This window comes from Methylobacterium sp. SyP6R (genome assembly GCF_019216885.1).
Classification (GTDB): domain Bacteria; phylum Pseudomonadota; class Alphaproteobacteria; order Rhizobiales; family Beijerinckiaceae; genus Methylobacterium.
The window spans coordinates 4637186-5094838 of sequence record NZ_JAAQRC020000001.1; the positions used below are offsets into that span (position 1 = coordinate 4637186).

A 457653-nucleotide genomic window follows, 5' to 3' on the forward strand; every position below is an offset into this window, starting at 1 on the left:
GACGGAAATACGGCACGAGCGCCACCGCGCCGGCCCGCATCAGGCTGTAGGGGGTGAGCGGCGGCAGCACGGCACGGGGGTCGATCTCCGGCAGCATCGAGACCGCGACGGCGTGGGTGGAGTGCAGATGCACGATCGCCCGCGCCGAGGCCCGGCTGTCGTAGAGGGCGCCGTGGAGCGGGATCTCCTTGGTCGGTGTGTCGCCCGACAGGAGCCGCCCGTCACGATCGAGACGGGAGATCCGGGCCGGGTCGAGGAAGCCCAGCGAGGCATTGGTCGGCGTCACCAGCCAGCCGCCGTCGTCGAGCCGCAGCGAGATGTTGCCCGACGAGCCCGGCGTCAGGCCGCGCTCGAACAGCGAGCGGCCGAAGCGGCAGATCGCCTCGCGCAAGGCCGATTCGCTCGCACTCGATACATCCGTCACGCCGTCGCTCCCTCGATCAGCTCGAAGCCGAGATCCACCACCGTCGACGGCCCCCCCGCGCAGAGGAGCCGCGCCGCCGTGGCGCCGGCCTCGACCCGCGGAGTGCGGATGGTGGCGAGCGGCTGCGGCATCAACCGGCCGACATCGAGGCCGTTATAGCCGAACAGGGCCAGCCGCTCCGGCACCGCGAGGCCGCGGGCGAGGCAGTGGAAATAGCCGCCGAGCGCCATGTCGTCGTTCGAGAAATACGCCGCGTCGAGGTCCGGCACCCGGGCGAGCAGGGCTTCCAGCCCGTGCCGCCCGGCCTCGACCGAGGATGGGCTTGCCACCCGCTCCTCGCCGGCGAGCACCAGCCCGACCTCCGTAAGGCCCTCGCGGAACCCCGCGTAGCGCTTGGCGGCGCGCCTGTCCTTGGTGAGGTCGTGGCCGATATAGCCGATGCGGCGGTAGCCGCGGCCGGCGAGATGGCGGGCGCTCGCCGCGCCAGCGGCGCGGTTGGAATAGCCGACCACGATGTCGAGCCCCGGCCCGTCGATGTCGAGGAGCTCGGCCACCCGCACGCCGCTGGCGACGAGGCGGCGCCGCGTGCCCGGATTGTGCTCGAGCCCGGTGACGATCAGCCCGGCCGGGCGCCAGCTGAGCAGCGAGCCGACCACCGCCTCCTCCCGGTCCTGGTCGTAATCGGTGACGGCGATGACCGACTGGAAGCCCTCCTGGTCGAGGGCCGCGGTCGCGCCGCGCAGAAGGTCGGGGAAGACGATGTTGGTGAGCGACGGGATGACGATGCCGATCAGCCGCGAGCCGGTGGAAGCCAGCGTGCCGGCGATGCGGTTCGGCACGTAGCCGAGGCGCGCCACCGCCTCCTCGACCCGGGCCCGGGTCTTCTCCGAGAACGAGCCGTGGCTGCGCAGAACGCGCGACACCGTGCTCTCGCCGACCCGCGCCTCGCGGGCGACGTCCGCGAGCGTGATCGGGCGCCGGGCACCGTCGTGCAGATCCTCGTCCCCGGCCGCGAAGGCCTCGTTGCCCCCCTCGTCCATCCGCCCTCCCATCCCCACCCGGCACCTTGTCACGGACGCTCGGGAGCGCCACGATGTCATGGTTCCCCGGCCGGCTCAATGGATCCATGATCCCGATTGGCAGCGCTGCCAATTCGATGCTAGGGCGGGGACGACGGCGCGGCAGCAGATCGCGCGAGGTTCGGGCCGGTCACGGCCCGCAGGGAGGATACGCATGAGCGACACACCCGCCCGCGTCGCGGTGATCGGCCTCGGCTCGATGGGCTACGGCATGGCGCAGGCCCTGCGCCGGGCCGGCCTCGACGTCGCCGGCAGCGACGTGATGCCCGACAACGTGGCGCGCTTCGTCGCCGAGGGCGGCCGCGGCGCGACGAGCCCGGCGGAGGCCGCGGCCGAGGCGGGAATCGTGGTTTGCGTCGTCGTCAACGCGGCCCAGACCGAGGCGGTGCTGTTCGGGCCGGACGGCGTCGCCGCGGCGATGCCGGAGGGCGCGGTGTTCGTTTCCTGCGCCACCATGGACCCGGAGATCGCCCGCCGCCTCGCGGCGAAGCTCGAGGCCACCGGCCGCCACTATCTCGACGCGCCGATCAGCGGCGGCGCCCAGCGCGCCGCGCAAGGCGAGCTGACGATCCTGGCTTCGGGCAGCCAGGCCGCCTTCGCGCGGGCCAGGCCCGCCCTCGACGCCATGGCGGCCAAGCTCTATGCGCTCGGCGACGCCGCCGGTCAGGGCGCGGCCTTCAAGATGATCAACCAGCTCTTGGCCGGCGTGCACATCGCCGCGGCGAGCGAGGCGATGGCGTTTGCCGCCCGTCAGGGCCTCGACCTCAGGCGCGTCTACGAGGTCATCACGGCGTCGGCCGGCAATTCCTGGATGTTCGAGAACCGGATGCCGCACGTGCTCGACGGCGATTACGCGCCGCGCAGCGCCGTCGACATCTTCGTCAAGGACTTGGGCATCGTGCAGGACATGGCGCGGGCCCAGAGATTCCCGGTCCCGGTGGCGGCGGCCGCCCTCCAGATGTTCCTGATGGCCGCCGGCGCCGGCATGGGCCGCGACGACGACGCCTCGGTGGCGCGGATCTACGCCCAGGTGACCGGAACGGCGTTGCCCGGTGGGGCGGGCTGACGCGAGCCGATTTCGATCGACCGAACCGACACCCTCCTGGTCATTCCGGGGCCGCGGCAGCGGAGCCCGGAATCCGGAAACGCCAATGTTTCAGGACGAGCCTGCTGGCATTCCGCCTCTTCCTGCACGTCCGGCGGTTCTGGATCCCGGGATCCGCTTCGCGGCTCCGGGATGACACGGAGGGTCAAGCAACCGGGCGCGACCGATCGACGTGCCGCAACTCGGGCCGAGGCACCGACGCCCCCAGCCCGCTCAAGGGAGGACCTTCATGCCGCGCTTTGCCGCGAACCTGACCCTGATGTTCACCGAAGTCCCCTTCCTCGACCGGTTCGCCGAAGCCGCGGCGGCCGGGTTCGAGGCGGTCGAGTTCCTGTTTCCCTACGACCACCCGCCCGAGGCGATCGGCGAGCGGTTGCGGGCGCACGGCCTGACCCAGGCTCTGTTCAACCTGCCCCCGGGTGACTGGGCGGCCGGTGAGCGCGGTCTCGCGGCGCTGCCTGAGCGGTTCGAGGAGCTGAAGAGCGGCGTCGAGACGGCGCTGAGTTACGCCCGCGCGACGGGGGTGAAGCGCCTGCATCTGATGGCCGGCATGGCCGACCGGACCGACCCCGAGGCGCAAGCCTCCTACCGCCGGGCCGTCATCTGGACGGCGGAGCGCTTGGAGACGGAAGGCCTCGACCTCGTCCTCGAGCCGATCAACGCCCGCAACATGCCGGGCTACTTCCTCAACGATTTCGATTACGCCGCCGACCTGATCCGCGACTTGGGCCTGCCGAACCTGAAGCTGCAATTCGACCTCTACCACTGCCAGATCCTGCACGGCGACGTGACGACGCGGCTGCGGGAGCTGATGCCGATGATCGGCCACGTCCAGACCGCGAGCGTGCCGGAGCGGCACGAGCCCGGCAGCGGCGAGATCAACGACGCCGCCCTGTTCGCCGAGCTCGACCGGCTCGGCTATGACGGCTTCATCGGCTGCGAGTACAACCCGCGGGCCGGCACGCGCGAGGGCTTGAGCTGGTTCGCGCCGTACAAGGGAGCACGCGCATCATGACCCTGGCGCTGGGCTGCATCGCCGACGACTATACCGGCGCCTCCGACCTCGCCAACACCCTGACCAAGGCGGGCCTGCGCACGGTCCAGACCATCGGGGTGCCGGCGGAGGATCTCGCGCTGCCCGAGGTCGATGCCGTGGTGGTCTCGCTCAAGAGCCGGTCGATCCCCGCCGACGAGGCGGTGGCGCGCTCGCGCGAGGCCGCCGCGTGGCTGAACGCAAGGGGCGCCGGCCACCTGATGTTCAAGGTCTGCTCGACCTTCGATTCGACCGATGCCGGCAATATCGGTCCGGTCACCGATGCGCTGCGTGCGGATGCCGGCGAGGCGATCGCGCTGGTCACCCCGGCCTTCCCGGAGACGGCGCGCACGGTCTATCTCGGTCACCTCTTCGTCGGCGCCGTGCCGCTCGCCGAAAGCCCGCTCAAGGACCATCCCCTCAACCCGATGCGGGATTCGAACCTCGTGCGGGTGCTGGCGCGCCAGAGCCGGGCGGGGGTCGGGCTGATCGACCTCGCCACGGTGGCGCAGGGAGCGCAGGCCGTGGGCGCGCGCCTCGATGCGCTGGCCCGCGAGGGCAAGGGCGCGGCCATCGCCGATGCGGTGCTCGACCGCGATCTCGCGGTGCTGGGCGCCGGGGCGCTGACCCGCACGATCTCGACCGGCGCCTCGGGCCTCGGCCTCGGCCTCGCCCGCGCGCTCGTGGCGGCGGGCCGGGTCGCTCCCGCGGCCGCGGACACCGACCTCGGCGGCCCGATCGGCGGCCCGGCGGCCTGCCTTGCCGGCAGCTGCTCGCAGGCCACCCTCGGGCAGATCGCCCGGGCCGAGGCCGCGATGCCGGTACGCCGCCTCGATCCGGCGCGGCTGCTCGCCGGCGAGGACGAAGCCGGCGCTGCCCTGGCCTGGGCGATGGAACGGATCGGCGACGGTCCGGTGCTGATCGCCAGCAGCGCCGGCCCGGACGACGTGGCCGCGGTCCAGGCCCGCTACGGCCGCGACGCCGCCGGCCATGCCATCGAGGCCGCGATGGCGCGGATCGCCGAAGGGCTGGTGGCCCAGGGGGTTCGCCGCCTGGTGGTGGCGGGCGGCGAGACCTCCGGCGCCGTGGTCGACCGCCTCGGGCTGCCGGCCTTCCGCGTCGGTCCCGAGATCGCCGCCGGCGTGCCGGTCCTGCGCACCACCGACCGGGACATGTGGCTCGCGCTCAAGTCGGGCAATTTCGGCGGGCCGGACTTCTTCGCCAACGCGCTCCGGCTGATGCCGTAAGGGACCGATCACGCATTCCGGGGCCGCACCGCCGGATCACGTCCGGCTTCCCCGGGATGCCGTCGGGCGATCGGCACGATCACGTCGCCGAGGTCCAGCGAACCCGCAGCCAGACCGTTCTTCCGGCGTTTGAGTGAGTGATGGCGTTGGTGGGCCCGGTAGGACTCGAACCTACAACCAGACCGTTATGAGCGGGTCCGCCGGACGTTCGCGCGCCCTGCGGCGCGCTCTGGCGACACCCCTCGGATGCCGCCCAATACCGCCGTTTACACCCGGTTTCCTGTCCCCCTAGAGTCCCCCTAGAACGAAACGGGTCCGTCACGCCGCTCGGCGGGTGAAGGCGTCCTCGATGTCGATGGTTTCGGCCTCGCGGCGACCGCCCTTGTCGAGCGCCCCGGCCGCCGCCTCCTGGAAGTCCGGGCGGTGGTGCCCGTGGACCTTCTCCAGCATCTGCACCGTCATGCCGAGGAAGGCGGCCGCCTGCCACAGGTCGACGCCGGCCTGCATCATCCAGGTCGCGCAGGTGTGGCGCAGCGTGTGGGGCGTGACGTCCGGCCCGAGCCCGGCCGCGGCGACGACGGCGGCGAAACCCTTGTTCACCTCGGCGACCGGCCGCCCCCGGAACTCGACGACGAACTCCGGCATTGTGCCGTCCTTCCGGGGCGTCCGGGCCCAGCGCCGGATGTGGGCGAGCAGCCGCTTCGGCAGGCGCACGGGCGGCTGGCGCTTCTTGGTCTCGGCCGCCCCGACGCGGCGCCGGTGGAACACCCCGCGCTTCAGGTCCACCCATCCCCGGCCTTCGGCGGGCGCGAATCCGGCCGAGCAGATCGCGGCCGCGCGGGTGCCGGTGTAGATGCCGACCAGGAGGAAGCGGGCGAGGTGCCGGGCCGGGCGCTTCGACGTCGCGACGACCTTGCCCTTGTCCGGGCCGCGGTGGCGCGTCTGCATCTCGGGCATGTGCAGCATCGTCCGGAGCAGCCGGGCGGCCTCGTCGCGTTCCAGGTAGCGCTCCTTCGCCGGGCTCTTCTCGGGCAGCGGCACCTTCACCACCGCCCGCATGTGGCCCTCGCGCAGGTAGTGGTTCAGCGCCGCCTGCAGGTCCTCCAGTTCGCGGCGCACGCCCGCGTCGGTGACCGTGCGCGGGCGCTTGCCGGTCTTGTCGGGCTTGGCCGACTTCCAGGCGGTCTTCTTCCGCCACGTGCCGTAGGCCCGGACCGTCTTGCCGTTGACCTCGGCGACCGTCTTGCCCTGCCACCAGGCGCCAAGCTGCAGCAGCCGGGCGGCGGTCTTCTCGGGGCGCGCGTGCTTGGGCGCGACGTCCTCGCCGTAGACCGCGAGCACGTCCGTCACCAGGATCTCGCCCAGCGCCCGGTCCTCGTCGCGGGCCGGGTTGTGCTTCTTGGTCAGGTAGTCGGCGAGCGCCGGCTCAGCCGCGCCGCGATTGCGGTCAGGGAGCTCAGGGAGGACTGGGACGCCGGTGCCAACGCTGAGCGCTCCATCGCGGATGACCCAGACCGCCCGCTTCCGGAGCGACCCGGCCGGGTGGAACTCGGCTGGCTTCTCCCAGAGGCGGGCCCCGAGGGCGCGGCGCGGCATCCTTCTCTCCATTCCCTGATGATGCGACGCGTCACGACGATCTGCCTGCCCCACCGCTCCGGGCGCAGGTCCCCGCGCGAGATGGCCGCGCGCAGTTTGCGGACGTCGACGATGGGCCAGTACGTCGGCTGGGTGGCTCCGGGGAGCGTCACCGGCATGCACAGCGTCGGGAGCCAGACCGCCGTCTCCAGATCCAGCGGCGTATCGTCCTCGGCGGCGGCCGCCAGCGCAGGCCGGCCTTCGAAGACGTCCAGGCTGACGATGATGTCGGGAAGCGTCATGTGGGCACGATCGGCGGTTCGCCGGGAACGATCAACGGCCGCCGGCGCAGGTTAAGTGCGTATGGTTGATGTCGTAGCCCCGGCGGTCCCGGGGCTCAGACGAGCTCCGCGACGGTCACGCGCCGGCGCGGCCGGGAGGCCCATTCGGCCAGGACGGTCCGGAACTCGTCCGTGACGACGACCGTCGAGCTTGCCGCGTACCAGCCCCGCATCGAGACCTGGACGCGGACGCCGGCCCGTTCGGCGAGGCGTCGGGCGGTCGAGCGCGAGCAACCGACGGCGTGCGCGATATCGAAGAGTTCGACGCACTTGCCGGCCGGCGGCAGGCGGGCTTCGTCGATGGGCTCGGGCGGCAGCTTGGCGGAGAACACGTTGACTGCCTGAGCGAGCCGGGCAGCCCGGGCGAGCTCCAGCCGCCTCTCGAACCGTGCGCCCCGGGCGCGGCCGTCGCCCTCGCGGCGCATCTCGGCGAGGCGCTCGCCCCACCTCCATTCGTCCAGCGCCTGCGCGGTCGCGTGCGCGATCAGCTTCCCGTGCAGTTCGCCGACGGCGGGGCCGACGAGGAGCGCCCGGGCCGACCAGGCCTCACCCGTGCCCGGGTCGCTGACGTAGGCCCGGAGCGGCGCCCCGGCGTCCATGTGCGGGGCGACCTCGCGCGCCACGCCCCGGGGCAAATGCCCGAGGCGGATGTCGTTCCTCCACCAAACTTCGACGGCGCGCGGGTCGTAGCGGTTCTCCGGCGCCCGGACGAGGACCAGGCGGTCCCCGGCGCGGGGGCGAACCGGCTCGCCGTCCAGGCCCTCCGTCGAGTAGTCGTAAAATTGGAGGCCGGCGATTTCGCACGCGGCCCATGGCTCGCCGGCACGGATGCGGTCGGCCTCGATGGCGGCATCCGCGCCCTCCAGGAGGACGGCGCCGGGGACCTCGAAGGGGGAATCGGTCACGGCTTACCTTTCGCACTCCCGAGAGATCTGCGCGGCGTGCTTCCGCCCGCGCAGCCTCATCCAGTCGACTTCGGCTTGAGACGGGGTGCCCGGACCCTTGAGCCATCTGCGCACGACCTGGTGGTCATGCCCCAGGTCCAGGGCAACTTTCCCAATCCAGTGCGAGCCATACATCGCCTTCCCGATGCGGCTGATGGTGTCGATGGGTCGCTCGTCCAGGGGCGGCCCCCCGTTCCCGCCCGCGGCGGGCGGGGGCGTGTCAAGGTTGCTCATCATGGCGTTTCCTCGACGGCGCGGATCACGCGGGCGACGTGGTGCATCGCCGAGAGTTTGATCGTCTTGAGGTCGTAGGCAGTGGGACTGCCCGTGCCCGCAAGCCACCGCCTGACTGTCTGGTGCGGTAGACCGATGTCGACGGCCAGTTTTCCGACCCAGAGATCGCCATATCGCGCGCGGCCGATGCGCTCGATGGAGACGATGTATGGCTCGGTGGGAAGCCAGGCGTCTGACGCCGTCTCAACCGGCGTGAGGCGTGCCTCAGACATGGAGGCAGTCCTCGATTTCGAGATCCGGCAGATCCTCCCCGTCGGTCAGGGCCTGGAACCACCGTTCGTATTGGGGCGACATGCGCGGCGCCGGAAATCCGGCGGGAGGTCTGTCGGGAACGAAGGGCGCGACCAGGACCCGGGCCCGGGCTTGTTCGACGTCGGCCCTTACGAACCGGACGGCCTCGTCCGGCGTGATCCCCTCGCGCCGCGCCAGAGCGACGGCGATGGCGAGGTTGTCGACAGACAGGCGCCCGGGCGGCGGAACAGGAGCGGGTGGACGGGCGGGCTCCGGGCGCGGCGTGGGCAGCGGCTCCGGCGCGGGCGCATCGACCTGGGCGGCCTCATCGATGCGGCGCAGCGCGGCGCGGATCGCGCTCGGCTTGACCTCCCAGTCGGATGCCATCTGCGCGACCGAGCGCCCCTGGGCGCGCTCGGCGATGAGGACGTTGTCGGTCGGCATGCGGCTCATGCGACGCATAGGGACGGTCTCCGGGATGGGGGGCGGTTCGATGACGGTGACGGGGGGCTCGGGCTCAGGCTCGGCCGGTTCAGGCTCCAGCGCGGCGAGGCCGGGGAAGGCGAAAGCGACGGCGGCCGGGTCCTGGTCCCGGAGCGCCTCGGCCAGCGCAGCGTCGACCGGGGGTAGGACGTGACGGCCGGTGGCGGGCTGCTCGGCGACCAAGGCCAGCGCCGCGCGGATGACGGAACCGACAGCGGCCTCGAAATCGAGGCGAGCTTGCCAAGCGGCGGCCGCCTCGGCGTCGCCGCGCCGGGCGCGGGCTCCGAGCGACGTGGCGATGCCCCTCTCCTCCGACGAGATCGTCGGCGGCGTCAGGCCTCGCCTAGAGTAGAGACCCTGCGCGCCGACGGAGACGCCGGCCGCGCGGATGCCCCTCTGAGCGCTCCCCAGGACGTAGCCCGCCTCGACGGCGACCGCCGCGTCGAGCTCCGAACAGGACAGGCCGCGGCCGCCGGTGCGTCGGGGAGCGACGTCGCCCTTCTGGGCGCGCCCCTTCTGCGCGAGGCTGCAAAGGGTCCGCTCGCCGACCCAGAACCAGCGCTCACAAGCGGCTTCCAGGCCGTGCGAATCGACGATCCCCGCGACGAGCGCCGCCGCGGGCGCCTCGTAGACATCGGCGTCGATTGAAGAAAGGGCGCCTCCTTTCACAGGAGCCTCCCCTGGGGGCGGCGGGGATCGGCCGACGGCATCCGCACCAGGCGCCGGGGCGGGACCGGCGGCGCCGCGGCCGGGACGGTGCGGACCTGGGCGACGGGGCGCGCGTCGACGGGAGCGGCCGGGGGCGCCTCGGGCGGGAGATCAGCGACCGGGGCGCGGACGGCATTCCGGTTGAATGATGGGGTGGCGGCCAGGCGCTTGTGGGCGAGGAGTTCACGGAGGAAGTCGGGCAGGTCGCGCAGATCCGCGTCGTCGAGGTGTGGGTTACGCGACATGGGCCGCGCCCTCCATCGGCTCGACGGGAACGACCACGCGCACAAGGCCGAGCCCGGCCAGGAGCCGGTCGCCCGCGGCGCGGCGCCCGTGGCGCACGTCGATCAGGTAAGCGCACGAAACGCCGAGCTCGCGGCTTGCGGCTCGGGCGGAGCCGGCCTCCTCGATGCGAAGGCGCAGCATGTCGCGCACCTCGCAGGCTGAAACCCTTGGTCCCATCGTAGTTATCATCCTTATGGCCTAAGCAGTCCGACTGCCGCCGGCGACTCGACGCGTCGCCTGTAGCCAACAGGTTACGATGCGAGGCGCCTTTGTCCAGCGGGATGGCGCACTTTTATTTTTGGTAGAAAGTACCAAAAATCTCCCGGGCCGATCCTTCGAATTTCGAAGCTTCTTTTTGGCCTGGATGAGCCTATCAATACTTGACCCATTCCGACGCGAGGGGGATGCTGTCCGGGGTTGCCAACGCCAGACAGGATCGCGCCATGCTCTCCCTCCTCATCCTCGTCATCGCCGCCGCGGGGGTCGTCATCCCCGTTCTGGCGGCTGCCGTCGCAGCGTCCCGGGCCGCTACCGAGACGGTCCCGGCGGCTCCCGCGCCCCTCGGGGCGGCCCTGCCCGTCGCCGGCCTCGGCCTCTCGTGGCGCCGCCTTCGTGACGTGCGCACCGGCCGGGGGCCCCGGACGCTCTGGACGGGCGAAGGCGACCCCGCGCGCTATTCCCGCGCCTGGCGGCTCGTGAAGCCGGTGCTGCACGGGGCGGGCTTCTCGTGGGGGACGGTCGAGCGCACGGGCGGGGCCGTTGTCCCGCTGTGCTGGGAGGACGAGAGCCTGGGCGATCAGGCCGCCATCGACGCCATCGCCTCGGCAGAGGCCGCCCTTGCCGAGGATGACCGCCGGCTTGTCGAGGTCGAGGCCCGACGCGCCCGGGAGGCCGAACTCGAAGCCGAGCTCAACGGTGACGCCCAGCGCGCCGACATGCAGGCGTTGGAGACGTCGTTGCGAATCCGCGGATGGGCTTGGTCGCGCCGCAAGGCCGACATCGCCCGTGCCCTGCTGGCCGAGAAGCCCGGCCCCGGCGGGGCGCCCCGGGCGGCCGCGGCAAAGCTCGCACGCGAGATGACCGCCGAGGTCGATGCCGCCATCGAGGCCGTCCGTGCCAGGGTCGCGGCCAGCCCGCAGCACGACTGGCTAGCCAGGGCCGAGGACCCCGACGTCCGCCGGGCGGTGCACTACGCCGTCCAGGTCCTGACGGACCTGGATCGCGACATGGCCACGCTCGACAACGCGCAGGGCTGGGGCCGCTCGCACACGCACGCCGGGCACGTCCTGGCCGGGCTGCCCGAGCTCTCCGTCATAGAAGCCACGAACGCCTTGGCCGCCGTCTGGCGGCACCGGCGGCAGCTTCAGCCCGCGCTGCGCCAGCGCGTTTTCGGTTCGGAGAAGGCGTGATGGCCGCGCCCGGAACCGTCCGCCCCCTGGTCCGCTGGTACGGCGGCAAGGCGCTCATGAGCGCCTGGATCATCGCGAACCTCCCGCCGCATAGGACCTATGTCGAGCCATTCGGGGGCTCGGCCGCGGTGCTCCTTCGGAAGCCGCGGAGCGAGGTCGAGGTCCTCAACGACACCGACGCGGAGCTCGCGAACCTCTACCGCGTCGTCCGGGACCCGGGCCTATGCGGGCAACTCGGCATGTTGTGCGCGATGACGCCTTTCTCGGCCGCCGAGTTCCGATTGGCATGCGAACCCGTCGAGGGTGACCGCCCGGTCGAGCGCGCCAGGCGGCTGCTCGTGCGCCACTACATGGGCCGGGCAAGCGACGCCCGCCGGCCCGCTTCCCGCACGGGGTTCCGCAGCTACTCGGGCCCGGGGCGCAGCGTGCCCGCCCGTGACTGGTACACGTACAGCGACGGCATCGGGCAGATCGGCGCCCGGCTCCGCGACGTCGTCGTCGAGAGCGCGGACGCCGTCGACGTGATGCGCCGGCACGACCGGCCGGACGCCCTGCACTACGTCGACCCGCCCTACCTGCCTTCGACGCGGAAGGACCCGAGCAGCGGCTACCGCGTCGAACTCGACGAGGCAGGGCACGGCCGACTGCTCGACGCTCTCCTCGGCCTGAAGGGGGCCGTCGTCCTCTCGGGCTATGCCTCGCCCCTCTACGACGAGGCCCTCTCCGGGTGGCGGCGCGTCACGCGGGAGGTTCGCGATCAGGCCATGGGCGTCCGCGAGGAAGTGCTCTGGATTTCGCCCCGTGCCGGCGCCGTCGCGCGTCAGCCCGACTTATTCAACGCGGCCTGAGGAGAGAGACCCATGCCCAAGTCCGCCGACACGCGTCAGCTTTCCCTCGTCCCGCTCCTCGACGCCGCCGGGCCGCACGTCCCGTTGCATCGCGAGCCGGCGAAGTCCGCCAGACCCGCGGTCACGCCTGAGCAGGCGCTGATCGGGGCCGGCCTCGCCGAGATGCGCGGGCTGCGGCAGGGGCGCGCCCTCTTGGACAAGACCGCCCCGTCGTCGCCCCGCTCCTTATCGCAACCGGTGCGGTTCGAGCGCGGCGCCGACGGGGTTCTGCGTCTCTACCTGTCCACGCCGGCCTGCGCCTCGTTGCCCTTTGTCGGACGCGTCGAGGCACTCACCGGCCTCGTGGCCGTCTGGGACGAGGAGCGGCGCATGCCGGCGAAGGGCTCCGGCGCGGATATGCGCTTCGCCCACGCCTTCGACCTGGCCCGGGATGAGGACTGGAAGTGCCTCGCGGACACGCTGGAGCACACGACCGTCGAGGACGTCGAGCAGGCCGCCATCTTCACTCTTATGTCGGGAATGCTATCGCCCGAGAACGCGCGGGGGCTTCTGCTGCGCGTCGGGCTGCCCGAGCCCGATGGATGCAGCGTGGAGCATCTCAAGGGGCTCCAGCCGGTCAACGGGTGTCCGTCAGGCCTTGAGCGCCTTGGCGCTTGGGCCATCGTCCACGGGCTGGAGGATGGTTGGTACAAGCTAGAACAGCAGACGCGGGGCCGGCCACCGCTTCTGCTGTTTACGGCGGAGGGTTATCAACGGGTCGGAACGACACCGCCTGCAGTGGCGGCCTAGCTGTCGAAAATCTGGCAGATGATATATCGTAATGCCGAGCCGTTCCGGGTTCAACCCACCGGGACTTGGCGCTGGGGGCAAGGTCACCACCGAGGAGATTTTTGTTTGCCTGGGACTCGATCCGTACTGACTGAGCTAACCTTGCCGGAAGTCCAGCGGATGAGGTTGGATCTCCTACCTGGGGGTGTGCACCTTACTCTCCCGCGATGCGCTATTCCTAGAGTGTGGGTTCGCTCGTTACTTCATCCGAGAGGTATCCCCCAACCTGCCCGCCGCCCTTGCGGCTCCGCCGGCCTCGCCCCAGGGCGCCAACGCTCGTTCTGAGGCGACCGCCGTCCTGGTCCCAGCAGGCCTAAGGCCCGGACGGGCTGCACCCTGCTTCGCCTGCTGCAAGAAGGAGAGGGGCTTGGCCGGCCTGTCGCCCGGCGGTGGGCGTGGCTCTGCGGTCTGGTGGCGGACGCGTGCACTGCTCCGCTGGTTGCATTTCGGTGCTAGTCAGCTGCACGCCTTAAGGATAGCTTGTGGCACCAAGTGGGATGCATCGGAGGAGTTGGTTCTCTTGGTCAGATATTCAGCTACTTCGCACAGCGGATATTCGAGATGCTTCGGGAAAAATATAATATAATATTATTCATATTATAATAACAGGATGATCGTTGTAAGTTGCGCACTTAGAAAGCAAGTACGGGCGAGGCACAAATGAACGTCTTTGATCTCGATGCAGCACTCGTCCGTGATTACGAGCAATTTGCCCGCTCGTTCACATCGATCCGAGCGCCCGATATTCGAGCTGCAATAGATGGACTGTACGAGCGTGGAACATTTTGGCCTGAGGCGCTAATCAGCATCAACCCACATTTTGAGCAGGGTGAAACCGTTGAGTCTCTCGCGCATGAGGGATTGATTCATCCGAACACAGCCAACGTCTTCCGCGTCAGTGGCGGCCCAATCAGGCTTCACAGACACCAAACCGAAGCAGTGGCCAAGGCAGCGGCAAAGCGCAGCTTTGTCGTGACGACTGGAACAGGGTCGGGCAAGTCGCTGTGCTTCTTTGTGCCAATCATTGATGCTGCAATACGCGCTCGTGCACAAGGGGAAGCGCCGCGCACTCGAGCGATTATTGTTTATCCAATGAACGCCCTTGCTAATAGTCAGTTGAAGGAACTAGAAAAATTCATCGGACAGTCTGGATTGTCCGACGAAATGCGTCCTACCTTTGCGCGATACACTGGGCAAGAGAACGCAGAAGAGCGTCAACGTATACGCAATGCAAAGCCTGATATTATTCTTACTAATTTTATGATGCTAGAACTGTTGATGACTCGGCAGAATGACCTCGACCGTGCAGTCATCGGGAATGCGCACGGGCTTGAATTTATAGTCCTTGACGAGTTGCATACCTATCGCGGCCGTCAAGGCGCCGACGTTGCGATGTTAGTGCGACGTTTGCGCGACCGGCTCTGCCCCGACCGTGCGCCAATCTGCATCGGCACCTCAGCCACTATGGCTAGCGAAGGTGACGAGACTACGCGCGCCTCTGCCGTCGCGGCCGTCGCCTCCCGCCTTTTCGGGACCCCCATCGCGGCGAGCGCAATTATTGATGAGAGCCTCGCCCGCGCAACTAACCCGGCGCTGAATGCCGCCTCATTCGGAGATGCCCTCGGTTTTGCCGTTGATGCCGAACTACCGCTCGCACTAGACGATGCGGCGCTGGTCACGCATCCGCTCTCTGTTTGGATCGAACTTGAGATCGGCCTCTCCGACGGCCAGACCTTTTCTCGACGCCCACCGACTACATTAAGCGAGGCAGCGGCGCGCCTGGCGGCGAAAACCGGCCGTAGCAAAGAGCGCTGCCGTGAGCAGATCGCCGCCATGCTGACGATGATGAGCCTGCCGGCCGAGACCCGAGGGGGCACCGGCGAGCGAGCCTTCCTGGCATTCAAGCTCCATCGTTTCATCTCAGGCGCAGGGCACGTTCATGCGACGCTCCGCCAGCCTGACCGCCGCATCACCCTTGACGGCCAGCTCTTCGACCCCAAGGACCCGGGCGCGCGCCTCTATGCTACGTATTTTTGCCGCGCCTGCGGCCAAGAATATCATCCAGTCGCCCGTATAGAGGAGGACGACGGCGTACGTTTCATCCCCAGGTCCATCGACGAGCCGATCCTCGCCGAGCCCGACGAAGAGGCACGTGCCGGCTACCTGATGCCGGAGCCGCAGGACGACCCAGACTTCGCCTTCGGCGGAAACGCGGAGGACTATCCGGAAGACTGGACCGAAACGCGTCCGTCCGGCCGCCGTCTCAAACCCGTCCACCGGACCCACGCCCCCCGGCGCGTCTGCGTGAATGCGGACGGTGCGACCGGCGCAGCCGGGCGGCCTGCATGGTTCCTGCCCGGCAAATTTCGGTTCTGCCTCGCCTGCGGGGACCAACCGGCTGCGCAGGCGCGAGAAATAAACAAGCTCGCTGGGCTTTCATCTGAGGGCCGAAGTTCAGCCACGACGCTCCTGGTCTCCAGCATGCTGCGCTGGATGAACCGCGAGAGTTCACCGCCTGCTAAGGAAAAGCGCAAGCTCCTCGGCTTTACCGACAACCGCCAGGATGCGGCGCTACAGGCCGGCCATTTCAACGATTTCCTGTTTGTGACCCTGCTGCGGGGGGCGACGCTCGCGGCGGTGCGAGCCGCAGGGCCCGAGGGTTTGGCCGAGGAAGACTTCGGGCGCAAGGTGCAGCAGGCACTCGGCTTCATCGGTGAGCGCGAGGCGTTGCGCCCGGAATGGATGTTGGACCCTGGGACCAAGGGAGCGGGCCGTCACGAGGCCGAGCGTGCGCTTGGCCGCGTCCTTGCTCACCGGGTCTGGGCCGACCAGCGCCGCGGCTGGCGCTTCACCAACCCCAACTTGGAAGATCTTGGACTCGTTCGGGTGGAGTATGTCGGACTTGACAACCTCATCGCAGATGAGCGGTTCGAGAAAGGCCCTCCTGAATTGCGCGCCGCATCGCCGGAGCAGCGGCGCGAGGCGTTGCACATCCTGCTCGACGCGCTCCGGAAGGGGCTTGCGGTCACGGCCGACGCACTCGAGGGCCAGGTCATTGAGGCGACAGCGAATGCGTCCCGGACCTACCTCCGGGAGCCCTGGGCAATCTCGCTGCAGGAGACACCCCGACACGCGGCAGCGCTGATGCTTGATGCGCCACGCCGGGACGTCGCCGGGCTGCGCGGAGAGCCACTCATCGTGCGTGGCGGGCCACGCAGCAGTCTCGCGCGGCGGCTCGGCCGAGAGGAGATCTGGTCGAAGCGGCTCGATGGGAAAACCTACCTCGCGGTTGTCGAGGCGCTGCTCGCCGCGGCAGACGAATACGGGCTTGTGCGGGCTGTCCCGACGAGCTTCGACGCCGAGGGATGGCGTCTTGTCTCCGGCGCCATCCGCATCGTCGTGGCGAAGGGCCGGCCCGATAGCCGGCGCCCCAACCCCTACTTCGTTGCACTCTACGAGACCCTTGCCGGATCGTTGCTCTCCGGTGAGAGCATGCTGTTCGGCTTCGAGGGCCGTGAGCATACTGCACAGGTTGACCAAACCCGGCGCCAATGGCGCGAGGCGCGCTTCCGCTGGGAGGAAGCGGACCGCGCGTATCTTAGTTCGGAGCTGGGCCGGCTCAAGGACGACGTGCGGGAGCCGGACGTCTTCCTGCCGGTGCTGTTCTGCTCGCCAACGATGGAACTCGGCGTCGATATTTCGGCGCTCAACGCGGTGTATCTGCGCAACGTACCGCCGACCCCGGCGAACTACGCTCAGCGGTCTGGTCGCGCCGGACGCTCGGGACAGGCGGCCCTGGTCGCCACCTACTGCGCGGCCCAGAGCCCGCACGATCAGTATTATTTCGCTAAGCCCGAGCAGATGGTCCGTGGCGTGGTCCGACCTCCGGCCCTCGACCTCGTCAACCGGGATCTCGTCGTGGCCCATCTCCACGCCGTATGGCTGGCTGAAGCCGGCGTGGAACTCGAACCCGACATCCCGCAGGTGCTGGACCTAGCGGACGAGCGGCTGCCGGTGCGGGCGAGCATCACCATTGCCCTATCCGATCCGGCCCTGACAGTCCGCGCCGCAGCAGCAATGCGCCGCGTGCTCGATGCCATTCTGCCGGAACTTCAGGTGGCGCGGCCGGCTTGGGCTGCAGATCTCGAGGGCTTTGCGGCCGAGACCGCGGCGCAGGCCCCGCAGCGGTTTTCCGAGGCGTTCCAGCGCTGGCGCGACCTCTATGACGGCGCTCGCGCCCAGCTCATCGACGCGAACCGCCGCTCAGAGATGCACGGGCTGCGCGCCGAGGAGCGCAAGGAGGCGAAGATCCAACAAGCGCAGGCGAACGAGCAGCTCTCGCTCCTTGAGCGCGGGGCCGCAAGCGGTGGCTCGGACTTCTATACCTACCGCTATCTTGCAACTGAGGGCTTTCTGCCTGGTTACAATTTTCCGCGCCTGCCACTCTACGCCTATATCCCGTCGGTCGGCACTGGCACCAGAGGGGCGTTCCTGCAGCGGGCGCGCTTCCTGGCCATCGCTGAATTCGGCCCGAGGAGCTTGATCTACCACGAGGGCCGCGCATACCGTGTCGCGAAGGCAAAGCTCCCGGCCGGTGTTCGCGAGGAAGGCCGCCTCGCGACCCGCACGCTCTACGTCTGCGATGCCTGCGGCGCCGGGCACGCCGAGCACGAGCAGGAACGCTGCCATGTCTGCGCAGCGCCGATGGCAGGCACCCATCCGGTGCGCAATGTCCTGCGCATTGACAACGTCGAGACCCAGGCCGCCGAGCGTATCACTGCCAACGACGAGGAGCGCCAGCGCCAGGGCTTCGACATCCGCACCATTTTCGCGTGGCCGAAGGCGGGGGAGACGCCGGACGCTATCGAGGCTGTGGCGCAGGCCGACGATGCATCGGTGATGCGGCTTGACTACGCCCCACGCGCCAACATCAGCCGGCTAAACCTGGGGCTGAAGCGGCGCGCGGCGAAGGGCACGTTCGGCTTTGGCATCGATCCGGTCAGCGGCCGCTGGAGCCGCAGCCCGGCCGACGAAGCGGACGCGGACGGGCCGCCCGACGGTCCGTCCCTCCAAAGGGTCGTGCCGATTGTCGAGGACAACAAGAACGCCCTGTTGCTGCGCCTGCCGGAGAGCCGCATCTCCGAGACGGCGATGGCGACGCTCCAGCACGCGCTCGCGCGGGGCCTGAGCCTCGCCTTCCAGCTGGAGGAGGGCGAGGTGCTGAGCGAACCGGTGCCGCGTCGCGATGAACGCCGGGCAATCCTCGCCTTTGAGGCGACAGAGGGAGGAGCGGGCGTGCTCGGGCGCCTCGCCTCCGAGCCCGAGGCCCTCGCCCGTGTTGCTCGTACAGCGCTCACGCTTATGCATTATCCCGACCATGCGGCAGCGGTGGCGGCGCGGGATCCATTGTTGCTCGCTGAGGATGCCGAAGCCGCCTGTGTGAAGGGCTGCTACCGCTGTCTGCTTTCCTACTACAACCAGCCCGACCACGAGCTGATCGACCGCAAGGACCAGGACGTACTGCGTCTGCTGCTGCGTCTCGCGGCAGCCACGACCGTGCCTACGGTGGCTCCTGCTCTGGTCGCTGGCGAGAATGGCGATTGGCGCGCGGCACTCGCGCAATGGAAGTTGCCCGCGCCGGATCCGGCACCCCTGGACGTCGCAGGCGTTCGGCTGCCGCTTGCGTGGCGCGACCACCTCGTCGCCGCGTCGCCCGACCCAGTGCCGGAGGCCGCACGTGCGGCCCTCGAAGCCCAAGGCTATGCCATCGCGGCACTGCCCCCGACGCCAGGGGAGGCGCCGCCCAACGACCTCGCGAGTTTCCTGGGAACTGCAGCATGACCGCCGGATTCGCCCCAGGTGATCTCGTCCACGCTCGTGGGCGGGAATGGGTTGCCTTGCCCTCGCCAGCTCCCGACCTGCTACGGCTGCGGCCTCTCTCCGGCACTGAAGCCGACGCGCAACTCCTTCATCCGGCCCTGGAGCGCGAGCCCGTGCGCCCGGCGCAATTCGCGATGCCGGCGTTGGATCGGCCGGCGACGCAGGACGCGGCGCGCCTCCTCGCCGAAGCATTGCGTCTGTCGCTGAGGCGAGGAGCCGGGCCGTTCCGTTCGGCGGCGCGCGTCGGCGTCGAGCCGCGGGCATACCAGCTCGTGCCGCTGCTGATGGCGCTACGGCTTCCGACCGTGCGGCTGCTCGTGGCCGACGATGTCGGGATCGGCAAAACTATTGAGGCAGGGCTGATCCTACGCGAACTCGTCGACCGCGGCGAGGCCGACCGCTTCGCCGTACTCTGCCCACCCCATCTCGTCGAGCAGTGGACGGGGGAACTCCGCGAGAAGTTCGACCTCGATGCGGTGGCCGTCACGGCGGCCTCAGCGGGGCGATTAGAGCGCGGCCTGCCCGCCTCGCAGACGCTGTTCGACGCCCACCCCTTCACGGTGGTGAGCCTTGACTACATCAAGGCCGACCGGCGCCGCGACCGGTTCGCGCTGGCTTGCCCCGGTTTCGTAGTGGTGGACGAGGCTCATGCTTGCGTGGGCACGCATCAAGGCCGCCAGCAGCGCCACGAGTTGCTGGCGCGCTTGAGCGCTGACACGGCCCGGCACATGATCCTGCTGACCGCGACGCCGCACAGCGGCGACGAGGACGCCTTCGACCGGCTGCTCGGCCTAATCAATCCGCGCTTTGCCGGCGCCTCCTTCGACGATGAGGCCACCCGGATCGCTCTTGCCCGGCACTTCGTGCAGCGGCAGCGCATCGACGTCACCGGCCGTGACTGGGGTGAGACGCGGGTGTTCAAGCCTCACGACACCACCGAGCGCACCTACGACCTCGACGCCGCTCACCGCGCCTTCCATGATGCGGTTCTGGACTGGTGCCTCGGCATGGTCGAGGGCGCAGGGCTGGACGCACGGCGTCGCCGGCTCGCCTTCTGGGGCACGCTCGCGCTGATGCGCTGCGTCGGATCTTCGCCCCAGGCGGCACTCAGCGCCCTGCGCAACCGCCTCGCGGCCGATCCCGACAGACTGGAGGAACAGATCTTCGACGACGACGCAGAGGCCGCGGAGGCCGTCGACGTCGAGCCAAACGCGGGACTGGCCGGGGCCGAGGTCATCGGGCTTGCAGCGCTTGTTGCGCAGGCCGAGCGGCTCGCGGGCGCATCCGACCCGAAGCGCGACGCCACCGTGCGGCTCCTCAAGCCTCTGATCGCCGAGGGCGCCAATCCGGTCGTGTTCTGTCGCTTCATCGCCACAGCGGACCACGTCGCGGCCGGCCTGCAAAAGGCCTTCCCGAAGCTGCGGGTCGAGGCGGTCACCGGGGCGCTGCCGGCGGAGGAGCGGCGTGCGCGCATCGAGGACATGGCGGAGGCCGAGCAGCGTCTGCTCGTTGCCACCGACTGCCTTTCGGAGGGCATCAACCTCCAGGGGCTGTTCGACACGGTGGTGCATTATGACCTGAGCTGGAACCCAACCCGGCACCAGCAGCGTGAGGGCCGGGTCGACCGTTTTGGCCAAACCGCGCCGCGCGTGCGCTCGGTGCTACTCTACTCCCCCGACAGCGCCATAGACGGGGCGGTGCTCGACGTTATCCTGCGGAAGGCGGAGGCGATCCGGAAAGCGACCGGCGTCACCGTACCCCTGCCGGAGGAGCGCGGCGCGGTCACGGGTGCGCTGATGAACGCCGTCATGCTTCGCCAGGGCCGCTCCCGCCAACTCAGCCTCGACTTCGGCTTCGCGGGCGACGCTGCTGCGGTCGAGGCGCGCTGGCGCGACGCGGCGGAGGGCGAGCGCCGCTCCCGCGCGCGCTTTGCCCAAAACGCGATCAAGCCCGAGGAGGTGGCGCCCGAATGGGCGCGCTGGCGCGAACTCCTCGGCGGCCCGGAGCGGGTGCGCCGCTTCGTCGAACGGGCGATGAGCCGGCTCGATGCGCCGCTCGCGCCGGATCACGCCGGCACCCTCGCGGCTCCCCTCGACGCTCTGCCTGCCTCCCTGCGCGAGCGCCTCGCGGCGCGCCGCCTCGCCGGGCGGCTGCGGCTTTCCTTCGACGAGGCCCCTCCGTCTGGCGCTGTTTCGGTCGGGCGGGCACACCCGCTGCCCGCGACCCTGGCCGAGGCGTTGCTCGAAGGCGCGCTCGATGAAAGCAGCGCCGCTGGCCTCGCGCTTGGTCGCGCAGGAGCATGGCGCAGCGGGGCGGTCGCGGCTGTCACGACCCTCGTGCTGCTGCGCCTGCGTCACACGCTCACGATGCATACCCGTGCCGAGCGGCTGCTGCTCGCCGAGGAGGCCAGTCTGCTCGCCCTTGATCCGAACGGCGCGGTGGCGGACCTCGACGCGGCGGCGCTGCTGGAGGAGCCCGCAAGCGGCGATCTACCGCCTCCAACCCGCGAACGCCTCGTCGCGGCGGCGCTCGCCCGCGTCGAGGCCGCTCGCCCGACCATCCTGGCCGACCACGCCCGCGCCCGGGCCGAGGCGCTCGCCGCCGACCACGCCCGCGTGCGCGCCGCCGCCTCGGGCAGTGCGCGCGTGACCGTCGCCCCCGTGCTGCCGGTCGACGTGATCGGCGTCTTCGTCCTAGTCCCTGGTACCCCGTAAGACAGCATGGCGCGCATAACCGCTCCTCTCCGCCGCTCCCGCCGGCCCGCCCCGCTCGCCTTCGATGCGCTCAGCGTCGAGGGTGCGCTGATCGCCCCCGCGCTGCTCGCCCAGGTCGCGCGCTTCGGCGCAGGGAGCCAAACCGAGGCCGATTATGGTGTGCCGAAGGGCCTGACCCTGCGCGATGAGATCGCCCGCTACTTCCGCATCGGACAAGCGCTCTATGCCGAGTTCGCGGCGGCCCGAGCGCCCTCCCAGGCCGCGACGGTCGCCTTCGCGGAGAGCTTGCTGCGGGAGGTGCTCGGCGTGCGTGACCTCGTCCGGGTCGGCAGCCGGGAGCTCGGCGAACGGGTTTATGCTCTGACCATGGAGGGGCTCGGCGGGCGCCTGCCCGTCGTGATTGCGGCACCCGAGGAGGGCGGCCTCGACCGGCCAACCCCGCACCTACCCTCGGACGGCCGGCGCGTCTCGCCGGCTTCGGCCGTGCAGGACTGGCTCAACGCGACCAAGGACGCGCTGTGGGGCTTCGCCTGCAATGGGCACCGCCTTCGGCTGATGCGCGACAACGCCAGTCTGACCCGCCCCGCCTTCATCGAGGCCGACCTCGCCCGCATCTTCGAGAGCGACCTGTTCTCCGACTTCGCGGCTCTCTGGCTCCTCGTACACGCGAGCCGTTTCGGCGCCCCCGGCACGCCGGTGACCGACTGCGCGCTCGAACGCTGGCGAGAGGCAGGCGCCCGCGAGGGCGCCGTTGCGCGGGAGCGCTTGCGCGAGGGCGTCGAGGCCGCCCTGCTTTCGCTCGGGAGCGGTTTCCTGTCCCATCCGGCCAATGCAGCCCTACGTGAACGCCTCACCCGCGGCGACCTCGCGCTGCCGGACTATTTCGGTCAGTGCCTGCGCCTCGTCTACCGGCTGATCTTCCTGTTCGCCGCGGAGGACCGCAGCCTGCTACACCCTGCTGACGCGCCCGCCGCCGCACGGCAGCTCTACGCGGAGGGCTACGCGCTAGGCCTGCTGCGCCAGCGCGCCGTGCGCCGCAGCGCCTTTGACCAGCACCACGATCGCTGGGAGGGCCTGCTCGTCGTTTTCGCCGGGCTCGTGCGCGGCGAGCCTCGCCTGGGCCTGCCGGCCCTCGACGGGCTGTTTGCCTACGGCACCCTGCCGGACCTGGAGGGCGCGCGGCTCGCCAACCGCGACCTAATGCGGGCACTCTACCGCCTCGCCTGGCTCGACGACGAGGGCGCGCTGGTGCCGGTGAACTGGCGCGACATGGAGACGGAGGAACTAGGCTCGGTCTACGAGAGCCTGCTCGAACTTACACCCCGGCTCACCGAGGATGGGCGCGGCCTCGCCTTCGCGGAAGGCGCCGAGACCAAGGGTAATGCCCGCAAGACAACGGGCAGCTACTACACGCCCGACAGCCTGGTGCAGGTACTGCTCGACTCCGCCCTCGACCCCGTCCTCGACCGGGTGACGGCGGAGGCGGAGGACCCGGCCGCGGCGCTCCTCTCTGTGACGGTCATCGATCCCGCCTGCGGCTCTGGCCATTTCCTGCTCGCGGCAGCCCGACGCATCGCAACGCGGCTCGCGCGCCTGCGCACCGGTGGCATCGCCTCAGCAGAGGATTTTCGCCACGCTCTGCGCGATGTTGTGCGCGCCTGCATCCATGGCGTTGACCGTAACCCGATGGCGGTGGAACTGACCAAGGTCGCGCTCTGGATCGAAACCATCGATCCTGGCCTTCCTCTAGGCTTCCTCGATGCCAATATCCGCTGCGGGGATGCGCTGCTTGGCGTATTTGACTTGACGAGCCTTGACCGCGGCATCCCAGATGCCGCCTACAAGCCGCTCAGCGGCGACGACCCGGCGGCCGCCAAGGTCGCCGGCAAGGTCAATCGGTTGCAGCGAGAGCAGGCGGCCCAGGGGGACCTCCTCGGCCACCTCTCGGCGCGAGACCTCGCGCGCGAGGCCGAGGCAGTGCGTGCCATGCCGGAGGACGACGTCGCGGCTCTAGCCGCCAAGGCCGCAGCTTATTCACGCCTGCGCGCCCAGTCCGGCTGGGGCGCCCGTAAGCGCGCCTGCGATCTCTACGTCGTGGCCTTCCTGCGCCGGAAGTCCTTTCGCACTGACGGCCTCGCGCGCGCCCAGACCCCCGACCGCGTGCCAACGAGCCTCGACGTGCGCACGGCGCTCACCGGCGGTACTCCCGAGGCGCGGCTCTGCGCACTTGCAGACACTCTCGCGCAAGAGGCCCGCGCCTTTCACTGGCCCCTGGAATTCCCAGTCGCGATGGCACGAGGTGGGTTCGACGCGGTCCTCGGCAACCCGCCCTGGGAGCGCATCAAGCTCCAGGAGCAGGAGTTCTTCGCGACCCTTGATCCCGAGATCACGGGCGCGCCCAACGCCGCGGCACGTGGGAGGCTCATCGCCGCTCTCAAGAGTGCCGCCCTCGGCACCCGCGAGCGTGCCTTGCACGACGCCTTCGAGGCTGCCAAGCGCACTGCCGAAGCCGCTTCCGTCTTCGCCCGCGTACCGGGCGATGAAGGCGGGCGCTTCGAGCTCACTGGGCGGGGCGACGTGAACACCTACGCGCTCTTCGCTGAGCTCTTTCTACGCCTTGCGTCCCCACGCGGTCGGGCCGGCGTCATCGTGCCGACCGGCATCGCGACAGATTCGACTACTGCGCCGTTCTTTGCGGCGTTGGTTGCCGAGAGTCGGCTTGCGCAGCTGATCGACTTTGAGAACCGAGACGGTATTTTTCCATCTGTTCACCGCAGTTTCAAATTTAGTTTGCTTACGATTGGAAGCAATATTCACGAGGCACATTTCGCATTTTTCCTTAATAAAACCTCACAAATAGCTGATTACGAGCGAAAATTTGCACTAAAATCCTCAGATATTGCAAGAATAAATCCCAACACACAAACAGCGCCTATCTTTCGGTCTCGCATTGACGCCGATCTAACTGCGAAGATATATTCACGATCTTCGGTGTTGCATCTCGACGCTGCGGGGCGATTGTCGAATCACTGGGAATTTGATTATATAACAAAAATGTTTGACATGACTTACGATAGCAAGATATTTTTTACGGAATCTAATTACCGGAGCTTGACCGCCGACGAGATGGCAAATTTTAAACCTTTGTACGAAGCTAAGATGGTCAACATATTTGACCATAGATGGAGCAGCTACGCATCTTCTTCTAATCAGTTTATAGATACGCATATATCTGAAAAATCTTGCGTGGATTTCGATGTCACTCCCCGCTATTATGCCTCAAAGCACGATTTAATATCAAGAATGAAAAATAGAAAATGGAAGCGTGATTGGCTCATTGGTTGGAGAAATATCACTAATTCGACAAATGAGAGGACAATAATTTCTGCTGTTATTCCACATAGTGCAGTAGGAAATACATTTCATATTCTTTTTGTCAAAAATGACCCGCGGCTGTGTTGTTGTTTTGTGGCGAACCTAAATACAATTGTCTTCGATTATGTAGCTAGACAAAAACTAGGCGGAACGCATCTGACTATTGAAATTGCCAAACAACTACCTGTGTTATTGCCAGATTTTTACGGTGCTGTAGATTTAGATTTTATCGTTCCGAGGGTGCTGGAGCTCACATTCACTAGCCACGCGCTGGCCCCGTTCGCGCGCGACCTCGGCTACGATGGCCCTCCCTTCGTCTGGAACGAGGACCGGCGGGCGCAACTACGGGCGGAGCTCGACGCATGGTATGCGCACGCCTACGGGCTCACTCGCGACGAGTTGCGCTACGTTCTCGACCCCGCCGACGTGAAGGGGCCGGAGTATCCCTCTGAGACCTTCCGGGTGCTCAAAAAGAACGAGGAAGCGCGCTTCGACGAGTATCGCACTCGCCGCCTCGTCTTGACGGCCTACGACAGGCTAGCGCAGCAACGGATCGCGGCGGAATGAGCAGCGTGGAGCTTCCGGATGACCCACCGGGCTTCCTTGTGCGCACCGAACTCGACAAGGCCGCGGCCGCCAACGGCTTCCGGCTGCCCGGCCGGCCCGAGGGGTCCTGGCGCGCCTATCGATCCACTACCGCGCGGGGCCGGATCTGGCTCGCAGGGCGAGCGCCGCGCGGGCCGTGGTGGCTTGCCGTCGACCATCCGGGCGTAGCGGGCGACCTCGCCAGCCTACCTCATGCCGAGGTAGGGGCGCCGGCGCGCGCCTTCGTGCTGTTCGACCTCGACGCGCTCTACGCCGCACTTGGCCGCGCCTACCGTCTCGGCGTCAGCCTGCCGGACCTGCCGCTCGACCGCTTCAGGACGGCGACTGTCGGGCTGCCGGCTACGACCGAGGCCGAGCGGCTCGTCATCGCGCGCATCGGCCAAAATATCTTCCGGGACGCGTTGATGGAGTACTGGTGCGGGCGCTGCCCGCTCACCGGCATCAGTGAGCCCGCCCTTTTGCGTGCCTCGCACATTGTGCCCTGGACCGATTGCAGCGACGCGGAGCGTCTTAACGTCCACAACGGCCTTCTGCTCTCAGCTCTATGGGATGCAGCCTTTGATCGCGGCCTCGTCAGCTTCGCTGACGATGGACGACCTCTTGCCGCGCAGTCTCTTGGTGAGGCTGCTCGGCAGGCGTTGGCCTTTGACGCAGTCCCGCCGATTGCCGACCTCCGCGACGCCCACCGTCAACATCTTACGCTGCATCGAATGCGGCACGGTTTTTAATTTTGATCAATTATTATATTTTCGAAAAAATCTTGTAATGTGATAGCAACCGAATTCCGAATTCATATTTTTGAGTAATTCGATATATATGCATTTTTATCAGCGAATTATTTATGTCATGCTTTGACAATGAGTTTTGAAAAATTCTTGTTTGACAATTCATTGTGGCGGAGAAGCGCTGGCTCAGGATCATTCCGGACCAGCCCCTAAAAATTTGAGAACCGTTGCTAGCCGCTTAGCATGGAAGATCGCATCCGCCTGGTGGGTCTCGAAGCCGTACTCGTCCTCGACGGGGGCGCCGAAATGGACGAAGGCGAGTCCGAGTTCCAGTGAGGAGAGATGCAGGAGGACGAGCAATCTGCGCCCGTCGGGCAGGATGGCTTGCTGCCCCCATCGGAGCTGCAGACCAATCCTTGTGCCCATGAACTGGAACCGGACCCCTTCACCTTCCAGACGCGCGAAGATCGGGTCGAGCCCGGCTTCCGTTAACATAGCTGCGAGCCAACGTTTCTCAGTGTGCCGCTTCGCACCCTCAGACAAGTAGGCTCGCTCCCCTGGCGTAAGCTCTTCCAGGCCGAAACGGGTCTCGCAGAGCCCTTCCTCGATCTCGCTTTCCAGAGCCTGTACCACGTGGACCGGTGGCGGCCCGAGCGAGGTCCCTGACCGGGGGCGTCCTAAATAGGACAGGTTGCGGACAGTGAGTTCCATATTGAACGCCCAGGACCGCTCAGGCACGAGCCACACGAAGACATCGCGGTACAGAGGGTCCTTGGGGGTTTTGCTGGACTTGTCGAGCATTCGCGCGATCCGCCCTGTCCACTCGCGCACCTGGCGCAAGCCATTGTCCACGCACTCCGCATCGTCCCCGACCCAGTCGTCCTCATCCTTGTCAAACCAAGCGGCCAGCGGCAGCAAGACCACGCGGGACCGACCTAGCCTACCGGCCACTCCGACGACGTGTCCCCCGATTTTTAGACGCGGACCGCGCGCGAAGCCACGGAGATAAGCTGGGAACCAGACCTCGACCTCTGGGATACCGAGTTCGGCGATGGCGGGGAAATCATCTATGGAGGGCTTAGTCGGCAGCTCGACAACAGCGACCACCCGCATAGCGACCACGGTAAGTTCCGGCGAGAGGTATTCTAGGGCCTCGGGCGCGTCCGGCGGCTCGACCTTTCGGAAGAAGACCGTCTTCGAGGCGCGCCCTTCCCACGCGCCCTCAATCTGGAAAGCCAAAGTGCCCTCGTCAGTCTCGACGACGGCGATTGTCGTCCCGCGACGACGCACGATCCGTGCAGTGCCCCGCATGCAATCTGGGCGTACCGACAGTGCGTCGTCGGGTGCCGAGGGTCCAAGCGCATCGCGTCGCCCTTGGAGCCATCTCGCTATGGAGTCCGCGTCGGCGAAGCCGGGTACGTCCACCGTCGGTGAAATCGTACAGCCATGCTTGGGCCAGGGTGGCCCCAGGTCGTCGAAGAAGACGCGGCCGCCGTTAGCGGCCATGAAGAAGAAGACCGGTTCGTAGCACACCGGACATCGGGCGTTCGGGATGGTCACGTTTCGCGAGGACAAGACGGCATCGTCGCACAGGTAGGCCCGCATAACCGGCCGCGGCAGGCCAGACGGCCAATCGTCCCGGCTCACGGTATGCCCACTGACCCAGAAGGTCGTGCCGTGCTGGTTGGTCCGGTAGTGCCCGGTCCTGTCGAACGTCGTCATGGCGGAGTCGGATGGCGGTAGCGGCGGTTACGACCTTATAAGTCGGATGGTACGCCAAGCTCGGCCGTCTCCACCAGTCAACCTTGACGCCTGACCCGCGCGTTCACCATTCGCTCCAGAGGTATAGCTAATTCTGGCCTACACCTTGCCTTCACAGGGCGGCCCATTCAGGTTGTCAGCATGAGCGAAACAGTCAATCCGTCGCCTGCGTACAGGGTCAGGCTTTGGGCCGTCATCGGCGAGCCGAGATCCGGTAAGTCGTCCACCATCGGGGCGCTGATGTCCCAGGCTGGGCGGGGGCGAGGCGGTAGGCGCGACATCCTGCTGCGCGGCGGCGGCTGGCTCGTTGTCCATTGCTACAGGGGGTCTGTGCAGGAAGCAAATCGGTCGCCGGAGCGCTCCGTCGAGCAAATCCTGAAAGTGGCAAAAACTCTCGCGCGCCACCAGCCCATGGCCTACTTCAACGTGCTGATCGCCCTGCGCTCGGACGTCTGCAACGGCCTACCCAAGGCGGACCACTACCTCGCCCACTACCTGCAGGCGGGCTGGGAACTGCAGTCGCTCATCCTGCTCGACCTCATGAAGGAGTACGACCGATACGCCCGCTTTGGCGCACCGACCGCCGTCATCGACAATTCGGCCGAGGCACTGCTGAAGCAACGGCAGCGGAACTGGGTGTTCGGTGCTGCCCGTAACCACTTCGGTTGGGCCTAGAAGATATTGTCGTTGGGGACGTCGCGGCAGCCGGCGGCCTTCCCGACGTGTAGCCGCCGGCGGCCAGCCGCCGCTGGGATGGCGAAATGGACTAAGGTGAGTGTCGCGAGGCGTATGTCCGGAAATCCGGCGGTCGGTGTATTGTGGCCTTTCTCGGCTGCTACGGAGGCCTTGCGGGGACGAAGCGCAACGTCGGACATGCTCCCGCGGATGGCGGCGCTCCGCCAAGGCGGCATCGGCGTCGTTGAGCTCGCCCTCGACGCCGTAGAGGCCGGCCCGCGCCACAGCCCACGCCGGCACCGTCAGGCACAAGAACGGCGTTCGGTGGGACTGGCGGCGGGCTGGGCGGCATACTTGGTGGCCTGCTCGGCAACCAGCCCAAACCAAGCCCTTGGCAGCTTCCCGCGACCTCGACCTGGGCGACGGGGCCGGCAAGTCGTCGCCTCAGCGCGGTGCCTCACGACCATCGGGCGAAGGATGGCCTTCGTACGGTTGGTCAGAGCCACCCGCTCTTGCGGAAGCGCCAATACAGAATCGCGCCTAAGGACGCTGGGGCATGCATATAGCCGCCGGGGACGGGACAACTAAGGACTCGATTTCCTGGTCCCTGGGTGCAATTGTCAGTTCGGGAGAGACGAGCAGGACAAAGGGCCCGATGCCTCGAAAGACCACCCGGATACACTACAGGCGTCTTCTCAGAGGCTCAGAACCCGCAATCGCCGCCTCCCTGGCCGCGTCGGTCGGCGCCTCGTTTAAGCATCAGATCGAAGGCGTGGCCGTCTCTGACGACGTGCGGCTCCGGACCTATGCGGACCCGGACCACGGGACCATCATCCTGAACGGCAGGCTTCCGACCGCGAGCGGCGACATCTTCGGCGAGCTGGTTCGCTTTGACCCAGCAGCCAACATCTCGCTGCTGTACCAGAACGGTCAAACCGCCGCGGAGCTCGAAGTCCGCGACATGGTGAAGCCGAATGACGCCGAGGTCCTCAAAGGGATGAGCTTCTTTCTCATCCGCGGCGACCACGTCCTCGTCATCGAGCAGGACCTGACCAGCGCGATGCTTGAACGGTACATGCGCTGGCTTCTTTGCGACCAGTGCCCCATCGCTCAGCGCAATGTCCCGATGAAGCTGATCCCGAAGCTCTTCCTCGATGACACGGTAGACAAGCTGAAGGACGTTTCCCTCGTAAGGCTGAAGCCGGCGCCGCTGCAGGCGCCCGGATTGGAGTTCGAGGACCCTGACGAAACCATTCACTCGGAGAAGCGCGTCTCGGTCACGACCAATATCCTGGCCATCCTGAAGGCCGCCAACTTCGACACGTCAATCATCGAGAACCTTATGCGGCGAGACGGTGCGACACTTCAGTTGAACCTCGACATCACTCTCAAGGCTGGGCGCAACCGTTACAAGCTCGAAGGCGAACAGGCCATGTCCATGCTCCGGAACGTGCCGGAGGACGACCTCATCGTGCTGGGTGACGGCGTCCGAAACAACCGCGGCAGGCTTGAACGGCTGGGCGATCAGGTAGATATAGAACGAAAAGGGAACGTTCTTGACAGGAAGGATGCCTGGAGAGCACTGCAAGAGGCGGCGGCCAGATATCGGGACGCCGGGTTGATCGAATGAGATTGCGCTTCGCCGGCTGGGAGTTGAGCGTGGCGGTGCTCTGCGGAGCCGCCGCAGGCTATGCCATGCCCGCTAGCTTCTACGGCGAGGGCGCTGCCGAGATCGTGACCGTCCTGGGGTTCCTGATTGCTGCCTTCGTGCCCGCCATGGCGCTTGGAGCCACCGCCATCCGCGCTGGTGGGTTCTCGGTCATGCGCATTCGGGCGCTCGGAGCCGCGGTTGACCGACAGATCAAAGTCTTCGGAGGCCTGTTCCTCTACGCCTTGATCGCGTGCGCGGTCACGATCCTCGGCAAGCTTCTGAAGTGGGGTCTGCCAACACTGCCCATTGAGGCAGGTACCTATTCCTTGTCGCTTGACCTGTCGCAGGTCTTCCCGGCGGTTCTGACCGCCCTGTTCGTGTTCCTGGGGCTCCGCTCGGTGTCGTTCATCGGAGGTATCCTGAGCATCCTCACTCTGCAGACCAGCATCGCAGAAGACGAAGCGCGGGCACGCGACCGTGAGCGCGACCGGTCGACGGTGGACGAGTTGGCCGCGTACAAGCTGCCGGACAGCTACGGCACCCGGCTCGACGTCACGCACTAGGCCAAGCGCCGGAGGGCGAGCCGCGTCCAGCCGGGCGCCCAGGCCATGATGGCGAGGACCTCGAACTCCGCGCCGTCGTCGTCGGTCTCGAATCGGGCGCCGTCCGAAAATCCGGACAGCGCCGGGTCCCGCGTCAGGCCGGCCGCGGTCGCGCCGACGGCGAGGTCCACGCGCCCGTCCGGACCCGAGCAGCCGGCGAGGTAGACCGTCCCGGCCCGGGCGCGGCCGTCCGCGTCGGTCCACTCGGCGCGCGAGGCCTGCGCGGCTTCCAGGTCGGCCCGGATGCGGGCCTTGCCGTTCGAGAGGGGGGCTCGGACGAAGAAGAGGCTGCCCTCGACGTGGATGGCGTCGCCGCTCGCGAGCCCCAGGGCGGCCGAGCACCGTCGGGCTCGCGTCGAGCATGCCGACCTTGCCGGCACCGCTTCCGGCGCCGCGGTCCTGGTCGAGCTCCTGCCGGCCGAACGACACGGTGAGCCGGAGCGTGCCGTGGGCGGCCGTCTCCAGCACCGCGGGCACGCCGAGCGCCGGGGAGCGCGCCTGCCCCCGGGCGCCGACCAGCAGGTTGACGTCCTGGATGCCGTCCATGCTCAGGACCTCGTCGACATCGACGATGTCCCAGCCGTCGGGGCTGAACCGGTAGGACCGGCAGGGGGTCTCGGACGCGAGTAATACCATTGGCCCTAGAGTTTGACCTGTGCCCAGTCCCGGGCGGTGATGGATGTGACGAGGCCTGGGTTGTCAGCGAAGAAGTTCCAGGCGTCGCAGCAGGCATCGACGATCTGGCGGTAGTCGCGGAACACCCGGTTGGCGAGCTTGTTCTGACGCAAGTACTGCCAGACCACCTCCATCGGGTTCAGTTCCGGCGATGACGCTGGCAGATGCATCAACGTGATGTTGTCCGGCACGACTAGGCCACGCGGGCGGCGCGTCTTGGCCGTGCCGTGGTAGCCAGCCCCGTCCAGAACCAGGATCGCGTGCGAGCCCGGCGCGACCTGCTTGCTGATCTCGGCCAGATGCAGCGACATCATCTGCGTGTTGACCGTCGGCAGCACTAAAGCCGCGCTGGTCCCGCGTGCCGGGCAGGCAGCGCCAAACAGATACGTCCACTTGTAGCGTTGGTCGCGCGGAGCCCGCGGGCGCGTGCCCTTGCGCGCCCAGACCCGCGTCAGCGTGCCCTGCTGGCCGACGCGGGCTTCATCCTGGAACCAGATCTCGAGCGGCTTGGCGCGGGCGGGGTCGGGCAGGATCTCTGCCACGCGCGCGGCGAAGCTTTTTTAAAAGCGTCCTGGGTCTCGTCGCTGGCCTTGGGATGCTGCGGGCGAACCGAGAGCCGCACGAAGCCCAACTCCGCCAGATGCTTGCCGACCGTGCGCTCGTGCATCTCGACCCCAAACGACTCCTTGATCCGTGCCTGCAGGTCGACCCGGCGCCAGCGCACCACGCCGTCCTTGTCAAAGTCCGGTCCCGCTTCGACCAGAGAAGCCAGTTGCTGCTTCTGCTCGGGCGTCAGCTTGGCGGCCCGCCCCGGCGCCTTGCGGTCGTTCAGACCAGCGAGTCCCTCGGCGTTGTAGCGATGGACCCAGTCGCGCAGAGTCTGCCGATCCATGCCGCAGGAGCGGGCGGCGCCGGTGCGGTCGGCCCCATCCATCACCAGGGCGAGCGCCAGCATGCGCCGGGCCGCCAGGATGCTGGGCGCCGTGGCGGAGGCGGACCGCAACTCCTCGGCGGTCAAATCGGTGCGGGTGATGGCGATCCCGGCCATGGCAGACTCTCCTGATCCCGCAATCGAATCAGAAGCTAACCCAAGGCGCAACACGACGAGTCACCCTCTCAGGCCGTTGGTATAAGAACTCGAACGAGTGGTCGTCCTCGTTCCAGGACGCGAGGCTCTGGCCGCCGATGGCTGCCGCCCGGGCGCCGCGCGCAAAGCGCACGTCCGGCGACCCGGCGGGGGCTGGGATACGGCTGTTCGTCGACGTGGTGGCGGCCTGGGGCAAACGTGCCTCTCCGGGTGACGCGGAAAGGCTGCCCCGGGGGGGGCGTGTCCCGATCTAGGCCACGCCCTTCAGGGCGCGGCACTGTGGGGGGAGACAGGGGAGCCGACGTGCTCTAAATCCCGCGCCCTTGCGTCGGGCCAGGGTCCGCCCTGTGCGACCGCGACCGAGGACGGAAGGTGACGACATGAGCGAGCCGGGCGACCAGATGGGGAAGATCCGCGAGGGTTGGCGCAAGCGGATGGAGCGGGCGCGCGACGAGGCGGATGCGGCTCTTCAGGACATGCTCGACAAGGGCATGGACCCGAACCACCCGGGCGTGAAGTACGCCGAGGGCGCGCGTGACCGCGCGGCCGCGGCCGTCGAGGAGCTTACGCCGAAGGCCGGCTAGGCCAACGGCGGAGGCGAGGACTAAGCCTCGACGGCGGGCTCGAACGCGTCGAGGGCGGCGTCGGCGACGAAGGCCTGGTCGACGAGGTCGCGCTCGGCCTGCTCCTCGGCCTCGACCTGGGCGTAGATGCTCTGCGCCACCGTCGTCGCCTCCTTGTCCCACATCGGCGGCTGCGCAGGCGCGCCGGAGCCGCCCGAGGCCGCGCGCGTGCCCCGCGCCCGTCCGGACGCGCCGGGGGCGCTCCCCGCGGGCGCCTGCGGTGGCGCCGCCGAAAATCCGGCGACCTGCGCGCGCGCCGCGGCGGCCGCGTTCCGGCGCACCACCGTCTCGTGCCGCAGCCCGAACAGGTTCTGGGTGGCGTAGGTCTTGTCGACGATGTTGGCGTCGATGCCCGCCACGAAGGCGTTGATGTCGGTCGAGAGGTTATTCAACTGTATGATCGGCCAGTCCCACTCGACGTTGTAGAGCTCTTAGGCCGGCGCCCCCTCCTCCGAGCGGTCGAAGCCGACGCTCATGTTGCGGAGGATGCGCTGCCGGACCCCGTCGACGACGTCGGCGCGGTCGAGGCGCCCCTCGACGGCCACCACGTAGGGCAGCGCCAGCCACAGGTTCGTCCAGTCCTGGCGCTCCTGCGGGTTGGCGCGCTGGGAGATGTACTTGGCGATGATGAGGGCCCAGCGGTGGCTCGGGTCCTTCGAGTGGATCGCCCAGGTGTAGAACCCGACGTTGCCCTTCTCCTTCGCCTGCGTCGTCGCGACGAAGGGGGCGCCCTCCATGGCGCCGTTGCGCTCGTCCTCGCGCATCCACCGGCCGCAGTGGGCGCACTCGTAGCCGATCTCGGCCACCTCGCGAGTGACCGTGCCGTCGTCGTAGGTCAGGTCTCGACGCGGAAGCGGGTGCTCATGCCCGGCACGATGGCGCGCCGAGCGTGTCCCGTTCCAGGCTACGAGGGGCCGGACCGGGCGGCGCGCAGGATTAGATCGCCTCTCCGCCGCCGCCAGTCATTCGAGTTCGCCAAATCGGCCAGCGCCGAGGCGCAGGGAGCGTCACCTGATGCCCGAAAAAAAGTTTTGTGGCTGGCGGCCCACGCGACCCGTCGATCCCGTGTAGCCCTCGTTTCCGTGCCTTCTGCGGGGCATCCCTTCCGGACCCATCCGCAGCGCCGAAACAGCCGGCCTTTTCAAATGCTTGCTACGCACGGAACATGCTGAGGTTCGCGCGTCGGGTGTGGTGCCCCGGCGATCCGCGAGGTTCGGGTCACGGGCTCAGCACATGCGTTTCTCCCAGGGCGACGACGCGCCCTTGTCCTTCGCACATCACGTGCCGGAGGCCGCTCTCGCGCGCCTCGGCATTCCCCTCGGGCGCACGCGCGACGACCGCGCCGTCCAGCGCGCCATCGTTGGCCAGGCTCTCGTCCGGCATGACGGCGGCGGCGGCCGCATCTCCTATTCGCGCAGCGGCGAGTGGTGGCGGCAGGACCGCTACGAGGACACCCCATTCGGACGCACCCGCGTCCTCGGCACGGTCGACGCGCTCACCAAGATGGGGCTGCTCAACGGCTTCCGAGCCAAGCGCGGCGCCCACCTTGCCGAGGAAAAGGCGGACCGGCTGCAGTCGGCCTTCTGGGCCACCGACGCTCTCGTCGCGGCCATGCAGGGCGAGGCCGTCGAGCACCGGCGCCCGCGCGTGCCCGTGTTGCTCCGGGACGAGAACGGTGACCCGGTGGCCCTGCCGAAGACGCAGAAGGTCCAGCGCATCATCCGCACCATGGAGCGCCGCAACGAGGAACGTGCCGGCATCCACCTGTCGGTCGACCCGGCGGCTGTGGCGAAGCGGCTCTGGCGGTTCTCGGACCACCACTGGTGGGCGATGTCAGACAGGGGCAAGTGGGTCTGTGTCCGAGGTCAGGAGCACCCCTACATGGTGCAGATGTTCGCCAGGCGGAGCTTCGACCTGCACGGGCGCATGTATGGCTTTTGGACCGGCCTGCCCGGCGTGCGTCGGTCCGAGCTCCTCCTGAACGGCGAGCGCGTCTGCGAGGAGGAGCCGGATTGGAGCTGCCTCCACCTGGACCTCGCCTACGCTATGTGCGGCCTGCGCCTCGACGGCGACGCCTACGACGTCCCGGGGGCCGATAGCGTCACCCGGGCCCAACTGAAGGGCGCGGTGAACACCGCCATTAACGCGCCGACCGCCACGGCGGCGCTGAGATCCCTGATGCAAAAGAGGTTCGAGCGCGACAAGAAGGGTCGCCGGGTGTGGCCGCTCTCCATGACCTGGGAGACGACGAAGGCTGTCATGGCGCGCATTGAGGAGCGGCACGAGGGCATCCGGCATCTCTTCAACAGCGACGCCGGCGTGCGTCTCATGCGCATCGACTGCGAGATGGCCGGGCAAGTGATGGACGAGTGCACGACGGCGTCGGTCGCGTGCTTGCCGGTGCACGACTCCTTCATCGTCCCGGGGCGGCACCATGGGTTCGTCGAGGGTGTCATGGGCGAGGTCCTCGACCGTACCCGCAACAGACTTTCTGGTTCGGGTACAACGGTTTACCCCGTCGCTCGCCTACACTGTGCGGGGGCGGGGGCGGGCCTCCCGGGGGCGGAGCCCCTGGGGGCTTCGTCCGTGGAACCTGGGACCGCCCCCTTGGTGGAGGTCGCCGCCCTTGCCGGAGATGCCTCGACCGTGCCCCCGGTCTCCCCTCCGGTCGTCGTACCCTCGACGCTTATAGGAGACCCTCCGGCGGTCGTCGCGGTCTCCCCCCGGGAACTCATACCCTCGACGGTTATAGAAGGCCCTGGAGCGGTCCTGCCGGGCTCGTACGCGGGCTCTACCCCCGGCCCTCGTGTCTCTACCCCGTCCCTCGTAGACGCCGCCCCTGACGTCCCCTGGCCCTTACAGGACGTGGCTCCCGAACCTCGTGCCGTAGTCTCCGCACCTGATCCTCGCGCGTCGTCCAGGGAGCCCCGTACAGCGCACTCAACCGTCCCAACCTCTCCACACCCACGCGCCCCTTCTCCTGCCGTCCCTGACCGTCTCTGCCCGACCTTGAGGCTCGACATGACCACCTGCCACCCCGCCGTCGTCGCCATTCCCGACCCGCACCCCCACGTCATCTACGACGTCGACGGCACCCCGATCCGTGGCCTACCGGTCATGCTGCGGCCCATCGCCGAGGACCTCATCTCGCAGGGGCACGACCCGTACACGCCTCCCGCCGCGCCTCCTCTGAAAGTGGCCCCCGGGCTGCCCGGCGGCATTGTCCCTCGCGCCCCGTGGCCCTACACTGCGGGCATCCGGTGACCCGGTAGCTGCACCACAGCTTGAGCCCCGCTGCTGCGCACCTCGCGCCGGCGGGGCTCTTCCGTTTTGGTTCCCTCGCGGGTGGCCTTCCCGGGGACCGCCGCACTTACGACATCGCCTCCGACGGCTAGCCGAATACCGGCACCGGGGGGTCGCTCCGAGCATCGCCCTCGGAGCCCCGCCCGTGCACCCGTCACCGTCGCCCGCCCATTCCGCCTTCCCGTCCCGTCCCTGCCGCCAGCGGGCTCCCCTGGCCGCCTTGGGGGCCACGGCGGCATGACCCACGTCACGGCCACCTCGCCCCGCGCCCGGGTCACCGACCACGCCGTCCGCCGGTACTGCGAGCGGTACCTCGGCGCCGTCCTCGACGAGACTATCGACGACCAGCGCGCCATGCCGGTCCTGCGCAAGGCCGGGCACGACCTGGCGCAGGTGCGCGCCCGGCTGGCCGACGTCGGCGGGGTGCTGATGGCCGCCGGGCACCGCACCGGGAACGTCGTCGCCTTCCCCGAGGCCATGAAGGTCCGGGTCGCCGACGGGGTGGTCGTCACGGTTCTGGCGCGCGCGTCCAAGCCCCCGGCCGGCCCCGCTTCCCAGGTCCCGGCCCGGCCCCGGACCGTCCTCGAACTCGGGGTGACCCCGTGACCGACAAGCCCTTCCCCTTCGACAAGTGCACCACTGCCGACGCCTGCAAGGCGGGCATGTTGGCGGTGATCAAACCCGGCATGGACTGGAGCGAGGTCCACTGCGGCCGCTGCGGCGGCCAGGGCATCGTGCGCCACGGCGAGCTCCTACCGCCCAGCCCGTTCCCGGCCCCGCCTGAGCCGGTCGAGACCGATCCCGTGTCCGAACACGTACCCGACGCGGAACCCGCCCCGGCGGGCAAGGGCAAGGGGGGCGCATCGTGAACCGCGCGCTTCCCTTCGGGGGCTACCACCAGCGTCGCGAGGCCGAGTGGGTCGGCGCGCTGGTGCTGCTCGGCGTCGCCGTCGCCCTCCTGCTCCCGGGCGCCACCTTCAGCCGCCCGACGTTCGACGCCTTCTCCGACATCGCCCCCGAGGGCACCTGGGGGGCCGCCCTGTGCGGTGTCGCCGTCATCAGGATGCTCGGCCTCTGGGTGAACGGCTCGAAGCGCCACTCCCCGAGCATCCGCCTCGTCACCGCCGCCGTCGGCGCCTGCGTCTGGACCGGGCTGGCGTGGCTCCTCGCCCGGGACGGCTACCCCGGCTGGAACACCGGCGTCGGCGCCTACGGCGTCCTCGCCCTCGTCGACGCCTACTGCGCGTTCCGGGCCGTCTGGGACCAGGGCACGAACGACGCCCGCGCCGCCATCCTCCGGAGGGCCGCCCGTTGATCGACCTCTTTGCCACGTTCATCGGCCTGCCCGCCGACGCCCTCAAGGCCCTCGGCACCGTTGCCGTCGGCGGCCTGCTCGCCGGGGGCGCCTACGTCCTCGCCCGCATCAAGGAGGCCCGGCGGCCCCCGGAGCAGGCCCTGGCGCTTCCCCGCATCGCCCTCGACCCGGCCGACCGCGACCTGGGGTTCACCCTCGTCCGGACCGGCACCGACCTGACCCGCGCCCTGCACGACCACGGCAAGATCCTGCGCCGGTTCGGGCGGGACGACGACGATGGCGACGGCGACGCGTCACCGCCCCGGCCGCCGCGGCCGCCCCGCTCGAACCGCCGGAGGTCCTGACCGTGCGCAAGCCCAAGATCGTCCCGAACGCCAAGGCCGTCGCCAAGCACTCCTGGTCTTTCCGGCTCAACCTCCTGGCCACGGTGGCATCGTCCGTCGTGCTCGGCATGTCGGTCCTGGCCGGGGCGCCGCCCATCGACCCGGTGTGGTTCGCGGCGCTCTACGCGGTGACGAACCTCGTCGCGGCCGGGGCGCGCTTCATCGCGCAGCCCGAGGTTTCGGGGGAGGCCGCCTGATGCTCGCCTTCCTTCGCAGCCTCGGCGTCGCGGTCGCCGTCGGCACCGCCAACGCCGCTCCCCGGGCGGCCGCCGGAAATCCGGCGCTGGCCGCCGTGTCCCGGTCGACGTCCAAGCCGGGATCCCGGCTGAAGCGGTCCGCCGCCGCGGCCGTCCTGTGCACCGGCCTCGTCGGCGGGTTCGAGGGCCTCCGGACCACGGCCTACCCATCGACGTCATCATCATCGATGGCGAGCCGTGGTTTGTGGCCGCCCAGGTCGCCGAGGTCCTCGGCCACCGTGCCGCCTCCGACGTCACCCGCCTACTGAAGGACAAGCAAAAGGGTACGCACTCAGTGCGTACCCTTGGCGGCGCCCAGAACGTCTCCGTGATCTCGGAGCCCGGCTTCTACTAGGCGGTCCTTGGCAGGAAGCCGAGCGCCAAGGCAATGCCAGGCATGATCGAGCGGATCGAGCGCTTCCAGGATTGGGTTTCCGAGGAGGTTCTGCCCTCCATTCGCCGGACCGGGTCCTACGCCCTGATGACCGCTCCCGAGCCGGTCGTAGGCCCCGACCCGCTTGCGCTGCTCGACGACCCCGACGTCCTGCGCGGCCTCCTCGGCCGGTACACGGAGAAGGTGAAGGAGGAGCGCGCCGGCCGCCTCGCTGCCGAGGCCCAGGTCGAGGCCGCGCGGCCGTCGGTCGAGTTCTGCGAGGCACTTGCCGACAGCGACGGGACCTGGGGGCTCCAGGCAGCCGGGAAGGCGCTCGGGCAAAGGCCGAACCGGTTCATCGCCTAGCTTAAGGACCGCGGCGACGTGTTCGAGCTCAACAAGGGCAACGTGGCCAAGCAACGCCTCATCGACCAGGGGCTCTTCACCGTGCGGTGGGAGCAGTTCGGCGGCAAGCCCCGCCCCGTGACGAAGGTGACCGGCAAGGGGGTGGTGACTACGCCAAGGCCCTCGGCGTTCGGCCGCCGCAGCAGCCCCCGCAGGCCTTGCTCCCCGGCTTCTGACCGGTGCGGGGAATACGTAGCTAAGCAGGGTTAGCTACCAGAGCGGCCCGGTTCCCCCCTCGGGAACCGGGCCTTTCCGCGTCAATCGCCGGACGAGAGGTCGCCCGGTCCGGACGCGCAGCGCGCGTCAGTGAACTGCCCCTTCTTCGCGTCGGTCCGCTCGTCGATGATGAAGCTGCCGCCCGGCTTGGGCACGTCCCAGCCGCCCCCGATGGCCGTCATCCGCCCGCGGCCGGCCTCTCCCCGCGCAGCGAGCTCCGTCGTCTCGCGGCCCGTGCGCGTCGAGACGGTGCCGCACGTGACGGTGACGCGCCAGGAGCCGGACGGGCCCGGGACCGCATCGACGCGGCTGAAACGCTGCCGGCCGGGGCCGGCGGGAACGCGCACGTCGTAGAGCCAGCGTTCGCTCGGCTGCGGGAAGCGGTCGGCCTCCGCCGCGGCGGCCGGGACGGCGGCGAGCAGCGCGATGGCGAGGGCGAGAATGCGGGTGCTGGTCACGACAGCGCCTCCGTGGCGTCGTCGCTGACGGGCGGGGCCGGGAGCGGCTCGACGGACAGCGCGAGCGCCTCGGCCCGCTCGGCGACGCGGCGGGCCTCGTCGGGCGACAGCAGCCCGGCCTCGACGAGACGGGCCGCCCTCATGACGCGCGCCCGGGCGGCACGGCCGACGAGCGAGCAGCATCGCCCGCTCTCCCAGGCGGCCTGAATGCGGTCGGCGATAGTGGCGTCGATCATGGCAAGGTCTCCGAGGAAGGCGTAGGGCTGACGGCCCAGGCCGAGCCGTCGGCCTCGAACCAGGCGCCGGCCGCAGCGGTGACGGGCACGCCGTCGGCGAGGAAGACGCCGTCGGCGTAGGGGTCGAAGCGGAGCCGGCGGGCGCCGAGCGGTCGCGGTGCGTCGGTGGGAGTCCCCCGCGCGACCGCGCAGACCTCGCGGACGCGCCGGTTCCGCACCCGGGCAAGCGCCCCGGGACGGACGACGAGGGCGACGCCGGCCAGCGCGACGGCCTCGACGTGGGCGACGACGCGGCCGCCCTCGCGCAGGGACCAGCACCGGCGCCGGGTGTGCCGGTAGACCTCGGTCACCGTTCGCTCGGACGGCGCCAGGGTTCGCCCGGTTCGCGGACGAGGCAGTCCTCGCGCCGGATTTCCGGCGGAGCGGCCGGGGCCTCGCGCGGAACGGCGCGGTCCTCCTCAAGCGCGGGCGTCTGCGTGAGCGCCCGAGCAAGCCGGGAAGCGACCGCGACGGACGCCTCACCGTCGCGGCGCCCCTCGCGGACGAGGCGCTCCAGACGTGCGACGTAGAGCACGCCCAGGGACGCGAGCTCGGCGTCGGCCGAGCCCGTGTCGAGAGCCCGGCGGAGGAGCAGGCGGTTCGTCCGCAGCATGGTGAGGTCGGTGGGCGACTGTAGCATGTCGCCCTCCCTAGTGCCGGGGCAGCGCCGCAGGGCCGCTCTCGCGGGCCTGGAGAGCCATATCGACGAGGCGGCGCAGGCGACGGATCGAGCCCCCCTGGGACCACGCCTTGGACAGTGCCGCGATCTCGTCACCGTCGAGCACGCCGAAACGCTCGTCCTCGCCGAGATCGCGGCAGGCCTGCCGGGCCAGCGCCGGCGCCAAGACGCCGACGTGCTCGGGAAGGGGGCCACCGACACGCACGATGGTCATGCGGTCCCGTAAGCTGCCCGGGATCGACGACGTATCGTTCGCCGTGCAGAGGAACAGCGTGTTCGAGACGTCGACTGTCGAGAGCAGGTAAGTCGAACGCCAGGCGCGCGCCGTCTCGGCCTCGAACCAGCCGTGAAGCAGGTCGAGGGGGTCGCCCCCGCCTCCACGGCGTGCCCCGCCGGCCTTCTCAAGCTCGTCCAAGGCCAGGCAGACGCTCGCCAGCCCGGACGTCGCGAGGAGGCGTTCGAGGATGCTCGGATGGCCCGAGAGCCAGCGAATGGATGTGCCGCCGAGCCCCGCGTTGTCGCTGGTCGCCTCGCAGTTGAACCGGGCGTACGGCAGGCCGGAAACCTCGGCGACCCGACGGACGCCGCGGCTCTTTCCGGCCCCGGGCGGCCCCTCGACGCAGACGACGCCCCCGCCCCAATGTGAGCGGCCGCCCTGGGACAGGCGAACCGCGCGGTGGAACGGCGCGAGCCACGGGCTCTCGCCGTTCAGCTTCGCCTCCCACGCGTTCCAGTCATCCGGGACCGGAACGAGCGGCAGGCGCGCCCCGAGCGCCTTCCCGAGGAAGCGTTCGATCTCGCGCTTGTTCTCGCCCTTGCCGGCGGCCTCGGCGGCGTCGGCCGGGAACACGACAACACCGGGCCCCTGCGGCTCGGCGGCCGGGGCCGGCATGACGGGGACGGTCTTGACGGCGGCGAGGTTCGGCCTGGCGACGGGCCCGGGCCGGTCGTCGTCCATCTCTTCGGCGTGCGTCGGGCGAGCCGACTTCGCTGCTGCCGCGCGCATGCCGAGGATATCGCGGCCCAGGTCCAGCGAACGCTGGATGACGCACAGCGGAGCTCTACCCGGGAGCCACGTCCCCAGGCCCTCCGGGTGCGCGAGCAGGCTCCGGGCGCCATTGGAGAACGCCAGGAAACCGGTTGCCCGGAGCGCGGTGCAGCGTTCCGCGGCCGACGCCAAGCGCTCCAAGGCGTCGCGGTCACCGGTCTCCGCGAGGCAGACGTCGATGATCTGCGCCAGCCTCACGAAGTCGAGGACGACGTTCTCCTGTTCCACCGTCGTCCGGTCGTCCTCCAGATCGAGGAGGAACGGGCCGTTGTCGATCTCCTCGATCCGGACGACGAGGCGACTGCGGAGGTCCTCAAACTTGGCGTGGGCGACCTCGACCGAGGCAGCGGAGGCGCGAACCGGCACCGACGGCAAGGACCGGCACAGCGCCCATGCCTCCGAGGCGTGGGTCGCGAGGTCGATGTGCCAGTGCACGTCGGCCGTCGGGACGCCGGGCAGCGGATGGGTTTCCCAGCGCCGCATGACGTAGTGGATGGCGGGAACGAACGGGTGGCAAAGGAAATGGGCCGGGGCCTTGCGCAAGCCGCGAAGGATCGCGAGCGCGCTGAAGGCCTCCGCCCGGTCAAGGGCGTCAGCGTTCATCAGGGGAAAACCTCACCTTTCACGCGGGGGCAAATCCACCCGCGGAGCATCAAAGGTTCTAGCCGCTATCCCTTAACAAACGCTTGATGAAGACCCCTCCAGAATGGCGATCCTCCCAGATGGTTTTCCCCAGCCGGGTCATGTGAAGGATTTCGCCCGCTCTCCTGGCCGCCTCCAGCGTCCTGTCCAATCGCTCGACGGGACCTGCCCCTTCGACGGCCTTCGAGTATCGCGACATCGCGAGAAGGAGAGCGCCGAACGCCACCGGATCGGGGCTGGCGGCAGCCTGGGCGAGAGCCAGGAGAACAGCCGGGGCGGGGGCTTGGCGGGCGAAGCGGCCCGGGGACAGGCTGCGCCGGTCGAGGAGGAACGCCTCGGCCATTGAATGCGTCCACCCACCCGGCCAGAGGCGGTCAGCGGCCGCATCGACCGCACGGTAGAGGTCGTGGCTGATGTCCTCCGGGCTCACCCTCATCGGGTCTTCGCCGATAAAATGCGGCCGCCGCTCCGGGTCGTAGGCAAGCGCATGGCTCACGGCGCGCCCGACGACCGTCCAGCCGGCGGGGCACGGGAACTCCTCGGGGTCCATGGGTTCGAGGCGGATCTCCATGGCCACGGGATAGCACGGCCCGGCCGGCGCGCCAGCGGCCTGGCGGCGTCCCTATTCGAATCGACGCGCACCCGTAGAATCTGAGGTGGGCCTAGCCCGCGAGTTTACCGAGCCGTGGCCGCCCTCAGGACCCCCGCCATGCGTCTTCACTGGAACCGCGTCCGCCGCGCCCGACGGCTGCCCGCACCGTTGCCGCCAACGCCGAAGCGTCCGCTCGGGCCGCCGGCGCTGTTCGGCCTCGACGGGCGCGACATCCGCCTGCGTGCCGACGTCGTGGCGGCCTACGGCTCATGGGAGGCCTTCCTCGACCGTGCGGCACAGGTCGGACTCGACGCGCTGGAAGATCGCCAAGGCGGCGCGCAGGCCTTCTTCCATTCGGTGACGCGACTGGTCCCCGACGCGGAGCGCCGCGACCTGTACCGGGAACTGAACCAGCGGATGCGTGGCCTCCTCCGACGCCGGCACGGAGAACGCGTCACCGTCAAGGAGACCCCGACCCGAGATGGATGGATCATGCAGCGCCTCTTCGGGAGGGCGGCATGAAGGACACCTTCGAGCTCGATGGCCCGAGCGCCATCATCGAGTCCGTCAGGCGCTACCAGGCGGCCGAACGCCAGGCGTTGGCCCACAGCATCGCCATGTCGATTGCCATGGGCACCACGAAAGCCGAGCTCATCGAGGCGGACCTCCGGGCCAGCCGGGAGCGCAGGGACGCCCTGATCGCGGCCGGCAAGATGGATGCCTACGGCAACCGGTTCTTCGAGATCGGCGACCTGGTGACCCGTGACGGGACCGACATCCACCGCGTCGTCGAGCACAACGGCTCGCCCGGCCACGCCCCGGACGGGTTCACCGTCGTCTGCGTCAGCCCGCCGTCGGACGGCTGGTGCGAGGTCGGCGACGAGGAGTTCAACACCTGCTGCCGGTACGAGTGGGTCACCGACCCGGTTGCCGGAAATGCGGCGGGCCCCAGCCGGGACGCCGGCTCGCCCTGCGATGCCGAGGCTGAGGGCCTGACCTGCGGGGAGTCCCTCTACGCGAGCATCGTCGCCGCCGAACGCGAGCGCCACCGACGCGAGATGGAGGCATGGCGAACCGAGTTCGAGCGCGGCTACCTCCGCCCGACCCGGAACGCCTGGGCCAACGTGCTGGTCGACATCGAGGCGGCCAAGGCGGCCCGGCCGGCAATCGGCAAGCCCCTGTCCCGCAGGGCCAGGCGCCGGAACCGCGGGCCCGTCAGCGCGGCGAGGGCCGCCCTGGCGCGGGTGTACCACGAGCCGGTCACGTGGGCTTGGCTGGCGCAGGGGGCGGCATGACGACCGACCCGACAGCCCTGGCGAAGATCGGCGAGTGGACCGGTATCTGCGGCTACCGGGCGGAGGTCTTCGTGGAGGATCTCGCCGAGACCGGGTTCGTGGTCACGCCCCGGCTGGTCGCCGAGCGCGCGGCCGCGCTGGAGGATCTCCGGCACCTGAAGGCGATGTCGGAGTACGACTGCGAGGAACCTCACCAGGACGCCGACGGCATCCTCTGCGACCTGCTCGTCAGGCTCGGGTTCGAGGACGTCGTGGAGGCGTGGCGACGGGTGGAGAAATGGTACTCGTGACCGTCCAGGCTATCCGCCCAGGGAATACGTAACCACACCCCGATCCCGCGCTTGCGGCCCCCGGCGCGAGCTGCGATCCCTCGTTCACCGAACGCCGATGAGGCCCACCGTGAAACGCATACGCCACCCCCGCCTGAGACCGACCCCCGGGGCGTGACGCCGTGCGCGCAGCCCCTTCGACAGGAGGCTGCCCTGATGAAGAATTCGACCTCGAATCCCGCCGTCTACTTCACCGCCGACACCCACTTCGGCCACGAAGGGATGATGGACGGACGCATGACGCGGCCGCGCCCGTTCGGCTCTATCGAGGAGCACGACGAGGCCCTCATCGCCAACTGGAACGCGGTCGTGCGCCCCGGCGACGAGATCTGGCACCTGGGCGACTTCGCCTACGGCTGCACCGTCGACCACGCCAAGGACGTGTTCCGGCGCCTCAACGGGACCAAGCGCCTTCTCCACGGGAACCACGAAAAGCGGGGTAAGCAACTCGCCTGGGCGAGCCAGCACGAAGGCTTCGTCGACGTCACTGTCGAGGGCACCCGGCTGTTCCTCTGCCACTACGCGATGAGAGCTTGGCCTTCGATTTGGAGGGGCACGCTTCACTTGTTCGGGCACACGCATGCCAGCCTGCCGGACACCCGTCGGTCGGCTGACGTCGGCGCCGACGCCTGCGGCTTCCGGCCGGTGCGCCTCGACGAGCTCCGGGCGCGCATGGCCCAGGCAAAGGACTGGCCCGAGGAGCTTGCCGCTGCGGCGGACGCGGGCGAGATCCGCTGAAACGACGAGGGCCCCGGGGAGCGTCCCGGGGCCCTTCGCTATTCGGACGCCTCGATGGCGGCGGCCGCCCGGCGCATGTCCAGGGCCTGCGCCTCCAGCCCGGACGCCTCTCGCCAAAGCAGGCCGAGCAGCGCCGGGGCGACCTCGGGCGGGATGGCCCGTTGCCCGGCGGCCCACCGTTGAACGAGGCGCGCGTCGACGTCGAGGGCGGCCGCCAGAGGGCGGCGCCATTCGGGACCGTAGAGCGCCTCGCCGGCGGTCGCGAGCAGGGCTGGGTTCACGCTTCCGCTCTCCAGACGCAGGCGCCCTGCCACTCGTCCACCCAGGCCATCAGTTCCAGCGGCTCGTCGGAGGTGACGCCGCAGGCCCAAGCCAGGACCTCGCCGGACGGGAGGGTTCCCAGGTACCGGTCGCCGGGGCGGTCCTCGCGGTACCAGGCCGGCCGCGGCCGGGTGCACGCCGAGGCGATGGCCGCCGCGGCGCGCCTGGCGTCGGCCTCGGTACGGGCGGACCGCAGGACCTGGATGGCAGGCAGCGCGCTCAGGGCAGTGCGGCGGGCGCCGACCGGGTAGCTGAAGAAGGGGTTGTTGTCGTTCATGTTCGTGCCCCCCGTCAGATGGTCAGGCCGAGGGCGCGGTCGTCGGCATCCAGGGCCGCGAGGTCGCGCTCAAGCTGCAGCATGTCGAGGTCGACGGTGGCGTCGTAGCCATCCTCACGCTTGCGCCGCACCTTCCCGGCCGGGAGGGCGTTCGGGCAGAGGACCTGCACGCGGAAGGTGCCGTCGATGCCCTCCGACAAGGCCCAGTTGGCCCACACGTTACGCGCCCGGGACGTGCTGTTGGTCTCGACGATCAGGTCGAGCTCCGGGCGGATGGCCTCGGGGTCGTAGCGGTCGTCCGTGATGCAGCGGACGTAGACGACCTGGGGGCGCCCTGGGGCGTGGAGCTCGTCGGCAAGACGCTCGCGGTCGGCGAGGTCGAAGGCGCGAGCGGGGCGGGTAAAGGCGATGCCGGACTTGGTGCGCATGTGCCGAGGTCTCCCGTGCGGCGGATGGGCGGTCGGCAGGGCCGACCGCATAAGAGTGATGGTACGATTCGTGATGCATGCCGCAAGTGCCCCCGAGACCGTGTGCCTTTCGTCGGGCAGGCGCACCCTGTCGGGGTCACTTCCGCAGGAGGATACCGTGCGCCTGATGCGCTTCTTCGCCGCCGCCATCCGAGCCGCTCTGGTGGCGATGGCAACCGCCCCCAAGCTGGTCTGGGACGGCGCCCGTTGGGTCGCCCGGGCTGTCACCGCCCCGCCGCCGGCGGTCGCCGAGGCGCAGGCCGAGGCCATGGCCGAGATCGAGGCCGCCGCGCAGGAGGACGCCGCTGCCCAGGCTAAGCCCGCCGCCACGCCGGCCGCCGTCCACGAGGCATGGGGGCGCGCCGCTGTCGCCCATCTGGCGCCGCTTCCGGGTCAGGCCCCCGCTGCGACGGCCTGCCTCGACGAGGCGGCCCGGTGCTACCTCGACCGATTGACGCCGGCGCAGGCGCTCAAGCTCGCCTCGCTGGAGCCCCGCCACGTCGGCGCGCACCTGCTCGGCAACCGGCCGCTCGCCTCGCTGCCCCGGCCGCTCACGCTGGCGGAGTGGCACCGCCAAGAGGTCGAACGCGTGGCCGCCATGTCGAAGCCGAAGGCCCGTCCGGACGGCGAGCCCCGGCGCGACCGCCGCGAGGCGTCCCACCGGCCCGCGCCCGCGTTCGCCATCGCCTGATTGGACGCCACCCGAAACGAACGAGCCCGCCCCGGGAGACCAGGGCGGGCTTCTTTATTTGGGGATGGCGCTGTCTCGCTTGCTTGAAGCCATTGACTCTTGCGGGCTGCGCCTCACTCGACCTGGGCTGCGCCCGCAATGGCATCAGGTCATGCCGCGGCGGCACGCGCCCGGAGCATGAGGATGCGCAGGCGCTGCTCGTCGTCGGTCTGGCGGGCAGCCTCGGCGCGGGTGGCTTCCGCCTGCCTGGCCCGGGCGGCCTCGATGCGTCCGGCCCGGACGCTGGCGGCGACGGCGCGCCACTCGTCCGCATCCGCCGCGTCGCGCTCGGCGCGAGCCATGCGGCCGGCGATGAGGGCGGACCCGAGGGCGCCGGCGAGACCGTAGGCGACACCCTCGCAGGCGGCACCGACCTGATGGGCGTTCGTGTGGTAGTGCGTCATCAGGGCGGCATCCGTCGGTGCGTTCATCCAGAGATCGCAGCTCCGCGAATCGGCGCCAAGAGTCGCCGCCCGGATGCCTGTGAACGAGGTAAAGGAAGCCCTGGCCGTGGCCCTCGCCGGGACATGTAGCGCCACGGCTGGGCATGTCCGTGACGTGTCCTTGTGCCTCGCTAGCCCGAGGGGGACGATGCCTCATCAGGAGGCTCACATGCGCTTCGACGACGACGCTCTCGAAGACGAATTCATCGCCGACCGCCTCGAAGAGGCCCGCGCCGACGCCGACGACGCGCCGGCGCCCGGTCCGATCCCGGAGCGCCGTGCCTCGGGGGTGTGGGGCTTCCGCCGCACCGACGCCCAGCGCAAGCGCGTCGAGCGGGCGAAGCGGAAGGCCGCCGGGATGGTCGAGCCCTCCGTGCTCGATGCCGCCATCGTGACGGCCTACGCCCGCATGCTCGTGGAGGGCGATGCGGTGAACCTGATCGCGCGCCGGGGCACGATGGAGGGCATGAGCCTGAGCGTGCACCGGGTCTACGAGGAGGCCCGAACCATCCTGCTGGAGAAGGGCGCGACCCCCGCCGGTGCTCGGCGAATGCTCGGCGAGCGCCTCCTCGGCGTGAAGGAGAGGGAATTGGACCTGGTGGACAAATCCGCTTGATTAAGCGTTACAGCCGCGAGGAGGTAACGGGGCGCCAATATACCGACCCTTCGGCGCCCCTGTATAACCGTCCAGAAATCGGGCGGTAACCCGCACCGGGCCACGGTCCCCCCGACGTGAAGGGGGGCCACGATGGTGGAGATGACGAACCTGGCGACGGCGCAGAGGGCGTTCCTGTTGGAGAAGGCCCAGCGACGGGTCGCCGATGCCAGGAACCGGTTCGAGCTCCGTGAGGCCGCCTGCAACGTCCGCGCGCCCGACGGCACCGGCCGCTTCATCGCGACGCCGGAATACGACGAGGCCTTCACCCGGATGGAGGCCGCCCAGGCCCGGCTCATGAAGCTCTATCGCGAGACAACGGTCGCCGAGGACCTGCCGGACGAGCTCGTCCGCGAGGTTCTGCGCGCTCGGGTGACGCATGCCGGGGCCGAGGCTTGGTGCCGGCGCATCTCGGCTATCCCGGGCGGCCCCGACCTCGACCCCGACTACGTCAAGGCCGTGATCCTGGAGCTCCGCATGGGCCGGCGCGACCGCGTCCCGCTAGGCCTCCGGCTTGCCCTGATGGAGGAGGACGAGGCTGCCGCTCATCGGCGTGGTCAAGGACCGGCGAACTAAACCGCGCTACTCCTAGGCGTATCCGGAGGTACGACGCGTGGACGACATCCCTGAAACACGCCTGGAGCAGGTCGCGATGATGGAGGGCATCCTCATCGAGCACGCGACGGGCCGGTCCAGCGACGGCCACGTCTACGAGCACCTGCGCCGAGAGTTCATCGCCGATGCCGAGGTGCGGGTCCTCCTCCCTGACTACGTCCGGACTTGCCGGACGCTCGATGCGTTCTGGCCCTTCATCAAGGACAAGCTCGGCCGGTACCAGGAGCGCCGGGCGTTCATCCGCGAATCGTTTACGCCGCTGATCGACCACCTAGAGGGCCGCAATCGCGCCCCCGGCGACGCGGTGGTCGGGGACGCGCTCGCCTCGTTCGACGCCGAGGGCGTCCACGCGGTCTGGACGAAGGCCCTGGCGCGCCGGACCTCGGACCCCGAGGGGGCCATCACCGTCGCCCGCACCCTCCTGGAGGCGGTGTGCAAGCACATCCTCGACGGGCTCGGCATCGCCTACGCCCCGAAGGACGACCTGCCCAAGCTCTACGGCCTGGTCGCCGCCGGGCTGAGACTGGCCCCGGACCAGCACCGAGACGTGCCGATCAAGGCTATCCTCGGCGGGGCCATGAACCTCGTGAACGGCCTCGGCACCCTGAGGAACCGGTTCTCCGACGCGCACGCCGACGACCCGCCGACGGACGAGCGGCCCCGCGTCCGCCCGTCGCCCCGGCACGCCAGCCTCGCGGTCAACGCGGCCGGGGCCGTCGCGACCTTCCTCGTCGAGACCTACCAGGAGCGCGGCAAGGGCTGAGCCGCCCGGCCATGGGCGTGGCCTGGAACAGGACACGGGGGTGGTAGAACACTCCATCCCGTGATGCCCCGAGGGCCGGCCGCGAGCCGGTGCCCGCGTCGCCGACCACCCCGCCGGAGGGCCTTCCGGGCGGGGTTTTGGCGCGTTTCTGTCCCCATAACTGTCCCCGTAGATTTCGGGGAGGGGGTCAAGCGGTGGCTTTACAGAGGGGAAATGGTGGTGGGCCCGGTAGGACTCGAACCTACAACCAGACCGTTATGAGCGGTCGGCTCTAACCATTGAGCTACAGGCCCCGGCTCCCGTCAGCCAGTGACGGGAGACCGGATTCGTAGGTATCCGGCGGGGGCGGCGTCGGCAAGCCCCTCGGCGCGGTGGCCGTGCCCCGCACCGGGAAACCATCGTTGCCCCCAAGCCTTCCTTGACGGACGATGCGGCAGCACCGGTCCGCGGCCGCGTCCATGGCGCCCCCCCTACAGGTAGCTCGTCAGCGTCAGCTTCGAGAGCATCGAGGTCGCCTGGTAGCTCGCCTGCAACTGCGTCTGCAGGGTGAGGAGCTTGGCCGCCGCCTCCTCGGTCGTGACCGATTCGACGCCGTCGACCGTCTTCTGCAGCACCGCCTTGGTGGCGGTGTTCTGGCTCTTCTGGGTGGCGATCTGGGCCGAGGCGAGGCTCAGCTCCGAGCCGATGCCCTCGACCGAGGGCTGTCCGTCGCCGGGCTTGAACAGGGTCTGGAGCCGGCCCGAATAGGCGTCGAAGCGGCGGCCGTCGGCGTCGGTATCGTCGAAGGACGTGGTGGCGAGGACGGCGAGCCCGCTCAGCGTCTTGCGGAACGGCACCTCGTTGGCCTGGACGCCGATCGCCACGGACTGGTCGCGGGAGACCGGCACGGTCGCGGTCCCGCGCGGGTCGGCGGAGGTGTCGTCGCCCTTGTACCAGATCAGGGTGCGCCCGCTCGGATCGGCGACGTAGGCCGTGGCGTTGCCGGCCGCGTCCAGCGCGACCCGGCGCGGGCTCAGGCCCGGGGAGGACGAGCCGGCGAAGAAGTCGCTCGCCGCCCGCGTCGCGGAACTCGCCGCGAGGTCGGTCCCGGCGGTGGTGTCGAGCGCCGTCGCCAGCGCCGCCTGGAGGTTGGCGGCGGTGTCGGCCGGGCTCGCGCCGATCGCGAAGGTGCCGGCGGCCTTGTTGTCGGCCGCGGCCTTCAGGCTCAGCGTCTTGCTGGTGCCGTCGCGAAGACCCACCGTGATCTGCACGCTGTCGCCGGCCTGGAGCCCGGCTCCCACCGTCACGGTCGCAGAGGCCGGATTGCCGCCCGACAGGGTCGCCGTCGCGCCGGGCGGGCTCGCGCTCTGCACGCCGGTGACGGTCCTGCCCGCGAGCGCCGCGGTGAGGTTCTGCGCGCTCGCCGCCGCGTCGGCGCCGATCGCGAAGGTGCCCTCCCCGCCTCCACCCGCCGTCCGGGCGGTGAGGTCGACGAAGGCCTCGCTGCCGTCCGTGTTGCGGACGCTCACCCGCACGATGTCGCCGTCCTTCGGCTGGCTGGCGAAGGACAGGGTGGCGCTCGCGGGCGCCCCCGGCTGGAACGCGACCGAGAGGCCGGCCGGATTCGAGCTGACGGCGCCGGCGATGGTGAAGCCGAAATTCGTCCGCACGCCGAGGGATTGGCTCTCCGACAGGCTCACGCTCGCGCCCGAGCCCGAGAGGTCGAGCCGCCCGGTCTTCGGCGAACCGGTGCCCAGATCGGCGGCCTGGCGCTCAGTGATGAGGGTGCGCACGCCGTCGAGGCCGGCGGCGGGGTCGCCGTCGAGGATCCGGGCGGCGCTCTCCACCGGGGCCCGGTCGGTGACCCGACCGCCCATGATGTACTGGCCGCCGGTGCTCTGGTTGAGGGCGTCGAGGGTGCCGCCGAGCTGGCCCGCCGCGATCTGCTGCATCGTCGAGCGGGCGGTGGTGCCGGTGCCGGTCCGGGCGCTGACAAGGCTGCTCCAGGTATTCGAGCCCAGGGTCGCGATCTGCTGCACGCTCGCCGAGGCGAGCGAGACCCGGGTCGCGCCGGTGCCCGCCGCCGCGATGTAGCTATCGAGCGCGCTGATCTGGGCATGCGCCGCGAGGCTCTGGGTGCGCCCGCTGCCGAGGCCGCCATAGGTGTCGGCCGTGCGGCCGCTGCCGATCTGGTTCGAGATCGTGCCGAGCGACGCCTTCATGGCGACGAGGCGCTGGGTGTTGAGGTCGGCGGCGGCGGTGCCGGCCGCGAAGGGGGCGATCGTCATCGCGGGCGGTCCTGTTAGATACGGAGCAGGGTGTCGAGCATGTCACGGGCCGCCGTCAGCACCCGGGCATTGGCGCTGTAGGCGGTCTGGAGCTGGATCAGCCGGGACATCTCCTCGTCCACGCTGACGCCGGATTCCTTGCCGAAGCGGCTCTGGGCCGAGGACAGGGCGATCTGCTGCCCTTCGTCGAGCTGCTGCGCCTCGGCGCTGGCCGCGCCTCGCGCATCGACGACCGACTGGGTGAAGCCGGTGACGGTGGTGAAGCGCGGGGCGCTGACGCCGCCGATGCCGCTTGCCGCCGAGAAGGTCAGCGTGCGGTTGGTCAGCGCATCGGTGAGGGTTTGCGGCCGCGCCGTGTCGCCCGAGGCGGTGGTGCCGGCGTAATCGACCAGGGTCGACGAATCGGCCGCGACCGCCGGGTTGACGGCGAGGCGCTGGGCGTAGCCCGTCAGGTGCGAGCCGCCCTCGAACGAGCCGGTGAACACGCCACCGGTCCCGCCATCGACGAACAGGGCGAGCTGGCCGCTGCCGGTCTTGGTGTCGGAGGCGTTGGTCGGCACGGTGACGGAGGCGCTGGCGCCGGTGAGCGCGAGGGCCGCCGGGTCCGACAGGATCCGCACCGAGCCGGCAGCGCCACCGGGTGTCGCCGACACGGTGAATCCGGTGCCGAGCACGGCGCCGATCTGCTGCGCGATCGTCGAATCCCCGCCCGAGATGTCGACCGGTACCACGAGCGCGGTCGGGTCGTCGGTGAGCTTGGGGTCGATCGGGTCGGGCGCCGCGCCGTTCGTCGGCATCAGGATCAGGTTGCGCCCCACTCCCGCCGCGTTGCGCACGCCGAGCGTCACGGCGTTGCCGGCCTGGAGCCCGGTGAGGTCGATGTCGAAGCCGGTCAGCCCGTTGGCGGACGCCGCGGTTCCAGTCGCCGGGCGGTCGCTCAGGGCCCGCGACAGGCCGGAGGCGAGGTCGTCGAGCTGGCGCTGGGCCTGGACCAGGGTGTCGTCGCGCAAGCTCACCGCGGCGGCGATCGAGCCGGAGCGGATCGCACCCGTAGCGACGAGGTCGATTCTAGCGCCGGCCGGCGTCGTCGCCGTCACGGTGCCGACGCCGCGGGCGGCCGGGTCGGCCGAATATTGTGCCTCGGGACTCAGGGAACCACGGCCGTCGAAGGCGAGGCTCGCCGCCGCCCCGTGATCGACCAGGGTCGCGCCGGAGGCGGTGAGCAAGGTGACCGAGCCGTCGGGCTGGTCGCTCACCTGCACGTCGAGATATTGCGACAGGGTGTTGATCGCCTGGTCGCGCCGGTCGAGGAGATCGGCGGTGCCGGCATCGCTCTTCGGCGCACCGGCGATCTTGCCGTTCAGATCCGCGATCTGCGTGAGAAGCGTGCTCGCCGAGGCGACATCGCTGCCGAGCTGCGATTCGAGGCCGCTGCGCAGGTCCTGCACGCCACGCGCGATGCCCGAGATCGTGGTGGCGACGGTCCGGGCGGCGCTCAAAGCGGTCGCCCGCGAGGCGGCGGAGGTCGGATCGGTCGTCAGCGCCTGGAGCGATTGCGTGAAGGTGTTCATCACCCCGTCGAGGGCGCTGCCGCTGCCCGGGGTGCCGTAGAGCGCGTCGAGCTGGCCCTGCACCTTGGCCGACAGCCCGGTATAGGCCGCCCCCGCGGTCTCGAGGCGCAGCTGCTTGAGCGACACCGCGTCGAGGGTCCGGCTGATAGTCCCCGTGGCGACGCCGGAATTGCCGAGCGTCGAGACGGAGGTCAGGGTGCGCTTGACGTAGCCGGCGGTGCCGGCATTGGCGACGTTCTGCGACACCAGGCCGATCGCCGCCTGCGTCACCTGCAGGCCGGCGGTCGAGGTGTTGAGGGCGTTGAGGGACATCGGTCGGACCCCGGGTGAGGGAGAGAGCCGGGCCGTACCGCCGCGCCCCTTTTGGGGCCGCGTCACGTGCCGGCATCTCGCGGGTTGGGCCGGAAACGATCGGGCCGCCTTTTGCAGCCGACCGGGTCCGGGGGGCGACGGACCCGCAAGGCTCCGCCGCGACGCGGCTCCGCATCGGCATGCCGACACGCAATCCGCCTGTCTTGTCGCCTCGTCGCAGCCTTTTGCCGCGGCACTGGCGAGCACTTCTTCAGATATCCGCCTTTTGCAGTATCGGATGAAGTGGATAACGAACCCTTAAAAACCTAGCGGATGACGTTGATGAGATCGGACATCATCTGCTGGGCGGTCGACATCACCCGGGTGTTGGCCGAATAAGCCTGCTGGGTGACGATGAGCTTGGAGAATTCGCCGGCGGTGTCGGTGTTCGACTGCTCGACGTTGCCGCCGACGATGGTGGTGCCGGATAGCCCGGCCAGCGGCTCGCCGGATTCCGCGGTCTGGGCGTAGTTGCCGCCCGAGACCGCCTTGAGGGAGTTGGGCGCGTTAAAGCGCACCACGCCGACCTGGGCCAGGGCCACGCTGTTGCCGTTGGAATAGGTGCCGGTGAGCTTGCCGTCGCCCGTCACCGCGAGCGAGTTGAGCGTGCCGGCGGCGTAGCCGTTCTGCTGCAAGGTGGTGGTGGTGACCTGGCCGCCGGCCGAGCCGTACTGGGTCAGTCCGCCGGTGCCGAAGTTCAGCGCGACCGCCCCGAGATTGGTGCCGTTCACCGTCAGGTTGGGGATGCTGAGGCTGGTGCCGGTGGGCGAGGTGAGCTGCCCGCTGCCGTTGAAGGTGAAGGCCTGGCCGGCATTCTGCCAGGTCCCGGCCGCGGTGCCGGTGGCGGTCTGGTTGGCGTAGTACAGGTTCCAGGTATCGCCGGTACCCGCCGTCGCGTCGGCATTCGCGACCTTGGCCCAGCGCATCTGCAGGCTCACCGGGGTGCCGGTGCCGGAATAGGCCGTGAGCTCGCCGCCCGCGATGCTGGAATTGACGAAGGCGGCCGAATCGGAGGCTGCGACCGTCGGGGCCGTCGCGGCATTGCCCGAGAGCACCCGGGGATCGCCGCCCGGCAGGGTGCCGAGGAGCGCGTTGCCCGACGTCGTGGTCGGGGTGCTCGGCAGGTTCGCCGCGTAGGCGATGCTGGTCGTCGGCTTTGCCGGCAGGGACGCGTCCGAGATCTTTATCGGCCCGGTGCCGGTCGAGGCGCCGCTCACCGGGTCGAGGCTCTGACCCGTCAGGTAGGCGCCGGCGCCGTTGACGAGGTAGCCGTCGCGGTCGACCGAGAAGTCGCCGCGGCGGGTGTAGAGGCTGGTGCCCGAGAAGGTCGGCGTGCCGCCGGGCGTCCCGCCGGCGGTCTGCACGGTGAAGAAGCCGTCGCCGCTGAGCGCCATGTTGGTGGGGATGCCGGTCGCCGCCACCCCGCCCTGCAGGCTGTTGGTCAGCTGCGAGAACGCCGCGACCCCGCCGGCGCTCTGCTGCTTGGCCGGCTGCTCGACCAGCATGTCGGCGAAGTCGGTGTCGATCCGCTTGTAGCCGACGGTCTGCGAATTCGCGATATTCCCCGAAATGTTCCCGAGGCTGAAGGCCTGGGCCTGGAGACCCGAGACCGAAGTCTGCAACGCGCCGAAAAGGTCCATCTTTTCCACATCCCGTCCGGATCACTCGGCGGGATGATCCGCAAGCCGTGTGCCACAGCCCAAGTCATTGATTTTATTGAGACACAGAACCATCGCGCGGCAAAACCCGCCGGGTGCCACCCGGCCCCTGCGGCAAAAACTGCCGTCGGATCGCCAGGACCATGTTTACGCGACGTTGAACCTCTTGGCCTTAGCTGCCCACCTGGACCGCGGTGGAACCAGGGACATGCGCCCGAGCAAGCGAAGCAGCCTCATTCACCTGATCTACTTCTCGCGTGCTCAGCTCTCCGCCGAGCCGCAGGAGCGGGCGCGCCAAGTCAACGACATCGCCCGTCATGCGCAGAAGAAGAACGAGTTCTCGGTCATCACCAGCCTCTTGATCGTCGATCAGGGCTACTTCATCCAGATTCTCGAAGGGGAGCGGATGTCGGTGCAGGAGACGTTCCAGCGGATCGGCGGGGATATCCGCCATCGCGACGTCCACATCGTCGAGTGGCGCGAGATCGCCAAGCGCGAGTTCGTGACGTCGTTCGCGTATGTCCTGCGCACCGCGACCAACGACGCCCTGTTCCAGAAGGCCAACCTGGCGCCGATGCTCCAGCGCGGGACCCCGAAGGCGAGCACGATCCACGCCCTCGCCCAGGCGCTGCAGGCCGACACCATGGCCAAGCAGGGCATCGACCACCTCTTCGTGTAGGACCCGCCGGGAGCCCCCGGCGATCCCTCCCAAACCTAACCCCGCTGGCTGGATCCGATGAGCGAAGCACCCCCGATCCTGATCGTCGACGACCAGGTCAAACTCGTCCGCCTGATCACCGAGCTGATGAACCGCCTCGGCTTCCCGGAGGTCGAGGGCGTGACCGACGGGCCGCAGGCGCTCGAGGCTTTGCGCAGCAAGCGCTACGGCCTGGTGATCTCCGACCTCGACATGGAGCCGATGGACGGTATCCAGCTCCTGCGCGAGATCCGGTCCGACGACGTCTTGATGAACATGCCGTTCATCCTCACCGAGACCTCGTTCAGCTTCGAGGACATCAACGTCGCGCACCTCGCCGGCGCCGACGCCTTCATCCTGAAACCCTTCGACCTGTCGCTCCTGAAGACGAAGCTGAAGCAGGTGCTGAACGGCCGGCCGCGCAAGCGCGAGACGCCGGTGGGCCCGATCTCGAGCCTCAACGTCGACTTCCCGCTCCTCGGCAAGATGTGAGTATCGGGCGCCGCCCCACTGATGGGGCGGGCGCCGGCTGGTCGTCTCACGCCCGGCGCTTCTGATAGTCCTTCACATCGGTGAAGCGGATCGCGGGCGCCCGCTCCTCCTCGTAGCGCAGCGAGAATCCGGTGGTCGCCATGAAGACCGGCGCCCCGTCGAGATCGCTCGCCATCGACGAGCCGTGCGAACCGACGAACTTGTCGAGCTCGGCCTGGTCCTCCGATTCGATCCAGCGGCAGATGGTGAAGCGGGTCGGCTCGTAGTCGATCGGCAGGCCGTATTCCGCCTGGAGCCGCTCCTTCAGCACGTCGAGCTGCAGCGCTCCCACCACGCCGACGATCGCGCTCGAACCGTCCTGCGGCAGGAAGAGCTGCACCACCCCCTCCTCCGCCATCTGCTGCAGGGCCTCGCGCAGCTTCTTGGCCTTCATCGCGTCGGTGAGCTTGATCCGGCGGAGAAGCTCCGGGGCGAAGCTCGGCACGCCGCGGAAGACCAGCTCCTCGCCCTCGGTGAGCGTGTCGCCGATGCGCAGGGTCCCGTGGTTGGGGATGCCGACGACGTCGCCCGCATAGGCTTCATCCGCGATGGCCCGGTCCTGGGCGAAGAAGAATTGCGGCGCCGAGAGCGAGATCGGCTTGCCGGTGCGCACGAGCTTGGCCTTCATGCCGCGGCTGAGCTTGCCGGAGCAGACCCGCATGAAGGCGATGCGGTCCCGGTGGTTCGGGTCCATGTTCGCCTGGATCTTGAACACGAAGCCGGTCATCTTCGGCTCGGTCGGCGAGACCGCGCGGGTATCGGCATCCTGGCCCCGCGGCGGCGGCGCCACCTCGGCGAGCCCGTCGATCAGGTCGCGCACGCCGAAATTGCGCAAGGCGCTGCCGAAGAAGACCGGGGTCAGGTGGCCCTCGCGGAAGGCGTCGAGATCGAACGGCTTGCAGCCGCCCTCCGCCAGCTCCGCCTCCTCGCGCCAGGTCGCGGCGTCTCCCGCCTCCGGCAGCAGGGTGTCGAAGAGCGGGTCGTCGAGGCCCGACACCGGCACGGTGCCGGCATCGTCCGCCGCGTCGAGCCGGCGGACGCGCCGCCGCAGGAGGTCATAGGTGCCGGCGAAGCTGCGGCCGCGGCCGATCGGCCAAGTCACCGGCGCCACGTCGAGGGCGAGCGTCTTCTCGATCTCGTCGAGGAGGTCGAAGGGGTCGCGGGATTCGCGGTCGAGCTTGTTGACGAAGGTGACGATCGGGATGTCGCGCAGGCGGCAGACCTCGAACAGCTTGCGGGTGCGCGCCTCGATGCCCTTGGCCGCATCGATCACCATCACGGCGGAATCGACCGCGGTCAGCGTCCGGTAGGTGTCCTCCGAGAAGTCCTCGTGGCCCGGCGTGTCGAGCAGGTTGAAGACGCAGTCGCCGTACTCGAAGGTCATCACCGAGGTGACGACCGAGATGCCGCGCTCCTTCTCGATGCCCATCCAGTCCGAGCGGGTCGAGACGCGGTTGCGCTTGGCCTTGACCTCGCCGGCGAGCTGGATCGCGCCGCCGAACAGCAGCAGCTTCTCGGTCAGCGTGGTCTTGCCGGCATCCGGGTGCGAGATGATCGCGAAGGTGCGGCGCCGGGCGACCGGATCGGCGGGGGCGCGCGGGGCGTCTGTCTGCATCAGCATGGGAGGTGTGTAGCCCGGACCCGGGTTTCTGTCTCGGGTCCGTCGGGGCCCGGCATCGGCGAGGTAAGGATGTCCCCATCGGGGAACGCGCGGGCACCGCGTCGGCGCCCGCGCCGCCTCTCTACCCCAAGCCGGCGCCCGAGGGCCAGAGGCCCTGCCCTCTCAGCCGCGGCCGATGAACGGCATCTTGGTGGCCATCACGGTCATGAACTGCACGTTGGCGTCGAGCGGCAGGCTCGCCATGTAGACCACCGCGTCGGCGACGTGCTTGGCGTCCATGGTCGGCTCGGGGCGGGTCGAGCCGTCGGGCTGGGGCACGCCGGCCTGCATGCGCACGGTCATGTCGGTGGCGGCGTTGCCGATATCGACCTGGCCGCAGGCGATGTCGTGGGCGCGCCCGTCCAGCGAGGTCGAGCGGGTGAGACCCGTGATGGCGTGCTTGGTGGCGGTGTAGGGGGCCGAGAACGGCCGCGGCACGTGGGCCGAGATCGAGCCGTTGTTGATGATCCGCCCGCCGCGCGGCTGCTGCTTCTTCATCAGCCGGAACGCGCCCTGGGTGCACAGGAAGGCACCGGTGAGGTTGGTGTCGACCACCGCCTTCCAGGTCGCGACCGGCAGTTCGTCGAGCTCGACCGGCGGCGCGCCGATGCCGGCATTGTTGAACAGGACGTCGAGGCGGCCGAAGGTCTCCTCGACGCGGGCAAACAGCGCGGCCACCGAGGCCTCGTCGCCGATATCGGTCGGCTGCGCCAGTGCCCGCCGGCCCTTGGCCTCGATCTCGGCGGCGACCGCCTGCAACGGCTCGGGCCGGCGCCCCGACAGCACCACGTCGTAGCCGGCATCGGCCAGCCCGAGCGCCACCGCGCGCCCCACCCCCGAGCCGGCCCCGGTCACCAGCGCGACCTTCTGCATGCTCATCGGCTCTCCTCCCCCTGTCGTTGATGGTTGCGGCTATCCCTGCCGTTCGCAAGGATCGGCATACACGAGCCCGAAAGCCCCTCCAACCGCCGCCCGTGCACCGAACCGCAACGCCCCCGGTTGCCAGCACCGCCCCACCCGGCTATGGAAGCGCCAGCCGCGCGTTGGGGCGTCGCCAAGCGGTAAGGCAGCGGTTTTTGGTACCGCCATTCCCAGGTTCGAATCCTGGCGCCCCAGCCACTTCTTCAGCTTGTTCCTCCAGATTCGTCGGGGTCTCACCCAGTCACACGGCGAAGTGGGCCAGCGGCTGGATTTCGCCGCGAAGTCGGCTTTCTAGATCGAAAGACGCGCTCGACAAGCGCTGCCAATCCCGGTTCTATCCGGCACCCCGATCCCCGCCCGCCAAGGTCGGGACGGCAAGAAACGGTCCCCGGAGGAATCCAGATGCGCTCATCCCTGACCGCGCTCGCGGCGGCGCTCGCCTGCGCGACCGCCTTCGCGGCCCCGGCCCTGGCGGCCGACCCGATCAAGATCGGGGTGACCGGCCCCTATACCGGCGGCTCCTCGTCGATGGGCGTATCGATGCGCGACGGCGTGCGGCTCGCCGCCGAGGAGATCAACAAGAACGGCGGCGTGCTCGGACGCCAGATCCAGCTCGTCGAGCGCGACGACGAGGCCAAGAACGAGGTCGGCGCCCAGGTCGCCCAGGAACTGATCAACAAGGAGAAGGTGGTCGCCACCCTCGGCTTCATCAATACCGGTGTGGCTCTCGCCGCCCAGCGCTTCTACCAGGAAGCCGAGATCCCGGTGATCAACAACGTCGCCACCGGCACCGTGATCACCAACCAGTTCAACCCGCCGGACTACGACAACAACTACGTCTTCCGCACCTCGGCCTACGACGTGCTGCAGGCCGGCATGATGGCCGACGAGGCGGTCGCCCAGGGCTTCAAGAAGATCGCGATCCTGGCCGATTCGACCAATTACGGCCAGCTCGGCCGCGAGGACCTCGAAAAATACCTCAAGGCCAAGGGCATCAAGCCGGTCGTGGTGGAAAAATTCAACATCAAGGACGTCGACATGACGCCCCAGCTGTTGAAGTCGCAACAGGCGGGCGCCGACGTGATCCTGGCCTACGGCATCGGCCCGGAACTGGCCCAGATCGCCAACGGCATGGCCAAGCTCGGCTGGAAGGTGCCGATGATCACCTCGTGGCCGGCCTCGATGCAGAGCTTCATCGATATCGCCGGGGCGAACGGCAACGGCGTGATCATGCCCCAGACCTTCATCGAGGATAAGACGCTGCCGAAGCGCAAGTCCTTCCTCGACGGCTATTACGCCACCTTCAAGGTCAACAAGATCCCGACCCCGGTGGCGGGCGCGCAAGGCTACGATTCGGTCTACCTGCTGGCGGCCGCGATCAAGCAGGCCGGGACCACCGACGGCCCGAAGGTCCGCGCCGCGCTCGAGGACCTGAACGGCAAGGTCGAGGGCGTGGTCACCACCTACGACAAGCCGTTCACGGCCAAGGACCACAACGCCATCAGCCGCAACATGGTGGTGTTCGGCAAGGTCCAGGACGGCAAGATCGTCTACGCCAAGGACGAGGACGCCAAGAACGCGGGCGTCGTCCGCGTCAAGGAGAAGGCCTCGAACTGAGGCCGCACCTGAAGGCCCCGCGCCCGTGGCGCGGGGCCCGTACCCGCGCATGAGCGCGGGGTCCGCCCCGCCGCATGATGCCCGGGGCCGCCCGACGAGACGAGCCTTCCCGTCATGCATATCTTCCTTCAGCTCGTGGCGAGCGGCGTCGCCGTCGGCATGATCTACGCCGCGATCGCGTTCGGCTACCAGCTCACCTTCGCGACCTCCAAGACCCTGAATTTCGGCCAGGGCGAGGCGCTGATGCTGGGCGCCCTGTTCGGCCTGACGCTGGTGCCGTTCACCGGCTACTGGCTGATGCTGCCGCTGGTCCTGGTCTTCGGCTTCGCCCTCGGCGCGGTGGTCGAGCGGCTCGGCGTGCGCCCTGCCGTGAAGATCAAGTCCGAGTACGGGTGGATCATGGCCACCATCGCGCTGGGCATCATCTTCAAGAACGTCGCCGAGAACATCTGGGGGCGCGACGACCTCAAGTTCCCTTCGCCGCTGCCGGAAGAAGCGCTGACCGTCGGCGGCGTCCGGGTGCTGCCGATGGAACTGATGATCGTCGCCGGCGCGCTCCTGATGATGCTCGCGGTCGAATTGTTCAACCGCCGCTCGATCTGGGGCAAGGCGGTGGTGGCGACCTCGAACGACATCGACGCCGCGGGGCTCATGGGCATCAACACCCAGAAGGTCATCACCCTGTCCTACTCGATCAGCGCGATGACGGCGGCCTTCGCGGGCGTGCTCGTCGCCCCGGTCACCCTCACGGGTGCCACGATGGGCTCGGTGCTGGCGCTCAAGGCCTTCGCGGTGGCGATCATCGGCGGCCTCGAATCCGGCCTCGGCGTGATCGTCGGCGGGCTGATCCTCGGCGTCGCCGAGACGCTCACCGGCTTCTACATCTCGACCGGCTACAAGGACGTGCCCGGCCTGATCCTGTTGCTCGCCGTGCTGGCGGTGCGCCCGGTCGGCCTGTTCGGCAAGGCCGTGATCAAGAAGGTCTGATCGTTTTCGCTCAGCGCCGCTCCCGGATCGCGGGAGCGGTTCTCAATGCCCCCCGTTCATCCAGGGTCCTTCATCACCATGGCGCAGTCCGCCCCCGCGCCGGCGCTGGCCCGGCAAACCGCCCCGCCGGTCCCTCAAGCCGGGCTCGGCCGCTTCGTCGGCCTCCTCGGGGCCGTGTGCCTCGTCGTCTTCCTGGCGGCGTTCCCGCACGTCGTCACCAGCCAGTACTACATCCACCTGCTGGTGGTGATCGCCATCTACGCGATCCTGATCCTCGGTCTCGACATCGTGGTCGGCTATACTGGCCAGGTCTCGCTGGGCCATGCCGGCCTGTTCGGCATCGGTGCCTACGCGGCGGCCGTCTTGTTCCTCAAATTCAAGCTGGGGCTGTGGGCGGGTCTTCTCGCCGGCATCGGCGTCACGGCGGGGTTCGGCCTGCTGCTGGCCATCCCGGCGCTCCGGGTCAGCGGGCCCTATCTCGCCATGGTGACGCTGGCCTTCGGCACCATCATCCAGATCTTCATCAACGAGATGACGGATCTCACCAACGGTCCGCTGGGCATCACCCTGCCGCCGGCCCGGGTCCTCGACTTCTCGCTGATCGGCCTGCAGGCGCCCTGGGGGGCCGCCGGCCGCAAGCTCGAATTCTACTACCTCGTCTGCGCCTGCCTTCTCGCCACCATCGTGGTGGTCAACCGGGTGGTCCGGTCGCCCTTCGGCCGCGCCTTCGAGGCCCTGCGCGATTCGCCGATCGCCTGCGACTGCATGGGCGTCAGCGTCTACCGCTACAAGGTCTACGCCTTCGTCATCTCGGCGGCGCTCGCGGGTCTGGCCGGCGCGCTCTTCGCCTGGTCGGAGCGCTACGTCGCGCCGAATTCCTACGGCTTCGAGCTGACGGTGCTGTTCCTGCTCGCCGTCACCATGGGCGGGCGCAAGTCGCGCGCCGGTCCCCTGATCGGCGCCGCCATCATCGTGATGATGCCGAACATCCTGGCCGATATCGGCCTGGTGCGGATCATGGCCGGCATCATCGCAGGCCTCGCGATCGTCGTGGTCGGCCTCGCCTTCCTGCGCCGGAAGGACAACCGGATGACGCTCCTCATCCCGGGCGCGCTCTGCCTCGCCTTCTTCCCGGCGACGCTGGCGATGGAGTCGGTGACGGATTTCCGCCTCACCGTCTTCGGGCTGATGATCCTGTTCGTGGTCTATTACCTGCCGGACGGCATCGTCGGCTTCCTGCGGGAGAAGCTGCCCTTCCTGCGCCCGCACCATACCGGGGCGACCCAGGAACTCGCGGCCTCCGGCGATGCGCTGATCCGCCAGGGCGGCCGCTCCGGCGCCGACCCGCTGCTCAAGGTCGAGCGCGCGGTGATGCAGTTCGGCGGCCTCAAGGCCCTCAACGAGGTCGACCTCGCGGTGCGGCCGGGCACGATCCACGGCCTGATCGGGCCGAACGGCTCGGGCAAGAGCACGATGATGAACGTGCTCACCGGCATCTACAAGCCGACCGCGGGAGGGGTGTCGCTGGCCACGGGCACGGACGCGGTCAAGCGTCTCGACGGCCGCACGCCGTCCGAGATCGCGCTCGCGGGCGTCGCCCGCACCTTCCAGAACGTCCAGCTCTTCCGCGAGATGACGGCGCTGGAGAACGTGCTGGTCGGCCTGCACCACAGCTTCCAGGGAACCCTGTTCGACGCGATCCTCGGCACGCCGCGGCGCCGGCGCGAGGAGCGCGAGGCCCGGGCCCGCGCCATGGCGATCCTCGACTTCGTGGGCCTCGGGTCGCTCGCCCAGGTCGAGGCCCGCAACCTTCCTTATGGCAAGCAGCGTCTCCTCGAGATCGGCCGGGCGCTCGCACTCGATCCCGTCCTGCTGCTCCTCGACGAGCCGGCCGCGGGCCTGACCGCTCCCGACATCACGGAGCTGACCCTCATCATCCGCAAGATCCGCGACGCCGGCATCACGGTGATCCTGATCGAGCACCACATGGACGTGGTGATGGGGCTGTGCGACCGCGTCAGCGTGCTCGATTTCGGCCACAAGATCGCCGAGGGCGGCGCCCGCGAGGTCCAGTCCGACCCGAAGGTCATCGAAGCCTATCTCGGCAGCCCGGTTGCCGACGCCGCGGAGTAGAGAGATGCTCGATGTCAGCGGCCTGTCGGCCGGCTACGGCCAGATCGAGGTTCTGCACGGCCTCACCTTCACGGTGCCGAAGGGCCAGGTCGTCACCCTGATCGGCTCCAACGGGGCCGGCAAGACCACCACGATGCGGGCGCTCTCGGGCATGATCAAGCCGCGCGCCGGCTCGATCATGCTCAACGGCCGCGAGATCGGCGGCCTGGAGAGCCATGACGTCGCCCGCACCGGGCTCGCCCACTCGCCCGAGGGGCGGCGGGTCTTCCCGACCCTCTCGGTCGAGGACAACCTGACGCTCGGCGCCTTCCCGCGCCTCACCGGCTCGCGGCCGAAGGGCGACGTCAACGCCGACCGGGAGCGGGCCTACACGCTGTTCCCGCGGCTGCGCGAGCGCCGCACCCAGCTCGCCGGCACCCTGTCCGGCGGCGAGCAGCAGATGCTCGCCATGGGCCGGGCCCTGATGCTGCGCCCGGAGATCCTGCTCCTCGACGAGCCCTCGATGGGCCTCGCCCCGAAGCTGGTGGAGGAGGTTTTTCGGATCATCCGCCGGCTGAAGGAAGAGCAGGTGACGATGCTGCTGGTCGAGCAATTCGCCATGGCGGCTTTGGGTGTGGCCGACCACGCCTACGTGCTGGAGAACGGCCGCATCCGCTTCCAGGGCCCGGCGGCCCAGCTGCGCAACGATCCGCAGGTGCGAGCGGCCTATCTGGGCGGCGGGCATTGACGAAATCGGATCGGCGGGGCGCCCTTGCGTCACCGCCGGTTCATCGAGCACTTCTATTCTCGCATCCGGAAGCCGGATCGGAGAAGAGTCGTGACATCGCTGCTCGCCGCCGCCGCGCTGGTCATGGGCGTCGGCATCCCCCAGGCCTGGGCCCTCGGCAACCCGGCCTCGGCATACTGCACCTCCGTCGGCGGGCGCCTGGAGGTCCGCAAGGAGGCCAAGGGCGACGCCGGCTATTGCCACCTGCCGGACGGGCGCGTGGTCGAGGAGTGGCAGCTTTTCCGCGAGGCGAACAAGGCGAAGAACTGACGCCTGTTCGACGGGCTGCGTCGACGGAGCGTAGGCCCGTCGACGCAAGTTCGCTGCAAACAGCATCCGGTCGCATCACGATCGAACGTCGCTCCAGAGCGTGTTCCGACGAAGCGGTTGCCGGTTCGTCGTAGAAAACGCGGTAAAATCAGGATCTGGAGAGCTTCGCGATTGCAACGCGATCGTGACGTGCTCTAGGCGCTCATCCCGAGGAACACGACCAGGGCGATCCCGAGGGCGAGGCACGAGGCTGCGGCGAACAGGACGGGCATCTTCGGGCCTCCTAGGGCAGCGGCGACGAAAGCCGTCCTAGCGCCGGAGTGAGGCCGCTCCGTGACGACGGGTCAGAAAGCTCGGCCGTCCCGCCTCCACGGCGGTGCCAACGATCCCAAAAGCGCGCTGCTGCCCGACTCGCCCCGCGAGGTATGTTCCGGTAGAATGGCTCCCTGAGCAAGCAAGGAGAGCCATGCATCTCGTCGTGACGGCCCACACCCCGGACGGGCACCTCTCGTACCAGCGCACCTCGCCGGAGGCAGCCCTGGAGAAGGCCGACGAACTCGCAGCCGACGGTCACGAGTGGATCGTCATCACCGACATCACCGGCCGGCATTACGAGCCGGGCGAGTTCGACGATCTGTTCGTGCATCCGGGCCGCTGAGGACGCGGGGCGGGGCCGTTGCGCCCCGCCCGTCCTCCGGCGACCGCGCCGATCGGCGTAGGCCGTCGTCGCCGAAAGACTGCCCGGCACCGTCGACTCGACAAGGTTGCTCCGCCCCCGACCCATGGTCTGATCGCGTCCTGCGTGCAGGGCCGCGAGACGCGGTTCCGGCGTCGCGCCGGCTGGCTTTTCGCGATGGCGGGCCGCCGGGACGTGCAACCGGGGCCCGCCAGCCGGGTCGGACAGGCCAAAGGGGCGGACATGCCGAGCGTCGACGTCATCATTCCCTGCTATCGCTACGCGGATTTCCTCGCCGAGAGCGTCGGCAGCGTCCTGGCGACCGAGGGGTGCGACGTCCGCGTCCTGATCCTCGACGACGCCTCGCCCGACCACACGCCCGAGGTGGCCGAGGCCCTGCGCCGGGCCGATTCCCGCGTCGAATACGTCCGGCACGCGACCAACCGCGGCCACATCGCCACCTACAACGAGGGCCTGGCCTGGGCGCGGGCGGACTGCCTGCTGCTGCTCTCCGCCGACGATTTCGTCACGCCAGGCGCCCTGGCGCGGGCCGCGTACCTGATGCAGGCGCGGCCGGAGCTGAGCCTTGTCTACGGCCCCTATCTCAGCGTCGAGGAGGGAAGGCCCCGTCCGGAGATGCCGTCGGCCGACCTCGACGCCGCGCACACGATCTACGACACAAGCCGGTTCTTCGCGCTCAACCGTTTCATCAATCCGGTCCACACCTCGACCGCGGTGGTGCGCACCGCGATTCAGCACAAGGTCGGCGGCTACCGGGCGGAGCTGACCCATTCGGGTGATCAGGAGATGTGGCTGCGGCTGGCCCTGCACGGCGCCGTCGCCCGGATCGACCGCCCGCAGGGCGTCTGGCGCCAGCACGGCAGCAACATGTCGTCGTATTATTACGAGCAGATGCTGCGCGACATCGACCAGCGCAAGCTGATGTTCGACACCGTGTTCGGTTATCCCGAGGCGGCGGCGGTCGCCGACCTGGAGAGGCCGATGCGGCTGGGGCTCGCCATGGCGGCGGTGCGCCATGCCAGCCAGCCCTTCGACCGCGGCGACTCCGCCGGTGCGCGGGCGATGATGGCGCATGCCGCCGGCATCAGCCCGGAGGTCCGCCGCACGCGCCTGTGGTGGCTCCAGCGCGCCAAGCTGGCGATGGGCCCGCGCGCCTGGCAGGCCGTGCGCCCGGTCGTCACGAAAGGTCTCGGCCTGTCGCTCGGCCGTTTCGTCGCCCCGATCGAGCGCCCGGACGCGGTGCAGGACGCGCGCTGACGCGTGCCGAAGCCTAGCCGCCTGGTCTCTCAGGCGCCGGCCTGGAGGATCCGGGCGTTGCCGAGAGCGTCCGCGCGGACCGGCAGCGGGCGGGCGGGAAACGGAATGATCTGGCAGCGGCTCTCCGGCTCCGGGGCGTCGCGGCGGAGGGCCGAGCGCTCGACGGCGGCGGCGATCGCCAGCTTCACGCGCGGGGAAAAGCCGCGGCGGCGCAGCCAGGCGGGGATCGGGGAGAAGCGTCTCGTCGACATGGTCCATATGCCGGTGCAGGTGGGCGACGGCGTTAGTTCAAACATGGAAGCAGCACCCGGGAAACGCCGCTGCGTCCCAATCTCTTGTCCCGGAATCCCAACGCGGCGGCGCCGGCCTTGAAGTCCGGCGTGGCGGCCCGATCTCGACGGGCCGCCCCCGAACGGTGACGCGGTACGGTGACGCGGTCGGGCGCGCCGCGCGCCCCACCACCACCCTTCGTCGTACCCCTTGCGCCATCCGGCCGGTGGCCTGTCGCCGGAAGGCGCGGCTCTCCGTCGGCAGGGCGCCTGCTACTCAGGAAACCGGACGCGGCGCGGTCTCGAAGCGGCGCCCTCGAAGCCCGGGATCCCCGCCATGGCCTCTCTCCTCGCCCGTGACCCCGCCGTCTCCATCGTCGTCCCGCTCTACCAGAAGGCGGACGTGATCGGGCAGACCGTCGAGGCTGTCCTCCGGCAGACCTTCGAATCGTTCGAGCTGATCGTCGTCGACGACGGCTCGAAAGATGGCGGCGGCGACGTCGTCGCGGCCTTCACGGATCCCCGCATCCGCCTGATCCGCCAGGCCAATGCAGGCAGCGCGGCAGCGCGCAACCGGGGCATCGCCGCGGCGCGGACCGACTGGATCGCCTTCCTCGACGCCGACGACCTCTGGGCCGGCCGGCACCTCGAGAACCTCCTGGCGGCGGCCTCGAAGGGGGATGCGGTCGCGGTCTTCGCCAACCACCTGCTGGCCAGCCGCTCGGCACCCGTGATGAAGGCCGACCTCCCCGACCAGCGGGTCGACGACCCGTTCGCCTTCCTGCTCGCGACCTATCCCTACGCGGTGCATTCCAGCAGCGTGCTGGTGGCGCGCTCCGCCCTGATCCGTGCCGGCCTCTTCCCCGTCGGCGCCGTGATGGGCGAGGACACCGACACCTGGTGCCGCCTCGCCTTCGAGGGACCGTTCCGCTACGTGGCCGAGCCGACTGCCGTCTACCGCGACGGTCACCCGACCAGCGTGCTCGCGCACCAGTTGCGCCGTCGCCCGCTGCCGCCGCCCTTCGACCGGACGCTCACCGCCCTCCTGCGCCACGGCGCGGTGCCGGCCCACCTCGTCCGCTCCGCCGGCCGCTACCGCAACTTCCTGATGCTGGAATACGCCCGCCAGCTGCTCGATGCCGGCGATGCCGAGGCCGCGCGCGACATCCTGCGACGGCATTGCCGCCTCGCCGACGATCCGGTGCGCTACGCCAAGCGTTTCCTGCGGACGTGGGGATTCGGGCACCGGCTCTACGCGCTGTCGCGGCAATGGGTGCCGTCGCGGTAAAGCATTTTCGTCGGAAAATCGTGTTTCAATGAAGATTTTTACTGACGCAAAAATTGGCTTGTATTTCTTCGAAACCGCAATTATTCGTTATTAAAATAATATAATATATATGAATATCAATCGATTCGCAATTATTATCGTCTGTTTTTTCTTGCAAATCTGCTCGGCGAAGGGAAAGACGGGGGTTTCCCCCTTCCCCTGTGCGCAGGGATGTCCGGGGAAAAGAATTGCACTGGTTCTCTCCTCTCCCCGCCCACGGGGAGAGGGGATTTCCAGCGCCTCGTCTTTCCCCGGACAGTCCTGCTCTCTGCGGGGGAGGGTGGCGAGCGCAAGCGAGCCGGGAGAGCGGACGCCGGCTCCGGAGAGGTCGCGGCCTTGATGAAGGGCGCTCCCTGGAGCGGCGTCGCGCTGTCCCTCTCCCGCCCGGCGCACGAATGCTTCGCACTCGCAGCCGGGCACCCTCCGCCGCAGAGGGGGGAAGGGAGAACCCAGTGCCTCTCCTCCTCTCGGGCGGCCAAAAATTCTTGTTAGCGCAATCAACCTGTCCCAATTGACGGACAGCTACCTGTCTGCATAATCGGACAGGTGAGCGTCGGCGGATGACCGCGGGCGGCTCCAGGCAGCGATGGTGCAAGCCGCGAGCCAGGGATGGCCCCGTGACCTCCGCGATCGAACCGCACAAGGCGCGCCGGCTCTACCTGCTGCTGCGCGACCAGATCACCAGCGGCCGGCTGCCTCCCGGCGCGCGGCTGCCGGGCGAGCCGGCGCTCGCCGCCGAGCACGGCCTGGCGCGGGTCACCGTGCGGCGCGCCCTCGACCTGCTCGCCGGCGAGGGGCTGGTGCGGCGCAGGCCCGGCTCCGGCACCTTCGTGCAGGGGCCGGCAGGTCCCCGGCCGGTGGTCGGCGACCTGCCGAACCTGCTCTCGGGCCTGATCGCCATGGGGCGGGCCACCGGCGTGCGGCTCCTGTCCTTCGAGTACGTCGCGGCGCCCGCCGCCATCGCCGAGGCTTTGCTGCTGGAGCCGGCAGAGCGGGTGCAGCGCTCGGTGCGCGTCCGCCTGATCGACGGTCAGCCCTTCTCCTTCCTCACCACCCACGTCCCCGAGCGGGTCGGCCTGTCCTATTCGGAGGCGGATCTCGCCGCGACGCCGCTCCTCGAACTGATGGAGCGCTCCGGGGTCACCGCCGACCGGGCGACGCAGGCGATCGGCGCGACGCTCGCCGGCCCCGAAGTCGCGGCCGCCCTCGACCTCGAAGTCGGTTCGGCACTCATCGACCTCACCCGGGTGGTGTTCGATCCGGCCGGCCGCGGCGTCGAGCACCTGCACGCGCTCTACCGGCCCGACCGCTACGCCTTCCAGATGGACCTGCAGCGCACGGGTGACGCCGGCGAGCGGCGCTGGACGCCCGCCGCGACCCGCCCGGTCAAGCCCGAGACCCGTCGTTCCTACCCCAGGAGGCCCGCCCCGTGACCTCGATCCTCGTTCCGTCCCGCCGCGCCGTCCTGCGCACCGGCCTCGCTGCGACCTCGCTCGTGGCGATGCCGGCGATCCTGCGGGCGCAAGGCGCGTCCGTGAAGCTCGGCATCATCCAGCCGGTGACCGGCGCGCTCGCCAATGACGGCGACCTCGGCAAGCTCGGCGCCGAATTCGCGGTGCAGGACATCAACGCCGCCGGCGGATTGAAAGCGCTCGGCGGAGCCAAGCTCGAGATCGTCTTCGCCGACAGCCGGTCGAGCCCCGAAGTGGCGGCGCAGGAGACCGAGCGCCTGAACGGCGAGGGCGTCGCGGCGATCGTCGGCGGCTTCGGCAGTGGCCTCTGCGCCACGGCGAGCCAGGCCGCCTCGCGCTACGACCTGCCCTACCTGATCGATGTCGGCGTCGCCGACCAGCTGACCCAGCGCGGCCTCAAGAACACATTCCGGTTCTCGCCGAGCTTCGGCATGGTGACGAAGAGCGCCCTGGAACGCCTCGTCGCCCTCAACGACGCCGCCGGCAAGCCGGCCCGCACCGTCGTGATCGTGCACGAGGACGGGCTGTTCGGCTCCGGCCTCGCCAAGCTCCTCCAGGCGGAGCTGCCGAAGCTCGGCTTCGAGATCCTGGAGACCGTGTCGCACCCGACACCGGCGCGCGACATGGCCAACGTGGTCCTGCGCATCCGCTCGCTCCAGCCCGATCTCGTCATCCCGTCGAACTACTATGGGGAGTTCGTGCTGCTCGCCCGCACGATGCTCCAGCAGCGGGTCCGGCCGAAGGGCATCTACGCGATCCTCGGCGGCGGTGCCTCGTCCCTGCGCTTCGTCAAGGAGTTCCCGCAGGCGGCCGAGGGCGTGATGGATTGCAACCACTGGCCCGATCCGAAGAACCCGCTGACGCCTGAGTTGCGCAAGCGCACGGAAGCCGCGGGCCGCGCCTTCGCCTACAACATCCCGATGAACTATTCCGCCGTGCGGCTGATGGCCGAGGCGATCGAGAAGGCCGGCGCGCCCGACCGGCTCAAGATCATCGAGGCGCTTTCCACGCAGAGCTTTTCCAGCGGCGTGATGCCCTACGGCCAGTCGAAGTTCGCGGGCGGCCAGAACACCTCGGCGCTCCCGCTCAACACGCAGGTGCAGGGCGGCGACGTCAAGGTCATCGCGCCGCCGGACTTCGCCGAGGCGAAGGCGAACTTCCCCTTCAAGGCGTGACGATGTACGCGCCCCAGATCCTGATCGAGGCAGCCCTCAACGGCCTGATGACGGGGGCGGTCTACGCCCTCATCGCCCTCGGGCTGACCCTGGTCTACGGGGTCCTGCACATCATCAACTTCGCGCACGGGGCGCTCCTCACCGTCGCGATGTTCGCGGTCTGGGGCGCCTTCGCGCTGGTCCACGTCGATCCCTACGTCGCGATGATCGCGATCGTGCCGCTGATGTTCGGCCTCGGCTACGGCCTGCAGCGTTTCGTCATCGGCCCGGCGAGCCACGGCAACGACAACAACGTGCTCCTCGTCACGCTCGGCCTGTCGATCGTGCTGGAGAACGGGCTGCTCGCCCTGTTCCGCTCCGACACGCGCGCGCTCGACTCCGACGCCGCCCTCCAGGTGATCGAGATCGGCCCGCTCCTCCTCTCGACGCCGCGGGTGATCGGACTCGCCGCCTCGCTCGCGGTCACCGGCCTGCTCTGGCTGCTGTTGAACCGCACCGACACCGGACGGGCGATCCGGGCGGTGGCGCGGGAGAAGCTCGGCGCCCGCCTCGTCGGCATCGAGGTCGACCACGTCTACGCCGTCACCTTCGGCCTCGGCTGCGCGTGCCTCGCCGTCGCCGCCTGCCTGTTGATGCCGACCTATTACGTCAACCCGCGCTCGGGTGCCGCCTTCGTGCTGGTCGCCTTCACCATCGTGGTGCTCGGCGGCATGGGGTCGATCGCCGGAGCGCTCGTCGGCGGCCTGATCATCGGGGTGGTCGAGAGCTTTTCCGGCCTGCTGCTCGGCGACAGCTTGGGTCAGATCGGCATCTTCCTGATCTTCATCCTGGTGCTGCTGGTGCGCCCGACCGGCCTGTTCGGAGCCCGCGCATGAGCGCCCGCGACCTCCTGCCCGTCCTCCTCGTCCTCGTGGTGCTCGCCGCCCTGCCCTTCCTCGGGCTGTCGGGCAGCCTGCTCAACTTCCTCGTCACCACGCTCATCATCGCGCTCGCGGGATTGGGCTGGAACGTGCTCGGCGGCTTCGGCGGGCAATATTCCTTCGGCCACGCCGCCTTCTTCGGCACCGGTGCCTACGCCACCGCGATCCTCCAGATGAAGCTCGGCTGGAACGCCTGGGCCGCGCTCGGGGCGGGCATCGGCCTCGGGGCGCTCACCGGCCTCGCCATCGGCTATTTGAGCTTCCGGGCGGGCCTGCGCGGCTCCTACTTCGCCCTCGTGACGCTTGCCTTCGCGGAGGTGTTCCGCATCCTGGCCAATGCCGCCGACTTCACCGGGGGTGCGGCCGGGCTGCTCCTGCCCCTGCGGCCGGGCCTCGCGACCCTGCAATTCACCGATCGGCGCTTCTTCGTCCTCCTTGTCGTCGCCGTCGTCGGCCTGGCGCTGCTCGCCTCGCGCTGGCTGGAGCGCTCGCGCTTCGGCGCCCACCTGATCGCCGTGCGCGAGAACGAGGAGGCGGCGCGCGCGCTCGGCGTCGATGCCCTCTCGGTGAAGCTGCGCGCCATCGCGCTCTCGGCGGCGATCACCGCTTCGGCCGGCGGGCTCTACGTGCAATACTTCCTCTACCTCGATGCCGGGGTGGCCTACGGCACCTGGATCTCCGTCGAGGCGCTGCTGGCGCCGATCGTCGGCGGCATCGGCACCGCCTTCGGGCCGCTCGTGGGCGCTCTCGCGCTGCAGGGACTCGGCGAACTCACCAAGCACCTCGCCGGCGGCATTCCGGGGGTCGATCTGGTGGTGTTCGGCGCCTGCCTGATCGCCGTCATCGCCTTCGCGCCGCAAGGGCTGCTCGGCCTGCGCCGCCGCAAGCGCAAGGCGCGCGCCGTCCCGGTGGGAGCCTGATCCGATGCTCGCCGTCGATTCCCTCACCAAGCGCTTCCAGGGCCTCGTCGCGGTCGACCACGCGTCGCTCACCGTGCCGGCGGGCTCGATCACCGGGCTCATCGGTCCCAACGGCGCCGGCAAGACCACCCTGTTCGGGATGATTTCCGGCTTCCTCGCCCCCAGCGAGGGCCGGGTGCTGTTCGAGGGCGAGGACGTGACGGAGGAGGCGCCGCACCTGCGGGCGCGCCGCGGCATCGCCCGCACCTTCCAGATCGTCCAGCCCTTCGCCGGGCTCACCGTCGCCGAGAATATCGCCGTCGGCGCCTATCTGCGCCATCCGCGCCGGGCGGACGCGGTGGCGAAGGCCCGGGAGGTCGGGACCCGTGTGGGGCTCGGCGACCAGCTCGACAAGCCCGCCGCCGACCTGACGGTGGCCGGGCGCAAGCGCCTGGAGGTGGCTCGGGCGCTCGCCACCGAGCCGCGGCTCCTCCTCCTCGACGAGGTGCTGGCGGGCCTGAACCCCTCGGAGATCCGCGACATCCTTCCCGTCGTGCGCGCCATCCGCGACGGCGGCGTCACCATCCTGATGATCGAGCATATCATGCAGGCGGTGATGACCCTGTGCGAGGAAGTCTACGTGCTCGCGCAAGGCAGGATGATCGCGTCGGGCCCGCCGCGGCAGGTCTGCGCCGACCCGCAGGTGATCGAGGCCTATCTCGGCAAGGGCGCGGCCGCCCGGATGAAGGCCGAAGACTCCGTCAATGGCGAGGCGGTCGATGCTTGAGATCGCAGGCCTTCGCGCCGGCTACGGCGCCACCGAGGTCCTGCGCGGCCTCGATCTCACGGTGCGCACGGGCGAGATCGTCGCGGTGCTCGGCGCCAACGGCGTCGGCAAGACGACGCTGAACAAGGTCCTGTCCGGGGTGGTCTCGGCGCGGGCCGGCGAGATCCGCTTCGACGGGAAGCCCATCACCACGGCCTCGGCCTCCGCCATCGTCGAGGCCGGGCTGATCCACGTGCCGGAAGGCCGCAAGATCTTCCCGAACCTGAGCGTGCGCGAGAACCTGGTGCTCGGCAGCTACCGCCGCGGCCGGGCGCGGCGGGCCCAGAACATCGAGCGGGTGTTTGCCACCTTCCCGCGCCTGCGCGAGCGGGCGGCCCAGGCCGCCGGCACCCTCTCGGGCGGCGAGCAGCAGATGCTCGCCATTGGCCGCGGCCTGATGGCCGAGCCGCGCCTCCTCATCCTCGACGAGCCCTCGCTCGGGCTCTCGCCGCTCCTCGTCGAGGAGATGTTCACGCTCGTCCGCACCCTCAACAGGCAAGGACTGCCGATCATGCTGGTGGAGCAGAACGTGGTGCAGTCGCTCGATCTCGCGACCCGCGCCTACATCCTGGAGAACGGTACCGTCGCGCTCGAAGGCGATGCGGCGACTTTGGCCGCCGACCCGGCCCTGCGCCGCACCTATCTGGGGCTGTAAGATGGGCATCGTCACCCCCGGCATCGTCCCGGCGACCACGCTGCTGGCCGAGCCCGTCCCCGCCTGGCTCGGGCAATGGACCGCCTTTGCGGCCGGTCTCGTCCCCGCCGACATTCCGGAGCCGGCGCTCGACCGTGCCCGCCTGGTCCTCCTCGACTCGCTCGGCGTCATCGCCGCCGGGATGCGCGAACCGGAATGCCGGGCGCTCGCCGAGCGCCTTGCCGACCGCCGCCCCGGCCCGGCGCCGGCGATCGGCAGCGGCCTGTCCCTCGATCCGCGCGACGCGGCTCTGGTCAACGGTGCTGCCGGCACGACGCTGGAACTGGACGAGGGCAACCAGTACGCCCGCGGCCATCCCGGCATCCACGTCGTGCCCGCGGCCCTCGCCGCCGCGCAGGAGACGCGATCCTCGGGTGCCGACCTGATCGCCGCGCTGGTCCTCGGCTACGAGATCGGCGCGCGGATCGGCATCGCCTCGCGCTTGCGGGTGACGATGCACCCGCACGGCACCTGGGGCACGGTCGGGGCGGCGCTCGCCGCGGCAAAGCTCCATCGTGCCGATGCCGCGATGATCGGCCGGGCGATCGGCCTCGCCTCGTCGCTGGGCCTGAGCACCAGCCGGCGCACGATGCTGGAGGGGGCGACGGTGCGCAACACCTATGCCGGCCTCTCCAACCAGCTCGGGCTCACCGCCTGGGACCTCGCCGAGAGCGGTTTTCTGCCCGAGCGCGACGGCATCGGCACGGTCTATGGCGGCATCCTCGCCGAGGATTTCTCCGCCGACGCGATGGTGGTGGATCTGGGGACCCGCTGGGAGATCGCCCGCAACTACTTCAAGCGCCACGCCGCCTGCCGCTACACCCACGGCGCCCTCGACGCCCTGGCGCAGATCCGCGCCGAATCCGGCCCGATCGACCCGGATGCGGTGCGCTCGGTCGAGGTCGCCACTTACGTCTGGGCGGCGCAGCTCGACCATCCGGCGCCCGAGACGATGCTGGCGGCGAAGTTCTCCCTGCCCTTCGCCCTCGCGACGGCCCTGGTGCGGGGGCAGGCCGACACCGACGCCTTCCGGGACGAGGCGCGGGCCGACCGCCGCATCCTGTCGCTCGCCCGCCGGGTGATGGTGCAGGAGGATCCGACCATGACGGCGCAGCTGCCGTCCCTGCGTCCGGCCAAGGTCACGCTGACGCTGGCCGACGGCCGCAAGCTCTCGGCCAAGGCGCTGACCAACCGCGGCGATACCGAGGACCCGTACTCGGCCGACGACGTCCGGGAGAAGTTCCGGGCGCTCGCCGGGCCGGTCTGGGGGGCGGAGCGGAGCGAAGAGGTGATCCGCGCGGTGGCGGGGATCGAGACGGCGGAGGGGGTCGGGGCGTTGCTGGCGCTGGTGGCGTGAGCCTCCCGCCTCACCTCCCGACAGTCACCACCGACATCACACCCACCACGTCAGTCCGGGGCCGCGCAGCGGAGCCCGGAATCCAGAACCACAGGTAGTCGCGAGGAAAGCGGATCGTCTCCGCTTCATTCTGCAAGATCCGCGGTTCTGGATCCCGGGCTCCGCTGCGCGGCCCCGGGATGACGCGGAGATCATTCATCGATCGGGCGCCTCGACAACAAGAGAGAGCCTGCTGGCAACAAGACAGTACCGGGAAGACTTAACCTCATGTCCCTGAAGTCCCGCCTCGCCGAGGACCGCGTCCTCGTCGCTCCGGGCGTCTACGACGCCCTCACGGCCTCGCTCGCCACGGATGCGGGCTTCGAGGCCCTGTACCTCTCGGGTGCGGCCATCGCCTATACGCGGCTGGGCCGGCCCGATATCGGCCTCGTCTCGATGACCGAGGTCGCCGAGACCATCACCCTGGTGCGCGACCGGGTGGCGACGCCCCTCGTGGTCGATGCCGATAACGGCTACGGCAACGCGCTCAACGTCGAGCGCACGGTACGGCTGTTCGAGCGGGCCGGCGCCAGCGCGATCCAGCTCGAGGACCAGAGCTACCCCAAGCGCTGCGGCCATCTCCAGGACAAGACGCTGATCGGCCAGGGCGACATGGTCGGCAAGATCAAGGCGGCGCTCGACGCCCGCCGCAGCGCCGAGACCCTGATCGTCGCCCGCACCGATGCGGTGGCGGTCGAGGGCTTCGAGCGCGCCATCGAGCGGGCGAGCGCCTATGCGGAAGCCGGCGCCGATGTGCTGTTCGTCGAGGCGCCGCGCTCGGCCAATCAACTGGCAGAGGTCACGAAGGCGCTCGGCCACACCCGGCCGCTTCTGGCCAACATGGTCGAGGGCGGCGACACGCCGCTGGCCTCGGCCGCCGATCTCGGGGCGCTCGGCTTTCGCCTGGTGATCTTCCCCGGCGGCATCGTCCGGGCGCTCGCCCGCACCGCCCAGGCCTATTACGGCTCGCTCGCCAAGGCCGGGACCAACACGCCGTTCGCCGACCGGATGTTCGATTTCGGCGAACTGAACGCGCTCATCGGCACGCCCGAGATGCTGGCCCGCGGCCGCGCCTATGAAGGGGCAGAACGCGCTCCTGCGGGCGCTATGGAAGGCTCTGCCCAATGACCCCGATCGATCCCGTCACCCTGGCGGTGCTGAAGGGCCGCCTCGAGCAGATCGCCGACGAGATGGACGCGACGCTCTATCGCTCGGCCTTCAACCCGATCATCGCCGAGGCCCGCGACGCCTGCCACGGCCTCTACCACGCCACCACCGGCGACACCCTGGTCCAGGGCACCAAGGGCCTGCCGATCTTCGTCGGCGCCATGGCCTTCGCGGTGAAGGCGGTCATCGCCAAGGTCGAGCGCGAGGGCGGGTTGGTGCCCGGCGACACGTTCCTGTTCAACGATCCCTATAGCGGCGGCACCCACCTCAACGATTTCCGCCTCGTCCGCCCGGTCTTTCGGGACGGCAAGCTGTTCTGCTGGCTCGCCTCGGTCGGCCACTGGCTCGATATCGGCGGCAACGTGCCGGGCGGCTACAACCCGAAGGCGACCGAGAGTTTCCAGGAGGGCGTGCGCTTCCCACCGGTGAAGCTGTTTTCCGCCGGGCGCCTCAACCAGGACATCGTCGACATCCTGGCCGCCAACACCCGCGTGCCGACCTCGAACTGGGGCGACCTCAACGGCCAGCTCAACGCCCTCGATCTCGGCGAGCGCCGCTTCACCACGCTCCTCGACGAGTACGGCGACGCCACGGTCGATGCCGCCTTCGTGGCCTTCTCCGACCGGGCCGAGGCCCTGATGCGCGCCGCGATCCGGGCGCTGCCGGACGGCCGCTACAGCTTTTCGGACGTGCTCGACAACGACGGCATCACCGACGAGCCGCTGACCATCGCCCTCGACCTGACCATCGACGGCGACCGGATGGCGCTGGACTTCTCGCGCTCCTCGGCCCCGGCGCAGGGGCCGATCAACATCTCGTACGCGACGACCGTGGCGGCCTGCTACGTCGCCCTGAAGCACGTCTTCACGGAAGTGCCGGCCAATGCCGGCTGCCTGCGGCCGATCGCCTTCACGGTGCCGGAGACGACCCTGCTGGGTGCGGGCGCGCCGAAGCCCATGGCCGGCTACACCGAGACGATCCTGCGGCTGATCGGCGTGGTGCTGGGCGCGCTCGCCGAGGCCGACCCGGAGCGGGCGACCGCCGCGCCCTTCGGCACCATCAATGCGCTGTCGCTCGCCGGCCACCGGGAGGACGGCTCGCGCTGGGTGATGTTCTCGTTCTTCGGCGGTGGCTTGGGGGGCAACCCCGAGACCGACGGCCTGAGCCATGCCAACAACCCGATCTCGACCGCGACGATCCCGCCGGTCGAGATCCTGGAAGCCGCCTATCCGGTGGTCTTCACCCAGTGGTCCCTGCGCCCCGACAGCGCCGGGGCCGGCGCCCATCGCGGCGGCTTGGGCGCGGTCTACGAGATCGAGACCCTGACCGATGCCGACGTGTTCCTGCTCGGCGAGCGCGGCAAGGTCGCGCCGTTCGGCGTCAAGGGCGGGCATTCCGCGGCGCTCAACCGCTTCGCCTGGCAGACGCCCGACGGCTGGGCGAGCCCGCCGATGGTCTCGAAGGTCACCGACGTGCGCATCAGGGCCGGCGAGCGGGTGCGGCTCGAGACCCCCGGCGGCGGCGGCTTCGGCCACCCGGCCGAGCGGAACCGCCAGTCCCTGCAACGCGACCTGCGCCTCGGCTACGTGACCCGAGAGGCCGCCGCCCGCGACTACGACCTGACGACCGGAGACGAGCAATGACCCCCCGTGCCATCGTCGGCGTCGATGTCGGCGGCACCTTCACCGATCTCTTCTACTACGACGAGGCCGCCGGTCGCTTCCAGACCGGCAAGGTCCCGTCGAATCGCGGCGACGAGGCGGTCGGCTTCCTCGCCGGCCTGAAAGGCTTCGGCCCGGTCGCAGGCCTCGCCTCGATCGTCCACGGCACGACCGTCGGCACCAACGCGCTCCTGGAGCGCAAAGGGGCCCGGATCGGCCTCATCACCACCCGCGGGTTTCGCGACGTGCTGGAGATGCGCCGCCGCGACCGGCGCCACACCTGGGGCCTGTGGGGCGATTTCGTCCCGGTCGTCGATCGCGACCTGCGGCTGGAGGTCGACGAGCGGACACTGGCCGACGGCACGATCCGCTTGGGCGTGAACCCGGACCAGGTGGCGGAGGCCGCCCGCGCCCTTCTCGCCAACGGTGCCGAGGCCCTGGCGATCTGCTTCGTCAATGCCTACGCCAACCCGGAGAACGAGCGGATCGCCCTGGAGGCGGCCAGCGCCGTCTGGCCGAACGCCAACGTGGAGCGCTCCTCCGGCATCCTGCCGGAGATCCGCGAGTTCGAGCGCACCTCGACCACGGTGCTTAACGCGTATCTCCAGCCGGTGGTCGGCAGCTATCTCGGCAAGCTCGACCGAGCTTTGGAGTCGGAAGGGTTCGAGGGCCGCTTCCACATCGTCCAGTCCAACGGCGGCGTGATGTCGACCGCCACCGCCCGGCGCCTTCCCGTCCGCACCGCCCTGTCGGGACCTGCGGCCGGCGTGATCGCGGCGGCCGCCATCGCCAAGGAGGCCGGCTTCCCGAACGTGATCACGGGCGATCTCGGCGGCACCTCCTTCGACGTGTCGCTGGTGGTCGAGGGCGAGACCGCGCTCGCCGCCCAGACCACGATCGATTTCGGCCTCGTGATCCGCACGCCGATGATCGAGATCAGCACGATCGGGGCCGGCGGCGGCTCGATCGCCCATGTCGATGCCGGCGGCCTGCTCCAGGTCGGGCCGGAAAGCGCCGGCTCGCGGCCGGGCCCGGTCTGCTACGGCCAGGGCAATACCCGCCCGACGCTCACCGACGCCAACGTGGTGCTCGGCCGCATCAACGCCGAGCGGCCGATCGGCGGCGCCTTGAAGCGCCTCGATGTCGAGGCGGCGAAGGCGGCGATCCACGAACATGTCGCAGCGCCGCTCGGCCTCGACGTGATGGCGGCGGCCGAAGCGATCGTGCGGGTGGCCGACGGCAAGATGGCGGGCGCGATCCGTCTCGTCTCGATCGAGCGCGGCCACGATCCGCAGAAGTTCGCGGCGGTGCCGTTCGGCGGCGGTGGGGCTCTGCATGTCGGCGCGCTGATCAAGGATGTGGGCCTGCGCGGTGCTCTCGTGCCGCGCTATCCGGGCGTGACCTCGGCGCTCGGCTGCGTCATCGCCGACATCCGCCACGACCAGGTCCAGACCCTGAACCTGTCGCTGGCCGGCCTCGACGCCGCCGCCCTCGACCGGCGGATGGTGGCGGAAGCGCGAGCCGCGCGGGAGGTCGTCGAGGCCGCCGGCCTCACCGTCTCGCGGATCGACACGGTGTTCGAACTCGACATGCATTATGTCGGCCAGACCCACACCGTGGCGGTGGCGCTCCCCGTGACGGTCGCGAACGGCACCACCGGCATCACCCCCGCGATCATCCAGGAGGCGTTCGAGGCCGCCTATCGCACCTCGTTCAGCCGCCTACTGCCGGGTCTCGGCACCCGGATCGTCAACCTGCGCACCGCCGCGATCGGTCGGCGGCCGCAATTCGACCTCGCCGCGCTCGCGCCGGGGGCCGATGCCTCGCTGGAATCCGCCCGCACCGGCAGCCGGCCGGTCTGGTTCGCGGGCGCCTGGCACGATTCGGCCGTCTATGCCCGCCTGTCGCTCCCGGTCGGTGCCGAGATCCCCGGCCCGGCGATCCTGGAGCAGCCCGACGCCACCACCGTGGTCGATCCCGACCTGACGGCCCGGGTCGACCGGCTCGGCAACGTCGTGGTCACCCGCACGGGAGCGCCCGCATGAGCCATGACCCGATCCCGATGAAGCGCACCGCGCTCCTGATCTGCGACTTGCAGAACGACTTCCTGCACCCGGACGGCGCCTATGGCCGGGCCGGTCAGGCGGCGCCCGAGATCGCCGCGGTGCCGGCGACGGTGCGGCCGCTGGCCGAGCTGATCCGGGCACGGGGCGGGTTCATCGTCTCGACCCATTTCACCCTGGTGCCGGGCAAGGGCGGCGAGCCGATGATCTCGCCCCATCTGCGCGAGTTGCGGCCGTTCCTCAGGAAGGGCGACTTCCTGCCCGGCGCCTGGGGCCACGCGCTGGTGGACGAACTCCAGCCCGCCGACCTCACGGTCGAGAAGGTCGCCTATTCGGCCTTCTACATGACCCGGCTCGAATGGGTCCTGCGCAAGGCGGGGATCGAGCGGCTGATCGTGTCGGGCATCGTCACCAATGGCGGCGTCGCCTCGACGGTGCGCGACGCCCATGTCCGCGACTTCTCGGTCACGGTCCTGTCGGATGCCTGCGCGGCCTTCTCGCCCTCCGTGCACCAGACCGCGATCGACGCCCTCAAGCCGGTCTGCCGGGTCGCGACGGTCGCGGAGATCGTGACGGAGCTGTCGACATGAGGGTCGAATCCGCGGAAGGGACCACCTTCGACATCGACGTTCCGGTCGCGGTGATCGGTGCCGGCGCCGCCGGGCTGGTGGCGGCGCTCGCCGCCGATGAGGCGGGGGCCGAGGTGCTGGTGATCGAGCGCGATCCCGTGCCCCGCGGCTCGACCGCCCTCTCGGCCGGTCTGGTCCCGGCCCCCGGCACGCGCTGGCAGCGCGAGGCCGGGATCGAGGACAACCCGGATCTGTTCTGCGCCGACATCATGGCCAAGGCGAAGAACGAGCCCGACCCGGCCCTCGTCGCGCGCCTTGCCGGCTCCGTCGGCCCCGCCCTCGAATGGCTCAGCGACCGGCACGGCCTGCCCTTCTCGGTCATCACCGATTTCCGCTATCCGGGCCACTCGGCGAACCGCATGCACGGCCTGCCGAGCCGGTCCGGCGAGGAACTGGTCGATCGCCTCGCGCGGGCCGTCGAGGCGGCCGGCATCCCGATCCTGTGCGAGGCCACGGTCGACACGCTCTACCGGGACGGTGACGCGATCCGCGGCTTCGGCCTCGTGCGCCCCGACGGTTCACGCGAGCGCGTCGCCTGCCGGGCGCTGGTGCTCGCCTGCAACGGCTATGGCGGCAACAAGGCCCTGGTGGCGCAGCATGTGCCGGAGCTGGCGGGCGCACTCTATTTCGGCCACGAGGGCAATCAGGGCGACGCGCTGCTCTGGGGCGAGGCCCTGGGGGCGGCCACCCGCCACCTCTCGGGCCACCAGGGCCACGGCTCGGTGGCGCATCCGCACGGCATCCTGATCACCTGGGCCACGATCACCGAGGGCGGGTTCCAGGTGAACGCGGAGGGGCGCCGGTTCTCGAACGAGAGCAAGGGCTATTCCGAGCAGGCGGCGGAAGTGCTGCGCCAGCCCGGCGGGAGCGTCGTCACGGTGTTCGACGCCCGCATCGCCGGCATCGCCCGCCAGTTCGAGGATTTCCGGAAGGCCGAGAGCGCCGGGGCGATCGTCGAGGCTGAGACCATCGCCGAGCTGGCGGCGCGGCTGCACCTGCCGGAAGACGCCCTGGCAGCGACCCTGGCCGAAGTCGAGGCGCTGAAGCGCGAGGGTGGGCAGGACGCGTTCGGGCGCGCCTTCGCGGGTGTGCCGGCGCTCGGGGCGCCCTACCGGGCGGTGCGGGTGACGGGGGCGCTGTTCCACACGCAGGGCGGCCTCGTGGTCGACGACTACGCACGGGTTCTCACGGAGACCGGCGCCGCGATCCCGAACCTGTTCGCGGCGGGCGGAGCGGCCTGCGGCGTCTCGGGAACGGGGCCGGGCGGGTATCTCTCGGGCAACGGGCTGCTGGCGGCGGTGGCGCTCGGGCGCATCGCGGGCCAGGCGGCGGGGGCGATGGTCCACGCAGCAATCGAACCATCCCCAACAGTATAGCGCGGGTTAACCCTCCCCCCTCTGCGGGGGAGGGTGGCGAGCGGAGCGAGCCGGGAGAGGGGCGGCGCGACGGTGAAGGATGTGGCGCCCATCAGAACGGTGCCGTCATTTCCGGAAGCGTAGCCCCCTCTCCCGCCCGGCTCCGCCGGGCACCCTCCCCCGCAGAGGGGGGAGGGAGACGTTGTTCATCCGGAAGCAGAGGTTCTCTTCGAGACCCGCATTCTTTCCTCCCCATCTCGCTCGACCGCCAGCCCCGAACCCCACCCAAGCCTCGACTCTCATCCCCCACTCCATGAACACGGCGGAGGACGCCCGATGACCCCGCAACCCCGCACCCTCCTCGACAAGGTCTGGGACGCCCACGTCATGGCGACCCGCCTCGACGGCCAGGCGCTCCTCGCCATCGACCGGCACCTGCTGCACGAGGGCTCGTTCCACGCCTTCGGCATGCTCGACCATGCCGGCCGCCGGATCCGCCGGCCGGACCTGACCTTCGCGGTCGCCGACCACTACGTCCCCTCCCGCGACCGCCAGGGGCCGATCCCCGACCCCGAGATCGCCAACATGGTCTCGACGCTGGCCGACAATGCCGGGCGCCACCGCATCCGGCATTTCGGCCTCGACGACCGGGCGCAAGGGATCGTCCACGTGCTCGCCCCCGAGCAGGGCCTGACGCTGCCCGGCCTCACGATCGTCTGCGGCGATTCCCACACCTCGACCCACGGCGCCTTCGGGGCGCTCGGCTTCGGCATCGGGGCGACGGAGGTGGCGCATGTGCTGGCGACACAAGCCCTGTGGCAGCGCCGGCCCAAGACCCTGCGCGTCAATATTGACGGGATGCTCGGCCCCCACGTCACCGCCAAGGACGTGATCCTGGCGATTATCGCGGTGATCGGGGCCGGCGGCGCGGTCGGGCACGTGCTCGAATATGCCGGCAGCGCGATCCGCGGCCTGTCGATGGAGGGGCGGCTCACCATCTGCAACATGTCGATCGAGGCAGGCGCCCGAGCCGGCATGATCGCGCCGGACGACACCACCTTCGCCTTCCTCGAAGGCCGACCCTACGCCCCGAAGGGCGCGCTGTTCGACGAGGCGGTGGCGGCCTGGCGGCAATTGCCGAGCGACGAGGGCGCCCGGTTCGACCGCGAGGTGACGCTCGACGCGAGCACGATCGCCCCGACCGTGACCTGGGGCACCAGCCCCGAGACCGCGCTTCCCGTCACCGCCGCGGTGCCGGATCCGGGCCGGGAGCCGGATGTCACCAAGGCCGGGCAGATGCGGGCGATGCTCGACTATATGGGCCTCACCCCCGGCATGCCGCTGGAAGAGGTCGCGATCGACCGGGTGTTCATCGGCTCCTGCACCAACTCGCGGATCGAGGACCTGCGCGCCGCCGCGACCGTGCTGCGCGGCCGGACGGCGCTCGTCCCGGGTCTCGTCGTGCCGGGCTCCGGCCCGGTGCGGCGCCAGGCGGAAGCCGAAGGGCTCGACCAGGTGTTTCGCGCGGCGGGCCTCGAATGGGGCGAACCGGGCTGCTCGATGTGCGTCGGCATCAACGGCGACCTCGTACCGGCGGGCGAGCGCTGCGCCTCGACCACCAACCGCAACTTCCCGGGCCGCCAGGGCCCGAATGCCCGCACCCACCTGATGAGCCCGGCCATGGCCGCCGCCGCCGCCGTCACCGGCCGGCTCACCGACATCCGCCGCCTCGGGAGCCGCTGACATGCAGCCCTTCACCACCCTCGAGGCCGTCGCGGTGCCGCTCGACGTGGCGAACATCGACACCGACCAGATCCTGCCCGCCCGCTTCCTGAAGAAGCCGAGGAGCGCCGGCTACGGGAATTTCCTGTTCCACGACGAGCGCCGCCGCGGCGAGGCCGCCGCCCTCGACGCCCCTCCCTACGCGGGCGCCGGCATCCTGGTCGCCGACCGCAATTTCGGCTGCGGCTCGTCGCGCGAGGGTGCGGTCTACGCCCTGGTCGATGCAGGCCTGCGCTGCGTGATCGCCCCGAGCTTCGGCGACATCTTCGCGTCGAACGCGGCCAAGAACGGGCTTCTCACCGTGACGCTGTCCGAGGACACGGTGGCGACCCTGCGCGCGCGGCTCAAGGCGTCGCCCGGCGCCGTCGTGACGGTCGACCTCCCGGCCCAGACCGTGACCGATCCGGACGGCAGCGCGATCCCGTTCGAGATCGACCCGTTCAAGAAACGCTGCCTCGTCGAGGGCCTGGACGACGTCGCGCTGACCCTCGAACACGCCGAGGCCATCGCGGCCTACGAAGCCAGGGCGGCGGCGGAGGTGCCGTGGCGGGTGCCATCTGCCCTCGGGTGACCGCGAGGTCGGCAGCCATGCGCTCACGCGATGGCTCGCCGACCCACCGGCCCGGATCGCGATCAGCATCTTGTGATCGATTCCATCGCCGTTACACTCCCCCTCAGAGCCGCGACGCCATCGATCGAACAGCGGCCGGAAGAGGGAACGTCATGCTGGAATGCGCATCCGTCGCCAGGCGGCGGCTCGTCCGCGCGTTGCTTGGTTCAACGATCCTGTTGGCCGCCAATGCCTCGCTCTCGACGGTTCAGGCCGCGGACCCGATCCGCATCGCGGTGATTGCCGAGGCGCAGGCCATCGCCGGGGCCTCGATCCCGCAGGCTGCCCAGCTCGCCGCCGACGAGATCAACGCCAAGGGCGGGATGGACGGGCGCAAGATCGAGATCATCGCATACGACAACAAGAGTTCGGCCGCCGATTCGGTCCGCGCCTTCCAGCGCGCGGCGAGCGAGGACAAGGCCCACGCGGTCATCGCCAGCTACATCAGCGAGGTGGTGCTGGCGCTCCAGCCCTGGTCGGCCCGGCTGAAGCTGCCGTTCATCACGCCAGGCGCGGCCTCGAACGAGATCCCGCTCAACGTCCACAAGGACTACGCCCGCAACAAGTATTCCTTCCACGGCTACCTGACCTCGAAGGCGCAGTCCCAAGCCGTCTGCGACGCTGCCAAGGCGATCCTGGTCGAGGGGCGGCAGATGAAGACCGCCGTCATCATGAGCGAGGACGCGGCGTGGACCAAGCCGCTGGACGAAGGCTACAAGGAATGCCTGCCGAAGGTCGGGCTGAAGGTGCTCGACCACATCCGGTTCTCGCCGAGCACCACCGACTTCAACCCGATCTTCAGCCGCATCGAGGGCGCCAAGCCCGACGTGATCGTCACCGGCATCTCGCATGTCGGCGTGCAGCCGACGGTACAGTGGCGCAGCCAGCAGGTGCCGATCCCGATGATCGGCATCGCCTCGCAGGCGACGAACGCCACCTTCTGGAAGGAGACGAACGGCGCCACGGAAGGCGTGCTGTTCGAGATGTTCGCCGCCCCCGGCACCAACGTGACCCCGAAGACCGCGCCCTTCGCGGAAGCCTTCAAGGCGAAGTACGGCAGCTACCCGGGATACGCCGGCTACACGGCCTATGACGAGGTCTACTACATCGCCGATGCGGTGAAGCGGGCAGGCTCGACCGATCCCGACAAGCTCGTCGACGCGCTCGAGAAGACCGACTGGGAAGGCACTCTCGGGCGCATCCAGTTCTACGGCAAGGACGACGAGTTCACCCACTCGATCAAGTACGGCCCCGGCCTCGTGTCGGGCATGATGATGCAGTGGCAGGACGGCAAGCAACTGGCGATCTGGCCGCAGAATGTCGCCAACGGGAAGATTACGTTCCCGAGCTTCGTGAAGGCGGGCACCGCCGCGAACTGAGAGACCTGCCGAGTGCCGGATACCCTCTCCGCCTGAGCTTTTCGTTTCCCGCACCGGGTCGTGCGCATCTCCCCTCTCCCCGCAGGCGGGGAGAGGGCTGTGCTCCCGTTCAGGGAGCACAGCGAGGCGGCAGCCGAGGGTGAGGGGGTTTTTCCGAAAGAGTCTCACTCGTCGAGACCCCCTCACCCTCGCTGCGGCTGCGCCTCCGCTTGCTGCATCACCTGAACGGTGACGCAGCCCTCTCCCCGCCCGCGGGGAGAGGAGAAGACCTGCGCTTCATCCGGCGATGTGTGGATGCGTCAGCCCGCTCGGGAGTGGCGCGCCGCGCCCCCTCATCTTTCCCGCGAGCCCCATGACCGCGATCCAGATCCTCATCGACGGCTTCGCCATCTCGGCGCTCTACGCGCTCGGCGCCACCGGCTTCACCCTCATCTTCGGCGTCTCGGGCGTGCTGAACCTCTCGCACGGGGCGCTGATGGTCACCGCCGCGGTGGTGGCCTGGGCGGCCTCCAGCGAATTCGGCCTCGGCGCCTATGCGGGGGCGGCGACCGGCATCGTCGTCTGCACCGGGCTCACGCTCGCCACCTACGGCGTCGTGGTGCGCCCGATCGACAAGTCCCGGGCGATCCCGCCGGAGGAAAAGGAGATCTTCATCCTCACCGGCACGCTGCTCTGGGGCATCATGATCCAGGAATTCATCGCCTACCTGTTCACCAGCAACGCCAAGACGGTGATGCCGATCGTCGAGGGCGTGGTGACCATCGCGGGCGTGCGCACGCCGTGGAACCAGGTCTTCACGGCGGTGGTGTGCTGGGCGACGATCGGGCTCTTGTGGCTGCTGGTCAATCGCACCCGCACCGGCAAGGTGCTGCTCGCGGCCTCGATGAATCCCCGCGGCGTGACGCTTCTCGGCTTCGAGCTGTCGAAGATCTACGTGGCGATCTGGCTCATCTACGGCGTGCTCGCCGGCATCGCCGGTGTGCTGCTCGGCCAGTTCCTCGGCGTGTCGAGCTACAGCGTCGGCCCGCTCACCGCCAGCGCCTTCTCGATCGTGGTGCTGGGGGGATTGGGCAGCGTCTCGGGCTCGCTGATCGCGGCCTACGTCGTCGGCTATCTCGAGACGCTGACCGCCTATCTCGTCTCCCCGGCCTACCGGACGATTCCCGCGCTCCTGCTGCTCGTCGCCGTGATGTATGTCCGCCCGCAGGGCCTGCTCGGGCGCCGCTGACGCCTGGCTGCACTCTTATCGAATAGAGGCCCCATGCTCGCCAAGACCGTTCGCAATCCCTTGTTCTGGCTCTGCCTGATCGGCCTCGCGCTCGCCAGCGTGCTGCCGCTCTGGGTCTCGGGCTACATCCTCGGGCTCCTCACCGTCGCGTACTATTTCGGCGTGTTCTCGATGGCCTGGGACCTGCTGTTCGGCTTTGCCGGCGAGGTCAATTTCGGCCCGACCTTCCTGATCGGCTTAGGGGCCTACACCGCCGGCATCCTCAACGGCCACGGCGTCGGCATCCCGCTCTGCCTGCTCGCCGGCACCGTCGCGGCGGTGATCGGCGGTCTCGTCCTGGCGCTGCCGGCGCTCCGGGTGCGGGGACCGTATTTCGGCCTCACCACCGTCGTGGCGGTGCTGATCCTGCAGAACCTGATCGTCGTCTTCGCCGACACCACCGGCGGCGAGATCGGCCTGACGGTACCGGACGTCATCAGCATCGACGCCGCCACCAATTACTGGATCGCGCTCGGCTTCATGGGGGTGAGCGGGCTCATCCTCTACGCCATCGCGGTCTCGCCGGTCGGGCTGATCCTCCAGGCGAGCGGGCAGGACCCGATCGAGGCCGGCGCGCTCGGCTTCAACGTCGCCAAGCACAAGCTCGCGGCGTTCTGCGTCAGCGCAGTGTTCTCCGGCCTCGCCGGTGCGTTGTTCGTCTTCTACATGGGCACCGCGTCGGTCGGCACGCTGGTCGACGTCTCGGTCGGCGTCCAGGTCATCATCGGGGCGGTGCTCGGCGGGCGGCGTACCATCGTCGGCGGCGTGCTCGGCGCGGTGTTCCTGATCGCCGCCGGCGAATTGCTGCGGCCTCTCGGCTCGCTCTCGACCTTCGTGGTCTCGGCCGCGGCGCTCGCGGTGATCCTGTTCGTGCCGTCGGGCCTCCTCGGGATCCTCACCCGGCAAGGCCAGCGCGCCTGATGCCCCGCCCCTCCTCTGGTGTCCGACAAGGTTTGCGTCCATGAGTGCGGCCGGCCTCACTGCCTCCACCTTGCCTTCCCCCCTGCCCTCCGCCCCGCGTTCCGCGGCCGACGGTGCCCCGCCGCTGCTCGCGGTCGAAGGGCTGACCAAGCGCTATGGCGGCCTCGTCGCGGCGAAATCGATCGGCTTTTCCGTGCGGGCCGGCGAGATCGTCGGGCTGATCGGGCCGAACGGCTCGGGCAAGTCCACGGTGATGAAGCTCATCATGGGGCTGGAACGCCCGAATGCCGGCAGCATCAGGCTCGACGGCACCGAGATCGCCGGCTGGCCCTCGCACCGGGTGGCGCGGGCCGGCATCGGCCTCGTCTTCCAGCATTCGCGGCCGCTGCACCGGCAGACGGTGCTGGAGAACATCAAGCTCGCGCTCCTGCCCGACAGCCTGATCCGGCTCTTCGCCGATGCGAGCGTCGAGACACGCGCCCGGGCCATCGCCGAGCGGGTGGGTCTGGGCAGCGTGATGGACCGCCGCCCCGGCACCCTGCCCTTCGCCGACCTGCGCCGGATGGAACTCGCCAAGGCGATCGCCCGCGATCCCAAGGTGGTGCTGGTCGACGAACCCTTCGCCGGTCTCACCTCCGGCGAGGTGGCGGATTTCTCCGCCCTGATCCGCGGTTTTCGCGACGAGGGCAAGGCGGTGCTCCTCGTCGACCACAACGTGAAGAGCGTATCGGCCCTCGTCGACCGGGTCTTCGCGATGTATCTCGGCGAGCGCGTCGCCGAGGGAAGTGCCGCCGAGGTGATGCGCAACGAGACCGTGCGCCGGGTCTATCTCGGCGGCAGCATCGAGACCGCGGCGCGGCCCGAAGCCAATTTCTCCGGCGCACCTCTGCTGAAGGTCGAGGGGCTCGACGTGCTCTACGGCAAGGCTCAGGCCCTGCGCGGCGTCGGCCTCCACGTCCACGAGGGCGAGTTCGTCTCGGTGGTCGGCCTCAACGGCGCCGGCAAGACCACCCTGTTCAACGCCATCTCGGGCCTCGTTCCCTATTCCGGGCAGATCGGCTTCGCCGGCGAGCCGCTGGCGAAGCGCACGCCGGCGAGCATTGCGCGGGGCGGCATCGTGCAGGTGCCGGAGACCCGCGAGCTGTTCGGCGAGATGAGCGTGCGCGAAAACCTCGATCTCGGCGGCCAGCACCTGCCCAAGGCGGAGAGCGCGCGCCAGCTCGACTGGCTGTTCGAACTGTTCCCGATCCTCAAGAGCCGCGGCGGCCAGATGGCCCGCACGCTGTCAGGGGGCGAGCAGCAGATGCTCACCATCGCCCGTGCCCTGATGATGAAGCCGCGCCTCCTGATCCTCGACGAGCCGACGCTGGGCCTCGCGCCGGTGATCCTGGAACAGCTCTCCAAGGCGTTGGAGCGCCTGCGCCAGACCACGCCGATCACCGTGCTGCTCGGCGAGCAGAACGTCACCTTCGCGCTGCCCCATGCCGACCGGGTCTACGTGCTGGAGCATGCCCGCATCGTCTGGGAGGGCCCGCCCGACCGCTTCGCGGCGGAGGCCGGCAGCGGCTACCTGTAGGCACCGATCATCGACGATCACCTCAAGCGCGGCCGGAGACGAGGAAATCGGAAAACGCCCAAAACCCTTGACTCGGGTTAAGGCGGCCGGAGAGGAGGAGTCGTAATCGGGCAGGACAGCCACCCCAGGAGAGAGCGGCATGTCCTGCTACTACTTTCACTTCCAGGTCGGCAGCCGTCTCATCCGGGACACGCGCGGCGTCGAGCTTGAGGAGCCGCACGAGATCATCACCTGTTCGGCTCATATCGCGGTGCTGCTGAAACGCCGCGCTTGCCGCGAGCCCGAGTGGAAGGAGGCGATCATCCACGTCGAGGACAAGGAGCGCCGCTTCAGCCTCTTCCTGCCGATCGCCCGGTTCGCGGATGCGATTCCGAGGTTGCAGGCGTAGGGTCGTTCGAGGATCGGCGGCGCCTGTCTCTCCGCCGAAAAGTGTCCGATTGAAGAACCCTCATCCAATCGAGCGCGGGATTCCCTCTCCCAACACGGGCTATCGCATTTACACACATCTCGGCCTGAATGATGTCCCCTTTAAAGGTAGCGCGCCTCCCCTCCCCCTTGTGGGGAGGGGAATGCACTCGACCGTGAGACGCCAGCACAAACGACACCGGCGCCAGCATCACGCCGCCTTGATCTCCGTCACGAACCCGCCGATCTCGCGCTCCAGGATCGCGGCCTGACGCGCCAGGTCCCGGGCGGCGTGCAGCACCTGATCCGCGGTGCCGCCGGTGCGGTCGGCGCCCTGCTGCACCGCGTCGATGTGGCCGGAAACGACTTGCGTGCTGTGGGCGGCGTGCTGGACGTTGCGGGCGATCTCGCCGGTGGCGGCGCTCTGGCGCTCCATCGCCGTCGCGACGCCGGTGGCGATGGCGTTCATGTCGCGGATCGTGCCGCCGATCGCCTCGATCGCCCGCACCGCCTCGACGGTCTGGGCCTGGATGCCGCCGATCTGGCCGGCGATCTCGTCGGTCGCCCGCGCCGTGCGGGTGGCGAGATCCTTGACCTCGGCGGCCACCACCGCGAAGCCCCGTCCCGCCTCGCCGGCCCGCGCCGCCTCGATCGTGGCGTTGAGCGCGAGCAGGTTGGTGCGCCCGGCGATGCTGGTGATGAGCTGGACCACGTCGCCGATCTGCTGCGCGCCGGCGGCGAGCGCCCGGATCGTCGCCTCGGTGCGGGCGGCCTCCGCATCGGCCCGGCCGGCGATGACCGAGGAATGGGCGACCTGGCGCACGATCTCCTCGATGCTGGCGGAGAGCTCGTCCGTGGCGCTCGCGACGCCGCCGACATTGGCCGAGGTCTGGCTCGCCGCCTCCGCGACCCCCGCCGACAGGCTCGAGGATTCGGCGGCCGAGGTCGAGAGGTTGTGCGCCGCCCCCTCCATCTGGCCCGCCGCCGCGGTCAGGGTCGCGATCAGCGCCGAGACCTTGCCCTCGAAGCCCCGGGTCAGGGCCTCCAGGTGGCGCGCCCGCGCCATCTTGGCGTCGGTATCCCGGCGCTGGATCGCGTCGCGGTGCTCGGAATCGACCAGGCCGTCGCGGAACAAGGCCACGGTGCGGGCCATCGCGCCGATCTCGTCGGCCCGGCCGGTATCCGGCACGTCGATCGACCGGGCGCCGCCGCCGAGGGCCGCCATGGCGCCCGAAAGGCGCTGGAGCGGCGCGGTGATCGAGCGGGCGAGCAGCAGCGAGATCACGATCCCGAGGAGCACGATGCCGGCCGCCTTGGCGAGAAAGGCGGTCGTCCCCTCCTTGACGCCGCGGGCGAAGTCCCGCTCGGCGTCCAGCCCGTCGCGGGCCACTACCGCCAGCAAGGATTCGGAGGCCTTCATCGATTCGTCGCGGGCCGCCCGGGACAGCTTCAGATGCCGTCCCCACTCGGCCGAGAGAGCCGAGGCGCGATCGAGCGCCCCGCGCCAGGCGGTCAGCTTCGCCGCGAGGTCGGAATTCGCCTGCACCTTGGCCTGGCTCGCCGCCGCGGACTGGCCTGCCGCCGCGATGAATTTGGGGTCCCCCGTCACCTTCAGCTGCACCGTCTGGTCGCGGGCGGACTGGAACGCCTCGACGGCACCGTTCAGCATGCGGGCCTGGTCGATATCGCCGGACTCGAAGGCGCGGGTGCGTTTCTGCGACAGGACCGCGGCGATCTGCTCGCCGGCCTGGTCGATCTCCTGGCTCAGGAGGGCGGTCTCCTCGCCCTTGATCCGGGCCAGGATGGCGTATTCGTCGCCGTAGGTCCGCAGGGCCTTGGCGATCACGGCGCTCGTCGCAAGCTCGTCGCCCGACAGCCCGACCGCAGGACCGCGTTCGATCAGGCCGACGGATTTGTCGAGGAGGTCGCGGGCGGCCTTGAGAACCGCCGGGTCGAAGCGCTGGAGCCAGCGGCTGAGCTCGAAGCGCGCCTGCAACATCGCCATGTCGACGGAGCGGACATGCTCGGCCTTGGCGCGGTTCTGCTGGTAATCGGCGAAGTCCGAGCTCACCTGCGTCACCAGCAGGTAGCCGGACACCGCGACGCCGACGGTGGTGGCCAGCACCACGCCGAAGCCCGCGAAGATCCGCGCCTTGATCGACAGCCGCGCCAGGCGCCCGCCCTTGACCGACATCCGCATCGCACCCGCCGTCCCGCTCGAGGCCCGCTCTGCCGGCAAGGTTGGATGCACTCCGCTAAGGCACACTTAAAATGAACGCTTTTTCGCCTTTCGGACCGAAAGATTATTGGACGGCCGAGCGATCGGACCATGGAACGACAGTCAGGTGGACGGCTCTCGCGCGATGGACAAGGACGACGCATCGACAGGGCGGTTTGCGTCGAATCGGGGCTTCCCCGTCACACGTCGCCGCCGCCTGACCGGCAACCGCCTCGGAGGAGCTTGACGTTACACCAACTCCTCACGGCAAACCTGTCTCGTCACGCCGAACCGTCCGCATCGCGCCAAGTCTTCAGCCATAGGCCGCCAGCGCCCGGGTGTGGCCGGGCTCGGCCACCGGAATCCCGGCATCGGTGTATTCGTTGAGCTTGTTGCGCAGGGTGCGGATCGAAATTCCGAGAATCTTGGCAGCGTGGGTGCGGTTGCCGAGGCAGTGGTCGAGGGTGTCGAGGATCAGGTCGCGCTCGACCTCGGCCAGCGAGCGGCCGACGAAGCCCCGCGTCGCCGCCTCGGCGGCCTGGACCGCGCGGGCGGCGGGGCCGGCGACCGCGAGCGCGTCGCCCTCCGGCGAGCGGATCGCGTCGGCGTCGATCTCAGGGCCACTCGCCAGCAGCACCGCCCGGTGCAGGGTGTTCTCCAGTTCGCGGACGTTGCCGGGCCAGGGGCTCTGCATCACGAGGCGGCGCGCCTCGGCCGAGAGCGGCCGGGTCGGGACGCCGTTGGCCTCGGCGTATTTGCGGGCGAAGTGGCCGGCGAGTTCGAGGATGTCCGACGGGCGGTCGCGGAGCGGCGGCAGGCGCAGGTTCACCACGTTGAGGCGGTAGAGCAGGTCCTCGCGGAACGTACCTTTTCGCGCCTCCTCGGCGAGGTTGCGGTTCGAGGTGGCGAGCACCCGGATGTCGACCTTCACCGGCTGCGTGCCGCCGACCCGGTCGATCACCCGCTCCTGGAGCGCCCGCAGAAGCTTGGCCTGGAGCCGGACATCCATCTCGGAAATTTCGTCGAGGAGCAGCGTGCCGCCATGGGCCTCCTCGAACCGGCCGATGCGCCGGGCCACCGCGCCGGTGAAGGCGCCCTTCTCGTGGCCGAACAGCTCGGATTCGAGCAGCGCGTCGGGGATCGCCGCGCAGTTCACGCTGACGAAGGGCTTCTGCACCCGGTTGGAGCGGGTGTGGAGGTAGCGCGCCAGCACCTCCTTGCCGGTGCCGCTCTCGCCGGTGATCAGCACCGAGGCGTCGGAGCGCGCCACCTGCTCGGCGAGCTTGACCACCCGCTCCATCGCCGGATCGCGCCACACGAACGAGCGGGCATCCGCCGTCACCGCCTCCAGCACCGCGGCGATCAGTTCCGGATCGGGCGGCAGCGGGATGTATTCCTTGGCTCCCGCCTGGATCGCCGCCACCGCCGCCTTGGCGTCGGTCCCGGTGCCGCAGGCCACCACCGGGGTGCGGATGCGCTCGTCGGAGAGCGCCGTCACCAGGGTCCGGATCGCCAGCGCCACGTCGACCATCACGAGGTCGGCGCCCTTGGCCCTGAGCGCGTTGAGCCCCTGCTCGATGCCGTCGGCCTGGGTCACGGCCGCGCCGCGGCTCATGGCGATCCGGGAGGCGGTGACGAGTTCGCCGCTGAGGCGTCCGATGATCAAGAGCCGCATGGCGGGCACTCCGTTGGGCGGGTCGGGGTGGCGGATTCGGATGTCAGCCGTCGGCCTTGACGATCTCGGTCATCGTCACGCCGAGTCGCTCCTCGACCAGCACCACCTCGCCGCGGGCGACGAGGCGGTTGTTGACGAAGATGTCGATCGCCTCGCCGACCTTGCGGTCGAGCTCGAGCACCGTGCCGGGGCCCAGCCGCAGGAGGTCGCCGATCGGCATCCGCGACGAGCCGAGCACCGCCGAGACCATCACCGGCACGTCGAAGACCTGTTCGAGGTCGGCGGCCGACTTGGCGGCCATCGGGGCGTCGCGCATCGCGCCGGACGCCGCGGCGTCGAAGGCGAGATCCGCTTCGCTGAGCTGCGGCAGGCCGAGATCGTTGTCGGAGGACATTGGCGTACCTCGTGGGAGAAAATGGAGTGGGAACGGGGCGTCAGGCTTTGGGCAGGGCGGCGATCAGGGCGGCCTCGATGGCCGCGCGCTCGCGCACCACGCCGCCATCGGCCCATTCGATGCGGGCGTCGCCCGGCGCCATGCCGGGATCGCCCATGACGATCAGGCGGCCCTCGTAGCCGCGCTCGCGAGCGAGCCGGGCCACCTGCCGTTCGGTCTCGTCGACGAGGGCGTCATGCACCCGGATCGCCAGATGCGGCACGCCGCGCAGGTGCTGGAGCGCGCGGCCCGCCGCTTCCGCGATCGCCGCCACCGGATGGCTGTCGAGGGCGGCCCCGGCGATCTTGCGCCCGAGCGCCACGGCGAAGTCGAGGGCCTGGGCCTCGAGCGCGGCGTCGCGGTCGTCCGCCGCCGCGATCATGCCGGCGGCCGAAGCGGCGACCCGGTTGAGGGCGTCGGCGAGGCGCGCCTGCACCTGCGCCTCGGCCTGGGCGCGTCCCTCCTGCAGGCCGCGGGCATAGGCCTCGGCCTCGGCCGCTTCCCGGGCGGCCTCCCGCGCCGCTTCCTCGGCCCGGAGCCGCGCCTCCGCCAGCGCCTCGGCATCCGGAGCCTCGTCCCGAGGGGGCTTGGCGGGGGGCCCGCGGAAATCGGTATCGAACAGGAAGCGCCGGATCTGCGCCATCAGGCTTTGTCCCTCGGGGCTGGCTCGGTCGTCGTGCGGGCAGGCATCAGTAGACCAGCTCTTCCTCGGCGCTGTTCTTGGCGATCATGATCTCGCCCTTCTCGGCCAGTTCCTTGGCGAGGTCGGTCATCTTCGACTGGGCCTCGTCGACCTCCTTGAGGCGGATCGGACCGAGCGACTCGATGTCGTTCTGCATGTTCTTCGACGAACGGCTCGACATGTTGGCGAAGAAGAAGTTCCGGACCGGGTCCGACGCGCCCTTGAGCGCGCGGGCCAGCACGTCGCGGTCGACGCTGCGCATCAGGGTCTGGACGCTGCCGGCATCGAGCTTCATCAGGTCGTCGAAGGTGAACATCAGCTGGCGGATCTTCTTCGCCGAGCCGCGGTTCGACTGGTCGAGGGCGGTGAGGAACCGGATCTCGGTCTGCCGGTCGAAGGCGTTGAACACGTCGGCGAGCAATTCGTGGGCGTCGCGCCGGGTGGTCTGGGCGATGGTCGAGACGAACTCGACCCGCAGGATCTCCTCGATGTGGCGCAGCGCCTCCTTCTGCACCGTCTCCATCCGGAGCATCCGGTTGAGGACGTCGATGGCGAAGTCCTCCGGCAGGATGGTCAGGACCTTGGCGGCGTAGTCCGAGCGCACCCGCGACAGGATCACCGCGACGGTCTGCGGGTATTCGTTGCGCAGGAAGGAGGCCAGGATCTCGGGATCGATCTGGGTCAGGCTGGCCCAGACCCGGCGGGTCGAGGCGCCCTTCACCTCCGCCATGATCACCGCGACCTGCTCGGGCGGGAAGATCTTGAGCAGCAGCGACTCGGTGCGCTCGAAGCTCGAGGTGATGCCGCCGCTGGCCGAGAGCCGCGACACGAAGTCGATGATCAGGGCCTCGACCGCCTCCGCCTCGAGCGAGCCGAGCTGGACCATGGCGTGCGAGACCTTCTTGATCTCGTCCTCCTCCAGCATGCGCCAGATCGGGGCGCCCTCCTCCTCGCCGAGCAGGAGCAGCAGGGCGGCGGCCCGCTGGGTTCCGGGCATCTCGGCGAAGGTCAGTCCCCCGGAGGTGGAGCGGGAGACCGGCATCGAAGTCATGGCCATGGCGTCGGCGTCTCTCAGGCGGGACGGGTGTTCACGGGGTCGCGCGGGGGCCGCGGCGGCGGGGGTCGTCGATCCGGCAGCGTCGGCGGTCGTCGATCCAACAGCGTCAGCGGTCGTTGATCCAACAGCGTCAGCGGTCGTTGATCCAGGTGCGCAGCACCTCGACGGTCTCGGTCGGGTTCGACTTCACGATGTCGACGACCCGCTCGATCGTCTCGGCCTGGATCTTGCCGTTGATCTTGGCGAACTCGACGACGCGGCGGGCCTGGCTCTCGGGCAGCGCCAGTTCGGCCGGGGCCGCGCCTGCCAGCGCGCCCTCCACCGCCATCACCAGGCCGGGATGATCGGCGGCGAGGATCGAGATCGGGGCCTGCGCCGGATCGTCGGAGGCGACGACCTTCTGCACCAGCGGCCGGACCACCGTCATCAGCACCACGAGGCCGAGGAGGAAGAGCACCGACATCTCGGCGATGCGCAGCACGTCCTCCTTGGTCGGCTGGAGGAGCGAGGCCAGCAGGCCCTGCTCCTGGAACTCAGGCACCGCCGGGGTGTCGGCGAAGCGCAGGTTCACCACCTCGACCTGGTCGCCGCGGGCCTTGTCGTAGCCCACCGCGGTACGCACCAGGGCGGTGATGCGCTCCAGTTCCGGCGCCGGCCGCGGCGCATAGGCCGGCTTGCCGTCCGGGCCGGCGGCGTAGGTGCCGTCGATCAGCACCGCAACCGACAGGCGCCGGATCCGGCCGCCCTCGTTCACCTCGGTGCGGGTGACCCGGGAGATCTCGTAATTGGTGGTCTCCTCGTTCTTGTTCGAGGCCTCGCGCGGGCCCTGGTTCTGCTGGGCTTGGGTTGCGCCGGGCAACTCGTTGCCGACGGTGACGCCGTTCTCGCTGCTCTGCGACTGCGAATTCTCGCTGCGGGTCTGGGTCGAGCGCACCACCCGGCTCTCGGGATCGAAGGTCTCCGACCGGCTCTCGACCCGGTTGGGATCGAGTTCGGCGGTGACCTGGACCCGGGCCCGGCCCGCCCCGACGATGCCGGCGACGATCTCCTCGACCTGGGAGCGCAGCCGCCGTTCCATGGTGGTCTGGCGCTCGTCGAGGCCGAGTCCGTTCTGCGCCTCCGCCCCGCGGGCGCCGTCGGCGAGCAGCCGCCCGCGCTCGTCGACGATCGAGATGCGGTCGGGCTTCAGGCCCTCCACCGCCGAGGCGACGAGGTGGCGCACCGCCCGGACCTGGCCCGGATCGAGGTCGCCGGACAGCTTCACCACGATCGCGGCGCTCGGCGTCTCGCGGTCGCGGGAAAACAGCCGCTTCTCGGGCAGGACCAGGTGGACGCGGGCCGCCTGCACCTGGCCGATCGCCCGGATCGAGCGGGCGAGCTCGCCTTCGAGGGCGCGCAGGTGGTTGACGTTCTGGACGAAGCTCGTCGACGAGAAGGCATCGCCCTTGTCGAAGATCTCGTAGCCGACGCCGCCGGCGCTCGGCAGGCCCTTGGCGGCGAGGTCCATCCGCAGGCGGGCGAGTTCGCCGCGGGGCGCCAGCACGGTCTGGCCGGCATCGCCCTTGGTCTCGTAGCGGATGCCCTTGGCGTCGAGGTCGCGCAGGACCGCGCCGGCATCCTGCACCGACAGGTCGGTATAGAGCACACCCATCTCGGGCCGCGAGACCCGCAGGATGACGAAAGCGAAGAAACCGATGAGCGCGAGGGTCACCGCCCCCATCGCGGCGAGCCGCGCGGGCCCCAGCTTCGCCACCAGATCGAGGACCGGCTTCACGACCATGCACCCGCCAACCGGAGCCACCGCGGCCCCAGGGCAAAATTTGCCGAGTCGTGGTTATGACTTGGTTAACGGCGCACAATTGAATGCGCACGGAGCCGGGACGCCGCCGCTCCGGGGGGAGGCGGAGGCCCGGCTCTCGGCATCGCGGGTCAGCCCGGGCGAGTGTCCGAGGACGGGATCGCCACGGCTTCTCTCCTCCGCCAACCGGCGGGACAAGCAGACGCGAGGCGATCCTGCCGTCCTCGGATGATCCCGCCGTGCCCGTCCCGGGGCACGGACAGCACCCTCACTGACGGTAATGCTGGATCCGGGTCGTGCGCAGGCCTGCGAGCCCGTGCTGCTCGATCGAATACTGCCAGCTCAGGAATTCCTCGGTGGTCAGCGTGTAACGCTGGCACGCCTCTTCGAGGCTCAGCAGCCCGCCACGGACGGCGGCCACCACCTCGGCCTTGCGCCGGATCACCCATCGGCGGGTATCGGTCGGGGGAAGATCCGCGATCGTCAGCGGACTTCCGTCTGGCCCGATGACGTACTTCACCCTCGGGCGATGCGGTTCGGTCATGATACGCTCTACACTCGACTGACCTGTCGAGACCGAAGCTAGGCACCCGCGCTTAAGATTGGTTGAATCATTTCCCTCGCATGTGATTCGTAATCCACAGCAATCCACCGAATCAGTTGCCGCCGGTTCCACCGATCGCCTCGACGCTGCTGAGGGCCACGGTGCGGTCGCCGATGGTCAGGACCGGTTCGGCACCGGAGACGTCCACGCTGGTGATCGCCCCGGTGATCTTGGTGTCGACGGTGACGCTCGAGCCGGTGGCGTCGAGGGCCTGCACCTTCAGGGTGTACTTCCCGTCCGCGGCGAGCTGCCCGGTGGAGGCGCGCCCGTCCCAGGTGAAGCTCTGGCTGCCGGCGGGCAGCGCCTTGGTCTGGGTGGCGACCACGTTGCCCTTGGGGTCCGTGATGGTCATCACCGCCTTGGCGGCGGCGCGCGCCGGGGTGAGCGTCCAGGTCGCGGACCCGTCCGCGAGCGACGAGGTGGCGCCGTCCGCCGTCACGGTCTTGCCGATCAGCCCGGAGGCGGTCGCCGCCGCCGAGGCCTTGCTGGCGGTGATCAGGCTACCGAGCTGGTCGTTGGTCTTGAGCTGCTGCTCGACCGAGGCGAACTGCACCAGCTGCTGGGTGAACTGGTTGGTGTCGAGAGGGTCGAGCGGGTTCTGGTTCTGGAGCTGCGTCGTCAGCAGGGTCAGGAACTGGTTGAAGTTCCCGGCGATCGTGCTGGCGTCGCTCGAGGCCTTGGCACCGGTCGGGTTGGAGAGACTGGTCAAGCTGCTGATGCCGGCGGTCATCGGGACCTCGCGAGTGTGGTCGTCATGGGTCGTCGGTCGCTTCTGGCGTCGCCGCTAGATTCTGAGGTCGAGGCCGAGGCGCTGGCCGAGGTTGCGCAACGGCGCCGCGGCCTGCGCCTCCTCCGCCGGAGCCGCCGCGCGGTCGGGGCCTTGCGGCCGGCCGGCCTGGTCGCGCTGCGGGTTCTGGCCGCCGCCGTCGCGCAAGGAGAAGGTGAGGCCCGCCGTGCCGGGATCGAGCCCCGCTTGCGTGAGCGCCTGCTGCAGGCTGCCGGCATCGCGCTGGAGCAGCGCCAGGGTCTCGGGCCGCTCCACCGTGAGATGCGCCTTCACGGTCCCGTGCTCGCGGGCGATGTCGAGGCTGACGTCGATCCGGCCGAGCTCGTAGGGATCGAGCCGGATCTCGAAGCGGTTGCTGCCTGCGAGCGCCCGCATCCCGATGGTGATCGGCACGGCGCTCAAGGGAGCCTGGACCGAGACCGCCGGGCGGGTCTCGGCGGCGGCCGGCGCCGCGGCGTCGGCGCCCTTCGCCTGCGACGCAGGCGCCGACGGGTCGGGCGCCGCGAGGCCGTCGGGCACCGGCAGGGGACCACCCTGCTTCGGCCGGTCCTTACCGTCCACCTTCGCGGCCTCGGAGAGAAGCGCGGCGATCCGCGGATCGGCGGGCGTCGCCGCCTCGATGGCGGCACCCGGATCGGCCGATGCCGTTCCGGTCGCCGAGGCGGTGCCGGTCGCAGGTGCCGTGGCCGCGGGAACGGGTGCGGCCGAGGCCGCCGGGCTCGGCGTGGGACCGGCGCCGGGAGCGTCGGCGGAATCCTCCTCCGTCCCGTCGGCCGGAGACGCCTCCGCGGTCTCGTCATCGTCGCCGGCAGCCGCGCGAACCGCCTCGGCCTGCGCCGCATCGGGCGCCGCGGCGGAGGGCTTCGCGCCGGTCGCGGCCGAGGATTTCGCGGCGACGTCCTTCCTCACGCGGTCGTCCGTCACCTCCCGCGTGGCCTTGTCCTTCGTGATCTTGTCCTTGGCGGCCCGGTCCCGGTCGATCGCATCCTCGGCCCGTTCCTGGCGGGACCGAGCCTCCGAGGCAGCGTCGGCCCGCCTCGTCTCGCCTCTCGCTTCGGCCGATCTGGTCTCGGTGGGCTTCGGGCCGGACCGCGTCGTGTCCGAGCTGGGTCGTGCCGACGTATCGGCCTGCCGCGCAGGCGTGCGGGCGATCCGGGCGGTCTCCCGATCATCCGGACGGAAGGGCTCGTACGCGACGGCCTTCGCCGGCCGGGTCGGCTCGCGCCCCGCCATCCGTCCCCCCTCACCCGCTCCGCTGATCTGCATCGCCGACCTCCTGGGTCCCGGCAGAGCAAGCCGCCTGCCAGTCCAACGGACAACGTAAGCTATTGATGAAAAGCGATAAAAATCTCCGACCCCTCCGCCCTCGATGGCCGCCCGGTCGGAATCTGCCGGGAGCCCGGCAAGAACTTCCCTGTAGGCCGCACTCCCTCCCGCCCTGGCAGAACGGCGGTCGGATCGCTATAGACTCCGCCAGCGGCACCGGGATCCGCTTGCCGGAGCCGCCCCGAGACACCCCCTCGCACGGTCATGAACTCGCTCGATCTGCACAAGGCCCCGGAAGACACCCGCGTCGTGGTGGCGATGTCCGGGGGCGTCGATTCCTCGGTCGTCGCCGCGCTCCTGAAGCGCGAGGGCTACGACGTGGTCGGAATCACGCTGCAGCTCTACGACCACGGCGCGGCCACGCATCGCCGCGGCGCCTGCTGCGCCGGCCAGGACATCCACGATGCCCGCCGCGCCGCCGAGACCATCGGCATCCCGCATTACGTCCTCGACTACGAGGACCGCTTTCGCGAAGCGGTGATCGACCGCTTCGCCGACAGCTATCTCCAGGGCGAGACGCCGATTCCCTGCGTCGAGTGCAACCGCTCGATCAAGTTCCGCGACCTGCTCACCACCGCCCAGGACCTCGGCGCCGACGTGCTGGCGACCGGCCACTACGTCGCGAGCCGGGCGCTGGCGCATGGCGGCCGCGCCCTCCACCGTGCCCTCGATCCGGCCCGGGACCAGAGCTACTTCCTGTACGCGACGACCGCCGAGCAGCTCGACCTCCTGCGCTTCCCCCTCGGCGAGCGGCCGAAGGACGAGACCCGGGCGCTGGCCAAGGAATTCGGCCTCTCGGTCGCCGACAAGCCCGACAGCCAGGACATCTGCTTCGTGCCGCAGGGGCGCTACCAGGACGTGATCGCGCGGCTGCGGCCCGACGCGGTGCGCCCGGGCGAGATCGTCCATCTCGACGGGCGGCGGCTCGGCCGTCACGACGGCATCATCGGCTTCACGGTCGGCCAGCGCCGCGGCCTCAACGTGGCGGCGGGCGAACCGCTCTACGTCGTGCGCCTGGAGCCCGGCGAGGCCCGGGTCGTGGTCGGCCCCCGCGAGGCGCTCGCCACCTCGGTCATCCGGCTCGCGGATCCGAACTGGCTCGGCGACGCTCCGCTCGCGGCCTCCCGCGACCTGCCCGTGGCGGTGCGGGTGCGCTCGACCCGCGAGCCCCGCCCCGCCCTCCTCGCCTGGAACCCGGACACGGCATCGGCCGAGATCACGCTGGCGACCCCCGAGGACGGGGTGTCGCCGGGCCAGGCCTGCGTCATCTATGCCGATGACGGGCCCCGGGCACGGGTTCTCGGCGGCGGCACCATCCGGCGGGTCGCGGCGGACAGCCTGGCGGCGGCCTGATCCGACCCCGGCCCTCGCCCCTGCCGATGCGATTTTTTCGAAGATTTCCCGCGGAAACCGTACCACACACGCGCGCATCGACGCTCGCGCGGCGATCGAACTCGGAGAGATGACGGACATGCTGAGCGAGCCGCGGGAGGCGGGGCCCACCACCGCCTTGATGCGCAAGGCCTATGCGCGCTGGGCGCCGGTCTACGACGTGGTCTACGACAAGCTCACCGAGCCGGCGGCGCGGGACGCGGTCGAGGCGGCATTGGTCGGCGGGCGGCGGATCCTGGAGGCCGGCGTCGGCACCGGCCTGTCGCTCGGCTACTACCCGAAGGATGCCGAGGTCTACGGCGTCGACCTGTCCGAGGACATGCTCCGCCGAGCCAACCGCAAGGTGGCGCGGCGCGGGCTTTCCCACGTCAAGGGCCTCCAGGTCATGGATGTCTGCCGCCTCGGCTATACTGACGCGAGCTTCGACGCGGTGGTGGCGCAGTTCCTCATCACCCTGGTGCCCGACCCGGAAGGGGCGCTGGACGAGTTCCTGCGGGTGACGAAGCCCGGCGGCATGATCGTGCTCGCCAACCATTTCGGCCAGGACCGCGGCACCGTCGCCAAGGTCGAGGAAATCGTCGCGCCGCTCTGCGAGAAGATCGGCTGGAGCTCGGCCTTCAAGGCCGCCCGGATCGAGGCCTGGGCCAAGAGCCGCGGCGTGACCTTCCTCGGCGTGCGCCCGACCTTCCCGGGCGGGTTCTTCAAGATCCTGCGCATGCAGAAGCCCGGGTGAGCGCGCCGATCCGGCCTGACGAGCCCCCGTCCGGCGAGGACGCCCTCCCCTCGGAGGCAGGCCCGGAAGCCGTGGCGGCCCCGGCCTGGCGCGGATGGCTGCGGGTGCTGCCGCTCGTCGCCCTGGTGGCCCTGTCGCTGGGCCTGCTGGTCGGAGGCATCACCCGCTGGTTCAGCCTCGACCAGCTCCTCGCCTCCCGGGCCTATGCCAAGGCCTGGGTCGCGGAGGGATTCTGGCGCGCCTATGCCTGCGCGTATCTCGCCTATGTCGCCACCGTGATCGTGTCGCTGCCGGTTTCGGTGGTGATGACGACCCTGTGCGGCTTCCTGTTCGGGCCGGTCGCCGGCGCGTTGGTGTCGATCTCGGCCGCCACCACCGGCGCCGTCGTGGTGTTCTCCATCGGCCGCACCGCGGCGGGCGAGGTGCTGCTGCGTCGCGCCGGCTCGCGGCTGGGGCGCCTCGCGGAGGGCTTTCGCCGCGACGCCTTCTCGTACGTGATGGTGTTGCGGCTCCTGCCGGTCTTCCCGTTCTGGATGACCAACCTGGCGCCCGCGATCTTCGGCGTGCGCCTGCGGACCTTCGCGCTCGCCACCCTCATCGGCATCAGCCCCGGCGCCTTCATCTACGCCTCGGCCGGTGCCGGAGTGGAGAACGTCGTGGCGGCCCACCAGGCGGCGAAGGAGGCCTGCCTCGTTGCCGGCGGCATCGCCTGCGACGCCGCCCTGTCGCTGCGGGCCATCGTCACGCCGCAGCTCGTCGCCACCCTGCTCGGCCTCGGCGCCCTGGCGCTGCTGCCGGTCGCCTGGCGACGCTGGCGCGGCAATCCCGGCTGAACCTCACCCCCGACACGATCACGCGCAATCCTTTGGCTGGCGTCTGGATTTTTTTCGATCCGGGGATAGCTTCCTGTCGCTCCCCATGCGTGAGGGGGGGCCGAGGTCGGCGCGGGCGTGTTAGTGTCCCGTTGGCCGGGGTATCGGGACCCATCGGACGAGCGAGGACGTCGAGACCGTGCATTGGGCCGATGACGCGGCGAGCCAGGGTGGCCTCCGGCGTCTCGCCGGCCGGGTCGGGCTGTCCGGTCGCCTGCTGCTGCTCACGGTGGTCTTCGTCCTCATCGCCGAGGTGCTGATCTACGTCCCCAGCGTCGCGAGCTACCGGCGCTCCTGGCTCTCCGACCGGGTCGCCGCCGCGCAGGTCGCCGCCCTGGTGCTCGACGCCGCGCCCCAGCAACGGGTCTCGGACGACCTTGCCAAGCGCCTCCTGATGGGCGTCGGCGCCCGAGCCATCGCCCTCAAGGCCGGCGGGGCGCGCCGCCTCCTCAACCTCACCCCGATGCCGCCCGAGGTCGGCGAGACCGTCGACCTGCGCGATTCCGGCTGGATCGACAGCATCGGCGGCGCCTGGCGCACCCTGACCCAGGCGAACCCCCTGCCGCTGCGGGTGGTCGGCCACGGCATGGAGGGGGTCGATTTCGTCGAGCTGGTCCTCGATCCCGCCCCGTTGCGCCGGGCGATGATCGCGTTCTCGGGGCGGATCCTGCTGGCTTCGCTGGCGATCTCCGGCATCACCGCCGGCCTCGTCTTCCTGGTGCTGCAGCTCTCGATCGTCCGGCCGGTGCGGCGGCTGGCTCGCAACATCGCGACCTTCGCGGAGGATCCCGAGGATCTGTCGCGGCGGATCGCTCCGTCCTGGCGCAGCGACGAGATCGGCGCCGCCGAGACGGCGCTCGCCCGGATGGAGACCATCCTGTCGGACGAGCTGCGCCAGAAGCGGCGCCTGGCCGATCTCGGCCTCTCGGTGAGCAAGATCAACCACGAGCTGAGAAATCTCCTCACCACCGCGCAGCTTCTCGTCGACCGGCTGGAGCACGTCGCCGATCCGGGGGTGCAGCGCGTCGCGCCCCGCCTCGTCGGGACGCTCGGCCGGGCGATCCGCTACTGCGAAGCGACGCTCGCCTACGGTCGCGCCGCCGAGCGGCCGCCCGAGCGCCGGACGATGCCGCTGCGGCCGATTCTTCGCGACGCCCTCGACCTCGCCGGGATGGCACCGGGCGCCGCCGTCACCATCGAGGACCGCACGCCCGACGATCTGAGCGTCGATGCCGATCCCGACCAACTGTCGCGGGTGCTGGTGAACCTCGTTCGCAACGCCGTCCAGGCGATCGGCCTCGCGGGGGCCAGCGAGGGGGTACCGCGCGTGACGATCGAGGCCGAGCGCCGGGGCACCGCCGTCACGATCCTCGTCACCGACAACGGCCCCGGCCTGCCGGAGCGGGCCCGGGCCCATCTGTTCGAGGCGTTCCAGGGCGCCAGCCGCTCCGGCGGCACGGGGCTGGGACTTGCGATCGCGGCCGAGCTGGTGCGGCTCAACGGGGGAAGCCTGAGCCTCGACGAGACCCACACCGGCGCGCGGTTCCGGATCACCCTGCCCGACCGGGAGGAGTGAGCGCGACGGTTGCCAATGCGCGGGTCGACGCCGCATCGTAGCGCCATGTCCCTGCGCGTCCCCCTCTCCGCCGTCCGCTCCTTCGAGGCCGCGGCGCGCCGCCGCTCCTTCAAGGATGCGGCGGCGGAGCTGAACCTGACCGCGAGCGCCGTCAGCCACGCCATCCGCAAGATGGAGGCGTCGCTCGGTGTCACCCTGTTCGAGCGCCAGGGCCAGGGCGTGGTGCCGACCGCCGCCGGCGAGGCACTGCTGGAGCATGTCGGCCGCGCCTTCGACGAATTGCATCGCGGGCTCGACCTCGTGGCGGCGCGAGGCCCTCAGCTCCTGCGCCTGCACTGTGCGCCGAGCCTCGCGGCGCAATGGCTGACGCCGCGCCTCGCCCGCTTCCTCGCCGCCAATCCCGGTTTCGAGGTGCGGCTCGCCGCCGGCATGGACTATGCCCGTTTCGTCGGCGACGAGTTCGACGCCGACCTCGTCTACGGCCCGCCCCGGGGCGAGGGGCTGGTGACGGTGCCGCTCTGCACCGAGACGGTGATGCCGCTCTGCGACCCCGATCGGGCCGCCCGCATCCGCACGCCGGACGACCTCCTGGACCAGGTTCTGATCCAGAGCGACAACAAGCAGGTGCGCTGGCCGCTCTGGTTCGCCCGCAACGGGTTGCCGGCGCCCCGCCCGCTCGGCGTGCGCTTCGACCGCAGCTTCCTCGCCATCGCGGCCGCCGCCGACGGGCTCGGCGTGGCGCTCGAATCGACCCTGCTCGCCGAGCGCGAGATCGCCAGCGGGCGCCTCGTCGCGCCGTTGCGGGGCATCGCACAGGACATCACGTATGTCGGCCACCACCTCGTCTATCCGGCGACCACGCGACGGCGCGCGCCGTTGCGGGTCTTCGCCCGCTGGCTGGCGCAGGAGATGAATATCGTGCTGCCGGAGGATCTGACGTGAATTGAAGGAAATTACTATCTCATCCGCAGATTTATCTTAAAAAAACCGTCTGAGCAGATTGATATTTTGAATAATAAATTGGAGGATGAGAAATCCAAATCCCCACCTCATCCTGAGGTGTTAGTCGATCGAAGATCGACTAACCTCGAAGGAGGGCTCCAGGTACCGCCGCGACCTCTGGAGCCCTCATCCTGAGGTGTCAGTCCATCTCCGATGGACTGACACCTCAGGATGAGGTTGCGGATGGGAGAAAGACGGGTACGCCGCCGCGCTGCCCCTTCAGGTGAATCTCATTCACCTCCACCTGCAATTTCCGCGTTTGCCCCACCTCCTCTCGCCGGGCACTCTGCCGGCAACGAGACGAGGGAGGCACCGTCGAGGACGGGCGGCGAAGCGGGGGTGAGACCCTCGCCGCCGATGTCACTCCCTCGTGCACGAACGAGCCTGGGAGGACGACATGCTGCTGACCGACAAGGTGTGCCTGATCACCGGCGCCGCTTCGCTGCGGGGCATCGGCCGCGCCACCGCGCAGCTCTTCGCCAGCCACGGCGCCAAGGTGGTGATCCTCGATCTCGATGCCGGCCAGGCCGAAGAGGCCGCCCGCTCGCTCGGCGAGGGCCACCTGGGTCTTGCCTGCAACGTCACCGACAAGGCCGCCTGCCAGGCCGCCGCCGACGAGGTGGTGTCGCGCTTCGGGCGCATCGACGTGCTGATCAACAATGCCGGCATCACCCAGCCGCTGAAGTTCATGGAGATCGAGCCCGGCAATTACGACGCGGTGCTCGACGTCAACCTGCGCGGCACGCTCTACATGAGCCAGGCGGTGGTGCCGCAGATGCGCAAGCAGCAATCCGGCTCGATCGTCTGCATGTCGTCGGTCTCGGCGCAGCGCGGCGGCGGCATCTTCGGCGGCCCGCATTACAGCGCCGCCAAGGGCGGCGTGCTGGGCCTCGGCAAGGCGATGGCCCGCGAGCTCGGCCCGGACACGGTGCGGGTCAACAGCATCACCCCCGGCCTGATCCAGACCGACATCACCGGCGGCAAGCTCACCGACGAGCTGAAGGTCGAGATCGCCAAGGGCATCCCGCTCGGCCGCCTCGGCGTCGCCGACGACGTCGCCAATGCCTGCCTGTTCCTGGCCTCCGACCTCTCCTCCTACATCACCGGCGCCGTCATCGACGTGAACGGCGGCATGCTGATCCACTGAGGACGACCATCATGCCTGCCACAGAACCCGGGCGGAACGGCCCGTCGCTGGCCGAGCGCGCCTACCGCATCCGCCGCAACGCCCTGCTGATGGGCGAAGTGCAGGGCCAGGGCTACATCGCCCAGGCGCTGGGCATCGCCGACGTGCTGGCGGTGTCGTACTTCCACGCCATGCGCTACCGGCCGGACGATCCGGAATGGGAGGGGCGCGACCGCTTCCTGCTCTCGATCGGCCACTACGCCATCGCGCTCTATGCCGCGCTCCTCGAGGCCGGGATCCTGCCCGAGGACGAGCTGACGAGCTACGGCGCCGACGACAGCCGCCTGCCGATGTCCGGCATGGCCGCCTACACCCCCGGCATGGAGATCACCGGCGGCTCCCTCGGCCAGGGCCTGGCGCTCGCGGTCGGCTTCTGCCTGGGCTTGAAGCGCAAGAAGTCGGATTCGTTCGTCTACTGCCTGATCTCCGACGGCGAGCTCGGCGAGGGCTCGATCTGGGAAGGCGCCTGGTCGGCGAGCCACTGGAAGCTCGACAACCTGATCGCCATCGTCGACGTCAACAACCAGCAGGCCGACGGCCCGGCCTCGCAGGTCACCGGCTTCGAGCCGGCGGCGTCGCGCTTCGAATCCTTCGGCTGGCACGTCCAGCGGGTCGACGGCAACGACATCGACGCCCTGGTCCAGGCCTTCGACGCGGCCAAGGCCTGCGCCGAACAGAAGCCCCGCATCATCATCTGCGACACCAAGATGGCGAAGGGCATCCCGTTCCTGGAGGCGCGCGAGCGCAACCACTTCCTGCGGGTGGAGCCGCAGGAATGGCAGGACGCGATCAAGATCCTGGATGCCGGGAGGCCCGCATGAAACGCTCGAAGTACACGCGCCCGGCCTGGCTCTCCGAGGCCAATACGGGCGAGCGCCTGACCACCTCGGCGATGATCGCCTCGCTCGCCGGACCCGACCAGCGCACCGCCCCGGCCCCGTTCGGCCATGCGCTCGCCAAGCTCGCCGAGGAGCGGCCGGAGATCGTCGGGCTCACCGCCGATCTCGGCAAGTACACCGACCTGCACATCTTCGCCCAGAAGCACCCCGAGCGCTTCTACCAGATGGGCATGGCCGAGCAGCTGCTGATCAGCGCCGCCGCCGGCATGGCCCGCGAGGGCTTCCAGCCCTTCGCCACCACCTACGCGGTGTTCGCGGCGCGGCGCGCCTACGACTTCATCTGCATGGCGATCGCGGAGGAGAACCTCGACGTCAAGATCGTCTGCGCGCTGCCGGGCCTGACCACCGGCTACGGCCCGAGCCACCAGGCGACGGAAGACATCGCGATCTTCCGCGGCCTGCCCAACATGACGATCCTCGACCCCTGCGACGCGCACGAGATCGCGCAGGCCGTGCCGGCCATCGCCGATCACAAGGGGCCGGTCTACATGCGGCTCCTGCGCGGCAACGTGCCCCTGGTGCTCGACGAGTACGGCTACAAATTCGAGCTCGGCAAGGCCAAGACGATCCGCGACGGCAACGACGTCCTGATCATTTCGACAGGCCTGATGACCATGCGGGCGCTCGAGGCCGCGGATGCGCTGAAAGACGACAGGATCGACGTCTCGGTGCTGCACGTGCCCACGATCAAGCCGCTCGACACGCAGACCATCCTGCGCGAGGCCGGCAAGGGCGGACGCCTGGTGGTGGTGGCCGAGAACCACACGGTCGTCGGCGGCCTGGGCGAGGCGGTGGCGGGGCTGCTGATGCGCTCCGGCACGGTGCCGAAGGCCTTCCGCCAGGTCGGCCTGCCGGACGAGTTCCTGGATGCCGGCGCCCTGCCGACCCTCCACGACCGTTACGGCATCTCGACCAGCGCCATGGTGCGGAGCATCCGCGAATGGCTGTAGGCACCGCGCATCCCGTCGCCTTCGTGGGCTTGGGCTCGATGGGCCTGCCGATGGCCCGCAACCTCGTGCGGCACGGCTTTCCCGTGCGCGGCTTCGACGTGCGGGCCGAGGGGCGGAGCGCCTTCGCGCAGTCCGGCGGGACTCCCGCCGCGACGATCGCCGAGATGGCCGACGGCGCCGGGACGCTGGTGCTGATGGTGGTCAATGCCGACCAGGCGGAGGCGGTGCTGTTCGGCGAGGGCGCCCTGGAGCGTCTCTCCGCCGACGCTGCCGTGGTGCTGATGGCGACCTGCCCGCCGGCTTCGGTGGCGGCTCTCGCCAAGCGCGTGACCGCGACCGGCCGGGCCTTCGTCGACGCTCCCGTCTCCGGAGGGGTCGTCGGCGCCGAGGCCGGGACGCTGACCATCATGGCGGCGGCCCCCGCCGCCGTGATCGCGCAGGTGCGGCCGCTGCTCGAGGCGATGGGCGACAAGGTGTTCCATGTCGGGCCAGAGCCCGGCCAGGGCGCCACCATGAAGGCGGTCAACCAGCTCCTCTGCGGGGTCAACCTCGCGGCGGCGGCGGAAGCCCTGTCGCTGGCGGCCAAGGTCGGCATCGACGGCGCGACGGCGCTGGAGATCGTCTCGGGCTCGTCCGCGTCGAGCTGGATGCTGCGCGACCGCGGGCCCCGGATGCTGGAGGAGACCCCGCGGGTCACCAGCGCGGTCGACATCTTCGTCAAGGATCTCGGCATCGTGCTGGAGGCCGGGCGCAGCGAGAAGGCGGCCCTGCCGCTGGCCGCCCTCGCGCATCAGCTCTTCCTCGCGGCATCGGGCCGTGGGGCGGGGGCCGAGGACGACAGCCAGGTGATCGGGTCGTACCGGGCGCTCAACGGAATGCAGTAGTTCAAGCACACGATCTGAGCGCTGCAATGTTTTTCGCAGCGCGTCGCGCGCATTCCCTCTCCCCGCGGGCGGGGAGAGGGCTTCGATGACCTTGCCGTCATCGAAGCGAGGCGGCAGCCGACGGTGAGGGGGTGCCTCCGGACGAGACTCTTCCGGAAACACCCCCTCACCCTCGCTCCGGCGATGCCTCCGCTTCTTTCGCCCCCGACAAGGGGGGCGAAAGCCTCTCCCCGCCCGCGGGGAGAGGGTAACACCCGCGCTTCACTCGGAATCCTGTAGCGACAGCTGTAGACGCAACCATCACATCCAGAGGCCGGCCCAACCGGCCCAGTTCCCCCCTATCCCCGAGGAAACCCCCATGAGCCACACCGTCTCCCGCCGTACCCTGCTAGCCGGTGCCGCCGCCTTCCCGCTGGCCACGGTCTTCACCCGGCCGGTCCGCGCCGCCGAGTTCGAGTACAAGCTCGCCACCGGCCAGGACCCGACCCACCCGGTCAACATCCGCGCGCAGGAAGCGCTGAACCGCATCCGCGAGGCCTCGAACGGCCGGCTCGACATCAAGCTGTTCCCGGCCAACCAGCTCGGCTCCGACACCGACCTGCTGTCGCAGGTGCGCAACGGCAGCGTCGAGTTCTTCAACCTCTCGACCTCGATCCTCTCGACCTTCGTGCCCGCCGCGGCTCTGCCGAATACCGGCTTCGCATTCAAGGATTACAACGACGTCTGGAAGGCGATGGACGGCGGTCTCGGGACGTATATCCGCGAGCAGATCGCCAAGACCCCGATCCAGACCGTGTCCAAGGTGTGGGACAACGGCTTCCGCCAGATCACCTCCTCGACCCGCGAGATCAAGGCGCCGGAAGACCTGAAGGGCTTCAAGATCCGCGTACCCCCGTCGCCGATGCTGACCTCGCTGTTCAAGGCGTTCGACGCCGGCGCCGCGCCGCTCAACTTCAACGAGCTGTACTCGGCATTGCAGACCAAGATCTTCGAGGGCCAGGAGAACCCGCTGGCGATCATCGCCACGACCCGGCTCTACGAGGTGCAGAAGACGTGCAGCCTGACCGGCCACGTCTGGGACGGCTACTGGATCCTCGGCAACAAGAAGGCCGTCCAGCGCCTGCCCGAGGACCTGCGCGCCCTCGTCACCCGTGAGCTCGACCGCTCGGGCGACGACGAGCGCGCCGACATCGTCAAACTCAACGACTCCCTGGTGAAGGACCTCGGATCGAAGGGAATCACCTTCATCGACGTCGACCGCCAGAAATTTCGCGATGCGCTCGGCCGCACGACCTTCTACAAGGATTGGAAGAGCAAGTACGGCGACGCGGCCTGGGAGCACCTCGAGGCGGTCTCCGGCAAACTGGCCTGAGGGAGGCTGAGAGATGCATGTCGACATCGCGACGGAGACGCCGGCCTTGCCGGCGGCCTCCGCCAATCGCGCCTGGGCGCGCACGCTCGACACCGCCCTCGGCCCGCTGATCGAGATCCCGGCCGCCCTCCTGGTGGTGGCCGAGGTGGTGGTGCTGCTGGCCGGCGTCGTCAGCCGCTACATCTTCCACTCGCCGATCGTGTGGTCGGACGAACTGGCCTCGATCCTGTTCCTGTGGCTGGCGATGCTCGGCTCGGTGGTGGCCTACCGCCGCGCCGAGCACATGCGGATGACGGCTTTGGTCAGCATGGCCTCGGTGAAGACCCAGGCCTTCCTGGAGGCGGTGGCGCTCGCCGCCGGCCTCGCCTTCGTGCTGATGCTGCTGCATCCGGCCTACGAGTTCGCGGCGGAGGAGGTCTTCGTCCAGACGCCGGCGCTCGAGATCACCAATGCCTGGCGCGCCGCCGCCCTGCCGGTCGGCTTCGGCCTGATGCTGGTGGTCGCGGCCCTGCGCCTGATCGAATGCGCCGACTGGCGCCACGCGGTCGGCGCGGTGGCCGTCACGGCCCTCGTCATCGCGGCGCTCTGGCTCGCCGAGCCGCTGCTGCGCGGCTTGGGCAACTGGAACCTGCTGATCTTCTTCGTGCTCGGCGTCGGCGCCCTCGTCTTCACCGGCGTGCCGATCGCCTTCGCGTTCGGGCTCGCCACCTTCGGCTACCTGATGCTCACCACCCGGGCCCCCGCCATGGTGGTGGTCGGGCGCATGGACGAGGGGATGAGCCACCTCATCCTGCTGGCCGTGCCGCTCTTCGTGTTCCTCGGCCTGCTGATCGAGATGACCGGCATGGCCAAGGCCATGGTGGGTTTTCTCGCCAGCATGCTCGGCCACGTCCGCGGCGGCCTGCATTACGTGCTGGTCGGCGCGATGTACCTCGTCTCGGGGATTTCGGGCTCCAAGGCCGCCGACATGGCGGCGGTGGCCCCCGTGCTGTTTCCCGAGATGAAGAAGCGCGGCGCCAAGGAGGGCGACCTCGTGGCGCTGCTCGCCGCCACCGGCGCACAGACCGAGACCATCCCGCCCTCGCTGGTGCTCATCACCATCGGGTCGGTGACCGGCGTGTCGATCACCGCGCTCTTCACCGGCGGCCTGCTGCCCGGCGTGGTGCTCGGCATCACGCTGTGCACACTGGTCTGGTGGCGCTACCGGGGCGAGGATCTCAGCCACGTCCGGCGCGCCACCAAGGGCGAGGTCCTGAAGTCCTTGGTCATCGCCTTCCCGGCCATCGCGCTCCCCTTCGTCATCCGCGCCGCGGTGGTGGAGGGTGTGGCGACCGCCACGGAAGTCTCGACCATCGGCATCGTCTACGCGATCCTCGCCGGCCTCCTGATCTACCGCCAGTTCGACTGGCGCCGGGTCTACCCGATGCTGGTCTCGACCGCCTCCCTGTCGGGGGCAATCCTGCTGATCATCGGGGCGGCGACCGGCATGGCCTGGGCGCTGACCCAATCGGGCTTCTCGCAGAGCCTCGCCGTGATGATGAAGAGCCTGCCCGGCGGCGCGCTCGGCTTCCTGGTCGTGTCGGCGGTGGCCTTCGTGATCCTCGGCTCGGTGCTGGAGGGCATCCCGGCGATCGTGCTGTTCGGCCCGCTGCTATTCCCGATCGCCCGCCAGGTCGGCGTGCACGAGGTGCACTACGCGATGGTGGTGATCCTGGCGATGGGCGTCGGCCTGTTCGCGCCGCCGTTCGGGGTCGGGTACTACGCGGCCTGCGCGATCAGCCGGATCCACCCCGATGCCGGCATCAAGCCGATCATCGGCTACATGACCGCCCTGCTGGTCGGCCTCGTGGTGGTGATCCTGGTGCCGTGGATCTCGATCGGCTTCCTGGGGTGATGCGATAGGGGTGTTCGCCGCCATCGTGGCGAATACCCCTGACAATGGGCCGCCACCATGCCCGGGCGGCGCAGAGCTGTCCGGCGACAGGAAATGGCGCGGGCTTCGCCTCTCCCCGCGGGCGGGGAGAGGGCCGACTACACCTTGTCGTGTAGTCGGCAAGCGGAGGCGCAGCCGGAGCGAGGGTGAGGGGGTGTTTCCGGATGAGACTCGTCCGGAAATACCCCCTCACCCTCGCCCTTCGGGCTCGCTGCTGACCCGACAAGGGGTCAGCAGCCCTCTCCCCGCCCGCGGGGAGAGGGGAAGCCCGCGGCATTTCCTGTCGCCGGACAGCCCTACGGCCCGCCGCCTCACCTCTCGAACAGCGATCCCTGCAAGGCGCCCGCCTCGGGCGCCTTTTTCGCGTCGGTCCCGCTCTCCTTGCGCCGGGCCGCCCGGCGCGGGGCCGGTCGCGCCGGAGACGGCGGGGTCTCGGGCGGAGCCGCGCCGTCGATCGTGGCGGCGACGCGCCCGTCGGCGAACTCCACTGTCACCTGCCCGGCCGCCCGCGCCGCCTCCGCCGCGCCGACCGGCCGGCCGGAGCCGTCGAGCACCAGCGCGTAGCCGCGGGCCAGCACCGAGCGGTAGTTGAGGCTGGAGAACAGGGCGGTCGCCCGCGACAGGCGGCCCGCGAGGCGTTCGAGGCCCTGGGCCGGCGCCCGGTCCAGCCGACGCGCCACCCCGTTCAGCCGCTCGCCCTGCACCGCCAGCACCCGCTCCAGGGCGTGGCGCGGGCGATGGTCGATCGCCGCCAGGCGCTCGCGAGCCCGGGCGAGGCGCAAGGACGGTGGATTGCGGGCAAGGCCCTGGAGCGCCCGGTTGAGGCGGCCTTGCGCGTCCCGCGCATTGGCGGCGAGCGCCGGCGCCAGGCGGGCTTCCGCGAGGTCCAGGCGCTGGCGCTTCTGGGCCAGCAGCGCCTCCGGGCCCGGCAGCGCGCGGGCGAGCCCGCGCAACTCGCCCCGGCGCTGGTCGACGAGACGGATCAGCGCGCCGGCATGGCGCCGGCTCAGGGAGTCGAGGTCGGCCAGCAAGTCGTGGAGCACCGGCACCGCCATCTCGGCGGCGCCGGTCGGGGTCGGGGCGCGCCGGTCGGCGGCGTGGTCGATCAGCGTGACGTCGGTCTCGTGCCCGACGGCGGAGATCAGCGGGATCGTGCTGGCGGCGGCGGCCCGCACCACGATCTCCTCGTTGAAGCACCACAGATCCTCGATCGAGCCGCCGCCGCGGGCGACGATCAGCACGTCCGGCCGCGGGATCGCGCCGCCGGGCTCCAGCGCGTTGAAGCCGTGGATCGCCGCCGCGATCTCTTCCGCCGCGCCCTCCCCCTGGACCCGCACCGGCCAGACCAGGACGGGGCGCGGGAACCGGTCGGCGAGCCGATGCAGGATGTCGCGGATCACCGCGCCGGTCGGCGAGGTGACGACGCCGACGACCGTGGGCAGGTAGGGCACCGGCCGCTTGCGCGCGGCGTCGAACAGGCCTTCGGCGGCCAGCAGCCGGCGGCGCTCCTCCAGGAGCGCCATCCAGGCGCCGGCCCCGGCGGGTTCGAGCGAATCGACCACGATCTGGTAGGCGGACTTGCCCGGATAGGTCGTGATCCGCCCGGTGACCACGACCTCCAGCCCCTCCTTGGGCTTGTGGCGCAGCCGCAGCATCGTGCCCTTCCAGATCACGGCGTCGATCTTGGCGCCGCCATCCTTGAGGCTGAAATAGGCGTGGCCGGAGCCGTGCGGGCCGCGATAGCCCGAGATCTCGCCCTTGAGGCGCACATGCCCGAACGCATCCTCGAGGGTGCGCTTGAGGGCGGTCGCCAGTTCGGTGACCGACCATTCGGGCACGTTGGCGATCGGGGCGGAGAAGGCGGAAGCGGACATCGGGCGCGAAGCTACCGCCTTCAGGACAGCCGCGGAAGGCCGCGCGGCCGCTTGAGCGGGCGCGTGACCCCCGCGCATCAGTCCGGTTGCCGGCAGGAGCCGCCTTCCCTAAACGTCGCGCGAGATGTCAGGATTCTTGTCGGAACCGGCGATGCGCGACCAGCACCCCCTCACCCTCCTGCTGATCGGCTCCGGCGGGCGCGAGCATGCGCTGGCCTGGAAGCTGGCCCAGAGCCCGCTCTGCCGGCGCCTGCTGATCGCGCCGGGCAATCCCGGCACCGCGGCGCATGGCACCAACCTCGCCCTCGACGTCACCGACCATGACGCGGTGATCGCCGCCTGCCGGCAGGAGGGCGTCGATTTCGTGGTGGTCGGCCCCGAGGCGCCGCTCGTGGCGGGGCTGGTCGACGCGCTCTCGGAGGCCGGCATCAGGGCCTTCGGGCCGAACGCCGCGGCGGCCCAGCTCGAAGGCTCGAAGGCCTTCACCAAGGAACTCTGCCGGGAGTTCTCGATCCCGACCGCCAGCTTCGCGCGCTTCCGTGCGGTCGAGCCGGCGCTCGCCCACCTGCGCGCCGGCCGCATCCCGGTCGTCGTCAAGGCCGACGGTCTCGCCGCCGGCAAGGGCGTGGTGGTGGCCGAGACCCTGAGCGAGGCCGAAGCCGCCGTGGAGACCATGCTGGGCGGTGGGATGGGGGCCGCCGGGGCCGAGGTGGTGATCGAGGAGTGCATGGTCGGCGAGGAGGCGAGCCTGTTCGCCCTCTGCGACGGCACCCGCGCCGTGCTGCTCGGCACCGCCCAGGACCACAAGCGCGTCCATGACGGCGACCAGGGCCCGAATACCGGCGGCATGGGCGCCTATTCCCCCGCTCCCGTCCTCACGCCGGATCTTGAGGCGGAGGTGATGGAGCGGATCATCCGCCCGACCCTCGACGGCATGCGGGCGCGGGGCACGCCGTTCTCGGGCATCCTCTATGCCGGGCTGATGCTGACGGCCGACGGCCCGATGCTGATCGAGTACAACACCCGCTTCGGCGATCCCGAATGCGAGGTGCTGATGCCGCGCCTCGCCTCGGACCTGGTGCCGCTGCTCACCGCCGCCGCCTCGGGCGACCTGTCGGGCATCGAGCCCGAGTGGCGGACAGAGGTCGCGCTGACCGTCATCATGGCCGCGCCCGGCTATCCCGGGACCGTCGCCAAGGGCTCGGAAATCCGCGGGCTCGCCGAGGCGGAAGCCGCCGGCGCCCTGGTGTTCCAGGCCGGCACCAGGCGCGACGGCGAGCGGCTGGTGGCCGACGGCGGCCGGGTGCTGGCGGTGACGGCGCTCGGCCGCGACGTGCGCGAGGCACAAGGACGTGCCTATGCCGCCCTCGACCGGATCGACTGGCCTGAAGGCTTCTGCCGCCGCGACATCGGCTGGCGCGCGGTGGCGCGGGAGACCTGAGCCTTACTTCGTGCGTTACCCTGGGGGTCCAACTGAGAGACTCTTGGGGTGAGAGACCCTTGGGGAGCGCCCGATGCCCGCCGACCTGTTTCCCGGCTTCACGTCGCACTGGATCGAGACACCCGGCGGGCGCTTCTTCGCCCGGGCCGGCGGGCCTGCGGACGCACCACCCCTGGTGCTGCTGCACGGCTTTCCCCAGACCCATGCCTGCTGGCACCGGATCGCGCCTTCGCTCGCCCGCAACCACCGGGTGATCTGCCTCGACCTCAAGGGCTACGGCTGGTCGGCGGCGCCCAAGGGCGATGCGGCGCACGAGGCCTATTCGAAGCGGCAGATGGGCCGGGAGGTGGTCGCCGTGATGGAGCGGCTGGGCCATGTCCGCTTCGGGCTGGTCGGCCACGACCGCGGCGCCCGGGTCGGCTACCGCCTCGCCCTCGACGAGCCGGGCCGGATCGAGCGCCTCGCCCTCCTCGACATCCTGCCGACGATCTCCCAGTGGCAGAAGATGGACCGGGAGCCCGAGGCCTACCCGCATTGGCGCTTCCTGGCGCAGCCGGCGCCGATCCCCGAGCAGGAGATCGGCCAGGCGCCGATTCCCTATTACGAGGACCTGCTGCGGATCTGGACCGGCTCCGGCACCCTCGACGCCTTCTCCCCCGGCGCCCTCGACCTCTACCGCCAGAGCTGGAACGTGCCCGAGCGCATCCACGCGAGTTGCGAGGATTACCGCGCCGGGGCCGGCCCGGACCGGGCCGCCGACGAGGCCGACCTCGCGGAGGGGCGCCGCCTCGCCGGGCCGGTGCTGGTGCTGGTCGCAGACCGCTTCGTCGGCCGCGACGGGCTCGACCCGGTGCGCCAGGCCTGGACCGGCACCTTCGCGCCGGAGGACACCACCTTCGAGATCGTGCCCTCCGGCCATTTCGTCGCCGAGGAGAACCCGCAGGCGACGTTGACCGTGCTGGAGCGGTTCCTGGCCCCCTGAATTCCGGTTGCCCAACCTCGCGGGAGACCCGCGCGGAGCGGGTGACCGCTCCCCGCCCCGGACCGTAGCGGGCGTGCCGCCCCTGCGGCACAACCCGGGCGGGCGCGCGTCGCCCGGGGGAAACATCCGTGGGTCTGATCTACGCGCTCGGCGCCTTCCTGAGCTGGGGCCTCGTCGTCCCGGTCCATTTCCGCCTGCTCGACGGGGTGCCGGCCTGGGGCATCCTCGCCCATCGCATCGTCTGGTCGGGCCTGTTCATCGCGCTGCTGCTCGTGACCTTGCGCCTGATGCGCCGGGGACCGATCGTCTCGTTCCAGCGCCGGCACGCCTTCCTGCTGCTCTCGGCCCTCGTCATCGCGGCCAACTGGTCGCTCTACCTGTGGGCGGTGCAGAACGGGCGGATGCTGGATGCGAGCCTCGGCTATTTCATCAACCCGCTGGTCAACGTCGCGCTCGGCGCCCTGGTCCTGCGCGAACGCCTGCGCCCGCTCCAGCTCACGGCTGTGGCGCTCGCCGCCATCGGGGTCGTCGCGGCGGTCGTGGCGGCCGGGACCCTGCCGTGGATCGCGCTCACGCTCGCCGTCAGCTTCGCGATCTACGGCCTGATCCGCAAGCTGGTGCCGATCGACCCCATCCTGGGCTTGGGCGCCGAGACCTTCGCCCTCGTGCCGGCGGCACTGGCCTACTTGGCGATCGCGCCGACGCCGCCGGGCCAGGGCGCCGGGCAATGGCTGCTCCTGATGCTCACCGGCGTCACCACCGCGGTGCCGCTGATGTGGTTCGCGGCCGCCGCTTCCCGGCTCAAGCTCTCGACGATCGGCCTGATGCAATACATCGCCCCGTCCTGCCTGCTGGGCCTGAGCGTGCTCGTCTACGGCGAAAAGCTGCCGCCCTCCCGGGCTCTCGTCTTCGGGCTGATCTGGGCGGGGCTGGCGCTCTACGCCGTCGATGCCGCGCGCCCGCGCCGCGCGGTCGCACCGGCGCCCGAGGACAAGCCAGCCTGACGCAAGCCCCACCGGTCAAGCTTCCCCCGTCCAACCATAATCGCCGGGCTCTCTGGCCTCACGCGACGAATCGGCGGGGGCCGCGATGATCCTGGACGACGTGAAGACGAGGGACACGGACGGGCCGCACCCGATCTGGCTGGTGGTCGGTCCGTGGGCGGTGTTCGCCGTGGCGGTGGGGGGATTTCTGGCGCGGTGGTGGCCGTGAGCCGACATTGCCCAGTCTGACACTGACGGGTGTGCTCCACCGCGTCATTCCGGGGCCGCGTAGCGGAGCCCGGAATCCAGACACTCAGTTGGTAAAAGATAAAACGGAACGCGATCCGCCTTCTTCCGAACCATCCGCGGTTCTGGATTCCGGGCTCCGCTTTCGCGGCCCCGGAATGACGAGGAGTGTGTCAGATCCGTCTTGAATCTCGAGGGATCGCACTCACGTGAGCATCTGCAGGTCACCGTCCACCGCCAGCGCCTGGCCGGAGATGGTCTTGCCCCGCGCGGAGGCGAGGAACAGAATCTGGTCCGCCAGTTGCCGGGCGGTGACGTAGTCCTTGATCGAGGCCGCCGAAAAAGCCGCCTGCTCCATCTCCGAGAAGCCGATGCCGCGCTGCTGCGCCTTGGCCTCCAGCACCCGGCGCTGCCGGTCGCCCGCGACGATGCCGGGGAGCACCGCGTTCACACGGATGCCGTCCGGCCCGAGTTCCCGCGACAAGGACTTCGTGAAGCCGATCACCGCCCATTTCGCCGCCGCGTAGGGCGTGCGCAGCGGGAAGCCGAAGCGGCCCGCCGCCGAGGACAGGTTGACGATCGACGGGTTGGCGCTCCTGCGCAACGCCGGCACCGCCAGGCGCACGCAGTTGAACTGCCCGGTGATGCAGATGTCGAGGGTGCGGTCCCAGTCCTCCGGGTTGATCTCCTCGACGCGCCCCGTCGGCCCGGCGATGCCGGCATTGTTGACCAGGCAGTCGAGCCCGCCGAGGGCCGTGTCCGCCTCCGCGAACAGCCGGGCGACGTCGTCGCGGGAGGCGACGTCGGCGTAGGTGCCGGTGATCCCGGCCGGCAGGGCCGCCAGCGCGTCACGATCGACGTCGCAGACATGGACCCGCGCCCCCTCCTCGATGAAGGCCTCGGCCACTTCGAGCCCGATGCCGCCGGCGCCCGCGGTGACCAGCACCTTCAGGCCGTTCAGTCCCATCTCCATGATCTGTCTCCGGTTCTCAGGGGGCGAGCCGCCCCGTCGTCTCGATGAAGGCGGCGCTGCCGGCGATGTCGGCGCCGAGCGCCGCGCGGGCGCCCTCGGCATCGCCGGCCGCCAGCGCCGCCACCAGGGCGGCGTGATGCGCCTGCGCCCCGCCCTCGGCGAGGCGGCGGGGCGAGGAGCGCATGTCGAGGTTGAGCACCGGGCCGATGCGCAGCCACAGGCCCTCGATGATCGCGACCAGCGAGGGCAGTCCGGCGGCCTCGTAGACCGCGAAATGCAGGTCGCGGTTGGCCCGCATCGCCCGCTCCAGGTCGGGCTCGGGCGCCCGCACCTCGTGGCGGAAGACCGCATCGTGCTCCCGGATCTCCGCGAGGGCGCCGGGCCGCACCGCCCGCGCGGCCTCGGCGGCCGCAAATCCCTCGACGGCGATGCGCACCCGGGTCAGCTCGCGGAATTTGTCCAGCGTGATCACCGGCACCCGGACCGCGCGGTTGGGCAGCACCTCCAGGGCCTCGTCGGCGACGAGGCGCGACACCGCCTCCCGCGCCGGCATCATCGAGGTGCCGAGCCGCTCCGCGACCGTGCGCAGGGACAGCCGCTCGCCGGGCGCCAGCCCGCCGGCGATCAGCAGATCGCGCAGGGCATCGTAGACCTGGGTGCCGAGGGTGATCCGCGCGAGCGCGCCCGCCGGCTCCGGCCGGTCGCCCGCAGGCCCCTGCCGGTTGCCTGCCGGCGGCCCGCGCCCAGGCGCATGCAAGTCCCGCCTCTCCAAGCGACGGACCTCCCCCTCACGTTTCCCCGTTCGGCGCGGCGGACGGTCGGACCGTCTCGACAGGCGCGCCGTTTGATGCCAGCCTAAGTGTGATCACAGATCACGGCAACCCGAACGACCGTGATGCGATCTCGGGCAGGACACGCACCATGACGCAGGGCTCCACACCCAAGCGCCACCCCCTCTCTCGCCGTTTCCTCGTGCAGGGCGGCCTCGCGGCCGGCGCCGCGCTGGCGATGCCGGGCCTCGTGCGGGCGCAGGGCGCGCAAGCCATCCGCATCGGCCACCTCACGCCGCGCACCGGCTTCCTCGGGCCGCTCGGCGAATACGCCGTGATGGCGGCTCAGCTCGCCGCGGAGGAGATCAACGCCGCCGGCGGCATCGGCGGCCGCAAGGTCGAGCTCCTGACGGAAGACTCGGTCAACCCGCAGACCGCGTCGAGCAAGGCCGAGCGCTACGTCGAGCGCGACAAGGTCGCGGCGATCGTCGGCGAGATTTCGTCCGCCTCGGCACTCGCCATCGGGCAGGTGGCGCAGCGCGGCAAGACGATCTTCCTCAATACCGGCGCCAATTCGGACGCGTTGCGCGGGCAGGATTGCAAGCGCTACATGTTCCACGTCGAGGGCGCGAACTCGATGTACGTCAAGGCGGTCGGCCGCTCCCTGACCGAGCAGGGCTTGGTCAAGGGCAAGCGCTGGTACTCGCTGACCGCCGATTACGCCTTCGGCCACGACCTCCTGCGGGTCGCCAAGGGGTTCATGCAGGGCCAGGGCGGCACCTTCGCGGCCGACGAGCTGGTGCCGACCGACGCCACCGATTTCTCGGCCTACCTGATCAAGATCCGGCAAGCCAAGCCCGATCTCGTGATCTCGAACCTCGCCGGCAACCAGATCACCAACTTCCTCAAGCAATACGCCGAATACGGCCTGCCCTTTCCGGTCGCCGGCTTCGGCTTCGACACCGCGCTGGCCTGGGGTGCCGGCCCCGGCAACTTCGCCGGTACCTGGCCGTGCCTGTGGCACCACAAGGTCGATACGCCCTCGGCCAAGGCCTTCGTCGCCGCCTTCACCAAGAAATACGGCAAGCCGCCGGAGAACCAGGCCTGGGGCGACTACAACGCAGTCAAGATCGTCGCCAAGGCGATGGCCGATACGGGCTCGACCGAGGGGCCGAAGCTGGTCTCGTACCTGGAGGGCGGCGCGAAGTTCGACGTGCAGAAGCCCCGCCCCGGCTATTTCCGCGCCCGCGACCACCAGTTCATCAGCGAGATGTACGCGATCACGGCGCTGCCGGCCGACAAGGTCAAGGACAAGTGGGACCTCTTCACCTCCACCCCGGCGATTCCCAGCCCGAACGAGGACATGGAAGTGCTGGCGCCGACGGCGGAGGAGGCGGCGTGCCGGATGGAGGGGTAGGGATCCGGCTTCCTGCGTGAAGTCGCTCCTCTCTCCACGATGACAGCGGCGACTGGTGAGCATCTCCCCTCTCCCCGCGGGCGGGGAGAGGGCTGTGTCCCCGTTCAGGGGGCGCAGCGAGGCGTCAGCCGAGGGTGAGGGGGTCGCGACGAACGAGACTCCTCCGGAAACTCCCCCTCACCCCCGCTTCGGCTTCGCCTCCGCTTGCCGCGTCTCCTGAACGTCGACACGGCCCTCTCCCCGCCCGCGGGGAGAGGGGAAACCCGCGCCTCATCCTGAAATCATGTGGCGTACGCCCATGAACGCAAAGATGTTCGACAGGAACTAACCCCGTGCTCTTCCTCACCCTCGCCGTCGAGCAGGTCGTCAACGGCCTGTTCCTGGGCGCGATCTATCTCCTGATCGCGCTCGGTCTCTCGCTGATCTTCAGCCTGGGCGGCATCGTCAACCTGGCCCACGGCGCGTTCTACGCGATCGGTGCCTACCTGACGATCCAGCTCTCGCCCGCTCTCGGCTTCGGCGGCTCCCTCGTCGCCGCGCCGGTCCTCGTCGCGGCAATCGGCCTCCTGGTCGAGCGGTTCCTGTTTCGCCGCTTCTACCGCGCCGACCCGATCCTCTCGCTGCTCCTCACCTTCGGCCTCGCCATGGTGGCCGAGCAGGCCCTGCGGATGATCTTCGGCGCGCCGCCCCTGCCCTATTCGATCCCGCAAGCCCTGCGCGGGCAGATCTTCGTCGGCGATTTCGTGCTGTCGCGCTACCGGCTCACCATCCTGGCGGCGGTGGTCGTGGCGGTGGCGGGCGTCTGGTTCCTGCTCCAGCGCACCACCTTCGGGCGGGTGGTCCGGGCCGGGGTCCAGAATCCCGACATGGTCGCGGCCCTCGGCATCTCGCTCAAACCCTACATGGCGACCGTGGTGGGCTTGAGCGTCGGCCTCGCGGCGCTCGCGGGCGTGATGCTGGCGCCGATCTCCGGCGTCCACCCGGCGATGGGCGCCGAAGTGCTCACCGGCGCCTTCGTGGTGGTGGTGATCGGCGGGCTCGGCTCGTTCTGGGGCGTGGTGCTCGCCGCCCTCATCGTCGGCATCGTCCGCGGCCTGATGGTGCTGGTCTATCCCGGCTTTGCCGAGGCGGCGATCTACGCCCTGATGGCGGTCATCCTGCTCGTGCGGCCCCGCGGCCTGCTCGGCGAGCGCATCCTGCGGTTCGAGTGACGACCATGACCGACCGCAGCGAGAGATTCACCCTGCCGCTCATCGCGGTGGCCCTCGTGGCCCTGCCGTTCGGCCTGTCGGCGCTGGGCCTCACCCTCACCTCGGCCACCGACGTGGTGGTGTTCGCGGTGGCCTGCATGGGGCTCAACATCCTGGTCGGGCAGACGGGCCTCGTCTCCTTCGGCCACGGCGCCTTCTTCGGGCTCGGCGCCTACGCGGCGGCGATCGGCCAGCGGACGTTCTTTCCCGGCACCCTGCTGCCGCCGATCCTGTTCGCCCTCGCCTTCGTGGCCGTGGCGGCCCTGCTCCTCGGCCTGCTGATCCTGCGCCGGCGCGGCGTCTACTTCTCGCTCCTGACGCTGGCCCTCTCGGCGCTCTCCTTCACCGTGGCCTTCCGCTGGACGGCGCTCACCGGCGGCGAGAGCGGCTATGGCGGCGTCGAGCGCACGCGCTTCCTCGGTCTCGATCTCGACGCGGCCTGGACCTGGTACGGGTTGGTGGCCGTCGCCGCCTTCGCGGTCGCGTTCGGGCTGGCGCGGTTCCGCCGCTCGCCGGTGGGCACGGTGCTGGAGGCGATCCGCGAGAACGAGCAGCGCGCCCGCTTCCTCGGCTACCCGACCCAACGCTACAAGCTCCTCGCCTTCACGGTCTCGGCCACCGTGACGGGTCTGGCCGGTGTGCTCAGCGTCTTCACCCACCGCTTCGCCTCGGCCGAGCCGCTGGGCACCGCCTTCTCGGGCGAATTGCTCGCCATGGTGGTGATCGGCGGGATGCGGGGCTTTGCCGGGCCCGCGATCGGGGCCCTGTTCTTCATCCTGTTTCGAGAGATGCTGTCGATCTGGACCGCCGACTGGCTGTTCTGGTTCGGCCTCCTGTTCGTCGGCTTCATCCTGTTCTCGCCCGACGGGCTCGTCGGCATCGGCCGGCGCGTGTACCGGATGGTGCGCCCGCCCGCGACCGAGGACGCCGCCATGGCGGGCCGCAAGGCCGGGCTTCCTGAGAACCTGCCCGCCTTCCTGCGGCCGGACGGCGCGATCGACGGGGTGATCCTGGCGGCCCGCGGCATCGCCAAGCGCTTCGGCGGGCTGAAGGCGGTGGACGGCGTCACCATCGCGGTGCGAGACCGGACGCTGCACGCCCTGATCGGCCCCAATGGTGCGGGCAAGACCACCGCCTTCAACCTGATCTCCGGGATGTACAAGCCCGAGACCGGCACGGTCACCCTCGCCGACCGGTCGATCGCCGGCTTCGCCCCGGAGCGGATCTGCGAGGCCGGCATCGGCCGCTCGTTCCAGATCACCAACCTCTTTCCGGCCCTCACCGTCGCGGACAACATCCGGCTCGCCGTGCAGGGGCGGCGCCCCGGCCGGTTCAACCCGTGGCGCGACGCCCGTGCCGACCGGGAAGCGGCCGCCGAGACCGCCGAGATCCTGCGCTGGCTCGGCCTCGCCGGGCTGGAGCGGGCGGAGGCCGGCTCGCTGTCCTATGGCGGCCAGCGCCTCCTCGACATGGGGGTGGCGCTGGCGACCAAGCCCCGGATGCTGCTCCTCGACGAGCCGCTGGCGGGCCTGGCGGCCGCCGAGCGCACCCGCATCGGCGACATCATCAAGCGGGTCTCGACCGAGGTGCCGGTCCTGATGGTCGAGCACGACATCGACCGGGTGTTCCAGATCGCCGACGCCGTGACCGTGATGAACGAGGGCACGGTGCTGGTCGACGGCACGGTCGAGGATGCCCGCACCAGCCCCAAGGTGCAGGAGGTCTATATCGGCTCGGGCACCGCCGCGATGGCGGCCCGCCCCCGCCCGAGTGCCGCCGAACCGCAGGTCCTGCTCGCGCTCGAGAACGTCGATACTTTCTATGGCAAGAGCCACATCCTGTCGGGCGTCACCTTCGACGTGCAGACCCACGAGATCGTGGCGCTCCTCGGCCGCAACGGCGCCGGCAAGTCGACCTGCCTCAAGACCATCACGGGGCTCGCCCCCCACGCCGCCGGACATATCAAGCTCGGGGCCGACCTCCTCGACGGCCGCTCGGCGGCGGCGATCGCGCGGGCCGGCATCGGCTACGTGCCGCAGGGGCGCGGGCTCTTCGCCGGGATGAGCGTCGCCGAGAACCTGGAACTCGGCCGGCTCAAGCGCCGCACCGGCAACGGCGTGCACTGGGACGAGGAGCGGGTGCTGTCCTACTTCCCGCGCCTGCGCGAGCGCTGGAAGACGCCCGCCGACTACCTGTCGGGCGGCGAGCAGCAGATGGTGGCGGTGGCCCGCGCGCTGTCGGGCGACGTGCGGGTGCTGCTCCTCGACGAGCCGTTCGAGGGTCTGGCCCCGGCGGTGGTCGAGAGCCTGTTCGAGACCTTCGACGCCCTTCGCCGCGAGGTCTCGATCGTCATCGTCGACCACAACCTCGACCTTGCGCTCGCCCTGTCCGACCGCACCGTGGCCCTGGAGCGCGGCCGGGTGATGCATGCCGGCCCGTCGAAGGCGCTGCGCGACGACCTGGCCTTGCGCCGGCAGGTGCTGTGGCTGTGAGTTCTTCGATATGATCCATTCCGGGGGAGATTCGCCAAAGATGCCGACCGTCGCAATCGTCGGGGCCGGGCTGATCGGCCGGTCCTGGGCCGTGGTCTTCGCCCGGTCCGGGTTCGCCGTCCGCCTGACCGACATCCACAACGAGGCGCTCGATGCCGCCCCCGGCCACATCGCGGAGGCCCTGCGCCAGCTCGAGACCCACGGCCTCGTGACGGATATCCCGGCGATCCTCGCCCGGATCCGGACCTGCCCGACCCTCGCCGAGGCGGTGGCCGGCGCCGATCTGGTGCAGGAGAACGGCCCCGAGACGGTGGAGGCCAAGCGCGCGCTGTTCTCCGAGCTCGACGCCTTGTGCGGGCCGGACACGATCCTCGCCTCCTCGACCTCGGCCATCGTCGCCTCGCTGTTCACCGAAGGGCTCGCGGGGCGGGCCCGCTGCCTCGTCGGCCACCCGGTCAACCCGCCCCACCTCGTGCCGGTGGTGGAATTGTGTGGCGCGCCCTGGACCGATCCGGTGGTGGTGGAGCGGGCACGCGCCCTCTACGAGGCGGCCGGCCAGGCACCGGTGATCGTGAATCGCGAGGTCGAGGGCTTCGTGCTCAACCGCCTGCAAGGCGCCCTGCTGTCGGAAGCCTTCCGCCTCGTCGCCGAGGGCGTGGTGAGCCCGGCCGATCTCGACAAGACGGTGGCCGAGGGCTTGGGGCTCCGCTGGTCGTTCCTCGGGCCCTTCGCCACCATCGACCTCAACGCGCCGGGGGGCGTGGCCGATTACGCCGCCCGCTACGGCGGCTTCTACAGCCGCCTCGCCGCCGATCCGGCCCCCGCCTCGGTCTGGTCGCCCGAGAGCACCGCCCGCATCGTCGCCGCCTGGGATGGCGGCCCCGATCCCGCCCCGCCGCCCGAGCGCAGCCGCCGGCGCGACGCGCGCCTCGCGGCGCTGATGGCGCACAAGCGCGCCCAATCCTAGATAATCCAGGAGGACATTCCCATGGCCAAGAGAAAAGTCGTCATCACCTGCGCCGTCACCGGGGCGATCCACACTCCCTCGATGTCGCCGCACCTGCCGGTGACCCCCGACGAGATCGCCAAGGCCGCGATCGGCGCGGCGGAGGCCGGCGCCGCGATCGTCCACCTGCATGCCCGCGATCCGAAGACAGGCAAGCCCGACCAGTCGCCGGAGGCCTTCGAGCCGTTCCTGAAGGTGATCAAGCAGCGCTCGAACTGCGTGGTGAACCTCACCACCGGCGGCGCCCCGACCATGGGCATCGACGAGCGCCTCGGACCGGCAGCCCATTTCAAGCCGGAGGTCGCCTCGCTCAACATGGGGTCGATGAATTTCGGCCTCTATCCGATGCTGTCGCGGTTCAAGACCTTCCAGCACGACTGGGAGCAGCCCTATCTGGAGGGCTCGCGCGACCGGATCTTCAAGAATACGTTTGCCGACATCGAGCACATCCTGACCACCTGCGCCGAGAACGGCACCCGGTTCGAGGTCGAGTGCTACGATATCGGCCATCTCTACACACTCTCCCATTTCGCCGATCGCGGGGTGATCAAGCCGCCCTTCTTCGTGCAGAGCGTGTTCGGCATCCTCGGCGGCATTGGCCAGCATCCGGAGGACGTGCAACACATGAAGCGCACCGCCGACCGGCTGTTCGGCGACGATTACCGCTGGTCGGTGCTCGGGGCGGGCCGCAACCAGATGACCATCGCCGCCCAGGCGATCGCGCTCGGCGGCAACGTCCGGGTGGGCCTGGAGGATTCGCTGTGGATCGGAGCGGGTAAGATGGCCGAGTCGAACGCCCAGCAGGTCCTGAAGGCGCGCCAGATCATCGAGGGCCTTGGGCTCGACGTGGCGACGCCGGACGACGCGCGCGAGATTCTTGCGCTGAAGGGCGGGGATCGGGTGAATTTCTAGCTACCGATCGAGGATGGACTCCGGCAGCGCCGACGCCCAACCCTCCCCCCTCTGCGGGGGAGGGTGCCCCACGGAGTGGGGCGGGAGAGGGGCGGCGCGACGGGACTGGGTATGGCGCCCGTCAGAACGGTTCAGTTCGATCCGGAAACGGCGTCCCCTCTCCCGGCCCCCTCCGGGGGCCACCCTCCCCCGCAGAGGGGGGAGGGTTCATGCGCGGCGGCCGTCTTGCCTGTGCAGAAGGCGTAGTCTTACGGCACCATCGCCCCTTGCGTCTCGACATACACCGCGTAGATCGACGTGCTCGCGGCCATGAACAGTCGATTCTTCTTCGGCCCGCCGAAGCACAAATTGGCGCAGGTCTCCGGCAGGTGGATCTTGCCGATCAGGTCGCCGGACGGCGCGTAGCAGCGCACCCCGTCCTCCTTCGGGTCGGCCCAGCCCATCGAGCACCAGACGTTGCCGTCGACGTCGGTGCGCACCCCGTCGGTGAAGCCCGGCGCAAACCCTTCCGCGAAGACCCGGTCGCCGGTGAGCTTGTCGCCGTCCACGTTGAAGGCGCGGATGTTGGCCCGCCCGCCATGGGTGGCGCCGGAATCGACGACGTAGAGGATCTTTTCGTCGGGCGAGAAGGCGAGCCCGTTCGGCCGGTCGATGCCCTCGGCCGCGACCTTGGCCTGGCCGGTCGCGGGATCGAGGCGGTAGACCCGGGTCGGCAGTTCCGCCTTGGCCTTGTGGCCCTCGTAGAACCCGTCGATGCCGTAGCCCGGATCGGTGAACCAGACCGCGTTGTCGGAGGCCACCACCGCGTCGTTGGGGGCGTTGAGCGGCTTGCCGTCGAATTTGTCGATCAGCACCGTGATCGTGCCGTCGGGCTCGGTGCGGGTGACCCGGCGGGTGTCGTGCTCGCAGGTGATGAGCCGGCCCTGGCGGTCGCGGGTGTTGCCGTTCGAGTAGTTGGAATTCGCCCGGTAGACGCTGACATGGCCGTTCTCGAGCCAGCGCATGATCCGGTTGTTGGGAATGTCGCTCCACAGGAGGTAGCCGCCGTCACGGAAATAGACCGGGCCTTCGGCCCAGCGGAATCCGGTGGCGATGCGCTCGATGGCGGCGTTGCCGACCTTGTAGCGGAAGCGCTTGTCCAGGGCCTCGACCCGCGGGTCGGGATAGCGGGTGCCCGGCAGGTCGCCGAGGGGCAGCCGGTCGGCCCTGGCTGCGACCGTGGTCGCGGTGAGCGCAGCGGCGCCCGCGAGGACGTCACGTCGGTTCATCACTCGTCTCCTCCCGTCCGGTCTTCGCGCCGGACGGGGGGATTGTACGGAAGCCGAGGCCTATGTCTCGTGGTTTTCTGGTCGATGAGGCGATGGTGCCGTGGCGGGGAGCGCTCGGTAAGGTCGCGAGTTGGGAGGCGGCGCAATGGCTCGCACCGTGACTAAAATGAGCGAGGACCAGCCTGTCTGCTCGCGGCCGGCGCCTCATCATGACAAGATCGAACCCAGAAACTGCCAGCAGGTCGGCCAGAACATCCCTTCCGAGCGCCCTGACAATCTCTCTGCCATCCTCAGCGTGATCGACAGCATACCAGACGACATGCTGTGCGATCTTCATGACGGCCTCCCGCAAGAGCGAGACGATCTGTAAAACTTACCGCGATAGCGGTGACTTGGCTGCCTCGTCGACATCATCCGGCACGACGCCGGTGCCGAGCGCCGCGAAGGCAGCCTCCGGCTCTCGCGCCACGACGGTCAGCAGGGCGCGGGCCGGGGCGTCCGGCACGGTACGGCCCTGCTCCCAGTTGCGCACCGTCGCCAGAGGGATGTGCAGCGCCTCCGCGAACTCTTTCTGCGTCAGGCCAAGTCGAACCCGCACGTCGCGCGGACCCGGCACGACCCGCACCGCTTTCGGCTCGAACTCGGGGTCAAACCCGTCTTCCTTCTGATAGGCACGGATATCCTCTTCCGTCGTCGAATCCAGTTTGGCTTCGTCGACCTGGGGGCGGTGCAGAAGCGCTTGGCTCAGACTGAATTTCGCCATCGGGTACGCTCCTTCCTGTTCGAGGGCCAGGCGGTGATGATCCAGCGGACCAGGCCCTCGATCCGTGTAGACGACGGTGTAGAACCTGCCTCCGACCTCACCGACCGCAATCATGCGAGGTTCGCCGTAGGCTTGGCGCAGGTCCTGCCACTCGACAATCTGGCCGAGGAAGATCCCGACCGCATCCTCGAAGCCGAAGCCGCGCTCCGCGCGCACCTTCTCGTTCTTCTCGTCATGCCAGTCGAAATCCATGCAGCAAGGTAAGCTTACAGCGCACTCGCCGCAAGGTGCCCACAAGGGGATGGTGAGGAGCGGCTTCCCTGAAAGCGCAACTTCAGCTCACCCCCGATACGCCTCCCCATCCAGCCCGAACGGCCGTCCCGCCGCCAGCAGCGTCTCCCAGACCGGATCGGGCAGCGGCACGCCCTCGGCCAGGCGCTGCGCCCTGGTCCGCCGCTCCGGCTCGCCCGGCAGCAGCACCTCGCCGCCGGGCACCGGCCGCGCGCCCTTGAAGAAGTCGAGATAGGCGCGGGTCTCGCGCACCATCGCGTCCTCGGAGCCGAAGGCCTCGGGCGTCATGTAGAGCGACAGCATCCCGTTGCAGAACCGTCGCGCGCCAGGGCCCGCGGTCCCCGATCCGGTGAGCGCACCGGCGAGCAATTCGCATAGCAGGGCGAGCCCCGAACCCTTGTGCTCGCCGAAGGCCCGGATCGCGCCGGCGCCCTTGAGGTTGTCGCGCTCCGGGCCGTCGAGGGGGCCGTAGAGCGTCGCAGGGTCGGCCGAGAGACGGCCATCCGGTTCGATCAGGACGCCATCGGGCAGCGCCTTGCCGCCCTGCGAGGCGACCAGCACCTTGCCTTCGGCCACCGCCGAGGTGGCGAAATCGAGGATCACAGGCTCGGCGCCCGCCACCGGAAAGCCCGCCGCGAAGGGCGCGGTCGAGAAGCGTCGGTCGACCGAGCCGAACGGCGCGACCAAGAGGCTCCCCGCCACGTTGACGAAATGCACCGAGACGAGGCCGGCGGCGGCCGCCTGCTCGGCCCACTCGCCGATGCGGCCGAGATGGCCGGCATGGCGCAACGCCACGATGGCGACGCCGTTCTCGCGCGCCTTGCGGATGCCGAGTTCGGTGGCGAACGGGCCGGCGGTCTGGCCGAAGCCGTAATGAGCGTCGACCAACGCGAAGGCCGGGCCGTCGGTCACCACCTCGGGCGTCCGGTCGGCCTCGACCTCGCCCTCCTTCAGCCAGGAGACGTAGCGCGGCACCCGGATCACCCCGTGGCTGTCGTGCCCGGTCAGGTTGGCGGCGACGAGGTAGCGGCCGATCCGCTCGGCCTCCGCCTCCGAGCAGCCCGCGCGTGAAAAGATGTCCCGGACGTAGGCGGTCAGGCCGGCAGCGGCGATCTGCATGAGAAATCCTCCCGGTTTCTTGATTGTGGCGCGCCGGAGAATGGCCGTGCCGCGGCCGGAGGTCGAGGGCATCCGGCGCAGATCAGGCCCGGCATTTTTAATCCGGGGTGCGGACAGGGGGATGGACATGGCAGCGCTGCCGGTGTCTCATCCGGGCCAAGGCCGGGCCTCGAAGCACCGGTCATGTCCATGGGAGGAACATGCCGATGAGGACGACGCGCCGCGTTTTCCTGAAGAGTGCGGCCACGGTCGCGGCTGCCGGCGTCGTCGCGCCGTCGATCATCCGGCCGGCGAGCGCCCAGGGCGGCACCCTTCGCATCGGCATGGTGCTGCCGGTCACCGGGCCAGGCGCCGATGCCGGCCGGTTCGCGCTGAACGGCGCCAAGATCGCGCTCGAGGCCGTCAACAAGGCCGGCGGCGTGCTCGGCAAGCCGATGGAGATCGTCACCGAGGACGACCAGACCACCAATCCGGGCGCGGTGCTGGCCTTCTCCAAGCTCGCCTCGCAACCCGACCTCGTGGCGTTCCTCGGCTCGATCCGCTCGACCCAGAACCACGCCATGGCGCCGGACATCCTCAAGACCGGAAAGCCCGTGGCCTTCGGCGGCACCGATCCGGTGCTGACCCAGCTCGGCAACCCCTGGCTGTTCCGCTTCCGCCCGAACGACAGCTTCTCGGCCCGCGTCATCGCCGAGTACGGCGTGACCACGCTCGCCAAGAAGAAGTGGGCGATCATCCACTCGACCGACGCCTTCGGCACCAGCGGCGCCAAGGCGCTGACGGAGGCCCTCGGAAAGTCCGGCGCCACGGTGGCGCTCGACCAGGGCTATTCCAACCAGAGCCAGGACTTCACGCCGGTGGTGCTGGCGATCCGCCAGTCGGGCGCCGACGTGATCGGCTCCTACTTCACCTTCGAGAACGACCTCGGCATCTTCGCCCGGCAATTGCGCCAGCTCGGCGTCCAGGCGCCCTGGGTCGGCTCGGCCTCGATCGTCAACGTCACGGCGCTCAAGCTCGCCGGTCCCTCGCTCTACAACACCTACGGGGTGGCGGATTACGCGGAAGAATCGAGCGACGCGGCGCGCAACTTCGGCAAGGCCTACCGGGCGGTGATGAAGATCCCGCCGGACAACCAGTCCTCCTGGACCTTCGATGCCGTGACGGTGCTGGCCAAAGCCATCAACGCCGCCGGCAAGACCGACCCGAAGGCGATCCGCGAGGCCCTGCTCGCCATCCGCGGCCACGAGGGGGCGGAAGGGACCTACAACTTCGACCAGAACGGCGACGGCCTGCACGGCTACAACGTGGTGCGCAACGACAAGGGCAACATCGTCTTCGACAAGCGCATCGACTTCTACAAGGGCTGACCTGTCGGACGACCTGACCGGGACGGCCTTGCGCCGTCCCGACGCCGTCTCAGTCGCTGCGCCCCGCGCGGCGGCACGCTCCTCTTCATCCGATCGGGACGGGCCCGCATGGACCTCATCCTCCAGCTTCTGTTCACGGGAATCGGCATCGGCGCCGTCTACGCCCTCGTGGCGCTCGGCTTCGTGCTGATCTTCCGCGCCACCAACGTGGTGAACTTCGCGCAAGGCGAGTTCTCGATGGTCGCCGCCTTCCTGATGGTGGTCTTCGCCGTCGACCTGCAATGGCCGTACTGGCTGTCCTTCCTGCTCGCCATCGGCGGCATGGCCTTGCTCGGCGCGCTGTTCAACCTCGGCGTCTATTACCCCCTGCGCCACCGCACCTACCTGCCGGTGATCATCTCGACCATCGGCGCCTCGATCTTCCTCGCCAACACCACGCTCGCCCTCTACGGGCCGCAGCCGCAGGTGCTGCCGCCGGTCTTCGAGACGCAAGGCTTCCTAGTCGGCCCGGTCTACCTCGACACCCAGTACCTGCTGATCATCGCCGTGACCGCGGTGCTGGTGGCGTTCCAGTACTGGTTCTTCGAGCACACGCTCCTCGGCAAGAAGCTGCAGGCCACCTCCCAGGACAAGGAGATGGCGGCGTTGCTCGGCATCCCGGTCGCCGGGATGATCATGCTGACCTTCGTCTACAGTGCGGTCCTGGGCGGCATCGCCGGCATCCTGGTCGCGCCGGTTCTGTTCGTGTCGATCCAGATGGGCGGCACCATCGCGCTGAAAGCCTTTGCCGCCACCATCATCGGCGGCTTCGGCGACGTCACCGGGGCGATCATCGGCGGGCTCGCGCTCGGCATCATCGAGACCTTCGGCGCCGCCTACATCTCGGTGCCCTACAAGGACGCCTTCGCGTTCATCGTCCTCGTCGCCTTCCTGGCCCTGCGCCCGCAGGGCATCTTCGGCGAACGCATCGCGGAGAAAGCATGACCGGCTCCCCTCGCCCCGTCGCGGCGGACCCGGTGTCCGCCGCTCCCGCCCGCCGCTTCCCCGTCGGCACCCTCGCCTATGTCGCCCTGGTGGCGGTCGCGGTGTTCCTCGCCGTCACGACGCCGTTCAGCGGCTACGTGCTCAACATCCTGATGCAGGCCGCGACCTACGCCATCGCGGTGATCGGGCTCACGGTCGTGCTGGGTCTGTGCGGGCAGATCAACCTCGCCCAGGCCGCCTTCTTCGGCATCGGCGCCTACGCGGTCGGCCTCGGCACCGTCGATCTCGGGATCAGCTTCTGGCTCTGCCTGCCGATCGGCCTCGTCCTGGCGCTGGTCCTCGGCGCGGTGCTCGGGGCCTCGACGCTGCGCCTCGGCGGCCACTACCTCGCCATGGTGACGATCTCGTTCCAGCAGATCGTGACGCTGATCATGATCAACTGGATCCCGGTCACCCACGGGCCGGACGGCGTGCCGAACATCAAGCGCCCCGGTCTGTTCGCCGACGGCCAGAGCTACCTCGCACTCTGCATCGTCGTGCTGGCGGCGGTCGCCTACGCGGTCTGGCGGATGCCCAAGACCCGGCTCGGCCGCGCCATGCGGGCGGTGCGCGACAACGAACTCGCGGCGGGCGTCACCGGGATCGACATCTACCGCACCAAGGTGATGGCCTTCGCCATCGGGGCCCTGCTCGCGGGCCTCGGCGGCGGGCTGTTTGCCGGCAGCTTCACCTATATCAGCCCGGACCAGTTCTCCTTCGCCGAGTCGGTGGTGTTCCTCACCATGGCGCTCTTGGGTGGTGTCGGCTCGCCGGTCGGCGCGGTGATCGGCACCGGGCTGCTGATCCTGATCCCGGAATGGCTGCGCTTCCTCAAGGAGATCCCGGGCCTCTATCTCGCGATCTACGGGCTCGCCGTGATCCTGATCGTGGTGTTCATGCCGGAGGGCATCTGGGGCTTCCTCGGCGACCAGGTGAAGCGCCTGCGGCCGCAGAAAGCCGCTCCGCCGCGGGCCCAGGATCTGACGCTGACGCAAGAGGCGGCCTCCGCCGCCCCGGTGCTCCAGGTCGAGGGGCTGTCGAAGCATTTCGGCGGCCTGAAGGCGGTCGACGAGGTGAGCTTCACGGTGGCTCGCGGCGGCATCCACGCGCTGATCGGCCCGAACGGGTCGGGCAAGACCACGACGCTCAACGTCCTGTCGGGCCTCTACACCCCGACCGGCGGACGGGTGCGGCTCGACGGGCAGGACATCACCCGCTTCGCCCCGCACCGCCGCGCGGCGTCTGGCCTCGGGCGGACGTTCCAGAACATCCGCCTGTTCCGCTCGATGAGCGCGCTGGAGAACGTGGTGATCGGCGCCGAGCGGCCGGGCAACGGCATCGTCGCCCAGGACCGCGCCGCGCTGGAGGCGCGGGCGCGCGCCGCTCTCGCCTTCGTCGGGCTGGAGGGGCGGGCCGACGAGCCGATCTCGTCCTTCTCCTACGGGCACCAGCGCCTCGTCGAGATCGCCCGGGCGCTCGCCGGCAACCCGGTGCTGCTCCTCCTCGACGAGCCGGCGGCGGGCCTGAATTCCAGCGAGAAGAACGCGCTGACCGTGCTTCTGCGCCGGATGGCCGCCAAGGGCCTGACCATCCTGATCATCGACCACGACATGACCCTGGTGAGCGACGTGGCGAGCCACATCACGGTGCTGAATTTCGGTCGGCGCATCGCCGACGGGGTGACGGCCACGGTGTTGCGCGAGCCGGCGGTGATCGAGGCCTATCTCGGCCAGGAATCGACCGACGGGCCGACTATCGGCCTCAAGACCGACCTCGCGACGGCCTGAGACGCAGGAGACACGGATGGCACTCCTGGAAATCCGCGACCTGACCGTGCGCTACGGCGAGATCGAGGCCGTGCGCGGCATCTCGTTCTCGGTCGAGGCCGGCGAGGTCGTGACGCTGCTGGGCTCCAACGGGGCCGGCAAGTCGACCACGCTCAAGACCATCTCGGGGCTGGTGAAGCCCGCCGGCGGCGAGGTTTTGTTCGAGGGACAATCGCTGCTGGGCTTGAACCCCGAGGAGATCGTGCGCCGCGGCGTGGCGCATGTGCCGGAGGGTCGCCGGGTGTTCCCGGGCCTCACGGTGCGCGAAAACATCATGCTCGGCGCCTCGAACCGGAAGGGGCTCTCGACCCGCCAGATCAAGGACGAGGCGGAGGGCATGTTCGAGCTCTTCCCCGACATCCGCCGCTTCGGCGACGCGCTTGGCTGGACGCTCTCGGGCGGCCAGCTCCAGATGGTGGCTTTGGCCCGCGGGCTGATGGCCAAGCCCCGCATCCTGCTCCTCGACGAGCCCTCGCTGGGCCTCGCCCCGGTGATCGTGCAGGCGGTGTTTTCCATCATCGCCGAGGTGCGCCGGCGCGGCACCACCGTGCTCCTCGTCGAGCAGAATGCCCGCATGGGCCTCTCGGTCGCCGATCGCGGCTACGTGCTGGAGACCGGGCAGCTGGTGCTCAGCGGTGCGCCGCAGGACCTGTGGGCCAACGACGACATCCGGGCGGCGTATCTCGGCGGGCGGGCCAAGGCGGAGGCGCTGGCGCATTGAGGACGAGGTCGCAGGTGCGGTAGCGACGGCCGTGCGCACCCAACCCTCCCCCCTCCGCGGGGGAGGGTGGCCTGCGGAGCAGGCAGGGAGAGGGGACGCCGCTTCCGGCGCGGTCGCGACCATGGTGACGAGCGCCAACCCAGAATCGTCGCGCTGCCCCTCTCCCGACCCCTGCTGACGCAGGGACCACCCTCCCCCGCAGAGGGGGGAGGGCTCATGCTCTCAACCGCCGCTCACGCACCCGAGCATCCTGCTGTACCGTGCTCGACACCATTCCAGACCGCTCCAAGCGGCCGTATCATTCAAAGACGTTTCCCCAAAAGGTCCCACCCATGTCCGCCCCCACCCCGCTCCACCCCACCAACCCCCGCATCGTGCGCCTTGCCCACGAGGACAACGTCGTGGTGGCGGTGGACCCGATCGTGCCCGGCGCCGTCGTCGAGGGCGTGACCGCCTCGGCCCGCGTGCCGCGGGGCCACAAATTCGCGGTGGTGCCGATCGCCGAGGGCGCGCCGATCCGCAAGTTCGGCCAGATCATCGGTTTCGCCAGCCGTGCCATCGCGCCGGGCGAATGGGTCCACGAGCACAATGTGGGCCTCGGCGAGGACAAGGGCGACTTCGCGCGTGACTACCGCTTCTGCGAGGAGGCACGTCCCGTCGCGATGGCGCCGGAGGCGCAACGCGCCACCTTCGAGGGGTACCGCCGGGCCGACGGCAAGGTCGGGACCCGCAACTATGTCGGCGTGCTCACCTCGGTGAACTGCTCGGCCACCGTGGCCCGCTTCATCGCGGAAGAGGCCCGCCGCTCCGGCCTCCTCGACGAGTTCCCAGGGATAGACGGCATCATCCCGCTCACCCACGGCACCGGCTGCGGCTACGACATCCAGGGCGAGGGCGCCGACATCCTCAAGCGGACGCTCTGGGGCTACGCCGCCAACCCGAACATGGGCGGGGTGATCATGGTGGGCCTGGGCTGCGAGGGCCTGCAGATCGACCGCTGGAAGCGCGCCTACGGCATCGAGGAGAGCGAGACCTTCCGCAGCTTCACCATCCAGGACAGCGGCGGCACGCGGCGCACCATCGAGGCCGGCATCGCGGCGCTCCGCGAGATGCTGCCCGCCGTCGCGAAGGCCAAGCGCGAGACCGTGCCGGCCTCCGAGCTGATGCTGGCGCTGCAATGCGGCGGCTCGGACGGCTATTCGGGCATCACCGCCAATCCGGCCCTCGGCGCCGCGGTCGACCGGCTGGTGGCCGAGGGCGGCACTGCGATCCTGTCCGAGACGCCGGAGATCTACGGCGCCGAGCACCTGCTGACGGCGCGGGCCGCCACGCCGGAGATCGGCCACAAGCTCGTCGAGATGATCCACTGGTGGGAGGCCTACACCGCCCGCAACGGCGGCGAGATGAACAACAACCCTTCCCCCGGCAACAAGGCCGGCGGGCTCACCACCATCCTGGAAAAGTCGCTCGGCGCCACCGCCAAGGGCGGCTCGACGACGCTGACCGGCGTCTACCGCTACGCCGAGCCGGTGACCGCCAAGGGCTTCGTCTACATGGACACGCCCGGCTTCGATCCGGTGGCCGCCACCGGCCAGGTCGCGGGCGGCGCCAACGTGCTGTGCTTCACCACCGGCCGCGGCTCGGCCTATGGCTGCAAGCCGACCCCGTCGATCAAGCTCGCCACCAACAGCGAGATGTACCGGCGGATGCAGGACGACATGGACATCGATTGCGGCGACGTGCTCGACGGCGTCTCGATCGAGGAGAAGGGCCGCCAGATCTTCGAGACCGTCCTGCGGGTCGCCTCGGGCGAGCGCACCAAGTCCGAGGGCTTCGGCTACGGCGATGCCGAGTTCGTGCCCTGGCAGATCGGTGCGGTGATGTAGCCGGCGCGATATGGCGGCGGCGGCCGAACCGTTCTAAGGGGCGCTCCGGGGCACAAGGACAAGAACGCCCCGGAGGACACCACGATGACACCGGATGTGAGCAGCGGGAGCGATCTCACCCGCCGCCAATGGAAGATGACGCTGCTCGCGAGCCTGGGCGGCGGGCTCGAGTACTACGACTTCATCGTCTACGGGATCTTCGCCAAGGACATCGCCGCCGCCTTCTTCCCGGCGAGCGATCCGGTTGCGGCGCTCACCCTGTCGCTGGCGGTGTTCGCGGTCGGCTACCTCGCCCGGCCGCTCGGCGGGCTGGTCCTGAGCCATTTCGGCGACCGCTACGGCCGCAAGACCGTGTTCGTGGTCACCGTCTTCACCATGTCGGCCTGCACGCTCGGCATGGGTCTGGTGCCGGCTTACGCCGCCTGGGGCGTGTGGGCGACCCTGCTCCTCGTGCTATTGCGCTTCGTGCAGGGGCTGTGCATCGGCGGCGAATTGCCCGGCGCCATCACCTTCGTGGTCGAGACCGCCTCGCGCCGGCCGGGACTCGCTTGCGGCATCGTCTTCTGCCTCGTCAATGGCGGCGTGCTGCTCGCAGCCCTCGTCAACCTCGCCCTGCAATCCTGGCTGCCGCCCGCCATGATGGCGGAATACGGCTGGCGCATCGCCTTCCTGTTCGGCGGCGTGGTCGGGCTCGTCAGCTTCGTGCTGCGGCGCAGCTTGGAAGAAACGCCCGAATTCCTTCGCCTCCAGCACCGCGCCTCGCGCCGGCCGATCGGCGAGGTGCTGCGCGACCATCGCCGCCCGGTGCTTCTCGGCATCGGCATCGTCGCGCTGACGGCGGGCTTCAACGGCATCCTGTTCGCCCACATGCCGGCCTACCTGATCCAGGTGCTCAAGTATCCGCCCAAGACCGTGGCGATGGCGATGAACGTCGCGCTGTTCGCCATGTCGGCCTCGCTGCTCTTCGCCTCGTTCTTCGCCGACCGCGTCCCGCCGCGCCGGCTGATGCAGGTCTCCGCGCTCGTCATCCTGATCGGGGTGATCCCGGCCTACCAGGTTCTGGCGCGGGGCGACGCGAACCTGTTCCTGGTCCTGCCGCTCCTCACCATGGCGGTGGCCGGGGCCAATGGCAGCTTCGCCTTCCTGCTCGCCGGGCTGTTTCCCACCCGGGTGCGGTTCAGCGGCGTCGCGCTGTCGCTCAATCTCGGCTTCACGCTGCTCAGCGGCCTCGGGCCGCTCGCCGCCAACGCGCTGATCGGCGCCACCGGCTGGAATGCGGCACCGGGCCTGATCATCGCCGCCTCCGCGCTGATCGGCCTCGCGGTGGCGAGCCGTCTCTCCGACCGGCCGGCAACGCTGACCGAGGCGGTGCCGGCTTCCGGCTAAGCGGAGGATCAGGCCGGGCCAAGGGCAGCCGGGATCGGGCCACGGCCGTCAGGCCGGGCCAAGGGCAGCCGGGATCGGGCCACGGCCGTCAGGCCGGGCCCGGGGCGAGCCGGGTGAGCCAGGCACCCCAGAACAGGCTGGAGAAGAAGCGCAACGGCGGCGCAAAGCCGGTCTCGCGGAGCAGGTCGGCCACTGCCTGCTCCGATGGCGGCGGGTCCGCCTCCAGGATCCTCGCCCGCCTGGCGACGATCTCCGCCGGCCCCGCCCCGTGCTGGCGCCAGCGCTCGCCCCAGGCGGCGAGCAGCAGCGGCTGGCTCGCATAGGGGCAGTGGTTGCAGGCGAGGATCAACGGCGCGCCCGGGCGCAGGCGCCGGGCGATCGCCGCCAGGATCGCCCGCTTCGCCCTGTCCCCCGCCAGATGATGGAGCACCCCGATCAGGGTCGCGGCGTCGAAGGCCGCCTCATCCGGCAGGTCGGCGAGGGTCCCGAGCACGGTCTCGGTGCGGGCGCCGAAGCCGGTCTCCTCCAGGCGGGTGCGGGTGAGGGCCAGCATCGGCTCTGATGGATCGACGGCGGTGAAGCGCCAGAGCGGCTCCAGCCCCGCCGCGGTGACGATTTCCTTCGCCCCGCCACCCGCGCCGACCACCAGCACCCGCGCCGTGCGGCCCGATCCGAGGGCGGCGGCCAGCATGCAGGCGGCGAGTTCGTGGCAGGCCTCGTAGCCGGCAAGCGCGATGCGGCTCTGCTGTTCGTAGTCCCCGGCGCGGGAGGCGTCGAAGTGTCCGGTGACGGCGTGCGCGATGGTCACGGGCGGGCTCCGGTCGTGGAACGGGCCTGTGAGTTGGGCGCGATCGGCGCCGGGGCGCAAGGGAGCGGAAAGGGGCCGCGCCCTCATCCCTCCGGATGACGTTCGCGCCAGCGCGGGCCGGGGCCGCGCATGTAGTGCAGCTCGGGACGGTAGGGATCCATGATCTCCGCGACGAGGTCCCGCCAACGCTGGGTGAGGCGTCCGACGAAAGCCATCAGCATGGAACCGTCCTCCTGCGCGCGTATCGCCTCGCGGTCGAGCCAGGCAGGGATCGTGCCGGCCGTTCGTTGCGAAACTCTTGCCGGACAGCCTGGTCCGGAGCTTTGGCGAGAGTGCGACGGCGGCGTGGGCAGCGTGAGGCAGGATTTCGTCGGGGTGAGATCGCGTTACGGCAGGATCCCGGCGAGCTTCAGCCCGCCCGCGGCGATCACCGCCAGTACCACCCCCCAGAGGTCGAGGGGCATCGCGGCCCACCAGGCGGTGCTCTCGGCGCGCGGCAGCGGCGCGCCCTGCGTCCGTGCGACGTCGTGCATGGTCGTCTCCTCGTGCAGCGTCCTCCGGGAGCCCGTCTGGTGCGGGCCTCCCTGCACGAAACTACAGCAAGGCGCCTCGCTTCGCAGCAGAAAGGCCAGGAAACGGCCACGGGCCGGCGCTCAAAGATGCGCCGCCGGCAACGGATGCCGATCGAACGGGCAGCTTATCCATGCGGCGACATCCGGCGTAATCCGGCTGTCCCGGGCGGAGCGCAGGCCCTCCCCCGTGCGCTCGACGCCTTGCGCGGCTTGGCCTGGCCTGGCCTGGCGGGGGACAGGGCTGCGCGAAGTGCAAGGATCGCGCCTGTCCCGATGACGAAGCCGTGTGTTCGTCACGGGCTCGGCTTGCGCGTCCCATCGCCTCACCTTACATGCACAGCGAGCGTTACAAGGCCATCAGCGCGCCCGGCATCTCGGCCGAGCACCCGTACGGCCGGGCGCGTCGCGATCAGATTTTGACAATGTGCTCCCGGTGGCGCCGACCGCGACGGCGACCCGGGTGGAGAGTGTGAATGGCGAAAGAAGAGTTGATGCAGTTCGACGGTCTCGTGCTCGAGATCCTGCCGGACGCGCGTTACCGCGTGCAGCTCGACCAGGGCCACGAGATCGTGGCCTACACGGCCGGCAAGATGAAGAAGAACCGCATCAAGACTCTGGCCGGCGACCGCGTCACCGTCGAGATGTCGCCCTACGACCTGGAGAAGGGCCGTCTGGTGTTCCGCCACAAGGACGAGCGCTCTTCGGGCCCGCGTCCGCCGTTCCGCGGCGGCAGCCAGTTCCGCCGGCGCTGATCGTCCGTCCATAGACCTGTGTCTGCGCGGGGCTGGGGTGAGAACCCTGGCCTTTTGCGCGTTTCAAGAGGCCTGCCATGACCCGTCCCCTGGTGATTGCCCCCTCGATCCTGTCGGCCGACTTCGCCCGGCTCGGCGAGGAGGTCCGCGACGTGGTCGCGGCCGGGGCCGACTGGGTCCATATCGACGTGATGGACGGGCATTTCGTGCCCAACATCACCTTCGGCCCCGTCGTGGTGAAGGCGCTGCGCCCGCACACGAGTGCGGTCTTCGACGTCCACCTGATGATCGCGCCGGCCGACCCGTATCTGGAGGCCTTCGCGGAGGCCGGGGCCGACATCATCACGGTCCACGCCGAGGCGGGTCCCCACCTGCACCGCTCGCTCCAGACCATCCGGGCGCTCGGCAAGAAGGCGGGCGTGGCGATCAACCCGGGCTCCCCGGCGAGCCTCGTCGAGCCGGTGCTCGACATGGTCGATCTCGTGCTGTGCATGACCGTCAATCCGGGCTTCGGCGGCCAGAGCTTCATCGGCTCGGTCTGCGAGACGGTGTCCCGGGTGCGCGCCATGACCGCCGGCCGCGACATCGACATCGAGGTCGACGGCGGCGTGACGGCGGAGACCGCGCCGGCGGTGGTGAAGGCAGGAGCCAACGCCCTCGTCGCGGGTTCGGCCACCTTCAAGGGTGGGCGCGAGGCCTATGCACCCAATATCGCGGCGATCCGCCGGGCGGCGGAGGGGGCTGCGGGGCAGTGGGTGTAGAATCGGCCCGCGGTCAGTCAGACACCCCTGCCGAGCGACCGGCCGCCCTGCACTACCAGAGGGATCGGAATGGTGCTCTCTACAAGGCAGCGGATATCCCGGCCCGATGCCATCGTCGCGCCAGTCCGGCAAAGAGCGGTGGAGCGAGGAGCAGAGCCACGGCCGCCGCTCCGCTCTCCCACAGCAGGGACAGCGATCCTTCCCGCCGAATCTCGTCGAACCATTCCCAGACCGTCCAGAACCCGATCTGACCCCAGATCAGGGTGACCGTCCACACCAGCAACCACCGGCGACCTCCGCTCGCCGCCGCGAGGGCGGTCAGAAGCAGCAGGACGCAGGTGACGATCCAGTACTCTGCGTGTGTCTCGTCGACCTTGTCCGACACTTCAGCGAATGCCGGGCCGACCGTGAAGATGACCGCCAGAACGATGGAGGCGCGACCGGCCATCCGCATTCCGATGGTCAGCACCGAGCCACCCGCCTCACCGCTCCAGGATGCGCCTGCCGGCCCCGGGGTGGCGCGGCCTCGGCCCGGGCCGTCCGCCGGTCGAGCCGGGCGGCGGAGCGGCGCAACGTCATCACGCCGAGAACAGCCGCGCCTCCGACGAGGCACGGCACCAGGACCAGGGCGTAGGTCGTCAGGCTCATCATCGCAGATTCGTCAACGTCAGCCTCGCACCGAAGTGTAGACCAACGCCGAGCACGAACCAAACGGCCATCAGGGCGAGGGCGGGCGCAGTGACGCGGCCCGTCGCCATGGCGGCGGTGAGGGGTGCGACGATCCCCGTGATGGCAAAGCCCGCCGCGCCGATATTCATCAGGTTGGCGGTGAGCTTCACCTGCTCGTTATGGACGAGGATGTCGCGGGCGAGCAGGACCCGCTCGCGCTCCTCGTCGCCCTTGTCCTCACCCTCTCCGACGGATTGCGGCCCGCTCGCCATGCGCGATCCGGGCCCCGGTCACGGGCGGCCGGATTTGGGGTAGCCCCGCGGCGCCATCGCCCCGGTGCCGCCGCGATGGCCGACCCACTTCGCCAGGTCGTCGCCGGCCTCGCTGCGGGTGCGCCCGGCACTGTCGGGCCAGGTCAGGCCATCGGCGAGGCTGAAGATCACGACCGAGTCGAGGGTGGCGTCGCGGTATTTCTGCAACCGCACGCCCTTGCCGCGGACCATCTCGGGGATCTCCGCGAGGGGGAAGACCGTGAGCAGGCGGTTGGTGCCGCAGACCGCGACGTGGTCGCCCTCCCCGACCTCGACGACGAGGCTCGCCGTCGCCGGGTCGTCGAGGCCGATCACCTGCTTGCCCTTGCGGGTATTGGCGACGAGCCCGTCCGCCGGGGTGACGAAGCCGCGCCCGTCGGTGGTGGCGAGCAGGAGCTTCACCCCGGGCTTGTGCGCCCAGACGGTGACGATCTCCGAGCCCTCGTCCATGTCCACCATCAGGCGGATCGGATCGCCGAAGCCGCGCCCGCCCGGGAGCTTGGCGGCCTCCAACGTGAAGACCTTGCCGTTCGAGGCCAGCACCAGGATCTTGGCCGTCGTCTCGGTCGGGAAGCTCACTTTCAGGGTGTCGTCGCCCTTGAACTGCACGGCCGAGAGGTCGGCGACATGGCCCTTGAGCGCCCGGATCCAGCCTTTCTGCGAGACGATCACGGTGATCGGCTCGCGCTCGACCATCGCCTCCGAGAAATCGATGCCGGAGGTGTCGGGCGGGTTCTCCAGCGTGGTGCGGCGACGGCCGAGCGGGGTCTCGGGGCCGTAGGTCTTGCGCACCGTCCGGATCTGGGTCGCGATCGACTTCCACTGCTTGTCGTCGGAGGCCATCAGGCCGTCGAGATCGGCCTTCTCCTTCGTCAGCGCGTCGTGCTCGCGCTTCAGCTCCATCTCCTCCAGCTTGCGCAAGCTGCGCAACCGCGTGTCGAGGATGGCGTTGGCCTGCAATTCGGTCAGCTCGAAGACCCGCATCAGCTCGGCCTTCGGCTCGTCCTCCTCGCGGATGATCTGGATCACCCGGTCGAGGTCGAGATAGACGATGAGCAGGCCGCCGAGGATTTCGAGCCGGCGCTCGATCTGGGCGAGGCGGTGGCGCGAGCGGCGCTGCAGCACGACCCGGCGATGGTCGAGCCATTCGCGCAGGGCTTCGGCGAGGCCGATCACCCGCGGGACCGTGCCGCCGACCAGCACGTTCATGTTCAGCGAGATGCGGCTTTCCAGCTCCGTGAGCCGGAACAAGGATTCCATCATCACCACGGGATCGACGGTCCGCGAGCGCGGCTCCAGCACCACCCGCACGTCCTCGGCCGATTCATCGCGCACGTCGGCGAGCAGCGGCAGCTTCTTCTCCTGCAGCAGCTCGGCCATCTTCTCAATCAGCCGGGCCTTCGGCACGCCGTAGGGGATCTCGGTGACGACCACCGCCCAGGTGCCGCGGCCGAGATCCTCCTTCTGCCAGCGCGCCCGGACCCGGAAGCCGCCGCGCCCGGTGCGGTAGGCCTCGGCGATCGAGGCCGCGGAATCGGTGATGATGCCGCCGGTCGGGAAGTCCGGGCCCTTGACGAAGGTGGTCAGTTGCTCGGAGGTCGCCGAGGGGTGGGTGATGAGGTAGAGCGCGGCCTCGCAGAGTTCGGCCACGTTGTGCGGCGGGATCGAGGTCGCCATGCCGACGGCGATGCCCTGCGAGCCGTTGGCCAGGAGGTTCGGGAAGGCCGCCGGCAGGACGACCGGCTCCTCTTCCTGCCCGTCGTAGTTCGGGCGGAAATCGACCGCGTCCTCGTCCATCCCCTCGAGAAGGAGACGGGCGACCTCGGTCATCCGGCACTCGGTGTACCGCTGGGCCGCCGGGTTGTCGCCGTCGATATTGCCGAAATTGCCCTGGCCGTCGACCAGCGGATAGCGCTGGGCGAAGTCCTGGGCGAGGCGCACGAGCGCATCGTAGACCGCGACGTCGCCGTGGGGATGGTACTTACCGATCACGTCGCCGACGACGCGGGCGCATTTCTTGTAGGCGCTGCCGGGATCGAGGCGCAAAAGCCGCATCGCGTGCAGGATGCGCCGGTGCACGGGCTTGAGGCCGTCGCGGGCATCGGGCAGTGCCCGGTGCATGATGGTCGAGAGCGCGTAGGCGAGGTAGCGCTCCTCCAGCGCCGCCTTCAGGTCGACGTTCTCGATCCCGTCGCGGTCGGAGGGTGGCTCGAAGGGCTTTCCCATGGGCGGACGTCAACTCACGATTTCGGCGTTCTCAAGATGAGAACATAACACGAACATGCAGCGATGGCCAGGAGGGCGATACAACCTCTCCGCGCAATCGAACACGGCTCAACCCGACCCGGCGGTACTCAAGCCGACGAACCGCACCCGCTCCTCCGGCTCGGCCACGTCGCGCGGACCCCAGATGTGCTGGTCGAGGAAATATCCCGTTAAGGTAAAGCCTTGCTTGACCTCCCGGGCGGTCGGCACGTTGAGACCGCGGCGGTCGGCCCGATCGACCAGGAAGTCGGGCAGCGCCAGCAGCCGGTCGCGCCAGGGCTCGCCGGCCGCCGCGCTCACCGCCCGCCCGCTCTTCGGCGAGACGTAGGCGAGGTATTCGTTGGTGCCGGTGGCGGCGCAGGCCGAGAGGTCGAGGCCGAAGCCGAGCTCGGCGAGCATCGCCAGCTCGAACCGCACCATCAGGGCGGGGGCGATCTCGGGCTCGTGCAGATGCGCGATCAGCACCTTGGCGACTGCGAACAGGGCCGGATGGGGATCACGCTCAGGGAGAAGCCGCAGCAGCCCCGCGGCGTAGCCGATGCCGTAGAGGGCGAGGCGCGAGCCGATCAGCCGCGCGCTGGCGCTCTCAATCGGCTCGACCGCGTAGGCGCCCAATCCCTCGTCGAGCCGGGCCCGCCACACCGCCCGCACCAGGTTGCCGGGCTGGAGCACCGGCTGCATCCGCCGCGAGCGCCCGCCATGCACGAGGCCGAGATGGCGGCCGTGCTCGGCCGTCATCAGTTCGAGGACGACGCCGGTCTCGCCGTGCCGCCGCGCCCCGAGAACCAGCCCGTCATCCGTCCATTGCATGACGTGTCAATAGCCGGTCGGGCGCCGGAACTGAACCGGGTTTCGAGATCGAACCCGATCGGCTCGCACCCGCCAGGCGCAACGTCGACCTTGAGGGTTCTGATGTCCTTATTCGAGCATTCGTCGAACTTCGTGCAGGTCGAGCACGACACGATGGCAGAGACGCCGCATCTCGTCAGTGGCAGGAAGAAGGTCAGGAACCATCACGGTGCACATGCCCGCCGCCGCAGCTGATCGCACTCCGTTGTGAGAATCTTCTAAAGCCAAGCACTCTTCAGGCTTAACGCCCAACACCTCAGCGGCTCGCAGGAAGGGGTCAGGAGCCGGCTTACCATGCACGTAATCGCCAGAGGCGACGATCGCCTCGAATCGACCGTCCAAGCTATGCAGCGCCAGATTGTATTTCACATCGCGTCGACTTGAAGACGTGCAAATGGCGCGAGGCAAGCCTAGGGCGTCGAGCCGAGCCAGCAAATCCAATACCCCTGGCTTCAAGGCGAGCGCGCTTCTCATGCCGAGAAAATGGCGTTCCCACACGGCATCGAACATCTCCACGCCATCGTGTGAGCCGATACGTTCTTGGAGTAACGCGCGGTTCGCAGACGAGGGTCGTCCGACCAAAGTGAGGAAGTCCTCTGTCGTGAACCCGTGCCCGAGTTCCTCCGACGCAGCCATCATGGCGTTGTGAGCGAGTAACTCGCTGTCGAACAGGAGCCCGTCCATGTCGAAGATCACGGCGGCCGGTAGCGCCGACATGCCTGTCGCGGTCATCTGAATGTTGCCCTTGTTTGCGCCAGTTTTTGCATGGCATAGCTGAATGACAGCTTTGCAAGCCCAGCGGACCTTCGAGGCGTCGAGGCGAGCCGATTCGCCCCGCCGCTACCGGCGCTCTAAGCCGGCGGCAACGTCACGGAAAACCAGATCCGCGTGCCGCGCCCCGGTTCGCTCGACACGCCGATCTGCCCGCCCATCAGCTCGACGAGGTGGCGGCAGATGACGAGGCCCAGCCCGCTGCCGCCGAAGCGGCGCCGAATCGATTCGTCGCCCTGGCCGAAGGGCACGAACAGCCGTTCCTGCTGCGCCGCCGACATGCCGATGCCGGTGTCGCTCACCGTGAACAGCAGCCGGCCCGCGCCGCCGCGACCGGTATCCGGCCCCACCGCCAGGGCGACCCGGCCGGCCGGCGTGAACTTCACCGCGTTGGTGAGGAGGTTGAGCAGGACCTGGCGCAGGCGCCCGACATCGCCCAGCACCAGGGTGGGGGTGGCGGGATCGCGCAGGACCTCCACCGCCACGCCCTTGCGGGAGGCCGCACCCCGGGCGACCTCGGCGGTGCCGGCCAGGAGGTCGGCGAGCAGGAAGGGCTCCGGATCGAGGGCGACCTGGCCCGCCTCGATCTGCGCCACGTCGAGCACGTCGTCGACGACCCGCATCAGGATCTCGCCGGCCTCCTGGACGGCGGCGAGGTGGCGCAGGGTTTCTGGCTCGCGCGAGCGGCTGAGCATGTGCTCGGTATAGCCGAGGACCGCGTTGAGGGGATTGCGGATCTCGTGGCTCATCATCGCCAGGAAATCCGACTTGGCGCGGTTGGCCTGCTCGGCCCCGTCCTTGGCGTGGGAGAGCGCCTGCTCGGCCCGCTTGCGGGCGGTGATGTCGAGGGTGAGGCCGACGATGCGCCCGCTCAGGCCGTGCGCGTCATCGAGGACGCGTCCTAGGCTCTGAATCCACCGGACGGCGCCGTGCTCGGCGGTCACCCGGACATCGACCGAGAACGGGGTGCGGGTGGTGACGGCCTTGGTGACCGCGTCCCACAGCATGGCGCGGTCGTCGGCATGGACGAGCCCGGTCCAGGCCGAGGAGGTGATGATGCAGGCCTGCGCCGAGAGGCCGTGCAGGCGCGCGCCCTCCGCCGAGAGCGAGAGCGCGCCGGTGCGCATGTTCCAGTCCCACAGGCCGACGCCGGCGGCCTTGTGGGTCAGGAGCAGCAGGTTGGTGGTGGCCTCGAGCGCCTGGTTGTCGGCCACGACGTCGTCGACGTCGGCGGCCGTCATCATCCAGCCGGTGATGCCCGCGCCCTCGCGGATCGGCACCACGTCGGTCTGGTGCCAGTGCCAGCGCCCGCTGGTGTCGCGCAGGCGGATCGTCAGGTCGTAGGGCTGGCCCGACCGGATGGCGGAGCTGCGCGCCACCGCCGCCCGGGCGCGGTCCTTGGGGTGGATCACGCTGTCCCAGCCGTCGGGCTCGCCGAGGCTGGTGCCGATCTCCCGCGCCGCCCGGTTAGCGAAGCGCACCACCCCGTCGCGGTCGAGCATCCAGATCTTCTGCGGCAACGCGTCGAGGATCAGGCGCGACGGCAGCCCGCTCATCCCCGGCTCGCTCTCCGGCAGCGCACGGCCGAGGGCATCGTCCGGTCTGTCCACCGGGATACCCGCGATCGGATGCGCGGTCCGCGCCGTCATCAGCTCTCCTGGCGATCGCGCCGAGCGTGGGATGGCCGGCGCCCGCGCGGCAGGCCGGCGCGACCCCTGTCACGCCTCAGCCGCCACCCGCACCCAGCCGAATCGGGTAAATCCCGAGTCCTGCTTCTGCTAACCTAAGGACGCGTTTTGTCCAAGAGCCAGACACCGACTTCGAAAGCTTTCCTGGGCAAAATCGCCAACGACCCATGATCTGCCAGAGCGTCACGCAAATCATCTTGGCACTTGGCTCCACGGGACGCCGAATAGGGTGGCGCGCAGAGTGGAGGCGCGTCTGCACAGTCCTAGGTAGTGCCACCGCGGAGGAAGGCACCTTTAAATCAAGTAAACCGTACAATCGTCGGTGGATCGACCTCCCGAGGCGCCAGGTCAGCGCGCGCGTCCCGGGAGATCGGGGCAAGCCGCCGCCTCGAGGCGCGCGGCGATGCGGTCCCGCGCCGCCGGGTCGAGGCCGAGATGGACGCCGTCCGGCGACCGGCTCGAGGAGGCCGGGTCGCGCAGGTCGGCATAGGCGTCGACGAAGCGGCAGCCGGCCCGGGCGCATTCCTCCGACAGGATCGCCGTATAGGCCGGCGCGGCCTCGACGTCGTAGAACTTCGCCACGCCGGGACGGCCGGCATCGAAGGGCGGCACCGCGGTGACGACGACGCGCCGGGCCCGGGGCACGAGTTCGGAGAACAGGCCCCGGGCCTCCGTGCGGAACTGCGCCGTGGCCGCGTCGGGATCGCCGGAGCGCTGGCGCCGGGTGAGGTCGTTGGTGCCGATGGTCACCACGATCGCCTCCGGCGGCCGCGGCAGGTCGATCCATCCCGCGACGGCGCGCAGGCCGGAGATCCGCGTGCCCGCGATGGCGGCGTCGATGGCGGGATGGCCGCACAGGGCCGGCAGGTACAGGCGCTCCATCTGCGAGTCGCCGAGGAGCAGGCTGTAGGGGCCCTCAACCTGCTTGAGCACGCCGGAGACCGCGAAGGCCCGGGCCTCGCGGAACGCCGCCACCCCCTGCCCTGCCCCGGACTTGTGCCGGACAACCAGGACAGCGGCGAGGCCGGCCGCCAGCAGGGCCGCGACCAGGCCGATTCCGATCTTCGTTCTCGTCTGCACGCGCCCTCGCGTCCGGTCCCGACGCCCCCGGGCCGGACCAAGCTCCGCCGCCCGCCGCGAGTCAATCGTCGGCCTCGCCCACAGCGACGGTGACAAGCCCGGGTTATCCACAGGCCGACAGTTTTCCCCCGACATCTTCACGCCTGATTCGGTGGTTCTGATCATGGTTGAGGGCAGGTAAGTCGGAGAGCCCGCGCCATGAAGCCAGTGGAGATCGATCCGTCCGAGGTGCGCCGGCCGCGCGAGGACCCGCACGGGAGCGTGGTTACGCGCCTCGGCCGTCCGGCGATGCTGGCGGCCCTGGGCCTGGTCGGAATCGGCGGCTGCGCCGGGCTCGCCGCGGCGGCCTATCCGGCGATCAGCGACATGCTGCGGCCGCGGCCCCCGGAGGTGCATTTCGGCCGCGTCGCCGACATGCCGGAGATCAAGGACGGAATCCCGGCCCTTCGGACCACGCCGGCCCCGACGGTGCGCCAGGTTCCGCTGCCCCAGGCCCCGGGGAGCCAAGCCCCCGGGAGCCAAGCGCCGGGGAACCAGACGCCGGGCATGCAGGCTGCGGCGACGTCCGAGTCGGCACCGCCCCTGGCGCCGCCGATCGCTCCTGCCGCCCTGCTCGACCCGAAGCCGGGTGCACTGACGCAAGGTGCTCCGGCGCGGGGGTTCTCGGCTCAGGGCAATCCGGTGCAGGGTTCCTGGTCGCCGGCTGCCGACGTCGCCGCGACCGGCACCGCTGCCCCGTTCCAACCCGCTCCCGCCGCCCCGAAGGCCCAGGAAACACCGCGCCCGGTCGTCGCGCCCCGCGAGGCGGTCGCGCCCCGCACCGTCGCGGTGACGCGCGAGCCCGCGCCGCTGCCGCCGGCCCGGGCGGTCGACCCCAAGCCCACCGTCCCGGCGCGCGAAAAGGTCGCGGAGCCGAAGGCCACGCCGCGGCTCGCACCGGCCCGGGAGGCCAAGGCCGAAGCCAGGTCTGACGCGAAGCCAGCCCCGGTCAGGCACGCGGCCGAGAAGCCCGTCATCGAGAAGCCGGTCGCCGAGAAACGGGTGGCGGAAAAGCATGCCGCCGAGAAGCCGGTCGCCAGGCGCGAGAAGCCCGAGGCGCATCAGCGCAGCGCCGCCGCCCAACCCGGCGCGGCACCCGCGCCGACGGCGGAGGAGCCGACCCGCTTCCTCGGCGTGCCGATGCCCGACCTCGCCCCGGCGGGCCGCGCGATCAGGGAGACGGTCGACGCGGTGATCTCCCTGCCCAGCCGGCTGTAGAATCCGCCGCTGGAGCACTGCCCGGTCGCGCTGCCATCCGGGCAGTGCCTCAGATCCCTGATCTTGCGGCATTTCCTTATCGACGAACCGGTCCTCCGCTTCGTCGAACGATGCGCTAGCCAGCCCTCGCCGCCCCGTCCAGCACTTCGAGCACCAGCGCGTCGCGATGCGCGCGGCCGTACTCGTCGGTCGCCTCGACGGTGAGGCGGTGGGTGCCGGCCGCGAGGTCCCGCGGCAGCCGCGCCACCCAGAGATGCGAGCACGGCTCGGCCTTCACCCAGGACTTCCTGGTCGCCGCGTTGCGGGCATAGAGGGCGGCGACGAACGGGTCCGGCCGGCGCACCCGCGTCATCGGCACGAGCGGACGATCGCCGATGCGGAATGTCACCCGACTGCGCGGCCCGCCGTCGAACAGGTTGACCACCACGTTCGTCGCACCGGCGCTCTCGGCCGGAATCGTCGCGCCGAGCAATTCGTAGAGCCGCGTATCGGGCAGGCGGGCGAGGTCGTCGGCGTGGAACTGGCTCTCCAGCACGATCCGCATCTGGCGGCCGGCATCGTCGCTCGCCGGGACGTAGCGGGTGGTGTAGTGCCGGCCGCCGGTGATGCCGAGCACGTGGAATCCGTGCGGCGTGCCGTCGCGGCTGTCGGCGGTGGCGATGCCGCGCCGGTCCGGCGGACCGCTCCACCACGAGCCCGAGACGGCGGTGAGCACATGGTGATGGTGGGCGTCGTCGCCCGGGGCGCCGGGCCGGCCGTCCGACCCGAGGTAGTGGTGCTCGGTGGTGTGGGTGTGGCCCGAGACGCTGAAGGACGGCCGCCCGGCCAGCAGCCGCAGCAGCTGCGCCCGGTCGGCGGTGCCGATGCCGGGATCGTCCGGCCCGAGATCGCTGGCGAGCGGGATGTGCATCGCCACCACCACCAGGCGGTCCTTCGGCACCTGCGCCAGCAGGTTCTCCACGAAGGCGAGCTGACGCTCGCCGATCCGGCCCTCGTAGCGCCCGCCCCGGCCCGCCGTCGCGGTGGCGGCCCCGAGATAATGGACGTTGTCGAGCATCAGGAACAGCACGCCGCCGTGTTCCAGCGCGTAGTACGGCGCGCCGAAGCTGCGCTTGAAGGTCTCGCGCGAATGGCGGGCGTCCGGCGCCTCGAAGTTGAGGTCATGGTTGCCGCCGATGTGGAACCACGGCACGCCCACCTGCGCGATGAGCCGGTTCTGGCGCGGATAGAGCGAGAGATCGTCGAACAACACGTCGCCCGTCGTCATTCCGAACGCCACCTTGCCGAACTCGCCCCGCAGGCCGAGCACCCGGGCGATGGCGGTGTCGCGCACGAAGGTCAGCTCGGCGTGGCTTTCCGGCTGGGGATCGGTGAACAGCACGACGTCGAAGTCGCCGCTTTCCGGGCGGCGCACCAGGCCGAAATCGACGGATGACGGCAGCGGTCCGGTCGGCGCGATGCCGGGATAGCGGAGCGAGAGATCCGCCGGGGTGCCGGCCGGCTGGTGCAGGTACGAGAAATGCGGCAGCCCGTCGGGCCCCGGCGGCAGGGCGAAACCGGTCGGCTTGACGACGAAGATCACCACCTCGTCGCCGACCGGCAGGGTGTAGCGTCCCTGCGCGTCGGTGCGGGCCACCTCGCGGCCGTTCGAGACCAGCACGTCGGGCAGCCCCGGATCGTCGGGCCCGCGCCGGCCCTTGGCCCCGCGATCCTCGTAGACGATGCCGGCGACCTGTGCGGGCGCTCGTCCCTCGCCTTGCGCGTGTCCCGGCCCCGCACCCGGAGCGCCCTGTGCCAAGGCCGCGAGGGGAGCGAGCGCCAGGGCCGTCGCCCCGGCCAGGGTGGTACGCCGGGTCAGGGTGGTGTGATCCGTCATCGCGGCCCTCGTCCTCCCGGCAGCCCCACCCGCCGGGGCGGATAGGGGCTGCGCGTTGATCTGTGCCGAGGCAATCACGCCTCCTTGACGGTTCGGTGACGGCCTCGCGGTCGTTCTGCCGGCTCAGGCGGCCCGCACGCGCTCCAGGAAGCGGGAGACGCCCCGGCGCAGGTCCTCGGACTGGTGCGACAGGGCCGAGGCCGCGGCGAGCACCTGGTCGGCGGCGGCGCCGGTCTCGCCCGCCGTACCGGCGACGCCGTCGATCGTCTCGGTCACCCTGCGGGCTCCCGTCGCCGCGTGCGAGGCGTTGTGCACGATGTCGCGCGTGGCGACGCCCTGCGCCTCGACCGCGGCGGCGATCGAACGCGTCACGGTGCTGATCTCGCGGATCCGCGCGTCGAAGCCGCCGATCGCCGACACCGCCTGCGCGGTCGAGCCCTGGATCCGGGCGATCTGCGAGGAGATTTCGTCGGTGGCCTTGGCGGTCTGGTTGGCGAGTTCCTTCACCTCTGCGGCGACGACCGAGAAGCCCCGCCCCGCCTCCCCGGCCCGGGCCGCCTCGATCGTGGCGTTGAGCGCCAGCAGGTTGGTCTGGCTGGCGATGGTGGCGATGATGCCGACGACATCGCCGATCTTGCCCACCGCACCGTTCAGTTCCTGCACCAGCTCGGCCGTGCGGCCGGCCTCGTCGGTCGCGGTCCGGGCGAGGTCCGCCGAGGCGGAGGCCCGGCGCCCGATCTCGGCGACGGATTCGCCGAGCCGGCCGGCGGCGTCGGCGACACCGCCGACATGCCCGGACACCTCCCGGGCACCGCCCGAGGCGGCGCCGGACTCGTTCGTCGTGCGGGTCGCCGCCGCATTCATCGACCGGGCGGTCGCCTGCAGCTGGACCGCCGAGGACGACACCGTGTCGACCACGCCGCCGATCGTCGCCTCGAAGCTGTCGGCCATCTCGCGCATCCCGGCGAGCCTCTGCGTCTCCGCCGAGAGGCGCGCCTGCGCGGTCTCGGCCTCGAGGCGGCGGGCCTGACTCATCGCGTCCTTGAACACCCGCATGGCCTCGGCCATCTCGCCGATCTCGTCGCGACGCCCGAGCCCGGGCACCGCGACGTCGAGCCGGCCGGCGGCCAGCTCGCCCATGCCGCGGGTCATCGCCCGGATCGGCTGCAGCACGCCGCGGACCACGCAGACGAGGCCGAAGATCGACAGGGCCAGGGCGGCGGCGAGGATCGCGCCGTTGCGGATCACCATCCGGCCGGCCTCGTCCTCGAGTTCCCGCGCCCGCTCGACCATCACGTCGAGCGCGACGTTGGCGAGATCGACGATGGTGCCCTGGTTGTCGGTGTCGCGACGGCGCAGGTCCTGGATCGAGATGCCGACCGGCCGGCCCGCGCCCAGGGCCTCGGCCAGGGCGCGGCGCTCCTCCTTGGCGGTGGCCGAGAAGTTGCGCGCCTGCGCGGTCTCGAAGGCGACCCGGATCGGTCCGTCCGACACCCGGCCGATGGCGTCGATGGCGCCGGCCCAGGTCTGGTCGAGGCGCCCACGCTCCTCGGCCGCCGTCAGGGTGGCGGCGGGCGACCACGAGGCCGGGTTCGCCACGCCGGTCTGCAGTCTCAGCGCCGCCCCGCCGGCCGCCACGCGGGTCGCCCAGGCGGCCCGCTTGATCAGCCTGGCGGCGCGCAGAGCCGGATCGGCGGAGGCGATGGCGGTATCGACCGTGTCCGTCGTCGCGGTCAGGCCGTCGAGCAGGGCCCCGTAGGCGGCCGTCGCGTCGGCGAGGATCGACGGCTCCCGGGCGGTCCGGGGCCGATCCAGGGCAGCGTCGATGCGCGGGCGCAGGGCGGCCAGCGCGCCTTGCGCCTCGCGCAAGCGGCCGATCGTGCCGGCGACGCTCCGCAGGTCGGTCCCGTCCAGGGCGGCGATCACCTCGGAGAAGCCCTTGTCGGCGGTGGCGCGCCCCTTGGCCAGGGAAGCCCGCATGTCGGGATCCGCCGGCGCCTCGACGCCGAGCGCCGTGAGGGCGGTGCCGCGCTCGATGCGGTTCGCCAGCAGCGTCCCGAGAAGGGCGCGGCTGCCGACGGACAGGGTGACGACCTTGCCCGCCTGCGCCTGCTCGCGGGCGGCGCCGACGAGCGCGCCGGCGGCCTGAGCGATCACCAGCACGCCCATGAGGCCGAGAACGATGCAGAGCATCCAGGAGACCGAAATCCTGGTGATCGACGGTCGGGCAAGGGAGGGGTTAGCCGGGTTCGTCATGACGCGCACCGCCGATCGGGATCTTGATGAGGCGGACCTTGCCCGGATATCGGTGAACCTTCCCCTAAGACAGGAACGGGGAACTGATGTCGGCTCCAGCGCAGCAAGAGACGACAATGCCGGATTTCATTTTTTTACGCCACGTCAATCGACGACACGGCGATGCGCATCGGCGGTCGGCTCGATGGCCCGGGTGGCTCAGTCGAGGCCCGGCTTGCCGCCTCTCAGCTTCTTCACGTCGCCCCGCCGGCCCTTTTCCTCCAGCCGCCTCTTCTTGGAGGCCAGCGTCGGCCGGGTCGGGCGGCGCGGGGTCGGGGGCACGGCGGCCTCGCGGACGAGGTCGGCCAGGCGCTCGCGAGCCTCGGCCCTGTTGCGCTCCTGGGTGCGGTGGTTCTGCGCCGTGATGACCAGCACCCCATCCGACGTGAGCCGCCGCCCGGCGAGCTTCATCAGGCGGATCGCGACGGCGTTCGGGAGCGCGGGCGAGCGCCGCACGTCGAAGCGCAGCTGTACCGCGGACGAGACCTTGTTGACGTTCTGGCCGCCCGGGCCGGAGGCGCGCACGAAGCTCTCCTCGAGCTCGGACTCGTCGAGGGTGATCCAGGGCGTGCATTCGAGACCCACGACGGCGCTCCCGAGAACGGTTTCAGGTGCACCTCACGAAACTCCCGCTGCACCGACGCTGCCATCGCGGCCGACGACGGCGACAGAGAGTTTTGTGAGAGACACCAAGGCCGCCGCCATCCCACGAAACGAATGCGCGCGCTACATCGGAGGGCGTGCCCAAGAATTCTCTCCCCAAACGCCCCCCCGAACCGTCCCCCGCGCTCCCCGCCGCCTTCGCCGGGTGGTTCGCCGCGCGCGGATGGGCGCCCCGGCCGCACCAGCTCGCCCTGCTGGCGGCGGCGCAAGCCGGGCGCTCGGCCCTGCTGGTGGCGCCGACCGGGGCCGGCAAGACGCTGGCGGGCTTCCTCCCCACCCTGGTCGACCTGGCGGAGGGGGACGACAAGGGGAACGACAAGGGCGGCTTGCACACCCTCTATATCTCGCCGCTCAAGGCGCTGGCGGTCGACATCGCCCGCAACCTCGAAGCGCCGGTGGCCGGGATCGGGCTGGAGCAAAAGATCCGGATCGAGACCCGCACCGGCGACACCCCGTCGCACAAGCGGATCCGCCAGGTCGCGCGCCCGCCGCACATCCTGCTCACCACGCCCGAGCAGCTGGCGCTGCTGGTCGCCCATCGCGAGGCGGCGGAACTGTTTCGGAATCTCAAGCGGGTGGTGCTCGACGAGCTGCACGCGCTGGTCACCTCGAAGCGCGGCGACCTCCTCAGCCTCGGCCTCGCCCGGCTGCACCGGCTGGCGCCGGGCCTCGCCACGACCGGCCTGTCGGCGACCGTGCGCGAGCCCGATGCGTTACGGCGCTACCTGGTACCGCAAGGATTCGGGCAAGTGCCCGAATCGGCGATGGCCGACCTCATCACCGTCCAGGGTGGCGCGCGCGCCGACCTGCACATGCTGGAGACCGGCCGCACCCTGCCACTCGCCGGGCACACGGCGTGGCAATCGATGCCGGCGGTCTACGACCTGATCCGGCGGCACAAGCTGGTCCTGGTCTTCGTCAACACCCGGCTCCAGGCAGAGTACACCTTCCAGGAACTCTGGAATCTGAACGACGACGGGCTGCCGATCGCGCTCCATCACGGCTCCCTCGACGCGACGCAGCGCCGGAAGGTCGAGGCGGCGATGGCCGCGGGCGTGCTCCGGGCCGTGGTCTGCACCGCGACCCTCGATCTCGGCATCGACTGGGGCGACGTCGATCTCGTGATCAATATCGGGGCGCCGAAGGGGGCGAGCCGGATCATGCAGCGGATCGGCCGGGCCAACCACCGGATGGACGAGCCGTCGAAGGCCTATCTGGTGCCGGCCAACCGCTTCGAGATGCTGGAATGCCGCGCCGCCCTCGACGCCGTCGAGGAGGCGGCGCAGGACACGCCCGATCCGCGCATCGGCGCCCTCGACGTGCTGGCCCAGCACGTGCTGGGCATGGCCTGCGCCGGGCCGTTCTCCGAGGACGACCTCTACGACGAGGTCCGGGCCGCCTCCCCTTACGCCGACCTCACCCGCGAGGATTTCGGGCTCGTCCTCGACTATGTCGCCACCGGCGGCTACGCGCTCCGGGCCTATGAACGGTTCGCCAAGATCCTGCGCGGACCGGACGGGCTGTGGCGGGTGCGCGATGCCCGGACCGCGCAGCAGTACCGGATGAATGTCGGCACGATCATCGAATCGACGAAGGTCAAGGTGCGGCTCGCCCGGCGCAACCGGACCAAGCCCGGCGCCGTGCTCCCCAGTGGGGGCCGCGTGCTCGGCGAGATCGAGGAGGATTTTGCCGAGACGCTGACGGTCGGCGACACCTTCCTGTTCGCGGGCGAGATCCTGCGCTTCGAGGGCCTGCACGAGGACGAGGCGCTGGTGACCCGTGGGCCCCCCGGCACCGATCCGGCGATCCCGAGCTATGCCGGCTCGAAATTCCCGCTCTCGACCTTCCTCGCCGCCCGGGTGCGGGCGCTGATCGCCGACCCGTTCGAGTGGGACCGGCTGCCGGCCCAGGTGGCGGATTACCTGGTGCAGCAGCGCCGCCGCTCCGTGCTGCCGGGCCCGCGCGACCTGCTGGTCGAGACCTTTCCGCGCGCCAACCGCTACTATCTCGCCTGCTTCCCGTTCGAGGGGCGGCTCGCCCACCAGACGCTCGGCATGCTCTTGACCCGGCGCCTGGAGCGGGCCGGGATGCGCCCGCTGGGCTTTGCCGCCAACGATTACGGCCTCGCGGTGTTCGGCACCCGCGACCTGTCGGAGCGCATCGGCCGCGAGCCCGGCTTCCTCGATGGGCTGTTCGCCCAGGACATGCTCGGCGACGACCTCGAGGAATGGCTCGACGAATCGGCGATGATGAAGCGCACCTTCCGGCAATGCGCGGTGATCGCCGGGCTGATCGAGCGCCGTCATCCGGGACAGCGCAAGACCGGCCGGCAGGTGACGATCTCGACCGACCTGATCTACGACGTGCTGCGCAAGCACCAGCCCGGCCACCTGCTGCTGCGGGCGGCGCGGCAGGATGCGGCAACCGGACTCCTCGACGTGGCCCGCCTCGGTATGATGCTTGCGCGCATCCAGGGGCGAATCATCCACAAGGCCCTCGACCGGGTCTCGCCGCTCGCCGTGAACGTGATGCTCGAGATCGGGCGCGAGCGGGTCTACGGCGAGGGTGCGGACGAAATCCTGGCCGAGGCCGAGGCGGCGTTGCTCACCGAGGCGCTGGCCTGACGTGACACACCGGAGGGCGCCCCGCTCCGAGAGGAAAGACGACGATCGTGGCGCTGCCGCTGAAGCTCGAGAAGACCCACAAGACCCCAGGCAGCATGCTGGCCGGAGAGACCCTCGCCCTCGATCTCAGCGGCGGGTTGTGGCTGCCGGAGCACCGCACCCTGGTGGTCTCCGACCTGCACCTCGAGAAGGGCTCGGCCTTTGCCGCCCGCTCGGGCCAGTTCCTGCCGCCCTACGATACCCGCGAGACCCTGGCGGCCTTGCACGAGGCTGTGGCCCGCCTCGACCCGGCCTGCGTGGTGTGCCTGGGCGATTCCTTCCACGACGCGCAGGGGCCGTCGCGCCTCGACGTCGCCGACCGCGCGCTCATCGCCGCCCTGCAGGAGGGGCGCGACTGGGTCTGGATCTCCGGCAACCACGACCGGGCGGTGCAGGACGGCATCGGCGGCCGCTTCGCCGACACCCTGACCGTCGGCGCCCTCACGCTGCGGCACGAGCCCGCGGCACACCCTGAGACGGGCGAGGTCGCCGGCCACTTCCATCCGGTCGGCAAGGTGGCGATGCGCGGCCGCGCCGTGCGCCGGCGCTGCTTCGTCCTCGATGCGACCCGCCTGGTGATGCCGGCCTTCGGCTCGCTCACCGGCGGGCTCAACGTGCGATCCGATACCTTCGACACGCTGTTTCCCGGCGGGTTCACCGCGCACCTGATCGGGGATGGGCGGGTCTTCGCGATCGGCCGGACGATGCTGACGCGGGAGTAACAGGCGGCGGCGGGGGGCAGCCGGTTTGGCTTGGTGCGGTTATTCCACTGTCCCTCCCTCGACCTCATCCTGAGGTACGAACGGAGTGATACCAACGGTCGTTGGAAACGACCTTTGGTTCCGCTCTCGAATTTTCGCCAAGCCTCTGGCTTGAAATCGAAAATTCGAGATGGGTCAATGGCCCGATGCGTCAGCATCTTGGGCCATTGGTATGAGCCTCGAAGGAGGGCTCAAAAACCACCGCGATCTCTGGAGCCCTCCTTCGAGGCCTCCGCTTTGCTCCGGCACCTCAGGATGAGGTTGCGGGTGGGTTCGGGACAAGATGGTTCGATCGTGACGAGGCGCACGGGCCGTCACGCCGCCCCCCAAATCCCCGCCGCCAGCAACGCAACCCCCGCCACCCCCGACAGAACCAGCCGCAACCGCCCGAGCCACGCCGGCACCAGCCCGCGCCGCGGCAGATCCTGGTCGACGAGGCCCCAGGCGAGGACGAGGGCGCCGAGCACCCTCAAGTCCCACGGCGCCGGGGCGAGCAGGGCCGCCCAGGCGAGGAGCGAGGGCAGGACCGACACGGCGTAGTCGGCACCCTTCCCTTCCGGCGAGGCGGCCGCCGCCCCCCAGCGCAGGCCGCCGAGGAACGAGGCGATCACGGCGCCATAAGATGCGAGCAGCGGGCGCGGCGCGACTCCGAACAGCGACTGGCCGAGGATCACGAGGGCGCCCAGGCCGACGAACGGGATCAGGCCCGCACCCCCGAGGATCAGGGCGGCGGGGGGTGCGGCAGAGGGTGCGCGAAATGGCATCAGTCTCTCCGGAAGATCACGCTGGCGAGCCAGCCGGAGATGAGCGCGAGAGCGCCGACGGCAAGCCCGTAGGCCGGCGACCAATCGCGGGCGAATGTCGCGAGGCCCTGCTCGATGCCCGACTTGACGAGGTCGAACCGCGCCTCGTGCCGGGCGAGCGGCACGCCGCCGGCGAGCAGCACCACCTCGACGTCGTAGGCGCCGACCGGCGCGGTAGCGGGCAGCGGCGCGGTGGCGCGGAAGACCGACGGCGCCAGGAACCGTACCCCCGCCTCGCTCTCGGTGAACAGACGCTCGCGCCGACGCAGGCGCAGCAGGGCTTCCCGGAAGGGATCGTCCGGCGCCGGCGCCGCCAGGGTCAGGTCGGGGGCGGCGACGATCGCCGCGAGGCCGAGCCGTAGGCGCCGACGCGTCGCCTCGTCGGCGATCTCGGGCAAAGGGCGGGAGGAGAGGACCGCCAGGAAGCTCGGCACCTCGGCGAATTTCTGCTGCGCCCGATTGACCCAGACCGGCCCCAGCGCCTCCTTCTCGCGCACCGTCAGCGCTTGGCGGGGCCCGCGGATCGTCACCGCCACGTCGTAGCCGCCGGAGCGCGCCCCTGACTGCCCGTCACGCTCGACGGCGCCGAACACCGCCACCGAGGCACCGGTATACGACGAGGTGACGGCGAGCCGGGTGAACGACAGGCTGACCACCAGGGATTCCGCCCGTGCCGGGCCGATGGCGAGCAGGGCCAGGATAACGATGGGCACGGCGCGCATCAGCGCGCCTCCATCCTTGGCAGGAACGGCGCGCATCAGCGCGCCTCCATCCTTGGCAGGAACGGCGCGCATCAGCGCGCCTCCATTCCTGGCGAGAACGGCGCGCATCAGCGCGCCGCCATTCCTGGCGAGAACGGCGCGCATCAGCGCGCCGCCATTCCTGGCGAGAACGGCGCGCATCAGCGCGCCTCCTGGACCACGATCGAGAACGGCTCCGCGGGGCGCAGGACCAGTTCGACCGCGAAGCGCAGGCCGACCGCCAGGACCAGGATGGCGAGGAGGAACCGGAAGTAGTCCGAGCGCAGGTTGCGCCCGGCTCGCGCCCCGAACTGCGCCCCGAACACCCCTCCGGCGATCAGGATCACCGCCAGCACGATGTCGACCGCCTGATTCTGCACCGCGTGCAGCACCAGGGCGACGAAGCTCGTGCACAGGATCTGGAACTGCGAGGTGCCGACCACCACGCCCGTCGGCACCCGCATCAGGTAGAGGAGCGCCGGGACCAGGATGAAGCCGCCGCCGATGCCCAGAACCGCGCCGGCAAAGCCCACGAACAGGGCGAGGCCGAGGATCGGGATCACGCTGGCATAGAGCCGCGAGCGCGGAAACCGCATCCGCAGCGGCCAGGCCATATAGGCGGCGTGGTCGCCGCCGAGCCGCGCCGGGCGGGGGCGGCCGCGATGCCGCGCCCAGGCGCTGCGCAGCGATTCCGCCAGCATCAAGCCGCCCACCACCGTGAACAGGGTGACGTAGGCGACCGTGATGACGAGATCGAGCTGGCCGGCCCGCCGCATGGCGGCGAAGAACCACACGCCCAGGCTCGTCCCGACGAAGCCGCCGAGGACGAGGACGAGGCCGAGCCGGAGGTCGAGGGCGTTGCGCCGCAACGCCGCCAGGACGCTGGTGGTCGAGGAGGCGACGATGGGCGCGGTCTGGGTCGCGACGGCGATCGCCGGCGGGATCCCCATCACGATCAGGATCGGCGTCATCAGGAAACCGCCGCCGATGCCGAACAGCCCCGACACGAAGCCGACCGCCGCGCCGAGCCCGAGCAGGACCAGGACGCTGACCGGCATCTCGGCGATCGGAAGATAAATCTGCAACGACGGGAGGGTCCGGGGCGGCGGGATCCCCGATCTAGACCATGTCGGCGCACCGAGGAACCCGCGGCGCCGACGGGCGCGGACCGTACCCGGTCCGCGCCCGTCGGCGGATCCTGCCTCCGCGACTACACCTTGCCGGTGCCCGTCCCGGTCCCCTTGCCGACGCTGAGGGGCGGCGGCGCGCCGATCAGCGAGATGGCACCCGGATTCGCCGCGGTCTCGACGCGGGCGGCCGGCGGATCGTTCACGGCTGCGTCGGGCGTCTTCGCCTTCCAGGCTTCGGCGGCGTTGCGGGCGGCCGCCAACTCCTTCGGCGCCAGCTTGCCCGCCACCTCGTCGCGCTTGCGGCCGGCATCGTCGTCGCCCTGCCCTGCCGCCGCCGCGAACCAGCCATAGGCCTGGGGCAGGTCCTGGGTGACGCCGAGGCCGCGGGCGAGCAGCACCGCGAGGTTGTACTGGCTGTCGCGCACCCCGTATTCGGCGGCCTTGCGGAACCAGGTCGCCGCAGAGGTGTAGTCGGGCTTGCCGCCGGCGCCGCCGGATTCGGCCAGCATCACCGCGAGGTTGTGCATCGCCCGGACATGGCCCTGCATCGCCGCGCGGCCGTACCAGAGCCGCGCCTTCTCCTGGTCGCGGACCAGGCCGAGACCCTTCTCGTACTGGCTGCCGAGGCGGTACTGGGCCGGGGCGTAGCCGGCGCCGGCCAGGCGGTCGAACAGCTTGGCGGCGAGCGCGGTGTCGCGCGGCAGGCCACGGCCGTCGACGGAGCGGCTGGCGAGTTCGTAGATCGCCGCACCGTCACCTTCGAGGGCGGCCTGGCGCAGGGAGCCGGCCCCGGCCGGGACACCGGCGAGGTCGTGGCTCAGGGACGCCATGTCGGTCACCCGCGGCAGCGCCGGGTTGGCTGCGGGCGCAGACTTGGCCGCGAGGGCGGGCTTCGCGGTCTCCGGGCCGGCCTCGGCGCCCTTCTGGGGGGTTGCCTCGGGCTTGGCGGCCGCCGGCTTCGCATCCGCGGCCTTCGTGTCGGGCGCCCTGGTGTCGGGCACCTTGGTATCGGCGACCTTGGCGTCCGGCGCGTCGGTGGCCGCGACCGGGGGCGTGCCCTTGGGCAGGGCGAGCGCGCCGACGGCCTGCGTGGTCGCCGGATCGACCGGCGCGGCGGCCTCCTGGGAGACCTTGGGCGCGGCGACCCGCGACCCCGAGTTCTGGAGGGCCTGCAGCGTCCCGAGCGCCAGCACGATCGCCGCGATGCCGAGGAGCAGCGGCCGGCGACGGCGCTCGATCGCGGCCCGCAGCCGCTCGACCAGGCTGCCCTTGGCCTCGCCGGTCCGCTCGACGGCGGGCGGGGTCTGGCCGGCCCCGGCGGCCTCGGCCGCGGCGGCCTGGGCGGCGCGGCGGGCGGCCGCGATGAAGCTCGCCTTGATGTCGCCGGCCGGCAGTTCCGGAGCCGGGGAGGCCTCGCCCTGCGGCTGGCGCGGACGAATTGCGCCGGGCTCGATCATCTCGTCGGCCGGGCTCGGCGTGCCGGCGCGGGGCGCGTCCGGCCGCCGGGCCGGGCGCGCCTCGGGCGCCGGCGCGGTGGTCTCGCGCAGCGAATCGCGCAGGTTGCGGGCGGTGCGGGCCGGGGCAGCGTCGGCGACCGGCGCGGCCGCCTCGCTCCGGGGCGCGCCGTCGAGATGGGTCAGCCGGGAGACCAGCTGCTCGAGGGCGGAATGCACGCCCTCCATGGTGGCCTGGAGCCGCTTGTCGGAAGCCGCCTGCTGCGCCCGCATGTCGGCCAGGACCGCCTGCAGCCCGCCGAGGCCATCGGAGACGGACGAGTCCTTGCGCTCGGCGCCGATCGAGTCGGCGACGCTGCGGGCGGCGCGCTCCGCGGCGGCCTGGATCGGCGCCTCGTCGCGCAGGAGCGCGACCTGGGCCAGGAGGTCGCCCATGGTGCGCTCCAGGCCCGCCAGGGCCGGGTCGCTGCCCCGGGTGTCGATGCGGCCTGCGAGCGCCAGCACCTGCCGCTCGAGGCCGTCCAGGGCCTCGCCGCCCGCCCCCTGCCCGACCCGGTCGAGCTTGTCGGCGAGGCCGCGCAGCATGCCGTGGATCGACGCGAGGTCGCTGCTCGGCAGCGCCGGCTGGCGCAGGGCGTCGCCGATCTGCTCCAGCCGATCCATCACGTCGCCGACGGTGGTCACCGCCGCGACCTGATCGACCTTGGCCGAGAGGGCGTCGATGCGGCCGAGGATGGCGCCGGTGGCGTTCGGCTGCTCGCGCCGCTCGGCCCGCAGGTCGTCGAGCTTGCGGTCGAGCTCGGCGATGCCCTGCGCCAGGGCCGGCGCGTCGGCGCCGGGCGCCCGCACGCCCTCGCGGATCTCCTCCAGCAGCGGCCGCAGCTCGTTCATCAGGGCCGGGCTGTCGAGCATGCCGTTCCCGAGCCGGGTGACGGTCTCGGTGAGTTCGTCGACCGACTGGGCGAGATTCTGCACCCGGGCCGGCTCGGCGAGAACCGCGAGCCGGCCGCGGATCTCGTCGAGTTCGCTGAACAGCTTGGCGATCGCGTCGCGATCGGCGAGACCGGCGCGGTCGCCGCCCATCGCCCCGTCCACCTGCTGGGCCAGGCGCTCGACGTCCTGGGCCACGCGGGCATGGACGTTGGCGGCGACGTCCTCGGCGAGGCGGCCGACCTGGACCCGCATCAGGTCGATCGGCCCGGCGATGGCGACGAGGTCGGCCGGCTCGCGGGCCCGCTGCACCTCGTCGGCCAGGGTGCGGACCGCGTGCTCCAGGGTCACGAGGTCGCCGCTGGTGGCGAGCGTGCCGATCGAATCGCGCAGGCGCGAGGTCTCGGCCTGCAGCCCGGCGATCGCCGGGGAGAGTTTGTCGGCGGCGGCCTCGGTCGTTTCCATCACCCGGGCGAGGTCGCGCCGCAGGCCGTCGACCAGGATCTCCTGATCCTCCTCGGGGGCGCCGTCGTCGAGCTGCTGCTGGCGCTGGCGGATTTCCGCCACCGCAGCGGCGAGGCTGTTGGGCGCAGGCCGGCCGCGCCGGCCGGCCGGCCGCGGTGCGGCCTCGAGCGGGGCGCTCTCGGCGAGATGGGCCTCGATGCCTTGCACCGCCTTCGCGACGGCCTCGTCGGCGGCATCGCGGCTCGCGCCGATGCGCTGGTCGATCGCGTCGAGGCGCCGGCCGATCGCCGCCACCGCCTCGATCAGCTGCGGGTCGCCGGCCGGAGCGCCGGCGAGCGCGGCGGCCTGCGCCGAGGGAACCTGAAGCGGGGCTGCCTGCACCCGAGTCGTCTGGACCGGCGCCGGCTGGAGTGAATTGGTCTGGAGCAGCGCCGGCTCGGCCGCCTGCTCCGGGGCATGGCCCCGCCCGTGGCGCGGCCGTTGCACCCGCGGAGCGTCGTTCTGCCAACTCCGCTCGGGCCGCCGGGGCTCGGCGATGTCGGCCCCCTGGAAAACGTCCTGCCGCGTGCGCCGAGAGCCGGCGGTGCGACGCGATTGCTGGCGTACGCCCGCACGGGCCGAGCCCTCGCTGATCGCCTCGGCGAGCCACTCGTCGACGGACAACCCGGCGCGGCGTGCAGCCTCGCGGGCGGCATCGCGCAACTCCGGGTCGAAAGCGTCGAGTGTAGGAGCGGTCCGTCTCATAGCGGGCTCTGCGCAAGGGGCCGAAGGATCTCGCGGACAGGCGCCGGCTCGTCACCGGCAGGAACCCCGCGCCCCGCTCGATCCTGAAGATCCGGTCAGTGGCAGCGGCCTGAAAAGGTTCCTGTCGGCACTTTCGAGCGGCAGGGTAAATAAGCAGTTAAGCGACGACCTTGCGTCCGCTCATGGGCAGGACGGACCTCCGCGGGACCTCCGCGGGACCTCCGCGCGCGCGAGGATCGCGACGAGATCACCGTGGTCCGCTCGAACCTCCGTTCGGGCAGGTCGGGACTCCCCCGATCGTTGCGCGCGCAACCCAATGATGGTCGATTTATGCTCACAACTCCCGCGCGAACTTCTGCGCTCGCGGCGGGCATTTCGGGCCGCGCCTGCCGATTTTTGCCTACATAACGGTAATGTGATTTATGTCATAAGCGATTGGCACATATGGTATTTTACCGTAAGTAACACACGCTCAAGTTGACGTTACCTTTCCCTTAGGTAGGTCATTTGACCTTCTTTGTGTCACAGAGGCGTCCGTGGGGCGTCGCTGGTACGGACAGTGCGCGTGTCTCAACGGGGGAATCGGCATGGCTTATGATCGGCAGACCGAGGGCAGCAGGGGGGCGCCCGCTCGCTCCGGCGGGTCCGCTTCGCGCACCGGCCGGCCGGCCGGACGCTCGACCGCTCCGGCGACTCTCACCATCGGCGACCTCGCCGAGGAGTTCGGCGTGACGCTGCGGGCTCTGCGCTTCTACGAGGCGAAGGGTCTGCTGCATCCGCAGCGCCGCGGCACCACCCGCCTCTACACCGAGGATGACCGTTCGCGCCTTGCCACCATCCTGCGCGGCAAGGAGCTGGGCTTCACCCTGCGTGAGATCGCCGCGATGGTCGACGGCGACGAGCTCGCCGAGGCCGGCCCCGGCGCGACCCTCGCCCTCTCGCCGGCCCAGGTCGCCGAGCAGATCGCCCATCTGGAGAACCAGAAGGCGGAGATCGAGCGGGCGCTCGAGGCCCTGCGCGGCTACGGCAAGACCGTCGCGACCGCCTGAGCGGCGCGCGGACCAACCGGGCGGCGCTCTGCGGGGGCGGGCGCCGCCGGGATCGAGCCATCCAGGTTCGACCCCTCGATGTCGAATCGTCAACCGTGTCACCGGTGAAACCCGGCCACGCGCCGGACCACCCCTTGCCGTTCCACACCGAGATAGTTTACATATGAACTATCTCGCCGCGGGAATCGCCGCGGACCAAGCGTGGGAGCGGGGGAAACATGCCGAGCTACAAGGCGCCGGTGGAGGACGTGCTGTTCCTCCTCAACGACGTGTTCGGATTCGCGCGCTACAGCAACCTGCCCGGCTTTGCCGACGCGACGCCCGACGTGGTCGAGGCCGTGATCGCCGAGGGCGCGAAGCTCTGCGAGGAGGTACTGGCGCCCCTCAACCGCGCCGGTGACACGGAGGGCTGTACCCGCCACCCCGACGGCCGCGTGACGACGCCGAAGGGCTTCAAGGCCGGTTACGACGCCTATGCGGGCGGCGGCTGGATGGGCCTGTCGATGCCGGCCGAGTATGGCGGCCAGGGCCTGCCCCACACCCTCAACAGCGTGATGCAGGAATTCGTGTCCGGCGCCAACACCGCGCTCGGCATGTATCCGGGCCTGACGCAAGGCGCCATGGCGGCCCTGCTGGTCCACGGCTCCGAGGAGCAGAAGCGGACCTACCTGCCCAAGATGATCGAGGGCACCTGGACCGGAACGATGAACCTGACCGAGCCGCATTGCGGCACGGATCTCGGCCTGCTCAAGACCAAGGCGGTCCCGAACGGCGACGGCTCCTACGCGCTCACCGGCACCAAGATCTTCATCTCGGCGGGCGAACACGACCTCTCCGAGAACATCGTCCACCTGGTGATCGCCCGGATCGAGGGCGCGCCTTCCGGCACCAAGGGCATCTCGCTCTTCGTGGTGCCGAAGTTCCTGGTCGGGCCCGACGGGACCGTGGGTGCCCGCAACGGGGTGTCGTGCGGCGCCATCGAGCACAAGATGGGCATCCACGGCAACGCCACCTGCGTGATGAACTACGACGGCGCCACCGGCTGGCTCGTCGGCGAGGCCAATCGCGGCCTCAACGCGATGTTCGTGATGATGAACGAGGCGCGGCTCGCCGTCGGCATCCAGGGCCTCGGCCAGTCCGAGGTCGCCTACCAGAACGCCGTGGCTTACGCCCGCGACCGGCTCCAGGGCCGGGCGCTCACCGGCGCCGCGGCGCCCGAGAAGCCCGCCGACCCGATCATCGTCCATCCGGACGTGCGCCGGACCCTGATGACCATCCGGGCCTTCAACGAGGCCGCACGGGCGCTCGTGATCTGGACCGCGCTCCAGGCCGACATCGCCCACCGTTCCGAGGACCCGGCCGCCCGCCAGGCGGCGGAGGACCACATGGGCCTCCTCACCCCGGTGGTGAAGGGCGTCCTGACCGACCGGGGATTCGCCAACGCGGTCGATGCCCAGCAGATGTTCGGCGGCCACGGCTACATCGAGGAATGGGGGATGTCGCAATTCGTGCGCGACGCCCGCATCGCCCAGATCTACGAGGGCGCCAACGGCATCCAGGCGATGGACCTGGTCGGCCGGAAACTGCCGCGCGACGGCGGCCGGGCGATGATGCGCTTCCTCGCCGAGGTCGAAGGCTTCTGCAAGGAGAATGCCGGGGACGAGACCCTCAAGGTGTTCTGCGCGCCCCTGATGAAGAGCCTCGGCCACCTGCAGCAGGCGACGATGTGGCTGATGCAGAACGCCATGGCGAAGCCCGACAACGCGGGTGCCGCGGCAACCGACTACATGCACCTGATGGGTCTCGTCGCCATGGGCTACATGTGGGGCCGGATCGCCAAGGCGACGGCCGAGAAGAAGATCTCAGGCGAGGGCATCGCCGAGCGCCTGGATGCGCGGCTGGCCACCGGCCGGTTCTACGTCGAGCGCGTGCTGCCGGAGACCGGCACCCGGCTCGCCCGCATCTCGGCCGGATCCGACGCCGTCATGGCGGTGCCGGCGGAGCTGTTCTAGGCTCCGGCCCGTATCCACGGAGCCTGCCGCGATGGCCGAACCCGAGAACCTGGTCCTCGAACATCTTCGCGCCATCCGCGGGTCGATCGAGCAGCTCGAACGCAAGGTCGAACGGCTGGAAGCCAAGGTCGATAGCCGGTTCGACCATGTCGAAGCCCGCATCGACGAACTCGACACCCGCGTCACCGGCCTGACCCACGCGGTCGTGGCCGGGTTCGGGGCCCTCGTCCATCGCCTCGACGACCACGAGCGCCGTATCGCCCGCATCGAAGCGGAGCGCGCCTGACCGGCGCGCTCCTCCTCCCCGGCGCCCCGTCTCGGGGCCGCCGCACGATTATTCCGGGAAGACGCCCCATGCCCGACGCCTACATCTACGACCATGTCCGCACGCCCCGCGGCCGCGGCAAGCCCGACGGCTCGCTGCACGAGGTGACGGCGCTCCGCCTCGCCGAAACGGCGCTCCGCGCCCTCAAGGACCGCAACGCCCTCGACACCACGCTCGTCGACGACGTGATCCTCGGCTGCGTCGACCCGGTCGGCGAGGCCGGCGGCGACATCGCGCGAGCGGCGGCGCTGGTGGCCGATTACGGCAACCACGTGCCGGGCGTGCAGATCAACCGGTTCTGCGCCTCGGGCCTCGACGCGGTGAACTTCGCCGCCGCCCAGGTTATGAGCGGCCAGCACGACATGGCGGTCGGCGGCGGCGTCGAATCGATGAGCCGCATCGGCATCGGGGCGTCGGGCGGCGCCTGGCCGGTCGATCCGGCCATCGCCATCAAGTCGTACTTCATGCCGCAGGGCGTCTCGGCCGACCTGATCGCCACCAAGTACGGTTTCTCCCGCGACGAATGCGACGCCTACGCGGTCGAATCGCAGAAGCGCGCCGCCCGCTCCTGGGAGGACGGCCGGTTCAAGAAATCGGTCGTGCCGGTGCGCGACGTCAACGGCCTGACGCTGCTCGACCACGACGAGCATCGCCGCCCGAGCACCGACATGCAGTCGCTCGCCGCCCTCAAGCCCTCCTTCGTCCAGATGGGCCAGATGGGCGGGTTCGACGCGGTGGCGGTCGATGCGCATCCGGATGTCGAGGCGGTGGAGCACGTCCACCATGCCGGCAATTCCTCCGGCATCGTCGACGGTGCCGCCGCGGTGCTGATCGGCTCGCAAGAGGTCGGCGCCAAGGCGGGCCTCAAGCCCCGCGCCCGCATCCGGGCCTTCGCCAATATCGGCTCGGACCCGGCCCTGATGCTGACCGGCCCGGTCGACGTGACCCGCAAGGTGCTCAAGCGCGCCGGGATGAGCGTCAGTGACATCGACCTGTTCGAGGTCAACGAGGCCTTCGCGGCGGTGGTGCTCCGCTTCCTCCAGGCCTTCGACGTCGATGCCGCCAAGGTCAACGTCAATGGCGGGGCCATCGCGCTCGGCCATCCCCTCGGCGCGACGGGGGCGATGATCCTCGGCACCGTGCTCGACGAGCTGGAGCGCACCGGAAAACAGACGGCGCTCGTCACCCTCTGCATCGGCGCCGGCATGGGCACCGCCACCATCATCGAGCGGGTGTAACAGCAATGCGCAGTCCCCTGCCCCACCTCGCCGCCGGCCTCGCCCTCGCGCTGGTCCTCGCCGGCCCGGCCCGGGCCGACGACGAGCGCCTGACGCTCGCCCGCGACATCGTCACCAAGACCGTCGCCCGCAACCTGACCCAGGCGTTCAAGCAGGCCGAGGAAAAAACCCTCGCCTCGCTGAGCGCCGAGCAAGCCGGCAAGATGCGCCCGGAACTCGACAAGACCTTCGCCGAGGAGCGCGACACCCTCGTCGACCAGCTCTCGAAGGAATACGCCCAGAAGTTCGACGCCGCCGAGCTGAAGCGGCTGGCCGGGATCTACGACGACCCGGTCTACCAGAAGTTCCAGGCGCTCAACGCCGACCCGACCTCGATGGTGACCACGATCACCAAGGATGCGGTGACCAAGATGATGAACCTGCTCTCGCTGGCGGCCCTGTCGCAGCAGGGCAACGGCCAGACGCCGCAGGGCGGGCCGGCTCCGATGCCGACCCCCGCGCCCCCGCCGGCTCCCGCCCCCGCTCCTGCCAAGCCGTAATCGATCTCACAAGGCCTTCGCCATGAACCTCACGAACTTCCGTTTCGAGACCGATGCCGACGGCGTGGCGCTCGCCACCTGGGACATGCCGGGCCGCTCGATGAACGTCGTCACCCGGGAGGTGATGGACGAGTTGAACCGGATCGTCGACGCCGTGGTGAAGGACGCCGCCATCAAGGGCTGCGTGATCACGTCGGGCAAGGACACCTTCTCGGGCGGCGCCGACCTCACCATGCTCCAGGGGATCGGCGCCGAATATGCGCGGCTGGCCCGCGAGCGCGGCGAGGAGGAGGCGATGACCTTCTTCTTCGAGGAATCGCGCCGGCTCACCCTGCTCTACCGCAAGCTCGAGACCTGCGGGAAGCCGTTCGCGGCCGCCGTCCATGGCACCTGCCTCGGCGGCGCCTTCGAGCTGGCGCTGGCCTGCCATCACCGGGTGCTGTCGGACGACGACAAGACCCGGGTCGGCCTGCCGGAGATCAAGGTCGGGCTGTTCCCGGGCGCCGGCGGCACCCAGCGCGTCGCCCGCCTGATGCAGACCGGCGACGCTCTGCAGATGCTGTTCAAGGGCGAGCAGATCCGCCCGCTGATGGCCCGCAACATGGGCCTCGTCCACGCGGTCGCGCCCCGCGCCGAGATCGTCGAGAAGGCGCGTGAGTGGATCAAGGCCGGCGGCTCGGCCGTCGCGCCCTGGGACCAGCCGAAGTTCAAGGCGCCGTCGGGCAAGGTCTATTCGCCCGCCGGCATGATGACCTGGCCGCCGGCCAACGCGATCTATCGCCGCGAGACCCACGACAACTACCCCGCCGCCAAGGCGATCCTGCACGCCGTCTACGAGGGCCTGCAACTGCCGATGGACCTGGCGCTCAAGGTGGAGAGCCGGTACTTCGCCAAGATCCTGCGCTCGCCGGAAGCGGCGGCGATGATCCGCACCCTGTTCCTGTCGATGGGCGAGCTCAACAAGGGCGCCCGCCGGCCGAAGGGCGTCGGCCCGGTGCAGCTGAAGAAGGTCGGCGTCGTCGGCGCCGGCTTCATGGGGGCGGGCATCGCCTACGTCTCGGCCAATGCCGGGCTCGAGGTCGTGCTGGTCGACCAGTCGGCGGAAGCGGCCGAGAAGGGCAAATCTTACGCCCACAAGCTGGTCTCCGACCAGATCATGAAGGGCCGCGCCAAGACCGCCGACCGCGACGCGCTGCTGTCCCGCATCACCGCGACCGGCGACTATTCGGCGCTCGCCGGCTGCGATCTCGTGGTCGAGGCGGTGTTCGAGGACCCGAAGGTCAAGGCCGAGGTGATCGCCAAGGTCGAGGCGGTGATCGGGCCGGACGCGATCTTCGCCTCCAACACCTCGACCCTGCCGATCAGCGGCCTCGCCAAGGCCTCGTCGCGGCCCGGGCAGTTCATCGGCATCCACTTCTTCTCGCCAGTCGAGAAGATGATGTTGGTCGAGATCATCATGGGCCAAGCGACGGGTGAGCGGGCGCTGGCGGTGGCCCTCGACTACGTCCGGGCGATCAAGAAGACCCCGATCGTCGTCAACGACGCCCGCGGCTTCTTCGCCAACCGCTGCGTCGGCGCCTACATCCTCGAAGGCCACCTGATGCTGGCCGAGGGCGTGCCGGCGGCGATGATCGAGAATGCCGGGCGCCAGGCCGGCATGCCGGTCGGCCCGCTGTCGCTCAACGACGAGGTCGGCGTCGACCTCGCCCTCAAGATCGTCAAGGCGACGAAGGCGCAGGTCGGCGAGGCTGCCATCAATCCGCACCAGGAGCGCCTGCTCACGGCGCTGGTCGAGGGCGAAGGCCGGCTCGGGCGCAAGAACCGCAAGGGCTTCTACGACTACCCGGAGCAGGGTCCGAAGAAGCTCTGGCCGGGCTTAGCGGGCCTCCAGGAGACCCGCCTCGACCCGGAGGCGGTGGATTTTTCGGAGCTGAAGCAGCGCCTTCTCGTCACCCAGGCGCTGGAAGCGGCCCGCACATTCGGCGAGGGAGTCGTCACCGATCCGCGCGAGGCCGATGTCGGCTCGATCCTCGGCTTCGGCTTCGCGCCGTTCACCGGGGGCGCCCTGTCCTACATCGACTTCATGGGGGCGGCCCGGTTCGTCGAGCTGTGCCGCACGCTGGAGGCCAAGCACGGCGCCCGCTTCGCCCCGCCGGCGACGCTGGTGGCGATGGCGGAGAAGGGTGGGACGTTCTACGGCGAGGCGGTCAAGAAGGCGGCGTGACCGGCGACGGCGTAAGAGCTGGGTCGACCTGCTTGCCCGATTCATCCCATTCACGACCTCATCCTGAGGTGTTGGCGATCGGAGATCGCGCTCCATCGAAGGTGGACTGACCTCGAAGGAGGGTTCCAGTGCTCGCGAGACATCTGGAGGCCTCCTTCGAGGCTCGGCGATCTTCGATCGCTTCGCACCTCAGGATGAGGTCGTGGGTGGGATGATTCGGGCATGAGATCGGAGGGGGAACGAGATTATCCCACTCTGCCATCTGCCTGAGATGCAGGACCGGCATCCTGCCCGGACGGCGCCTTCGCCGCCCGGGACGACCGCGTGACGAATCAGAACGATGAACCCACCCGCCGGATCGTACTGGTGGCGAATGTCGCGGCGGGCTCCCTGGTCGATGGCGGGTTGACGCCGGAGGTCCTGCACGAGCGCCTGGCGGCGGCCGGCCTGGAAGTGGTGGCCGAGCCGCGCCCGGACGCTTCCCTGCCCGAGCGCCTGGACGCTGCGGCGGGGTTGCCCGGCATCGACGCCGTGGCGGTGGCCGGCGGCGACGGGACCCTGGCCTGCGCCGCGCAGGTCCTGACCGGCCGGGACGTGCCCCTCGGCATCCTGCCGCTCGGCACCATGAACCTGCTCGCCAAGGATCTGAGGCTTCCCCTCGACCTCGACGCGGCCATCGCCGTGCTGGCGAACGGTGTCGTCCGGGCGATCGATGCCGGCGAGGTCAACGGCCACGTCTTCCTGATCAATTCGGTGATCGGAATGCCGGCCCGGCTGGCGCGCCACCGCGAGGCGAAGCGCGGCCGGATGGGCCTTCTCGACGTGGCTCGCATTGCGGCCGGCCTGCTGCGCCATCTCGGCCGCTATCCGCGCGAGCGCGCCGTGCTCACCCTCGACGCCGGGGTCCGGCCGATCCGCTTCCGGACGCTGGCTGTCGTCTGCGGCGACTATCGGGAAGGCCTCGGCGAGGTTCTGTCGCGGGCGGGCGTCGACGGCGGGCACCTCACGCTCTACCTCGTCGAGACCCTGTCGGCGGCGCGGCTCGTGCGCCTCGGTCTCGGCTTCGCGATCGGCGAGTGGCGCCGCCTGCCGGAGCTGGAGCGGCACGAGACCGACGCCCTGACCCTCGATGCCCGCGGCCGCGCCGTCCGGGTGATGAATGACGGAGAGGTCGTGCTGATCGCCCCACCCCTGCGCTACCGCCTTCGCGCCTCCGCCCTCCGGGTCCTCGTGCCGGCGGAGGATCCCCGGTGAGGCGGATCGCCCATATCTCGGACCTGCATTTCGGCCGCACCGACCCGGCGGTGGTGGAAGGCCTGGTGGCGGAGCTGACCCGCGACCGCCCGGACCTCATCATCATCTCGGGCGACTTCACCATGCGCGCCCGTACCCGGGAATACCTGGAGGCCAAGGCCTTCCTCGACCGGCTGCCGCATCCCTGGATCGCCGTGCCGGGCAACCACGACATCTCGCCGTTCCGGCTCTGGCAACGCTTCTTCCATCCGTTCCGGCGCTACAAGCGCTACGTCGCGCCCGAGACCGAGCCGGTCTTCCAGGACGACGAGATCGCGGTGGTCTGCCTCAACACGGTGAGGACCTGGGCGCCGGAGACCGACTGGTCGCAGGGCAAGATCACCCACGCGCAGATCCGGCGCACGGAAGCGAAGCTCGACGCCCTCCCCCCGGGGCTGTTCCGCATCGTCGTCGGCCACCACCCGTTCATGCCGCCGCCCTGGGACGAGGAGGCGCGCCTGGTCGGACACGCCGACGACGCGCTCGACGCCTTCCAGCGCCGCGGCGTCGGCCTGACGCTCGCCGGCCATCTTCACCGCGGCTATGCCCGCTTCGCCGAGCCGACGCCGGACGGCCCCAAGGCCGAGATCGACCGGCCGGAGGCCAAGGCGACCGGCCGGCGGCTGCTGGCGGTCCAGGCCGGCTCCGCCACCTCGACCCGGCTGCGCGGCAACGAGCCCAACGCTTATAACCGCATCACCGTGGAGAACGGCGTCGCCACCGTGCAGGTGCGGCTGTGGACCGGCAAGGACTGGTGCGACGCGGCAGAATCCGGCGCGGCGCGGTGCGCAGCGAAGGAGTGAGGCTGAGCGACCGTTAGAGCATTTTCCGACGAAGTGGAAACCGGTTCGTCGCAGAAAATGCGGCATAATACCAACGGTCGTTGAAAACGACCTTTGGTTCCGTTCTCGAATTTTCGCCAAGCCTTTGGCTTGGGGTCGAAAATTCGAGATGGTTCAACGGCCCGATGCGTCAGCATCTTGGGCCGTTGGTATAACAAGGACTTGGAGAGCTTCGCGATTGCAACGCGATCGTGAAGCTCTCTAGATCGTCGAGATCCGGCCGGCCATCACCGCCGTCACCTCGATCTCGACCTTCATCTCCGGTCGCAGCAATCCCGCCACCACCACCAGGGTCGCGGCCGGGCGGATCTCGCGCAGGACCCGGCCGCAGACCGTCAGCACCGCCTCGGCGTCATTGCGGTCCGTGACATAGTAGGTGGCGCGCACGACGTGCTCCAGCGACGAGCCCGCCTCGTCGAGCACGCCCGCGATGGTGCGCCAGCATGCATCGGTTTGGGCGGCGGCCTCCTCGGGCATCGTCATCGTGGCGTAATCGTAGCCGGTGGTGCCGGCGACGAACACGAAGCCGTTCTGCACCACCGCGCGGGAATAGCCGTAATCCCGCTCGAAGCTCGACCCGCCGTCGATCCGCCGCCGCATGCCCTGCCCTCCCGATTCGTCAGGGCGAGACCATGGCGCGTCAGCCCACCTCGCTCCAGCCCTCGAATCCGGCGAGCGGTTCCTGGTCGTAGGCCGCCATCAGGGCCCGCATCGCATCCTCGTCGCGCAGCCGATCCTCGGCCGCCAGAGCCGCCAGCCCCTCGAAGAACCCCTCGCGGTGGAGCGCCGGGGTGAAGGTCAGGGTGAAGCGCACCGGCTTGTCGCCGCGATTGGCGAAGGCATGCGGCTCGCCGGGGCGCACCAGCACGAACTCGCCCGGGCCCACCGTCACGTCGCGGTCGTTCAGCCGCAGGGTGAGCGCGCCCTCATGCACCTCGAACGCCTCGGTGAGCCGGGCATGGCGGTGCAAACCCGCCCCGGGCGAGCGAGCCGCCAGAGTGACGGCGTAGATGCCGAGCGCGTCATGGGTGGCGTCGCTGCGGGCGAGATAGCGCACCTGCATCCCGCCGATCGTGGCGCCGGTGCCGGGTTCGGGTGTGTCCATGGCAAGCTCCTCGTCAGGTCAGGCCTGGGACAACGCCGATTCAGGGCTTGAGGATGCGGACCAGGGTGACCATCGCTCCGATGATGGCGACGGTCTGCAAGCCGACCGCACCGATCATCCACTTGGCAAGCTCGGCCCGAGTCTCCGAGAGGTGCGCCTTGAACTCAGAGCGCAGATTTTTCTCCATTCCCTGCAGATCGCTGGCGAACGCCTTGTGGTCGGCACGGAGAGCAGCGAATTCGGTACGCAGGCTCGTCTCGACCCCTTTGATCTCGGCGCGCAGGCTCGTCTCGACCTCTTTGATCGCGGTGCGCAGGCTCGTTTCGACTTCTTTGATCTCGGCGCGCAGACCCGTCTCAACGGCCTTGATGTCAGCGCGAAGAACTGCCTCCGACGCTTTGAGGTCCGAATTCGTCGCGAGATCGCCCTGTACCGCATCGGAAATCGCCTCGGCGAAACCTTCCGCCTGATCCGGCGACAGCTTCGCCTTGTCCCGCAGGGTGCGGGCGAGCTTCAGCGTATCGAAGGCGACGGCAGTCATGCGGGGCACCCGGGCACGCGATCGTGCCGCAATCGAAGATAGCACCTCGACCGTTTCACCGCCACTATTACCCTACGTCAAAAAACCCCGCCCGGATCGTTCCGGGCGGGGCTCATCATCGCTTAAACCCTTGCAGCCTCAAGCCTTACTCGGCCGCGACCTTATGGGCCTGCGAGCCGTCAGTGTAGGTCTCGGCCTTCAGGCGCTGGCCCGGGGCGGCGCGGCCCGGCAGCGGCGGAAGGGCCTTGGCCTTCTCGAGGTCGATGCCGGCGCCTTCGGCGACGCGGCGGCCGTAATCCTCGTCGGCATGCCAGAAATGCCAGACCATCCGGAGCTGGATCGCCTCGGGGCATTCCTTCATGTCGGCGACCAGGTTGGCGATCAGGTCCTCACGCTCCCACGCCTCGAAGGAGCGGTAGCGCACGCCGGCCTGGGTGTAGTCGTCCTCGGTGCGGCTGGCCTGGTAGCGGCCGAGCTTGCCCTCGACCGGCTGGTGGTACTCCTTTGCGGGCTTCGGGGCCTCGCGCAGGCCTTGGGCCAGGGTGCTCGGCTCGTAGTTGATGTGCTTGTTCTCGCCGACGCCGTCGACGTAGAACGTCATCTGGCCGTCGCGCTGGTTGGTGGCGGTCTTCACGCCCGGCGCCGGCGCGTTGATCGGCAGCTGCAGGTAGTTCGGGCCGACGCGATAGCGCTGGGTGTCCGAGTAGGACAGGGTGCGCCCCTGGAGCATCTTGTCGTCCGAGAAGTCGATCCCGTCGACCAGCACGCCGGTGCCGAAGGCCGATTGCTCGACATCGGCGAAGAAGTTGTCCGGCACCCGGTCGAGGACCATGCGGCCGCAGGGCAGCAGCGGGAACTGGTCCACCGGCCACAGCTTGGTGTCGTCGAGCGGATCGAACGACAGGTGGTCGTTCGGGCCGTCCGGCATGATCTGGACGGCGAATTCCCATTCGGGGAAGTTGCCGGCGGCGATGTTGTCGTACAGGTCCTTGGTCGCGTGGCCGACGTCGCGGCCCTGGATCTCGGCGGCCTGGGCCGAGGTCAGGTTGCGCACGCCCTGCTTCGGGATCCAGTGGAACTTGCAGAGATGCGCCACGCCCTGGTCGTTGACCAGCTTGTAGGTGTTGACGCCCGAGCCTTCCATCTCACGATAATTGGCCGGGATGCCCCAGGGCGACTTCAGGTGCGTCACCATGTGGATCGACTCGGGATGCGCCGCCACGAAGTCGAAGAAGCGCCAGGCCTCCTGGCGGTTGGTCACCGGATCCGGCTTGAAGGCGTGGATCATATCCGGGAACTTGATCGCATCCCGGATGAAGAAGACCTTCAGGTTGTTGCCGACGAGGTCCCAGTTGCCGTCGACGGTCTTGAACTTCACCGCGAAGCCGCGCGGGTCGCGGGCGGTCTCGGGGCTCTCCTTGGCGCCGGCCACGGTCGAGAAGCGCACGAACATCGGCGTCTTCACGCCGGTCTCGTTGAGGACGCGGGCGCGGGTGTACTTCGAAGCCGGCTCGCCGCCGATCGTGCCGTAGGCCTCGAAATAGCCGTGGGCGCCGGCGCCGCGGGCATGAACCACGCGCTCGGGGATCCGCTCACGGTCGAAATGGGTGATCTTCTCGATGAACTGGTAGTTCTCGAGGGTCGCCGGGCCACGCTCGCCGACCGTGCGCATGCTCTGATTGTCGCGGACCGGGTGGCCCTGGCGGGTCGTCAGGATCGGGCGTTGGTCGCTCATGGGAACTCCTCTGGCAGGCAGGCACGGCGTGCCGGGACGGGGACACCGTGCGAGAGACCGCTCACATGGGGTGCCGGCCAGCCGGCCAACACCCTGGAACTGGTCTGGCTTCAGCGTATGAAGGCTGAGCGACCCGAAAACAAATGCATCGTTGCGAAACTTCCGATAGACACAGCCTATGAACGTCGCCGGCCTGTCCCTCCGGGATCTCGAATATGTCGTGGCGGTCGCCGATGAGGGCCATTTCGGCCGGGCCGCCGAGCGCTGCGCCGTGAGCCAGCCCACCTTGAGCGTGCAGGTGCGCAAGCTGGAGGAGGCCCTGGGCCTCGTCCTGTTCGAGCGCTCGAACCGCCGGGTGCTTCTCACCCCGAACGGCCAGGCGGTGGTGCGCCAGGCCCGCGCGGTGCTGGCGGAGGCGAGAGCGCTGCTCCTCCTCGCGCGCGAAGGGTGCGGGCACGGCTTGCGCGGCCGCCTCGTCCTGGCGGCGATCCAGACGCTCGGCCCCTACCTGTTCCCCCGGGTGCTGCGCGGCCTGCGCCAGGCCTTCCCCCACCTCGCCTTCGGCTTGAGCGAGGGGCGCACGGCGGAAATCCTCGATGCCTTGCGCGAGGGCCGGACCGACGCGGCGCTGATCTCCCTGCCGATCCCCGAGGCCGGGCTGACGGTGGTGCCGCTGTTCGACGAGCCGTTCCTGCTCGCGTGTCCGGCCGAGCACGCCTTTGCAGGCGAACCGGCGCCGCTCCCGGGCGATCTCGCCGGGCCCGACCTCCTGCTCCTCGACGAGGGCAACTGCCTGCGCGATCAGGCGCTGGCGGCCTGCGGCGCCGGGCCGGCGAGCGGGCGTCACGCAACCAGCCTCGAGACCCTGCGCTCGATGGTGGCGGCGGGCGCCGGCTACACCCTGCTGCCGGCGCTCGCCGCCCCGCCCGGGCCGGATCCGACCGGGCTCACGATCTGCCGCCCCTTCGGGCCAGAGGGCCCGCGGCGCACCATCGCGCTCGCCTGGCGCGCCAGCGATCCGCGCACCGGGGGCTTGCGCGAACTCGCCGCGTTCTTCCGCCAGCATGCGCCGGATGCAACGCTGCCCCTCGGGCAGCCGGAGGCAAAGGGCATCGACCGCGACAGTCTTGCGATTTCCGTATAGCGAGCGGGCGAGTCTTCCCCGAAACACCAGGACGCCATGCCACCCGCCCCGCCGGATTCGCGCAGCTCGCTGCCCCGCGCCGTGGCCCTGTGGGCCGGCCTTGTCGCGGTCTCCGGGGCGCTGTCGGGGCTGTTCCATCTCGCCGGTTTCCCGGCCGCCCTGCTGCTCGGGCCGATGCTCGCCGGCATCGCGTTCGGGGTGCGCGGCGCGTCGATCCGGGTGCCGAAGCCCGGCTTCCAGGCCGCGCAGGCGCTGATCGGCTGCCTCGTCGCGCATGCGGTCAATGCCTCGATCGCCGCGACGCTGCTCGAGGACGGGTTCCTGATCCTGGCGGTGGTCGGCGTCACCGTCGTGGCGGCGTCGATGACCGGCTGGCTGCTGACCCGCATCCGCCTCCTGCCGGGCACTACCGCGGCCTGGGGCTCCTCCCCCGGCGGCGCCTCCGCCATGGTGGCAATGGCGGAGGAATTCGGCGCCGATCCGCGCCTCGTCGCCTTCATGCAATATGTCCGCGTCGCCTGCGTGGCGCTCACCGCCTCGCTGGTCGCCCGCTTCCTCGCCGGGGGCAGCGCCGGGCCGCCCGGCTCCGGCATGGATCCGGCGCCGCTCTCGGTCCTCGCCACCCTCGCGGTCGCGGGCATCGGCGCCTGGGTGGGTTTGCGCCTGCGCATCCCGGCCGGCGCGATGATCGGCCCGCTGGTCCTGGGCGCCACGCTCCACTCGACCGGCCTCGCCGAGCTGGCCCTGCCGTCCTGGCTGCTCGCGCTCGCCTATGCGGGGATCGGCTGGACGGTGGGCCTGCGCTTCACCCCCGCCACCGTGCGGGCGACTTTGTTCGCCCTGCCGGGGGTGCTGGTGGCGACCTTCGGGCTGATCGGGCTCTGCGGGCTCTGGGCCTTCGGGCTCACCTTCCTGCTGCCGATCGATCTCCTCACTGCCTATCTGGCGACGAGCCCGGGCGGGCTCGATTCGGTGGCGATCATCGCGATCGGCACCCATTCGGACGTGTCCTTCGTCCTGGCGGTGCAGACCCTGCGTCTCCTCGTGGTCATCGTCACCGGCCCGATGGTGGCGAAATGGATTTCTCGCAGTGCCGGAGAGGCCCACTGAGACCGACCGGCATCAGTCAAGCTCGCATCCCGCAGCGAAACCCGCTATTCCGGCGCCTCCGGCGGGGCGCCCCCCGCCCTCGGATCATGACGTAAAGCCGTGCACGACTACATCAAGAAGATCCTCGGGGCCCGCGTCTACGACGTCGCCATCGAGAGCCCGCTCGATCCGATGCCGCGCCTGTCGCAGCGCCTCGGCGCCAAGGTGCTGCTCAAGCGCGAGGATCTGCAGCCGGTCTTCTCGTTCAAGATTCGCGGCGCCTACAACAAGATGGCGAGCCTGGCGCCGGAGGCCCTGGCCCGCGGGGTGATCTGCGCCTCGGCCGGCAACCACGCGCAGGGCGTGGCCCTCGCCGCCAAAAAACTCGGCGTCACCGCCGTCATCGTGATGCCGCGCACCACCCCGGCGATCAAGGTCGAGGGCGTGAAGTCCCGCGGCGGCCAGGTGGTCCTGCATGGCGACGCCTTCGACGAGGCCTATGCCCATGCCAAGGGGCTCGAGGCCGAGCAGGGGCTGACCTTCATCCATCCCTACGACGATCCGGACGTGATCGCCGGCCAGGGCACGATCGGGCTCGAGATCCTGCGCCAGCACGGCGACCCGATCGAGGCGGTGTTCGTGCCGATCGGCGGCGGCGGCCTGGCGGCAGGCGTCGCCACCTTCATCAAGTTCATGCGGCCCGAGACCAAGGTGATCGGCGTCGAGCCGGCGGATGCCGCCAGCATGGCGGCGGCGATCGCCGCGGACGACCGCGTGGTGCTCGACACGGTCGGCCTCTTCGCCGACGGCGTCGCGGTGCGCCAGGCCGGGGCCGAGACCTTCCGGCTCTGCCGCCAGTACATCGACGAGGTGATCACGGTCGATACCGACGCGATCTGCGCCGCGGTCAAGGACGTGTTCGACGACACCCGCGCCATGTCCGAACCCTCCGGCGCGCTGGCGGTGGCGGGCCTGAAGGAATACGCCGCCCGCGGCGGCATGGGCTCGGGCGCCCTGGTGGCGATCAACAGCGGCGCCAACCTCAACTTCGACCGCCTGCGCCACATCGCCGAGCGGGCCGAGATCGGCGAGCGCCGCGAGGCCCTGCTCGCCGTCACGATCCCCGAGCGGGCGGGCAGCTACCGCGCCTTCATCCGGGCCATCGGCCGGCGCGCCATCACCGAGTTCAACTACCGCTACGCGCCGGGTGCCGAGGCGCAGATCTTCGTCGGCGTGCAGCTCGCCGGCGGGCGGCCCGAGAAGGAGGCCCTGATCGCGGAGCTGCGCGGCCTCGGCTACCCCCTCGTCGACCTCACCGACAACGAGGTGGCGAAGCTCCACGTCCGCTACATGGTCGGCGGCCGTGTGCCGGGCCTCGCCGACGAGCGGCTGTTGCGCTTCGAGTTCCCGGAGCGCCCGGGTGCGCTGCTGAAGTTCCTCGACAGCCTCGGCGTCGCCTGGAACATCTCGTTGTTCCACTACCGCAACCACGGTGCCGATTACGGCCGGGTTCTCGCCGGCATCCAGGTGCCGGAAGCCGAGCGCGGGCAGTTCGCCGCGGCTTTGGCGGAACTCGGCTACGAGCATGTCGACGAGACCGACAATGCGGCCTACCGGCTGTTCCTCGATGGACAGCCGCGGGAGGTGAAGGCGCGAGAGGCGATTGCGGCGCCGGCGGCGTAAGGCTTTGTTCGGGGGCAGTTTCCTCCTCCGTTGATGAAGGGCCGTCCGGGAAGAAAGTGGCATAGGTTCACCCTCCCTCTGCGGGCAGGGCGATCGCACATGATACCAACGGCATATGATACGGCTTCCGGAAGATTCCTTCCGGAAGCCGTATCACCAGCCCACGCGGTGAAGCCGTAGGCTTCACACGCCTGAGCGAAGCCGATTTCCGCATCGCGAAGCGATCAGTCGGAAATCGTATGACTCCAGTGGGGGGGGTTCGAGGCGCCCCGGGTCCAACTGAATAACGGGCTCTTCTGCACCATAGAAAAACCGACATCTTCGCCGACGGCGGTGCCATGCTATCACACCCGCATGACCTCGCCAGTTTCATCCAGGGCGAGTCGGCCGAAAGACGGTGTGGAACTAAATAGAAACTCGCTATACAGGGTAGTATTTGCCGCCCTGGATAGCGAAACAGTTTCATTCGCTAGGGACCGCGAAGCCGGTGAACAACTTATACCGACGGTCGTTGAAAACGACCTTTGGTTCCGTTCTCGGATTTTCGCCAAGTCTCCGGCTTGGGATCGAAAATTCGAGAAGGGTCAACGGCCCCGTCGATCTCGGGCCTGCCCGAGATCGAATCGATGCGTCAGCATCTTGGGCCGTTGGTATAAGGAAACGGCTAATGGGCCATGAGTCGGAATGAGCCACGCCCCCGTTTCTGGATCGGCGTCCCCCGTCTCTTCCTCCGTCCTAAATGGACGGAACTTCGTGAGAATTGCCAGCCCAAGCTTGCGTGCGCGCCAACGCGCTCGCCCGCTCAAAGCGCTCCCGTGCCGAGGCCTCGATGCGGGATAGACCGAGTGCGTGGCCCATCAATCTGATGCGTTCTGTTTCCGAAGCACTGGCTCGGAGGGTCCCCGCAAGCCCGACGAGTTCCGCCATCGGCGTGTCGAAGTGGCCGCGCACGGTCGCGTCAGCCGACCGGTGCGGATGGCTCGCCCGTCGCTCCTCGCCCGATGGCCACAGAACCGTCCGACCATCATCGTCGGTTCGCGCAATCGAAGCGTCGATCTGGTCGGACACCGCTGCGCGGATCAGGGGGCCGACACGATTGAACCCGTGCGCGCGGGCGATGCGCCGGACGAGGACATCCTCGTAGATGGGCGCTTCGACCGCGAGGACGTGCGCGACCATCGCAGCCAGGGTCGTGCGGTAGGCGGCGTCGTAGAACCGCTCCGGCTCGACCGGCAAACCGAGATCCGCGAAGTCGGCGATCCGGTAGACCCGCTCGTCATGAAGGGGCTCGGCTTCCATCGTCGGGGCGGTCGAGGGCCTGGCCTGGTCCGCGTAGAGGCGTGGCAGCTCCGGATCTCGTTCCGGCTGCGGATCGTTGGCTGGCTCCGGCACAACGTCTGCAGCGGCCACTTCCGCTGACACGTCGTCCACGGATTCGGGTCCATCCAGCTCCACGTCGACAGGTTCAGGAGCTTCTTCAGCCGGAGCTGCGGCTGAGCGCGCGCGATCCTGTTCCAGGTCCTCGCGCAGGCGCTGGTCGAGCTTGGCGAGCGCAGAATCTGCGTTCATCCACCACTCGGTGCTCCAGACCCGGCGGATGCGCCAGCCGAGACCGGTCAGCACGTGCTCGCGCAGGCGGTCGCGGTCACGCGCCGTGGCGGAGCTGTGATAGGTCGCCCCATCGCACTCGACGCCGGCGAGATAGCGGCCGGGCGCGTCGGGATGGACGACCCCGAGATCGACCCGGAACCCCGACACACCGATCTGGGTGTGCACGCGCCAGCCCTTCGCCTCGAGGCCGGCGAGAACGGCAGCCTCGAACGGGGACTCGACGTCGCCTCCCGTTGGCGCGAAGGCCTCGGCGAGGGCGCGTGCCCCGCGATCGGCGAATTCGAGGAAGTGCTTGAAGTCGCGCACGCCGCGCGCCCGGGTCCGACCGAGGTCGATCTGCTCAGGTTTCAGCGAGGCGAAGACGACGAGTTCGCGGCGGGCGCGGGTGATCGCGACGTTCAGGCGGCGGTACCCGCCGTCCTTGTTGAGGGAGGAGACGGTGCTGACCGGCCGGCCCGCCTGGTCCGGTCCGACGGCCACGGAAAACAGGATCGCGTCGCGCTCGTCGCCCTGCACGTTCTCCAGGTTCTTCACGAAGACCGGCTCGTGCCAGCGGTCCTTGTCGAAGAACGGCTCGAGTTCCGGGTATGACCGCCGCTGCGCGTCGAGCAGGTTCTCGATCAGGCGCTGCTGCTCGCCGTTGAAGGTGACGATGCCGAGCGAGCGGCGCTCCTGCGCGAAGCCCGGATCGCGCAGGCGGCGCACGATCTCGGCGACGATTGACTGTGCTTCAGGCCGGTTCACGCGGGCCCCGCCGCGCTCGTAGACGCCGCCCGGCACGAAGGAGAGCCGCACCGCGCGGTCGTCGGTCACCGGCGACGGGAAGGTGACGAGCCGCCCGCCATAGTAGCGGGCATTCGAGAAGGCGATCAGGCTCTCGTGGCGGCTGCGGTAGTGCCAGTCGAGGTTGCGCCGCGGGATGTTGGCCGCCAGGCACTCGTCGAGGATGGACTCCTGGTCGGTGACGTCGCTGCCGTCCTCGATGTCGTCGACGCCGCGATCGCCGACATTGGTCGGCGGCAGCTGCTCGGGATCGCCGACGATGACGACCTGCCGGCCCCGGGCGATCGCCCCGACGGCGTCCCAGGGCGAGATCTGCGAGGCCTCGTCGAAGATGACGACGTCGAACGGCTCCTTGTCGGGCGGCAGATACTGCGCGATCGAGAGCGGGCTCATCATCACGCAGGGGGTGAGCTTGGTCAGCGCCGTCGGCATCCTGCCGAACAGCTTGCGCAGGGCCAAGTGCTGCGCCTTCTTCGTCAGCTCGTGCGAGAGCGTGCCCCATTCCGGATCGGCCCCGAAGGCCGTGGGCCCGGGAATGCCGCCGCCGAGCCGCGCGCGCACGACCTGCTTGGAGAGTTCGGTGACGCGGGCGTCTGCCGCGCGGAAGCGCGCGATGGTGTCCTCGTGGCGTTCCGGCAGGAAGCGGCGCAGCACCGGATCGTGGCTGACGACGCGGTCGATCCACCAGCGCGCGTAAGCCGTCTCGAACGCGGCCTCGGCTCGATCGGGTGCGACCCTGCCCTCTTCCAGCGCCTCGATCAGCGGAGCGAGGCCGCGGCCGCGGGCGTTCTGCGCCGCCGCCTGCCAGGCGCACCACCCTTGCGCGCGGCCGAGCCCGGACGCCCAAAGCCGTGCCTGGGCGATGCTGGCGTCGATCCAGTCGGACCCGGTCGCCAGCGGCTCATCGGGATCGGCACGCCCGGCGAGCCGGCCGAGCGCCCCCATGGCCTTGGTCGCCCGCCCGCGATCCTGCTCGAAGGCCGCGTATCCTTGCGCGATGCGTCCGCCCTCGGCGAGGGACCGGGCCTGGCGTTCGACGAGCTGGACCAGGTGATCGCGTAAGCCCTCGATGCCGAGCGAGGGGGGACCGAGGATGTCGAGGAGACGCTCGACCTTCTCGGCCCAGGCGACGGCGGCCTGAAACTCGGAGGCCGGCGTGTTCGGATCGCTCCAGGGCGGCCCCAGCCGGGCGAGGAGCGCGTCCCCGGGACAGCCTAGCTTCACGTGCCGGGCGACCTCGATGAGCCCGACGAGATCCGGCCCGATATCCTCCGGCAGCGCCCCCTCGGCATAGGGCTGGACCTGCGTTCGGACCTTCTTGAGCTTTCCTCCCTTCACCAGGAAGTTCGAGGCTTGCGCGGCCGCCCATTCCGCCTGGAGGCCGGCGAGATCCTGATCGAAAATGCCGGCACGGTACCGGCCCGAAAGGCGGCCGAGCAGCGCGTCCAGCGTTCCCTGGAAGTGCTCGCGCGCCGCGAGAGCCCGATGCAGATCGCCCGTGCCGTCGGCCAGGAAGGCCGCCCCGCATCGCGCTTCGGGCCGGACCAGGAAGTTGCCGAGAACCGCGAGCCCGCGCGTGCCGGTGTAGGTCGCGAGCAGGGATTGCAGGCCGATCGCCCCGGCGAAGGCCTGTCCGCTGGCGCGTAAGGCCATGAGCGTGCTCTCGACGGCCTCGATCGCGGCGCTCATGTCGTCGCGCCAGACCGGCGACCATTGCGTGGCCTCGACGCCCTGAAGAGGATGGTCGGCGAGCGAGCCCACCGCGGCGAGGACCGGACGCAGCTCGCGGCAACCCGCGCGCAAGGCCGCCAGCGTCTGCGGGTCATGGGCGCGATGGTCCGGCCAGGTGAGCCGGAGCCCGGTATCGCCGCCGCCGGCCACGATCACGCGGCCGAAGGCCTCGTAGGCCGAGAGACCGTTCTCGCGCCGCCGGTGGAGCGCGCTCACGAGGCCGTTGAGTTCCTCGCGCAGCGCTCCGAGCTCGCGCGTGGCCTCGTCCCAGGCCCCCTGCGAGGGCGTCGTCCGCTCGTGCCAGGCCCTGCGCAGCTGGTTGAGCACCGCCGATTTCTGCGCCTTGGTCGAGTGCACTTCCAGGCAGTAATCGCCCAGTCCGATCTCCTGCAGGCGGCGCTGCACGACTTCGAGCGCGGCCGTCTTCTGCGACACGAACAGCACCGTGCGCCCCTGTGCGAGGCACTGGGCGATCATGTTGCCGATCGTCTGGCTCTTGCCGGTGCCGGGCGGCCCGAACAGCACGAAGTCCTTTCCTTTCGCCGCCGCCAGCACCGCGGAGAGCTGGGAGGAATCGGCCGAGAGCGGCGCGAACACGGTCTCGGGCGGATGGTCCCGGTCGAGGCTGGCCGGCTCGGGGAAGGGCGAGCCGTCGCCATAGGAGTGCTTCGGCGTCTCGATCAGGTGACGCACGACCGGGTTGCGCTTCAGGAGCTCGGCCCGGTCGACCAGGTCCTTCCACATCAGGTACTTGGTGAAGGAGAAGGCCGACAGCACGACGTCCGGCACCACCTCCCAGCCGCGCAGGTCGCGGACATGCCCGCGCACGATCCGCATGATGCCGTCGACGTCGATGCCGGAGGCGTCCCGCGGCAGTTCGCCCTCGAGTTCCGGCATCCGCAACCGGAAATCCTCGCGCAGCATCTCGAGCAGGGTCGGGTTGATCCGCACCTCGTCGTCGTGCAGCGCCAGGCGGAAGCCCGCGCGCACGCTGGAGCGCTTCAGCGCGACCGGGACCAGCAGCAGGGGCGCGCGATAGGCGGCCTCGCCCTCCTTGCGGGTCCAGGACAGGAAGCCGATCGCCAGGTAGAGGATGTTGGCCCCGCCCTCCTCGAAGCCGTTGCGGGCGAGCCGGTAGAGATCGAGCAGGCGGCGATCGAGATCGGCCTCCGTCGCGGTGGTGTAGATCTCCCGCCGGGCGAGCGCCGCTTCGAGGTAGCTGCGACGGCCGTCGTCCTGATGCCGCCTCGCGTAGAGGTCGGCGCTGCGCTCGTCGGACCCGGTGAGCACGTCGGAGACGGGCTTCAACCGGAACTCGTGCCCCGCCGCCAGCCCGTCCTCCAGGGCTCCGGGGGAGACGCATTCGAGGGCGACCGACCCCGTCCCCGGCTTGAAGTTGAGGAGCTTGTTGCGCAGCGTAAGGTCGAGGAGCTTGCGCTTCCAGCGCTCCAGGCGACCGACCGGGGTTTCGGGGGCCTCGTCGACGGGCGGCCGCTTCTCGTCGTCGCCGAGCGACGGCGGCGGGGCGATCGGCTGGTTGATCGGAGCCGTCGGCACGGGAGCGATGCCGCCCGGCCTCCCCTCCCCGAGATCCATCGGGCGGATGCCGCGCCGGCGGCAGCGGCGGACATCGATCGCGACCTCGAGCGCGGCCGGGGCATCATCCTCGACCTGTGCGCCGCCCCGGGCCGTCGCCGCCTGAAATCCCGCCGGCGGGGTGTGGGTCAGGAGCGTCGTCTCGACGAGGATCAGGTCCTGTAGATCCCGGCGCTTGCGCAGGAGCTGCCTGTCGTCGACGGCGGCCGAGGAGAAATCCTCGTCCTGCAGCCACAGGCCGACGAAGGCGTGGCCCTCCGTCAGCACCAGGACCGGGTTGAGCCCCGCCTGTTCCAGGCAGGCGGCGAAGAGGAGCGAGAGGTCGAGGCAGGTGCCGACCCGCCGCTCCAGCACCTCGCTCGGACCGCGCACCTTCTGACCGGCCCGCTCGAAGCTCGCCGGCGGCAGGACATAGGCGATGCTCCGGTCGGCGAGCGCCGCCCAGATCGCCGCGGCGAGCTCCCAGGCGCGGGCCTTCCTGCCCGTGGTGTAGCCGTTCAGCCCGGTCTCGCGGCCCGCCTCGCCGAGCTTCGTCGCGGCATCGCGCAGGACGATGTCGACGGCCGGATCGTTGGGTCGCACGAAGGCGGCGAGCAGTTCCGGCGCGCTGACGCCCCCACCCCAATGAGAGGGCGGCAGGAGACGGATCTCCGCCACGTCCCGGGCCAGCGCGCTCCCCGCCCCTTCGAGGATCGTGGTCAGCTCCAGGCGGCTCGCCTCGGTGAAGCCGGCGAGCAAAGCGGCATTGAGACGGAGATCGGGAGCCTCGATGTGATGGTTCGCGCCGGCCGGAATCCGGTCGATGCGCAGGGTCAGCGGCTGCACGAAGGCCGGTCGGCTCTCGACCCGGATCAGCAGGTCGACGATGTCCCGATCGGAGGGGTTGGCGACGACGATCTCCCGGATCACCGGGATGGCGTTCTCGTGATAGGCGAGGCTGACGTGCTCCGTGGCGGTGCAGCCGATCCGCACGGTGGCCTCGGTCTCGATGTCCGCGACGGGTTCGATCGTCTCGATGCTCACGGCGCGATCCACCGGCTGGAGAAGCGCTCGCCGAGCTTGTAGCGGGCAAGCTTGGGTCCGACCTCGTCGCAGGGCTCACCGAACGGATCCCGCGTGACGCCGAACTCGGCATCGTTGACGTAGCCGGTGACGTAGCAGACGTCCTGGTACTCGCCCTTGATGCGGTTGCGCATCCTGATCCGCGTGGTCGCCAGCGCGGTCTCCAGGGGGCGATCCTTGTAGAGGGCGGTGCCGTAATCGAGGACTGTCGTCTCGCTCGACATGAACTCCCAGCGATCCTCGGCTTGCGCCTGATAGTGCCGCGCGAGCCGCTGATAGCGCGAGAGGAAGGCGTCGGGCTGCGTCCCGGTCGCGAAACCGCGCGCCTCCTCGCCGAGAGCCTGCTCGAAGAACCGCGCCCGTTCGCCGTACTGGGCGCGCAACGCCCTCTCCCGGGTCTCGCGGCGGGCGCTCTCGTCCTTCTCCTTCTCGCGGTCGAGCCTGCGCCGGTCATCCAACTCGCGCTGGCGCTTGAACTGCTCCTCGGCGCTGCGCGTCTTGCCCTCGTCGATCTCGGTCTGCGCCTGGGCGACCTCGGACGGCGCGATCCAGAGCGGCAGGAAGCGGTGGGACAGGCCGTCCCGGGTCATCGCCTCGGTGATTGCGGCGAGATCGGCTGCCCCGGCATAGACCGCGCCGCACTCGGCCCGCTTGACCGAGATGAAGGCTCCATCCGCCGAGGTGGCTGCGACGACCGGACGACCCGGCAGCTCGTCGCCGATCCGATCTGACAGGCGGGTGAGGATGGCCGCATGCGCCTCGGCCTTGTCGGGCACGACCCGGCACAGCACGCTCGACGGATTCGGCACCACGACGACGCCGAAGCCGTCACCCTTGCGGTCGCGCACCAGCGCTTCGACCTCGTTGGCCTTCGCAGCGTCCGCCTGCCGCACGGCGGCGAGGGCTGCCGCATCGACGACGGCGAGCCGGGCGAACAGGTTGCCGTTGACGGCCTCGACCAGGGTGATCACCCGGTCGACGGGCTCGCGCAGCAGGCGCTCGCGCTCGGCGAAGATCAGGTCCTGTTTTGCCAGGTCGTTGGGCCCGCAAGGCCGAAGCGGCAGGTCGAGCTTGGCCCCGAGCCCGGCGCTCCGGTCGCGGATCTGCCGGTTCAGGAAAACGTCCGAGAGCGGTGCGTGGTACAGGCAGGCGGCGGCCCGGCCGTCCTCGAAGACCAGTTCGCCGCGCAGGTTGCGCACGACGGACGGGGCCTTGCCGCTGTCGTTGGTGAGCATGATCAGGTCGCCGCGACCGCCCTCGAGCAGGAACCGGCTCTTTCCCGTCACCGCCCGGGCGAGCCGCGCGGCCGCATCGATCCGGGCCCGCTTGCGCGCGTAGGCGTCAGTGAGTTCCTTCAGGCGCTCGTCGCTGGTCTCCGGCACGATCCCGGTCACGTCGGCGACGAACCCCGACAGGAAAGTCTGGAGATCCTGCGGGATGCCGCCCTTCAGCCCCTCGGGAGCATCGCTCCGGGTGCGCGCCTCGGCCTGCGCTCGCAGGCTGCTCATCCGATCGAGGGCGGACAAGCGCACGGCCTCGGCCTGCGACAAGGGGCCGAGCCCGCCGACCTCGCGGTCGATCGTCTCCGTGTCGGGCGCGGAGGGCCCGGTGCGGGCCGCGAGCTGCTGCTCGATCCGGCCCTGGATCCGCGCGGCCTCGGCACGCACGACCGGGGATGCGTCGCGCTGATACGGGGCGAGGTTGGTCTTGAGCACCTGAAGTTGCTCGGCCCGCCCTTGCGCTTCCGCCCGGGCCTGCCGCGTTTCGCGCGCCTGGCCGGTCTCGACCTCGGCGACGACGATCCGCGTGCCCGAGAAGTGGAGTTCGATCGCCTCCCGGGGCTCGACGGGATGGACTTGATTGTTGCCATCGCGCGTGGCGAAGGATTGGTTGCAGGTGGTCGCGACGGACCAACCGTGCTCGTCCGTCGTCGTGCAGCCGACATTGCGCCGGAGATTCGGTTCGGTGAAGCGCCGGCACTCTCCGAAGATGCTGCCGAGCCGTCCGTCGTCGGGGCCGATGCCGCTCTGGATCAGGCCTTCGATGGTGGTGTTTCGCCGTGCGAGCGCGCGATCGACGCAGAACCGGTCGAGGGTCGAGAGCCGGGCCCAGGTCTCGCGCGCCGACTGGATCTGGGCCGCACCGAGCAGACCTCCGAAGATGTCGAGGGGCGTAACCTGCGCGACGATTGGACCGATCGAAGCCATGAAAGCCGCAATCGACAGAACACCGCGCCGTCCACCCCAGCCCATCGTGACACCCTGCGCAAGCCTTGCGATCTGTGTCGCCGGTTTTCGCCTCCCGTTCAAGACGATGAATGCCGCGCGCAACGCAATATTTTTCGGGCCGCCAATCTCGCAGCATCGAAACAAAAATTTGACATATCAAGATTTAAAACACAAATTAGAATTATGTTTTCAAAGGTGCCGCCGCCGCCATCAACCATTTTATAATTATCATTACGAATGATCACGGGAACATGAACGATGGAAGTCCGGAGCGTCGTCGATCGAGAGTTCCAGCTGCATGCAGAGGGCAAGGCGCCCTGGGTCACACGCCACCGCCGACTTCGGACCCTCGCCAAACCGGAGCCGTCTCGCGATGATGCCGGGCCAGCCGAGGGACGCGCGCGATGGATCGGTTCGAGCGGCTGACCGGGTTCCGGGAAGCAGGGTACGGAGAGACGCAGGCGCGGCTGCGCGTGGTCGACGGCCGCCTCGTGAACCGGGAGACCGGCGAGCGCTTCGCGGTCGGGACGCTGACCCTGCCCTCCCTCGCCGGATTGCGCATCGCGGCCAGGAGCGCCAGACGACCGGGCCGCCTGCGGTTGAGCATCGTCGAGGGCGACGTGCGGGCCATGCACCGTCTCCCTGAGAACCGGGGCGCCCTGGTCCAGGTCGCCTCGCAGTTCGACATGCTGGAGATGGTGGGGCCCCACATCACCCCGGAGGATGGCGTCGCCGGTCGTCTACGCGGGCACGCTGCTGGCCGGACTCCTGAACGCGGCGCGCGGCGCCTCGAACCGCGTGCTGCTCACGCGGCTCGGCGGGGGCGCCTTCGGCAACGCCGACGACCGGATCGATCCAGCCATGACGCCGGCATTGCAGCGGGCCCGTCACCACGACCTCGACGTGGCCGTCGTCAGCTATGGCCCCCCGTCGCGGGCGCTGCGCGACCTCGTACGGCACCATGACGAGCAATCCGGGAAGCCGGACTAAATAGAAACTGGCTCTACGGGTTTGATTTCGCACGCAAATCCAAGGCGCTCGATCTGCCGCACGAGCGCCTTGGCGCGGATGGTCGGGGCCGCCTTGCGGCCGTGATCAGGCCCGGGATCGACGTAAGCCGTGCCGGCCTTGAGCATGTGATAGATCGCGGTCAACATCGAAGCGGCGACCGCGCAGATCGCCTTCTTGGGGCCGCGCCGGCCGCGCAAGCGCTGGAACTGCGCCCTGATGTAGCTCGCCTTCTTGCGCACTCCGGCCCAGGCGGCCTGCACCAAGGCCGTCTTGAGCCAGGGCGCGCCCTTGCGCAGCCGCGTCGAGCGCCGCTTGCCCGCGCTCTCGTCGTTCCTCGGGCACAGCCCGGCCCAGGAGATCAGATGGCCGGCGGTCGGGAAGCGGCTCATGTCGGGGCCGATCTCGGAGAGGATCACCTGCGCGGTGAGGTCACTGATGCCCGGGATCGTCACCAGCAGCTTCACCGCTTCCCGGAAAGGGCCGAGGTCGCGCTCCACCTGCGCGTCGATCTCCGCGATCGCTCGCCCCAACCCGTCGTACTGGCGTAGATGCACACCGAGCAGGAAACGGTGGTGATCCCCGATCCGGCCCGTGAGCGCGGCCCGGATCGCCTCGGGCGCCGCCTTCACCCGCGGGCTGACCAGCGCCTGCAGCCCAGCCGGATCGCGCTCGCCCTTGACCAGCGCGTCGAGCACGGCGCGACCGGACTGGCCCATGATGTCGGTGAGCACCGAGGCGAGCTTGAGGTTGGCCTCCTCGAGGGTCTTCTGGATGCGCTGGACGTGGCTGGCCTGCTCGCGGACCAGTTGCTTGCGGGTGCGCAGCAGGTCGCGCATCGCCTGGGTCTGAGCCTCGGGCACGAAGCTGGCGCGGATCAGGCCGTGGGCGAGCAGGTCGGAGAGCCAGACCGCGTCGGCGACGTCGGTCTTGCGGCCGGGCACGTTCTTGACATGGGCGGCATTGGCCAGGATCAGGGTGCGGCTGTCGGCGTCGAGGACCTGCCAGACCGGGCGCCAGTAGATGCCGGTCGCCTCCATGGCGACATGGGTGCAGGCGTGCTCGTCGAGCCAGGCGGAGAGGTCGAGCAGAGCGGGCGTGGTGGTGGCAAACGTACGCACCTCACGCTGAACCTCGCTGCTCTCGGCCAGACGGATGGCTGCGACGACGGTGTCCTTGTGAACATCGAGGGCGGCGCAGCGGGGGTAGAGGACCTTCATCACGATCTCCTTGCCGTCAGGCCGCCGGCGCAGGCTCCCGTGAGATCAAATCTAAATGACGCGCTCCGGGGCTGGCCCGAGGACCGGCCCGTGACGCAAGCGAGGGGACTGAAGAGGAGCCCGGATCCAACTGATACGCGGGGTCTGGCACACCAAAGACGAACCGATCTCTCCGCCGACGGCAAGTCCACTCTGCCATATGTTTCATCCGCAAGGGACCGCGAAGCCGGTGACGAACTGATACGAAATCCGGAAGATCACTTCCGGATTTCGTATCACCAGCCCGCGCGGCGCGTGAGCGAAGCCGATTTCCGCATCGCGAAGCGATCAGTCGGAAATCGTATGACCGCGACGGTTTTTGCCGCCGCGCGATCGGCGGGGCGGCCCGACCGGTCGCACCGGCAACGGGACGCGCCGCCTCCCTCCTTCGGCGGATCCCCGCTCAGGCTGCGGACGGGGGCCGGTAGCCGGGAGCGGACCCGAGGCGCGCCGCCAGCATCGCCTCGAGCCGGTCGAGCGCCTCCCCCGGCAGCGCCGCACCGACGGCGAGGCGGTAGACCTCCCAGCCGACCGATACGAAGCCGAGGCCGAACCGTTCCGCCGCGGCCCGGGCGCCCAGGGCCGCATCGGCGGCGCCGGAGGCGATCACCGCCGCCACCGCCTGGTGGGTGAATTCCTCCAGTCCGTAGCCGACGATCTCATCGGGACGAATTCCGGCCTCGGCGAGCAGCCGGTCGAACCAGGCCCGGGTGCCGGAGCCCTTCTGGCGGTTGACGAAGCGCGCCTTCGTGGCGCGCAGGTCCGCCGGCGTGCCGAGTCCGAGCGGGTTGCCGGCGGCGACCAGCAGCCCCTGCTCGCGGGCGAAGAGCGGGCGTACGCGGAAGGCCGGATCGGCGACGAGGTCGGAGAAGGGCGGGCCGGCCGCCTCGGGCTCGATCGCCCCGCAATGGAAGCCCGCCGCGTCGGCGCGCCCGTCGATGAGGCGCATCACCGCGTCGCGGCTGCCGGTCACGGCGACCTCGGCCCCGCCCCACTCCGCCAGCACCTCCATCAGCAGGGGATCGTGGCTCACGGCCACGGCGAGGCGATGGGGCGCGGCGAGCGGCCCGGCGAGGCGCGCCCGTATCACCCGCGCCTCCCGGGCGAGCGGCAGGGCGAGGCCGTCCGCCGCGCCCGACAGGGCGTCGTGCAGGGCGGCCCCGGTCTCGGTCAGCGTGGTGCCGTGCCCGCGGGTCTTGCGAACCAGCGGCCGGCCCGCCGCCGCCTCGAGGGTGCGCACGCGCTCCCACGCGGCGCGGTAGGACAGGCCGAGCGCGGCCGCCGCCCCCTGCACCGAGCGTGTCCGGGCGACGGCCCGCAGCAGCGCCAGGGTATCGGCGACGGCAAGCCGCGCCCCGCCGATCCGCAGGTGGCCGCCGAGTTCGAGCTCGACCGAAAAGGGGCCGTCGTCGGGCCTCGTCATCTCGGGCTCATCCCAGCTCTTTGCGAGTTCTCCATCGGTCCTCCCGCCGCGGCCGGCGCACATCGACGGCTCCGGCCGGGCTCGCCACGCGACCCTATAGGCAACTCACGTCCTATTGAAGCCGGTCCATCGGCATCGTACCGCCAATATGCCCGCCGCCTCCGGGACGCGAAGGACCGTGCGATGCATCCCGAACTCCTCCACCCGGACCGTCCCTCGTCCCCCGCCCGGCCGATGCGCCGACCGGGCCCGGTGGCGATTGCGCCGGCACGGGGATCGGGCGGAATCTCCCTTCTGCCCACGCGCTGGATCCACGAGGGGGGCTTGCGCGCCTTCAGGGCCGATGCCGGCTATGTCGGCCGCTCCATCGCGGCGCTCAAGCTCTACCTCACCCTCGTCGTCAGCCAGGAGGAGCGATCGGCGCCCGGGCTCCCGATCGTCCTGTCCTACGAGCGGATCGCCGCCCTGTCGGGCCTGTCCGACCCGCTGATCTGCTCGGGCAAGAAGGCGCTCCTCGACCAGGGGCTCGTCACCACCTCCGGCGAGCGGCAGGGCCGGACGATCGCCTACCGCCTGTGCGGCCCGCACGCTCCGGCCGACCTCGCCGTGCTCCCGCACGGGCCCCGGGACGGCGGGCGCATCGCCGCGCTCCACGCCCTCACCTGCCGCAAGGCGCCGCATCTCGCGGTTCTGAAGATCGGCCTGCTCCTGAGAGCGGGCGCGGACGAGGCGGGCATCGCGGCCCTCGACCTCGACGCCGCGGCGCAGCTCACCGGCCTCAGCCACGTGAAGGTCTCGGCCGCCCTCGCTGCGGCGCAGGCTCTCGGGCTGGTCGAGCCGGGCGCCGAGCGGGCCGGCCCCGCGGAGCGGCGGGTCGTCCGCCTGCTCCCCTTGACCTGAGCCGACACCGCATCGCACGCTGCCGCTCGCGCTCGGGCCGGTCTCGCCGCCGGACCGGTCACGACTCCGGCATCGGCCATGGCGTTCGAGATCGCGATCGGCCATGCCATGGACGATCAGGAGCGCGCCATGCCGCTGACCATCTCCGTGTTCTCCGACGTGATCTGCCCGTGGTGCTACGTCGGCAAGCGACGGCTCGAACGCGCCCTCGACCGGCTCGGGCAGCGGGAGAGCACCACGATCGAGTGGCTGCCGTTCGAGCTCAACCCCGACATGCCGGCCGACGGCATGGCGCGCGCCCTCTACCGCGCCCGCAAGTTCGGGCCCGAGCGCAGCGCGCAGCTCGCTGCGCAGATGATCGAACTCGGGCGGCAGGAAGACATCCGCTTCGCGTTCGCAGCGACGATGCGCACGCCGAACACGCGGCGCGCCCACATGCTGATCGCGGCAGCAGGGCAGCACGGACGGGCCGATCCGATCGTGGAGGCCCTGTTCCGCGCCTATTTCGAGGAGGGGCGGGACATCGGCGCCCCCGACGTTCTGCGCGACATCGGCGCGACGGCCGGGCTCGATCCCGGCCTCGTCGACGATGCGCTCCGCAGCGAGCCGCTGAGGCAGCTGGTCGAGGCCGTCGAGCGGCAGGCCGCCGCGATGCAGGTCGCGGGCGTGCCGTTCTTCATCGTCGACCGCACATGGGCGGTGTCGGGAGCGCAGCCGACCGAAGAGTGGCTCGCTGCCCTGAGCGCCGCTTGAGCCGCCGCACCGGCACCGTTCTGCGGCCGTGCCGGGCCGGTCGGGCCGCCGCGGGAGGAGCGCTTGGCGACGCTGCTCTCCGGGCCGCGCATCGCCGTGCACGGATTCCGGCGCATCCCGATGCCGGGCGATCCCGACACCCATCCATGCCGGCACGCGCGAGCCGGTCCGGCCGACAGGCTGCCGGACACGGGCCGGGCCCGGATCGGCCGGTCGACGATCTCGCACCGACGAGCGGCCGTGCCTCGACGCATCGGGAGATCGACGCATGAGGACACCGCGCTTCGCGATCGCCGAGCGTGCCGCGCAGGCGGCTCATCTCGCGGCGGTGGCCGCGGAGGCCGTCGGCTTCGCCGGCGCCGCCTATCGCCTGCAGCCGAAACGGTGGCAGCTCAACCTCGCGCCGGCGATCCGCGACGCGGCACCGGCCTATTTCGGCCGCCACGGCATCACCTGGCACCGCCATCGGAACCACGGCCTCTCCTCGCAGATCTGCTGTCTGAACTGGCTCATGCCGCTGGCCGAACGGCCCGCCGCTCTGGCGCGCCTCGTCTCGGCCGCGCTCGGCATCGCGCCGCCGGAGATGCTGACCGTCGAGGACGGCCCGGACGGTCACCCCTGGTTCGTCGGCTTCGAATGGATCGGGACGGACGACTATCTGAACGAGGGCCCCGGGCGAACGCGCGGGGCGAACGCCACCAGCGCCGACGCCGTCCTGCGCTTTCGCCACGCGGGCCAGGTCGAAACCCTGCTGATCGAATGGAAATACACCGAGGCCTATGGCGGCCCGCTGCCGGAGGCCGGCAACCCCACCCGGATCCGCCGCTACCGCGACCTCGCCTTCGCTCCCGCCGGGCCGGTTCGCGCCGATCTCGGCCTCACCGTTGCCGACTTCTTCCACGAGCCGTTCTATCAGCTGCTGCGCCAGCAGATGCTCGCCGCGCGCATGCAGGCGGCGGGAGAGGGGCAGGCCGCCCGCGTGCGCGTGCTGCACATCGCCCCCCGCGGCAACCACGCCCTCCAGGCGGTCACCGCGCCGGCCTTGCGGGCGCATGGGGGGAGTGCCTTCGCGGCGTTCGGGGCGGTGCTGAGCGACCCCGGCGCCTTCGTCAGCCGCACGACGGACGCCGTGTTCGGCCCGCTCCTGCGCAGCCCCGAGGCCGCCCCGCGCGAATGGGCGGCCTATCTGCGCGACCGCTATCGTTTCGCCGAGCCACTTTCTCCTTCGCTCGTCGATGACGTGCTTCAGGTCATGCCGCCGCATTCCGGGTCGGCGCCTCGATGATTCCGACGAGCCGGGTGGTCCGGGTGTCGTCGCAGGCCTGCTCCGGGGCCCGGGGCGCTCCACCCGTGACGGGGGCCACGGAGAGCGGGCCCGGCTCCCTCACGCCCGGAGCGATGAGACGATCGACGACGAGGTCGAGGAGTGCGATCCGCGCCCGCGTCACCGTTCCGCCCCGAGACACCCGGCGAACGCCTCGTCGGCCCCCGCCCCTCCGCCTGGAGCCTTTCGCCCGGAGCCTTTTCGCGCGGGCCGGCGGTCCCTTTCCCTGTTGCGCTCCGGCCTGAGCCGGGCTACAGAGGCCTCGCGGTCAGCACCCGTAGCTCAGCTGGATAGAGCGTTGCCCTCCGAAGGCAAAGGTCACACGTTCGAATCGTGTCGGGTGCGCCACTCTTCTCGATGACATCGCTGGTTGGTGGCTCTGGTTCGAACGGGGCCGCGGAATCGCTGTGGAAGCGGTGAGCGCCACGCTCTGCTCCGGTGTGGTTGGATGAGTCTCCCTGCCTCGCGTCCGAGAACGAACGCCTCGGCCCAGCGGCCGGGTAGACCTTCGAGAGGATGATCCGCCCGATGCCGATCAAGGCGCTCAACGACCGCAAGAAGCTCTCGTCCGACTTCAACGAGGCCAACGACGCCTTCATCGACGCGGTCCTCGCCGCGCTGCAGGCCGGCGAGATCCCGCTCGACCTGGCGCGAGCCTACCTCGCTCATCCGGTCGCCATGATGCACGCGAGTGGCGCGCAAGCGGTGGCGGACTATTTCGAGCGCATCCTGTCGCAGAAGCCGAAGATCGACTGGACGCCGGGGACCTGAGGGTTGGCCGGCCACGCACGAAGGCGACACGCGCCGGACGAGCGGGCACACCCTCTGCCGCAGGTCGAACGCCGAACAGGGAACCGAGCGTGTACAAGGTAACAGCAACCGACCCGACCGGCCGCGCGCTGACATTCGCCTGCGGCACCGATTTGCAGGCGCTCGACAAGGTCCGGGAGCTGATGGGGCGCGGCTTCCGCGACATCTCGGTGGCAGACCCGAAAGGGAAGAAGTCCACCGGCACGGCGTTCGAGCACTCCGTCGGATTAGAATACGACTAAATAGAAACTGGCTCTACGGGTTTGATTTCGCACGCAAATCCAAGGCGCTCGATCTGCCGCACGAGCGCCTTGGCGCGGATGGTCGGGGCCGCCTTGCGGCCGTGATCAGGCCCGGGATCGACGTAAGCCGTGCCGGCCTTGAGCATGTGATAGATCGCGGTCAACATCGAAGCGGCGACCGCGCAGATCGCCTTCTTGGGGCCGCGCCGGCCGCGCAAGCGCTGGAACTGCGCCCTGATGTAGCTCGCCTTCTTGCGCACTCCGGCCCAGGCGGCCTGCACCAAGGCCGTCTTGAGCCAGGGCGCGCCCTTGCGCAGTCGCGTCGAGCGCCGCTTGCCCGCGCTCTCGTCGTTTCTCGGGCACAGCCCGGCCCAGGAGATCAGATGGCCGGCGGTCGGGAAGCGGCTCATGTCGGGGCCGATCTCGGAGAGGATCACCTGCGCGGTGAGGTCACTGATGCCCGGGATCGTCACCAGCAGCTTCACCGCTTCCCGGAAAGGGCCGAGGTCGCGCTCCACCTGCGCGTCGATCTCCGCGATCGCTCGCCCCAACCCGTCGTACTGGCGTAGATGCACACCGAGCAGGAAACGGTGGTGATCCCCGATCCGGCCCGTGAGCGCGGCCCGGATCGCCTCGGGCGCCGCCTTCACCCGCGGGCTGACCAGCGCCTGCAGCCCAGCCGGATCGCGCTCGCCCTTGACCAGCGCGTCGAGCACGGCGCGACCGGACTGGCCCATGATGTCGGTGAGCACCGAGGCGAGCTTGAGGTTGGCCTCCTCGAGGGTCTTCTGGATGCGCTGGACGTGGCTGGCCTGCTCGCGGACCAGTTGCTTGCGGGTGCGCAGCAGGTCGCGCATCGCCTGGGTCTGGGCCTCGGGCACGAAGCTGGCGCGGATCAGGCCGTGGGCGAGCAGGTCGGAGAGCCAGACCGCGTCGGCGACGTCGGTCTTGCGGCCGGGCACGTTCTTGACATGGGCGGCATTGGCCAGGATCAGGGTGCGGCTGTCGGCGTCGAGGACCTGCCAGACCGGGCGCCAGTAGATGCCGGTCGCCTCCATGGCGACATGGGTGCAGGCGTGCTCGTCGAGCCAGGCGGAGAGGTCGAGCAGAGCGGGCGTGGTGGTGGCAAACGTCCGCACCTCACGCTGAACCTCGCTGCTCTCGGCCCGGCGGATGGCTGCGACGACGGTGTCCTTGTGAACATCGAGGGCGGCGCAGCGGGGGTAGAGGACCTTCATCACGATCTCCTTGCCGTCAGGCCGCCGGCGCAGGCTCCCGTGAGATCAAATCTAAATGACGCGCTCCGGGGCTGGCCCGAGGACCGGCCCGTGACGCAAGCGAGGGGACTGAAGAGGAGCCCGGATCCAACTGATACGCGGGGTCTGGCACACCAAAGACGAACCGATCTCTCCGCCGACGGCAAGTCCACTCTGCCATATGTTTCATCCGCAAGGGACCGCGAAGCCGGTGACGAACTGATACGAAATCCGGAAGATCACTTCCGGATTTCGTATCACCAGCCCGCGCGGCGCGTGAGCAAAGCCGATTTCCGCATCGCGAAGCGATCAGTCGGAAATCGTATGAAACCCGCCCAGTCCACGGCCGACGGATGTCGCTGTTCCCGCTCAACCCCCGCACCGCACCGCCACCACCGCCCCGGCGAAGCGCCCGGCGATCGCGCCGGCGGTGAGCGGCGGGGTAGCGGGACCGGACGCCTTGGGAGCGTCCGGGCCGAGGACGGTCCTGAGTGCCGCGAGATCCACGAGCGGGTGGGTGAGCGGCGGCAGCACCCCGGCGACGAGGCGGGGCTGGGCCGGTAGGCGGGCGACGAGGCCGACGAGACGGCCGGAGCGGTCGAGCACCGGGGCGCCGGCGGCGCCGGGCTGGAGCGGGGCGAGGAGGCCGGAGGCCGCGACCTCGCCGGTGGTCACGGTCGCGCCCTCCGCGCCCGCGGCGAGCACGATCGCAGCCTCGCCCGGGGCGGCAGGAGCGGGGGCAAGGGCGGGCGTGAGAGCGGGGGACGATCCGGCCGGGGCGGCGCCGTCGAGGAGCGCGAGGCCGCTCGCCTCGTCGCGCCGCAGCAGCCGGGCCGGCTCTTCGGCGATCCGGGGACCCGGGCAGGAGCCGGGCAGCACCGCGACGATCCGGCGGGGGCCGACGACGAGGCCGGTGGCGGCCGCTTGTCCGGTCGCCGGTGCGGTCGTCGGACCGGTCGTCGGACCGGTCGCCGGTGCGGTCGGTCCTGCCGCCGTTGCGGCCGGGCGCGGCGGCGCCGGCGGCGTGTCGCCCGGGAAGGGCACGAAGCTGTTGGCGATGGCGATCACCAGCCGGTCCATCTCCCGGGCCGAGGCCTTGTCGTAGGAGAGGGTGAAGCCGCGGATTCCCGCGGGGCCGGCGGCGTGGCGGATGTAGAACTTGCCCGCCGGGGTCTCGCCGGTGACGACCGTGAAATCCGGCCGCTTGAGGGAATAGGTCACCTTGCGCTCGGGCGTGACCAGGGTGCTCTGCGCGAACAGGGCATCGAGGTCGGTCTCGCCGGCGGCGGCGGCCTTGGTGTCGAGGGTGATCCGCCCGTCGGGGCTCTGCCAGCGGGTACCGCCGGGCACGCGGGCGCGCTTCGACAGCCACCGCTCCGGCACCCCGATGACGAGGCCGGTGGCGGGATCCGCCGCCACGGTGAACCGGGCCGCCCGGCGCGCCGCCTCGCCGGCGGCCAGCAGGGCGGCGCGGGCGGGCTCGTCCAGGATGCCGGTCGCGGGGGTGCCGGACTTCGTCTGCCAGGCCCCGATCGCCTCGTAGGTGCGCCGGCCGAAGGCGCCGGTGACGACGCTGTTGTAGCTGCCGGCCCAGACCAGGGCGTCCTGCACCGCCCGGCGCTCCGCCTCGGGCCGGGCCTCGAAGGCGGCGCGGGCGGCCTCGAAGGCGGGATCGGGCGTGGCCGGGCCGGCAGGACGGGGCGCGGGCGCCTTCGCGGCAGGGGCAGCGGGGCCGGGGCTTTGCGCCACGGCCGCCGATGCGAGGCCGCCGCAGGCGAGGAGCGGCAGCAGGCCGGCGGCGATCAGGCGGGCGGGTCGCGGCATCGGTCACTCCGAAGACGGGCGCCGGACCTTGGCAGAGGCGAGGCCGGACTTCCAGGCCCGTTCCGCGTCTTGACGGCCGTGACGTCGGTCGAAAAGCTGCCGTGACGAAGTGGAGCCCGGATCGGCCGGGACCGGCGGGAAATCGATCGCTCCGGGTCGACATCGGATTGCACCGCGAACGGGCGCTGCTTAGGCTCCGCCCGCGCGGGGAATCGCTGCGAGGCCGGACATGTCGCTCATCTCAACGGTCGGTCGCGTCGCCATCGGCTCGGCCGGAATCCTGGCCGGAATCCTGACAGGGCTTCCGGGTGCCGAGGCCCAGCCGTCCCCGAACCCGGCCCCCCGCCGCGCCGCCCTGATGCAGCCGGCGCCCCACCCCAAGACCTTCGTGCGGCAGACCCTCGCCAGCGAGGCGGTGCGGCTCGAGGCGCGGGTGAGGGAGGAAGGCGGCGCGGGCGGAAAATCCGCCGCGCAGTGGCGCCGGGAGGCCGACACCCTCAAGGCCAAGGACGAGACCGACGGGGCGCTCGCCGCCTATCGCCGCGCGGCGACCGCGGAGCCGACGGATTGGCGCAACTGGTACGCCCTGGCGGAAACCGCGGGCGACGCCGAGAACGACGACTACGACACCAACCAGAAGCTGAAGGCCGAGGCCCGGGCCGGCGCCTACCTGGCCTATCAGCGGGCGGTTGCCCCGGCGGATGAGGCCCGGGCATTGGCGCTCCTCGGCGCGGTCCTGGCCAAGCAGGAGAGCTGGCGCCCGGCATTGGAGGCCTACGCGGCGAGCCTGGCGCTGGCGGGCGACCCGGAGACCGCCAAGACCTACGAAGGTTTACGCGACGCGCACGGCTTCCGGGTGCTCGACTACAAGGTCGATTCCGACGCCGCCGCCCCGCGGGCCTGCTTCACCCTCTCGGAGACGATCGACCCCAAGGCGGATGTCGCGCCCTTCGTCGCCGTCTCGGGCGCCTCCGACACCGCCGTGACGGCGCAGGGCCAACAGGTCTGCGTCGACGGGTTGCGCCACGGCGAGCGCTACGGCGTGGTCCTGCGCCAGGGCCTGCCCTCGACCGTGGGCGAGTCCCTCCGCAAGGCCGCCGATTACGAGGTCTACGTCCGCGACCGCAGCCCGCAGGTGCGCTTCACCGGGCGCAACTACGTCCTGCCCCGCACCGGCCAGGCCGGGGTGCCGCTGGTCTCGGTGAATGCGCCCAAGCTCGACGTCGAGGTGGTGCGCATCGGCGATCGCGGGCTGCTGCCGGCCCTGCGCTCCGACGAGTTCCTGTCGCAGCTCTCGGGCAGCGGCCTGCGCACCATCGCCCGCGAGCGCGGCGTGCAGGTCTGGAAGGGCACCCTCGACACGGCGCCGGCCGAGACCAACCGCGAGGCCGTGACCGCCTTCCCGGTGCTCCAGGCGGTCGGAAAGGTCGAGCCCGGGCTCTACGTGATGACGGCGCGTCCGAACGGCACCGCCGCGCTGGCCGACGAGGAAGGCGGCTACGAGAGCGAGGCGACGCAGTGGTTCGTGGTCTCCGACCTCGGGCTCACCGCCTTCAAGGGCCGGGACGGGATCCACGTGCTCGCCCGCTCCCTCGCCTCGGCCGCCGTGCTCAAGGGAGCGGAGGTCCGCCTCGTCGCCCGCAGCAACGAGGTGCTGGCGACGAGGAACACCGACGGCCAGGGCCACGCCGCCTTCGATCCGGGTCTCGCCCGCGGCGAGGGCGGGGCGGCTCCGAGCCTCGTCGTGGCCCGCCTCGGCGACGATTACGGCTTCCTCGACCTATCCTTGAGCGCCTTCGACCTCGCCGATCGCGGCGTGAAGGGCCGGCCGGCGCCGGGTGCTGCGGAGGCCTACCTGTTTCCCGAGCGCGGGGTCTACCGCTCCGGCGAGACGGTGCAGTTGACCGCGCTCCTGCGCGACGCCAGGGGCGCGGCGATCCCGACCCTGCCCCTGACCCTGGTGGCCAAGCGCCCGGACGGCGTCGAGTACCGCCGGGCGCAGGTGGCGGATGCGGGCTTGGGCGGCCGGGCCTTCTCCCTGCCGCTGCTGCCGGGCGCGCAAGCCGGCACTTGGCGGGTCGCCGCCTATACCGACCCGAAGGCGCCGCCGGTCGGCGAGGCGACGTTCCTTGTCGAGGATTACGTGCCTGAGCGCATCGAGGTGACGCTGACGCCGGCCGAGGCCGCCTTGAGGCCGGGGGAGCCCGCGACGGTCGCGGTTTCGGCGCGCTACCTCTACGGCGCGCCGGGCGCCGGCCTGAGCGTCGGCGGCTCGGTCGTGGTGCAGCCGGCCGCCCGCAGCGGCATCAAGAACTTCGAGGAGTTCTCGACCGGCCTCGACGACGAGCGCGTCGAGCCGGTGACGGCGGAGCTGGACGCCCCGGTCACCACCGACGGGCAGGGACGTGCCACCGTGCGGGCGCCGGTGCCGGCATCGAGCGGGCCGCGGCCGTTCGAGGCGAAGGTCTCGCTCCAGGTCGGCGAGCCCGGCGGCCGGGCGGTGCAGCGCAGCCTGACCCTGCCGATCCTGCCCGCCGGCCCGGTGATCGGGATCCGAAAGACCTTTGGCGAATTGCGCGAGGGGGCGACCGCGACGTTCGAGGTCGCCGCCGCCCGGCCCGACGGCACGCGGCTCTCGGGTGAGGCGACCTGGACCCTGCTGCGGGTCGACCGGCGCTACCAATGGTACCGGGCCGATGGGCGCTGGTCCTACGAGCCGGTCAAGACCACCGCCAAGGTCGCCAACGGCCGCGTGACCCTCGAACCCGGCGCGCCGGCGAAGGTCGCGATGCCGGTCGATCTCGGCCAGTACCGCCTGGAGGTGCGCGGCCCCGGCCTCGAGGCGGCGAGCCTGTCGTTCAACGTCGGCTGGAGCGGATCCGAGACCGCCGACGCCCCCGACCTCCTCGACCTCACCCTCGATCGCGAAGCCTATGCCTCGGGCACCACCCTGAAGGCGCAACTGCGGCCGCGCTTCGCCGGGACTGCGACGATCGCGGTGGTGAGCGACAAGGTGCATGAAATCCGCACCCTCGACCTGCCGGCCTCCGGCGCCACCGTCGAGATCCCGGTCAAGCCCGATTGGGGCGCGGGCGCCTACCTCGTCGCCACCGCCTACCGGCCCCTCGATCAGGCGGCCAAGCGCCTGCCCGGCCGGGCGATGGGGCTCGCCTGGTTCGGGATCGACCGCGACGCCCGTACCCTCGGCGTCACCGTGGAGGCCCCCGCCAAGATCCGGCCCCGGGGCGATCTGCGCCTGCCGATCCGTCTGGCCGGGCTGAAAGCCGGTGAGGAGGCGCGGGTGACCGTGGCGGCGGTCGATGTCGGCATCCTCAATCTCACCCGCTACGCCAATCCGGATCCGTTCGGGTTCTTCTTCGGCCAGAAGGCGCTCTCGACCGAGATCCGCGACCTCTACGGATATCTGATCGACGGGATGCAGGGCACGCTCGGCGCCATCCGCTCGGGCGGCGATACCGGCGGGGCGGAGCTGGAGGGCTCCCCGCCGGCGCAGGAGCCGCTGGCGCGCTATTCGGGCGTCGTCACGGTCGGACCGGACGGCCGGGCCGAGGTGGCTTTCCCGATTCCCGCCTTCAACGGCACCGCCCGGGTGATGGTGACGGCCTGGAGCGCGGCCCGGGTCGGCGCGGCGTCGGCCGACGTGGTGATCCGCGACGCGGTGGTGGCGAGCGGCACCCTGCCGCGCTTCCTCGCGATCGGCGACCGCTCGCGCCTGCACGTCGCCCTCGACAATGTCGAGGGACAGGCCGGCGACTACGCGGTGGATGTCGATCTCTCCGGGCCGGTGGTGGTGCCGGCCGGCGCGCTGAGCCGTACGTTACGCCTGGAGCCGGGCGGGCGCGGCGCGGTCGAGATCCCGCTCACCGCTGCCGGTCCGGGGTTGGCCCGCATCGACCTGCGGCTGACCGGCCCGGGGCTGACCGAACCCGCCGGCCAGAGTTTTTCGTTACGGATCCAGCCCGGCACCGGGGCGCTCCTGCGCCGCGAGGTGCGCAAGCTGGAACCCGGCGCGAGCCTGACCCTGTCGAGCGACCTCCTCACCGAGGTGATCCCCGGTACCGGCTCGGTGACGCTCGCCGCCTCGCCGCTCAGTGGCATCGACGTGCCGGCCCTGCTCCAGGCCCTCGACCGCTATCCTTACGGCTGCACCGAGCAGGTGGTGAGCCGGGCCCTGCCGCTCCTCTCGGTCAACCGCCTGGCGGCTCTGGCCCAGCTCGGCCTCGACGGCACCGCCGACGAGCGGGTGAAGGGGGCCATCGACCGGGTGCTGTCGCGCCAGGATTCGAGCGGCGCCTTCGGGCTGTGGTCGGCGGGCCAGGCCGAGGACCTGTGGCTCACGGCCTACGCCACCGACTTCCTGACCCGGGCGCGCGAGCGCGGCTTCGCCGTGCCACCGACCGCGATGGCGCTCGCCCTCGACCGGCTCCGCAACAGCGTGGCGAATGCCAACGAGGTCACGGATGGCGGCCTCGACCTCGCCTACGCGGCCTATGTGCTCGCCCGCAACGGCCGGCCGGTGATGGGCGACCTGCGCTACCTCGCCGATACCAAGCTCGCCGCCTTCGCCACGCCGCTCGCCCGCGGCCAGATCGCCGCGGCGCTCGCGCTGCTCGGCGACCGGACCCGCGCCCGCACCGCCTTCGAGGCCGCCGTGGCCGCACTCCGGGCCGAGCGCGACGGCGGCGCCTACCGGGCCGATTACGGCTCGCGCCTGCGCGACGGCGCCGGGCTGATCGCGCTCGCCGCCGAGACCGGGGTGGCGCGGGACGCGATCGGCCCGCTGGGCCATGTGGTGGGCGAGGAGCGGGAATCGGGGCGCCCGACCAGCACCCAGGAACAGGCCTGGATGGTGCTGGCGGCGGCCGAACTCGCCAAGGAGGCGGCCAAGGATGCGCCGTCCCTCGCCGTCGACGGCGCACCGGTCTCCGGCGCCCTCTACCGCACGTTTTCGGGATCGGCCCTGGAGGCGAAGCCGGTGACGGTGGCCAATGGCGGTACCGCCCCGGTGCCACTCGCGCTCGGCATCGCCGGCAACCCTGCTTTGCCGGAACCGGCCGCGGCGAAGGGCTACACGATCGAGCGCAGCTACCACCGCCTCGACGGCAGCCCGGCCGACCTCGCCGCGTTGCGCCAGAACGACCGCCTCGTGGTCGTCCTGAAGGTGACCGAGGCCAAGGCCAGCGCCGGCCGCCTGCTCCTCGTCGACCGCCTGCCGGCCGGCCTCGAGATCGACAACCCGAAGCTCCTCGACACGGACGCGACCGCCGGCCTCGCCTGGGCGAAGTCCGACGTGAAGCCCACCCATACCGAGTTCCGCGACGACCGCTTCGTGGCGGCCTATGACCGCGACCCGAGCCAGTCGGCCTTCTTCAGCGTCGCCTACACGGTGCGGGCGGTGACGCCGGGCCGCTACGTCCACCCGGCGGCGACGATCGAGGACATGTACCGGCCCGAGCGTTACGGACGCACGGCGTTCGGAACGCTGGAGGTGGGGGCGGCGCGGTGACCGGCCGGCGCCGGGGGCGACAGGAGGCTCTGCGTCAGAAACTCACCAGGCGCCGGGGCGTCTCCGGCCGCTCCCGCGCGGGTGCCGCCTCCCCCGCCATCATCCCGGCGATCTGCTCCACCGGCTGCGGCTTGCCGAACAGGTAGCCCTGCATCTCCCCGCAGCCTTCGGCGATCAGGAAACGCATCTGGCCCTCGGTCTCGACGCCCTCGGCCACCACCCGGATGCCGAGGCTGCGGCCCAGGCCCAGGACGGCGCGCACGATCACGGCGGCCGCCGGGCGCCGTTCCAGCTGGCTGACGAACGAGCGGTCGATCTTGATCGCGTCGAAGGGGAAGGCCTGCAGGGTCGCCAGCGACGAGTAGCCGGTGCCGAAATCGTCCATGGCGATCCGGATGCCGAACGATTTCAGGCGGCGCAGGATCGTCATGGCGCGGGCCATGTCGTTGATGATGACGGTCTCGGTGACCTCGATCTCGAGCCGGTCCGGCGACAGGCCGGTCTCGCTCAGGATCGCCAGGACGCGCTCGGGCAGGTCGACCTGCTGGAACTGCCGCGGCGACAGGTTGACCGCGACCGTGAGCGGGCGCGCCCAGCCCGCCGCCTCGCGGCAGGCGGCGCGCAACACCCACTCGCCGAGGGCGACGACGAGGCCGGTCTCCTCGGCGAGGGGGATGAAGGCGCCCGGGGGGACCAGCCCGCGCGACGGGTGCCGCCAGCGCACCAGCGCCTCGAACCCGACGATCCGTCCCTCCGGGGAATCGTCCTCCGGAAGCGCCCCCCCGCCCGGCCGCACCTGCGGCTGGTAATGCAGCACCAGTTCGTCCTGCGCGATGGCGCGGCGCAGGTCGGCCTCGAGCTGGCGCCGCTCCGCCAGCGCCAGATCCATTGCGGGGTCGAAGGCGCGGGCCGCGTTCCGCCCCTCGGCCTTCGCCTTGTAGAGGGCGAGGTCGGCGCGCCGGAGGATCGCCTCCTCGTCGGTCCCGTCCGTCGGCGCGGCGGCGATGCCGATGCTGGCGCCGATCTCGATCGCGTGGTCGCCGATCCGGATCGGCCGGCCGATCTCCCGGATCAGGGCTTGCGCCCGCGCCATCGCGTCGCCCGACCCGTCGACCGAGGCGAGGAGGATGGCGAACTCGTCGCCGCCGAGCCGCGCCGCCGTGTCCTGCGCCGCCAGGCCGGCCTGCAGGCGCCGCGCGACCTCGCGCAGTAGCGCGTCGCCCGCGAGATGCCCGAGGGCGTCGTTGACCTCCTTGAAGCGGTCGAGATCGACGCACAGGATCGCGCAAGGCCCCTCGCCGCGCCCGATTCCCGAGAGCCGCTGCCGCAGCCGCTCGCGAAACAGGGTGCGGTTGGGCAGGTCGGTGAGGGCGTCGTGGGCCGCCAGGTGGGCGATACGGCTCTCGGCCTCCTTGCGCACGCCGATATCGACGTCGGTGCCAACGATCCGGGTCGCCTGTCCACCGGCATCGCGCCCGACCACCTTCGCGCGGGTGAGAACCCACCTCCAGCCGCCGTCCTTGCGCCGCATCCGGTGCTCGCACTCGAAGACCGGCGTTTCTCCCGCTATGTGCGCCCTGAGGTGGGTGAGGGTCCCGGGCCGGTCGTCGGGATGGATCAGCGCCTGCCAGGTGCTGGAATGCGGCGGCATCTCGCCCGGCTCGTAGCCGAGCATGTGCCACCAGCGATCGGCGGTCCAGACCGCGCCGGTGGCGAGGTCGCAATCCCACAGGCCGTCGCTGCCCGCATCGAGCGCCAGCGCCAGACGCTCCTCGCTCTCCTGCAACGCCTCGCGGGCGCGGACCATGTCGTCGATGTCGAGCGCCGTGCCGATCCACTCGACGACGGCGCCCTCCTGCATGACCGGGGCGATGACGATCTTGTGCCAGCGATACGCGCCGGAGGGATCCTGCCAGCGGAGCTCCTCCTCGAAGGTCCGCTTCTCCGCCCGGGCCCGCTCCCAAGCGGCGGCGATTCCATCGCGGTCGTCCGGGTGCTGGGCTTCGATGCGATTCGCGTAGTCGGCGGCCCTCTCGCCGAAGAACGTCTGAAATTTCTGGTTGCAGTAGAGGGTCGGACCGTCGCCGCGGCAGACCCAGATCATCTGCGGCAGCGCGTCGGTGAGCGCCCGCATGCGCTCTTCGTTCGCAATCAGGGCCGCCCTCTGCTCGCTCAGCACGCGGTTCATCCGGCGCAGGCGGTCGGCGACCAGCGCCAGGGCCGAGCAGGCGAGCACCACGAGGGTGACCCCGGCGATGCCGGCGGCGATCGCGGCCCGCGGCAGGCTGGCGGCGTCGCTCGCGGCGCGCGGATCGGGCACGATCTCGGCGGCGGCCATGGCGAGGAAATGCACCGTGGCGAGTCCCCCCGACAGCAGGGTCGCCGCGGGGACCAGGCCGTCCCGGTGCCGGAGCATCAGCAGGGAGGCGCAGGTCAGGGCGGACCCGAGCACCAGGGCCGCCGCGGCCAGGCCCGGATGCCAGACGAAGGTCCCGGGGATGTGCACGCCTTGCATGCCCGCGGCGTGCATCGCGACGATGCCGAGGGTCAGGAGGAGTCCCGCGGCGATGCAGCCGAGAGTACCGTCGGCGCTCCGCAGCAGGGTCAGCGCCGCGAGCGCACCGGCCACCGCGACGAGGAGCGAGGCGAGGGTCACCGCCGGATCGTAGCCGACCCCGATGCCCGGATCGTAGCCGAGCATGGCGATGAAATGCGTGCTCCAGATGCCGGCGCCGGCCGAGAAGGCGGCACCGAGCAGCCAGCCGAGCGAGCGCCCCCCCCGATCGACGCGCGCCTGCGCGAGCAGCTGCAGCGCCGTGTGGCTGGAAAGCCAGGCGACCACGACCGCCAAGGGAATGGCCCAGGCCGTGTGCTCGGCAGTCAGGCAGACGAACGCACGATACATGGCATCCCGTCACGGCAATCACGCTGATATCCAGAGTGCGACGAAGTTGTTTATCAATTATTACTGGTGTCGAATCCTCTCACACAGGAGTAAAATTATCGACAAATAACGGGTTATATTCTAGATAACATCAGATATTCGACACAAAATAGCGCTCTCCTCATCCGGTTCCGAAGATCGCTCCGACTTCTGCGCGCGCCAACAACGCGGTCGTTTCACCGAATGGCCTATGCAGATCGATCTATGGACCTGGCCTGGACGTTCGGAAAAGAGCCTGCGGCGCCGGAGGCCGGCCCCGGTCAGGAACGCGGCTTGCCCTCGCCGAGGACGACCACCCTGCCGGAGCCGTCGTCGCCCGTCTCCCGCCCAGCATCGGGCTTCGGGGATCGCGCGCCCCTGCCGAATGTCTGCGCCCAGGTCAGCACGACGATCTCGGCCCCCGCACCGCCCTCGTCACCGCTCGTCCGTGACGCGCGCCGGCGCCCGGCACCGATCCACCGTCCTCCGATCCGGCCTCCCCCGCTCCCTCGCCCCACCGCCCGACTCCCCTCCGACGACAACCGGACGACATGTCGGGTGCGGACGGTGCCGGGGCGACCGGCCTCCGTCCCAATTCCTTGCGCGAGCGTCCCATTCCGCCGTGCCATGCGAGGTCCGACTGATGGCTCGGCGATTGCCGCGCAATCGCTTCCTCCGTGCGGATTTCAGGCCCGCTCAAGCGTGTGAAGCCTGCGGCGTCACCGCGCGGGCTCGCGAGACCGGTACCCGGAAGGAATCTTGCGAAACACAGGATCAGGCGTCGAGCATCAGGACCCAGTCGTAGAACTCGTCCCAGTCGCCGGCGGGCGGCTCCGACGGCCCGGGCCGGTCGGCCGGCGCGCCCTCGGCCCGCGCCCCGGCCCTCACCTCGGCGGGGCTCACGCCGAATTCGAGGCGAAAGGCGGTGGTGAAGCTCGCCGGGCTGCCGTAGCCGTAGCGGTAGGCGATCTCGGAGATCCGGGCGGCCCGCCCTCCCGCCTCGCCGAGATCCCGGTAGGCGCGGGCGAGCCGGCGGCGGCGGATATACTCGACCACGCCGCCGAGCGGCGCGAACAGGCGGTAGAGCCCGCTGCGGGAGACGCCGAAGCGGTGGCAGATCTGATCGACGCCCAGTTCGGCGGACCCGATCTCGGCGTCGATGTGGCTGCGGATGGCGAGGAAGACCGGCGCGCGCTCCGAGGACTGCCCGGGTCGGCCGGCCCCGATGACCGCGCCCGCGGCGGACAACAGCACGGCCGTGGCCTGCGCGGCGGCGCGCGCCTCCGCGGGGCTCAAGTGCGGGATGGTCTCCCCGAGCGAGCGCAGGTGGTCGCCGACGAGCCGCCCGAACGGCTCGGCGCCGCGCAGGACCGTCCCGTGCGCCTCGTCGAGCCGGGCCCCGCCCTCCGGGAACAGGCCGCGCGGGATGATGACGGTGATGGCGCGGTAATCGGTCGAGTCCAGGGAGAGGGGCTGCGCGAGGTCGAGGAGCGCGATGTCCCCGGGGTTCATCGGCGTCTCGCGCCCGGCGGCGCGGAGCAGGGCCCGCCCCTCGGTCCGGATCTGCGCCGCGACGTGATCGACGCCCATGCGGGCGACGAGGCCGCGCGACCGCTCGTTGCGCAGGCCGGAGGCCGCGGTCAGGCCGATGATCGCGTTGCCGAGGTGATAGACGTCCGACCGGCCGCGGAAATCCGGGGTGTCCTCCCGGCGGATCTCGACGTCCCAGAACGGCGCCACGGCCTCGCGCCAGGCCGGGATCGTCCGCGGCCCGAAGGTCGACCCGGCCAGGCACAGGTTGGGGCCACGCACGGTCATGTCAGGCTCGAATCCGGTGCGGCCCGCCGCCCCTCACCGCCAGGCTCGCATGCCGTTCGCGCCGACGCAAATCCATCGATCGCGCCGCTCGAGCGCTTCACGATCGCGCGGCAATCGCGAAGCGCTCTGTGTCTTCGATCTACCGAGTTTTCTTCGACGAATCGGTCTCCACTTCGTCGGGAAAACGCTCTACCGCCGCCTTACGCTGGCGGCCGCCCCGTCCGCCTTCTCGCCCATCCAGACCACGTGCCGCCCGCCGCTCCCGGCCGAGCGGACCTTGTGCTCCTCGACCAGGAAGCCGCCGCGCTGCAGGCGGGACTTGAACTTGCGGTCGGGCCTCTCCGACCACACGCCGAGCAGCCCGCCCGGCCGCAAGGCCCGGTGTGCGGCGCCTAAGCCGGCGACGTCGTAGAGCCGGTCGTTCGTGCGCTGCACCAGCCCCTCGGGGCCGTTATCGACGTCGAGCAGGATGGCATCGAAGCCGCCCGGGCTCGCCGCGATGAGGTCGTGGACGTCGGTCTCGTGCAGCGCCACCCGGGGGTCGTCGAGGCTGCCGGCGAAGATGTGGGCGAGCGGCCCCCGGGCCCAGGCGGCGACGGCCGGGATCAGCTCGGCGACCACGACCTGCGCCTCGGGGCCCAGCTCGGACAGGGCCGCCCGGAGGGTGAAGCCCATGCCGAGCCCGCCGATCAGCACCCGGGGCGCCTTGTTCTCCCGCAGGCGCCCGCAGGCGAGGCTGGCGAGCGCGCGCTCCGAGCCGCTGCGGCGGCTGTTCATCAGCTCGATGGAATCGACCACGATCGCGAACTCGTCGCCCCGGCGCATCAGGCGCAAGGACGCGGTCTCGCCGGGGATGGCGCTGGTATCGAGGTGAACCCAGGGGATCAAGGATCGGACTCCATCGGGACCGCGCCGCTGCCGGGGAAGCGGCATCGTTGTTCGCGATCGGAACGGGATTGTCGGGACGCAACGCGTGCGGGGCGGCTTCGGCCGGGCATCGGCCGCATCGCCCTGCCGACGGGATACCGGAACGGCCCCGGCTATCGCACGGGCCGGGCCGCCGCGTCGAGGGCGTCAGGAACAGGGGGATTCGGCCGGCAGGAGGTTTGTCCTCCGCGGGGGTTCCGTGCCATAGTTCCGCGGATGAGCGACAACGAATTCTATCCCTTCACCATCGAGGTGGCCCCGCTGAGCAGCCCGAAAGGAAAATTCGGCTGGGCGATCCGCAAGCACGGCAAGCTGCTGGAGCGGTCGGACCGGCCGCACGACAGCGAGGAGCGGGCCTATGCCAGCGCTACCGCCGCCGTGGAACGCGCCTTCAGGCCGGCCGACCCGCGCCGTCGCTAGGGCCAACAGCTCGGTCGGGCGCGAGGCGACGGCCCGCCCGGCGGTGCCCTGGCGCCGATCGGCCTTGCGCAGATCAAGAAGAATGCAGCTTGCAGGCGACGATGAAACCGTTCATCGTCGAACGAACGATCATCGGCTGACTGTCCGGAATCCGGAAGCTCGGGCTTTCGGAACCGGCTTCTCCCTTCCGATGTGATCGCGAAATCTGTCCAGCGGCACCGATCGCGGGCAGAGATGCCTCCGGCGGGTCCGCCTTCCGCACGAGAGGATCGGCCATGGCCAAGATGTTCATCACCGGCTCGGCCCGCAGCCCGTCGAACGAAGAGTTCAAGGCGCGCATCGCGCGGCTGGCGGAGATGCCGGCCCACCATGCCGCACCCTCGGCGGCGCGCAGGAACAAGCCCGCCAAGCCCGCCTACCAGCCGCAGCCGGAGGAGCCGGACGAGCAGGCACCGTCGGCCGAGCCGTCCTCGGAGGAGCCCGCCGAGGAGACGGACTGAGCACGCCGCACGGCTTTCCGCCCCTCGCCGGCCCCCTGATATGTTAGACCTTGCGGGCGGGATCTGACCAACCGGTTGCGATGCGCGCCGGCCCCCGCGGCAGGAGAGCCTCATGAGCTTCGTGACCACCGGCGACGGCGTGGAGATCTTCTACAAGGATTGGGGGCCGCGGGAGGCGCAGGCCATCGTGTTCCATCACGGCTGGCCGCTCTCCTCCGACGACTGGGACGCCCAGATGCTGTTCTTCCTGCAGCACGGCTACCGGGTCGTCGCGCATGACCGGCGCGGCCACGGCCGCTCGTCCCAGGCGCCCGGCGGGCACGACATGGACCATTACGCGGCGGATGCGGCGGCGGTCGTGCACCGGCTCGGCCTGACGAAGGCGATCCATATCGGGCATTCGACCGGCGGCGGCGAGGTCGCCCGCTACGTCGCGCGCCACGGCGAGCCGCAGGGGCGGGTCGCCAAGGCGGTCCTCGTCAGCGCCGTGCCGCCCCTGATGCTCCGGACCGAGGCCAATCCCGGCGGCCTGCCGATCGAGGTCTTCGACGGGTTCCGCGCCGCGCTCGCCGGCAACCGGGCGCAATTCTTCCTCGATGTCGCGGCCGGGCCGTTCTACGGCTTCAACCGTCCGGGAGCGCAAGGCCAGGAGGGCGTGATCCGCAACTGGTGGCGCCAGGGCATGATGGGCTCCGCCCTCGCCCATTACGACGGCATCAAGGCCTTCTCCGAGACCGACCAGACCGAGGACTTGCGGGCGATCTCGGTGCCGACCCTCGTGCTGCACGGCGAGGACGACCAGATCGTCCCGATCGACGCCAGCGGCCGGAAGTCCGTCACGCTTCTGCGCAACGGCACGCTCAAGACCTATCCGGGCCTGCCGCACGGCATGCTGACGACCCATGCCGAAACCTTGAACGCCGATCTCCTCGCCTTCGTGAAGGCCTGATCCCGCGCCAAGCGGACTTGCATGGCAGGCCAACGCCTCGCCGGGCTCCACCCGGTCACGGGCAGGGAGGCGAAGCCGGCCCGGCGCCGGAGGGCGCGGACCGGCCCGCCTCGCGCACCACGTCGAGGAAGGCCCGGAGCGGCGCCGGCACCTGCCGGCGGCCCGGATAATAGAGGTGGAAGCCCGGGAAGGCCGGGCACCACGGCGAGAGCAGCCGCATCAGGGAGCCCGACGCGAGGTCGTCGGCGACGTATCCCTCGAAGACGAAGCCGATCCCGAGCCCGTCGAGAGCGGCGAGCCGGACCAGGTCCTGGTCGCCGAGGATCAGCGGGCCGTCGACCGCCACGGTTTCCGCGACGCGATCGCACTCCAGTTCCCACGGAAACAGGCTGCCGCCGGGAAAGCGCTGGCGCAGGCAGGCATGGCCGGCCAGATCCGCCGGCACCTCCGGAACGCCCCGGCGCGCCAGGTAGGCGGGCGCGGCGACAACGGCGAAACGCTGCGGCCCGCAGACCGGCACCGCCACCATGTCGAGGGCGAGTCGCTCGCCGAAGCGGATCCCGGCATCGAAGCCCTCGCCGACGATGTCGGTAAGGGCGTCGTCGCTCACCACCTCGACGCGGATCTCCGGATGGAGGGTCAGGAAGCGGGAGAGCAGCGGCATCAGGACCAGCCGGCAGGCGCTGCGCGGCGCGTTGAGCCGCAAGGTCCCGGTGGGCCGCGAGGCGGACGCGCGCGCCGCCGCCACAGCCTGCGCGATGTCGTCGAGGGCGGGGCCGAGCCGCACCAGTAGGGCGGCGCCGGCCTCGGTCGGGGCGACGCTGCGGGTGGTGCGGTTGAGGAGCCGCAGGCCCATCCGCTCCTCCAGCCCGCGCACGGCATGGCTGAGCGCCGAGGGCGACAGGCCGAGCTCGGCCGCGGCGCGCCGGAAGCTGCGGTGCCGGGCCACGGCCGCGAAGGCCGCGAGGTCGGAGAGGTCGTCGCGGACCATTGGTGAGTTTGGCTCATCGGTTCATGCCGGGCGGTGCAGCTTATCGGAGGAGGGCCGGAGCGCCAGATCGGTGCGGTCCGTTCAGGAGTGCTCACGATGCAACGACGTTCCCTCGGCCGCTCCGGCCTCACCGTCTCCGCCCCCGGCCTCGGCTGCATGGGATTCTCGGAGTTCTACGGCCCGACCGACGAGGCGGCGGCCCCCGCCGCCCTCAAGGCCGCGCTCTCGCTCGGCTACGATTTCCTCGACACGGCCGACATGTACGGCGTCGGCCGCAACGAGGAGCTGATCGGCCGCGTGCTGAAGGGCCGCCGCGACCGGGTCGTGCTGGCGACGAAATTCGGCATCGTGCGCGAGGGAGGCGCGCGGCGGATCGACAACAGCCCGGCCTATCTCACCACCGCCTGCGAGGCCTCCCTGCGCCGCCTCGGCGTCGAGACCATCGACCTCTATTACTGCCACCGCCGCGACCCTTCGGTGCCGGTGGACGAGATGGTCGGCGCCATGGCGCGCCTCGTCGAGGCCGGCAAGGTGCGGGCGCTCGGCCTGTCGGAGGTCTCTCCCGAGACCCTGCGGGCCGCCCATGCGGTCCACCCGATCGCCGCGGTGCAGACCGAGTATTCCCTGTGGAGCCGGGAGCCCGAACAGGGCCTGCTCGACGCCTGCCGCGACCTCGGAATCGCCCTCGTCGCCTATTCGCCCCTCGGCCGCGGCTTCCTCACCGGAGCGATCGACGTCGAGACCCTGGCACCCGACGACTTTCGCCGCGGCAACCCGCGCTTCCAGGGCGAGGCGCTGGCGCAGAACCGCCGCCTCGCGGAGGCCCTGGGCGACTTCGCGCGCGAGCGGGGCGTCACCGCCGGCCAGGTGGCGCTCGCCTGGCTGATGACCCGCGATCCGAACGTCGTCCCGATCCCCGGCACCCGCCGGCCCGAGCGCCTGGCCGAGAACGCGGCCGCCGCCGACCTCGCCCTCACGCCCGCCGACCTCGCCGCCCTCGACGCGCTGTTCGCCCCCGGCGCGGCGGCGGGCGCCCGCTACGCTCAGGCTGGGATGGCGGGCATCGAGAGCGCGGCCGGGTAGGACGCCTCACGCCGGCAGGCAGGCCTGCGCCACCCGCAGGTAGTTGCCGCCGAGGATGCCGGCCGCCTCCTCCGGCGTGAACCGCGCCAGGAGGAGCACCGTGAGATCGGGCAGGGCCGTGTAGGCCGGCAGGGCGCTCGGGCCGACGAGGCCCATCATGTCCGTTCCGATCCCGACATGCCTTGCACCGACGACGTCCGCCATCCGGGCGATGCCGTCGGCCAGGGCCGGAAGATCGGGAAACAGGCTGACCGGCGGCCAGATGCCGATGACGCCGCCGGTCCCCGCTACGATCCGGGCGTGGTCCGGGGTGATGCGGCGGGTGCGCGGCCGCGGCCGGGTCGTGAGGGAGGTGTGCGAGAGAACGAGCGGCTTCGTCGCCACCTCCGCCGCGCGGCGCACCAGATCCTCGGTGCCGTGCGCCACGTCCACCACGATCCCGAGCGCCTCGCAACGCCGGATCACCGCGGCGCCGAAATCGGTCAGGCCGCCATGGACCGGCGGCTCGGTCTGGATGTCGCCGAGCGCGTTCACCCGGTAATGGGTAAGCTGGAGGTGGCGCAGGGCGGCGCGGTGGAAGGCCGTTTCCAGGGGACCGAGATCGCCCTCCAGGAAATCCGCCCCTTCCGCCGAGACGAGCACCGCCGGGGCGTCGGACCGGGCGGCCGCGAGGTCGGCGGCTTTGCGCACGAGGCGAAGGCCCTGCTCGCGCACGAGGGCGTGGAGGCGGGTGAAGCCGCGCTCGGCGTACGCCGCGAGTTCCCCGGGCTCGGGCTCGCGAAAGGCCTTGATCCGTCCCTCGGGGGTGACCCGGTGGGTCGGGCTGTCGGAGACGATGGCGAGGCAGGCGACGGCGAGCCCCCCGCGGCGCATCGGCTCGGCGAGCGGCGTGAAGGGAGCGTGCCCGTCGGCCTGATCCACCCGCAGGATGCGGCCGGCATGGCTGTGACAGTCGATCGTCGGCCGCGCGGCGAGGAAGGACGCCGCCGCCGTCAGCCCTGCGGGTGCCTCTCCTGCCGCCGGCGTTTGGGCTGCCGCCGGGACCGGCAGGCACAGGAGCGAGGCCGCCGCCATGAGGCGGCGGCGAGACAGGCCGAGACGGAGCGGAGCGGACACCATCGCCGCCTCGTCGAGCCGGTAGCGCCAGCCGCACGGATCGTCGCGCAGGCGCCGGAGCACGCCGCGCAGGGTGACCTCGCGGCCGTCCAGGGGCACCGGCGCGACGGCGACGACCTCGATGCAGGCCGTGGGATCGCCCGGCAGGCAGCCGCGGCAGCAGACGGGCTCAGGGATGAGCAGGCAGTAGCGCGCCTCGGTCGCCTCCCCGGCGGTCACCGGCCAGCCGGCGACCGTGACGACGGCCCCCTCCCGCCGGTCGGCCGAGCCGTCGAGGAGGGACGACCAGGGCAGGCTCGCGCCCGGGCCGGGCGGGGTCGGACCGCGCATCGCTAGAGACCCTTTCGGATGAGGGGAACACGGCGCAAAGCCGCGGCGCCGGCCCAGCTCGCCGCGACGGCGAGGGCGGAGACGAGCGCGCCCTTGAGGGGCGCACCGAGCGGCCGGGCCAGCAGACCGAACTGCAGCCAGGTCACGACGGGATAGTGGAGCAGGTAGATGGCGAAGCTGTTCGCCGACAGGCTGTCCCAGGCGCGGGAGGGGCGCCCGCCGAAACGCAGGAAAAGCGCCGGGAGCGCGAAGGCGGCGGCGGCGCAGAAGACGGTGCGCGCGATACCCTCCAGCACGAGCGCAGGCCCGGCGGGCAGCCGGCCCGCGGCCCCGATCGCCCCCGCGGCGAGGAGCATCAGCCCCGCCGGCAGGGCGAGGAGCGCCCAGAGCCGCCAGCGCACGACGAGGGCCTGACCGAAATGCAGGACGGACGGCCTCCCGCCCCATCCCAACGCGACGCCGGTCGCGAAATAGCCCGCGTAGAGCCCGACGCGGCTGGCCTGGATCGCGAACGGTCCGAGGCCGACCCAGTGCCCCGGACCGACGGCGAGGAGGAGCGGGAGGTAGAGCAGGCCGGAGAGTGCGACGAGGAGGAAGAAGCCGCGGGCGGGCGCGGACAGGACTGTCCGGGGAAGAAAGAGACGCGGGTTCTCACCTCTCCCCGCGGGCGGGGAGAGGGCTTTGCTCCCCTTGCCGGGGGCAAAGCAAGCGGAGGCGCAGCCGGAGCGAGGGTGAGGGGCCGGTGCCGAAGGAGGCTCCTCCGGGAATACCCCCTTACCCTCGCGTCGATCCCTGCCGGGATCGATACGCGGGCTCCCTCCGCCCCCGGCAAGGGGGGCGGCCCCTCCCCGCCCGCGGGGAGAGGAGAGGATCCGCGCCTCGCCTTTTTTCCGGTCGATCCTGTCGAGGCCCGGGAAACGGCATGGGTCCACTCCACCCGGGGCGCCACGCGCGATCAGGACGAAGACGAGGGTCGCGGCCACGTCGAACGCCAGGAGAACGCCGAGGAACCAGGGCGGCCCGCTCGGCCATGGCCCGACGGTCACCGTCCGGATCCAGAACGCCGGAAAGCCCGCCCTGCCGCCGGCCTGGAGGGACGAGGGGTAGTAGGCGAACGGGATCAGCGTGAGGACCGCCACGGCGAAGGGCAGGACGAGGCGCCGCATCCGGCCGCGCAGATAGGCGCCGGGCCCCTTCCGGCCCAGGCCCCCCCGGACGAACAGCCCCGACAGCAGAAACAACAGCGGCATGAAGAAGCCGTCGTCGAGCAGCACCAGGGCGTCGAAGGCGCGCCAGCGTTGCGCATCGACGATCGGCGCCGTCGACAGGGCGTAGTCGGCGCGATCGACATGCCCGAAGGTGCAGTAGGCCAGAACGGCATGATGCAGGACGACGAGGACGACGAGGGCGCCCCGCAACCTGTCGATCGCCGCGAGCCGTCCGCCCTGCCCTACGGCAGGCAGAGCCTGGGACGCGGGCGGAACCTGGCAACCTGGAGGGAACATCGCGGAGCCGACGGCATGGACCGGCCCGTTCTACGCGCCGCACGAGGCGTACTCCATCGGAGATCTGTTGCCGGTCTGCAACCGGCACGTGGCCGGCGCGATTCCGAACGGCAGTCCCACCGGCCGAAGACCGACATGCGAGCGCGCGGGACCTCAGGCCGCAGAGCCCGTTCATCATCCTCGCTTAAGAACATGACGGCCGTCCGGCGAGGCGGTACGGCCCTTCCCTCCCGCGGCCCCGCCGACACCGGAGAGACCGATGACCGACCCGACAGCCCGGCGTTCGAGCCGCCTGCCCCGCCGGGGCGGCCTGATCCTGGCCGGCCTGTTCTCGCTGCTCTGCCCCGGGCTCGGCCATATCCGCGCGCGGGCCTGGCCGCTCGGCGCGGCGCTCGTGGCCGTGTGGACCCTCGCGACGATCGTCCTGTTCGGGATCACTGCCCTGTGGTCGCCGACGCCACCGGTGGTGACGGCCTGGCTGGCGCTCCTCGCCATCGTCATCCTGTTCTGGATCGGTGCCGCCCTCGACGCCATGCGGCGGGCCCGGTCGTCCGCGATGCGGCCCAGGCCGCCCTGGTGGCGCTCGGCCTGGGCCGCGGCCCTGATCGTGGTGCCGCTTCAGGCCGGGCTGGATTCGGCACTGCCGTTCGGGTGGCGCTCGTTCTCCATCCCCTCCGCCTCGATGAATCCCGGCCTCGTGGTGGGCGACGTCTTCCTGTCGGATGTCCGCCGGGACCGCCCCTTCCCGGCCCGGGGCGACATCGTGATGTTCAGGCCGAAGGCGTCGTCCGACACGATCTACGTCAAGCGCGTGGTCGCCCTGCCCGGCGACACCGTCGCCATGGCGGGCGGGTCCCTGGTCCTGAACGGCCAGCCGGTGCCGGAGGAGGCGGACGGGACCGTCACGGTCGGCGGCGACGACCAGCCGGCGCACGCCTTCGTCGAGCGGCTGCCGGGCAAAGCCGGCTACCGCATCGCCCGGCTCGACGGGGCCGCGGGCGGGCGGGACCTGCCGCCGCGGACGATCCCGCCGGGCGCCGTGTTCGTGCTCGGCGACAATCGGGACAACAGCCTCGACAGCCGACACGACCGGGTCGGGCTCGTCCACGCCGAGGACCTGGTCGCGACGGGCGGCACCTTCACCTGGTCGCCGGTGAAGGGGCGCCTGCTCACCGCCCTGCGCTGAGGGCGGCCTTCACCCCTTCCAGTTCTTCAGCGCCGCGAACGGGCTGTCGGCGGCGGCACTCTTTGGCGGGTTCAGCACCGGCTCGACCTGGGCCACGGCATCGCTGAGCGAGAAGGCGGTGCCGCTCGGCAGCTTGCCGCCAGCGGCATCCTGGTGGCCGCCGCCGCGGAACAGGCGGGCGCCGTCGAGGGCGGTGCCGTCGATCGAGCGGAAGGACAGGGTGCCGGCGCGCTGCACGTTGACCAGGCGCTTGGCGCGCCCGCTCGCCATCACCAGGTCGGAGACCCGCTGGAAGGTGCCGGCATCGAGGGCGAAGGACAGGAGCGTGCCGTCCGGGAGCGCGTGGAACAAGGCGTCGGAGCGGGCGAGGGCCCGGGCCATCCGCTGCCGGGTGGTCAGGCGGGCATCGTCGTCGGGGGCGTCGCGCATCAGGTCGTCGACGATCGCGCCGCGGATCGCCGGCACGGCGCGCTCCAGCTCGGCCGGGGTCGCGCCGGCACGCAGCTTCGCGGTCGCCTCGATCAGCAGGCGGGCCAGGAAGGGATCGTGCGCCGGATGCCCGACCGGTACCAGGGTGCCGACATTGTCCCAAAAAATCTCGTCGAGGGCGAAGCCGCCGGGGAAATGCGGATCCTCCTTGCGCCAGAGATCGAGGGCGTCGACGGAGGCGACGAGCAGCGCCAGGTTCTCGGCCTGGCCCGCATCGGGCTCCTTGGTGGCGAACAGGGCGCGATGGGTGTCGACCATCCTGGTCGCGCTGGAATTCTCGTCGATCAGCACGGTGACCGACGGGTCGCCGAGGTCGAACCGCGACAGGCGCGGGTTGTCGGCGTCACGCTTCGGCTCCAGGTTCTGGCGCCGCATCTGGTCGATCGAGGAGGTGTGGTGGTCGAGGACGATCAGCCGGTGCTGGGCCTCCGGCTCGCGCTTGCGGTTCATGGCGGCGAAGCGGCGCAGGAACGCGATCGTCGGCTCCTCGATGCCGAGATCGGTGATCAGCACCATCTCGGCCGCCTTGGTCTTGGTCAGGCGCTTCAATTCGTCGTCGACCACGGGACCGACATCGCCGTAGCGCGGCACGTGCACGATCCGGGCGGGCTCGGCATAGGACGCGACGAGGGTCGCGGCGCCGTAGCCGTCGAGGTCGTGGTGGGTGATCTGGGTCAGGCGCACGTCGATAAGGTCCGGGGTCGGTTCACGTCGGGAACGAATCCCGTCAGCATAGCGGCTCGCGCGCGGCTCCGGCAGGGCCCACGATTCAGGAAATGGCCGGTGCCTCGCCCGCCAGTTCCTCGCCCGCCAGTTCCTCCCCCGCCAGGTGCCGCAGCAGGTCGCGCAGCCAGCGATGGGCCGGGTCGTCGTCGTAGGAGGCGTGCCAGAGCATCCCGACCGCCACGTCGTCGAGAGGGACGGGCACGGGGCTCACCGTCAGCCCCAGGGTTTCGGCGAAGAGGAGCGCCAGGCGGGCATGCATGGTGGTGAGGACCGGCGCGGCGCGCACCAGGAACGGCACCGCCAGGAAGCGCGGCGAGGTGACCGCGAGGGTGCGGGCGAGGCCGAGCTTGGCCAGTGCGTCGTCCACCACCCCGTGGGCGGTCCCGCGCAGGCTCGTCAGCACGTGCGGGAAGCGCAGGTAATCGTCGAGCGAGATCGGCGGCGTCAGCCCCACCAGGGCGGCGTTGAACAGGCAGACGTAGCTGTCGCGGTAGAGCAGGCGCTGCTTGTGGTGCATCTGCCCGCGGAACGACAGGTCGATGGCGAGGTCGATCCGGTCGGCGTCGAGTTCCTCGAGCACATGTGCCCGGTCGACCGAGCGCAGCAGCAGACTGATCCCCGGCGCCTCCCGGCGCAGATGGGCGAGGAGCCGTGTGCCGAGCAGCACCTCGGTGCTGTCCGGCAGGCTGATCGTGAAGGTGCGAACCACCGTGCGGGGATCGAAGGCCTCCTCCCGGCGCACCAGGGTCTGGACCTGGCGCAGGACCGTCCGCAGCGGCTCGGCGAGCGCGAGCGCCCGCGGGGTCGGCCGCATCCCCTCGGGCGCGCGGGTCAGGAGTTCGTCGCCGAACAGGGTCCGCAGCCGCGCGAGCGCAGAGCTCATCGCCGATTGGCCGATGCCGATGCGGGAGGCCGCCCGGGTCACGCTGCGCTCGGCGAGGAGTGCGTCGAGGGCGACCAGAAGGTTGAGGTCGATCCGGGACAGATCGATATGATCAATAGTCATTATCGATACGATCTGTTTGATCCATGCTGCACCGCAGCGCATATCGGGGTCAACACGGCGGGCCGAGCCGGTCGCGCCGCAAGCAGGACACCCCGCATCATGACGTTCCGCCCTCTCTCCCGTCTCACCCTCGCCCTGGCTGCCGCGACGCTGCTCGCGGGCGCGGTCCAGGCGGACGAACTCCGGCCCGCCCGGGCGGCCAGCCTCGACCTCGGCCCGCTCGCCGGCGTCGCCTATTACACCGCCGAGCCGGACGGCCACCACGTCGTGGTGACGCTCGCGCCGCGGGCCGCGGCACCGGCCTCCCGCGTCGAGGCGGTGCTCGCCTCCGGCCAGAGCCTCACGGTCTCGACGCCGCGCCAGGAGGGCGCGGCGGCCCGCACGGTCACGATCACCCGCCGGGGCGACACGACGACCGTCGAGGCCGTGGCGGTCCGGACCCTGGACAGCGCGGCGCTCAACTAAGGGGCGTGTCGTGTTCACACGTCTCGGTTCGAGCGTTGTTCCCTTCCCCTTGTAGCAGGGCTGTCCGGGGAGAGGAGTGGCGCGGGTTTCCCCTCTCCCCGCGGGCGGGGAGAGGGCTGCGTCTCCGTTCAGGAGATGCAGCAAGCCCGCAGGGCGAGGGTGAGGGGGTGGTTCCGGAGGAGTCTCACTCGTCGAGACCCCCTCACCCTCGCTCCGGCTGCGCCTGCGCTCGTCGCTTGCACGACAAGGTGCAAGCGACCCTCTCCCCGCCCGCGGGGAGAGGAGATGAACCCGCGCCATCCTTTTCACCGCCCAGCCCTGCCACAAGGGAGAGGCAAAAGCGGCGGACTTTCAAATGGATAGGCTTCGTCGACGGTGGGTGAAACGGCAAGACCGGGCAATCGCGGCACCCACCGGAATGCCTCAGCCAACGCCCATCACCCCGGCCGCCGCTCCATCCCGGCCCAGCGCCGCCGGGCGCTCCAGGCGTAGCGCGAATCGCCCTCCAGCAGGTGCAGGTGGTCCTGCAGCCGGTTGCGCTCCAGCCAGGCGAGGGCCGCCTCCAGCTCCTCGGCCGTCATCGCGGCGCGACTCTTGTTGCCGAAGAGGCGCTTGAGCACCGCGTTGTAGCGGTGCGGCAGGGGCGCGCCGGGCCGTCCGCGCAACTCGGCCTCGTCCTCCACCGCCTGCGCCGTCACCATGGCGGCCACGCGCGCGCGCAAGGCCCGCTCGACCCGCGAGGGCGGCACGGGCGCCGCCTCGTTCGCCTCGGGGCGGGCCATCGCCACGGCGGGACCGGGGCGCAGCATGGCGTAGCGCAGACCGAGCGCGTTGCTCTCCAGCGGCACGATGCCCTCGTCGGCCTCCCGGGACAGCGGCCGCGGCTCGGGCGAGGCGGCCCCGGTCGGGCGCTTGCGCGGTCGCGTCGCGGTCGCCTGCTCGGTCTCGATCCGGGCGCGGAACTGCGCGAAGAGCGGGTCGTCGGGATGGAAGACCAGGGCGTGCTGGTCGGCATAGTCGCCGGCATGGGGATCGACCCGGGTCGCCCGGGCGATCATCTGCTCGAGCCAGGGCCGCGAGCGGATATGCGTCAGCGCCGCCACCACGGCGACCTCGGGGGCATCCAGTCCCTCATAGGCCATCGCCACGGTCACCAGCACGGCGGGCTCCGGCGTGAGCCGGAAGGCGGCGAGCGCCGCGTGCGCGTCGGCCTCGGCCGAGGTCGCGATGCGCACGTCGCGGCGCGCCTGCTCCTCGGGCATCCAGGCCTGGATCATCGCGTGGTAGCTCTGCGCGCTCGCCTGGTCGGGCGCGACGACGAGGAGCTTGCCGAGACCCCGGACGGCCTCCGTGGCGGTCAGCCCGCGCTTGCGCCGGCGCTCGGCCCGCAGGCGGCGGGTGGCGTAGAACGCCTCGCGCAGGAGGTCGCGGGCAAAGCCGGTGCGGAGCGCCGTGAACAGGGCCGGCCGGGTCGTCGCACTCGGTCCCGAGCCGGAGAGCCGGTGCGGGCCGACCCGGGCCTGGCCGCTGGTGCGGCCGCCCTCCAGCCAGCTCGCCTCGCCGTCCAGCGCCCCGAAATTGACCGGCAGCACCGCCTTCTCGGCGAGCGCCTCGGCACGGGAATAGCCGATCACCGCCCAGCCCGGGGCCTCGATGTCCGGCACCTGCGCGCCGTTCTCCGTCCGGTAGGGCAGCCACAGGATGCGCCGCCCATCCGCCCGGGCCAGGGTGCCCGACAGGAGGAGCCGCAAGCTCGCCTCGCGGAACAGCGGCAGCAGGGCACCGCTCCAGGCCGCTGCCTCGTTCTTCGCCGCCTCGCTGCCCGATTCGCTGTCGGACAGGGCCGGCAGGTGGTGGACCTCGTCGACGACCAGCAGGGTGCGGTGGCGGCGCATCTCGGCGAGGTGCAGGGCGGGCGCCGCCGCCACCGCCTGGTAGGTGGTGACGTAGCCCGCCAGCCCCCGGCTCGGATCGGGGGAATTGTCGGCCGCCCGCACCGAGAGCGTGTGGCCCAAAGCCGAGCGCCAGGCCGGATCGGCGAAGGCTTCCTCGGCCTGCAGGCGCAGGGAATCCCGCGGCACGACCCAGACCACCCGGTCGACGAGGCCGGCGGCGATCAGCCTCGACGCGGCGATGACCGGCAGCAGCGACTTGCCGCCGCCTGGCGTCACCGCCGCCAGGATGTCGGTGATGCCCGTGGCCTCGCCGCGGGCGAGCGAGGCCACGAGTTCGGACAGGCTGCGCTGGTGGCTGCGCAGGGGGCGGGTCGGGGCACTCACGCCGGGAGGGAATCACGGACCATCCCCGGACCATGCCGGACCCCGGCCCCCTTGTGAATCCGGGGGACAAGCAGGATTTCTGCGTTCCCCACATCGGAAAACGGTTGCGCGGCGGGCGCAGATCAGCCTCGGCCGCGTTCCAGCAGCCGCGAGACGACGCGCGCCGTGAAATCGACCATCGGGACGATGCGGGCGTAGTTGAGCCGGGTCGGCCCGATGACGCCGACGACGCCGACGATGGTCTGGCTGCCGTCCCGGAAGGGAGCGGCGATCATCGACGAGCCGGAGAGCGAAAAAAGCTTGTTCTCCGAGCCGATGAAGATCCGCACGCCCTCGCCGCCCTCGGCGCGCGACAGGAGGTCGATCACGTCCTTCTGGCTCTCCAGGTCGTTGAAGAGCAGGCGGATGCGCTCCAGGTCCTCGGCCGCGCGCAGGTCGTCGAGGAGGTTCGCCTGTCCGCGCACGATGAGCTGGCGCTCCTCGCTCGGGCCGACCGAGCGGGCGAGACCGGCATCGACCAGGCGCTCGGTCAGCTCGTCGAGCTCCTGCTTCATCGCCGCCCGGGCAGTCTCGATCTCGCCTCGCACCTCGCCGAGCGTACGGCCGCGGATGCGGGCGTTGAGGAAGTTCGAGGCTTCCTGGAGTGCGCCGGCCGGCAGGCCGTGCGGCAGGTCGAGCAAGCGGTTCTCCACCGACCCATCGTCGGAGACCAGCACCACCAGGGCGCGGCCGGGATCGAGGCGAACGAACTCGATGTGGCGCAGGCGGGGGTTCTGCTTGGCGGTGACGACGACGCCGGCGCCGCGCGAGATGCCCGACAGCAGCACCGAGGCCTCGGTGAGCGCGCTGTCGAAGGTGTGGCGCGAGGCGGCGGCGCGCATCTGCGCCTCGATCCGACCCTTCTCCTCCTGGCCGACATCGCCGAGTTCGAGCAGCGCGTCGACGAAGAAGCGCAGGCCGTGCTCGGTCGGGAGCCGGCCGGCGCTGGTATGGGGGGCGTAGATCAGCCCGGCCTGTTCGAGGTCCGACATCACGTTGCGGATCGAGGCCGGCGAGAGCGCCATCGGCAGGATGCGGGCGAGGTTGCGCGACCCGACCGGCTCCCCGGTGGCGAGGTAGCTCTCGACGATCTGGCGAAAGATTTCCCGCGAGCGCTCGTTGAGCTCTGCGATGGCACGGGCCTGTCCGGAGCCGCCGGGCAGGGGTGGGAGGTCGCGCGTGTTCATCAACCCTACGGGAGCCATACGACCGCTTACTGTGATGGCCGCAGCCGCCCGGCGCAAGCGGGCGCGACGCCGCGCGGGCGCACAATCCGATCACCGCCTGAACGAAGGCCGACCCGCCGTCTCAGGCCGCGTTCAGCCCCCCGGCGCCACTCTCGTCTCCATGGCCGCACGAGGATGCGGCGAGACGGAACCGGAGGCGACCATGTTGACGTTGCGCAACCCGATGATGGCCGGCAAGCGGCTCCTGGCGGCGGCCGCCCTGGTCGCCGGCGGCCTCGTCACGGCCGGCGCCGCCCAGGCGGCCCCCTTCGCGCCCGGCGCCGCATCGGCCCCGGCCGCGGAGGTGGTGCAGGTGCAGTACGGCCATCATCACGGCTGGGGCCACCGCCATCACCACCATGGTGGCTGGGGCCGTCACCATCATCACCATGGGGGCTGGGGGCACCACCGCCGCCATCACGGCTGGGGCCACCATCACGGCCGGCACCATCACCGGGGCTATGGCTATTATTGAGGTGGCGGCGGACCACCGAGACAACGAATCAAGCGCTTGACGAACGGTCACGCTTTTGAGCGCGGGATTCCTCCTCCCCCGCAGAGGCAGGGCTGTCCGGGGAAAGAAATGGCGCTGGAGATCCCCTCTCCCCGCGGGCGGGGAGAGGGCTGCGTCCCCGTTCAGGGGACGCAGCAAGCGGAGGCGCAGCCGGAGCGAGGGTGAGGGGGTCTCGACGCGTGAGGCTCCTCCGGCAACACCCCCTCACCCTCGCCCTTCGGGCTCCCCGATCACCCGACGGGGGGTGATCGGGCCTCTCCCCGCCCGCGGGGAGAGGAGGACGCCCGCGCTTTTCCGGCTTCCCCGGACAGTCCTGCCGCAGAGGAGGAGGGGAAACCCGCGCCAGACCGAAATCCGTCTTCGGTTGCTTCAACTTGCGTAGACAATCGCCTACTCGTTCCATCCGCAAGGAATGGCGAAGCGGTGAAGACCTCACACCACCCTGAGCGGCTTCTCCAGCACCCGCAGCACCTGCGCCAGGTCGTGTCCGCGCTTCAGGATGCGTCCGGTCTCGGCGATCACCGCGTAGGCGCCCTGGCGGCGGGCGAGGCGGGGGTCCTTCTCGATGCGGTAGAGCGGGCGCTCGGAGGTGCGGCGATGGATGGAGAACACCGCCTTCTCGCGGGTGAAGTCCATCGTGTAGTCCCGCCACTCGCCCTCGGCGACCATCCGGCCGTAGAGGTTCAGGATGATGCGCAGCTCGTCGCGATGGAAGGACACCTGCGGGGCAACGCGCGGGGACGAGACCGGAAACGGTACGACCTGGGCGCCGGCATTCCAGCTTTCGGCCGTCTCTCCTTCGCTCATCGTCTCTCCTGCCTGTCGGGGTGATTCGCGCCCGGGGGACCGGACGCGGGGTGACGAGCCGGCGAACGACCCGCCTGCGACCATGATGGGATGGCACCGACGGCCCCGCAAGGGTTGCATCGGAGAGACACCGAGCCGTCAACCCGTCGATGCGAGACGGAAATAGCACGGAAACGATCACTGCCGCCCACAAATCGCCACAATCGCGCCGCGCGCTGGCCTTGATGCGTGCGCAAGGATGAGCCGACCTCATGGCCCGGCTCGTCGGCCGCTCCGGTACCCAGCCCCCCAGCCCCCGCGATGCCGGCGGGCCGGGCCTCCTCCGAGGTTTCGAGACCCAAACGACTTCAGGGCCGCCTCCTTCGGAGCGCGGTCCCTTTTTTGGCAGCCCCCGACTTCGGGCGGACGCCCCGGCGGGCTTGCGTCGGCAGGCCAACGCTCTGTCCGCTCATACGCTTTCCGATTGATCGCTTCGCGATGCGGAAAGCGGCTTCGCTCACGCGCCGCGCGGGCTGGTGATACGAAATCCGGAAGTGATCTTCCGGATTTCGTATCAGTTCGTCACCGGCTTCGCGGTCCCTTGCGGATGAAACATATGGCAGAGTGGACTTGCCGTCGGCGGAGAGATCGGTTCGTCTTTGGTGTGCCAGACCCCGCGTATCAGTTGGATCCGGGCTCCTCTTCAGTCCCCTCGCTTGCGTCACGGGCCGGTCCTCGGGCCAGCCCCGGAGCGCGTCATTTAGATTTGATCTCACGGGAGCCTGCGCCGGCGGCCTGACGGCAAGGAGATCGTGATGAAGGTCCTCTACCCCCGCTGCGCCGCCCTCGATGTTCACAAGGACACCGTCGTCGCAGCCATCCGCCGGGCCGAGAGCAGCGAGGTTCAGCGTGAGGTGCGGACGTTTGCCACCACCACGCCCGCTCTGCTCGACCTCTCCGCCTGGCTCGACGAGCACGCCTGCACCCATGTCGCCATGGAGGCGACCGGCATCTACTGGCGCCCGGTCTGGCAGGTCCTCGACGCCGACAGCCGCACCCTGATCCTGGCCAATGCCGCCCATGTCAAGAACGTGCCCGGCCGCAAGACCGACGTCGCCGACGCGGTCTGGCTCTCCGACCTGCTCGCCCACGGCCTGATCCGCGCCAGCTTCGTGCCCGAGGCCCAGACCCAGGCGATGCGCGACCTGCTGCGCACCCGCAAGCAACTGGTCCGCGAGCAGGCCAGCCACGTCCAGCGCATCCAGAAGACCCTCGAGGAGGCCAACCTCAAGCTCGCCTCGGTGCTCACCGACATCATGGGCCAGTCCGGTCGCGCCGTGCTCGACGCGCTGGTCAAGGGCGAGCGCGATCCGGCTGGGCTGCAGGCGCTGGTCAGCCCGCGGGTGAAGGCGGCGCCCGAGGCGATCCGGGCCGCGCTCACGGGCCGGATCGGGGATCACCACCGTTTCCTGCTCGGTGTGCATCTACGCCAGTACGACGGGTTGGGGCGAGCGATCGCGGAGATCGACGCGCAGGTGGAGCGCGACCTCGGCCCTTTCCGGGAAGCGGTGAAGCTGCTGGTGACGATCCCGGGCATCAGTGACCTCACCGCGCAGGTGATCCTCTCCGAGATCGGCCCCGACATGAGCCGCTTCCCGACCGCCGGCCATCTGATCTCCTGGGCCGGGCTGTGCCCGAGAAACGACGAGAGCGCGGGCAAGCGGCGCTCGACGCGACTGCGCAAGGGCGCGCCCTGGCTCAAGACGGCCTTGGTGCAGGCCGCCTGGGCCGGAGTGCGCAAGAAGGCGAGCTACATCAGGGCGCAGTTCCAGCGCTTGCGCGGCCGGCGCGGCCCCAAGAAGGCGATCTGCGCGGTCGCCGCTTCGATGTTGACCGCGATCTATCACATGCTCAAGGCCGGCACGGCTTACGTCGATCCCGGGCCTGATCACGGCCGCAAGGCGGCCCCGACCATCCGCGCCAAGGCGCTCGTGCGGCAGATCGAGCGCCTTGGATTTGCGTGCGAAATCAAACCCGTAGAGCCAGTTTCTATTTAGACCCTTGTTCCGTCGCAGATTTTTTCGCGAACCCGGCAGCCGCTTCTGCGGAATCCGCTCAGGGCTGCATCCACATCTGGGCGGCGAGGGCGCGGGCGCGGGCGACCCGGATGTGGTCGAGCGTCCAGAATCCGATCGTCAGCGCTCCGGCCAGGAGCGCGACGGGCAGGGCGAGCGCCAGGTAGGGGTTCTGCCGCGGCGGCGTGGTCATGCTTCCTCCTCTTCGCGGGGCGTGCTGTCCTTACGCGAACGCGCCCGGCGCCGCGTGGTGCCAGCGGGCCGATTGCCGGACAAGGACATCCTGCCGCCAACAGAGTTTTACCCCGCGCTTTACCCGGCGAGCGGCGCGAAGAAGCAGAACACGGTGCCGTCGCGGTGGCACCAGTGGTACCGACCGTCCTGGCTCGGCCGCACCTTCGCCATCGGCACGAAGACCCCGTGCGTCTGGTAGCCGCCCGGCACCTCGACGGCGTCGGAGACCGGCTCGCAATCCTGATCCGAGCAGCACTCGAACGGGTACCAGGAATGCGCCGGCTGGACGAGGGAGAGCGCGGCGACGGCGAGGGCGACCTTCATGGGCGGCATACCTCCAGCGGCTGAACCCGGCCCCGAGGGGCGCCGGAAGCCGGGAGCGGCACACCGCGTGCCAGATGGCGCAGGCCGGGCGCGAGCGCGTCATCGACGCGCAGGGCCTTCGTACGCATCCCTCCCCGATCCGGCGCGTCGGCGCGCCTGTCACGGCACCGATCATCGCGCCGCGCTGGCCGGAAGGAAACGCCACCGGTTGGATGAGCAGGGATTTCGAAACCCGAACGCGCGCACATCTGCGCGATGCGCCCGTTCGATGCCCGCCACGCCGCCCGCTATCCCGTCCTCATCGGCTGCGACGAGGTCGGCCGCGGCGCGCTGTGTGGCCCGGTGATCGTCGCGGCGGTGCATTTCGATCCGGCCGCCCTGTCGGGCGACCTGCTGGAGGCCCTCGACGACAGCAAGCGGCTCGACGCCGCCACCCGCGAGCGCCTGGCGCCGCGGATCATGGCGGAAGGGCGCGTGGCCCTCGCCGGGGCCTCCCGCGACCTGATCGACCGGATCAACGTGCGCGCCGCCACCCTCGACGCCATGCGCCGCGCGGTGGCGCGCCTCGGCATCGCCGCGGAGGTGGCGGTGGACGGGCGCGACATGCCCCCCGGCCTGCCCCTGCCCTGCCGGGCCTTCATCGGCGGCGACCGGCTGGTGCCGCAGATCGCCGCGAGCTCGATCGTCGCCAAGGTGGCGCGCGACCGGCTGATGCGGGCGCTGGCCCGGCGCCACCCGGCCTATGCCTGGGAGCGCAATGTCGGCTACGGCACCGCGGCGCACCGGGCCGCGATGGCGAGCCTCGGCCTCACCCGGCACCACCGGCTGAGCTTCAAGTCCAAGAGCCTGTGACGATGCCCGCGTGACGGGTCCCGGCGAAGCGCCTCACCCCGGCAGGACCGGTGTCTTCCCCGTCGGCAGGCCGGCCAGCACCGACTCGTCGATGGCGAGATGCGCCCGCACCAGCGCGTGCGGGGTGAGCGCCATCCACTGGTTCAGCGACACGTCGGCGTAGACCGGGCTGCGGAACAGTTCGAGGAAGCGCAAAGGCGTCGTGCCTGTATTCTCGATGTAATGCCCCATGGCGAAGGGCACGTAGCCGACGTCGCCGGCCTGATAGTCGAAGGTACGGGCCTTCGACTCGGAGCCGAACACCGTCATCCGGCCCTGGCCCGAGAGGTAGTATTGCCACTCGTCGCCGTTCGGGTGCCAATGCAGCTCGCGAAGTGCGCCCGGCTCCAGCTCGACCAGGGCCGCCGCGATGGTCTTCGAGGCCGGGAAGATCTTGGAATCGGTGATGCGGACGGTGCCGCTCTTCGTACGGATCGGCTCCTGCGCCAGCATCCGGTGGCTGAAGCTGTCCGGCACCGGCCCGGCGCCGCCGGTCCGGTCGCCGGCGAGCGGCCCCGGCATCGGCGCCGGGAAGATGTACTTCTCCTTGTCCGGCAACCGGGCGAGGGCCGATTCCGGCACCCCGAAGTTCTTCGCCAGGATGTCGCGCGGGGTATGGGCGAGCCAATCGGTGATCAGGAAGGTCGAATCTTCGGAAAAGTGGCCGTCGTCGAAGACCAGCAGGAACTCGCAGCCGTCGATCTCACCCGGCAATCCCTGGATCGAATGCGGGATGCCGGACGGGAAGTACCAGAGGTCGCCCTCAGCCACATCGTCCACGAAGGTGCGGCCGGCCTGGTCGACGGCGGTGATGCGGGCGCGGCCCTTGAGCATGTAGGCCCACTCTGCCTCCTTGTGCCAGTGCATCTCCCGGGCGACGCCGGCCTTGAGGCGCATGTTGACGCCCGCCATGGCGGTCGAGATCGGCAATTCGCGCACCGTCGTCTGGCGTGCCCAGCCGCCCTCCTCGAGCCGCATGTGGCTGTCGGTGAACGACCATTTCAGGTTCGGCATCGTGCCGTGGTCGGTCGTCGGCGGGCGCGTGGTGAACGGCTCCTCGGCCTGCCGCGCCGGGTTGGTGGGCCCGAGGATGTCCGCCCCGTCCTTGCCGCGCACGGGCTGCGGTCCCGGGGCTGGGGTCTGCGCCTGCGCACCGGCGGCGGTGCCCACGAGGCCGGCCGCCGCGGCGGCCAACGTGTCGCGGCGGGAGATGAGCGTCATGGACGGGCTCCACCTGTGGGCGGGGCCAGGATGCGCGGCCCCGCGTGACGCCCGACAATGCGTCGCTTGGCGGGGGGTTCCGATTCACGGGTGTGGCCTGACGCAGCGCATGACGTCGGCGCCTGGGAGAGACTGTTCGTTTGTTCTCTCTAAATATCAAATCTACTGCGTCATTCCGGGGCCGCGCAGCGGAGCCCGGAATCCAGAACCGCTGATGGTGCAGACAATGGCGGTTCGCGTCCCGCTTTATCCTTCACAACCCGAGTGTCTGGATTCCGGGCTCCGCTGCGCGGCCCCGGAATGACGACGAGGGTGTAGATACGGTCGATCCACTCAGATTCTCACACACCATCACCTGCCCGATAGCGCTCCGGCCGGCTGCCATCCTCGTCGGTGAAGCCGTAGGCCTGCGCCAGGTCGGCGGCGTGCAGCACCCGTCCCGCCCGGGACGCGACCGCGGGATCGCCCGCCAGCGCCGCCAGCGCCCGCCCAGCATAGAGCGGGCTCTCCCCGGCCTCCCCGCCCATCCCGGCCTCCAGCACCCGCTCGGTCCGCACCAGGCCGGGCGCCAGGGCCAAGGCCGTGACGCCGTAGGGCTTGAGTTCCGCGGCCATCGCGAAGGCCAGGCGGTTGGTCGCGGCCTTGGCGAGGTCGTAGAACAGGTCGCCGAGGTAATCGTCGGTGCCGAACGAGACCAGAACCAGAAGGCCGCCCTTGGCCGAGACCATGGCGGGGGCGACGGCCCGGGCGAGGATCAGCCCGGCGAGCGGGCCGGTCTCGAGGTTGTGGCGCAACGGGCCGAGGCCGCGGCGCCAGAAGGCGGTGCCCCAGGTGGCGCCGTCGGGATAGCGCACCCCGTCATAGCCCTCGTTGCCGCCCCAGACGCTCGACACCGCGACGTCGATGCGACCGAAGCGGCGCAGCACCCAGCGCACCATCGCGTCGACTTCGGGCTCACGGGTGTGGTCGCAGAGGTAATGGTGGCCGCGTCCGCCGGCGAGATCGACCTCCCGGGCGGTGTCCTCCAGGGCCTCCATCCGCTGGTCGGTGCGGGCGCCGGTCTCGCTGGAGCGGGCGGTGACCACCACGGTGGCGCCGGCCTCGCCCAAGGCCCGGGCGATGCCGCGGCCGACCCCGCGCGAGGCACCGGCGACGAGGCAGACCTTGCCGGAGAGGTCCGGGATGCCCGGGGGCCTCACCGGCTGCCGCGGGACAGGAAGCGCTGGAACGCGGCTTGCGCCTCGGGCGAGCGGAGCGCCGCATCGAAGGCTTGCGCTTCCGCATCCATGGCGGCGCACACGGCCTCGTGGTCGCCGCGGATCAGCCGGCGGGCGGCGGCGAGGGCCTGACGCGGCTTGGCGGCGAGCTTCGCGCCCTGCGCGAGCGCGTGTTCGAGGAGCCCGTCGGCCGGCACGACCGCGTTGGCGAGCCCGAGCCGCACCGCCTCGTCGGCCCCGTAGGCCTCGCCGAGGAGCAGCAGTTCGGTGGCCTTCACCAGCCCGATCCGGCGCGGCACCAGGTAGCTGGAGGCCGCCTCCGGCACGAGGCCGAGATCGACGAACGGCATCCGGAAGGTCGCGGCGGGCGCCACGTAGACGAGGTCGCAATGATAGGTCAGCGTGGTGCCGACCCCGACCGCGAGCCCGTCCACGGCCGCCACCATCGGGGTGCGGGTCACGGCAAGCTGGCGGATGAAGCGCAGCGACGGCGCCTCGCCGAAGGATCGTTCGGCCCGGGCGACGAAGTCGGCGATGTCGTTGCCGGCGGTGAACACGCCCTCGGTGCCGGCGAAGACCACCGCGCCGACGCCCGAGCCCTCGCGGTCCGCGCCCTCCAGGGCCTCCCGCATGGCGTCGTACATGGCGCCCGTCAGAGCGTTCTTCTTCTCGGGGCGGGTGAGCTGGACGAGGCGGACGCCGCCGGGCTGGTCGGTGATGCGGACGTGGTCGGTCATGGGAGCTCCGGAAATGAGGCGCGGATCATCGAGGAAGGTTTCCAGCGTCGGCCGAGGAAACATCCGCTCTTCCCATCCACGACCTCATCCTGAGGTGTCAGTCCATCAATGATGGACTGACACCTCAGGATGAGGTTGCGGGTGGGAGAGCCGGGTTCGTCTTGCGGTGTGCGCCTCACCCCGCCAGCGCCAGCACTCCGTCCTGCAGGAAGCCGCCGCCGCCGGTCACCGTCTCCTCGAGCCCCCGGCTCGCCGTGGCGAGGTTCTCGGCAAAGAAGCGCGACAGGGCGATGCGGGCCGGGTGGGCCGGATCGCCGTCGCCGGCCTTGGCCGCCGCGTTCGCCGCGAGCGCGGCTTGCGCCAGGCAGGCGCCGCCCTGGGCGAGACCGAACAGGCGCAGGTAAGGGGTGGCGCCGGCCAGCGCCTCGTCCGGCCGGTTCGAGCCGAGGGCCTTCAGGAGGGAGCTCGTCGCCCGGTCCAGCGCCTCGATCGTCTCGCGCAGGCGCGGGGCGGTGTGGCCGAAGGCGGGACCGCCCTCCTTCAGCACCCGCTCGGCGATCAGCCGCATCGCGCCGATCTGGCCGCGCACCACCGCGCCGTTCTCCAGCGGCAGCTTGCGGGTGACGAGGTCGATCGCCTGGATGCCGTTGGTGCCCTCGTAGATCGCCGCGATGCGGGCGTCGCGCAGGTGCTGGGCGGCGCCGGTCTCCTCGACGAAGCCCATGCCGCCATGGACCTGGATGCCGAGCGACGCGACCTCGATGCCGATATCGGTCGAGAAGGCCTTCGCCACCGGGGTCAGAAGCGAGGCCTGGGCCTGCGCGATTTTACGCGCCGCCTCGTCCGGCGCCCGGTGGGCGCGGTCGATCGCCTCGGCGGTGAGGTAGCAGATGCCGCGGGAGGCCCCCGTCAGCGCCTTCATGGTGAGCAGCATCCGCTGCACGTCGGGATGATCGATGATCGCGCTCGCGCCGTCCGTGGCGGCGCTCGCCCGGCCCTGGCGACGGTCGCGGGCATACGACAGCGCCTGCTGGTAGGCCCGCTCGGCGATGGCGACGCCCTGAAGGCCGACGCCGAGGCGGGCGTTGTTCATCATCGTGAACATGCAGGCCAGCCCCCGGTTGGCCTCGCCGACGAGCCAGCCGACCGCGCCGTCATACACCATGGTGCAGGTCGGCGAGCCGTGGATGCCGAGCTTGTGCTCGATGCCGGCGCATTTCAGCGCGTTGCGCGAGCCGTCCGGGAGCACCTTCGGCACCAGGAACAGGGAGATGCCGCGGGTGCCGGGAGGCGCGTCGGGCAGCCGCGCCAGCACCAGGTGCACGATGTTGTCGGTCAGGTCGTGCTCGCCCCAGGTGATGTAGATCTTCTCGCCCGAGATCCGGAAGCTGCCGTCCCCGACGGGCTCGGCCCGGGTGCGCATCACCGAGAGGTCCGAGCCGGCCTGCGGCTCGGTGAGGTTCATGGTGGCGGTCCACTCGCCCGAGACCAGCTTCTCGAGGTAGCGGGCCCGCAGTTCCTCGCTGCCGTGGCGGCTCAGCGCCTCGACGCCGCCGGCGGTGAGCAGCGGCCCGAGGCCGAAGGCCATGGAGGCCGAGTTCCACATCTCGATGCAGGCGGCGTTGAGCAGGATCGGCAGGCCCTGGCCGCCATACTCGACCGGGCCCGGCAGGGCGTTCCAGCCGCCCTCGGTCCAGGCGCGGTAGGCCTCGCGGTAGCCCGGCGGCATCGTCACCACGCCGTCCTTGAGCGGCGTGCCGTGGCGGTCGCCCACCTTGTTGAGCGGCGCCACCACGTCGTTGGCGAAGCGCCCGGCCTCCTCCAGGATCGTGTCGACGAGGTCGTCCGAGAGCTCGCCGTGCAGGCCCTGCGCGATGGCGCGGTCGAGCCCGGCGACGTGCCGGAGGGTGAAGGCCATCTCGGCCACGGGCGCGCGATAGGTCATCGAGGGCTCCTCCCGGGAGAGCGGGGCGGCATCTCGGAGGAGCCCGCCGTGCGGGCTCCCCTGGAGCCACCCTTTGGATTTGACGTGCGAGTGCCGCCGACGCTACGGCCGACAGCATGGTGACGGATAGTTTAGACGTGAACGATGATCCCGGGTCAATGCCGACCCGGCGGCTGACCGCCGACGACGCGGGCATCCGGGAAGCCGGCGCCCTGTTGCGCGCAGGGAAGCTCGTGGCGATCCCGACCGAGACCGTCTACGGCCTCGGCGCCGATGCGGGCGACCCGGCGGCGGTGGCGGGCATCTACGCCGCCAAGGAGCGGCCGCGGTTCAACCCGCTGATCGCCCACCTGCCCGACCTCGACGCGGCGCGGCGGGAGGGGGTGTTCGGCGCGGACGCCCTGCTTCTGGCGGAGGCGTTCTGGCCCGGCCCGCTCACCCTGGTGGTGCCGGTGGCGGAAGGCGGGCGGGTCTGCGACCTCGCCCGGGCGGGGCTCGGAAGCGTGGCGCTGCGGGTACCGGACAGCGTGGTCGCCCGCGCCGTGCTGACGGCGGCCGGCTGCCCGGTGGCGGCGCCCTCGGCCAACCGGTCGGGGCGGGTGAGCCCGACGGAGGCCGATCACGTGCTCGGCGACCTCGACGGGCGGATCGCCGCGGTTCTCGATGGCGGCCCCTGCCCGGTCGGGGTCGAATCGACCATCGTCGCCTGCCTCGACGGGCCGCCGGTACTGCTGCGACCGGGCGGCGTGCCGCGCGAGGCGATCGAGGCGGTCTTGGGCCGGAGGCTGGCACTGCCGAGCGTGCCCGAGGGAGCGGCGCCGGTCTCGCCGGGGCTCCTCGCCTCGCATTACGCGCCCCGCGCCGCGGTGCGGCTCGACGTCACGGAGATCCGGCCCGGCGAGGCGGCCCTGCTGTTCGGCCCTGCAGCACCCGATGGTCTCGATGCGGCGGCAGCGTCCCTGAACCTCAGCCCGGCCGGCGACCTCGCCGAGGCGGCGGCCCACCTGTTCGCCTTTCTGCGCCGGCTCGATGCGAGCGGTGCGGCGACGATCGCGGTAGCGCCGATCCCGGAGGACGGCCTCGGCGAGGCGATCCGCGACCGGCTGGCGCGGGCGGCGGCACCGCGCCGAGCGATGGCGTAAAATTTTTGCGAAAACCGCGGAACCGATCCCGCGGGCCTCGCGTTGTCGGGTCCTAGAAGGTCACCTAAGCCCCCATCGACCTTCCGCCTCAGAGGCCCGGATTTGCATCCGGGCTTTTTTCTTTTGCGGAGCGTCAGCCGGCGAGCTTCGCCGCGATGCCGGCGACGTGGCGGCCCTGGAAACGGGCACCTTCAAGCTCGACCACGCTCGGCTGGCGGCTGCCGTCGCCGCCCGCGATGGTCGAGGCGCCGTAGGGCGAGTTGCCCATCACCTCGGCCGTACCGAGCTGGCCCTGGAAGCTGTAGGGCAGGCCGACCACCACCATGCCCTGATGCAGCAGCACGGTATGGAAGCTCAGGATCGTCGATTCCTGGCCGCCATGCTGCGAGGCCGTCGAGGTGAAGACCGCGCCGACCTTGCCGACGAGGGCGCCCTTCGCCCATAGGCCGCCGGTCTGGTCGATGAAGTTCTTCATCTGCGCCGCCATGTTGCCGTAGCGGGTCGGCGTGCCGAAGATGATCGCGTCGTAGGACGGCAGCTCGTCGACCGTGGCGACCGGCGCCTTCTGGTCGAGCTTGTAGTGCGACTGCCGGGCGACCTCCTCCGGCACCAGCTCGGGCACCCGCTTGACCACGACCTCGGCCCCCGCCTCGCGGACGCCCTCGGCCACCGCATAGGCCATCTGCTCGATATGGCCGTAGGTCGAGTAGTAGAGGACCAAAACCTTCGCCATCGCTTGGATCTCCTGGAGGATTGCTCGGCGGGAACCATCGCGGATCGCAGGCGCCCGGGAAATGGCCTATGGTGCAAGCCCGCGCTTGCAGGCGCGCAAGGTCGGGAGTTCGATACCATGACCGCCGCCCTCGCCTGGGACGATTTCCGGCTGGTGAAGGCCATCTCCGACCAGCGCGGCCTGACCCAGGCCGCCGAGCGGCTCGGCATCAACCACTCCACCGCCTTCCGGCGCCTCGGCCAGATCGAGGCGACCCTGCGCACGCCGCTCTTCGAGCGCCACCGCACCGGCTACGTGCCGACGCCGGCGGCCGAGGAGATGGCGCGCATCGCCGCCCGGATGGAGGAAGACGTGCTGGCCTTCACCCGGCGGATCGAGGGCCGGACCCTGAGCCCCGCCGGAGAACTGCGCATCACCACCGCGGCCTCGCTGCTCACCGGCCTCCTGACCCCGATCCTCGCTGCGTTCTGCGCCCGCTGCCCGGAGGTCCGCCTCGACGTGGTGGTGTCGGAGCAGGCGCTCAATCTCGCCAAGCGCGACGCCGACGTGGCGCTCCGCGCCACCAACGACCCGCCCGACACGCTGGTGGGGCGGCGCCTCGCCACCATCGCCTGGGCGCTCTACGGCCGGGCCGATCTCGACCGCGGCGTCTCCGCGAGCGAGCAGCGCTGGGTCTCGCCGGCGCCCCGGCTCGGGGCGGCGGCGGCGGCGCGCTACGTGCAGGAGCGGACCGCGCCCGAGCGCGTGGTCCTGCGCCTCGACACCGTGCAGGGACTGGCGGATGCGGTGGAGGCCGGGATCGGCATCGGCCCCCTGCCCTGCGTCATCGGCGACCGCCGGCCTGGCCTCGTGCGGCTCTCGAGCCCGGAGCCCGATCTCGCCGCCGGCCTCTGGCTCCTCACCCATCCGGATCTGCGCCGCGCCGCCCGGGTGCGGGCCTTCCTCGACTTCGTCGGCGACGCGATCGCCAAGGAGCGCGACCTGATCGAGGGGCGGTTCCCGCCGCATCGGACCGAGGCGGCACTCACGCTTTGACCGGCGGCAAGGCGGGGCGTCCGTCCCGCCGCGAGGACGGTAACAGCTATACTCGGTTGTTATGGAGTTGCGGACGCTCACGCGGTCCTGCATGGTCGTATTCGATATTTCTGTTTCGTGACGCACAACGCCGCCAGTGGTTGAGCAATGACCCAAAGTTTCAAGGCACAGGGCGAACATTTGATAAGAGGACGATCCATCAGCTTGGAATGACGATGAATTGCCGAATAGCACGTTTTCCCAACATATGTTGCCATACAAAACAAGGCTTTGAGTGTGACGCAGCGTCTTTTCTCAATTCATGTTGCCAAGGCGGGGGGCAGTTTACTCCGCACAAGTCTCCAGAAGGCATATGGAAACGAGTTCCAGGCCCAGTACGATGACGACCCGGCCAATTCGGTAGCTCCGCGCAATCTCGACCCTGCCCACTTCATCGCGCGGCGGCTGCATCCGGTGCCGGGCACGACATTCATCTATGGCCATTACCATCCGGGCCGCTTCGCCATCACACGTGATGACTACCTGTTCACCATCTTGCGAGAACCCATCGAGAATATCATATCGATCTAATTTTTCTGGAAGAAATTAGAGCGGCAAGGGAGCTTGATCCACAATTATTTTCTTGACAACGATTTGGGCATTACCGACATGGCGCGCCTCCCGATCATGCGGACGCTCTACTCGCATTTCTATTTCGGGGGCTTTCCGATGGAGCGCTTCGATCACGTCGCGGATAACCGGTATCGCAAGGCGGCGCTCACGCGCCTCGGCTCGGCGATTGGCCGGCCGCTGGACGTGGATGTCCGCGTGAACGTGACGCCGCCCGACGCCCAGCGCCGGATGGTCGAGGCGGATGCACGCCTCATGGCCTCGCTACGGGACATCCTGATCGAGGACGTGCGCTTCTTCGAGAGATATGCCGAAGGACGTTGAGGTTGGAGAAGCGTCCGCCCGCCGCGCTCGACCCGGAGGCCGTGCCGGGGACGCCGATCGCTTCAACGGACCGAGACGATCTCGACCTCGTGACCCGCCACCGTGACGGCGTCGCCCGCCTGCTTGCCGGTGAGCGCGCGGGCGAGCGGCGCCACGTAGGAGAGCGTTCCCTTGGCCGGGTCGGCCTCGTCCTCGCCGACGATGCGGAAGGTCTGTTCCGTTCCATCCTCGCGGGCGATGGTGACGGTGGAGCCGAAATGCACGCCGTCGCCGGGTGGCTGATCCACCACCTGGGCCGAGTTGCGCCGGGCGGTCCAGTAGCGCAGGTCGCGGTTCACCCGGGCCATGTTGGCCTTGTCGTCGGGCGACAGGCCGGCATGCTCGGTGTGCAGCCGGTCCAGCTCCGCGTCGATGAGGGCGAGGCCCTCCGGCGTGACGAAGTTCGGGTGCGGGGAGACGGGACGGTCGGGGAGATCCTCGAAGGCCTCCCCGCCCTCCTTCTCGCGAACGAAGGCGATGCTCATGAAACGGGCAATGCGCGGAACGTCGCCAAGGTTCCGCGCAAGGTTCCGCGCATCGCTCGCGCCTACGCGATCGTCACCACGATCCGCCCGCGGGTGCGCCCGGCCAGGATCTCGGGGCCCCGCGCGATCACCTCGGCGAGCGGCACGGTGGTGGTCATCGCCGAGAGAGAGGCCGGGTCGAGGTCGCGGGCCAGCCGGCCCCAGGCCTCCCGGCGCAAGGGGAGCGGCGCCATCACGCTCTCGATGCCGTAGAGCGCCACCCCGCGCAGGATGAACGGCGCCACCGAGGTCGGCAGGTCCATGCCGCCGGCCAGCCCGCAGGCCGCGACCGCGCCGCCATACCGGGTCATCGCCAGCGCGTTGGCGAGCGTCGCGGAGCCGACCGCATCGATCGTGGCGGCCCAGCGCTCCTTGCCCAGGGGCTTGCCCGGGGCGCTCAGCTCGGCCCGGTCGATGATCTCGGCGGCCCCTAGGCCGCGCAGGTACTCCGCCTCCTCGTCCGCCCGCCCGGTCGAGGCGATGACGTGCCAGCCGGCACGTGCCAGGAGCGAGACCGCGACCGAACCGACGCCGCCCGCCGCGCCCGTCACCAGGGCCGGGCCGGATTCCGGGGTGAGGCCGTGGCGCTCCAGCGCCAGCAGGGCCAGCATCGCGGTATAGCCGGCGGTGCCGATCGCCATCGCCTGCTCGGGGGTGAAGTTCGCCGGCAGGGCCACCAGCCAGTCGCCCTTGACCCGCGACTTCTCCGCATAGGCGCCGAGATGCGTCTCGCCGGTGCCCCAGCCGTTGAGCACCACGGCGTCGCCGGGCTTCCAGTCCGGGTGGGAGGAGGCCTCGACCACGCCGGAGAAATCGATGCCGGGAATCATCGGCCAGCGCCGCACCACCGGCGCCTTGCCGGTGAGCGCCAGCCCGTCCTTGTAGTTGAGGGTGGAGTGCGTGACCCGGACGGTGACGTCGCCGTCCATCAGTTCGGACTCGTCGACATCCTTCAGGGCGACGCGCTGCCCGCCCTCGCCCTTCTCGATCACCACCGCCTTGAAGGTGCCCACGCTTTCGCCTCCCCGCCCGCGCGCGGCGTTCCGGCCGCGTTCGCTCGACGGGGTTGTGGGGCGCTGCCCCCTCTGCGGCAAGGACCTTGCGGCGAGGCGGCCCGGGAACGGCCCGGGCCGCGATCCGGCTCAGTAGCCGTCGTAGATGCTGCCGCCGCCGAAGACGAGCCCGGTGCCGGCTCCGACGGCCGCCGCACCGAGGCCGATCCCGGCACCCGCGAGGCCGAGGCCCGCCCCGACGATTCCGCCCGAGGCCGGACCGGCCGCGTAGCCGCCGCCATTGGCCGGCACCCAGCCGGAGCGGGCGGGCTCGACCAGGACGCGGCGCTGGTAGGAGGCGTAGGCCGGCGGGATCACCTGCGGCACCACCTGGGCCGGGCGCACCAGCACCCGGCGGGTCTGGGTGGCGTAGCGGGGCGGGATCGTGACCCAGCAGCCGACGGTCTGGCCGTAGGCGTCGACCGAGGTCTGCCACACCCGGCGGGCCGGCGCGACCAGCACCTGCTCGGAGACGGTGTCGTAGACCGGCGGGACGACGTGGTTCACCGTGCGCGGCGGGCGCACCATCACCTGCTCGGACACCGTGCCGTAGACCGGCGGGGTCGAGACCTGGCGGTAGCAATCGGTGGTGCAGCCGTAGCCGCCGGCGAAGGCCGGGGCGGCGGAGAGCAGGCCGGCCGCGAGGGCGGTCGCGGCGATGGCACGGGTGACCCGGGCGGTCATGTTCGGGCTTTCTCGGAAGGGTAGCGGGGAAAAGGTCCGCGCGGTGCTCGCCAGCGCCACGCTTGCCCGAGAGAGAAGCCGCTCCGATGCCCTTCAGGCAAGCCGAAAGCCGGAAGAGGGTAAAATTGCCCTCGGGATTTACTACGTATTTCGGTGAATTACGGAGGGAATCGCGCAAGCCTGGGAGTCGATCGGCGAGCGGGACTCGGGAACCCTCGACTTGTCCTTGGCCGATAGTGTCGGCGTAAACCATGGCCCCGGATTCGACTGGGGACGAGCCGAGCGCCAGGGTGGTCGTGCGACGGAGCCGGTCGATGCGGCCGGTCGACGACGAAAAAACCCTCCGGGAGGATCCGGAGGGCGTCAGGTTCGTCGATCGGGCGATCTGTCGTGCGGGGGGGGGCCGACGCCCACCGGTCAGGTCTGGCCCGGCCGCAGCTGGTAGAAGATGTGGCGGCCGATCACGTCCATTTTTCGTAGGCGGCGCGACCAGCGCGGCTTCACGTAGTCGGCATGGTAATGCGTCGCCCCACCGACATCGGCGAGGTAGGTGCGGCCCTCGACCACCGCGTGGGCGATCCGGGTCGCGGTCTGCCAGGAGGAATCGTCGGTGATGCGCAGCGACTTGCCCTCGCAGGCGAAGGAGAACTGGCAGCCCATGTAGCGGTGGCGGTTCTGGTACACGACACCGCAGATATTGGCAGGATACAGGCCGCTCTTGGCGCGGTTGAGCACCACCTGGGCGACGGCGGCCTGGCCCTGCTCGGGCTCGCCGCGGGCCTCGAAATACACGGCCTCGGCGAGGCAGCGCTGCTCCTTCTCGGCATTCTCCGGCGTGATCAGGTCGGCGTAGCGGCGCCGGTCATCGTCGCTCGGCGGGACCTCCGGATTGATGCGGGCGGCGGTCGTGACGGCGGATTTCGCGTCGCGGTCCAGGCGCGGCGAGATCTGGCCGCCGGCCGCGATCTCGACCGGCGTCGCGTCGGCAGGCGCCGGCGTGGTCGAGGACAGGGCGACGGCGCGGGGCACCGCCGGGGTGCTGCCGCCCTGGCCTGCCTCGCGTGCTTTGGGAACCCGGGCCTTGCCGGCAGCGGTCTGCCCACCGGCCGCGGCGCCGCGGGTCGGCGCCGAGGCGCCGGCCGCAGGCGAACTGGCGCCGGCCTCGCCGGCATCGGGTTCGGGCAGGGGCACGAAGCCTTCCTGCGGCTCCAGTTCCGGGTTCCAGGTCGCGGAGCCCGGCGTGAAGGTCGAGGCGACGCTCGGACGGTCGCTGCCGAGCCAGCCGGCCGCCAGGGAGGCCGATGGGGCGGCACCGGTCACCCGGGCCGGCACCAGGGCGTCGCCCTTGCGCGCGCGCTCCGCCAGGGGCCGGGTGCGGGCATCCACCTTCAGGTCCGGGCGCAGGGGCTCGGTGTCGAGGACGACGCGCAACGGCCCGGTGAGGCTCAGGGATGAGAGGCTGACCGGCGTGATCAGGCCGCGTTCCGGCAACGGCGGCATGCCGCGCGGCACGAGGCGGGCCACCGCGCTCGATCCTAGCGATGCTTCGTAGCCGGCGGACGCCGTGAACGAGACCAGGACGCCGAGGCCGACGGCCCAGGGCGCGACGGCCGCGGCGAGCCAGCGCATCCCCTTCGCCCGTCGCACCTGCCGTCTGCGCAGGTCACGCCTGCGCAAGTACCGCCTGCCCACAGCCCCGTCCCCACTCCGCAAACCGGCCCGCGCGGGACCGACACCTCGACACGGAGTGTTACGGGGTATGGTTGAGCGTTGGTTAAGCCGACGCCGGAGAACGCAACCGTCCGGCGAGATCGGCGGCCCGCGCCGCATAGACCACGGGCAGCTCCGCCCGCACGCCCCTGACCGCCACGGTCTCGACCCGCAACCCGTCGAGGGCGATGCCTGCGCGGTGCGCGGCTTCCGCGGAGGCGACGAGCTGCACGTCGGCGGCCTTGGCGAGGGATTCGAGCCGGCTCGCCAGATTCACCGCCGGGCCGATCACCGACATGCCGCGGCTCTCGCCGTAGCCGAGGCGGCCGAGCACCAGGGGGCCGGCATGCAGGCCCATCGCCATCCGGAGTGCCGCCGGCAGCTCGGCGGCGAGGCGCCGGTTGAGGTCCGTCACCGCCCGGTCGACCGTGCCGGCGGCCGTGAAGGCGGCCCGGCAGGCGGGGCCGATCCCGTCCGGATGGGTGAACAGGGCGAGCAGCCCGTCGCCGGCATAGCCGCCGATCCAGCCCCCCGCCGCCTCGATCTCGCGGCCGGCCGCCTCGAAGAAGTGGTTGAGGATGAACACCACGTCGAAGGGCAGCTTGCGCTCGGAGAGCGGCGTGAAGCCGCGGATGTCGATGAACAGGATCGCCACCTCGCGCTCGATCCCGGCAACGTCCGTATTGGTGAGGTGCTCGCCCGCGGAATCGCGGCGCGGGTCGAGGATGCGCACGAGCGCCACGTCGCCGCCGGGCCGGGCCTGGCAGGCGAGGCGCACGTTGCCCGGCGCGCCGATCGCCCTGAGCGCCGCCGCCTCCTGGGGGCCGGGGGCCGACAGGCTCTCCTCGCCGGCGACCACCAGCACCCGGCAGGTCGAGCAGCGCCCGCGCCCGCCGCAGACCGAGACATGTGGCACCCGGTTCGCCCGGCTGATCTCGAGGAGCGTCGGTCCTTCCAGGCTCCTCACGGTCGGGCCGCCGACATAGGTGACGCTGAAGCGCCGCGCCCGCAGGGTCGCGGCGGCCCGGATCAGCACCATCCCGAGAGCGACGGCGACGGCGGCGTAGATCGCCCCGGTGACGGTGTCGGCCCAGGCGGCGACCGCCGAATCGACCGACGGCACCGGCCAGCGGGCGGCGAGGTCCGGCGCATCGAAGCGGCGCGCCAGCACCATGTCCCGCTCCATCAGGCGCCCCTGCGTGACGATGCCGGCGAGCGCCGCCGCGGGCAGGCCGAAGGCCGGCACGGCCAAGAGCGGCGCCATCCGCCGGTAGAGCGGCGACAGGCGCAGCCAGGCATGCAGGCCGAGGCACCCATGCAGCCAGACGACGAGCAGCAGGGCGGTCTGGAAGCCCATGCCGTCGGGCCAGATGCGGGCGATCACGTAGGCGTAGCTGGTCCGCGTACCGTCCACCAGGTTGGCGATCCGGGTCCCGAGGACGTGCGGCACCAGCAGGAACGGGATCGCGAAACCGAGCAGCGTCTGCAACGCCTCCCAGGGCGGCATCCTGAGCGTGCGGCGCTCGGCGAGCCGCACCAGGGAGAAGGTGACGTGGGCGAGCAGCGCGAGCCCGAGGATCAGGCTGCCGGGCAGCGAGCGCGTGACCGCGACCCGCCAGCGGGCCGCCTCCATCATCGTCTCGAGGCCGACGAGGCCCAGCGCGTGGTTGGCGAAATGGGTGCCTGCGAAGGCGAACAGGATCAGGCCCGAGACCAGCCGCAGGCGCTGCGCGAGCGAGCCGCGCCACAGGCGGGCGCCGGCCTCCGGGGCCGGGCCGACGGCGGCCTGCGGGTCGCGCATGGGGGTTTACTCTTTCCTGCCGCGGGTTTCCCCTCTCCCCGCGGGCGGGGAGAGGGCTGCGTCCCCGTTCAGGGGATGCAGCGAGCCCGAAGGGCGAGGGTGAGGGGGTGTTTCCGGAGGAGCCTCATTCGGCACCTCCCCCTCACCCTCGGCTGACGCCTCGCTCCGTCGACCATGAAGTCGCCGGAGCCCTCTCCCCGCCCGCGGGGAGAGGAGAATGCGCACAGCCCGAAGTGGGACGCTTCGGGCCGCGCATCGATCACGCCTCGCCGCGGCCCTTCACCTTGAGCGCCGCCTGCGCCGCCGCCAGACGGGCGATCGGAACCCGGAACGGCGAGCACGAGACGTAGTCGAGGCCGGTCTCCTGGCAGAAGGCGATCGAGGCCGGGTCGCCGCCATGCTCGCCGCAGATGCCGAGCTTCAGCTTGTCCCGCACCGCCCGGCCGCGCTCGGCGGCGAGCCGCACCAGTTCGCCCACGCCCTCCTGGTCGATCGACACGAACGGGTCGGATGCCAGGATGCCGCGCTGCGTGTAGGGCCCGAGGAACCGGCCCGCATCGTCGCGGCTGATGCCGAGCGTGGTCTGGGTCAGGTCGTTGGTGCCGAAGGAGAAGAACTCCGCCGTCTGGGCGATGTCGCCGGCCCGCAGAGCGGCGCGCGGCAGCTCGATCATCGTGCCGACCTGGTACTCGACGGTCTGGCCGGTCTCGGACGCCACGGCATCCGCCATGGCGTCGATGCGGGCCTTCACCAGGTCGAACTCGGTGCGGGTGAAGACCAGCGGCACCATCACCTCGGCGATGATCGGCGTGCCGGTCTGCTTGGCGGCTTCCACCGCCGCCTCGAAGATCGCCCGGGCCTGCATCTCGGCGATCTCCGGATAGAGGATCGCCAGACGGCAGCCGCGGAAGCCGAGCATCGGGTTGAACTCGTGCAGCTCGTTCATCCGGCGCCGCACCTTGTCCTCCTGGACGCCGGTGGCGGCGGCGACCTCGCCGATCTCCTTGTCGGAGTGCGGCAGGAACTCGTGCAGCGGCGGGTCGAGGAGCCGGATGGTGACCGGCAGGCCCGACATGATGGTGAACAGCTCGACGAAGTCCTGGCGCTGGTACGGCAGGAGCTTGGCGAGCGCGGCACGCCGGCCTTCCGCGTCGTCCGCCAGGATCATCTCGCGCATCGCCACGATGCGCTCCTCCTGGAAGAACATGTGCTCGGTGCGGCAGAGGCCGATCCCTTCCGCGCCGTACTTGCGGGCGGTGCGGGCGTCGAGCGGCGTCTCGGCGTTGGTGCGGACCTTCATGGTGCGGACCTCGTCCGCCCACTCCATCAGCGCCGCGAAGTCGCCCGACAGCTCGGGCTCGACCATCTCGACCGAACCCTGCATCACCTGGCCGTTCGAGCCGTCGATGGTGATGCGGTCGCCGGCCTTCAGCGTCACGCCGCCGACCGACAGGGTGCGGGCGGCGTAATCGACCCGGATCTGGCCGGCGCCCGACACGCAGGGCTTGCCCATGCCCCGGGCGACCACCGCCGCGTGCGAGGTCATGCCGCCGCGGGTGGTGAGGATTCCTTCCGCGGCGTGCATGCCGTGGATGTCCTCCGGCGAGGTCTCGATGCGGACCAGGATGACCTTGCGCTCGGCCTTCTTGGCGGCCTCGGCCTCCTCGGAATTGAACACGATCTCGCCCGAGGCGGCGCCCGGCGAGGCCGGCAGGCCGGTGGCGATGACCTTGCGCTCGGCCTTCGGGTCGATGGTCGGGTGCAGCAGCTGGTCGAGGGAGGCCGGCTCGACGCGGCCGACCGCCTCCTGGTGGGTGATCAGGCCTTCCGCTGCCAGCTCGACCGCGATGCGGAGCGCGGCCTTCGCCGTGCGCTTGCCGTTGCGGGTCTGCAGCATCCAGAGCTTCCCGGTCTCGACCGTGAATTCCAGATCCTGCATGTCGCGATAATGGTGCTCGAGCATCCCGTAGATGCGCACCAGTTCCGCGTAGGCCTCCGGCATCGCCCGCTCCATCGACGGCTTGTCGGAGCCGGATTCGATGCGGGCGACCTCGGTGATGTCCTGCGGCGTGCGGATGCCCGCCACCACGTCCTCTCCTTGAGCGTTGATCAGGAACTCGCCGTAGAGCGCCTTCTCGCCGGTGGAGGGGTTACGGGTGAAGGCCACACCCGTGGCCGAGGTCTCGCCCATGTTGCCGAAGACCATGGCCTGGACGTTGACCGCGGTGCCCCAGCTCGCCGGAATCGAGTGTAGCTCGCGGTACTTGTTGGCGCGCGGGTTCATCCACGAGCCGAACACCGCGCCGATCGCGCCCCAGAGCTGGGCCTGCGGATCCTGCGGGAAGTCCTGGCCGAGCTCGCGCTTCACCAGCGCCTTGTACTCGCCAATCAGGTGCTTCCAGTCGGCCGCGCCCAGTTCGGTGTCGAGGGTCAGGCCCTTCTCGTCTTTGTAGCGCTCCAGCACCTCCTCGAACGAGTGGTGCTCCACGCCGAGCACCACGTTCGAGTACATGGTGATGAAGCGGCGGTAGCTGTCATAGGCGAAGCGATCGTCGCCGGCGCCGCGGGCCAGCGCCTCGACCGTGGTGTCGTTGAGGCCGAGATTGAGCACCGTGTCCATCATGCCGGGCATCGAGGCCCGGGCGCCGGAGCGCACCGACACGAGGAGCGGCGACTCGGCATCGCCGAAGCGGCGGCCGGTCAGCTTGCCGACGGCCTCCAGCGCGCCCGCGACCTGGCCCTCCAGCTCGGGGGGGTATTGCCGGCCGTGGTCGTAATAATAGGTGCAGACCTCGGTGGTGATGGTGAAGCCCGGCGGCACCGGGAGACCGAGATTCGACATCTCGGCGAGGTTCGCGCCCTTGCCGCCGAGCAGGTCGCGCATCGCCGACTTGCCCTCGGCCTTGCCGTCGCCGAAGGTGTAGACCCACTTCGCCATGTCACTTCCGGCCATATCACTCGTCCGTTCGTAGCGGCTGCCGCCTGACGTTCCCGCCGGGTTGAACCATTCCCCGCCCCAACGCAAGCTGAACGGCAGGGCCGTCCAAAAGTCTTAAAGGCAGGTATCTTGGGGGGCGGGGGCGCCCTGGGCCCGGCCACTGCACGACATGTAGCGCCAGAAAGGCTGGCGGCCACGGTTTCCGGCGGGGGTTCAGCCTCTGCGCGCTCGGCGCGAGGCACTCCTACCCGCGACCTCATCCTGAGGTGTTAGTCGATCGAAGATTGACTGACCTCGAAGGAGGGCTCCAGGGATCGCGGAGACTCCTGGAGCCCTCCTTCGAGGCTCGTTTCACTCGCACCTCAGGATGAGGTCGCGGGTGGGGAGGAACGAGCAGGCGGCGCTTCCCTAGCGACCGCTCAGGCAAGCTGAACGATCAGCCCGTTCTGGATCGTCACCCGCCGGTCCATCCGGGAGGCCAACTCCAGGTTGTGGGTGGCGATCAGCGCCGCGACGCCCGAGGCCCGCACCAGCGAGACCAGGATCGCGAAGACGTGGCCGGCGGTCTGCGGATCGAGGTTGCCGGTCGGCTCGTCGGCCAGCAGCAGCCGCGGGCCGTTGGCAAGCGCCCGGGCGATGGCGACGCGCTGCTGCTCGCCGCCCGACAGCTCCGCCGGGCGGTGGCTCAGGCGCTCCTTGAGGCCGAGGAACGACAACAGCTCGCCGGCGCGCGAGCGGGCTTCCCGGGCCGACAGGCCGCGGATGAGCTGCGGCAGGACCACGTTCTCCAGCGCCGAGAATTCCGGCAGTAGGTGATGCGACTGATAGACGAAGCCCATCTCCTCGCGCCGCATCCGGGTGCGGGCGGCATCGTCCATCCGGGCGCTCGGCTGGCCGCCGATATAGACCTCGCCGCCGTCGGGCCGCTCCAGAAGGCCGGCGACGTGGAGCAGGGTCGACTTGCCGGTGCCGGAGGGCGCGACCAGCGCCACGATCTCGCCGGGCCAGATCGCGAGATCCGCACCGCGCAGAATCTCGAGATGGCCGGTGCCTTGGGTGTAGCGCCGCTCGACCTGGGCGAGGAAGAGCGCCGGGACCGGCTGCTGCGGGGACTCGTCCATCGGCGTCAGGCGCCCCTCGCGGTGGGGCGCGGGGGGAGAATCGGAGAATAGACGGGTCGCGGCATCCGGTGGGTACTCGGGAACAGGATCGGGGGGCGAGGGCCGGAAAGGCTCAGCCGTAGCGCAGGGCCTGCACCGGGTCGAGCCGGGCGGCGCGCCAGGACGGGTACAGCGTGGCGAGGAGCGACAGCACCATCGACATCGCCACCACCGCCACGACCTCGCTCGCATTGGTCTCGGACGGGATCTCGGACAGGAACCGCACCGTCGGATCCCAGGCGCCGGGAAACAGCGTGCGCTGGATCACCGTGAGGTTGGCCGAGAAGACGAGCCCGAGGACGAAGCCGGCGAGCGTGCCGAGGATGCCGATCGAGGCGCCGGTGATGAGGAACACCCGCATGATCGCGCCCCGTGTCGCCCCCATGGTGCGCAGGATCGCGATGTCGCTCGACTTGTCCTTCACCAGCATGATCAGGCCCGACACGATGTTGAGCGCCGCCACCAGCACGATCAGCGTGAGGATGATGAACATCACGTTGCGCTCCACCTCGAGGGCGGAGAAGAAGGTGCGGTTGCGCTGGCGCCAGTCGGTGATCAGCACCGGGCGTTCGGCGGCGAGTTCCAGCTCTCCCCGCGCCTCGCCGACAGAATCGGCGTTGTCGAGGAAGATCTCGATCACCGAGACGTCGCCGTCGCGGTTGAAGAAGGCCTGCGCTTCCGAGAGCGGCATGTACACGAAGGTGCCGTCGAACTCGGACATGCCGACCTCGAACACCGCCGCGACGTTGTAGCTCTTGATCCGCGGCGCGGTGCCGAACGGCGTGGTGGCGCCCTTCGGGGTGGCCAGCGTGATCGTGTCCCCGGCCTGGAGCCCCAGGGACTCGGCGAGCCTCTTGCCGATCGCGACGCCGCCGCCGGTGTCGAAATTCTCCAGCGTGCCGCCCCGGATGGTGCCCGCGACCGACGGGATCTTCTTCAGGTCGTCGGCGCGCACGCCGCGCACCAGCACGCCTGAGCCGCCGAATTGCGACGAGGCGAAGGCCTGGCCCTCGACCATCGGCAGGGCGAGGTGGACGCCCGCCACCTTGCCGAGCCGGTCGGACAGGTCGGCGAAGTCGGTCAGCGGCCGGTCGATCGGGGCGACGAAGATGTGGCCGTTGATGCCGACGATCTTGCTCAACAGCTCCTTGCGGAAGCCGTTCATCACCGAGAGCACGATGATGAGGGTGGCCACGCCCAGCATGATCCCGAGGAACGAGAACAGGGCGATGACCGAGACGAAGCCTTCTTTGCGCCGGGTGCGCAGGTACCGCCCGGCGATCGTCCATTCGAAGGGCGCGAATGGCAGGGTGGCGCCCCCGCCGCGTCCCGCGAACAGGGCGCCGACCTTCGGGATGCGGTCGCGGATCGCGGCGAGGGGCATCGGCTCAAGACGCCCGGTTCTGGCGGAGATAGGCCGGGACGGCGTCGGGGGCCACGGTCTCGCGGGCGCCGGTGGCGCGGCGCTTCACCTCGACCTTGCCCTCGGCAAGCCCCTTCGGCCCGACGATGACCTGCCAGGGCAGGCCGATCAGGTCGGCGGTGGCGAACTTTCCGCCCGGGCGCTCGTCGCGATCGTCGTACAGAACCGTGAGGCCGGCGGCCTCCAACTCGCCCTGGAGCTTGGCGCAGGCGGCATCGGTCGCCGCATCCCCGACCTTGAGGTTGAGGAGCGCGACGTCGAAGGGCGCCACCGCATCCGGCCACACGATGCCGGATTCGTCGTGGCCCGCCTCGATGATCGCCGCCACCAGCCGGCTCGGGCCGATGCCGTAGGAGCCCATATGAACCGGGCGCTCCTGCCCGTCCGGCCCCGTCACCTTCGCGCCCATCGGCTCCGAGTACTTGGTGCCGAAATAGAAGATGTGGCCGACCTCGATGCCGCGGGCGGCCATCTGCTCCGGCGCCGGCACCTGCCCGAAGGCGTCCGCGTCGTGCATCTCGGAGGTGGCGGCGTAGCGCGAGGTCCAGTGGTCGACCGTGGCCTGGAGAGCCGCGACGTCGTCGAAGTCGGTCGCCGCCTCCGGGGTGGCGAAGTCGAGATAGGCGCGGTCGCAGAAGACCTCGCTCTCGCCGGTCTGGGCCAGGATGATGAATTCGTGGGACAGGTCGCCGCCGATCGGCCCGGTCTCGGCCCGCATCGGGATCGCCTTCAGGCCGAGCCGCGCGAAGGTGCGCAGGTAGGCGACGAACATCTTGTTGTAGGAATGCCGCGCGCTCGCCTGGTCGAGGTCGAACGAGTAGGCATCCTTCATCAGGAATTCGCGCGAGCGCATCGTGCCGAAGCGCGGCCGCACCTCGTCGCGGAACTTCCACTGGATGTGGTAGAGGTTCTTCGGCAGGTCCTTGTAGGAGCGCACCGCCGAGCGGAAGATCGCGGTGATCATCTCCTCGTTGGTCGGCCCGAACAGCATGTCGCGCTCGTGCCGGTCCTTGATGCGCAGCATCTCCTTGCCGTACGCGTCGTAACGGCCGGATTCGCGCCACAGGTCGGCCGACTGGATCGTCGGCATCAGGAGCTCGATCGCGCCGGAGCGGTCCTGCTCGGCCCGGATGATGTCGGCCACCCGGTTCAGCACCCGCAGGCCCAGCGGCAGCCAGGCGTAGATGCCGGCAGATTCCTGGCGGATCATGCCGGCGCGCAGCATCAGCCGATGCGAGACGATCTCCGCTTCCTTGGGCGTCTCGCGCAGGATGGGCAGGAAGTAGCGGCTGAGACGCATGTCGGACCTTGGCGTGGCAGGCGGGTGGCGTGTCGCGGGGCGAAGCCCCGCCCGAGGGTCTCTCCCCGGGGAACGCCCTTTTGCACGCTTCCGGCGCCGTTCGCAAAACATGAAACGCGGGCCCGAGCGCCGAACCCATGCGCCGACCGACCCTCCGCTTCCCGCGTCCGGCGCGGGGCGTAGGAGAAAAATGCGCCGGCCATGCAAAAAAACGCATCAACCTGCTGGAAGGCAGGTGACAATGCGAATTCTTATTCCTATAAGCGGCATCGCGATGATGCGCAGGCAGGCCGAACGGCGCCGCGCAAGGTCCGAGTCTCGGGAGGAAAAGCCAGCTTCAACGCCCATAAGGGTGAATAACAGAGCATAGGCTGGCGAAAACATTCAGAAAGCTTACAAGCAAGGCTTCCGAGCCTTGCTTTTTTATTTTGAGCGTCGACGTCTCGAGTTTCAGTCTCCCGGGAGTCGATCGCGACCTTGTCGGTCGCGATCCGTTACAGCCCGGCGAGCGGGAAGGCCGCGACCGCCAGGATGAACACCACGTCGGAGACCAGCGTGGTCCACACCGCCTTGCGGCGCATCTGCGGCTTGTGCGGCGCGCCGAGATCCTGGCCCGGCACGACCACCTCGGTGCCGTCGGACGCGGCCCGGAACGGCAGCACCCCGAACAGCGCGATCCACCACACCACGAAGTAGAGGGCGCCCGCCCCGAAGCCGCTGAGGCGAAAGCCCCAGATCGCCAGCGCCAGCACCGGCAGCATCAGCCCGATGCAGACCGCGAGGGTGCGGGGAATCGTGGCCGTGGCGCGGTCGAGGAGGGCGTCCACGCTCACGCCTGCTCCAGCTCGACCAACGTCCCGAGGAAGTCCTTCGGGTGCAGGAACAGCACCGGCTTGCCATGGGCGCCGATGCGCGGCTCGCCCGAGCCGAGGATGCGCGCGCCCTGCGCCTTCAGCTTGTCGCGCGCCGCCAGGATGTCGTCGACCTCGTAGCAGACGTGATGGATGCCGCCGCCCGGGTTGCGCTCCAGGAACGCGTTGATCGGCGAATCGGCACCCAGCGGCTCCAGTAGCTCGATCTTGCTGTTGGGCAATTCGACGAAGATCACCGTCACGCCGTGCTCCGGCTGCGGCAGCGGCGCCGACAGGGTCGCCCCGAGGGTGTCGCGATACACCTTCGCCGAGGCGTCGAGATCCTTCACCGCGATGGCGACGTGGTTGAGCCTGCCGATCATGGGGGTGTTCCTCCGATGGTCCGTGGGTGGTTTGTCGATTTTAGGGCGTGGCGCGGGGTGGCGCTACGACATCGCCCTGTCCTCGCACGCCAACGGCTACCGCTTGAAGCGCGGATACCCCCTCCCCCCTCTGCGGGGGAGGGTGCCCCACGGAGTGGGGCGGGAGAGGGGAACCACGCTTCCTGATATGGCGGACCTGTTCTGAAGGGCGCCTTCTGGATCAGCGTCGCGCTGCCCCTCTCCCGGCTCACTGCGTTCGCCACCCTCCCCCGCAGAGGGGGGAGGGTTCGGGCGCTTTACTCGGCCGCGTCAGAGGACGACGGCCCTCACACCTCCACCACCATCACGTGGCAGGCCGGCTTCTTACCCCACACCTCGTTGACCGCCGAGCGGATCGCCCGGTCGACGGCGTTCTCGACCGCCTCGGAATCCCGCCGCTTGACCCGCGACAGCCCGTTGACCGTCCGCTCGACTGCGTCGCCGATGATGTCGATGATGACCTCGCCCTTGCGGCCGTAGCTCGGCAGACCCATCAGGTCGATCGACGGCTCGCCCTTGACCTCGCCGTTCTTGTCGAGCGCGATCGCCACCGAGACGATGCCCGTGAAGGCGAGCTTGCGCCGCTCGGGGATGGCGCGGTCGTTCGAATCGACGAGCACGTTGCCGTCCTTGTAGATCCGGCCGCTCTTCACGTGGGTGACGATCTCCGGCTCGCCCGGCGCCAGCCGGATCAGGGTGCCGTTGCGGGCCTTGACCACCTGCTCGACGCCCTGCTTGCGGGCGAAGGTGGCGTGCTCGGCCAGATGCAGGGCCTCGCCGTGCACCGGCACCGCGATGCGGGGCTTGGTCCAGCGATACATCGCCGCCATCTCGTCGCGGCGCGGATGGCCCGAGACGTGGACCAGTTCGGTCCGGTCGGTGATGACCTGGATGCCAGCCTCGATCAGGTCGTTGATGATCGCGCCGACCGCCCGCTCGTTGCCGGGGATCGCCCGCGAAGAGAAGATCACCCGGTCGCCGGGGGCGAGCGAGATCTCCGGATGCTCGTCGCGCGACACCCGGGCCAAAGCCGCCCGGGCCTCGCCCTGCGAGCCGGTCAGCAGCGCCACCACCTTCTCGCGCGGCAGGTAGCCATAGGCCTCGGCGCCGCGGATCTCCGGCAGCCCGTCGAGGTAGCCGCATTCGCGGGCGACGTCGATCACCCGGTCCATGGCGCGGCCGACCGCCACCACGTCGCGGCCGCAGGCCTGCGCGGCGAGGCAGACGGCGCGCATGCGCGCGACGTTCGACGCGAAGGTCGTCACCGCGACCCGGTGCGGCGAGTTGCGGATCAGCTCGGCGAGGTGATCCGCCACCTCCGACTCGCTCGGCGAGCGGCCCTCGCGGGTGACGTTGGTCGAATCGCAGACGATCGCCAGCACGCCCTCCTCGCCGAGACGGGTGAAGGTCTCCTCCGAGGTCGAGTTGCCGGCGACCGGGGTGTCGTCGAGCTTCCAGTCGCCGGTATGCAACACCATGCCGAGGGGCGTGCGAATGGCGAGCGCGTTGGCCTCGGGGATCGAGTGCGCCACCGGCACGTACTCGATCGAGAATGGCCCGAGTTCGAGGCGGCCGTCGGCCGGGACCTGACGCATATCGATCTTGGGCGCGCCCGGCTCGCCGAGGCGGCGGGCCTCGATCAGGTTCTTGGTGAAGCGGGTGGCGTAGATCGGCACCTTGAGCTTGGGCCACAGCTCGCCGATGGCGCCGATATGGTCCTCGTGGCCATGGGTGATCAGGATGCCGAGCAGGTTTTCGCGCTGCTCCTCGGCGAAGCTGAGATCCGGGTACATCAGGTCGACGCCCGGCATGTGCTCCTCACTGGCGAAGCCCATGCCGAGATCGACCATGATCCACTTGCGGTGTTTCGGAGGCCCGAAGCCGTAGAGCGCGGCATTCATGCCGATCTCGCCCACCCCACCGAGGGGCACGAAGATCAGCTCATCTCCCTTGTTCGACATTCCCATACCATCGCTACTCGGACCGCCGTCGCGGTCCCCTCGAGGAACGGCCTCGTCTGCCGTCACGGTCACGGCGCCGTCATGTTGCGTGTGCGGCCGAAAACGGCCGCGCGGCGGCGGCGCCGTGAGGCGCCCCGCCGAAAAGACTTCGAACGTATCGGGGGAGAGCGTCGTCGCCGCACGGGCGCCGGAGCCGCCTCCCCGTCAGGCCGCGCTGGCGGCCGCTCCGAAATGCACCTCGCCGGCGGAGACTGGGACGCGGGTCCCGCCCGCCAACCGAACGACCAGCCGGCCGGCCTCGTCGATCGTCTCGAAGGTCCCGCTTAACCGGCGCTCGCCGGTCTGGACGGCCACCGGACCGTCGAGTCCTGCGGCCAGACCGAGCCAGGCACCGCGGATGCGCGAAAAGCCCCGACCTTCATCCCACAGCCGCGCGACCTCGACCCAGGCGCCGCTGAGCAGACGAAACAGCCCCGGCGCATCGACGGCGCAACCGGCCTGCGCCAGGGAGGTCGCCGCGTAGGGAAGCCCCTCGGGCGCGCCGGTCACGTTGATGCCGATGCCGATCGTGACGAATGCCCCGCGCTCGGGCAGGGTTTCCATCTCGAGCAGGATACCGACGAGCTTGGCCCCGTCGAGAAGAACGTCGTTCGGCCATTTCAGCCGGAAATCGGGGGTTCTCCGATCCGGTCCGGGACCGCAGGCACGACGAAGCGCCCGTTCCACCGCAAGACCGGCGACGAAACCCAGGGTCGCGACCCGATCAGGCGCGAGCCCGGCGGGTACAGGCCAGAGCAGGCTCGCGGCGTGGTTGCCCTCGATCCAGCCCCAGCCCTTGCCGCGTCGGCCGCGGCCGCCGGTCTGTTCGCGGGCGACGACCCAGCACGGCCCGGTCTCGCCGGCCCGCGCCAGTTCCATGGCCTGCGTGCTCGTCGAGCCGAGGCTGTCATGGACCTCGAGACGGTATCCCGCGGCCTTGGCCGCGGGGTCGAGCACGAAGGTCATGCGCCTAGAACAACGACTTCGCGGCGGTCCCGGCGATGCCGACCAGCGGGGCCGGCATGAGCCAGAACAGCAGCACCACCACGCTCGACAGGCCGAGCACGATCCGCAGGCCCGGGCCCATCGGCTCGTAGGCCTCGGCCGGCTCGTCGAAGTACATCACCTTGACGAGGCGCAGGTAGTAATAGGCGCCGACCACGCTGGTCACCACGCCGATCACCGCCAGGGTCACGAGGTTCGCCTTGATGGCCGCGGCGAAGACGTAGAACTTGGCGAAGAACCCGGCGAGCGGCGGGATGCCGGCGAGCGAGAACATCATCATGGCGAGCAGGAACGCGATCCACGGATGGGTGCGCGACAGGCCCGACAGGTCGTCGATGGTCTCGTACATCTTCCGGCCGCGGCGCAGAGACAGGATCACCGCGAAGGCACCGAGCGTCATGGCGAGGTAGATCGCCATGTAGATGACGACGCCGCGCACCCCCTCCTGCGTGCCGGCGGCGAGCCCGATGAGCGCGTAGCCGACATTCGCGATCGAGGAATAGGCCATCAGGCGCTTGAGGCTGCGCTGGCCGATCGCCGCGAAGGAGCCGAGCGCCATCGAGGCGATCGACACGAACACGATGATCTGCTGCCACTCGGGCGTGATGACCGGGAAGGCGCCGATGAAGACGCGCACGGCCATCGCCATCGCGGCCATCTTGGGAGCCGACGCGAAGAAGGCGGTGACCGGGGTCGGCGCGCCCTCGTAGACGTCCGGCGTCCACATGTGGAACGGCACGGCGGCGAGCTTGAACGACACGCCGGCGGCGACGAACACCACGCCCAGCACCACGCCGAGACCCGAGCCCTCGCGAAGCGCGGTGACGATGTGCGGGAACGAGACGGTGCCGGTGAAGCCGTAGACCAGCGAGGCGCCGTAGAGCAGCATGCCGGAGGACAAAGCGCCGAGCACGAAGTACTTCAGGCCGGCCTCGGTCGAGCGCACGTCGTCGCGGTGGAACGACGCGATGACGTAGGCCGCGAGGCTCTGCAGCTCGAGGCCCATGTAGAGCGCGATCAGATCGTTGGCCGAGGCCATGATCATCATGCCGATCGTCGAGAGGACGATCAGGATCGGGTACTCGAACCGGGCGATGCGCTCGCGCTCGAAATGCTCCTTGGCGAGCAGGATGGCGGCGCCCGACCCGATCAGGGTCAGCGCCTTCATGATCCGGGCGAACCCGTCGACGATGAAGGAGCCGTTGAAGGTGGTGACCTTGGCGCCGAAGGGCTGGCTGACCACCGCGAACAGCGCGAGGATCAAGAGGATCAAGGCGCCGACGCTGACGCCCTCGGTGGAGCGCTCGCCCTTGAAGGCGCCGTAGAGGATGAGCACCAGGACGCCGACCGAGAGGATCAGCTCCGGCAAGGCGGGCCCGATGGCGGGCATGACGATCTGAGCGGCGTTCATCGCGAAGAACTCAGTGCGGGACCGGCAGCGCCGCGGCAGCGGTCTGGGTCGTGGAGAGGGCGGCGCGCATGCCTTGCATCAGCGCGTCGGTCGAGGGCGCGAAGACGTCGAGGATCGGGCCGGGATGGACGCCGTAATAGATCGTCAGCGCCACGAGCGGGGCGAGGATCAGCATCTCGCGGCGGTCGAGGTCGGTGATCGCCTGCAGGCTCGGCTTCTCGAGCTTGCCGTAGACCACACGGGCGAACAGCCACAGGGCGTAGGCCGCCGACAGGATGATGCCGAAGACCGAGAAGAACGACACCATCGGGTTGGCCCGGAAGGCGCCCATCATCGCCAGGAACTCGCCGACGAAGCCCGAGGTGCCCGGCAGGCCGACATTGGCCATCGTGAACACCATCATGGCGACCGCGTAGAGCGGCATCCGTTTCACCAAGCCGCCATAGGCCGAGATCTCGCGGGTGTGCATCCGGTCGTAGATCACGCCGACGCAGAGGAAGAGCGCGCCCGAGACGATGCCGTGCGAGATCATCAGGAACAGGGCGCCCTGGATGCCCTGCTCGTTGAGCGTGAACAGGCCGAGTGTCACGAAGCCCATATGCGCCACGGAGGAATAGGCGATGAGCTTCTTGATGTCGGTCTGCACCAGCGCGACCAGCGAGGTGTAGATGATCGCCACCACCGACAGCGTGTAGACCATCGGGGCGAAGTAGTGCGAGGCGTCCGGGAACATCGGCAGCGAGACCCGGATGAAGCCGTAGCCGCCCATCTTCAGCAGGATGCCCGCCAGGATGACCGAGCCGGCGGTCGGCGCCTCGACGTGGGCGTCGGGAAGCCAGGTATGGACCGGCCACATCGGCATCTTCACCGCGAAGGAGGCGAAGAAGGCGAGCCAGAGCCAGATCTGCATGTTCGCCGGGAACCGGGTCTGCAGCAGGGTCGGGATGTCGGTCGTGCCGGCCTGCCAGTACATCGCCATGATGGCGAGCAGCATCAGCACCGAGCCGAGCAGGGTGTAGAGGAAGAACTTGAACGACGCGTAGATCCGGCGCTTGCCGCCCCAGATGCCGATGATGAGGAACATCGGGATCAGGCCGGCCTCGAAGAACAGGTAGAACAGCACCAGGTCGAGGGCGCAGAACACGCCGATCATCGTGGCCTCGAGGACCAGAAACGCGACGAAGTACTCCTTCACCCGGTGCTCGATCGACAGCCAGGAGGCACCGACGCAGAACGGCATCAGGAAGGTGGTGAGCAGAACGAGCGGCATCGAGAAGCCGTCGACGCCGAGCTTGAACCGGATCGTCTCGGTCAGCCAGGCGTGGGTCTCGACGAGCTGGAACTGCGCCGTGGAGGTGTCGTAGCGGCCCCAGGCGACCAGGGACAGCAGGAAGGTGGCGAGCGTCGCGATGAGCGCCGCCCAGCGGGCGTTGCGCCGGACCGATTCGTCGTCGCCGCGGAGCGTGAGGATGAACGCGGCGCCGACGAGCGGCAGGATGATGAGGCCGGAGAGGATCCCGAGGCCGAGCATGATTCTCTGTTCTCCGGTCAGGTCAGTGGGTGGCCGCGGAGACGCCGGTGATCAGGTACCAGCTCACCAGGGCCGCGACGCCGACCAGCATCACGAAGGCGTAATGGTAGACGTAGCCGGTCTGGAGACGGACCACGCCGCGGGTGATGTCGACGACGCGGGCGGCGATGCCGTTCGGGCCCATCCCGTCGATGATGCGGCCGTCGCCGACCTTCCACAGGAACTCGCCGAAGCCCTTGGCAGGACGGACGAAGATCCGGTCGTAAAGCTCGTCGAAGTACCACTTGTTGAGCAGGAAGCGGTACAGCAGCGGCTGGTTCGTCGCGAGCTGATGCGGCAGTTCCGGCCGGCGGATATACATCCAGAAGGCGAGCAGGAAGCCGAGCACCAGCATCACGAAGGGCGAGTGCTGCACCCAGGCCGGCGCGTTGTGGATGTCGTGCATGATGTGATTGTCGGGGCCGTGCGCGAGCGCGCCCTTCCAGAACTCGTCCATGCCCTCGCCGATGAAGCGGTTCTTGAACACCAGGCCGGCGAAGAGCGCGCCGAGCGCCAGGACCGCGAGCGGGATCGTCATCACCCGCGGGCTCTCGTGCGGGGTATGGGCGTGGTGGTCGTGGTGCTCGATCGCCGAATGCGAGGCCGGCTCGACGTCATGGCCCTTGTCGTCGTGGGCGACACCCTCGTGGTGGCCCGGTGCGCCGTCGGCTTGGGCAGAGGCATGGGCGACCGCATGGTGCGCGTGGGCATCGCCGTGGTGGTCGTCATGACCATGGGCGTTCTGCCAGCGGGCAGGCCCCTCGAAGGTCATGAAGAACAGGCGCCAGGAGTAGAACGAGGTCATGAAGGCCGCGATGACGGTCGCCAGGAAGGCCAGCACGTGGCCCGGCCTGGTCGACATGTAGGCCGCCTCGATGATCGCGTCCTTCGAGTAGAATCCGGCCGTGAACGGGAAGCCGATCAGCGCCAGGGTGCCGATCGCCATCATGGCGGTGGTGAAGGGGATGTAGCGGCGCAGAGCGCCCATGTTCCGCATGTCCTGCTCGTGGTGCATCGCGTGGATGACCGAGCCGGCGCCGAGGAACAGCAGCGCCTTGAAGAAGGCGTGGGTGAAGAGGTGGAACACGCCCGCCGCGTAGGCGCCGACGCCGAGCGCGACGAACATGTAGCCGAGCTGCGAGCAGGTCGAGTAGGCGATGACGCGCTTGATGTCGTTCTGCACGAGGCCGACGGTGGCGGCGAAGAAGGCCGTGATGCCGCCGATCACCGTGACGACGATCAGCGCGTTGGGCGCGGCATCGAAGAGCGGCGACAGGCGGGCGACCATGAACACGCCGGCGGTCACCATGGTGGCGGCGTGGATCAGTGCCGAGACCGGGGTCGGGCCCTCCATCGCGTCCGGCAGCCAGGTATGGAGCAGGAACTGCGCCGACTTGCCCATCGCGCCCATGAACAGCAGCAGGCAGCAGATGGTGAGCGCGTTCCAGTCGTAGCCGAGCAGGTGGAACGTCGCGTCCTTGAGTTCCGGCACCTTGGCGAAGATGGCGTCGTAGCTGACGGCGCCGAACAGCACGAAACAGAGGAAGATGCCGAGCGAGAAGCCGAAATCGCCGACGCGGTTGACGATGAAGGCCTTCATCGCCGCGGCGTTGGCCGAGGGCTTCTCGTACCAGAAGCCGATCAGCAGGTACGAGGCGAGGCCGACACCCTCCCAGCCGAAGAACATCTGGACGAGGTTGTCCGACGTCACCAGCATCAGCATGGCGAAGGTGAAGAGCGACAGGTAGGCGAAGAACCGCGGCCGGTGCGGGTCCTCGTGCATGTAGCCCATCGAGTAGAGGTGGACGAGCGCCGAGACGCTGTTGACCACCACCAGCATGACCGCGGTCAGCGTGTCGGCCCGGAACGCCCAGTCGACCGTCAGGCCGCCGGCGGTGAACCACGTCGCGACGTGGTGCGTGGTGGCGCCGTGGCCGTGCCCGCCGGTGACCTCGAAGAAGGCGACCCAGGACAGGAGCGCCACGAAGACGAGGATGCCGGTGGTCACCACCTCGCTGGCCCGCGGGCCGATGCGGCGCCCGAACAGACCGGCGATGAGGAAGCCGATCAGGGGCAGGAAGACGATCGCGTGGTACATGCTCGGGGTCCGGCCTCGCGTGGCTCTTGCCGCTGCGGCACTGGTTCTTCGGAAAAGGGCTGAGGGCGTGGGGCCTGCGTCAGCCCTTCATCATGTTGACGTCCTCGACGGCGATCGACCCGCGGTTGCGGAAGAACACCACCAGGATGGCGAGGCCGATGGCGGCCTCGGCGGCGGCGACCGTCAGCACGAACAGGGCGAAGACCTGGCCGACGATGTCGCCGAGATGGGTCGAGAACGCCACCAGGTTGATGTTCACCGCGAGCAGGATCAGCTCGACCGACATCAGGATGACGATGATATTCTTGCGGTTGATGAAGATGCCGAGCACCCCGAGGGTGAACAGGATCGCGGCGACCGTCAGGTAATGGCTCAAACCGATCATCGTGCCTCTCGACCGCGGGCGGCCGCCTTCGTGTCGCGAGGCTTCACCGAAGCCCCGCCGCTCGTGCCATCAGCATCGCGAGGCTCGTCGAGCCCCGCACGACTTCTTCAAACCGCGGCGAGGATCAGACCTCGACACCCTGCCCGGTCGGGACGTGGCGCACCTCGACGGCATCGGCCTGGGTGCGGGCGTTCTGGATCGCGATGTCCTGGCGCTTGACGCCGGGCCGGTCGCGCAGGGTCAGCACGATCGCGCCGATCATCGCGACCAATAGGATCAGGCCGGCGACCTGGAAGAACAAAAAGTAGTTGGTGTAGAGAACGAGACCCAGGGCCTGCGTGTTGGTCACGGTCTCCGAACCGGGCGAGACCGCCAGCGGCCCGTGCACCAGGCCGGGATCGATCGCCCAGGAGCCGACGACGAGAAGCAGCTCGATCAGGAACACCGCCCCGATCAGCCCGCCGACCGGCAGGTAGTCCTGGAAGCCCTGGCGCAGCTCGGCGAAATCGACGTCGAGCATCATCACGACGAACAGGAACAGCACCGCGACGGCGCCGACATAGACCACGACCAGGATCATGGCCAGGAACTCCGCCCCCATCAGCACGAACAGCCCGGAGGCGTTCACGAAGGCGAGGATGAGGAAGAGCACCGAGGTGACGGGGTTGCGCGAGGCGATCACCATGAAGCCGGAGGCGACGGTGATCGCGGCGAACAGATAGAAGAAGGCGGCGGCTGCGGTCATGCGCTGAATTCATGCCGCCTGGCGGCGGCCTCCTGCCCGACCCCCGGAGCGTCCCGGCGGCCCGTCTATAGAACCCGCTCCCGCGGCGCACAACCGGGGGAGCGGCGAATGTGTCGTCGGTGTGGGGAGGATCACCGCCCTCCCCTGCTCCTTGGCGAGGGAGAGCGAGCCGCTCTCCCCCAACCGGCGTTCAGCGGTAGGGCGCGTCCGCCGCGATGTTGCGGGCGATCTCGCGCTCCCAGCGGTCGCCGTTCGCGAGCAGCTTCTCCTTGTCGTAGAGAAGCTCCTCGCGGGTCTCCACCGAGAACTCGAAGTTCGGCCCCTCGACGATGGCATCGACCGGGCAGGCCTCCTGGCACATGCCGCAATAGATGCACTTCACCATGTCGATGTCGTAGCGCGTGGTGCGGCGCGTGCCGTCGTTGCGGCGCGGGCCCGCCTCGATGGTGATGGCCTGGGCCGGGCACACCGCCTCGCACAGCTTGCAGGCGATGCAGCGCTCTTCCCCGTTGGGGTAGCGCCGCAGGGCGTGCTCGCCGCGGAAGCGCGGGCCGCGATGGCCCATCTCGAAGGGGTAGTTGATCGTCGCCTTGGGCTTGAAGAAGTAGCGCATCGCCAGGGCGAACCCGGTGACGAACTCCTTCAACAGCAGGCCGCGGGCGACCTGGTCGAGCTTCATGGCTCGTTCTCCGACGGTTGGGTTCAGGAGACCGGCGCGAGGCCGGTCAGCTTGAGGACGAAGGCGACGACGAAGACCATGACCAGCGAGAGCGGAAGGAAGACCTTCCAGCCCAGCCGCATGAGCTGGTCGTAGCGGTAGCGCGGCACCATGGCCTTCACCATGGCGATCATGAAGAACAGGAAGCTGGCCTTGAGGGCGAACCAGATCAGGCCCGGGACCCAGGTGAAGGGCGCGAACGGGATCGGGGAGAGCCAGCCGCCGAGGAACAGGATCGTGCCGAGCGCGCACATCGTGACGATGGCGACGTACTCGCCGAGCATGAACAGCAGGTACGGGGTGGAGGAGTATTCCACCATGTAGCCGGCGACGAGCTCGGATTCGGCCTCCGGCAGGTCGAAGGGCGGGCGGTTCGTCTCGGCGAGCGCCGAGATGAAGAACACCACGAACATCGGGAACAGCCACAGCCAGTACCAGCCGAGGATGCCGAGCGAGGTGTCCTGCGCCCGCACGATCTGCGACAGGTTGAGCGAGCCGGCGCACATCAGCACCGTCACGATCACGAAGCCGAGCGAGACCTCGTAGGACACCATTTGGGCGGCCGAGCGGAGCGCGCCGAGGAAGGCGTATTTCGAGTTCGAGGCCCAGCCGCCCATAATGACGCCGTAGACGCCGAGCGACGAGATCGCGAAGATGTAGATGATGCCGACATTGATGTCGGCGATCGGCCAGCCGTCGGCGAGCGGGATCACCGCCCAGGCGGCGAGCGCCAGGGTGGCGAAGATCAGCGGCGCCAGGAGGAACAGGCTCTTGTTGGCGCCGGCCGGAATCACCGGCTCCTTCAGCACGAACTTCAGGAGGTCGGCGAAGGATTGGAACAGGCCCCAGGGCCCGACCACGTTCGGGCCGCGGCGCAACTGCACCGCCGCCCAGATCTTGCGGTCGGCGAGCAGCGCGTAGGCGATGAAGACGAGCAGCGCCACCAGCAGCGCCACGCTCTTCAGGGCCACGAGGAGGACGGTGCCCAGCACCTCCCAGACGGTCATCGGTCGGTGCTCCTCATTCCGCCGCTTCGAGGGCCCGCCCGCGGGCGAGACCCGAGCACTCGGCGAGCACCCGCGAGGCGCGGGCGATCGGGTTGGTGAGATAGAAATCGGCCACCGCCGGGCGGAACGGCTCGCGGCCGGCCTCGCCCGAGAGACCCGCCAGCGTCGTCAGCGCGGCGACGCCGTCGCTCTGCGCGACCTGATCGATGCCGGCGAAGTGCGGATGCGCGGTGTAGAGCGCCTTGCGGAGCGCGGTCAGCGAGTCGAACGGCAGGCGCTGGCCGAGCACGTCCGACAGGGCGCGCAGGATCGCCCAATCCTCGCGGGCATCGCCCGGCGGGAAGGCGGCGCGGTTGGCGAGCTGGACCCGGCCTTCGAGGTTGACGTAGGTCGCCGACTTCTCGGTATAGGCCGCGCCCGGCAGGATCACGTCGGCGCGGTGGGCGCCCTTGTCGCCGTGGGTGCCCTGGTAGATCACGAAGGCGCCCGGGCCGACCTCGACCTCGTCGGCGCCGAGGTTGAACAGCACGTCGAGCGCGCCGCCCTGCACCATCTCGGCGAAGGTCAGGCCGCCCTCCCCCGGCACGAAGCCGAGATCGAGGGCGCCGACGCGGGACGCCGCGTTCTGGAGCACGCCGAGACCGTTCCAGCCCTCGGCCTTGGAACCGAGGCCCTGGACCAGCTTGGCGACCGCGGCAAGGAGGGCCGCGCCGTCGGCACGGGCAAGCGCCGCCTGGCCGACGATCACCAGTGGACGCTCGGCGCCCTTCAGCGCCTCGGCGAAGCTGTGCCGGCCCGACGCGATCTCGGCCAGGGTCTCGGGGCCCGCGCCGAGATAGGCGTGGGGATAGGTGAGATCCGCGTCCTCGCCGATCACGCCGATCTGGACCGGCGACATCCGCCAGCGCTTGCGGATGCGGGCGTTGAGGAGCGAGGCCTCGGTGCGCGGGTTGGCGCCGACGATCAGGATCGCATCCGCCTGCTCGATGCCGGCGATGCCGGGACCGAAGGTGTAGGCGGACCGGCCCCAGGCCGGATCGATCATCGCGCCGTCCTGGCGGCAATCGAGGTTCCGGACCTTGAGCGCGCCCATCAGAATCTTGAGGGCGAAGATCTCTTCCGCACCCGCGAGGTCACCGACGATCGCGCCGACGCGCTTCGGATCGGCGCCCTTCAGCTTCGCCGCGATGGCCCCGAAGGCCTCGGCCCAGGAGGCCGGGCGCAGGCGGCCGTTCTCGCGCAGGTACGGCCGGTCGAGGCGCTGGAGGCGCAGGCCGTCGACGACGTGGCGGGTCTTGTCGGAGATCCACTCCTCGTTGATCGCCTCGTTCACCCGCGGCTCGATCTGCATCACCTCGCGGCCGCGGGTATCGACGCGGATCGCCGAGCCGACCGCATCCATCACGTCGACGGACTCGGTCTTGTTCAGCTCCCAGGGGCGGACGTTGTAGGATTGCGGCTTGTGGACCAGCGCGCCGACCGGGCACAAATCGGCGACGTTGCCCTGCAGCTCCGATTCCATCGCGCGCTCGAGGTAGGAGGTGATCTCCATGTCCTCGCCGCGGCCGATGGCGCCGAGATCCGGCACGCCGGCGACTTCCGCCAGGAAGCGGACGCAGCGGGTGCAGTGGATGCAGCGGTTCATCGCGGTCCGCACCAGCGGGCCGATATACTTCTCCTCGACGGCGCGCTTGTTCTCGCCGTAGCGGGTCGAGTCGACGCCGTAGGCCATCGCCTGGTCCTGCAGGTCGCAATGGCCGCCCTGGTCGCAGATCGGGCAATCGAGCGGGTGGTTGATGAGGAGGAACTCCATCACCCCCTCGCGGGCCTTCTTGGTCAGGGCCGACTTGGTCGACACCGCCGGCGGCTCGCCGTTCGGGCCCGGGCGGCAATCGCGCACGGCCCAGGCGCAGGAGGCGACGGGCTTGGGCGCGCCCTTCAGCTCGACCAGGCACATGCGGCAATTGCCGGCGATCGACAGGCGCTCGTGGAAGCAGAAGCGCGGGATCTCGGCGCCCGCGACCTCGCAGGCCTGGAGCAGGGTGTAGTCCGGCGGGACATCGACCTCGATGCCGTCGACGAGGATTTTGGTCATCGGTTCAGCTCAATGTGTCGCGTCGGCGAGATCGAGCCGGCGCTCGATGCGCTCGACGCGAATCTCAAGGCGGTCGATCCGGCGATGGACGCCGGCCAGATTCTCTTCGACGCCGGAAACCCGCCGCTTCAGGTCGTTCACGTCGTCGATGAGGCGATCGACCTTCTCATCGATGCGCCGCAGGTACACGAGGACCAGGTTATCGGGTTCGCCGGCCATGGCGGTCACTCCGCCGCCATCGGCACCGGGGTCGGGTGCGGGTTGGCGGTGTAGCGGTCGATGCGCTTCTCGATCTCGGGACGGAAATGCCGGATCAGGCCCTGGATCGGCCAGGCGGCGGCGTCGCCGAGCGCGCAGATCGTGTGGCCCTCGATCTGCTTCGTCACGTCGAGCAGCATGTCGATCTCGCGCTTCTGCGCCCGGCCCTCGGCCATGCGCAGCATCACGCGCCACATCCAGCCGGTGCCCTCGCGGCACGGGGTGCACTGGCCGCAGGACTCGTGCTTGTAGAAGTAGGCGATGCGGGCGATCGTCGCGACCATGTCGGTCGACTTGTCGAACACCATCACGGCGGCGGTGCCGAGACCCGACTTCAGGTTCTTCAGCGTGTCGAAATCCATCGGCGCGTCGATGATCTCGGCCGCCGGCACCAGCGGCACCGAGGAGCCGCCGGGGATCGAGCAGAGCAGGTTGTCCCAGCCGCCGCGCATGCCGCCGCAATGCCGGTCGATCAGCTCGCGGAAGGTGATGCCAAGCTCTTCCTCGACGTTGCACGGCTTGTTGACGTGGCCCGAGATGCAGAACAGCTTGGTGCCGGTATTGCCCGGCCGGCCGAGGCCCGCGAACCAGGCGCCGCCGCGGCGCAGGATGGTGCCGGCCACCGCGATCGACTCGACGTTGTTCACCGTCGTCGGGCAGCCGTAGAGGCCCATATTGGCCGGGAACGGCGGCTTCAGCCGCGGCATCCCCTTCTTTCCCTCCAGGCTCTCGATCAGCGCCGTCTCCTCGCCGCAGATGTAGGCACCGGCGCCGTGGTGGACGTAGATGTCGAAGGGGTAGTCGTGGAGGTTGCTCTCGCCGACGAGGCGGGCGGCATAGGCCTCGTCCACCGCGCGCTGGAGCGCGTGCTTCTCGGCGACGTACTCGCCGCGGATGTAGATGTAGCAGGCATGCGCGCCCATGGCGAAGCAGGCCAGCATGCAGCCCTCGATCAGGAGATGCGGGTCGTGCCGCATGATCTCCCGGTCCTTGCAGGTGCCCGGCTCCGACTCGTCGGCGTTGACCACGAGGTAGTGCGGCCGGCCATCCGACTTCTTCGGCATGAAGGACCACTTCAGGCCGGTGGGGAAGCCGGCGCCGCCGCGGCCGCGCAGGCCCGATTTCTTCATCTCCTCGATGATCCAGTCCCGGCCCTGCTGGAGCAGGAACTTGGTCCCGTCCCACGCGCCGCGTTTCTTCGCGGCCTCGAGACCGGGGGAGTGGAGACCATAGAGGTTGGTGAAGATCCGATCCTGATCGGCGAGCATGGCGATCGTCCTACAGGCCTGCTGTGAAGGGAAAGTACGTCATCGTCGTCAGGACTTCGCCGTCGGCGCCGGCGCATCCTTGCCGTCGGTGGGCTTGCCGTCCGCGGCCGCCTGCGCGGGCGCCGCGGCGGCCTTGCTCTCGGTCGCGCGGCCGGCATCGGGTCGCGCCGCCTTCGGGTTCTCGGCGGCCGAGGCCTCGGTGCGGGCCTTCTCGCCGGTCGTGTCGGCGCCCTGCTCCTTCAGCCCCTCTTCCTCGAAGCGCTTGCGCCAAGCGCCGACGCGCGAGCCGTCGAACAGCGTCTCGTCTTGGAGCGTCGTGACCGCGTCCTTGGGCTCGGAGGAGGTCCGGCCGATCTGCGACCCGATCTTCACCGGGCGGCCGGCGGCGAGGTCGTCCATCAGCTTGCCGAGGAGCTCAGGGGTGAGATCCTCGTAATAGTCGTGGTTGATCTGCGCCATCGGGGCGTTGCAGCACGCACCCAGGCACTCGACCTCGAGCCAGGAAAAGTTGCCGTCCGGGCTGACATGACCCGAGGGGCCGAGCCGCTCGTGCAGGTACTGCTTCAGCTCGCGGGCGCCGCAGACGTCGCAGGGAGCTGTGCCGCAGACCTGGATCCAGTAGCGGCCGACCGGCTCGAGGGCGAACATGGTGTAGAAGGTCGCGACCTCCAGCACCCGGATATGCGGCATGCCGAGCTGGTCGGCCACCGCCTCGATCGCCTTCTGCGGCAGCCAGCCGCCATTCTGCTCCTGCGCCTTCCACAGGAGCGGGATCACGGCCGAGGCCTGGCGCCCCTCAGGGTACTTGGCGATCTGCCCCTTTGCCCATTCCGCGTTCTCAGGCGTGAACGCGAAGCTCTCGGGCTGCTCGGATACCGGGGCGAGTCTGCGGTTGGCCATGTCTCAAACGTCCATGTCTCATACGTCTCCGGCGGGTGCGGTCTTCAGGCGCGATGCGCCCTCACCGGTCCACCTCGCCGAACACGATGTCGAGCGTGCCGAGGATGCACGACACGTCCGCCAGCATGTGGCCGCGGCACATCCAGTCCATCGCCTGGAGGTGGGCGAAGCCCGGAGCGCGGATCTTGCAGCGATACGGCTTGTTGGTGCCATCCGCCACGAGATACACGCCGAACTCGCCCTTGGGCGCCTCGACCGCGGCATAGACCTCGCCGGCCGGGACGTGGAATCCCTCGGTGTAGAGCTTGAAGTGGTGGATGAGCGCTTCCATCGAGCGCTTCATCTCGCGCCGCGGCGGCGGCGCGACCTTGCCGTCCTGCGTTGCGATCGGCCCCTGGCCGGCCGGCTCGCGCAGCTTGGCGATGCACTGCTTCATGATGCGCACCGACTGGCGCATCTCCTCCATGCGGATGACCTGGCGATCGTAGGTGTCGCCGTTCTTTCCCACCGGGATGTCGAATTCCATCTCGGCATAGGCCTCGTAGGGCTGCGACTTGCGCAGGTCCCACGGGATGCCGGAGCCGCGCACCATCACGCCCGAGAAGCCCCAGGCCAGCGCCTCCTCGACCGACACGATGCCGATATCGACGTTGCGCTGCTTGAAGATGCGGTTCGACATCACGAGATCGTCGAGATCGTCGACGATCTGCGGGAAGGTCTCGCAGAACGCCTCGATGTCGTCGATCAGGCTCGGCGGCAGGTCCTGGTGGACGCCGCCCGGCCGGAAGTAGTTGGCGTGGAGACGAGCACCCGAGGCACGCTCGTAGAAGATCATCAGCTTCTCGCGCTCCTCGAAGCCCCAGAGCGGGGGCGTGAGGGCGCCGACATCCATCGCCTGCGTGGTGACGTTGAGGAGATGCGACAGCAGCCGGCCGATCTCGCAGTAGAGGGTGCGGATCAGCTGGGCCCGGCGCGGCACCTCGATGCCGAGCAGGCGCTCGATACCGAGGCAGAAGGCGTGCTCCTGGTTCATCGGCGCGACGTAGTCGAGCCGGTCGAAATAGGGCGTCGCCTGGAGGTAGGTCTTGACCTCGATCAGCTTCTCGGTGCCGCGATGGAGCAGGCCGATATGCGGATCGACGCGCTCGACCACCTCGCCGTCGAGTTCCAGCACGAGGCGCAGCACGCCGTGCGCCGCCGGGTGCTGTGGGCCGAAATTGATCGAGAAGTTGCGGATGCTGTGCTCGCCCATGTCGGCTCAGCCTTTCGCCGGTGCCTTGTCGGCCTTCTCGTCGCCCGGGAGCACGTAATCGGTGCCCTCCCAGGGGGACAGGAAGTCGAAGTTGCGGAATTCCTGCGTCAGTCGCACGGGCTCGTAGACCACCCGGGCCTCGTCCTGGTCGTAGCGGACCTCGACGAAGCCGGTGAGCGGGAAGTCCTTGCGGAGGGGATGCCCCTCGAAGCCGTAATCGGTGAGCAGCCGGCGCAGGTCCGGATGGCCCGAGAACAGGATGCCGTAGAGGTCGTAGGTCTCGCGCTCGAACCAGTTCGCGGCCGGGAAGACCGGGATCGCGGACGGGACCGGCGTGCGCTCGTCGGTCTGCACCTTCACGCGGATGCGCCGGTTATGGCGCATCGACAGCAGGTGGTAGACGACATCGAAGCGCTTCGCCCGCGCCGGGTAGTCGGCGCCGCAGATGTCGATGAAGGTAGAGAAGGCGCAGGCTGGATCGTCCCGCAGATGCGTGAGCACCCGCAGGATCTCGGAGCCCTCGACGATCAGGGTCAGTTCGCCGAAGGCGATCGTCCGGTCGTTGATCGCGGCGCCCAAGCTCGCGGCAAGCGTGTCGGACAGGGCCTGGAGGACCGCGTCGCCCTGCTCGCTCTGGGTATGGGCCCGGATGGTGATGCCGTTGCTCATGCGATCCCCGCCTCAGCGCTCGATGGTGCCGGTGCGGCGGATCTTCTTCTGCAGCAGCAGAACGCCGTAGAGCAGGGCCTCGGCGGTCGGCGGGCAGCCCGGGACGTAGATGTCCACCGGCACCACCCGGTCGCAGCCGCGCACCACCGAGTAGGAATAGTGGTAGTAGCCGCCACCGTTGGCGCAGGACCCCATCGAGATGACGTAGCGCGGCTCCGGCATCTGGTCGTAGACCTTGCGCAGCGCGGGCGCCATCTTGTTGGTCAGCGTGCCGGCGACGATCATCACGTCGGACTGGCGCGGCGAGCCGCGCGGGGCGAAGCCGAAGCGCTCGCAATCGTAGCGCGGCATCGACATCTGCATCATCTCGACGGCGCAGCAGGCCAGGCCGAAGGTCATCCACATCAGCGAACCGGTGCGGGCCCAGGTGATGAGGTCGTCGGTGGTGGTCAGGAGGAAGCCGCGATCGGCGAGTTCGTCGCTGATCGTCAGGAAGGTCGGGTCGTTTGCGCCGATCGGCTTGCCGGTGGAGGGGTCGAGGATACCCTTCGGCTGCGGCGCGATCGCGGGGGCGCGGACGGTGGTGAGGGACATGGCGGGGTCCGGTGCTTCTCGTCTCGGGGGCGGCGTCGACGCTTTAAGCTTCTAGTCCCACTCGAGGGCGCCCTTGCGCCACTCGTAGACGAAGCCGACGGTCAGCACGCCGAGGAAGAGCATCATCGACCAGAAGCCGAACCAGCCGAGGTCCCCGAACGTGATCGCCCACGGGAACAGGAAGGCCACTTCGAGATCGAAGATGATGAACAGGATGGCGACGAGGTAGAAGCGCACGTCGAACTTCATGCGCGCGTCGTCGAAGGCGTTGAACCCGCACTCGTAGGCCGAGAGCTTCTCCGGGTCCGGGCTGTTATAGGCCACCAGGAACGGGGCCACGAGGAGCGCCGCCGCGATGAAGAGGGAGACGCCGATGAAGATCACCAGCGGCAGGTAATCCGACAGGAGGCCGTTCATCGAGCATCCTCAAGGGTTGGCGCGAGGCCTTGGTGCGGGCCCGCGCCGCGGGGGCCGCCGGGGCCGTTCTCGGAACGGTTCCAAAGCCCGGAAGGTGCGCGAGGCTTAAACGAGCGAGTATGACGAAACAAGGGGCGTTCGCACCGCACAAAGCGCGAACGTCAATCCGACAGATAGGGTGGCGACCGGAGCGCACAACGCCGGGAAGCCCGGGTCCGCCGGGGAGTATCGTCGCAGGCCCCTCCCCTTCCGGGGCGTTTGCCGCCGTCCGGGCGTTTTTCGCGATCCGGTCGCCGTGCTGCGGTGCAGTATAAAGTGTCAACCGTCCGACAGGATCAGGGCCCAGAACCGCTTGTAGCGGCTCCCGGGCGCGTCGACGCGGGCGATGCCGACGCGCTTGACCTGCGGCATCAGCATGTTGCGGTTGTGCTCGGGCGAGACCTGCCAGCGCTTCAGCACCTCGTCGAAGGTGGCCGAGCCGGCGCTGAGATTCTCCGCAGCGTAGCGGCCGCCGAAGCCGGCGCGCTTGAGGCGCGCATCGAAGGTGCCGCCGACCTCGTGCGAGAGCTGTCCCGCCCGGGCATTGGCCCCGGCCTGGTAGGAGGCGGCGCGGATCAGCGAGGAATCGACGACGACCGGCCCGAGGCCGTGGCTGGCGCGATAGCGCGAGATCGCCGCCGCGGCGGCGGCCTCGTCGAGGATCACCGGCGTCGTCGGCAGGTCGGGCGTCGGCAGGATCGCCGTGCCGCTGCATCCGGCGAGTGCCAGGGCTCCGGCGGCCAGGCCCCCGGCTAGGAACGTCGTCGCGAGGCCGCGCCGCGGGACCCCTGCCACGCGAGAGGCGGGAACCGTCGAACGGAACGGATGCGACATCGTCTTCACTCAAGCCCTGGACAAGCGGCGCCATGCGCGAAGCCGCCACCTGTCGGGCGATTGTGGAGATTTTCGGGGCGAGGGCCCGCCTCACGCCGCCCGTAAGGTCGCGAGGAAGCGGTGGACCTCGGCGCCGATGCTGGCCGATTGCCGCGCGACGGTGTCGGCGGCCTCCAGCACGTGCCGGGCGGCCGCGCCGGTGGCCTCGGCATCGAGGGCCAGGCCCTCGACCGACCCGCTGACCTGGGCGGTGCCGGCGGCGGCCTGCGCGACGCTCGACACGATCGCCTGCGTCGCGCCGACCTGGGCCTCGACCGCGGCGGCGACCCGGGCCGAGACGCCGCTGATGGCGCGGGCCTGTGCGGCCACGTCGCCCATGGCGGCACTCGCCTGGCGGGTGGTGTGCTGGATCGCCGCGACCTGGGCCGAGATCTCCTGCGTCGCCCGGTCGGTCTGGCCGGCGAGCTCCTTCACCTCGGCGGCGACGACCGCGAAGCCGCGCCCCGCCTCGCCCGCCCGGGCCGCCTCGATCGTCGCGTTCAGCGCCAGCAGATTCGTCTGCGAGGCGACCCCGGCGATCACCGAGATCACGGTGCCGATGCGCGAAGCGGCCTCGTTGAGGCTGTACATCACCGCGGCGGTCCTGTCGGTCCCGGCCACCGCGTCCTGCGCCATCGCGGCGGCCTCGCGCACGCCGGTCCCGACCTCGGCGATCGACCGGCCGAGCCCTTCGGCCGCCTCCGCCAACCCTCCGGCCTCGCGGGATGCGGCGGCGGCGGAAGCCGCAGCGGTGCCGGCCCGGCCGACGGCCTCGGCGGCGGTGCCGGACATCGCCCGGGCGGTCGCATCGAGGTCGCGGGCCGCTTCATCGACCTGGGCCAGCACCCCCGCCACCGCGGTCTCGAAGGCCCGGACCTCCTGACTCATCTGCGCGGCGCGGCGGGCCTGCGCTTCGCTGGCGTCCCGTTCGGCCGCGAGCGCTTCGCGCTCCATGAGGACGATCCGGAACCCGTCGATGGCCCGGGCGATTCCCCCGATCTCGTCGCGCCGGCCGGTGCCGGGCACCGCCACGTCGTAGCGGGATGCGGCGAGCGCCGCGGTGGCCCCGGTCAGGCTTTCGAGGCCGCCGACGATCGAGCGCCAGCCGAGCACGCCGAACAGGCCGACGCCGACGAGCGCCGCGCCCGCGATGGCGCAGAGCCACAGGGCATGGCGCCAGAACGCCGCGTCGATGTCGTCGATGTAGACGCCGGTGAAGATCGCGAGCTGCCACGGCGCGAAGCCCTGGATGTAGCTCAGCTTCGCGACGTGGGCGGTGCCGCCCGGGCGGGTGAACAGGTAGCGCAGGGTGCCGGGCGTACCGGATCGGGCGATGGCGGTGATGGCCTTGACGAGGAGCATGCCGCCCGCATCCTTCAGGCCGCTCATGTCCTTGCCGATCCAGTCGGGCTTCGGCGGCATCACCAGGGCGGTGCCGGAAAAGTCGTAGACCGCGAGGTAGTTGTCGCCCTCGTAGCGCATGTCGTGGGCGCGAGCGGAGAACTGCGCCATCGCCGCGTCCCGGGTCAATGTGCCGGCCTTCACCTGCGCCTCGAGGCTCGTGGCCGCCGCGAGCGCCACGTCGGAGAGGGCACGCATCTTCGCCACCCGCTCGGCCATCAGGCTGTTGTGGTTGGCCCGCAGAGCATAGACCACCACCGCCCCGAAGCCGATCACCGCCGCCATCATCATGACGGCGAACTTCCGGCTCACGCTCGTGTTCGACCAAGACATCGTCGATCCTCGACCCTTCGGGCGGGACCTTACGGCAGCGATGCTTGAGATTGCCTTAGCGTCAGTTCGGCATCGCAACATGAGGTGCGAGGCTGGTAAGCGACCGAAACCGGAACGATATATGGCGAGTGGCGCGGGCGACGGGGCTCGAACCCGCGACCTCCGGCGTGACAGGCCGGCACTCTAACCAACTGAGCTACGCCCGCGCGGCGTGCTCGCTTCACCATGTAGCTTGCGCTGACATTCTCGCAGGGGAGAATGGCGCGGACGACGGGGCTCGAACCCGCGACCTCCGGCGTGACAGGCCGGCACTCTAACCGACTGAGCTACGTCCGCACATGGCGCTTTGCACTACAGAAACGCCCTTTCCGATAAAGGAAGTGGCGCGGACGACGGGGCTCGAACCCGCGACCTCCGGCGTGACAGGCCGGCACTCTAACCGACTGAGCTACGTCCGCCCGGCGTCTCGCAGTGCTGCGATGGCCGCGGTGTATGGGGAGCCCCCTACCCTGTCAAGCCGCCGGCTCAAGAAAGTCGGGAGGGGGTCGGCGCAGGATGGCGGGTGGGGTACCGCTCCCCTCGCCCGCCATCCTCCCGCCCATGGGACGCCCCGCATGCGAAGGCTCGCGACGCCGTCTTGCACTCGCGCCCCAGGCGCCTTAACGATGCCGACACCCGGGCGGTTAGCTCAGTTGGTAGAGCATCTCGTTTACACCGAGAGGGTCGGCGGTTCGAGCCCGTCACCGCCCACCAAATTCTTCAATGATTGAGCGCCCTCTCGCGCGCCGGCGGCCTTGTCCCGCTGGTGGATCGGCTCGATGGCCTCCGCGTCGTCGAGATTTCGCGCACCTCTGCCAAGCGGCGAGACGACGGTTTCGCCCTTGCGGCAATCCGAATGCTCCTACCCTCCCGCCTCATCCTGAGGTGCCGCGTCGCGGCCTCGAAGGAGGGCTCCAGCAATCTCCGCGACTCCTGAAGCCCTCCTTCGAGGCCCTCGATCGAAGATCGACCAACACCTCAGGATGAGGCGGGAGGGTAGAACATCCCGCACTATCTCATTGCCACAAAGACTAATGCCTTCAAAATGGCTCCCAGGCCTCGCCTCAGAGAAGATTTGAGCGCGATCCGCCCGGTCATTCGGCGCTTGCGCTGATGGGTCCCGGGTTCTCGCCTGCGGCGAGCCCCAGGATGACCCTATGAGATGGGGACGCGGAGCGTGTTTCGAGCGGCGCGCTGTCAGCGATACGCCGCCGCGATCCCCAAAAAGTCCTCCGCCTTCAGGCTCGCCCCGCCGACGAGCGCGCCGTCGACATTGGCGACACCCATCAGCTCGGCGGCGTTCGAGGGCTTCACCGAGCCGCCGTAGAGGATCCGTACCTTGGCCCCTTCCTCTCCGAGGCGGCTCTCGAGCTCCTTGCGGATCAGCGCATGGACTTGCGCCACGTCGTCCACCGTCGGGGTGAGCCCGGTGCCGATCGCCCAGACCGGCTCGTAGGCGATCACCGTGTCGGCGGCTTTAGCGCCGTCGGGGAGCGAGCCGGCGAGCTGGCCGCGCACGATCTCCAGGGTCCGGCCGGCCTCGCGCTCCTCGCGGGTCTCGCCGACGCAGATGATCGCGACCAGCCCGGCCCGGCGGGCGGCGAGCGCCTTGGCGCGGATGTCGGCGTCGCTCTCGTGGTGATAGGCCCGGCGCTCGGAATGGCCGACGATGGTCGCGGTCGCGCCGAGATCCGCCAGCATCTCCGCCGAGACGTTGCCGGTGTAGGCCCCGTTCGCCTCGGCATGGACGTCCTGCCCGCCGACCCCGACGGGCGAACCCCTCAGCGCGGCGGCCGTCGCGCCGACCAGCGTCGCGGGCGGGCAGACCAGCACGTCGATCCGCTGCGCCAGGCCGGCATCGAGGCCGTCGCGGACCGCCTCGGCCACTTTCAGCGAGGCCGTGAGGCCGTTCATCTTCCAGTTTCCCGCCACCAGCGGGCGCGGCCGTTCGGTCGTCATCGTGTCTCCCCCGATCGTCGATCAAGCGTCGCCGGGTAACAGGTCCGCCGCCGGGCGGCAAACGTCCGGGGGAGGCCCGCTCTTTGCCTTGCGGCGCTTATGAGGTATCGCGGCCCGATCCGGGCGTCCCCTCGCGGCAGGCGCCCCCATGCTTTCGAGGATCGCGATGCTCCAGGGGTTCCGCGCCGCCAGCCAGAGCTGGCTCGGCAAGATCGTGGTGACGGTGGTGTTCGGCCTCCTGATCGCGGGCCTCGCCATCTTCGGCATCGGCGACATTTTTCGCGGTGGCGGCAGCAACGCGGTCGCCACGGTCGGCAGCACGCAGATCCCGGCCGAGGCCCTGCGCACCGCCTACCAGAATCAGCTCCAGCGCCTGTCGCGCCAGAGCCGCCGGCCGATCACCCCGGATCAGGCGAGGGCGCTCGGCCTCGACCGGCAGGTCCTGGGCCAGCTCATCACCGAGGCCTCCCTCGACCAGAAGACCAAGGATCTGGGCCTGCGCATCCCCGACGCCGCGGTGGTGCGGCTGATCCAGGAGGAGCCGGCCTTCAAGGGCCCGAACGGCGCCTTCGACGTCAACACCTTCCGCGATACCCTGCGCCAGGCCGGCCTGACCGAGCAGGGCTTCGTGCAGGAGCAGCGCGCCGTCGCCGCCCGCCTACAGCTCGCAGACGCGATCACCGCCGATCTGCCGGTGCCGCTGGCCGCCCGCGAGGCGATCCACCTCTACACCGCCGAGCGGCGAGCGGCCGCCTACTTCACCCTGCCGGATTCGGCCGCGGGCGAGATCCCGGCCCCGACCGAGGAGGAGGTCACGACCTTCTATAACGACCGCAAGAGCGCGTTCCGGGCGCCGGAAGTCCGCAGCGTCAACCTGCTCGTCCTCGACCCTGCGACCCTGGCCAAGCCCGACGCCGTGACCGACGCGGAGGCCCGCGCCCGCTACGATTCCGAGAAGAGCAAGTTCGGCACGCCCGAGAAGCGCACGATCCAGCAGATCGTGTTCCCGAACGACGCCGACGCGGCGGCGGCTCTCGCCCGCATCCGCAGCGGCGCGGTGAGCTTCGACCAGCTCGCGACCGAGCGCGGCCTCGACGCCAAGGCGCTCGATCTCGGTACCTTCACCAAGTCCGAGCTGTTCGATCCCGCAGTGGCGGATGCCGCCTTCGCGGCCGAGCCGAACGCCGTCAGCGAGCCGGTCAAGGGCCGCTTCGGCACGGTGCTGCTGCGGGTCACGGCGGTGCAGCCCGAGGCGCGCAAGCCCTTCGACGAGGTGGCCGGCGAGGTCCGCCAGGAGGTCGCCCTCGACAAGGCCCGGGACGGGCTGGAAAAGGTCCATGACGCGATCGAGGACCAGCGCGCCGGTGCCAAGCCCCTCGCCGACATCGCCCGCGAGCAGGGCCTGCCTCTCGTCACCGTCCCGGCGGTCGATGCGCAGGGGCGCGATCCCCAGGGCAAGGCGGTCGAGGCGATCCCCGACAAGGACACGACGCTCGCGGCGATCTTCCGCAGCGACATGGGCGCCGACAACGAGGCCCTGCGCACCCGCTCCGGCGGCTACGTCTGGTACGACGTGACCAAGATCGACCCGGCCCACGACAAGCCGCTGGCCGAGGTCCGCGACGCCGTGGTGGCGCAGTGGAAGGCCGACGAGATCGCCCGCCGCCTCGCCGCCAAGGCGAAAGAGGCGACCGAGCGGCTCGACAAGGGCGAGGCGATCGAGGCGGTGGCGAAGTCCCTCGGCCAGGAGGCGAAGACCGCAACCGACATCGCCCGCGGCCGCGGCCGCGACGGCCTCTCCACCGAGAGCGTCGCCCGAATCTTCACGACGCCGGTGGGCAAGGCCGGCACCGCCGCCGGCGAGGAGACCGCCAGGGTGGTGTTCCGGGTGACGAGCGCCACGGTGCCGGCCTTCGTGCCGAGCGCGCCGGCCGCGGTCGCGGTGGAGCAGCAGTACCGCACGGCTCTGGCCGACGACATCCTCGCCGAGTACATCGCCGACGTGCAGAAGCAGGCCGGCGTCTCGGTCAACGAGGCCGCGTTCCGCCGCGCCATCGGCGGCGAGTACTGATCCCGTGCTGGTCGCCCCCTCCCAAGAGGCCGCCGCGGCGGCTTATCAAGCGGGCCGCCCGGTCCTCCTGCGCGCCACGCTGGTGGCCGATCTCGAGACGCCGGTCGCCGCCTTCCTGAAGCTCAAGGCCGGCCGCGAGGGCGCGGCCTTCCTGCTCGAATCGGTCGAGGGCGGCGCCGTCCGCGGCCGTTACTCGATGATCGGCCTCGATCCCGACCTGATCTGGCGCTGCACCGAGGGCCGGGCCGAGCGCGCCGTGGCACCCGACCTGGCGGCGTTCCGCCCCGAGGAGGCCGCCCCGCTCGACAGCCTGCGGGCGCTGATCGCCGAGAGCGCGATTCCCGCCGAACCCGGCCTGCCGCCGATGGCAGCGGGCCTGTTCGGCTATCTCGGCTACGACATGGTGCGGGAGATGGAGCGGCTCGACGCCCCCCACCCCGACCCGATCGGGGTGCCGGACGCGATCCTGATCCGCCCGACCGTGATGGTGATCTTCGACGCGGTGCGCGACGAGATCGCCCTCGTGGCGCCGATCCGCCCTGCGCCCGGCCTGTCGGCGCGAGCCGCCTACGAGGCGGCGCTCGCGCGGCTGGAGAGCGCCGCCGACGCGCTGGAGGGCCCGCTGCCGGTCGAGGCGCGGCAGAACCCGACCGAGATCCCGGCGCCCGCCCAGGTCTCGAACATCGCGCCCGACGACTTCCTCGGCATGGTGGCGCGGGCCAAGGAGTACATCGCCGCCGGCGACATCTTCCAGGTGGTGCTGTCGCAGCGCTTCGAATCGCCGTTCACCTTGCACCCGCTGGCGCTCTACCGCGCCTTGCGCAGGGTCAATCCGGCGCCGTTCCTGTGCTACCTCGATTTCGGCGCCTTCCAGATCGTCTGCTCCTCGCCGGAGATCCTGGTGCGGGTGCGCGACGGCGCGGTGACGATCCGGCCGATCGCCGGGACGCGGCCCCGCGGCGTGACGCCGGAACAGGACCGGGCACTCGCCGACGAGCTGCTCGCCGACCCCAAGGAGCGCTCCGAGCACCTGATGCTGCTCGATCTCGGCCGCAACGATGTCGGCCGCGTCGCCGAGATCGGCAGCGTGCGGGTGACGGATTCGTTCTTCCTCGAATTCTACAGTCAGGTCATGCACATCGTGTCGAACGTCGAGGGCCGCCTCGACGCGCGCCACGACGCCCTCTCGGCGCTCGCCGCGGGATTTCCCGCCGGCACGGTCTCGGGCGCCCCGAAGGTGCGGGCGATGCAGATCATCGACGAATTGGAGCGCGAGAAGCGCGGGCCCTATGGCGGCTGCATCGGCTATTTCGGGGCCGACGGCCAGATGGACACCTGCATCGTGCTGCGCACCGCCATCGTCAAGGACGGCCGGATGCACGTCCAGGCGGGTGCGGGCATCGTGCACGATTCCGATCCGGCTTCCGAGCAGCAGGAATGCGTCAACAAGGCCAAGGCGCTGTTCCGGGCCGCGGAAGAGGCGGTGCGCTTCGCCGCCCAGGCACGGCGGGGGCAGTAGCGCGCGGTCGTCGTCGTAGGAGAGCTTTACGCTAGGTCGGAGAGGCGCTGGTTTCTCCCTCCCCCCTCTGCGGGGGAGGGTGCCCCACGGAGTGGGGCGGGAGAGGGGACGCCGCTTCCGGAAATGTCGCGACCAGGGTGACGGGCGCCCTCTGGATAAGCGTCGCGCTGCCCCTCTCGGCGGGACTTCGTCCCGCTGCGCTCACTCCGTTCGCCACCCTCCCCCGCAGAGGGGGGAGGGGAAACCCGCGCCTTTCCCCGAATAGCCCTGCGAATGCCGGTACACCGGCCGAGGCAGAACCTCCCTCGCCCCGCCTTTTCTCGGGCGACGGCACCTCGGCCCCCCGGCGTAAAACTTTATCTGCGGCCCCCGATGGTGTAGGCGCGGCGATCCGTTCCGCCCGCCCGCGGCGTGCGCCCTCCCCGGGGGGCGCCGCCGCCCCCGAGGTCGCCCCCGATGTCCACCCGCCTCGCCGACACCTTCGCCCGCTGCCGCACGGAGAACCGCGCCGCCCTCGTCACCTACGTGATGGCGGGCGATCCCGATCCCGAGACCTCGCTCCAGGTGCTGCGCGCCCTCCCCGAGGCCGGGGCCGACATCGTCGAGTTCGGCCTGCCCTTCACCGATCCGATGGCCGACGGGCCGGCGATCCAGGCGGCGGGCCTGCGGGCGCTCAAGGTCGGCCAGACGCTTGCCGGCACCCTGGAGCTGGTGCGCCGCTTCCGGGCCGAGAACACCGGCACGCCGGTGATCCTGATGGGCTACTACAACCCGATCTACACCTACGGCGTCGCCCGCTTCCTCGACGAGGCCAAGGCGATCGGCATCGACGGGCTGATCGTGGTCGATCTGCCGCCGGAGGAGGACGACGAGCTCTGCCTGCCGACGCTCCGGGCCGGCCTCGCCTTCATCCGTCTCGCCACCCCGACCACCGACGAGGCGCGCCTGCCGGCGGTGCTCGCGAACACCTCGGGCTTCGTCTACTACGTGTCGATCACCGGCATCACCGGCACGGCGACCCCGGATTTCGGCGTGGTCGGCGGCGCGGTCGAGCGCATCCGCCGCCACACCGACCTGCCGGTGGTGGTGGGCTTCGGCGTCAAGACCGGCGCGCATGCCGCGTCGATCGCCCGCTACGCCGACGGCGTCGTGGTCGGCTCGGCGATCGTCGATGCGCTGGCCCGCTCCCTCGACGGCGAAAGCCGGGCGCAAAGCGGCTCGCTCGAGGCGGTGACGACGCTCGTGCGCGATCTCGCTGCCGGCGTGCGCGCCGGACGCGCGGGCTGACGCCGCAGACCCCATATCACCGACACGATTCCGACGACCGAGGAGCGATCATGGTCGAGGCGATGAACTGGATCTCCGAGGTCGTACGCCCGAAGATCAAGACGCTGTTCAAGCGCGAGACGCCGGAGAACCTCTGGGTGAAATGCCCGGAGACCGGCCAGATGGTGTTCCACAAGGAGGTGGAGGCCAATGGCTGGGTGATCCCCGGTTCCGAGCACCACCTGCGCATCACCGCGCAGCAGCGCCTGAAGCTGGTGTTCGACGAGGGCAAGTGGGTCGACGTGCCGTTGCCCGACGCACCGGCCGATCCGCTGAAGTTCCGCGACGAGAAGCGCTACGCCGACCGGCTCAAGGATGCCCGCGCCAAGACCGGCATGACCGACGCGTTCAAGGTCGGGTTCGGCCGCGTCGGCGGCCTGCCGATGACGCTGGCGGTGCAGGATTTCGGCTTCATGGGCGGCTCGCTCGGCATGGCGGCCGGCGAGGCCTTCGTGCGCGGCGCCGAGACGGCGCTCGAGAAGCGCACCCCCTACGTGCTGTTCGCGGCTTCCGGCGGGGCGCGGATGCAGGAGGGCATCCTGTCCCTGATGCAGATGCCCCGCACCACCGTGGCGGTGCGCCGGCTGAACCAGGCCCGCCTGCCCTACATCGTGGTGCTGACGAACCCGACCACCGGCGGCGTCACGGCCTCCTACGCGATGCTCGGCGACGTGCATCTCGCCGAACCCGGGGCGCTGATCGGATTCGCCGGCCCGCGGGTGATCGAGCAGACCATCCGCGAGAAGCTGCCCGACGGCTTCCAGCGCGCCGAGTACCTGAAGGAGCACGGCATGGTCGACCAGGTCGTGCACCGCCGCGACCTGAAGGGCACGATCGCGCGCCTGTGCGGGCTGCTGATGCAGGTGCCGGCAGAAGGCCTGGTGCAGGGCGAGACCAAGGTGGAGGCGAAACCCGAGGTGAAGGCCGAGGCCAAGCCGGTGCCGGCGTAAGACGAGGACCGGAGGCGGGCGTGGCCCCCGGCAAAGGCCGGGCTTGCGGGCTCGGCCCGCCTCTGATCCTCTCTCGCGCCCTGCCCTGACCGGTGGCGGGTGAGGTCGACATCCCCCTGCGAGAATGCCGCGCGAGACCACCGATGGAATCCTCCGACGCCCTGATGGCGCGCTTCCTCGCCCTGCATCCGCGCACCATCGACCTGTCGCTGGGCCGGATCGAGCGCCTGCTGGCGGCGCTGGGCCATCCGGAGCGGCGCCTGCCGCCGGTGATCCACGTCGCGGGGACGAACGGCAAGGGCTCGACCATCGCCACCATGCGGGCGATCCTGGAGGCCGGCGGGCTCTCGGCCCACGTCTACACCTCGCCCCATCTCGTGCGCTTCCACGAGCGCATCCGACTCGGCGCGGTCGGCGGCGGCCGCTTCGTGCCCGAAGAGCGGCTGGCCGAGGCCTTCGCCCGCTGCGAGGCGGTGAATGCCGGCGAGCCGATCACGGTGTTCGAGATCACCACCGCGGCGGCGCTCATGCTCTTTGCCGAGGCGCCCGCCGACGTGCTGCTGCTCGAAGTGGGACTGGGCGGCCGGGTCGACGCCACCAACGTCATCGATAAGCCGGCCTGCGCCGTGGTGACGCCGATCGGCCGCGATCATGCCGAGTATCTCGGCGACACCGTCGAGGCGGTGGCCGGCGAGAAGGCCGGCATCTTCAAGCGCGGCTGCCCGGCGGTGATCGCCCCCCAGGACTACGCCCAGGCCGATGCGGTGCTGTGCGCCCGGGCCGAGGCGGTCGGCGCAACGCCGATCCTCGTCGGCAACCAGGATTTCTCCGCCCACGAGGAACGCGGCCGGCTGGTCTACCAGGACGAGGACGGGCTCCTCGACTTACCCCGGCCCCGCCTCGCCGGGCGCCACCAGATCGTCAATGCCGGCACGGCGATCGCGGCCTTGCGCGCCGCGGGCTTCGGCGACATCGGCACCGAGGCCTTCGAGGCCGGTCTGTCCGCGATCGAGTGGCCGGGCCGGCTCCAGCGCCTGCGCCGGGGCCGTCTCGCCGGCCTCGTCCCGCCCGGCTCGGAACTCTGGCTCGACGGCGGCCACAACATCGACGGCGGCCGCATCCTCGCCGCCGCGATGGCGGATCTGCAGGAACGCGGCGACGCGCCGCTCGTCCTCGTCAGCGCCCTGCTCGGGACCAAGGATGCGGAAGGGTTCCTGGCGAATTTCGCCGGCCTCGCTCGCTTCCTGGTGGCGGTGCCGCTGCCGGGCCAGATGGCGGCGCGGCCGGCCGAGGAGGTCGCCGAGATCGCCGGTCGGGTCGGCCTCTCCGCCATGCCGGCGCCGAGCATCGAGGCGGCCCTGGTCTCCTTGAACGACCGGGCCTGGGAGCGCCCGCCGCGGGTGCTGATCTGCGGCTCGCTCTATCTGGCGGGCGCCGTGCTCGCCGCCAACGGCACCCCACCGACCTGACTTCATCCCGTGAAGCGGAGGGAGAGCCGTCGCGGCGCGAGAAAACCGTTGCGGACCGGTAAACGGCCGGGGACGGGAGAACCGTTATATGAGGGGGAAACGCGGGATGGTTTGCCGGCAGGCTTGACATTTTCCGGGGCTCGCTGGCCGCCCGTGTCGTTGCCGCACCGATGTGGCCGAACTGCTACATCGTGCACGACGGAAATGGTCTAGCTTGGCCTCGATCGGGGAACCTGCTGGGGACCATCATGAAGAAACTCCTGAGTGCTTTCGCTGCCTTCACCGCGCTGACCGCCGCCGCTTCGGCCGCGGACCTGCCGCGTCGCGTTGCTCCGCCGCCGGTCTTCACGCCGGTGCCGGTCTTCACCTGGACCGGCTTCTACGCCGGTTTCAACGCCGGCTACGGCTTCAACACCGCTGACACCCGCGCTCCGACCGTGATCGGCGTGCCGGCCGGCCCGAACGCCGCCAGCAGCGTGTTCGTCACCGCCGCCGGCGTGCCGACCACCGGCGTCATCGCCTTCGGCAACCGCAACAGCAACGACGGCTTCGTCGGCGGCGGCCAGATCGGCTACAACTACCAGTTCACCCCGGGCTCGGGCGTGGTCGTGGGTATCGAGGCCGACGCCCAGTACGTCGACTTCGGCCGCAGCCGCAACCGCTTCGCCTTCGCCACCGTTCCGGGCGGCGGCATCGCCCCGGGCACCCTGGTGTTCAACCCGAACGGCATCTCGGGCCTGGACTTCTTCGGCACCGTGCGCGGCCGTCTCGGCTACGCCTGGGACCGCACCCTCGTGTACGCCACCGGCGGTTTCGCCTACGGCTCGGGCGGCGGTCGCGACTTCGGTCTGACCAACGCGTCGCGTGACGACTTCCAGACCGGCTGGACCGTCGGCGGCGGCGTCGAGTACGCTCTGCCCACCGACTCGTTCCTGAACTTCTTCCGTTCGTCGGCCGTGACCCTCAAGGTCGAAGGCCTGTACGTGAAGCTCGACCAGGGCAACCGCAACAACGGCGTGTTCACCCAGACCGCCAACGGCACGCAGTACTCGGTGTTCTCGCCGGGCGTCGTGTCGGTCGGCCCGGCCAACCTGTACCGTCGCGAGACCGAGTTCGCGGTCGTCCGCGCCGGCCTGAACTACAAGTTCGGCTCGTACTAAGACCTGACTTCCGTCATCTCGACGGAGCGGAGCCCGGCCTCACGGCCGGGCTTTTCGCGTTTGTGGATCCCGCTCGGGCGCCGTTCGCGCGCGCGACCGCCCTCCGGCCGAAGGGTGCATTCCCGTTGAAGCCTGGCTGCCGCCACGGCACGCTGCCGAATCATGGCTGCCGGCCCGCGCGGGCCGGCGGGACTGCCGGAGAGTCAGCACCATGCACGACACGCGGCGCAACGCCTTCGTGGACGCCGTCCGCCGCCTCGCCGGCGCCCGGGCGGCCCTGCCGCAGGGGCTTCGGGACGGGCTGGGGGATCTCGCCCGCTGGGCCGAGGACGGGCTGGCGCGATGGCGCGACCGGCTGCGGGGCGATCGTCCGCGCACCGCCCCCTCCCCCGGGCAGTTCCTGTCGGAGAGCTTCGCGGGCCCGCCGGGCCGGCGCGCCTACCGCCTCTACGTGCCGGGGGGCTACCGCGGCCGGCCGGTCCCGCTGGTGGTGATGCTGCATGGCTGCACGCAGTCGCCGGAGGATTTCGCCGCCGGCACCGGCATGAACGTGCTGGCGGATTCCGAGACAGTCCTGGTCGCCTATCCGGAACAGACGCGGGCCGCCAACCAGGCCCGGTGCTGGAACTGGTACAGCCCCGGTGACCAGGGTCGCGACAGCGGCGAGGCCGGGATCATCGCCGGCATCACCCGGGCGGTGATGACGGCTTATGCGGTCGATCCGCGGCGGGTCTTCGTCGCAGGGATCTCGGCCGGGGGCGCAGCGGCGGCCAATGTCGCGGCGGCGCATCCGGAGCTCTACGCGGCGCTCGGGGTGCATTCGGGCCTCTGCGCGGGGGCGGCCCGCACCCTGCCGGGGGCAATCGCGGCGATGCGCGACGGCGGCACCGGCACTGCCTCCCCGGTCCCCACCATCGTGTTCCATGGCGACCGGGACACCACCGTGAACCCGAAGAACGGCGCGGCCCTCGCCACCGCCGCCGGCGGCCGCCTGATCCGGCGCGAGGAAGGCCGGGCCGGATCAGGCCGCACCTTCGAGCGGAGCCTCTACGCCGATGCCGCCGGGCGCCCGGCCGTCGAGCATTGGGTGATCCACGGCTCCGGCCATGCCTGGTCCGGCGGCCATCCGGACGGCAGCTACACCGATCCGCAGGGGCCGGACGCCACACGGGAGATGTGGCGGTTCTTCAAAGAGCACCCCCGGCGCGGGTGAGCCGTCACCGATAGTCGTTCGGGTCGAGGCCGTGGCGGGCGATCTTGTCGTAGAGGGTCTTTCGGGGTGTCCCGAGGGCCTCGGCGGCCACCCGCACGTCGCCGCCGGCCATGATCAGCTCGTCGCGGATCAGGCCGCGCTCGTGGCGGTCCATCTGCTCGGCCAGCGTCGCCGCCTTCGCGGGCTCGGGCACGGCCGGGCCGGTGGGGCTCAAGCCCAGGGCGCAGCGCTCGGCGAAATGGCCGAGCTCGCGCACGTTGCCGGGCCAGTCGTGCCGGCTCAAGTGCTCGCGGATCGCCGGCGTCACCGGCGGCAGCTCCCGGTTGAAGCGGGCGGCGGCCTTGCGCAGGAAGTGCTCGAACAGGAGCGCCACGTCCTCGCGCCGCTCGCGCAAGGGGGGGATCGCCACCGAGACGACGTTCAGGCGGTAATAGAGATCATCGCGAAACGTGCCCTGCGCGGCGGCCTGGCCGAGATCGATCTTGGTGGCGGCCACCACCCGCATGTCGACGGGCTGGATCGCGTTGGTGCCGAGCGGCTCCACCACCCGCTCCTGTAGCACCCGCAGGAGCTTGACCTGGATGTTGAGCGCCATGCTCTCGATCTCGTCGAGGAACAGCGTGCCGCCATCGGCATGCGCGATGCGCCCGACCCGCTTCTTGAGCGCGCCCGTGAAGGCGCCGGCCTCGTGGCCGAACAGCTCGCTCTCGACCACGGTGTCGGGAAGCGCGCCGCAATTCATCGCGACGAAATTGCCCTTGGCGCGCCGGCTCCAGCGGTGGAGCGCGCTCGCCACCACCTCCTTGCCCGAGCCGGTCTCGCCGAGCACCAGCACGTCGACATCGGCCTGCGCCACCTCGCGCACGAACTGGCGCAGCCGCGTGATGGCAGGCGAGACGCCGAGGAAGGCCGGGTCCTCCGCCACCGCGGCGTCGAGGCGGGCGCGTAGATTCCGGTTCTCCTCCACCAGGGCCCGGCGCTCCAGGGCGCGCCGCACCGAGGCGACCAGGGTCTCGGCCGGATAGGGCTTGGCGAGGAAATCGTACGCGCCCGCGCGCATCGCCCGGACCGCCATGGTGATGTCGCCGTGGCCGGTGATCAGGATCACCGGCAGCTCCGGATCGGCCTCCTGGATCGCCGAAAACAGCCCGAGCCCGTCGAGGCCCGGCAGGCGCACGTCGGTGACGACGACGCCCGGCGGCTCGGCGAGGATCGCCCGCAGGGCCGATTCGGCGTCGCCGTAAGTCTCGACGGAAAAGCCCGCGAGGTCGAGGCTCTGGCCGTTGGCCCGGCGCACCTCCTCCTCGTCGTCGACGAAGATCACGCGGTGGGAGGGCGCAGTCACGCGGCGGCTCCCGGCGCCGCGGCACATCCCTGCGTGGCGGCGGGGGCCAGCGGCAGCTCGACCCGGAACAGGGCGCCGCCCTCCGGCGAGGCGCCGGCCGAGAGGGTGCCGCCGCATTCCTCGACGATGCCGCGGGAGATGGCCAGCCCGAGGCCGAGGCCGCTCGCCTTGGTGGTGAAGAACGCGTCGAACACCTGGGCGCCGCCCTCGGGCAGCCCGCCACCATTGTCGCCCACCTCCAGCACCGCGCGCTCCCCCATGACCCGCACCGTCACGGCGATGCGTGGATCGTTCACGCCCGCGACCGCGTCGAGGGCGTTCTGCACCAGGTTGACCACGACCTGCTCCAGCCGCGGCCCCTCCCCCAGCACATAGGGCGAGGGCTCGGGGACCGCGAGGGCGAGGTCGATGCCGGAGAGCCGCCCCTCGACCACCTCCAGGCTCGCCCGCACCACCCCGCCGAGCGCGACTGGATCGCGCCGGCCCGAGGCCTTGCGGGCGAACCCCTTCAGTTGGCGGGTCAGGGCGGCGATGCGCTCGGTCAGGCGGCCGACCGCGGCGAGGTTCTCGGTCGCCTCCGGCAGCCGCTCGCGCTGGATCAGGATGCCGGCATTGTCGGCATAGGAGCGGATCGCGGCCAGCGGCTGGTTGATCTCGTGCGCCATGCTGGCGGCGAACTGGCCGAGCGCCGCGAGCCGGCCGGCATGGGCGAGCTCGCGCCCGAGGCGCTGGCGCTCGGCCTCCGCCCGCTGGCGCTCGGCGATCTCGGCCTTGAGCTTGCGGTTGGTCTCGGTGAGGGCTTCCGTCCGCGCCCGCACCCGCTCCTCCAGATCGATGCGCCGGGCCGCCGCCTCGGCGAGGCTCGCCCGCAGGCGCCGGCGCCGGCCGACGATCTCGGCGAGGCCCAGGCAGGCGAGGCCGACGCCAAGGCCGGCGATGACCTGGGCCTGGATCCGCTCGCGCGCCACCGCGACGCCGACCCGCGTCAGGGTGTGAAGCCGCCAGGTCGTGCCCGGGATGTCGGCGTCGAGGGGCAGGGCCAGCCGCGCCGGCTCGGCCCCGTTGCCGATCCGCACCAGGGTTCCATCCGCCGCCGGATGGATCGGCACCGGCGCGAGCGGCGCGGCGCCGAATTCGAGCCGCTCGCGGATCAGCCGGCGCTCCTCCTCCGGCACCGGCCGTAAGCTGCCGAAGCGCCAGGACGGCTCGCTCGCCATCAGGACGATGCCGCGGGGATCGGTGACCATCACGGTCTCGCCGCCCTTCTTCCAGGAGTCGCGCCAGGCCGCCTCGATGCCGTCGAACTCGACCTTGACCACCACCACCCCGGTCCGTCCGCCGGGGCCGGCGACCCGGCGGCTGAGATAGAGGCCGGGCCGGCCGCTGACGGTGCCGAGCGCGAATTGCCGTCCCGCCCCCTCGGCGAGCGCCTGCTGGATATAGGGCCGGAACCCGTAATTCGTTCCGACGAAGCTGCCGGGCTCGCCGGCATTGCTCGCCGCGATCGCGAGGCCGTCCTGGCGGACGACGTAGATCACCGCAGCCCCGGAGGCCCGGGCGATCTCGGCCAGGCGGTCGTTCACCCGGGCGAGCAGGGCCGGATCCGGCGAAGGACCGACCACCGCGGTGATCTCAGGATCGGTGGCGAGCGCGAGCGGCAGCGATCCCTGTTTCTGCATCTCGGTGCGGAAGGCCGCGACCTGAAGCGCGAGCGTGGCATTCGCCGAGCGCCGCAGGTCGGCGAGCGCCGCCCGCTCGGCGGTGCGGCCCGCAAAAAGGGCCGCCGCCAGCACCGCGGCGAGGCCGAGGAGCCAGGGCAAGGCCGGGGAGCGCGGCAAGCCGCGCCAGCCGGTCACGGCCGCCTCGCCGGACTAGGAATTTTCCTGACGATGGATGCGGATTTCCGGAACAATTCCCGCCCCGCGTTGCGGGGCACCGGAAGCCTCTCCGTGGCCGTTTCCCCCTGTCCCATGAAAATCCTTTTATTGGTCGGCACTTAACAAAAAATTTCGGAATTTCGCCGGCTGGCACGCCGGTTGCCATTGTGTGTCCGTCCGCAGCCTGCCGGTGAGCGGCAGGCCTTCGCGAAAAGGTCGATCACAGCCGAACGGCGAGAGCCGTCGTGAGGCCAAGAGCAAGAGCGCCACAGCGGTTCGACCGCCAACGCCGTCCTGCAACGAGCCATGTAGGGAGAACGTCCAATGGCTACCTCCGTCCCGTCCCCGCTGACCGCGCCCCACGCGCCGCCGGCCCCCAAGCCGATCTACAAGACCCTCTATTTCCAGGTCCTGGTCGCCGTCGCGATCGGCATCACGCTCGGCCACTTCTACCCGGCGCTCGGCGCCGACATGAAGCCGCTCGGCGACGCCTTCATCAAGCTCGTCAAGATGATCATCGCCCCGGTGATCTTCCTCACCGTGGTCTCCGGCATCGCCGGCATGACCAACCTCGAGAAGGTCGGCCGGGTCGGCGGCAAGGCGCTGATCTACTTCATCACCTTCTCGACGCTGGCGCTGATCGTCGGCCTGATCATCGCAAACCTCGTCCAGCCGGGCGCAGGGATGCATATCGATCCGAAGTCGCTCGACCCCAAGCAGATCGCGATGTACGCCGAGAAGGCGAAGTCGCAGACGATCACCGACTTCCTGATGAACATCATCCCGTCGACGGCGGTGGGTGCGTTCTCGGGCGGTGAGATCCTCCAGGTCCTGTTCTTCTCGGTGCTGTTCGGCTTCGGCCTCGCCTTCCTGGGCGAGCGCGGCAAGCCGGTGCTCGACTTCATCAAGATCCTGTCCGAGGCGATCTTCGGCGTCGTCCACATCATCATGAAGGTCGCTCCCATCGGCGCCTTCGGCGCGATGGCCTTCACCATCGGCAAGTACGGCATCTCCTCGCTCGCCAACCTCGCCTATCTGGTCGGCGCGTTCTACCTGACCTCGGCGATCTTCGTCTTCGGCGTGCTCGGTCTCGTCGCCCGCTACAACGGTTTCTCGATCGTCAAGCTCGTCCGCTACATCAAGGAGGAGCTGCTGCTGGTGCTCGGCACCTCGTCCTCCGAGTCGGCCCTGCCCTCGCTGCTCGAGAAGATGGAGCGCGCCGGCTGCTCGAAGCCCGTCGTCGGCCTGGTGGTCCCGACCGGCTACTCGTTCAACCTCGACGGCACCAACATCTACATGACCATGGCGGCCCTGTTCATCGCCCAGGCGACGGACACGCCCCTTACCTACGGCGAGCAGGCCCTGCTCCTCCTCGTCGCGATGCTGTCCTCGAAGGGCGCGGCCGGCGTCACCGGCTCGGGCTTCATCACGCTCGCCGCGACGCTGGCGGTGGTCCCCTCCGTGCCGGTCGTCGGCATGGCGCTGATCCTCGGCATCGACCGCTTCATGTCGGAGTGCCGGGCGCTCACCAACTTCATCGGCAACGCGGTGGCCTGCATCGTGGTCGCCCGCTGGGAGGGTGAGGTCGACATGGACCGCCTGAAGGCCGCCCTCGACGGCAACCCGATGCCGCTCGACGAGATCGGCCCGGTCCCGGCGCTCCAGCCGGCCGAGTAAGCGACGATCCGGGGCGAACGCCCCGGGTTGCGAGGATCGGGGGCGGCCCTGCGCACGGCGCGGGGCCGCCCTTTTCGTTTTCCGGGTTATCGTCCCGCATGGCTTCGGGAGGATGTTCGATGGCGGGCGGCGACTGGCGCGGGATGGACCGCGCGACACTGAGCAAGGCCTACGACAATTCCGGCGCGGTGCCCGGCAGCAGCGCCTTCATGGCGGCCTTGCGCGAGCGCAGCGCGGCCTTCCGCGAGGCCCGTTCCGGGGAACTGGACATTTCCTACGGCGCAGGCGCCCGCCAGCGCCTCGACCTCTTCCGCTGCGGAAGGCCGGGAGCGCCGCTCCTCGCCTTCATCCATGGCGGCTACTGGCAGCGCAACGACAGAACCGGCTTCTCGGCGCTGGCCGAAGGACCCCTCGCCCGCGGCCTCGACGTGGCGATGATCGGCTATACGCTCTGCCCCGAGGCGACGATGACCGCGCTCTGCGCCGAGATCCCGGCGGCGCTCGCCCGTTTGCGCGCCCATGCGAGCCCGCCGCGCCTCGTCGTCTCGGGCTGGTCGGCCGGCGGCCACCTCGCGGCGCTCGCCATGGCCTGCCCCGAGGTCGATGCGGGCTTGGCCATCTCCGGCATCTTCGACCTCGCGCCGATCCGGCGCACGGCCCTCGACGACACGCTCCACCTCACCGAGGACGAGGTCGCCGCGCTCTCGCCGATCCGTCACCTACCGGTCGCGGCCGGTCCGCTCACGGTAGCCTATGGCGGCGACGAATTGCCGGAGCTGTGCCGGCAATCGCAGGTCTACCAGGCCGCCTGGGCCGGGACCGGCCTTCCCGGCGACCTCCTGCCCCTGCCCGGCGACGACCATTTCACGGTGCTCGACCAGATGATCCGGCCGGACGGGGCGTTGACGGAGGCGGCGTTGCGGCTGGCGGCGGGGCGAGCTTCCGTCCCCCACGGTGCTGTCTAGGGACAGGAAATAGCGCAGGGTTCCCCTCTCCCCGCGGGCGGGGAGAGGGCTGCTGACCCCTTGTCGGGTCAGCAGCAAGCGGAGGCGCAGCCGGAGCGAGGGAAGGGGGGCTCGACGGATGAGACTCTTCCGGCAATTCCCCCTCACCCCAGCGGCGAACCTGCGGTTCGCTGCCGGGCTCCCTGAGCCCCTTCGGAGCTCAGGCCTCTCCCCGCAACGAAGTCGGGCTTGCCCGACTTCGTCCGTCGCTTGCAGATCCCGGGCAAGCCCGGGATCTGTCGGGGAGAGGAGTAAAGCCTGCGCTCTTCTTGTCTGGAAAGTTTCCCCGGACAGTCCTGCCGCCCGCGGGGCTCGCCGTCCCGCGGCGCGCGCCCTAAAGCAGCGGTGCCGGAACGACCGCGTGGGCCGGATGCCTGCGCAAGGGACTCAGGAGCGGGCATGGGCCAGCACCACGACCACGCGCATCACGACCACCACGACCACGGGCATGACGACCACGGTCATCACCATCACGGCCCGGGCCACGTCCACGCCCCGGCGAATTTCGGCCGGGCCTTCGCCATCGGCATCGCGCTGAATACCGGCTTCGTGCTGATCGAGGGCGCCTACGGGTTCCTGACCGATTCGGTGGCGCTGCTGGCCGATGCCGGCCACAACCTGTCGGACGTGCTCGGCCTCGTCGTCGCCTGGGCGGCGGCGACGCTGGGCCAGAGGCTGCCGACGGCGCGCTTCACCTACGGCCTGCGCTCGTCCTCGATCCTCGCCGCCCTGTTCAACGCGGTGTTCCTGCTGGTCGCGGTCGGGGCCATCGCCTGGGAGGCGATCCAGCGTTTCAGCGAGCCCGCCCCCGTCCCGGGGCTCACCGTCACGATCGTGGCGCTGATCGGCATCGCGGTGAACGGCATCACCGCCTGGCTGTTCGCCTCGGGCGCCAAGGGCGACATCAACGTCCGCGGCGCCTACCTACACATGCTGGCCGACGCCGCGGTCTCGGCCGGCGTCGTGGCAGCGGGCCTCGTCATCATGGCGACCGGCTGGACCTGGATCGACCCGGCGACCAGCCTCGTCATCGTGGCGGTGATCGTCGCCGGCACCTGGGGGCTCTTGCGCGACAGCGTCGTGCTCTCGCTCGACGCCGTGCCCCCGGGCATCGACCCGGCCGAGGTACGCCGCTGCCTCGCCGAGCACCCGGGCGTGGCCGAGGTCCACGACCTCCACGTCTGGCCGATGAGCACCACCGAGACGGCGCTCACCGCCCATCTGGTGATGCCGGAGGGCCATCCCGGCAACGCCTTCCTCAACGACTGCGCGGGTTTGCTGCGCAGCCGGTTCGGCATCGCCCACGTCACGCTGCAGGTGGAACTGGCGGGTGGGCCGGCCTGCGCCCTGGCGCCGGACCACGTGGTCTGACGGCGAGCCCGAACGAAAAGAGGAAGCCGCGCTGTTTCGTGCGAGGCTTCCTCGAAGAGGGACGATCTTGCGGCGGCCCGGACAAATCCGGACCGCCGGCCACCACGCCGACGGCTCAGCCGATATTGCCGGCGCCGAAGGTGGTGTCGCCGAAGGTGGAGCGGCCCTCGAGCGCGCCGTATTGCAGGTAGTGCTGCATCGGGTCGAGCTTGGCCTTCGCCACATCGGCATAGGCGTCGAGATAGGCCGTCGAGTCGAAGCCCTTCGACGGGTCGCGGCCTTCCTTCCAGCCGTACTGGTCGTAGTGCATCAGCGGGTCGATCCCGGCCGCCTTCACGTCGCCATAGGCGTTCAGGTAGCCCTTGGTGTCGAACACCGCGTTGGGGTTGCGCCCCTCCTTCCAGCCATAGGTCTGGTAGTGCTGGTAGGCATAAACGGAGGAGTCGCCGCCCGCCGCGATGGCCGCGCGGGCCACGTCGGGGTTCGACAGGAGGTAGTACTCGGCGTCGAAGCCCGGATGCGCCGCCAGGTCGGCGGTCTTGCCGATCGCGTCGTAGATCTTGCGGCCCTCGCCCTGGCCGTATTCGATGTAATGCTTGAGCGGGTCGATCCCGGCGGCCTTCACGTCGGGGTTGCGGGCGAGGTACAGCTCGTTGTCGAAGGCGGCGGAGGGGTCGCGGCCCTCCTTCCAGCCGGTGGCATCGTACTGATCGAGCGGGTTCTGGCCCGCGGCGCGGACGGTCGGGTTGGCGGCGAGGTAACCGGTGGTGGAGAACAGCGCGTTGGGGTCGCGGCCCTCCTTCCAGCCATAGGCGGCGTAGTGGGTGTCGGCGTCCTGGCCGGCGGCGAGCACGTCCTTGTTGGTGGCGAGGTAGAACAGGTCGTCGACGAGGGGTGAGCCGTCGGCGACGACCACCGTGGCGTCGGTGAACTGGTAGCGCTCGAAGCCGGTGACCCGGTCCTGGCCCTCCGGCCCGACGATCAGCGTGTAGGCGCCGTCGCGGGTGACGGTGGTGTCGGCGAGCCGCGAGTTGAACACCAGGGTGTCGGTGCCGGTCGCACCGCCGGGCGAGCGGCCGCCGAGCAGGATGTCGTTGCCGGCAGAGTTGACGATCGTGTCGTCGCCGGCGCCGCCGGTGATGATGTCGTCGAAGGCCGTCCCGGTCAGCGTATCGTTGCCGTCGGTGCCGGTGCGATTGATCCCGCGGGCGAGAACCGTGTCGCTGCGGGCGGCGAGGTTCTGGATTCGGGTGTCGCCGGCGGGCGTGGTGTCGGCGGTGCCGTAGGGCGTCGAGGCGTAGAAGGCGCGCAGGTATTCGGCCATCGCGTCCTGCTCGGTGCCCTGCGCCGCGAAGGTCGCGGTGTTGGGCAGCGCGGCGCCGGGCATGGCGGAGGCGAGCGCCACCTTGTTCTCGCCATAGGCCGGGAAGGGATAGTTGTCGCCGCCGAGGCCCGGCGCGGTGGAGGTGCCGGTCGCCAGGAAGTCGAGGGTGACGGTGCGGATGCCGCGGTTCGGGTCGCCGACGAGCTGGCCGTTCTGCACCAGGGTGTCGGTGATCCGGCCGTTCTCGTCGACGATCGCGGCGTTGAGGACCCGCTGGCCCTCGCGGGTGACGGTGCCGTTGGCGTCGAGGGTCTGGGCGGTCTTGCTGGCGTCGAAGGAGAAGCTCAAGCCGCCGATCTGCGGGAACTGCCCGGGCGTCGCGCCCGCGGCGGTGGCCGAGACCGCGTGTTCCAGGATCCGCTTCATCTCCAGCGCCGAGACCGTGGTGACGGCGAGCGCGTTGTTGAAGCGCAGAGAGTTGGTGACGTCGAGCTGCGAGATATCGCCCGATTGCTTGCCGGCGGAGGGGTTCGCCGCCGGGGGAAGCTCGGCGGTGCCGCCGCCCGCGGTCGAGAACGAGCCGATCGAGTCGCGGATGCCGCCGCCGTTCTTGATCGAGACCGCGACCGTGGAATCGTACTGCTTGGCGTACCAGAGATTGGCGTCGGCGGAGAGGTCGCCGAGGTTGGTCTCCTCGGTGCGGACCTCGCCGCGGCGCCCCTCGAGGTAGACGTTGGTGCGGCCGAGGATGTTGCCGTCCTGCTGGCGGATGATGTCGGCGACGCCGGCGGTCTCCTGGATGCCGTCGTTGTTGACGTCGAGGCCCTCGATCATTTCCCTGACGAGGTAGCCCTTGGTGCCCGGCGCGAAGGCCGCGTCCTTCGAGCCCCAGAGCTGCGCCACGCTGGTGTCGTCGACCGCGACCGCACCCGAATTCTGCGGCGTGATCGAGTCGCGGATGATGGTGCCCTGGTCGTCGAAGGTGACGGTCAGGCGGCCGACATAGGAATATTCGGAGGCGGTGTTGACCAGCGCCAGGGTCTGGCCCGAGGCGTTGGTGAAGAATTGCGGGTAGGCGCCGCCCGAGACGTCGCCCGGCAGCAGCCGGTCGTTGGAGTCGGAGAGCAGGGTGTGCGAGCCGCCGCCGATCAGCACGTCGACGTTGCGCAGGAGCGGGGCCAGCGCCTGCTCGTTCGACAGCTGCTGCAGGTGGGTGCCGACGATGACCTTGTTGAGGCCCGGGTTGGCGGCGAGCACCCGGTCGACCTCGGCGTTGATCTGCTGGGCCAGCAGCGCGATCTCGTCACGGCCGGTGAAGCCGTCGAGCGTCACGTTGCCGAGCGTGGTCAGCAGCGGCTCGAGCTGGGTGGTGGCGCCGATGAAGGCGATCTTCTCGCCGTTCTCGGTGATGACCACCGACTTGGCGATCTTGTCGGCACCGGTGCCGGTCTGGGTCGAGGTCGGGCCGGTCTCGGCGAAGGTGGCGACGTCGCCGTCCTTGTGGACGAGGCCCGAGAGCGCCGATTCCCGCGAAAAATTCAGGTTGGTCGAGAGGTAGGGGAATTGCGACCCGACCCAGGTGTCGTCGGCCGCGCCCGCCGCCGTGCCGAGATTGGCGCCGATGATGTTGGCGACTTCCGTGGGGCCGGAATCGAATTCGTGGTTGCCGAACACCGCGGCCTGGACGCCGATGATGTTCTGGATCGTGATGTCGGCCCGGCCCGGCGAGGCGGTGAGCTTGCCGTAGGCGTTGGCGCCCGAGAGCCCGTAATATTGGTTGTAGATGCCGTTATAGGTCGCGTTCAGCTGCGGGTCGGCGCCCGCGATGAAGAACGGGCTCGGGATCCAGCCGTCGCCGGTCGAGAGGGTGATCGAGTTCGGGGTCGCGTCTTCGAGCTTGTCGACGATCGCCGCGAAGTTCGGCGCGCGCTGGGTCGCCAGGAGACCGGCCTCCCAGTCCGAGGCGTGCAGGATCTGGAGCGTGTAGGTCATCGGGGCGGCCTGCTGGGTGGTGAAGTCGAGCTGGTCCTGCGCGAGGCCCGCGAAGGCGTTGCGGGACATGTCGGCGAAAGCGCCGGGGGCGACGTAAACGCGATAGGCCGTGCCCGCCTTGAGATCGGCGGTCGGATTGATCGTCACGGTGTCGCCGTTGATGGTGACCTGGGAAGTGTCTGCGGCTGCGATGGTGCGGGTGTCGCCCGCCCCGTCGGAGATGACGATGACGCTGTTCCCTTCGCCGGCCTTTACCGCCTCGCTGAAGCGTAAGGTGATGTTGGCGTCGGTCGCGACCCGGGTGGCATTGTCGGCCGGGCTCGCCGAGACGAGCGTCGGGGCGACGTGATCGAGCCTGAGGCCGACGAGGATCGGGTCGTGGTCGGATTCGCGCGCGGCGACCTGTCCGTCGAAGTACGAGGCAGGCCGGTTGAAATCGAGATTGTAGTCGATCGCGTCTGCCTCGTCGGCATTGACATGCCACTCGGTCACGCCGGTGACCTGCCGATCGAGACTGTCGTTGCCGAAAGCGTGGTCGAGGGCGCCGTAGGCCCCGTCGAAGACGTAGGAATATGGGTTGGCGAGGCGATACTCGGCGAGGTTGGAGAGATTCGCACCCTTGATGATGTCGAGCGCGTCCTCCTTGAAGTAGGCATTGAAGTCGCCGAGCAGGAGCACGTCGGGATCCTGCGTGCCGGTCGGCCTCCTCCCCACCCACTCGGTCAGCGCCTGGGCGGCGAGCTCGCGCTGCTGCTGCCAGTTGCCCTGACCGTCGCCCTGGTCGGCATCGGCCCCGGTGCCGGTGCCGCTCTTCGACTTCAGGTGGTTGATGACCGCGGTGAAGTCCTCACCCGTCGCAATCTCCCGGAACGTCACCGCCAGGGAGACGCGACTGGTATTCGCCCCGTTGAAGATGTGGCCGACCGTGCTCTGCTTCAGCAGGGCGGGATCGATCCGCGCCACGTCCGCGTCGTCGAGCGTCTCGATCGTGGTGTTGAGCGCGACGCCGACCTTAGCCGGCTTGTAGATGAAGCCGACCGCGATGGCATCGCCGCCGAGGAACTGGCCCTGGTCGAGCTGGTTGCCCGGGTTCACGTAGGCGTAGGTGCCGGCGCCGACCCGGGCGTTGAGCTGGCCGACGAGGTATTCCAGCGCGTTGCCCGGGTTGCCGGGCTGGAACTGGTTCTCCAGCTCGGTGAGGCCGAGCACGTCGGCCCCGGTACCGATCAGGGTCGTGACGAGCTTCTCAGTCTGGCGCGCCAGTTCCTCGCTCGAATTGGCGCCGCGCGGCTGCTGGCCGATCGCGGTGAGCGAGCTCGACGAGGTGTTGAGCGTCGTGAAGTAGTTGAGGACGTTGAGGCTGCCGACATTCAGCGTGCCGCCGACCGCGTCCGGCGCGCTCGGGCGCGGATTGGCCTTGGTGAAGCTGTTCGCGCCGTCCTCGATCGACCGGACCCGGAAGGCGTTGGTCGGGCCGAACCCGAGGGTACCGGTGAGCCCGGTCACCGTGTCGCCCATCCGGGGCGCGGTGGCGGTCGAGTAGATCGGACCGAAGCCGTCGAGATTCTCGACCGGCAGGTTCTGGCTGTTCGAACCGTCGTCGTAGGTGATCGAGCGGGCGGCGGTCTGGGCGAGGTAGGCGGCGTAGCCTTGCGCGTTCGGCTCGAACTCGTTGGTGAAGGTCTCGGGCCGCCCGCCCGCCGCGAGGCGGATCTCGTCGAAGCGGTCGAGGTTGAACTGCTCGGAGATCGTGAGGGTCTGGGGGAAGCGGACCAGCATCCCCTCGTAGCGTTCGAGGTCCGGCTGCGCCGTCGTGCCGGTGCCCACCACGCCCGCCGTCGGCAGGGTGACGTCGACCGCCTGCGCCTTGACCTCGGCGGCCGAGAGGGCTCCGGCCTGGACGACCTGGATGCCGGAGGCGGCGTTCACCGTGAGCTGCGTCTCGCCGTTGAATTCGGTGACCGTGCCGGTGACCCGGACCCGGTCGCCCTCGTGTACGTCGACGAGGCGGTTGCCGGTGCCCTCGTAGACGAACAGCCCTTCCGAGGTCAGGGGGTTGGCATCCTGATCGGCTTTCTCCTCCTGGAGGTAGAAGCCGCCGAGGTTGCGCTTCCCGTCCGCGTCGCCGTTCTGGAAGTCGCCGACGACGATCGCCTCGACCGTGACGGTCTGGCCGACGAGCGGGCTGGCGCTGCCGGCGCCCTGCACCGCCGAGATCAGGGTCACGTCGTCGTTGACGATGGTGCCGGTGGCGCTGGCGTTGCCGGCGCTCACGCGGGCGGTGATGCCGGCCTGGCTCGAACTGGCATTCAGGAGCGTGAGCGCGAAGGTCTCGCTCGGCTCCGGCGTCGCGTCGCCCTGGACGGCGACCGTGACGACCGTCGAGGCGGCACCCGCCGGGATCGTGCCGGTGACGGTGAGCGGCAGGGCCGGGCTGCCGGTGAAGTCGGCGGCGCTGGCCGGGTTGGCGCCGGTGCCGGAGAGCGCGGCGGTGAAGGCGACGGCGCCGAGCGTGCCGTTCGAGCGCTGGACCGTGAAGCTGAAGGTCGTGGTGCCGCTATCGCCCTCGGGCCGGCTGACGCTCAGCGAATCGGGCGCGAAGGAGATCTCCTGCGTCGCGCCCTGGGGCAGGGCGGCATAGAGCGTCGCACCGCCATTCGCCACCTCGTTGGCCGAGACCACGAGGTTCGTGCCGGTCGGGTTGCGGTCGGCGGGAATGAACGTGAGCACCTCCGGCCCGAGATCGGCGGCCGAACCGGCGAGCGGCGGCATGTAGGAGACGTAATTCGCGTTCGCCGGATCGGTCACGTCGTAGACCAGGATGCCGCTCTGGCGCTCCAGGCCGACGAAGGCGTAAATGCGCCCGTTCACCGTGCCGACGGTGATGCCCTCGGGCTCCGGCCCCTTGTTGTCGGAGCGGTCGTCGGGGGTGTTGGTGACGGTCTGGTCGTTGTTGAACCGCTCCGGCGCGATCTGGGCGAAGATTTTTTCGAACTCGCCGCCGGTCTCGCGCACCTTGGTGATGGTGCCGTCGGCATTCTGCCGGAAGATCGAGATGCCGCGGCCGCCCAGCGTGTTGAGCCGGTCGATCACCCCGTCGCCGTCGGTGTCGCCGGTACGCAGGAGCACGTTGAGCCGGGCATAGGCCGGATCGGATTTCAGCGCCTGGAGCGCCGGGGTGAGCCGGCTGTTCGGAACCGCGCTCAGCCGCGCGACGTCGTTGGCATCGTCGGCACCGCCGATGACCCGCTGGTCGCCCTCGTTGGCGGTGACGAAGTAGGTCGCGCCGCCAGTGGTGAACGACGCGATGCTGTCGGGCTGGAGCAGGCCGAGGATCGGCGTGCCGGCGGGCGTCGCGGCGATCCGGATCGAGGCGGTGCCGCCCGGCCCGTCGCGGTCGGAGGCGTCGAACTCGTTGCCGGGCAGCGAATGATCGACCGCGCCGAGCGGCTGGATCGCGATCGGCGCCGTGCCGGGATTGGTGAGGTCGATCACCGCGACACCGTTCACCTCCTGGAGGGTGACGTAGGCGAAGCGGTTGTCGGGCGAGATCGCGATGTATTCGGGCTCGATGTCGGCGGACGCGGCCTTGCCGGGCGTGATCGCGAGGCCGCGGGCGCGCAAGGTCGCCTCGGCGCCGTCGAGCCCGGTGAACCCGACGGTCGTGGCGACCGAGGCACTGGCCGCGCCGCCCGAGACGTCGATGATCGAGACGCCCCCGACCGGGTTGCTGGCGGCGCTCGCCTGCTCGCCCTCGTTGGCGACGAGGAGGCGGGTGCCGTCGCGGGTGAACACCAGCTGGTCGGGACCGACCCCGACGGTGAGCGAGCGCAGCAGCGTGCCGTCGGCGTTGAACAGCGCGACGCGGCCCGGCGCGTCCCCGGTCGCATTGGCGTAGGCCACCGCCACGAGGCCGTTGAAGACCGCGACCGAGTTCACCGCGCCGTATTGCTCGAGGCCAGAGAGCAGGATCTCGCCGGTCTTGGCGAGGGAGCCGGCGGCGTCGAGCGCCACGATCTCGATGCGGTTCTCGTTGGTGTTCTGGACGTAGAGCCGGCTGGTGGTCGCATCGTAGGCCACCACCTCGGCGTTCGGCGCGACCGTCGTCGCCGGATCGTTGGTGGTGGCGTAGGCGCCGAGCCGCACGAGCTGGAGCGCGTTGGTGGCGCTCGGCGGGGTCGTGGCGGTCGCGCCCGACAGGCCCTGGAGCGAGGGCGCGGCGTCGTAGATCGCCGTGCCGCCGATCCGGGTGCCGGTATCGTCGTTGAGGATCGTTCCGGTGCCCTGGCCCTTCGCCACCGTGGCGCCCGAGACGTTCGCGACGCTCACCGTGAAGGTTTCCGTCGGCTCGACCACCGTGTCGCCGGTGATGTCGACCGCGAAGGTCGCGCGGGTCTCGCCGGCCGCGATGGTCTGGCGGGTGAGGCTGCGGGCGGTGTAGTCGCTGCCGGCCGTGGCCGTGCCGTCGGCGGTGGCGATGTCGAAGGTCACGCCGCCGGCGGGCGCCGCCGCGCTGAGCGACACCGTGAAGGTGAGCTGCTTGGTGCCTGCATCGCCCTCGCTCGCCTGGACGTCGTCGATCGACAGGGTCGGCAGGGATTGCGCCGCGGTCACCGTGAAGGGAGCGTAGGCGGCGTCGCCGACCCGGGTGGTGGTGTTCTGGGTCCAGGACGAGGTCGTGCCGATGGAGGCCAGGATCTGGTCGCGGGTGCCCGAGGTCGGGCCGGCATAGCGACCGTTGGCGGAGGGGAGCGCAACGGCGCTCTGGCCCAGCGTCAGGCCCGGCGGCAGGGCCGAGGTGCCGGCGCTGGTGGCGTTGCCGGCAAACGTGGTGCCGCCATCGGCGAAGTTGATCGCGTACAGGAAGGTCGGGCTCGCGGCCGCGCCCTGATAGGCCAGGATCTGGTCGCCCGAGGCGTTGAGCGCGAAGTTCTGCGCCGTGAAGACCGGCGAGTTGGTGCCGCCGGCGGCGCTGTCGGTGGTCGGGCGGATCACCGTGCCGGCGGCGAGCGCCGAGGGCGCCGTGTAGGTGTAGGTGCCCTCGCCGGTGCGGAAGGCGCCGGTGCTGGAGCTCCAGCCGTTATCGGTGAAGCTGATGGCCGTTCCGGCCTCGACGTCGCGCAACACCACGAAGGCGAAATCGTCCGGGTTGGTGGCGTCGTAGCCGACGATGGCGATGTCGCCGGCGGCAAGCGTCGTGGCCATGGATTCCAGTGTCTCCGGGCGCGCACGAGGAGCGGCGGCGCCCGAGGCGGCACCACCCGTCAGCGCGAGGCTGTTAGGGCTTATCGGGGAGGGAAAGCGCGCAAGCGGCACCGGGCTCGCGGCGAACGTTCGACGTATCGGACCGGTCGGCGAGGCTGCCTTGTTACAGCATGTTTCGGACTGTGTTCGTTCTGTATGAGTGTTTTGCGACAGTGCTGTGAAGGTTGCCGGGCCGTGAAGGCCAGCCTGTCGCCTCTCCGCGGCGACGGGCGATGGTCGTATCGTTTCCCGGCAAACTATCTTTTCGACGATCCGTCGTTCGCGACGGCAACGCGGCACGAAAAAGCCCCGCCGTCGATCTCTCGACGACGGGGCGCGATCGCCTTGGAGCATTTTCCGACGAAATGGATGCCGTTTCGTCGTAGACAATGCCGCAAAATCAAGAATCTAGAGATCGTCGCGATTGCAAAGCGGTCGTGAAGCGCCCTAGAAAAGCCGGCCGGAGGGTTCTACTGCGTCCCGCCCTTGGCTTCCTTCTGGAATTCCTCGATCACGTCCTTGCCGACGCGCTTCGCCATGTCGGCGGTGACCGGCTCCAGGGCCGCCTTCCACGCCGCCTTCTCGTCGGGAGTGAGTTCGATGAAGGTAGTCCGACCGGACTTCTTCATCTCGTCGAGGGCGTCGGCATTGTCCTTGTCGGCGACCTGGTTGGCGTAGGCGGTCGCCTCCGTCATCGCCTTGTCGAGCTCGGTCCGGATCTCGGACGGCAGCCCGTCCCAGAACTTCTTGTTGGTGATCACTGCGTAGCCGATATAGCCGTGATCGGACAGCGTGATGTATTTCTGCACCTCGTGGTGCTTCTGGGTGAACATGTTCGAAGGCGTGTTCTCCGAGCCGTCGACCACGCCGGTCTGCATGCCTTGGTAGACCTCCGAGAAGGCCATCACCTGCGGGATCGCACCGAGCGCGCGGAACTGCGCCTCCAGCACCTTCGAGGACTGGATCCGCATCTTCAGGCCGCGGAAATCCGCCGGCATCCGCAGCGGCTTGTTGGCGCTCATCACCTTGAAGCCGTTGTCCCAATAGGCGAGCCCGGTGATGCCCTTCGATTGCAGCTTGTCGAACAGGCGCTTGCCGAGCGCCCCGTCGGTGACCCGGCGCAGGGCCGCCTTGTCGGGCAGGATGTAGGGCAGGTCGAAGACCTCGAACTCCTTGGCGCCGAGCGGCCCGAACTTCGCCAGCGACGGCGCCAGCATCTGCACCGCACCGAGCTGCAGCGCCTCGACCTCCTCCTTGTCCTTGAACAGCTGGGAGTTCGGGTAGACCTCGACCTTGACCTTGCCGTTGGTGTACTTCTCCGCCAGTTCCTTGAACTTGTCGGCGCCGCGGCCCTTCGGCGTGTCCGGCGCGACGACGTGGCTGAACTTGATCACGACCGGCGCCTGCGCCAGGGCCGCTCCCGACAGGAGCAGCAGGGCGGTGCCGGCCGCGAAAGCACGGCGGGTCAGTGTCGGCATGGCGTTTCCTCGTCGTTGTCTGGTTTGTTGCGAAGCTGACAGTTCGGACCCGGCGGCGCAATGCGCCGATCGCCTAACCCTCACCCCTCAGTCTCCGCCTCCATGTGGACGGCACCCCCGACCGCGGTCCAGCCGCGAAATCCCTCGCCCTCGCGCCGTCCCGCCACCGCGAAGCGCGATCCGGCGATCATCGGCGCGACGCCGCGATAGCGGAACCGGGCCGGCACCCGGCCGAGGCGCATGGCCGCGAGGTTGAGGAGCAGGCTCGCCTGCATCGGCCCGTGCACGACGAGGCCGGCATAGCCCTCGACCTGCGTCGCGTAGGGATGATCGTAGTGGAAGCGGTGGCCGTTGAAGGTCATCGCCGAGTAGCGGAACAGCAGCACGGAATCGGCCTCGACCGACCACCCGGCCTCGTCCGCGGCGGGGACGAGCTTTGCCGGCGGGGCGCCATCGCCCGGCCGGCTCGCCTCGCGGTAGACGATGTCCTGCCGGTCGCGGATCGCCAGACCCCGCTCCGTCTCGTAATCGTGCCGCACGGTGACGAAGCAGAGCGTGCCGGTGCGCCCGACCTTCACCGCCACGTCCGCCACGGTCTCGCGCCGCACCACCCGGTCGCCGATGCGCAAGGGGGCCAGGGTCTCGACCTCGCCGCCGGCCCACATCCGCCGCGGCAGCGGCACCGGCGGCAGGAACCCGCCCTTCGCCGCGTGGCCGTCCGGCCCGAGCGCGTCGGCGGCCGGGGTCTCGGGGCCGAGGCACCAATGGAGCGCGAGCGGCGCCTCGCCCTCCCGCACCGACGCGAGGTGGGGCGCCAGCGTCGCCCGGTACTCGGCCACGAGGCGCGGGGTCACGATATCCTCGACCTCCCGGGTGCGGCCGATCCAGCCGCGCAAATGGTCGATGTCGATCTCGGGCATCAGGCTATCCCCCGTTCGCCGCCGGCCTCGTACCGGGCCGTGACAGCCTATATCGGCCTCTCTTCGCGCCTGCACACCTTCGCGTCTGCACACCTGCCGCCTGGACCGCGCCCCGGCCCGGTGCTTAACTCCCTGTCAACAAAGATGAAGGTGGGAGACGCCCCGTGGCTGCGCAGCACAGGTGCATCGCGATCGTCGGTCCGTTCCAGAGCGGCAAGACCGCCCTGCTCGAGGCCATCCTCCATCGCACCGGCGCGATCGACCGGCCCGGGCGCGCCGGCTCCCGGGTCGGCGACACCTCGCCCGAGGCGCGGGCGCACGGGATGAGCGTCGAGCCCGCCTTCGCCACGGCGCGCTTCCTGGGCGAGGCCTTCACCTTCGTCGATTGCCCCGGCTCGATCGAGTTCGCGCACGACCTGCGGGCCGTGCTGCCGGCATGCGACGCGGCGATCGTGGTCTGCGAGGCCGACGAGCGCAAGCTGCCGGCCCTGGAACTCACCCTGCGCGAGCTGGAGGCCGCCGGCATCCCGCGCCTCCTCTTCATCAACAAGGCCGAGACCGCGCCGGGCAGCTTGCGCGATGCGCTGGCGCTGCTGCAGCCCGCCTCGCGGGTGCCGCTCCTGATGCGCCAGATCCCCCTGATGGAGGGCGAGGCGGCGGTGGGCTTCATCGATCTCGCGCTGGAGCGCGCCTTCATCTGGCGCGAGCAGGCCCCGAGCGAGGTGGTGGCCCTGCCCGACGGCGAGCTGCCGCGGGAGAAGGCCGAGCGCTACACCATGCTGGAGCGCCTGGCCGACCACGACGACGCGCTGATGGAGGACCTGATCGCCGAGGTCGAGCCGCAGGCCGACCGGGTCTTCGCCGATCTCGCCGGCGAGTTGCGCCGGGGCCAGGCGGTCTCGGTACTGTTCGGCTCGGCCGAGCACGGCCACGGCGTCACCCGCCTCCTGAAGGCGCTGCGGCACGAGGCGCCCGGTCTCCCCGAGACCCGCGCCCGCCTCGGCGTGACGGAGGAGGGGGCGCCGCTGGTCCAGGTGATAAAGACCCTGCATACCGGTTTCGGCGGCAAGCTCTCGGTCGGCCGGGTGCTGCGCGGCGCTCTCCGCGAGGGTGAGGCGGTGACGGGATCGGGCGGCGGCACCGCCCGGGTGGCGGGCCTGACCCAGCTCGCAGGCGCCTCCGGCCACCGGGTGCCGGAGGTGCAGGCGGGCGAGGTCGCAGGGCTCGCCAAGCTCGATTGCGTCGCCACCGCCGAGACCCTGACGACCGGATCGGAGACGCCCGACGCCCTGGCGCAGCTGCCGGCGCCGGACCCGGTCCATGCCCTGGCGCTGCGGGTCCGCGACCGCAAGGACGACGTGCGGCTCTCGGCGGCGCTGACCAAGCTCGCCGAGGAGGACCCGTCGCTGATCGTCGAGCACCGGGCCGAGCTCGGCGACCTGCGCCTGTCGGGCCAGGGCGAGATGCACCTGCGGGTGGCGGTGGAGCGGCTCGCCTCGCGCTTCGGCATCGGGGTCGAGACCGAGCCGGCGCGGGTCGCCTATCGCGAGACGATCCGGGGGCCCGCCGAGGCGCGGGCGCGGCACAAGAAGCAGACCGGCGGCCACGGCCAGTTCGCCGACGTGGCGCTCGCGGTGCGGCCGCTGCCCCGAGGCGAGGGTTTTGTCTTCGAGGACGAGGTGGTGGGCGGCGCGGTGCCGCGCCAGTACATCGCCTCGGTCGAGGCCGGGGCCCGGGCCTTCACCGCGAAGGGGCCGCTCGGCTTCCCGGTGGTCGACCTCGCGGTGACCCTCAAGGACGGCGCCGCCCACGCGGTCGATTCGTCGGATGCCGCCTTCCAGGCCGCGACGCGCCTGGGGCTGGAGGAGGCTTTGGCCAAGGCCGGACCGGTGCTGCTGGAACCGGTCCTGGCGGTGTCGATGGCGGTGCCGAGCGGCGCCACCGCCAAGGCCACCGGCCTCGTCACCGCCCGCCGCGGCCAGATCCTCGGCTTCGACGCGCGCCCCGGCTGGTCGGGCTGGGACGTCGTCGAAGCCCTGATCCCGGAGGCCGAGATGACCGACCTGATCGTCGAGCTGCGCTCGGCCACCGCCGGGGTCGGCACCTTCACCACCCGCTTCGACCACCGCGCCGAGCTGACGGGCCGTGCCGCCGAGGCGGTGCTGGCGCGCCAGCCGGTGCGCAGGGCGGGGTAAGGAGCCCGGTTACGCGGCCCGGTCGTGGCGGCCTTCCTGGACCTCCTCGATGATCTTGGCCGAGAAGGCGTCGAGGTCGCCCGGGTTGCGGCTGGTCACGATGCCCTTGTCGGTGACTACGGGCAGGTCGTGCCACTCGGCGCCGGCATTGACCACGTCGGTCTTGATCGAGGCGTAGGACGTCATCTTGCGGCCCTTGGCGGCGCCGACCTCGACCAGCAGCCAGGGCGCGTGGCAGATCGCGGCGACGACCTTGCCGCTCGACAGGAAGCTGCGCAGGATCTCCAGGGCCTTCGGCTCGAGGCGCAGCTTGTCCGGATTGATCTGGCCGCCGGGGAGCACCAGGGCGTCGTAGGCCGACGCGTCGACGCTCTCGAGATCGGCATCCACGGTCACCGGGCGGCCCCAGTCGGTCTTGTCCCAGCCGCGGATGCTGTCCGGATTCTGGCGCGATTTCGGGGCGGCCACCGTGACCTGCGCGCCGGCCTCCGCGAGCTTGGCCTTCGGCACTTCGAGCTCGGATTGCTCGAAGCCGTCGGTCGCCATGATGAGGATCTTGGCCTGGGTGATGCTCGGCATCGGATCGTACTCCAAGGGTGATTGTGCCCTGGCAACGACCCCGGATCAGGCCGGTTCCGGCGCCCTGCCGCGACGGAACCGCTTCCGGCCGGGCGGTTTAAACCCTCATACCCCCCGACCCGAACAGGAGGCACGACCATGGCCAATCCCGGTCTCCCCGGCCACGAGCCGACCCCCGGCGGCGGCATCCCGGGCGACATCCCGCCGCCGGTCGGTCCCGACGACCTGCCGGATACCGGCCCGACCGGGCCGCGCTCGCCCTATCCGGTCAACGACCCGGGCATCACCGACCCGACCGGGCCCGGCTCCGAGCCGGACTACCTGCCGGGCGGCCCGACCAATCCGGGCACGCGGTTCTGAAAAAACGAAGGGCGCCCCGCGGGGCGCCCTTTTCGCGTCGATCGAGGTTCGGGTCGGTCAGTGCCCGCCATGCGAGCTGCGCACGTCGCGCGGGGCGTTCAGGATCTCGTTGAGGGAGGTGGCGACGTGCCGCGCCTCCTCGTCGGTGAGGCGGAGCTGGAACGGCGGCAGGCCGCCGGCCTGGAGCGCCACCACCGCCTGGCCCTGCTCGTCGGTCCCCACCTCGATCGCCGGCGAGGTCACGTCCAGCAACGCCGCCTCCTCGTCGCCGAGATCGTCCGCCTCGGCCTCGTCCGGCTCGTGCATGACCGTGAGGAGCTGGCCCACCGCGCGCACGAGGGCGCGGGCCGCGCTCGCATCCATGATGACCGCGGTGGCCTGGTCGTCCTTCTGGAACGAGAGCTGGATGTTGGAACCTTCGAGGGAAACCGAGATACCCGCCATGGAGCGTCCGACACTGTACGATGTCGTCCGTATATGGGAGCAATCCCCCGGACGCGACAGGGAATTCCACGCAGAGCCGGGCTGCGCGGCCCGAAACGCCTCGGGCCCCGTCCGCGTTGATCCTTCACATGGTCGCCCGCGAACGAGGGGCAGGAACGAGAGGGACGACGCCATGGCCGCGCATAAGACCACCCACAAGACGACCGATGCACAGAAGAGTACGATCGCCCGGGTGATGCACGAGTTCAAGGAAGGCGAACTGGAGCGGCGCGACGGCGAGCCGGTGACCGACCGGAGCCAGGCCATCGCCATCGCGTTGCGCGAGGCCGGCGCCTCGAACCAGGAGAGCCCCGCCGACAACCGGGCGAATTTCCGCCGCACCCGGTCCAAGGAGCGCGACACGCGGTCCCAGGCGACCCGCGCCGCCCTCTACGACGAGGCGAAAAACCGCGACATCAAGGGCCGCTCGCGCATGAGCCGGGACGAACTGGAGAAGGCCCTCAACCGTTGAGCGCGCTCACGAGAGGGACCACCCCATGAGTTCGAAGCAGCCGAAGACCACGACGCCGACCGATGCCGACCTGAAGGGAAATCCCGGCATCGGCACCTCCAAGGGCATGACGATGTCCGGCGGCGATCCCGAGGATCTCGCGGGCGCCAATACCGACGAGGGCGATGTGGCGAACGACACCACGCCGCAAGGCGGGGTCGACCCCAACCAGCGCGGGCGCAGCCATCCCTGACCACACCCCCTGACCGCATGCCGCGCACCGATTGGGAGACCCTGCCTTGTTCCGGACAGACTGGGCTCCTAAATAGGGATCAGCGGCAACGGGCGGGTGGCTCCGGGCGATCGAGCCCCGCATGGGCTCCCTGAGCCTCGCGAAGACGAGACACCTCCCGAAATACTTGGCGCCGTCGCGCCGCGTTGCCCTCGCTCTTGAGGGTGGCCCGCTGCGACTTCTAACGAGACGAGGACGACCGCGTGAATACTGGTACTGTCAAGTGGTTCAACGACCAGAAGGGCTTCGGCTTCATCCAGCCGGATGATGGCGGCAAGGACGTTTTCGTCCACATCTCCGCAGTGGAGCGGGCTGGCCTGCGCGGCCTCGTCGAGGGCCAGAAGGTCTCCTACGAGCTGCAGGCCGATCGGCGCGACAGCAACAAGATGTCGGCCGTGAACCTGCAGGTCGCCTAAAGGCGTCCTTTCGGCCCGGGTTTACGGAGCCTTAACGATAATCCCGTTAAGGTTACGGAACCTCGGCCGTACTGGAGCGTTTCGAGCCCCCGGGCTCACCACTTGCTCCGCTGGCGGCCCCATGGCCGCCTGCCACTCACAGTCGCTCCCCCGGGGAGCGCCGCAAAGATAGAAGAAAAGACATCATGTTGTTCGAATTTACCCGGCGCGACGGCGCGCCTTCCGTGTTCAACGGCTCTACCTTTCATGTCGACCAGATCAGCCGTTTCGGCGAGGGCAAGAGCCCGATCGACGTCAGCCACCTGATCGACAAGAGCTACGGCTATCATTCCTCCCGCGAGCTGCGCTGGCATCTCGCCGAGCGCTTCGGCCTGACGCCGAACGCCGTGGCCGTGCGCGAAGCCCACTAAAGGCTCGCCGGTCAGTCAAAAGACCGCCGTCACCGTACGAGGCGGGCCGCGCGCGAGCGCGGACCCGCCTTTGTCGTGTCTGGATCGGGAATCGCCGCGCGCGTCCTCTGCCGTCCTCGACCGACCGGACGCCCCCCGCGTCAGTCCGACAGGTCGTATCCCGGGGTTACCGTGTGGCCAGGTCCGGCGCACCTTCCGGCGCAAAGCCCGCCCCTCGCCACGCCCTCATTGTCGCGCCAGAGCGTTTTCCGACGAAGTGGATGCCGGTTCGTCGTAGAAAATGCGGTACAATCAAGGCTCTAGAGAGAGCTTCGCGATTGCAACGCGATCGTGAAGTGCTCTAGCACAGGCTCCCTCCCCTGACCCGGAGCCCGCGCCTTGCTCGACGACCGCCAGCCGCCGCCCCGCTTCAACGGCGCCCGCTACTGCCTGGAGGCCAATGCCCGGGGACGCGGCGACAAGCCGGCCCTGGTCATGGTCGGCGATCACGGCCGGACCGACATCATGACCTTCGCCGAGGTCGACCGGGCGGTGCGCGGCGTCGCCGCGGGGTTGCGGGATCTGGGATTGCCGCCGGGCGCCCGGGTGATGATCCGCATGGGCAACGACGCGGATTACGTCATCACCTATTTCGCGGCGCTGGCCGCCGGGCTCGTGGCGCAGCCCTCCTCGCCGCAGCTGACGGCCGGCGAGGCGGCATTCTTGATGCAGGATTCCGACGCCGCGGTGATCGCGGCGGCCGACGAGTGCCCCCTCGACCCCGAGGCCTGCCGTGGCCGGATCGTGCTGCGCCGCAACGACATCGCCCGCATGCGGGCCGGCCCGCCGATCGATGCCTACGCCGACACCGCCGCCGACGATCCGGCGACCCTGGTCTACACCTCCGGCACCACCAGCCGGCCGAAGGGAGTGCTGCACGCCCACCGCACCCTCTGGGGCCGGCGGCCGATGCACGATTTCTGGCTCGGCCTGCGCGAGGACGACGTGGTGCTGCATGCCGGCACCATGAACTGGACCTATACCCTCGGGGTCGGCATCCAGGACCCCTGGGCGCGGGGCGCCACGACGGTGCTCTACAACGGAAAGCGCGACCCTGCCCTATGGCCGGCGCTGATCGCCCGCCACCGCGCCACCCTGTTCGCGGCGGTGCCGAGCCTCTTCCGGCAGATCCTGAAATACGCCGATCTCTCCGCGCATGATCTCTCGTCCCTGCGTCACGGCATCACGGCGGGCGAGGCGTTGTCGCCTCAATTGCTCGCCGAGTGGCAGGCCGTCACCGGCACGCCGCTCTACGAGGCGCTCGGGATGAGCGAGATCTCGACCTACATCTCGACGAGCCCCCTCGTCCCCATCAAGCCCGGCTCCCCGGGCAAGCCGCAGCCCGGGCGGCGGGTCGCGATCCTGCCCGTCGACGGCCCGCCGGAGCCGCTGCCGCCAGGCGAGGTCGGGCTTCTCGCCATCCACCGCTCGGACCCGGCCCTGATGCTCGGCTACTGGAACCGCCCGGAAGAGGAGGCGGCGGTGATGCGGGGCGACTGGTTCACCGGCGGCGACCTCGCCTCCCTCGATGCCGACGGCTACGTCTGGTTTACAGGCCGCAACGACGACATCATGAACGCCTTCGGCTACCGGGTGTCGCCGAACGAGGTCGAGAGCGTGCTGATCGCTCATCCGGACGTGCAGGAGGTGGCAGTGACCGAATTGCCCGTCCGCGACGACGTGCGGGTGATCGCTGCCTTCGTGGTGCCGAAACAAGGCGCCGAGCCGGCGCGGGACGCGCTGCTGGCCTGGTGCGGCGAGCGGCTCGCCGCCTACAAATGCCCGCGGGAGGTCGTCTTCCTGGAGACGCTGCCGCGGACCCCGAACGGCAAGGTGCAGCGCAAGCGGCTGGCGGCAGGCTGAGCGAAGCCGGTTTCCGCATCGGGAAGCGGTCGATCGGAAAGCGTATGAGAGGGCCCCGGCGACGGAGCCGCCCCCTCTCACGCCGGCTTCGCCGCCAGCAGGTCGCGCAGGGTGGTGATGGTCGAGGCGTCGGCGACGCCGTCGACCCGGGCCGGGCGGAAATGGCGCTGGAAGGCGGCGACCACCGCCTTCGTCCGGGCATCGAAGGTGCCGCTCACCGGCACGTCGTAGCCGTAGAGCGCGAACATCGATTGCAGCGCCTCGATCGGCTGGCCGGCATCTCCTTGCGAGAAGAAGCGCCCGTCGCGGATCGGCGCCGGCGCCACCCAGTGGCCGATGCCGTCCCGGTGGAGAGCGGGCCACGAAAAACTCTCGCCGGGGTCGATCTTGCGCTCGGGGGCGATGTCGGAATGCCCGAGCACCCGGTCGGGCCGGATCGGCCAGCGGCGCAGGATGTCGCGGCAGAGCGCCGTCACCGCCGCCATCTGCGCCTCCGGGAAGGGCGCCACGGTGCCGTCCTCGGCATGGCCCGGATGCGCGATCTCGATCCCGACCGAGCGCGAGTTCATGTCCCGCACGCCCTCCCAGGCCGAGACCCCGGCATGCCAGGCGCGGCGGGCCTCCGGCACCATCTGCACCACCCGCCCCTCCTCGAAGACGAGGTAATGCGACGAGACCTTGGAGAGCGGGTTGCACAGCCGCAGCAGCGCCTCGCCGGCGCTCGCCATGCCGGTGTAATGCAGGATCAGCGCATCGACCGGCAGGGTCCGCTCGTCGTGGTTGGGGGAGGGCACCACCTGGGTGGCGACCGGGCTGTCGGGGGTGAGGCTCATCAGGCTCAGCTCAGGCGCCGCTCGGCGGCGATGCGGTCATAGGCGGCGTTGATGGCGGCAAGCCGACGGGTCGCGATGGCGACGGCGGCGGGCGGCAGGCCGCGGGCGATCGCCCGGTCGGGATGGTTTTCGGAGACGAGCGCCCGGTAGCGCGCCTTCAGCTCCGTGTCGGTGAGGGCGCGGTCGACCCCCAACACCTCGTAGGGATCGTCGGCGAGCCGCAGGTGCCGGGCGGTGACGGCGGCGAAGCGCGCCTCGTCGAAGCCGAAGATCGTCGCCACCTCGGCGAGGTAGCGCGCCTCGCTCTCGTGGACGGCGCCGTCCGCCTTGGCGATGTGGAACAGGCCGTCGAGCACGTCCTCGAGCAGGGCCGGCTCGTCGTGGAAGGCGTCGGCGACCTGGCGGGCATAGCCCTCGAAGCCGCTGGTGGTGCGCTTGGCGAGATCGAACAGGCGCTCGACCCCTGCGCGTTCCTCCTCGGGCACCTGCACGAGGTCGGCAAAGGCCGCGACCTCGGACGGCGTCACCACCCCGTCCGACTTCGCCATCTTGGCAGCCAGCGCGACGAGGCCGGTGGTGAACACCACCTCCCGCGGGGTCGGCCCGAACAGCGAGCCCTCGCGGTCGAGGAGGAAATGGCCCGCCACCGCGCCGATCAGCGCGCCGAGCGGACCGCCGGCGGCGAGCCCGATGCCCGCACCGCCGAGCTTGCCCCAGACGCCCTGGCTCACGCCCGCCTCCCGGTCCCGGTCGGGCGGACCGACGGTGTCGGGTCTCGGGGGGGCAAGGACATCGGGATCAGGAGCATCGGAGGCAAGCGCGTCATGCCGCCCTTGTAGCGCCCCCGAGGCGTCTGCGGAATGTGGCAGCGCACCCGGCGGAACACGCCGCCGGGGCTTCACGCGAGGCCGATCAGCGGCAGAAGACGTTGCCGTAGGGGTCGCGGTAGGTGCCGTAGGGGCATTGCGGGGCGGTGGCCGCGCCGACCACGGCGCCGCCGGCCGCGCCGATCAGGCCGCCCGCGAGCGCGCCGCCGGCCCGGCCCGTGGCCGCCGCACCGATCGCCGCGCCGGTCAGGCCGCCGAGGGCGGCGCCGCCCGCGGCGCGGTCGCCGGGGGTGTTGCAGGCGCCGAGCGACAGCGCCATGGCGCCGGCGATCGTGGCGGCGATGAGCTTCTTCATGGAGTTCTCCCCTCGTGCATCTCTCGGTCGGTACCGGGTCATCGACCCCGCACCCTGCGTCCGAGCTTAGCCGTAACGCAGCCGAACGCCAAATGAGCTTGGCCGTCCGATGGTTCCCAAGGACGGGTCCGGGCGGGACACGATTCGTCGGGGTGCGGCCGCGGGGCCACAGCGGAGAGCGGCGGGAGGCCCTGCCACGGGCCCGGCAAATGCTCTACAGCAGGGGCGAAATCCCCGGCATGATGCCCGTGAGGTCCCGATGCAGCGCGCCACCACCATCGTCCGCAAAGCCGCCGTGCGCCCCGACGCCGTCGCCGACGAGGTCGCCCTCGACCACGCCGCCCGCTCCCGCCGCAGCGCCGAGCTGACGGCGACAGGAGGCCTCGCCTTCCGGCTCGACCTCGACCGCGAGACGACGCTGGAGGACGGCGACGCGGTGCGCCTGGAAGACGGCACGCTGGTGCGCGTCCTCGCCGCCCCGCAATCGCTGCTCGCGGTCACGGCCGAGAACCCGGTCCGCCTGACCCGCCTCGCCTGGCAGCTCGGCAGCAACCACGTCCAGGCCGAGGTGACGACCGACGCGCTCTACGTCCTCGACGACCCGGTGGTGGCCGAGCTGATCCGCGGCCAGGGCTGCACGGCGACGGCGCTCCAGCGCCCGTTCCGCCCCGAGAAGGAGGTGGAGGCCCACGACCACAGCACCTGCGGGCACGACCACCACCACGGGCACGACCACGGGCATGCGCATCACGCGCATGACGGTCACGCCCACGACCATCATGGTCATCACGATCATGACCATCATGGTCATCACGAGCATGACCACGGCCACGATCATCACGCGCATGATCACGGGCACGTCCACGGCCCGAACTGCAGGCACGGCCACTGAGCGGAGCCTGCGCGGCCGGGGCGAGCCCCTCGCCTCCACCCCTGATTTTTGTGCAGCGCAAGATCTATCATCCGGCGAAGTCTTAAGTCGGACTTAAGCCGGGTGTCATACCCAAGATCCCGGTGACGGAAAGACCCGGGTTCACGGTCCGATGACGATCAAGGCGCGCCTCCTCTGCGGCTTCTCGGTGATGCTGGCGCTGACCGCCGGCGTCGCCGCATCGGGCTGGGTCAGCCTCTCGGGCTTTGCCCAGCGCGTGGACACCGCGAATGCGGCGCAGACGCTCGCGGGCCGCGTGGGCGACCTGGCGCTGGCCGCCGAACGGTCGCTGCACGACGTCTCCGGCCAGGGGGAGCGCGCCGTGACGGACGGCCTCGCCCGGGCCCGGGCCGGCCTCGCCGCCGTTCCGGGCGCTGAGGCGATGGCGGGCGGCATGGACGCCTTCGCGCGGACCCGCACCGCCTACGCGGCGGAGCAGGACCGCAAGGCCCGGGTCCAGGCCGAGCACCTGCGCCTGATCGAGGAGGTGCAGGGGGCGGCCGGCCGGATCGGCGCGGCGCAGAAGGCGCGCCTCGCGGCGGCGAGCCAGGCGCTCCAGGACAGCGTCGAGGCGCTCAAGGAGGCCGCCACCGCCGGGTCGCTCGCGGGCTCGGCGGTCCGCGGCGCCCTCGAGATGCGCAACAGCGAGCAGGCCCCCGGGGGCGACCGGGCGGCGGTTGCCGAGCGGTACCGGCTCCTGTCGACGATCCTGAAGCGTCTCGGCGGACAGGACGCGATGCGGGTTCCGGCCAAGGCCGCGATCGACGCCCTCGACGATTACTTCGACGCCATCGACTTGAGCCCCGACGAAGCGGGGCGGGCCGACACCATCACGACCTCGTTCACCGCCATCATGGCGGCCCTGCGGCAGGTCGAGCAGCTCCAGAGCGACGCGGGCGTCACGGTCCAGGTCCGCCTGCAGGAGCAGCAGGACCGGGTCGAGCGGGCAGCCGCCCTCCTCGGGGCCAGCGCGGACGCGATCGAGGCCTCGAAGTCGATTCAGATCGCCGAGGGCGACTTGTTCTCGGCCAAGGACCCCTCCGCCAAGACCCCCTCGAAGGACGAGGGCGCGGCGGTCGTCGCCGGCGCCGATGCGCTGCTGAGGGCGATCGAGACGATCCACCGCGTCGAGACCGATCCCGCCGCGCGCCGGTCGATCGAGGACCTGATCGCGAAGGTGCGGGACATCAGGGGCCAGGTGCCGGGGATCGTGGCGGCGAACGCCGCGCAGCGCGCGATCGTCGCCGAGCGCGATCGCCACCTGACCGCCCTCGTCATCGCCGCCCATGCCGCGGGCGACGACGAGATCGCCCGGATCGGGTCCGAGCGGCGCTCCGCCGAGATCCTGCTCCTCATCGGGGTGGCGCTCGCCGCCTCGCTCGGCATCGCGGCGGCGTTGTGGCTCGCCCGCGGCATCGTGCGGCCGATCGGGCGGCTCGGCGACGCGATGCGGGCGCTCGCCGCCGGCGACCTTTCCGCCACGGTCTCGGGACAGGAGCGGCGCGACGAGATCGGCGGCATGGCGCGGGCCGTGGGAGTATTCCGGGAGGCGCTCGCCGCCAAGGCGCGCAGCGACGCCGAGGCCGCAGAGGCCGCCCGCGCGGAAGCCGCGCGAGCCCGGCGGCTCGGGACGCTGACCGCGGGCTTCGAGGCGACGATGTCGTCCTCGACTCGAGGACTGGCGCAGGCCGCCGACACCATGCAGGGCACCGCCGCGTCGATGTCGGCGGCGGCGGCGCGCACCAACACCCGCTCGGCCGAGGTCGCGGAGGCCGCCTCCCGCACCTCGGCCAATGTCGAGACCGTCGCCGCGGCCACGGAAGAGATGGCGATCTCGATCCGCGAGATCGCCCGCCAGGTCGCGCATTCGGCCGAGAAGGCCACGGATGCCGTCGGCCGTGCCCGGGAGACCGACGCCGTCATCGCGGCGCTCGCCGCCGGTGCCGAGCGCATCGGCGAGGTCGTGGTCCTGATCCAGGGCATCGCCGGGCAGACGAACCTGCTCGCGCTGAACGCCACCATCGAGGCGGCCCGGGCCGGCGAGGCGGGACGGGGCTTCGCGGTGGTCGCGGCCGAGGTCAAGCAGCTCGCCGGCCAGACCGCGAAGGCCACGGAGGAGATCGGCGGCCAGATCGCCCGCATCCAGGACGCGACCCGCGAGGCCGTCGCGGCATTGCAGGCGATCGGCGGGGTGATCGGCGAGATGTCCGAGATCGCCACCGGCATCACCGCCGCCATGGAGCAGCAGGGCGCGGCGACCCAGGAGATCGCCCGCAACGTCGGCGAGGCCGCGCAGGGCACGCAGGTGGTCTCCACCGGCATCCGCGACGTGCGCCGCGACGCCGAGGGCGCCGGTGAGGCCGCCGCCCGGGTGCTCGCCGCCGCCGAAGCGCTGGCCGGCACCGCGACGGGCCTGCGCGGCGAGGTCGATGCGTTCCTGGGGGGTGTGAAGGCGGCGTGAGGCACAGGCCGGGTGGCGCGGGTGCAGGGCGCGATCCCGGCAAGCGGGGACGTTCGAACGATGACCGGTGGTGCGCCCGGGCGAAGCTTACGACTTCCCGCTTCGGTCCGACGACCAGCACCGCACCAGTTGCAGATTTGCGACTTTCTGTGAAAAATTTCAAGCATTGATTGCAGGTCGAGATTCAAGGCCTTAAATGTGTCTTAACTGATTTGAACTGCACAAGACAATAGAGAAACAGACATGGCTGGCGGTCCTCTTTATAATACTGAGCAATATAAGTACTCATTCAATGGATCTATCCCGAACATATCAGGAGAAAATTCCGTCAATATAAGTGGTTATTATATCTTCAATTATGATAAAAATTCCACTTTTGGGTATGCCGGACTCTCTGATTTTACCGTTGGACAATATACGTTTGGAGATTCTAGAAGTAGCTCACTTATAAGAAATCTCGATGGATCACTTGAATATCGAACCATATTCTATGGGACAAGTCAGTTCAACAATGAAACCGTTTCGGCCACATTTACCTCCCCTATTGGCGGGCGGCTTCTCGGCACACTCGATACAGCCCAATTTACCAAGACTGTCGTCGACTACAGCACGATCCCTTCGACGACGAATGTGATCACATTCGGCTCGAAGAACTTTGCCGTGACGAGCACACTCGTCAACGACGCCCCCTGCTTCGTGACCGGTACACGCATCCGCACGACCCGCGGCGACATCGCCGTCGAAAACCTCGAAATCGGCGACCGGGCGCTCACCGTCTCCGGCTCGTCGCGGCCCATCGCCTGGATCGGTCACCGTGACCTCGCCATGCGGGACGGCGTCCTTCCCCACGACCTCCAGCCCGTCCGGGTCGGCGCCGACGCCTTCGGGCAGGGCCTCCCTGCCCGCGCCCTGCGCCTCTCGCCGGGCCACCCGGTGCTGGTCGGGGCCGACGCGGAGGGCGAGGGCGGCCACCTCGTGCCGATCATGTGCCTGATCAACGGCACCACCATCGCCCGCGAGCCGGTGGCCTCCGTGACCTATTGGCACGTCGAGCTCGACGCCCACGACATCCTCCTCGCCGAGGGCCTGCCCGCGGAGAGCTACCTCGACTGGGGTGATCGCCCGTTCTTCAGGGAGGCCTCGGACCACGCCCTCCATAACCCCGATTTCGTGGTGCCGGGCCTGTCCGCCCGCTGCCGGCCGGTCGCGGTCGACGGGCCGGTGGTCGAGGTGGAGCGAGCGCGCCTGTCGGCCCGGTTCGGCGGTACACTCGCCGCGCAATGCGCTTGGGACGAGGCCGAACGCTTCGCCTGGCTCACCGCCTGAGTGCCGGCGCGACGAGAGGGCGATGGTCGCCCTCCCGCGATGTCGCGACCGAGCGGCGGCACGTCGCCTGGAACGACGGCGTACGATGCGGCATACCGCCGATCATGATGGCTGACACGACCAACGGACCCGGCGCCGGCAGCGCCTGGCGCTTCTCCGTCGCCCCGATGATGGACTGGACCGACCGCCACTGCCGGGCGTTCCACCGCACCCTCTCGGCCCGTGCCCTGCTCTACACCGAGATGGTGACGACCGGGGCGGTGCTGCACGGGCCGCGGGAGCGGCTGATCGGCTTCGATGCCATGGAGCATCCGGTGGCGATCCAGCTCGGCGGGTCGGATCCGGGCGACCTCGCGGCGGCGGCGCGCATCGCGGAAGGCTTCGGTTACCGCGAGGTGAACCTCAATGTCGGCTGCCCGTCGGATCGGGTGCAGGATGGGCGCTTCGGCGCCTGCCTGATGCGCGAGCCGGCCCTCGTCGGGGACTGCGTCGCCGCCATGAAAGCCGTGGTCTCGGTGCCGGTGACGGTGAAGTGCCGCATCGGCGTCGACGACCAGGATCCGGAAGCCGCGCTCGATGCGCTGACCGCCTCCGTCCGGGCGGCCGGCGTCGACGCGCTGATCGTGCACGCCCGCAAGGCCTGGCTCAAGGGCCTGTCGCCGAAGGAGAACCGGGACATCCCGCCCCTCGATTACGGCCGGGTCCACCGCCTGAAGGCCGCGAATCCCGATTTGACTGTCGCCCTCAACGGCGGGCTGCAGGACCTCGCGACCGCCACGGCCGAGCTCGAACCCGTGGACGGCGTCGCCCTCGACGGGGTGATGCTCGGCCGTGCGGCTTACGCCGAGCCTTCCCTGCTGCTTGGCGTCGATCCCGAGGTGTTCGGCGCGCCGGCGCCGGTGGCCGATCCGTTCGCGGCCATCGAGGCCTACGAGCCCTACATCGCGAAACGGCTCCAGGAAGGCCTGCGCCTGCACGCCATGACCCGGCACATGCTCGGCCTGTTCAACGGAAGGCCCGGGGCGCGGCCGTATCGCCGCCACCTCTCGGTCGCCGGCACCCGGCCCGATGCCGGCCTGCATACCCTGCGGGAGGCGGTGGCCCTGGTCTCCCGCGAGATGTCGCGCGAGCCGGCGGGCGCGGCCGCCTGAGGACGGGACCCGGCTCCAGCTTGGCAGCCGGCCGGCCTACGGGCATGGTTCGGTTCCGAACAGCTGTGCCCGAGGGAATGACGGACCGGATGATCGCACTCGATGACGGCGCCGCGGGCCCGCTCGGCGCCCATTTCGACGGGCGCGGGGTCAATTTCGCGCTGTTCTCCGCCCATGCGACGGCGGTGGACCTCTGCCTGTTCGATCCGACGGGGCGGGTGCAGACCGACGTGGTCCGGCTGCCGCGCCGCACCGACGACGTCTGGCACGGCTACCTCTCGGGGGTGCTGCCGGGCCAGCTCTACGGCTACCGGGTGCACGGGCCCTGGGAGCCGGGACGCGGCCACCGCTTCAACCCGCACAAGCTCCTCCTCGACCCCTACGCCCGCGAGATCCACGGACGGGTGCGCTGGCACGACGCGCTCTATCCCTATCGCCGCGGCGGCCACCGCGAGGATGCCCTCGACCGGCGCGACAGCGCCCCGATGATGCCGAAGGGGGTGGTCACCGCCCCCGAGGCACCGGTCCACGACGATCCGCCCCTGCGCCATCCCCTCGTCGACAGCGTGATCTACGAGGCGCATGTCCGGGCTCTGACCCAGACCCATCCGGGCGTGCCGCTGCCCTGGCGCGGCTCCTACGCGGCGCTCGGGCATCCGGCGATCGTCGACCACCTCGTGCGCCTCGGCGTCACGGCGATCGAGCTCCTGCCGATCCAGGCCTTCGTCGACGACCGCTTCCTGGTCGAGAAGGAGCTGACCAATTTCTGGGGCTACTCGCCGCTCAACTACTTCTCGCCCGAGCCGCGCTATCTCGGGCCGGCCGGCGCCGCGGGGCTCAAGAGCGCGATCCGTCAGCTCCATGCCGCCGGCATCGAGGTGCTGATCGACGTGGTCTACAACCACACCTGCGAGGCCGACCATACCGGGCCGAGCCTGTCGTTCCGCGGCATCGACAATGCGAGCTACTACAAGCTGAACCCCGAGGACCCGCGCCGCGACATCGACTGCACCGGCTGCGGCAACACCCTCGACGTCTCGGTGCCGCGGGTGATGCAGATGGTGCTCGATTCGCTGCGCCACTGGGTCGAGGCCTACCGCATCGACGGATTCCGCTTCGACCTCGCCTCGAGCCTTGCCCGCGCCCCCCACGATTTCACCCCCCGGGCCGCGGTGCTCCAGGCGATGGCACAGGACCCGCTCCTGTCGCGGGTCAAGCTCATCGCCGAGCCCTGGGACATCGGCATGGGCGGCTACCAGCTCGGCGGCTTCCCGGTCGGCTGGAGCGACTGGAACGACCAGTTCCGCGACGCGGCCCGCGGCTTCTGGCGGGGCGATGCCGGCCAGTTGCCGAAGCTGACGCAGGGGCTGACCGGCTCCAAGGAAATCTTCTCGGCCTCCGGCCGCGGGCCGTCCGCCAGCGTCAACTTCATCGCCTCCCACGACGGCTACACGCTCGCCGACGTCGTCGCCTACGAGGAAAAGCACAACGAGGCCAACGGCGAGGGCAACCGCGACGGCCACGGCCACAACGTCTCGCGCAACTACGGCGTCGAGGGGCCGACCGACGATCCCGCGATCCGGGGCGTGCGGGCGCGCCAGAAGCGCAACCTGCTCGCCACGATCCTGCTCGCCCAGGGCGTTCCGATGCTGTTGATGGGCGACGAGCGCTCGCGCAGCCAGGGCGGCAACAACAACGCTTATTGCCAGGACAACGCCACCTCCTGGGTCGATTGGGAGAATGACGGCGGCGATCCCACGCTCACCGAGTTCGTGCGCCATCTCCTGGCGCTCCGCCGCGACCACCGGGCTCTGCGGCGCCGAAAATTCCTCACCGGCGAGACCGTGGCGGCGGGGGGCCTCAAGGACGTGCACTGGCTCTCGCCCTGCGGCGCCGAGATGAACGAGGCCGCCTGGGGCGACGGGAAGCGCCGCGCCTTCGGCATGCAGATCGGCAACGATGCCCCGGACGGGCGGCGCCTGCTGATCCTCGCCAATGCCGGCGGGGGGGGAATCGACTTCCACCTCGCCAAGGTCATCGGCGGGCCGTGGACGCCGCTCTTCGACACGACGGTGCCCGATGGCAGGCCGGTCGCCCGGGAGGCGGTTCGCGGCGGCGGGATGGTGCGCCTGCCCGAACGCGCGCTGCTGGTCCTGGCGCGGACCACGCGCGGGGCGAAGGGTGGGGCGGTGTGAGGGGGTAGGCCTGCTGCTGAGAGTCCCGTCGACTGAGTAACAGCATTCAAACCCTCCGAGTCGTACCAACGGGCCAAGATGCTGACGCATCGATTCGATTTTGGGAGTGCCCGAGATCGACGGGGCCGTCGACCCATCTCGAATTTTCGACACCAAGCCCAGAAGTCCGGGACCTCGGGCTTGGCGAAAATTCGAGACTTGGCGAAAATTCGAGAACGGAACCAACGGTCGTTTTCAACGACCGTTGGTATTACATCGGACCGATGCGTCAGGGGGCGCCGCAGCGCCCCCGTCTTCCCCTCACCCGTGGCTGCTGCCGAGCCGTTCCCGCGGCAAGTCGGCCCGGGGTGGGAGCTGGCCCTGAGGCGGGGCTTCAGCCGGTACCTCCGCCGCGCCGCGGGTGCGCCACAGGCTGTAGACGATGCCGCCGGCGAGCAGGACCACGGTGACCACCAGCGCGACCCAGGGCTGGATCTCGACCAGCTCGAACGTGTCGGCCACCACGATCTTCAGGCCGATGAAGATCAGGATCAGGGCGAGCGCGGTCTTGAGGTAGGCGAAGCGGTCGACCATCGCCGCGAGTGCGAAGTAGAGAGCGCGCAACCCTAAGATCGCGAAGATGTTCGAGGTGTAGACCACGTAGGTATCGGTGGTGATGGCGAAGATCGCCGGCACGCTGTCGACCGCGAAGATCACGTCGGCACCGTTCACCAGCACCAGCGCCAGGGCGAGCGGGGTGAGCCACAAAGCCGGCCGGCCGGTCTTCGGATCGGGCTTGCGGGTGGTGAAGTTCTGGCCGTCGAGCTCGTCCGTCACCCGCATGTGCCGGCGCATGAAGGCGGTGAAGCGGTCGGCAGACGTGTTCTCGCCCTCCTCCTCGTCGCCGGAGACCAGCATCTTGATGCCGGCATAGATCAGGAAGGCGGCGAAGATCGTCAGCACCCACTCGGCCTGGTGGACGAGGGCGGCGCCGAGCCCGATCATCAGGCCGCGCAGCACGATCGCCGCCAGGATGCCCCAGAGCAGCACCCGGTGCTGCGCATTGCGGGGGATGCCGAGATAGCCGAAGATCACCGCGATGACGAAGACGTTGTCCATCGACAGCGACTTCTCGACCACGAGGCCGGCGAGGTATTCCTGGCCCGCCTGCGGGCCGAGATACCACCAGACCCAACCTCCGAAGAGAAGGCCGAGGGTGAGGTAGAAGGCAGTGAGGAGCAGGCTCTCCTTCACGCCGATCTCGCGGCTCTTGTCGCGGTGCAGGAGACCGAGATCGAGGGCGAGCAGGATGAAGATGACGGCGTGGAAGCCCAGCCACATCCAGATCGGCTTGCCGAGCCACGTCATATACAGGAAATCGACCATCGCGGGACCGTGATGCTTCGAGGAAGAAAGCATCGGCTCCGACATCACGAGCGCGCGTTGCGCCGCTCGCCAGAGGGGCCCGCAGCCGATGGATGCGACTTATGTCCGTGATGGCGGCGGATCAAGGGCGGCCGGGGCCGGTGGCCGCGCCCATATTTTTCGTTTCTGCCCCGGCGGCAGGTTGACAGGCCCGCCGGCGTCGCGGCCTTCGACGGGACATGACACAGGCGAGCATCCATGTGGCGGTGATCGGGGCCGGACCCGCGGGCCTCTCCGCCGCCGAGATCCTGGCGGAGGCGGGCCTGCGGGTCACCGTGATCGAGCGGATGCCCTCCCCTGCCCGCAAGCTGCTGATCGCGGGGCGCGGCGGCCTCAATCTCACCCATAGCGAGCCGCTGGAGCGCTTCCTCGCCCGCTACGCCCCGCCGGCCCGGTGCCTCGACGCGGCGATCCGGGCGTTTCCGCCCCAGTCCCTGCGCGACTGGTGCGAGGCCTTGGGGCAACCGACCTTCGTCGGGTCGAGCGGCCGGGTGTTTCCGCAGGCCTTCAAGGCCTCGCCGCTGCTGCGGGCCTGGCTCTCCCGGCTCGATCGTCTCGGGGTACGGTTGCGCACTCGCACCCGCTGGACCGGCTGGGGCGATGACGGCGCCCTCGCACTGACGGGCGAGCATGGCCCGGACACCTTGCGGGCGGAGGCGACGGTCCTGGCCCTCGGCGGCGCGAGCTGGCCGCGGCTCGGCTCGGACGGGGCCTGGGTGCCGGTGCTGGAGGAAGAGGGCATCGCCGTGAACCCGCTGCGCCCGGCCAATGCGGGCTTCACCGCCGATTGGTCGCCGGTTTTCGCCGAGCGCTTCGCCGGCGCGCCGCTCAAGCGCGTCGCGCTCCGCCTCGGCGCCGCCCAGGTGCGGGGCGAGGCGGTCATCACCCGGGAGGGCATCGAGGGCGGCGCGGTCTACGCGCTCTCGCGGCCGATCCGCGAGGCGATCGAGGCGCAGGGCGAGGTTTCGGTGGATCTCGACCTGCGGCCGGACCTCGACACAGCCACCCTCACCCGGCGCCTCGCCGGAGCGCGGCCGAAGGAATCCCGTGCGACGGTTTTGCGCAAGGCCGCGGGCCTCAGCCCACCGGCCGCCGGCCTGCTGCGCGAGGCTTTGCGCGACTTGCCGGCCGACCCCGCTTCCCTGGCGGCGCTGATCAAGGCGGTGCCGCTGCGACTCACCGGCCTGCGGCCGATCGAGCGCGCGATCTCCACCGCCGGCGGCGTCGCCTTCGCGGATCTCGACGACCGCTTCATGGTGCGGGCGCGCCCCGGCACCTTCCTCGCCGGCGAGATGCTCGACTGGGAGGCGCCGACCGGCGGCTACCTGCTCCAGGCGAGCTTCGCCAGCGGCCGGGCGGCGGCGAAGGGGGTGCTGGACTGGCTAGGGGAGCCCTAAGCAGACTTGCGTTGGCAGGCCAACGCTTCGCCCGCTTAGGCTCTTGTTTTGTCGCAGATTTTCAGCGCCGAACCGGTCACCGCTTCGGCGAAATCTGCTTAGGCGGTGTGGACATTTACCTGAGCCATAGGACGATGGCGGCGATGGTGACCACGGCGGCATAGTTGCAAGCTGTTTTCTCATGGCGTGTGGCGACACGCCGGAACTGCTTGAGCTTGGCAATGCAGTACTCGATCAGGTGTCTCTCGGTATATAGCGCTGTGTCGAGCTCGTATTTCTTGGAGTGTGAGGGATTTTTCGGGATCACGGCCGTGGCGCCCTTGCCGGCCATCGCCTCGCGCAGCCAATTACTGTCGTAGGCCGCATCGGCCAGGACCACCGCAGCAGGGAGGTCCGCTAGGAGCGCCCCGGCCCGGGGCGCATCGCCCTTCTGCTCCGCCGTGAGGGCAAACCGGACCGGACAGTCAAGGCCGCGTACGACCAAGTGGATCTTGGTGCTCAGGCCGCCGCGGGACCGGCCCAGTGCCTGATCGGGCGGATCATCAGACCCCCTTTTTTTGCGCCCGCCGCATGTTGGTGAGCGCGCACGATCGTGGAGTCGACGATCAGGTACTCAAAGTCGGGATCGTCAGCCATCGCCTCGAAAATGCGCCACCACACGCCCTTCTGGCTCCAGCGACTGAAGCGGCGGAACACGCTGTTCCAGTCGCCGAACGCCTCGGGCAGGTCGCGCCACGGTGCGCCGGTGCGCACGATCCAGAGCACGCCCTCCACGAACATGCGGTTGTCGCGTCCGGTCGAGCCGCGTTGATCCGGCCGGCCGATGATCAGGGGGGATAAGCGCTCCCACTGACCATCGCTGAGAACGAGACGATCCAGAACTCCCAAGGCGGCCCCCCAAAAAGCAGCCTTGAATCACTCCTCACCCGCAAAAGGAACCCCAAGAGTCCACACCGCCTAGTCCTTCCGGCATGGAAACGCGTCGCGCAGGGCCAGCAGGGCCAGGACGCCGGCCGGCTCGCGCAGGGCCGGCGGGTGGGCTGCGCCGTATTTCACCACCGCCCGCACGAGTTGCAGTCGGTTGCCGTCGGGCGGCAGGCAGGCGCCGAGGATCGGCGGCTGGTTGGCGGTATCGGCGACGCCGGCGAGATCCTGCACCGCGCCCATGAAGGCCCAGCAGCCGACCGTTTCCGGATCCTGGCGGAACTCGACGTCGTTGCCCCGCACCTTGGCGCCGCGCAGCAGGTTCTTGCACTGCGCCACCAGGACCGCGCCCTCGGCGGCCCGCGCCGGCGCCGGGGCCATCGCCGCCCCGACCGCCATCGTCGCAGCCACGAGAAGGGCGAGAGGAGACCGTGAAGCGAAGCGTCGCAGAGTCTCGCGGAGTGACGGGGCGCGGTTCGAGAACCCGCGGGGACGGTTCGGGAACCTGCTCGGAATCGACATGCGGACACAACTCGACGCGGGAGGCCGCCTGCCTGCGGCCCACCCCATCCTAGCAAGCGCAGCCAGACGTTGCGCCGCGTCGCTCGCGACGAGTCACACCCTCGTTGCCGCAGGCTTGGAACAGCGAAATGTGGGGATGATCAGCGCGCCGGATACACCACCCGGGCAAGCGCCGCCTCGACGCGCGGGGTCGGCACCGTCGTCGCCGAGGCCTTCTGGTACTGGGCCATCATCCGGCGGGCGGCGTCGGCCGGCAGCGCACCGATCGGCGCCGTCATCGCCAGCAATTCCTTGCGAGTCTTGGCCGCCACCACGCCGGGACGGTTCACGTCCTGGAAGTCGCGCATCGCGTGCGTGTCGGAATCGGGGTCGCCCCGGAACACCCGCGGCCCCTCGGGCATGATGACGATGTCGCCCGGGCGCAGGGTCGGGTCGCGCAGGAGCGCGGTGCGGGCATCGAGGGACTTGAGCGGCGACACTGCGATCGCCAAGGGCTTCGTCTCCTTGTCCTTCGCCTTCACCTCGGCCTTCGGCAGGGCGACGTAGCGGGTGCGCCCGCGCAGGGCCTTGGCCGAGAGGCGGTTGCGCCGGGTCGCCCGCTGGCGGATCGGTGCGTCGTAGGGCTGGACGATGGTGGGCTGCGCGACGGGCGCCGGGGCGGCGGCCGGCCCGGAGAAGATCTGCCGGAGGAAATCGAGGCCGTCATTCTCCGCCCGCGCTCCCGCGCTCGAGGCGATCAGCAGGCAACCGGACGTCATCGCGAGGAGAAGGGCGCGAAGCCGGGCAGCCGGCATGGTCTGGGGCAGCGGCATCGAGCCTCTCCAGTGCGTGGTGTGACCTTGGGAAATCTGTACTGGTACTCGGCCGTTTAACCTCGACGGCAGCCTGCCAGTTCCGGGCTTTCCGCCAAAGATGAACAATTTATGATCGTGCCCTCCGGCCTCCTGTCCGATCGGATGAAGCGCGGGCCGCGCAGGGCGGCGGAGAGGCCAGGGGATGGACCGGAAGCCGCGATCTCTGGCCTTCGTCTTGGAGGCCGAGGAGTGAACATTGACCCCGGCCCGGGACGAGGCGACAAGCAACGATGACGCAACGGGAGCCGATGCCGATGCCGCCGCGAGGATGCTTTCCGGTTCGCGCGCCGGTTCGCGCGGCCTTCGGCCTTGCCCTGGCACTCGGGACGGCCGCCCCGGTCCACGCACAGGCGCTGGACAAGCGCGTGCCGATGGAGCCGACGGCCTGGCCGTTCACGGCGATCGGGCGGGTGAACGTAGTGCGGGGGCCGGCGCATCGCGGCCATTGCACCGGCACCCTGGTCGGGCCGCGTCACGTGCTGACCGCCGCCCATTGCCTGTTCGACGACCGGCTCGATACCTGGGTCAAGCCGCACCAGGTCTTCTTCGTCGCCGGCCAGGCCCGCGACCGGAATGCCGGCACCGCCGAGGTCGAGGCGTTCCGGCTCGCTCCCGGCATCGACCTGCGGCTGGCGACGCGGCCGCATCGCGACGGCATCGCCTCCGAGATGATCGGGCGCGACTGGGTGATCCTCACTCTGCGCCAGCCCCTGGCCCTCAAGCCGGTGCCGTGGCTCGTTCTGGCGGGGGCCGAGCTGCCGAAGAGCCGGCCGGGGGCGGTGGTGGCGCTCGCCGGCTACGCCGCCGACCGGCCGTACCTGCCGGTGATCGACCACGGCTGCGCCGTGCGGATCGACGCGCCGGTTCCCGGCCAGCTCACCGACGCCTGCGAGTCGATGTCGGGGGAATCCGGGGCGCCGGTCCTGGTCCTCGATGCCGATGGGGGCGCGTCGCTCGTCGGCATCCACACCGCGGTCACGGGGGGCGAGCGGGTCGGGCGGGCCTACCGCTCGGGGACGGGCCGCGGCGTCGCCGCCGGCAGCATCGCCGCGGCGCTCGACGCGATGGTCAGGAAATGAGGCGCCAGAACGCGACCTGCGTGTCGCCGTAGGTCCGGCGCTCCAGCTCCGAAAAGCCGTCGGGCGCGGCAAGCGCCGCGGAGGCCGCCTCCTCCACCACCGCGAGGGCATCGTCGGCGAGCCAGCCGCCGTCGCGCGCCGCGCTCAGCGCCTTCGGGGCGAGGTCGCGGCCATAGGGCGGATCGCAGAAGACGAGGCCGAACCGCTCGCCGGGCGGAGCGGCGCCGAGCCGGGTGGCGTCGCGGCGAAACAGCCGCGTCACCCCGCCGAGCCCGAGGGTGTCGAGATTCTGGCGGATCACGCCGCGGGCCTCCGCCCCGTCGTCGACGAGGAGCGCGAAGGCCGCGCCACGGGAGATCGCCTCGCAGGCGAGCGCCCCGGTGCCGGCGAACAGGTCGAGGACGCGGGCACCCGCGACCGGATCGTCATAGGCATGCGTGAGGACGTTGAACATCGCCTCGCGCAGCCGGTCCGCGGTCGGCCGGATCGCGTCGCTGCGCGGCCCGGCGAGGCCGCGGCCGCGCAACTCCCCTCCGACGATCCGCATCGATCAGGCTCAGCCGCGCGGCGGCCGGCCGCCGCCGCCGCCGCCCGGACGACCACCGCGCCCGCCGGGCTTCGACCCGCCGCCGCCACCGGCGCGGAAGCCGCCGCCGGGCTTGCCGAACGGCTTGCCCCCCGGCCGGCCGCCGCCACCGGGGCGACCCTCGCCCTTGGCCCCGAAAGGCTTGGCGCCGAATGACTTAGCCCCGCCGGGCTTCGCCCCGAACGGCTTTCCGCCGAACGACTTGCCGCCGGGCTTGCCCCCGAACGACCGGCCTTCGCCGCCGCCGGGGCGGCTTTCGAAGGAGCGGCCGCCACCACGGCCCTCGGCCCCGAAGGAACGACCTTCGCCGCCGGACCGGCCCTCGAACGAACGGCCAGCGCCGCCCGGACGGCCTTCGCCCTTGCCGCCGAATCCGCGATTCCCGCCGCCGAAGGAGCGACCTTCACCGCCGGACCGGCCCTCGAACGAGCGACCGCCGCCGCCCGGACCGCGCCCCTCGCCCCCGAAGGAACGGCCCTCGCCACCGGAGCGGCCCTCGAAGGAGCGACCGCCGCCACCGGGACCGCGCCCCTCGCCCCCGAAGGAACGACCCTCACCGCCGGAGCGGCCCTCGAACGAGCGTCCGCCGCCGCCGGGACCACGGCCCTCGAACGAACGGCCTTCGCCGCCACGGCCCCCGAAGCCCTTGTTGCCGCCGAAACCGCGGCCTTCGCCGCCCTCGGGGCGCCCGCCGGGCCGGCCGAAGCCGCGGCCGCGGCCGCCGTCGTCGCCGAGGCCGGCCTTGGCACCGCCCCGCGGCGCGAAGTCGTCGCGGGAACGGCGCATCGGGCGGTCGTCGCCGCCAGGCCCCCGGTTGGCATTTGGGCCCCGGTTCGGCGCCCCGTCCCGGTCGTCGCCGCGGAACTTCGTGCGGCGATGAGGCGCCGCCTCGTCCTGCGGCGTGGGCACCAGGCGCTCGACCAGCACCCGGCGGTCGCCCGAGGCGATGGCGCCGACGCGCTTGCGCGGGGCATCCGCCATGGCGGCGCGGATCTCCTGCGGGCTGTCGCCGCGCCGGTGCACCCGGCCGCGATTCGGCAGGTCGCCGGCGGCCTCGGCCTCGGTGTCGCGCCAGACCGTCCGCACGGGAGCCCGGCGGCCGGCCTGGGCCGTGGGCGGCTTGCCGAATTGCGGCCGGGCCGGGTCGCGCCCGCGGGGCGCCCCCTCCTGCGCCGCCCGGGCAGCGGCCTTCGGCGAGCCGAACGGCGCGATCGGCTCGCGCACCGGGCTGGTGAAGTCGACACCGGCCTGCTCGGCCAGCGTGTTGCCGAGCTGGTCCTTCAGCACGCGGGTGCGGATCTCCTCGACCAGCCCGACCTCGAGCTCGCCAAGCTGGAACGGGCCGAAGGAGAGCCGGATCAGCCGGTTCACCGACAGGCCGAGATGTTCGAGGATCCGCTTGACCTCGCGGTTCTTGCCCTCGCGCAGGCCGAGCGTCAGCCAGACGTTGTCGCCCTGCGCCCGGTCGATCGTCGCTTCGACCGGGCCGTATTCCATCCCGTCGATGGTCACGCCCTTGCGCAAGCCATCCAGCATCGCCTGGTCGACGTCGCCGAAGGCGCGCACGCGGTAGCGGCGCAGCCAGCCGGTCTCCGGATGGGCGATGACCTTGGCGAGCCCGCCGTCGTTGGTGAGGAGCAGGAGCCCCTCGGTGTTGATGTCGAGACGGCCGATCGCCACCACCCGGGGCATGTCCTCGGGCAGGGCGTCGAACACCGTCTGGCGCCCTTCCGGGTCGCGGGCGGTGGTGACGACGCCGCGGGGCTTGTGGAACAGCCACAGGCGGGTGCGCTCACGGGTCGGCAGCGGCTCGCCGTCGATCGTGATGCGGTCGTCGGGCGTCACGTTCACGGCCGGCGAATCGAGGCGCTGGCCGTTCAGGGTCACCCGGCCTTCAGCGATCATCGCCTCGGCGTCGCGGCGCGAGGCCACGCCCGCCCGGGCGATCGCCTTGGCGATGCGCTCCGGCTCCGGCTCGGCCGCCGCGGCCGGCTTGGCCGCTACCTTGGCCGATGCCGTCCCACGCTTGCTGGAAGCCTGCCCCTCCGGGGAGCCCGCGGATGCCTCATTCCGTCCGCGACGCTGTTGCGGCGCCCCGGTCTCGTCGTCGTTGATGTCGTTCATGCGCGCCTGATACCAGACGGGGTCTGTCGACGCGAGTGGAACCGATGCGCGATTTTGCAAGGGGGGACCTGTCACCAAGCGGGGCTCTGCGCCCGGATCCCCTCGGCCTCGCCTTCGACGCGGCGCGCGAGGCGGCCTCCCGCGGTGAGGTGCCGGTGGGCGCCGTCGTGGTGCGGGACGGGATCGTACTGTCGGTCGCCGGCAACCGCCCCCGGGCCGACCGCGACCCGACGGCGCATGCCGAGATCCTGGCGATCCGCGCCGCCTGCGCCGCCCTCGACGACGAGCGCCTGACCGGCTGCGACCTCTACGTCACCCTCGAGCCCTGCGCGATGTGCGCCGGCGCGATCAGCGTCGCGCGCATCCGCCGGCTCTATTTCGCCGCCGCCGACCCGAAGGGCGGCGCCGTCGAGCACGGGCCCCGCTTCTTCAACCAGCCGACCTGCCACCACGCCCCGGAGGTCTATGGCGGCTTTCGCGAGAGCGAGGCCGCCGCGCTCCTGCGCGACTTCTTTCGCGATCGGCGCTCCTGACCCCTCACGCCGCGAAGGATTGAGGCAAGCCTGAACGGGCGCCGGCGCCCCTGCACCGGACGCCCCCGCATCGACGTGTCGATGCCGGGGCACTCGGGAAAGCACCCTGGAATTCAGCCTTCTCAAATCAATATAGCAGTGGCTATATGAGCCTGCCCGAAGCAGGGCGGAATCGTGAGGAGCGCGGGTGGATGCGGGACGGATGGGCATGGCGCGCCGGTGACGGGGCGGCGGAGCCGAGCCTCGGGGCGATGAATGCGAGCGTGCCGGTGCTGGCCACCGGCTCGTGGCCGCGGCGGCTCCTCGCGTTCCTCGGCCCCGGCTACATGGTCTCGGTCGGCTACATGGATCCGGGCAACTGGGCCACCGACATCGCCGGGGGCGCGCAGTTCGGCTACACCCTGCTCGCCGTCATCCTGCTGTCGAACCTGATGGCGGTGGTGCTCCAGGCGCTCGCCGCGCGGCTCGGCATCGCCACCGGCCGCGACCTCGCGCAGGCCTGCCGCGACGCCTATTCGCGCCCGGTCGGGATCGCGCTCTGGCTCGCCTGCGAGGCGGCGATCATCGCCTGCGACCTCGCCGAGGTGATCGGCACCGCCATCGCCCTCAAGCTCCTGTTCGGCCTGCCGCTGCTCGCCGGGGCGGTCCTGACCGGCCTCGACGTGCTGCTGATCCTGCTCCTGATGCGCCGGGGCTTTCGGGCGCTCGAAGCCTTCGTGATCGCATTGCTGTCGATCATCTTCGCCTGCTTCGCGGTCCAGATCGCCATGGCCGCGCCGCCGATCCGCGACGTGCTCGGCGGCTTCGTGCCCTCCCCTGAGATCGTCACCAACCCGGCGGCGCTCTACCTCGCCATCGGTATCATCGGCGCCACGGTGATGCCGCACAATCTCTACCTGCATTCCTCGATCGTGCAGACCCGCGCCTATCCCCGCGACGAGGCGGGCAAGCGCAGCGCGATCCGCTTCGCCACCGCCGATTCGACCATCGCACTCACGCTCGCGCTGTTCGTCAACGCGGCGATCCTGATCATGGCGGCCAAGGTCTTCCACGGCACCGGCCATACCGGGGTGCAGGAGATCGAGGAGGCGCATGCCTTGCTCTCGCCGCTGCTGGGCGTCGGCCTCGCCTCGACCCTGTTCGCGCTGGCGCTCCTCGCCTCGGGCCTCAATTCCACGGTCACCGCGACGCTCGCCGGCCAGATCGTGATGGAGGGGTTCCTGCGCCTGCGCCTGCCCGACTGGGCGCGCCGCCTCGTCACCCGCAGCATCGCCATCGTGCCGGTGGTGTTCGTCACCGCGCTCTACGGCGATGCCGGCACCGCCCGGCTCCTGGTGCTGAGTCAGGTCGTCCTGTCGATGCAGCTGCCCTTCGCGGTGATCCCGCTGGTGCGCTTCGTCTCCGACCGGGGCAAGATGGGCGTCTTCGTCATCCCGCGCTGGCTGACGGCCCTGTCCTGGGCCATCGCCGCCGTGATCGTGGTCCTGAACCTGAAGCTCCTCGCCGACACCCTGGCGAGTGGCTGACGCGGATGTCGGCGAGCGTCGGAAAGCAGACGCAAGCGCAGAGGTGTGGCGTCTGCACAACATTTGGGCGGAGTCGTAGAGTCTAACGGAGCGAGAACTCGGAACAAGAGCGGCCGATCGGGCTTTATGCACCACGTTTTTCGACTTGCGTGGACGCCACGATGAAAATCCGCACCGGCTACTCGATCGCCTTCGACACGCCCGGCCCGACCCCGATGGTCCTGATGCTCAACGTGCATCCGGACCGGGCCGGCGACCTGATCACGCCCGACACCATGACCATCGACCCGCCGGTCCCCGCGCATCAGTTCGTCGATTCCTTCGGCAACCTCTGCACCCGCGTCACCGCCCCGGGCGGCCGCATCACCTTCTCGGCCGATTTCCTGGTCCAGGATAGCGGACAGGTGGACGACTATGCGCCGGATGCCGTGCAGCACCCGGTGCAGGACCTGCCCGACGAGGTGCTGCCCTTCCTGCTGGCCAGCCGCTATTGCGATACCGACAAGCTGTCGAACACCGCCTGGCAGCTCTTCGGCCATACGCCGGAGGGCTGGGCCCGGGTCCAGGCCATCGTGACTTACGTCCACAACCACATCCGCTTCGACTACCAGCGCGCCGACGCCACCCGCTCGGCCCTCGACGGCTTCAACCAGCGCGAGGGCGTGTGCCGCGACTTCGCGCACCTCGCCGTCACCTTCTGCCGCTGCATGAACATCCCGGCGCGCTACTGCACCGGCTATCTCGGCGATATCGGCGTGCCGGCCGTGCCCGACCCGATGGATTTCTCGGCCTGGTTCGAGGTCTATCTGGGTGGGCGCTGGTACACGTTCGACGCGCGCCACAACAAGCCGCGGATCGGCCGCATCGTCATGGCGCGCGGGCGCGACGCTACCGACGTCGCCATCTCGACGAGCTTCGGCCCGGCCTGGCTCGCCAAGTTCGAGGTCCATACCGACGAGGTGGTGGGCGACGCGCCGCAGCAGGTGGAATGGCTGCAGGCGGCGGAGTGACGGTCGGGCGCGGTTTCTCTCCTCTCCCCGCAGGCGGGGAGAGGGCTGTGTCACCGTTCAGGTGACGCAGCAAGCGGAGGCAAAGCCGGAGCGAGGGTGAGGGGGTGTTTCCGGAGGAGCCACGTTCGGCACCTCCCCCTCACCCTCGCGGCGAACCTGCGGTTCGCTGCCGGGCTCCCTGAGCCCCTTCGGAGCTCAGGCCTCTCCCCGCCCGCGGGGAGAGGGGAGCACCCGCTCCATGATCGCGCCGGTCATGCCTCTGATGCGCGGGTAACACGACGAATCGGCGAGCCCACCTCCCCCGCTGTCAAGCCTGGATGCCCGCGCATTCTCCGGCTATGGCGGCGCGATGCTGCTTCGCCCCTACCAGCGCGCGAGCCTCGACGCGCTCCAGGCCGATTGGGCGCGCGGCGGCCGCAACGGCCTGATCGTGCTGCCGACCGGGGCCGGCAAGAGCCTCGTCATCGCCACCCTGGTGCGGGAGACGATGGCCCGCACTCCGCAGGCCCGGATCGCCGTCGTCACCCATACCCGCGAGCTGATCGCCCAGAACCACGCCGAGCTCATGAACCTCTGGCCCGAGGCGCCGGCCGGCATCGTCTCGGCCGGGCTCGGGCGGCGGGAGGAAACGAAGGCGATCCTGTTCTGCGGCATCCAGTCGGTCTGGAACCGGGTCGAGGCGACCGGCGGCTTCGACCTGGTGATCGTCGACGAGGCCCACCTGATCCCCCGCGACGCCGAGACCCGCTACGGCCGCTTCCTCGACGCGGTGCGGGTGCGCTCGCCCGGGATGCGCCTCGTCGGGCTGACCGCCACGCCCTACCGCCTCGACAGCGGCCGCCTCGACGAGGGAAAGGGCCGCGTCTTCGATGCCATCGTGTACGAGGCGCAGGTCGGCGACCTGATCCGCGAGGGCTATCTCGCGCTCCTGGTCTCGAAGGCCACCGCCACGATCCTCGACGTCAGCGGCGTGCCCCTACGGGCCGGCGACTACGTGCCGGGCGCTCTCGAAGCGGCGGTGAACCGCGACGTCATCACCAGGGCGGCGGTGGCCGAGATGGTGACGTACGGTGCCGAGCGCCGGGCCTGGCTCGCCTTCTGCGCCGGTGTGAAGCACGCCGACGCCGTGCGCGACGCGATCCGGGCCGAAGGGTTCTCCTGCGAATCGATCTCCGGCGAGACGGGCAAGCGCGAGCGCGACCGGATCGTGCGCGATTTCCGGGCCGGGCGCCTGCGCTGCCTCACCTCGGTCGGGGTGCTGGCGACCGGCTTCAACGTGCCGGAGGTCGACCTGATCGCGCTCCTGCGCCCGACCCAGAGCACCGGCCTCTACGTGCAGCAGGTCGGCCGGGGCCTGCGCCTCGCGACGGGCAAGACCGACGCCCTGGTGCTCGACTATGCCGGCCTGGTGCGCCGGCACGGACCGATCGACGTGCTCTCGGCCAATGCGGTGGCCCGCGCCCGCCTCCTCGGCGATACCGGCGGGCCCCGGGCCAAGCCCTGTCCCGGCTGCGGCGCGCTGATCGCGCTGAATGCCAGCACCTGCGAGGGCTGCTGGGTCGAGCCCGAGGAAGCGGACGAGGCGGAGCTGCCGCACGAGGCGGTGGCCGACGACGAGACCGCGGTGCTCTCCGCCGGCACCGTCGCGGTGGTGCGCGAGGCGCATGCGCGCTGGTGGGCGGTCGCCGGCTGGCGCTTCCGGCGCGAGACGCGGGCCCGCGGCCCCGACCTCCTGGTGGTGGCTTTGGAGGGCGACGAGGACGCGATGACCGTGAGCCTCGACCTCGAAGCCTCGGGCTTCGCCCGCGAGAAGGCGGTGCAATGGTGGCGCCGCCTCGGCGGCGAGATGCCAGCGCCCCTCGACGTCGACGAAGCCCTGGCGCGCTGCGACGAGCTCGCCCTGCCGGAGGCGGTCCGGGTGGTGCCGACCGGCCGGCTCTCCGAGAGCGTCGATTACCGCCTCGCCGACGGGGCGATCTGGACCGATACCCGGCGCGTCGCCTGAGCGGATCAGCCCGCCGCGATCAGGCGGGCGACCTCGGCCTCGGCCAGAACCTTCTCGGCGGCGACGGCGGCGGCGAGATCCCGGATCGCCTCCAGGTCGCCGTCCTGGCAGGCGATTTCCAGGGCGGCGCAGAGGCGCGACAGCCGGGCGAAGCCGATCAGCCCCGAGGAGGCGATCACCCCGTGCGCCGCGGCGCCGAGCGCCGCCGGCTCGCCCCGCACCGACCAGTCGCGCAACTGGGTCTGGAAGCGCCCGAGCAGCATCGGCATCGCCTCGTCGCCGACCGCCTGGCGCAGGTCGGCATAGGTCGCGGCGTCGAGGGAGGGGGGCGTCGTCGCCATGGCGTCCGGCTCCAAATGCGCCGCAACGTGTCGTTGCGCGTCGGCTCTCGGAGCGCGATGCTACAGGATATGGGGCGGCCGCGATGCTCGGCCATCAGGCCGATCCATAACGGATCGGTGCCGATCCATAACGGATCGGTGCCGATCCTCGATAGATCGGTGCCGATTCCGGATCGCGGCCGCGATCGTGGCCTCAGGCCGAGCGCGCCACCGAGGTCCCGATCTCCGCCGATCGGGCGGCCTCCGCCTCGCGGGCATAGGTCCGCGCCCGGAGGATGGCCTCGGAGGGCAATTGCTCGACGACGTATCCATCCGGGCCGACGACCTGGAAAACGATCTGCTGGCTGTCGGCATCGCGCCGGTAATGGGCCCGGTCGGCCTTGGACTCGGAGCTGTCAGCCGGCGCGGCAGTGCCGCGCGCGACCGCCTTCCGGGCATCGGGGCTCAGGTCGTAGGTCACCGCCGGGTCGAGGGGCGGGTCGACGGGGGCCTTGGTCGCGGGAGGGGGGCTGATCCGCACGATCGGTTCGACCGCGGCCGGCGGAAGCGCCGCGGCAAGGCTGCTGGTCTCGAACACTGCGAAGTCCTTTCGAGCGATCTATTCCTATCCAGTTAGCCGCGATGAGCCCTACCCGGATGTTAACGGCCGGCAGGGGCTTTAAGACTGCATTAAAGTGGGGTTTCGGTGTTTTAAACAATTTTATGGAATTGGGGTGGAGGCGCGCGTGAACCCTCCCCCCCTCTGCGGGGGAGGGTGGCGAACACAGTGAGCCAGGAGAGGGGAACCACGTTCCGGAAAGGACTGAACTGTTCTGAAGGGCGCGCGCTGGACCACCGTCGCGCGGCCCCTCTCCCGGCCCCTGCTGACGCAGGGTCCACCCTCCCCCGCAGAGGGGGGAGGGTTCACGCGCGGGTCATCGGAGGGGGGAGAGCCCGGTCGCAGCGTCGTTGCCCTCAATGCAGATCGAGGCGTCGGCTGCGAGTGAATGTATCGATTTCACTACCGCCCTAAACAACCAAGCCAGAACCCATCACAACGCGATGTCGATACTCGCCGCCGTGCCACGCTCGGCCTGCGCGTAATCGATCTGCGCCCGCAGGTTCGACGCCATGGCGCGCACGATGCGCGAGCCCAGCCCGGTGCCGCGCGGGGTGCCCGCCCCCTGCCAGCCGACGCCGTCATCGGCGACCGTGAGGCGCAGATGATCGCCGTCGCGGCGCGCGGTGATGCGGATCTCGCCGGTGACGCCCTCGGGATAGGCGTATTTGTAGGCGTTGGTGACGAGCTCGGTGACGATCACCCCGAGCGAGACCGCCTTGTCGGTCGCCACCTCGACCGGGGCGGCGTCGAGCAGGATGCGGTGGCGCTGGCCGGTGGCATTCATCGCCCCGTCGAGATCTTCGACCAGGGTCGCCAGATAGGCGTCGACCGCCACCACCCGCACGTCGTCGGAGGTGTAGAGCCGCCGGTGGATGCCGGCGATCGCCGTGATGCGGGTCTGGGTCTCCTCGAGTGCGGCGCGCGCGGCGGCGTCGGTGACGGCGTTGGCCTGCATCCGCACGAGCGCCGCCACCAGGGCGAGGCTGTTGGCGACCCGGTGGTTGACCTCGCGCAGGAGCAGTTCGGCCCGGTCGCGGGCCTCGCGCACCTCGGCCTCGGCCCGCTCCTTCTCGCGGCGGGTGCGGTCCTGCAGCACGGCGGTGGCCACCGCCTCGGCCAGCAGGTCGCGAAAATGCCCTTGCAGGTCCTTCCAGACGTAGTCGACGGCGCCGGCCTTCAGCGCCGCCACGGCGACGCGGCTGTCCTCGGAACCGGTGACGTAGATCACCGGCGGCGCCTCGGGCAGGGCACGGATGCGCGGCAGGATCTCGAGCCCGGTCTCGTTCGGCATGTGGTGGTCGAGGGCGACCACGTCGAAGGGCTCGGCCGCCACGAGGGCGAGGCCGGTCTCGCCGTCGGGGGCGTGCACCACCGCGCAGCCGCGGGCCGCCAGCGTGCGGGTCACCAGCCGCGCCAGCCCGGGATCGTCGTCGATGTAGAGCAGGCGGACCGGTTCGGTCACGGTCAGGCGCTCTCCGGAACCTGCATCACCGCGAAGAACAGGCCGAGCTGGCGGATCGCGTTGGCGAAGCCCTCGTAGTTCACCGGCTTGGTGATGTAGACGTTGCAGCCGAGATCGTAGCAGCGCTGGATCTCGCGCTGGTCGTCGGTGGTGGTCAGGATCACCACCGGCGAGCGCTTCAGGTGCGGGTTCGACTTGACCTTCTGCAGGATGTCGATGCCGGTCATGTCCGGCAGGTTGAGGTCGAGCAGGATCAGGAGCGGCCGGCCGGCATTGATCTCGCCGCTGCCGTCGGGCCCGAACAGGGCGGCGAGGGCGGACGTTCCGTCCCGGAACGACTCGATGACGTTGTTCACGCCGGCGCGGCGGATGTTCCGCTCGATCAGCCGGGCGTGGCCCTCGTCATCCTCGATCATCACGATGTGTACGGCCGGCACCTGACAACTCCCCGTGGCGGAAACCCGGACCGGCCGGGACGCCTCTTCCTCGCGCGCGCTCGCGCCGACCGCGGGAGACATGCTCCCGTCACACACTCTCTAGACCATTTTCCGGCGCCGTGGACACGCGGCTGGCGTAGAAAACATGCCGGTCACGTTAATCTGCCGTTGCACCGCCGCTCAGGCCTGCCGGAGCGGCAGCGTCACCGTGAATGTCGTTCCCGCTCCGAACTCCGATTCGAGGTCGATCCGCCCGCCGAGCGCCCGCACCAGGGTGCGGACATGGGCGAGCCCGATCCCCTCCCCCGGCCGGTCCTGGACGCCGGAGCGGCGGAAGAGCTCGAACACCCGGGCGTGATCCCGGGCATCGATGCCGCGGCCGTTGTCGCTCACCCGGATGACCGCGAGCCCGTCCGAGAGAGTGCCCGTCACCGCGATCCGGCCGGGCCGGTCCTTCGCCAGGTACTTGATCGCGTTGTCGATCAGGTTGCCGAAGATCTGCCCCAAAGCCACCCGGTCGGCGACGATGTCGGGCAACTCGCCGATGGTGATGACCGCAGCCACCGTGTCCGCCTGGTGGCGCTGCGCGTCGGCCAGGCTCTGGACCAGGGCGGTCATCGCCAGGGGCTCGGGCTGGAAGTTGCGCCGCCCCTCGCGCGACAGCTTCAGGATGGCGTTGATCAGCCCGTCCATCTTGGTGATCGCCGCCTTGATGAAGCTCACCGATTCGGCGAGGTCGGCGTCGATTCGCGCGGCGTCCGGCCGACCCGCGAGCGCGGTCCGGATGTCGTCCTGGCTCGCCTCGATCTCGCTGGTGAAGCCCATGATGTTGACGAGCGGCGCCCGCAGGTCGTGGCTGACGATGTAGGCGTAGCGCTGGATCTCCTCGTTCGATTCGCGCAACGCGGCTTCCGCGGCGCGCTGCTCGGTGATGTCGGAATGCACGCCGACCCATTCGCGGATCGTGCCGTCGGGATCGAGCACCGGCACCGCCTGGATCGCGTAGGTGCGGAAGACCCCGTCGTGGCGGCGCACCCGGTGCTCGTGGGTGTAGCGTCGGCGCTCGGCCACCGCGGCGTTCCAGCTCTCGACGCTGGCGGCGCGGTCGTCGGGATGCACCGCCTCGGCCCAGCCATAGCCTTCGTACTGTTCAGGGCTCTGACCGGTGAGCGCGGCCCAGGCCGGCTGGTCGCCGGTCATCCGGCCGTCGGGACCGTTGGTCCAGAGCACGCCGCGCACCGCCTGGACGGCGGCGGCGAAGCGGTCCTGCTCGCGCCGCACCGAGGCGAACAGGCGGGCATTGTCCATCGCCACCGCCGCCTGGCCGGCGAGGCCCTCGATCACGGCGGCCTCACGGGTCCCGAAGCGGTGCGGCTCGGGATGGCCGAACAGCAGGGCGCCGAGGGTGGAGCCGGTGCCGGAGACCACCGGCACCGCGAGGTAGCTGCGCACCGGCAGGTGGCCGTGCGGCATGCCGCCATGGCTGCCGTAGCGCGGATCGGTCGTCACGTCCTCGCTCAGCACCACGCCGCCGGCCGCGAAGGTCGCGCTGAACAGGTTCGTCACCCGCGGCAGGCCGAAGCGGGTGAAGGCCTCGCGCGGCCCCCCGGTCAGGCTGAGGAGCCGCCAATGCTCCGGCCCGTCCGGGCCCTCCGGCACCCGCTCGAACAGGGCGCCGTAGGCCGCCCCGGTCAGGTGGGTGGCGGCCTCCACCACCGCGTCGCCGAGGCGCTGGCGGTCGAGCTCGCTCGAGAGCGCCGTGCCGAGGCGGTTCAGCACCTCCAGGCGCTGGGTCTCGGCGCGCAGCGCCGAGGCGGCCCGGGCCCGCTCGGCCGTCCGCTCGCGCTGGCGCTGCGCTGCGCCGGCGATCTCGGCGCTCACCGCCGCGACCTCCGCCGGCACCCCGGCCAGCACCGGCGCCGCGCGGCCCAGCCCGAGGGCGACCGCCTGGTCGCGCAGGGCGTGGAGCGGCGCCGCGATGCCGCGGGCGAAGGCCAGCGCCAGCACCGCCGCGATCGCCGAGAGCATGACGCCGAGCCCGGCAAACCAGACGAGGGAGGCGCGCACCGGCGCCGCCAGCGCCTCCTCCGGTACCCCGACGGCGACGCGCCAATCCGGCACCCCGGCCCGCGCATAGGCGATGAAGAACGGCTCGCCTTCGAGCGAGCTGCCGCGCCAGTGGCCCTCCGGCCCGGTGGCGGCGCGCAATTCGTCGGGGGCCTGCGCGCCGGTGAACCGCTCCGGCAACCGGGTGCGGGTCAGCACCCGGTGGTCGCGGTCGATCACGCTCATCACCCAGTCCTTCGGCACGCCGCCGGAGGCGAGCACGTCGCGCAGCCGCGAGGTGGGCAGGGAAAAGGACAGGAGATAGAGCACCGCCTCGCCGCCCCGGCGCATCACCGGCACCGTCACCCGGAAGCGTCCGTCGATCACGCCCGAGACCGCCGGCCGGCCACCGAGGGCCGCGGCGTCCGCGGCGTCGATCCGTTCGGGGATCGGTTCGCTGCCGAGATCGATCAGCCGCCGCCCGTCGGGATCGCGCAGGATCGTCGGCAGGCCGCTGCGGCGGGCGAGTTCCTGCACCTGCTCGCGGAACGCCGTCACGTCGCCGCGCTGGAGCGCGTTGGAGAGGCTCAGGGCTTCGAGAGTGGCGATGAGGCTGGCGAGTTCGCGGTCGACCGCCGCCGCCTCGATCCTGGCACGGCCGAGCGCCTCCGATTCCAGGCGCCCGCGGGCGGCGCCGGCGAACTGCCACAGCACCACGCCGCCGAAGATCAGGATCGGCACCGCCAGGCCGAGGCCGAAGACGACCAGGCGGCGCACGATCGAGCCGGGACGCCGAGATCCCGGGACAGGGGACGGGGCAGGCCCGGGCGGGGTGGCGGGGGCCTGCATCGGCATCGTGGAGAATCCTTACTCGCCGGCTTCGACGTACAGCCTCCCGCCCTCGCCCAGGAATTCCGCCGATTTTTGGGCCATGCCGGCTTCCCGCTCCGCTTCGCTCAAGGGTGTGGCTTTCGCGATCACCTCACCGGCGGCCTCCATGGCGAGCACGTCGGCGCGCAGATCCTGGGTGATCTTCATCGAGCAGAATTTCGGGCCGCACATCGAGCAGAAATGCGCGACCTTGTGGGCGTCCTTCGGCAGAGTCTCGTCGTGGTAGGCGCGCGCCGTGTCGGGATCCAGCGAGAGGTTGAACTGATCCTCCCAGCGGAAGTCGAACCGGGCCCGCGACAGGGCGTCGTCCCTGAGTTGCGCCGCCGGGTGGCCCTTGGCGAGGTCGGCGGCATGGGCGGCGATCTTGTAGGTGATGACGCCGGTCTTCACGTCGTCGCGGTTCGGCAGGCCGAGATGCTCCTTGGGGGTCACGTAGCAGAGCATCGCCGTGCCGTACCAGCCGATCATCGCCGCGCCGATGCCGGACGTGATGTGGTCGTAGCCCGGCGCCACGTCGGTGGTGAGCGGGCCGAGCGTGTAGAACGGCGCCTCGCCGCACTCGGCGAGCTGCTTCTCCATGTTGACCTTGATCTTGTGCATCGGCACGTGGCCGGGGCCCTCGATCATCACCTGGCAGCCCTTGGCATGGGCGATCTTGGTCAGTTCGCCCAGGGTCTCCAGCTCGGCGAATTGCGCCGCGTCGTTGGCGTCCGCGATCGAGCCCGGGCGCAGGCCGTCGCCGAGGGAGAACGACACGTCGTACGCGCGGCAGATGTCGCAGATCTCCTCGAAGCGCTCGTAGAGGAACGATTCCCGGTGCCCGGCGAGGCACCAGCGCGCCATGATCGAGCCGCCGCGCGAGACGATGCCGGTGACCCGCCGCGCGGTGAGCGGCACATGGGCGAGGCGCACGCCGGCATGGATGGTGAAGTAATCCACCCCCTGCTCGGCCTGCTCGATCAGGGTATCCTTGAACACCTCCCAGTCGAGCTTGAGCGGGTCGCCGCCGACCTTCTCCAGCGCCTGGTAGATCGGCACCGTGCCGATCGGCACGGGCGCGTTGCGCAGGATCCAGCCGCGGATGTTGTGGATGTTGCGCCCCGTCGACAGGTCCATGACGGTGTCGGCGCCCCAGCGGATCGCCCACACCATCTTCTCGACCTCGTCGGCCGCCGAGGAGGTGACCGCCGAGTTGCCGATATTGGCGTTGATCTTGACGAGGAAGTTGCGGCCGATCGCCATCGGCTCGAGTTCGGTGTGGTTGATGTTGGCCGGGATGATCGCCCGCCCGCGCGCCACCTCGTCGCGCACGAAGTCGGGGGTGATGAAGGGCGGGATCGCCGCCCCGAAGCTCTCGCCATCGGCGAGCGCGCCCTCGGCCTGCGCCAGCATCGCCTCGCGGCACAGGTTTTCACGATGGGCGACGTAGATCATCTCGTCGGTGACGATCCCGGCCCGCGCGAACTCGTACTGGGTGACCCTCTGGCCCGGGCCGCCCCGGCGGATCGTGCGGGCGGCCGGGCACGGCGCCACCAGCCTGTCCTCGGCCACGAAGCCGTTATCCTCGGGCTTCACCGCCCGGGGCGCCACCGCCGCATAGCCGCGCGTCTCGATCCAGGGGGCGCGGATCTCGGGCAGGCCGGATTGCAGGTCGATGCGGGCGCCCGTCTCGGTATAGGGGCCGGAGGGATCGTAGACCCGCACGGGCGCCTCGCCCGGATCGGTCAGCACGATCTCCCGGTAGGGCACCGCCAAGTCGGGGCGGTCCCTGGGCGACGCATAGACCTTCGCCGAGCCGGTGATCGGCCCGGTGGTGACGCTCGTTGGAAGATCTTTGGCGAGGATCGGTGCGTTCATGGATCTCTCCGGGGGAGACGATCCGGCCTCGAGGCGCGAGGACGCACGGGCAACGTCGATCATGGCAGGTTCCCGTCCCTCCGCCGGTACGAACCGGATCAGGTTCAAGGGTCAGGACGCACGCTCGTCCAATCTCAGCCCCTGTCGGCGGGGGCTCCCCTCGGTAACGGCACCACTGTCCGGCGGCGGGTGGGGTTTGTCAATCGCGGGTTGAAGGAACGCTGCGGCATCCCGGCGGCCGCGGTGGCGGTTGCGCGGCCTTGAACCCCGCCCAGCCGGCGCCCCAGATACGGGGGACTTCCCCGTCTTTCAGGAGTTGGCCTTGGGACGCCGTGACCGGCGCTGGCGCGACGACGATCCCTCCACGCACGGCCCGGGCGCCCGCAACCCGGTGATCTGCCCGCTCTGCGAGCGGCCGATCCCGCCCGGCGCCCGCCAGAGCCGGCACCACCTGACGCCGAAGCTCAAGGGCGGCACCCATGGCGAGACGGTGCAGCTGCACCAGATCTGCCACTCCGCGATCCATGCCCGCCACAGCGAGGCCGAGCTGGCGCGTCGCCTCAGCGACGTCGAGAGCCTGCGGGCCGAGCCGGAGATCGCCCGCTTCCTCGCCTGGGTGCGCGGCAAGCCGGACGATTTCCACACCGCGACGCGGATGACCCGGACGCGGCGGGAGACCAAGCGGAGCTTTCGTTGAGAGACGCCGGGTCTTCGGCAGCAGGGTGAATCGATCCCGACGATTCTTCGCGCGATTCGACCGGCCGGTCCGGCTCCGATCTTTACGTCTCCCTGCGAGCCTCGGGGCCGTCCTCGTGGAGACGCCCGATGTCCGCCCGTCCCAACACCGAACCCGCCCTCTCGGTCCGGCCGGACGATCCGGTCCGCCCGCCGGTCCGCCCGCACGCCGCGCCGGAGACGGGGCGCCTCGCCTGGGTCGACGTCGCCAAGGGCATCTGCATCATCCTGGTGGTGATGATGCACTCCACCCTCGGGGTCGGCGAGGCGATGGGGGGCGAGGGCTTCATGCACCACGTCGTGGAATTCGCCAAACCGTTCCGGATTCCCGATTTCTTCCTCCTGTCGGGCCTGTTCGTCGGCCGCGTGGTCGATCGCGACTGGCGCCTCTTTTCCGACCGGCGCATCGTCCACTTCGCCTATTTCTACCTGCTGTGGATGGTGCTCCAATCGGCGGTGAAGTACGGCCAGATCACCGAGGGGGCGGGCCCGGGCGCGTTCCTCGCCCATCTCGCCCACGGCCTGATCGAGCCCTACTCGACCCTCTGGTTCATCTACCTGCTGGCGGTGTTCTCGGTCGCCGTGAAGCTGCTGCGCCGGGTGCCCGGCCCGGTGCTGCTGATCGGCGCCGCCCTGCTGCAACTGGCCCCGGTCCATACCGGCTCGACCCTCATCGACGAATTCTGCGCCCGCTTCGTCTACTTCGTCGCCGGCTATCTCTTCGCGGCCCGCATCTTCGCGCTGGCCGACTGGGTGCGGGCGCGGTCGGGCCTCGCGCTCGTCGGCCTCGCCGCCTGGGCGGGGATCGAGGGGGCGCTGGTCTTCACGCCGACCGGCTTCCCGTCTCATCCGAACCTGGCCGGCCTGCCGGGGGTGAGCCTGGTGCTGGGAGCCGCCGGCGCGCTCGCCATCGTGAGCGCCGCGGCCCTGCTGACCCGGGCCGGCGGCCCCGTCACGGCGATGCTCCGGGCCTGCGGCGAGCGCTCGATCGTGATCTACCTCGCCTTCTTCCTGCCGATGGCGGGGTTGCGCACGGTGCTGGTGAAGAGCGGGATCATCGCCGATGTCGGGGTCGTCTCGCTCCTCGTCACCGCGACCGCGGTGGCCGTGCCCCTCGGGATCGAGCGGTTGGTCCGCCACACCCCGGCCCGGTTCCTGTTCCGCCGGCCCGCCGCCTTCCACCTCGTCGGCGAGGAGCGCGCCACCCCGGCACCGGGCCTCGCCTCCGCTCGCGCGACCTGATCCCGCGGATCTCCGTTCACGAGTCTTCTTCCACGAGTCTTCGGCTCGGCGACGGCGCTCCCGCAAGGGGCGCCGTTTCACAGCCCGGCGGGCGCAGGGCATGTCTTCCCTCACGTCCTGACTTACGGTTAGCCGGACGGGCTGCGGCGCAATGGTCGCAAGTCTTTACCGATCATCAGCGATTTCCGCACAGATTCCGCCAAGGTCATGGAACCGGGGCGGACCCAGATGGAAGCGTGTTTCCGCCTCCGGGACGGCGCCGGCCTGTTGCTGCTCCTGCTTGCGCCACTCCTCGTCGTCGCCGTGCCACGCTCCGAGGCGGTGGCCGTGCTCGGCCGGCCCGGCAGCGGCATCGCCGAGGCGGCCGGCATCGTGGCGGCGGCGGGCGGCGTGCTGGTGCGGACGGGCGCGGCCGGCCTCGTCGTGGCGCGGTCGAGCGAGGCGGGCTTCGTCGGACGCCTCTACGGCGCCGGGGCGTGGCTGGTGCTCGACCCGGTCGTCGCCGGCGGCTGCGGCCCGGGACCTGACCCACAAGACGCTTCTTCTCCGTCACCGAGCGCTGCCCGATGATGACCGACGCCGACGATCTCCGCCGTTCCTACGCCCGCATCCTGATCGGCCTGCTCTGGGCCCACGTCCCGGTCGCGGCGGTGATACCGCTCCTGCCCGGCGAGGGTGGTACGCTGGCGCCGGCCGGCGCCGCGACCCTGCTTGCCACCCTCGCCACCCTGTCGTGGTGGCGCGACCCCACCGGGCTCCGGACCCGGATCGCCACCGCTTTGGCGCTCGTCGGCATGGCGGCCGTACTGCTCTACGCCAGCGCCGGCCATCCCTGGCAGATCGACCTGCACATGTACTTCTTCGCCTGCCTGGCGGTGCTCGCCGGCTGGTGCGACTGGCGGGTGATCCTGGCGGCCACGGCTGCCACGGCCCTGCACCACCTCGTCCTCAACCTCGTCCTGCCCGGCGCCGTCTTCCCCACGGGAGCGAGCCTGCAAAGGGTGCTGCTCCATGCCGGGATCCTGACGATCGAGGCGGCGATGCTGGCCTGGATCTGCCGCACCGTGTCCGGGACGCTGGCGGGGCTGGCGCGATCCGAGCGCGAGGCGCAAAGCCAGATGGCGCGCCTGCGCGACCTCGAGCGGCAGGGCGAGACCGCCCGCGAGGCGGCCGAGCACGATCGGCGCGAGAGCGTGATGCGGATGGCGGCGGCGTTCGAGGCGGCGGTGGGCGGCATCGTCGGCGAGGTCGCGGCGGCGGCGGGCGAATTGCAGGCGACGGCGCATGCGATGTCGCAGAAGGCGGGCAGCGCCGCCGCGCGCTCGGCAGAGGCCGAGGCCGCCGCGGGCCAGGCGGCCGGCGATGTCGGTGCCGTCGCGGCGGCGACGGAGGAGCTCGGCGCCTCGGTGCGCGAGGTCGGCCAGCAGGTCGGCGAATCCGCCGGCCTCGCCCGCGCCGCGGTCACGGAGGCCGACCGCACCGCTGCGCTCGTCGGCGAGCTGAGCGAGGCCGCCTCGCGGATCGGCGACGTGGTGAGCCTGATCTCGGGTGTCGCCGACCAGACCAACCTGCTGGCGCTGAACGCCACCATCGAGGCGGCCCGGGCGGGCGCGGCCGGCCGCGGCTTCGCGGTGGTGGCCGCCGAGGTGAAGGAACTGGCGAGCCAGACCGCGAAGGCGACCCAGGAGATCAGCGGCCAGATCGGCCGCATCCAGGGTGCGACCGGCGATGCCGTGCGGGCGATCGAGGCGATCGGCGGGCGCATCCGCGGCATCGACGGGGTCGCCGCCGCCGTCGCCGCGGCGGTCGAGGAGCAGGGCGCGGCGACCCGGGAGATCATCCGCGCCATGGACCGGGCCGCCGCCGGGACCGGCTCGCTCACCGCCACGATCGGCGCCGTGGCGCAGGCCGCCGGCGACACCGGCTCCGCCGCCGGCCGGGTGCTCGCCTCCGCCGATGCCCTGACCCATCAGGCCGATCATCTCGGGGCCGAGGTCGCGCGCTTCCTGCAGGGCGTGCGGGCGGCGTGAGCGCTTCGGGGACTGTGTGAGCAGGCCTCCTGTCGAAAAAATCCGATAGATGTGCAAATCCCACCCACACCCTCATCCTGAGGTGTTGGCGATCGGAGATCGCACGCGATCGAAGATCGACCGACCTCGAAGGAGGGCTCCAGATACCTCAGTGCCTTCTGGAGCCCTCCTTCGAGGCTCACTTCGTTCGCACCTCAGGATGAGGTGAGTGGGTGGGATGCTCCACCCCCTTTCTCTTTCAGATCACCCCTCAGACAGGCGCTCGGGCGCGGCTGCTCCGCGGCCGCACCAACCGATCGAGAAAATTCCCGATCTCCCGCCGACGCCGCTCCGGCTCCAGGACCTCGGCCACGACCCCGAGGCGCCAGGCAAGGTCGGGACGCCCCTCCGGGTCGTGGTGCAGATCGCGAAACGCATCCGCGTAAGCATGGAGCGCGGCCTCGTCCGGGCACAAACCCGCCTCCACCACCCCGCTGGCGGAGAGCCGCAGCATCGCCGCGACCTCGTCGAGGTCGAGCTCGGGATGGTATTGCGTGCCCCAGAACACCCCCTCGCCGAGGCGGATCTCGATCGCCTGGACGTCGAGGCGGTCGTTGCCCGCCAGCACCCGGCTGCCCGGCGGCGGGTCGATGACGGCGTCGTCATGGATCGCCGGCGCGTCCCAGGCCGGCGGGCGCCCGTCGAGGAGCGGGTGCCCCGCCCCGGCCTCGGTGCGGTGGATGGCGCGAGCGAGCCCGTATTCCGGTCCGCGCGGGTTGCGGGCGGCGCGCCCCCCCGCGATGGTGGCGGCCACCTGCACGCCCCAGCACGAGCCGAAGACCGGGAGCCCGGCAGCGAGCGCCGTCCGCACCAGGTCGCATTGCCGGGTCACCGCGGGCCCGCCCTCCTCGACGTGCAGGGTCGAGCCGGTGAGCACGAGGGCGTCGCAATCGGCGAGCGCCCGCGGCAGCACCGTCCCCGCATCCGCCGGGGCGACGAGATGGCAGAGTGCGTCCGGGGCGAGCGCGCGCAGGATGCCCGCATAGGTCTCGGCGGAGGTCTTGTCGCAGACCGAGAGATGCGTCTCTCGGCCGGCCCGGTCGTTCCCATCCGCCACCAGCAGGTGCAACATGTCGGCTCCTTGTGAGAGCCTCCGCAACGCTCCCCGGAACGGGCCGTTCCCGGAACGGCTTGCCGCAGCCCTGCTGCAACGATGCTAAGTCTCGGTGATTATTCGACAAAATTTCGGTTAACGGCCCTTAAACCCGCCTCATTTAGCGTCTCTTGAATGCCCCGAGCGGGCCGGCGACGCCCCGCGGGGGACGAATGTCCGGGGGCGAAGGGGAAGTCGGCGGGATGGCGAAGGGACGCGAGCGGAAGGGTCGGGTCGAGCCGCGATTCGAGGCGGATGGATCCGGAGATCCGGCTTCCCTCGACCTGCGCCTGTCGCGCGGGGACCGGGCGGGGGGCGGCGTGGCCAAGGACAACTCCAAGGGCAGGGACAACTCCAAGGGGAAGACGGCGCCGAAACGGTCGGCCCGCGCGCCGGCCGCGCCGCGGCGCCGCCGGCGCTCGTTCCTCGGCACCCTGGTCTACGGCACGATGATCCTCGGCCTGTGGGGCCTGGTGGCTTTGGCCGGCATCGTCGCCTACCACGCCTCGCAGCTGCCGCCGATCGACCAGCTCGCGGTGCCGAAGCGCCCGCCCAACATCGCGATCCTGGCCGCCGACGGCTCGCTGCTGGCGAATCGCGGCGAGACCGGCGGGCGCACGGTGAGCATCCGCGAATTGCCGCCCTACCTGCCCCGCGCCTTCGTGGCGATCGAGGATCGGCGCTTCTACTCCCATCTCGGCATCGATCCGGTCGGCATCGCCCGCGCCATCGGCCAGAACCTGACCCGCCGCGGCGTGGCCCAGGGCGGCTCGACCCTGACCCAGCAGCTCGCCAAGAACCTCTTCCTGACCCAGGAGCGCACCGCCTCGCGCAAGATCCAGGAGGCGATCCTGGCGCTCTGGCTCGAGCACAAATACACCAAGGACGAGATCCTCGAACTCTACCTCAACCGGGTCTATTTCGGCGCCGGCGCCTACGGCGTCGAGGCCGCGGCCCAGCGCTACTTCGCCAAGCCCGCCAAGGACGTGACGCTGGCGGAGGCCGCGATGCTCGGCGGCCTCGTCCAGGCGCCCTCGCGGCTCGCCCCCAACCGCAACCTGCCGGCCGCCCAGGCTCGCGCCGCCCAGGTGCTGGCGGCGATGCAGGAGCTGGGGTTCGCCAAGCCCGCCGACGTGAAGGTGGCGCTCGCCCAGCCGGCGAGACCTGCGCGGGCGAAGGGCGGCGGCTCGGCCAACTACGTCGCCGATCTGGTGATGGACGTGCTCGACGATTACGTCGGCAAGATCGAGACCGACGTCTCGGTGCAGACCACCGTCGATCCGGCGATCCAGGCGGTGGCCGAGCGGGCTTTGGTCGACGAGCTGAACCAGAAGGGCGGGCGCTACAATGTCGGCCAGGGCGCCGTCGTGACGATGCGGCCGGACGGGGCGATCCGGGCGCTGATCGGCGGGCGCGACTACGCCCAGAGCCAGTTCAACCGCGCCACCACCGCCAAGCGCCAGCCCGGCTCGGCCTTCAAGCCCTTCGTCTACCTCGCGGCGGTCGAGCGCGGCCTGACCCCCGACACGGTGCGGGAGGACGCGCCGATCAACATCAAGGGCTGGAACCCGGAGAACTACTCGCGCAACTACAGTGGCCCCGTAACCCTGCGCGACGCGCTCGCCCACTCGCTCAACACCGTGGCGGTGCGCCTCGGCATGGAGGTCGGCCCGAAGGCGGTGGTGCAGACGGCGCAGCGCCTCGGCATCACCTCGCCGCTCCAGGCCAATGCCTCGATCGCGCTCGGCACCTCCGAGGTCACGCCGCTCGAGTTGGTGGGCGCCTACGCGGCCTTCGCCAATGGCGGCATGGGGGTGATCCCCTACGTGATCGCCAGCGTGAAGACCTCAGACGGAAAGACCGTCTACAAGCGCGCCCCGAGCAGCCTCGGCCGGGTGATCGCCCCCGACGCGGTCGGCATGATGAACGCCATGATGCACGAGGTTTTCGTCAGCGGCACCGCCAAGAAGGGCGACATCCCGGGCTGGGATCTGGCCGGCAAGACCGGCACCAGCCAGGATTTTCGCGATGCCTGGGTGATCGGCTTCTCCGGGACCCTCGTCACCGGCGTCTGGCTCGGCAACGACGACGGCGAGCCGACGAAGAAGGTGTCGGGCGGCAACCTGCCGGTCGAGATCTGGAACCGCGTGATGAGTGCGGCGCTACGCGGCGACAAGCCGGTGCCCCTGCCGGGCGCCGCCCGCTGGCGGCGCAGCACCGCCGTCGCTTCCGCCAACCCCGCCCCCGCCGAGCCGCCCTCGCTGGGCGGCCTGATCGACGACCTCGTCGGCGGCGGCCAGCCCCCGGCCCGCCAGCCGGCCCCGCAGCGGGGCGGCCCGACGCGGGAGGACAAGAACTTCCTGGAGCGGCTGTTCGGGGTCGATTGAATATGGTCCGACGAATTGGATCTCAGTTCGTCACGATGCGACCTGCGCAGCGACAAGCTCGACGGTCGTGCGCGTGAACCCTCCCTCCCTCTGCGGGGGAGGGTGCCCCACGGAGTGGGGCGGGAGAGGGGAACCCGCTTCCGGAGAAGTCGCGACCGTGGTGACGGGCGCCATCTGGATCAGCGTCGCGCTGCCCCTCTCCGGCCCCTGCTGACGCAGGGGCGGCCCTCCCCCGCAGAGGGGAGCGGTCGTTGCGCGGCGGCCGTTGGCTCGTTGAATGAAAAAAGCCGGCCCCCTGCGAAGCCGGCCTGTCGATGGGGTTTCGGCCCCAGGGCGGGGCCTCGTGGGAGAGGAGCCGCGCCGCCTTCAGCGCCGCCTTGCGTCCCCCGAAGCCTCCGACACCAGCCGGCCGAGGCCGCGCTGGTCGAGGCGAGCGGGCTTCACCTCGGCCGATTTCGCCCCGACCCTGCCGGGCGCGATGGTGCCGGTGGTGGCCGGGTCGGGAATGGCAGCGAGCGCCGGGCTCGGCGCCCGGTCCTTCTCGCGTAGCGCGATCCAGTTCGCCGCCGTGGTCAGCGCGGCGATCGCGATGATGACTTTGATTCCGCCGGTGAGGAGGCGCCACATGGCTGGTCGGGACCCACGATCTCGTCGGGCCGGCGATCCGGCCCGTCCGAACAGTCTTGGGCCACAATGCTTAACGCGCGGCCCCTCGCGGCGCGGATAGGACCGTCCCACATCGGGAGCCGGCAAGTCGGCGCGTCGGCCGGGCGGGGTCTTGCCACGTCGAGCGCAAGTCTGGTGGGCCATGCGCCAGGGTCGCGGTTCCTGTTCCCCGAACCCGTGACGCTCCTGCGACTGCTCGGCCCACTGAGCCTCACAGGAATAGGTTGCAGAGAACTGGTCCGCCCCACCCCGTCATCGCCGACCTCTTTGCCGCACAGCCCGGATGGGTTCCGGAAGCCTCCGGGCGCGCCGGCATCGAGGACGGCCCGTGTAAGCCAGACCGGGCCGGGGGAGCAACCGGAATGCGGGCCCCGCCCTTGCGTCTAAACGCATCGGCCGGAAAAGCTTGACCGGATCCGAGAAAAAACCCGGCGGGCGCGGGCCTGCCGGGTCGAATCAGGTGATCGGCCTATGGCGCATTCAGCGCAGCGAGCCGCAGAAGCGCTGGATGCGGTGGCAGGCCTCTTCCAGGAGCTGGTTCGAGGTCGCGTAGGAGATGCGCAGGTTGGGGCCCAAGCCGAAGGCCGAGCCGTGCACCGAGGCGACGCCCTCGGCCATCAGCAGCTCGGTGACGAAATCCTCGTCGGTCTCGATCACCTTGCCGGACTCGGTGCGCTTGCCGATCAGCTCGGCGCAGGACGGATAGACGTAGAACGCGCCTTCCGGCGTCGGGCAGCGCAGGCCGTTGGTCTGGTTCAGCATCGACACGACGAGGTCGCGCCGGGTCTGGAAGGCGGCCCGGAACTCGGCCAGGTGGTCCTGCGGCCCGTCGAGGGCGGCGACCGCCGCCCATTGCGAGATCGTGGCCGCACCCGAGGTCTGCTGGCCCTGGACGAAGTCCATCGCCTTGATCAGCTGCTCGGGTCCGGCGGCGTAGCCGATGCGCCAGCCGGTCATCGCGTAGGACTTCGAGACGCCGTTCATCGTCAGCGTCCGGTCGTAGAGCGCCGGCTCGACCTGGGCCGGGGTCACGAAGGTGAAGTCGCCGTAGACCAGGTGCTCGTACATGTCGTCGGTGAGCACCCAGACATGGGGATGGCGCACCAGCACGTCGGTGAGCGCCTTCATCTCGGCATGGCTGTAGGCGGCGCCCGACGGGTTCGAGGGGGAGTTGAGGATCACCCACTTGGTCTTCGGCGTGATGGCGCGCTCCAGCTCCTCCGGCTGGAGCTTGAAGTTCGTCGCCATCGTGGTCTCGCAGAAGACCGGGGTGCCGCCGCACAGGCCGACCATCTCCGGGTACGACACCCAGTAGGGCCGCGGGATCACCACCTCGTCACCCGGGTTCAGGGTGGCGAGCAGCGCGTTGTAGATCACCTGCTTGCCGCCGGTGCCGACGATGGTCTGGCTCGGCTTGTAGTCGAGGTCGTTCTCGCGCTTGAACTTGCGGGCGATCGCCTCGCGCAGGGGCACGATGCCGGAGACCGGCGGATACTTGGTCTCGCCGCGGGCGATGGCCTCGACGGCGGCCTGCTTGATGTGCTGGGGCGTGTCGAAATCCGGCTCGCCGACCGACAGGCTGATGACGTCGCGCCCCTGGGCTTTCAGGTCCCGCGCCTTCTGGGTCATCACGATGGTGGCGGAGGGTTTCACGCGCGAGAGGGCGTCGGCCAGAAAGCCCATGATGATCGACTCCGGACAAGAAGCTTTGGGACACGGCCCGGTCTGGCCGCGCTTGGGCCGCCCGGGTCTTCGAGCGGGCGGGACCCTAGTCCCGCGCGTCGGTGCGGGCAAGCGGCGCGGTGCCCGAAGAAGAGGCTGTCCCGCCTCGCGAAATCGCCGGTTCTGGACTTTTCCGCGCACCCCATGACACCGTACCGGGCCGGGCCCGGGAGCCCGGGCGGTGGCGGGACCGATCGGCGATGGGCGAGGCGGAGCGTGTGCGGCGGGTATCCGAGGAAATCGGCCTCGCGGTCGACCATGCCGCCTGCGACCCCGCCGCCTGGGACGCCGTGATGGCGGAGATCGGCCGCCTCCTGCCCGGGGTCTGGCCGGTGCTCCAGATGGTCGATGCCGCCGCCGGGACCGGCCTGCCGCTCGTCCAGTGGGGCTGGGACCCCGCCCATATCCGGGCCTACGAGGCGCATTACGGCGCGGTGAACCCGTGGATCTCCGTGATCCTGACGACGCCCACGATGGTGGCGATGCATTCCGAGGAGCGGATGCCGGTCTCGTCCCTGCGCCGCACCGAATTTTACGCGGACTGGCTGTCGCGGCTCGGCGGCATGACGGCCTCGAGCGGGATCAAGCTGATCGATGCCGACGGCCGCCTGGCGGTGCTGAACCTCCAGCACGACCTCGCCCGGGCGTCCCGCGACCACGGCCGGCTCGCTGCCGTGATGGGGCGGATCGGCCCGCGGATGCGCCGGGCGATCGAGACCAACCGGGCCTGCTTCCCGGTGAGCGCCGCGCTTGCGCCCGGGGAGACGCTGCTGGAGCGGGTGGCGGATCCCGCCTTCGTGGTGACGCGGGACTTGGTGACGCGGGACCTGCGCCTCGTCGAGGCGAGCCGCGCCGGCCGGGCCCTGATCGCCGAGGGCGAGGTGCTGCGGGTCGGCGCCCTCGACCGGATCCAGGTGAGGAACCCGGACCTTGCCGCGGCGATGGCCCGCGAGGCGGCGCTCGCCTGCGGCGACGCCCCCTCCCCCGGGAGCCCACCGGGCCCGATGCGGATCGGCGGGGAGACCTGGCAGGTCACGGCGATCGGCCTGCGCCAGGACCTGCGCGGCGTGCTCGGGATGGCGCGGCTGCTGGTGCCGGACCAGCTCGCCCTCATCGTCCTGCGCCGGGTGGCGGCCTCGGGCGGCGGCGGACCGGAGCGCTTGGCCGGGTTCGGGCTTTCCCCGGCGGAGGCGCGGCTCGCCCTGCTGATGGACGGGTCGCGCTCCCTGGTCGAGGCCGCCGCGAGCCTCGGCATCCGTCACGAGACCGCCCGCTCGCAGCTGCGCCAGGTCTTCGCCAAGCTCGGAGTGTCGCGGCAATCCGAGCTCGCGGTGTTCATCCTCCGGCTCAGGCAGGGCGCCTGAGCCGGAGAGCGGCAAGGTCAGCCCGGAATCACGTCCACGATCTCGTAGGTATCCGGATCGATGATGACGATGTCGTCGCCGACCAGCACGTACTGGAAGCCGCGATAGGCCGGGACCAGGGTGAGGATCGCCGGCGGCAGGGCGTGCAGCGTCACCGAGCGCGGCACCGCGACGCCGGCGCGCAGGGCGAAGTTGACGCCCGTCAGCGGCCGCACGCCGGAGCGCACGATGGTCTGGCGGAACTCGGTGCGCTTCGTGGTGTCGAGCCGCGAGACGGCGCCCCTCGCCTCGGACCGGCCGCCGCCGCGCTCGCCGCGTTCACCCCGCTCGGCTCCACGCTCGCCGCGATCTCCCCGCTCGGCTCCGCGCTCGCCACGCTCCGCGCCGCGCTCGCCGCGGTCTCCCCGCTCGCCGCGCTCCGCGCCACGCTCACCGCGCTCGCCGCGCTCCGCGCCACGCTCGCCGCCCGGCTCGGTCCCGCGTCCGCCCCGCTCGCCCTGCTCGGCCCCGCGCGCGCCGGCACCCGGCTGGGCGCCCTCGCCACCGGCCCGGCCGCCAGGGGCCCCCGGCTGCTGGCCCGCGCCGCCCGCCGGCCCGGCCCCGCCGCCCGGCTGGGCCGCACCGGCGCCACCGCGAGGACCGGCCGCACCACCCGCGCCGCCACCGGCCCCCACGCCCGCGCCACCGCCGGCACCACCGACGCCCGCTCCTCCGCCGGCACCACCCGCGGCCCCGCCGGCCGCACCCGCACCGCCGCCCCCTGCTCCGCCGCCGGCACCACCTGCGCCACCCTGTGCGAAGGCCGTGGCCGCGCCGAGCACCAGCACGGCGGCCGTCATCGTTCCCCGAAGCGCCTTGCCGCGAATGAGCTTGCTCATGTGACCCCTCTCCCGGCACCGCACCCGCGCGGCCGATGGCGCGGGTTGCTGCAGTGCCGGGCCGCAACGGAGAGGTGTGGGAAATGGTTCCGCACACCCGCCCGGTCCCGGAGGACCGGGCGGGCGGGCCTCAGCCGATCGCCTCCGCCACCGCGAGCCCGCAGGCCGCCGTGTCGGCGTTGCCGCCGAGGTCGCGGGTGCGCAAAGTCCGCTCGGCCAGCACCCGCTCGATGCCGGCGACGATCTCGGCCGCGGCGTCCTTCTCGCCCAGATGCTCCAGCATCATCGCGCCGGACCAGATCTGGCCGATCGGGTTGGCGATGCCCTGGCCGGCGATGTCCGGGGCCGAGCCGTGGACCGGCTCGAACAGCGACGGAAAATCCCGGTCCGGGTTGATGTTGCCGGACGGCGCGATGCCGATCGTGCCGGTGCAGGCGGGGCCGAGATCCGACAGGATATCGCCGAAGAGGTTGGAGGCCACCACCACGTCGAACCAGTCCGGATGCAGCACGAAATGCGCCGTCAGGATGTCGATGTGGTACTTGTCCCAGGCGACGTCGGGATAGTGGCGCGCCATCTCCTGCACCCGCTCGTCCCAGTACGGCATGGTGATCGAGATGCCGTTCGACTTGGTGGCCGAGGTCAGGTGCTTCTTCGGCCGGCTGCTCGCCAGCTCGAAGGCGAATTTCAGAACCCGGTCGGTGCCGCGGCGGGTGAAGACCGATTCCTGCACGGCGAATTCGCGATCGGTGCCCTGGAACATCCGGCCGCCGACCGAGGAATACTCGCCCTCGGTGTTCTCGCGCACGACCCAGAAGTCGATGTCGCCGGGCTTGCGGCCGGCGAGCGGGCTCGGCACGCCGGGCATCAACCGGACCGGGCGCAGGTTGATGTACTGGTCGAACTCGCGCCGGAACAGGATCAGCGAGTTCCACAAGGAGACGTGGTCCGGGATCTTCTCCGGCCAGCCGACGGCACCGAAGAAGATCGCGTCGTGCCCGCCGATCTGCGCCTTCCAGTCCTCCGGCATCATCCGGCCGTGCTTGGCGTAGTAATCGTAGGACGAGAAGTCGAACCAGTCCTGCTGCAGCGTGAAGCCGTGGCGCTTGGCCGCCTGCTCCAGCACGCGCACGCCCTCCGGCACCGTCTCCTTGCCGATGCCGTCCCCGGGGATCACGGCGATGCGGTAATGGCGCTTGGCTGACGGCATGGGATTCCCTCCTGTTTTTTCGCCCCCGCCGTCGCGCATCCGGCCGCCCCGGTCAATCGCCGTTCGGTGTCTCTCACAAAACTCCCGATCACCGTCGTCGCTCGCTGTGGCAGCATCGGTGCAACGGGAGTTTTGTGAGGTGCACTCACGCCACCTCTCCGACGCTCGCCCTGCGCTGGCGGTCGAGCTCGTCGCTGTAGCGCTTGAGGGTGTGCTTCTCGGTGAGGATGCCGATCACCCGGGCGGCCTCGCGGCTCTCGACCACCGCGAGCGCCTCGCTCTCGGCCTTGTCGAACAGGGCGACCGCCTCCTTGGCGTTCATCTGCGGCACGAGCACCTGATCGCGGTAGCGCAAGAGATCGGCGACCCGGGTCTCGGCCGCCTTGTCGTCGATCGGCGCGGCATGGGCCTCGGCCACCAGCACGATGCCGGCATAGAGCCCGGCCTCGTCGACGGCGACGACCTGGGTCCCTGAACCGAGCGGGAAGGCGCGCCGGAACGCCGCCAGCGTGGTGTCGCTGCGCACGGTGCGGACCTCCCGGCGCATCAGCTGGCCGACCGTGAGGGTGCGGATCCAGCCGACATCGTGGGCGCTGCGGATCGACTCGCCGCGCAGATGGAAGCGCCAGGTCGCGAAGGAATAGCCGAAGGTCTTGCGGACGGTGAGCGAGGAGGCGATCACCGCCACCAGCACCAGGCCGGCGATGGGGAAGTCGCCGGTCACCTCCAGCGCCAGGAAGGTCATCGTCATCGGCCCGCCGATCACCGCGACGGCGAGCGCGCTCATCCCCACCACCGCGTAGGTCACCGGCGGCAGCACCATGGCGACCAGCGGCGGGGCCAGCATCACGAAGATCTTGCCGGCGAGCGCCCCGAGGAACAGCGAGGCGAAGAACAGCCCGCCGCGAAAGCCCGAGCCGATCGAGACCGCCGAGGCGAGCGCCTTGGCGAGGAAAAGGAGGATCAGCCCGGCCGCGCCGGTCGCCGCACCGTCCTCGGTCAGGTTGAGGTGGAGCGCCCCGTGCCCGGCCGAGAGCACCTGCGGCGTCGCCACCAAAGCCAGCACCCCGACCGCGACGCCGCCGAGGACCGGCCGGGCGAGCGGCGGCACCTTGGTGCGGCGCACCCCCTCCTCCACCAGCGTGACGCCCTGCATGATCAGGATGCCGAGACCGGCGCAGATCAGCCCGAGGCCCAGCGTCGGCAGGTAATCGGCCGGGCCGACCGGCGGGGTCGGCCCGATGGTGATGACCGTCTGGTGCCCGAGGATCGCCCGGGACACGAAGGCGCCGGCCAAGGCCGCGGTGACCACCGGCGTGAGCGAGGCGATGGCGTAGGTGCCGATGATCAGCTCGAAGGCGTAGAACGCCCCGGTCAGCGGCGCCCCGAACGCCGCCGCGATGGCGGCCGCCGCCGCGCAGCCCACAAGGATCCGCATGTCGTTGCGGCGCAACTCGAAGCTGAGGCCCAGGCGCGAGGCGAATCCGGCCGAGATCTGGGTATAGCCGGCCTCGAGCCCGACGGAGGCGCCGCAGCCGTTCGAGATCAGGTTCTGGACCGCGACCAGCACGGAGTCGCGCAGCGAGAGCCGGCCGCCATGCAGCGCGTTGGCCTCGATCGGGTCGATCACCGGGCTGCCCGGGACCCGCCGCACCCGGCTCCCGAGCCAGAGCGCCAACCCGAGAGCGACGCCGCCCAGAGCCGGTACGCCGAGCGCCACCAGCGGCGGCACGTGGGCCGTCGCGCTCAGGCGCTCGTCGAGGTCGAGGCCGAACAGCCATTCATGCGCCCCTTGCGCCGCCCAGCCCATGAAGCTGACCAGCGCCCCCGACACGCAGCCGACGAGGGCCGCGAGCAGGATCAGGCCGATCTCGCCGCCGCGCACCCAGGCGCGCAAGGCCCCCGGCGCCTGCACGAGAGCGCTCTCCGTCAGGGAGCGGCGGACCGTCTCGGATTTCGGCGTCATCGGACCGGAGGATCGGGCTTGTCGGGAATCGGCGGGCGCCGGCCGCGGTTTACGGCGTGGAGGCCGACCGGTCGATGACCATTCGGAATGGAGCCGGCGCAGATTCCCGCCCTTTCGGTGCGAAAGCCGCGGATCGGCGCTTGCCACGACGCTCGGGCCGGACTACACAGCCCCCCGTCGCGAGCCGCCATAGCTCAGTTGGTTAGAGCGCTAGATTGTGGATCTAGAGGTCCCCCGTTCGAGCCGGGGTGGCGGTACCACGGACACTCGCGGATCGAAGCACCGGCGCCGGGCGCCGCGGATGCGCCGAACGATCCGCACCAATCCTTTCAAATTTGTTAAGGCATCGGACAAGTGGTCTGTGCACATCTGTCCCCGGAACGAGGGGAGGACGGTGTGCAGCGCTACTTCTTCGATCTGAGCGCCGGTGCGTGGCAGTGCCGGGACGATATCGGGCTCATTCTGTGCAGCCAGGACGAGATCCGCGGCGAGGCGACCCGGACGGCGATCGAGTTCGCCGGGGCGGGCCTGGCCGGTGCCGATCTCTCCGACCTGAGGGTTCGGGTCCGCGACCGGACCGGCGAGCCCGTCATGACCGTGAGCCTCGCCCTCACCGTGCGCGGGCCGGAGGAGCCGTTGCGGCTGGCGTCGCGCGCTGCCCGGCCCCGGATGGTGCGGGCTGCCTGACGGCGGCAGCGGGCGGTCGGTACCGCCCGCCCTACCCGGTTGCGATCCGGCGGCCGGCAAGGCCGCGCGCGGCGGCGAGCCCGATCAGGGCGCCGCCCGCGCTCGCCGCGAAGTCGACGGCCTGCGCGGTGCGGCCCGGGACCCAGAACTGTCCGATCTCCAGGATGCCGGCGAGGAGCGCGAGGCTGAGGCCGAGACGCCAGGCCGGCAGGCGGGGAAAGCCCAAGCCGAGAAGCCCCGCCGTGCCCGCATAGGCGAGGAGGTGCTCGACCTGGCCGGCTGCGCCGGTGCGCAGCTCCCAGTCCTTGGGGATCCAGGACAGCCAGACCAGAACCGGCAGGCAGGCGAGGCCCGCCATCCCGGCGATGCGCCGCAGATCCGGCCGCGCGATCGACCCCATGCCCCGCCCCTTTCGTCCCGGTCACCTGCCGCCCCGGCCCACCCGGCGTCTCGCCCGGATGGTCGACCGGACGGACCCGGCCGCACAAGCGCGCCATCGGGTGCGGCACCGGTCCTCGACCCTCGCGATCGGGGTTACGCCGATGGCGGTAGATGGAACGATCGGCCAAGCGGTGCGATAGCCGGACAGAGAGCCGGAGGCGCCCGATGACCGATACCGCCGAGACGTCCCTTCCCCCCGGCGCCGCCCCGTCCGAGGCCGAGCGCGACGAGGAGGCGTTCCACATCCCGGACGAGCTCGCGCTGGCGCTGACCGAGTTCGCGGCCGTGGAGCAGGTCTCCCGCGGGGAAGCGATCTGCCTCATCCTGCGGGATTACCTGCGGGCCAAGGGTTACCTGCCAAGGGTTACCTGAAGGGCGCGCCCTGGCCTTAGGCCCTCCGCGGTCGTCAGGCCGCGCCGCGCAGCTGGATCTCCAGGCGGCCGACATCCTCCGTCAGCCGCTCGACGATGCGCCGCGCCTCGCCGTCCCCGGGCGCGGCCCGCAGGGCGTCGGACGCCGCCGCGAGCGATTCGCGCTTGGCCTGGAGCGCGAAGGCGATCTGGGCCCTGGCCATCTCGGGTGTCCTGTCGGCCATGTCTGTCCTCCTCCGATACCGGTGATGCGAAGAGACCATCGAGCCAACGCGCCGGGTGCGGTCCGGATGCGGTGGATGCGACGATTCGGACGCGCGACGCGAAAAGCAGGTCCCTCGCGCGAGGAACCTGCGTTGAGATCATGCTCCGTCGCCAACCGATCGACCGTCGGGACGATCGATCGGCGGGATCCTGCGTCAGCAGTCGTTGGCCTGCTGCGCGGCGGTCTTCTCGCCTTTCGACTGCCGGCTGACATCGGCCGGCGAGGTCGCGGTCTGCGAGCCGAGATTCTGCATCGCCCCCACCGTACCGGGCGATTCGGCCTTCGCGCCGGGCGTGACCGAGGCGGTGGAGGACGGATCGACGTTCGAGCTCTTGTCCATCTTCTGCGCCGTATTCCCGGCGGTCTGCCCGGGCGCGCAGGGGCCGGCGGTCGCCCCGAGCGTCCCGGCGAGCAGGAAGAGGCCGGCACCGAGCGCGATAAAGCGTGTCATCGAATTTCCTCCGAGGGTTGTTGTCTCCGCTCAACAACCACACGGATATCCGGTTCCTCGCCCATTGGGCTGCGGCAAGCCCGGCCGATCTTCGCGAGCGCGCGAATCCGAAACCGGATTCCGAAAGCCCAATCGCGGTAGCAGCGCTGCCACAGATTTCGATCGCCGGCAAAACCGAAAATGCCGCTTGCGTTTTGTGCGCTGCACGCTAATGTGTGCATCGCACGGTCGCGATGGCGTCGCGGCGGTGCAGCCCTCTTTGGGCGTTTCCTCCCTAGACTTCGGGCCGCTCGCAAGAGCGGCCTTTTTTTCTTGGGGCGGAGTCATCTCCTCGACCCATGGGGTGAACGCGAAGAAGGGCCGCGCACGGCGCAGCCCCTCGACGAACGATCGGATCAGTGCGGGGCCGTGGGGTCAGCTCGGCAGCATCTCCCCCGGGCGCGACTGGGCGTAGAGGCTCGCCCCGGCATCGGCCCCGACGACCCGCACCAGGGCGGCCTGGTCGCAGGTGCCGGCGATGCGCAGGCCGAGCCGGTGCAGATGGTCCTTGTCGGTGCAGTAGGCCGCCAGCCGCGCCCGTCCGGTCACGGGCATGCGCGAGACCAGCGCATCCACGTCGTCCTCGCTGGCCCGGTGCAAGACGGCCAGGAGTTCGAGGGGAATCGGGTAGCGCGCGAACGCCGTGGGCAGCGGGCGGGTCTGAGCTTGCGGCATGGATCACCTCGGTGCGGTTCAGGTTCGCCCGATCCTCCGACGCGCATGGTTAGCGAACGGTTAAGGCGCCGGCGGTACCGCTCACGGCCAGTGTCGGAGAGGAACGCACCGGCTTCCGCGGTGGTACCGCGCCCGTCACATCGATCGGACCGGCCGGCGCGGCACCGGGCCGCAACGATCAGACCGGCGGTTCGAGCTTCGTTACCACGTCATGGGTCAATTCGCCGAGATCGCGCGTGGCCGGATCATACGCATAACGTATGGAGCAACCTTTCGCGCGAATGATTGTAGTGGAAATCCCGCGCCGATTCGCGGACCGGCAATTGGTCGACCGGACTGAGACGTGATGAGTGAGCAGACCAGTGCGGAGGCCGTCTCGGCCGAAGCCGTGCGCCGTAGCCTCGACGGTTGCTTGCGTGCGCCCGCATTCCGGCGGTCGCAGAAGCTGGCGGCCTTCCTGAGCTACGTCGTCGAGGAGGAACTGGCCGGGCGGGGTGAGGGCATCAAGGCCTACACCATCGCCACCCAGGCCCTCGGCCGGGCCGACAGCTTCGATCCGAGCAACGATCCGAGCGTGCGGGTCGAGGCCGGCCGCCTGCGCCGCGTCCTCGACGAGGTCTATGCCGACGAAGGCCGGCAATGGCCGATCCGGATCCTGGTGCCCGTCGGCGCCTACCGCCCGACCTTCGTGCCTCAGGCGGGCGAGGAGGCGCCGCCGGAGGACACGACACGGCCCGTCGCCGTCCTGGTCCCGATGTCGCCCCCGGCTGTCGCGCGGCCGGTGCGGCGCATCGGGGCCCAGGCCCTGGCGCTGTTCGACACCCGCGGCCAGGCCGTGCTGGCGCTGCTCCTCGCGGTGATCGCGTTCCTGCTCGCCGTCGAGGTCGCGCTGCAGATCTACGTCCTCACCGCCGCCTGAGCGCCGTGCCCTTCGGTATAGGTCACATAGCCTGGGAACCGGACGACGACTTGCGCTGTTCATTGCGCTGTTCAGTGACGTCCGTGACATGACGTACGGGAGATGACCATGCGCAAGATGATCGCCGGTGCCGTTCTGGCCGTGGGTCTGGCCGGGTTCGCCGGCGCCGCCGAGGCGAAGGGCTGCATCAAGGGAGCGGTCGTCGGCGGCATCGCCGGCCACGCCGTCGGCCATACCTTCGCGGGCGCCGCCGCGGGCTGCGCGCTTGGGCGCCATCAGGCCAACAAGCGCCAACGCGACCGCGACACCGCCGTTCAGCCCGCCCCCGCCCGCTGACTCCGCCACCGCTTCGCCGCATCGCAGCATCGACCTGCGCAGTCACCGATCCGGCCCCGCAGGTCGAGCTTGGCCGTAACGGGCCCCGAATGCTCGCAGGCCCTGACTGCGAAGCTTGTGTGAGGTACGGCTGAGCTGTGCGAGCGCTGCCGTCATATCGCCACATCTCACCGGCTTCTTGCGCCCCAGAGGCGTGGAAACCGGGGCGACACATCACATGCGGCGTCGAGCGGACGGAGCGGCACGGCGGAGCGGCTTGCGGATGGCGGGAGCCCACGGGAATGTCCTCTCGGGGCATGCCGTCTCGGGGGACACCCTGGCGCTCGGCACCCGTGCCGCGCATGGCGGCATGCCCTGCATGGCGCGGACGCTGCTCGCGGCGGGGTGCCTGGCGGCGGGTCTCTCCGCCCTGCTGCACCAGCACGGCGGCGACCTGATGACGTCCCGCCCCTCGGTCACCATGATGGCCGACCTCCTGGTGATGCCGACTCCCAAGATCCAGACCGTCAAGGTCCCGCCGGCCGCCGCCCGCGACACCGCCGCGACCGCCTCCTCGATGGCGCCCCTGCGCGAGCCGGTCCACGACCTCGACACCGCGCTGGGCTCGGCCGGCGTCGACCGGGTCTCCTACGACGACCTGCTCGCCGCCAGCACCGGGGGCGACCCCAACGAGGTGCTGAGCTTCGGGCCGATGCGGATCCGCCGCCACCTCGTCCAGACCATCGTGCGCGCCGCGGCGACCGTACGGACCGATCCGGTGCTGCTGATGGCGGTGGCCGACAAGGAATCGAGCTTCCTCACTGAGGTCCAGGCCCGGACCTCCTCGGCCACCGGCCTCTACCAGTTCATCGAGCGCACCTGGCTGCAGGTGATGCGGGAATTCGGCGCCCAGCACGGCTATGCCCGCGAGGCGGCGCTGATCGGCGAGGATAACGGCGTCGCCGATCCGGCCGAGCGCGCCCGCATCCTCGACCTGCGCCGCGATCCCTCGCTGGCCGCCGTGATGGCGGGCGAGATGCTGAAGCGCGATTCCGCCCGCATCGCCGCCCGGATCGGCCGCGACCTCACCCTCGGCGAGACCTACCTCGCCCACTTCCTCGGGCCGGACGACGCCGAGCGCTTCATGGCCAAGGTGGTCGAGGAGCCGAAGGCCGAGGCCGCCGCCCTGCTGCCGAAGCCCGCCAAGGCCAACCGGCCGATCTTCTACGAGCGCGTCGGCCGCCGGAAGGCCCGCAGCCTCACGGTGGCGCAGGTCCACGACAAGTTCGAGGCGATGATGAGCACCCGCGGCGCCCGCTATCGCGACGTCGGCGCCCTGATGGGCGTGATGGCCTACGCCGCCGATACCCCCTGAGAGCCTACCAAAAAGCAATGCCGTCGCGCCTCCTGCTGGGGAAACCTCGCCGCGCGTCGAGATTTATTCTCCTGACCGAGTTCACTGGATCAGGAGGTGGCGATGGGCGCGGCGGGCGCCGGGTGCCGGATGGGCGGCACGCAACTCAAACCCACCCTCTCCCTCGACGCCCTCGGGGCGGGCCTCGCCGCGGCCTATGACGGCCTGATGGCCGAGGCGGTGCCCGAGCGGCTGGGCGCACTCCTGCGCCAGCTCGAGTGGAACGAGGCGGAGACGGGCCTGGCAGCCGGCGGCGATGCACGGCGCCCGGACGGCGCCGGGGCATCCGTGGGGAGTCCGCCCGGGATCGCCGCCGGGCGCCTCGCCCTGCTGGTCGGCGACGTGCCGGCCGCCGGGGATGCGACGTCGCTCCTGGCACGCGCGGGCCTCGAGACCCGCCGCTGCATCGACCCGGATGCGGGCCTTGAGGCCTTGCGCCTCCATGGCGGAGACGTCGCCCTGGTGCTGATCGGCCTGCCGACCGAGCGCGCCGGCGCCCTCGACGGGGCCGGCCTCGCCCGGGCCGTCGCGACGCTCTGGCCGACCGTCCACCTCGTCGTGGCGCAGCCGCCCCCGCCCGGGGCCCGGGTGCCGGACGCGCTGCTGCCGCCGCAGGCGGTGCCGCTCGACCGAGCGCCCGACCTCCTGGGCCTCGCCGAGCAGGCGGCGCGCAGCCCGCGCCCGCCGGTGGCGTGAGTGCACCTCACAAATCTCCCGCTGCACCGCCGCCGCAGCGGTCGGCATCGGCGACCGGGAGTTTCGTAAGGGACACGAAATCCGTCATGCGGCTTGGTCTCCGCCGGGAGGTTTCCCCTTCCGGCGGATTTGATCGGCACGGCGATCGTGCCTTAGTGTCAGGCAGGTCGGTCGCGTCGCTCGAGAGCCGCGCGGCCACCGGGAGGTCGAACGGATCGGGGGATCTGGCATGAAGACGAACGAGCGCGACAGCTACCGGGCCGAATACGCCGCGACGGCGGGCCAGCAGGCGGCCTTCTTCCGCGAGCAGGCCGAGCGCCACCGCCAACAGGCCGAGCAGGCGCGGGTCTTCGCCGAGTTGAGCCCGGGCGAGGAGAGCCTGGAACAGAGCCGGCGGGCCGAGCGGCTCGAAACCCTGGGGCGCCACGACGACACGATGGCGGACGCCTTCGAGGCCCGCGCCCGCCGCAGCTGACGCGAGGGCGCAGCCCGCGCCGACGCTCCTGCGACCGGCCGCGTTCGCGCACGCGATGTCCCATGCTCGGCCGTCGATGCAATGGGCCGAGGATGGGTAGCCAAGGGCCCGGCTTGGCCGCGGATTGGCCGGCGCGGCAAAACTTCGCTCAGCGCCTGCCGATTATTTGGGCAACCGCCGGCGGCGCGGAGCCTTACCCTGTGTTGTGGTCGAGGGCATCGGCCCATCGACGGCATCAGGGAGCCAGCAGCGTCATGAGGATTCGGACCGGGTACGCGATCGCCTTCGATTCCCCGGCACCGACGCCGATGCTGCTGATGCTCAGCGTGCATCCCTCGCGGCTCGGCGACTGCATAACGCCGCCGACGATGCGCTTCGACCCGCCGATCCCGGCGCGCGACTATGCCGACCGCTACGGCAATACCTGCACCCGCATCGTCGCACCGCCGGGACGGCTGACCGTCTCCGCCGATTTCCTGATCCAGGATAGCGGCCGGCCGGACGATTATGCGCCGGACGCCGTGCAGCACCCTGTGCAGGACCTGCCCGACGAGGTGATGGTCTACCTGCTCGGCAGCCGCTATTGCGACACCGACAAGCTGTCGAACACCGCCTGGCAGCTCTTCGGCCATACGCCGGAGGGCTGGGCCCGGGTCCAGGCCATCGTGACTTACGTCCACAACCACATCCGCTTCGACTACCAGCGCGCCGACGCCACCCGCTCGGCCCTCGACGGCTTCAACCAGCGCGAGGGCGTGTGCCGCGACTTCGCGCACCTCGCCGTCACCTTCTGCCGCTGCATGAACATCCCGGCGCGCTACTGCACCGGCTATCTCGGCGATATCGGCGTGCCGGCCGTGCCCGACCCGATGGATTTCTCGGCCTGGTTCGAGGTCTATCTGGGTGGGCGCTGGTACACGTTCGACGCGCGCCACAACAAGCCGCGGATCGGCCGCATCCTCATGGCGCGGGGGCGCGATGCCACCGACGTCGCCATCTCGACCAATTTCGGCCCCTCGCTGCTCGCCGGCTTCCAGGTTCATACCGACGAGGTCGCGTGAGCGCCCGGCCCTGTCCGTCGGATGCAACGCGATCGGTCAACCACTCGTGAACCGCTCCACCGGACTCGGTACTCCACCTTCGCGATAAGCGTCGCTTTAACCGGGAACCACTGAGCCGGGACAGCATTGTACAGCAAAGGTAACTGCTGAGGTAAGGCTCCGGCCATGAAGATCTTCGCTACTGCCCTGGCGGGCGCCCTGAGCGTGTGCGTTCTTGCCTCCGCGCCGGCCAAGGCCGCCCCCTACGATCCCTTCGACGCCAATCCCGGCGAGGATTACTACGCCAGCCAGCCCTACGGTGCGCCGGGCGCCCGGACGCAGGGCTATTATAGCCAGGGCCAGTACGGCCAAGGGCAAGCCGCCGGCAGCACCGACCAGGCGCAGGTCGCCCCGATCCCGCGCGAGCTGGTGCCCTTCAACGGCGCCTACGCCCCGGGCACGATCGTGGTTTCCACCGCCGAGCGCCGGCTCTACCTCGTCCTCGGCGACGGCATGGCCCTGCGCTACGGCGTCGGCGTCGGCCGTCCGGGCTTCACCTGGTCGGGCACGAAGACGATCACCGCCAAGCGCGAATGGCCGTCCTGGACGCCCCCGAAGGAGATGCTGGCCCGCCGCCCCGACCTGCCGCGCTACATGGCCGGCGGCATCGACAACCCGCTCGGCGCCCGCGCGATGTATATCGGCGGCACGCTCTACCGCATCCACGGCTCGAACGAGCCCGACACGATCGGCCAGGCCGTGTCCTCCGGCTGCATCCGCATGACCAACGACGACGTCACCGACCTGTATTCGCGGGTCAAGGTCGGCGCCAAGGTGGTGGTGCTGAACTGACGCCGCCCGGGCGGGAACGCCGCCCGGATCGCCGGTTTCTCTCCGGACAAGGGCCGCCGAAGGGCGGCCCTTTTTCGCGTCGGGCGGGTCTTTCCGAGAGCCGCCCTTTGCCCTGTCAGGGCGACACGCGGCCCGGAGCCGGCGGCTGCGGCGCGCTGAAGCTCGCCAGCGGCACGTCGCAGAAGCAGCGGGCGCCGAGCGGCCGCGGGCCGGGCAGCGGGCAGGAATAGGGCTGCGGGCCGGTGAAGCCGCGCTGCACCGCGTCGCAATTGTAGCCGACCGCGCGCCGCGGCGGCGGGCGCTCGTACCGGTCGTAGCCGTAGCCGGGGGGCGTATCCTCCCGGTAGTACTGCGCCTGGGCCGCGCCGGTCATGACCGCGACCAACAGGACGGCCGACGACAGGCCGGCGCGAACGAACCCTCGCATCATTGCGTTCCTCTCTGGCGGGGAGTTACCGTACGTGACGCCGCGCATGGGGCGCCCCGGCGCCGCATCGGTAGCCGAACCGCCCCGGCCCGGCAAATCCGCGGCGGATGCGCCGCGCGATCGAGTTCCGGGATCGAGCCAGGGAGATCCGCCGTGACCACCTCGGCCCAGTGGCAGCGCACCCTCGATGCGGTCCTCGAACTCGCCGAGGACATCGCCCGCCTCTCGCCCGACTGCGCCGATCGGGCGATGCAGATCGTCCGGCTCCTGCGCGCCGTCGACCCGCCGACGCGACGGGCCGGCACCGGCAGTCCCGACGACCTCGACGAGGACGACCTCGACGAGATGGATGTCGGCGTCGGCCCGCTCAACCGCCGCAGGGCGTCGGACGCGGTGTGACGGCGGCCCGTCCGGCAGAGCTTCAAAGGCGATCGGCGTGATCGCGAGGCCCCGGCGCCTACTGGCCGATCGCGGCAGCGGCCGGCTCGGGCATCGCCGCGGCGGTCTGGGGAACCGGCGGCGTGGGCTTGCGCAGGACGAAGTGGCGGAACTCCACCGGGCGCCGCGGCGGCAGCGGCATCTTGGGGCCGGCCTCGGGCTCGGGCAGCGCGGCGGCCGGATCGAGGGAGGCGACCGTGGCGGCGGCGGGCGGGGCGGCCGGTGCGGGAGCGGCGGCCGCCGGAGCCGCCGCGAGGCTGACCGTCTGGCCGGAGGTCGGGAACGGCAGGACGGCGGCGTTGCCCGCATAGGCGAGGACGGCGCCGGGGGCCGGGGCGGCGTGGAAGGCCAGGGAGGCCGGGCGAACCGGCGGCAGCGGCACGGTGACGACCGGATCGGCGGCGGCGGCTTGCGCCGTCGCCGGCGCCACGGCCTCGGGTGCCTGGACCTGCGCGGCGGCCGGCTGGTAGGCGGCGAGGGCCTGCGGGGCCGCCGGCGGCGGCAGCGTGTATTGCGGCGCCGCGCCGGGCTGGGCGACGGCGCTCGACAGGGCGGCGACCGACGGGTCGGCGGAGGCGGTGGCAACCGCATTCGGCTGGCGGGCGCCGAACACGCTGCCGAGGAACTTGTTGAGCGGGTTGGTGGGAAGCTCCCGCACCGGCGGCGCCTCGAGCTCGGCCACGTCGGTGCGCACCCCCGCCCGCTTGGCGGCGTAGTAATAGCCGCGGGCGTAGTAGCTGTAGGCCTGGGCCTCGTTGCCGTGTGCGGTCTTGTAGGCGCCGGCGAGATAGGCGACGCCGTAGGTCAGGTTGACCCGGGCATCGAGCAGGCCGGAGGCCGGGCCGTTATAGCCCAGAGCCCGGGCGGTGCCGTGCTTGATCTGCATCAGGCCGAGCGCCCCGCCGCGGCCGACCGCGCGGGGATTGTAGCCGCTCTCCCGCTTCACCACCCGGTGGATGAAGCTCGCCGGGACGCCGTTGGCCTTGGCATGCGCCTCGATCAGCGCGTCGATGTTGTCGCGGGCGGGGCTCACCTGGGCCGTGGCCGGGAGCGGCGCCGCGACGGCGACGGCGATGAGGAGGCGCTTGCGCATGCAACAACCTGCTGGAGGAAGCCGGTGCGCTGCCGCACCGACGGGAAGGCCCATCCTGCTCCGGTTCAAATGCGGCGGGAAAGAGACTTGGCCGTTCCACCCCCCGACTTGGCCGTTAACTGAGCCGTCGGATACCCAGGTTTCGCAGTGCGGTGTGGCCGCACGGACACAACGGCCAAGCTTTTTTCGCCTCTGACGGTGGAGTCGCGATGTCCCGTGATTCGGCTGATTCGTCTCAGCGGCGGCCCCCGCCCCCGAACCCGCCGCCGCCGCCGAAGCCCTCGCCGCCGCCCGGCCGGCCGAACCCGCCGGGCCCCCCCTGCGGAGCCAGGCCGCCCGGCCCGCCGAAGCCGCCTCCCATGCCGCCCTGGCCTCCGATGCCACCTTGGCCGCCGGGCCCGCCGAAGCGGCCCATCCCGTCCCCGCCCGGCAGGCGCGGGTCGATCTCGCCGCGGCCCGGGCCGCCGAAGCGTCCGCCTTCGGAGCCGCCGAACGGCCGGTCCCCGCCGAGATCGGGCGACCGGCCGAACCCGCCGGATCGCCCGCCGGGCTCGCCGCGCGGGCCGCCGGGGGAACCACCGCGGGAGCCGCCAGAGGCGCCACCATGGGAGCCCCCGTGAGGACCGCCCTGTCCGCCGCCCGGACCGCCCCGGGATCCGCCCTGACCCGGACGGCCCGGGCCGCCCTGCCCGCGGCCGCCCTCCCGCCCGGCCGGGTCGGGCCGCAGGCGCACGCCCTCGAGGTCGAGCCGGCCGCCGCGGCCGGCGCGGCCGTCGAGGATCGCGAGCCCGCCGCCGGCCGGGACGAGGCCGCCGCGGCCGGTCACCGCGTAGCCGGCGCCGGTGCGCAGAGCGCCGCCCTCGCGGGTCACGTAGGCCTCGATCGAGAGGCGCCGCACCTCGGCGCCGAACGGCTCGCTCGCCGGCAGCCCCCGCATCACCGCGAGCCGCCCGCCCGCGAGGCTGCCCTGGACCACCGCCCGGCCGCCGGCGAGCGCCGGATCGAGACCCGAGAGCGGCAGGTTGCCGATGCGCAGGGCGCCCGCGGGCCCGCGCCGCACCGGGCCGGCGACGAGGTCCGGCGCGTCGCCGGCCGGGTCGATCCGGCTCGCCGCGATGCTGCCGTCCGGCCGGCGCAGCCCGCTCACCGCGACCCTTTCGCCGAGCACCGGCCGCGGCATCCCGGGCGGCAGCCCGGCGGTCGCGACCATCTGGCCGAGCACCGTCAGCCGGTCCGCGCCGAGGCCCTGCACCGGGCCGACCACCTCGTGGATCACCGCGATGCCGGCGGTGGAGAGACCGCCCTCCCCCGGCTGCGCCAGGGTGCGCACCACCTGGCCGACGCGCAGGTCCTCGACCCGGGCCGGGCGCCCGTCGATCGTCACCGGCACGTCGGCCGGGTAGGCGATGCGCAGGTCGTTGACGATGATGCTGCCGAAGCCCCGGATGGTGCCGACGACGCCGGTGCCGCCGATGCCGCGGTCGCCCTCCTCGTCGGGCCCGGGCCGGATGCCGGTGCCGCCGATCCCCTGGTCGAGAATCTTGTCGCCGGCAGCCCCGGCAGGCCCGGCGGCCGCGAGCCAGCTCGCGCCGGAGAGGAGGCGCAGGAGGCCGCGCCGGGTGACGGAGGAAGCGCGTCGCACGGGCCGCTCCCTCACGCCTTCGGCTCGGGCCGAGGGGCCTCTTCGGCATAGATGTAGATGCCGAAGTTCCAGCGCGCGTCGCCGCCCGGATCGGTCTCGCAGGCCGCATGCGCCTCGCGGTTGGCCTGCTGCAGCGCCTCCATGGCGATCTCCCGCGCCCGCCCCTCCAGCCGCCGCGCCAAGGCGGGCGACAGCCCGTCGTAATGCACGGCGCGCTCCAGGAAGCGCGGCTTCTCCTCCAGGATGTTGGCGACCGCGGCGGCGATGTGGTCGTGGAGGTTGCGGCCGAAATAGTAGAGCTGCTGGCTGCCGCCGCCGCTCGGCACGAAGGCCGCCTCGGCCAGCACGATGCGCTCCTCGTCGTCCAGGGTGACGAGGCCGCGGTCGAGCCACTCGTCCAGCACCGCCCGCGGGCGCAGGTCCTTGGTCACGGAGGCGACCAGGCTCTCGAAGGACGGGCCGCTCTCGGCCGCGCGAGGCAGGGGCTTCGGCCGGCCGTCGGCCTCGGTGAAGTCGGGCGCGGCGACCCAGCGGGCGATGATGCGGCTGGTGCGCGAGACCGCGGCCGGCACCGCGCTCACCGGCGCGCCTGCCCCGCGCAGGCGCCGCACCTCCTTGCGGTGGATGCCGGTGAGCAGGCTCACCCGGCTGTCGGTCTGGTCCTTGCCGGGCAGGGCGAAGTCGTACTCGGCGACGTTCACGTAGAGCTCGCGCAGCAGGTCGGTCAGCGCCGGGAAGGTGATCCCGCTGCGCACGAACAGGCGCACCAGCGGGCGCAGCAGCCGGGCGAGCGGGGCCTGCAGCGCGCCGGCATCCGGCGGCAATCGTGGGATCGGCTCTGACATCACCGCCTTTGTAGCCCAGGAGCCGTGGGACACAATCCCACGAAAGCGCGGCGCGCAGCGATTTCCCGTTGACGTGGGAATCTTGCCCACATAGAGAATTGACGTGGTCAGATTTCCCACGCCGTCCGACGCCACAGGATCCCCCGATGGCCAGCTCCCCTCCCCTCGTCTGCCGCGCCGCCGAGCCGCTCCGGATCGCGAAAGTCCGTCGGCCCCGGCCGGTGTCGCGGCTGCCCGTGGCGATGCTGGTGCGCGCCCTGGCGGTCATCGCCGGATTGGGGCTGCCGGTGGCGGCGGCGACGCTCGCCGACCTCGCCCATCCCGTGCCCTCGGCCCCGGCCCGCTGACAGAGGAATCCGCCCCCATGCTCGAAGCCCTGCGCAGCGACCGGCCCCACCCCGCACCCCTCGGCCGGGCCTTTCCGGCGCCGGAGATCGAGGAGCCTCGCTCGGCCCTCCGCTCCCGGCACGAGCCGGCGGATGGCGGCGAAACCATCATCGTCGCCGCCCTCTGCCTCGTCATCGGCGGCGCGATCCTGCTGGTCGCCCTCCAGGCGATCTGCATCGTCCAGAACCTCTGACCCGGTTCGGACCCGACACCTGACGGCCCGGACGGTCCGCCGCCCCGGCCCCCATGCACCCCACGAAACGGCATCCTCGATGACAAGACCCACCGCAGCGCTCGGCCAAAGCAGGTTTCGCAAAACTGGCCACCGGTTTTGCGATAAAAACCTGCGTCACGAAAAGGACCTGAGCGGAGGAAGCGTCGGCTTGCCAGCGCAAGTCTGCTTGGCCGGCGCGCTCGCCCTCACGGCTGTCCTCACGTCCCTGTCGCCGGCCGCCGCCGCAGACCTGCCGCGCCGGGCCGCCCCGCCGCCGGCCTTCACCCCCGTCCCGGTCTTCACCTGGACCGGCTTCTATGCCGGCGTGAACGCGGGCGCCGGATTCGGCGGCGGGGGCGGCACCTTCACGGATGCCACCTACGGCACCGCGACCCTGGGCCACCGCGACGCCGCCTTCGTGGGCGGCGGCCAGATCGGCTACAATTACCAGTTCACGCCGGGCTCCGGCTTCGTGATCGGCGCCGAGGCCGACATCCAGGGCACCACCTTCGGGCGGGCCCGCAGCGGGCTCGTCGGGTCCACGACCTTCTACGACGTCGGCCCGAGCCTCGACTGGTTCGGCACGGTGCGCGGCCGGATCGGCTACGCCTTCGACCGCTTCCTGGTCTACGGCACCGGCGGCTTCGCCTATGGCGGCGGCGGCACCCCGGCGAACGCCTCGTATTATACCGGCACCCTGCCGGGGACCTTCCGCACCGGCTGGACCGCCGGCGGCGGCGTCGAATACGCCATCACCGAGCGCCTGAGCGCCCGGATCGAGGCGCTCTACGTCAGCCTCGACCGCAACGGCGGCAGCGGCGGCCTCGTCTACGACACCGGGACCAACGCCTACTACGGCCTCGGCAAGCCCAAGTCGGAGTTCGGCGTGGTGCGCGCCGGCCTGAATTACCGGTTCTCGACGGACTGACCCCAGCAGGCCGCGTCGAGAAGGAGCCGGGGGCGATGCGGGAGCATCGTCCCCGGTCTTCTTCGCCGGGCCGCCCTGCGCGGCCTGGCGGACTACTTGTCGAGGGCGTTCTCGATGACGTCCTTGGCCTTGCCGCGCTCCTGCTGCGCCTGTCCCCGGAGCTTCTGCTCGCGCCCCTCGGCCTTCAGCGACTCGTCCTCGGTCAGGTTGCCGACGCCGCGCTTGGCGCTGCCGACCGCCTCGTTGGCGAGGCCCTTGAGCCGGTCGACCGCACCCGCCGTCGTCGGCGTGTCGTCGGCGAGGGCAGGCCCCACGGAAGCGAGGGCGAGCCCCAGGAAGGCGCCACGGAGCGCCGAGATGCGGATGCTGCTCATGCGGGAAATCCCGACAGTTTCAGGGGAGCGCGGTCATACCGGCCGCAACCGCCCGGGCAATGATGCGGCTGCACCAGATCGGGCTGCCGGATACCGGTAGAGGGCCGACCGGTCCGTCGCCAGCCGGTCCATGGCCGGATTCCCGCCGCGGGCCGAGCGGTCGCGTCACGCCTTCGTGTCGATCAGCTGCGCGACCCGGCGCAACGCCAGCAAGTATCCTTGCGTGCCGAGCCCCGCGATCACCCCGTCGGCGCGCAGCGAGACGTAGGAGTGATGGCGGAAGGCCTCGCGCTTGTGCACGTTCGAGATGTGAACCTCGATCACCGGCGCCTCGACGGTGTTGAGCGCGTCGAGGATCGCCACCGAGGTATGGGTGAAGGCCGCCGGGTTGATGACGATCCCGCCGGCGGTCTCGCGCGCCTCGTGGACCCAGTCGATGATCTCGTATTCGCGGTTCGACTGGTGGAAGCGGATCTCCAGGTCGAGCTCGCCGGCGAGCGCCCGGCACGAGGCCTCGACGTCGGCGAGCGTCTCGCTGCCGTAGATGTGCGGCTGGCGCTTGCCGAGCAGATTCAGGTTCGGGCCGTTCAGCACATAGACGAGGCGGCTCATGACGGGGCTCCTTCGCGGGGCACGGGGACAGCGCGTTAGGCGCCCGTCCGCCGCCTCGCGTCAACCATCGCGCCAGAGCCGGACGGCATCGCCACGATAGGCGAACGGCATTGGCCCGCGGAGGCCTGCGGCGGCGATGATCTCCCTCGACGAAGCGGGACATCCGGTCCCGTTCCCCGAAAGGATCCCTTCCGATGCGCAGCCTTCTCCTTGCCGGCGTCGTGCTCGCCGCCTTCTCCACCGGCTCCGCCCAGGCCTGGACCCAGTCGCTTCTGCATCCCGAGAGCCGGGACGCCGCGATCGTGACCGCGATGCCGGCGCCCCCGCATTATACCGGCTACGGCGAGTCCGGCATCCGGGCGGCGCGCCGGGTGCCCCCGATGGTCCGCTCCACGGCCGCGCCGGTGCGGCCCTCCGACCCGCCGGCCTGGCCCTCCTGCCCGTGGTGCTGACAAGCGTCGTTCCCGACCGGCCTCCGTGGTGTTAGCCTCGACGCAGTCCCCGGCATCGGGGCCCTTCGGTGCGAGGCCGATGCTGCGGAGGGCGACGATGGAGATGCACCAGATCCGGTACTTCCTGGCGCTGTGCGAGGAACACAACTTCACCCGCGCGGCCCAGGCCTGCCACGTCACCCAGCCCTCCCTCACCCGGGCGATCCATTTCCTGGAAGAGGAGCTGGGCGGGCCCCTGTTCCATCGCGAGCGCACCGGCACGCAGCTCTCCGAGCTCGGCCGTACCGTGCGGCCCTACCTGGAGGAGGTCTATGCCAAGGCGCAGGCCGCGCAAGCCGAGGCCCGCGCCTTCGGCCGACAGCGCCGCACCCGCCTGACGCTGGGGGTGATGTGCACGATCCAGCCCGACGCCCTGGTCGGGCTGATCGGGGGCCTGAGGTCGCGGCATCCCGACCTCGAGCTCGACATCGTCGATGCCAGCGCCGGGGCCCTCGAGGAGCGCCTGCTGGCGGGGTCGCTGGAGGTCGCGCTCTACTGCCTGCCGGGCCGCGAGCCCGATCCGCGGCTGCACCACCTCGCCCTGTTCCGCGAGCCGATGGCGATCGCGGTGGCGGCCGGCCACCCGCTCGCGGCGCTCGAGGCGATCCGGCCGCAGGATCTCAGCGGTCAGCACTACGTGCATCGCCTCAACTGCGAGTTCCGCGGCGTCGCAGGCCCGATCTGGGAAGCGCAGGGCTGCACCGATTGCGAGACGGTCTACCGGAGCGAGCGCGACGACTGGATCCTGGCGATGATCGCCTCGGGGCTCGGCTTCGGCTTCATGCCGCGCTCCTGCGTGACCCATCCCGGGGTGGTCGCGCGCCCGCTGGTGGAGCCGGAATTCTGGCGCGAGGTCAACCTCGTCACCGTCCGCGGCCGGCCGCATGCCCCGGCGGTCGGGGCGCTGCTGCGCGAGGCGATGCGGGCGGAATGGTTCGGTGCACCGGCGCTTGCGACCGAGCGCGAGCGGGCGCGGGGCGGCGAGCGTTGAGGCCGGCTACCTGGGCATGAGACACGCCCGGGCGTTCGCGCAGCGGTCTTGACAGATTCAGAGCCTGTTTGAGTCGAGAGATCAGCATAGCGAGGGATTTATTATCCCACACACGACCTCATCCTGAGGTGCGACTGAAAGGAGCCTCGAAGGAGGGCTCCAGATACCGTTGCGATCCCTGGAGCCCTCCTTCGAGGTCAGTCGATTTTCAATCGACCAGCCGTGTCGGCGAGATGCGATGTCCCTGGACTACCGCTTCCGGTAATACTGGTCGATACTCACCGCTCCCAGCAGCACCAGCCCCTTGATGACCTGCTGGTAGTCGATGCCGATGCCGAGGATCGACATGCCGTTGTTCATCACCCCCATGATCAGCGCGCCGACCACCGCACCCGTCACCTTGCCGACGCCGCCCGAGGCCGAGGCGCCGCCGATGAAGCAGGCGGCGATCACGTCGAGCTCGAAACCCAAACCCGCCTTCGGGGTCGCGGTGTTGAGGCGGGCGGCGAAGATCAGGCCGGCCAAAGCCGCCAGCACGCCCATATTGACGAAGGTGAGGAAGGTCAGCCGCTCGGTGTTGACCCCTGAGAGCTTGGCCGCCTTCTCGTTGCCGCCGAGCGCGTAGATCCGCCGGCCGATCACCGTGCGGCTGGTGACGAAGCGGTAGAGCAGGATCAGCGCGAACATCACGATCAGGACGTTCGGCAGGCCGCGATAGGTGGCGAGCCAGGTGCTGAAGGCGACGATCACCGCCGCGACCAGCGCGTTCTTGAGCGCGAAGGCGCCGATCGGCTCAGGGGAAAAACCCTGGCGCTGCTGGCCCATCCGCCGGCGCAGGTTCGAGCCGACGAGGATGAGGGCGAGCGCAACGCCGACCAGCACCGAGGTGATGCGCAGCGCGCCGCCGGTGACGATGTCCGGGATGAAGCCGGAGCTGAGCTTCTGGAACTCGGACGGGAACGGCCCGACCGACTGGCCGGCGAGCAGCGCCAGGGTCAGGCCCTTGAACACGAGCATGCCGGCGAGCGTCACGATGAAGGACGGGATGCGCAAATACGCCACCCACCAGCCTTGCGCCGCGCCGATGATCCCGCCCGCGACGAGGCAGAGCAGGGTGGCCGGCAGCGGGTGCAGGCCCATCTGTACCATCAGCACCGCGGCGAGCGCCCCGATGAAGCCGGCGGTGGAGCCGACCGACAGGTCGATGTGGCCGGCCACGATGACCAGCAGCATGCCGAGCGCCATCACCACGATGTAGCTGTTCTGCAGCACCAGGTTGGTGAGGTTGAGCGGGCGCAGGAGTGCCCCGTCGGTGAAGAACTGGAAGAAGATCACGATGCCGACGAGGCACAGGATCATGCCGTAGTCGCGCAGCGAGCCGGACAACGCTTTGGGGTTGAAGCCGGCGATAGCCGGCGGCCGCGGGGCCTCGACGGGAGTCGCGGTGTCGCTCATGGCTGTCTCATCCTCCCGAGGTGACGATGGCCCGCATGATCGCCTCCTGCGAGGCCTCAGCGGCGGAGAGTTCGCCGACGATGCGGCCGCGGTTCATGACCAGGATGCGGTCGCACATCCCCAGAAGCTCCGGCATCTCCGACGAGATGATCAGCACGCCCTTTCCTTGAGCAGCGAGGTCGTTGATGATCGCGTAGATCTCGTATTTGGCGCCGACATCGATACCGCGGGTCGGCTCGTCGAGGATCAGCACGTCGGGATCGGCGAAGAGCCACTTGCTCAGGACGACCTTCTGCTGGTTGCCGCCCGACAAATTCACCGTCGCCTGGTCGATGCCGGACGAGCGGATGCGCAGGCGCTCGCGGTAGCGCTCCGCCACCGCCCGTTCGCGGTCCTCGTCGATGACGCCGCGTGCCGCGACGCCCGCGAGATTGGCCAGCGACACGTTGGTGCGGATGTCCTCGTGCAGGACGAGGCCGTACCCCTTGCGGTCCTCGGTGGCGTAGGCGAGGCCGGCCCGGATCGCCTTCTCGACGCTGCCGAGATCGACGGGCTGCCCCTTGAGGCGCGCCTCGCCGGCGACGCGCTGGCCGTAGGCGCCGCCGAACAGGCTCATGGCGAACTCGGTCCGCCCGGCGCCGAGGAGGCCCGCCATGCCGACGACCTCGCCGCGGCGCACCGTCAGGCTCACATCCTCCACCGCGAGGCGATCGGGATGGAGCGGGTGGCGCACGCTCCAGCCCGTCACCTCCAGGAGGGGTTCGCCGATCGCCACACCCTCCCGCGGCGGGTAGCGGTGGGCGAGGTCGCGCCCGACCATACCCTTGATGATCCGGTCCTCGTTCAGTGTCCCGTCCGGCCCCAGCATCGCCTCGCGGGGCAGCGTCTCGACGCTGGCGCCGTCGCGCAGGATCGTGACGCTGTCGGCGACCCGGGCGATCTCGTTGAGCTTGTGCGAGATCAGGATCGAGGTGATGCCCTGCGCGCGGAATGCCTCCAGCAGGGTGAGGAGCGCCGCGCTGTCGCTCTCGTTGAGCGAGGCGGTCGGCTCGTCGAGGATCAGGAGCCGCACGCGCTTCGACAGCGCCTTGGCGATCTCGACGAGTTGCTGCTTACCGACGCCGAGATCGGTGACCAGCGTCTCGGGCGCCTCGTTCAGGCCGACCCGCGCCAGGAGGTCGCGGGTGCGCGCCATGGCGAGCGGCCAGTCGATCACCCCGAAGCGCGACGCCGCCTCGTTGCCGAGGAAGATGTTTTCCGCGATCGACAGGAGCGGCACCAGGGCGAGTTCCTGGTGGATGATGATGATGCCGAGCGCCTCGCTGTCGGGAATGCCGGTGAAGCGGCGCTCCTCGCCGTCGAACAGGATCTGGCCGTCATAGGAGCCGGCGGGGTAGACCCCGCTCAGCACCTTCATCAGGGTCGACTTCCCGGCCCCGTTCTCGCCGCAGACGGCGTGGATCTCGCCGGCGCGGACGGCGAGGTTGACGTCGTCGAGCGCCTTCACGCCCGGGAACGCCTTGGTGATGCCGCGCATCTCCAGGATCGGAGAGGTTTCGGGCACCACCGCCAAGGCCGGGGACGCCGCCATCACTTGACCTGCTGGGCCTTGTAGTAGCCGCTGTCGACCAGGACCTTCTCCCAGTTCGACTTGTCGACCGTCACGGGCTTCAGGAGGTAGGACGGCACCACCTTGACGCCGTTGTTGTAGGTCTTGGTGTCGTTGACGGGGACCTGGGCCCCCGTCGAGATCGCGTCGACCATGTCGCTCGTCACCTTGGCGAGCTCGCGGGTGTCCTTGAACACCGTCATGCTCTGGTCGCCGCGGATGATCGCCTTGACGGACGGGATCTCGGCATCCTGGCCGGTGATCACCGGCATCGGCTGGTCGGGGGAGCCGTAGCCGACGCCCTTCAGCGACGAGATGATGCCGATCGAGATGCCGTCATAGGGCGACAGGACCGCGTCGAGGCGCTTGTTGCCGTAGAAGGCCGAGAGCAGGTTGTCCATCCGGGCCTGGGCCGCCGCGCCGTCCCAGCGCAGGGTCGAGACCTTGTCCATCCCGAGCTGTTTGCTCGGCACGACCAACTTGCCGGAATCGATGTAGGGTTTGAGCGCTGACATCGCGCCGTCGTAGAAGAAGTAGGCATTGTTGTCGTCGGGCGAGCCGCCGAACAATTCGATGTTGAACGGTCCCTTGCCGTCCTTGAGGCCGAGCTTGTCGACGATGTAGCTGCCCTGCAGAACGCCGACCTGGAAGTTGTCGAAGGTGGCGTAGTAATCGACGTTCTTCGAGCCGCGGATCAGGCGATCGTAGGCGATCACCTTGATGCCGCGGTCGCTCGCCTGCTGCAGCACGTCCGACAGGGTGGTGCCGTCGATCGCCGCGATCACCAGCACCTTGGCGCCGGTGGTGATCATGTTCTCGATCTGCGACAGCTGGTTGGGGATGTCGTCCTCGGCGTATTGCAGGTCGGGCGTGTAGCCCTTGGCCTTGAGCGCCTGGACCAGGCCCTGGCCGTCGGCGATCCAGCGCGCCGAGGACTTCGTCGGCATCGAGACGCCGATCTTGCCCTTCTGCTGGGCGGCCGCCGGGGTTGCGAGCATCGCGGCAGCCATCAGGGCTCCGCCGATGAGGGCGACGAACGACTTCATGTGTCCTCCCAAATCCCCGCATCTTGGTCGTGCGGAGCTGCCGGTGAGTGGGGCCCGGCAGGATTGTGGCCTGCTCATCTGCCGGGATCGGTGTTTCTGTCGTGTGGCTGGTGGGTGAGGACAGCTTGAGACTTCCGCCGGGGGAGTCTCGGAACCGTTCAGATCAGGGAATGGCTCGGGTCATCCCCTCCCCCCTCTGCGGGGGAGGGTGGCGAGCGGAGCGAGCCGGGAGAGGGGACGCCGCTTCCGGAGAGGTCGCGACCTTTGTGAAGGACACCACCTGGATCAGCGTCGCGCTGCCCCTCTCCCGCCCCACTCCGTGGGGCACCCTCCCCCGCAGAGGGGGGAGGGGAAACCCGCGTCATGACCGGCTCCGGACGCGCTCATGGGAGCCCCCTCCTCACACCCACCCACCATCCACGACGTAATGCTGGTTGGTACACGCCCCCGCCTCCTCCGAGGCGAGGAACACGGCAAAGCGCGCGACGTCCGCCGGCACCAGCTTGCGCTTGAGGCACTGGCGGGCGTTGATCTCGGCATCGGATTCCGGCGTCACCCAGAGGGCGAGCTGGCGCTCGGTCATGATCCAGCCCGGCGCGAGCGCGTTGACTCGGATGTTGAAGGGGCCGAAATCGCGGGCGAGGGAGCGGGTGAGCCCGATCACCCCGGACTTGCAGGCGGTGTAGGCCGCCATGCCGCCCTGGCCGATCATCCACGACACCGAGCCGAAATTCACGATCGCGCCGCCGCCCTTCGCCTTCATGTCGGGCAGGACCGCTTGGGCGGCGAAGAACTGGTGCTTGAGGTTCACGGCGATGCGGCCGTCCCAATAGGCCTCCGTCACCTCCTCGGTGGCGTGGCGCTCGTCATGGGCGGCGTTGTTCATCAGCACGTCGACCGGGCCGAAGCGGTCGCGGATGCGGCCGATCGCGGCCTTGAGAGCCGGAATGTCGGTGACGTCGGCATGCTCGAAGGCGACGGCGAGGCCTTGGCTCCCCAGCTCGGAGGCGAGCGCCCGCGAGGGCTCGTCCGCGATGTCCAGGAAGCCGACCCGCGCCTTCTGCCGGGCGAAATGCCGGACCAGCTCCGCCCCGATCCCGGAGCCGCCGCCCGTCACCACCACGACCTTGCCTGCCAGGTCCGGATAGATTGCCGCCAACGCTTCCTCCCTCGAAGCCCGTCGGATCGCTCGACGCACTGAAAATCATTTAATATGACTATTTCAGCGACCCGGCCCTTATCGCGGAATCCTGACGCCCGGGCAAGAGGCGAAAATCACGGGGAGGATGCAACCTTGGATGAGACCGGCGCCAGGATCGTGTCATCGCAGGGTCCGGGTCACGCCCGGGTGGCCCGGGCGCTCGGCACCGGCATCGTCGCCGGGCAGTTTCCCGAAGGCGCCGTGCTCCCGGCCGAGCCGGTGTTGCTCGCGCGCTTCGGCGTGTCGCGCACCGTCCTGCGCGAGGCGATCAAGACCCTGTCGGGCAAGGGGTTGCTGGAGACCCGCACCCGGGTCGGGACGCGGGTGCGCGAGCGGGCGGCCTGGAACCTGTTCGACCGCGACGTGCTGGCCTGGACCCTCGATGCCGGGATCGACCGGCGCTTCCTGCGCGACCTCGCCGAGATCCGCCTGGCGATCGAACCGGCGGCGGCGGCGCTCGCGGCCGAGCGCCGGACCGACGGCGACGTCGAGGCCCTCGAGGCCTGCGTCGCCGCGATGCGCGCGGCACCCGGCCTCGATCCGGCCTTCGCGAGCGCCGACCTCGCCTTCCACCTCGCGCTGGCGGACGCGTCCGGCAACCTCTTCATGCATTCCGTCGGCGCCGTGACCGAGGCCGCCCTCGACGTGGTCTTCCGGATGAGCCGGCCGACCGACCCGCACGCGCACGAGACATCCTGGCGCGCCCATGCGGCGATCGCGGCGGCGATCCGCGCCGGCAACCCCGCTGCCGCCGCCCGGGCGACCAAGGTGGTGGTGCGCGACGGGCTCCGGAACGGCGCCGCGGCGGTGGAGACTGCCGGCCCCGCGCCCTACCCTAGTGCCGGCCCGATGCCGCCGGCCAAATCCCGTGAGGAATCCGGTCCCGTGAGGAATCGTTCATGAGCACCCGAGATCCCGTCCCCGTCGGCACGATGCCGGACGGCAGCCCGATCCTCGAAGCGCGGCTGGAGGGCGACGGGCTGGGGGTGGCGATCCTGAGCCTGGGGGCGGTGCTCCGCCGGCTCGACTTCCGCGGACACCCGATGGTGCTCGGTCGCGACGATCCTCACGACTACGTGGAAAAGACCCCGCAATTCGGCGCGACCGTCGGGCGCTTCGCCAACCGCATCGCCGGCGGGCGCTTCACCCTCGACGGCGTGGCCTGCGACCTGCCCCGCAACGAGGCCGGCCGCACCCACCTGCATGGCGGCGCGGCCGGGTTCTCGCGCCGCAACTGGACCTTCGCGGAGGTGGGGGCGCGCAGCCTGACGCTCACCTACCGCGCCGGGGACGGCGAGGAGGGCTATCCTGGCGCGCTCGACGTCACCTGCACCTACGCCATCACCGGCTCGGGCACCTTGCGCGCCATCCTGACGGCGCGGACGGACAAGCCGACCCTCGTCAACCTGACGAACCACAGCTACTTCAACCTGAAGCTGCCGCCCACTGGCTTTCCGGCCCCGTCGATCGACGACCACGTGATCGCAATCCCGGCCGATGCCTACCTGCCGGTCGACGAGGCGCAGATTCCCACGGGCACGATCGCCCCGGTCGCCGGCACGCCCTTCGACCTGCGCCAGCCGACGCGCATCGGCGCCCGAGCCTTCGATCACGCCTTCGTGCTCGGGCGCGAGACCGTCGCCGAGCCACGGCCGGTCGCCCGGGTGACGGCGGCAGGCAGCGACGTGGCGCTGACGGTGCTGGCGACGGCCCCGGCGGTCCAGTTCTACGACGGCACCCAGCTCCCCAAGGCGGGCCTGGGCTATGCCGCCCGCACGGCCTTCTGCCTCGAACCCGAGGCCTATCCCGACGCGCCGAACCATCCGGACTTCCCGAGCGCCGTGTTGCGCCCCGGCGAGACCTACCGCCAGATCATCGAGTATCGCTTCACCCGGGAGACGCCCCGATGAGCGGCTGGGCCGGGATCTTCTGCGACCGCGCCTGCATCCTCGGCGAGGGGCCGGCGGCGCATCCCGGCCTCGGCCGGCTCTACTGGCTCGACATCATCGGCAAGCACCTGTGCGAGCGGCCGTTCTCGGGCGGCACGACCATCCTGCACGACCTGCCGGTGATGGCCTCGATGGTGGCGCGGGTCGACGACGCCACGTTGCTGCTGGGCGCCGAGGACGGCCTCTACCTGCGCGACATCGCAACCGGCCGGATGCGCCTCCTCACCCCCCTCGAGGCCGACCGGCCCGAGACCCGTTCCAACGACGGACGGGTCCATCCGAGCGGCGCGCTCTGGCTCGGCACGATGGGCCGACAGGCCGAAGCCGGGCTCGGCGCGATCTACTGGTTCTTCCGCGGCGAGGTCCGGACGCTGTTTTCCGGCCTCACCATCCCGAACGCGATCGCGTTCTCGGCCGACGGCACGAGCGCGATCTTCGCCGATTCGGAGGCCGGCACGATCTGGCGCATCGCCACCGATCCGGCGACCGGCCTGCCGGTCGGCGACCGCCAAGTCTTCGTCACGATCCCGGCCTCCGAGGGCGCACCGGACGGCGCGGTGATCGACGAAGAGGGCCTGGTCTGGAACGCCCGCTGGGGTGGGGCCAGTCTCGACGCCTATGCCCCCGATGGGAAACGGGTGCGCAGCATCGCCATGCCGGCTCGCCAGGTGACCTGCCCGGCCTTCATCGGGCCGGAGGCCGACACCCTGGTGGTCACCTCGGCGACGGAAGGCCTCGACCCGGGCCGGACAGACGACCTTTTCGCCGGGCGGACCTTCACCGTGCCGGTCAAGGTGAAGGGGCGGTTCGAGCCGGTGGTGCGGGTGGCGTAGTCACATTGTCGACTTGTCTGTAGCTTACTGTCCGCCGCTCAAGCGCATCGATGACGTACTGCAATAAATTATCCATTCTATTTGTCATTCCGAATGCATATGCAGGCACCCCGATTGACGGATCGTAGCCGCCGGCGTATATAATCGTCGGAGGCTGTCTTTCTCCGATTTCTTTTCTTGTATCGGCGTCATTGTAATCCTCCTTCAATTTATAAAAAAGTTTATTGATAGACAATATTGGATTTATTAGATTCAATCAACAACAATTTTAAGATACAATGCGGTAAAATTTGAATCCTATAACGCCTCGGCGATCACAGCTAGGATTAAATATAAATGAATCATGATAAAAATAAATATTGATTCATATAATATATCTCTCAATATAATACTTCATATTTTTCATATATATTATTCACAGTGTGAAAAATGATTTATTTACGGCTTATGTTTTGTGGAACACTGTATACACCTCCACCGCCTCCCGCTCCGCCCGCAACGCATTCACCGGCTCCTTCGGATCGGCAACCCCCAAAGCCATCCCGCACACCACCATCTCGCTCCCCGGAATCCCGAGTTCCTCTCGCACCACCCCGGGATAGCTCGCGATCGCCGCCTGCGGGCAGGTATCGAGGCCGCGGCCGCGGGCGGCGAGCATCAGGGTCTGGAGGAACATGCCGGTATCGAGCCAGCTGCCCTGCTCCAGGTCGCGGTCGATGGTGAAGACGAGGCCGACGGGGGCGCCGAAGAACGTGAAGTTGCGCCCCATCTGGCGCTTGGCGCCCTCCCGGTCGCCCTTCTCGATCCCGGCGAGCCCGTAGAGTTGCCAGCCGAGCGCCCGGCGCCGGCCGAGATAGGGCTCGCGCCAGGTCACCGGATAATACTCGTACTCGCGGGCCTCCGGTTCGTCGCTCTGATGAGCGGCCGAGAGGGCATTGGTGAGGCGCCGCAGGGCGTTGCCCGTGACGACATGGACCTTCCAGGGCTGGATGTTGCTGCCGCTCGGCGCCCGGCCGGCGAGCGCGATCAGGTCGCGGAGCGTCGCCTCCGGCACCGGATCAGGCCGGAACGCCCGGACGCTGCGCCGGCTCACGATCGCCGCTTCGACCGCGTTGCGCTCGGTCATGGTCGTCTCCCCCCATTCAGATCGTCGTCGGCATGGCCGGCGCCGACGGAGCGAACCACCCTAGCCGCCCTCGCCCCGCGCGCCACCTGCCGGGGGCGATCCGTGAAGATCACACTGGGGAGACGACCGAGCCCCGGCGGCCGCTCGCGTGGCGGCCGGGGCTCGGGATCACGGCGAGCGGGGGCGACCCGACCGATCCTCTCTCACGCCGCCTCTTCCGGTTCGTCCGCCGGGGTATGGGCGACGAGTCAGTCGGGGGCGATCCGGCCGATCCCGTCGTGATCGACGCCGAGACGGTCGGCGGCCTCCGGCGCCTCGTAGACCATGCGCAGGCGGATCGCCGGGTGTTCTGCGGCGAGTTGCCGGGCCTGCACGGCCATGGCATGGACCCGGCCGTTCAGCGCCCCGTGGACGTACCAAATCGGCCGCTCCGGCATCTCGGCGCAGATCGTCTCCCGCCGCGCCGGTTCGTCGGACATTGCTCCCGGCGATGGCTCGCGCCGCCGTCACCCGCCTCGCCCCGGCCGCCGGTCCTGCGGCGTGTAGTCGATCGTCGTGAAGCTGCCGCCCTGGAGGGTACGGGCGACCGGATCGAGGGGGTTCTCCTGGCCTAAGATCTCCTCGGCCCAATCCTCCGCCGACTGCGTCGGGCGGTAGCCGATCGCGGCCGCGGCCTGACTGTTGTCCCAGTAGCTGCGCGGGTTGTTCGAGGCACCCCAGACCGCGACGTAGCCGGGGATCGGCGCCGCGATGCTGCGCAGGACCAGTTGGCCGAGGTCGTCGTGACCGAGCCAGGTCGAGAGATGGCGGAACTCCGTCGGGCGCGGCAGGGCGCTGCCGATGCGCAGCGCCACCCCCTCGATGCCGTGCCGGTCCCAGTACATCCGGCCCATCAGCTCGCCCCAGGCCTTGCTCAGGCCATAGGCGCCGTCGGGCCGGAACGGCGCATCGATCGCGAGCCGCTCGTCCACCGAATGCATGCCGAAGGCGTGGTTGGAACTGGCGAAGACGATTCGGCGCACGCCGTGGCGGCGCGCGCCCTCGTAGACGGCCTGCAGAGCCACGAGGTTGTTGTCGATCACCTCCGGCAGGGGTTTCTCGACGCTGGTGCCGGCCATGTGGACCAGCACGTCGGTATCTGCGAGCAGCCGGTCGACGGCCTCGGCGTCGCGCAGGTCGCCGGTGGTGACGGTCTCGGCGTCGGAGAGCGGCGTCAGCGCCGTCGGCCCGCCGCCGGAGCGCAGGACGTGGCCGGCCGCCAGCAGCCGCGGCCGCAGCACCGCCCCGATCTGCCCGCCCGCCCCCGACAGGGCGACCCGGATCCCCGCTGCCTCGCTCATGATTCCTCCCGTATCATCGTTGGGGCGCGCTCGAAGCGGCGCGAGCTCGACGCTCATCATCGGCGAGCGGCGGCCCGCCGTCGAGGCGCTCCCGCTTGCATCGGACGGCTCCTCCCGCATAGCTCCGCCGCCAAGAACCCGAGACGCAAGGAGGAACGCCGCATGTGGACGCCGACGATCCGGTATCCCGACCCCGCCATCGAGGTCATCGACCCGTCCTTTGCCCGCTACCGGGTGTTCAGCGCCGGGGTCGAGCGCCTCGCCACCGGTTGCCGCTGGAGCGAGGGCCCGGTCTGGTTCGGCGACGGGCGCACCCTCCTGTGGAGCGACATCCCCAACAACCGCATCCTGCGCTTCGACGAGGAGACCGGCGCGGTCTCGGCCTTCCGCAAGCCGTCGAACTTCGCCAACGGCAACACCCGCGACCGCCAGGGCCGCCTCGTCACCTGCGAGCATGGCGGGCGGCGGGTGACGCGCACGGAGTACGACGGCAGCATCACGGTGCTCGCCGATGCTTACGAGGGCAAGCGCCTCAACTCGCCGAACGACGTGGTCGTGGCCTCCGACGGCGCGGTCTGGTTCACCGATCCGCCCTTCGGCATCCTCGGCAACTACGAGGGCGAGCGGGCCGAGCCGGAACTGCCGCAGAACGTCTACCGCCTCGACCCGGTCACGGGCCTGCTCACCGCCGCGGCGACCGACCTCGCCGGACCGAACGGCCTGTGTTTCTCCCCCGACGAATCGATCCTCTACCTCGTCGAGTCGCGGGCGCAGCCGAACCGCCGCATCCTCGCCTTCGACGTCTCAGGGGGACGGCTCAGCAACCAGCGCGTCCACATCGATGCCGGCCCCGGCACGCCGGACGGCTTCCGCTGCGACACCGACGGCAACCTCTGGTGCGGCTGGGGCATGGGCGACGACGCCCTCGACGGGGTGATGGTGTTCAACCCGGAAGGCACCCTGATCGGCCGCATCCGCCTGCCCGAGCGCTGCGCCAACCTCTGCTTCGGCGGCCGCCACCGCAACCGGCTGTTCATGGCGGCGAGCCAGTCGCTCTACGCGGTCTACGTCGATGCGCAGGGCGTGGCCGGGGGGTGAGCCCGGCCACACCGAGGCGGGGTCGCTAAACCCGCCGCCCCGCAGCCACCAGGCACATGAGCTCGAACAGCACCTGCGCGGCGCATTGCGCCGTGTTGCTGGTCGGATCGTATTGCGGCGCCACCTCGACCACGTCGCCGCCGACGAAGTTCAGCCCAGCGAGCCCGCGCAGCAGTTCCAGCACCTCGCGGGGCGTGAGCCCGCCCATCTCCGGCGTGCCGGTGCCCGGGGCGAAGCCGGGATCGAGGCTGTCGACGTCGAAGGAGAGATAGGTCGGGCCGTCGCCCGCGACCTCGCGGGCCCGGGCGATCACGGCGGGAAGCCCGAGCTGCGGCACCTCCTCGGCGTGGATCACGGTCATGCCGGAGACGTACGAGAACTCCCACAGGTACTCGGCGCCGCCGCGGATGCCGATCTGGATCGTGCGCGCCGGATCGAGCACGCCGTCGAGCACCGCTTGGCGGAAGGGCCCGCCATGGTGGAACTTCGAGCCCTCGTAGACGCCGCCGGTGTCGCAATGGGCGTCGATGTGGATCATGCCCACTGGCCGGTCGGCACCGACCGCCCGCAAGGTGGCGCGGCTGATCGAGTGGTCGCCGCCCACCGCCAGCGGCACCACGCCGGCCTTCACCACGGTGGCGAAGAACGCCTCGATGTCCTCGTGGCAGCTCTCGAGGGAGAAGCGGCTGCGGAACGGCACGTCGCCGATATCGGCCGCCTTCAGCTCCGCCGCCGGCGTCATCCGCAGCACGTGCTCGTAGGGGCCGATGCGCTCCACCGCCCGCACCGCCCGCGGCCCGTGGCGGGCGCCGGCCCGGTTGGTGACGCCGAGATCCATCGGCACGCCGATCAGCGCCACGTCGAGGCCGCCGAAATCGGGGAGCGCCGCGGCCTCGGGGCGGTAGGGCAGGCCGAGGAAGGTCGCGACATCGGCGAACGGCCATTTGCGCCGGTCGCTCTCGCTGAATTGCTGACGCGCCGCCTTGGCGAAATCCGGGTCGTCGATGTCGCCGCCGGTCGCGTCGAGATAGCGGGCGCGAAGGGCCGCGAGCTTGGCCTGATCCATAGGTGCTCCGGTCGTGGGGCCCGCCAGGGCGCGCGGGCACGGCACTCGGGGGGTCGGCCTACGAGGGCCCCGGCGCGCCCGGCGTGCCCTCGGCCCGCGCCACCCGGCCGCGACAAGAGCGCAGGCCGGCCATGCTGGCAAGCCCGTTGTCCCTGCGGGTACCGGCGGGCCAGGACACGGGCATCAGGACACCGTCATCCGCTTATCCGCCGCCGAGATCGTGAAGGCCGCCATCGATGGGCGACATCCTCCCCGACGCCCCTCCGGGCCCCCGTCCCCGCCGCCGACGGGCCGGCCCGATCCTTGCGCCCATCCTTGCTCCCGTCCTTGCTTTCCTGGCCCCCACCTGGCCCGGCGTCTGGCTGCTCGCGGGCGCCCATCTCCTGGCCTTCGCGGACCGGTTCATCGCCGCCCTGGTCGCCCCGGCGATCAAGGCGGATCTCGGCTTGAGCGATTTCGAACTCGGCCTCGCCCAGGGCACCGCCTTCGTGGCGGCTTACGCGGTCGCCTCGCTCGGTGCCGGCCCCCTGGTCGACCGCGTCCACCGCCCGCGCCTGATCGCGGCCGGAATCCTGGTCTGGAGCCTCGCCTCCCTGGCTTGCGGGCTGGCGACCGACCTCGCCGAGTTCGTCCTCGCCCGGCTGATGCTCGGCCTCGGCCAGGCCGCCCTCACCCCGGCCGCCCTCGCGCTCATCGCCACGCACCAGAGGCGGGGCCGGATCGGGCACGGCGTCGCGCTCTACACCGCCGGCGCGGTCCTGGGGCGCGGCACGGCCCTGGTGCTCGGCGGCGGGCTCCTCGCCCTCCTGCCGGCGATGGTGCCGGTGCTCGGCCTCGCCGCGCCGGTCGCGGCCTGGCGGGTGCTGTTCGTCCTCAGCACCGTGCCGAACCTGATCCTCATGACCGTGCTGCTGCGGCTCGACGATCCCGGCCGCGGCGGCAAGCGGCGTCCCTCGCGGGCGCGGGTCGGGCCGTGGCTCGCCCGCCATGCCGGGGCCTACGCCGCCCTCATGGTCGCGGGGGCCGCCGTGACCCTGGTGGTGCAGACCACCAATGCCTGGGCGGTCACGCTGCTGGTGCGGCGCTTCGGCCTGCCGCTCTCCTCGGCCGGGATGCTGTTCGGGTTCGTGGTGGCGGTTGCCGCGCCGCTCGGCCAGATCGCCGGCGGGCGCCTCCTCGACCGCGGAGCCAAGCGGATCTCGCAAACGTGGCCGCTGGTTTCGCGACGAGAACCTGCGACACGACAAGAACCTCGGCGGATGAAGCGTCGGCCTGCCGACGCAAGTCCGCCGAGGCGCCGCCTGTCCGGCGGACGGCCGCTGCTCGGCGTCCTCGTCGGGACGCCGCCGCTCTTGAGCGTCGTCTGCCTCGCGGACAGCCTTCCCCTCGCGGCGGCTTCCCTCGCGGCCCTGGTCTTCTGCCTCGGCATCGGCTCGGTGGCGGCGCTCGCAGGCCTGCAGATCATGACGCCGCGGTCCCTGCGCGGCCGCGTCACGGCCCCGTTCATGGCCGGCGTCACGCTGGCGGGCTTCGGGCTCGGCCCGCCGCTCGTCGGCTTCCTGGCCGACCGCGTCTTCGGCGAGGCCGGGCTCGGCCGCGCGCTCCTGGCGACCTGCTCTCTGGCCTATGCGTTAGGAATCATTGCCCTTCTGCTGGGAGCGCCCTACCTTAAGGGCACTGGGGCGAGACCCGGGACCGGACAGGCGCGGGCCGCCCGCTGAGCGGGTCCGCGAGCGCGATGGATACGATCACCCTCGAGCCGAGCCCATCGGGCCGGACCTATGACGATCAGGCCCAGGACGACCGGGTCCAAGACGACCGGGCCCACGACGACGCCTTCGAGGCCTATCGCGCGCTCTATAGCGGCGGGGCCGACGTCGAGCGGCTGGCCGACCCCTCCGGCGGTTCCTTCACCGGCCGATTGCGGATCGAGGTCGTGGCCCACCGGCTGCCGCGGATGCTGCTCTTCGACCGCCGGCTGGCCGGCGTCTCGCATGCCCGGGCGCCGCGACGGGTCGCCCGCGACGGCTTCGACCACGTCACCCTCCACCTCGTCCTGTCGGGCAGCATGATGCTGGAGGTGCCCGGCGCGATCCGTCGGGTCGAGGCCGGGAGCTTGGCCCTGTTCGACCTCACCCGGCCGCAGCGCACCTGGACCGAAGGCGCGCGCATCGTCACCGCGGCAATCGCCCGCGACCGGTTCGACGCCGCGGCGCTGGACGGCCTCGACCTGCACGGCCTGGTCCTCGGCCCGCGCGAGGCCGGGCTGGTCATCGACTTCGCGCGCTCGCTCGCCGCGCATGCGGTCGCCCTGACACCGGAGATCGCCGCCGCCGCGACCGAGTCGCTGTGCCTGATGCTCGGCGCCACCCTGGCCACCTTGCGCGACAGGCATGCGCCGCTGGCACCGCCGGTCGCGGGCAGCCGCGCCCGCGCCCGCGCCCTCGCCTATATCGAGCGGCATCTCGCGGATCGCGACCTCACCACGGCGGCGATCGCGGCCGGGGCCGGCGTGTCGCGCAGCGTGCTCTACCGATTGTTCGAGCCGGTGGGCGGCGTCGCCCGGTTCGTGCAGCAGCAGCGCATTGCGCGCCTGCGCCGCGCGCTGTCCCGGGCCGACGAGGAGCGCAGCATCGACGAACTCGCGAGCGCCGCCGGCTTCACCTCGCCGAGCCATGCCGGTCGGCTGTTCCGTGACGCGTTCGGCATCCCGCCCGGGGAATACCGGCGCTCCTTGCGCACCGGGTCCTCCCCGGCCTCGATTGTCCCGGTCGGCGCGCCGCAGCGGAGGCTCGCGGCGGGCCCGCCGATCGGCCTCGCGGCCTGGCACGGCGAGCTCCTGTGATGCGGTCCCGTGAACGGCGCGGCCGGCCCCCGCCGGCCGCGCCGGACGATCACGCCTTGCGCGGACGGCCGCGCTTGGCGGTCTTGGTGTCGGCCGGCTCCTTCACGACGGCATCCGACGCGGCGCGCTTGGCGGCGGCGGCGACGTTGCGGCCCCGGCCCAGCCCGATGCTCTTGGCGAGCTCCGAGCGCTGGGCGGCGTAGTTGGCGGCGACCATCGGGTAGTCGTGCGGCAGGCCCCACTTGCGGCGGTACTCCTCGGGGGTGAGCCCGCGGGTCGACAGGTGGCGCTTGAGCGACTTGTACTGCTTCCCGTCCTCGAGGCTGATCAGGTAGTCCGGGGTCACCGTCTTCTTGATCGGCATCAGCGGCACGGGCTTCTCGGCCTCCTTGGCGGCCGGCTGGCCGAGGGAGACGAAGGCGCTGTGCACGGTGCCGATCAGGCTGGCGAGGTCGGCAGCCGGAACGGAGTTGTTGGCGACGTAGGCCGATACGACGTCAGCGGCGAGGGCGACGAAATCGACCTCCTGGACCAGATCTTCTTGCGACACGGAGAATCATCCTAACTTACGCGCCCGTTCGACGGGCTTATGTGCGATATCGGGCATTGCACCACGGTTTCAACCCATCCTCGCGCATGCACCCATGAATTTCCCACAGATGCTTTTGATAATCGGGCACGCCTGCCATCGCGCAACGGCTTCATGGGGAATTCGGAGATGCACCCAAGCCTTGCGCCGTCCGGAGCCTAGACGCCCCCCTACTCTGCAACGAAGCTCGGACCGGCGGATCGCGGGCGGAAGAATGAGCACAAATAGCTCAGGAGCGTCGAGTCACCGGCGTGAAATCTCGCATACCGCCCTTTCCATGGCGTCGGACTTGCACTAACGCCGACGCACGACCGGCGAGCGCCGCATGCCCTTCAACTCCCTGCCGTTCCTGCTGCTGTTCCTGCCGGTGGCGCTCGGGCTGCACGCGCTCTGCATCGCCCGGCGGCCGGGCTGGCGCGTCGCCTGGCTGGCCTTGCTGTCCTTCGCCTTCTACGGCTGGTGGGACCGGCTTTTCGTGCCGCTGCTGGCGGTGTCCGTCGCGCTCAACTGGCTCGCCGGCGAGGCCTATCTCAGGAGCGGACGCGGCGCGATCCTCACCGTCGCCATCGTCCTCGATCTCGGGCTGCTCGGCCTCTACAAGTATCTCGGCTTCTTCGCCGGCTTGGTCGACGCCGTCACCGGCGCGGATCTGAAGCTCGTCTCCCTGGCCCTGCCGCTCGGCATCTCGTTCTTCACCTTCCAGCACATCGCCTACCTGGTCGATCTGCGGCGCGGCACGGCGGAGCGGATGGGGCTCGCCGAGTACACGGTCTACGTCGCGTTCTTCCCCCGCGTGATCGCCGGTCCCCTGGTGCGGCCGTCCGAACTCGTCGGCCAGTTGCGCGTCCCCGAATCGTCCTCCGCCGACCGCGCCGCAAGCGGCCTGATGCTTCTCACGGCCGGCCTCGCCAAGAAGGTGTTTCTCGGCGACGGGCTCGGGTCATACGTCGATCCGCTCTGGGCCGCCGCCGCTGCCGGCGGGCAGCCTGATCTCGCCACCGCCGCGCAAGCGACGATCGGCTACGCGCTCCAGCTCTATTTCGACTTCTCGGGCTATACCGACATGGCGCTCGGCCTCGCGCTCCTGTTCGGCATCGTCCTGCCGGAGAACTTTCGCGCGCCGTACCGGGCGGTCTCGATCCAGGATTTCTGGCGCCGCTGGCACGTCACCCTGTCGCTGTTCCTGCGCGACTACCTCTACATCCCGTTCGGCGGCAGCCGGCACGGCGTGCCGCGCCAGATCCTGGCGCTCTTCGCCACCATGGCGCTCGGCGGGCTGTGGCACGGGGCGGGGCTCACCTTCGTGGCCTGGGGCGCGGCGCACGGGATCGCGCTGGGCCTCCACGTGCTGTGGCGCCGCGCCGGTCTCGCCCTGCCGGAGGCGGCGGGTTGGCTCGCGACCTTCACCTTCGTCTGCCTCGCCTGGGTGCCGTTCCGGGCTCCGGATTTCACCACCGCGCTCAGCCTCTATCGCGGGCTCCTCGGCCTCGGTACCGAGAGTGGCGGCACCGCCGCGTTCTGGCCCCTCGCCACTGGTGCCGCGGTGCTCGCCATCCTCGGTCCCACCGCCCACGAGGCGGTGGAGCGCCTGATCCCTCGGGCATGGGCCGCCGCAGCGACCGCCCTGCTCATGGCCGCGATCCTGCTCCAGGTCGGCAACGATGCCAACCAGGCCTTCATCTATGCCCGCTTCTAAGGTCCCCAGCAGGTTTCGCAACAGTGGCCGCCGGTTTTGCGAAAGGAACCTGCGACACGAACAGAAGCCAAGCGGACGAAGCGTTGGCGTGCCACCGCAAGTCTGCTTGGCCCGCCGCTTCCTGGCGCTGACGGCCCTGTTCCTGGCGCTCCTCGTCGCCGGAGTGGCGGGCCGGGTGATCTGGTTCGACGCCTACTGGGTCTTTCGCCAGGACCCGCCCTGGCGGGCGGCGACCGGGGGCAACAGCCGCCTCCTCGACCGCCAGACCCGCCGGGCCAAGGTGCTGCAGGCGCTGACGCGGCCCTACGACCTCGCGCTGATCGGCTCCTCGACGGTCTATCACGGCCTCGATCCCGCCGACGTCACGGCTCTCGCACCGAGCCGGGTGTTCAATGCCGGCATCTCGGCGATCATCGCCACGGAGCTGCCGGTGATCGCCGCCATCGTCGCTTCCCGGGGCCCGGCGCGGGCGACGCTCGGGCTCGACTACTACATGTTCTCCCGCCCCAGCGTGCCGGTGCATCTCGACGAGGCGCTGGCGACACCGAGCGGCCGGCTCGCCGCCCTGATGGGGAGCGTGCTCGGCCGCTACGCGCTGACCGACAGCCGGCTCGCGGCGGTCGCGGGCGGCGACGATCCGGGCGCCTGGACCCGAATGGGTTTTCGCATCACCCCGCCGCTCCCCGCAGAACTGACCCTGGAGAACGACGCCACGCGCCGGCGCACCACCGCGCCGTTCCGGCCCGAGACCCTGGCGGGCCTCGCGCTCGCGCTGGACCGGCTCTCCGGCCTCGATCTGACGATCTACCTGTCGCCGGTGAGCGACGCGCAGCGGCGGGTGCTCGCCGCGCTCGGGCTCACCGACGATTTTTCGCGGTGGCGCGAGGCGGTGATGCACCTCTGCGCCGCCCACGGCCGGCCGGTCCTCGACCTCACCGCCCTCGGCGATCCCTACCCGTTCGATCCGGCGCAAGGCTCGACCCCGGCCTGGCTCGACAACCTGCACTACACGCCGCTGATCGGCCGCCAGGTGCTGGAGCGGCTGGGCTTGCGGCGGGCGGCGGGGCGGTGAGGGGTCGGGAGCCTCACCCCACCGACATCGTCAACGGCGGCTGCACCTCCGCCGGGAGCGGCGAGACGTAGCCCTCCGCCCCCGTCCGGGCCCTGAGATCCGCCTTCGCAGCCTCGCGCAGGTCCCCATCGGTGGCGAGCCGCGCGCCCAATGCCGCCATGGCTTTGGCCACCTGCACCATCGCCTTGTGGGCGGCCGGCGTCTTGCCCTGCGCCACCACCTGCCAGGTGTGGAACGGGGTGCCCACCGCCACCGTCGGCGCATGGGCCTGGACGGTCGGCACCACCCAGCTCACGTCGCCGACATCGGTCGAGCCGATCGCCGGGTTGCGGCGGGCATCGAGCGGCACCAGGAAGTCGGCGAGGGGCGCCTCCGTCACCGGCAGCCCGATGGTGCGATAGACCGCCGCGATGTCCTGCGGGGAAAGCGTGCCCTGGATCTCACGAGCGAAGGCGCGGTCGGCCTCGTCGAAATGCGGCGTGCCGAGATCCTCCATCACCCCGTGCAGGGCCTCCTCCAGGGCCGTGTTCCCGACGAGGTTCGAGACCGCGCTGACGACGCGCATCTCCATGGTGGTCTCGGTCATCAGGGCCGCGCCCTCGGCGATCTTGCGCACCCGGGCGACGAGGTCGCGCATGCCGGGCAGGTCGCGGGCGCGGATCGAGTAGCGCACGCGGGCATGGGCCTGGACGACGTTGGGGGCGATGCCGCCGGTCTCGAGATAGGCGTAATGCACCCGCGCGTCGCTCGGCATGTGCTCGCGCATGTAGTTGACGCCGACATTCATCAGTTCGACCGCATCGAGGGCCGAGCGCCCGAGATGCGGGGCGGCGGCGGCATGCGCGGCGCGGCCGGTGAACACGAAATCGGCCCGGGTGTTGGCGAGCGAGAGCGGCGGCGCGACCTCCCAGAAGCTCGACGGGTGCCAGGTGACGGCGGCGTCCGCATCCGAGAACAGGCCCTCGCGCACCATGAAGGCCTTGGCGGCCCCGCCCTCTTCCGCCGGGCAGCCGTAATAGCGCACGCGGCCCGGCAGCCCCTGCTCGGCGAGCCAGTCCTTCAGGGCGGTGGCGGCGAGGAGCGCCGCCGACCCGAGCAGGTTGTGCCCGCAGCCATGGCCGTGGCCGCCGGTCTCGACGGGTCTGTGCGCGGCGACGCCCGCCTCCTGGCTCAGGCCCGGCAGCGCGTCGTACTCGCCGAGGAACGCGATCACCGGACCGCCCTCCCCCGCCTCGCCGATCACCGCGGTCGGGATGCCGGCGGCGCCTTCCGTCACGCGAAAACCCTGGTGGCGCAATTCGGCGGCATGCGCCGCGGCCGAGCGCGCTTCCGTATAGCAGACCTCCGGCATGCCCCAGACCTCGTCCGAGAGGGCGATCAGCCGGGCCTTGTGGGTGTCGACCTGGCGCCAGACGGCGTTGCGGTTGTCCATGGGGGTTCCTCCTTGCGCCCGAGCCTCATGCACGGAGCCTGCCGGCTCAAGCGCGGCGGGAGCGGATGTGGCGCGCGAATTGCGAATGGCTGTGGGAATGGCTGTGGGTCTAACGGCTCGGAGGCCGAATGCCCCGGGGCAACGATTTTCAGTGGCTTGCGGACCGGGAGCGCGGGCGCGATGGTGCCTGTCAGTTTCTCGAGCCAGCCAGAAGGGTGAGCGTCCATGACCGAGCATGACCTGCGCACGATGATCGGCGAGGTGAAGGACGGGAGCCTGTCGCGGCGCGGTTTCGTTCGGCGGATGCTGGCGCTCGGACTCACCGCTCCGATGGCCGGGATGATGCTGGCCCAGAACGGCGTCGCCTTCGCGGCGAATGCCTTGCGGGATGCCTACAAGCCGACCAAGGCCGGCGGCGGCGGGCCGCTGAAGCTGCTGTTCTGGCAGGCCGCGACGCTCATCAACCCGCATTTCGCCATCGGCACCAAGGACCAGGAAGGCTCGCGCATCTTCTACGAGCCGCTGGCGGCCTGGGACGCCGACGGCAACCTCTTCCCGATCCTGGCGGCCGAGATCCCCTCCAAGGAGAATGGCGGTGTGGCGGCCGACGGCCGCTCGGTGACCTGGAAGCTGAAGCCGAACGTGAAGTGGCACGACGGCAAGCCCTTCACCGCCGACGACGTGGTCTTCACCGCCGAATACGCCGCCAACCCGGCCACCGCCGCGGTGACGAGCGGCAGCTACATCAACGTCAAGGTCGAGAAAGTCGACGACCTGACGGTGAAGCTCTCCTTCAAGGAGCCGACGCCGTTCTGGGCCGATGCCTTCGTGTCGAGCGCCGGGATGGTCATCCCCAAGCACATCTTCGCGGATTATATCGGCGACAAGTCCCGCGACGCGCCGGCCAACCTCGCCCCGGTCGGCACCGGGCCGTACAAGTTCAGCGAGTTCCGCCCCGGCGACACCCTGCGCGGGGTGCGCAACCCCGATTACCACGTGCCGAACCGGCCGTTCTTCGACTCGATCGAGATGAAGGGCGGCGGCGACGCCGTCTCGGCCGCCCGCGCCGTGCTGCAGACCGGCGAATACGATTACGCCTGGAACATGCAGGTCGAGGACGAGATCCTCAAGCGGCTCGAGGCCGAGGGCAAGGGCCGGGTCACCATGGAATACGGGGGCAACCTCGAATTCCTGCTGCTGAACGCCACCGATCCGAACGTCGAGGTCGACGGCGAGCGCGCCTCGCTCAAGACCAAGCATCCGGCCTTCTCGGATCCGGCGGTGCGCAAGGCGATGAACCTGCTCGTCAACCGGGCGGCGATCCAGCAATACATCTACGGCCGCACGGGGCGGGCCACCGCCAACGTCTTCAACGGCCCGGCGCCCTTCGTCTCGAAGAACACCTCCTTCGCCTTCGAGCCCGACAAGGCGGCGCAGATCCTCGAAGACGCCGGCTGGAAGAAAGGGGGCGACGGCATCCGCGCCAAGGACGGCAAGAAGCTGAAGTTCGTCTTCCAGACCTCGATCAACGCCCCGCGCCAGAAGACCCAGGCGATCATCAAGCAAGCGGCCCAGAAGGCCGGCATCGAGATGGAGCTGAAATCGGTTCCCGGCTCGGTATTCTTCTCCTCGGACGTGGCGAACCCGGATACCTATCCGCATTTCTACGCCGACATGGAGATGTATACCTGGAACATGACGCAGGCCGATCCGGCGGTGTTCGCCCTGCAATACGTGTCCTGGGAGGCCGCCACCAAGGCCAACAAGTGGCAGGGCCGCAACATCTGCCGGATGCAGAACCCGGAGGTCGATGCCTGCTACCGCGCGGCGCAGGGCGAGCTCGACCTCGTCAAGCGCGCCGCCCTGTTCGTCAAGATGAACGACCTGGTGGTGGCCGATTACGTCCTGCCGCTGCTCCACCGCGCCCAGGTCTCGGCAATCAACGGCAAGCTCCAGGCGCCCGCGACCGGCTGGGACAACTCGCTGACCTTCCTGGCCGAGTGGTACAAGCAGGCTTAAAAGACCACAGATGGGAGCCTATCTCCTCCGCCGCCTCCTGATCGCGATCCCGAGCCTGCTCGGGATCAGCCTCATCCTGTTCACCGTCCTGGCGCTCGCGCCGGGCGACCCGTTCGGGGAACTCGCCACCAACCCCAACGTGCCGCCCAAGGTGCGCGAGGCGCTGCGGTTAAAATTCGGCCTCGATGACCCGATCCTGGTGCGCTACCTGCACTGGCTGACGGCGATGCTCCAGGGCGACTGGGGTTTCTCCTTCGCCAGCCGGGTGAACGTCGACGAACTGATCCTGCAACGCCTGCCCACCACCCTGTTCGTGGTCGGCTCGTCGCAGGTCCTGGCGCTCCTCATCGCCGTGCCGGTCGGCATCCTGGCGGCGATCCGGCCCTACTCGGTCTTCGATCAGGTGGCGAACACGCTGGCCTTCATCGGCTTCTCGCTGCCGACCTTCTTCACCGGCCTGCTGTTCATCCTGCTGTTCAGCCTCACGCTCGACTGGCTGCCCTTCGTCTACCAGGCCGATATCTCCGCCACCGGCTGGCGCTGGGCCTGGGAGCATGTCCGGCAGGCGATCATGCCGGTCTGCGTCCTCGGCTTCTTCCAGGCCGCCTCCTATACCCGCTACGTCCGCGCCTCGGTCCTCGACGTGGCGCGCCTCGACTACGTCACCACCGCCCGGGCCAAGGGCCTGTCGGACGGCACCGTCACGGTCCGCCACATCGCCCGCAACGCGCTGATCCCGGTCGTGACGCTGGTGGCGCTCCAGATCCCGGCGGTGTTCGGCGGCGCCATCGTCACCGAGCAGATCTTCCGGATTCCCGGGATCGGCTCGCTCCTCATCAACGCGATGCTCGCCAACGACACGCCGGTGGTGATGGCCGTCACCTTCGTGTTCGCCTGCCTCGTCGTCCTGTTCAACCTCGTCGCGGACCTCCTCTATGGCTGGCTCGACCCTCGCATCTCCTACCGCTGAGGCGGCGCCCGCGCCGCCGGCGGTCTCGGGGCGGGACACCTGGCGGCGCTTCCGCCGCCACCGCCTCGCGGTCGTCAGCGTCGGGGTGCTGGGCCTGCTGGTGCTCGCGGTCCTCGTCGGCGGCTGGGTCTGGCCGGTGGCGATCGACGACATCGACTTCGCCGCCACCCTCCAGGGCCCGTCCTGGGCCCATCCGCTCGGCACCGACGACCTCGGCCAGGACCTGCTCGCCCGGATGATCTATGGCGGACGCATCTCGCTCGCCGTCGGTTTTGCCGCCATGGTGGTGGCGACCTTCGTCGGCGTGGTGGTCGGCGCGCTCGCCGGCATGTCGCGGCGCTTCCTCGACCCGTTCCTGATGTGGCTGACCGACCTGTTCCTGTCGCTGCCGCAGCTGCCGCTCCTGCTCCTCATCATCTACCTGTTCCGCGATCAGCTGAAGCAGCTCTTCGGCGTCGAGGGCGGCGTCTTCGTGATGATCGTCGCGGTGATCGGCGGCCTGCGCTGGATGCCGGTGGCCCGCCTCGTGCGGGCGCAGTTCCTGTCCTTGCGCGAGAAGGAATTCGTGGAAGCCGCGCGCTCGCAGGGCGCGACCGCCTGGCACCTCGTCACCCGCCACATCCTGCCGAACGCGATCGGCCCGGTCATCGTCGCGGCGACGATCGAGGTGTCTTCGGCGATCATCGCCGAATCGACCCTGTCGTTCTTAGGCCTCGGCTTCCCGCCCGACATCCCGACCTGGGGCCGGCTCCTCTACGACGCCAAGGACCACCTCGACGTGGCGCCGCACTGGGCGCTGTTTCCGGGCGCCGCGATCTTCCTGACCGTCCTGTCGATCAACTTCATCGGCGATGGGCTCCGCGACGCCCTCGACCCGCGGCGGGTCTTGTGACGGCAGGCTTCGCCTGGATTCCCACCCTGGACCTCATCCTGAGGTGCTGGGCGATCGCAGATCGCGCAGCCTCGAAGGAGGCCTCCAGATCCCTCGGAGACCACGGGAGGTCTCCTTCGAGGCTCGCTCCGCTCGCACCTCAGGATGAGGTCGCGGGTGGGAGAGTGCGTGAGCAGGGTAGCCCACGATGACGCCTACAAGTCACTCCCGCCCGATCCTCTCGGTCCAGGACCTCACCGTCGCGTTCCGCTCCGAGCAGGCCTGGCGCCCGGTGGTGCACGGCGTCTCGTTCGACATCGGCCCGAAGGAGACCGTCGCCCTCGTCGGCGAATCGGGTTCAGGGAAAAGCGTCACCGCGATGTCGATCATGCGGCTCACCCCGCGCGACGCGACCCGGACCGGCGGCCGGGTGCTGCTGGAAGGCCGCGACCTCCTGCGCCTGCCCGACGCCGAGATGCGGCGCATCCGCGGCGACGACGTCGCGATGATCTTCCAGGAGCCGATGACGAGCCTCAACCCGGTCCTCACCGTCGGCTTCCAGATCGGCGAGGCCCTGCGGCTCCACCGCGGGATGTCGCACAGCGAGGCCGAGGCCGAAACCGTCCGGCTGTTCGACAAGGTGCGGATCCCCGCCGCCGCCTCGCGGGTGCACGATTACCCGCACCGCTTCTCCGGCGGCATGCGCCAGCGGGTGATGATCGCCATGGCGCTGGCCTGCCGGCCGAAGCTCCTGATCGCCGACGAGCCGACCACGGCGCTGGACGTGACGATCCAGGCCCAGATCCTCGACCTCATCAAGCTCCTCCAGGAGGAGGAGGGCATGTCGGTCCTGTTCATCACCCACGACATGGGGGTGGTGGCCGAGATCGCCGACCGCACCGTGGTGATGGTCGACGGGCGCGCCGTCGAGACGGGGGCGACCGAACAGATCTTCCGCCGCCCGGCCCACCCTTACAGCCGCGCGCTGCTCGCCGCCGTGCCGACCCTCGGGGCGATGAAGGGCCAGCCGCACCCGGCCCGCTTCCCGATCGTCGACCGCAAAACCGGCGAGCCGGAAGCCGCGCCGCCGCTGCCCGACACGGTGCGGGAGGGCGAGCGCCCGGTACTGGAGGTGAAGGGCCTCACCACCCGCTTCGACATCCGCGGCGGCCTGCTCTCGCGGGTGCGCGGCCGGGTCCACGCGGTCGAGAACGTGTCCTTCGCGGTAAGGGCGGGCGAGACCCTGGCCCTCGTCGGCGAGTCGGGCTGCGGCAAGTCCACCACCGGCCGCTCGGTGCTGCGGCTGATCGAGCCGGTCGCCGGCGCGGTGCTCCTCGACGGCGAGGACGTGCTCGGCCTGTCGCCCGCCGCCCTGCGCGCCACACGCCGGCGGATGCAGATGATCTTCCAGGATCCCTTCGCCAGCCTCGATCCGCGCATGAGCGTCGGCGCGGCCATCGCCGAGCCCCTGCTGATCAACCGTCTCTGCTCACGATCGGAGGCCCGCGAGCGCGCCGCCGACCTGCTGCGACGGGTCGGCCTCAAGCCCGAGATGGCCGGCCGCTTCCCGCACGAATTCTCCGGCGGCCAGCGCCAGCGCATCTGCATCGCCCGGACGCTCGCGCTCGAACCCCGGCTGATCGTGGCGGACGAATCGGTCTCGGCCCTCGACGTGTCGGTGAAGGCGCAGGTGGTGAACCTGATGCTCGACCTCCAGGCCTCGCTGGGCCTCGCCTACCTGTTCATCTCGCACGACATGGCGGTGGTGGAGCGGGTCAGCCACCGGGTCGCCGTGATGTATCTCGGCGAGATCGTCGAGATCGGCCCCCGCGCGGCGATCTTCGGCGCGCCCCAGCATCCGTACACGAAGAAGCTGATCGCCGCCGTGCCCGTCCCCGATCCGGGGCGGCGCCGGCAGCTGCACGCGGTGCGCAGCGACGAGATCAAGAGCCCGATCCGCCCGGTCGATTACGTGCCGCCGGAGCGGCCGTACCGGGAGGTCTCGCCGGGGCATGTGGTGCAGGTCTGGGGGCCGGAATGGGAGGCACCGGCTGTGGCGGCGGTCGCGGTGGCGTGAGCGATTCGGTAGCTCAGCGCTTCTAAACCCTGCCGTGGACGGAAAAACCTTCTTTCCTACCCTCGACCTCATCCTGAGGTGCTACCGGAGGGAGCCTAGAAGGAGGGATCCAGAAGTCTCCGAGATCCTTGGAGCCCTCCTTCGAGGCTCCCTCCGGTCGCACCTCAGGATGAGGTCGCGAATGGGATGTTTCTTGGAGGTGATCGACCTGGAGAGTATGTCTTCAGAGGCGAATGCGCCCCGCTCGATCGTCGCCCACCTGAGGTTATGGAACCCGGGCTCCGCTGCGCGGCCCCGGGATGATCAGGTGTCTGTCAGGCACGTCCAGCGGATCGGCTCCGTCAAGGCAGGATGGTCGCGCCTACCGCCCCGGCCCGACCACCTCCGGCACCTTCGCCGAGACCGGCACCACCGGCGGGGTCACGGCCCCGGCCGGGATCGGGCTCACAGGGGCGACGGCGTTGCCGGGCTTCGGAGCCGGCTCGGCGCCGTTGAGCGCACCGGCCGCAGCCGGCGCGGGCTCGTGCGCGGTCCCGTGGGCACGGCCGAGCAGGTCCGGCGGGGTCTGCCAGACGAAGGCGTCGAGGCGGCCGCTGACCGGGGAGATCGGCGCCCAGCGGTCGGTGACGAGGCCGTCGGCGCACCAGGCCGGATCGCGCGGGGCGCGGGCGGCGCGGGCCTGCCATTCGCGGGCCTTGCCGGACGCCGCGCCGTGCTCGGCCTCCTCGATCTCGGCCATCAGCTCGTAGGCGCGCACGGTCGGCTGATCGGTGAGCAGCGGCGCCAGCACGTCGCGGGCGCGGCCGAACTCGCGGGCGTCGAGCGCCGCGCGGGCGATGGCGAAGCGCGATTCCGGATGCCAGGACGAGATGCGGGCCAGGGTCTCGGCGCGGGCCAGACGATCGCGGCTCGAATCACCGGTGCGCAGGTCGAGATAGACCCGGGCGAGGTCCGGATGCGGGTTGGCGCGCCAGGCGGCCTCGACCACCTTCGCGCCGCGCTTGAGGTCGCCGCGGCGGGCGAAGAGCCGGCCCGCCACCGCGGCCGCCGGCACCAGGTCGGGGGCGAGCTTCACCGCCTCGCGTCCTTGCGCCAGGGCGCGCTCGGGATCGCCCGCCTCGAGGTCGAGGGCGCTGGCGGTCAGCAGCACGGCGCGCTGGCGGCGCATCGCCGCCTTGTCGGAGAGGCCCAGCGCCGCACGGCGCGAGACGGTGTCGAGGGCGCCCGACCAGTCGCGGTCGGCGCACTGGCCCTCCATCACCGCCTCGTTGGCCCAGGTCACGCTCGGGGCGAGGCGGGCGGCCTCGATCGCGTAGGCGCGGGCCGAGGCTTCGTCGTCCTGGCGCCGGGCCTCGACGAACAGGCCGCGCAGGCCGAGCACCCGGGTCTCGGGATCGTCGACCATGCGGCGGAAGGCGCGCTCGGCCCCGGCGCGGTCGCCGGAGATCTGGGCGGCCTGGGCGGTCAGCAGCAGGGCGAGCGGTTCGGCGCCGAGCAGGCGCTCGGCCTCGCCGGCATGGCGGCGCGCCGCGATCGGATCACCGGACCCCACCGCCACCATGCCGCGCGACAGGGCGTTGTAGCCCCGGGCCTGGCGCCGGCGCCGGCTCGACAGGGTCAGCCGCTCGGGCAGGTTCAGGATGCCCCGGGCGAAGGCCCAGACGAAGCCCAGCACCACCGCGAGCACCATCACGCCGACGAGCGCGGCGGCGAGGCTGGTCGCCAGTTCGTAGCCGCCCCAGGTCACGGTGACCACGCCGGGCCGGTCGGCGAGCCAGACCGCCCCGTAGGCGGCGAGGGCGAGGAGAGCCAGGAAGGCGAGTGCGCGCCACATCTTTCCATCAACTCCAGAAAGCCGCGCTGCCGCTAGCGGGCGCGCGAGGGGGCGTCGAGCGAGCCCCGAGAGATCACGGCGGCCGCCCGGACGGGCGGCCGCATTTTGAGAGCGTCAGCGGGTCGCCGGACCTTGAATGGCCGCGAAGGAGGCGGCCAGCCGCGCCCGCGCGGCCTCGCCGGCTGCGGCGCGGGCCTTCAGGCGCTGGCCGAACTCGGCGGCCTCCTTGCGGGCGGCCTCCGGCAGGGCGTCGAAGGCCTGCGCCGCCTCCGCCACCGCGCCGCGGGCCAGCGCATCCTGGATCTTGGCGACGCCCGCCTCGGTCGGGTCGGCGGCGTTGCTCGGCGCCGGAGCCGCACCCTCGGATCCGACCTTCTTCACCGAGACGATCGATTCGGCCATGCTGGTCAGCCGGTCGGCGATGCTGCCGCGCTCGGCCACCGCCTTCTGCCGGGCGGCGAGCGCCGCCGCGTTCAGCTTGGCGGCGACCGGCTGGAAGCTCTGGGCGAGCGAGGCCGCGGTCGGCGCCCCACTTTGCGCGAAGGGCTCCAGCGGCGCCAGCGCCCCGGCCTGGCCGGGATCGAGCTGCTTCAGGGTCGCCAGGGCATCGGCGTAGGGCGCGCCGGTATTGAGCGCGCTGGCGATCCGGTCGGAGGCCACCACCCGGAGCGCCGCCTGGACGCTGCTCGCCTCGGCCCGGCCCTCGACCGCCTTGGCGAGGTCGGCGAGGCGCTGGTCGACGGTCTTGGTGCGGGCGTCGGCGGATTGCTGGAGCGCGTCGAAGCGCTGGTCCGCCGCCTTGGCCCGGGTGTCGAGGGCCTGTCGCAGCTCGTCGAGGCGCTGGCCGAGCGCCTTGTCGGCCTGCTCCTCGGCCGCCGCGCGGGTGCCGAGATCGGCCTGCAGCGCCTTCAGCCCCTTGTCGAGCCCGTCGAGGCGGCCGCGCAGGTCGGCGCCGTCGCCGCGGCCCTGGAGCGCCGTCACCGCCTGGGCGAGGCCGTCGACCCGCTGGCGCAGGCCGGCATCGGTCCCGCCCGAGCGGCCCTGGAGCTCGGCGACCTGCTTCTCAAGGCCCTGGAGACGCACCGGATCGATGCCGGCGCTCGGCGTCGGGGTTGCCCCCTGAGCCACCGGCGCCGCCTGTCCGGCCGCCGGGGCGGGCGCGGCCTCCGCCTTGCGCAGGGCCTCGTCGGCCCGCTGGCTCGCCGCCTTGGCGGCGGCATCGGCCGCCCGCACCGCGTCGGGCAACGGACGCACCGTGGACTCGAGCGAGGCGATGCGGCGATCGAGAGCCTGGACGCTGTCGCGCGGCGCGAGATCGGCCAGGCGCTGCTCCAGCGGCACCGTGCCGGCGCCGTCGGCCTGCGGCGTGCCGGGCTTCGGCAGGTTGATGCCGTAGGCCGGGCCGTAGGTGGTCACGCCGTAGAGCAGGCCCGCGCCGACCACGCCGCCCAGGAGCGAGGCGGCCAGAACCGAGCCGAAGCCGGCACCGGAGCGGCCTTGCGGCGCTGCCGCGGCCGGGACGGCAGTCGCCGGGATGGCACTCGTGGTCCTGGCGGCCTCGGGCTTCGGGGCATCCTTCGGAGGGGACACGCCGGGGCCGGTCGCCTGGGGACCCGTCTTGGGCACCGTCGCGGGCGGCACGGTCGAGGGCTTCGCGCCGGTGGCGCCGACCGGGTTGGGCCCCGAGCCCGCCGAGGCGGCGCCGGTCGTCGCGCCGGTGCCGGCGGTGGGGGATTTCGGCTCCGGAGGCTTGCCGCCGGTCGCGCCGGTCACGGGTGCAATGGGTTTCCCGTCAGCCGGCTTGGCATCGCCGACCTTGAGCGGGCCGCTGCCCGGGCCCGTGACCACCGTGCCGGTCGGAGATTTCGGGGCGCCTCCGGTCGGGGAGACGGCCGAGGTCGTCGCGGAGGACGGCGCGCCGGGCTTGGATTCGCCGGGCTTCGCGGACGCGGCCCCCGTCGCGCCGACTGGCGTCGCGGCGCCTCCGGTCGCGCCGCCGGCCGGCTTCGATGCCGTGGCACCGGAGGCACCCGGGGTCGAGACCGGGCCGGACGTTGCGCCGGTCGCCCCCGGCTTCGAGGCCGAGGCGCCCGACATCGAAGCCGCGCCGGTCGCGCCGGTCGCGCCGGGCTTCGGAGCCTCGGCCGCCTTCGGCGGCTCGCCGGGCTTCGCGGTCGCGGGAGCCGTCACGCCGGGCTTCACCCCGTCGGACTTGGCCCCGTCGGACTTGGCCGCATCCTTGGCCACATCGAACGGCTTCGCCGGCTCGGACTTGCCCGGTTCAGTCTTGCCCGGTTCGGTCCTGCCCGGCTCCGTCTTGGACGCCTCCTTGGGCGCGTCCGCGATGCGGGTCGCCTTCAGGTCGATGATCGGCCCATCCGCCGGGTTGCCGCCGCGCCCGCCCGGACGGTTGCGCGAATCCTTCTGGTCCTTGTCGGATGGGGTCACGGCCGAAGATCCTCACCTGTGGCTCCGGGCCGGGGCGCGCCGGAAGGCGGCCTGATCGGCTCGGCGTGGGCACGACCGCGGGGCAGGATCCCGCCCGGGCCGCGCAACGATTGATCGTCCCTTAGCATCGCTCCCGGCCCGGGCGAAGGGCCGGCGACACCTCTGCGTCATTGTCCTGTCGAATGGGCGCCGGACCGGCCGAGAGCAAGCCCGCCAACAGAGCCTCCTCGTCCGGCCGTGCCGCGACGACATGGGACAGGATCCCGGCCGCGACCAGGGGCGCGGCCACGTCGGCCGACAGGCAATGATGCGCCAGGTGGCAAAAGGCGTCCTCCCGCCCCGCGGCCCGGGCGAGGCCGAGGGCCGTCGCGGCGCTGCGCCGGGAATAGTGGAGCGCCGCGTCGAGGGCGCCCGCCTCCAGGGCCTCGGCTACCGGCTCCGGCAGGGCCGGCAGGGGCCGGGCCGCGTAGGCGACCCAGACCGTGAGCCGGTAGCCGCGGGCGGCGAGCGTGTCGCCCGGCTCGTCCTTGCGCTCGCGCCCGGCGGCATGGAGGAGGCGCGCGCCGCGCGGCAGGGCGGCGCCGATCAGGTTGGCGAGGGCGCGGGCGTCGCCCCCGGCCTCGTGGATGGACACGAGGCCCGCCGCGCGGGCGGCACAGGCCGTGCGGGCCCCGACGCAATAGGCCGGCAGCGCGGCGAGCGGGGAGCCGGCGAGCGCCGGTACCGCGCTCGCGCTCGTGAGGACCAGGGCGTCGAACGGACCGTCCGGCGCCGGCGCGCCGCTGAGCGCCAGATCGAGGACCGGGGCGAGGAGCGGGCGGTGGCCCAGAGCCGCGACGCGCTCGGCCGTGCGTGCGCCGGCCGGCAGCGGCCGCGCGACCCAGACCCTGAGGGCGGTCCGGCATTCCGTCGCCCGCGTCACGCGTCACGCCCCCGGGAGTCCCCCTCCAAAGCGCCCCACCCCATGCATCCGACCCCTTTGCCGGCCATGCCCGGCGGGTTATCTGAAGGGCACCATACCGGCCGCCGCGCGGCGTGCCAGCCCCCTCGCGAGACCATGCCCCCACCATGAACGTCCTCGGGATCGAAACCACCTGCGACGAGACCGCGGCCGCGATCGTGACGGTGGAGGAGGACGGGCGCGGCGCGATCCGCTCCAACGAAGTGCTGAGCCAGATCGCCGAGCACGCCGCCTATGGCGGGGTGGTGCCGGAGATCGCGGCGCGCGCCCATGTCGAGGTGCTGGACCGGCTGGTCGCCCGGGCGCTCGACAATGCCGGGATGCGGCTCTCCGATCTCGACGGCATCGCGGTCGCGGCGGGGCCGGGCCTGATCGGCGGTGTGCTGGTCGGCCTCGTCACCGGCAAGACCCTGGCGCTGGTGGCGCGAAAGCCCCTCGTGGCGGTCAACCACCTCGAGGCCCATGCGCTGACCGCCCGTCTCACCGACGGCCTCGCCTTTCCGTACCTGCTGCTGCTCGCCTCCGGCGGCCACACCCAGCTCGTCGCCGTCAAGGGCGTCGGGGAATACGTGCGCCTCGGCGGCACCATCGACGACGCGATCGGCGAGGCCTTCGACAAGGTGGCGAAGCTCCTGGGCCTCGCCTATCCGGGCGGGCCGGAGGTCGAGCGCGCCGCCGAGGGCGGCAACCCCGAGCGCTTCGCCCTGCCGCGGCCGATGCTCGGCCGGCGCGAGCCGAATTTTTCCCTGTCCGGCCTCAAGACGGCCTTGCGGATCGAGGCCGAGCGCATCGCCCCTCTCACCAACCAGGACGTGGCCGATCTCTGCGCCGGCTTCCAGGCGGCGGTCGTCGACGTGGTGGTCGACCGGGTGCGGGTGGCCCTGCGCGATTTCGGCCCCGTCGCCGGCCACCCGACCGCGCTCGTGGCCGCCGGGGGCGTCGCGGCCAACGGCGCCCTGCGGCGGGCGCTCGCCCGCCAGGCCGGCGAGGCCGGATTACCCCTCGTCGCCCCGCCCCTGCCGCTCTGCGGCGACAACGGCGCGATGATCGCCTGGGCCGGCATCGAGCGCCTGCGGCTCGGGCTCACCGACGACATCACCGCGCCGGCCCGGCCGCGCTGGCCCTTCGCGCAAGCCAAGGATGTCGCGCCGGCCCAAGCCGCCGGATGAGTCCCGCGGAGGCCGAGGCGCAGCAGCGCCGCTGGCGGGAACTGGTCGACGAGCGCCTGCCCGCCGCCGCCGCCGCGCATCCGGACTGGCCGGTCTCGCAGAATCACTGCTTCGCCCGCATCCTGCTCGACAATGCCTGCGGCGGGCCCTGGCGCGAGAGCGTGGCCCCGCCCGCCTGGGCCAACATGCCGCCCGAGCGCCTGGACCTGGCCCTGAGCCTGGGCGAGGCCGTACTGGAGGGCCGGCAGGACCTCGCCGCGCTCAATCATCGTTCGCTGCTGTGGCGGCGCAAGCGGCGGGCGCCGCCGCCGCCCGAGAGCCTGCAAGGCGAGGATTTTTCCCTGCGGCGCTGGCGGCTCTCCGACGACGAGCCCTTCGCGGCGCTCTGCGCCGATCCGGAGGTGATGCGGTTCTTCCCCGCTCCGAAGACCGTGCGCGAGAGCCAGGTCGAGGCGAGGGCGCTGGCCCGGCGCTTCGACGAGGACGGGTTCGGCCCCTGGGTCGTCGAGGCGCCGGAGGGGTTCTGCGGCTTCGTCGGCTGCTGGCGCCCGGCTCGCCCACTGCCCCTCGGGCCCCTGATCGGGCAGGAAATCGGCTTGGTCGAGATCGGCTGGCGCCTCGCATGGCCGGCCTGGGGTCGGGGCTTCGCCGTGCGCGGCGCCCGCCTGGCGCTCGCCGACGTGTTCTCGCGCTGCGCGCTGAACGAGGTCGTGGCCTATACGGCCGAGGTGAACGTGCCCTCGCTCCGGGTGATGCAGCGCCTCGGCATGAGCGAGGTCGGCGGGTTCGACCATCCGGGACTGCCCGAGGGCCATCCGTTGCGGCCGCACCGGCTGTATCGGCTGGCGGCGACGGATTTCCTCGCCGGTGGCGGGGCGGGCGGCGCTGGCCTAGAATAGAATCCGCTTGCACCACCGTCGGACGTCCGGTTTTCGTCACCTCGCGAAACGCCGTCTGCCCATCCGTCGGGACGCAGGATCGGGGAATCCGGAAGGCGCACCATGTCCCAGCCGACACCGTCGAGACCGCCCCGCCGGGCGAATCCCGGCCCGGGTCGGCACCGCATCGGGGTCCTCGTGCCCGACATGCGCGCCCCGACCTTCCGGCGCGACGCGCAGCGGCAGGTGGAGGCCGTTGCGGCGAGCCGCCAGGCGCAGGACGACCAGGATTTCATCGATGCCGTCGCGGCGGGTGACGACAGAGACCGGTCTCGTGAGTCGATGACGCGGCGTCGGCGTCAGCTGCGCCTGCCGGAACCTCGCGACGCGACGACAGCTTCCTTGGATGTATTCCCGTGCTCCCACCGTTGATCACACGAGGCTCGCTCGACCGATTGCATCGACCGGCGCGCCACGGACTTGCTCCCACCCGCGACCTCGTCCTGAGGTGCGACCGTAAGGGAGCCTCGAAGGAGGGCTCCAGGGACGCCAGAGACATCTGGAGCCCGCCTTCGAGGCTGCCGCACGCGGCAGCACCTCAGGACGAGGTCGCGGGTGGGATGGGGCCGATCGCCGATCCGGCAGCCTCCGAATGCGACGCTCTCGCTCTCGGTTGGGCATCATGACCGGCATCGGCCCGATCGCGGTCCTGGGCGGCGGTGCCTGGGGCACGGCGCTCGCCAACGCGGCGGCCGCCGCGGCCGAGCGGCCGGTGGTGCTGTGGATGCGCGATGCGGGAAGCGCCGCCGACATGGCGCGCACCCGCGAGAATGCCCGTCACCTCCCCGGCGTGAGCCTGCATCCGGGGGTGCGCCCCACCGCGTCCGCCGCGGACCTCGGCGAGGCCGAGGCTTTGCTGGTGGTGACGCCGGCCCAGACGCTGCGGAGCGTGCTGATCACCTTGCGCCCGCAGCTGCGGCCGGACGCCGCCCTGGTCCTGTGCGCCAAGGGCATCGAGCGCGGGACCGACGCCTTCCTGACCGACGTCGCCGCCGAGGCCGCGCCGGGCGCGGCCCTCGCGGTCCTGTCGGGCCCGAGCTTCGCGGCGGATGTCGCCCGCGGGTTGCCCACCGCCGTGACGCTGGCGAGCCGCGACGGCGCGCTGGCGGCGCGGCTCGCCGCCGCCCTGTCCGGGCCGACCTTCCGGGTCTATCACGGCAGCGACCCGCGCGGGGTCGAGATCGGCGGGGCGGCCAAGAACGTGCTCGCCATCGCCTGCGGGGCGGCGATCGGCCGGGGCCTCGGGGAAAGCGCCCGGGCGGCGCTGGTCGCCCGCAGTTTCGCCGAGCTGATGCGTTTTGCCCGCGCCTGGGACGCCTGCCCCGAGACGCTGATGGGGCTGTCCGGCCTCGGCGACCTCGTGCTCAGCGCCGCCTCGTCCCAATCGCGCAACTTCGCCTTCGGCGAGCGTCTCGGGCGGGGCGCGAGCCTCGAGGAGGCCTCCGGCGGCAAGCTTGCCGAGGGGGCGCTGACCGCCCAGGCGCTGGTGGCGCTCGCCCGCCGGCGCGGCGTCGAGATGCCGGTGGCCGAGGCGGTGGCCGGTCTGCTCTCCGGCGCGCTCAGCCTCGACGCGGCGATCGCCGACCTGCTCAGCCGGCCCCTGCGGGCCGAGGTCTGAGCCGGCCGGACGGCGCGAGGGGCGTTATACCAATGGCCTAAGATGCTGACGCATCGATTCGATCTCGGGCAAGCCCGAGATCGACGGGGCCATTGACCCATCTCGAATTTTCGACACCAAGCCAAAGGCTTGGCGAGAATTCGAGAACGGAACCAAAGGTCGTTTCCAACGACCGTTGGTATTAGAACAGCCCCTCGATCCGACCCTCGGCGTCGAGATAGATCCCTTCCGCCGCCGGCACCTTGGGCAGGCCCGGCATGGTCATGATCTCCCCGCAGATCGCCACGACGAAGCCGGCGCCTGCCGAGAGGCGCACGTCGCGCACCGCCACCACGTGGCCGCTCGGCGCGCCGATCAGGGCCGGGTCGGTGGAGAACGAGTACTGGGTCTTGGCCATGCAGACCGGAAGGTGGCCGTGGCCGCCCTGCGCGAAGGCCGCGAGCTTCGCCGCCGCCTTCGATTCCACCTGGATGTCGGCGGCGCCGTAGAGCGTCTTGGCGACGGTGCGGATCTTGTCCTCGAGCGGCATCGCGTCCGGGTAGACGAAATGCGGCGTCGCGGCAGGACCCGCATCGGCGAGGCTCGCGACGGCGTGGGCCAGGCCCTCGGCGCCCGCCCCGCCCTCGGCCCAGTGCCGGCAGGTGATCGCCTCGACGTCGAGGCGGTCGCGGCAGAGCGCCTTGAGGGTGGCGTGCTCGGCCTCCGTGTCGGCGTGGAAGTGGTTCACCGCCACCACCACCGGCGCGCCGAAGCGGCGCACGTTCTCGACGTGGCGGGCGAGGTTGGCAAAGCCCCGCTCCAGGGCCGCGACGTCCTCGCGGCCGAGATCGCCCTTGGCGACGCCGCCATGCATCTTGAGGGCGCGCACGGTGGCGACGATCACCACCGCGGACGGGTTCAGGCCCGCCTGCCGGCACTTGATGTCGAAGAACTTTTCCGCCCCGAGATCGGCGCCGAAGCCGGCTTCCGTCACCACGTAGTCGCCGAGCCGGAGGCCCGCCCGGGTCGCGATCACCGAGTTGCAGCCATGCGCGATGTTGGCAAACGGCCCGCCATGGATCAGCGCCGGGCTGCCCTCCAGGGTCTGGACGAGGTTGGGCTGCAGCGCGTCCTTGAGCAGCACCGTCATGGCACCGGTGGCCTTGAGGTCGGCGAGCGTCACGGGCTTGCGGTCGCGGGTCTCCGCCACCACGATCCGGCCGAGGCGCGCCTCCAGGTCGGCGAGGTCGCGGGCGAGGCAGAACACCGCCATCACCTCCGAGGCCACCGTGATGTCGAAGCCGTCCTCGCGCGGATAGCCGTTGGCCACGCCCCCGAGGCTCTGGGTGATGGTGCGCAAGGCCCGGTCGTTCATGTCGAGCACGCGCCGGAACGCCACCCGGCGCAGGTCGATGTCGAGCTTGTTGCCCCAGTAGATGTGGTTGTCGATCAGCGCCGCCGCGAGGCTGTGGGCCGAGGTGATGGCGTGGAAGTCGCCGGTGAAGTGGAGGTTGATCGCCTCCATCGGCACCACCTGGGCCTTGCCGCCGCCGGCCGCCCCGCCCTTCATGCCGAAACACGGCCCGAGGGAGGGCTCGCGCAGGCAGATCACCGTCTTGCGGCCGGTGCGGTTGAGTGCGTCGCCGAGGCCGACCGTGGTGGTGGTCTTGCCCTCGCCGGCCGGGGTCGGGCTGATCGCCGTCACCAGGATCAGCTTGCCCTCGGGCTTCGCTTCCAGGCCCCGGATATGGCCGTGGTCGATCTTGGCGATGTGCCGGCCGTAGGGGTGCAGGGCGTCGTCCGGGATGCCGAGGCGCTCCGCAATCGCGGTGATCGGCTGGAGGGTGGCCGCGCGGGCGATCTCGATGTCGGTCGGCATTGTGTCCCGATCGTTGTTCTGGGAGCCGGAGGGAGGCGGCTTGGCGTGGCGGGGATTCTAGGCGGAGGCCGCCCTTGTCGAAAAGATCAAATCGCTTGAGCAGGATACTCAGAAAAATTGAAGACCCTCGCGCGGGTTGCGAACAGGCGAGTGACGACCGGACGTGTCGCGAGGCCGCCGTTAGCCATGCCGGCAGATCGCCGCGGTCCCGGCGGCGAAGGCTTCACCATTGCGGCTCCAGGGTGGTGCCGTTGCAGGCCGGCGGTGAGCGGGAGAGACTGGGATGGCCTTCTGGCTGCGGGCCGGGCTGGTGATCGGCGCGATCTACTACCTGTCGCCGTTGCGCCTCGGCGAGGCGCCCTCCCCGGCCCGGACGGCGCAGGCCGCCCCGGGGCTCGCCGAGATCGCAGGGCCGGTCCTCGCCGCATTGCCAGATTCCCTACGGCCCGAGTTCCTGCGCGCCCGGATGGGCGAGGCCGCCGCCGCGGAGGCCGGGCGCACCCTCGGGGCGGGCCTGCGCGCAGTCGCGGCGGAGGCGGGCCGCGCGCCCTCCCGCGACACCCTGACGGTCCATGACCGGCAACCGGCCTGGCGCGGCGCCGCCGAGCGGGAGATGCGCTGACCCCGTTCCGCCATGAACAGGCAAGGATCCGATGGTATAGACTGCGCCTAGACCGAAAGGCCTATGCCTGTCGTGTGAGCAGCAAGCGGAACTTTGGCCGACTGCCTCTGTTTCCAGATTGTGAACCTAACAAGCGATCATCGGAATTGCTGTACGGCTCCGAGCCGATAACGGGCGAGGCGGTGGTATTGCTTTTTTCTGTCCAACAAAGCCTTGAGCCCGATCTGCCGTGCCCCGCTACTTCTTCGATATCCTGGATTCGACGCAGAGCGTGCCGGACGAGGCGGGCCTCGATTGCCGCGACATCGCCGAGGCGCATCGCCAGGCGCAGACCCTGATCGACGACGCGATGAACGGCCCCGAAGCGACGCGGATCGACTGGTGCGCGTGGCGCGTCGAGGTGCGCGACGAGGCACGGCACCTGATCTTCACCGTGCCGTTCCCGCCCCGCAGCGATTGAACGCCCACGAAATCCGCCATCCTCTCACGCAGGCTATCCCCAGGGTCGGCCGGCTCACCGGGCGGCAAGGGCTAACATCTCGCGTTCCTGCCACTATACTCAGTCGGAGTGTTGTGGATCCGGCTGCGTCGCGCAGCGGGATGCGACGGTCCGGAGCGCGTCTCCGGCCGCGCCGGGAAGGCTTTGCGATGTCCGACACCGAGGAGGAGGTACCGGCCGACCGTGTGGTCGAGACCCTTGAGGTTTTGCTGCGCTCGCCGCCTTTCCTGCGCTCGCCGAAGCTGGCGCGCTTCCTGCGCTTCGTGGTCGAGGAGGAGTTGGCCGGACGGGGCGCGACCATCAAAGCCTACACCATCGCCACCCAGGCGCTGGGCCGCGGCCCCGATTTCGATGCGAGTCTTGATCCGAGCGTGCGGGTCGAGGCCGGCCGCCTGCGGCGGGCGCTAGACGACACCTATGCCCAGCACCCTGCGGGGCTCGAGGTCCGCGTCACCGTGCCGGTGGGCGGCTACCGGCCCCGGTTCGCCCTCGTGGCGGAGGCGCCGGCCGCCCCGGAGGATGCGGCCGTGCCGGAGCCCGAGGAGGCCCTGCGCCTCCCGGCGGCAGAGGAGGAGCCGCGCGCGATGGTGGTCGGGTTCAGCCCCCGCGGCCAGGTGGCGGTCATCGCGCTGCTCGCCGGCATCCTGTTGGTGCTCTGCGTCGATCTCGGTCTGACCCTGAGCACCCGCTTAGGCGCCGATCCCGTGCCGCCGCGCGACATCGCCGCACGAAGCAAGTAACGGCGGCAAGTAACGGCGGCGAGTAACCTCAGCAAGTAACCGCGGCAGATGAACGGTCAGGTCCAGCGGGTGGCGAAGCGAGCGAGATCCGCCGCGCTTGCGAAGGCGACGACGCCAAGGGTGCGGGTCTCCTCCGGCAGGCCCGGGAACAGCACGTAGGTCACGCTGCGCCGGCTATAGGCGGTGCTGGGCGCCTCCGTGACGGTCCAGTCCCGCACCTCCTGCGCGAGCGCGTCGGGATCGTCCGGCGCGACCAGGCCGGACCGCTCGCGCAGGGCGAGCACGTAGGGGCCGAGATCCGGATGCTGCTCGCGCAGGACCTTGACGATATCGATCATCGCTCGAGCATTTTCCGACGACGTGGAGACCGGTCCGCGAGGACAAGGCGGCAAAGCAACGGGCCCGGACCACCGCCCGACCGCAGCGCGGTCGAACGGTGGTCCGGATATCAGAAGCTCTGCGGCTCGTTGATTTGCACCACCGGCTGGCCCTTGAAGAAATTCGGGATGTCGCCGAAGATTTCCTTGCCGTGGGCCGCGCCCGCCTTCTGGAAGTCGTCGAGCGAGCGGAAGGCGAGGAGCGCCATCACCTGGAACGGGGCCGGGCTGCCGTCGGGCGTGCCACCGGCCTTCACCACCTCGACCTTGTCCAGGCCCATCGGGGACCAGCGCTCGCGCACCAGCGGAATGTGGTGCTTGAGGTAATAGTCGAGGTCGAAGGGCAGGGCGTCGGCGCCGCCCGGATACATCACGCTGACCAGGATCATGGCGTTCGGTCTCTCCCGGATGCGGGACCCGTCCCCGGTCCCTGACGGCCAGAGAGCATCCTTTGCCGGCCCGGCGCAAGCGCGCCGGGCTCGGGCTCGGGTCGGTTCAGGCGGAAAAATCCGTCATCCCCACAAGGCGGGCTCCGGCGGGTGGACCAGGCTGCCCTCGAACCTCAGGCCGGGCTCGCGGTCGCTGGCCAGCAGCAGCGGGCCGTCGAGGTCGACGAAGTCGGCGAACCCTGAGAGCAGCATCGCCGGCGCCATGGCGAGCGAGGTGCCGAGCATGCAGCCGACCATGATCGACAGGCCCCGTGCCTTCGCGTCCTGCGCAAGCCGCAGGGCCTCGGTGAGGCCGCCGGCCTTGTCGAGCTTGATGTTGATCGCGTCGTAGCGATCTTTCAGGGCGTCGAGGTCGACGTCGCCGTGCAGGCTCTCGTCGGCGCAGATCGGGATCGGACGCGCGATCCGGGCCAGCAGCCCGTCATCGCCCGCCGGCAGGGGCTGCTCGATCAGTTCCACCCCGGCCGCCGCGCAGGCCGCGAGGTTGGCCTCCAGCGTGTCGGCCGACCACGCCTCGTTGGCATCGACCACGAGCCGCGACGCCGGCGCACCCCGGCGCACCGCGGCGATCCGCTCCGGATCGCCCGCCCCGCCGAGCTTCACCTTCAGGAGCGGCCGCGCCGCCGCCATATGGGCCGCCGCCGCCATCTCCTCCGGCGTGCCGAGGCTCAGCGTGTAGCAGGTCGTCACCGGCGCGGGCGCCGGGATGCCGGCGAGCACGTGGGCGGGCCTGCCGCTCCGCTTGGCTTCGAGGTCCCACAGGGCGCAGTCGAGGGCGTTGCGGGCGGCCCCCGCCGGCATCCGGCCGGCGAGATCCCGGCGGGTGAGCCCGGCGGCCAGCGCCTCGCCTTGCTGGGCAATCAAGTCGCGCACGCCCTCCACGGTCTCGCCGTAGCGGGCGTAAGGAACGCATTCGCCGCGGCCGGTGACGGTGCCGTCCGTGACCTCGGCCACCACCACCACGGCCTCCGTCCGGCTGCCGCGGGAGATGGTGAAGCGGCCGGCAATCGGCCAGCGCTCGATTGTCGTCGCGAGCCGGATCACGCCGGGAACTCCGCGACCAGCCGGTCGACCAGCCCCTCGACGCCGAACCGCACCGGATCGGTCGCCGGCAGGCCGTAATCGCCGGCGAGCGTGTCGAGGAGCGCCCTCGCCTCCCCTTCCGCCAGGGCCTGGGTGTTGATGGCGATGCCGGTCGGCCGGATCTCCGGGTTGGTCAGGCGGCCGAGCTGGATGGTGAGGTCGATCACCTCGCGGATGCTCGGCAGCGGGTGCTTGACCCCGCGCATCGTCGTGCGGGTCGGCTCGTGGCAGACCACGAAGGCGTCGGGTTGGGCGCCGTGCAGCAGGCCGAGGCTGACGCCGGCGAAGCTCGGATGGAACAGCGAGCCCTGGCCCTCGATCAGGTCCCAATGCTGCGGATCGGCGGCGGGCGCGATCCACTCGACGGCGCCGGAGATGAAATCGGCCACCACCGCGTCGATGGCGACGCCGCGGCCGGAGATGAACACCCCGGTCTGGCCGGTGGCGCGGAAATCGGCGTCGAGACCGCGGGCCCGCATGCCCTTCTCGAGCGCCAGCACGGTGTATTTCTTGCCGACCGAGCAGTCGGTGCCGACGGTGAGCAGCCGCCGGCCCGGCCGCCGCGTGCCCTTGCCGGTATCGAAGCGCTCGTCGGAATGGCGCACGTCGTGGAGCTGGCGCCCGTGGCGCGACGCGGCCTCGGCGATCGCCGGCACCGAGCCGAGGCGGGTGTGAAGCCCGCTCGCCACGTCGAGCCCGGCCTCGATCGCCTGGACGATGGTGGAGATCCAGTGCTCGGGCAGCACGCCGCCGGCATTGACCACGCCGACGATCAGCGTACGGGCGCCCTTGGCGACGCCCTCGGCGATCGTCAGGTCCGGGATGCCGAGATCGGCGGCGCAACCGGGCAGGCGCAATTGCCCGACGCACCATTCGGGCCGCCAGTCGACGATGCCGTAGGCGGTCTTGGCGGCGAGCTTGTCGGGCACGTCGCCGAGGAACATCAGGTAGGGCGTGGCGATCTGCATCGGTCTCGTCGGTCCGTCGTCGCGGGGGCGTCACGGGTGCCGGGCGCGCGTGGCAATCACCGGCAGGACACCTTCGCGCGGGCGCGGCCACGGTGCAACAGGCCCGCCGCGAGGGGGTGCCCAGCCAGGGGCGACCTGCACCGGCGCCGACTGGCCCGCGCCTTGCCAGGGGCGGGCCGGGCACGGCCCTCGGTTTGTCAGGTCTTGCGCAGAATGCCCCACCCGGCGGCGGCGGCGGCCCCGAGCCTAACCCTTGACGTGATGATCGCCGTGGCGGACTAGGTCGATGCCCAATAGGAGAGCACGAATGCGTTTGAGAAGCCTGCTTCCCGTCCTGCTCGCCGGTCTGGCGGCCTCCGCCGGCACCGCTTCGGCCCAGGATCTCAGCGGGACGCTGAAGAAGATCAAGGAGACCGGGCAGATCACGCTGGCCTACCGCGATTCCTCGGTGCCGTTCTCCTACCTCGACAACAACCAGAAGCCGGTCGGCTTCGCGATGGACATCTGCTACAAGATCGTCGACGCGGTGAAGTCCGAGCTGAAGCTCGACAAGCTCGAGGTCAAGCTCAACCCGGTGACGTCGGCGACGCGCATCCCGCTGATCGCCAACGGCACCGTCGACCTCGAATGCGGCTCGACCACCAACAACGTCGAGCGGCAGAAGCAGGTCGCCTTCACCAACACCCACTTCCTCACCGCCAACCGCTTCATCGCCAAGAAGTCGAGCGGCCTGACGAAGTTCGAGGACCTGAAGGGCAAGACCGTCGTGTCGACCTCGGGCACGACCAACATCAAGCAGATCAACGAGTACAACGCCGAGAAGAAGCTCGGCATCACGATCCTGCCGGCCAAGGACCACGCCGAGGCGTTCCTGATGGTCGAGACCGGCCGCGCCGCCGCCTTCGTGATGGACGACGTGCTGCTCGCCTCGCTCGCCGCCTCGTCCAAGGAGCCGACCGCCTACGCGATCTCGACCGACGCCCTGTCGAAGCCCGAGCCCTACGGCATCATGCTGCGCAAGGACGATGCGCCGTTCAAGAAGGTCGCGGACGCCGCCACCGCCGCCTTCTACAAGAGCCCCGAGGCCAAGGTCACCTACGACAAGTGGTTCATGAAGCCGATCCCGCCGCGGGACATCAACCTGAACCTGCCGATGAGCGAGGCGCTGCAGCACGCCTTCGCCAAGCCGAGCGACAGCCCGGACCCGGCCGCCTACTGATCTGAAGACCGGGCGCCGCTTTCGCTGCGGCAGGGCGGCGCCCCACTTCGTTCCCTCTCGGCACTTTTTCCCTGTGCCTTCGCCCGCGTCCGGCCTCGCCCGGGCCGGAAAACCGTATACCATCGGACGCCGACATCAGCCTCCCCGAGAACCGAGCGGACCCGGAAGACAGGGCATGAACTACAACTGGAACTGGGGCATCTTCTTCGAGGCGTCGCCCGAGGGGAACGGCACCTACGCCGACATGCTGCTGTCGGGCCTGATGTGGACGATCCTCACGGCGCTCTGCGCCTGGGTCATCGCCTTCGCCATCGGCTCGGTCGTCGGCGTGCTGCGCACCCTGCCGAGCCGCGGGGCGCAAGCGGTCGGCAACGCCTATGTCGAACTCTTCCGCAACATCCCGCTCCTCGTGCAGATGTTCCTCTGGTACTTCGTGCTGCCGGAGGTGCTGCCGGAATCCTGGGGCACCTGGCTGAAGCAGCTGCCAAACGCGCCGTTCTACACCGCCGTGGTGTGCCTCGGCTTCTTCACCGCCTCGCGCGTCGCCGAGCAGGTGCGGGCCGGCATCCAGGCCCTGCCGCGGGGCCAGCGCATGGCCGGCACGGCGCTCGGGCTCACCACCGCCCAGACCTACCGCTACGTGCTGCTGCCCAACGCCTACCGCATCATCCTGCCGCCGCTGACCTCCGAGTTCCTCAACAACCTGAAGAACACGTCGGTGGCGCTGACCATCGGCCTCCTGGAGCTGACTGCGCGAGCCCGCGCGATGCAGGAATTCTCGTTCCAGGTCTTCGAGGCCTTCACGGCGGCGACCCTCATCTACATCGTCATCAACCTGCTGGTGGTGACCGTGGCCGGCGTGATCGAGCGCCGCGTCGCGGTGCCGGGCCGCTGATCCTCTAACGCTTCGGGCAGGGTCCTCGCGATGTTCTCGAATTTCGATTTCGGCGTCATCCTGAATTCCTGGCGCTACCTGTTCCTCGACGGGATGACCTTCACGCTGACCCTGACCGCGCTCGCGGCGATCGGCGGCGTGATTCTCGGCACGCTGATCGCCATGATGCGGCTGTCGGGCCTGCCTGTGCTGCCCCAGATCGCCAAGGTCTACGTCAACTTCATGCGCTCGCTGCCGCTGGTGCTGGTGATCTTCTGGTTCTACTTCCTGGTGCCGTATATCGGGCAGTGGGTCACCGGGTCCGAGCGGCCGATCCAGGTCGGCGCCTTCTCGTCCTCGCTCATCACCTTCACGCTGTTCGAGGCGGCCTACTTCTCCGAGATCATGCGGGCGGGCATCCAGTCGATCCCCAAGGGACAGGGCGCGGCGGCCTCGGCGCTCGGCCTCACCTACTGGCAATCGATGGCCAACGTCATCCTGCCCCAGGCCTTCCGCAACATGCTGCCGGTGCTTCTGACCCAGACCATCGTGCTGTTCCAGGACACCTCACTGGTCTACGTCCTGTCGATCACCGACTTCCTCGGCGCCGCCTCCAAGATCGCGCAGCGCGACGGGCGCCTCGTCGAGATGTACCTGTTCGCGGCCGTCGTCTACTTTGCCGTCTGCTTCATCGCCTCGCTCCTGGTGCGCCGCCTGCAGCGCCGGGTCGCCATCATCCGATAGGATCCGCGCCATGACCTCCTCCGCGATGCCGCCCGTCAGCCCCGTCTCGGAGCCGCAGGCCGCGGCCGACGCGGCGCCGGGCACCGGCCCCGTCGGTACCCTGCTCACCGAGCGCCCGCCCGTCGCGGCGACCACCGGCCCGATGATCGCCATCGACACCGTCTCGAAGTGGTACGGCGACTTCCAGGTGCTGACGAACTGCACCACCTCCGTCACCAAGGGCGAGGTGGTGGTGGTCTGCGGCCCCTCGGGCTCCGGCAAGTCGACGCTCATCAAGTGCGTCAACGCTCTCGAACCGTTCCAGAAGGGCCAGATCACCGTCGACGGCACCAAGATCGCCGACAAGAAGACCAACCTGCCCAAGCTCCGCTCGCGGGTCGGCATGGTGTTCCAGCATTTCGAGCTGTTTCCGCACCTGTCGATCACCGACAACCTCAGCCTCGCCCAGCGCAAGGTGCTCGGGCGGAGCAAGGACGAGGCGCAGGCCAAGGGCCTCGCCCTGCTGGAGCGGGTCGGCCTCAAGGCCCATGCCCACAAGTTCCCGGGCCAGCTCTCCGGCGGTCAGCAGCAGCGCGTGGCGATCGCCCGGGCGCTCGCCATGAACCCGATCGTGATGCTGTTCGACGAGCCGACCTCGGCCCTCGACCCCGAGATGGTCGGCGAGGTGCTCGACGTGATGGTCGAGCTCGCCAAGGAGGGCATGACCATGATGGTGGTGACCCACGAGATGGGCTTTGCCCGCAAGGTCGCCCACCGGGTGATCTTCATGGACAAGGGCGAGATCGTCGAGGACGCGCAGAAGGAAGAGTTCTTCGGATCGCCCCGCAGCGAGCGCGCCCAGACCTTCCTGTCGCGAATCCTGTCGCACTGAACGTGCGCCATCCGCAGGTGTGAGTGCGAGGGGCCCCGCGTGGGCCCCTTGTCGTTGGTCGAAGACCCGCAACCCGACCCTCCCCCCTCTGCGGGGGAGGATGGCCCCCGGAGGGGGCCGGGAGAGGGGACGCCGCCTCCGGAGAAGTCGCGACCAGTCTCAAAGGCGCCACGTCGATTAGCGTCGCGCTGCCCCTCTCCCGGCTCACTGCGTTCGCCACCCTCCCCCGCAGAGGGGGAGGGTTGAGGTCGAGCTGGTTGACATCCGCCGCTCACGCGGATGTGAACGTCTCCCGCAGAACAGCGAGACCCCGCGGGATTAGACGCCGCCCGGCGCACGTTCACCCATTATGATGCTTCGCAAGCGCCCCGATGTCCTCGACCTCCTGGTGCCGCTCCGGCGCTACGCCCGGTCCCTGACGCGCGATTCCGCTCAGGCCGACGACCTCGTGCACGACACCCTCGTGCGCGCCCTCGAGCGCCAGGGCTCCCTGCGCCCGGGCACCAACCTGCGCACCTGGCTGATGACGGTGCTGCACAACGCCTTCATCGACGACCAGCGCCGCCGCAAGGTGGAAGCACGCTACGCCGATGCCCTCGGCCACATCGTCGAGGAGGCGACGCCGCCGGCCCAGGAAGGCCATGTGCGCCTGGCCCAGGTGCGCGAGGCGTTCGGGCGCCTGCCGGCTGAGCAGCGCGAGGCCCTGCACCTCGTGACCATCGAGGGGCTGGCCTACCAGGAGGCCGCCGACGTGCTCGGCATCCCGATCGGCACGCTGATGTCGCGCCTCGGACGGGCCCGGGCGGCCCTGCGCAATATCGAGAGCGGCGGCGTCTCCCGCCTGCCGGCCCCGGAGGACGCGCCCGAGCGACCGGCCCCGCGCCTGCGGGTGGTCGAGGGCGGCACCAGCACGAGGGCGTCGTGATGAGCGGCGAACACTCACCGGAGACGACCATGGATCCGATCACCGAGGCCGACCTGAACGCCTATATCGATGGCCAGCTCGACCTCGGCCGGCGGATCGAGGTCGAGGAGCATCTGGCGGCGCGGCCGGAGGTGGCGGCCAGGGTGATGGCCGACCTGCACACCCGCGACGCCCTGCGCGCCGCCTTCGGGCCGGTGCAGGGAATCGAGGGGCACGGTGTCGACGTGCGGCCTGGCCCCTCGCCCGAGCGCCTCGCCGCGGCGGCCCGCCGCCTCGACCGGGCGCTGACCTGGCGGCGCATCGGCGCGCGGCTCCAGCGCGCCGCCGTGATCGCCATGCTGGTCGGGACCGGCTGGCTCCTGCACAACGAGACCGGCGATTTCGGCGTGCAGAACACCAACGCCTCGACCTATTCCCCGACCTTCGTCGAGGAGGCGTTGCAGGCCCGCCAGGCCGCCCAGGTCCGCGCCCGGGTGACCTCGCAGCGCCCGACCCCGGCCTATGACCGCCGCGAGGTCGAGGCGGCGACCGGCATCGCCCTGCCCGACTTGCCGTCGGACTGGCGCGTCGACGACATGCAGATCTTTCCCTCGCGCAGCGGCGCGGGCGTCGAGGTCGCGATCGATGCCGGCCAGCTCGGCAAGGTCGCGCTCTTCGCCACCCGCATGCCGGATGCGGAGGCGAGCGCGCCCGCCATCGTCCGCTCGCCGGAGGCCGTCACGGTCTACTGGAAGGCCGGGCACGGCGCCTACGCCCTCAGCGGCTCGGGCAGCGAGCCCGATCTCGGCCGCGCCGCCGCCACCCTGGCGGCCCTGAAGCACTGACCGTCTCACCCGCCCCATCCCGGAGCACTCTCCCCGATGAATACTCCTTACGCCTGGCAGACCCATGCGGCTCCCGCCGGTGCGGTCTTCGACGAGGGCCTGCGGCGCCACATGCTGCGGGTCTACAACACGATGGGCCTCGGCCTGGCGCTGACCGGCCTCGTCGCGCTCGGCGTCTCCTCGACCCCGGCACTCTATAAGCCGCTCTTCGGCACGCCGCTGAAATACGTCGTGATGCTGGCCCCGCTGGCCTTCATCATGGTGCTGTCGTTCCGCGCCGACCGGATCTCGGCCGCCACCGCCCACACCCTGTTCTGGACCTTCTGCGGGGTGATGGGGCTGTCGCTCGCCTCGATCTTCCTGGTCTTCACCGGCACCAGCATCGCCCGCACCTTCTTCATCACCGCGGCGATGTTCGGGGCGACCAGCCTGTACGGCTACACCACCAAGCGCGACCTCTCGCGGATGGGCTCGTTCCTGGTGATGGGCTTGATCGGCCTCGTCATCGCCAGCCTGGTCAACATCTTTCTGGCCTCGTCCGCGCTGCAATTCGCGATCTCGCTGATCGGCGTGGTGATCTTCACCGGCCTCACCGCCTACGACACCCAGTCGATCAAGGAGCAGTATGCCGAGAACTGGGGCGAGGAAGCCAATTCCAAGCTCGCGGTGTTCGGCGCCCTGTCGCTCTACCTGAACTTCATCAACCTGTTCCAGATGCTGCTGAGCCTCACCGGCGAGCGGGAATAATCACCTCCCTCCACCACGAACGGACCCTCGACTTCACACCCGCTCGTCCCGCGAGGGATAGGCGGGTTTTTTCGCTGTCCGTCATGCTCCCAAGGACGCGAGGGGCAAGGATGCGAGGGGCAAGACGGCGGCCTCTGCCCTCGACGGAAACGGATCGGGAACTCTCCTCGCTGCCCCCTCGATAACCGTCCTTGCCGACGCTCAGTGTCCTGTGGGCGGCAAATAGCGCATTGCTGCGATGAGAATACCGACCGCCGCGACAAGCATGCCGCCGAGCTTCACGGTCATCCGTTGTTCAAGAAGGCGCAGTTCACCCCGCACATCGGCAATCTCGGATCGCAGTGAGGCCAAGCCGAGATCCAAGTCCTTCCGGAGCGCGGCGTTGCTGACATCCAGATCCTTCCGGAGCGCGGCGTTGCCGAGTTCGAGCTTGTGGACGGCGTTGTCCAGGTCCGCCTTGCTGGCAGCCTGGGTATCCATGAAGTCGGCCAGCGCCTCGACCTGTTCGGTGGTGAACCCGGCCTTCTGGAGCTTCAGGACGGCAGCGGCGCTCATCGGTTCGGCATCCTGCAAAGTCGGTGCTTGTCGCGGATCTGCTTTTGAATATCGTCGACGCGGGCGACGAACATGTCGTTCAGCATCTCATCGTCAGTCGTCGGCACGACCCGCTCGGCCTCTTGAAACTCTGACATCGGGGCCGCGAGGCCCGAAGACGCGGGCTTCGCGGCTCCCGGAACGTTCACGCCGGGCTTGACGATCTCCGATCCCCCTCGAACGAGGATGCGAAGCGCCGCGGCGCGAGAGGCGATGCGGCTGCCGGAGCGGACATCGTCGATCGCTGCGACCGACGACGTGGACACCGACGAGCTGGGCATCGGCGTGTCGACGAGCGCGCAATTCGGTTCACCCATGAGGCCAGCATGCCTGCCGACATAGTGTCGATCAACGGCAGATGTGTCGTTGCCATGCGATGGACGAGCGCGGCGCGAGGCCGGACGCGGGAACGAGGGGCGCTTGACGCCCGGGCGAAGCCTCACCTCGTTCCCCCCTCCCGCCGAGCCTCGAAATCCCCCGATGTCATGACAAGCCGTTTTCCCCCCGGGGCCTGCCGCCACTCTGCCCTTGCACCCCGCCCCTTGACCTCCCGCCGCCCCAAGCCCCACACCGCGCGCCGAGAGGCGCCCATGTCCGACATCCTGGTCATCGACAACTACGATTCCTTCACCTGGAACCTCGTCCACCTGATCGGGCCGCTCGCCGGCGCGATCGAGGTGGTGCGCAACGATGCGATCACCGTCGAGGAGATCCGCCGGCGCGCGCCCGACGCCCTGGTGCTGTCGCCCGGCCCCTGCACGCCGAGCGAGGCCGGTATCTGCCTCGACGTGGTGCGGAGCTTGAGCGACGAGATCCCGATGCTCGGCGTCTGCCTCGGCCTCCAGGCGATCGGCCAGGCCTTCGGCGGCGATGTGGTGCGGGCGCCGGCTCCGATGCACGGCAAGGTCTCGCAGGTGCGGCACCGGGCGACCGGGCTGTTTCGCGGCATCAACGGGCCGTTCTCGGCCACGCGCTACCACTCGCTGGTCGTCGAGCGGGCGACCTGCCCGGCGAACCTCGTCGTGACCGCGGAGGCCGACGGGCTGATCATGGCCCTGGAGCATGCGGAGCGGCCGGTGCACGGGGTGCAGTTCCACCCCGAGAGCATCCTGTCGCAGCACGGCGAGACCATGGTGCGCAATTTCCTCGCCCTCGCCGCGGCGTGGAATATGAAGGCCCGGGGTGACAAGCGCGGCCGAGATGTGCATTGACGGGACCGGCCCGACACAGGCGCTGAGATCAGGCACGTACTCGTCATGGACTCGTTCAAGCCCTACCTGGCGAAGGTCGCCACGGGCGCCGCGCTGACGCGCGAGGAGGCGCGCCGCGCCTTCGATCACCTGCTCTCCGGCGAGGTGACGCACGCCCAGGCCGGCGCCTTCCTGATGGCCCTGCACGTCCGCGGCGAGGCTCTGGACGAGATCACCGGCGCCGCGGGCGCCTTGCGCGAGCGCATGACCCGCGTCGCGGCGCCCGAGGGCGCGATCGACATCGTCGGCACCGGCGGGGATCATTCGGGCAGCTACAACGTCTCGACGCTCGCGGCGATCGTCACCGCCGCCTGCGGCGTGCCGGTGGCCAAGCACGGCAACCGCGCCGCCTCGTCCCGCTCGGGCGCCGCCGACGTGCTCTCGGCGCTGGGCGTCGGCATCGGCCTCACCCCCGATCACCTCGCCCGCTGCCTCGCAGAGGCAGGCCTGTGCTTCATGTTCGCCCAGTCGCACCACGCCTCGATGCGCCACGTCGCGCCGGTGCGGGTCGAGATCGGCACCCGGACCCTGTTCAACGTGCTCGGGCCGCTCTGCAACCCGGCCGGGGTGTCGGCGCAGCTGCTCGGCGTCTACGCGGCTTCCCTCGCCGAGCCGATGACCCGGGTGCTGGGCGAACTCGGCAGCCGCCGGGTCTGGACCGTGCACGGCTCGGACGGGCTCGACGAGATCACCACCACCGGCCCCACCGCCGTAGTCGCCCTGGAAGACGGCGCGATCCGCCGCTTCACCCTCGATCCGCGGGAGCTGGGCCTGCGCCTGGCACAACCGGAGGAGTTGCGCGGCGGCGACCCGGCGCACAATGCGGGGGCCCTGCGCGAGGTCCTCGACGGCGCCCGCACACCCTACCGCGACATCGGAATCCTCAATGCCGCAGCGGCCCTGATGGTGGCCGGGCGCGTTGACAGCCTGCAGGACGGCGTGACCCGCGCCGCCCAGGCGATCGATACCGGCGCGGCCAGGGCGGTCCTGGAGCGCCTGGCGGTCGTCTCGAACGCGTAATTCGACGGCGTCTCCCTGAACTCGATATCCCCGACACGCTCCCGAGGGGAGGACACGGCCTTGTCCGACACCGATACGACGTCTTCCGACGGCGAGGCCCGGCCGCGCCCGGCCGACGTGCTCGCCCATATCGAGGCCTACAAACGGCGCGAGATCGCCTCGGCGAAGCTGCGCGTGCCGCTGGCCGAATTGGAGAAACGCGCCGCGAAGGCCGACCCGCCCCGGGGCTTCGCCGACGCGATCGCCGCCCACGTGGCGCAGGATCGCTTCGCGCTGATCGCCGAGATCAAGAAGGCCTCGCCCTCCCGCGGCCTGATCCGCGAGGATTTCGATCCGCCGGTCCTCGCCCGCGCCTACGAGGCGGGCGGCGCCACCTGCCTGTCGGTGCTCACCGACGAGCCCTCGTTCAAGGGCAAGCCCGAATACCTGACGGCGGCCCGCGCCGCCTGCTCGCTCCCGGTCCTGCGCAAGGACTTCCTGTTCGAGCCCTACCAGGTGGTCGAGGCCCGGGCCTGGGGCGCCGACTGCATCCTCGTCATCATGGCGAGCCTCGACGACGACGAGGCGTCGGCCCTGGTCGAGACCGCCCACGATCTCGGCATGGACGTGCTGGTCGAGGTGCATGACGAGGCGGAGCTGGCCCGCGCGCTGCCCCTCGGCACCCGGCTCATCGGCGTCAACAACCGCGACCTGCGGACCTTCAAGGTCTCCCTCGACAACGCCGTGCGCCTGAGCCCGCTGGTGCCCCAGGACCGGATCCTGGTCGGCGAGAGCGGCATCGGCAGCCACGGCGACGCGCAGATCCTGGCGCGTGCCGGCATCCGCACGCTGCTCGTCGGCGAGAGCCTGATGCGGCAGGACGACGTGACGGCGGCGACGAAGCAGTTGCTGTTCGGCGATCAGGCCTGAGTCGCGACGGGGGCGGTCAGGAACCCGATCAGGGCTTCGCCGACCGCCGCCGGCTCCTCGTGCTGGAGCCAGTGGGTGGCCTGCGGAAAGTAGCGTAAAGTGCCCTGCTCGCAGAGGCGCAGGCTCTCGGCGGCAAGCCCGCGTTCGAGCGCCGTGTCGCGCTCGCCCCACAGCACCAGGACCGGCGGCCGGATCGGTCCCGGCGCCGGCCCCCGCCTCAGGCGCAGGGCCCGGTACCAGTTCAGCATCGCCGTGATGGCGCCAGGCCGGCGCCAGGCGGCGGCGTAGAGGTCGAGATCGTGGGGCGAGAAGGCGCCGGGCCGGCTCGAATTCGTCAGGGCCCGGCGGAGAGCCGCGCAATCGCCGACGCGCAGCAGCGCCTCGGGCAGGCCGGGGAGCTGGAACAGCCCGACATAGACGCTCCGCAGCGCCTGAGTCGGGTGCCGGCGGGCATAGGCGCCGAACACGTCCGGATGCGGCGCGTTGAGGATCGCCAGCCGCTCCAGGCGATCGGGATGGCGCGCGGCCACCCACCAGGCGACGAGGCCGCCCCAATCGTGCCCGACGAGGCGGAAGCGATCATGCCCGAGGGCGTCGGCGAGGCCGGTCACGTCGTCGGCGAGACGGTCGAGATGGTAGGCCGCGATCCCCTCCGGCCGGCTCGACAGGCCGTAGCCGCGCTGATCCGGCGCCACCACCCGCAAGCCCGCTGCCGCGAGCGGGCCGATCTGGTGCCGCCAGCCCCACCAGGTCTCGGGGAAGCCGTGGAGCAGCACGGTGAGGGGCCCGTCCTCCGGGCCGGCCTCGGCGACGGACAGGGTCAGGCCGCGGACCGGGATGCGACGTGTCGTGGGATCGATCGGCGTCATCGCGGCGGCCTCCTCGGTGACTTGAGCCTCGATGACTCAAGCCTCGGTGACTTGCCTCGGTGACTTGGACAGCGAGAGCGGAACGCGGCACCGAGGTCGGGTTCGGTAGACTGACGCTGAGCGAGGCGTTGCGCCGCAGCATCACCTGCGACGTGGATACCACAAAACGCGGATAGACCCTTGCCAGCCGAGCGGGCAGGGCTTAGCTTTTAATGGCAACGCGGCGATGGCGTCGCGGCGTTGCTGCCCTCTTTGGGCGTTTCCTCCCTAGACTTGGGCCACACCTCGCGTGTGGCCTTTTTTCTTAGGTGCGAGGACGTCTGTCAACGGTCAAGCTGAGTGGGATTCACCGTGTTTTGCGCGAGCCCGCAGGGCCTTGCGCCGGGACCGACAAGGTCCGGACAATCCCGGACCGGCCGCGTTCACCATCCATCAAGCAAAGGTGCGGATGCGCACGGCGCAAGACGCCCTTACGTCCTAAACGTCGCCCTGTCACGCGGCGAAGGAGGCTCGGCGATGATCAGGGAAAGACTCGACGACATCCGGTTCCTCGTGACCCTCGCGGTGGTGGCGATGGTCGGCAGCCTGCTCGCGGGCCTGTTCACCTGAGACGGGCAGGCCCGATTTTTTGCCGATCCGATTTTTTGAAAAACTTCTTTTCGGCGGTGGCATCGGGGCGGTTCACGCCGTGCCGGCCACCAGGGCCGCGACGGCAGCGCGGTCCGGCAGGGCCTCGAACACGCCCTTGCGGCAGACCACGCAGGCACCGCAGGCGGCAGCCATGCGCAGGCTCTCGGGGAGCGGGCGGCCCTCGGCGAGACCGACCGCGAGCCCCGCCGTGAAGGCGTCGCCGGCCCCGAGCGTGTCGAGTGCCGTCACGGAGAAGGCCGGCTGGGCCAGGACGGGATGGCCGATCCGGAAGGCGAGCGCGCCACCGGCCCCGAGGGTGATCACGACGAGGTCCGGCCCGCGGGCGAGGAGCGCCTCCGCGAGGCCGCCCCAGGCCTCCGGGCCCCCCTCGCCCGCCCCGCTCCCGCCATCGGGCACGGGCATCCCGAGGGCCGCGCCGAAGGCCGCCGCCTCGACGGCGTTGACGACCAGGATCGCGGCCTGCGCCAGAATCTCCGGCAACGGCACCCGGAACGGCGACGGGTTGAGCAGGGTGCGCACGCCCGCCGCGCGGGCGATCCGGAAGGTCTCCGCCACCGCATCGTCACCGACCTCGAACTGCGCCAGGACGAGGGCGCTCCCGGCGATCCGCTCCGCCGCCGCCCGCACCTCCGCGGCCCCAAGCCGGGCATTGGCGCCCGGATGCACCGCGAGGCAGTTCTCGCCCGAGGCGTCGATGAAGCCGATGCCGGCCCCCGTCGGGCCGGCGAAACGGTGCAGCATCGCGGCGGGCAGGCCGGCACGGGCGAGGGCCGGCGCGGCGAGGGCCGCGAGCGGGTCGTCGCCGATCGCCAGGAGGCCGTCGACCGTGGCGCCGAGACGCCGTGCGCCGACCGCGAGGTTGAGGCCCTTGCCGCCCGGCTCGACCAGGAAAGCCTGTGCCCTCAGCGATTCGCCCGCTCGCGGCAGACGGTCAACCGTGGCAGAACAGGCCACCACGAAGCTCCCGAGGACGAAGAGAGCCGGATCGGCCACCATGTCGACTCTCTCCCCGACGCTGATTTCGGCGCTCATGCCCCCTCCCCATCCCGTCGCCCGCGCCGTGCCGGCGCGCGGCCGTCGCATCGGCTGAGCCGCCGATGCCCGAGCCCTCGTCCGGGCCCGGCCCGGGCCCCCCTGCCCTGACGAGCCTGGTGCGGCTGCGCCACGATACCGCGAAGCCGCTCTATCAGCAGCTGGAAGAGCAGCTGCGCGGGCTGATCGAGGACGGCACGGTGGCGGGCGGCACGACGCTGCCGGCCGAGCGGCCCTTCGCGGAGGCGTTGGGCGTGAGCCGCACCACGGTGCAGCGCTGCTACGATTCCTTACGCCGGCAGCACTACCTCACCGCCCATGGCCGGCACGGCTTCATCGTCGCGGCCGGGCGCACCCGGCTCAGCCCGGGCATGGACCGGCTCAAGGGCTTCACCGAGGAGATGCGGGAACTCGGCCGCGTGCCCTCGACGCGGATCGTCGATCGCCGCGTGGTCCAGGACCGCTCGATCGCCTCGCTGTTCGGCCTGCCCTCGACCGCCCCGTTCCTGAAGCTGGTCCGCATCCGCTGCGGCGACGGCATGCCGCTGTCGCGGGAGGTGGCGTGGTACGACCTCACGGCGGTGCCGGCGCTGGCCGAGGGCGATCTCGACGGCTCGGTCTACGCATTCCTGGGCGCGCACGGGGCGGCCCTGGTGCGCTGCCGCCAGACCATCGAGGCGGCGATGCCGGACGAGACGGAATGCGCGGTGTTCGGTTTCACGCAAGCCCTGCCCTGCCTGCTGATCAAGCGCCACTCCTATGCCCGGGACGACCGGATGATCGAGTATGTCGAGGGCCTGTTTCGCGGCGACGCCTACGCCTACCGGCTCGACCTGAGGGCGTGAGCCCGAACCGCCGCCACCTCGGCACCGTAGGCCACCGGCAACTGCACCGCCGCCACCAGGGCGACCAGTTGGCTCTGCTGCCGGGTCCCGGTCTTGAGGAAGATGCGGGCGACGTGGGTGCGCGCCGTGGTGACGCTGATGCCGAGTTCCGCGGCGATCTCGGCGAGGCAGCCGCCATGGGCCAGGCCTGCGCCGACCTGCGCCTCGGCCCGGGTGAGGCCGAACAGGGTACGCAGCTGCACCTCGATCTTCCCTTGAGCCCGCAGGAGCCGGGCCACCACCACCGCCCGCCCCGGCGCCGCTTCGTCGTCCAGAGGCGAGACGCAGACCGAGACGCCCGGCTCGTCCGGGCCGCCGCCCTCGAGCTGCAGGAAGCCGACCGCCTCCCCGGGCCGCCCGTCGCAGGCCGCCTGGATCAGGGCCTGGAGCCGCGAGCGGCCCTCCGCCTGGCGTGCTCCGAGGTGCCTGACGACGTGATGCGCGGTTCCGTGATGCTTGGTGCCGTGACAGCCGCCTGTCGCGTGCTGGCCCGACAGGGCTCCGTCGGGCCGGTCGAGGAGGTCCGTCGCCTCCCGGTTGGCGTGGAGGATGTGCCCCTGCCGGTCGACCACCAGCACCGCGAGGGCGAGGGCGTCGAGGGCGGCGGCCGCCGCCGGCTGCCAGGCGGTCATGCCGGCGGTCACGGTGCGGTGGTCCCGGTCACGCGGCTGCGGCGCCGCCCGTCCTCCACCCCACACCCACTGCACGCGTGCATCGTCGCCCCCCGGCAAGCCGTCGCGAACGAGCGGGTCTCGACCCGTTCGGGTCCATATAAGTACCAAAACCTCTGCGGCACAAGACTGTTCATCGCAGCCGCGGCGCAGTGATTAAATCAGACATGATTGGTCTGATTGCGGTCAGATGCTTGCATCCGGCATCAATCGGAGCCCTGTGGTCGGGATTGGTATCATCCTTTCGGATGAGACGCGGGCCACCGAATGATCGACCGCTTCGTCTCGGTGCCGGCGCCATGGTCGAGGCCGCCGTGCTGGCGATCCTCACCGTCGGCTCGGCAATCGATCGCGGCATCTTCGGAGACGATCACCTGCAATCCAGGCAGTACGATTTCATTTCACGCCAGATAACAAATTGCCTGATCCGTGAATTTTTACAGCAATTGCTCGTTTCTGGAGTGCGTTCGCCTCATGAATACGGGATCGACCCCGCATCGTCTCCCCTGATCCGGGCAGCCAGGAATCCGGTATGTCGCGGAGCGTGTTCGACGCCCACGCCACATCCGCTGCACCGGCCGATCGAACCGGCTCCCGAGACGGGCCACCCGCCGTCCGGTCGACGCCGTCAGGCGGGCGCGCTCGCCAGGCGCGGCGTCGCTCCCGCCCGGCGCGGGCGGCGCCAGATCAAGCGGCCGAGGGCCGTGCCGGCGCGGCGGCAGAACAGGGCGGCGGCGAGAAACCAGGCGAGGCCGAGCCAGAGGCCCTGCAGGATCGCCAGCAGGGCCGAGCCCAGCACCAGGGCACCGCGGCCGAGCAGCGCCAGGACTGCGCGGGTGCGCCCGCCCAGGCCCTCGGACAGGCGGGCGACGCGGCGCAGGTCGTCGGCATTCTCCGCCACGGCGAGGGCCTGGAGGGTGCCGCGGGCGCCGAGCCGCGCCTGGATCCGGGCCGATTGCTCCCCGACGCTGCGGATCTCGCGGAACGCGCCCGGCTTGAGAACCCCCTTCGCCCCCTGGCGCAGGGCAGCGATGTCGAGCCGGCCGGCGGCCGCGGTGGCAAGGCCCAAAGCCTCCCGGTCGATCGCGGCGCCGGCGCTGCGGGTGAGATGCGCGGCCAGCGGCCGGGACAGCTTGCCGGTGCGGGCGGCGAGCTTCAGGGTCGTGGTGCCGGCATGGACCGGCACGCTCGAGCCGAGGGACACGATGGTGGCGCCGGTCAGCGCCAGCCCGGCGGTGGCAAGCCCGAGGAGCAGCGGGTCGTAGGCCTCGCCGCGGGCGAGCCGCCCGCCCTCGCGCCACACATCGCGCAGATCGCCGTAGCCGACGAGGTCGCCCGCCACGGCGCCGGCGAGCCCGGCCATGCCGGCCCCCTCCCCGCTGACGAAACCGGTCGCCGCGTCGGTCAGCGCCCGGCGCGGCGCGGTCTCGGCGAGCGCCGCCACGGCCGCCCGCCGCTCGGGCGAGACCGCCACGCCCCGCTCCTCGGCCAAGGCCAGGAAGCTGTGCGCCAGGTCGTCGTCGCCCGCCGCCACGGCCGCGTCGAGGCCGGCACCGATCCGCTCCGGATCGGCGACCGAAGCCAGGCGCAGGGTCGCCAGCGCCGCCGGGTCGTCGGCGGCCTCGCGCAGGCGCCAGGCCTGCGCGCATTCCGGCAGCAGGACGGGCGCGGAGACCGCGACGCCAGCGCCGGCGAGCAGCATCAGCGCCCCGGCCGCGCGCCGGCGCCAGCGCGAATCCGGCACGGCGATCCGCACCGCCTAGCCCGGCTCGACCTGCGGGGCATGGCCGCCGAGTTCGTCGACCAGCACCCGGGTGTTCTCGGAGTAGTCGATCGGCACAGCCACGAGGTGCACGCCGCCCGCCGCGAAGGCGGCCTCCAGGGTCGGCGCCAGCGCCTCGGCGGAGGTCACGCGATGGCCCTTGGCGCCGTAGGATTCGGCGTAGACGACGAAATCCGGGTTGCTGAAGGTCATGCCGTAATCGGGGAACTTGTCGACCGCCTGCTTCCAGCGGATCATGCCGTAGGCGCTATCGTCGAGCACCAGCACCACGAGGTCGAGCTTGAGGCGCACCGCCGTCTCGAGCTCCTGGCTGTTCATCATGAACCCGCCGTCGCCGCAGACCGCCAGGACCCGGCGCTCCGGATGGACGAGCTTGGCCATCATCGCCGAGGGCAGGCCCGCCCCCATCGTGGCGAGCGCGTTGTCGAGGAGCAGCGTGTTGGCGACGTGGGTGCGGTAGTTGCGGGCAAACCAGATCTTGTACATGCCGTTGTCGAGGCAGACGATGCCGTCCTCCGGCATCACCGCCCGGACATCATGGACGAGGCGCTGCGGCGTCACCGGGAAGCGGTCCTCCTCGGCCCGGTCGTTGATGCGGGCGAGGATGTGCTGGCGCATCTCCAGGAGGGCGGGCTCCGGATCGAGCCGTCCGCCGAGCCGGTCGGCCAGCGCCGTGACGGTGGTGCCGATATCGCCCACCACCTCGGCATCCGGATGGAAGACCTGCTCGACGCTGGCCGAGACGTAGCCGACATGGATCACCCGCGGGCCGCCCGCGACCCGGCCCATCAGGAAGGGCGGCTTCTCGACGGTGTCGTGGCCGATCGAGATGATGAGGTCGGCGCTGTCGATCGCCTCGTGGACGTAGTCGCGCTCCGACAGGGCCGCGGTGCCCACGTAGAGGTTCGAGCCGCCGGTCACCGCGCCCTTGCCCATCTGGGTGTTGAAGAACGGAATCCGGGTGCGGCGCACGAAGTCGGAGAGCGGCTCGACCAGGCGCGGGCGGTTGCCGGCGGCGCCGATCATGATCAGCGGGCGGCGGGCCTGGAGGATCATCGCGGCGGCGCGCTCGATCGCCGCGGGGTTGGCCACCGGCCGGTCGATCGGGTGCGACGGCACCAGGGCGACGTCGGCCTCTTCCGCCGCGATGTCCTCCGGCAGTTCGAGGTGGACCGGGCCCGGCCGCTCCTCGGTGGCGACCCGGAAGGCGTCGCGCACGATGGTGGGGATCGAGGCGGCCGACACGATCTGGCGCGTCATCTTGGTGAGCGGGCGCATCGCCGCGATCACGTCGACGATCTGGAACCGGGCCTGGCGGGCGCTCATGATCGGCTTCTGGCCGGTGAGCATCAGCATCGGCATCGCGCCGAGATGGGCGTAGGCCGCCCCCGTGGTGAAGTTGAGGGCGCCGGGGCCCAGCGTCGAGATGCACACGCCGGGCCGTCCGGTGAGGCGCCCATGGGTCGCCGCCATGAAGGCCGCCGCCTGCTCGTGGCGGGTCAGCACCAGCTCGATCTTCGACTGTCGCAGCGATTCGACGACGTCGAGATTCTCCTCGCCCGGGATGCCGAAGATCCGGTCCACGCCCTCGTTCTCGAGGGCGGCGACGAGCAGATCGGAACCTTTGGTCATCGGGCGCTCCTCCGGGCGTGTCCGTCTCTTGAGTTAAGACCCCGGATGACTCGGCGCAACGGATCGGACGCCGCCGGGTCGGTCCGGGATCGGATCGCGGCATCCGGAAGCACAGGAGCGGGGGAATGCGGCCAACGGCCCCATCATCCCGTACCCTCGGCAAGTCCGGTGCACGGACTGCCCCGATCGTCATCGCTGCGCCGGGACGAGATCGTCGTACTCTCCCGCCGTGACATCCGCAGCGTCTCGGCAGAAAGGCGCCACTCCAAATGAATAATATTATAAATTTTGTATATCGATAATTTACATTCGCAAATTTCAATTATAGATACACGTCAATATTTTAAATACTCCAGCCATGTATCAAGCGGCAACGATCGGTACCGAAGGGCCATCACGCTGTAGCGTCGCGTAAAAATCCTCCTCTTCCGTGCCATTTTATCGATCGCCGGAGACGTGGTGGCCTATCGTCAGAGAAACGATCCAGACAAAATAAGACAAAACTCGTGCGACGCCGGGGCCTCCCGGCATAACTTCGTCCTTCTGCGTCAGATTTGCCGTCTCACCGTGAGGAACCGGGCGCGAGATGCTGTGTTGCCGTGCCGCACTGCAACGGCCCGATCCGAGCCGCCGCAATGGCCCTGTCCTTCGAGCAACGGACGATTTGATGTCACCTCAATTCTGGCTCTGGCTCGGCTTCGCCGGCATGAGCGTCGGCGCTGCCCTCATCCTGTTCATCGGCAAGAGCCGCACGCCGGCCGAGGAAACGGACACCATCATCCACGGCCTCGTGCCGATCATCGCCGCCTGCTCGTATCTCGCGATGGCGACCGGGCAGGGCAGCATCGTCCTGCCGGCCGGGCCGGATGCCGGCACCGCTACCCGGGCGTTCTACTTCGCCCGCTACATCGACTGGTCGTTCACCACGCCGCTGCTGCTGCTCGGCCTGGCGAACACCGCGATGCACAGCGGCATGCGCCGCCGGGCGGTCGTCGGAGGGATGATCGGCTCCGACCTGATCATGATCGTCACCGCGCTGGTCTTCGGCCTGAGTCAGGTGGCGTGGCTGAAATGGACCTGGTTCGCGATCTCCTGCGGCGCCTTCCTGGCGGTATATTACGGCATCTTCGTGCAGCTGCGCCAAGAGAACGCCCGCGAGCGGGACGATACCCGCGCCGACTTCCTGCGCAACGCCGTGTTCCTGTCGGTGATCTGGCTCGCCTATCCGGTCGTGCTCCTGTTCGGCGACGACGGGCTCGGTCTGCTCGGCCCGGCGCTCGGCCTCGGCATCATCGCGGTGCTCGATCTCGTGGCGAAGGTCGTCTACGGCGTGATGGCGACGATGCAGACCGCCAAGCGGGTCGAGCGCGACCTCGCCGAGGGCAAGGCGGCACCGGTGCGCCCCCACCTCGCGGCGGCCGAGTAGGCGCCGATGATGCGCCGGCCTTCCCCGATCCCGGCGCTGGCCGGCGCGCCGATGCCGCAGATCCTGCGGCCCGGCCTCCTTCGGGGAGCGGCGTCCTGCCTGCTCCCCGCGGCCGCCCTGCTTCTCGCTGCGACCGCCCTGCTGCCGCGGCAGGCGGGCTGGCTCGCCGTCCTCGCCCTGGTGATCGGTCTCGGCGTGCCGCACGGCGCCCTCGACGGCGAGGTGGCGAGACCCTTCCTGCGCCCGCGCTTCGGCCGGGCCTGGTTCGCCGTCTTCGCCGCCCCCTATCTCGCGCTCACCGCGGCCGTCCTGATCGCGTGGAGGCTGGCCCCCGGGACCACCCTCGCGGGGTTCCTCGGCCTGTCGGTCCTGCATTTCGGCCGGGAGGATGCCGGGCCGGGTCGTCCGATCGAGGCCCTCGTCAGGGGCGGCCTGCCGGTCGCGCTACCGGCCCTGGCGAGCCCCGACGAGACCGCCCGCATCTTCGCGGTGGTGACCCACACCGCGATGCCGGTGCCGCCGACATGGTGGACGGCATCCGCCTGGGCCTGGCTCGGCCTCGCCCTCGCCTGGCTCATCGCGGGCCGGCCTGCCCCGCGCGTGCTCGCGGAGGTCGCCGCCTTGGGCCTCGCCTTCCTGGTCCTGCCGCCTCTCAGCGCCTTCGGGCTCTACTTCGTCTGCCTGCACGCGCCGCGGCACATGCGGGCGCTGGCCGACGACCCCGTCCGGGCGCCTGCGGTGGACGGAATGGGCCGGGCGGTCCTGCTGGCGCTGCCGGTCTTCGGGCTCACGCTGGTCGTCGGCCTTCTGCTGTGGCCGACCTATCCGCAGGGACACGGCGTCGAGCGGTTGCTCGCACTGACGCTCCAGCTCCTCGCCGCCCTGACCCTGCCGCACCTGCTGCTGGACCGGTGGGTCGAGTGGTCGGCGATGCGGGCCGATGCGCGGTCCCGTTCCCACCGCGGTGGGCGGTGAGCCACCGCCTCACTCCTGCTGGCGCGGGCGCCGCGGCGGGCGGGCCGCCATCGCCGCCGAGGCGAGGGCGTCGGCGGGGGCGGTCTTGCCGCGCACCGGGGCGCGAGCCTTCTCGGAGGCCGGGCGGGCCGGCGGCGCGGGCATCTCGGCGGGCTCCGGGGCCGCCGCGGGCGTCTCGTGGGCCGCCTTCTCCGGGACCGCCTTGGCGGCGGGCTTCGCCTTGGCAGGCTCCTTGGCCGCCCCCTTGGCCGGACCCTTCGCGGACTTGGGCTTCGCCGCCGGCGCCGCGACCGGGTCGAGGTCGGCGGCGAGCGCCATCAGGTGGCGGCGATGCGCCACCGCCGGTCCGTCCTTGAGGTCCGGGTGGTGCTTGTCGAGGCGGGTCACCAGGGCCTTGACCTCGGCATCCTTCAGCCCGTCGACGATCAGCGCCAGGGGCTGGGGGCCCAGCGCCTCGCGCACCGCCCGCAGGCCCGCCAGATCCAGGGTCTTGGCCTTCAGCTGCTTCGTCACCAGGGCGTGGGCGGCCTTGGTGACGTCGCTGCGGATCGCCGGGAAGGCCTCCGGCGCCTCCGCGATCGCGCACAGGACCGCGAGGCCGTCGATCTCAAGCGCCATCCAGGGCCTCCTTCAGCTCGGCCACCACTGGGGTGATCACCTCGCCGATCAGGTCGCGGCTGGCGTCACGATACTTGTTGGCGAAGGTCTGATACTCCAGGGTGAGCGCGTTCGCCAGGGCCGCCGATTGCGGCACGCGGGTCCTGAACAGTCGAAACCGCGCGCCTTCCGCAGCGGCACTCTCCTGGAGCGTGGCGTAGGTGGTCGCCTGCTGCTTGGTGTTCTGCCAGCGGGTGATCAGCACGTGCGGGGGTCGTTTGGGCGCCAGCATGCTCTCCGAGGCGCTGCCGACGCCCCAGATCGTCTCGTAGAACGCCTTGAGGCCGTAGGTGGACAGGAAGTCCGAGATGCAGGCGACCACCACGAGGTCGCTCGCCCGGATCGCCACCTCGGTCATCGGCGAGATGCCGGGGGCGCAGTCGAACAGCACGTAGTCGTACTGGTCGCGCAAGGGCGCGAAGTCTTCCTGGAACAGCTTCCACAGGTGGCCCTCGATGGCGTGCATCGAGTATTTGCGCTTGGTGAGCGCGTAGATGATCTCGCGCTCGACGATGCGCAAGGAGGGGCCGGAGGCCAGCAGCGAGATCGGCAGCGGCTCGCCGAGATGCGTGGTGCTCGAGACGTAGTCGCGGATGAAGTCCGGCAGGGCGGCCTTGTCGCGGTCGACGATGCGCAGGCCCAGGTAATAGTCGAGGGTGCGGCCCCCGGTGATCATCTCGGCCAGGATCCCGTCGCCGGCAAAGCACACCGAGGCGCTGGCCTGGGGGTCGAGGTCGATCACCAGCACCGAGGCGCCGCCGGCGGCCAGCGCATCGGCCAGCATCACCACGCTGGTGGTCTTGCCGACGCCGCCCTTCATGTTGGCGACAGCAACGAGCTTGCCGGAAACGGGCTTGCCGGTCATGTGCGGATTCCCGGCCGCTCGGCGGGGGCGCGGGTCCGCAGCGTCGTCGCGGCGGGCGGGCGGAACGGGGCCATCGGGGCTCTCTTCACGGCGGGTCCCCTTTCCACCACCGGGGCTTGCGGCAAGTCAAGGCCGGTTGCAGGGCGCTCCCTGCTTCAGCCGCCGCAGCGGGTATAGGTGGCCGAGCCGCGCTCGCTCGCCCAGGTCAGGCGGCTGCCCGCCACGGTCAGGCGCACCCGCGAGGTCCAGTGGCGGCCGGCGCTGCTGCACGAGGCGGTCATGGTCCAGCTCCGCCCCTCGCGCCGCGTGTTCCGGAACCGGCACACAGTCTTGCCGGCCCGGGCGCTGCCCGGCCGGATCACCGCCGGCAGCAGGCCGTGGCGGGCGGAGCGTCGGCTGGAGCAGGCAGCAAGGCCCGGTCCCCACACGCCCGCATAGGCCGGTGGCACGTCCTCGTCGGCGTCCCCCATCGCCTCGACCGCGCGGGGAGCCTCCTTGACGGGCCGCTCGCGCTCCGCCCGGCCCTCCTCGCGCGGCTCGGGCTTCGGCCGCGGCGTGGCGGTCCGGACGGGCGGGGCCGGCGTCCTGTCCTCCGGATCGTCCTCGGGCGCGAGGTCGCGGGGGGCGAGGTCGTGGGCGGGGGCGGGCTTGACCGGGCCGAAGCCGGACTCGTCCGGGCCCGCATCCCGCAGCGGCGCCGCGCCATCGCGGGCGCCGACCCGGCCCGGCGGCTCGCGCCAGGTGCTCGCCGGCTGGCCCGCCTCCGGCGGCACCGCATCCGGCGGCGGACGGCGGCGATAGATGGGAATCGTCGAGCGGTAAGGCTTCGACAGGACCGGCGGGTCGGCGGGGATCTCGAGGTCCGACTGCGCGACGGCCCGGCCCGGCCCGGCCATGCTGGCCGCGCCGGCCAGCACGAACAGGCCGGCCGCGAAAAGGCCCGCGCGGTGAAACGCCCTCATGATGCCCCCAAGGGTCCCCCGACGGATGCCGGCGGTCAAGTCTTAGAGCGCGCGCGAACCTCATGGACATGGGCTTCGGGACCGAGCGCGCAGCGAAATCGTCGGTGTCGCCCGGCGGACACTGTCCCGAGGGGCAAACTTGCCTAGAGCGCTTCACGATCGCGCTGCCATCGCGAAGCTCTCTAGGTCTTTGATTTTGCGGCATTTTCTGCGACGGACCGGCATCCGCTCCGTCGGAAAATGCTCTAGCGGCCGAAGATGCCCTTCAGGAACTGCGCCGTGCGGTTGCGCTTGCGCTTGCGCTCCAGCTCGGCCGCGTCCTTCACCCAGGCGACCTGCACCACCCGGCGCTCGCCCTCGAACGGCCGGTGGCCGTGCCAGGAATTGTCGGCGCGCAGGAAGGCGAACATCGTTCCCATGGTCGGCGGCACCTCGACCGCGTAGGGCTCGAACCGCTCGCCGTCGTAGAGCACCCGCAGGCGCCCGGCCTCCGGCGCGTCCCACTCGTCGTTCATGTAGACGAGCAGCGTCATCACCTTCGAGGGGCCGTCGGTGTGGATCGCGCCGTATTTCGGCTGCGAGCGGCGCATGATCGTGGTGAGCCGCGGGCAGGAGACGAGGTCGATGCCGAACTTCTCGCTCAGCACCCGCGAGAAGGCGTCGCTCTCCAGTTCCTCGATCAGGTCCTTGAAGCGGCCGGCGAGCTGCACCTCGTCCACCGTGAGGTAGCCGGGCTTGGCGATGGCCGGGAAGTCGCGCTTCAGCTCAGGCACCGCGTCCGGGCGCAGGACCTGCCGGCCGAGGAAGTACTGGTAGGGGTCGTGCGCCACGGGGGCGGCGCGCACGGCGTCGACATCGAGGATCGAGAGGGACGACATGGGAGCAATCGCACTCGTCAGGCTGGAGCATTCTCCGGCGAAGCGAATACCGGTTCGTCGGAGAAGACGCTGCAAGATCGAAGACCCGGAGCCGCCCCCGATCGCAACGCGATCGCGCGCGGCTCCAGGCGTGGGGCACGCGGAACACCGGCGGACCATCGGGGCGGATTGCGGCAGCGGCGGGGCACCGCGGCCCTTGGCTACGCGCCCCAGGTCTGGCCCCGTGCGTTCACGTCTCGGCGAGCGCGCGGGGGCGCGCACCGATGTTCGACGCCTTGCCGCGAGGGGACCGGGCTTGACGCGTGAACGGGGTTTAACTTGCAACGGCAACGGCGCCATGGTCCTGCCACGGGGCTGACCCATGGCGGGTCGGACGGCCGCGGGCTTCGGATGCCCTCGCGAGAGTCCCGCCGCGATGACGGCGACCGGGAGCGTCGCGAGAGGCACGCGAGGCCAGGCGCTCCCGACCGCCACCGAATCACCGGCCCGCCGCCTTGAGAGGCGGGCCCGCATGAGGCCCGCCCGCCGGGCGGCCCGGAGACCGCGATGCACGGCTTGAAGCAGGCCCTCCTGCAGATCTGGCGCCTGGCCTATCCCTACTACACGACCCGCGAGGTCACGACGGTGCGGCTGTGGCCGCTGCCGGCGGTGAAGATGCAGGAACGCTGGGTCGCGCTGACCATGGCGGCCCTGGTGATCGGCATCGAGTTCGCTCAGGTCGCGATCAACGTCCGCCTGTCGTACTTCAACCGCGACTGGTTCAACGCCATCCAGAGCAAGGATGCGGCGGCGTTCTGGTCGCTCCTGTTCTCGGTGTTCTGCCTCTGGGCCGCGGTCTACGTGGCGAGCGCCATCATCCAGTACGTGATCCAGTCGTTCCTGCGCATCCGCTGGCGGGCCTGGATGACGCGGCACTACGTCGACCGCTGGCTCGGCAACGACACCCATTACCGCATGGGCTTCTCCGGTGCCCAGGCCGACAACCCCGACCAGCGCATCGCCGACGACATCGACCAGTTCACCCAGACGACGCAGTCGCTGACCATCAGCTTCCTGTCGGCGGTCTCGAACCTGATCTCGTTCTCGGTGATCCTGTGGAACATCTCGGCCGCCTTCACGGTGCCGGGGACCGACTGGCACGTGCCGGGCTTCCTGGTCTGGGGCGCGCTGATCTATTCGGCGCTCGTCACCTGGATCACCCACCGCATCGGCAAGGCGCTGGTCGGGCTCAACTTCGAGCAGCAGCGCCGCGAGGCGGATTTCCGCTTCTCGCTCGCCCGCCTGCGCGAATACGGCGAGCAGGTGGCGCTCCTCGGCGGCTCCCGGGCCGAGAAGGTCTCGCTCGGTGACCGCTTCTCCGCCCTGATCCAGAATTTCTATGCCATCGTCGACCGCCGCAAGAAGCTCGCCGCCTTCACGGTCAGCTACCAGCAGGTCAACGTGGTGATCCCCTACATCCTGGTGGCGCCGTACTACTTTGCCGGCCAGATCCCGCTCGGGGTGATGACGCAGACCGCCGGCGCGTTCTCGCGGGTCGAGAGCACGATGTCGTTCTTCATCACGTTCTACGTGACTTTGGCCGACTACAAGGCGCAGGTCGATCGGCTCACCACCTTCGACGCGGCGATGAACCGGGCCGACGCGATGGCGGCGGGCAGCGCGCTGGCGGTCGGGCCGGCGAGCGGGGCGGGCCTCCACCTCAAGGGCCTCGCCCTCGACCTGCCGGACGGGCGGCGCATCGCCGAGGCGCCCGCCCTCTCGTTCCGGCCGGGCGAGACGACGCTGCTCACCGGCCCCTCGGGCTCGGGCAAGTCGACGCTGTTTCGCGCCATCGCGGGCATCTGGCCCTTCGGCGAGGGCTCGGTCACGACGCCGGAGGGCGCGCGCCTGATGCTGCTGCCGCAGCGGCCCTACCTGCCGATGGGGACCTTGCGCGCCGCCGCCACCTATCCGGAGCCCGCCGGGCGCCACGACGACGCGGCGGTCCGGGCGGCCCTCGAGGCGGCGCGGCTGCCGCATCTGGCGGATCACCTCGACGAGGAGGCGCCCTGGGCGCAGGCCCTGTCGCTCGGCGAGCAGCAGCGCCTCGCCGTCGCCCGGGCGCTGCTCGCCAGGCCCGACTGGCTCTTCCTCGACGAGGCCACCGCCGCCCTCGACGAGCCGACCGAGGCCGCGCTCTACCGCATGCTGCGCACGGAGCTTCCGGACACCACCATCGTGTCGATCGGCCACCGCTCGACGCTGACCGCCTTCCACGACCGGCGGATCGACATGACCCGCCGCGAGGACGGCCGCTTCGTGCCGACCGACCTCGCCGCGGCGGTGCCAGCAGAGTAGTCGGAGCGAGGAGCCGGAGACGGGGCGACGAAGCGCCTTGACGCGCCGCGTCGCCCCGCCTAGAAGCCGGCTCACAGGGCGCGTAGCTCAGCGGGAGAGCATTCGCTTCACACGCGAAGGGTCACAGGTTCAATCCCTGTCGCGCCCACCACCCTTTTCGAGAGTTGATGGCTTCGAGCCTGGCGTTCCGCCGCCACGCGATTTGCCATCGAGACAGGTTCGGTCCGCGATGCGGCTCTTACGCCGCATTACCCCCGCATGGGACCGTTCGTCGGGCGCGTAGCTCAGCGGGAGAGCATTCGCTTCACACGCGAAGGGTCACAGGTTCAATCCCTGTCGCGCCCACCACTTCTTTCTCCAGATTTTCGATCCGCTAGGGTTTCGTCCGGCGATCTTGCTCACGTGACACGACAGCAGCCTGAAGCCTGCAGGCGATGGGGCTCTCCCACCCTCAACCTCATCCTGAGGTGTCAGTCGATCGAAGATCGACTGACCTCGAAGGAGGGCTCCAGAAGCCTCTGCGATCCCTGGAGCCCTCCTTCGAGGCCCACTGCGTGGGCACCTCAGGATGAGGTCGCGGGTGGGAAAGACCAAAGCCTCACGTGAACGGTCCTGTCGTGTACCGTGGCCATCGCTGCCCCCTCAGGGTCACCCTGGGGTCCCGCCTGCGGCAGGACCCCGGATGACGATGGAGCGTGTCAGGCCACGCCCGGATCCAGCCGCCGCACCGCCTCGTACAGCGCCTCGAAATGCTGGATCACCACGTCCGGCTCCAGCTCCTCCACCGGCACGTCGGTATATCCGAACGGCACCGCCACCACCGGGATGCCGGCAGCCTTGGCGGTGGCGACGTCGGTGCGCGAATCGCCCACCATCACGGCCCGGGCCGGATCGCCGCCGGCCCGCACGATCGTCTCGGTGAGGTGGCGCGGATCGGGCTTGAAGTAGGGAAATGTATCGCGGCCGCAGATCGCCGCGAAGCGTCCATGGATCCCGAGCAGCTCCAGGAGCCGGACCGAGTGGTCCTCCGGCTTGTTGGTGCAGACCGCGAGCCGGTAGCCCGCCGCCTCCAGCCGGTCGAGGGAGTCCACGACGCCGGGAAAGAGATGCGACACCTCGCAGAGATGCTGGCCGTAATGGGCCAGGAACACCCGGAAGAGTTCGTCGAGCCGGGTCGGGGTCAGTTCGCGTCCGCCCGCCGCGAAGCCGCGCTGGATCAGCGCCCGCGCCCCCGCCCCGATCAGCTCCCGCGCCTGCGAGACCGCCACGGACGGCAATCCCTCCCGCTCCAGGATCATGTTGAGCGTGCCGATCAGGTCGCCCGCGGTCTCCGCGAGGGTGCCGTCGAGGTCGAACACGACGATCGGCGGCAGGGCGTCGGGGCTGGTGGTCGGCATGGTCTCTCGCTGGCTCAAGGCGTCGGGACGCCTCCCATACAGGCGGGCGAAGCGGGGCGGAACCCGTGGGCGAGGCAAGCCCGGGACAAGCGGGGCCGAGCTATAACAGCCCGAAACGGACGAGTCGGCCGCCGCGCAGGCATGGGCCGTCGTCGCGATGCGTGCGAGGAGCGGCCGCCATGCTGGGGATTGCGGGTTATCGGATCAGGGCCGCCGGAATCGCGGCCGGGCTGCTCGCCGCGGGCGCGGCGCATGCCGCCTCCTACGAGTTCGTGCCGGCCCCGCAGGCCGACCTCAACCGGGTCTACCGGGTCGACAAGGCGACCGGCGAGGTCATCTCCTGCCAGTACGGGTTGCAGGAGAACACGATCGGCACCACCCTGTGCTTCGGCCCCGGCGAGGGCGCCGGCCCCCAGGCCCCGTCCGATTACAGCCTGGTCGCCTCGCGTCACCTGCGCGAGGCCGGCGTCTTCCGGGTCAACCAGCGCACCGGCGCGATGAGCATCTGCTACGTCCTCGACGATGCCGTGGTCTGCACCCCCCAGGGCAATGCCGGCAGCGCGGCACCGGCGGCCAAGCCTTGAACGATTCGAGGCGGCGGGCGCGCGGATCCACGACGGGTCACGTCGTGCGCGGCCCAGCGGCCCGCTCCCATTCCCCAATGATCTCGTGCCCGCCGCAATCGACGGCCGTATAGACGGTCTCGCCGTCGATCAGGTCCGGCCGCAGGCGCAGCTGACGCTCCTGCGGGTCGCGCTGGAAGCGGATGAGCCGGTTGATGACATGCTCGCGCCGCCCCTCGGACAGGAGGGCGAGCCGCTCCCGGAAGCGGTCCGAGAGCCGGAGTGCCACCATCAGGCCGCCGGCGCGCGCAGATACTCCTCGAGCGCGGCCGGATCGGTGAAGATCGGGCCGGACCGCGCGGCAGGATCGTAGGTCGCGCGGAGCGCCCGCAAAGCCAGGATGAGGTCGAAGCGAATCAGGCAGGACCGCGCATAGGCGGCAAACAGGCGGTCGCGCTCGGCGGTGAGCCGCGCGCCCTCGTCGGGCGCGCGTGCCTTGACCTGCTTCAGGAACCGCCGGGTTCGCTTCTCCTGGCTGCGGAACGTCGCGGCCTGGGCGTCGGTCTGTTCCGTGAGCAGGTCGATCAGCCGGTCGAGCTGGCGCAGATCCTGTGTCGTGACCGGCCCCTTCTCCATCCGAAGCCGAAGCGCATCGACCTGAGCCTCGGCGTCGCGCGCCCATTCGGCGTTCCATCGTTCCGCATCGCGGACCAGCCGTTCGGACGCGCGCGCCGTGGCCGCGCCCCGCACGGCAAGGTGAGGCGAGACGATCGCCGGAGGCTGGCGGCTGAGATGATACGTCAGGTCGATGATCGCGGCATCGATCATGGGCTTGCCTCGTCGGACCGAGTCTAGCATCGGCATCGTCTCCCGGCGAGGCCGGATCGCCGCTTCCGCCTCCCCTGGCCCCGTGCTAGGGGGCCTCTCGATCAGCGGGGCCGGCCGTGAGGACGCCCCGCCCGCCTTGCTGTCGCCCCAGGGGTGCGTCACGGCGGACGAGACAATCGAATCGAGACGCCATGCCGATGTCCCAGATCCGTCAATCCCGCGGAGGCCGGCGGTGAGCCCCGCCGAGCTCAAGCGCGCCGCCGCCGCCCGGGCGGTCGGGCTGGTCGAGGACGGCATGCGCCTCGGCCTCGGCACCGGCTCGACCGCGACCCTGTTCGTCGAGCTTCTCGGCGAGAAGGTGCGGGCCGGGCTCAAGGTCGTCGGCGTGCCGACCTCCGAGGCGACGCGCCGGGCCGCCGAGGCGGCGGGAATCCCGCTCACCACTCTCGACGAGACGCCCGACCTCGACCTCACGGTCGACGGCGCCGACGAGATCGACCCGCAGCTCCGCCTCATCAAGGGCGGCGGCGGCGCGCTGCTGCGCGAAAAGATCGTGGCGGCGGCGAGCCGGCGCATGGTGGTGATCGTCGACGGGGCCAAGCGCGTCGAGACGCTGGGGCGCTTCCCCCTGCCGATCGAGGTGGTGCCCTTCGGCCTCGTCGCCACCACGCTCGCGGTCGCGGCGGCGATCCGCTCCGCCGGCTGCGCCGGGCCGCTCTCCGTCCGCAAGGGCACCGACGGCGCGCCGTTCCTGACCGATGGCGGCCACCTGATCCTCGATGCCGGCCTGTCCCGCATCCCCGATCCGGAGGCCTTGGCCCGCGCCCTCGTGGCGGTGCCGGGCGTGGTCGAGCACGGCCTGTTCCTCGGCCTCGCCACCGGCGCGATCGTCGCGGAGGCGGCCGACGGCCAGCCCCGCATCGTCACCCTCGGGGCGGCCTGACGCGCCGCCCGCCTCGTTCGTCACGGCCGCCCCCGAGCGGGCGCCGCCTTCCGGAGCCAATCGATGTCCCCGCGCCGTACCCGACTCCTCCTGGCGGGTCTCCTCGCCGTGTCCGTGTCGAGCCCCGCCCTCGCCCAGACGAAGCCCGCCGCCCCGGCAGCACCCGCCGCGCCGCAGCAGGCCGCGATCACCCCGAGCCACCTCGCGCTGGCCAAGGAGGTGATGCTCTCCTCCGGCATCGCCCGCTCGTTCGACTCGATCCTCCCGGCCTTCGGCGAGCAGATCAGGCAGGCGGCGGTCACCCGGCCCGAGCTGACCAAGGACCTCAACGACGTCATCGAGAAGCTGCAGCCCGAGCTGGAGCTGCAGAAGCAGCGCATCATCGAGACCGCCTCGCGCATCTACGCCAACAAGCTCACTGAAGCCGAGCTGCGCGACATCGCCACCTTCTTCCGTTCGCCCGCCGGCAAGCGCTACGTCGAGACCCAACCCCAGGTGCTCGACGACATGGTGCAGGCGATGCAGACCTGGACCCAGGAGGTCTCGGAATATATGATGGTCCGGGTGCGGGCCGAGATGGGCAAGCGCGGCCACCAGCTGCAGTGACCGCCCGCACGGCCGGAGAGCGGGCCGAGACGCTCGATCGTCTCGGCGCGATCGTCATCGCCGCCCTGCCGGCCTGCATGGCCGTGGCGAACCGGTCGAGCCCGGTAGTGGTCGGCCTCGCCGGGCTCCTGCTGCTCGCAGGTGCAGCTTTGGCCGGGCGTCCGCTGCGGGCGCCCCTCGTCGCGCCGCTCGCGACGCCGGTCGGGATCGCGGCGCTCGCCTTCCTGGCGTGGTGCGGATTGAGCCTCGCCTGGAGCCCGCTGCCGGGCCTGTCGCTGCGCACCCTGTCCGAGTTCCTGCCGGCGCTCGCCGGCGCCTACCTGGTGGCGCGCCTGGCGCCGCCGCATCTGGCCAGCGTCGCCGGGCCGGCGGCCTGGGTGATGATCGCGACCTGTGCCTACGTGGTGGCGGACCTCGCCTCCGGGCTGATGATCCGCGAGGCGTTGGGGCAACGCGTCGCCGCCTTCGCGTTCAACCGGCCGCTCCTCGTCATGATGCTGCTGGCCTTCCCCCTGGTGGCGTTCCTCGCCGCCACCGGGCGGCGCGGCCTTGCGGCGCTCGTGGCTGCATGCCTCGCCGTGGGGGCCTGGCGTTCGGTCAGCGGCGCGACGGTGCTGGGGCTCGCCGCCGGCGCACTCACCGTCTTCGCGTTGCGCTGGCTGCCCGCCCGGGCCGGGATCGGCCTCACCGGCGCCGCCCTCCTCGGGGCGCTGATCCTCGCGCCGGTCGAGGGCGATCTCCTGGCCCGCACCATGCCGGAGGCTTTGCACCAGCGGCTCGCCGGCAGTTCCACCCGGGCCCGGGTCGCCATCGCCCGCAGCTTCGGCGCGGCGGTCGCCGCCGATCCCTGGCGCGGGGCCGGCTACGGCACATCCGGGCGCTTCCAGGACGTGCCGGCGGCCGAGCGGATCGAGCCCGAGATGCGCTTCATGCTGGCGGTCGGGCATCCGCATAACAGCTTCCTGCAGGTCTGGGCCGAGCTGGGCGTCGTCGGCGCGACGCTCGCCGCACTCGTCCTGGTCCTGACCTTGCGCGCCCTGTCGGCCTGGACGACGGTCCCGCGCAGCACCGCGCTCGCGCTGCTGGCGTGCGCCGGCATCGTCGCCTTCGTCGAGCACGGCGCCTGGCAGGCCTGGTGGACCGCCGGGGTCGGCGCCGCCATCGCCTGGCTGCGCGCCTTGCAGTATCAGTCGCAAGATCTAACGGACGAGCGGTGAGCCCCATGACCGAGACCCGAGACCAGGCTTTCGGCGAGCAAGAGTTCGATGTGGATCTGTTCGTGATCGGCGGCGGCTCCGGCGGGGTGCGGGCGGCGCGCATCGCCGCCGGCTACGGCGCGCGGGTGCAACTCGCGGAAGAGTACCGGGTCGGCGGCACCTGCGTGATCCGCGGCTGCGTGCCGAAGAAGCTGATGGTCTATGCCGGGCGCTTCGCCGACGAGTTCGAGGATGCCGCCGGCTTCGGCTGGGAGGTCGGCACCCCGCGCTTCGACTGGGCGACCCTGAAGGCCCGGCGCGACGCCGAGGTGACGCGGCTAGAGAGCATCTACGCCACCAACCTGATGCGGGCCGGCGTCGAGGTGGTGGCCGACCGGGCGGTGATCGAGGATCCGCACACGGTGCGCCTGGTCCGCTCCGGCACCCGGGTGCGCGCCCGCCACATCCTGGTCGCGGTCGGCGCGCACCCGGTGAAGGAGCCGCTGATCCCCGGCGCCGAGCTCGCCATCACGTCGAACGAGGTGTTCGAGCTGGAGACCCAGCCCGAGCGGATCCTGGTGGTCGGCGGCGGCTACATCGCGGTCGAGTTCGCGGGCGTGTTCGCGTCGCTTGGCACCCGCACCACCCTGCTCCATCGCGGCGACCGGCTGCTGCGCGGCTTCGACGGCGAGATCCGCCAGGCCCTCGGCGAGGCCTACGCCAAGCGGATGGACCTGCGCCTCAACACCACCGTGCACCGCCTCGACCGGCGCGACGGCGCGATTTGCGCCACCCTGAACGACGGCAGCGAGATCCTGGTCGACCAGGTGCTGGTGGCGACCGGGCGGCGCCCCAACGTCGCCGGCCTCGGGCTGGAGAAGGCGGGCATCACCCTCGATTCCGTCGGGGCGATTCCCGTCGACCGGTTCTCGCAGACCGCCGCGCCCTCGATCTACGCCGTCGGCGACGTGACCAACCGCGCCGCTCTCACCCCGATCGCGATCCGCGAGGGCCACGCCTTCGCCGACACGGTGTTCGGCCAGAAACCCTGGGCGGTCGACCACGACCTGATCCCGACCGCGGTGTTCTCGACCCCGGAGATCGGCGTCGTCGGCCACGGCGAGGAGGTGGCGCGGCGTCTCTGCGGCGAGATCGACGTCTACGAGGCCCGGTTCCGGCCGATGAAGGCGACCCTGTCGGGCCGCGACGAGCGGATCCTGATGAAGATCATCGTCGAGCGGGCGACCGATAAGGTCGTCGGCGTCCACGTCCTCGGCCACGATGCCGGCGAGATCATCCAGGCGGTCGGCATCGCGGTGACGATGGGCGCCAAGAAGGCCGATTTCGACCGCACCATCGCGGTCCACCCGACGGCCGGCGAGGAACTGGTGACGATGCGCACCCCCTCGGTGGTCAAGCAGCCGGTGGCGGTGGGGTGAGCCAGCTTCCATTGATGCGGGACGCCCCTCAGAACGGCGACCCGTATGTCAGGCCCAGCGCCCGCGGGTCGCCGGCCACCCGCGCCGGGTACGAGATCGTGCGGATCCGGGCCGGATCGGCCTCGATCGCGATCATGCGGATCAGACTCGCCCGGGCGAGGTCGTGCTCGCTCGGCGCGGCCTCGCCCGGGCCGCGGGTTTGCGCCAGGCAGGCGGTGAACGGACAGGTCGCGTAGTCGGCGAGCGGATAGGGATGCCAGCCGTCGGAGCCGAGCGGGCTCGGGCGTTCCAGGATCCACTCGGCGGTGGCGCCCGAGACGTGCCGCCCGCCCGGGGCCGCGACGTCGAAGGCCTGGAGCATCGTGCCGGTGGTCTCGTTCTTCAGGTTGAAGCGGACCGTCGCGGGGTCGAGGAGCGTGAGCATCGCCGACACCTCGTCGCCGGGCGCGACGTCGAGGCCGAGGGTCTGGGGCGCGTGCTCCTCGCCCCGGGCCCACCATTGCACCCACGCCTCGTAATGGGCGCCGGCACCGTCCCAGGCCTGCAGCGTGCCGATCTGCGGCAGGCTGGCATTGCGGTAGAAGCCCTGGCCGTCGAAGCCGATCCAGGCCGAGGCACGCGCCGGCCGGCCGGCCGCGCCCGACACCGCGGGCACGCGCCAGCGCGCCATCACGCCCACGAGGCTGCGGGCGCCCTCGGCCGCGAGCGACCCGCCCGACCAGTTGACGCTGCGGCCCGCCGGGACGAGGCCGTGGGTGCGGACGGTCACCGGCCCGGGCGCCGCGCCCGGCGGCACCGCCTCGACGAAGAGCAGGGGCCGGCCGGCGGGCGGGGCCAGGAAGGCACGGCGGAACGCCGCCGCCGCCGGGCCGTCCCCGGGCCGCGGCGCCGGCAGGCCGTAGCGCAGGACCAGGGTGGGCTGCGCCGTCGACGGGTCGAAACCGGCGGGCGGCAGCGGCAGCGGCCGGATCGGCAGCGGCGACGGGGGCTTGAGTAGAGGCTGCTTGGGTAGAGGCTGCTTGGGGGGTTGGGTCATCGCATCCACCTCCCTGATCACGGCGCGTCCTAAGGCAGGACCAACTCGGGGTTGAACTCCCGGGCGGCCTTGATGACGGCATCGCCGAAGGCCGGCAGGGCATAGTCCGCCCGGGCGAGCCCGGTGCCGGCATGCTGCGACAGGACCCGGAACGCCGCGTCGGCGAGGACGCGGCCGGCGGTCGAATCGCTGGGGTAGTGCAGCCCGGCGATCTCGCGGTTGCGGGCGATGCGCCGGGCGAGCGCCTTGAGCGTCGCGTTGGCCGGCAGGCGCTCGGCGTAGGGCAGGCCGGCGAGGCGCAGCGCATAGGCCACGCAGCGGGCCATCAGCCGCGCCTGGGTGGCGTGGCCGCTCGGGAACGAGGCATGCCCGGGCACCGGCACGGGCGGCAGCAGGGCCGGGCACAGGAAGGAGGGCCGCGGCCGGTCGAACGCCTCCTTGAAGCGCAGGGCCGCGAACGAGCCGACGAGGCTCGCCGCGTGCAGCACCCGGTAGGTGCGCGGATGCGAGCCCGGCGTGATCGACAGGGCCTCCATGAAGGCGGTGACGAACTCGACGTCCTGGGCCAGGATCTCGCCCAGGGCGGCGGCGCGCTCGTTGCGCGCCATCGCCACGAGTTCGTCGAGCTCGATCTCCTGGTCGGTCTTCAGGTGGGCGGGGTCCTTGGTCTTGAGGTTCAGGGCGAGGAGGATCCCGGCGAGGTGGTTGCTGAGCGCGTCGGTGTCCCAGGCGGACGCGGCGAACTCGCGCAGCACCCGGTAGGCGTACCAGCGCCCGGCCCAGGCGCGGTTCTCGAAGGCCAGGGAGCGGCCGTTCGGCGTGTCGGCGGCGCGGAAGGCGAGCGTCTTGCGCGGATCCCCCGGCGGGGTCTCGTCGCGGATGAACACCCGGCGCCGCAGGGAGCCGATCTCCTCGCCGGTCCCCGTGACCTCGAGGGAGAACGGGAAATCGGCCCGGTCGGGCACGAACCAGCCGCCGCCGGCATCGCCGTCGAGGCCTGCATTGCCGGTATTGCCCGTATTGCCGGTGTTGCCCGTATTCCCCGTGTTGCCGGTCATCGCTCCCCTCCCCGGCTCAAGTTCCAGTCTCGCGTCCCAGTCTCGCCCGTCCGGCCCGGACCTTCCGGGAAGGCGGGATGAGGCCGTTCCGGATGGTGCCGCCGGCCCGCATCCGGGCCAGACCCGCTTCCGGCGCAGGCCGCTCATCCTTTCGGCGAGGGTCGCCTCGTTCCCCTCACTCGGGCAGCCCGGCCGCCCGCAGATGGTTGAGCCAGCGCGTCAGGACCGGCGGGGCGAAGGGGCAGCGCGGCGCGTAGACGCTCAGACGGAAATCCGGCTGCAGCCGCATCAGCTCGCCCGCCGCCTCCCGCGCCTCCGGCAACCGGCCGGCCGCCGCCAGGCTCGCCGCGAGGATGCGCAGGGTGAAGCGGATGGCGCGGTTGCGGGCCACCGCGCTCAAGCCCCAGGCGACCGCCTCGTCGTAGTCGCCCGCGACGTAGTGCGCCTGGGCGAGCAGGCCCTCGTGCCAGAAGGTGTAGGGGTCGCTCGGCGCCAGGCGCTGGCCCTCCTCGCCGTGCCGCACCGCCAGCCGGCCGTCGCCGGCAAAGCCGTGGGCGGCGCTGCTCATCGTCCAGGCGATGGCGACGCTCGGGCCGGCCTCGATCGCCCGGTCGAGGAAGCGCCGGGCCGTCGCGGGGTCGCGCAGGCTGAAGGCCTGGACGTGGCCGTAGATCGCCAGCGCCAGGGGATCGTCGCCGTCCCGCGCGATCGCCGCGCGGGCCCGCTCCGCCGCCGCCCGTCCGTCGCCGTCGGGATCGGGCGAGCCCATCTCGCCGACCCGCAGGACGTGCCACCAGGCCGCGTAGGCGAAGGGCGGCGCGTAGGAGGGATCGAGGGCGATCGCCTGCTGCAGCAGCCCCCCGGCCCGGGCGAAGCTGTCGGGATCCATCTTGTGGAGCTGGTCGAGGGCCTGGAGCAGCAGGTCGTAGCTCGTCAGGCTCGCCGGGTGCTTGCGCAGGGCCCGCTGCAGCTCGCGCTCGCGCACATGCGGCGCGAGGTGGCGGATCAGCTTGAGGGCGATGGCATCCTGGAGGGCGAAGACCTGGTCGACGAGGCCCTCGTGATGGTCGGCGCTGACGACCGCGCCGGTGCCGCACTCGATCAGCGTGGTGCAGACCCGCAGCCGGCCGCCATGGTGCTGGATCGCCCCGTCCATGACGTAGCGCACGCCGAGGCGGCGCCCGAACGCCGCCGGGTCGGTGTGCCGGCGGCGATAGGCCAGGGTCGAGCCGCGGGAGATCACGAACAGGTCGCGCAAGGACGACAGGGCGCGCACGATCCAGTCGGTGAAGCCGTCGGCCAGGGTCGGGCGGCCCGGCTGGCCGCCCCGGAACGGCAGCACCGCGATCGAGGCCCGCGCCTCGGTGCCCGGCGCGCTCTCGCCGGTGCGCGGGCCGGAGCCGGCCCGCAGGGCGAAGACCTGCACCGGCCGGGCGTGGTTGCGCAGGGGCAGCGGCCCGAGATCGATCGCCCGCGCCCTCGCCTCGGCACTCGCCGCGGCGAACACCGCCTCCGACACGATCACGTCGCCGGCCTCGGCATAGGCCTGCAGGCGGGCCGCCACGTTGACGCCGTCGCCGAACACGTCGCCGTCCTCGACGATGACCTCGGCGAGGTTGACCCCCATCCGGAACAGGAGCCGCGACTCCTCGGGATCGTCTTCGGTCGCCCGGGCGATCCGGCGCTGGAGCGCGAGGGCGCAATCCGCCGCCGGAGCGGCCGCCGGGAAGGCGGCGATGAAGCCGTCGCCGGTGTTCTTGACGATCCGGCCGCCATGGGCGGCGACCCCGGGATCGATGATCCCGCCGCGCAGGGCCTTCAGGCGGCGGAACGTCGCCTCCTCGGCGATCTCGCTCAGCCGGGTATAGCCGACCACGTCGGCGACCAGGATGGCGGCGAGGCAGCGCTCCATCCCGCCCGGCGCGCCCGTTCCGGGTGCCGCGGCGGCGGGGCCGGCCGGCGGCGGCGATCGTCGGCGCCCGCTCATCGCGGCAGGCCTCGCGCGATCGAAGAGCGAACAATCCGAAGCGTTGCGGCGGAGCTGATGATCAATATAGAGGCAATCATGGCGGCACCGATCCGGTGCGAAGACTGTCATGTACTGACGATCGGATCCAGCGGCAAGTGAGGCCGGGGACAAGCACAACCGCAGGTAAGGCGCGCACGGACCGCCGCAACGGCGCCGGGGACGCGGCGACCTGCCCGCCCGTTGCGGAAAGACCCCTCGCGCGATCGCCCAAACCCCCCTATAAGCCCGGCTTCCGCGACCGACCTGACCGGTTATCGAAGAGGTGCGCGAGGAGAGGACGATGAGCGAGCGTTGGACCCCCACTGGCTGGCGGCGGCTGCCGATTCAGCAGGTCCCGGATTATCCGGATTCCGCTTCCCTTGCGGCGGTGGAGCGGCAGCTCGCGAGCTTTCCTCCGCTGGTCTTTGCCGGCGAGGCGCGCAAGCTGAAGCAGAACCTGGCCAAGGTGGCGGCCGGCGAGGCGTTCCTGCTCCAGGGCGGCGACTGCGCCGAGAGC

406 protein-coding genes, 11 tRNA genes, 1 pseudogene and 1 riboswitch (2 of these 419 only partly in view) are annotated in these 457653 nt (G+C 70.5%); of the genes and pseudogenes, 216 read left to right on the top strand and 202 right to left on the bottom strand.

Going from position 1 to position 457653, the window contains the following annotated elements:
• Both otnC and HBB12_RS21340 read right to left on the bottom strand, forming a co-directional pair.
• A protein-coding gene (otnC, locus tag HBB12_RS21335) for a 3-oxo-tetronate 4-phosphate decarboxylase (protein WP_236991183.1) crosses the window boundary here: on the bottom strand, positions 1-424 show its 5' portion. 257 nt of this gene lie to the left of the window's left edge; 424 of the gene's 681 nt are visible here — the first part of the coding sequence; its start codon is at positions 422-424; its stop codon lies off the left edge, out of view.
• Positions 421-1464, bottom strand: coding sequence for a LacI family DNA-binding transcriptional regulator (locus tag HBB12_RS21340; RefSeq protein WP_236991184.1), 1044 nt, complete (start codon positions 1462-1464; stop codon positions 421-423). Before HBB12_RS21340 ends, otnC begins: the two co-directional genes overlap by 4 nt.
• Before the next feature lie 193 nt (positions 1465-1657).
• On the opposite strand from HBB12_RS21340, the gene ltnD reads away from it, so the two are divergent.
• The 3 genes from ltnD to otnK all read left to right on the top strand — a co-directional run bounded on the left by ltnD (position 1658) and on the right by otnK (position 4888).
• Positions 1658-2569 carry an L-threonate dehydrogenase gene (gene ltnD, locus HBB12_RS21345; protein WP_236991185.1) on the top strand — a complete coding sequence of 304 codons (912 nt, stop codon included), beginning with the start codon at positions 1658-1660 and terminating at the stop codon, positions 2567-2569.
• A 268-nt stretch (positions 2570-2837) separates the two neighbouring features.
• Positions 2838-3623 carry a 2-oxo-tetronate isomerase gene (otnI, locus tag HBB12_RS21350; RefSeq protein WP_236991186.1) on the top strand — a complete coding sequence of 262 codons (786 nt, stop codon included), beginning with the start codon at positions 2838-2840 and terminating at the stop codon, positions 3621-3623.
• On the top strand, positions 3620-4888 hold the full coding sequence (gene otnK / locus HBB12_RS21355) for a 3-oxo-tetronate kinase (protein ID WP_236991187.1): 1269 nt from the start codon (positions 3620-3622) through the stop codon (positions 4886-4888). Before otnI ends, otnK begins: the two co-directional genes overlap by 4 nt.
• 147 nt (positions 4889-5035) lie before the next feature.
• On the opposite strand, the gene HBB12_RS21360 is transcribed toward otnK, so the two are convergent.
• The 7 genes from HBB12_RS21360 to HBB12_RS21390 form a co-directional block, all read right to left on the bottom strand.
• A tRNA-Met gene (locus HBB12_RS21360) sits at positions 5036-5129 on the bottom strand.
• 77 nt (positions 5130-5206) lie between these two features.
• Positions 5207-6484, bottom strand: a complete 1278-nt coding sequence (locus tag HBB12_RS21365) for a tyrosine-type recombinase/integrase (RefSeq protein ID WP_236991188.1) — start codon at positions 6482-6484, stop codon at positions 5207-5209.
• 376 nt (positions 6485-6860) lie between these two features.
• A complete protein-coding gene (locus HBB12_RS21370; RefSeq protein ID WP_236991189.1) occupies positions 6861-7709 on the bottom strand; it encodes an HIRAN domain-containing protein in 849 nt (282 codons plus the stop codon).
• 272 nt (positions 7710-7981) lie between these two features.
• The gene (locus HBB12_RS21375) at positions 7982-8254 is read right to left on the bottom strand and encodes a hypothetical protein (protein WP_236991190.1); all 273 of its coding nucleotides are present in this window, start codon (positions 8252-8254) and stop codon (positions 7982-7984) included.
• Complete coding sequence (locus HBB12_RS21380; RefSeq protein WP_236991191.1) at positions 8247-9425, bottom strand: hypothetical protein; 1179 nt, start codon at positions 9423-9425, stop codon at positions 8247-8249. Before HBB12_RS21380 ends, HBB12_RS21375 begins: the two co-directional genes overlap by 8 nt.
• The gene (locus tag HBB12_RS21385; RefSeq protein WP_236991192.1) at positions 9422-9709 is read right to left on the bottom strand and encodes a hypothetical protein; all 288 of its coding nucleotides are present in this window, start codon (positions 9707-9709) and stop codon (positions 9422-9424) included. The genes HBB12_RS21380 and HBB12_RS21385 overlap by 4 nt, the downstream gene beginning before the upstream one ends.
• A complete protein-coding gene (locus HBB12_RS21390) occupies positions 9699-9890 on the bottom strand; it encodes a transcriptional regulator (RefSeq protein WP_236991193.1) in 192 nt (63 codons plus the stop codon). Before HBB12_RS21390 ends, HBB12_RS21385 begins: the two co-directional genes overlap by 11 nt.
• A 302-nt stretch (positions 9891-10192) precedes the next feature.
• Between HBB12_RS21390 and HBB12_RS21395 the strand changes: the two genes are divergently transcribed.
• The 7 genes from HBB12_RS21395 (at position 10193) to HBB12_RS21425 (ending at position 26137) form a co-directional block, all read left to right on the top strand.
• Entirely contained in the window at positions 10193-11158 is a 966-nt protein-coding gene (locus HBB12_RS21395) for a hypothetical protein (protein WP_236991194.1), read from the top strand.
• The gene (locus HBB12_RS21400) at positions 11158-12006 is read left to right on the top strand and encodes a DNA adenine methylase (protein WP_236991195.1); all 849 of its coding nucleotides are present in this window, start codon (positions 11158-11160) and stop codon (positions 12004-12006) included. Before HBB12_RS21395 ends, HBB12_RS21400 begins: the two co-directional genes overlap by 1 nt.
• A 12-nt stretch (positions 12007-12018) precedes the next feature.
• Positions 12019-12795 (top strand): hypothetical protein, encoded by a 777-nt coding sequence (locus HBB12_RS21405; RefSeq protein WP_236991196.1) that lies wholly within the window; start codon positions 12019-12021, stop codon positions 12793-12795.
• Positions 12796-13494: 699 nt separating this feature from the next.
• On the top strand, positions 13495-18675 hold the full coding sequence (locus HBB12_RS21410; protein ID WP_236991197.1) for a DEAD/DEAH box helicase: 5181 nt from the start codon (positions 13495-13497) through the stop codon (positions 18673-18675).
• The gene (locus HBB12_RS21415; RefSeq protein ID WP_236991198.1) at positions 18672-21428 is read left to right on the top strand and encodes a DEAD/DEAH box helicase; all 2757 of its coding nucleotides are present in this window, start codon (positions 18672-18674) and stop codon (positions 21426-21428) included. Before HBB12_RS21410 ends, HBB12_RS21415 begins: the two co-directional genes overlap by 4 nt.
• Before the next feature lie 6 nt (positions 21429-21434).
• Positions 21435-25370: an Eco57I restriction-modification methylase domain-containing protein gene (locus tag HBB12_RS21420; protein ID WP_236991199.1), complete on the top strand. Its 3936-nt coding sequence runs from the start codon at positions 21435-21437 to the stop codon at positions 25368-25370.
• The gene (locus tag HBB12_RS21425) at positions 25367-26137 is read left to right on the top strand and encodes an HNH endonuclease (protein ID WP_236991200.1); all 771 of its coding nucleotides are present in this window, start codon (positions 25367-25369) and stop codon (positions 26135-26137) included. The genes HBB12_RS21420 and HBB12_RS21425 overlap by 4 nt, the downstream gene beginning before the upstream one ends.
• 189 nt (positions 26138-26326) lie before the next feature.
• On the opposite strand, the gene HBB12_RS21430 is transcribed toward HBB12_RS21425, so the two are convergent.
• Entirely contained in the window at positions 26327-27856 is a 1530-nt protein-coding gene (locus tag HBB12_RS21430; protein ID WP_236991201.1) for a hypothetical protein, read from the bottom strand.
• Positions 27857-28036: 180 nt separating this feature from the next.
• Here HBB12_RS21430 and HBB12_RS21435 point away from each other — a divergent pair, with 180 nt between their 5' ends.
• The 3 genes from HBB12_RS21435 (at position 28037) to HBB12_RS21445 (ending at position 30784) form a co-directional block, all read left to right on the top strand.
• A complete protein-coding gene (locus HBB12_RS21435) occupies positions 28037-28570 on the top strand; it encodes a hypothetical protein (RefSeq protein ID WP_236991202.1) in 534 nt (177 codons plus the stop codon).
• A 556-nt stretch (positions 28571-29126) separates the two neighbouring features.
• The gene (locus HBB12_RS21440) at positions 29127-30200 is read left to right on the top strand and encodes a hypothetical protein (protein ID WP_236991203.1); all 1074 of its coding nucleotides are present in this window, start codon (positions 29127-29129) and stop codon (positions 30198-30200) included.
• A gap of 29 nt (positions 30201-30229) precedes the next feature.
• Complete coding sequence (locus tag HBB12_RS21445) at positions 30230-30784, top strand: hypothetical protein (protein WP_236991204.1); 555 nt, start codon at positions 30230-30232, stop codon at positions 30782-30784.
• Here HBB12_RS21445 and HBB12_RS21450 read toward each other — a convergent pair.
• Positions 30781-31203 carry a hypothetical protein gene (locus tag HBB12_RS21450; protein ID WP_236991205.1) on the bottom strand — a complete coding sequence of 141 codons (423 nt, stop codon included), beginning with the start codon at positions 31201-31203 and terminating at the stop codon, positions 30781-30783. The two genes, HBB12_RS21445 and HBB12_RS21450, sit on opposite strands and share 4 nt — an antisense overlap.
• A gap of 261 nt (positions 31204-31464) precedes the next feature.
• Positions 31465-32546 (bottom strand): IS630 family transposase gene (locus HBB12_RS21455; protein WP_236991206.1). Its coding sequence is split into 2 segments (ribosomal slippage): positions 31465-32054 and positions 32054-32546, totalling 1083 coding nucleotides; the frame shifts between segments, so codons are not numbered across the junction.
• Positions 32547-32965: 419 nt separating this feature from the next.
• On the opposite strand from HBB12_RS21455, the gene HBB12_RS21460 reads away from it, so the two are divergent.
• Complete coding sequence (locus HBB12_RS21460) at positions 32966-33169, top strand: hypothetical protein (protein ID WP_236991207.1); 204 nt, start codon at positions 32966-32968, stop codon at positions 33167-33169.
• Positions 33170-33189: 20 nt separating this feature from the next.
• On the opposite strand, the gene HBB12_RS21465 is transcribed toward HBB12_RS21460, so the two are convergent.
• Both HBB12_RS21465 and HBB12_RS21470 read right to left on the bottom strand, forming a co-directional pair.
• Positions 33190-33600 (bottom strand): hypothetical protein, encoded by a 411-nt coding sequence (locus HBB12_RS21465; protein WP_236991208.1) that lies wholly within the window; start codon positions 33598-33600, stop codon positions 33190-33192.
• Positions 33601-33639: 39 nt separating this feature from the next.
• Complete coding sequence (locus HBB12_RS21470) at positions 33640-34014, bottom strand: hypothetical protein (protein WP_336886945.1); 375 nt, start codon at positions 34012-34014, stop codon at positions 33640-33642.
• A 427-nt stretch (positions 34015-34441) separates the two neighbouring features.
• Between HBB12_RS21470 and HBB12_RS21475 the strand changes: the two genes are divergently transcribed.
• From HBB12_RS21475 to HBB12_RS21505, 8 genes are all read left to right on the top strand, one after another.
• Positions 34442-36472 (top strand): hypothetical protein, encoded by a 2031-nt coding sequence (locus tag HBB12_RS21475; protein WP_236991209.1) that lies wholly within the window; start codon positions 34442-34444, stop codon positions 36470-36472.
• A 276-nt stretch (positions 36473-36748) separates the two neighbouring features.
• Positions 36749-37117: a hypothetical protein gene (locus tag HBB12_RS21480; protein ID WP_236991210.1), complete on the top strand. Its 369-nt coding sequence runs from the start codon at positions 36749-36751 to the stop codon at positions 37115-37117.
• On the top strand, positions 37114-37380 hold the full coding sequence (locus HBB12_RS21485; protein WP_236991211.1) for a hypothetical protein: 267 nt from the start codon (positions 37114-37116) through the stop codon (positions 37378-37380). Before HBB12_RS21480 ends, HBB12_RS21485 begins: the two co-directional genes overlap by 4 nt.
• Entirely contained in the window at positions 37377-37826 is a 450-nt protein-coding gene (locus HBB12_RS21490; RefSeq protein ID WP_236991212.1) for a hypothetical protein, read from the top strand. Before HBB12_RS21485 ends, HBB12_RS21490 begins: the two co-directional genes overlap by 4 nt.
• Positions 37823-38170 carry a hypothetical protein gene (locus tag HBB12_RS21495; RefSeq protein ID WP_236991213.1) on the top strand — a complete coding sequence of 116 codons (348 nt, stop codon included), beginning with the start codon at positions 37823-37825 and terminating at the stop codon, positions 38168-38170. Before HBB12_RS21490 ends, HBB12_RS21495 begins: the two co-directional genes overlap by 4 nt.
• 2 nt (positions 38171-38172) lie before the next feature.
• Entirely contained in the window at positions 38173-38406 is a 234-nt protein-coding gene (locus HBB12_RS21500) for a DUF7940 domain-containing protein (RefSeq protein WP_236991214.1), read from the top strand.
• 244 nt (positions 38407-38650) lie between these two features.
• Entirely contained in the window at positions 38651-38800 is a 150-nt protein-coding gene (locus HBB12_RS34545) for a BRO-N domain-containing protein (protein WP_442919302.1), read from the top strand.
• A gap of 42 nt (positions 38801-38842) precedes the next feature.
• Positions 38843-39184 carry a hypothetical protein gene (locus HBB12_RS21505; RefSeq protein ID WP_236991215.1) on the top strand — a complete coding sequence of 114 codons (342 nt, stop codon included), beginning with the start codon at positions 38843-38845 and terminating at the stop codon, positions 39182-39184.
• A 296-nt stretch (positions 39185-39480) separates the two neighbouring features.
• On the opposite strand, the gene HBB12_RS21510 is transcribed toward HBB12_RS21505, so the two are convergent.
• The 6 genes from HBB12_RS21510 to HBB12_RS21535 are packed head-to-tail and all read right to left on the bottom strand — an operon-like array spanning position 39481 to position 43118.
• On the bottom strand, positions 39481-39897 hold the full coding sequence (locus HBB12_RS21510; protein ID WP_236991216.1) for a hypothetical protein: 417 nt from the start codon (positions 39895-39897) through the stop codon (positions 39481-39483).
• Complete coding sequence (locus HBB12_RS21515; protein ID WP_236991217.1) at positions 39894-40133, bottom strand: hypothetical protein; 240 nt, start codon at positions 40131-40133, stop codon at positions 39894-39896. The genes HBB12_RS21510 and HBB12_RS21515 overlap by 4 nt, the downstream gene beginning before the upstream one ends.
• Positions 40130-40483 (bottom strand): L5-gp82 domain-containing phage-derived protein, encoded by a 354-nt coding sequence (locus HBB12_RS21520; protein WP_236991218.1) that lies wholly within the window; start codon positions 40481-40483, stop codon positions 40130-40132. Before HBB12_RS21520 ends, HBB12_RS21515 begins: the two co-directional genes overlap by 4 nt.
• Positions 40480-40812: a hypothetical protein gene (locus HBB12_RS21525; RefSeq protein WP_236991219.1), complete on the bottom strand. Its 333-nt coding sequence runs from the start codon at positions 40810-40812 to the stop codon at positions 40480-40482. The genes HBB12_RS21520 and HBB12_RS21525 overlap by 4 nt, the downstream gene beginning before the upstream one ends.
• A 10-nt stretch (positions 40813-40822) precedes the next feature.
• Positions 40823-42502, bottom strand: a complete 1680-nt coding sequence (locus HBB12_RS21530) for an AAA family ATPase (protein WP_236991220.1) — start codon at positions 42500-42502, stop codon at positions 40823-40825.
• 58 nt (positions 42503-42560) lie between these two features.
• Positions 42561-43118: a hypothetical protein gene (locus HBB12_RS21535; protein WP_236991221.1), complete on the bottom strand. Its 558-nt coding sequence runs from the start codon at positions 43116-43118 to the stop codon at positions 42561-42563.
• 132 nt (positions 43119-43250) lie between these two features.
• Here HBB12_RS21535 and HBB12_RS21540 point away from each other — a divergent pair, with 132 nt between their 5' ends.
• From HBB12_RS21540 to HBB12_RS21555, 4 genes are all read left to right on the top strand, one after another.
• On the top strand, positions 43251-43655 hold the full coding sequence (locus HBB12_RS21540; RefSeq protein ID WP_236991222.1) for a hypothetical protein: 405 nt from the start codon (positions 43251-43253) through the stop codon (positions 43653-43655).
• Complete coding sequence (locus HBB12_RS21545; RefSeq protein ID WP_236991223.1) at positions 43652-44428, top strand: hypothetical protein; 777 nt, start codon at positions 43652-43654, stop codon at positions 44426-44428. The genes HBB12_RS21540 and HBB12_RS21545 overlap by 4 nt, the downstream gene beginning before the upstream one ends.
• Positions 44425-44718, top strand: coding sequence for a hypothetical protein (locus tag HBB12_RS21550; protein WP_236991224.1), 294 nt, complete (start codon positions 44425-44427; stop codon positions 44716-44718). Before HBB12_RS21545 ends, HBB12_RS21550 begins: the two co-directional genes overlap by 4 nt.
• A 195-nt stretch (positions 44719-44913) precedes the next feature.
• Positions 44914-45495, top strand: coding sequence for a metallophosphoesterase family protein (locus HBB12_RS21555; protein ID WP_236991225.1), 582 nt, complete (start codon positions 44914-44916; stop codon positions 45493-45495).
• Positions 45496-45533: 38 nt separating this feature from the next.
• Here the strand turns inward: HBB12_RS21555 and HBB12_RS21560 are convergent, their stop codons facing one another.
• Genes HBB12_RS21560 through HBB12_RS21570 form a run of 3 tightly spaced genes read right to left on the bottom strand, consistent with a single transcriptional unit; the run spans position 45534 to position 46521 of the window.
• Positions 45534-45776, bottom strand: a complete 243-nt coding sequence (locus HBB12_RS21560; protein WP_236991226.1) for a hypothetical protein — start codon at positions 45774-45776, stop codon at positions 45534-45536.
• On the bottom strand, positions 45773-46093 hold the full coding sequence (locus tag HBB12_RS21565) for a hypothetical protein (protein ID WP_236991227.1): 321 nt from the start codon (positions 46091-46093) through the stop codon (positions 45773-45775). Before HBB12_RS21565 ends, HBB12_RS21560 begins: the two co-directional genes overlap by 4 nt.
• Before the next feature lie 14 nt (positions 46094-46107).
• On the bottom strand, positions 46108-46521 hold the full coding sequence (locus HBB12_RS21570; protein WP_236991228.1) for a hypothetical protein: 414 nt from the start codon (positions 46519-46521) through the stop codon (positions 46108-46110).
• Between the two features lie 157 nt (positions 46522-46678).
• Here HBB12_RS21570 and HBB12_RS21575 point away from each other — a divergent pair, with 157 nt between their 5' ends.
• Complete coding sequence (locus HBB12_RS21575; protein WP_236991229.1) at positions 46679-47251, top strand: hypothetical protein; 573 nt, start codon at positions 46679-46681, stop codon at positions 47249-47251.
• A gap of 149 nt (positions 47252-47400) precedes the next feature.
• Here the strand turns inward: HBB12_RS21575 and HBB12_RS21580 are convergent, their stop codons facing one another.
• Positions 47401-47721 carry a hypothetical protein gene (locus HBB12_RS21580; protein WP_236991230.1) on the bottom strand — a complete coding sequence of 107 codons (321 nt, stop codon included), beginning with the start codon at positions 47719-47721 and terminating at the stop codon, positions 47401-47403.
• Between the two features lie 181 nt (positions 47722-47902).
• On the opposite strand from HBB12_RS21580, the gene HBB12_RS21585 reads away from it, so the two are divergent.
• The 3 genes from HBB12_RS21585 to HBB12_RS21595 all read left to right on the top strand — a co-directional run bounded on the left by HBB12_RS21585 (position 47903) and on the right by HBB12_RS21595 (position 49766).
• Entirely contained in the window at positions 47903-48349 is a 447-nt protein-coding gene (locus HBB12_RS21585) for a hypothetical protein (RefSeq protein WP_236991231.1), read from the top strand.
• A gap of 141 nt (positions 48350-48490) precedes the next feature.
• Complete coding sequence (locus HBB12_RS21590) at positions 48491-48964, top strand: hypothetical protein (RefSeq protein ID WP_236991232.1); 474 nt, start codon at positions 48491-48493, stop codon at positions 48962-48964.
• A gap of 37 nt (positions 48965-49001) precedes the next feature.
• Entirely contained in the window at positions 49002-49766 is a 765-nt protein-coding gene (locus tag HBB12_RS21595) for an abortive infection family protein (RefSeq protein ID WP_236991233.1), read from the top strand.
• A gap of 217 nt (positions 49767-49983) precedes the next feature.
• Here HBB12_RS21595 and HBB12_RS21600 read toward each other — a convergent pair.
• The 4 genes from HBB12_RS21600 to HBB12_RS21615 form a co-directional block, all read right to left on the bottom strand.
• Positions 49984-50059: transfer RNA gene (locus tag HBB12_RS21600), tRNA-Ile, on the bottom strand.
• A gap of 177 nt (positions 50060-50236) precedes the next feature.
• A complete protein-coding gene (locus HBB12_RS21605; protein WP_236991234.1) occupies positions 50237-52033 on the bottom strand; it encodes a flagellin family protein in 1797 nt (598 codons plus the stop codon).
• A 14-nt stretch (positions 52034-52047) separates the two neighbouring features.
• Positions 52048-53916 (bottom strand): flagellar hook-associated protein FlgK, encoded by a 1869-nt coding sequence (gene flgK, locus HBB12_RS21610; RefSeq protein WP_236991235.1) that lies wholly within the window; start codon positions 53914-53916, stop codon positions 52048-52050.
• Between the two features lie 305 nt (positions 53917-54221).
• Positions 54222-55595, bottom strand: a complete 1374-nt coding sequence (locus HBB12_RS21615; protein ID WP_236991236.1) for a flagellar hook protein FlgE — start codon at positions 55593-55595, stop codon at positions 54222-54224.
• Positions 55596-55821: 226 nt separating this feature from the next.
• On the opposite strand from HBB12_RS21615, the gene HBB12_RS21620 reads away from it, so the two are divergent.
• The gene (locus HBB12_RS21620) at positions 55822-56292 is read left to right on the top strand and encodes a BLUF domain-containing protein (RefSeq protein WP_236991237.1); all 471 of its coding nucleotides are present in this window, start codon (positions 55822-55824) and stop codon (positions 56290-56292) included.
• Positions 56293-56349: 57 nt separating this feature from the next.
• Positions 56350-56802 (top strand): response regulator, encoded by a 453-nt coding sequence (locus HBB12_RS21625; RefSeq protein WP_236991238.1) that lies wholly within the window; start codon positions 56350-56352, stop codon positions 56800-56802.
• Between the two features lie 46 nt (positions 56803-56848).
• On the opposite strand, the gene HBB12_RS21630 is transcribed toward HBB12_RS21625, so the two are convergent.
• Positions 56849-58462, bottom strand: a complete 1614-nt coding sequence (locus HBB12_RS21630) for a peptide chain release factor 3 (RefSeq protein ID WP_236991239.1) — start codon at positions 58460-58462, stop codon at positions 56849-56851.
• A 162-nt stretch (positions 58463-58624) separates the two neighbouring features.
• Positions 58625-59380 carry an SDR family oxidoreductase gene (locus HBB12_RS21635; RefSeq protein ID WP_236991240.1) on the bottom strand — a complete coding sequence of 252 codons (756 nt, stop codon included), beginning with the start codon at positions 59378-59380 and terminating at the stop codon, positions 58625-58627.
• A 165-nt stretch (positions 59381-59545) separates the two neighbouring features.
• On the opposite strand from HBB12_RS21635, the gene HBB12_RS21640 reads away from it, so the two are divergent.
• From HBB12_RS21640 to HBB12_RS21675, 8 genes are all read left to right on the top strand, one after another.
• Positions 59546-59620, top strand: a tRNA-Gln gene (locus HBB12_RS21640).
• Positions 59621-59824: 204 nt separating this feature from the next.
• The gene (locus HBB12_RS21645; RefSeq protein WP_236991241.1) at positions 59825-61039 is read left to right on the top strand and encodes an ABC transporter substrate-binding protein; all 1215 of its coding nucleotides are present in this window, start codon (positions 59825-59827) and stop codon (positions 61037-61039) included.
• 114 nt (positions 61040-61153) lie between these two features.
• On the top strand, positions 61154-62026 hold the full coding sequence (locus tag HBB12_RS21650) for a branched-chain amino acid ABC transporter permease (RefSeq protein ID WP_236991242.1): 873 nt from the start codon (positions 61154-61156) through the stop codon (positions 62024-62026).
• A gap of 78 nt (positions 62027-62104) precedes the next feature.
• Complete coding sequence (locus HBB12_RS21655; protein WP_236992859.1) at positions 62105-64159, top strand: branched-chain amino acid ABC transporter ATP-binding protein/permease; 2055 nt, start codon at positions 62105-62107, stop codon at positions 64157-64159.
• A 4-nt stretch (positions 64160-64163) separates the two neighbouring features.
• Positions 64164-64886, top strand: a complete 723-nt coding sequence (locus HBB12_RS21660; RefSeq protein WP_236991243.1) for an ABC transporter ATP-binding protein — start codon at positions 64164-64166, stop codon at positions 64884-64886.
• Positions 64887-64976: 90 nt separating this feature from the next.
• A complete protein-coding gene (locus HBB12_RS21665; protein WP_236991244.1) occupies positions 64977-65195 on the top strand; it encodes a DUF333 domain-containing protein in 219 nt (72 codons plus the stop codon).
• Between the two features lie 466 nt (positions 65196-65661).
• The gene (locus tag HBB12_RS21670; RefSeq protein WP_203157014.1) at positions 65662-65853 is read left to right on the top strand and encodes a hypothetical protein; all 192 of its coding nucleotides are present in this window, start codon (positions 65662-65664) and stop codon (positions 65851-65853) included.
• A 261-nt stretch (positions 65854-66114) separates the two neighbouring features.
• A complete protein-coding gene (locus tag HBB12_RS21675) occupies positions 66115-67149 on the top strand; it encodes a glycosyltransferase family 2 protein (protein WP_236991245.1) in 1035 nt (344 codons plus the stop codon).
• 29 nt (positions 67150-67178) lie between these two features.
• On the opposite strand, the gene HBB12_RS21680 is transcribed toward HBB12_RS21675, so the two are convergent.
• Entirely contained in the window at positions 67179-67400 is a 222-nt protein-coding gene (locus HBB12_RS21680) for a hypothetical protein (protein WP_236991246.1), read from the bottom strand.
• Between the two features lie 355 nt (positions 67401-67755).
• Here HBB12_RS21680 and HBB12_RS21685 point away from each other — a divergent pair, with 355 nt between their 5' ends.
• The 20 genes from HBB12_RS21685 to HBB12_RS21780 all read left to right on the top strand — a co-directional run bounded on the left by HBB12_RS21685 (position 67756) and on the right by HBB12_RS21780 (position 90925).
• Entirely contained in the window at positions 67756-68706 is a 951-nt protein-coding gene (locus tag HBB12_RS21685) for a glycosyltransferase family 2 protein (RefSeq protein ID WP_236991247.1), read from the top strand.
• A 656-nt stretch (positions 68707-69362) separates the two neighbouring features.
• Entirely contained in the window at positions 69363-70178 is an 816-nt protein-coding gene (locus tag HBB12_RS21690; protein WP_236991248.1) for a GntR family transcriptional regulator, read from the top strand.
• Complete coding sequence (locus HBB12_RS21695) at positions 70175-71392, top strand: ABC transporter substrate-binding protein (RefSeq protein ID WP_442919303.1); 1218 nt, start codon at positions 70175-70177, stop codon at positions 71390-71392. Before HBB12_RS21690 ends, HBB12_RS21695 begins: the two co-directional genes overlap by 4 nt.
• A gap of 2 nt (positions 71393-71394) precedes the next feature.
• Positions 71395-72267, top strand: coding sequence for a branched-chain amino acid ABC transporter permease (locus HBB12_RS21700; protein ID WP_236991249.1), 873 nt, complete (start codon positions 71395-71397; stop codon positions 72265-72267).
• Positions 72264-73232, top strand: a complete 969-nt coding sequence (locus tag HBB12_RS21705) for a branched-chain amino acid ABC transporter permease (RefSeq protein WP_236991250.1) — start codon at positions 72264-72266, stop codon at positions 73230-73232. The genes HBB12_RS21700 and HBB12_RS21705 overlap by 4 nt, the downstream gene beginning before the upstream one ends.
• Positions 73233-73236: 4 nt before the next feature.
• Positions 73237-73998: an ABC transporter ATP-binding protein gene (locus tag HBB12_RS21710; RefSeq protein ID WP_236991251.1), complete on the top strand. Its 762-nt coding sequence runs from the start codon at positions 73237-73239 to the stop codon at positions 73996-73998.
• Positions 73991-74692: an ABC transporter ATP-binding protein gene (locus HBB12_RS21715; RefSeq protein WP_236991252.1), complete on the top strand. Its 702-nt coding sequence runs from the start codon at positions 73991-73993 to the stop codon at positions 74690-74692. Before HBB12_RS21710 ends, HBB12_RS21715 begins: the two co-directional genes overlap by 8 nt.
• A gap of 1 nt (position 74693) precedes the next feature.
• On the top strand, positions 74694-76088 hold the full coding sequence (locus tag HBB12_RS21720; RefSeq protein ID WP_236991253.1) for an MmgE/PrpD family protein: 1395 nt from the start codon (positions 74694-74696) through the stop codon (positions 76086-76088).
• 267 nt (positions 76089-76355) lie between these two features.
• Complete coding sequence (locus HBB12_RS21725; RefSeq protein ID WP_236991254.1) at positions 76356-77255, top strand: isocitrate lyase/PEP mutase family protein; 900 nt, start codon at positions 76356-76358, stop codon at positions 77253-77255.
• Positions 77252-78937, top strand: coding sequence for a hydantoinase B/oxoprolinase family protein (locus tag HBB12_RS21730; RefSeq protein WP_236991255.1), 1686 nt, complete (start codon positions 77252-77254; stop codon positions 78935-78937). The genes HBB12_RS21725 and HBB12_RS21730 overlap by 4 nt, the downstream gene beginning before the upstream one ends.
• Entirely contained in the window at positions 78934-81000 is a 2067-nt protein-coding gene (locus HBB12_RS21735) for a hydantoinase/oxoprolinase family protein (RefSeq protein WP_236991256.1), read from the top strand. The genes HBB12_RS21730 and HBB12_RS21735 overlap by 4 nt, the downstream gene beginning before the upstream one ends.
• A complete protein-coding gene (locus HBB12_RS21740; protein WP_236991257.1) occupies positions 80997-81608 on the top strand; it encodes a cysteine hydrolase family protein in 612 nt (203 codons plus the stop codon). The genes HBB12_RS21735 and HBB12_RS21740 overlap by 4 nt, the downstream gene beginning before the upstream one ends.
• Positions 81605-83023, top strand: a complete 1419-nt coding sequence (locus HBB12_RS21745; protein WP_236991258.1) for an FAD-dependent oxidoreductase — start codon at positions 81605-81607, stop codon at positions 83021-83023. Before HBB12_RS21740 ends, HBB12_RS21745 begins: the two co-directional genes overlap by 4 nt.
• Positions 83024-83338: 315 nt before the next feature.
• Complete coding sequence (leuC, locus tag HBB12_RS21750; protein ID WP_236991259.1) at positions 83339-84745, top strand: 3-isopropylmalate dehydratase large subunit; 1407 nt, start codon at positions 83339-83341, stop codon at positions 84743-84745.
• 1 nt (position 84746) lies between these two features.
• On the top strand, positions 84747-85355 hold the full coding sequence (leuD, locus tag HBB12_RS21755) for a 3-isopropylmalate dehydratase small subunit (RefSeq protein WP_236991260.1): 609 nt from the start codon (positions 84747-84749) through the stop codon (positions 85353-85355).
• Positions 85356-85507: 152 nt separating this feature from the next.
• Positions 85508-86773 (top strand): ABC transporter substrate-binding protein, encoded by a 1266-nt coding sequence (locus HBB12_RS21760; protein ID WP_236991261.1) that lies wholly within the window; start codon positions 85508-85510, stop codon positions 86771-86773.
• 352 nt (positions 86774-87125) lie between these two features.
• Positions 87126-88001 (top strand): branched-chain amino acid ABC transporter permease, encoded by an 876-nt coding sequence (locus tag HBB12_RS21765; protein ID WP_236991262.1) that lies wholly within the window; start codon positions 87126-87128, stop codon positions 87999-88001.
• 33 nt (positions 88002-88034) lie between these two features.
• On the top strand, positions 88035-88961 hold the full coding sequence (locus tag HBB12_RS21770) for a branched-chain amino acid ABC transporter permease (RefSeq protein ID WP_236991263.1): 927 nt from the start codon (positions 88035-88037) through the stop codon (positions 88959-88961).
• Between the two features lie 40 nt (positions 88962-89001).
• Positions 89002-90537: an ATP-binding cassette domain-containing protein gene (locus HBB12_RS21775; protein WP_236991264.1), complete on the top strand. Its 1536-nt coding sequence runs from the start codon at positions 89002-89004 to the stop codon at positions 90535-90537.
• 139 nt (positions 90538-90676) lie between these two features.
• A complete protein-coding gene (locus tag HBB12_RS21780) occupies positions 90677-90925 on the top strand; it encodes a DUF6894 family protein (RefSeq protein ID WP_236991265.1) in 249 nt (82 codons plus the stop codon).
• A 228-nt stretch (positions 90926-91153) separates the two neighbouring features.
• Here HBB12_RS21780 and HBB12_RS21785 read toward each other — a convergent pair whose 3' ends face one another.
• The 9 genes from HBB12_RS21785 to HBB12_RS21825 form a co-directional block, all read right to left on the bottom strand.
• A complete protein-coding gene (locus HBB12_RS21785; RefSeq protein WP_236991266.1) occupies positions 91154-93142 on the bottom strand; it encodes a methyl-accepting chemotaxis protein in 1989 nt (662 codons plus the stop codon).
• Between the two features lie 331 nt (positions 93143-93473).
• Positions 93474-94835, bottom strand: a complete 1362-nt coding sequence (gene flbD / locus HBB12_RS21790; protein ID WP_236991267.1) for a sigma-54-dependent transcriptional regulator FlbD — start codon at positions 94833-94835, stop codon at positions 93474-93476.
• Positions 94836-94878: 43 nt separating this feature from the next.
• On the bottom strand, positions 94879-95229 hold the full coding sequence (fliN, locus tag HBB12_RS21795) for a flagellar motor switch protein FliN (protein ID WP_236991268.1): 351 nt from the start codon (positions 95227-95229) through the stop codon (positions 94879-94881).
• A gap of 40 nt (positions 95230-95269) precedes the next feature.
• On the bottom strand, positions 95270-95911 hold the full coding sequence (locus tag HBB12_RS21800) for a FliH/SctL family protein (RefSeq protein ID WP_236991269.1): 642 nt from the start codon (positions 95909-95911) through the stop codon (positions 95270-95272).
• A 46-nt stretch (positions 95912-95957) separates the two neighbouring features.
• On the bottom strand, positions 95958-97007 hold the full coding sequence (fliG, locus tag HBB12_RS21805) for a flagellar motor switch protein FliG (RefSeq protein WP_236991270.1): 1050 nt from the start codon (positions 97005-97007) through the stop codon (positions 95958-95960).
• 130 nt (positions 97008-97137) lie between these two features.
• A complete protein-coding gene (fliF, locus tag HBB12_RS21810; RefSeq protein ID WP_236991271.1) occupies positions 97138-98781 on the bottom strand; it encodes a flagellar basal-body MS-ring/collar protein FliF in 1644 nt (547 codons plus the stop codon).
• Positions 98782-99073: 292 nt separating this feature from the next.
• A complete protein-coding gene (sciP, locus tag HBB12_RS21815) occupies positions 99074-99349 on the bottom strand; it encodes a CtrA inhibitor SciP (RefSeq protein ID WP_048443591.1) in 276 nt (91 codons plus the stop codon).
• A gap of 112 nt (positions 99350-99461) precedes the next feature.
• Positions 99462-100139 carry a flagellar hook assembly protein FlgD gene (locus HBB12_RS21820; protein WP_236991272.1) on the bottom strand — a complete coding sequence of 226 codons (678 nt, stop codon included), beginning with the start codon at positions 100137-100139 and terminating at the stop codon, positions 99462-99464.
• Between the two features lie 54 nt (positions 100140-100193).
• On the bottom strand, positions 100194-101462 hold the full coding sequence (locus HBB12_RS21825; protein WP_236991273.1) for a flagellar hook-length control protein FliK: 1269 nt from the start codon (positions 101460-101462) through the stop codon (positions 100194-100196).
• A gap of 264 nt (positions 101463-101726) precedes the next feature.
• Here HBB12_RS21825 and mnmA point away from each other — a divergent pair, with 264 nt between their 5' ends.
• From mnmA to HBB12_RS21880, 11 genes are all read left to right on the top strand, one after another.
• Positions 101727-102875 carry a tRNA 2-thiouridine(34) synthase MnmA gene (gene mnmA / locus HBB12_RS21830; protein WP_236991274.1) on the top strand — a complete coding sequence of 383 codons (1149 nt, stop codon included), beginning with the start codon at positions 101727-101729 and terminating at the stop codon, positions 102873-102875.
• Positions 102876-102993: 118 nt separating this feature from the next.
• Positions 102994-103647, top strand: coding sequence for a class I SAM-dependent methyltransferase (locus HBB12_RS21835; protein ID WP_236991275.1), 654 nt, complete (start codon positions 102994-102996; stop codon positions 103645-103647).
• Positions 103644-104480: a TVP38/TMEM64 family protein gene (locus HBB12_RS21840; RefSeq protein WP_236991276.1), complete on the top strand. Its 837-nt coding sequence runs from the start codon at positions 103644-103646 to the stop codon at positions 104478-104480. The genes HBB12_RS21835 and HBB12_RS21840 overlap by 4 nt, the downstream gene beginning before the upstream one ends.
• Positions 104481-104658: 178 nt before the next feature.
• A complete protein-coding gene (locus HBB12_RS21845) occupies positions 104659-106095 on the top strand; it encodes a sensor histidine kinase (RefSeq protein ID WP_236991277.1) in 1437 nt (478 codons plus the stop codon).
• A gap of 45 nt (positions 106096-106140) precedes the next feature.
• The gene (locus HBB12_RS21850; protein WP_236991278.1) at positions 106141-107037 is read left to right on the top strand and encodes a LysR substrate-binding domain-containing protein; all 897 of its coding nucleotides are present in this window, start codon (positions 106141-106143) and stop codon (positions 107035-107037) included.
• A gap of 457 nt (positions 107038-107494) precedes the next feature.
• The gene (locus HBB12_RS21855; protein ID WP_236991279.1) at positions 107495-108244 is read left to right on the top strand and encodes an SDR family NAD(P)-dependent oxidoreductase; all 750 of its coding nucleotides are present in this window, start codon (positions 107495-107497) and stop codon (positions 108242-108244) included.
• A gap of 11 nt (positions 108245-108255) precedes the next feature.
• Complete coding sequence (locus tag HBB12_RS21860) at positions 108256-109104, top strand: transketolase (protein WP_236991280.1); 849 nt, start codon at positions 108256-108258, stop codon at positions 109102-109104.
• Positions 109101-110132, top strand: a complete 1032-nt coding sequence (locus tag HBB12_RS21865) for a transketolase family protein (protein ID WP_236991281.1) — start codon at positions 109101-109103, stop codon at positions 110130-110132. The genes HBB12_RS21860 and HBB12_RS21865 overlap by 4 nt, the downstream gene beginning before the upstream one ends.
• A complete protein-coding gene (locus HBB12_RS21870; RefSeq protein WP_236991282.1) occupies positions 110123-111016 on the top strand; it encodes an NAD(P)-dependent oxidoreductase in 894 nt (297 codons plus the stop codon). Before HBB12_RS21865 ends, HBB12_RS21870 begins: the two co-directional genes overlap by 10 nt.
• Positions 111017-111374: 358 nt before the next feature.
• Positions 111375-112388, top strand: a complete 1014-nt coding sequence (locus HBB12_RS21875) for a TRAP transporter substrate-binding protein (protein ID WP_236991283.1) — start codon at positions 111375-111377, stop codon at positions 112386-112388.
• A 13-nt stretch (positions 112389-112401) separates the two neighbouring features.
• Positions 112402-114282 (top strand): TRAP transporter large permease, encoded by a 1881-nt coding sequence (locus HBB12_RS21880; protein WP_236991284.1) that lies wholly within the window; start codon positions 112402-112404, stop codon positions 114280-114282.
• Positions 114283-114632: 350 nt separating this feature from the next.
• Here the strand turns inward: HBB12_RS21880 and xseA are convergent, their stop codons facing one another.
• Positions 114633-116195 carry an exodeoxyribonuclease VII large subunit gene (gene xseA, locus HBB12_RS21885; protein WP_236991285.1) on the bottom strand — a complete coding sequence of 521 codons (1563 nt, stop codon included), beginning with the start codon at positions 116193-116195 and terminating at the stop codon, positions 114633-114635.
• Positions 116196-116346: 151 nt separating this feature from the next.
• On the opposite strand from xseA, the gene purD reads away from it, so the two are divergent.
• From purD to rarD, 3 genes are all read left to right on the top strand, one after another.
• The gene (gene purD, locus HBB12_RS21890; protein WP_236991286.1) at positions 116347-117636 is read left to right on the top strand and encodes a phosphoribosylamine--glycine ligase; all 1290 of its coding nucleotides are present in this window, start codon (positions 116347-116349) and stop codon (positions 117634-117636) included.
• A 73-nt stretch (positions 117637-117709) separates the two neighbouring features.
• A complete protein-coding gene (locus tag HBB12_RS21895) occupies positions 117710-118618 on the top strand; it encodes an alpha/beta fold hydrolase (RefSeq protein ID WP_236991287.1) in 909 nt (302 codons plus the stop codon).
• A gap of 128 nt (positions 118619-118746) precedes the next feature.
• A complete protein-coding gene (gene rarD / locus HBB12_RS21900) occupies positions 118747-119622 on the top strand; it encodes an EamA family transporter RarD (protein ID WP_236991288.1) in 876 nt (291 codons plus the stop codon).
• A gap of 430 nt (positions 119623-120052) precedes the next feature.
• Here the strand turns inward: rarD and HBB12_RS21905 are convergent, their stop codons facing one another.
• Positions 120053-120820 carry an SDR family oxidoreductase gene (locus HBB12_RS21905; RefSeq protein ID WP_236991289.1) on the bottom strand — a complete coding sequence of 256 codons (768 nt, stop codon included), beginning with the start codon at positions 120818-120820 and terminating at the stop codon, positions 120053-120055.
• Positions 120821-120836: 16 nt separating this feature from the next.
• Positions 120837-121577 (bottom strand): GntR family transcriptional regulator, encoded by a 741-nt coding sequence (locus HBB12_RS21910; RefSeq protein WP_336886946.1) that lies wholly within the window; start codon positions 121575-121577, stop codon positions 120837-120839.
• A 164-nt stretch (positions 121578-121741) separates the two neighbouring features.
• Here HBB12_RS21910 and HBB12_RS21915 point away from each other — a divergent pair, with 164 nt between their 5' ends.
• The 5 genes from HBB12_RS21915 to kce all read left to right on the top strand — a co-directional run bounded on the left by HBB12_RS21915 (position 121742) and on the right by kce (position 128667).
• Entirely contained in the window at positions 121742-123007 is a 1266-nt protein-coding gene (locus HBB12_RS21915; RefSeq protein WP_236991290.1) for an ABC transporter substrate-binding protein, read from the top strand.
• Between the two features lie 332 nt (positions 123008-123339).
• Positions 123340-124218: a branched-chain amino acid ABC transporter permease gene (locus HBB12_RS21920; RefSeq protein WP_236991291.1), complete on the top strand. Its 879-nt coding sequence runs from the start codon at positions 123340-123342 to the stop codon at positions 124216-124218.
• 5 nt (positions 124219-124223) lie between these two features.
• On the top strand, positions 124224-126749 hold the full coding sequence (locus HBB12_RS21925; protein ID WP_236991292.1) for a branched-chain amino acid ABC transporter ATP-binding protein/permease: 2526 nt from the start codon (positions 124224-124226) through the stop codon (positions 126747-126749).
• Positions 126750-126789: 40 nt separating this feature from the next.
• Positions 126790-127716 (top strand): 3-hydroxyacyl-CoA dehydrogenase, encoded by a 927-nt coding sequence (locus HBB12_RS21930; protein WP_236991293.1) that lies wholly within the window; start codon positions 126790-126792, stop codon positions 127714-127716.
• A 21-nt stretch (positions 127717-127737) separates the two neighbouring features.
• On the top strand, positions 127738-128667 hold the full coding sequence (kce, locus tag HBB12_RS21935; protein ID WP_236991294.1) for a 3,5-dioxohexanoate:acetyl-CoA acetone transferase: 930 nt from the start codon (positions 127738-127740) through the stop codon (positions 128665-128667).
• 248 nt (positions 128668-128915) lie between these two features.
• On the opposite strand, the gene HBB12_RS21940 is transcribed toward kce, so the two are convergent.
• The gene (locus tag HBB12_RS21940; RefSeq protein ID WP_236991295.1) at positions 128916-129935 is read right to left on the bottom strand and encodes an SMP-30/gluconolactonase/LRE family protein; all 1020 of its coding nucleotides are present in this window, start codon (positions 129933-129935) and stop codon (positions 128916-128918) included.
• A gap of 145 nt (positions 129936-130080) precedes the next feature.
• Here HBB12_RS21940 and HBB12_RS21945 point away from each other — a divergent pair, with 145 nt between their 5' ends.
• Positions 130081-130305 (top strand): hypothetical protein, encoded by a 225-nt coding sequence (locus HBB12_RS21945; protein WP_236991296.1) that lies wholly within the window; start codon positions 130081-130083, stop codon positions 130303-130305.
• 3 nt (positions 130306-130308) lie between these two features.
• Here the strand turns inward: HBB12_RS21945 and HBB12_RS34395 are convergent, their stop codons facing one another.
• Positions 130309-130950 carry a BrnT family toxin gene (locus tag HBB12_RS34395; protein WP_336886947.1) on the bottom strand — a complete coding sequence of 214 codons (642 nt, stop codon included), beginning with the start codon at positions 130948-130950 and terminating at the stop codon, positions 130309-130311.
• 87 nt (positions 130951-131037) lie between these two features.
• The gene (locus tag HBB12_RS21960; protein WP_236991297.1) at positions 131038-132108 is read right to left on the bottom strand and encodes a malate/lactate/ureidoglycolate dehydrogenase; all 1071 of its coding nucleotides are present in this window, start codon (positions 132106-132108) and stop codon (positions 131038-131040) included.
• 206 nt (positions 132109-132314) lie between these two features.
• On the opposite strand from HBB12_RS21960, the gene HBB12_RS21965 reads away from it, so the two are divergent.
• From HBB12_RS21965 to HBB12_RS21990, 6 genes are all read left to right on the top strand, one after another.
• Complete coding sequence (locus tag HBB12_RS21965; protein WP_236991298.1) at positions 132315-133475, top strand: ABC transporter substrate-binding protein; 1161 nt, start codon at positions 132315-132317, stop codon at positions 133473-133475.
• Positions 133476-133583: 108 nt separating this feature from the next.
• Positions 133584-134459: a branched-chain amino acid ABC transporter permease gene (locus tag HBB12_RS21970; RefSeq protein WP_236991299.1), complete on the top strand. Its 876-nt coding sequence runs from the start codon at positions 133584-133586 to the stop codon at positions 134457-134459.
• Positions 134456-136285 carry a branched-chain amino acid ABC transporter ATP-binding protein/permease gene (locus tag HBB12_RS21975; protein WP_236991300.1) on the top strand — a complete coding sequence of 610 codons (1830 nt, stop codon included), beginning with the start codon at positions 134456-134458 and terminating at the stop codon, positions 136283-136285. The genes HBB12_RS21970 and HBB12_RS21975 overlap by 4 nt, the downstream gene beginning before the upstream one ends.
• A 16-nt stretch (positions 136286-136301) precedes the next feature.
• A complete protein-coding gene (locus HBB12_RS21980) occupies positions 136302-137045 on the top strand; it encodes an ABC transporter ATP-binding protein (RefSeq protein WP_236991301.1) in 744 nt (247 codons plus the stop codon).
• A 332-nt stretch (positions 137046-137377) separates the two neighbouring features.
• Positions 137378-138931: a D-arabinonate dehydratase gene (locus tag HBB12_RS21985; RefSeq protein ID WP_236991302.1), complete on the top strand. Its 1554-nt coding sequence runs from the start codon at positions 137378-137380 to the stop codon at positions 138929-138931.
• An 84-nt stretch (positions 138932-139015) separates the two neighbouring features.
• Positions 139016-140317 carry an MFS transporter gene (locus HBB12_RS21990; RefSeq protein ID WP_236991303.1) on the top strand — a complete coding sequence of 434 codons (1302 nt, stop codon included), beginning with the start codon at positions 139016-139018 and terminating at the stop codon, positions 140315-140317.
• A gap of 88 nt (positions 140318-140405) precedes the next feature.
• On the opposite strand, the gene HBB12_RS21995 is transcribed toward HBB12_RS21990, so the two are convergent.
• The 3 genes from HBB12_RS21995 to HBB12_RS22005 all read right to left on the bottom strand — a co-directional run bounded on the left by HBB12_RS21995 (position 140406) and on the right by HBB12_RS22005 (position 141658).
• Positions 140406-141125, bottom strand: coding sequence for a class I SAM-dependent methyltransferase (locus tag HBB12_RS21995; RefSeq protein WP_236991304.1), 720 nt, complete (start codon positions 141123-141125; stop codon positions 140406-140408).
• 83 nt (positions 141126-141208) lie between these two features.
• A complete protein-coding gene (locus HBB12_RS22000; RefSeq protein ID WP_203155932.1) occupies positions 141209-141346 on the bottom strand; it encodes a hypothetical protein in 138 nt (45 codons plus the stop codon).
• Positions 141347-141511: 165 nt separating this feature from the next.
• Positions 141512-141658, bottom strand: a complete 147-nt coding sequence (locus tag HBB12_RS22005) for a hypothetical protein (RefSeq protein WP_236991305.1) — start codon at positions 141656-141658, stop codon at positions 141512-141514.
• Positions 141659-142170: 512 nt separating this feature from the next.
• On the opposite strand from HBB12_RS22005, the gene infA reads away from it, so the two are divergent.
• A complete protein-coding gene (gene infA, locus HBB12_RS22010) occupies positions 142171-142449 on the top strand; it encodes a translation initiation factor IF-1 (protein WP_048429304.1) in 279 nt (92 codons plus the stop codon).
• Positions 142450-142526: 77 nt separating this feature from the next.
• Entirely contained in the window at positions 142527-143210 is a 684-nt protein-coding gene (rpe, locus tag HBB12_RS22015) for a ribulose-phosphate 3-epimerase (RefSeq protein WP_236991306.1), read from the top strand.
• 79 nt (positions 143211-143289) lie between these two features.
• On the opposite strand, the gene HBB12_RS22020 is transcribed toward rpe, so the two are convergent.
• From HBB12_RS22020 to HBB12_RS22055, 8 genes are all read right to left on the bottom strand, one after another.
• Positions 143290-143679: a hypothetical protein gene (locus tag HBB12_RS22020; RefSeq protein WP_236991307.1), complete on the bottom strand. Its 390-nt coding sequence runs from the start codon at positions 143677-143679 to the stop codon at positions 143290-143292.
• Entirely contained in the window at positions 143673-143861 is a 189-nt protein-coding gene (locus HBB12_RS22025; protein ID WP_236991308.1) for a hypothetical protein, read from the bottom strand. Before HBB12_RS22025 ends, HBB12_RS22020 begins: the two co-directional genes overlap by 7 nt.
• Entirely contained in the window at positions 143858-144151 is a 294-nt protein-coding gene (locus tag HBB12_RS22030; RefSeq protein ID WP_236991309.1) for a hypothetical protein, read from the bottom strand. The genes HBB12_RS22025 and HBB12_RS22030 overlap by 4 nt, the downstream gene beginning before the upstream one ends.
• An 18-nt stretch (positions 144152-144169) precedes the next feature.
• Entirely contained in the window at positions 144170-146416 is a 2247-nt protein-coding gene (parC, locus tag HBB12_RS22035) for a DNA topoisomerase IV subunit A (protein WP_236991310.1), read from the bottom strand.
• 108 nt (positions 146417-146524) lie between these two features.
• Positions 146525-147265: a DNA repair protein RecO gene (gene recO, locus HBB12_RS22040; RefSeq protein WP_236991311.1), complete on the bottom strand. Its 741-nt coding sequence runs from the start codon at positions 147263-147265 to the stop codon at positions 146525-146527.
• A gap of 108 nt (positions 147266-147373) precedes the next feature.
• Positions 147374-148036, bottom strand: a complete 663-nt coding sequence (locus HBB12_RS22045; protein ID WP_236991312.1) for an HAD family hydrolase — start codon at positions 148034-148036, stop codon at positions 147374-147376.
• Positions 148037-148155: 119 nt separating this feature from the next.
• Positions 148156-149724: a PAS domain-containing sensor histidine kinase gene (locus tag HBB12_RS22050; protein ID WP_236991313.1), complete on the bottom strand. Its 1569-nt coding sequence runs from the start codon at positions 149722-149724 to the stop codon at positions 148156-148158.
• Between the two features lie 387 nt (positions 149725-150111).
• On the bottom strand, positions 150112-150843 hold the full coding sequence (locus tag HBB12_RS22055; protein ID WP_236991314.1) for an SGNH/GDSL hydrolase family protein: 732 nt from the start codon (positions 150841-150843) through the stop codon (positions 150112-150114).
• 198 nt (positions 150844-151041) lie between these two features.
• Here HBB12_RS22055 and HBB12_RS22060 point away from each other — a divergent pair, with 198 nt between their 5' ends.
• Entirely contained in the window at positions 151042-152100 is a 1059-nt protein-coding gene (locus HBB12_RS22060) for a hypothetical protein (protein ID WP_236991315.1), read from the top strand.
• A 115-nt stretch (positions 152101-152215) separates the two neighbouring features.
• Here HBB12_RS22060 and HBB12_RS22065 read toward each other — a convergent pair whose 3' ends face one another.
• From HBB12_RS22065 to arfB, 3 genes are all read right to left on the bottom strand, one after another.
• Complete coding sequence (locus tag HBB12_RS22065; protein WP_236991316.1) at positions 152216-153976, bottom strand: calcineurin-like phosphoesterase C-terminal domain-containing protein; 1761 nt, start codon at positions 153974-153976, stop codon at positions 152216-152218.
• Positions 153977-154099: 123 nt separating this feature from the next.
• Entirely contained in the window at positions 154100-156232 is a 2133-nt protein-coding gene (locus HBB12_RS22070; RefSeq protein ID WP_236991317.1) for a methyl-accepting chemotaxis protein, read from the bottom strand.
• Between the two features lie 198 nt (positions 156233-156430).
• Positions 156431-156856 carry an alternative ribosome rescue aminoacyl-tRNA hydrolase ArfB gene (gene arfB / locus HBB12_RS22075; RefSeq protein ID WP_236991318.1) on the bottom strand — a complete coding sequence of 142 codons (426 nt, stop codon included), beginning with the start codon at positions 156854-156856 and terminating at the stop codon, positions 156431-156433.
• 155 nt (positions 156857-157011) lie between these two features.
• Here arfB and HBB12_RS22080 point away from each other — a divergent pair, with 155 nt between their 5' ends.
• The gene (locus HBB12_RS22080) at positions 157012-159558 is read left to right on the top strand and encodes a ligase-associated DNA damage response DEXH box helicase (RefSeq protein ID WP_236991319.1); all 2547 of its coding nucleotides are present in this window, start codon (positions 157012-157014) and stop codon (positions 159556-159558) included.
• A 47-nt stretch (positions 159559-159605) separates the two neighbouring features.
• Positions 159606-160319, top strand: coding sequence for a ligase-associated DNA damage response endonuclease PdeM (gene pdeM, locus HBB12_RS22085; protein ID WP_236991320.1), 714 nt, complete (start codon positions 159606-159608; stop codon positions 160317-160319).
• Positions 160320-160672: 353 nt separating this feature from the next.
• Here pdeM and HBB12_RS22090 read toward each other — a convergent pair whose 3' ends face one another.
• The 4 genes from HBB12_RS22090 to HBB12_RS22105 form a co-directional block, all read right to left on the bottom strand.
• Positions 160673-161122, bottom strand: coding sequence for a DUF3429 domain-containing protein (locus HBB12_RS22090; RefSeq protein ID WP_236991321.1), 450 nt, complete (start codon positions 161120-161122; stop codon positions 160673-160675).
• Positions 161122-162063, bottom strand: a complete 942-nt coding sequence (locus HBB12_RS22095) for a TIGR02186 family protein (protein ID WP_236991322.1) — start codon at positions 162061-162063, stop codon at positions 161122-161124. Before HBB12_RS22095 ends, HBB12_RS22090 begins: the two co-directional genes overlap by 1 nt.
• Entirely contained in the window at positions 162063-162986 is a 924-nt protein-coding gene (locus tag HBB12_RS22100; RefSeq protein WP_236991323.1) for a sulfite exporter TauE/SafE family protein, read from the bottom strand. The genes HBB12_RS22095 and HBB12_RS22100 overlap by 1 nt, the downstream gene beginning before the upstream one ends.
• 125 nt (positions 162987-163111) lie before the next feature.
• Positions 163112-166624 carry a hypothetical protein gene (locus HBB12_RS22105; RefSeq protein ID WP_236991324.1) on the bottom strand — a complete coding sequence of 1171 codons (3513 nt, stop codon included), beginning with the start codon at positions 166622-166624 and terminating at the stop codon, positions 163112-163114.
• A gap of 587 nt (positions 166625-167211) precedes the next feature.
• Here HBB12_RS22105 and HBB12_RS22110 point away from each other — a divergent pair.
• The 8 genes from HBB12_RS22110 (at position 167212) to HBB12_RS22145 (ending at position 176107) form a co-directional block, all read left to right on the top strand.
• On the top strand, positions 167212-167673 hold the full coding sequence (locus tag HBB12_RS22110; protein ID WP_236991325.1) for a MerR family transcriptional regulator: 462 nt from the start codon (positions 167212-167214) through the stop codon (positions 167671-167673).
• A gap of 218 nt (positions 167674-167891) precedes the next feature.
• A complete protein-coding gene (locus HBB12_RS22115; protein WP_236991326.1) occupies positions 167892-169685 on the top strand; it encodes an acyl-CoA dehydrogenase C-terminal domain-containing protein in 1794 nt (597 codons plus the stop codon).
• A 31-nt stretch (positions 169686-169716) separates the two neighbouring features.
• The gene (locus HBB12_RS22120; RefSeq protein ID WP_236991327.1) at positions 169717-169971 is read left to right on the top strand and encodes a hypothetical protein; all 255 of its coding nucleotides are present in this window, start codon (positions 169717-169719) and stop codon (positions 169969-169971) included.
• 68 nt (positions 169972-170039) lie between these two features.
• Entirely contained in the window at positions 170040-171248 is a 1209-nt protein-coding gene (locus tag HBB12_RS22125) for an acetyl-CoA C-acetyltransferase (protein ID WP_236991328.1), read from the top strand.
• A gap of 5 nt (positions 171249-171253) precedes the next feature.
• Entirely contained in the window at positions 171254-171787 is a 534-nt protein-coding gene (locus tag HBB12_RS22130; protein ID WP_236991329.1) for a hypothetical protein, read from the top strand.
• 22 nt (positions 171788-171809) lie between these two features.
• A complete protein-coding gene (locus HBB12_RS22135; RefSeq protein WP_236991330.1) occupies positions 171810-174011 on the top strand; it encodes a 3-hydroxyacyl-CoA dehydrogenase NAD-binding domain-containing protein in 2202 nt (733 codons plus the stop codon).
• A 324-nt stretch (positions 174012-174335) separates the two neighbouring features.
• Positions 174336-175265: a diacylglycerol/lipid kinase family protein gene (locus HBB12_RS22140; RefSeq protein ID WP_236991331.1), complete on the top strand. Its 930-nt coding sequence runs from the start codon at positions 174336-174338 to the stop codon at positions 175263-175265.
• Positions 175262-176107, top strand: a complete 846-nt coding sequence (locus HBB12_RS22145; RefSeq protein WP_236991332.1) for a metallophosphoesterase family protein — start codon at positions 175262-175264, stop codon at positions 176105-176107. The genes HBB12_RS22140 and HBB12_RS22145 overlap by 4 nt, the downstream gene beginning before the upstream one ends.
• Positions 176108-176347: 240 nt before the next feature.
• On the opposite strand, the gene HBB12_RS22150 is transcribed toward HBB12_RS22145, so the two are convergent.
• The 4 genes from HBB12_RS22150 to HBB12_RS22165 form a co-directional block, all read right to left on the bottom strand.
• Positions 176348-176746, bottom strand: coding sequence for a RidA family protein (locus tag HBB12_RS22150; protein WP_236991333.1), 399 nt, complete (start codon positions 176744-176746; stop codon positions 176348-176350).
• Positions 176747-176786: 40 nt separating this feature from the next.
• On the bottom strand, positions 176787-177251 hold the full coding sequence (locus tag HBB12_RS22155) for a cupin domain-containing protein (protein WP_236991334.1): 465 nt from the start codon (positions 177249-177251) through the stop codon (positions 176787-176789).
• A 40-nt stretch (positions 177252-177291) separates the two neighbouring features.
• Positions 177292-177792, bottom strand: coding sequence for a CCDC90 family protein (locus tag HBB12_RS22160; protein WP_236991335.1), 501 nt, complete (start codon positions 177790-177792; stop codon positions 177292-177294).
• A 145-nt stretch (positions 177793-177937) separates the two neighbouring features.
• Positions 177938-179527, bottom strand: a complete 1590-nt coding sequence (locus HBB12_RS22165) for a catalase (protein WP_236991336.1) — start codon at positions 179525-179527, stop codon at positions 177938-177940.
• 178 nt (positions 179528-179705) lie between these two features.
• On the opposite strand from HBB12_RS22165, the gene HBB12_RS22170 reads away from it, so the two are divergent.
• The 3 genes from HBB12_RS22170 (at position 179706) to ilvA (ending at position 183443) form a co-directional block, all read left to right on the top strand.
• Positions 179706-180671, top strand: coding sequence for a LysR substrate-binding domain-containing protein (locus HBB12_RS22170; RefSeq protein WP_236991337.1), 966 nt, complete (start codon positions 179706-179708; stop codon positions 180669-180671).
• A 36-nt stretch (positions 180672-180707) separates the two neighbouring features.
• Entirely contained in the window at positions 180708-181781 is a 1074-nt protein-coding gene (locus HBB12_RS22175; protein ID WP_236991338.1) for an AbrB family protein, read from the top strand.
• 99 nt (positions 181782-181880) lie between these two features.
• Positions 181881-183443, top strand: coding sequence for a threonine ammonia-lyase, biosynthetic (gene ilvA, locus HBB12_RS22180; RefSeq protein ID WP_236991339.1), 1563 nt, complete (start codon positions 181881-181883; stop codon positions 183441-183443).
• Between the two features lie 735 nt (positions 183444-184178).
• On the opposite strand, the gene proA is transcribed toward ilvA, so the two are convergent.
• Complete coding sequence (proA, locus tag HBB12_RS22185) at positions 184179-190187, bottom strand: anti-phage protein ProA (RefSeq protein ID WP_236991340.1); 6009 nt, start codon at positions 190185-190187, stop codon at positions 184179-184181.
• Positions 190184-192433, bottom strand: a complete 2250-nt coding sequence (locus tag HBB12_RS22190) for a hypothetical protein (RefSeq protein WP_236991341.1) — start codon at positions 192431-192433, stop codon at positions 190184-190186. Before HBB12_RS22190 ends, proA begins: the two co-directional genes overlap by 4 nt.
• A gap of 744 nt (positions 192434-193177) precedes the next feature.
• Here HBB12_RS22190 and HBB12_RS22195 point away from each other — a divergent pair.
• On the top strand, positions 193178-193444 hold the full coding sequence (locus HBB12_RS22195) for a hypothetical protein (protein ID WP_236991342.1): 267 nt from the start codon (positions 193178-193180) through the stop codon (positions 193442-193444).
• Here HBB12_RS22195 and HBB12_RS22200 read toward each other — a convergent pair.
• Positions 193441-194682, bottom strand: a complete 1242-nt coding sequence (locus tag HBB12_RS22200; protein ID WP_236987776.1) for an IS110 family RNA-guided transposase — start codon at positions 194680-194682, stop codon at positions 193441-193443. The genes HBB12_RS22195 and HBB12_RS22200 overlap by 4 nt on opposite strands.
• Positions 194683-195124: 442 nt before the next feature.
• Entirely contained in the window at positions 195125-196144 is a 1020-nt protein-coding gene (locus HBB12_RS22205) for a substrate-binding domain-containing protein (RefSeq protein ID WP_236991343.1), read from the bottom strand.
• A gap of 324 nt (positions 196145-196468) precedes the next feature.
• Between HBB12_RS22205 and HBB12_RS22210 the strand changes: the two genes are divergently transcribed.
• The 3 genes from HBB12_RS22210 (at position 196469) to HBB12_RS22220 (ending at position 199082) form a co-directional block, all read left to right on the top strand.
• Entirely contained in the window at positions 196469-197044 is a 576-nt protein-coding gene (locus HBB12_RS22210) for a hypothetical protein (protein WP_236991344.1), read from the top strand.
• 78 nt (positions 197045-197122) lie between these two features.
• Entirely contained in the window at positions 197123-197797 is a 675-nt protein-coding gene (locus HBB12_RS22215) for a DsbA family oxidoreductase (protein ID WP_236991345.1), read from the top strand.
• Between the two features lie 268 nt (positions 197798-198065).
• Complete coding sequence (locus HBB12_RS22220; protein WP_236991346.1) at positions 198066-199082, top strand: PGN_0703 family putative restriction endonuclease; 1017 nt, start codon at positions 198066-198068, stop codon at positions 199080-199082.
• Here HBB12_RS22220 and HBB12_RS22225 read toward each other — a convergent pair.
• The gene (locus tag HBB12_RS22225) at positions 199048-199263 is read right to left on the bottom strand and encodes a hypothetical protein (protein ID WP_236991347.1); all 216 of its coding nucleotides are present in this window, start codon (positions 199261-199263) and stop codon (positions 199048-199050) included. The two genes, HBB12_RS22220 and HBB12_RS22225, sit on opposite strands and share 35 nt — an antisense overlap.
• 129 nt (positions 199264-199392) lie before the next feature.
• Here HBB12_RS22225 and HBB12_RS22230 point away from each other — a divergent pair.
• The 3 genes from HBB12_RS22230 (at position 199393) to HBB12_RS22240 (ending at position 200173) form a co-directional block, all read left to right on the top strand.
• A tRNA-Arg gene (locus tag HBB12_RS22230) sits at positions 199393-199469 on the top strand.
• Between the two features lie 180 nt (positions 199470-199649).
• On the top strand, positions 199650-199892 hold the full coding sequence (locus HBB12_RS22235; RefSeq protein ID WP_236991348.1) for a hypothetical protein: 243 nt from the start codon (positions 199650-199652) through the stop codon (positions 199890-199892).
• Positions 199893-199981: 89 nt separating this feature from the next.
• Positions 199982-200173, top strand: a complete 192-nt coding sequence (locus HBB12_RS22240; RefSeq protein WP_236991349.1) for a hypothetical protein — start codon at positions 199982-199984, stop codon at positions 200171-200173.
• Here the strand turns inward: HBB12_RS22240 and HBB12_RS22245 are convergent.
• Both HBB12_RS22245 and HBB12_RS22250 read right to left on the bottom strand, forming a co-directional pair.
• On the bottom strand, positions 200170-201411 hold the full coding sequence (locus HBB12_RS22245; protein WP_236991350.1) for an IS110 family RNA-guided transposase: 1242 nt from the start codon (positions 201409-201411) through the stop codon (positions 200170-200172). The two genes, HBB12_RS22240 and HBB12_RS22245, sit on opposite strands and share 4 nt — an antisense overlap.
• A gap of 387 nt (positions 201412-201798) precedes the next feature.
• On the bottom strand, positions 201799-203253 hold the full coding sequence (locus tag HBB12_RS22250; RefSeq protein ID WP_236991351.1) for a peptidoglycan-binding protein: 1455 nt from the start codon (positions 203251-203253) through the stop codon (positions 201799-201801).
• 229 nt (positions 203254-203482) lie between these two features.
• On the opposite strand from HBB12_RS22250, the gene HBB12_RS22255 reads away from it, so the two are divergent.
• Positions 203483-208780 (top strand): alpha-2-macroglobulin family protein, encoded by a 5298-nt coding sequence (locus HBB12_RS22255; protein WP_236991352.1) that lies wholly within the window; start codon positions 203483-203485, stop codon positions 208778-208780.
• Between the two features lie 34 nt (positions 208781-208814).
• Here HBB12_RS22255 and HBB12_RS22260 read toward each other — a convergent pair whose 3' ends face one another.
• The 3 genes from HBB12_RS22260 to HBB12_RS22270 all read right to left on the bottom strand — a co-directional run bounded on the left by HBB12_RS22260 (position 208815) and on the right by HBB12_RS22270 (position 214454).
• Positions 208815-211685 carry a bifunctional diguanylate cyclase/phosphodiesterase gene (locus tag HBB12_RS22260; RefSeq protein WP_236991353.1) on the bottom strand — a complete coding sequence of 957 codons (2871 nt, stop codon included), beginning with the start codon at positions 211683-211685 and terminating at the stop codon, positions 208815-208817.
• A 792-nt stretch (positions 211686-212477) separates the two neighbouring features.
• Positions 212478-213521, bottom strand: coding sequence for an AraC-like ligand-binding domain-containing protein (locus HBB12_RS22265; protein ID WP_236991354.1), 1044 nt, complete (start codon positions 213519-213521; stop codon positions 212478-212480).
• Positions 213522-213710: 189 nt separating this feature from the next.
• Positions 213711-214454, bottom strand: coding sequence for a spermidine synthase (locus tag HBB12_RS22270; RefSeq protein WP_442919304.1), 744 nt, complete (start codon positions 214452-214454; stop codon positions 213711-213713).
• Between the two features lie 210 nt (positions 214455-214664).
• Here HBB12_RS22270 and HBB12_RS22275 point away from each other — a divergent pair, with 210 nt between their 5' ends.
• Positions 214665-214868 carry a hypothetical protein gene (locus HBB12_RS22275; protein WP_099955438.1) on the top strand — a complete coding sequence of 68 codons (204 nt, stop codon included), beginning with the start codon at positions 214665-214667 and terminating at the stop codon, positions 214866-214868.
• 73 nt (positions 214869-214941) lie between these two features.
• Here the strand turns inward: HBB12_RS22275 and HBB12_RS22280 are convergent, their stop codons facing one another.
• A complete protein-coding gene (locus HBB12_RS22280) occupies positions 214942-215160 on the bottom strand; it encodes a hypothetical protein (protein ID WP_236991356.1) in 219 nt (72 codons plus the stop codon).
• Between HBB12_RS22280 and HBB12_RS22285 the strand changes: the two genes are divergently transcribed.
• Complete coding sequence (locus HBB12_RS22285; protein ID WP_236991357.1) at positions 215144-215368, top strand: hypothetical protein; 225 nt, start codon at positions 215144-215146, stop codon at positions 215366-215368. The genes HBB12_RS22280 and HBB12_RS22285 overlap by 17 nt on opposite strands.
• Positions 215369-215480: 112 nt before the next feature.
• On the top strand, positions 215481-216317 hold the full coding sequence (locus tag HBB12_RS22290) for an alpha/beta fold hydrolase (RefSeq protein WP_236991358.1): 837 nt from the start codon (positions 215481-215483) through the stop codon (positions 216315-216317).
• A 55-nt stretch (positions 216318-216372) separates the two neighbouring features.
• On the opposite strand, the gene HBB12_RS22295 is transcribed toward HBB12_RS22290, so the two are convergent.
• On the bottom strand, positions 216373-217308 hold the full coding sequence (locus HBB12_RS22295) for a LysR family transcriptional regulator (RefSeq protein WP_236991359.1): 936 nt from the start codon (positions 217306-217308) through the stop codon (positions 216373-216375).
• 96 nt (positions 217309-217404) lie between these two features.
• Between HBB12_RS22295 and HBB12_RS22300 the strand changes: the two genes are divergently transcribed.
• Positions 217405-218391: an aldo/keto reductase gene (locus tag HBB12_RS22300; protein WP_236991360.1), complete on the top strand. Its 987-nt coding sequence runs from the start codon at positions 217405-217407 to the stop codon at positions 218389-218391.
• Between the two features lie 6 nt (positions 218392-218397).
• Here the strand turns inward: HBB12_RS22300 and HBB12_RS22305 are convergent, their stop codons facing one another.
• Positions 218398-219837 (bottom strand): dipeptidase, encoded by a 1440-nt coding sequence (locus HBB12_RS22305; protein ID WP_236991361.1) that lies wholly within the window; start codon positions 219835-219837, stop codon positions 218398-218400.
• 2 nt (positions 219838-219839) lie between these two features.
• A complete protein-coding gene (locus HBB12_RS22310; RefSeq protein WP_272913292.1) occupies positions 219840-221342 on the bottom strand; it encodes an acyltransferase family protein in 1503 nt (500 codons plus the stop codon).
• A 259-nt stretch (positions 221343-221601) separates the two neighbouring features.
• Between HBB12_RS22310 and lepB the strand changes: the two genes are divergently transcribed.
• Positions 221602-222528, top strand: coding sequence for a signal peptidase I (lepB, locus tag HBB12_RS22315; protein WP_236991363.1), 927 nt, complete (start codon positions 221602-221604; stop codon positions 222526-222528).
• Between the two features lie 9 nt (positions 222529-222537).
• Here the strand turns inward: lepB and HBB12_RS22320 are convergent, their stop codons facing one another.
• Entirely contained in the window at positions 222538-223701 is a 1164-nt protein-coding gene (locus tag HBB12_RS22320; RefSeq protein ID WP_236991364.1) for a dimethylmenaquinone methyltransferase, read from the bottom strand.
• A gap of 85 nt (positions 223702-223786) precedes the next feature.
• Complete coding sequence (locus HBB12_RS22325) at positions 223787-224749, bottom strand: LysR family transcriptional regulator (protein WP_236991365.1); 963 nt, start codon at positions 224747-224749, stop codon at positions 223787-223789.
• Positions 224750-224848: 99 nt separating this feature from the next.
• On the opposite strand from HBB12_RS22325, the gene HBB12_RS22330 reads away from it, so the two are divergent.
• Positions 224849-225214: a hypothetical protein gene (locus tag HBB12_RS22330; RefSeq protein WP_236991366.1), complete on the top strand. Its 366-nt coding sequence runs from the start codon at positions 224849-224851 to the stop codon at positions 225212-225214.
• 437 nt (positions 225215-225651) lie between these two features.
• Here the strand turns inward: HBB12_RS22330 and HBB12_RS22335 are convergent, their stop codons facing one another.
• Together HBB12_RS22335 and hrcA are read right to left on the bottom strand one after the other, a co-directional pair.
• Positions 225652-227493: a DEAD/DEAH box helicase gene (locus tag HBB12_RS22335; RefSeq protein WP_236991367.1), complete on the bottom strand. Its 1842-nt coding sequence runs from the start codon at positions 227491-227493 to the stop codon at positions 225652-225654.
• 122 nt (positions 227494-227615) lie between these two features.
• A complete protein-coding gene (gene hrcA / locus HBB12_RS22340; protein ID WP_236991368.1) occupies positions 227616-228719 on the bottom strand; it encodes a heat-inducible transcriptional repressor HrcA in 1104 nt (367 codons plus the stop codon).
• Between the two features lie 202 nt (positions 228720-228921).
• Between hrcA and HBB12_RS22345 the strand changes: the two genes are divergently transcribed.
• Positions 228922-229233, top strand: a complete 312-nt coding sequence (locus HBB12_RS22345; protein WP_236991369.1) for a hypothetical protein — start codon at positions 228922-228924, stop codon at positions 229231-229233.
• A gap of 471 nt (positions 229234-229704) precedes the next feature.
• Here HBB12_RS22345 and HBB12_RS22350 read toward each other — a convergent pair whose 3' ends face one another.
• Positions 229705-230079: a DUF2794 domain-containing protein gene (locus tag HBB12_RS22350; RefSeq protein ID WP_236991370.1), complete on the bottom strand. Its 375-nt coding sequence runs from the start codon at positions 230077-230079 to the stop codon at positions 229705-229707.
• A gap of 794 nt (positions 230080-230873) precedes the next feature.
• On the opposite strand from HBB12_RS22350, the gene HBB12_RS22355 reads away from it, so the two are divergent.
• Entirely contained in the window at positions 230874-232115 is a 1242-nt protein-coding gene (locus HBB12_RS22355; RefSeq protein ID WP_236991350.1) for an IS110 family RNA-guided transposase, read from the top strand.
• Positions 232116-232173: 58 nt separating this feature from the next.
• On the opposite strand, the gene HBB12_RS22360 is transcribed toward HBB12_RS22355, so the two are convergent.
• Both HBB12_RS22360 and HBB12_RS22365 read right to left on the bottom strand, forming a co-directional pair.
• On the bottom strand, positions 232174-232326 hold the full coding sequence (locus HBB12_RS22360; RefSeq protein ID WP_236991371.1) for a hypothetical protein: 153 nt from the start codon (positions 232324-232326) through the stop codon (positions 232174-232176).
• 119 nt (positions 232327-232445) lie between these two features.
• A complete protein-coding gene (locus HBB12_RS22365; protein WP_236991372.1) occupies positions 232446-232691 on the bottom strand; it encodes a hypothetical protein in 246 nt (81 codons plus the stop codon).
• 255 nt (positions 232692-232946) lie between these two features.
• Here HBB12_RS22365 and rnhB point away from each other — a divergent pair, with 255 nt between their 5' ends.
• On the top strand, positions 232947-233543 hold the full coding sequence (rnhB, locus tag HBB12_RS22370; RefSeq protein ID WP_236991373.1) for a ribonuclease HII: 597 nt from the start codon (positions 232947-232949) through the stop codon (positions 233541-233543).
• A gap of 33 nt (positions 233544-233576) precedes the next feature.
• Here the strand turns inward: rnhB and HBB12_RS22375 are convergent, their stop codons facing one another.
• The 4 genes from HBB12_RS22375 to HBB12_RS22390 form a co-directional block, all read right to left on the bottom strand.
• The gene (locus HBB12_RS22375) at positions 233577-234803 is read right to left on the bottom strand and encodes an oxalate decarboxylase family bicupin (RefSeq protein ID WP_236991374.1); all 1227 of its coding nucleotides are present in this window, start codon (positions 234801-234803) and stop codon (positions 233577-233579) included.
• A gap of 341 nt (positions 234804-235144) precedes the next feature.
• Positions 235145-236002 carry an SDR family NAD(P)-dependent oxidoreductase gene (locus tag HBB12_RS22380; RefSeq protein WP_236991375.1) on the bottom strand — a complete coding sequence of 286 codons (858 nt, stop codon included), beginning with the start codon at positions 236000-236002 and terminating at the stop codon, positions 235145-235147.
• Positions 235999-236757, bottom strand: a complete 759-nt coding sequence (locus tag HBB12_RS22385; RefSeq protein WP_236991376.1) for an enoyl-CoA hydratase-related protein — start codon at positions 236755-236757, stop codon at positions 235999-236001. The genes HBB12_RS22380 and HBB12_RS22385 overlap by 4 nt, the downstream gene beginning before the upstream one ends.
• Positions 236758-236932: 175 nt before the next feature.
• Positions 236933-238702: an acyl-CoA dehydrogenase family protein gene (locus tag HBB12_RS22390; RefSeq protein WP_236991377.1), complete on the bottom strand. Its 1770-nt coding sequence runs from the start codon at positions 238700-238702 to the stop codon at positions 236933-236935.
• A gap of 116 nt (positions 238703-238818) precedes the next feature.
• On the opposite strand from HBB12_RS22390, the gene HBB12_RS22395 reads away from it, so the two are divergent.
• Positions 238819-239844 (top strand): L-threonylcarbamoyladenylate synthase, encoded by a 1026-nt coding sequence (locus tag HBB12_RS22395; protein ID WP_236991378.1) that lies wholly within the window; start codon positions 238819-238821, stop codon positions 239842-239844.
• 133 nt (positions 239845-239977) lie between these two features.
• Here the strand turns inward: HBB12_RS22395 and wrbA are convergent, their stop codons facing one another.
• Complete coding sequence (gene wrbA / locus HBB12_RS22400; protein WP_236991379.1) at positions 239978-240577, bottom strand: NAD(P)H:quinone oxidoreductase; 600 nt, start codon at positions 240575-240577, stop codon at positions 239978-239980.
• A 117-nt stretch (positions 240578-240694) separates the two neighbouring features.
• On the opposite strand from wrbA, the gene HBB12_RS22405 reads away from it, so the two are divergent.
• From HBB12_RS22405 to HBB12_RS22415, 3 genes are all read left to right on the top strand, one after another.
• Complete coding sequence (locus tag HBB12_RS22405; protein WP_236991380.1) at positions 240695-241612, top strand: LysR family transcriptional regulator; 918 nt, start codon at positions 240695-240697, stop codon at positions 241610-241612.
• A gap of 276 nt (positions 241613-241888) precedes the next feature.
• A complete protein-coding gene (locus HBB12_RS22410) occupies positions 241889-242182 on the top strand; it encodes a hypothetical protein (RefSeq protein ID WP_236991381.1) in 294 nt (97 codons plus the stop codon).
• A 33-nt stretch (positions 242183-242215) separates the two neighbouring features.
• Positions 242216-242545, top strand: a complete 330-nt coding sequence (locus HBB12_RS22415; RefSeq protein ID WP_236991382.1) for a hypothetical protein — start codon at positions 242216-242218, stop codon at positions 242543-242545.
• A 62-nt stretch (positions 242546-242607) separates the two neighbouring features.
• Here HBB12_RS22415 and greA read toward each other — a convergent pair whose 3' ends face one another.
• The 33 genes and pseudogenes from greA to HBB12_RS22580 all read right to left on the bottom strand — a co-directional run bounded on the left by greA (position 242608) and on the right by HBB12_RS22580 (position 277945).
• Positions 242608-243069 (bottom strand): transcription elongation factor GreA, encoded by a 462-nt coding sequence (gene greA, locus HBB12_RS22420; RefSeq protein ID WP_236991383.1) that lies wholly within the window; start codon positions 243067-243069, stop codon positions 242608-242610.
• Positions 243070-243131: 62 nt separating this feature from the next.
• Positions 243132-244121, bottom strand: coding sequence for an acrylyl-CoA reductase (NADPH) (gene acuI, locus HBB12_RS22425; RefSeq protein ID WP_236991384.1), 990 nt, complete (start codon positions 244119-244121; stop codon positions 243132-243134).
• Positions 244122-244250: 129 nt separating this feature from the next.
• Positions 244251-244844, bottom strand: coding sequence for a hypothetical protein (locus tag HBB12_RS22430; RefSeq protein WP_236991385.1), 594 nt, complete (start codon positions 244842-244844; stop codon positions 244251-244253).
• 417 nt (positions 244845-245261) lie between these two features.
• Complete coding sequence (locus HBB12_RS22435) at positions 245262-246491, bottom strand: cell wall hydrolase (protein WP_442919305.1); 1230 nt, start codon at positions 246489-246491, stop codon at positions 245262-245264.
• Between the two features lie 127 nt (positions 246492-246618).
• Positions 246619-248355, bottom strand: a complete 1737-nt coding sequence (locus HBB12_RS22440) for an adenylate/guanylate cyclase domain-containing protein (RefSeq protein WP_236991386.1) — start codon at positions 248353-248355, stop codon at positions 246619-246621.
• A gap of 259 nt (positions 248356-248614) precedes the next feature.
• Entirely contained in the window at positions 248615-251293 is a 2679-nt protein-coding gene (ppdK, locus tag HBB12_RS22445) for a pyruvate, phosphate dikinase (RefSeq protein WP_236991387.1), read from the bottom strand.
• 419 nt (positions 251294-251712) lie between these two features.
• Entirely contained in the window at positions 251713-252414 is a 702-nt protein-coding gene (locus HBB12_RS22450; RefSeq protein WP_236991388.1) for an ABC transporter ATP-binding protein, read from the bottom strand.
• A gap of 112 nt (positions 252415-252526) precedes the next feature.
• Positions 252527-253837: a lipoprotein-releasing ABC transporter permease subunit gene (locus tag HBB12_RS22455; protein ID WP_236991389.1), complete on the bottom strand. Its 1311-nt coding sequence runs from the start codon at positions 253835-253837 to the stop codon at positions 252527-252529.
• Between the two features lie 4 nt (positions 253838-253841).
• Positions 253842-255176, bottom strand: coding sequence for a proline--tRNA ligase (gene proS / locus HBB12_RS22460; RefSeq protein ID WP_236991390.1), 1335 nt, complete (start codon positions 255174-255176; stop codon positions 253842-253844).
• A gap of 494 nt (positions 255177-255670) precedes the next feature.
• A complete protein-coding gene (locus tag HBB12_RS22465) occupies positions 255671-256009 on the bottom strand; it encodes a DUF1467 family protein (protein WP_236991391.1) in 339 nt (112 codons plus the stop codon).
• A complete protein-coding gene (gene mce / locus HBB12_RS22470; RefSeq protein ID WP_236991392.1) occupies positions 256006-256410 on the bottom strand; it encodes a methylmalonyl-CoA epimerase in 405 nt (134 codons plus the stop codon). Before mce ends, HBB12_RS22465 begins: the two co-directional genes overlap by 4 nt.
• 326 nt (positions 256411-256736) lie before the next feature.
• On the bottom strand, positions 256737-258410 hold the full coding sequence (locus tag HBB12_RS22475) for a ribonuclease J (RefSeq protein ID WP_236991393.1): 1674 nt from the start codon (positions 258408-258410) through the stop codon (positions 256737-256739).
• Positions 258411-258614: 204 nt separating this feature from the next.
• Positions 258615-259415: a biotin--[acetyl-CoA-carboxylase] ligase gene (locus HBB12_RS22480; protein ID WP_236991394.1), complete on the bottom strand. Its 801-nt coding sequence runs from the start codon at positions 259413-259415 to the stop codon at positions 258615-258617.
• Positions 259416-259419: 4 nt separating this feature from the next.
• Positions 259420-260865, bottom strand: a complete 1446-nt coding sequence (gene nuoN, locus HBB12_RS22485) for an NADH-quinone oxidoreductase subunit NuoN (protein ID WP_236991395.1) — start codon at positions 260863-260865, stop codon at positions 259420-259422.
• Between the two features lie 10 nt (positions 260866-260875).
• Complete coding sequence (locus tag HBB12_RS22490; RefSeq protein ID WP_236991396.1) at positions 260876-262396, bottom strand: NADH-quinone oxidoreductase subunit M; 1521 nt, start codon at positions 262394-262396, stop codon at positions 260876-260878.
• Between the two features lie 22 nt (positions 262397-262418).
• A complete protein-coding gene (gene nuoL / locus HBB12_RS22495; protein WP_236991397.1) occupies positions 262419-264533 on the bottom strand; it encodes an NADH-quinone oxidoreductase subunit L in 2115 nt (704 codons plus the stop codon).
• Between the two features lie 79 nt (positions 264534-264612).
• Complete coding sequence (gene nuoK, locus HBB12_RS22500; protein ID WP_048425446.1) at positions 264613-264918, bottom strand: NADH-quinone oxidoreductase subunit NuoK; 306 nt, start codon at positions 264916-264918, stop codon at positions 264613-264615.
• A gap of 124 nt (positions 264919-265042) precedes the next feature.
• Positions 265043-265663, bottom strand: coding sequence for an NADH-quinone oxidoreductase subunit J (locus tag HBB12_RS22505; RefSeq protein WP_236991398.1), 621 nt, complete (start codon positions 265661-265663; stop codon positions 265043-265045).
• Between the two features lie 190 nt (positions 265664-265853).
• Positions 265854-266342, bottom strand: a complete 489-nt coding sequence (nuoI, locus tag HBB12_RS22510) for an NADH-quinone oxidoreductase subunit NuoI (protein ID WP_048425444.1) — start codon at positions 266340-266342, stop codon at positions 265854-265856.
• 23 nt (positions 266343-266365) lie between these two features.
• Positions 266366-267388: an NADH-quinone oxidoreductase subunit NuoH gene (gene nuoH, locus HBB12_RS22515; RefSeq protein WP_203154534.1), complete on the bottom strand. Its 1023-nt coding sequence runs from the start codon at positions 267386-267388 to the stop codon at positions 266366-266368.
• Positions 267389-267401: 13 nt separating this feature from the next.
• Entirely contained in the window at positions 267402-269483 is a 2082-nt protein-coding gene (gene nuoG, locus HBB12_RS22520) for an NADH-quinone oxidoreductase subunit NuoG (RefSeq protein ID WP_236991399.1), read from the bottom strand.
• Between the two features lie 9 nt (positions 269484-269492).
• Entirely contained in the window at positions 269493-269702 is a 210-nt protein-coding gene (locus HBB12_RS22525; protein WP_236991400.1) for a hypothetical protein, read from the bottom strand.
• Positions 269703-269707: 5 nt separating this feature from the next.
• A complete protein-coding gene (gene nuoF, locus HBB12_RS22530; RefSeq protein WP_236991401.1) occupies positions 269708-271009 on the bottom strand; it encodes an NADH-quinone oxidoreductase subunit NuoF in 1302 nt (433 codons plus the stop codon).
• 54 nt (positions 271010-271063) lie between these two features.
• Positions 271064-271909, bottom strand: a pseudogene (nuoE, locus tag HBB12_RS22535) (NADH-quinone oxidoreductase subunit NuoE); the annotation flags it as partial.
• Between the two features lie 61 nt (positions 271910-271970).
• Complete coding sequence (locus tag HBB12_RS22540) at positions 271971-273161, bottom strand: NADH-quinone oxidoreductase subunit D (RefSeq protein WP_236991402.1); 1191 nt, start codon at positions 273159-273161, stop codon at positions 271971-271973.
• A gap of 6 nt (positions 273162-273167) precedes the next feature.
• A complete protein-coding gene (locus HBB12_RS22545; protein ID WP_236991403.1) occupies positions 273168-273830 on the bottom strand; it encodes an NADH-quinone oxidoreductase subunit C in 663 nt (220 codons plus the stop codon).
• A 12-nt stretch (positions 273831-273842) separates the two neighbouring features.
• Complete coding sequence (locus HBB12_RS22550) at positions 273843-274424, bottom strand: NuoB/complex I 20 kDa subunit family protein (protein ID WP_236991404.1); 582 nt, start codon at positions 274422-274424, stop codon at positions 273843-273845.
• 51 nt (positions 274425-274475) lie between these two features.
• Positions 274476-274841: an NADH-quinone oxidoreductase subunit A gene (locus tag HBB12_RS22555; RefSeq protein ID WP_048453080.1), complete on the bottom strand. Its 366-nt coding sequence runs from the start codon at positions 274839-274841 to the stop codon at positions 274476-274478.
• 318 nt (positions 274842-275159) lie between these two features.
• Positions 275160-275714, bottom strand: a complete 555-nt coding sequence (locus HBB12_RS22560) for a CAP domain-containing protein (protein WP_442919306.1) — start codon at positions 275712-275714, stop codon at positions 275160-275162.
• A gap of 90 nt (positions 275715-275804) precedes the next feature.
• On the bottom strand, positions 275805-277487 hold the full coding sequence (locus HBB12_RS22565) for a methyl-accepting chemotaxis protein (RefSeq protein ID WP_236991406.1): 1683 nt from the start codon (positions 277485-277487) through the stop codon (positions 275805-275807).
• Between the two features lie 129 nt (positions 277488-277616).
• Positions 277617-277693: transfer RNA gene (locus HBB12_RS22570), tRNA-Asp, on the bottom strand.
• A 53-nt stretch (positions 277694-277746) separates the two neighbouring features.
• Positions 277747-277823 (bottom strand) — tRNA-Asp (locus tag HBB12_RS22575).
• A 45-nt stretch (positions 277824-277868) separates the two neighbouring features.
• Positions 277869-277945 (bottom strand) — tRNA-Asp (locus tag HBB12_RS22580).
• A 219-nt stretch (positions 277946-278164) separates the two neighbouring features.
• Between HBB12_RS22580 and HBB12_RS22585 the strand changes: the two genes are divergently transcribed.
• A tRNA-Val gene (locus HBB12_RS22585) sits at positions 278165-278240 on the top strand.
• 483 nt (positions 278241-278723) lie between these two features.
• Here the strand turns inward: HBB12_RS22585 and tpiA are convergent.
• On the bottom strand, positions 278724-279485 hold the full coding sequence (gene tpiA, locus HBB12_RS22590; protein WP_236991407.1) for a triose-phosphate isomerase: 762 nt from the start codon (positions 279483-279485) through the stop codon (positions 278724-278726).
• A 166-nt stretch (positions 279486-279651) separates the two neighbouring features.
• On the opposite strand from tpiA, the gene HBB12_RS22595 reads away from it, so the two are divergent.
• From HBB12_RS22595 to HBB12_RS22625, 7 genes are all read left to right on the top strand, one after another.
• Entirely contained in the window at positions 279652-281556 is a 1905-nt protein-coding gene (locus HBB12_RS22595; RefSeq protein ID WP_236991408.1) for a peptidylprolyl isomerase, read from the top strand.
• A 4-nt stretch (positions 281557-281560) separates the two neighbouring features.
• Entirely contained in the window at positions 281561-283075 is a 1515-nt protein-coding gene (trpE, locus tag HBB12_RS22600) for an anthranilate synthase component I (protein WP_442919307.1), read from the top strand.
• Positions 283076-283531: 456 nt separating this feature from the next.
• Positions 283532-284362, top strand: coding sequence for a tryptophan synthase subunit alpha (gene trpA, locus HBB12_RS22605; RefSeq protein WP_236991409.1), 831 nt, complete (start codon positions 283532-283534; stop codon positions 284360-284362).
• 50 nt (positions 284363-284412) lie between these two features.
• Positions 284413-285351 (top strand): acetyl-CoA carboxylase, carboxyltransferase subunit beta, encoded by a 939-nt coding sequence (accD, locus tag HBB12_RS22610; RefSeq protein ID WP_236991410.1) that lies wholly within the window; start codon positions 284413-284415, stop codon positions 285349-285351.
• A gap of 143 nt (positions 285352-285494) precedes the next feature.
• Positions 285495-286820 (top strand): bifunctional folylpolyglutamate synthase/dihydrofolate synthase, encoded by a 1326-nt coding sequence (locus HBB12_RS22615; RefSeq protein WP_236991411.1) that lies wholly within the window; start codon positions 285495-285497, stop codon positions 286818-286820.
• 248 nt (positions 286821-287068) lie between these two features.
• Entirely contained in the window at positions 287069-287980 is a 912-nt protein-coding gene (locus HBB12_RS22620; RefSeq protein ID WP_236991412.1) for an outer membrane protein, read from the top strand.
• A 211-nt stretch (positions 287981-288191) separates the two neighbouring features.
• Entirely contained in the window at positions 288192-289193 is a 1002-nt protein-coding gene (locus tag HBB12_RS22625) for an extracellular catalytic domain type 1 short-chain-length polyhydroxyalkanoate depolymerase (protein ID WP_236991413.1), read from the top strand.
• A 4-nt stretch (positions 289194-289197) separates the two neighbouring features.
• Here HBB12_RS22625 and HBB12_RS22630 read toward each other — a convergent pair whose 3' ends face one another.
• Positions 289198-290538, bottom strand: coding sequence for a sigma-54-dependent transcriptional regulator (locus tag HBB12_RS22630; protein WP_236991414.1), 1341 nt, complete (start codon positions 290536-290538; stop codon positions 289198-289200).
• On the bottom strand, positions 290535-292394 hold the full coding sequence (locus HBB12_RS22635; RefSeq protein ID WP_236991415.1) for a sensor histidine kinase: 1860 nt from the start codon (positions 292392-292394) through the stop codon (positions 290535-290537). The genes HBB12_RS22630 and HBB12_RS22635 overlap by 4 nt, the downstream gene beginning before the upstream one ends.
• Positions 292395-292739: 345 nt before the next feature.
• Between HBB12_RS22635 and HBB12_RS22640 the strand changes: the two genes are divergently transcribed.
• The 3 genes from HBB12_RS22640 (at position 292740) to HBB12_RS22650 (ending at position 296467) form a co-directional block, all read left to right on the top strand.
• Positions 292740-294092: a dicarboxylate/amino acid:cation symporter gene (locus HBB12_RS22640; RefSeq protein ID WP_236991416.1), complete on the top strand. Its 1353-nt coding sequence runs from the start codon at positions 292740-292742 to the stop codon at positions 294090-294092.
• 119 nt (positions 294093-294211) lie between these two features.
• Entirely contained in the window at positions 294212-295057 is an 846-nt protein-coding gene (locus HBB12_RS22645) for an alpha/beta hydrolase (protein WP_236991417.1), read from the top strand.
• Positions 295058-295495: 438 nt separating this feature from the next.
• Entirely contained in the window at positions 295496-296467 is a 972-nt protein-coding gene (locus tag HBB12_RS22650; RefSeq protein ID WP_236991418.1) for a cation diffusion facilitator family transporter, read from the top strand.
• A 115-nt stretch (positions 296468-296582) separates the two neighbouring features.
• Here HBB12_RS22650 and HBB12_RS22655 read toward each other — a convergent pair whose 3' ends face one another.
• On the bottom strand, positions 296583-304988 hold the full coding sequence (locus HBB12_RS22655) for an ExeM/NucH family extracellular endonuclease (protein WP_236991419.1): 8406 nt from the start codon (positions 304986-304988) through the stop codon (positions 296583-296585).
• A 234-nt stretch (positions 304989-305222) separates the two neighbouring features.
• Between HBB12_RS22655 and HBB12_RS22660 the strand changes: the two genes are divergently transcribed.
• Positions 305223-305468, top strand: coding sequence for a hypothetical protein (locus tag HBB12_RS22660; protein WP_236991420.1), 246 nt, complete (start codon positions 305223-305225; stop codon positions 305466-305468).
• 29 nt (positions 305469-305497) lie between these two features.
• Here HBB12_RS22660 and HBB12_RS22665 read toward each other — a convergent pair whose 3' ends face one another.
• Both HBB12_RS22665 and HBB12_RS22670 read right to left on the bottom strand, forming a co-directional pair.
• Entirely contained in the window at positions 305498-306505 is a 1008-nt protein-coding gene (locus tag HBB12_RS22665) for a TRAP transporter substrate-binding protein (protein ID WP_236991421.1), read from the bottom strand.
• An 80-nt stretch (positions 306506-306585) separates the two neighbouring features.
• Complete coding sequence (locus tag HBB12_RS22670) at positions 306586-307425, bottom strand: HTD2 family dehydratase (RefSeq protein WP_236991422.1); 840 nt, start codon at positions 307423-307425, stop codon at positions 306586-306588.
• A gap of 164 nt (positions 307426-307589) precedes the next feature.
• Between HBB12_RS22670 and HBB12_RS22675 the strand changes: the two genes are divergently transcribed.
• Positions 307590-309620, top strand: coding sequence for an elongation factor G (locus HBB12_RS22675; protein ID WP_236991423.1), 2031 nt, complete (start codon positions 307590-307592; stop codon positions 309618-309620).
• A gap of 9 nt (positions 309621-309629) precedes the next feature.
• Here HBB12_RS22675 and HBB12_RS22680 read toward each other — a convergent pair whose 3' ends face one another.
• The gene (locus HBB12_RS22680; RefSeq protein ID WP_236991424.1) at positions 309630-310199 is read right to left on the bottom strand and encodes a type 1 glutamine amidotransferase domain-containing protein; all 570 of its coding nucleotides are present in this window, start codon (positions 310197-310199) and stop codon (positions 309630-309632) included.
• A 138-nt stretch (positions 310200-310337) separates the two neighbouring features.
• Between HBB12_RS22680 and HBB12_RS22685 the strand changes: the two genes are divergently transcribed.
• The gene (locus HBB12_RS22685; RefSeq protein WP_236991425.1) at positions 310338-310559 is read left to right on the top strand and encodes a hypothetical protein; all 222 of its coding nucleotides are present in this window, start codon (positions 310338-310340) and stop codon (positions 310557-310559) included.
• Positions 310560-310616: 57 nt separating this feature from the next.
• Here HBB12_RS22685 and HBB12_RS22690 read toward each other — a convergent pair whose 3' ends face one another.
• Complete coding sequence (locus HBB12_RS22690; RefSeq protein ID WP_236991426.1) at positions 310617-311003, bottom strand: hypothetical protein; 387 nt, start codon at positions 311001-311003, stop codon at positions 310617-310619.
• A 172-nt stretch (positions 311004-311175) separates the two neighbouring features.
• Here HBB12_RS22690 and HBB12_RS22695 point away from each other — a divergent pair, with 172 nt between their 5' ends.
• The 5 genes from HBB12_RS22695 (at position 311176) to HBB12_RS22715 (ending at position 314513) form a co-directional block, all read left to right on the top strand.
• Positions 311176-311514: a DUF6496 domain-containing protein gene (locus HBB12_RS22695; protein ID WP_236991427.1), complete on the top strand. Its 339-nt coding sequence runs from the start codon at positions 311176-311178 to the stop codon at positions 311512-311514.
• Positions 311515-311539: 25 nt separating this feature from the next.
• Complete coding sequence (locus HBB12_RS22700; RefSeq protein ID WP_236991428.1) at positions 311540-311746, top strand: hypothetical protein; 207 nt, start codon at positions 311540-311542, stop codon at positions 311744-311746.
• Between the two features lie 242 nt (positions 311747-311988).
• Complete coding sequence (locus tag HBB12_RS22705) at positions 311989-312201, top strand: cold-shock protein (protein ID WP_236991429.1); 213 nt, start codon at positions 311989-311991, stop codon at positions 312199-312201.
• Positions 312202-312386: 185 nt separating this feature from the next.
• The gene (locus HBB12_RS22710) at positions 312387-312611 is read left to right on the top strand and encodes an AsnC family transcriptional regulator (protein ID WP_236991430.1); all 225 of its coding nucleotides are present in this window, start codon (positions 312387-312389) and stop codon (positions 312609-312611) included.
• Positions 312612-312989: 378 nt separating this feature from the next.
• Complete coding sequence (locus tag HBB12_RS22715; protein ID WP_236991431.1) at positions 312990-314513, top strand: class I adenylate-forming enzyme family protein; 1524 nt, start codon at positions 312990-312992, stop codon at positions 314511-314513.
• Between the two features lie 77 nt (positions 314514-314590).
• Here the strand turns inward: HBB12_RS22715 and HBB12_RS22720 are convergent, their stop codons facing one another.
• The 3 genes from HBB12_RS22720 to HBB12_RS22730 all read right to left on the bottom strand — a co-directional run bounded on the left by HBB12_RS22720 (position 314591) and on the right by HBB12_RS22730 (position 316528).
• Positions 314591-315346: an N-acetylmuramoyl-L-alanine amidase gene (locus tag HBB12_RS22720; protein ID WP_236991432.1), complete on the bottom strand. Its 756-nt coding sequence runs from the start codon at positions 315344-315346 to the stop codon at positions 314591-314593.
• Between the two features lie 5 nt (positions 315347-315351).
• Complete coding sequence (locus tag HBB12_RS22725; RefSeq protein WP_236991433.1) at positions 315352-316077, bottom strand: TerB family tellurite resistance protein; 726 nt, start codon at positions 316075-316077, stop codon at positions 315352-315354.
• A gap of 181 nt (positions 316078-316258) precedes the next feature.
• A complete protein-coding gene (locus tag HBB12_RS22730; protein WP_236991434.1) occupies positions 316259-316528 on the bottom strand; it encodes a YMGG-like glycine zipper-containing protein in 270 nt (89 codons plus the stop codon).
• Positions 316529-316787: 259 nt separating this feature from the next.
• Here HBB12_RS22730 and HBB12_RS22735 point away from each other — a divergent pair, with 259 nt between their 5' ends.
• From HBB12_RS22735 to glgX, 5 genes are all read left to right on the top strand, one after another.
• Positions 316788-317420 carry an urease accessory protein UreE gene (locus HBB12_RS22735; protein ID WP_236991435.1) on the top strand — a complete coding sequence of 211 codons (633 nt, stop codon included), beginning with the start codon at positions 316788-316790 and terminating at the stop codon, positions 317418-317420.
• Positions 317421-317571: 151 nt separating this feature from the next.
• The gene (locus HBB12_RS22740) at positions 317572-319920 is read left to right on the top strand and encodes a methyl-accepting chemotaxis protein (protein WP_236991436.1); all 2349 of its coding nucleotides are present in this window, start codon (positions 317572-317574) and stop codon (positions 319918-319920) included.
• A gap of 660 nt (positions 319921-320580) precedes the next feature.
• A complete protein-coding gene (locus HBB12_RS22745; protein ID WP_236991437.1) occupies positions 320581-321246 on the top strand; it encodes a Hint domain-containing protein in 666 nt (221 codons plus the stop codon).
• Between the two features lie 107 nt (positions 321247-321353).
• Positions 321354-322397 (top strand): tRNA dihydrouridine(20/20a) synthase DusA, encoded by a 1044-nt coding sequence (gene dusA, locus HBB12_RS22750; protein ID WP_236992865.1) that lies wholly within the window; start codon positions 321354-321356, stop codon positions 322395-322397.
• 89 nt (positions 322398-322486) lie between these two features.
• Positions 322487-324592 carry a glycogen debranching protein GlgX gene (gene glgX / locus HBB12_RS22755; RefSeq protein ID WP_236991438.1) on the top strand — a complete coding sequence of 702 codons (2106 nt, stop codon included), beginning with the start codon at positions 322487-322489 and terminating at the stop codon, positions 324590-324592.
• A 300-nt stretch (positions 324593-324892) separates the two neighbouring features.
• Here the strand turns inward: glgX and HBB12_RS22760 are convergent, their stop codons facing one another.
• On the bottom strand, positions 324893-325957 hold the full coding sequence (locus HBB12_RS22760; RefSeq protein WP_236991439.1) for a TerC family protein: 1065 nt from the start codon (positions 325955-325957) through the stop codon (positions 324893-324895).
• Between the two features lie 218 nt (positions 325958-326175).
• Here HBB12_RS22760 and HBB12_RS22765 point away from each other — a divergent pair, with 218 nt between their 5' ends.
• On the top strand, positions 326176-327393 hold the full coding sequence (locus HBB12_RS22765) for a BaiN/RdsA family NAD(P)/FAD-dependent oxidoreductase (protein WP_236991440.1): 1218 nt from the start codon (positions 326176-326178) through the stop codon (positions 327391-327393).
• 115 nt (positions 327394-327508) lie between these two features.
• On the opposite strand, the gene HBB12_RS22770 is transcribed toward HBB12_RS22765, so the two are convergent.
• From HBB12_RS22770 to HBB12_RS22780, 3 genes are all read right to left on the bottom strand, one after another.
• Positions 327509-328281, bottom strand: a protein-coding gene (locus tag HBB12_RS22770; RefSeq protein ID WP_442919308.1) for an IS5 family transposase whose coding sequence is annotated in 2 segments (ribosomal slippage) — positions 327509-327949 and positions 327952-328281 — 771 coding nt in all. Because the reading frame shifts where the segments join, the coding sequence is not laid out codon by codon here.
• A 69-nt stretch (positions 328282-328350) separates the two neighbouring features.
• Entirely contained in the window at positions 328351-328728 is a 378-nt protein-coding gene (locus HBB12_RS22775) for a Rap1a/Tai family immunity protein (protein WP_236991441.1), read from the bottom strand.
• A 251-nt stretch (positions 328729-328979) separates the two neighbouring features.
• Complete coding sequence (locus HBB12_RS22780) at positions 328980-329651, bottom strand: hypothetical protein (RefSeq protein ID WP_236991442.1); 672 nt, start codon at positions 329649-329651, stop codon at positions 328980-328982.
• 296 nt (positions 329652-329947) lie between these two features.
• On the opposite strand from HBB12_RS22780, the gene HBB12_RS22785 reads away from it, so the two are divergent.
• Complete coding sequence (locus tag HBB12_RS22785; RefSeq protein WP_236991443.1) at positions 329948-330772, top strand: trypsin-like serine peptidase; 825 nt, start codon at positions 329948-329950, stop codon at positions 330770-330772.
• On the opposite strand, the gene rsmD is transcribed toward HBB12_RS22785, so the two are convergent.
• Positions 330762-331319 (bottom strand): 16S rRNA (guanine(966)-N(2))-methyltransferase RsmD, encoded by a 558-nt coding sequence (rsmD, locus tag HBB12_RS22790; RefSeq protein ID WP_236991444.1) that lies wholly within the window; start codon positions 331317-331319, stop codon positions 330762-330764. The two genes, HBB12_RS22785 and rsmD, sit on opposite strands and share 11 nt — an antisense overlap.
• 9 nt (positions 331320-331328) lie before the next feature.
• Positions 331329-333482: a pseudouridine synthase gene (locus tag HBB12_RS34315; protein WP_272913293.1), complete on the bottom strand. Its 2154-nt coding sequence runs from the start codon at positions 333480-333482 to the stop codon at positions 331329-331331.
• A gap of 44 nt (positions 333483-333526) precedes the next feature.
• Between HBB12_RS34315 and HBB12_RS22805 the strand changes: the two genes are divergently transcribed.
• From HBB12_RS22805 to HBB12_RS22820, 4 genes are all read left to right on the top strand, one after another.
• Positions 333527-334015 (top strand): nucleoside deaminase, encoded by a 489-nt coding sequence (locus tag HBB12_RS22805; RefSeq protein ID WP_236991445.1) that lies wholly within the window; start codon positions 333527-333529, stop codon positions 334013-334015.
• A gap of 191 nt (positions 334016-334206) precedes the next feature.
• Positions 334207-335541: an Nramp family divalent metal transporter gene (locus tag HBB12_RS22810; RefSeq protein WP_236991446.1), complete on the top strand. Its 1335-nt coding sequence runs from the start codon at positions 334207-334209 to the stop codon at positions 335539-335541.
• Positions 335542-335702: 161 nt separating this feature from the next.
• Positions 335703-336551, top strand: coding sequence for a transglutaminase-like domain-containing protein (locus tag HBB12_RS22815; RefSeq protein ID WP_236991447.1), 849 nt, complete (start codon positions 335703-335705; stop codon positions 336549-336551).
• 349 nt (positions 336552-336900) lie between these two features.
• The gene (locus HBB12_RS22820; protein ID WP_236991448.1) at positions 336901-338556 is read left to right on the top strand and encodes a DEAD/DEAH box helicase; all 1656 of its coding nucleotides are present in this window, start codon (positions 336901-336903) and stop codon (positions 338554-338556) included.
• A gap of 5 nt (positions 338557-338561) precedes the next feature.
• On the opposite strand, the gene HBB12_RS22825 is transcribed toward HBB12_RS22820, so the two are convergent.
• The 6 genes from HBB12_RS22825 to thiC all read right to left on the bottom strand — a co-directional run bounded on the left by HBB12_RS22825 (position 338562) and on the right by thiC (position 346191).
• The gene (locus HBB12_RS22825) at positions 338562-338897 is read right to left on the bottom strand and encodes an Hpt domain-containing protein (protein WP_236991449.1); all 336 of its coding nucleotides are present in this window, start codon (positions 338895-338897) and stop codon (positions 338562-338564) included.
• A 193-nt stretch (positions 338898-339090) separates the two neighbouring features.
• Positions 339091-339474 carry a hypothetical protein gene (locus tag HBB12_RS22830; RefSeq protein ID WP_236991450.1) on the bottom strand — a complete coding sequence of 128 codons (384 nt, stop codon included), beginning with the start codon at positions 339472-339474 and terminating at the stop codon, positions 339091-339093.
• Between the two features lie 454 nt (positions 339475-339928).
• Entirely contained in the window at positions 339929-340960 is a 1032-nt protein-coding gene (locus HBB12_RS22835) for a sensor histidine kinase (RefSeq protein ID WP_236991451.1), read from the bottom strand.
• 2 nt (positions 340961-340962) lie between these two features.
• Positions 340963-341376: a response regulator gene (locus HBB12_RS22840; protein WP_236992866.1), complete on the bottom strand. Its 414-nt coding sequence runs from the start codon at positions 341374-341376 to the stop codon at positions 340963-340965.
• A gap of 201 nt (positions 341377-341577) precedes the next feature.
• Positions 341578-344298 carry an ATP-binding protein gene (locus tag HBB12_RS22845; protein WP_236991452.1) on the bottom strand — a complete coding sequence of 907 codons (2721 nt, stop codon included), beginning with the start codon at positions 344296-344298 and terminating at the stop codon, positions 341578-341580.
• A 12-nt stretch (positions 344299-344310) separates the two neighbouring features.
• Positions 344311-346191, bottom strand: a complete 1881-nt coding sequence (gene thiC / locus HBB12_RS22850) for a phosphomethylpyrimidine synthase ThiC (RefSeq protein ID WP_236991453.1) — start codon at positions 346189-346191, stop codon at positions 344311-344313.
• Between the two features lie 58 nt (positions 346192-346249).
• Positions 346250-346362, bottom strand: a riboswitch (TPP riboswitch).
• A gap of 151 nt (positions 346363-346513) precedes the next feature.
• On the opposite strand from thiC, the gene HBB12_RS22855 reads away from it, so the two are divergent.
• The 4 genes from HBB12_RS22855 (at position 346514) to HBB12_RS22870 (ending at position 350198) form a co-directional block, all read left to right on the top strand.
• On the top strand, positions 346514-346888 hold the full coding sequence (locus tag HBB12_RS22855) for a restriction endonuclease (protein ID WP_236991454.1): 375 nt from the start codon (positions 346514-346516) through the stop codon (positions 346886-346888).
• 128 nt (positions 346889-347016) lie between these two features.
• A complete protein-coding gene (locus tag HBB12_RS22860; protein ID WP_236991455.1) occupies positions 347017-348168 on the top strand; it encodes an acyltransferase family protein in 1152 nt (383 codons plus the stop codon).
• Between the two features lie 228 nt (positions 348169-348396).
• Positions 348397-348738: a hypothetical protein gene (locus HBB12_RS22865; RefSeq protein WP_236991456.1), complete on the top strand. Its 342-nt coding sequence runs from the start codon at positions 348397-348399 to the stop codon at positions 348736-348738.
• On the top strand, positions 348735-350198 hold the full coding sequence (locus tag HBB12_RS22870) for a methyl-accepting chemotaxis protein (protein WP_236991457.1): 1464 nt from the start codon (positions 348735-348737) through the stop codon (positions 350196-350198). The genes HBB12_RS22865 and HBB12_RS22870 overlap by 4 nt, the downstream gene beginning before the upstream one ends.
• A gap of 250 nt (positions 350199-350448) precedes the next feature.
• On the opposite strand, the gene HBB12_RS22875 is transcribed toward HBB12_RS22870, so the two are convergent.
• A complete protein-coding gene (locus HBB12_RS22875; protein WP_236991458.1) occupies positions 350449-351309 on the bottom strand; it encodes a type 1 glutamine amidotransferase in 861 nt (286 codons plus the stop codon).
• A gap of 224 nt (positions 351310-351533) precedes the next feature.
• Here HBB12_RS22875 and HBB12_RS22880 point away from each other — a divergent pair, with 224 nt between their 5' ends.
• The gene (locus HBB12_RS22880; protein ID WP_236991459.1) at positions 351534-353717 is read left to right on the top strand and encodes a transglycosylase domain-containing protein; all 2184 of its coding nucleotides are present in this window, start codon (positions 351534-351536) and stop codon (positions 353715-353717) included.
• A gap of 366 nt (positions 353718-354083) precedes the next feature.
• Here HBB12_RS22880 and HBB12_RS22885 read toward each other — a convergent pair whose 3' ends face one another.
• Positions 354084-354344 carry a hypothetical protein gene (locus HBB12_RS22885; RefSeq protein WP_236991460.1) on the bottom strand — a complete coding sequence of 87 codons (261 nt, stop codon included), beginning with the start codon at positions 354342-354344 and terminating at the stop codon, positions 354084-354086.
• Positions 354345-354863: 519 nt separating this feature from the next.
• On the bottom strand, positions 354864-356066 hold the full coding sequence (locus HBB12_RS22890) for a pyridoxal phosphate-dependent aminotransferase (protein ID WP_236991461.1): 1203 nt from the start codon (positions 356064-356066) through the stop codon (positions 354864-354866).
• Between the two features lie 257 nt (positions 356067-356323).
• Here HBB12_RS22890 and HBB12_RS22895 point away from each other — a divergent pair, with 257 nt between their 5' ends.
• Complete coding sequence (locus tag HBB12_RS22895; RefSeq protein ID WP_236991462.1) at positions 356324-357469, top strand: helix-turn-helix transcriptional regulator; 1146 nt, start codon at positions 356324-356326, stop codon at positions 357467-357469.
• Positions 357470-357486: 17 nt separating this feature from the next.
• On the opposite strand, the gene HBB12_RS22900 is transcribed toward HBB12_RS22895, so the two are convergent.
• From HBB12_RS22900 to HBB12_RS22910, 3 genes are all read right to left on the bottom strand, one after another.
• Positions 357487-358347, bottom strand: coding sequence for a DUF1236 domain-containing protein (locus HBB12_RS22900; protein ID WP_236991463.1), 861 nt, complete (start codon positions 358345-358347; stop codon positions 357487-357489).
• Positions 358348-358477: 130 nt separating this feature from the next.
• Positions 358478-359557, bottom strand: coding sequence for a tartrate dehydrogenase (locus tag HBB12_RS22905; RefSeq protein WP_236991464.1), 1080 nt, complete (start codon positions 359555-359557; stop codon positions 358478-358480).
• Positions 359558-359702: 145 nt separating this feature from the next.
• The gene (locus tag HBB12_RS22910) at positions 359703-361523 is read right to left on the bottom strand and encodes a chloride channel protein (RefSeq protein ID WP_236991465.1); all 1821 of its coding nucleotides are present in this window, start codon (positions 361521-361523) and stop codon (positions 359703-359705) included.
• Between the two features lie 183 nt (positions 361524-361706).
• Here HBB12_RS22910 and HBB12_RS22915 point away from each other — a divergent pair.
• Both HBB12_RS22915 and HBB12_RS22920 read left to right on the top strand, forming a co-directional pair.
• Positions 361707-361783 (top strand) — tRNA-His (locus HBB12_RS22915).
• 136 nt (positions 361784-361919) lie between these two features.
• Entirely contained in the window at positions 361920-362210 is a 291-nt protein-coding gene (locus HBB12_RS22920) for a DUF6894 family protein (protein ID WP_236991466.1), read from the top strand.
• Positions 362211-362241: 31 nt separating this feature from the next.
• Here the strand turns inward: HBB12_RS22920 and HBB12_RS22925 are convergent, their stop codons facing one another.
• Positions 362242-362610 (bottom strand): VanZ family protein, encoded by a 369-nt coding sequence (locus HBB12_RS22925; RefSeq protein WP_236991467.1) that lies wholly within the window; start codon positions 362608-362610, stop codon positions 362242-362244.
• A 206-nt stretch (positions 362611-362816) separates the two neighbouring features.
• Between HBB12_RS22925 and HBB12_RS22930 the strand changes: the two genes are divergently transcribed.
• The gene (locus HBB12_RS22930; protein ID WP_236991468.1) at positions 362817-363023 is read left to right on the top strand and encodes a hypothetical protein; all 207 of its coding nucleotides are present in this window, start codon (positions 362817-362819) and stop codon (positions 363021-363023) included.
• Positions 363024-363057: 34 nt separating this feature from the next.
• Here the strand turns inward: HBB12_RS22930 and HBB12_RS22935 are convergent, their stop codons facing one another.
• From HBB12_RS22935 to HBB12_RS22945, 3 genes are all read right to left on the bottom strand, one after another.
• Positions 363058-363246, bottom strand: a complete 189-nt coding sequence (locus HBB12_RS22935) for a hypothetical protein (protein ID WP_236991469.1) — start codon at positions 363244-363246, stop codon at positions 363058-363060.
• Between the two features lie 195 nt (positions 363247-363441).
• The gene (locus HBB12_RS22940; protein WP_236991470.1) at positions 363442-363738 is read right to left on the bottom strand and encodes a hypothetical protein; all 297 of its coding nucleotides are present in this window, start codon (positions 363736-363738) and stop codon (positions 363442-363444) included.
• 414 nt (positions 363739-364152) lie between these two features.
• Entirely contained in the window at positions 364153-364452 is a 300-nt protein-coding gene (locus tag HBB12_RS22945) for a hypothetical protein (protein ID WP_236991471.1), read from the bottom strand.
• Between the two features lie 346 nt (positions 364453-364798).
• On the opposite strand from HBB12_RS22945, the gene HBB12_RS22950 reads away from it, so the two are divergent.
• From HBB12_RS22950 to HBB12_RS22980, 7 genes are all read left to right on the top strand, one after another.
• On the top strand, positions 364799-365371 hold the full coding sequence (locus tag HBB12_RS22950; protein ID WP_236991472.1) for a hypothetical protein: 573 nt from the start codon (positions 364799-364801) through the stop codon (positions 365369-365371).
• 108 nt (positions 365372-365479) lie between these two features.
• Complete coding sequence (locus tag HBB12_RS22955; protein ID WP_236991473.1) at positions 365480-365707, top strand: hypothetical protein; 228 nt, start codon at positions 365480-365482, stop codon at positions 365705-365707.
• Positions 365708-365969: 262 nt separating this feature from the next.
• Positions 365970-367061 (top strand): transglycosylase SLT domain-containing protein, encoded by a 1092-nt coding sequence (locus HBB12_RS22960; RefSeq protein ID WP_236991474.1) that lies wholly within the window; start codon positions 365970-365972, stop codon positions 367059-367061.
• Between the two features lie 102 nt (positions 367062-367163).
• A complete protein-coding gene (locus HBB12_RS22965) occupies positions 367164-367796 on the top strand; it encodes a response regulator (RefSeq protein WP_236991475.1) in 633 nt (210 codons plus the stop codon).
• Between the two features lie 229 nt (positions 367797-368025).
• Positions 368026-368271: a hypothetical protein gene (locus tag HBB12_RS22970; RefSeq protein ID WP_236991476.1), complete on the top strand. Its 246-nt coding sequence runs from the start codon at positions 368026-368028 to the stop codon at positions 368269-368271.
• A gap of 254 nt (positions 368272-368525) precedes the next feature.
• Positions 368526-369332, top strand: a complete 807-nt coding sequence (locus tag HBB12_RS22975; protein WP_236991477.1) for a transglutaminase-like domain-containing protein — start codon at positions 368526-368528, stop codon at positions 369330-369332.
• A gap of 165 nt (positions 369333-369497) precedes the next feature.
• Entirely contained in the window at positions 369498-370163 is a 666-nt protein-coding gene (locus tag HBB12_RS22980; RefSeq protein ID WP_236991478.1) for a L,D-transpeptidase, read from the top strand.
• 115 nt (positions 370164-370278) lie between these two features.
• Here HBB12_RS22980 and HBB12_RS22985 read toward each other — a convergent pair whose 3' ends face one another.
• Positions 370279-370590, bottom strand: a complete 312-nt coding sequence (locus HBB12_RS22985) for a hypothetical protein (RefSeq protein ID WP_236991479.1) — start codon at positions 370588-370590, stop codon at positions 370279-370281.
• Between the two features lie 153 nt (positions 370591-370743).
• On the opposite strand from HBB12_RS22985, the gene HBB12_RS22990 reads away from it, so the two are divergent.
• Positions 370744-370989, top strand: coding sequence for a hypothetical protein (locus HBB12_RS22990; RefSeq protein ID WP_236991480.1), 246 nt, complete (start codon positions 370744-370746; stop codon positions 370987-370989).
• Between the two features lie 58 nt (positions 370990-371047).
• On the opposite strand, the gene HBB12_RS22995 is transcribed toward HBB12_RS22990, so the two are convergent.
• The 3 genes from HBB12_RS22995 to HBB12_RS23005 form a co-directional block, all read right to left on the bottom strand.
• On the bottom strand, positions 371048-372121 hold the full coding sequence (locus HBB12_RS22995) for a transglycosylase SLT domain-containing protein (RefSeq protein ID WP_236991481.1): 1074 nt from the start codon (positions 372119-372121) through the stop codon (positions 371048-371050).
• Positions 372122-372356: 235 nt separating this feature from the next.
• Positions 372357-373763 carry a DUF5666 domain-containing protein gene (locus HBB12_RS23000; RefSeq protein ID WP_236991482.1) on the bottom strand — a complete coding sequence of 469 codons (1407 nt, stop codon included), beginning with the start codon at positions 373761-373763 and terminating at the stop codon, positions 372357-372359.
• Positions 373764-373774: 11 nt separating this feature from the next.
• Positions 373775-374608, bottom strand: a complete 834-nt coding sequence (locus tag HBB12_RS23005; RefSeq protein WP_236991483.1) for a DUF6502 family protein — start codon at positions 374606-374608, stop codon at positions 373775-373777.
• A gap of 146 nt (positions 374609-374754) precedes the next feature.
• Here HBB12_RS23005 and HBB12_RS23010 point away from each other — a divergent pair, with 146 nt between their 5' ends.
• The 3 genes from HBB12_RS23010 to HBB12_RS23020 all read left to right on the top strand — a co-directional run bounded on the left by HBB12_RS23010 (position 374755) and on the right by HBB12_RS23020 (position 376137).
• The gene (locus HBB12_RS23010) at positions 374755-374955 is read left to right on the top strand and encodes a hypothetical protein (protein WP_236991484.1); all 201 of its coding nucleotides are present in this window, start codon (positions 374755-374757) and stop codon (positions 374953-374955) included.
• A gap of 17 nt (positions 374956-374972) precedes the next feature.
• Positions 374973-375188: a hypothetical protein gene (locus tag HBB12_RS23015; protein WP_236991485.1), complete on the top strand. Its 216-nt coding sequence runs from the start codon at positions 374973-374975 to the stop codon at positions 375186-375188.
• A 190-nt stretch (positions 375189-375378) separates the two neighbouring features.
• Entirely contained in the window at positions 375379-376137 is a 759-nt protein-coding gene (locus HBB12_RS23020; RefSeq protein ID WP_236991486.1) for an outer membrane protein, read from the top strand.
• A 92-nt stretch (positions 376138-376229) separates the two neighbouring features.
• On the opposite strand, the gene HBB12_RS23025 is transcribed toward HBB12_RS23020, so the two are convergent.
• Entirely contained in the window at positions 376230-376511 is a 282-nt protein-coding gene (locus tag HBB12_RS23025; RefSeq protein WP_336886948.1) for a CsbD family protein, read from the bottom strand.
• A gap of 165 nt (positions 376512-376676) precedes the next feature.
• On the bottom strand, positions 376677-377123 hold the full coding sequence (gene aroQ, locus HBB12_RS23030; protein ID WP_236991487.1) for a type II 3-dehydroquinate dehydratase: 447 nt from the start codon (positions 377121-377123) through the stop codon (positions 376677-376679).
• Positions 377124-377317: 194 nt separating this feature from the next.
• Between aroQ and HBB12_RS23035 the strand changes: the two genes are divergently transcribed.
• Both HBB12_RS23035 and HBB12_RS23040 read left to right on the top strand, forming a co-directional pair.
• Entirely contained in the window at positions 377318-377575 is a 258-nt protein-coding gene (locus tag HBB12_RS23035; protein WP_236991488.1) for a hypothetical protein, read from the top strand.
• Between the two features lie 97 nt (positions 377576-377672).
• Positions 377673-378605, top strand: a complete 933-nt coding sequence (locus tag HBB12_RS23040; protein WP_236991489.1) for a LysR family transcriptional regulator — start codon at positions 377673-377675, stop codon at positions 378603-378605.
• Between the two features lie 249 nt (positions 378606-378854).
• Here HBB12_RS23040 and mmsB read toward each other — a convergent pair whose 3' ends face one another.
• The 4 genes from mmsB to HBB12_RS23060 form a co-directional block, all read right to left on the bottom strand.
• Positions 378855-380060 carry a multiple monosaccharide ABC transporter permease gene (gene mmsB / locus HBB12_RS23045; protein ID WP_272913294.1) on the bottom strand — a complete coding sequence of 402 codons (1206 nt, stop codon included), beginning with the start codon at positions 380058-380060 and terminating at the stop codon, positions 378855-378857.
• A 7-nt stretch (positions 380061-380067) separates the two neighbouring features.
• Positions 380068-381651 carry a multiple monosaccharide ABC transporter ATP-binding protein gene (gene mmsA / locus HBB12_RS23050; RefSeq protein ID WP_236991490.1) on the bottom strand — a complete coding sequence of 528 codons (1584 nt, stop codon included), beginning with the start codon at positions 381649-381651 and terminating at the stop codon, positions 380068-380070.
• Positions 381651-382715: a multiple monosaccharide ABC transporter substrate-binding protein gene (gene chvE / locus HBB12_RS23055; protein WP_236991491.1), complete on the bottom strand. Its 1065-nt coding sequence runs from the start codon at positions 382713-382715 to the stop codon at positions 381651-381653. Before chvE ends, mmsA begins: the two co-directional genes overlap by 1 nt.
• A 400-nt stretch (positions 382716-383115) precedes the next feature.
• Positions 383116-383874, bottom strand: coding sequence for an SDR family NAD(P)-dependent oxidoreductase (locus tag HBB12_RS23060; protein ID WP_236991492.1), 759 nt, complete (start codon positions 383872-383874; stop codon positions 383116-383118).
• A 135-nt stretch (positions 383875-384009) separates the two neighbouring features.
• Here HBB12_RS23060 and HBB12_RS23065 point away from each other — a divergent pair, with 135 nt between their 5' ends.
• Genes HBB12_RS23065 through HBB12_RS23075 form a run of 3 tightly spaced genes read left to right on the top strand, consistent with a single transcriptional unit; the run spans position 384010 to position 386698 of the window.
• The gene (locus tag HBB12_RS23065; RefSeq protein ID WP_236991493.1) at positions 384010-384819 is read left to right on the top strand and encodes a FadR/GntR family transcriptional regulator; all 810 of its coding nucleotides are present in this window, start codon (positions 384010-384012) and stop codon (positions 384817-384819) included.
• Positions 384816-385826, top strand: a complete 1011-nt coding sequence (locus HBB12_RS23070) for an aldose epimerase family protein (RefSeq protein WP_236991494.1) — start codon at positions 384816-384818, stop codon at positions 385824-385826. Before HBB12_RS23065 ends, HBB12_RS23070 begins: the two co-directional genes overlap by 4 nt.
• Positions 385823-386698: an SMP-30/gluconolactonase/LRE family protein gene (locus HBB12_RS23075; RefSeq protein WP_236991495.1), complete on the top strand. Its 876-nt coding sequence runs from the start codon at positions 385823-385825 to the stop codon at positions 386696-386698. Before HBB12_RS23070 ends, HBB12_RS23075 begins: the two co-directional genes overlap by 4 nt.
• 445 nt (positions 386699-387143) lie before the next feature.
• Here the strand turns inward: HBB12_RS23075 and HBB12_RS23080 are convergent, their stop codons facing one another.
• The 3 genes from HBB12_RS23080 to HBB12_RS23090 form a co-directional block, all read right to left on the bottom strand.
• Complete coding sequence (locus tag HBB12_RS23080; protein WP_236991496.1) at positions 387144-387824, bottom strand: nitroreductase; 681 nt, start codon at positions 387822-387824, stop codon at positions 387144-387146.
• Between the two features lie 248 nt (positions 387825-388072).
• On the bottom strand, positions 388073-388303 hold the full coding sequence (locus tag HBB12_RS23085) for a hypothetical protein (protein ID WP_236991497.1): 231 nt from the start codon (positions 388301-388303) through the stop codon (positions 388073-388075).
• 27 nt (positions 388304-388330) lie between these two features.
• The gene (locus HBB12_RS23090) at positions 388331-389164 is read right to left on the bottom strand and encodes an NAD-dependent epimerase/dehydratase family protein (RefSeq protein ID WP_236991498.1); all 834 of its coding nucleotides are present in this window, start codon (positions 389162-389164) and stop codon (positions 388331-388333) included.
• Positions 389165-389326: 162 nt separating this feature from the next.
• Here HBB12_RS23090 and HBB12_RS23095 point away from each other — a divergent pair, with 162 nt between their 5' ends.
• Positions 389327-390262: an SMP-30/gluconolactonase/LRE family protein gene (locus HBB12_RS23095; protein WP_236991499.1), complete on the top strand. Its 936-nt coding sequence runs from the start codon at positions 389327-389329 to the stop codon at positions 390260-390262.
• Positions 390263-390287: 25 nt separating this feature from the next.
• On the opposite strand, the gene speB is transcribed toward HBB12_RS23095, so the two are convergent.
• A complete protein-coding gene (gene speB, locus HBB12_RS23100) occupies positions 390288-391328 on the bottom strand; it encodes an agmatinase (protein ID WP_236991500.1) in 1041 nt (346 codons plus the stop codon).
• 58 nt (positions 391329-391386) lie between these two features.
• Entirely contained in the window at positions 391387-391512 is a 126-nt protein-coding gene (locus tag HBB12_RS34320) for a hypothetical protein (RefSeq protein ID WP_272913295.1), read from the bottom strand.
• A 52-nt stretch (positions 391513-391564) separates the two neighbouring features.
• Between HBB12_RS34320 and HBB12_RS23105 the strand changes: the two genes are divergently transcribed.
• Together HBB12_RS23105 and HBB12_RS23110 are read left to right on the top strand one after the other, a co-directional pair.
• A complete protein-coding gene (locus tag HBB12_RS23105; protein ID WP_236991501.1) occupies positions 391565-393049 on the top strand; it encodes an MFS transporter in 1485 nt (494 codons plus the stop codon).
• A 17-nt stretch (positions 393050-393066) separates the two neighbouring features.
• Complete coding sequence (locus tag HBB12_RS23110; protein ID WP_236991502.1) at positions 393067-394173, top strand: helix-turn-helix domain-containing protein; 1107 nt, start codon at positions 393067-393069, stop codon at positions 394171-394173.
• A 49-nt stretch (positions 394174-394222) separates the two neighbouring features.
• Here the strand turns inward: HBB12_RS23110 and HBB12_RS23115 are convergent, their stop codons facing one another.
• The gene (locus HBB12_RS23115; protein WP_236991503.1) at positions 394223-394723 is read right to left on the bottom strand and encodes a Ros/MucR family transcriptional regulator; all 501 of its coding nucleotides are present in this window, start codon (positions 394721-394723) and stop codon (positions 394223-394225) included.
• A 364-nt stretch (positions 394724-395087) separates the two neighbouring features.
• On the opposite strand from HBB12_RS23115, the gene HBB12_RS23120 reads away from it, so the two are divergent.
• Both HBB12_RS23120 and HBB12_RS23125 read left to right on the top strand, forming a co-directional pair.
• Positions 395088-396458, top strand: a complete 1371-nt coding sequence (locus HBB12_RS23120) for an MBOAT family O-acyltransferase (protein WP_236991504.1) — start codon at positions 395088-395090, stop codon at positions 396456-396458.
• 88 nt (positions 396459-396546) lie between these two features.
• The gene (locus HBB12_RS23125) at positions 396547-397530 is read left to right on the top strand and encodes a hypothetical protein (RefSeq protein WP_236991505.1); all 984 of its coding nucleotides are present in this window, start codon (positions 396547-396549) and stop codon (positions 397528-397530) included.
• Positions 397531-397543: 13 nt separating this feature from the next.
• On the opposite strand, the gene HBB12_RS23130 is transcribed toward HBB12_RS23125, so the two are convergent.
• Positions 397544-398962: an amidohydrolase gene (locus HBB12_RS23130; RefSeq protein WP_236991506.1), complete on the bottom strand. Its 1419-nt coding sequence runs from the start codon at positions 398960-398962 to the stop codon at positions 397544-397546.
• A gap of 225 nt (positions 398963-399187) precedes the next feature.
• On the opposite strand from HBB12_RS23130, the gene HBB12_RS23135 reads away from it, so the two are divergent.
• The 4 genes from HBB12_RS23135 to HBB12_RS23150 all read left to right on the top strand — a co-directional run bounded on the left by HBB12_RS23135 (position 399188) and on the right by HBB12_RS23150 (position 404899).
• On the top strand, positions 399188-400981 hold the full coding sequence (locus HBB12_RS23135; protein WP_236991507.1) for a peptide ABC transporter substrate-binding protein: 1794 nt from the start codon (positions 399188-399190) through the stop codon (positions 400979-400981).
• 10 nt (positions 400982-400991) lie between these two features.
• On the top strand, positions 400992-401951 hold the full coding sequence (locus HBB12_RS23140) for an ABC transporter permease (RefSeq protein ID WP_236991508.1): 960 nt from the start codon (positions 400992-400994) through the stop codon (positions 401949-401951).
• Positions 401917-402843 carry an ABC transporter permease gene (locus HBB12_RS23145; RefSeq protein WP_236991509.1) on the top strand — a complete coding sequence of 309 codons (927 nt, stop codon included), beginning with the start codon at positions 401917-401919 and terminating at the stop codon, positions 402841-402843. The genes HBB12_RS23140 and HBB12_RS23145 overlap by 35 nt, the downstream gene beginning before the upstream one ends.
• 187 nt (positions 402844-403030) lie before the next feature.
• Positions 403031-404899 (top strand): ABC transporter ATP-binding protein, encoded by a 1869-nt coding sequence (locus HBB12_RS23150; RefSeq protein ID WP_236991510.1) that lies wholly within the window; start codon positions 403031-403033, stop codon positions 404897-404899.
• A 361-nt stretch (positions 404900-405260) separates the two neighbouring features.
• Here the strand turns inward: HBB12_RS23150 and HBB12_RS23155 are convergent, their stop codons facing one another.
• From HBB12_RS23155 to HBB12_RS23165, 3 genes are all read right to left on the bottom strand, one after another.
• The gene (locus HBB12_RS23155; RefSeq protein WP_236991511.1) at positions 405261-406733 is read right to left on the bottom strand and encodes a heme biosynthesis protein HemY; all 1473 of its coding nucleotides are present in this window, start codon (positions 406731-406733) and stop codon (positions 405261-405263) included.
• Between the two features lie 114 nt (positions 406734-406847).
• Positions 406848-409181: a COG4223 family protein gene (locus HBB12_RS23160; protein ID WP_236991512.1), complete on the bottom strand. Its 2334-nt coding sequence runs from the start codon at positions 409179-409181 to the stop codon at positions 406848-406850.
• A gap of 121 nt (positions 409182-409302) precedes the next feature.
• Positions 409303-410103, bottom strand: coding sequence for a uroporphyrinogen-III synthase (locus tag HBB12_RS23165; protein ID WP_236991513.1), 801 nt, complete (start codon positions 410101-410103; stop codon positions 409303-409305).
• A gap of 146 nt (positions 410104-410249) precedes the next feature.
• On the opposite strand from HBB12_RS23165, the gene tsaD reads away from it, so the two are divergent.
• The 4 genes from tsaD to HBB12_RS23185 all read left to right on the top strand — a co-directional run bounded on the left by tsaD (position 410250) and on the right by HBB12_RS23185 (position 413867).
• Entirely contained in the window at positions 410250-411311 is a 1062-nt protein-coding gene (tsaD, locus tag HBB12_RS23170) for a tRNA (adenosine(37)-N6)-threonylcarbamoyltransferase complex transferase subunit TsaD (protein ID WP_236991514.1), read from the top strand.
• Positions 411308-412210 carry a GNAT family N-acetyltransferase gene (locus HBB12_RS23175; RefSeq protein ID WP_236991515.1) on the top strand — a complete coding sequence of 301 codons (903 nt, stop codon included), beginning with the start codon at positions 411308-411310 and terminating at the stop codon, positions 412208-412210. The genes tsaD and HBB12_RS23175 overlap by 4 nt, the downstream gene beginning before the upstream one ends.
• A 102-nt stretch (positions 412211-412312) precedes the next feature.
• A complete protein-coding gene (locus tag HBB12_RS23180) occupies positions 412313-412621 on the top strand; it encodes an antitoxin MazE-like protein (protein WP_442919311.1) in 309 nt (102 codons plus the stop codon).
• Between the two features lie 250 nt (positions 412622-412871).
• Positions 412872-413867 (top strand): NAD(P)H-dependent glycerol-3-phosphate dehydrogenase, encoded by a 996-nt coding sequence (locus HBB12_RS23185; RefSeq protein WP_236991517.1) that lies wholly within the window; start codon positions 412872-412874, stop codon positions 413865-413867.
• A gap of 181 nt (positions 413868-414048) precedes the next feature.
• Here HBB12_RS23185 and HBB12_RS23190 read toward each other — a convergent pair whose 3' ends face one another.
• On the bottom strand, positions 414049-415725 hold the full coding sequence (locus HBB12_RS23190; RefSeq protein ID WP_236991518.1) for a formate--tetrahydrofolate ligase: 1677 nt from the start codon (positions 415723-415725) through the stop codon (positions 414049-414051).
• Positions 415726-416008: 283 nt separating this feature from the next.
• Here HBB12_RS23190 and HBB12_RS23195 point away from each other — a divergent pair, with 283 nt between their 5' ends.
• The 3 genes from HBB12_RS23195 (at position 416009) to HBB12_RS23205 (ending at position 417586) form a co-directional block, all read left to right on the top strand.
• Complete coding sequence (locus HBB12_RS23195) at positions 416009-416347, top strand: hypothetical protein (protein ID WP_236991519.1); 339 nt, start codon at positions 416009-416011, stop codon at positions 416345-416347.
• A gap of 229 nt (positions 416348-416576) precedes the next feature.
• Positions 416577-416807 carry a DUF6894 family protein gene (locus HBB12_RS23200; RefSeq protein ID WP_236991520.1) on the top strand — a complete coding sequence of 77 codons (231 nt, stop codon included), beginning with the start codon at positions 416577-416579 and terminating at the stop codon, positions 416805-416807.
• A gap of 188 nt (positions 416808-416995) precedes the next feature.
• Positions 416996-417586 carry a hypothetical protein gene (locus tag HBB12_RS23205; protein WP_236991521.1) on the top strand — a complete coding sequence of 197 codons (591 nt, stop codon included), beginning with the start codon at positions 416996-416998 and terminating at the stop codon, positions 417584-417586.
• A 56-nt stretch (positions 417587-417642) separates the two neighbouring features.
• Here HBB12_RS23205 and HBB12_RS23210 read toward each other — a convergent pair whose 3' ends face one another.
• From HBB12_RS23210 to dgcN, 4 genes are all read right to left on the bottom strand, one after another.
• A complete protein-coding gene (locus tag HBB12_RS23210; RefSeq protein WP_236991522.1) occupies positions 417643-417924 on the bottom strand; it encodes a hypothetical protein in 282 nt (93 codons plus the stop codon).
• Positions 417925-418034: 110 nt separating this feature from the next.
• Positions 418035-418352, bottom strand: coding sequence for an EthD family reductase (locus tag HBB12_RS23215; RefSeq protein ID WP_236991523.1), 318 nt, complete (start codon positions 418350-418352; stop codon positions 418035-418037).
• Between the two features lie 123 nt (positions 418353-418475).
• On the bottom strand, positions 418476-419456 hold the full coding sequence (dgcA, locus tag HBB12_RS23220) for an N-acetyl-D-Glu racemase DgcA (protein WP_236991524.1): 981 nt from the start codon (positions 419454-419456) through the stop codon (positions 418476-418478).
• Positions 419453-420463 carry an N-acetyltransferase DgcN gene (dgcN, locus tag HBB12_RS23225; RefSeq protein ID WP_236991525.1) on the bottom strand — a complete coding sequence of 337 codons (1011 nt, stop codon included), beginning with the start codon at positions 420461-420463 and terminating at the stop codon, positions 419453-419455. The genes dgcA and dgcN overlap by 4 nt, the downstream gene beginning before the upstream one ends.
• A gap of 307 nt (positions 420464-420770) precedes the next feature.
• On the opposite strand from dgcN, the gene HBB12_RS23230 reads away from it, so the two are divergent.
• From HBB12_RS23230 to HBB12_RS23260, 7 genes are all read left to right on the top strand, one after another.
• Positions 420771-421682 carry an amino acid ABC transporter substrate-binding protein gene (locus tag HBB12_RS23230; protein WP_236991526.1) on the top strand — a complete coding sequence of 304 codons (912 nt, stop codon included), beginning with the start codon at positions 420771-420773 and terminating at the stop codon, positions 421680-421682.
• A gap of 175 nt (positions 421683-421857) precedes the next feature.
• The gene (locus HBB12_RS23235) at positions 421858-422577 is read left to right on the top strand and encodes an amino acid ABC transporter permease (protein ID WP_203157004.1); all 720 of its coding nucleotides are present in this window, start codon (positions 421858-421860) and stop codon (positions 422575-422577) included.
• A 30-nt stretch (positions 422578-422607) separates the two neighbouring features.
• A complete protein-coding gene (locus HBB12_RS23240; RefSeq protein ID WP_236991527.1) occupies positions 422608-423300 on the top strand; it encodes an amino acid ABC transporter permease in 693 nt (230 codons plus the stop codon).
• 142 nt (positions 423301-423442) lie between these two features.
• Complete coding sequence (locus HBB12_RS23245; protein ID WP_236992869.1) at positions 423443-424171, top strand: amino acid ABC transporter ATP-binding protein; 729 nt, start codon at positions 423443-423445, stop codon at positions 424169-424171.
• A 352-nt stretch (positions 424172-424523) separates the two neighbouring features.
• Positions 424524-425096 (top strand): sigma-70 family RNA polymerase sigma factor, encoded by a 573-nt coding sequence (locus HBB12_RS23250; RefSeq protein ID WP_442919375.1) that lies wholly within the window; start codon positions 424524-424526, stop codon positions 425094-425096.
• 29 nt (positions 425097-425125) lie between these two features.
• The gene (locus HBB12_RS23255) at positions 425126-425920 is read left to right on the top strand and encodes an anti-sigma factor family protein (RefSeq protein WP_236991529.1); all 795 of its coding nucleotides are present in this window, start codon (positions 425126-425128) and stop codon (positions 425918-425920) included.
• A gap of 36 nt (positions 425921-425956) precedes the next feature.
• The gene (locus HBB12_RS23260; RefSeq protein ID WP_099954738.1) at positions 425957-426667 is read left to right on the top strand and encodes a Bax inhibitor-1/YccA family protein; all 711 of its coding nucleotides are present in this window, start codon (positions 425957-425959) and stop codon (positions 426665-426667) included.
• A gap of 201 nt (positions 426668-426868) precedes the next feature.
• Here HBB12_RS23260 and HBB12_RS23265 read toward each other — a convergent pair whose 3' ends face one another.
• Both HBB12_RS23265 and HBB12_RS23270 read right to left on the bottom strand, forming a co-directional pair.
• Positions 426869-427222 carry a CCDC90 family protein gene (locus tag HBB12_RS23265; protein ID WP_236991530.1) on the bottom strand — a complete coding sequence of 118 codons (354 nt, stop codon included), beginning with the start codon at positions 427220-427222 and terminating at the stop codon, positions 426869-426871.
• A complete protein-coding gene (locus HBB12_RS23270) occupies positions 427219-427578 on the bottom strand; it encodes a hypothetical protein (protein WP_236991531.1) in 360 nt (119 codons plus the stop codon). Before HBB12_RS23270 ends, HBB12_RS23265 begins: the two co-directional genes overlap by 4 nt.
• 273 nt (positions 427579-427851) lie before the next feature.
• Here HBB12_RS23270 and HBB12_RS23275 point away from each other — a divergent pair, with 273 nt between their 5' ends.
• From HBB12_RS23275 to trpC, 3 genes are read left to right on the top strand one after another with little or no spacing between them, the layout of a single operon-like run.
• Positions 427852-428472, top strand: a complete 621-nt coding sequence (locus tag HBB12_RS23275; protein WP_236991532.1) for an anthranilate synthase component II — start codon at positions 427852-427854, stop codon at positions 428470-428472.
• A gap of 45 nt (positions 428473-428517) precedes the next feature.
• Positions 428518-429531 (top strand): anthranilate phosphoribosyltransferase, encoded by a 1014-nt coding sequence (trpD, locus tag HBB12_RS23280; protein ID WP_236991533.1) that lies wholly within the window; start codon positions 428518-428520, stop codon positions 429529-429531.
• A 60-nt stretch (positions 429532-429591) separates the two neighbouring features.
• Positions 429592-430440 (top strand): indole-3-glycerol phosphate synthase TrpC, encoded by an 849-nt coding sequence (gene trpC, locus HBB12_RS23285; protein ID WP_236991534.1) that lies wholly within the window; start codon positions 429592-429594, stop codon positions 430438-430440.
• Here trpC and HBB12_RS23290 read toward each other — a convergent pair.
• Together HBB12_RS23290 and HBB12_RS23295 are read right to left on the bottom strand one after the other, a co-directional pair.
• On the bottom strand, positions 430431-431309 hold the full coding sequence (locus tag HBB12_RS23290; protein ID WP_236991535.1) for an alpha/beta fold hydrolase: 879 nt from the start codon (positions 431307-431309) through the stop codon (positions 430431-430433). The genes trpC and HBB12_RS23290 overlap by 10 nt on opposite strands.
• Positions 431310-431990: 681 nt before the next feature.
• The gene (locus HBB12_RS23295; protein ID WP_236991536.1) at positions 431991-432992 is read right to left on the bottom strand and encodes a PfkB family carbohydrate kinase; all 1002 of its coding nucleotides are present in this window, start codon (positions 432990-432992) and stop codon (positions 431991-431993) included.
• Positions 432993-433057: 65 nt separating this feature from the next.
• On the opposite strand from HBB12_RS23295, the gene HBB12_RS23300 reads away from it, so the two are divergent.
• A complete protein-coding gene (locus tag HBB12_RS23300; protein WP_236991537.1) occupies positions 433058-433837 on the top strand; it encodes a GntR family transcriptional regulator in 780 nt (259 codons plus the stop codon).
• On the opposite strand, the gene HBB12_RS23305 is transcribed toward HBB12_RS23300, so the two are convergent.
• The 3 genes from HBB12_RS23305 to HBB12_RS23315 all read right to left on the bottom strand — a co-directional run bounded on the left by HBB12_RS23305 (position 433813) and on the right by HBB12_RS23315 (position 437962).
• Entirely contained in the window at positions 433813-434583 is a 771-nt protein-coding gene (locus tag HBB12_RS23305; protein WP_236991538.1) for a helix-turn-helix transcriptional regulator, read from the bottom strand. The two genes, HBB12_RS23300 and HBB12_RS23305, sit on opposite strands and share 25 nt — an antisense overlap.
• Positions 434584-435175: 592 nt before the next feature.
• Positions 435176-436303, bottom strand: coding sequence for a hypothetical protein (locus HBB12_RS23310; protein WP_236991539.1), 1128 nt, complete (start codon positions 436301-436303; stop codon positions 435176-435178).
• A 3-nt stretch (positions 436304-436306) separates the two neighbouring features.
• Positions 436307-437962 (bottom strand): acetolactate synthase large subunit, encoded by a 1656-nt coding sequence (locus tag HBB12_RS23315; protein ID WP_236991540.1) that lies wholly within the window; start codon positions 437960-437962, stop codon positions 436307-436309.
• Positions 437963-438629: 667 nt separating this feature from the next.
• Between HBB12_RS23315 and HBB12_RS23320 the strand changes: the two genes are divergently transcribed.
• On the top strand, positions 438630-439388 hold the full coding sequence (locus HBB12_RS23320) for a bacteriorhodopsin (protein WP_236991541.1): 759 nt from the start codon (positions 438630-438632) through the stop codon (positions 439386-439388).
• A gap of 6 nt (positions 439389-439394) precedes the next feature.
• Positions 439395-440363: a Brp/Blh family beta-carotene 15,15'-dioxygenase gene (locus tag HBB12_RS23325; RefSeq protein ID WP_236991542.1), complete on the top strand. Its 969-nt coding sequence runs from the start codon at positions 439395-439397 to the stop codon at positions 440361-440363.
• 9 nt (positions 440364-440372) lie between these two features.
• Here the strand turns inward: HBB12_RS23325 and HBB12_RS23330 are convergent, their stop codons facing one another.
• The 4 genes from HBB12_RS23330 to HBB12_RS23345 all read right to left on the bottom strand — a co-directional run bounded on the left by HBB12_RS23330 (position 440373) and on the right by HBB12_RS23345 (position 443725).
• Positions 440373-440981 carry a hypothetical protein gene (locus HBB12_RS23330; protein ID WP_236991543.1) on the bottom strand — a complete coding sequence of 203 codons (609 nt, stop codon included), beginning with the start codon at positions 440979-440981 and terminating at the stop codon, positions 440373-440375.
• The gene (locus HBB12_RS23335) at positions 440971-441885 is read right to left on the bottom strand and encodes a ParA family protein (protein WP_236991544.1); all 915 of its coding nucleotides are present in this window, start codon (positions 441883-441885) and stop codon (positions 440971-440973) included. The genes HBB12_RS23330 and HBB12_RS23335 overlap by 11 nt, the downstream gene beginning before the upstream one ends.
• Before the next feature lie 155 nt (positions 441886-442040).
• Positions 442041-442847, bottom strand: coding sequence for a hypothetical protein (locus HBB12_RS23340; protein WP_236991545.1), 807 nt, complete (start codon positions 442845-442847; stop codon positions 442041-442043).
• 245 nt (positions 442848-443092) lie between these two features.
• Positions 443093-443725: a 2OG-Fe(II) oxygenase gene (locus HBB12_RS23345; RefSeq protein WP_236991546.1), complete on the bottom strand. Its 633-nt coding sequence runs from the start codon at positions 443723-443725 to the stop codon at positions 443093-443095.
• 546 nt (positions 443726-444271) lie between these two features.
• On the opposite strand from HBB12_RS23345, the gene HBB12_RS23350 reads away from it, so the two are divergent.
• The 3 genes from HBB12_RS23350 to HBB12_RS23360 all read left to right on the top strand — a co-directional run bounded on the left by HBB12_RS23350 (position 444272) and on the right by HBB12_RS23360 (position 446410).
• Positions 444272-446062: an ABC transporter ATP-binding protein/permease gene (locus HBB12_RS23350; protein ID WP_236991547.1), complete on the top strand. Its 1791-nt coding sequence runs from the start codon at positions 444272-444274 to the stop codon at positions 446060-446062.
• 76 nt (positions 446063-446138) lie between these two features.
• A tRNA-Val gene (locus HBB12_RS23355) sits at positions 446139-446213 on the top strand.
• Positions 446214-446335: 122 nt separating this feature from the next.
• Positions 446336-446410 (top strand) — tRNA-Val (locus HBB12_RS23360).
• Positions 446411-446760: 350 nt separating this feature from the next.
• Here HBB12_RS23360 and gph read toward each other — a convergent pair.
• The gene (gph, locus tag HBB12_RS23365) at positions 446761-447459 is read right to left on the bottom strand and encodes a phosphoglycolate phosphatase (protein ID WP_236991548.1); all 699 of its coding nucleotides are present in this window, start codon (positions 447457-447459) and stop codon (positions 446761-446763) included.
• A gap of 179 nt (positions 447460-447638) precedes the next feature.
• Here gph and HBB12_RS23370 point away from each other — a divergent pair, with 179 nt between their 5' ends.
• Positions 447639-448043: a hypothetical protein gene (locus HBB12_RS23370; RefSeq protein WP_236991549.1), complete on the top strand. Its 405-nt coding sequence runs from the start codon at positions 447639-447641 to the stop codon at positions 448041-448043.
• Positions 448044-448080: 37 nt separating this feature from the next.
• Here the strand turns inward: HBB12_RS23370 and HBB12_RS23375 are convergent, their stop codons facing one another.
• Both HBB12_RS23375 and HBB12_RS23380 read right to left on the bottom strand, forming a co-directional pair.
• Complete coding sequence (locus HBB12_RS23375) at positions 448081-448314, bottom strand: hypothetical protein (RefSeq protein ID WP_236991550.1); 234 nt, start codon at positions 448312-448314, stop codon at positions 448081-448083.
• Complete coding sequence (locus tag HBB12_RS23380; protein WP_236991551.1) at positions 448314-448850, bottom strand: hypothetical protein; 537 nt, start codon at positions 448848-448850, stop codon at positions 448314-448316. The genes HBB12_RS23375 and HBB12_RS23380 overlap by 1 nt, the downstream gene beginning before the upstream one ends.
• 232 nt (positions 448851-449082) lie before the next feature.
• On the opposite strand from HBB12_RS23380, the gene rpiA reads away from it, so the two are divergent.
• The 4 genes from rpiA to gor all read left to right on the top strand — a co-directional run bounded on the left by rpiA (position 449083) and on the right by gor (position 453034).
• Entirely contained in the window at positions 449083-449793 is a 711-nt protein-coding gene (gene rpiA, locus HBB12_RS23385) for a ribose-5-phosphate isomerase RpiA (RefSeq protein WP_236991552.1), read from the top strand.
• Positions 449794-449856: 63 nt separating this feature from the next.
• Entirely contained in the window at positions 449857-450399 is a 543-nt protein-coding gene (locus HBB12_RS23390; protein WP_236991553.1) for a DUF2059 domain-containing protein, read from the top strand.
• Positions 450396-451616: an O-antigen ligase family protein gene (locus HBB12_RS23395; RefSeq protein WP_236991554.1), complete on the top strand. Its 1221-nt coding sequence runs from the start codon at positions 450396-450398 to the stop codon at positions 451614-451616. Before HBB12_RS23390 ends, HBB12_RS23395 begins: the two co-directional genes overlap by 4 nt.
• A 5-nt stretch (positions 451617-451621) precedes the next feature.
• Positions 451622-453034 (top strand): glutathione-disulfide reductase, encoded by a 1413-nt coding sequence (gene gor / locus HBB12_RS23400; RefSeq protein WP_236991555.1) that lies wholly within the window; start codon positions 451622-451624, stop codon positions 453032-453034.
• A 28-nt stretch (positions 453035-453062) separates the two neighbouring features.
• Here gor and HBB12_RS23405 read toward each other — a convergent pair whose 3' ends face one another.
• The 3 genes from HBB12_RS23405 to HBB12_RS23415 all read right to left on the bottom strand — a co-directional run bounded on the left by HBB12_RS23405 (position 453063) and on the right by HBB12_RS23415 (position 457115).
• On the bottom strand, positions 453063-454070 hold the full coding sequence (locus tag HBB12_RS23405; RefSeq protein WP_236991556.1) for a G1 family glutamic endopeptidase: 1008 nt from the start codon (positions 454068-454070) through the stop codon (positions 453063-453065).
• 29 nt (positions 454071-454099) lie between these two features.
• Entirely contained in the window at positions 454100-455128 is a 1029-nt protein-coding gene (locus HBB12_RS23410) for a phosphatase PAP2 family protein (RefSeq protein WP_236991557.1), read from the bottom strand.
• 175 nt (positions 455129-455303) lie between these two features.
• Complete coding sequence (locus HBB12_RS23415) at positions 455304-457115, bottom strand: adenylate/guanylate cyclase domain-containing protein (protein WP_236991558.1); 1812 nt, start codon at positions 457113-457115, stop codon at positions 455304-455306.
• A gap of 322 nt (positions 457116-457437) precedes the next feature.
• Here HBB12_RS23415 and HBB12_RS23420 point away from each other — a divergent pair, with 322 nt between their 5' ends.
• On the top strand, positions 457438-457653 hold the beginning of the coding sequence (locus HBB12_RS23420) for a class II 3-deoxy-7-phosphoheptulonate synthase (RefSeq protein ID WP_236991559.1). Its footprint extends 1167 nt past the window's final position; the window shows 216 of its 1383 coding nt (coding positions 1-216); the start codon lies at positions 457438-457440; its stop codon lies beyond the right edge, outside the window.

Excerpts from the sequence above, each read along its gene's own strand:
- HBB12_RS21340 (WP_236991184.1), bottom strand. The coding sequence starts at position 1,464 with ATGGACGAGGGGGGCAACGAGGCCTTCGCGGCCGGGGACGAGGATCTG.
- otnI (WP_236991186.1), top strand. The coding sequence starts at position 2,838 with ATGCCGCGCTTTGCCGCGAACCTGACCCTGATGTTCACCGAAGTCCCC.
- HBB12_RS23390 (WP_236991553.1), top strand. The coding sequence starts at position 449,857 with ATGTCCCCGCGCCGTACCCGACTCCTCCTGGCGGGTCTCCTCGCCGTG.
- HBB12_RS22200 (WP_236987776.1), bottom strand. The coding sequence starts at position 194,682 with ATGAAGGTCCTCTACCCCCGCTGCGCCGCCCTCGATGTTCACAAGGAC.
- HBB12_RS23155 (WP_236991511.1), bottom strand. The coding sequence starts at position 406,733 with ATGTGGCGCGCACTCGCCTTCCTGGCTCTCCTCGCCCTCGCCGCCTAC.
- HBB12_RS21905 (WP_236991289.1), bottom strand. The coding sequence starts at position 120,820 with ATGGAGATGGGACTGAACGGCCTGAAGGTGCTGGTCACCGCGGGCGCC.
- rnhB (WP_236991373.1), top strand. The coding sequence starts at position 232,947 with ATGCGCCCGTTCGATGCCCGCCACGCCGCCCGCTATCCCGTCCTCATC.
- HBB12_RS22290 (WP_236991358.1), top strand. The coding sequence starts at position 215,481 with ATGAGCTTCGTGACCACCGGCGACGGCGTGGAGATCTTCTACAAGGAT.
- HBB12_RS22245 (WP_236991350.1), bottom strand. The coding sequence starts at position 201,411 with ATGAAGGTCCTCTACCCCCGCTGCGCCGCCCTCGATGTTCACAAGGAC.
- HBB12_RS22695 (WP_236991427.1), top strand. The coding sequence starts at position 311,176 with ATGGCCGCGCATAAGACCACCCACAAGACGACCGATGCACAGAAGAGT.
- HBB12_RS21615 (WP_236991236.1), bottom strand. The coding sequence starts at position 55,595 with ATGGACCTTTTCGGCGCGTTGCAGACTTCGGTCTCGGGTCTCCAGGCC.
- HBB12_RS23415 (WP_236991558.1), bottom strand. The coding sequence starts at position 457,115 with ATGAGCGGGCGCCGACGATCGCCGCCGCCGGCCGGCCCCGCCGCCGCG.
- HBB12_RS22455 (WP_236991389.1), bottom strand. The coding sequence starts at position 253,837 with ATGCCCCTCGCCGCGATCCGCGACCGCATCCCGAAGGTCGGCGCCCTG.
- HBB12_RS21425 (WP_236991200.1), top strand. The coding sequence starts at position 25,367 with ATGAGCAGCGTGGAGCTTCCGGATGACCCACCGGGCTTCCTTGTGCGC.
- HBB12_RS22505 (WP_236991398.1), bottom strand. The coding sequence starts at position 265,663 with ATGACCGCAGCCGCCGCCTTCTTCTATCTGTTCGCCGCGATCACCGTC.
- HBB12_RS22195 (WP_236991342.1), top strand. The coding sequence starts at position 193,178 with ATGGCGTCGCCGGTCGTCTACGCGGGCACGCTGCTGGCCGGACTCCTG.
- HBB12_RS22965 (WP_236991475.1), top strand. The coding sequence starts at position 367,164 with ATGGGCGCGGCGGGCGCCGGGTGCCGGATGGGCGGCACGCAACTCAAA.
- HBB12_RS21410 (WP_236991197.1), top strand. The coding sequence starts at position 13,495 with ATGAACGTCTTTGATCTCGATGCAGCACTCGTCCGTGATTACGAGCAA.
- HBB12_RS22885 (WP_236991460.1), bottom strand. The coding sequence starts at position 354,344 with ATGTGGCGCCTCCTCACCGGCGGAATCAAAGTCATCATCGCGATCGCC.
- HBB12_RS22900 (WP_236991463.1), bottom strand. The coding sequence starts at position 358,347 with ATGAGCAAGCTCATTCGCGGCAAGGCGCTTCGGGGAACGATGACGGCC.
- HBB12_RS22355 (WP_236991350.1), top strand. The coding sequence starts at position 230,874 with ATGAAGGTCCTCTACCCCCGCTGCGCCGCCCTCGATGTTCACAAGGAC.
- HBB12_RS22300 (WP_236991360.1), top strand. The coding sequence starts at position 217,405 with ATGCAACGACGTTCCCTCGGCCGCTCCGGCCTCACCGTCTCCGCCCCC.
- HBB12_RS23375 (WP_236991550.1), bottom strand. The coding sequence starts at position 448,314 with ATGGTGGCACTCCGGCTCTCGGACCGCTTCCGGGAGCGGCTCGCCCTC.
- HBB12_RS23135 (WP_236991507.1), top strand. The coding sequence starts at position 399,188 with ATGACCGAGCATGACCTGCGCACGATGATCGGCGAGGTGAAGGACGGG.
- HBB12_RS22555 (WP_048453080.1), bottom strand. The coding sequence starts at position 274,841 with ATGAACGGCCTCCTGTCGGATTACCTGCCGCTGGTGATCTTCATCGGC.
- trpD (WP_236991533.1), top strand. The coding sequence starts at position 428,518 with ATGGACTCGTTCAAGCCCTACCTGGCGAAGGTCGCCACGGGCGCCGCG.
- HBB12_RS22910 (WP_236991465.1), bottom strand. The coding sequence starts at position 361,523 with ATGACGCCGAAATCCGAGACGGTCCGCCGCTCCCTGACGGAGAGCGCT.
- HBB12_RS22960 (WP_236991474.1), top strand. The coding sequence starts at position 365,970 with ATGGCGGGAGCCCACGGGAATGTCCTCTCGGGGCATGCCGTCTCGGGG.
- HBB12_RS22905 (WP_236991464.1), bottom strand. The coding sequence starts at position 359,557 with ATGCCGTCAGCCAAGCGCCATTACCGCATCGCCGTGATCCCCGGGGAC.
- HBB12_RS22350 (WP_236991370.1), bottom strand. The coding sequence starts at position 230,079 with ATGAGCGAAGGAGAGACGGCCGAAAGCTGGAATGCCGGCGCCCAGGTC.
- dgcN (WP_236991525.1), bottom strand. The coding sequence starts at position 420,463 with ATGCAGATCGCCACGCCCTACCTGATGTTCCTCGGCGACGTGCCCGAC.
- HBB12_RS22690 (WP_236991426.1), bottom strand. The coding sequence starts at position 311,003 with ATGGCGGGTATCTCGGTTTCCCTCGAAGGTTCCAACATCCAGCTCTCG.
- HBB12_RS23405 (WP_236991556.1), bottom strand. The coding sequence starts at position 454,070 with ATGACCCAACCCCCCAAGCAGCCTCTACCCAAGCAGCCTCTACTCAAG.
- HBB12_RS23290 (WP_236991535.1), bottom strand. The coding sequence starts at position 431,309 with ATGACGCCGATCGATCCCACGACACGTCGCATCCCGGTCCGCGGCCTG.
- HBB12_RS22330 (WP_236991366.1), top strand. The coding sequence starts at position 224,849 with ATGACGTTCCGCCCTCTCTCCCGTCTCACCCTCGCCCTGGCTGCCGCG.
- HBB12_RS22810 (WP_236991446.1), top strand. The coding sequence starts at position 334,207 with ATGCGGGACGGATGGGCATGGCGCGCCGGTGACGGGGCGGCGGAGCCG.
- HBB12_RS22120 (WP_236991327.1), top strand. The coding sequence starts at position 169,717 with ATGGCCGAACCCGAGAACCTGGTCCTCGAACATCTTCGCGCCATCCGC.
- HBB12_RS21580 (WP_236991230.1), bottom strand. The coding sequence starts at position 47,721 with ATGAACGCACCGACGGATGCCGCCCTGATGACGCACTACCACACGAAC.
- HBB12_RS21570 (WP_236991228.1), bottom strand. The coding sequence starts at position 46,521 with ATGCGCACCAAGTCCGGCATCGCCTTTACCCGCCCCGCTCGCGCCTTC.
- HBB12_RS22440 (WP_236991386.1), bottom strand. The coding sequence starts at position 248,355 with ATGCGCGACCCGCAGGCCGCCGTCGGCCCGGCCCCGGAGGCCGGCGCC.
- HBB12_RS22155 (WP_236991334.1), bottom strand. The coding sequence starts at position 177,251 with ATGGACACACCCGAACCCGGCACCGGCGCCACGATCGGCGGGATGCAG.
- HBB12_RS21700 (WP_236991249.1), top strand. The coding sequence starts at position 71,395 with ATGTACGCGCCCCAGATCCTGATCGAGGCAGCCCTCAACGGCCTGATG.
- HBB12_RS21880 (WP_236991284.1), top strand. The coding sequence starts at position 112,402 with ATGCATGTCGACATCGCGACGGAGACGCCGGCCTTGCCGGCGGCCTCC.
- HBB12_RS21680 (WP_236991246.1), bottom strand. The coding sequence starts at position 67,400 with ATGTCGACGAGACGCTTCTCCCCGATCCCCGCCTGGCTGCGCCGCCGC.
- HBB12_RS22875 (WP_236991458.1), bottom strand. The coding sequence starts at position 351,309 with ATGTTGCACCTGCTGGTGGCGGATGGGAACGACCGGGCCGGCCGAGAG.
- HBB12_RS22940 (WP_236991470.1), bottom strand. The coding sequence starts at position 363,738 with ATGACACGCTTTATCGCGCTCGGTGCCGGCCTCTTCCTGCTCGCCGGG.
- HBB12_RS22065 (WP_236991316.1), bottom strand. The coding sequence starts at position 153,976 with ATGACGGATCACACCACCCTGACCCGGCGTACCACCCTGGCCGGGGCG.
- HBB12_RS23370 (WP_236991549.1), top strand. The coding sequence starts at position 447,639 with ATGCTGGGGATTGCGGGTTATCGGATCAGGGCCGCCGGAATCGCGGCC.
- speB (WP_236991500.1), bottom strand. The coding sequence starts at position 391,328 with ATGGATCAGGCCAAGCTCGCGGCCCTTCGCGCCCGCTATCTCGACGCG.
- ppdK (WP_236991387.1), bottom strand. The coding sequence starts at position 251,293 with ATGGCGAAGTGGGTCTACACCTTCGGCGACGGCAAGGCCGAGGGCAAG.
- HBB12_RS22845 (WP_236991452.1), bottom strand. The coding sequence starts at position 344,298 with ATGCCGATGCAGGCCCCCGCCACCCCGCCCGGGCCTGCCCCGTCCCCT.
- HBB12_RS22070 (WP_236991317.1), bottom strand. The coding sequence starts at position 156,232 with ATGACGAACCCGGCTAACCCCTCCCTTGCCCGACCGTCGATCACCAGG.
- HBB12_RS22275 (WP_099955438.1), top strand. The coding sequence starts at position 214,665 with ATGAGCGACAACGAATTCTATCCCTTCACCATCGAGGTGGCCCCGCTG.
- otnK (WP_236991187.1), top strand. The coding sequence starts at position 3,620 with ATGACCCTGGCGCTGGGCTGCATCGCCGACGACTATACCGGCGCCTCC.
- HBB12_RS22295 (WP_236991359.1), bottom strand. The coding sequence starts at position 217,308 with ATGGTCCGCGACGACCTCTCCGACCTCGCGGCCTTCGCGGCCGTGGCC.
- HBB12_RS22125 (WP_236991328.1), top strand. The coding sequence starts at position 170,040 with ATGCCCGACGCCTACATCTACGACCATGTCCGCACGCCCCGCGGCCGC.
- fliG (WP_236991270.1), bottom strand. The coding sequence starts at position 97,007 with ATGGCCATGACTTCGATGCCGGTCTCCCGCTCCACCTCCGGGGGACTG.
- HBB12_RS22970 (WP_236991476.1), top strand. The coding sequence starts at position 368,026 with ATGAAGACGAACGAGCGCGACAGCTACCGGGCCGAATACGCCGCGACG.
- HBB12_RS21820 (WP_236991272.1), bottom strand. The coding sequence starts at position 100,139 with ATGACCGCCGGCATCAGCAGCTTGACCAGTCTCTCCAACCCGACCGGT.
- HBB12_RS22710 (WP_236991430.1), top strand. The coding sequence starts at position 312,387 with ATGTTGTTCGAATTTACCCGGCGCGACGGCGCGCCTTCCGTGTTCAAC.
- HBB12_RS21545 (WP_236991223.1), top strand. The coding sequence starts at position 43,652 with ATGAAGGACACCTTCGAGCTCGATGGCCCGAGCGCCATCATCGAGTCC.
- HBB12_RS23120 (WP_236991504.1), top strand. The coding sequence starts at position 395,088 with ATGCCCTTCAACTCCCTGCCGTTCCTGCTGCTGTTCCTGCCGGTGGCG.
- HBB12_RS22375 (WP_236991374.1), bottom strand. The coding sequence starts at position 234,803 with ATGACGCTCATCTCCCGCCGCGACACGTTGGCCGCCGCGGCGGCCGGC.
- aroQ (WP_236991487.1), bottom strand. The coding sequence starts at position 377,123 with ATGAGCCGCCTCGTCTATGTGCTGAACGGCCCGAACCTGAATCTGCTC.
- HBB12_RS23265 (WP_236991530.1), bottom strand. The coding sequence starts at position 427,222 with ATGAGCGCCGCTGCCGTCCTGAAGCTCCAGAAGGCCGGGTTCACCACC.
- HBB12_RS21675 (WP_236991245.1), top strand. The coding sequence starts at position 66,115 with ATGCCGAGCGTCGACGTCATCATTCCCTGCTATCGCTACGCGGATTTC.
- HBB12_RS22805 (WP_236991445.1), top strand. The coding sequence starts at position 333,527 with ATGCGCGATTTTGCAAGGGGGGACCTGTCACCAAGCGGGGCTCTGCGC.
- HBB12_RS23350 (WP_236991547.1), top strand. The coding sequence starts at position 444,272 with ATGCACGGCTTGAAGCAGGCCCTCCTGCAGATCTGGCGCCTGGCCTAT.
- HBB12_RS22395 (WP_236991378.1), top strand. The coding sequence starts at position 238,819 with ATGGTGACGGATAGTTTAGACGTGAACGATGATCCCGGGTCAATGCCG.
- HBB12_RS23230 (WP_236991526.1), top strand. The coding sequence starts at position 420,771 with ATGCGTTTGAGAAGCCTGCTTCCCGTCCTGCTCGCCGGTCTGGCGGCC.
- HBB12_RS21735 (WP_236991256.1), top strand. The coding sequence starts at position 78,934 with ATGACCCCCCGTGCCATCGTCGGCGTCGATGTCGGCGGCACCTTCACC.
- HBB12_RS21655 (WP_236992859.1), top strand. The coding sequence starts at position 62,105 with ATGGCGCAGTCCGCCCCCGCGCCGGCGCTGGCCCGGCAAACCGCCCCG.
- HBB12_RS21860 (WP_236991280.1), top strand. The coding sequence starts at position 108,256 with ATGCCTGCCACAGAACCCGGGCGGAACGGCCCGTCGCTGGCCGAGCGC.
- HBB12_RS22780 (WP_236991442.1), bottom strand. The coding sequence starts at position 329,651 with ATGCCGCTGCCCCAGACCATGCCGGCTGCCCGGCTTCGCGCCCTTCTC.
- HBB12_RS22740 (WP_236991436.1), top strand. The coding sequence starts at position 317,572 with ATGACGATCAAGGCGCGCCTCCTCTGCGGCTTCTCGGTGATGCTGGCG.
- HBB12_RS21960 (WP_236991297.1), bottom strand. The coding sequence starts at position 132,108 with ATGCAGATCGCCGCTGCCGGCCTGACCGCCTACGTCCGGGACATCTTT.
- HBB12_RS22030 (WP_236991309.1), bottom strand. The coding sequence starts at position 144,151 with ATGGCGAGCGGGCCGCAATCCGTCGGAGAGGGTGAGGACAAGGGCGAC.
- HBB12_RS22205 (WP_236991343.1), bottom strand. The coding sequence starts at position 196,144 with ATGACGAGGCCCGACGACGGCCCCTTTTCGGTCGAGCTCGAACTCGGC.
- flbD (WP_236991267.1), bottom strand. The coding sequence starts at position 94,835 with ATGCGGCTCTTGATCATCGGACGCCTCAGCGGCGAACTCGTCACCGCC.
- HBB12_RS21945 (WP_236991296.1), top strand. The coding sequence starts at position 130,081 with ATGGCTCGCACCGTGACTAAAATGAGCGAGGACCAGCCTGTCTGCTCG.
- HBB12_RS22170 (WP_236991337.1), top strand. The coding sequence starts at position 179,706 with ATGAACGTCGCCGGCCTGTCCCTCCGGGATCTCGAATATGTCGTGGCG.
- HBB12_RS22285 (WP_236991357.1), top strand. The coding sequence starts at position 215,144 with ATGGCCAAGATGTTCATCACCGGCTCGGCCCGCAGCCCGTCGAACGAA.
- HBB12_RS21770 (WP_236991263.1), top strand. The coding sequence starts at position 88,035 with ATGCTCGCCAAGACCGTTCGCAATCCCTTGTTCTGGCTCTGCCTGATC.
- HBB12_RS22280 (WP_236991356.1), bottom strand. The coding sequence starts at position 215,160 with ATGAACATCTTGGCCATGGCCGATCCTCTCGTGCGGAAGGCGGACCCG.
- HBB12_RS21915 (WP_236991290.1), top strand. The coding sequence starts at position 121,742 with ATGACGCAGGGCTCCACACCCAAGCGCCACCCCCTCTCTCGCCGTTTC.
- HBB12_RS21980 (WP_236991301.1), top strand. The coding sequence starts at position 136,302 with ATGGCACTCCTGGAAATCCGCGACCTGACCGTGCGCTACGGCGAGATC.
- HBB12_RS21460 (WP_236991207.1), top strand. The coding sequence starts at position 32,966 with ATGAGCGAGCCGGGCGACCAGATGGGGAAGATCCGCGAGGGTTGGCGC.
- HBB12_RS21420 (WP_236991199.1), top strand. The coding sequence starts at position 21,435 with ATGGCGCGCATAACCGCTCCTCTCCGCCGCTCCCGCCGGCCCGCCCCG.
- HBB12_RS21930 (WP_236991293.1), top strand. The coding sequence starts at position 126,790 with ATGCCGACCGTCGCAATCGTCGGGGCCGGGCTGATCGGCCGGTCCTGG.
- tsaD (WP_236991514.1), top strand. The coding sequence starts at position 410,250 with ATGAACGTCCTCGGGATCGAAACCACCTGCGACGAGACCGCGGCCGCG.
- HBB12_RS22640 (WP_236991416.1), top strand. The coding sequence starts at position 292,740 with ATGGCTACCTCCGTCCCGTCCCCGCTGACCGCGCCCCACGCGCCGCCG.
- HBB12_RS23260 (WP_099954738.1), top strand. The coding sequence starts at position 425,957 with ATGAATACTCCTTACGCCTGGCAGACCCATGCGGCTCCCGCCGGTGCG.
- HBB12_RS23255 (WP_236991529.1), top strand. The coding sequence starts at position 425,126 with ATGGATCCGATCACCGAGGCCGACCTGAACGCCTATATCGATGGCCAG.
- HBB12_RS22840 (WP_236992866.1), bottom strand. The coding sequence starts at position 341,376 with ATGATCGAGGATGACGAGGGCCACGCCCGGCTGATCGAGCGGAACATC.
- HBB12_RS22765 (WP_236991440.1), top strand. The coding sequence starts at position 326,176 with ATGACACAGGCGAGCATCCATGTGGCGGTGATCGGGGCCGGACCCGCG.
- proS (WP_236991390.1), bottom strand. The coding sequence starts at position 255,176 with ATGCGTCTCAGCCGCTACTTCCTGCCCATCCTGCGCGAGACGCCCAAG.
- sciP (WP_048443591.1), bottom strand. The coding sequence starts at position 99,349 with ATGACCGAACCGCATCGCCCGAGGGTGAAGTACGTCATCGGGCCAGAC.
- flgK (WP_236991235.1), bottom strand. The coding sequence starts at position 53,916 with ATGTCCCTCAACGCCCTCAACACCTCGACCGCCGGCCTGCAGGTGACG.
- HBB12_RS22360 (WP_236991371.1), bottom strand. The coding sequence starts at position 232,326 with ATGACCACGCCGCCGCGGCAGAACCCCTACCTGGCGCTCGCCCTGCCC.
- nuoN (WP_236991395.1), bottom strand. The coding sequence starts at position 260,865 with ATGAACGCCGCTCAGATCGTCATGCCCGCCATCGGGCCCGCCTTGCCG.
- HBB12_RS22865 (WP_236991456.1), top strand. The coding sequence starts at position 348,397 with ATGGAAGCGTGTTTCCGCCTCCGGGACGGCGCCGGCCTGTTGCTGCTC.
- HBB12_RS34320 (WP_272913295.1), bottom strand. The coding sequence starts at position 391,512 with ATGCCCGTGTCCTGGCCCGCCGGTACCCGCAGGGACAACGGGCTTGCC.
- HBB12_RS22235 (WP_236991348.1), top strand. The coding sequence starts at position 199,650 with ATGCCGATCAAGGCGCTCAACGACCGCAAGAAGCTCTCGTCCGACTTC.
- HBB12_RS23145 (WP_236991509.1), top strand. The coding sequence starts at position 401,917 with ATGGCTGGCTCGACCCTCGCATCTCCTACCGCTGAGGCGGCGCCCGCG.
- HBB12_RS22165 (WP_236991336.1), bottom strand. The coding sequence starts at position 179,527 with ATGAGCGACCAACGCCCGATCCTGACGACCCGCCAGGGCCACCCGGTC.
- HBB12_RS21550 (WP_236991224.1), top strand. The coding sequence starts at position 44,425 with ATGACGACCGACCCGACAGCCCTGGCGAAGATCGGCGAGTGGACCGGT.
- HBB12_RS22475 (WP_236991393.1), bottom strand. The coding sequence starts at position 258,410 with ATGTCGAACAAGGGAGATGAGCTGATCTTCGTGCCCCTCGGTGGGGTG.
- HBB12_RS22220 (WP_236991346.1), top strand. The coding sequence starts at position 198,066 with ATGAGGACACCGCGCTTCGCGATCGCCGAGCGTGCCGCGCAGGCGGCT.
- thiC (WP_236991453.1), bottom strand. The coding sequence starts at position 346,191 with ATGAACGCACCGATCCTCGCCAAAGATCTTCCAACGAGCGTCACCACC.
- HBB12_RS21620 (WP_236991237.1), top strand. The coding sequence starts at position 55,822 with ATGCGCCCGAGCAAGCGAAGCAGCCTCATTCACCTGATCTACTTCTCG.
- HBB12_RS22950 (WP_236991472.1), top strand. The coding sequence starts at position 364,799 with ATGAGTGAGCAGACCAGTGCGGAGGCCGTCTCGGCCGAAGCCGTGCGC.
- HBB12_RS21475 (WP_236991209.1), top strand. The coding sequence starts at position 34,442 with ATGCGTTTCTCCCAGGGCGACGACGCGCCCTTGTCCTTCGCACATCAC.
- HBB12_RS23215 (WP_236991523.1), bottom strand. The coding sequence starts at position 418,352 with ATGATCCTGGTCAGCGTGATGTATCCGGGCGGCGCCGACGCCCTGCCC.
- wrbA (WP_236991379.1), bottom strand. The coding sequence starts at position 240,577 with ATGGCGAAGGTTTTGGTCCTCTACTACTCGACCTACGGCCATATCGAG.
- HBB12_RS23010 (WP_236991484.1), top strand. The coding sequence starts at position 374,755 with ATGGCCAGCTCCCCTCCCCTCGTCTGCCGCGCCGCCGAGCCGCTCCGG.
- HBB12_RS21650 (WP_236991242.1), top strand. The coding sequence starts at position 61,154 with ATGCATATCTTCCTTCAGCTCGTGGCGAGCGGCGTCGCCGTCGGCATG.
- HBB12_RS22935 (WP_236991469.1), bottom strand. The coding sequence starts at position 363,246 with ATGGCCGACAGGACACCCGAGATGGCCAGGGCCCAGATCGCCTTCGCG.
- HBB12_RS21530 (WP_236991220.1), bottom strand. The coding sequence starts at position 42,502 with ATGAACGCTGACGCCCTTGACCGGGCGGAGGCCTTCAGCGCGCTCGCG.
- HBB12_RS23300 (WP_236991537.1), top strand. The coding sequence starts at position 433,058 with ATGCCCGAGCCCTCGTCCGGGCCCGGCCCGGGCCCCCCTGCCCTGACG.
- HBB12_RS22595 (WP_236991408.1), top strand. The coding sequence starts at position 279,652 with ATGCTCCAGGGGTTCCGCGCCGCCAGCCAGAGCTGGCTCGGCAAGATC.
- HBB12_RS21390 (WP_236991193.1), bottom strand. The coding sequence starts at position 9,890 with ATGCTGCGCCTTCGCATCGAGGAGGCCGGCTCCGCCCGAGCCGCAAGC.
- HBB12_RS22310 (WP_272913292.1), bottom strand. The coding sequence starts at position 221,342 with ATGTTCCCTCCAGGTTGCCAGGTTCCGCCCGCGTCCCAGGCTCTGCCT.
- HBB12_RS22105 (WP_236991324.1), bottom strand. The coding sequence starts at position 166,624 with ATGAGACGGACCGCTCCTACACTCGACGCTTTCGACCCGGAGTTGCGC.
- HBB12_RS22720 (WP_236991432.1), bottom strand. The coding sequence starts at position 315,346 with ATGAGCCTCACCCCCGACAGCCCGGTCGCCACCCAGGTGGTGCCCTCC.
- leuC (WP_236991259.1), top strand. The coding sequence starts at position 83,339 with ATGACCCCGCAACCCCGCACCCTCCTCGACAAGGTCTGGGACGCCCAC.
- rsmD (WP_236991444.1), bottom strand. The coding sequence starts at position 331,319 with ATGCGGATCGTCGGAGGGGAGTTGCGCGGCCGCGGCCTCGCCGGGCCG.
- HBB12_RS22150 (WP_236991333.1), bottom strand. The coding sequence starts at position 176,746 with ATGCGGCGGCGGATCGACGGCGGGTCGAGCTTCGAGCGGGATTACGGC.
- HBB12_RS22490 (WP_236991396.1), bottom strand. The coding sequence starts at position 262,396 with ATGCTCGGCCTCGGGATCCTCTCCGGCCTCATCATCCTGCCGCTCGTC.
- HBB12_RS21705 (WP_236991250.1), top strand. The coding sequence starts at position 72,264 with ATGAGCGCCCGCGACCTCCTGCCCGTCCTCCTCGTCCTCGTGGTGCTC.
- glgX (WP_236991438.1), top strand. The coding sequence starts at position 322,487 with ATGATCGCACTCGATGACGGCGCCGCGGGCCCGCTCGGCGCCCATTTC.
- HBB12_RS22250 (WP_236991351.1), bottom strand. The coding sequence starts at position 203,253 with ATGCCGCGACCCGCCCGCCTGATCGCCGCCGGCCTGCTGCCGCTCCTC.
- HBB12_RS22095 (WP_236991322.1), bottom strand. The coding sequence starts at position 162,063 with ATGCGCGCCGTTCTCGCCAGGAATGGCGGCGCGCTGATGCGCGCCGTT.
- HBB12_RS23095 (WP_236991499.1), top strand. The coding sequence starts at position 389,327 with ATGTGGACGCCGACGATCCGGTATCCCGACCCCGCCATCGAGGTCATC.
- HBB12_RS21710 (WP_236991251.1), top strand. The coding sequence starts at position 73,237 with ATGCTCGCCGTCGATTCCCTCACCAAGCGCTTCCAGGGCCTCGTCGCG.
- HBB12_RS22645 (WP_236991417.1), top strand. The coding sequence starts at position 294,212 with ATGGCGGGCGGCGACTGGCGCGGGATGGACCGCGCGACACTGAGCAAG.
- HBB12_RS22980 (WP_236991478.1), top strand. The coding sequence starts at position 369,498 with ATGAAGATCTTCGCTACTGCCCTGGCGGGCGCCCTGAGCGTGTGCGTT.
- HBB12_RS22860 (WP_236991455.1), top strand. The coding sequence starts at position 347,017 with ATGTCCGCCCGTCCCAACACCGAACCCGCCCTCTCGGTCCGGCCGGAC.
- HBB12_RS21375 (WP_236991190.1), bottom strand. The coding sequence starts at position 8,254 with ATGTCTGAGGCACGCCTCACGCCGGTTGAGACGGCGTCAGACGCCTGG.
- HBB12_RS23210 (WP_236991522.1), bottom strand. The coding sequence starts at position 417,924 with ATGATCGATATCGTCAAGGTCCTGCGCGAGCAGCATCCGGATCTCGGC.
- HBB12_RS23270 (WP_236991531.1), bottom strand. The coding sequence starts at position 427,578 with ATGGGTGAACCGAATTGCGCGCTCGTCGACACGCCGATGCCCAGCTCG.
- kce (WP_236991294.1), top strand. The coding sequence starts at position 127,738 with ATGGCCAAGAGAAAAGTCGTCATCACCTGCGCCGTCACCGGGGCGATC.
- HBB12_RS23015 (WP_236991485.1), top strand. The coding sequence starts at position 374,973 with ATGCTCGAAGCCCTGCGCAGCGACCGGCCCCACCCCGCACCCCTCGGC.
- HBB12_RS34315 (WP_272913293.1), bottom strand. The coding sequence starts at position 333,482 with ATGAACGACATCAACGACGACGAGACCGGGGCGCCGCAACAGCGTCGC.
- HBB12_RS22265 (WP_236991354.1), bottom strand. The coding sequence starts at position 213,521 with ATGACCGTGCGTGGCCCCAACCTGTGCCTGGCCGGGTCGACCTTCGGG.
- fliN (WP_236991268.1), bottom strand. The coding sequence starts at position 95,229 with ATGTCCTCCGACAACGATCTCGGCCTGCCGCAGCTCAGCGAAGCGGAT.
- HBB12_RS23175 (WP_236991515.1), top strand. The coding sequence starts at position 411,308 with ATGAGTCCCGCGGAGGCCGAGGCGCAGCAGCGCCGCTGGCGGGAACTG.
- HBB12_RS21645 (WP_236991241.1), top strand. The coding sequence starts at position 59,825 with ATGCGCTCATCCCTGACCGCGCTCGCGGCGGCGCTCGCCTGCGCGACC.
- mmsB (WP_272913294.1), bottom strand. The coding sequence starts at position 380,060 with ATGAGCGACACCGCGACTCCCGTCGAGGCCCCGCGGCCGCCGGCTATC.
- HBB12_RS21965 (WP_236991298.1), top strand. The coding sequence starts at position 132,315 with ATGAGGACGACGCGCCGCGTTTTCCTGAAGAGTGCGGCCACGGTCGCG.
- HBB12_RS23380 (WP_236991551.1), bottom strand. The coding sequence starts at position 448,850 with ATGATCGATGCCGCGATCATCGACCTGACGTATCATCTCAGCCGCCAG.
- HBB12_RS21775 (WP_236991264.1), top strand. The coding sequence starts at position 89,002 with ATGAGTGCGGCCGGCCTCACTGCCTCCACCTTGCCTTCCCCCCTGCCC.
- HBB12_RS22025 (WP_236991308.1), bottom strand. The coding sequence starts at position 143,861 with ATGATGAGCCTGACGACCTACGCCCTGGTCCTGGTGCCGTGCCTCGTC.
- tpiA (WP_236991407.1), bottom strand. The coding sequence starts at position 279,485 with ATGACGACCGAACGGCCGCGCCCGCTGGTGGCGGGAAACTGGAAGATG.
- HBB12_RS23070 (WP_236991494.1), top strand. The coding sequence starts at position 384,816 with ATGAGCACCCGAGATCCCGTCCCCGTCGGCACGATGCCGGACGGCAGC.
- HBB12_RS23085 (WP_236991497.1), bottom strand. The coding sequence starts at position 388,303 with ATGTCCGACGAACCGGCGCGGCGGGAGACGATCTGCGCCGAGATGCCG.
- HBB12_RS22735 (WP_236991435.1), top strand. The coding sequence starts at position 316,788 with ATGCAGCGCGCCACCACCATCGTCCGCAAAGCCGCCGTGCGCCCCGAC.
- HBB12_RS21780 (WP_236991265.1), top strand. The coding sequence starts at position 90,677 with ATGTCCTGCTACTACTTTCACTTCCAGGTCGGCAGCCGTCTCATCCGG.
- HBB12_RS21875 (WP_236991283.1), top strand. The coding sequence starts at position 111,375 with ATGAGCCACACCGTCTCCCGCCGTACCCTGCTAGCCGGTGCCGCCGCC.
- HBB12_RS22115 (WP_236991326.1), top strand. The coding sequence starts at position 167,892 with ATGCCGAGCTACAAGGCGCCGGTGGAGGACGTGCTGTTCCTCCTCAAC.
- HBB12_RS23080 (WP_236991496.1), bottom strand. The coding sequence starts at position 387,824 with ATGACCGAGCGCAACGCGGTCGAAGCGGCGATCGTGAGCCGGCGCAGC.
- HBB12_RS21365 (WP_236991188.1), bottom strand. The coding sequence starts at position 6,484 with ATGCCGCGCCGCGCCCTCGGGGCCCGCCTCTGGGAGAAGCCAGCCGAG.
- HBB12_RS22270 (WP_442919304.1), bottom strand. The coding sequence starts at position 214,454 with ATGCCGCTTCCCCGGCAGCGGCGCGGTCCCGATGGAGTCCGATCCTTG.
- HBB12_RS22130 (WP_236991329.1), top strand. The coding sequence starts at position 171,254 with ATGCGCAGTCCCCTGCCCCACCTCGCCGCCGGCCTCGCCCTCGCGCTG.
- HBB12_RS21415 (WP_236991198.1), top strand. The coding sequence starts at position 18,672 with ATGACCGCCGGATTCGCCCCAGGTGATCTCGTCCACGCTCGTGGGCGG.
- HBB12_RS23345 (WP_236991546.1), bottom strand. The coding sequence starts at position 443,725 with ATGTCGTCCCTCTCGATCCTCGATGTCGACGCCGTGCGCGCCGCCCCC.
- HBB12_RS22260 (WP_236991353.1), bottom strand. The coding sequence starts at position 211,685 with ATGTATCGTGCGTTCGTCTGCCTGACTGCCGAGCACACGGCCTGGGCC.
- HBB12_RS23130 (WP_236991506.1), bottom strand. The coding sequence starts at position 398,962 with ATGGACAACCGCAACGCCGTCTGGCGCCAGGTCGACACCCACAAGGCC.
- HBB12_RS22545 (WP_236991403.1), bottom strand. The coding sequence starts at position 273,830 with ATGAGCAACGGCATCACCATCCGGGCCCATACCCAGAGCGAGCAGGGC.
- HBB12_RS23025 (WP_336886948.1), bottom strand. The coding sequence starts at position 376,511 with ATGAGCAGCATCCGCATCTCGGCGCTCCGTGGCGCCTTCCTGGGGCTC.
- HBB12_RS21765 (WP_236991262.1), top strand. The coding sequence starts at position 87,126 with ATGACCGCGATCCAGATCCTCATCGACGGCTTCGCCATCTCGGCGCTC.
- HBB12_RS22880 (WP_236991459.1), top strand. The coding sequence starts at position 351,534 with ATGGCGAAGGGACGCGAGCGGAAGGGTCGGGTCGAGCCGCGATTCGAG.
- HBB12_RS22405 (WP_236991380.1), top strand. The coding sequence starts at position 240,695 with ATGACCGCCGCCCTCGCCTGGGACGATTTCCGGCTGGTGAAGGCCATC.
- greA (WP_236991383.1), bottom strand. The coding sequence starts at position 243,069 with ATGAGCATCGCCTTCGTTCGCGAGAAGGAGGGCGGGGAGGCCTTCGAG.
- HBB12_RS23035 (WP_236991488.1), top strand. The coding sequence starts at position 377,318 with ATGCGCAGCCTTCTCCTTGCCGGCGTCGTGCTCGCCGCCTTCTCCACC.
- HBB12_RS22550 (WP_236991404.1), bottom strand. The coding sequence starts at position 274,424 with ATGTCCCTCACCACCGTCCGCGCCCCCGCGATCGCGCCGCAGCCGAAG.
- HBB12_RS22820 (WP_236991448.1), top strand. The coding sequence starts at position 336,901 with ATGCTGCTTCGCCCCTACCAGCGCGCGAGCCTCGACGCGCTCCAGGCC.
- xseA (WP_236991285.1), bottom strand. The coding sequence starts at position 116,195 with ATGTCCGCTTCCGCCTTCTCCGCCCCGATCGCCAACGTGCCCGAATGG.
- accD (WP_236991410.1), top strand. The coding sequence starts at position 284,413 with ATGGTCGAGGCGATGAACTGGATCTCCGAGGTCGTACGCCCGAAGATC.
- HBB12_RS21440 (WP_236991203.1), top strand. The coding sequence starts at position 29,127 with ATGCATATAGCCGCCGGGGACGGGACAACTAAGGACTCGATTTCCTGG.
- HBB12_RS22625 (WP_236991413.1), top strand. The coding sequence starts at position 288,192 with ATGCACGACACGCGGCGCAACGCCTTCGTGGACGCCGTCCGCCGCCTC.
- HBB12_RS22215 (WP_236991345.1), top strand. The coding sequence starts at position 197,123 with ATGGCGTTCGAGATCGCGATCGGCCATGCCATGGACGATCAGGAGCGC.
- HBB12_RS22390 (WP_236991377.1), bottom strand. The coding sequence starts at position 238,702 with ATGACCTATCGCGCGCCCGTGGCCGAGATGGCCTTCACCCTCCGGCAC.
- HBB12_RS22045 (WP_236991312.1), bottom strand. The coding sequence starts at position 148,036 with ATGACCGCGACAGGCATGTCGGCGCTACCGGCCGCCGTGATCTTCGAC.
- HBB12_RS22680 (WP_236991424.1), bottom strand. The coding sequence starts at position 310,199 with ATGCCGAGCATCACCCAGGCCAAGATCCTCATCATGGCGACCGACGGC.
- HBB12_RS21685 (WP_236991247.1), top strand. The coding sequence starts at position 67,756 with ATGGCCTCTCTCCTCGCCCGTGACCCCGCCGTCTCCATCGTCGTCCCG.
- HBB12_RS22450 (WP_236991388.1), bottom strand. The coding sequence starts at position 252,414 with ATGGACGAGTCCCCGCAGCAGCCGGTCCCGGCGCTCTTCCTCGCCCAG.
- HBB12_RS22655 (WP_236991419.1), bottom strand. The coding sequence starts at position 304,988 with ATGGCCACGACGCTTGCCGCCGGCGACATCGCCATCGTCGGCTACGAC.
- HBB12_RS22620 (WP_236991412.1), top strand. The coding sequence starts at position 287,069 with ATGAAGAAACTCCTGAGTGCTTTCGCTGCCTTCACCGCGCTGACCGCC.
- HBB12_RS23410 (WP_236991557.1), bottom strand. The coding sequence starts at position 455,128 with ATGACCGGCAACACGGGGAATACGGGCAACACCGGCAATACGGGCAAT.
- HBB12_RS21635 (WP_236991240.1), bottom strand. The coding sequence starts at position 59,380 with ATGAGCATGCAGAAGGTCGCGCTGGTGACCGGGGCCGGCTCGGGGGTG.
- HBB12_RS22955 (WP_236991473.1), top strand. The coding sequence starts at position 365,480 with ATGCGCAAGATGATCGCCGGTGCCGTTCTGGCCGTGGGTCTGGCCGGG.
- leuD (WP_236991260.1), top strand. The coding sequence starts at position 84,747 with ATGCAGCCCTTCACCACCCTCGAGGCCGTCGCGGTGCCGCTCGACGTG.
- HBB12_RS22175 (WP_236991338.1), top strand. The coding sequence starts at position 180,708 with ATGCCACCCGCCCCGCCGGATTCGCGCAGCTCGCTGCCCCGCGCCGTG.
- HBB12_RS21895 (WP_236991287.1), top strand. The coding sequence starts at position 117,710 with ATGCCCGCCGACCTGTTTCCCGGCTTCACGTCGCACTGGATCGAGACA.
- HBB12_RS23205 (WP_236991521.1), top strand. The coding sequence starts at position 416,996 with ATGTCCGACACCGAGGAGGAGGTACCGGCCGACCGTGTGGTCGAGACC.
- HBB12_RS21585 (WP_236991231.1), top strand. The coding sequence starts at position 47,903 with ATGCGCTTCGACGACGACGCTCTCGAAGACGAATTCATCGCCGACCGC.
- HBB12_RS21660 (WP_236991243.1), top strand. The coding sequence starts at position 64,164 with ATGCTCGATGTCAGCGGCCTGTCGGCCGGCTACGGCCAGATCGAGGTT.
- HBB12_RS23275 (WP_236991532.1), top strand. The coding sequence starts at position 427,852 with ATGTCCGACATCCTGGTCATCGACAACTACGATTCCTTCACCTGGAAC.
- HBB12_RS22430 (WP_236991385.1), bottom strand. The coding sequence starts at position 244,844 with ATGACCGCCCGGGTCACCCGTGCCATCGCCGCGACCGCCCTCGCGGCC.
- HBB12_RS23330 (WP_236991543.1), bottom strand. The coding sequence starts at position 440,981 with ATGGCGCTTGAGATCGACGGCCTCGCGGTCCTGTGCGCGATCGCGGAG.
- HBB12_RS22345 (WP_236991369.1), top strand. The coding sequence starts at position 228,922 with ATGTTGACGTTGCGCAACCCGATGATGGCCGGCAAGCGGCTCCTGGCG.
- HBB12_RS23235 (WP_203157004.1), top strand. The coding sequence starts at position 421,858 with ATGAACTACAACTGGAACTGGGGCATCTTCTTCGAGGCGTCGCCCGAG.
- HBB12_RS23185 (WP_236991517.1), top strand. The coding sequence starts at position 412,872 with ATGACCGGCATCGGCCCGATCGCGGTCCTGGGCGGCGGTGCCTGGGGC.
- HBB12_RS23340 (WP_236991545.1), bottom strand. The coding sequence starts at position 442,847 with ATGAGGGCGTTTCACCGCGCGGGCCTTTTCGCGGCCGGCCTGTTCGTG.
- HBB12_RS23140 (WP_236991508.1), top strand. The coding sequence starts at position 400,992 with ATGGGAGCCTATCTCCTCCGCCGCCTCCTGATCGCGATCCCGAGCCTG.
- mnmA (WP_236991274.1), top strand. The coding sequence starts at position 101,727 with ATGAACTCGCTCGATCTGCACAAGGCCCCGGAAGACACCCGCGTCGTG.
- HBB12_RS23110 (WP_236991502.1), top strand. The coding sequence starts at position 393,067 with ATGGATACGATCACCCTCGAGCCGAGCCCATCGGGCCGGACCTATGAC.
- HBB12_RS21720 (WP_236991253.1), top strand. The coding sequence starts at position 74,694 with ATGGGCATCGTCACCCCCGGCATCGTCCCGGCGACCACGCTGCTGGCC.
- HBB12_RS21505 (WP_236991215.1), top strand. The coding sequence starts at position 38,843 with ATGATCGAGCGGATCGAGCGCTTCCAGGATTGGGTTTCCGAGGAGGTT.
- HBB12_RS22160 (WP_236991335.1), bottom strand. The coding sequence starts at position 177,792 with ATGACTGCCGTCGCCTTCGATACGCTGAAGCTCGCCCGCACCCTGCGG.
- HBB12_RS23325 (WP_236991542.1), top strand. The coding sequence starts at position 439,395 with ATGATGCGCCGGCCTTCCCCGATCCCGGCGCTGGCCGGCGCGCCGATG.
- HBB12_RS22090 (WP_236991321.1), bottom strand. The coding sequence starts at position 161,122 with ATGCCATTTCGCGCACCCTCTGCCGCACCCCCCGCCGCCCTGATCCTC.
- HBB12_RS21745 (WP_236991258.1), top strand. The coding sequence starts at position 81,605 with ATGAGGGTCGAATCCGCGGAAGGGACCACCTTCGACATCGACGTTCCG.
- HBB12_RS21940 (WP_236991295.1), bottom strand. The coding sequence starts at position 129,935 with ATGAACCGACGTGACGTCCTCGCGGGCGCCGCTGCGCTCACCGCGACC.
- HBB12_RS22985 (WP_236991479.1), bottom strand. The coding sequence starts at position 370,590 with ATGCGAGGGTTCGTTCGCGCCGGCCTGTCGTCGGCCGTCCTGTTGGTC.
- HBB12_RS21800 (WP_236991269.1), bottom strand. The coding sequence starts at position 95,911 with ATGGCGCAGATCCGGCGCTTCCTGTTCGATACCGATTTCCGCGGGCCC.
- HBB12_RS23195 (WP_236991519.1), top strand. The coding sequence starts at position 416,009 with ATGGCCTTCTGGCTGCGGGCCGGGCTGGTGATCGGCGCGATCTACTAC.
- HBB12_RS21405 (WP_236991196.1), top strand. The coding sequence starts at position 12,019 with ATGCCCAAGTCCGCCGACACGCGTCAGCTTTCCCTCGTCCCGCTCCTC.
- nuoG (WP_236991399.1), bottom strand. The coding sequence starts at position 269,483 with ATGACCAAAATCCTCGTCGACGGCATCGAGGTCGATGTCCCGCCGGAC.
- chvE (WP_236991491.1), bottom strand. The coding sequence starts at position 382,715 with ATGAAGTCGTTCGTCGCCCTCATCGGCGGAGCCCTGATGGCTGCCGCG.
- HBB12_RS21395 (WP_236991194.1), top strand. The coding sequence starts at position 10,193 with ATGCTCTCCCTCCTCATCCTCGTCATCGCCGCCGCGGGGGTCGTCATC.
- HBB12_RS21605 (WP_236991234.1), bottom strand. The coding sequence starts at position 52,033 with ATGACGATCGCCCCCTTCGCGGCCGGCACCGCCGCCGCCGACCTCAAC.
- HBB12_RS22480 (WP_236991394.1), bottom strand. The coding sequence starts at position 259,415 with ATGACCTTCGTGCTCGACCCCGCGGCCAAGGCCGCGGGATACCGTCTC.
- HBB12_RS21850 (WP_236991278.1), top strand. The coding sequence starts at position 106,141 with ATGTCCCTGCGCGTCCCCCTCTCCGCCGTCCGCTCCTTCGAGGCCGCG.
- HBB12_RS21480 (WP_236991210.1), top strand. The coding sequence starts at position 36,749 with ATGACCCACGTCACGGCCACCTCGCCCCGCGCCCGGGTCACCGACCAC.
- HBB12_RS21400 (WP_236991195.1), top strand. The coding sequence starts at position 11,158 with ATGGCCGCGCCCGGAACCGTCCGCCCCCTGGTCCGCTGGTACGGCGGC.
- HBB12_RS23090 (WP_236991498.1), bottom strand. The coding sequence starts at position 389,164 with ATGAGCGAGGCAGCGGGGATCCGGGTCGCCCTGTCGGGGGCGGGCGGG.
- HBB12_RS21985 (WP_236991302.1), top strand. The coding sequence starts at position 137,378 with ATGTCCGCCCCCACCCCGCTCCACCCCACCAACCCCCGCATCGTGCGC.
- HBB12_RS23335 (WP_236991544.1), bottom strand. The coding sequence starts at position 441,885 with ATGACCGGCAAGCCCGTTTCCGGCAAGCTCGTTGCTGTCGCCAACATG.
- HBB12_RS22890 (WP_236991461.1), bottom strand. The coding sequence starts at position 356,066 with ATGGGCTTTCTGGCCGACGCCCTCTCGCGCGTGAAACCCTCCGCCACC.
- HBB12_RS22110 (WP_236991325.1), top strand. The coding sequence starts at position 167,212 with ATGGCTTATGATCGGCAGACCGAGGGCAGCAGGGGGGCGCCCGCTCGC.
- HBB12_RS22760 (WP_236991439.1), bottom strand. The coding sequence starts at position 325,957 with ATGGTCGATTTCCTGTATATGACGTGGCTCGGCAAGCCGATCTGGATG.
- HBB12_RS23150 (WP_236991510.1), top strand. The coding sequence starts at position 403,031 with ATGACGCCTACAAGTCACTCCCGCCCGATCCTCTCGGTCCAGGACCTC.
- nuoI (WP_048425444.1), bottom strand. The coding sequence starts at position 266,342 with ATGAAGCTCGACCAGGTCGCCCGCGGCCTGCTGTTGAAGGAGTTCGTC.
- HBB12_RS22685 (WP_236991425.1), top strand. The coding sequence starts at position 310,338 with ATGGCCAATCCCGGTCTCCCCGGCCACGAGCCGACCCCCGGCGGCGGC.
- HBB12_RS22540 (WP_236991402.1), bottom strand. The coding sequence starts at position 273,161 with ATGGGCGAGCACAGCATCCGCAACTTCTCGATCAATTTCGGCCCACAG.
- nuoF (WP_236991401.1), bottom strand. The coding sequence starts at position 271,009 with ATGCTCGCCGATCAGGATCGGATCTTCACCAACCTCTATGGTCTCCAC.
- HBB12_RS21555 (WP_236991225.1), top strand. The coding sequence starts at position 44,914 with ATGAAGAATTCGACCTCGAATCCCGCCGTCTACTTCACCGCCGACACC.
- HBB12_RS21990 (WP_236991303.1), top strand. The coding sequence starts at position 139,016 with ATGACACCGGATGTGAGCAGCGGGAGCGATCTCACCCGCCGCCAATGG.
- HBB12_RS22870 (WP_236991457.1), top strand. The coding sequence starts at position 348,735 with ATGATGACCGACGCCGACGATCTCCGCCGTTCCTACGCCCGCATCCTG.
- ltnD (WP_236991185.1), top strand. The coding sequence starts at position 1,658 with ATGAGCGACACACCCGCCCGCGTCGCGGTGATCGGCCTCGGCTCGATG.
- mce (WP_236991392.1), bottom strand. The coding sequence starts at position 256,410 with ATGATCGGCAGGCTCAACCACGTCGCCATCGCGGTGAAGGATCTCGAC.
- HBB12_RS22665 (WP_236991421.1), bottom strand. The coding sequence starts at position 306,505 with ATGCCGACACTGACCCGCCGTGCTTTCGCGGCCGGCACCGCCCTGCTG.
- dusA (WP_236992865.1), top strand. The coding sequence starts at position 321,354 with ATGGCTGACACGACCAACGGACCCGGCGCCGGCAGCGCCTGGCGCTTC.
- HBB12_RS23240 (WP_236991527.1), top strand. The coding sequence starts at position 422,608 with ATGTTCTCGAATTTCGATTTCGGCGTCATCCTGAATTCCTGGCGCTAC.
- HBB12_RS21385 (WP_236991192.1), bottom strand. The coding sequence starts at position 9,709 with ATGTCGCGTAACCCACACCTCGACGACGCGGATCTGCGCGACCTGCCC.
- HBB12_RS22925 (WP_236991467.1), bottom strand. The coding sequence starts at position 362,610 with ATGGGGTCGATCGCGCGGCCGGATCTGCGGCGCATCGCCGGGATGGCG.
- HBB12_RS21630 (WP_236991239.1), bottom strand. The coding sequence starts at position 58,462 with ATGCTGATGCAGACAGACGCCCCGCGCGCCCCCGCCGATCCGGTCGCC.
- HBB12_RS21515 (WP_236991217.1), bottom strand. The coding sequence starts at position 40,133 with ATGATCGACGCCACTATCGCCGACCGCATTCAGGCCGCCTGGGAGAGC.
- mmsA (WP_236991490.1), bottom strand. The coding sequence starts at position 381,651 with ATGGCGGCGTCCCCGGCCTTGGCGGTGGTGCCCGAAACCTCTCCGATC.
- HBB12_RS21670 (WP_203157014.1), top strand. The coding sequence starts at position 65,662 with ATGCATCTCGTCGTGACGGCCCACACCCCGGACGGGCACCTCTCGTAC.
- HBB12_RS22305 (WP_236991361.1), bottom strand. The coding sequence starts at position 219,837 with ATGCGCGGTCCGACCCCGCCCGGCCCGGGCGCGAGCCTGCCCTGGTCG.
- HBB12_RS21730 (WP_236991255.1), top strand. The coding sequence starts at position 77,252 with ATGACCCCGATCGATCCCGTCACCCTGGCGGTGCTGAAGGGCCGCCTC.
- HBB12_RS23005 (WP_236991483.1), bottom strand. The coding sequence starts at position 374,608 with ATGTCAGAGCCGATCCCACGATTGCCGCCGGATGCCGGCGCGCTGCAG.
- HBB12_RS22930 (WP_236991468.1), top strand. The coding sequence starts at position 362,817 with ATGACCGATACCGCCGAGACGTCCCTTCCCCCCGGCGCCGCCCCGTCC.
- gor (WP_236991555.1), top strand. The coding sequence starts at position 451,622 with ATGACCGAGACCCGAGACCAGGCTTTCGGCGAGCAAGAGTTCGATGTG.
- HBB12_RS23320 (WP_236991541.1), top strand. The coding sequence starts at position 438,630 with ATGTCACCTCAATTCTGGCTCTGGCTCGGCTTCGCCGGCATGAGCGTC.
- nuoH (WP_203154534.1), bottom strand. The coding sequence starts at position 267,388 with ATGACCGTCTGGGAGGTGCTGGGCACCGTCCTCCTCGTGGCCCTGAAG.
- parC (WP_236991310.1), bottom strand. The coding sequence starts at position 146,416 with ATGGGAAAGCCCTTCGAGCCACCCTCCGACCGCGACGGGATCGAGAAC.
- HBB12_RS22135 (WP_236991330.1), top strand. The coding sequence starts at position 171,810 with ATGAACCTCACGAACTTCCGTTTCGAGACCGATGCCGACGGCGTGGCG.
- HBB12_RS22365 (WP_236991372.1), bottom strand. The coding sequence starts at position 232,691 with ATGAAGGTCGCCCTCGCCGTCGCCGCGCTCTCCCTCGTCCAGCCGGCG.
- HBB12_RS21625 (WP_236991238.1), top strand. The coding sequence starts at position 56,350 with ATGAGCGAAGCACCCCCGATCCTGATCGTCGACGACCAGGTCAAACTC.
- HBB12_RS21870 (WP_236991282.1), top strand. The coding sequence starts at position 110,123 with ATGGCTGTAGGCACCGCGCATCCCGTCGCCTTCGTGGGCTTGGGCTCG.
- HBB12_RS23245 (WP_236992869.1), top strand. The coding sequence starts at position 423,443 with ATGATCGCCATCGACACCGTCTCGAAGTGGTACGGCGACTTCCAGGTG.
- HBB12_RS21540 (WP_236991222.1), top strand. The coding sequence starts at position 43,251 with ATGCGTCTTCACTGGAACCGCGTCCGCCGCGCCCGACGGCTGCCCGCA.
- HBB12_RS21865 (WP_236991281.1), top strand. The coding sequence starts at position 109,101 with ATGAAACGCTCGAAGTACACGCGCCCGGCCTGGCTCTCCGAGGCCAAT.
- HBB12_RS21835 (WP_236991275.1), top strand. The coding sequence starts at position 102,994 with ATGCTGAGCGAGCCGCGGGAGGCGGGGCCCACCACCGCCTTGATGCGC.
- hrcA (WP_236991368.1), bottom strand. The coding sequence starts at position 228,719 with ATGAACACGCGCGACCTCCCACCCCTGCCCGGCGGCTCCGGACAGGCC.
- rpe (WP_236991306.1), top strand. The coding sequence starts at position 142,527 with ATGACCCGTCCCCTGGTGATTGCCCCCTCGATCCTGTCGGCCGACTTC.
- HBB12_RS21430 (WP_236991201.1), bottom strand. The coding sequence starts at position 27,856 with ATGACGACGTTCGACAGGACCGGGCACTACCGGACCAACCAGCACGGC.
- HBB12_RS22190 (WP_236991341.1), bottom strand. The coding sequence starts at position 192,433 with ATGGCTTCGATCGGTCCAATCGTCGCGCAGGTTACGCCCCTCGACATC.
- HBB12_RS22255 (WP_236991352.1), top strand. The coding sequence starts at position 203,483 with ATGTCGCTCATCTCAACGGTCGGTCGCGTCGCCATCGGCTCGGCCGGA.
- HBB12_RS23315 (WP_236991540.1), bottom strand. The coding sequence starts at position 437,962 with ATGACCAAAGGTTCCGATCTGCTCGTCGCCGCCCTCGAGAACGAGGGC.
- gph (WP_236991548.1), bottom strand. The coding sequence starts at position 447,459 with ATGCCGACCACCAGCCCCGACGCCCTGCCGCCGATCGTCGTGTTCGAC.
- HBB12_RS22615 (WP_236991411.1), top strand. The coding sequence starts at position 285,495 with ATGGAATCCTCCGACGCCCTGATGGCGCGCTTCCTCGCCCTGCATCCG.
- HBB12_RS21855 (WP_236991279.1), top strand. The coding sequence starts at position 107,495 with ATGCTGCTGACCGACAAGGTGTGCCTGATCACCGGCGCCGCTTCGCTG.
- HBB12_RS23075 (WP_236991495.1), top strand. The coding sequence starts at position 385,823 with ATGAGCGGCTGGGCCGGGATCTTCTGCGACCGCGCCTGCATCCTCGGC.
- HBB12_RS22785 (WP_236991443.1), top strand. The coding sequence starts at position 329,948 with ATGCCGCCGCGAGGATGCTTTCCGGTTCGCGCGCCGGTTCGCGCGGCC.
- HBB12_RS21565 (WP_236991227.1), bottom strand. The coding sequence starts at position 46,093 with ATGAACGACAACAACCCCTTCTTCAGCTACCCGGTCGGCGCCCGCCGC.
- HBB12_RS23040 (WP_236991489.1), top strand. The coding sequence starts at position 377,673 with ATGGAGATGCACCAGATCCGGTACTTCCTGGCGCTGTGCGAGGAACAC.
- HBB12_RS22000 (WP_203155932.1), bottom strand. The coding sequence starts at position 141,346 with ATGCTGATGGCTTTCGTCGGACGCCTCACCCAGCGTTGGCGGGACCTC.
- recO (WP_236991311.1), bottom strand. The coding sequence starts at position 147,265 with ATGCAATGGACGGATGACGGGCTGGTTCTCGGGGCGCGGCGGCACGGC.
- HBB12_RS21760 (WP_236991261.1), top strand. The coding sequence starts at position 85,508 with ATGCTGGAATGCGCATCCGTCGCCAGGCGGCGGCTCGTCCGCGCGTTG.
- HBB12_RS34395 (WP_336886947.1), bottom strand. The coding sequence starts at position 130,950 with ATGGATTTCGACTGGCATGACGAGAAGAACGAGAAGGTGCGCGCGGAG.
- HBB12_RS21525 (WP_236991219.1), bottom strand. The coding sequence starts at position 40,812 with ATGCTACAGTCGCCCACCGACCTCACCATGCTGCGGACGAACCGCCTG.
- HBB12_RS21785 (WP_236991266.1), bottom strand. The coding sequence starts at position 93,142 with ATGCGGATGTCGGTCAAGGGCGGGCGCCTGGCGCGGCTGTCGATCAAG.
- HBB12_RS21825 (WP_236991273.1), bottom strand. The coding sequence starts at position 101,462 with ATGCAGATCAGCGGAGCGGGTGAGGGGGGACGGATGGCGGGGCGCGAG.
- HBB12_RS23105 (WP_236991501.1), top strand. The coding sequence starts at position 391,565 with ATGGGCGACATCCTCCCCGACGCCCCTCCGGGCCCCCGTCCCCGCCGC.
- HBB12_RS22975 (WP_236991477.1), top strand. The coding sequence starts at position 368,526 with ATGAGGATTCGGACCGGGTACGCGATCGCCTTCGATTCCCCGGCACCG.
- HBB12_RS22700 (WP_236991428.1), top strand. The coding sequence starts at position 311,540 with ATGAGTTCGAAGCAGCCGAAGACCACGACGCCGACCGATGCCGACCTG.
- nuoK (WP_048425446.1), bottom strand. The coding sequence starts at position 264,918 with ATGATCGGTTTGAGCCATTACCTGACGGTCGCCGCGATCCTGTTCACC.
- HBB12_RS21970 (WP_236991299.1), top strand. The coding sequence starts at position 133,584 with ATGGACCTCATCCTCCAGCTTCTGTTCACGGGAATCGGCATCGGCGCC.
- lepB (WP_236991363.1), top strand. The coding sequence starts at position 221,602 with ATGACCGACCCGACAGCCCGGCGTTCGAGCCGCCTGCCCCGCCGGGGC.
- nuoL (WP_236991397.1), bottom strand. The coding sequence starts at position 264,533 with ATGTACCACGCGATCGTCTTCCTGCCCCTGATCGGCTTCCTCATCGCC.
- HBB12_RS22650 (WP_236991418.1), top strand. The coding sequence starts at position 295,496 with ATGGGCCAGCACCACGACCACGCGCATCACGACCACCACGACCACGGG.
- HBB12_RS21975 (WP_236991300.1), top strand. The coding sequence starts at position 134,456 with ATGACCGGCTCCCCTCGCCCCGTCGCGGCGGACCCGGTGTCCGCCGCT.
- HBB12_RS22730 (WP_236991434.1), bottom strand. The coding sequence starts at position 316,528 with ATGAAGAAGCTCATCGCCGCCACGATCGCCGGCGCCATGGCGCTGTCG.
- HBB12_RS22050 (WP_236991313.1), bottom strand. The coding sequence starts at position 149,724 with ATGACGGCGCGGACCGCGCATCCGATCGCGGGTATCCCGGTGGACAGA.
- HBB12_RS22060 (WP_236991315.1), top strand. The coding sequence starts at position 151,042 with ATGAAGCCAGTGGAGATCGATCCGTCCGAGGTGCGCCGGCCGCGCGAG.
- trpA (WP_236991409.1), top strand. The coding sequence starts at position 283,532 with ATGTCCACCCGCCTCGCCGACACCTTCGCCCGCTGCCGCACGGAGAAC.
- HBB12_RS22385 (WP_236991376.1), bottom strand. The coding sequence starts at position 236,757 with ATGACCGACCACGTCCGCATCACCGACCAGCCCGGCGGCGTCCGCCTC.
- HBB12_RS21740 (WP_236991257.1), top strand. The coding sequence starts at position 80,997 with ATGAGCCATGACCCGATCCCGATGAAGCGCACCGCGCTCCTGATCTGC.
- HBB12_RS22325 (WP_236991365.1), bottom strand. The coding sequence starts at position 224,749 with ATGACTATTGATCATATCGATCTGTCCCGGATCGACCTCAACCTTCTG.
- HBB12_RS22945 (WP_236991471.1), bottom strand. The coding sequence starts at position 364,452 with ATGCCGCAAGCTCAGACCCGCCCGCTGCCCACGGCGTTCGCGCGCTAC.
- infA (WP_048429304.1), top strand. The coding sequence starts at position 142,171 with ATGGCGAAAGAAGAGTTGATGCAGTTCGACGGTCTCGTGCTCGAGATC.
- HBB12_RS22815 (WP_236991447.1), top strand. The coding sequence starts at position 335,703 with ATGAAAATCCGCACCGGCTACTCGATCGCCTTCGACACGCCCGGCCCG.
- HBB12_RS21435 (WP_236991202.1), top strand. The coding sequence starts at position 28,037 with ATGAGCGAAACAGTCAATCCGTCGCCTGCGTACAGGGTCAGGCTTTGG.
- HBB12_RS21925 (WP_236991292.1), top strand. The coding sequence starts at position 124,224 with ATGACCGACCGCAGCGAGAGATTCACCCTGCCGCTCATCGCGGTGGCC.
- HBB12_RS23180 (WP_442919311.1), top strand. The coding sequence starts at position 412,313 with ATGTCCCAGCCGACACCGTCGAGACCGCCCCGCCGGGCGAATCCCGGC.
- HBB12_RS21725 (WP_236991254.1), top strand. The coding sequence starts at position 76,356 with ATGTCCCTGAAGTCCCGCCTCGCCGAGGACCGCGTCCTCGTCGCTCCG.
- HBB12_RS22525 (WP_236991400.1), bottom strand. The coding sequence starts at position 269,702 with ATGGCCGGCGAACCCGATAACCTGGTCCTCGTGTACCTGCGGCGCATC.
- HBB12_RS22005 (WP_236991305.1), bottom strand. The coding sequence starts at position 141,658 with ATGCACGACGTCGCACGGACGCAGGGCGCGCCGCTGCCGCGCGCCGAG.
- HBB12_RS21590 (WP_236991232.1), top strand. The coding sequence starts at position 48,491 with ATGACGAACCTGGCGACGGCGCAGAGGGCGTTCCTGTTGGAGAAGGCC.
- purD (WP_236991286.1), top strand. The coding sequence starts at position 116,347 with ATGCGCGACCAGCACCCCCTCACCCTCCTGCTGATCGGCTCCGGCGGG.
- HBB12_RS22560 (WP_442919306.1), bottom strand. The coding sequence starts at position 275,714 with ATGTCGCATCCGTTCCGTTCGACGGTTCCCGCCTCTCGCGTGGCAGGG.
- HBB12_RS21715 (WP_236991252.1), top strand. The coding sequence starts at position 73,991 with ATGCTTGAGATCGCAGGCCTTCGCGCCGGCTACGGCGCCACCGAGGTC.
- HBB12_RS22565 (WP_236991406.1), bottom strand. The coding sequence starts at position 277,487 with ATGTCTTGGTCGAACACGAGCGTGAGCCGGAAGTTCGCCGTCATGATG.
- HBB12_RS22995 (WP_236991481.1), bottom strand. The coding sequence starts at position 372,121 with ATGCGCAAGCGCCTCCTCATCGCCGTCGCCGTCGCGGCGCCGCTCCCG.
- HBB12_RS23295 (WP_236991536.1), bottom strand. The coding sequence starts at position 432,992 with ATGAGCGCCGAAATCAGCGTCGGGGAGAGAGTCGACATGGTGGCCGAT.
- HBB12_RS22825 (WP_236991449.1), bottom strand. The coding sequence starts at position 338,897 with ATGGCGACGACGCCCCCCTCCCTCGACGCCGCGACCTATGCCGACCTG.
- HBB12_RS23250 (WP_442919375.1), top strand. The coding sequence starts at position 424,524 with ATGCTTCGCAAGCGCCCCGATGTCCTCGACCTCCTGGTGCCGCTCCGG.
- HBB12_RS22670 (WP_236991422.1), bottom strand. The coding sequence starts at position 307,425 with ATGCCCGAGATCGACATCGACCATTTGCGCGGCTGGATCGGCCGCACC.
- HBB12_RS23190 (WP_236991518.1), bottom strand. The coding sequence starts at position 415,725 with ATGCCGACCGACATCGAGATCGCCCGCGCGGCCACCCTCCAGCCGATC.